The organism is Pedobacter zeaxanthinifaciens (genome assembly GCF_003313335.1).
GTDB lineage: Bacteria > Bacteroidota > Bacteroidia > Sphingobacteriales > Sphingobacteriaceae > Pedobacter > Pedobacter zeaxanthinifaciens.
Genome location: NZ_QMHP01000006.1, coordinates 1 through 350,775, shown reverse-complemented (window position 1 = coordinate 350,775; position 350,775 = coordinate 1). Strand labels below are relative to the sequence as shown.

The 350,775-nt window shown below is 38.6% G+C and carries 325 protein-coding genes, 1 tRNA gene and 1 riboswitch; of the genes, 164 read left to right on the top strand and 162 right to left on the bottom strand.

What is annotated here, in order from left to right; genetic code table 11:
* The 4 genes from DUT68_RS18355 to DUT68_RS11935 all read right to left on the bottom strand — a co-directional run.
* A partial coding sequence (locus tag DUT68_RS18355; protein WP_198659581.1) for a hypothetical protein occupies window positions 1-199 on the bottom strand: 199 nt, incomplete at its 3' end.
* 106 nt (window positions 200-305) lie between these two features.
* Window positions 306-2,462, bottom strand: coding sequence for a peptidase domain-containing ABC transporter (locus DUT68_RS11945; RefSeq protein WP_113638427.1), 2,157 nt, complete (start codon window positions 2,460-2,462; stop codon window positions 306-308).
* A 17-nt stretch (window positions 2,463-2,479) separates the two neighbouring features.
* Window positions 2,480-3,601 carry an HlyD family secretion protein gene (locus tag DUT68_RS11940; protein WP_237088326.1) on the bottom strand — a complete coding sequence of 374 codons (1,122 nt, stop codon included), beginning with the start codon at window positions 3,599-3,601 and terminating at the stop codon, window positions 2,480-2,482.
* Between the two features lie 229 nt (window positions 3,602-3,830).
* Window positions 3,831-4,421: a hypothetical protein gene (locus DUT68_RS11935; protein WP_113638425.1), complete on the bottom strand. Its 591-nt coding sequence runs from the start codon at window positions 4,419-4,421 to the stop codon at window positions 3,831-3,833.
* Window positions 4,422-4,663: 242 nt separating this feature from the next.
* Here DUT68_RS11935 and DUT68_RS11930 point away from each other — a divergent pair, with 242 nt between their 5' ends.
* Entirely contained in the window at window positions 4,664-4,963 is a 300-nt protein-coding gene (locus DUT68_RS11930; RefSeq protein WP_113638424.1) for a helix-turn-helix transcriptional regulator, read from the top strand.
* A 449-nt stretch (window positions 4,964-5,412) separates the two neighbouring features.
* Here the strand turns inward: DUT68_RS11930 and DUT68_RS11925 are convergent, their stop codons facing one another.
* Window positions 5,413-5,610, bottom strand: coding sequence for a DUF6358 family protein (locus DUT68_RS11925; RefSeq protein WP_113638423.1), 198 nt, complete (start codon window positions 5,608-5,610; stop codon window positions 5,413-5,415).
* Between the two features lie 71 nt (window positions 5,611-5,681).
* Window positions 5,682-5,999, bottom strand: a complete 318-nt coding sequence (locus tag DUT68_RS11920; RefSeq protein WP_113638422.1) for a rhodanese-like domain-containing protein — start codon at window positions 5,997-5,999, stop codon at window positions 5,682-5,684.
* 262 nt (window positions 6,000-6,261) lie between these two features.
* Here DUT68_RS11920 and DUT68_RS11915 point away from each other — a divergent pair, with 262 nt between their 5' ends.
* On the top strand, window positions 6,262-7,362 hold the full coding sequence (locus tag DUT68_RS11915; RefSeq protein WP_113638421.1) for a DUF4407 domain-containing protein: 1,101 nt from the start codon (window positions 6,262-6,264) through the stop codon (window positions 7,360-7,362).
* A 92-nt stretch (window positions 7,363-7,454) separates the two neighbouring features.
* Window positions 7,455-8,111, top strand: a complete 657-nt coding sequence (locus DUT68_RS11910; protein WP_113638420.1) for a DUF1579 domain-containing protein — start codon at window positions 7,455-7,457, stop codon at window positions 8,109-8,111.
* Between the two features lie 68 nt (window positions 8,112-8,179).
* Here the strand turns inward: DUT68_RS11910 and DUT68_RS11905 are convergent, their stop codons facing one another.
* Window positions 8,180-10,483 carry a TonB-dependent receptor gene (locus DUT68_RS11905; RefSeq protein ID WP_113638419.1) on the bottom strand — a complete coding sequence of 768 codons (2,304 nt, stop codon included), beginning with the start codon at window positions 10,481-10,483 and terminating at the stop codon, window positions 8,180-8,182.
* Between the two features lie 107 nt (window positions 10,484-10,590).
* Window positions 10,591-10,902 (bottom strand): hypothetical protein, encoded by a 312-nt coding sequence (locus DUT68_RS11900; protein ID WP_157960853.1) that lies wholly within the window; start codon window positions 10,900-10,902, stop codon window positions 10,591-10,593.
* A gap of 214 nt (window positions 10,903-11,116) precedes the next feature.
* Here DUT68_RS11900 and hutU point away from each other — a divergent pair, with 214 nt between their 5' ends.
* The 4 genes from hutU to DUT68_RS11880 all read left to right on the top strand — a co-directional run bounded on the left by hutU (window position 11,117) and on the right by DUT68_RS11880 (window position 16,773).
* Window positions 11,117-12,757 (top strand): urocanate hydratase, encoded by a 1,641-nt coding sequence (gene hutU / locus DUT68_RS11895; protein ID WP_113638444.1) that lies wholly within the window; start codon window positions 11,117-11,119, stop codon window positions 12,755-12,757.
* A gap of 158 nt (window positions 12,758-12,915) precedes the next feature.
* Window positions 12,916-12,981: riboswitch (Fluoride riboswitch) on the top strand.
* A 27-nt stretch (window positions 12,982-13,008) separates the two neighbouring features.
* Window positions 13,009-14,313 carry a voltage-gated chloride channel family protein gene (locus DUT68_RS11890; protein WP_198659580.1) on the top strand — a complete coding sequence of 435 codons (1,305 nt, stop codon included), beginning with the start codon at window positions 13,009-13,011 and terminating at the stop codon, window positions 14,311-14,313.
* Window positions 14,314-14,496: 183 nt separating this feature from the next.
* Complete coding sequence (locus DUT68_RS11885) at window positions 14,497-15,126, top strand: hypothetical protein (RefSeq protein WP_113638417.1); 630 nt, start codon at window positions 14,497-14,499, stop codon at window positions 15,124-15,126.
* A gap of 339 nt (window positions 15,127-15,465) precedes the next feature.
* Entirely contained in the window at window positions 15,466-16,773 is a 1,308-nt protein-coding gene (locus DUT68_RS11880) for a DUF3887 domain-containing protein (RefSeq protein WP_113638416.1), read from the top strand.
* A 20-nt stretch (window positions 16,774-16,793) separates the two neighbouring features.
* On the opposite strand, the gene DUT68_RS11875 is transcribed toward DUT68_RS11880, so the two are convergent.
* Window positions 16,794-17,615, bottom strand: coding sequence for an SDR family oxidoreductase (locus DUT68_RS11875; protein ID WP_113638415.1), 822 nt, complete (start codon window positions 17,613-17,615; stop codon window positions 16,794-16,796).
* A gap of 171 nt (window positions 17,616-17,786) precedes the next feature.
* On the opposite strand from DUT68_RS11875, the gene DUT68_RS11870 reads away from it, so the two are divergent.
* Window positions 17,787-18,632, top strand: coding sequence for a DUF2911 domain-containing protein (locus tag DUT68_RS11870; protein WP_113638414.1), 846 nt, complete (start codon window positions 17,787-17,789; stop codon window positions 18,630-18,632).
* A gap of 557 nt (window positions 18,633-19,189) precedes the next feature.
* Here DUT68_RS11870 and DUT68_RS11865 read toward each other — a convergent pair.
* The 3 genes from DUT68_RS11865 to DUT68_RS11855 all read right to left on the bottom strand — a co-directional run bounded on the left by DUT68_RS11865 (window position 19,190) and on the right by DUT68_RS11855 (window position 24,886).
* Complete coding sequence (locus DUT68_RS11865) at window positions 19,190-20,908, bottom strand: sodium:solute symporter family protein (protein WP_113638413.1); 1,719 nt, start codon at window positions 20,906-20,908, stop codon at window positions 19,190-19,192.
* A gap of 129 nt (window positions 20,909-21,037) precedes the next feature.
* Window positions 21,038-22,378 carry a MutS-related protein gene (locus DUT68_RS11860; RefSeq protein WP_113638412.1) on the bottom strand — a complete coding sequence of 447 codons (1,341 nt, stop codon included), beginning with the start codon at window positions 22,376-22,378 and terminating at the stop codon, window positions 21,038-21,040.
* 69 nt (window positions 22,379-22,447) lie between these two features.
* Window positions 22,448-24,886, bottom strand: a complete 2,439-nt coding sequence (locus tag DUT68_RS11855; RefSeq protein ID WP_113638411.1) for a PIG-L family deacetylase — start codon at window positions 24,884-24,886, stop codon at window positions 22,448-22,450.
* A gap of 190 nt (window positions 24,887-25,076) precedes the next feature.
* Between DUT68_RS11855 and DUT68_RS11850 the strand changes: the two genes are divergently transcribed.
* The 3 genes from DUT68_RS11850 (at window position 25,077) to DUT68_RS11840 (ending at window position 26,344) form a co-directional block, all read left to right on the top strand.
* Window positions 25,077-25,676 (top strand): hypothetical protein, encoded by a 600-nt coding sequence (locus DUT68_RS11850; protein ID WP_113638410.1) that lies wholly within the window; start codon window positions 25,077-25,079, stop codon window positions 25,674-25,676.
* A gap of 114 nt (window positions 25,677-25,790) precedes the next feature.
* A complete protein-coding gene (locus DUT68_RS11845; RefSeq protein ID WP_113638409.1) occupies window positions 25,791-25,991 on the top strand; it encodes a YwbE family protein in 201 nt (66 codons plus the stop codon).
* Between the two features lie 101 nt (window positions 25,992-26,092).
* On the top strand, window positions 26,093-26,344 hold the full coding sequence (locus DUT68_RS11840) for a DUF4834 family protein (protein ID WP_113638408.1): 252 nt from the start codon (window positions 26,093-26,095) through the stop codon (window positions 26,342-26,344).
* A 4-nt stretch (window positions 26,345-26,348) separates the two neighbouring features.
* Here DUT68_RS11840 and DUT68_RS11835 read toward each other — a convergent pair whose 3' ends face one another.
* From DUT68_RS11835 to DUT68_RS11820, 4 genes are all read right to left on the bottom strand, one after another.
* Window positions 26,349-27,278: a TIGR01777 family oxidoreductase gene (locus DUT68_RS11835; protein WP_113638442.1), complete on the bottom strand. Its 930-nt coding sequence runs from the start codon at window positions 27,276-27,278 to the stop codon at window positions 26,349-26,351.
* An 11-nt stretch (window positions 27,279-27,289) separates the two neighbouring features.
* Entirely contained in the window at window positions 27,290-28,102 is an 813-nt protein-coding gene (locus tag DUT68_RS11830; RefSeq protein ID WP_113638407.1) for a thiol-disulfide oxidoreductase DCC family protein, read from the bottom strand.
* An 80-nt stretch (window positions 28,103-28,182) separates the two neighbouring features.
* Window positions 28,183-28,689 (bottom strand): GbsR/MarR family transcriptional regulator, encoded by a 507-nt coding sequence (locus DUT68_RS11825; protein ID WP_113638406.1) that lies wholly within the window; start codon window positions 28,687-28,689, stop codon window positions 28,183-28,185.
* 46 nt (window positions 28,690-28,735) lie between these two features.
* Window positions 28,736-29,809, bottom strand: coding sequence for an acyltransferase family protein (locus tag DUT68_RS11820; RefSeq protein ID WP_113638405.1), 1,074 nt, complete (start codon window positions 29,807-29,809; stop codon window positions 28,736-28,738).
* A gap of 335 nt (window positions 29,810-30,144) precedes the next feature.
* Here DUT68_RS11820 and DUT68_RS11815 point away from each other — a divergent pair, with 335 nt between their 5' ends.
* The 13 genes from DUT68_RS11815 to rfbA all read left to right on the top strand — a co-directional run bounded on the left by DUT68_RS11815 (window position 30,145) and on the right by rfbA (window position 43,325).
* Window positions 30,145-30,996 carry a UDP-2,3-diacylglucosamine diphosphatase gene (locus DUT68_RS11815; RefSeq protein ID WP_113638404.1) on the top strand — a complete coding sequence of 284 codons (852 nt, stop codon included), beginning with the start codon at window positions 30,145-30,147 and terminating at the stop codon, window positions 30,994-30,996.
* Between the two features lie 112 nt (window positions 30,997-31,108).
* Window positions 31,109-32,095, top strand: a complete 987-nt coding sequence (locus tag DUT68_RS11810) for a glycosyltransferase family protein (protein WP_113638403.1) — start codon at window positions 31,109-31,111, stop codon at window positions 32,093-32,095.
* A gap of 90 nt (window positions 32,096-32,185) precedes the next feature.
* A complete protein-coding gene (locus DUT68_RS11805) occupies window positions 32,186-33,163 on the top strand; it encodes a DUF6427 family protein (RefSeq protein WP_113638402.1) in 978 nt (325 codons plus the stop codon).
* Between the two features lie 169 nt (window positions 33,164-33,332).
* Window positions 33,333-34,070 (top strand): type III pantothenate kinase, encoded by a 738-nt coding sequence (locus DUT68_RS11800; protein ID WP_113638401.1) that lies wholly within the window; start codon window positions 33,333-33,335, stop codon window positions 34,068-34,070.
* Window position 34,071: 1 nt separating this feature from the next.
* On the top strand, window positions 34,072-35,382 hold the full coding sequence (locus DUT68_RS11795; protein WP_237088324.1) for a hypothetical protein: 1,311 nt from the start codon (window positions 34,072-34,074) through the stop codon (window positions 35,380-35,382).
* Window positions 35,383-35,441: 59 nt separating this feature from the next.
* Window positions 35,442-36,008 (top strand): LptA/OstA family protein, encoded by a 567-nt coding sequence (locus DUT68_RS11790; RefSeq protein WP_237088323.1) that lies wholly within the window; start codon window positions 35,442-35,444, stop codon window positions 36,006-36,008.
* 149 nt (window positions 36,009-36,157) lie between these two features.
* Complete coding sequence (locus tag DUT68_RS11785; protein WP_237088322.1) at window positions 36,158-38,248, top strand: peptidylprolyl isomerase; 2,091 nt, start codon at window positions 36,158-36,160, stop codon at window positions 38,246-38,248.
* A gap of 115 nt (window positions 38,249-38,363) precedes the next feature.
* The gene (locus tag DUT68_RS11780; RefSeq protein ID WP_113638398.1) at window positions 38,364-38,879 is read left to right on the top strand and encodes a DUF2480 family protein; all 516 of its coding nucleotides are present in this window, start codon (window positions 38,364-38,366) and stop codon (window positions 38,877-38,879) included.
* 115 nt (window positions 38,880-38,994) lie between these two features.
* The gene (locus tag DUT68_RS11775; protein ID WP_113638397.1) at window positions 38,995-39,765 is read left to right on the top strand and encodes a DUF3108 domain-containing protein; all 771 of its coding nucleotides are present in this window, start codon (window positions 38,995-38,997) and stop codon (window positions 39,763-39,765) included.
* 53 nt (window positions 39,766-39,818) lie between these two features.
* Window positions 39,819-40,385, top strand: a complete 567-nt coding sequence (locus DUT68_RS11770; protein ID WP_113638396.1) for a DUF3109 family protein — start codon at window positions 39,819-39,821, stop codon at window positions 40,383-40,385.
* 113 nt (window positions 40,386-40,498) lie between these two features.
* Window positions 40,499-41,551, top strand: coding sequence for a dTDP-glucose 4,6-dehydratase (gene rfbB / locus DUT68_RS11765; RefSeq protein WP_113638395.1), 1,053 nt, complete (start codon window positions 40,499-40,501; stop codon window positions 41,549-41,551).
* A gap of 3 nt (window positions 41,552-41,554) precedes the next feature.
* Window positions 41,555-42,418 (top strand): dTDP-4-dehydrorhamnose reductase, encoded by an 864-nt coding sequence (gene rfbD, locus DUT68_RS11760; RefSeq protein WP_113638394.1) that lies wholly within the window; start codon window positions 41,555-41,557, stop codon window positions 42,416-42,418.
* Window positions 42,419-42,464: 46 nt separating this feature from the next.
* Window positions 42,465-43,325, top strand: coding sequence for a glucose-1-phosphate thymidylyltransferase RfbA (rfbA, locus tag DUT68_RS11755; protein WP_113638393.1), 861 nt, complete (start codon window positions 42,465-42,467; stop codon window positions 43,323-43,325).
* A gap of 58 nt (window positions 43,326-43,383) precedes the next feature.
* On the opposite strand, the gene DUT68_RS11750 is transcribed toward rfbA, so the two are convergent.
* From DUT68_RS11750 to DUT68_RS11695, 12 genes are all read right to left on the bottom strand, one after another.
* Window positions 43,384-45,123 carry an ABC transporter ATP-binding protein gene (locus DUT68_RS11750; RefSeq protein WP_113638392.1) on the bottom strand — a complete coding sequence of 580 codons (1,740 nt, stop codon included), beginning with the start codon at window positions 45,121-45,123 and terminating at the stop codon, window positions 43,384-43,386.
* A 94-nt stretch (window positions 45,124-45,217) separates the two neighbouring features.
* Window positions 45,218-45,781 carry a ribosome recycling factor gene (frr, locus tag DUT68_RS11745; protein ID WP_113638391.1) on the bottom strand — a complete coding sequence of 188 codons (564 nt, stop codon included), beginning with the start codon at window positions 45,779-45,781 and terminating at the stop codon, window positions 45,218-45,220.
* Window positions 45,782-45,825: 44 nt separating this feature from the next.
* Window positions 45,826-46,533: a UMP kinase gene (gene pyrH / locus DUT68_RS11740; protein ID WP_113638390.1), complete on the bottom strand. Its 708-nt coding sequence runs from the start codon at window positions 46,531-46,533 to the stop codon at window positions 45,826-45,828.
* A gap of 24 nt (window positions 46,534-46,557) precedes the next feature.
* Window positions 46,558-47,670 carry an N-acetylglucosamine-6-phosphate deacetylase gene (nagA, locus tag DUT68_RS11735; protein ID WP_113638389.1) on the bottom strand — a complete coding sequence of 371 codons (1,113 nt, stop codon included), beginning with the start codon at window positions 47,668-47,670 and terminating at the stop codon, window positions 46,558-46,560.
* A gap of 79 nt (window positions 47,671-47,749) precedes the next feature.
* A complete protein-coding gene (tsf, locus tag DUT68_RS11730) occupies window positions 47,750-48,595 on the bottom strand; it encodes a translation elongation factor Ts (RefSeq protein ID WP_113638388.1) in 846 nt (281 codons plus the stop codon).
* A 102-nt stretch (window positions 48,596-48,697) separates the two neighbouring features.
* On the bottom strand, window positions 48,698-49,525 hold the full coding sequence (rpsB, locus tag DUT68_RS11725) for a 30S ribosomal protein S2 (RefSeq protein WP_113638387.1): 828 nt from the start codon (window positions 49,523-49,525) through the stop codon (window positions 48,698-48,700).
* 18 nt (window positions 49,526-49,543) lie between these two features.
* Window positions 49,544-49,930, bottom strand: a complete 387-nt coding sequence (gene rpsI / locus DUT68_RS11720) for a 30S ribosomal protein S9 (RefSeq protein WP_113638386.1) — start codon at window positions 49,928-49,930, stop codon at window positions 49,544-49,546.
* A 22-nt stretch (window positions 49,931-49,952) separates the two neighbouring features.
* Entirely contained in the window at window positions 49,953-50,396 is a 444-nt protein-coding gene (rplM, locus tag DUT68_RS11715) for a 50S ribosomal protein L13 (RefSeq protein WP_113638385.1), read from the bottom strand.
* A gap of 543 nt (window positions 50,397-50,939) precedes the next feature.
* Window positions 50,940-51,776: a hypothetical protein gene (locus tag DUT68_RS11710; RefSeq protein ID WP_113638384.1), complete on the bottom strand. Its 837-nt coding sequence runs from the start codon at window positions 51,774-51,776 to the stop codon at window positions 50,940-50,942.
* Between the two features lie 48 nt (window positions 51,777-51,824).
* On the bottom strand, window positions 51,825-52,661 hold the full coding sequence (locus DUT68_RS11705; protein WP_157960852.1) for a hypothetical protein: 837 nt from the start codon (window positions 52,659-52,661) through the stop codon (window positions 51,825-51,827).
* Window positions 52,662-52,906: 245 nt separating this feature from the next.
* The gene (gene hutH / locus DUT68_RS11700; protein WP_113638382.1) at window positions 52,907-54,394 is read right to left on the bottom strand and encodes a histidine ammonia-lyase; all 1,488 of its coding nucleotides are present in this window, start codon (window positions 54,392-54,394) and stop codon (window positions 52,907-52,909) included.
* Between the two features lie 111 nt (window positions 54,395-54,505).
* The gene (locus tag DUT68_RS11695) at window positions 54,506-55,525 is read right to left on the bottom strand and encodes a Gfo/Idh/MocA family oxidoreductase (protein WP_113638381.1); all 1,020 of its coding nucleotides are present in this window, start codon (window positions 55,523-55,525) and stop codon (window positions 54,506-54,508) included.
* 105 nt (window positions 55,526-55,630) lie between these two features.
* Between DUT68_RS11695 and DUT68_RS11690 the strand changes: the two genes are divergently transcribed.
* Window positions 55,631-55,975: a hypothetical protein gene (locus DUT68_RS11690; RefSeq protein ID WP_113638380.1), complete on the top strand. Its 345-nt coding sequence runs from the start codon at window positions 55,631-55,633 to the stop codon at window positions 55,973-55,975.
* A 49-nt stretch (window positions 55,976-56,024) separates the two neighbouring features.
* Here DUT68_RS11690 and DUT68_RS11685 read toward each other — a convergent pair whose 3' ends face one another.
* From DUT68_RS11685 to DUT68_RS11660, 6 genes are all read right to left on the bottom strand, one after another.
* Entirely contained in the window at window positions 56,025-56,705 is a 681-nt protein-coding gene (locus DUT68_RS11685; protein ID WP_113638379.1) for an OmpA family protein, read from the bottom strand.
* 180 nt (window positions 56,706-56,885) lie between these two features.
* Complete coding sequence (locus DUT68_RS11680; protein WP_237088321.1) at window positions 56,886-57,581, bottom strand: ABC transporter ATP-binding protein; 696 nt, start codon at window positions 57,579-57,581, stop codon at window positions 56,886-56,888.
* 4 nt (window positions 57,582-57,585) lie between these two features.
* Window positions 57,586-59,058 carry a DUF5687 family protein gene (locus DUT68_RS11675; protein WP_113638377.1) on the bottom strand — a complete coding sequence of 491 codons (1,473 nt, stop codon included), beginning with the start codon at window positions 59,056-59,058 and terminating at the stop codon, window positions 57,586-57,588.
* Window positions 59,059-59,061: 3 nt separating this feature from the next.
* Window positions 59,062-60,342, bottom strand: a complete 1,281-nt coding sequence (locus DUT68_RS11670; RefSeq protein WP_113638376.1) for a replication-associated recombination protein A — start codon at window positions 60,340-60,342, stop codon at window positions 59,062-59,064.
* A 77-nt stretch (window positions 60,343-60,419) separates the two neighbouring features.
* Entirely contained in the window at window positions 60,420-60,791 is a 372-nt protein-coding gene (locus tag DUT68_RS11665) for a GxxExxY protein (RefSeq protein ID WP_113638375.1), read from the bottom strand.
* 60 nt (window positions 60,792-60,851) lie between these two features.
* Entirely contained in the window at window positions 60,852-62,063 is a 1,212-nt protein-coding gene (locus DUT68_RS11660) for a DEAD/DEAH box helicase (RefSeq protein WP_198659579.1), read from the bottom strand.
* Window positions 62,064-62,278: 215 nt separating this feature from the next.
* Between DUT68_RS11660 and DUT68_RS18595 the strand changes: the two genes are divergently transcribed.
* The 4 genes from DUT68_RS18595 to DUT68_RS11640 all read left to right on the top strand — a co-directional run bounded on the left by DUT68_RS18595 (window position 62,279) and on the right by DUT68_RS11640 (window position 66,699).
* Window positions 62,279-62,413 (top strand): hypothetical protein, encoded by a 135-nt coding sequence (locus tag DUT68_RS18595; RefSeq protein WP_262510296.1) that lies wholly within the window; start codon window positions 62,279-62,281, stop codon window positions 62,411-62,413.
* 701 nt (window positions 62,414-63,114) lie between these two features.
* Window positions 63,115-63,783 (top strand): succinate dehydrogenase cytochrome b subunit, encoded by a 669-nt coding sequence (locus DUT68_RS11650; RefSeq protein WP_113638373.1) that lies wholly within the window; start codon window positions 63,115-63,117, stop codon window positions 63,781-63,783.
* A 31-nt stretch (window positions 63,784-63,814) separates the two neighbouring features.
* Window positions 63,815-65,794, top strand: a complete 1,980-nt coding sequence (locus DUT68_RS11645; RefSeq protein ID WP_113638372.1) for a fumarate reductase/succinate dehydrogenase flavoprotein subunit — start codon at window positions 63,815-63,817, stop codon at window positions 65,792-65,794.
* A gap of 134 nt (window positions 65,795-65,928) precedes the next feature.
* Window positions 65,929-66,699, top strand: a complete 771-nt coding sequence (locus tag DUT68_RS11640; protein WP_113638371.1) for a succinate dehydrogenase/fumarate reductase iron-sulfur subunit — start codon at window positions 65,929-65,931, stop codon at window positions 66,697-66,699.
* 135 nt (window positions 66,700-66,834) lie between these two features.
* On the opposite strand, the gene DUT68_RS18350 is transcribed toward DUT68_RS11640, so the two are convergent.
* The 9 genes from DUT68_RS18350 to DUT68_RS11595 all read right to left on the bottom strand — a co-directional run bounded on the left by DUT68_RS18350 (window position 66,835) and on the right by DUT68_RS11595 (window position 72,944).
* Entirely contained in the window at window positions 66,835-66,978 is a 144-nt protein-coding gene (locus DUT68_RS18350) for a hypothetical protein (RefSeq protein ID WP_157960851.1), read from the bottom strand.
* A 27-nt stretch (window positions 66,979-67,005) separates the two neighbouring features.
* Window positions 67,006-67,464 carry a hypothetical protein gene (locus DUT68_RS11635; RefSeq protein WP_113638370.1) on the bottom strand — a complete coding sequence of 153 codons (459 nt, stop codon included), beginning with the start codon at window positions 67,462-67,464 and terminating at the stop codon, window positions 67,006-67,008.
* Window positions 67,465-67,870: 406 nt separating this feature from the next.
* Window positions 67,871-68,320, bottom strand: coding sequence for a hypothetical protein (locus DUT68_RS11630; protein ID WP_113638369.1), 450 nt, complete (start codon window positions 68,318-68,320; stop codon window positions 67,871-67,873).
* Between the two features lie 489 nt (window positions 68,321-68,809).
* Entirely contained in the window at window positions 68,810-69,316 is a 507-nt protein-coding gene (locus DUT68_RS11620) for an RHS repeat domain-containing protein (RefSeq protein WP_306419620.1), read from the bottom strand.
* A 223-nt stretch (window positions 69,317-69,539) separates the two neighbouring features.
* Window positions 69,540-69,869, bottom strand: a complete 330-nt coding sequence (locus tag DUT68_RS11615; protein WP_113638366.1) for a DUF6984 family protein — start codon at window positions 69,867-69,869, stop codon at window positions 69,540-69,542.
* Between the two features lie 259 nt (window positions 69,870-70,128).
* Window positions 70,129-70,482, bottom strand: a complete 354-nt coding sequence (locus DUT68_RS11610; RefSeq protein WP_113638365.1) for a hypothetical protein — start codon at window positions 70,480-70,482, stop codon at window positions 70,129-70,131.
* Between the two features lie 249 nt (window positions 70,483-70,731).
* On the bottom strand, window positions 70,732-71,271 hold the full coding sequence (locus DUT68_RS11605) for a hypothetical protein (RefSeq protein WP_113638364.1): 540 nt from the start codon (window positions 71,269-71,271) through the stop codon (window positions 70,732-70,734).
* 299 nt (window positions 71,272-71,570) lie between these two features.
* Entirely contained in the window at window positions 71,571-72,182 is a 612-nt protein-coding gene (locus tag DUT68_RS11600) for a hypothetical protein (protein ID WP_113638363.1), read from the bottom strand.
* 165 nt (window positions 72,183-72,347) lie between these two features.
* Window positions 72,348-72,944 (bottom strand): hypothetical protein, encoded by a 597-nt coding sequence (locus DUT68_RS11595; protein WP_157960849.1) that lies wholly within the window; start codon window positions 72,942-72,944, stop codon window positions 72,348-72,350.
* Window positions 72,945-73,664: 720 nt separating this feature from the next.
* Between DUT68_RS11595 and DUT68_RS11585 the strand changes: the two genes are divergently transcribed.
* Together DUT68_RS11585 and DUT68_RS11580 are read left to right on the top strand one after the other, a co-directional pair.
* On the top strand, window positions 73,665-73,871 hold the full coding sequence (locus tag DUT68_RS11585; RefSeq protein ID WP_113638360.1) for a YtxH domain-containing protein: 207 nt from the start codon (window positions 73,665-73,667) through the stop codon (window positions 73,869-73,871).
* A gap of 114 nt (window positions 73,872-73,985) precedes the next feature.
* The gene (locus tag DUT68_RS11580) at window positions 73,986-74,663 is read left to right on the top strand and encodes a methyltransferase domain-containing protein (protein WP_198659578.1); all 678 of its coding nucleotides are present in this window, start codon (window positions 73,986-73,988) and stop codon (window positions 74,661-74,663) included.
* A gap of 90 nt (window positions 74,664-74,753) precedes the next feature.
* On the opposite strand, the gene pepT is transcribed toward DUT68_RS11580, so the two are convergent.
* Window positions 74,754-76,007 carry a peptidase T gene (pepT, locus tag DUT68_RS11575; protein WP_113638358.1) on the bottom strand — a complete coding sequence of 418 codons (1,254 nt, stop codon included), beginning with the start codon at window positions 76,005-76,007 and terminating at the stop codon, window positions 74,754-74,756.
* A gap of 74 nt (window positions 76,008-76,081) precedes the next feature.
* On the opposite strand from pepT, the gene DUT68_RS11570 reads away from it, so the two are divergent.
* The 3 genes from DUT68_RS11570 (at window position 76,082) to DUT68_RS11560 (ending at window position 79,389) form a co-directional block, all read left to right on the top strand.
* Window positions 76,082-76,777, top strand: a complete 696-nt coding sequence (locus DUT68_RS11570; RefSeq protein WP_113638357.1) for a hypothetical protein — start codon at window positions 76,082-76,084, stop codon at window positions 76,775-76,777.
* A 67-nt stretch (window positions 76,778-76,844) separates the two neighbouring features.
* Window positions 76,845-78,590: a M14 family metallopeptidase gene (locus DUT68_RS11565; protein ID WP_237088319.1), complete on the top strand. Its 1,746-nt coding sequence runs from the start codon at window positions 76,845-76,847 to the stop codon at window positions 78,588-78,590.
* Window positions 78,591-78,639: 49 nt separating this feature from the next.
* Window positions 78,640-79,389, top strand: a complete 750-nt coding sequence (locus tag DUT68_RS11560; protein ID WP_113638355.1) for a glycosyltransferase family 2 protein — start codon at window positions 78,640-78,642, stop codon at window positions 79,387-79,389.
* 31 nt (window positions 79,390-79,420) lie between these two features.
* Here the strand turns inward: DUT68_RS11560 and DUT68_RS11555 are convergent, their stop codons facing one another.
* Together DUT68_RS11555 and DUT68_RS11550 are read right to left on the bottom strand one after the other, a co-directional pair.
* Window positions 79,421-80,167: a LytR/AlgR family response regulator transcription factor gene (locus tag DUT68_RS11555; RefSeq protein ID WP_113638354.1), complete on the bottom strand. Its 747-nt coding sequence runs from the start codon at window positions 80,165-80,167 to the stop codon at window positions 79,421-79,423.
* A gap of 1 nt (window position 80,168) precedes the next feature.
* Window positions 80,169-81,752, bottom strand: coding sequence for a sensor histidine kinase (locus DUT68_RS11550; protein WP_113638439.1), 1,584 nt, complete (start codon window positions 81,750-81,752; stop codon window positions 80,169-80,171).
* A 213-nt stretch (window positions 81,753-81,965) separates the two neighbouring features.
* Here DUT68_RS11550 and DUT68_RS11545 point away from each other — a divergent pair, with 213 nt between their 5' ends.
* Entirely contained in the window at window positions 81,966-82,526 is a 561-nt protein-coding gene (locus tag DUT68_RS11545) for a type 1 glutamine amidotransferase domain-containing protein (protein ID WP_113638353.1), read from the top strand.
* 95 nt (window positions 82,527-82,621) lie between these two features.
* Here the strand turns inward: DUT68_RS11545 and DUT68_RS11540 are convergent, their stop codons facing one another.
* Window positions 82,622-83,665 (bottom strand): hypothetical protein, encoded by a 1,044-nt coding sequence (locus tag DUT68_RS11540; protein ID WP_113638352.1) that lies wholly within the window; start codon window positions 83,663-83,665, stop codon window positions 82,622-82,624.
* Window positions 83,666-84,483: 818 nt separating this feature from the next.
* On the opposite strand from DUT68_RS11540, the gene fumC reads away from it, so the two are divergent.
* Genes fumC through DUT68_RS11515 form a run of 4 tightly spaced genes read left to right on the top strand, consistent with a single transcriptional unit; the run spans window position 84,484 to window position 87,821 of the window.
* Window positions 84,484-85,881 carry a class II fumarate hydratase gene (gene fumC, locus DUT68_RS11530; RefSeq protein WP_113638350.1) on the top strand — a complete coding sequence of 466 codons (1,398 nt, stop codon included), beginning with the start codon at window positions 84,484-84,486 and terminating at the stop codon, window positions 85,879-85,881.
* Window positions 85,882-85,939: 58 nt separating this feature from the next.
* A complete protein-coding gene (locus DUT68_RS11525) occupies window positions 85,940-86,479 on the top strand; it encodes a fumarate hydratase (protein WP_237088318.1) in 540 nt (179 codons plus the stop codon).
* A 49-nt stretch (window positions 86,480-86,528) separates the two neighbouring features.
* Window positions 86,529-87,320 carry a S1/P1 nuclease gene (locus DUT68_RS11520; protein ID WP_113638349.1) on the top strand — a complete coding sequence of 264 codons (792 nt, stop codon included), beginning with the start codon at window positions 86,529-86,531 and terminating at the stop codon, window positions 87,318-87,320.
* A gap of 42 nt (window positions 87,321-87,362) precedes the next feature.
* Entirely contained in the window at window positions 87,363-87,821 is a 459-nt protein-coding gene (locus DUT68_RS11515) for a low molecular weight protein-tyrosine-phosphatase (protein WP_113638348.1), read from the top strand.
* Window positions 87,822-87,906: 85 nt separating this feature from the next.
* On the opposite strand, the gene DUT68_RS11510 is transcribed toward DUT68_RS11515, so the two are convergent.
* Entirely contained in the window at window positions 87,907-89,613 is a 1,707-nt protein-coding gene (locus tag DUT68_RS11510; protein ID WP_113638347.1) for a glycoside hydrolase family 3 protein, read from the bottom strand.
* Between the two features lie 423 nt (window positions 89,614-90,036).
* Here DUT68_RS11510 and DUT68_RS11500 point away from each other — a divergent pair, with 423 nt between their 5' ends.
* Both DUT68_RS11500 and DUT68_RS18465 read left to right on the top strand, forming a co-directional pair.
* Window positions 90,037-90,660 carry a porin family protein gene (locus DUT68_RS11500; RefSeq protein WP_113638345.1) on the top strand — a complete coding sequence of 208 codons (624 nt, stop codon included), beginning with the start codon at window positions 90,037-90,039 and terminating at the stop codon, window positions 90,658-90,660.
* A 134-nt stretch (window positions 90,661-90,794) separates the two neighbouring features.
* Window positions 90,795-90,968 carry a hypothetical protein gene (locus DUT68_RS18465; protein ID WP_198659577.1) on the top strand — a complete coding sequence of 58 codons (174 nt, stop codon included), beginning with the start codon at window positions 90,795-90,797 and terminating at the stop codon, window positions 90,966-90,968.
* 92 nt (window positions 90,969-91,060) lie between these two features.
* Here DUT68_RS18465 and DUT68_RS11495 read toward each other — a convergent pair whose 3' ends face one another.
* The 5 genes from DUT68_RS11495 to DUT68_RS11475 all read right to left on the bottom strand — a co-directional run bounded on the left by DUT68_RS11495 (window position 91,061) and on the right by DUT68_RS11475 (window position 95,750).
* Window positions 91,061-91,822 carry an SDR family NAD(P)-dependent oxidoreductase gene (locus DUT68_RS11495; RefSeq protein WP_113638344.1) on the bottom strand — a complete coding sequence of 254 codons (762 nt, stop codon included), beginning with the start codon at window positions 91,820-91,822 and terminating at the stop codon, window positions 91,061-91,063.
* Window positions 91,823-91,881: 59 nt separating this feature from the next.
* Entirely contained in the window at window positions 91,882-92,265 is a 384-nt protein-coding gene (locus DUT68_RS11490; protein ID WP_113638343.1) for a helix-turn-helix domain-containing protein, read from the bottom strand.
* A 20-nt stretch (window positions 92,266-92,285) separates the two neighbouring features.
* Window positions 92,286-93,341 (bottom strand): nucleoid-associated protein, encoded by a 1,056-nt coding sequence (locus DUT68_RS11485; RefSeq protein WP_113638342.1) that lies wholly within the window; start codon window positions 93,339-93,341, stop codon window positions 92,286-92,288.
* A gap of 138 nt (window positions 93,342-93,479) precedes the next feature.
* Window positions 93,480-94,265 (bottom strand): TerC family protein, encoded by a 786-nt coding sequence (locus DUT68_RS11480; protein WP_113638341.1) that lies wholly within the window; start codon window positions 94,263-94,265, stop codon window positions 93,480-93,482.
* A gap of 153 nt (window positions 94,266-94,418) precedes the next feature.
* Window positions 94,419-95,750, bottom strand: coding sequence for a DUF6600 domain-containing protein (locus DUT68_RS11475; protein ID WP_113638340.1), 1,332 nt, complete (start codon window positions 95,748-95,750; stop codon window positions 94,419-94,421).
* Between the two features lie 269 nt (window positions 95,751-96,019).
* Between DUT68_RS11475 and DUT68_RS11470 the strand changes: the two genes are divergently transcribed.
* Window positions 96,020-96,733 (top strand): SAM-dependent methyltransferase, encoded by a 714-nt coding sequence (locus tag DUT68_RS11470; RefSeq protein ID WP_113638339.1) that lies wholly within the window; start codon window positions 96,020-96,022, stop codon window positions 96,731-96,733.
* Between the two features lie 6 nt (window positions 96,734-96,739).
* Here the strand turns inward: DUT68_RS11470 and DUT68_RS11465 are convergent, their stop codons facing one another.
* The 9 genes from DUT68_RS11465 to DUT68_RS11425 all read right to left on the bottom strand — a co-directional run bounded on the left by DUT68_RS11465 (window position 96,740) and on the right by DUT68_RS11425 (window position 105,115).
* Window positions 96,740-97,171, bottom strand: a complete 432-nt coding sequence (locus tag DUT68_RS11465) for a hypothetical protein (RefSeq protein WP_113638338.1) — start codon at window positions 97,169-97,171, stop codon at window positions 96,740-96,742.
* A complete protein-coding gene (locus tag DUT68_RS11460; RefSeq protein ID WP_198659576.1) occupies window positions 97,161-97,532 on the bottom strand; it encodes a phage holin family protein in 372 nt (123 codons plus the stop codon). Before DUT68_RS11460 ends, DUT68_RS11465 begins: the two co-directional genes overlap by 11 nt.
* Before the next feature lie 21 nt (window positions 97,533-97,553).
* On the bottom strand, window positions 97,554-97,820 hold the full coding sequence (locus tag DUT68_RS11455; protein ID WP_113638336.1) for a YtxH domain-containing protein: 267 nt from the start codon (window positions 97,818-97,820) through the stop codon (window positions 97,554-97,556).
* Window positions 97,821-97,993: 173 nt separating this feature from the next.
* On the bottom strand, window positions 97,994-99,436 hold the full coding sequence (locus tag DUT68_RS11450) for a hybrid sensor histidine kinase/response regulator (RefSeq protein ID WP_113638335.1): 1,443 nt from the start codon (window positions 99,434-99,436) through the stop codon (window positions 97,994-97,996).
* 12 nt (window positions 99,437-99,448) lie between these two features.
* Window positions 99,449-99,859: a response regulator gene (locus DUT68_RS11445; RefSeq protein ID WP_113638334.1), complete on the bottom strand. Its 411-nt coding sequence runs from the start codon at window positions 99,857-99,859 to the stop codon at window positions 99,449-99,451.
* Between the two features lie 2 nt (window positions 99,860-99,861).
* Window positions 99,862-102,222: a PAS domain-containing protein gene (locus DUT68_RS11440; protein ID WP_113638333.1), complete on the bottom strand. Its 2,361-nt coding sequence runs from the start codon at window positions 102,220-102,222 to the stop codon at window positions 99,862-99,864.
* Between the two features lie 83 nt (window positions 102,223-102,305).
* The gene (locus DUT68_RS11435) at window positions 102,306-103,736 is read right to left on the bottom strand and encodes a sigma-54-dependent transcriptional regulator (protein WP_113638332.1); all 1,431 of its coding nucleotides are present in this window, start codon (window positions 103,734-103,736) and stop codon (window positions 102,306-102,308) included.
* A 140-nt stretch (window positions 103,737-103,876) separates the two neighbouring features.
* A complete protein-coding gene (locus DUT68_RS11430) occupies window positions 103,877-104,659 on the bottom strand; it encodes an enoyl-CoA hydratase/isomerase family protein (RefSeq protein ID WP_113638331.1) in 783 nt (260 codons plus the stop codon).
* A gap of 36 nt (window positions 104,660-104,695) precedes the next feature.
* Complete coding sequence (locus tag DUT68_RS11425; RefSeq protein WP_113638330.1) at window positions 104,696-105,115, bottom strand: cobalamin B12-binding domain-containing protein; 420 nt, start codon at window positions 105,113-105,115, stop codon at window positions 104,696-104,698.
* A 267-nt stretch (window positions 105,116-105,382) separates the two neighbouring features.
* Between DUT68_RS11425 and DUT68_RS11420 the strand changes: the two genes are divergently transcribed.
* Window positions 105,383-107,032, top strand: coding sequence for a glutamine--tRNA ligase/YqeY domain fusion protein (locus DUT68_RS11420; RefSeq protein WP_113638329.1), 1,650 nt, complete (start codon window positions 105,383-105,385; stop codon window positions 107,030-107,032).
* Window positions 107,033-107,103: 71 nt separating this feature from the next.
* On the opposite strand, the gene nadD is transcribed toward DUT68_RS11420, so the two are convergent.
* The 4 genes from nadD to DUT68_RS11400 all read right to left on the bottom strand — a co-directional run bounded on the left by nadD (window position 107,104) and on the right by DUT68_RS11400 (window position 110,460).
* Window positions 107,104-107,673, bottom strand: coding sequence for a nicotinate (nicotinamide) nucleotide adenylyltransferase (nadD, locus tag DUT68_RS11415; RefSeq protein ID WP_113638328.1), 570 nt, complete (start codon window positions 107,671-107,673; stop codon window positions 107,104-107,106).
* A 173-nt stretch (window positions 107,674-107,846) separates the two neighbouring features.
* Window positions 107,847-108,416, bottom strand: a complete 570-nt coding sequence (gmk, locus tag DUT68_RS11410) for a guanylate kinase (protein WP_113638327.1) — start codon at window positions 108,414-108,416, stop codon at window positions 107,847-107,849.
* A gap of 60 nt (window positions 108,417-108,476) precedes the next feature.
* Window positions 108,477-109,340, bottom strand: a complete 864-nt coding sequence (locus tag DUT68_RS11405) for a YicC/YloC family endoribonuclease (protein WP_113638326.1) — start codon at window positions 109,338-109,340, stop codon at window positions 108,477-108,479.
* Window positions 109,341-109,764: 424 nt separating this feature from the next.
* Window positions 109,765-110,460 (bottom strand): lysophospholipid acyltransferase family protein, encoded by a 696-nt coding sequence (locus tag DUT68_RS11400; protein WP_157960848.1) that lies wholly within the window; start codon window positions 110,458-110,460, stop codon window positions 109,765-109,767.
* A gap of 112 nt (window positions 110,461-110,572) precedes the next feature.
* Here DUT68_RS11400 and DUT68_RS11395 point away from each other — a divergent pair, with 112 nt between their 5' ends.
* Window positions 110,573-111,292 (top strand): hypothetical protein, encoded by a 720-nt coding sequence (locus tag DUT68_RS11395; RefSeq protein WP_113638324.1) that lies wholly within the window; start codon window positions 110,573-110,575, stop codon window positions 111,290-111,292.
* A gap of 55 nt (window positions 111,293-111,347) precedes the next feature.
* Here the strand turns inward: DUT68_RS11395 and rnc are convergent, their stop codons facing one another.
* From rnc to DUT68_RS11380, 3 genes are all read right to left on the bottom strand, one after another.
* Window positions 111,348-112,076 carry a ribonuclease III gene (gene rnc, locus DUT68_RS11390; RefSeq protein WP_113638323.1) on the bottom strand — a complete coding sequence of 243 codons (729 nt, stop codon included), beginning with the start codon at window positions 112,074-112,076 and terminating at the stop codon, window positions 111,348-111,350.
* Between the two features lie 85 nt (window positions 112,077-112,161).
* Entirely contained in the window at window positions 112,162-113,415 is a 1,254-nt protein-coding gene (fabF, locus tag DUT68_RS11385) for a beta-ketoacyl-ACP synthase II (RefSeq protein WP_113638322.1), read from the bottom strand.
* A gap of 28 nt (window positions 113,416-113,443) precedes the next feature.
* Entirely contained in the window at window positions 113,444-113,680 is a 237-nt protein-coding gene (locus tag DUT68_RS11380) for an acyl carrier protein (protein ID WP_008508386.1), read from the bottom strand.
* Window positions 113,681-113,832: 152 nt separating this feature from the next.
* Between DUT68_RS11380 and DUT68_RS11375 the strand changes: the two genes are divergently transcribed.
* The 3 genes from DUT68_RS11375 (at window position 113,833) to DUT68_RS11365 (ending at window position 115,980) form a co-directional block, all read left to right on the top strand.
* A complete protein-coding gene (locus DUT68_RS11375; protein WP_113638321.1) occupies window positions 113,833-114,252 on the top strand; it encodes an IPExxxVDY family protein in 420 nt (139 codons plus the stop codon).
* A gap of 126 nt (window positions 114,253-114,378) precedes the next feature.
* Entirely contained in the window at window positions 114,379-115,809 is a 1,431-nt protein-coding gene (gene pyk, locus DUT68_RS11370; RefSeq protein ID WP_113638320.1) for a pyruvate kinase, read from the top strand.
* Window positions 115,810-115,893: 84 nt separating this feature from the next.
* Window positions 115,894-115,980 (top strand) — tRNA-Ser (locus DUT68_RS11365).
* 174 nt (window positions 115,981-116,154) lie between these two features.
* On the opposite strand, the gene DUT68_RS11360 is transcribed toward DUT68_RS11365, so the two are convergent.
* Window positions 116,155-116,673: a hypothetical protein gene (locus DUT68_RS11360; RefSeq protein ID WP_113638319.1), complete on the bottom strand. Its 519-nt coding sequence runs from the start codon at window positions 116,671-116,673 to the stop codon at window positions 116,155-116,157.
* A 292-nt stretch (window positions 116,674-116,965) separates the two neighbouring features.
* On the opposite strand from DUT68_RS11360, the gene DUT68_RS11355 reads away from it, so the two are divergent.
* The gene (locus DUT68_RS11355; protein ID WP_113638318.1) at window positions 116,966-119,290 is read left to right on the top strand and encodes a S9 family peptidase; all 2,325 of its coding nucleotides are present in this window, start codon (window positions 116,966-116,968) and stop codon (window positions 119,288-119,290) included.
* A 52-nt stretch (window positions 119,291-119,342) separates the two neighbouring features.
* On the opposite strand, the gene DUT68_RS18495 is transcribed toward DUT68_RS11355, so the two are convergent.
* From DUT68_RS18495 to DUT68_RS11330, 5 genes are all read right to left on the bottom strand, one after another.
* On the bottom strand, window positions 119,343-119,582 hold the full coding sequence (locus DUT68_RS18495; RefSeq protein WP_113638317.1) for a hypothetical protein: 240 nt from the start codon (window positions 119,580-119,582) through the stop codon (window positions 119,343-119,345).
* A gap of 4 nt (window positions 119,583-119,586) precedes the next feature.
* On the bottom strand, window positions 119,587-119,994 hold the full coding sequence (locus tag DUT68_RS11345) for a c-type cytochrome (protein ID WP_198659575.1): 408 nt from the start codon (window positions 119,992-119,994) through the stop codon (window positions 119,587-119,589).
* Window positions 119,995-120,037: 43 nt separating this feature from the next.
* The gene (locus DUT68_RS11340) at window positions 120,038-121,201 is read right to left on the bottom strand and encodes a PQQ-dependent sugar dehydrogenase (RefSeq protein ID WP_113638315.1); all 1,164 of its coding nucleotides are present in this window, start codon (window positions 121,199-121,201) and stop codon (window positions 120,038-120,040) included.
* Between the two features lie 73 nt (window positions 121,202-121,274).
* Complete coding sequence (locus DUT68_RS11335; RefSeq protein WP_113638314.1) at window positions 121,275-122,174, bottom strand: bestrophin family protein; 900 nt, start codon at window positions 122,172-122,174, stop codon at window positions 121,275-121,277.
* Between the two features lie 53 nt (window positions 122,175-122,227).
* Window positions 122,228-123,412 carry a class I SAM-dependent rRNA methyltransferase gene (locus DUT68_RS11330; RefSeq protein ID WP_113638313.1) on the bottom strand — a complete coding sequence of 395 codons (1,185 nt, stop codon included), beginning with the start codon at window positions 123,410-123,412 and terminating at the stop codon, window positions 122,228-122,230.
* A gap of 163 nt (window positions 123,413-123,575) precedes the next feature.
* Between DUT68_RS11330 and DUT68_RS11325 the strand changes: the two genes are divergently transcribed.
* The 5 genes from DUT68_RS11325 (at window position 123,576) to DUT68_RS11305 (ending at window position 128,384) form a co-directional block, all read left to right on the top strand.
* A complete protein-coding gene (locus DUT68_RS11325; RefSeq protein ID WP_113638312.1) occupies window positions 123,576-123,911 on the top strand; it encodes a tRNA-binding protein in 336 nt (111 codons plus the stop codon).
* A 224-nt stretch (window positions 123,912-124,135) separates the two neighbouring features.
* Entirely contained in the window at window positions 124,136-124,615 is a 480-nt protein-coding gene (locus DUT68_RS11320; RefSeq protein WP_113638311.1) for a nucleoside deaminase, read from the top strand.
* 80 nt (window positions 124,616-124,695) lie between these two features.
* Window positions 124,696-125,307, top strand: a complete 612-nt coding sequence (locus DUT68_RS11315; RefSeq protein ID WP_113638310.1) for a superoxide dismutase — start codon at window positions 124,696-124,698, stop codon at window positions 125,305-125,307.
* Window positions 125,308-125,626: 319 nt separating this feature from the next.
* The gene (locus tag DUT68_RS11310; protein ID WP_113638437.1) at window positions 125,627-126,862 is read left to right on the top strand and encodes a serine hydrolase domain-containing protein; all 1,236 of its coding nucleotides are present in this window, start codon (window positions 125,627-125,629) and stop codon (window positions 126,860-126,862) included.
* A gap of 319 nt (window positions 126,863-127,181) precedes the next feature.
* Entirely contained in the window at window positions 127,182-128,384 is a 1,203-nt protein-coding gene (locus DUT68_RS11305) for a DUF763 domain-containing protein (protein WP_113638309.1), read from the top strand.
* A gap of 95 nt (window positions 128,385-128,479) precedes the next feature.
* Here the strand turns inward: DUT68_RS11305 and recG are convergent, their stop codons facing one another.
* The 5 genes from recG to meaB form a co-directional block, all read right to left on the bottom strand.
* On the bottom strand, window positions 128,480-130,588 hold the full coding sequence (recG, locus tag DUT68_RS11300; protein ID WP_113638308.1) for an ATP-dependent DNA helicase RecG: 2,109 nt from the start codon (window positions 130,586-130,588) through the stop codon (window positions 128,480-128,482).
* Between the two features lie 5 nt (window positions 130,589-130,593).
* On the bottom strand, window positions 130,594-131,499 hold the full coding sequence (locus tag DUT68_RS11295) for an EamA family transporter (protein ID WP_113638307.1): 906 nt from the start codon (window positions 131,497-131,499) through the stop codon (window positions 130,594-130,596).
* Between the two features lie 6 nt (window positions 131,500-131,505).
* A complete protein-coding gene (locus tag DUT68_RS11290) occupies window positions 131,506-131,886 on the bottom strand; it encodes a RidA family protein (RefSeq protein ID WP_113638306.1) in 381 nt (126 codons plus the stop codon).
* Window positions 131,887-131,986: 100 nt separating this feature from the next.
* Window positions 131,987-133,324 (bottom strand): OmpA family protein, encoded by a 1,338-nt coding sequence (locus tag DUT68_RS11285; RefSeq protein ID WP_113638305.1) that lies wholly within the window; start codon window positions 133,322-133,324, stop codon window positions 131,987-131,989.
* A gap of 256 nt (window positions 133,325-133,580) precedes the next feature.
* Window positions 133,581-134,495, bottom strand: a complete 915-nt coding sequence (gene meaB / locus DUT68_RS11280; RefSeq protein WP_113638304.1) for a methylmalonyl Co-A mutase-associated GTPase MeaB — start codon at window positions 134,493-134,495, stop codon at window positions 133,581-133,583.
* Window positions 134,496-134,606: 111 nt separating this feature from the next.
* Between meaB and DUT68_RS11275 the strand changes: the two genes are divergently transcribed.
* The 4 genes from DUT68_RS11275 to DUT68_RS11260 are packed head-to-tail and all read left to right on the top strand — an operon-like array spanning window position 134,607 to window position 138,786.
* Window positions 134,607-136,439, top strand: a complete 1,833-nt coding sequence (locus DUT68_RS11275) for an ABC transporter ATP-binding protein (protein ID WP_113638303.1) — start codon at window positions 134,607-134,609, stop codon at window positions 136,437-136,439.
* A gap of 3 nt (window positions 136,440-136,442) precedes the next feature.
* Window positions 136,443-137,249, top strand: a complete 807-nt coding sequence (locus DUT68_RS11270; protein WP_113638302.1) for an acyl esterase — start codon at window positions 136,443-136,445, stop codon at window positions 137,247-137,249.
* Window positions 137,239-137,991: a glycosyltransferase family 2 protein gene (locus DUT68_RS11265; protein ID WP_113638301.1), complete on the top strand. Its 753-nt coding sequence runs from the start codon at window positions 137,239-137,241 to the stop codon at window positions 137,989-137,991. The genes DUT68_RS11270 and DUT68_RS11265 overlap by 11 nt, the downstream gene beginning before the upstream one ends.
* Before the next feature lie 3 nt (window positions 137,992-137,994).
* Window positions 137,995-138,786, top strand: a complete 792-nt coding sequence (locus DUT68_RS11260; protein ID WP_113638300.1) for a DUF5672 family protein — start codon at window positions 137,995-137,997, stop codon at window positions 138,784-138,786.
* Window positions 138,787-138,789: 3 nt separating this feature from the next.
* Here DUT68_RS11260 and DUT68_RS11255 read toward each other — a convergent pair whose 3' ends face one another.
* A complete protein-coding gene (locus DUT68_RS11255) occupies window positions 138,790-139,686 on the bottom strand; it encodes a glycosyltransferase (protein WP_113638299.1) in 897 nt (298 codons plus the stop codon).
* A gap of 68 nt (window positions 139,687-139,754) precedes the next feature.
* Here DUT68_RS11255 and DUT68_RS11250 point away from each other — a divergent pair, with 68 nt between their 5' ends.
* The 3 genes from DUT68_RS11250 to DUT68_RS11240 are packed head-to-tail and all read left to right on the top strand — an operon-like array spanning window position 139,755 to window position 142,574.
* Window positions 139,755-140,660: a glycosyl transferase family 90 gene (locus DUT68_RS11250; RefSeq protein WP_113638298.1), complete on the top strand. Its 906-nt coding sequence runs from the start codon at window positions 139,755-139,757 to the stop codon at window positions 140,658-140,660.
* The gene (glf, locus tag DUT68_RS11245; RefSeq protein ID WP_113638297.1) at window positions 140,657-141,772 is read left to right on the top strand and encodes a UDP-galactopyranose mutase; all 1,116 of its coding nucleotides are present in this window, start codon (window positions 140,657-140,659) and stop codon (window positions 141,770-141,772) included. Before DUT68_RS11250 ends, glf begins: the two co-directional genes overlap by 4 nt.
* Window positions 141,756-142,574: a DUF4422 domain-containing protein gene (locus tag DUT68_RS11240; protein WP_157960846.1), complete on the top strand. Its 819-nt coding sequence runs from the start codon at window positions 141,756-141,758 to the stop codon at window positions 142,572-142,574. Before glf ends, DUT68_RS11240 begins: the two co-directional genes overlap by 17 nt.
* Here the strand turns inward: DUT68_RS11240 and DUT68_RS11235 are convergent.
* The 7 genes from DUT68_RS11235 to DUT68_RS11205 form a co-directional block, all read right to left on the bottom strand.
* Complete coding sequence (locus DUT68_RS11235) at window positions 142,571-143,650, bottom strand: acyltransferase family protein (protein WP_113638295.1); 1,080 nt, start codon at window positions 143,648-143,650, stop codon at window positions 142,571-142,573. The genes DUT68_RS11240 and DUT68_RS11235 overlap by 4 nt on opposite strands.
* A gap of 81 nt (window positions 143,651-143,731) precedes the next feature.
* The gene (infB, locus tag DUT68_RS11230) at window positions 143,732-146,713 is read right to left on the bottom strand and encodes a translation initiation factor IF-2 (protein ID WP_113638294.1); all 2,982 of its coding nucleotides are present in this window, start codon (window positions 146,711-146,713) and stop codon (window positions 143,732-143,734) included.
* A 69-nt stretch (window positions 146,714-146,782) separates the two neighbouring features.
* The gene (gene nusA / locus DUT68_RS11225) at window positions 146,783-148,018 is read right to left on the bottom strand and encodes a transcription termination factor NusA (protein ID WP_113638293.1); all 1,236 of its coding nucleotides are present in this window, start codon (window positions 148,016-148,018) and stop codon (window positions 146,783-146,785) included.
* Between the two features lies 1 nt (window position 148,019).
* On the bottom strand, window positions 148,020-148,484 hold the full coding sequence (gene rimP, locus DUT68_RS11220; RefSeq protein ID WP_113638292.1) for a ribosome assembly cofactor RimP: 465 nt from the start codon (window positions 148,482-148,484) through the stop codon (window positions 148,020-148,022).
* A 114-nt stretch (window positions 148,485-148,598) separates the two neighbouring features.
* Window positions 148,599-149,273 carry a hypothetical protein gene (locus tag DUT68_RS11215; protein ID WP_113638291.1) on the bottom strand — a complete coding sequence of 225 codons (675 nt, stop codon included), beginning with the start codon at window positions 149,271-149,273 and terminating at the stop codon, window positions 148,599-148,601.
* A 49-nt stretch (window positions 149,274-149,322) separates the two neighbouring features.
* A complete protein-coding gene (locus DUT68_RS11210; RefSeq protein WP_113638290.1) occupies window positions 149,323-150,576 on the bottom strand; it encodes an MFS transporter in 1,254 nt (417 codons plus the stop codon).
* 28 nt (window positions 150,577-150,604) lie between these two features.
* On the bottom strand, window positions 150,605-150,964 hold the full coding sequence (locus tag DUT68_RS11205) for a hypothetical protein (RefSeq protein WP_157960845.1): 360 nt from the start codon (window positions 150,962-150,964) through the stop codon (window positions 150,605-150,607).
* 74 nt (window positions 150,965-151,038) lie between these two features.
* Here DUT68_RS11205 and DUT68_RS11200 point away from each other — a divergent pair, with 74 nt between their 5' ends.
* The gene (locus DUT68_RS11200) at window positions 151,039-151,386 is read left to right on the top strand and encodes a phage holin family protein (protein WP_113638436.1); all 348 of its coding nucleotides are present in this window, start codon (window positions 151,039-151,041) and stop codon (window positions 151,384-151,386) included.
* A gap of 293 nt (window positions 151,387-151,679) precedes the next feature.
* On the opposite strand, the gene DUT68_RS11195 is transcribed toward DUT68_RS11200, so the two are convergent.
* Complete coding sequence (locus tag DUT68_RS11195) at window positions 151,680-152,819, bottom strand: acyl-CoA dehydrogenase (protein ID WP_113638288.1); 1,140 nt, start codon at window positions 152,817-152,819, stop codon at window positions 151,680-151,682.
* Window positions 152,820-153,082: 263 nt separating this feature from the next.
* Here DUT68_RS11195 and DUT68_RS11190 point away from each other — a divergent pair, with 263 nt between their 5' ends.
* Both DUT68_RS11190 and DUT68_RS11185 read left to right on the top strand, forming a co-directional pair.
* Window positions 153,083-153,958: an energy transducer TonB gene (locus DUT68_RS11190; RefSeq protein WP_113638287.1), complete on the top strand. Its 876-nt coding sequence runs from the start codon at window positions 153,083-153,085 to the stop codon at window positions 153,956-153,958.
* A gap of 70 nt (window positions 153,959-154,028) precedes the next feature.
* On the top strand, window positions 154,029-154,340 hold the full coding sequence (locus DUT68_RS11185; RefSeq protein ID WP_113638286.1) for a hypothetical protein: 312 nt from the start codon (window positions 154,029-154,031) through the stop codon (window positions 154,338-154,340).
* Window positions 154,341-154,394: 54 nt separating this feature from the next.
* Here the strand turns inward: DUT68_RS11185 and DUT68_RS11180 are convergent, their stop codons facing one another.
* From DUT68_RS11180 to DUT68_RS11160, 5 genes are all read right to left on the bottom strand, one after another.
* A complete protein-coding gene (locus tag DUT68_RS11180) occupies window positions 154,395-155,075 on the bottom strand; it encodes a metal-dependent hydrolase (protein ID WP_113638285.1) in 681 nt (226 codons plus the stop codon).
* A gap of 38 nt (window positions 155,076-155,113) precedes the next feature.
* Entirely contained in the window at window positions 155,114-155,419 is a 306-nt protein-coding gene (locus DUT68_RS11175) for a YbaB/EbfC family nucleoid-associated protein (protein ID WP_113638284.1), read from the bottom strand.
* Between the two features lie 166 nt (window positions 155,420-155,585).
* Entirely contained in the window at window positions 155,586-156,401 is an 816-nt protein-coding gene (locus DUT68_RS11170) for an OmpA family protein (protein WP_113638283.1), read from the bottom strand.
* A gap of 88 nt (window positions 156,402-156,489) precedes the next feature.
* A complete protein-coding gene (gene namA, locus DUT68_RS11165; protein ID WP_113638282.1) occupies window positions 156,490-157,554 on the bottom strand; it encodes an NADPH dehydrogenase NamA in 1,065 nt (354 codons plus the stop codon).
* A 99-nt stretch (window positions 157,555-157,653) separates the two neighbouring features.
* Entirely contained in the window at window positions 157,654-158,202 is a 549-nt protein-coding gene (locus DUT68_RS11160; RefSeq protein WP_113638281.1) for a DUF1543 domain-containing protein, read from the bottom strand.
* A gap of 92 nt (window positions 158,203-158,294) precedes the next feature.
* Between DUT68_RS11160 and DUT68_RS11155 the strand changes: the two genes are divergently transcribed.
* Window positions 158,295-158,969, top strand: coding sequence for a hypothetical protein (locus DUT68_RS11155; protein WP_113638280.1), 675 nt, complete (start codon window positions 158,295-158,297; stop codon window positions 158,967-158,969).
* Window positions 158,970-159,013: 44 nt separating this feature from the next.
* Here the strand turns inward: DUT68_RS11155 and DUT68_RS11150 are convergent, their stop codons facing one another.
* Entirely contained in the window at window positions 159,014-159,526 is a 513-nt protein-coding gene (locus DUT68_RS11150) for a thioredoxin family protein (protein ID WP_113638279.1), read from the bottom strand.
* Window positions 159,527-159,634: 108 nt separating this feature from the next.
* Between DUT68_RS11150 and DUT68_RS11145 the strand changes: the two genes are divergently transcribed.
* From DUT68_RS11145 to DUT68_RS11085, 13 genes are all read left to right on the top strand, one after another.
* Entirely contained in the window at window positions 159,635-160,291 is a 657-nt protein-coding gene (locus DUT68_RS11145; RefSeq protein ID WP_113638278.1) for a TatD family hydrolase, read from the top strand.
* A gap of 60 nt (window positions 160,292-160,351) precedes the next feature.
* Window positions 160,352-161,158 (top strand): tRNA threonylcarbamoyladenosine dehydratase, encoded by an 807-nt coding sequence (locus tag DUT68_RS11140; RefSeq protein ID WP_113638277.1) that lies wholly within the window; start codon window positions 160,352-160,354, stop codon window positions 161,156-161,158.
* 71 nt (window positions 161,159-161,229) lie between these two features.
* On the top strand, window positions 161,230-161,697 hold the full coding sequence (locus DUT68_RS11135) for a 6-pyruvoyl trahydropterin synthase family protein (RefSeq protein WP_113638276.1): 468 nt from the start codon (window positions 161,230-161,232) through the stop codon (window positions 161,695-161,697).
* A 115-nt stretch (window positions 161,698-161,812) separates the two neighbouring features.
* On the top strand, window positions 161,813-162,229 hold the full coding sequence (locus DUT68_RS11130; RefSeq protein ID WP_113638275.1) for an endonuclease domain-containing protein: 417 nt from the start codon (window positions 161,813-161,815) through the stop codon (window positions 162,227-162,229).
* Window positions 162,230-162,331: 102 nt separating this feature from the next.
* Window positions 162,332-165,580 carry a UvrD-helicase domain-containing protein gene (locus DUT68_RS11125; RefSeq protein ID WP_113638274.1) on the top strand — a complete coding sequence of 1,083 codons (3,249 nt, stop codon included), beginning with the start codon at window positions 162,332-162,334 and terminating at the stop codon, window positions 165,578-165,580.
* A gap of 76 nt (window positions 165,581-165,656) precedes the next feature.
* The gene (locus tag DUT68_RS11120; RefSeq protein ID WP_113638273.1) at window positions 165,657-168,494 is read left to right on the top strand and encodes a PD-(D/E)XK nuclease family protein; all 2,838 of its coding nucleotides are present in this window, start codon (window positions 165,657-165,659) and stop codon (window positions 168,492-168,494) included.
* A 521-nt stretch (window positions 168,495-169,015) separates the two neighbouring features.
* Window positions 169,016-169,450, top strand: a complete 435-nt coding sequence (gene tnpA, locus DUT68_RS11115; RefSeq protein WP_113638272.1) for an IS200/IS605 family transposase — start codon at window positions 169,016-169,018, stop codon at window positions 169,448-169,450.
* Window positions 169,451-169,507: 57 nt separating this feature from the next.
* Window positions 169,508-170,062 carry a GNAT family N-acetyltransferase gene (locus tag DUT68_RS11110; RefSeq protein ID WP_113638271.1) on the top strand — a complete coding sequence of 185 codons (555 nt, stop codon included), beginning with the start codon at window positions 169,508-169,510 and terminating at the stop codon, window positions 170,060-170,062.
* A 15-nt stretch (window positions 170,063-170,077) separates the two neighbouring features.
* A complete protein-coding gene (locus DUT68_RS11105) occupies window positions 170,078-170,278 on the top strand; it encodes a hypothetical protein (protein ID WP_113638270.1) in 201 nt (66 codons plus the stop codon).
* 61 nt (window positions 170,279-170,339) lie between these two features.
* The gene (locus DUT68_RS11100; protein WP_113638269.1) at window positions 170,340-170,696 is read left to right on the top strand and encodes a bleomycin resistance protein; all 357 of its coding nucleotides are present in this window, start codon (window positions 170,340-170,342) and stop codon (window positions 170,694-170,696) included.
* Window positions 170,697-170,849: 153 nt separating this feature from the next.
* Window positions 170,850-171,836 (top strand): pyruvate dehydrogenase complex E1 component subunit beta, encoded by a 987-nt coding sequence (locus DUT68_RS11095; RefSeq protein WP_113638268.1) that lies wholly within the window; start codon window positions 170,850-170,852, stop codon window positions 171,834-171,836.
* Between the two features lie 177 nt (window positions 171,837-172,013).
* Window positions 172,014-172,463, top strand: coding sequence for a hypothetical protein (locus DUT68_RS11090; protein ID WP_113638267.1), 450 nt, complete (start codon window positions 172,014-172,016; stop codon window positions 172,461-172,463).
* Window positions 172,460-172,840, top strand: a complete 381-nt coding sequence (locus DUT68_RS11085; RefSeq protein WP_113638266.1) for a DUF2784 domain-containing protein — start codon at window positions 172,460-172,462, stop codon at window positions 172,838-172,840. The genes DUT68_RS11090 and DUT68_RS11085 overlap by 4 nt, the downstream gene beginning before the upstream one ends.
* Here DUT68_RS11085 and DUT68_RS11080 read toward each other — a convergent pair.
* The 10 genes from DUT68_RS11080 to DUT68_RS11035 all read right to left on the bottom strand — a co-directional run bounded on the left by DUT68_RS11080 (window position 172,830) and on the right by DUT68_RS11035 (window position 187,556).
* Window positions 172,830-173,297 (bottom strand): nuclear transport factor 2 family protein, encoded by a 468-nt coding sequence (locus DUT68_RS11080; RefSeq protein WP_113638265.1) that lies wholly within the window; start codon window positions 173,295-173,297, stop codon window positions 172,830-172,832. The genes DUT68_RS11085 and DUT68_RS11080 overlap by 11 nt on opposite strands.
* Before the next feature lie 207 nt (window positions 173,298-173,504).
* Window positions 173,505-174,956, bottom strand: coding sequence for a RagB/SusD family nutrient uptake outer membrane protein (locus DUT68_RS11075; RefSeq protein ID WP_113638264.1), 1,452 nt, complete (start codon window positions 174,954-174,956; stop codon window positions 173,505-173,507).
* Between the two features lie 10 nt (window positions 174,957-174,966).
* Complete coding sequence (locus DUT68_RS11070; protein ID WP_113638263.1) at window positions 174,967-178,056, bottom strand: SusC/RagA family TonB-linked outer membrane protein; 3,090 nt, start codon at window positions 178,054-178,056, stop codon at window positions 174,967-174,969.
* A gap of 288 nt (window positions 178,057-178,344) precedes the next feature.
* Window positions 178,345-179,211: a helix-turn-helix domain-containing protein gene (locus DUT68_RS11065; RefSeq protein WP_113638262.1), complete on the bottom strand. Its 867-nt coding sequence runs from the start codon at window positions 179,209-179,211 to the stop codon at window positions 178,345-178,347.
* Between the two features lie 4 nt (window positions 179,212-179,215).
* Complete coding sequence (locus DUT68_RS11060) at window positions 179,216-179,569, bottom strand: VOC family protein (RefSeq protein WP_113638261.1); 354 nt, start codon at window positions 179,567-179,569, stop codon at window positions 179,216-179,218.
* A 209-nt stretch (window positions 179,570-179,778) separates the two neighbouring features.
* Window positions 179,779-180,405 carry a response regulator gene (locus DUT68_RS11055; RefSeq protein ID WP_113638260.1) on the bottom strand — a complete coding sequence of 209 codons (627 nt, stop codon included), beginning with the start codon at window positions 180,403-180,405 and terminating at the stop codon, window positions 179,779-179,781.
* On the bottom strand, window positions 180,402-183,323 hold the full coding sequence (locus tag DUT68_RS11050) for a ligand-binding sensor domain-containing protein (protein ID WP_113638259.1): 2,922 nt from the start codon (window positions 183,321-183,323) through the stop codon (window positions 180,402-180,404). The genes DUT68_RS11055 and DUT68_RS11050 overlap by 4 nt, the downstream gene beginning before the upstream one ends.
* Before the next feature lie 96 nt (window positions 183,324-183,419).
* Window positions 183,420-184,352 carry a hydrogen peroxide-inducible genes activator gene (locus DUT68_RS11045; protein WP_113638258.1) on the bottom strand — a complete coding sequence of 311 codons (933 nt, stop codon included), beginning with the start codon at window positions 184,350-184,352 and terminating at the stop codon, window positions 183,420-183,422.
* A 66-nt stretch (window positions 184,353-184,418) separates the two neighbouring features.
* Window positions 184,419-185,225 carry a DUF4249 domain-containing protein gene (locus tag DUT68_RS11040; RefSeq protein ID WP_113638257.1) on the bottom strand — a complete coding sequence of 269 codons (807 nt, stop codon included), beginning with the start codon at window positions 185,223-185,225 and terminating at the stop codon, window positions 184,419-184,421.
* A gap of 9 nt (window positions 185,226-185,234) precedes the next feature.
* Window positions 185,235-187,556, bottom strand: coding sequence for a TonB-dependent receptor (locus DUT68_RS11035; protein WP_113638256.1), 2,322 nt, complete (start codon window positions 187,554-187,556; stop codon window positions 185,235-185,237).
* Between the two features lie 184 nt (window positions 187,557-187,740).
* Between DUT68_RS11035 and trmB the strand changes: the two genes are divergently transcribed.
* From trmB to DUT68_RS11015, 4 genes are all read left to right on the top strand, one after another.
* Window positions 187,741-188,391 carry a tRNA (guanosine(46)-N7)-methyltransferase TrmB gene (gene trmB / locus DUT68_RS11030; protein WP_113638255.1) on the top strand — a complete coding sequence of 217 codons (651 nt, stop codon included), beginning with the start codon at window positions 187,741-187,743 and terminating at the stop codon, window positions 188,389-188,391.
* A 36-nt stretch (window positions 188,392-188,427) separates the two neighbouring features.
* Window positions 188,428-188,754 (top strand): MGMT family protein, encoded by a 327-nt coding sequence (locus tag DUT68_RS11025; RefSeq protein ID WP_113638254.1) that lies wholly within the window; start codon window positions 188,428-188,430, stop codon window positions 188,752-188,754.
* Window positions 188,755-188,830: 76 nt separating this feature from the next.
* On the top strand, window positions 188,831-189,172 hold the full coding sequence (locus tag DUT68_RS11020) for a carboxymuconolactone decarboxylase family protein (RefSeq protein WP_113638253.1): 342 nt from the start codon (window positions 188,831-188,833) through the stop codon (window positions 189,170-189,172).
* Between the two features lie 168 nt (window positions 189,173-189,340).
* Window positions 189,341-189,655 (top strand): hypothetical protein, encoded by a 315-nt coding sequence (locus tag DUT68_RS11015; RefSeq protein ID WP_113638252.1) that lies wholly within the window; start codon window positions 189,341-189,343, stop codon window positions 189,653-189,655.
* Between the two features lie 79 nt (window positions 189,656-189,734).
* Here DUT68_RS11015 and DUT68_RS11010 read toward each other — a convergent pair whose 3' ends face one another.
* Window positions 189,735-190,412: a hypothetical protein gene (locus DUT68_RS11010; RefSeq protein WP_113638251.1), complete on the bottom strand. Its 678-nt coding sequence runs from the start codon at window positions 190,410-190,412 to the stop codon at window positions 189,735-189,737.
* Between the two features lie 71 nt (window positions 190,413-190,483).
* On the bottom strand, window positions 190,484-191,254 hold the full coding sequence (locus DUT68_RS11005) for a hypothetical protein (protein WP_113638250.1): 771 nt from the start codon (window positions 191,252-191,254) through the stop codon (window positions 190,484-190,486).
* Between the two features lie 138 nt (window positions 191,255-191,392).
* On the opposite strand from DUT68_RS11005, the gene polA reads away from it, so the two are divergent.
* The gene (gene polA, locus DUT68_RS11000) at window positions 191,393-194,194 is read left to right on the top strand and encodes a DNA polymerase I (RefSeq protein WP_113638249.1); all 2,802 of its coding nucleotides are present in this window, start codon (window positions 191,393-191,395) and stop codon (window positions 194,192-194,194) included.
* Between the two features lie 919 nt (window positions 194,195-195,113).
* Here the strand turns inward: polA and panD are convergent.
* A complete protein-coding gene (panD, locus tag DUT68_RS10995) occupies window positions 195,114-195,464 on the bottom strand; it encodes an aspartate 1-decarboxylase (protein ID WP_113638248.1) in 351 nt (116 codons plus the stop codon).
* 69 nt (window positions 195,465-195,533) lie between these two features.
* Complete coding sequence (panC, locus tag DUT68_RS10990) at window positions 195,534-196,382, bottom strand: pantoate--beta-alanine ligase (RefSeq protein ID WP_113638247.1); 849 nt, start codon at window positions 196,380-196,382, stop codon at window positions 195,534-195,536.
* Window positions 196,383-196,529: 147 nt separating this feature from the next.
* Here panC and DUT68_RS10985 point away from each other — a divergent pair, with 147 nt between their 5' ends.
* The 3 genes from DUT68_RS10985 (at window position 196,530) to glmS (ending at window position 201,141) form a co-directional block, all read left to right on the top strand.
* Entirely contained in the window at window positions 196,530-197,354 is an 825-nt protein-coding gene (locus DUT68_RS10985) for a glycogen/starch synthase (protein ID WP_113638435.1), read from the top strand.
* 25 nt (window positions 197,355-197,379) lie between these two features.
* A complete protein-coding gene (locus DUT68_RS10980) occupies window positions 197,380-198,837 on the top strand; it encodes a DUF4270 domain-containing protein (RefSeq protein WP_113638246.1) in 1,458 nt (485 codons plus the stop codon).
* Window positions 198,838-199,302: 465 nt separating this feature from the next.
* Window positions 199,303-201,141 (top strand): glutamine--fructose-6-phosphate transaminase (isomerizing), encoded by a 1,839-nt coding sequence (gene glmS, locus DUT68_RS10975; protein ID WP_113638245.1) that lies wholly within the window; start codon window positions 199,303-199,305, stop codon window positions 201,139-201,141.
* 169 nt (window positions 201,142-201,310) lie between these two features.
* Here the strand turns inward: glmS and DUT68_RS10970 are convergent, their stop codons facing one another.
* Both DUT68_RS10970 and mutY read right to left on the bottom strand, forming a co-directional pair.
* Window positions 201,311-201,739: a single-stranded DNA-binding protein gene (locus DUT68_RS10970; RefSeq protein WP_113638244.1), complete on the bottom strand. Its 429-nt coding sequence runs from the start codon at window positions 201,737-201,739 to the stop codon at window positions 201,311-201,313.
* Window positions 201,740-201,752: 13 nt separating this feature from the next.
* Window positions 201,753-202,799: an A/G-specific adenine glycosylase gene (gene mutY / locus DUT68_RS10965; protein ID WP_113638243.1), complete on the bottom strand. Its 1,047-nt coding sequence runs from the start codon at window positions 202,797-202,799 to the stop codon at window positions 201,753-201,755.
* Between the two features lie 161 nt (window positions 202,800-202,960).
* Between mutY and DUT68_RS10960 the strand changes: the two genes are divergently transcribed.
* The 7 genes from DUT68_RS10960 (at window position 202,961) to DUT68_RS10930 (ending at window position 211,710) form a co-directional block, all read left to right on the top strand.
* Window positions 202,961-203,278 (top strand): HU family DNA-binding protein, encoded by a 318-nt coding sequence (locus tag DUT68_RS10960; RefSeq protein ID WP_262510298.1) that lies wholly within the window; start codon window positions 202,961-202,963, stop codon window positions 203,276-203,278.
* A gap of 12 nt (window positions 203,279-203,290) precedes the next feature.
* The gene (locus DUT68_RS10955; RefSeq protein ID WP_113638241.1) at window positions 203,291-204,142 is read left to right on the top strand and encodes a tetratricopeptide repeat protein; all 852 of its coding nucleotides are present in this window, start codon (window positions 203,291-203,293) and stop codon (window positions 204,140-204,142) included.
* A gap of 248 nt (window positions 204,143-204,390) precedes the next feature.
* On the top strand, window positions 204,391-205,938 hold the full coding sequence (locus DUT68_RS10950) for an Rne/Rng family ribonuclease (RefSeq protein WP_113638240.1): 1,548 nt from the start codon (window positions 204,391-204,393) through the stop codon (window positions 205,936-205,938).
* A 581-nt stretch (window positions 205,939-206,519) separates the two neighbouring features.
* Complete coding sequence (radA, locus tag DUT68_RS10945; protein ID WP_113638239.1) at window positions 206,520-207,902, top strand: DNA repair protein RadA; 1,383 nt, start codon at window positions 206,520-206,522, stop codon at window positions 207,900-207,902.
* Window positions 207,903-207,989: 87 nt separating this feature from the next.
* The gene (locus tag DUT68_RS10940; RefSeq protein ID WP_113638238.1) at window positions 207,990-209,807 is read left to right on the top strand and encodes an LVIVD repeat-containing protein; all 1,818 of its coding nucleotides are present in this window, start codon (window positions 207,990-207,992) and stop codon (window positions 209,805-209,807) included.
* Between the two features lie 67 nt (window positions 209,808-209,874).
* Window positions 209,875-210,345, top strand: coding sequence for a DUF4920 domain-containing protein (locus DUT68_RS10935; protein ID WP_113638237.1), 471 nt, complete (start codon window positions 209,875-209,877; stop codon window positions 210,343-210,345).
* 180 nt (window positions 210,346-210,525) lie between these two features.
* The gene (locus tag DUT68_RS10930; RefSeq protein WP_113638236.1) at window positions 210,526-211,710 is read left to right on the top strand and encodes a copper amine oxidase; all 1,185 of its coding nucleotides are present in this window, start codon (window positions 210,526-210,528) and stop codon (window positions 211,708-211,710) included.
* 113 nt (window positions 211,711-211,823) lie between these two features.
* Here the strand turns inward: DUT68_RS10930 and DUT68_RS10925 are convergent, their stop codons facing one another.
* Entirely contained in the window at window positions 211,824-213,038 is a 1,215-nt protein-coding gene (locus DUT68_RS10925) for an ROK family transcriptional regulator (protein WP_113638235.1), read from the bottom strand.
* Window positions 213,039-213,208: 170 nt separating this feature from the next.
* On the opposite strand from DUT68_RS10925, the gene DUT68_RS10920 reads away from it, so the two are divergent.
* The 15 genes from DUT68_RS10920 (at window position 213,209) to DUT68_RS10850 (ending at window position 234,923) form a co-directional block, all read left to right on the top strand.
* Window positions 213,209-214,213, top strand: a complete 1,005-nt coding sequence (locus DUT68_RS10920; protein ID WP_113638234.1) for a phosphodiester glycosidase family protein — start codon at window positions 213,209-213,211, stop codon at window positions 214,211-214,213.
* Window positions 214,214-214,216: 3 nt separating this feature from the next.
* Window positions 214,217-216,085, top strand: a complete 1,869-nt coding sequence (locus tag DUT68_RS10915) for an FAD-dependent oxidoreductase (protein ID WP_113638233.1) — start codon at window positions 214,217-214,219, stop codon at window positions 216,083-216,085.
* Window positions 216,085-217,470 carry a DUF5009 domain-containing protein gene (locus DUT68_RS10910; RefSeq protein ID WP_237088317.1) on the top strand — a complete coding sequence of 462 codons (1,386 nt, stop codon included), beginning with the start codon at window positions 216,085-216,087 and terminating at the stop codon, window positions 217,468-217,470. The genes DUT68_RS10915 and DUT68_RS10910 overlap by 1 nt, the downstream gene beginning before the upstream one ends.
* Window positions 217,471-217,485: 15 nt before the next feature.
* Window positions 217,486-218,790, top strand: a complete 1,305-nt coding sequence (locus DUT68_RS10905) for an MFS transporter (protein ID WP_237088316.1) — start codon at window positions 217,486-217,488, stop codon at window positions 218,788-218,790.
* Window positions 218,777-219,460: a GDSL-type esterase/lipase family protein gene (locus tag DUT68_RS10900; RefSeq protein WP_113638230.1), complete on the top strand. Its 684-nt coding sequence runs from the start codon at window positions 218,777-218,779 to the stop codon at window positions 219,458-219,460. The genes DUT68_RS10905 and DUT68_RS10900 overlap by 14 nt, the downstream gene beginning before the upstream one ends.
* Window positions 219,461-219,462: 2 nt before the next feature.
* Window positions 219,463-220,188 (top strand): GDSL-type esterase/lipase family protein, encoded by a 726-nt coding sequence (locus tag DUT68_RS10895; protein WP_113638229.1) that lies wholly within the window; start codon window positions 219,463-219,465, stop codon window positions 220,186-220,188.
* 44 nt (window positions 220,189-220,232) lie between these two features.
* Window positions 220,233-221,165, top strand: a complete 933-nt coding sequence (locus tag DUT68_RS10890) for a DUF4434 domain-containing protein (RefSeq protein ID WP_113638228.1) — start codon at window positions 220,233-220,235, stop codon at window positions 221,163-221,165.
* Between the two features lies 1 nt (window position 221,166).
* Complete coding sequence (locus DUT68_RS10885; RefSeq protein ID WP_113638227.1) at window positions 221,167-222,339, top strand: n-acyl-d-glucosamine 2-epimerase; 1,173 nt, start codon at window positions 221,167-221,169, stop codon at window positions 222,337-222,339.
* A 171-nt stretch (window positions 222,340-222,510) separates the two neighbouring features.
* A complete protein-coding gene (locus DUT68_RS10880) occupies window positions 222,511-224,823 on the top strand; it encodes a GH92 family glycosyl hydrolase (RefSeq protein WP_113638226.1) in 2,313 nt (770 codons plus the stop codon).
* Between the two features lie 64 nt (window positions 224,824-224,887).
* Window positions 224,888-227,917: a SusC/RagA family TonB-linked outer membrane protein gene (locus tag DUT68_RS10875; protein ID WP_113638225.1), complete on the top strand. Its 3,030-nt coding sequence runs from the start codon at window positions 224,888-224,890 to the stop codon at window positions 227,915-227,917.
* Between the two features lie 18 nt (window positions 227,918-227,935).
* The gene (locus tag DUT68_RS10870; RefSeq protein ID WP_113638224.1) at window positions 227,936-229,810 is read left to right on the top strand and encodes a RagB/SusD family nutrient uptake outer membrane protein; all 1,875 of its coding nucleotides are present in this window, start codon (window positions 227,936-227,938) and stop codon (window positions 229,808-229,810) included.
* Window positions 229,811-229,842: 32 nt separating this feature from the next.
* On the top strand, window positions 229,843-231,645 hold the full coding sequence (locus DUT68_RS10865; protein ID WP_157960842.1) for a DUF5018 domain-containing protein: 1,803 nt from the start codon (window positions 229,843-229,845) through the stop codon (window positions 231,643-231,645).
* A 52-nt stretch (window positions 231,646-231,697) separates the two neighbouring features.
* Window positions 231,698-232,585, top strand: a complete 888-nt coding sequence (locus tag DUT68_RS10860) for a hypothetical protein (protein WP_198659574.1) — start codon at window positions 231,698-231,700, stop codon at window positions 232,583-232,585.
* Window positions 232,575-233,726: a glycoside hydrolase family 10 protein gene (locus tag DUT68_RS10855; protein WP_198659573.1), complete on the top strand. Its 1,152-nt coding sequence runs from the start codon at window positions 232,575-232,577 to the stop codon at window positions 233,724-233,726. The genes DUT68_RS10860 and DUT68_RS10855 overlap by 11 nt, the downstream gene beginning before the upstream one ends.
* Window positions 233,727-233,747: 21 nt before the next feature.
* Window positions 233,748-234,923 carry a glycoside hydrolase family 10 protein gene (locus tag DUT68_RS10850; protein ID WP_113638222.1) on the top strand — a complete coding sequence of 392 codons (1,176 nt, stop codon included), beginning with the start codon at window positions 233,748-233,750 and terminating at the stop codon, window positions 234,921-234,923.
* A gap of 166 nt (window positions 234,924-235,089) precedes the next feature.
* Here DUT68_RS10850 and DUT68_RS10845 read toward each other — a convergent pair whose 3' ends face one another.
* The 3 genes from DUT68_RS10845 to DUT68_RS10835 all read right to left on the bottom strand — a co-directional run bounded on the left by DUT68_RS10845 (window position 235,090) and on the right by DUT68_RS10835 (window position 237,607).
* The gene (locus DUT68_RS10845) at window positions 235,090-236,457 is read right to left on the bottom strand and encodes a hypothetical protein (protein WP_157960841.1); all 1,368 of its coding nucleotides are present in this window, start codon (window positions 236,455-236,457) and stop codon (window positions 235,090-235,092) included.
* A gap of 71 nt (window positions 236,458-236,528) precedes the next feature.
* Entirely contained in the window at window positions 236,529-237,059 is a 531-nt protein-coding gene (locus DUT68_RS10840) for a hypothetical protein (RefSeq protein ID WP_113638220.1), read from the bottom strand.
* Window positions 237,056-237,607 carry an RNA polymerase sigma factor gene (locus tag DUT68_RS10835; RefSeq protein WP_113638219.1) on the bottom strand — a complete coding sequence of 184 codons (552 nt, stop codon included), beginning with the start codon at window positions 237,605-237,607 and terminating at the stop codon, window positions 237,056-237,058. The genes DUT68_RS10840 and DUT68_RS10835 overlap by 4 nt, the downstream gene beginning before the upstream one ends.
* A gap of 377 nt (window positions 237,608-237,984) precedes the next feature.
* Here DUT68_RS10835 and ruvX point away from each other — a divergent pair, with 377 nt between their 5' ends.
* From ruvX to ffh, 8 genes are all read left to right on the top strand, one after another.
* Window positions 237,985-238,401 carry a Holliday junction resolvase RuvX gene (gene ruvX / locus DUT68_RS10830; RefSeq protein WP_113638218.1) on the top strand — a complete coding sequence of 139 codons (417 nt, stop codon included), beginning with the start codon at window positions 237,985-237,987 and terminating at the stop codon, window positions 238,399-238,401.
* Window positions 238,402-238,406: 5 nt separating this feature from the next.
* On the top strand, window positions 238,407-239,036 hold the full coding sequence (locus DUT68_RS10825; protein ID WP_113638217.1) for an O-methyltransferase: 630 nt from the start codon (window positions 238,407-238,409) through the stop codon (window positions 239,034-239,036).
* Window positions 239,037-239,139: 103 nt separating this feature from the next.
* A complete protein-coding gene (locus DUT68_RS10820) occupies window positions 239,140-239,808 on the top strand; it encodes a glucosaminidase domain and LysM peptidoglycan-binding domain-containing protein (RefSeq protein WP_113638216.1) in 669 nt (222 codons plus the stop codon).
* A gap of 7 nt (window positions 239,809-239,815) precedes the next feature.
* Window positions 239,816-240,661 carry a glucosaminidase domain-containing protein gene (locus DUT68_RS10815; protein ID WP_113638215.1) on the top strand — a complete coding sequence of 282 codons (846 nt, stop codon included), beginning with the start codon at window positions 239,816-239,818 and terminating at the stop codon, window positions 240,659-240,661.
* A 48-nt stretch (window positions 240,662-240,709) separates the two neighbouring features.
* Window positions 240,710-241,459, top strand: a complete 750-nt coding sequence (locus DUT68_RS10810; RefSeq protein WP_113638214.1) for a hypothetical protein — start codon at window positions 240,710-240,712, stop codon at window positions 241,457-241,459.
* On the top strand, window positions 241,459-241,782 hold the full coding sequence (locus DUT68_RS10805) for a hypothetical protein (RefSeq protein ID WP_113638213.1): 324 nt from the start codon (window positions 241,459-241,461) through the stop codon (window positions 241,780-241,782). Before DUT68_RS10810 ends, DUT68_RS10805 begins: the two co-directional genes overlap by 1 nt.
* Window positions 241,783-241,855: 73 nt before the next feature.
* Window positions 241,856-242,833 (top strand): DUF3078 domain-containing protein, encoded by a 978-nt coding sequence (locus DUT68_RS10800; RefSeq protein ID WP_113638432.1) that lies wholly within the window; start codon window positions 241,856-241,858, stop codon window positions 242,831-242,833.
* 821 nt (window positions 242,834-243,654) lie between these two features.
* Complete coding sequence (gene ffh, locus DUT68_RS10795; RefSeq protein WP_113638212.1) at window positions 243,655-244,989, top strand: signal recognition particle protein; 1,335 nt, start codon at window positions 243,655-243,657, stop codon at window positions 244,987-244,989.
* A gap of 168 nt (window positions 244,990-245,157) precedes the next feature.
* Here ffh and DUT68_RS10790 read toward each other — a convergent pair whose 3' ends face one another.
* Window positions 245,158-245,481 carry a heavy metal-binding domain-containing protein gene (locus tag DUT68_RS10790; RefSeq protein WP_113638211.1) on the bottom strand — a complete coding sequence of 108 codons (324 nt, stop codon included), beginning with the start codon at window positions 245,479-245,481 and terminating at the stop codon, window positions 245,158-245,160.
* 188 nt (window positions 245,482-245,669) lie between these two features.
* On the opposite strand from DUT68_RS10790, the gene DUT68_RS10785 reads away from it, so the two are divergent.
* The 3 genes from DUT68_RS10785 to DUT68_RS10775 all read left to right on the top strand — a co-directional run bounded on the left by DUT68_RS10785 (window position 245,670) and on the right by DUT68_RS10775 (window position 248,985).
* Window positions 245,670-246,356 carry a tetratricopeptide repeat protein gene (locus DUT68_RS10785; RefSeq protein WP_157960840.1) on the top strand — a complete coding sequence of 229 codons (687 nt, stop codon included), beginning with the start codon at window positions 245,670-245,672 and terminating at the stop codon, window positions 246,354-246,356.
* 73 nt (window positions 246,357-246,429) lie between these two features.
* Window positions 246,430-246,648 (top strand): response regulator transcription factor, encoded by a 219-nt coding sequence (locus DUT68_RS10780; RefSeq protein WP_113638209.1) that lies wholly within the window; start codon window positions 246,430-246,432, stop codon window positions 246,646-246,648.
* Between the two features lie 129 nt (window positions 246,649-246,777).
* Window positions 246,778-248,985: a carboxy terminal-processing peptidase gene (locus DUT68_RS10775; protein ID WP_237088315.1), complete on the top strand. Its 2,208-nt coding sequence runs from the start codon at window positions 246,778-246,780 to the stop codon at window positions 248,983-248,985.
* 103 nt (window positions 248,986-249,088) lie between these two features.
* Here DUT68_RS10775 and DUT68_RS10770 read toward each other — a convergent pair whose 3' ends face one another.
* Together DUT68_RS10770 and DUT68_RS10765 are read right to left on the bottom strand one after the other, a co-directional pair.
* Window positions 249,089-249,805: a DsbA family oxidoreductase gene (locus DUT68_RS10770; protein WP_113638207.1), complete on the bottom strand. Its 717-nt coding sequence runs from the start codon at window positions 249,803-249,805 to the stop codon at window positions 249,089-249,091.
* 162 nt (window positions 249,806-249,967) lie between these two features.
* A complete protein-coding gene (locus tag DUT68_RS10765; RefSeq protein ID WP_113638206.1) occupies window positions 249,968-252,652 on the bottom strand; it encodes a M14 family metallopeptidase in 2,685 nt (894 codons plus the stop codon).
* A 239-nt stretch (window positions 252,653-252,891) separates the two neighbouring features.
* On the opposite strand from DUT68_RS10765, the gene DUT68_RS10760 reads away from it, so the two are divergent.
* Window positions 252,892-253,323, top strand: coding sequence for a SlyB protein (locus DUT68_RS10760; protein WP_113638205.1), 432 nt, complete (start codon window positions 252,892-252,894; stop codon window positions 253,321-253,323).
* A 63-nt stretch (window positions 253,324-253,386) separates the two neighbouring features.
* Complete coding sequence (locus DUT68_RS10755) at window positions 253,387-253,632, top strand: redox-active disulfide protein 2 (protein ID WP_113638204.1); 246 nt, start codon at window positions 253,387-253,389, stop codon at window positions 253,630-253,632.
* Between the two features lie 11 nt (window positions 253,633-253,643).
* Here DUT68_RS10755 and DUT68_RS10750 read toward each other — a convergent pair whose 3' ends face one another.
* Window positions 253,644-254,453: a phosphatidate cytidylyltransferase gene (locus DUT68_RS10750; protein WP_113638203.1), complete on the bottom strand. Its 810-nt coding sequence runs from the start codon at window positions 254,451-254,453 to the stop codon at window positions 253,644-253,646.
* A gap of 45 nt (window positions 254,454-254,498) precedes the next feature.
* Window positions 254,499-255,428 carry a CPBP family intramembrane glutamic endopeptidase gene (locus DUT68_RS10745; protein ID WP_113638202.1) on the bottom strand — a complete coding sequence of 310 codons (930 nt, stop codon included), beginning with the start codon at window positions 255,426-255,428 and terminating at the stop codon, window positions 254,499-254,501.
* A 54-nt stretch (window positions 255,429-255,482) separates the two neighbouring features.
* Here DUT68_RS10745 and dusB point away from each other — a divergent pair, with 54 nt between their 5' ends.
* The 3 genes from dusB (at window position 255,483) to DUT68_RS10730 (ending at window position 257,907) form a co-directional block, all read left to right on the top strand.
* Window positions 255,483-256,490: a tRNA dihydrouridine synthase DusB gene (dusB, locus tag DUT68_RS10740; protein ID WP_113638201.1), complete on the top strand. Its 1,008-nt coding sequence runs from the start codon at window positions 255,483-255,485 to the stop codon at window positions 256,488-256,490.
* Window positions 256,491-256,523: 33 nt separating this feature from the next.
* A complete protein-coding gene (gene apaG / locus DUT68_RS10735) occupies window positions 256,524-256,910 on the top strand; it encodes a Co2+/Mg2+ efflux protein ApaG (protein WP_113638200.1) in 387 nt (128 codons plus the stop codon).
* Window positions 256,911-256,998: 88 nt separating this feature from the next.
* Window positions 256,999-257,907: a hypothetical protein gene (locus DUT68_RS10730; RefSeq protein ID WP_113638199.1), complete on the top strand. Its 909-nt coding sequence runs from the start codon at window positions 256,999-257,001 to the stop codon at window positions 257,905-257,907.
* Between the two features lie 7 nt (window positions 257,908-257,914).
* Here DUT68_RS10730 and DUT68_RS10725 read toward each other — a convergent pair whose 3' ends face one another.
* The 3 genes from DUT68_RS10725 to DUT68_RS10715 form a co-directional block, all read right to left on the bottom strand.
* Window positions 257,915-260,392, bottom strand: coding sequence for an Hsp70 family protein (locus DUT68_RS10725; protein ID WP_113638198.1), 2,478 nt, complete (start codon window positions 260,390-260,392; stop codon window positions 257,915-257,917).
* 2 nt (window positions 260,393-260,394) lie between these two features.
* Window positions 260,395-260,685 (bottom strand): hypothetical protein, encoded by a 291-nt coding sequence (locus DUT68_RS10720; RefSeq protein WP_113638197.1) that lies wholly within the window; start codon window positions 260,683-260,685, stop codon window positions 260,395-260,397.
* Between the two features lie 123 nt (window positions 260,686-260,808).
* Entirely contained in the window at window positions 260,809-261,504 is a 696-nt protein-coding gene (locus tag DUT68_RS10715) for a zinc metallopeptidase (RefSeq protein WP_113638196.1), read from the bottom strand.
* 86 nt (window positions 261,505-261,590) lie between these two features.
* On the opposite strand from DUT68_RS10715, the gene DUT68_RS10710 reads away from it, so the two are divergent.
* Window positions 261,591-262,733 (top strand): NAD(P)/FAD-dependent oxidoreductase, encoded by a 1,143-nt coding sequence (locus tag DUT68_RS10710; protein WP_113638195.1) that lies wholly within the window; start codon window positions 261,591-261,593, stop codon window positions 262,731-262,733.
* An 80-nt stretch (window positions 262,734-262,813) separates the two neighbouring features.
* Here the strand turns inward: DUT68_RS10710 and DUT68_RS10705 are convergent, their stop codons facing one another.
* Together DUT68_RS10705 and purU are read right to left on the bottom strand one after the other, a co-directional pair.
* On the bottom strand, window positions 262,814-263,401 hold the full coding sequence (locus DUT68_RS10705) for a hypothetical protein (protein WP_113638194.1): 588 nt from the start codon (window positions 263,399-263,401) through the stop codon (window positions 262,814-262,816).
* Window positions 263,402-263,407: 6 nt separating this feature from the next.
* Window positions 263,408-264,247, bottom strand: coding sequence for a formyltetrahydrofolate deformylase (gene purU, locus DUT68_RS10700; protein ID WP_113638193.1), 840 nt, complete (start codon window positions 264,245-264,247; stop codon window positions 263,408-263,410).
* 154 nt (window positions 264,248-264,401) lie between these two features.
* Between purU and DUT68_RS10695 the strand changes: the two genes are divergently transcribed.
* Window positions 264,402-265,685: a DNA recombination protein RmuC gene (locus DUT68_RS10695; protein WP_113638192.1), complete on the top strand. Its 1,284-nt coding sequence runs from the start codon at window positions 264,402-264,404 to the stop codon at window positions 265,683-265,685.
* Here DUT68_RS10695 and DUT68_RS10690 read toward each other — a convergent pair.
* The 4 genes from DUT68_RS10690 to nadA form a co-directional block, all read right to left on the bottom strand.
* The gene (locus tag DUT68_RS10690; protein ID WP_157960839.1) at window positions 265,680-266,927 is read right to left on the bottom strand and encodes a glycosyltransferase family protein; all 1,248 of its coding nucleotides are present in this window, start codon (window positions 266,925-266,927) and stop codon (window positions 265,680-265,682) included. The two genes, DUT68_RS10695 and DUT68_RS10690, sit on opposite strands and share 6 nt — an antisense overlap.
* An 88-nt stretch (window positions 266,928-267,015) precedes the next feature.
* Complete coding sequence (gene thiL / locus DUT68_RS10685) at window positions 267,016-268,059, bottom strand: thiamine-phosphate kinase (RefSeq protein ID WP_113638190.1); 1,044 nt, start codon at window positions 268,057-268,059, stop codon at window positions 267,016-267,018.
* On the bottom strand, window positions 268,059-269,612 hold the full coding sequence (locus DUT68_RS10680) for a S41 family peptidase (RefSeq protein WP_113638189.1): 1,554 nt from the start codon (window positions 269,610-269,612) through the stop codon (window positions 268,059-268,061). The genes thiL and DUT68_RS10680 overlap by 1 nt, the downstream gene beginning before the upstream one ends.
* Before the next feature lies 1 nt (window position 269,613).
* The gene (gene nadA / locus DUT68_RS10675) at window positions 269,614-270,606 is read right to left on the bottom strand and encodes a quinolinate synthase NadA (RefSeq protein ID WP_237088314.1); all 993 of its coding nucleotides are present in this window, start codon (window positions 270,604-270,606) and stop codon (window positions 269,614-269,616) included.
* A gap of 508 nt (window positions 270,607-271,114) precedes the next feature.
* On the opposite strand from nadA, the gene nadB reads away from it, so the two are divergent.
* A complete protein-coding gene (nadB, locus tag DUT68_RS10670) occupies window positions 271,115-272,701 on the top strand; it encodes an L-aspartate oxidase (protein WP_113638187.1) in 1,587 nt (528 codons plus the stop codon).
* A 39-nt stretch (window positions 272,702-272,740) separates the two neighbouring features.
* The gene (locus tag DUT68_RS10665; protein WP_113638186.1) at window positions 272,741-273,250 is read left to right on the top strand and encodes a gamma carbonic anhydrase family protein; all 510 of its coding nucleotides are present in this window, start codon (window positions 272,741-272,743) and stop codon (window positions 273,248-273,250) included.
* A 3-nt stretch (window positions 273,251-273,253) separates the two neighbouring features.
* On the opposite strand, the gene DUT68_RS10660 is transcribed toward DUT68_RS10665, so the two are convergent.
* From DUT68_RS10660 to DUT68_RS10625, 8 genes are all read right to left on the bottom strand, one after another.
* Window positions 273,254-274,984 (bottom strand): Ig-like domain-containing domain, encoded by a 1,731-nt coding sequence (locus tag DUT68_RS10660; RefSeq protein ID WP_113638185.1) that lies wholly within the window; start codon window positions 274,982-274,984, stop codon window positions 273,254-273,256.
* A gap of 121 nt (window positions 274,985-275,105) precedes the next feature.
* Window positions 275,106-276,968, bottom strand: a complete 1,863-nt coding sequence (gene mnmG / locus DUT68_RS10655; protein WP_113638184.1) for a tRNA uridine-5-carboxymethylaminomethyl(34) synthesis enzyme MnmG — start codon at window positions 276,966-276,968, stop codon at window positions 275,106-275,108.
* A gap of 84 nt (window positions 276,969-277,052) precedes the next feature.
* Complete coding sequence (locus tag DUT68_RS10650) at window positions 277,053-278,921, bottom strand: ABC-F family ATP-binding cassette domain-containing protein (RefSeq protein WP_113638183.1); 1,869 nt, start codon at window positions 278,919-278,921, stop codon at window positions 277,053-277,055.
* A 220-nt stretch (window positions 278,922-279,141) separates the two neighbouring features.
* A complete protein-coding gene (locus DUT68_RS10645; RefSeq protein ID WP_113638182.1) occupies window positions 279,142-279,828 on the bottom strand; it encodes an MCP four helix bundle domain-containing protein in 687 nt (228 codons plus the stop codon).
* Between the two features lie 159 nt (window positions 279,829-279,987).
* Window positions 279,988-280,620 (bottom strand): GIN domain-containing protein, encoded by a 633-nt coding sequence (locus DUT68_RS10640; protein WP_113638181.1) that lies wholly within the window; start codon window positions 280,618-280,620, stop codon window positions 279,988-279,990.
* Window positions 280,621-280,852: 232 nt separating this feature from the next.
* The gene (locus DUT68_RS10635) at window positions 280,853-282,295 is read right to left on the bottom strand and encodes a serine hydrolase domain-containing protein (RefSeq protein WP_113638180.1); all 1,443 of its coding nucleotides are present in this window, start codon (window positions 282,293-282,295) and stop codon (window positions 280,853-280,855) included.
* A 197-nt stretch (window positions 282,296-282,492) separates the two neighbouring features.
* Window positions 282,493-282,921, bottom strand: a complete 429-nt coding sequence (ybeY, locus tag DUT68_RS10630) for an rRNA maturation RNase YbeY (RefSeq protein ID WP_113638179.1) — start codon at window positions 282,919-282,921, stop codon at window positions 282,493-282,495.
* A gap of 77 nt (window positions 282,922-282,998) precedes the next feature.
* Window positions 282,999-286,316, bottom strand: coding sequence for a DUF4175 family protein (locus DUT68_RS10625; protein WP_113638178.1), 3,318 nt, complete (start codon window positions 286,314-286,316; stop codon window positions 282,999-283,001).
* A gap of 192 nt (window positions 286,317-286,508) precedes the next feature.
* Here DUT68_RS10625 and DUT68_RS10620 point away from each other — a divergent pair, with 192 nt between their 5' ends.
* On the top strand, window positions 286,509-287,294 hold the full coding sequence (locus DUT68_RS10620; protein ID WP_113638177.1) for a glycerophosphodiester phosphodiesterase: 786 nt from the start codon (window positions 286,509-286,511) through the stop codon (window positions 287,292-287,294).
* A 203-nt stretch (window positions 287,295-287,497) separates the two neighbouring features.
* The gene (locus DUT68_RS10615) at window positions 287,498-288,319 is read left to right on the top strand and encodes an alpha/beta fold hydrolase (RefSeq protein ID WP_113638176.1); all 822 of its coding nucleotides are present in this window, start codon (window positions 287,498-287,500) and stop codon (window positions 288,317-288,319) included.
* 87 nt (window positions 288,320-288,406) lie between these two features.
* On the opposite strand, the gene DUT68_RS10610 is transcribed toward DUT68_RS10615, so the two are convergent.
* The 4 genes from DUT68_RS10610 to DUT68_RS10595 all read right to left on the bottom strand — a co-directional run bounded on the left by DUT68_RS10610 (window position 288,407) and on the right by DUT68_RS10595 (window position 291,746).
* On the bottom strand, window positions 288,407-288,598 hold the full coding sequence (locus tag DUT68_RS10610; RefSeq protein ID WP_113638175.1) for a cold-shock protein: 192 nt from the start codon (window positions 288,596-288,598) through the stop codon (window positions 288,407-288,409).
* Window positions 288,599-288,685: 87 nt separating this feature from the next.
* Window positions 288,686-289,621, bottom strand: coding sequence for a hypothetical protein (locus DUT68_RS10605; RefSeq protein ID WP_113638174.1), 936 nt, complete (start codon window positions 289,619-289,621; stop codon window positions 288,686-288,688).
* Window positions 289,622-289,641: 20 nt separating this feature from the next.
* Entirely contained in the window at window positions 289,642-290,508 is an 867-nt protein-coding gene (locus tag DUT68_RS10600) for a phosphodiester glycosidase family protein (RefSeq protein ID WP_113638173.1), read from the bottom strand.
* Window positions 290,509-290,513: 5 nt separating this feature from the next.
* The gene (locus tag DUT68_RS10595; RefSeq protein ID WP_113638172.1) at window positions 290,514-291,746 is read right to left on the bottom strand and encodes an aspartyl protease family protein; all 1,233 of its coding nucleotides are present in this window, start codon (window positions 291,744-291,746) and stop codon (window positions 290,514-290,516) included.
* A gap of 95 nt (window positions 291,747-291,841) precedes the next feature.
* Here DUT68_RS10595 and DUT68_RS10590 point away from each other — a divergent pair, with 95 nt between their 5' ends.
* The 5 genes from DUT68_RS10590 (at window position 291,842) to DUT68_RS10570 (ending at window position 296,763) form a co-directional block, all read left to right on the top strand.
* Complete coding sequence (locus tag DUT68_RS10590) at window positions 291,842-293,167, top strand: D-alanyl-D-alanine carboxypeptidase (RefSeq protein ID WP_113638171.1); 1,326 nt, start codon at window positions 291,842-291,844, stop codon at window positions 293,165-293,167.
* Between the two features lie 129 nt (window positions 293,168-293,296).
* Window positions 293,297-294,094, top strand: coding sequence for an alpha/beta hydrolase (locus DUT68_RS10585; protein WP_113638170.1), 798 nt, complete (start codon window positions 293,297-293,299; stop codon window positions 294,092-294,094).
* A 20-nt stretch (window positions 294,095-294,114) separates the two neighbouring features.
* Window positions 294,115-295,158 (top strand): glycosyl hydrolase family 18 protein, encoded by a 1,044-nt coding sequence (locus DUT68_RS10580; RefSeq protein WP_113638169.1) that lies wholly within the window; start codon window positions 294,115-294,117, stop codon window positions 295,156-295,158.
* Window positions 295,158-296,207: an aminotransferase class I/II-fold pyridoxal phosphate-dependent enzyme gene (locus DUT68_RS10575; protein ID WP_113638168.1), complete on the top strand. Its 1,050-nt coding sequence runs from the start codon at window positions 295,158-295,160 to the stop codon at window positions 296,205-296,207. The genes DUT68_RS10580 and DUT68_RS10575 overlap by 1 nt, the downstream gene beginning before the upstream one ends.
* A gap of 28 nt (window positions 296,208-296,235) precedes the next feature.
* Window positions 296,236-296,763 (top strand): SixA phosphatase family protein, encoded by a 528-nt coding sequence (locus tag DUT68_RS10570; protein ID WP_113638167.1) that lies wholly within the window; start codon window positions 296,236-296,238, stop codon window positions 296,761-296,763.
* Here DUT68_RS10570 and DUT68_RS10565 read toward each other — a convergent pair.
* Both DUT68_RS10565 and DUT68_RS10560 read right to left on the bottom strand, forming a co-directional pair.
* A complete protein-coding gene (locus DUT68_RS10565) occupies window positions 296,758-297,444 on the bottom strand; it encodes a M15 family metallopeptidase (protein ID WP_113638166.1) in 687 nt (228 codons plus the stop codon). The genes DUT68_RS10570 and DUT68_RS10565 overlap by 6 nt on opposite strands.
* Before the next feature lies 1 nt (window position 297,445).
* Complete coding sequence (locus DUT68_RS10560) at window positions 297,446-298,672, bottom strand: alanine dehydrogenase (RefSeq protein WP_113638165.1); 1,227 nt, start codon at window positions 298,670-298,672, stop codon at window positions 297,446-297,448.
* Between the two features lie 54 nt (window positions 298,673-298,726).
* On the opposite strand from DUT68_RS10560, the gene DUT68_RS10555 reads away from it, so the two are divergent.
* Complete coding sequence (locus tag DUT68_RS10555) at window positions 298,727-299,146, top strand: hypothetical protein (protein ID WP_113638164.1); 420 nt, start codon at window positions 298,727-298,729, stop codon at window positions 299,144-299,146.
* A 3-nt stretch (window positions 299,147-299,149) separates the two neighbouring features.
* On the opposite strand, the gene tsaE is transcribed toward DUT68_RS10555, so the two are convergent.
* Window positions 299,150-299,569 carry a tRNA (adenosine(37)-N6)-threonylcarbamoyltransferase complex ATPase subunit type 1 TsaE gene (tsaE, locus tag DUT68_RS10550; protein ID WP_113638163.1) on the bottom strand — a complete coding sequence of 140 codons (420 nt, stop codon included), beginning with the start codon at window positions 299,567-299,569 and terminating at the stop codon, window positions 299,150-299,152.
* Between the two features lie 78 nt (window positions 299,570-299,647).
* Window positions 299,648-301,201 carry a T9SS response regulator signal transducer PorX gene (gene porX / locus DUT68_RS10545; protein WP_113638162.1) on the bottom strand — a complete coding sequence of 518 codons (1,554 nt, stop codon included), beginning with the start codon at window positions 301,199-301,201 and terminating at the stop codon, window positions 299,648-299,650.
* 164 nt (window positions 301,202-301,365) lie between these two features.
* Here porX and DUT68_RS10540 point away from each other — a divergent pair, with 164 nt between their 5' ends.
* The 8 genes from DUT68_RS10540 (at window position 301,366) to DUT68_RS18340 (ending at window position 308,297) form a co-directional block, all read left to right on the top strand.
* Complete coding sequence (locus tag DUT68_RS10540) at window positions 301,366-302,589, top strand: HD domain-containing protein (RefSeq protein WP_113638161.1); 1,224 nt, start codon at window positions 301,366-301,368, stop codon at window positions 302,587-302,589.
* A gap of 104 nt (window positions 302,590-302,693) precedes the next feature.
* Window positions 302,694-303,767 (top strand): UDP-3-O-(3-hydroxymyristoyl)glucosamine N-acyltransferase, encoded by a 1,074-nt coding sequence (lpxD, locus tag DUT68_RS10535; protein WP_113638160.1) that lies wholly within the window; start codon window positions 302,694-302,696, stop codon window positions 303,765-303,767.
* On the top strand, window positions 303,767-305,179 hold the full coding sequence (locus DUT68_RS10530) for a bifunctional UDP-3-O-[3-hydroxymyristoyl] N-acetylglucosamine deacetylase/3-hydroxyacyl-ACP dehydratase (RefSeq protein WP_113638159.1): 1,413 nt from the start codon (window positions 303,767-303,769) through the stop codon (window positions 305,177-305,179). The genes lpxD and DUT68_RS10530 overlap by 1 nt, the downstream gene beginning before the upstream one ends.
* Window positions 305,176-305,961: an acyl-ACP--UDP-N-acetylglucosamine O-acyltransferase gene (gene lpxA / locus DUT68_RS10525; protein ID WP_113638158.1), complete on the top strand. Its 786-nt coding sequence runs from the start codon at window positions 305,176-305,178 to the stop codon at window positions 305,959-305,961. The genes DUT68_RS10530 and lpxA overlap by 4 nt, the downstream gene beginning before the upstream one ends.
* A 6-nt stretch (window positions 305,962-305,967) precedes the next feature.
* Window positions 305,968-306,585 (top strand): ABC transporter ATP-binding protein, encoded by a 618-nt coding sequence (locus DUT68_RS10520; RefSeq protein WP_113638157.1) that lies wholly within the window; start codon window positions 305,968-305,970, stop codon window positions 306,583-306,585.
* Between the two features lie 153 nt (window positions 306,586-306,738).
* Window positions 306,739-307,299 carry an elongation factor P gene (gene efp, locus DUT68_RS10515; RefSeq protein ID WP_113638156.1) on the top strand — a complete coding sequence of 187 codons (561 nt, stop codon included), beginning with the start codon at window positions 306,739-306,741 and terminating at the stop codon, window positions 307,297-307,299.
* 233 nt (window positions 307,300-307,532) lie between these two features.
* Entirely contained in the window at window positions 307,533-308,099 is a 567-nt protein-coding gene (locus tag DUT68_RS10510) for a 5-formyltetrahydrofolate cyclo-ligase (RefSeq protein ID WP_113638155.1), read from the top strand.
* Between the two features lie 9 nt (window positions 308,100-308,108).
* Complete coding sequence (locus tag DUT68_RS18340) at window positions 308,109-308,297, top strand: hypothetical protein (protein ID WP_162796360.1); 189 nt, start codon at window positions 308,109-308,111, stop codon at window positions 308,295-308,297.
* Here DUT68_RS18340 and DUT68_RS10505 read toward each other — a convergent pair.
* The 4 genes from DUT68_RS10505 to DUT68_RS10490 all read right to left on the bottom strand — a co-directional run bounded on the left by DUT68_RS10505 (window position 308,294) and on the right by DUT68_RS10490 (window position 312,145).
* Window positions 308,294-309,325 (bottom strand): formimidoylglutamase, encoded by a 1,032-nt coding sequence (locus DUT68_RS10505; RefSeq protein WP_113638431.1) that lies wholly within the window; start codon window positions 309,323-309,325, stop codon window positions 308,294-308,296. The two genes, DUT68_RS18340 and DUT68_RS10505, sit on opposite strands and share 4 nt — an antisense overlap.
* On the bottom strand, window positions 309,318-310,556 hold the full coding sequence (hutI, locus tag DUT68_RS10500) for an imidazolonepropionase (protein WP_113638154.1): 1,239 nt from the start codon (window positions 310,554-310,556) through the stop codon (window positions 309,318-309,320). The genes DUT68_RS10505 and hutI overlap by 8 nt, the downstream gene beginning before the upstream one ends.
* 79 nt (window positions 310,557-310,635) lie before the next feature.
* Window positions 310,636-311,403 (bottom strand): exodeoxyribonuclease III, encoded by a 768-nt coding sequence (locus tag DUT68_RS10495; RefSeq protein ID WP_113638153.1) that lies wholly within the window; start codon window positions 311,401-311,403, stop codon window positions 310,636-310,638.
* 37 nt (window positions 311,404-311,440) lie between these two features.
* Window positions 311,441-312,145 (bottom strand): peptidylprolyl isomerase, encoded by a 705-nt coding sequence (locus DUT68_RS10490; protein ID WP_113638152.1) that lies wholly within the window; start codon window positions 312,143-312,145, stop codon window positions 311,441-311,443.
* 139 nt (window positions 312,146-312,284) lie between these two features.
* Here DUT68_RS10490 and DUT68_RS10485 point away from each other — a divergent pair, with 139 nt between their 5' ends.
* The 3 genes from DUT68_RS10485 (at window position 312,285) to ygiD (ending at window position 314,401) form a co-directional block, all read left to right on the top strand.
* Window positions 312,285-312,842 carry a helix-turn-helix domain-containing protein gene (locus DUT68_RS10485; protein ID WP_113638151.1) on the top strand — a complete coding sequence of 186 codons (558 nt, stop codon included), beginning with the start codon at window positions 312,285-312,287 and terminating at the stop codon, window positions 312,840-312,842.
* A gap of 76 nt (window positions 312,843-312,918) precedes the next feature.
* Window positions 312,919-313,491 carry a YceI family protein gene (locus tag DUT68_RS10480; protein ID WP_113638150.1) on the top strand — a complete coding sequence of 191 codons (573 nt, stop codon included), beginning with the start codon at window positions 312,919-312,921 and terminating at the stop codon, window positions 313,489-313,491.
* An 85-nt stretch (window positions 313,492-313,576) separates the two neighbouring features.
* Window positions 313,577-314,401: a 4,5-DOPA-extradiol-dioxygenase gene (ygiD, locus tag DUT68_RS10475; RefSeq protein ID WP_113638149.1), complete on the top strand. Its 825-nt coding sequence runs from the start codon at window positions 313,577-313,579 to the stop codon at window positions 314,399-314,401.
* A gap of 14 nt (window positions 314,402-314,415) precedes the next feature.
* Here the strand turns inward: ygiD and DUT68_RS10470 are convergent, their stop codons facing one another.
* The gene (locus DUT68_RS10470) at window positions 314,416-314,886 is read right to left on the bottom strand and encodes a DUF6265 family protein (protein WP_113638148.1); all 471 of its coding nucleotides are present in this window, start codon (window positions 314,884-314,886) and stop codon (window positions 314,416-314,418) included.
* A 310-nt stretch (window positions 314,887-315,196) separates the two neighbouring features.
* Entirely contained in the window at window positions 315,197-316,594 is a 1,398-nt protein-coding gene (locus DUT68_RS10465) for an aldehyde dehydrogenase family protein (RefSeq protein WP_113638147.1), read from the bottom strand.
* A gap of 113 nt (window positions 316,595-316,707) precedes the next feature.
* Between DUT68_RS10465 and DUT68_RS10460 the strand changes: the two genes are divergently transcribed.
* From DUT68_RS10460 to DUT68_RS10430, 7 genes are all read left to right on the top strand, one after another.
* Window positions 316,708-317,904, top strand: a complete 1,197-nt coding sequence (locus tag DUT68_RS10460; protein ID WP_157960837.1) for a hypothetical protein — start codon at window positions 316,708-316,710, stop codon at window positions 317,902-317,904.
* 143 nt (window positions 317,905-318,047) lie between these two features.
* A complete protein-coding gene (locus tag DUT68_RS10455) occupies window positions 318,048-320,447 on the top strand; it encodes a S9 family peptidase (protein WP_113638145.1) in 2,400 nt (799 codons plus the stop codon).
* Between the two features lie 108 nt (window positions 320,448-320,555).
* Window positions 320,556-321,455 carry a DUF4886 domain-containing protein gene (locus DUT68_RS10450; RefSeq protein WP_113638144.1) on the top strand — a complete coding sequence of 300 codons (900 nt, stop codon included), beginning with the start codon at window positions 320,556-320,558 and terminating at the stop codon, window positions 321,453-321,455.
* Between the two features lie 226 nt (window positions 321,456-321,681).
* On the top strand, window positions 321,682-323,292 hold the full coding sequence (locus DUT68_RS10445) for a T9SS type A sorting domain-containing protein (protein WP_113638143.1): 1,611 nt from the start codon (window positions 321,682-321,684) through the stop codon (window positions 323,290-323,292).
* A gap of 115 nt (window positions 323,293-323,407) precedes the next feature.
* Window positions 323,408-324,127 (top strand): peroxiredoxin, encoded by a 720-nt coding sequence (locus tag DUT68_RS10440; protein ID WP_237088313.1) that lies wholly within the window; start codon window positions 323,408-323,410, stop codon window positions 324,125-324,127.
* 128 nt (window positions 324,128-324,255) lie between these two features.
* The gene (locus DUT68_RS10435) at window positions 324,256-324,564 is read left to right on the top strand and encodes a thioredoxin family protein (RefSeq protein ID WP_113638142.1); all 309 of its coding nucleotides are present in this window, start codon (window positions 324,256-324,258) and stop codon (window positions 324,562-324,564) included.
* A 2-nt stretch (window positions 324,565-324,566) separates the two neighbouring features.
* Window positions 324,567-324,815, top strand: coding sequence for a DUF6952 family protein (locus tag DUT68_RS10430; RefSeq protein ID WP_113638141.1), 249 nt, complete (start codon window positions 324,567-324,569; stop codon window positions 324,813-324,815).
* Between the two features lie 50 nt (window positions 324,816-324,865).
* On the opposite strand, the gene DUT68_RS10425 is transcribed toward DUT68_RS10430, so the two are convergent.
* Complete coding sequence (locus DUT68_RS10425) at window positions 324,866-325,639, bottom strand: response regulator transcription factor (RefSeq protein WP_113638140.1); 774 nt, start codon at window positions 325,637-325,639, stop codon at window positions 324,866-324,868.
* Between the two features lie 234 nt (window positions 325,640-325,873).
* Between DUT68_RS10425 and DUT68_RS10420 the strand changes: the two genes are divergently transcribed.
* Both DUT68_RS10420 and DUT68_RS10415 read left to right on the top strand, forming a co-directional pair.
* On the top strand, window positions 325,874-329,353 hold the full coding sequence (locus tag DUT68_RS10420; RefSeq protein WP_113638139.1) for a T9SS type A sorting domain-containing protein: 3,480 nt from the start codon (window positions 325,874-325,876) through the stop codon (window positions 329,351-329,353).
* 185 nt (window positions 329,354-329,538) lie between these two features.
* On the top strand, window positions 329,539-329,976 hold the full coding sequence (locus tag DUT68_RS10415; RefSeq protein ID WP_113638138.1) for a hypothetical protein: 438 nt from the start codon (window positions 329,539-329,541) through the stop codon (window positions 329,974-329,976).
* A 65-nt stretch (window positions 329,977-330,041) separates the two neighbouring features.
* Here DUT68_RS10415 and DUT68_RS10410 read toward each other — a convergent pair whose 3' ends face one another.
* Window positions 330,042-330,869 (bottom strand): N-acetylmuramoyl-L-alanine amidase, encoded by an 828-nt coding sequence (locus tag DUT68_RS10410; RefSeq protein WP_113638137.1) that lies wholly within the window; start codon window positions 330,867-330,869, stop codon window positions 330,042-330,044.
* A gap of 202 nt (window positions 330,870-331,071) precedes the next feature.
* On the opposite strand from DUT68_RS10410, the gene DUT68_RS10405 reads away from it, so the two are divergent.
* Complete coding sequence (locus DUT68_RS10405) at window positions 331,072-332,751, top strand: dipeptidyl-peptidase 3 family protein (RefSeq protein ID WP_113638136.1); 1,680 nt, start codon at window positions 331,072-331,074, stop codon at window positions 332,749-332,751.
* Between the two features lie 241 nt (window positions 332,752-332,992).
* Window positions 332,993-335,425 carry a TonB dependent receptor gene (locus DUT68_RS10400; RefSeq protein WP_113638135.1) on the top strand — a complete coding sequence of 811 codons (2,433 nt, stop codon included), beginning with the start codon at window positions 332,993-332,995 and terminating at the stop codon, window positions 335,423-335,425.
* A 115-nt stretch (window positions 335,426-335,540) separates the two neighbouring features.
* Here the strand turns inward: DUT68_RS10400 and DUT68_RS10395 are convergent, their stop codons facing one another.
* From DUT68_RS10395 to gltX, 8 genes are all read right to left on the bottom strand, one after another.
* Complete coding sequence (locus tag DUT68_RS10395) at window positions 335,541-335,903, bottom strand: response regulator (RefSeq protein ID WP_113638134.1); 363 nt, start codon at window positions 335,901-335,903, stop codon at window positions 335,541-335,543.
* A gap of 2 nt (window positions 335,904-335,905) precedes the next feature.
* Entirely contained in the window at window positions 335,906-336,478 is a 573-nt protein-coding gene (locus DUT68_RS10390; protein ID WP_113638133.1) for a chemotaxis protein CheB, read from the bottom strand.
* Window positions 336,475-337,269: a CheR family methyltransferase gene (locus DUT68_RS10385; protein ID WP_237088312.1), complete on the bottom strand. Its 795-nt coding sequence runs from the start codon at window positions 337,267-337,269 to the stop codon at window positions 336,475-336,477. Before DUT68_RS10385 ends, DUT68_RS10390 begins: the two co-directional genes overlap by 4 nt.
* 32 nt (window positions 337,270-337,301) lie before the next feature.
* Complete coding sequence (locus DUT68_RS10380; RefSeq protein ID WP_113638132.1) at window positions 337,302-337,676, bottom strand: response regulator; 375 nt, start codon at window positions 337,674-337,676, stop codon at window positions 337,302-337,304.
* Between the two features lie 8 nt (window positions 337,677-337,684).
* Window positions 337,685-341,281, bottom strand: a complete 3,597-nt coding sequence (locus tag DUT68_RS10375) for a response regulator (RefSeq protein ID WP_113638131.1) — start codon at window positions 341,279-341,281, stop codon at window positions 337,685-337,687.
* 82 nt (window positions 341,282-341,363) lie between these two features.
* Window positions 341,364-342,497 (bottom strand): ATP-binding response regulator, encoded by a 1,134-nt coding sequence (locus tag DUT68_RS10370; protein WP_113638130.1) that lies wholly within the window; start codon window positions 342,495-342,497, stop codon window positions 341,364-341,366.
* Window positions 342,498-342,577: 80 nt separating this feature from the next.
* A complete protein-coding gene (gene ypfJ / locus DUT68_RS10365) occupies window positions 342,578-343,420 on the bottom strand; it encodes a KPN_02809 family neutral zinc metallopeptidase (RefSeq protein ID WP_113638129.1) in 843 nt (280 codons plus the stop codon).
* A gap of 30 nt (window positions 343,421-343,450) precedes the next feature.
* Window positions 343,451-344,962, bottom strand: coding sequence for a glutamate--tRNA ligase (gene gltX / locus DUT68_RS10360; RefSeq protein ID WP_113638428.1), 1,512 nt, complete (start codon window positions 344,960-344,962; stop codon window positions 343,451-343,453).
* A 182-nt stretch (window positions 344,963-345,144) separates the two neighbouring features.
* On the opposite strand from gltX, the gene DUT68_RS10355 reads away from it, so the two are divergent.
* The 4 genes from DUT68_RS10355 to DUT68_RS10340 all read left to right on the top strand — a co-directional run bounded on the left by DUT68_RS10355 (window position 345,145) and on the right by DUT68_RS10340 (window position 348,483).
* Complete coding sequence (locus tag DUT68_RS10355) at window positions 345,145-346,374, top strand: sensor histidine kinase (protein WP_113638128.1); 1,230 nt, start codon at window positions 345,145-345,147, stop codon at window positions 346,372-346,374.
* Window positions 346,334-346,837, top strand: a complete 504-nt coding sequence (locus DUT68_RS10350) for a DinB family protein (protein ID WP_113638127.1) — start codon at window positions 346,334-346,336, stop codon at window positions 346,835-346,837. Before DUT68_RS10355 ends, DUT68_RS10350 begins: the two co-directional genes overlap by 41 nt.
* 62 nt (window positions 346,838-346,899) lie before the next feature.
* Window positions 346,900-347,328 carry a hotdog fold thioesterase gene (locus tag DUT68_RS10345; RefSeq protein WP_113638126.1) on the top strand — a complete coding sequence of 143 codons (429 nt, stop codon included), beginning with the start codon at window positions 346,900-346,902 and terminating at the stop codon, window positions 347,326-347,328.
* A 105-nt stretch (window positions 347,329-347,433) separates the two neighbouring features.
* The gene (locus tag DUT68_RS10340; RefSeq protein ID WP_113638125.1) at window positions 347,434-348,483 is read left to right on the top strand and encodes a DNA topoisomerase IB; all 1,050 of its coding nucleotides are present in this window, start codon (window positions 347,434-347,436) and stop codon (window positions 348,481-348,483) included.
* A 161-nt stretch (window positions 348,484-348,644) separates the two neighbouring features.
* Here DUT68_RS10340 and DUT68_RS10335 read toward each other — a convergent pair whose 3' ends face one another.
* Window positions 348,645-349,007 carry a DUF6249 domain-containing protein gene (locus DUT68_RS10335; protein WP_113638124.1) on the bottom strand — a complete coding sequence of 121 codons (363 nt, stop codon included), beginning with the start codon at window positions 349,005-349,007 and terminating at the stop codon, window positions 348,645-348,647.
* A 139-nt stretch (window positions 349,008-349,146) separates the two neighbouring features.
* On the opposite strand from DUT68_RS10335, the gene DUT68_RS10330 reads away from it, so the two are divergent.
* From DUT68_RS10330 to DUT68_RS10320, 3 genes are all read left to right on the top strand, one after another.
* Window positions 349,147-349,473, top strand: a complete 327-nt coding sequence (locus DUT68_RS10330; RefSeq protein WP_113638123.1) for a DMT family transporter — start codon at window positions 349,147-349,149, stop codon at window positions 349,471-349,473.
* A 171-nt stretch (window positions 349,474-349,644) separates the two neighbouring features.
* Complete coding sequence (locus tag DUT68_RS10325; RefSeq protein WP_113638122.1) at window positions 349,645-350,226, top strand: RNA polymerase sigma factor; 582 nt, start codon at window positions 349,645-349,647, stop codon at window positions 350,224-350,226.
* A gap of 2 nt (window positions 350,227-350,228) precedes the next feature.
* Window positions 350,229-350,720: an anti-sigma factor family protein gene (locus DUT68_RS10320; protein WP_157960836.1), complete on the top strand. Its 492-nt coding sequence runs from the start codon at window positions 350,229-350,231 to the stop codon at window positions 350,718-350,720.
* Window positions 350,721-350,775 lie beyond the last annotated feature (55 nt).

Here is a 350,775-nt window from a genome sequence, read left to right as displayed (position 1 = left end):
TACTGAACAGTTTGGAACGTACAGGGATGGATAGTATTTCCGAAATACACACTTTAAGCTTCAACTCATCTAATATGACATATAAGCGTGAAGTAGAGATATTGAGACGCTTTGCTAAGCGAGCTGGAGTTCCTGTGCGCCTTTCATTAATTAGTTTATGCAAAAGGTTAATGCGTTCAATGTATTCGAATAGTTTCATGAGTAGTTATTTAGGTTTTTAGGTATTCTAGTGGTAAACTTTTATAGCTCCTTCGACTAGCTCAGGATGACAAAAATCATAAGCCGAGGATGACAAAATCATAAACTTATGATGACAAATTGCCAAACTGCTGTTTCCATAAATTGTTGTAATGTGCATTTTGCATGCTCAATGCGTCATGCGTTCCTTCCTCTACGACTTTTCCTTTGTCCAGCACAATAATTTTATCGGCATTTTTCACTGTACTTAAGCGGTGTGCAATTACAATAATGGTCTTTTGCTGCTGCACCAATAAATCTATGGTACGTTGTACGTATTGTTCTGAAGCACTATCTAACGAAGAGGTGGCCTCATCTAAAATCAATATTTCCGGATTACGATACAACGCTCTGGCAATGGCAATGCGTTGGCGCTGCCCACCTGAAAGAGAAGTTCCATTCTCGCCCAGATAAGTATTAAAACCTTGCGGAAGACTTTCCACAAAAGAAAGGATACCTAACTGTGTACAAAGCTCGATAATACGTTGCATATTTGGCTCATCATCGCCAACAGCGATGTTATCTATTACATTTCCTGCAAAAAGATCAATTTGCTGAGGCACTACCGCTAATAACTTCCTCAACGAGGCATTATTAAAATATTTAAGTGCATACTTGCCAATCATGATATTGCCCTGCTGGATGGGATAAATATTTTGTAACAACGACATTAGCGTACTTTTACCTGAACCGCTTTCTCCCACAATGGCGGTAAACGTACCAGCATTAATGGTGAGATTTAAATCCTCAAATACCGTGGCCCGGCTGCCATACCTAAACGCCACATTTTCAAACTTGATATCGCCAACAAGGTCAGCCGTAAGTTGCACATTTGCGGTGTCATCTTCCACCTCCAAATCCATAATTTCAAACAACCTGTCTGCTGCAATAATTGCATCTTGTATGATCTTGTTTGAACCGATTAGGCTAGCCGCAGGACCCGTGAAATAACCAATTAAAGTGTAAAAAGAAAAAAGTTCGCCGGGGGTAATTTCGTTATCAAGTACATAACCAGCGCCTATCCAAAGCAAAACAATGGTAAGCAGCTGTGATATCAGTTCAACCGATGTGCCTGAAAAAACGCTATTTTTCCCTGATTTATAGACGGTGCGCAACAAAGTGATGAAGCGTGTTTCGGTTTGGTTATTTGTAAAATCCTCTATACCAAAGCGCTTAATAGTTCCAACAGCGTTTAAACTTTCAACTAATTGGCTTTCCAAATCAGCTGCATTTTCCATGAGCCTCCTCTGTATCTTTTTATTGAGCTTATTGGTGATCAAATAAACCAGCAAATACATCGGTATTACCGCCAGCATAATTAGTGCTAGTTTCCAATAGTAGGTAAACATTAAAGCAAAAGAAAAAATGACGATGAATACATTTACTACTAGACTTGTAGCAACGTCATTAATAAACGCCCTTATTTTCACAGCATCGTTAACCCTGGAAATAATTTCCCCAACACGCATGGTATCGAAAAATTGCTGTGGTAATTTTAGCAGGTGTTTATAGTAGCCTAAAATCAATCGAACATCAATTTGTTGGCCGGTGCGCATGGTAAAAATGGTTTTTGTAGCACCAATGAACAACTGTAGCAATAGAATCCCCACCATAATGATACTCATGAGGTTAAGCAAATTTCTATTGCCATCTACCAAAACATGATCGGTTATTTTTTGTACAAAAATAGATGTTGATAAGCCCAGTATCGTATACACTATAGAACCAAAAAGCGCTTGAAAAACAATGCTTTGATGAGGCGCTATCAGTTGCCAAAATCGGGTGGAATTTGCCACCTTTTCGTTACCAGCTTTAAATGTTTCGGCAGGCAATAGCAACACTAAAACTCCGGTCCACTCTTTTGTAAATTCAGCTAAAATTTTACGTTCTAGTTTCCCGGTAGCTGGATCCATAATTTCTATATGCTTATCGGTTACCTTATAAATTACCACATAATGGTGCAAATGTTGTTTAACGATGACATGAGCAATTGCCGGAAGCGGAATTTTCTTCAAACTATCCAAGGTTCCCTTTACGCCTTTAGCTTCGAATCCTAGTTTAGTAGCGGCTTCAACCAAGCCGAGTACGTTGGTACCTTTAGTGTCTGTACTGGCATACTGCCTAACTTTTGCTACCGGCAGTTTTAACTTGTAATGTGCAGAAATAGATGCCAAGCAAGCGGCACCGCAATCAGTGATATCTCTCTGTTTGATTAATTTAGACATAGGATTTAGATGTATTTTTATTTTTTGGGATTTAGCCAATTATCTGCTTTATCATATAATAGTTGATATAGGCTGCGCTTAGCTACTAGAAAATTGGCGTTAAAAGTCATCCCCTTTTTAATGTAGCCTTTATAACCATTCTTTAGCTGCAAATAATCTTTATCAAGTACACATTTTACTTTGAAGAACGGAGTTTGATTTTGCACAATAACGTCATCAGAAATATCAATTACCTTACCCGTTACCACTCCCCACTGGTTATAGTTAAAAGCATCTATTTGGAAGCGAACTTCCTGAAATTTCTTAATCAAGCCAATATCGCTTGGTTTAACATAGCAAAAGGCAACCAAAGCACTGTCTGGGCTTATCTCTCCTATTTTTTGATTTGCATAAATAAAAGCACCAACTTGCAGCCCGGTGAGGTTTTGGATAGACCCATCAATAGTTGCCTTTAAAGTGTACTGCTTTTCCTGCTCCCTCAATTGAACTTGCTGATTCTTAAGATCACGAAGCTCATTATTCCACTGATTGGCTTCATTGTTCCATTGGCTTCTATACTTTTTTTGAAGAATTTCTTGACCACTCAAAGCATGTTCGTAGTTGAACTTATATTGCTCATATTCAGCAAGTGTAACAGCTTGTTTATTATAAAGTATTTGGTATCGCTGGTAAATTCTAAATGCTTGGTCTGTTTCAATTTTTGCTTTTACTAACTGAGTTTGAAACTCCTGCCAGCTAGCTTGATAAAAGGCGGTCTTTAATTGATGAATTTGTATATTTTTTAAAAGATTTTTAGCATCTGATAGCTTTGCATTTAAATCGTTTGTATGCTCGTCTAGTAATTGGTTTTGTTGTGCAGGTAGGCCAGCGTCAAGTATGAGCAACTTTTCTCCTTTTTTCACCTTTTGGTTGTCTTTCAAATTCACCGAAATCAATCGGCCATTAGCAGGAGATAACAATTCGACTTTTTCTATACCGCTCTGCAAAATTCCTTGTCCTTTAACACTTACAGAGGTGTATATAAATGGCAGAGAAACAAATGTTGCAGCAACAGCAAGTAAGACTACGATATAAATGAGTTGACTTCTCACACGTGTTTGATGCAGGTGAGCTATTGCATTTTCTGAAATATTAATCATAAGGTAGGTAGTGATGATGATTCGCTATATCATTTTTATACGTATAGCGAGATAGTTTAGTTCTTTGTAAAACAATATTTTGATTATCTGTTATTAGGCATAATATGCATTTTGTCATTCTTAAGAATTTCAAGAACCTATTCTAGTAATTGCCAAAGTACAGATTCCTCCTAACGTCGGAATGACAAAACGCTTAAAAAATGCGCCTACAGAAATAATCGAACTTCGTCTACATTATTTTAACACCAATGCTCACAGCACGTCTTTTTATTTCACCACTGCTCAATGCACTCTTTTCTATCGCATTATTCAAACCTATGCGGTACGATACTTCAGGAACGGCGGTAAAATATTTAAACTTAAATGCGTAACCAGCACCTACCGTTGCTAAAAAATTATCTCTAACTAATTTAATCTCTTCCTTTTGCTTGCTTTGCACCATCAAATACTCAATGCCATTAATTAAGGAGAAATTTTTAAAAAGTCTGATGTCAAGTTTTAGCGGAATGAACGTATTTTGATCTTTTAATTGCAAGGTGGCATTAGTAGCCTTATCAACTAAAGTGTGACTTTCAAAATTTAACGTTGGCGCTAAACTTAGCCTTAACGATTGATTTAAATTTAAGGCACAAATAGCGCCCAAACCCCAGCCGATATCTGTTTTAAAAGCCGTAGTTGGATCCGTAGTGCTAAAGAAATTGATGTTACTTGTTACTAAATAACCCAAACGGATTTGGTTTGACTTTGGTTGATTTTGGCTGAAACTACTGATGCCAATACATAGAAATAGCACACACAGTGCTGTCACTTTGTTTTTCATGGGAGATAATTTTAATAGGTTAGATAAATGTTAAAGTCGAAGCTCGACTTGCTATGGCTAATAACTTTCAAAAAGTAATTTTATTATGCCTTATTCAACAGCTATATTTTACCGTTGAACGTCAAAAATATCTGCTTTGATGTAGATATCAAAAAAAACCACCCTATAAAAAATTTAGGGTAAAGTTTGCAAATCATTTAAAGTTCATGCTATATTAGTGCTACATCTGAAAAACAAATACCATGAAAAAAGCAGTCGGGAAAGTCATAAAGGCTTTCAGAGAACATCTTAATTACAAGCAAGAATTTGTAGCAAAAAAACTGAATGTAACCGTAGCAACGCTAGCCAATATTGAAAACGGCCGTGTAAGTATTGATATTGTAAAGCTACATAAGTTGAGCCTCATTTTCAAAGTTCCCCTTAAAGACATTATTACGCTAGCTTCGGAAATTTTTGAGAAAGGCAGTGATGATGGATTGCGATTTGCGGTAGCGTATATGCGTTATGGAGCTCCCGATAACGATTTGGAGCTGGCGTGCTAGCGCCAATATTTTAAACAAAGAACGAATAAACGTCAAAGCAAATTTGAGTAACGCTTAAACGCAAGCTTCTAGGAAGTAGTTCTACAACATACTCAAAATCAAACTTTTACAGATGAGTTTTTTCACTTTTAGCTTAAGAGATTAAAGGAGTAACAGTCTTTTTGACGAAATTTACCCTATATTAAATTTAGGGTGAAAGTTCTTTACATAACGTTAAAGAGTGATTAAATTCGTTTCAATATCCTACATTATTGCCATGAAAAACAACCTTAATTAATTAGAAAATTGAATGAGGTTAGGCTGTAAAACGGCTTTTCTACCTAAAGCCATCAGCCAATTTAAAAGCCACCCTAGCCAAAAAATCATGGCAGGGTGGACTAAAAAAAATTTTCTTCTAAAATTGCCTATAATCCTAAGCTACCATGTGCGGAAGCAGATTATAGGCGCTCTCATTTTCGAGGGCCAGACTTAAGTTCTTCCTTAAGTGTTTTTATCAATTTTATTTTGAAATAAAGAAAAGCGGCAAAGGCTGCAATCAGAAAGATAGAAATTAAAGGGCTTTTATTTTCGTAAGCCCAAACGGCGCCTAAAATGCACATTATTAACGCAAGGTTATAAAATGCGTTAAGCAAAATTTTCTTCTTCATAATTTAATGATAGATTGGTTGAATTTTGAAGTATGGAAACTACTTGATATCATTCAAAATCCAATCACTTATTAGTAAACAGGCATATTTGGGTCAAAAGCTTCCTGCCAAGCTAAAATACCACCTTTTAAATTATACAAATTATCGAAACCATGCACTTGCTCTAATTGCATAATAGCAGCCGCACTACGCTTGCCACTGCGGCACTGTACAATTACCGGTTTATCTCTATCAATTTTATCGGCCTCAATTAAAATGCCACCCAAAGGTATGTTCAAGCCATCCAAATTAGAGGTTTCATATTCAAATGTTTCTCTAACATCGATCAATTGAAAAGGCTCTTTATTATCTATTTTTTGCTTTAAGTCTTGTACTGTAACTTCTTTCATTGTATTAAGTTTGATATTACCAAAGATACGAATTACGGCATTAATTAATTTAAGAACAATGTTGCAAAGGTATTTTTACTTTTTAATGTGCAACGGAAGTTTGCCGCAAAGCTTAACAAGCACCGATATCGTTTTTAAACTTCCATTTTCTACTTGTGGCTTCAATTTTCGAATGGCTGTTTCCATTACCTAGGATTATATTTTTGGCAAACTGTAACAATTGGCTTTGCCAGTCGTTTAATGTTTATTTAAATTGGTTATCATGAACCGCATTTCCCGCTTTCTTTGGTTTTGTGCCGGCGCTCACCTAGCTACGCTCGAAAAACATCCAACTGATCATAATAAATACATGGGCATTGGTGCCACTATTTTTTTCACTGGGCTATTTGCCGCCTTATCAGGTGGTTATGCAATGTATTTTGTTTTTAAGGGTGGAGATTTTGCTTGGCTATTTTCTTTATTTTTTGGACTAATTTGGGGTCTGGCCATCTTCAACATGGACCGCTACATTGTGGGCAGTTTAGATAAAAATGCCAGTACCAATAAACAGTTGCTACAAGCCACTCCTCGTATTTTACTTGCCATTATGATTGGCATGGTAATATCTAGGCCCTTAGAGCTAAAAATATTTGACAAAGAAATTAAGGAAAAACTGAAAGTAAGCTACCTCAATGGACAACGCTCCAAAATTGATACGCTAAACAAAGCATTCGATAAAAAATACACTATAGAAATTGGCAAGCTAAACGACCTTAAAGCACAACGCGATTCGCTAGCGTCTGGTATCAAAAGCGATAGGCAAAAATTGAATTACGAGATTTTCGGCAATAAAACTACCGAAACCTCCGGTGTAATGGGCTATGGACCTTATGCTAAACGTAAGGAAAGTGAGCTCAAGCAACGTCAGCAAAACTTAGATACACTAAATGCCGACATCAGAAAAATGGAAAAATTTGTGGATGGCAGAAAACAGTTTGATGGCTTGATGAGCGAAAAATTATACACCTCAAAACAGCTGGATAGTTTGGCAAACATTGCAGGTTTTGCAGACAGAAACTGGGCGCTTGGCCAATTAAGCTTCAATCCTGACGGGTCAAAGGACTTTAATACTTCACTTGCTATTACCTTTATTGGTTTACTGTTTATCTTTTTTGAATGCTTACCGGTTTTTGTGAAATTGATGAGCGCTAGAGGTTCTTATGACCATGCAATAGAAAACGCAGAGAAAGTACAGGTGCATTTATCAGATAAGGATAGAGATGCCGAAATTGCAGTTGCTGATCAAATACAGGATACGAGAATCAGCATTAAAACACAGCAAAAAATAGACGAACTCAGAAATAGTCAACCGCCATCTTTTTAATTTAGGTCCTGATTTCGTCTTTACTAAAACCAAAGTTTTAGCTATCTTGTTAATCATAATAATTAACCCAGATCTAAACTAATTTTTAAGCAATGAGAAATTCAGTGATGGCAGCAAGTGTTTTATTGCTGTTAGCTAGTGCTTGCAGCAACGATAAAAAAGATAAAGCTGCAGCTACAGATAGCATGAAAGTTGATACTATGGCCAACATGGTTGATACTTCGCAAACCAAACCTATTGACTCGGCAACTGCGGCTAAAGCTTGGGAAACGTACATGAAACCCGGTAATGAGCATCAAATGCTAGCGCAATCAGTAGGAAACTGGAATGCTGAAATTACGTTTTATTCGCCTAGCGGTGAAATCGTGTCTACCAACACGGGCATCAAAGCGGAAACTAAAATGATTTTGGGTGGGCGTTATCAACAATCAACGTATAAAGGGCAAATTGATGGCATGCCTTTCGAAGGTGTAGGCACCACGGGTTTTGACAATGCAAAAAAAGTTTATGTAAGTACTTGGATGGATAACATGGGCACTGGCGTGATGTACTTAGAAGGCACTTTTAAAGAATCAACTAAAATGCTAACCTCAATGGGTAGTGCTACAGATGTAGTGACAGGCAAGGCGATGAAGGTTAGGGAAACTTTAACGTTTGCTGATGACAATATCCAATTGATGGACATGTTTGATACCAAAGATGGTAAAGAAGTGAAAACAATGTCTATCAAACTCACTCGAGTAAAATAAATACCACATAAAAAAAGACTTACGAAGCTTGAAACCTTCGTAAGTCTTTTAATACCCAAATAAGTTTCCTACAACGGCAAGCTAATTCCAAAGCTTACATTACGGCCTGGGTTAAAAATACCCGCTAACTTATAGCGACTTAAGTGATTGTAATAAAGCTTATTTGTTAAGTTCTGCCCGGTAATCCAAACATTTAATTTTCCTCTTTTAGTTTTAAACGAGGTGCCAACTCCGGCATCCAACAAAGTGTAGCCATCGGTTTCTGTTTCAAACTGATCAATTCTATCTTGTTTAAATACGTTAGTTAGTCCAACTTTGATAAAGCTATCGTTTAAGCCTTTAATGCTAGGCTCAAACCTAATTTCATTATTTAAACTAGCTGCCGGAATAAAAGGCAAAGGTGAATTGGTGGCGTTGTTTGTTCCTTTTACATAAGCAAAAGTATTTTCGAAGTGCAAGGCTTTAATCAGGTGAAAATCTACCGAAGCCTCACCACCTACTAAATTCGCATCAGTTTGTAAATAGCGATAAACAGGCAATGTTTCCGTATTGCCATCGTGGTCTGTAGCCACAATGGTTTCCCCATTTAAATTGCTTAAATAAATGTAATTGTAAATTTTATTGCTGTAAGCATTTAAGCCCAAAGTGATGTTTTCAGCTTGATAAGTTAAGCCTAAATCAAACTGTAAGCTGGTTTCCTGTTTTAGGGCACTGTTACCAATTTCGTATCTAAACGTACCTTCGTGTTTGCCATTAGCGCCAAGCTCGGCAATATTTGGCGCCCTAAAACCCGATCCAATATTTCCTTTTAAGTTTAGGTTTTTTGCGATATCAAAGGCAAAACCAAAAGAGCCGGTAAAATTGGAAAAACTATTGTTAAATGCGCTAAAGATTTGATCCTGATGGTCGCCGTGATCTTCAAACAAATCCTTACCATCTATTTTTTTATAGTCGTAACGCACACCCGCATTAACTGCCCCATTTTCGAAATTACGTTTTAAGTAAGCAAAGGCACCAATGTTATTGCTGTTGTAATCAGGCACCAAAAATTCTTCGCCACTATTTACATTGGTTTGGTACATTCCCTGTAAGCCAATAGTTGGCTCCCATTTACCATCGTTAGCAAAAGAATATTTCACATCGTAAGTGTAGGAATTTAAGCCCAGATTTAACCCTGGTTCATCTTTACTTTCTTCAAATTCTTTCCTGATGTTACGCTGAAAGGCAAGCGTGGATTTCAATTGTCCACCGCCAATTAAAATGTTGCTATTTAAAGCTGCACGGTAGTGGTTGATATTTTGGAAAGGAAGATTCAAGCTTCTGCTTTTCGCTTCTTTGTTGCTAATTACGTTACCATCTTCATCCAAGTAGTTGCCATTATCATCAGGCCCTTCTTCAACCAAACCAATGTTTGTCGCAAAGCGAGATAAACTCAAATGTGTATAACCCCAAGTTTTGTTTAAACCCAGCATGGCGCTAGTATTGATTTCGTTAAAGCCAGCATTTGGCACCACATGTCCTTTATAACCAAAACCATAGGAGTTTTTATAAGATACACGGCCGCGATATACAAAACCATTGGTATTTCCTTGCATCATTAAGGAAGATGCGGTTAAGCCACCATTGGTATTGTAATTGGTAGTAAAACTCCCGTTGTAAGTTCCTTCAGCAGGAACCAGATCGTCAATGATATTAATTACACCGCCCAAAGCGTCTGAGCCGTACAGCAAACTTGCCGGACCTTTCAACACTTCAATTCGAGCTGCTGAAAACTGGTCTACCTGTACACCATGCTCATCACCCCACTGCTGTCCTTCTTCTCTAGCGCCATCCACCATCGTTAATACCCTGTTGTAGCCTAAACCGCGGATAGTTGGCTTTGAAATGGCACCACCGGTAGTTACCTGAGCTACACCCGGCACTTTAGCGATAGCATCTACCAAATTGGTAGCGGCAGATTGCGCCAGTTTATCTCTGCTCACAGCAACTACAGCCAAACTGTTAGTTTTATTATTAGCACTAAAAGGAGTTCCGGTAATCACCACTTCGGCGCTTTCAATTGCTGATGGTTCTAATGAAAAAACAACTTCCTGTTGCGACGACAAATCAATTAGTTTGGATGATGTTTTATATCCTAAATATCGAACCTCCAATAAAAATTTCCCTTTTGCAGGAAGATTGTTGAAGGTAAACTCACCATTAGCATTAGTAGAAACCGAAAGTTTTAAGTCAGAAATATGTAGGGTTGCGCCAGCTAAAGGCGTTTGTGTTGTTGCATCTAAAACCTTTCCCTTAATGGTTGCAAGTGTATTTGCGAAGGCTTGTACAGATAAAAATAAACTTAATAATATTAAAAAGTGTGATCGTTTCATAAACAAAATATAGCTCAGCTTTTTTGGGCTGAGAGGTAAATAAATAATTAATCCATAGCATAACCCCAGCTTAGGGCAGCCAAAAAATTAACAAGAAATAAAATGATTTATGAAAAGCTTGGTGGACCACGTAAACAACGTGATATGATACTGGTGAAGGGCTTGCCGGCTAATTTCAATATTAGCTTTATCGGATTAGTCTTCAGGTAAATCAGGAAAGTATCAAAATCGGAGGTATAATTTTTTTCGAAATGCGCCTTACAAACCAAACAGTTTTCTGTTGATGTTTTAACGTGTACAGTATGTGTACAGTGTTTTTCGTTAATAGCGGCTTCCTCTTCGTGATGATGCAATGCGCCCCAAGGCGTAATGGCTAGGGTAAAAACCGCCAATATGCCAAAAGCAAAAAGTTGTTTCAAGAAATTACGCTTTCTAGCTCGCATTGTTGTACAAAACTAATCAAATAATAATTATTCGCTACTTTTGAAATTGTAACAATGAAGGTATTTGAGATTTAAGGTTACGATTTTAAATTTCTATGACCAAAAAACGCAGTTTAGGAGGCTTTTTACATACCAACGCTCAACGCAAAAAGTCCTTTTAGATCGTAAAACAAATATAACCACCAAATATATGAACCTGAAAGAAAGCCAAACTCCCAGGGGTAGCACTTTAAATTGTAAAGGATGGGTGCAGGAAGCCGCCTTACGCATGTTATTGAATAACCTTGATCCGGCAGTTGCCGAAAGACCTGAAGACTTGATTGTTTACGGCGGCAGAGGAAAAGCAGCTAGAAACAAAGAAGCCCTGGAACTCATTATTAAAGCTCTAAAAAATTTAGAGGAAGATGAAACCCTTCTCATCCAATCTGGAAAACCTGTAGGTGTGTTGCCTACGCATAAAGATGCCCCAAGAGTTTTAATTTCCAACTCGCAGTTGGTGCCAAAATGGGCAACCCAGCAACATTTTGACGAACTGGAAGACAAAGGTTTGATGATGTATGGGCAAATGACTGCAGGTTCGTGGATTTACATTGGCTCGCAGGGCATAGTGCAAGGCACTTACGAAACTTACGCCGCTTTGGCAAAAATGCATTTTGATGGTAGTTTGAAAGGTAAATTGAATGTAACCGCTGGCTTAGGCGGCATGGGCGGTGCACAACCATTAGCTATTACCATGAACGAAGGGGTTTGCTTAGCTGCTGACGTAGAAGAATGGCGCATCAAAAAACGTTTAGAAACAAGATATATTGATGAAATTGCCTACGATATTGACGAAGCAATTGACAAGGCCTTAACTTATAAAGAAGAACAAAAAGCAATTTCCATTGGTGTGGTTTGCAATGCGGTGGATTTACTGCAAAGGCTCATCGACAGAAATATTACACCCGGTACACTGACCGATCAAACGTCCGCACATGATCCATTAATTGGATACTTCCCCGAAGGGCTATCCGTAAAAGAAGCTGCCGATTTACGCACCAAAACTCCAGAAGAATATACCAAAAGAAGCTATGCCACCATGGCCAAGCATGTGCAGCAAATGCTTGAGTTGCAAAAACGAGGCGCCATTACTTTTGACTATGGCAACAATTTACGTGGCAGGGCTTTGGAAGTAGGTGTTAAAAATGCCTTCGATTTCCCGGGCTTTGTTCCGGCCTATATTCGTCCGTTGTTTTGCGAAGGAAAAGGTCCATTCCGCTGGGCAGCATTAAGTGGCGACCCACAGGACATTTACGAAACGGACAAACTGATTTTGGAACTTTTTCCAGAAAATGAAAGCTTGAAAAGGTGGATCACCATGGCACAAGAGCGCATCGCTTTTCAAGGCCTGCCTGCCCGCATTTGCTGGTTGGGACAAGGCGAAAGAGAAAAGGCTGGCTTAGCTTTCAATAAATTAGTAGCTGATGGCAAAGTAAAGGCACCAATTGTAATCGGCCGCGACCACTTAGATACTGGTTCGGTAGCTTCACCAAATAGGGAAACCGAAGCCATGTTGGATGGCTCAGACGCAGTAGCCGATTGGCCAATTTTAAACGCACTAATTAACACTGCTGGTGGCGCAAGTTGGGTTTCTTTGCATCATGGTGGTGGTGTGGGCATAGGTTACTCCATACATGCAGGCATGGTAATAGTAGCAGATGGAACTGAAGATGCAGCCAAAAGATTAAAGCGAGTATTGCACAACGACCCGGCAATGGGCGTAATAAGACACGCTGATGCAGGCTATGACATTGCACAGGATACGTTAAGAAAACACAGGTTGGGTCTATAATCTTACCCACAGATACACAGATGCTAAAGTCGTCATCTTTATTTCAGCCTTAGTAAGCTGGCGGCGATTTGGAACAAAGCATTTCAATTTATTTTTTACTACAAATTGAGGAGAAGAAAATAAATTAGCTGTGTATCTGTGCTTAATTTTTATTTACTTTGCAATAAGGAAATGGTGTCTTCCTATTTGAACCGCCCTAAAAAGCTGATGGCGCCTGGTTATAAATGCTTTAACATTTAATCAGGATCAGTATGTCTTCATCAAAAACACAACCAGTGCAAGCAAGTAACAGTCGCTTAAGCAATTTTTTCAATCAATTTCCAGCTATTCCCTATTTGGCAAAGTGGATTTTAATTACCGCTTTACTGGGTGTTTTAATAGGTAGCGCTTCGGCCTTTTTCCTTTTCTCTTTGCAATGGGCAACTCAGCTACGTGAGCAAAATTTGTGGCTCATTGCCTTATTACCAATAGGTGGTTTGCTCATTGGCTTACTTTATCATTATTACGGTAAAGATATCGAAGGCGGCAACAACTTATTAATCGATACCATACATCAGCCTGCGCAAAAAATTCCTTTTAAAATGACGGTTTTCATTTACTTAGGAACAATTGCTACTCATCTTTTTGGAGGTTCTGCAGGCAGGGAAGGCACCGCACTACAAATGGCAGGAGGCATTGCCGACCAACTCACCAAACCGCTGCGCTTATCAGATGAAGACAGAAGAACCCTCATCATTGCAGCTGTTGCGGCTGGTTTCGGGGCTGTATTTGGAACTCCATTAGCCGGGGCAATATTTGCTATGGAATTCTTTTTCGTTGGTAAATTGAGGTACAATTCTATTTTTCCTGCTTTTGCAGCCGCAATTTTAGCCAATCAGGTTACCCATTTATGGCATGCAGAACATACCGTTTACCATATTCCTTGGGTGCCACCAACCACATTACTAAACTTAGGCTACGCCGTAATTGCTGGCATAATTTTCGGTATTTGCGCCGCAGCCTTTAGCAAAACACTAAGGTTTGTAGGCCAGTTTTTTAAGGCCCGAATTAAATATCCTCCGTTCAGACCATTGGTAGGTGGAATTGTTTTGGCACTGATCATTTACTCGATGGGCACCACGCAATACATTGGCTTAGGCATTCCAACCATCGTAGCATCGTTTGAACAACAAATGCCAGTTTATGCTTTTGCCATTAAAATAGCGTTAACTGTAATTACTTTGGCTGCGGGCTTTAAAGGCGGCGAAGTAACGCCCTTATTTTTCATTGGCGCAACCTTAGGCAGTGCTCTAGCTGCAATATTGCCGCTACCAATAGCTTTATTAGCAGGTATGGGCTTTGTAGCGGTGTTTGCAGGCGCTACCAATACACCTTTAGCTTGTACGTTAATGGCCTTGGAACTATTTGGCAGCCAATGCGCAGTTTACGTGGCCGTGGCTTGTATTGTAGCTTATTTTTTATCTGGACATACCGGAATTTACGGCCGACAAATTATTGGCGAGGCTAAAAATCCACGTTGGTCAAAAGATCAGAACAAGCTGATCAATGATTTGTAAACGCACCTTACTAAATCAATTACCAACACCAGTGCCTGCTATCCAATTAACCAAATAAAGTTAAACTTAACAACGCCATTGCTGTTTAAGCATTAGTTTTAAGCATTTTATGTTGACCAAAAGTGAAGCTAATTTTTAATAAATCCTCTTATTGATTTCTAAAATATCTGTATATTCGAACCCATGCAACATCATAACTTCGACGTAGATATCGTCATTCCTTCATCAAAACAAAAAGTAAAAATTACAGCCGATGCTATCGAGGTTAATCAAACTCGAATTGCTTGCAACGATGTTGCGGCGGTAAAATATGGTGTATCATTAATTGGCCCTGTTAAAAAACCAATTAAAAAGAAATATACCATTGATGTAAAAAGCAAGGACGGAAAAACCATAAGCGTTCAGTTTGAGAGCAGCAAAGTGGAAGAGTTACTTGAAGAAGACCACACGTATTACTACATCATGTCGGGTTTATGGCAGTATGTAAAAAAACATTTGGTGAGTGATTTTATCGAACAATTGAATGAGCAAAAGCAACTTGAAGTAGGTGCCGCAAAGTTCAATTATCAAGGCTTCGAAATGGCATATAAAACATGGTTTTTCGGCAAAACAAAAACCACTATTGTGCCTTGGAGCCAAATCAAATATTTCCTAGATAAAGGCGTGCTGCATGTTCAGGATATGTACGATAAGAAAAAGAACATCAACGTAAGTTTGCATAATGATTGGAATGCAGTTGTGCTAAATACTTTATTGCATTATTTATCGCAAGAGCACCGAAAAGAAAATCTGGAAAAAGGCGAAAAAATATAACTAGGAACCCCAACGTAACGCTGGGGTTTTTTTATTAGAAATCAACCTGCATTTGTTTGGTAATGTGTCCCCAAAACGTCTTTTAACGGCACTCAACTTCTTTTAAAGAATACAATTGAATGTCCGTAATTTCTAATAAGCCTATTTTTTAAGCGTTTTGCCATTCCGACGTTAGGAGGAATCTATACTTGGCAACTATGGGAATAGACTCTTGAAATTTTCAAGAATTACAAAATGCAGATTATGCCTAATAACCGACAATCAAAAAAACAGCGTTGATTTTTTTCAAAAAATAGTACATTTGGCTTTCTTGAATCCAATTAAAATCTATTTGTACTTATGAAGAAGTGCGCTTTTCTGTTGCTGTTAATGCTTTTCGCATTCCATAGTTTTTCCCAAAATATATTTAGCTTATTTGGCAAGGCCAACAATTTTTTCGATTTGTTTGTAGCTGGTAAATTTGAGGAAGCTCATAACTACTTTTCCGAAGAAGGTAAAACAAAAGTTACAGCGGAGAATTTAAAGCAGTTTTGGACCAACATGGAAGCGACATTGGGAAAAGCAAAAGCTTTAGACGCCACCGGAAGTAAAAATCAAGGTGAGTTTTATGCGGTAACAGTAAGCGGCGAATTTCAGTTTGGCAAGCAAGATTTTGTACTGTTATTCGATAAAACCGAGAAACTGGTTGGATTGCATTTGCCTCCAAAATTGGCAAGCTACCGATCTCCAGGTTATGCGGATACTACACTTTTCAAAGAAATCCCAACCTACGTTAAATCGGGCAACCATCAACTGGCGGCTGTAATTAGCGTTCCAAAGGATGGCAACAGCTTTCCAATTGTAGTACTGGTACACGGCTCGGGACCTAATGATATGGATGAAACCATTGGTCCAAATAAACCATTTAAAGATATTGCTGCCGGACTAGCAGCTAATGGTATTGCTTCGGTAAGATATGTAAAACGTACGCTGTTATATGCCAACGAGTTTAGTGGTGCTTTTACGGTTAAAGAAGAAGTTTTAGACGATGCGCTGCAAGCCATCGAATTGGCTAAAAATGTTGAAGGGGTTGATAAGAAACAGATTTATGTGTTAGGACACAGCTTGGGCGGCATGTTAGCTCCGCGTATTGCAACTTTGGTTCCAGACTTGAAAGGAATTATACTGGCGGCAGCACCTGCTAAAAGCCTAACCGATATCATTATTGAGCAAAATAAATACATGGTAGCGCAAAGCAAAGATACCACCGCAGCCATGCAACAAAACTTGAAAAATGCTATTGCAGAGATAGAAAAAACAAGAATCAATAAACTTGGAAACATGAAAGCAGATTCTTTACTGCTAGGCTTGCCGGCTAGCTACTGGGTTGATTTGAACAGCTATAACCAAGTTGAAACTGCGAAGAAATTAAAACAACGAATTTTCATCATACAGGGAGGATATGACTTCCAAGTACCAGAATCGGATTTCAATTTATGGAAAGAAGCTTTGGGCAGCAATACCAATGTGAGCTTCAAGTTCTATCCCGATTTTAACCATTTGTTTAGTCAGCAACAGGAAAAAGGAAATATGTTGCAATACCAAACACCTGCAAGCGTAGAGCAACGTACCATCGAGGATCTTTCCAATTGGATTAAGGAACTGTAGCTAGCCTTTCGCTAAATATGTTATAGCGTTGGCTGCTTCATCCATTCAAACCAATTTTGAACTTTAAAAACGTAGCCCAATTTTTCGGGCAGGGCAACGGCATTAATCTGTTTCCACTCCAGCAGCTCATCTTTAAAATGGGGCGGCTGCATCCCCGATACTTCGCATAAACCGCTGTAAAATTCCGATCTACTTGGATGATGTGGCACTACGGCATGGTAAATTTCACCAAATTTCTGCGTTTCTAGCAAGTGCGCACAAACCCCAATGCAATCATCCAGCGTAATGAGGTTTACTGGTGCTTTACCGTTGGCAACATCAGTTTTACCTGCAAAAAATTTTGCCAAGTTCCTTCCGGGACCAAGCAAACCAGCAAAACGAATAATCGTCACCGAAAACTGCGGATAGGCTTTCCATAAATTTTCTGCTTCCAAAAGTACCTTACCAGCTTCAGTATTGGGTTGCGGACAATCTCTTTCGTCTACAGCAAAATTGCCATCTTCAAAAACGCCTGTTGAGCTGATAAAAACCAAGTGCTTGATCTTTCCTTTAGCCGCCTCCGCAATTGGTTTTAGTTTGGTAACATAATGTACCGCATCGGCAGATTTAGCCCTCGGTGGCACATTCACTAACAAAACATCCGTATCGAAAAAATCAGTTGGCAAATCGTCACCTTGGTTGAGGTCAATTAAAAAAGGAGCAATACCATCACGCTTTAACTCACTCAGCTTTTGTTCGCTTGTAGTGGATCCTTTAACCTCATAACCTTTGGCTAACAGATGTTTAGCAAACGACAAACCAAACCATCCACAGCCTAAAATACTTACTTTTTCAATTTCCATCGCCGCAAAATAGGATTTACACACCAAAACACCATGCTTTAATTGCTAAACCAATCTCAACTGATCGCTAAATAACAAAAGCATGATAAACTCAAAATAATTATTACTTAATTTTAGGCCATTGCAAGCACCAACTGCTTCGAAAATTAATTTATCAAACCATTTAAAAAAATGAAATCAATCAAACTCATTTTAGTACTATTTGTATTGGTTGCCCTAGGGCAAAATGGCCAAGCGCAGGGCTTAAAACTTCCTCAACCAAGTACTACACAAACTTTAACACAAGATTTTGGTTTAGGCAAAATTAGCGTAGTTTATTCGCGTCCAAATGTAAAGGGGCGTAAAATTTTTGGCGCACTTGAACCTTACGATAAGGTTTGGCGTACAGGTGCAAACTCGGCTACCGTAGTTAAATTTACTGAGGCAGTTAAAATAGAAGGCAAAGATCTTGCTGCTGGCGAGTATGCTTTATTTACCATTCCCGGTAAAACAGAGTGGACTATCATTTTTAACAAAGGAACCAAAGAATGGGGTGCGTATACTTATAGCGAAGCAAATGATGTGCTACGTGTGAAAGTAAAACCATCAGTTTTAAAAGACAAAGTAGAAACTTTTACTATCCAGTTTGCAAGCGTTTACGATACCTCGGCACAACTACAATTGGCTTGGGAAAACACTTTGGTGAGCGTAAACCTAACTACCTCATTTGATGATAGGGTAATGGCAAACATTGCAGAAGCAATGAAAGGCGACAAAAAACCTTACTTCCAGTCGGCACTTTATTATTTTAACAATGGTAAAGATTTAAAAACAGCTTTAGCTTGGATGAACGAGGCAGAGAAAGAAATGGTTGATGCCCCTTGGGTAAAACTTTGGAAAGGCCGTGTGCAATTGAAAATGGGCGATAAAGCCGGTGCAGCTAAAAGTGCAAAAGAAGGTGTTGAAATCGCTACAAAAATTAAAAACGACGAGTACATCCGTTTGAATACACAATTGTTGGAAGAAACGAAAAAATAAGCCGTTGGTTGTCATTTCAACTGATTAAAAGAAGTGGAGAAATCTTTAACTGGGTTTCTCCATTTTTTTTGCATTCTATTTTGGTGTGATTTCTGTTTTTTGAAAAGCAATTTTAGTGCTGCTATTTACGCTAGTCCCGCTTTCGCTCATAGTCCGCTCCCTAGCTCGCCTCGGGATGCGGGCTAATCCGCTCAATCGGGTTTAGCTATCAAAACATCTACAACACACGCCTTTTTCTTTGCGAAAACGCTGCGAACTTTGCGTTAAAAATAACACGCCAAACTTTACTTAAACCATAAAAATTTTACCGCAAAGTTTTGAAGTAGCCGCAAAATACGCTAAGAGAAAACTTGTACTAAGAAAAAACTTACGCAGTTTTAAAAACTTCGTAAGTTTCTAATGTAAATCCTAATCCTCCGCTTTAAAACCTCTCTTTTCTTCGCGAAAACGCTGCGAACTTTGCGTTAAGAAATTAACACGCCAAACTTTACTTAAACCATAAAAATCTAACGCAAAGTTTTGAAGTAACCGCAAAGTACGCTGAGAGAAAACCTTCCTTAATTAGTCGCCGTACCAATATGTTCCTTAACTGTCTTCTCACCCATCAACATCTGAAAAATCAATGATAAAATAACAACAGCCAAGCAGCCCACAACGTTTAACCACAGATAAGCCACCAACTCTTTAAAGCCTAAAAAACAAACAATAGCTTCCGCTAAAATAGCCGCATAAAACACCGCTTTACTTTGCACTCGTTTCAAATAAAACGCTACTAAGAACACTCCCAAAATAGTCCCATAAATAAAAGACCCCAAAATATTTACAAACTCAATGAGGTTACCTATTTTACTGGTAAACAAAGCCATTACCACACAAACTAAACCCCAGCCAATGGTAGCCCATCTTGAGGCATTTACATAAGCATGGTCTTGCCCTTGCTTGTTGATCAAGCGTTTATAGATATCTACCACGGTAGTTGAGGCTAGCGAGTTTAAGGCACTTGCCGTTGAACCCATTGATGCCAAAAAGATAATCGCAATAAGCAACCCTATTAATCCTTTGGGTAAATACTCCGTAACGAAGCTTAAGAAAACATAATTGTTATCATTAACCGAGGCATTTTCGTCGTTTTTCTTTATCAAGGTTGTCAATTCCTCTCTAATTGCCTTGCCGTCCTCATCGTATCGTTTTACGAGCACACGTTGCTTGTCAACTAATTGTTCGTTTTCACTAGCTAGTGCCTCATCCAGTTTTTCAATTTCTATTTTCTTTTTCTCAAACAGCTGATCATACTTCAATTGGATTTGAGCCAGCTCGGCTTTGTACTCGCTTTTTTCGAGTTTTTGCAACTCGTAACTATTAAAAAACAACGGCGCTTTGTTGTACTGGTAAAACGTAAACACCAAAATACCAATCAACAATATCAAAAACTGCATTGGTATTTTCACCAAGCCGTTCATCAACAGTCCCAATCGGCTTTGCGCTACTGAGGAGCCCGTTAAATACCTTCCCACCTGACTTTGATCAGTACCGAAATAAGATAGCTGCAAGAAAAATCCGCCAATTACGCCGCTCCAAACATTGTATGGGTTAGTCCAGCTGAAATTGAAATCTATGGCATTGGTACGCCCCATTTTACCTGCAATGCTTACCGCTTTGCCAAAGCCTACACTTTCAGGCAGTAAATGTACCACCATCACCCCTGCAGCAAACAAGCCACAAAAAATAATGCTCATTTGCAGCAATTGCGTATAAGAAACAGCCTTTGTTCCTCCAAAAACGGTATAAAATATCACCAGACCACCCATAAATAAGGTAGTGTAGGTAACATTGATATTTAAGATGGTTGAAAGTATTATTGCCGGTGCATAAATGGTGATCCCTGTAGACAGGCCCCGCTGAACCAAAAACAGGAATGCAGTTAACGCCCTAGTCTTGAAATCAAATCGTTGTTCCAAATATTCATAAGCGGTATATACCTTTAAGCGATGGAAAATCGGCACAAATGTGATACACAATACAATCATTGCCAAGGGCAAACCAAAATAAAACTGTACAAAGCTCATACCCGACGAATAAGCTAAGCCCGGAGCAGAAAGAAAGGTAATTGCACTTGCCTGCGTAGCCATTACCGAAAGGCAAACGGTATACCAAGGCATGCTTTGATTGCCCAACAAATAGGCATCCATACTTTTAGTACCACGACTTTTGTACACACCGTAGCCAACAATGCCTAACAGTGTAATTGCCAACACCGCCCAATCTAAACTGCTCATTCGAAATATTTAGTAAAAGCGTAAAACAAAGCAATAAGGATTACCAACCAAAATAATAGGAGGTAGTAGAACTGTTTCCAGCTTTTAACGAATGGTGGGAGTTCATTTTGGCTTTCTTCCATGATCAGTTTATTTTAGCAGACTTGCTTTTGCCTGCAAGATATCAATAACATTTTCGTTTTTCAATATTTGAAAGCCAAATCTATCTTCTGAAATCCCGTTCTTTAGCTTCCTGTCAAAAAACAATTCGCCATCTTTAACTTCTGTTTTAAAGCATTTAAAATCAATCTCCTTTTTTTGCACTAGTTTTTCAGCTACCTCTACAATGTGCGTGGATACCACAAATAGACAATCATTGATTTGCGTGAATAATTCGATAATTGCAAGTGATGAATCGTAGGCATCTTTAACATTAGTACCTCTAAACAGCTCGTCGAAAATCACAAAGAAGTTACGGCCTTCTTTTATTTTTTCCGCTACAGTTTTTAACCTTAAAACTTCGTTGTAGTAGTGACTTCTGCCTAAACCCAAATCATCAGGCAAGTTAATAGTAGTGGCAATGCCGTCAAGTACAGAAATTTCCATTTCAGCTGCTGGAACTGGAAAGCCTAAATGTGCCAAATAAACGGCAATACCTATTGCCTTTAAAAATGTAGATTTACCGGCCATATTAGCACCAGTAATAAAGCAAACATTTTTTGAGCTCATCAACGCAGCATCATTACTAACAGGAGATGTCAAAAAAGGATGAAAGAGCGAAGAAATATGAACATAAGGAGACGAGCTTTCGCTAATTTTCGGAAATTGAAATTGATTTTTGATTGCTGCTCGTGCTACAGAACTCAAAGCGTCTATCTCATAAATAAGCTCAAGTATTTGCTTTACGATAGTTATTTTTTCGCTTCGAAATACATAATCACATTTTGTTGTTGCTAGCAATCCAATTTTCCGAGGGTGTTGATGAAAGCAACTTTCAACACTTTCAGATGAAATAAGTTCAGTTAAAAGTGCTTTTAAAGTATTTATCAAAGCTGGCGCTTCAACGTTAACTTTCAAATTATCTAAAGTTTCCTTTAAAGATTGAAGCAATAATAAAATTTCGACTACACCCTCCTTCAATTGAAAGCTTACATGCTTCTCTACGAAAAGTAAATTCCATATCACGCTGATGCGCATGAACTTTACCGGCCTAACTGGCTGAGCATACATTCTCAAATAAAATTCAATATAGTCTAACTGCTCTTTCTTAAAATGAAAGTTGGCTTTTGAACTTATAAAGAATTGTAGCTGTTTTTGGCGGTTAGTCAGTTCGTCAACATCGCTAATTGGACGCCGGAATATCTCGTTTAACCGATCCCAACCGCCAACTGTGATGGTAGAATTAAAAAGTTCGAATACACTTTGGTGAGATGAGCTAGAATAGATGTTCAGGTCGTCCAAAGTTTGCCGATCAATATCAAATTTTTTCATAGGAAATGTTAAAATATGATTTTTTGCAATTACATGCGAAATTATTAGGTGATAAATGCCTACCGCAAACTACTGTGGCTTAGCCAACAAATTTGCGAACAACCTAAACGCTCCAGGTACGCCAGCTGGTAGTTGCCTAAAAAACGATAGTGACGTGTAAACAAACCTCCCCTTCCCATAATTCGCAACTAATAATGAGCCGACATTTGGCGCTTCGCCTGTATCATTCATACTCAATATAGTTTCATATTTCGGATCTATTTCATCCGCAAAATACAATCCACGTTCCTGCACCCAACCGTCAAAGTCCCTTGGGTTTATCTTATTCGGATAGTTCAGTACAACATGATTTGGATTCGTAAAAGTAACCTTCGCATCTTCCTCAGTAACCCTTTTGTTCACCAATTTAAATGGATACGGGCCAAAGTTTGTAGATCTCAACCCATTATTTACGTTATACTGCTCTAATAAAACACCGCCGTTTTTAATATAATCCATCAATTTGCTATATACCTCCTTCGCCTCGTCGCTAACGTTAAAAAACCTCACTCCAGTAACAATGGCATCGTAAGAAGCTAAATCAGCTACCATAATTTGGCTTGGAGTTAACTGCATTACTTGGTAACCCACTTGCTGTAAAGCTTGCGCTACCAAATCTCCAGCGCCATCAATGTAGCCAATACGTTTCGCAGCCATTTTTAAATCGGCCAACGTTAACTTGGCGGCTGCCATTGGAAATAAATTGATGTTTGGAATATGATCATAACGGATGGCTTTATATCCTCTGTTGCTCACCTGTCCATTAATTTTAACCTGTAAATCCAAGGCAGTTGCATTAGTTGATTTTGCGGAAGGTATTACATTAAACGTCACTATCTTATTTTCACCTTTTTGAGCAAAATTGAAAGCTATTTTTTCAGGATTACTTTTCCATCCGGCAGGTAAAACCGGTATAAGTTCACCACTTACGTTTTGCGTAAAACTTTTTAAACTTACCTCAATGTTTTTTGGCTGATTGTTAAGGAAAAGATAGGCCTGATCGCTCAAAGTAGCCGTTACTTTAGGCGCAATTACCAAAGGCTGGTACTGCTCGCCTTTAATTGGATCTGTAAATTTGTACCTCAACGGAAGACGCAAACTGATCAGCTCTCCGCCAATATCTACATCCAGTTTCGCTTCCAAAGCATTCGGGTTTTCTGGATAGCCAACATCTTGCTGTTTATTAATGCTGTAATAACCTATTGGGTGCTCTTTTTGGAGATAGTAAGGCTGTGTAATTGCGTTAGAATCAGCAAACAAACGATAGTTGATGGTCGCCATTTTATTGCTTTGCATTGCTACCGTTTGTGCTGCCGCCAAATAGTTGATTTTCGGCGCAATTTCTCCATTTCTGTAGATAGCATTGATGGTAAAAGGCACCTCATCGCCAACGGCATAGCTTTGCTGTGTAGTAACTGCCTCAGCCCAAAAACCAGTGCAGGCCAAAATCAATTCATCAAGTAACCGATTTTTGAAACCAAGTTCGTTTGCGGCCAATTTCTTTAACCGAAGCAAATCTGGAACAACTGCAGCTGGCTTATTTACGTTAAATTCCGTTTGAATTTTAGCAATCAAATCGAGTATGGCTTGATCGGTAACTTTAATGTTCAAACCATCAAATAAAGAGTTTGTTGCTGGCTCACCTGCGGTATGGCTAAAGTATTCTATTGCTTCTCCACGCTGCAAGGTTGATCCAAAACCCTGGCTCTTGTGGTTGGTACGACTTACCGCAGCTATTTCACCGTAACTTTGTCCCAACAGTGGATTATAGAGGCCAACATCAACTTTTAATTGATTAGCAGCAGTGGTATTATTCCCTCCGAAATTATAGGTGTTCCACAAAATTCGTTTTGCCTGCCAAGCCTTAACGCCCATTTTTAGTTGTTCCGGAAACCGATTAGGGTCGGCGGCGGCAACAAAGGCCTCCCTAGCAATAATTGCCGATGCTGCATGATGGCCGTGACCAGCCCTGCTATCTTCTGGGAAGCGGGTAATGATCACATCTGGCCTAAACTTCCTAATAATCCAAACGGCATCCGCCAGTATTTGCTCCTTACCCCATATTTTAAACGTTTCATCTGAAGTTTTAGAAAAACCAAAATCATTTGCCCGACTGAAAAACTGTTCAGCGCCGTCTACTTTTCTGGCAGCTAAAAGTTCTTGTGTTCTAATTTGTCCCAAAAGCTCAGCCTGCTCATTACCAATTAAGTTCTGTCCGCCATCACCTCTGGTTAAAGATAAATATGCAGTGCGCATTTTGGCTTCCTTTGCCAAGTAAGCTAGCAGTCTGGTATTCTCGTCATCTGGATGTGCAGCAATATAAAGTACGCTACCTTTTACTGATAAGCCCGCAATACCTTGAGCTATATCAGCAGCGCTAAAAGGGCGTTCGAAACTGTTTTGCTGTGCTTTTGCAAGTGTTAATAAGCTGATGAACAATAGGGAAAGTAGATTTTTTTTGATGCTCATATATTTGGTTGTATGGCTAAATTAGGTAATTTTTGTAAAAGGATTTATAAATGGAACGCTGTTTGCATAAGTGATACTATATTTTTACAAGCCACAGATGTTAAACTACTTTAAGGCGATGTAGATTAACGGAAGAGGGGAAAGCAAGAAGCATTTGTGGCTTATTTAACAACACACAAAACTTATTTTAATGAAAAAATTACTTTTAGCCTGCTTCGTTATCCTTGGTTTGGGATCATGTGGCATTAATAAACAAGCGCAACAAATTAAGGCACTTGAAAACTGCGATTACCGCATTTCAGATGTAGACAGGGTAACTATTGCTGGGTCTGACGTTAAAAAAATTATCGAAGGCAAAACAACGGAGGCAATGAGCATACCGGGCATTGCTTTAGGTCTGCTGAGAAAAGATATTCCGCTTAGAGCCCAACTTAATTTAGAAATCACGAACCCAACCAATGCTTTAGCAGCAATCAACAACTTCGATTATATTGTTTTAATTAACAAAAAAGAAGTTTTTAATGGTGCGGTAAATCAAAGTGTAAACATTGGTGCCGGACAAGCAGTTAAAGTTCCGGTTCAAATTAATGCCAATATTTATCAATTCTTAACTGATAATAAAATGATTGATGATATTGGAGCTTTTATTGGCGGCGCTACTAATGGTAAAGAACAAAAAGGTTTGGTAACCTTAAAAATCCGTCCTTCAATAAAAGTTGGAAATGGCTTAGTTAAATATCCAGGTTACATTACCATTGATAAAGAAGTAAGCAGTAAGATTTTGCTATAAAAAGCGTTCTAGTTTTGTATGCGATGGGCTTTGCGGCATTAATTGCATACAAAATTAGCTCCCAAGCAATAATTATTTCTAAATTCGACTCAATTTTTGAAGATTGGAATAGACATGCAGGGACAAAACAGAAAAGATATTTATCCTGGTTTAGAAGTTGGGATTATCCTTAAGAAAGATCAGCGTACAGGTAACGTTACTTATGGTGTAGTTAAAAATTTGTTAACCTCATCAGCGTTCCATTCCAGAGGTATAAAAGTTCGGTTGGAAGATGGACAAATTGGACGAGTTTGTGAGATTGTAGAAGAAAACTAGTTTAAATTACCACTGCTGATTTGTAATGCAATTGCAATGAAAACTGCGAGATGAAACAAAAACAATAGCCTTAAGTCTATATTTGTAACAATAGTTAAGAAATGGGAATAATTAAGTTTTTAATCATAACACTTATCGTTTTATGGGTTATAAGATTACTGTTAAGGATGATATTTCCTATGGTGATCAAAAACGTGTTTAGCAATATGCAACAGCAGGCACAGCAGCAATACCAGCAGCGTCCTAACCGTCCAGAAGGTAGCATATCCATTGACTACATGCCCGAAAAGGAAAAGAAAAAAGGCAATACAGACAACCTTGGCGATTTTGTAGATTACGAGGAGGTTAAATAAGCAATCAAACCCTTAAACTTAACAGATCTCGTACGGCAGCTGGCAATTCAGGATATTGAAATTTGAAGCCACTATCTAGCAACGCTTGCGGTTTAACCCATCTACTTTTTAAAATCAACTCTGTTTCGGTACCAATTAGCCATGCGCCCAAACTTAACATCCAAGTGGGGCAAGGCAAGCCAAAGCTAATGCCGTAAGCATTTCTAATATTTTGCATCAAATTTTGGTTACTAACAACATTTGGCGCAGTACAATTGATGACACCTTCCATTGTATCATTTTCCAAAATCCATTGCGTACAAAGTGCCGCATCTTGTTCATGTACCCAACTCACCATTTGTTTTCCATCACCTTGCTTGCCACCAAGTCCAAATTTCACCAAGTTTAACAATCGAGGGAAAGCCCCATCGGCCCTGCCAAAAACGATGCCCATACGCAAAGCCACTTTACGGGTTTTAGGAGTTGCGACTTCGAAAAAACTTGCCTCCCACTGCTTACAAACCTCAATAGAAAAGCCATAGCCTATCTCACCGTTGGCTTCAGTTTGTGGGTAATCTTCCGCATGGCGATAAATAGTTGCAGAGGTAACATTGATCCAAACTTTAGGAGGCTGCTGCATTTCACTAACCACCGTGTTCAATAAGTTAGTGGGTATAACTCTAGATGCGATAATTTCAGCCTTATTTTGCTCATTGTACCTGCAATTAACGTTTTTACCGCACAAATTTATTAGCATATCAGCATCAACTAAACTATCAACCCAACTACCTGTGGTTTTGGCGTCCCAAATTTCACACCTAATATTTGCGCTGCAAGCAATTTGATGCCTGCTCAAAATGACTACCTCGGTGGCCAAATCGCTGTAATGCTTAGCTAATACTTTTCCTAAATATCCGCTTCCTCCAGCCAAAACTATTTTTCCAAACTTTTTCATATCAGATAATTTTAATACAAAATAAAACCTAAAACCGCCATACGATAAACCATCCAACTAGCACTTAAAAGCAAACCTAAACTTAATAAACTACAGCGCCTCAAATGTTCCAAAAACATTAAACCAGCGGTTGCTAAAAATAAAATGATGTAGGTATTGTTACTAAAGTTGAAGATAGCGCCAATCCAAATGATGGGTAGTAACAATAAGCTTCCGGCTAGCGAGATGGTCATCATATTTCCTAAATAGTCCCAAGCTTTGGTGGGTTTGTAGCACAGGCAAACCAATCCTTGGAAAAGAATTTGCCCACCACAAATAAAGTACTCTCTGTAGCTACCACCCAAAGGAACAGCTGGACTAATTAATTTGGCGTAGTCAGTTAAAACATAGGCTACAACCAACCAGCTGATTATCAAATACAGCAACCTGTAATGCAGTTTAAAACTAGGCATTAGTTCATTTGGAGCTGCTTTGGCCGGTACAATTACTTTTCTATTATAAGAAACCAATGCATAGGCTTTACTCATAATCCAAACAAATGGTTTAAAACTGAACAGCGGATTTAAAAATGGAACGGCATTGCCAATTACTTTTAGTAGGCTTTGCACACCGTAGGTAACTTTTCCAGTATTAACGTTTACCAAAGCAATCTCATTTATTGCCCGCTTCATATCCACATAAGGGCATAGTTGTTCTGGTAACTGTTGGTAAGGTACCCGACCATCTTTATCTAACATTTTTGTTTTAACGAAAGCACCTGTGTAAAGATGGCACATAGGGCAGTTAGCATCGTACAGGATTACATGATTGGCTAATGTTTTCATGATTTAATTTTTTGAATTTTCAATAAAAAATGAAACCTTTAATCAAAAATTAAAGCCTTCCGGCTCCAACTTATTATGGCTTATTTAAAGATTTTAAGTATCGATCCCCAAAACCAACTCTCGTCTGCCTTGAGCATTGTCTCCATCATCTTATCGGAATTACGAGCCAGCTTGTGAATATCAGTTATTGATTTGTTAAAAGCGGCAAACTCCTTGTCGTTTTGGTCTCCCTCTACCGCCGATAATTCATTCAAAACCTTTAACATCGGATCCAGTTCTCTTTTTTTGCGTTCCCTAGCTACCTGCCTGGCTACTGTCCAAATATCCTTTTCAGCAAAAAAATATTCCTTACGTTCGCCGGGTTTATGTTGCTTTTCAACAAGCCCCCAGTTAATTAAATCACGTAGGGTCATGTTAGCATTACCTCTGGAGATATTCAGTTGTTCCATCACTTCCTCGGTAGTTAACGGCTCAGGGGCAATGAGCAAAAGTGCATGTACCTGTGCCATTGTTCTGTTAACCCCCCATTCGGACCCTAACCTTCCCCAAGATTCAATAAATTTCTGTTTACCTTCGGCTAATTCCATAGTCAAATGTAGCAACATTTTCTAAACTTTCAAATATTTTTGAAAATTAATGAAGATTTTTATTTAGCCATCTTCTCAATGGTAAATCATAAAGTTTCAATGCCAAGTAAGCAACTGTAATTTGGCCTAAAATCAACATCGGTATTACCCATGCAAGTGTTTGATTGCTGGGCTGCACTTCCTGATAATAGTTAAGGAATGACCACAACACGAAATAGTGTGTGATATAAAGTGGATAGGAAATCTCCCCAGAAAACTTACAAATTAAACTACTCCGTGTACTGTTAGTTGTGCCAGCGCCCAAAGCAATAATCAATGGAAAATAAAACACCACAAGTATAGGTTCAGTTAGCCAGTTATATTGCTCATTAAAGGGAACAAAAAAAGCTAATGCCAGCAACAACGCTAATGGCAAAAAGCCAAGTCGATTTTTGATGAATAATTGATACCGAAACACACACATTCCTAATAGAAATGAGCAAGCCACCCTTGCCGCACCATGCCAAAAATTGTCTTTCGACCATCCGCCACTAACATTACCTGCCGACTTCGCAACATAAATTAACCCCAACACCGCCACAAAAGCCAACATTAAAATAACCTTTCTTTTAAGCCTGTGTAAAATTAGTGCATATAAAATATTGGCGATATACTCCCAAAATAGAGTCCACGCTGGCGCATTTAAACCAAAGTTATTAAATGCCCTTTCACCAATAATTGGATAGGGAATTAACAAAATGGAGGTTAAAAACAGTAATAACAATTGCCCAGTTCCATAGGTATGCCATTGGTTTCCAAATGGATCAAAAACAAAGGCTAACAGACCCAATATTGTGCCTAAAACTACTAATGGGTGCAATCTAATTAACCGAGCTTTAAAAAATTGGCCGATACCCAGTTGCTGCATCCGATCATCGTAAGCATATGCAATAACAAATCCGGAAAGGCAAAAGAAAAAATCCACAGCTAAGTAAGCATGTGCTATTGCATTTTCAGGATTGGGGATAAACATCTCTATAAAATGAAAAACTACAACCGCAAGTGCCGCAATACCCCTTAAGCCATCTAAAACTTCAAAATGTTTTTTGGTAGATAAAGGTAAAGCAGAAGAATAATGCATGTTAACGGATTAATAAATTTGCAATAAGGACACTTGGGCTAAATTAGGCATTAAGCCGATACTATTTCAGGCCATTTCGAAAATAGTATTGACAATGAATGCTTAGCACGTGGAACTCTCCATTATTTCGATTTCAAACCTGCTGTAAAACCCTCAAAAACATAATGATACCTTAACAATCAATTAATTAAAGCAACTTAATTTAGCCTCATCAAAAATCTTTTTAAGATGCTGGAATTCTTTATCGTAGTATGTGTACTTGCTTTTTTAGCTTTCTTCTTTAGTCCCTACGAGTTAACAGTTGGCGAGGACGAAGATTAATTTGCTAGAGATTTATGGAGAAAAGGGATGTAGAAATTGTGGTAATCTCTGATGTGCATTTGGGAACTTACGGTTGCCATGCCAAAGAGTTGCTGAAATACCTCAAGAGCATTAAGCCTAAAACGCTGATATTAAACGGAGATATTATTGATATTTGGCAATTTAGCAAGCGCTACTGGCCTGAAACGCACATGAAAATTCTGCGGAAGCTTATGAAGTTTGTGGTGGAAGGCGTTAATGTTTACTATCTAACAGGAAATCACGACGAACTGTTGCGCAAGTTTGCAGACATGAACTTGGGTAGTTTTCATTTACAAAACAAACTGGTACTAGAGCTTGATGGCAAAAAAGCTTGGTTTTTTCATGGTGATATTTTTGATGTAACCATGCAACATTCAAAGTGGCTCGCTAAATTGGGGGCGGTTGGATACGACAGTCTTATTTTACTTAACAGCGTAGTAAATTGGTGCCTAAAAATGTTTGGAAAGGAGAAAATGAGTTTCTCCAAAAAGATAAAGGCCAAATTTAAAGATGCAGTAAAATTTATCAATAGTTTTGAGGTAACCGCGGCAGAACTTGCGGTAGTTAACGGTTATCATTATGTAGTTTGCGGACATATCCACCAACCAGAAAAACGAGCAATTTTTACCGACAACGGACAAGTACTTTATTTAAATAGCGGAGATTGGGTTGAAAATCTTACGGCTTTGGAATACAACAATGCAGAGTGGGAAATTTTCAGGTATGAAGCTAAAAATTTCGTAAAAGATGAAGTGGAATTAGGCGAGCTTTCTGACGGAGAAGATCTTCATGGGAAACTGGATGTAAACGTGCTATTGCAGAAAATTAAGCTTGGTATTGGCTAGCTTGTAAACCCAGCGAACTTCCTGGATTAATAAATTACAGCAATTGAAGTTAACATGAGTGCAGGTTAATTAAACTATAAATACTGCCAAAAAATAGTGATATTAGGAGCGGATGAAAATACTTTATGCGATACAGGGAACTGGCAATGGACATGTAAGCAGGGCCAGGGAAATAGTTCCCATTTTACAACAACATGGAGAGGTGGATTTGCTGATATCTGGAACACAGGTAGATGTAAAATTGGCACAGGAAATAAAGTATCGTTTCCATGGTTTCAGCTTTATTTTTGGAAAAAAAGGAGGCGTCGATCATTACAAAACTTGGAAAAACATGAATCTTTTCCAGTTCAAGAAAGACATGCAGTCCATTCCGTTACGTGAATACAATTTAATCCTTAACGATTTTGAACCTATTTCTGCTTGGGCTTGCCGTATGCAGGGGGTTGAAAGTGTATCGCTTAGTCACCAAGCCTCCTTTAAATCAAAAAAAGTACCTCGGCCCAAAACAGTAGATTGGGGGAAGTTGATTTTAAGCAGATATGCGCCAACTACGCATCATGTAGGCTTTCATTTCGACAGGTATGATGATTTTATTTACACTCCTGTTATCCGCAGTGAAATTAGGCAACTTAGCAAAAGTAATTTAGGGCACTACACGGTTTATTTGCCTGCAATAGATGATAAAGATTTGGTAAATGTGCTGAAGGAAATTCCGCAGGTGCGCTGGGACGTTTTTTCTAAACATACCAAAACAGCCTACCAAGATGCGAATGTTTTTGTGGAACCAATTAACAACGAAAAGTTTAACCAAAGCATGGCAAGTTGTGAGGGCTTATTTACCGGAGGTGGCTTTGAGGGCCCTGCAGAAGCACTACACTTAGGCAAAAAGCTTTTGGTTGCACCTATGCGTTTTCAATACGAACAGCAATGCAATGCATTTGCCCTAAAGCAATTTGGACTGCCGGTAATTTGGGGCAGCGATAAAAATTGGATCCCTAAACTGAAAGAATTTGTAAACAATCCGCAGGAACATGTTTTCAACTTCCCTGATGAAACCGCTGCTATAATTGCACATACAGTGAACACATTTGCCAGATAAATTTCTTTACTTTGCTGCATTGTTGAACAGTAATTTGGTAAATACACAACACCGCATTTAGCAACTACTTTCAACACTTTAACAAATGGCATGATCAATCAGTTTAGGAGTTTACAACCCATTAATCTTTTACTGCTGGCCGCGTATACTATTTTTATGCGCATGGCCATTTTCATCAATTTGCCTCCGCAACTAGATTTAGATATCCTAGAATCTTACACGAAGATATTTATTTCCATCTCTCCCGATGCCTTATCGCCAATGGCAAATGTATTTTTTGCTGCCATTATGGTATTTGTACAATCGCTTATTTTTAATAGAATTATCAACAACCATGCTTTGCTGCCCAAGCCAAGCTATATGCCAGCTTTAATATACCTTACCGGCACAAGTTTGTTTATGCAGTTTTTGGTGTTAAGCCCTCCTTTAATTTGCAATTTCCTAATAGTCATTATCATTGATAAATTTTTGAAGCTTTCCAAAACTGCAAGTGCCATGAGCATTATGTTTGATGTGGGTATGCTTATTGCCCTTGGCACATTAATTTATTTTCCTTTTATCCTGCTGCTATTGATGCTTTGGCTTAGCCTGCTTATGTACAGGGCATTCAATTGGCGTGAATGGATTTCTGGTTTATTTGGATTTCTATCAATCTTTTTATTTGTAGCCGTTTATTACTATTGGAATGATCATTTAGAACGTTTTTTTGACATTTGGCATCCTTTAACCAACAAATTCCCAAGCAATCTACAAATCAATATTAATGATTACTTGGTGCTTATTCCAATATCAATAACGATGATTTTGGCTGCTATACAGCTAAGAGACAATTTTTTTAGGAGCTTTATTAGCACAAGGAAAGCCTTTCAAATGTTGCTATTTATGTTTTTGGTGAGCATATTTAGTTTCTATACCAAACGGGGCGTTACTGTTGCGCACTTTCTTTTATGTGTGCCTCCAGGTGCAGTACTTTTGGCCTACTATTTTCAGGTGGCTAAAAAAAGGTGGTTTTATGAAACGCTATTCGCCATCCTCATTATCTGCATTCAGTATTTTCTTTTTGTATAGTTTGTTTTGTTAGGCTATCCTTAAAAGCGAGCAAAAAATCAACTTATTGCTTTAACCTTTTTTAACAAATTGATTCCTCGAAACTTGACAAAGATGGTTAGCTTTGTGAAGTGGAAATAGATTTGATGCTTTTTTCTGTTCGAGATTATTATTTGGCAGCTTACTACTAATGCATAACCTAGTTATAGATATTGGCAATACGTATAGCAAGCTAGCTGTTTTCGCCCAAAAAGAATTGATTCATTTCGAGCGCATTGAGCAACTAGAGGAGCCTGTAATTTTGGATATCATTAACAAATTCAGCATTACCAACTCTACTATTTCAAGCGTAAACCAAGCTGTGGAGCAGCTTGAGCACATATTGAAGGCCAGCACTCGTTATATTCGCTTTGGTACGGATATCGTAGGAAACATAAAAAACCATTATCAAAGTCCGCAAACACTAGGGCTAGATAGATGGGCGAAGGTGATTGCAGCGTATTGCCTATACGGCGGACAAAACAGCTTAATGATTGACGCCGGCACTTGTATTACCTACGACGTATTGAATGCTGACAGTGAATATTTTGGAGGAAGCATAAGCTTAGGCTTAAATATGCGTTTTAAGGCTTTGAACCATTACACCGGCAGGTTACCACTAGTAAGTTGGGATAAAGCTCAACTAACCATTGAGGAGGGCAATACTACCCAAAACGCAATTAAACGAGGTGTATTACAAGGTGCGGTTAATGAAATTTTAGGTTTTATCGCCATTGAAAACGCAAGAAATAAGGATTTAAAAATAGTATTAACGGGCGGCGACTCGCTTTTTTTGAACAACCAATTAAAAAATAGCATATTTGCCGGTCAAATTACCCACGAACCCTATTTGGTTTTAAAAGGATTGAATGAAGTTTTTACATTATAAAATGAATAATAAATTGAAATACGTGTATGTTGCTTGCCTTTTGGCACTTTCTGCTGGAGCAAATGCGCAAACAACAGTACAGTCTCCATATTCTAAGTTTGGCTTAGGCAACTTACGAAATTCAGTTTTGCCACAACAACGTGCTATGGGAGGTATTTCTACGGGCGTTTTTAGATCTAGCTATATCAACAACATCAATATGCAAAACCCGGCTTCCTATGCTGGCATTGGCTTAACCACTTTGGATATTGGCGCATCTGGAAGTTTAACCACACTTAAAACCAACAGCTTAAGCGAAAAGAACTTTAATTCGTCCTTAAGTCACGTAGCGATGGCTTTCCCAGTTACCTTAAAATCAGCATTGAGCATTGGTATTTTGCCTTATTCTGATTTAGGTTACGACTTTAAGAATACGGTGAATATTGGTAATTCAACGGATAACACCAAAGCTGCCGATTATATTTACAACGGCGAAGGCGGCCTTTCGAAAGCATATTTAGGCTATGGAATGCAGTTTGGTGATCATTTTAGACTTGGTGCCAATGTGGAATATCTTTTTGGCAACTTGATTCAAAGCCGTGCAACAGAATTTGTTGATGATCCAGGGACTTTTAACTCGCGTCAGCAAACTAAAAACAGTGTTTATGGCTTTAACTTCAGCTACGGAGCACAGTACGATTTCCGTTTAGGCAATAAAACTTCTTTAGTAGTAGGTTATTCTGGCTCGTCTTCAAACAAACTGAATTCGGAGTTAAGCGAGTATACCATGATTTACAGCAAAGACTCACAGGGTAATGCAAACTCTGCATTTGATACGTTAGCGGTAGTGGAGGGCGAAAAAACTAAAATCAACCTTCCTTTGGTGCACAACTTTGGTTTCTCCATCCAAAAAGAAAATAAATGGTTAGTAGGTGCTGATTATCGCATGGGCAAGTGGTCCAAACTAGCTATCAATAACGTAAATCAAAACTTACAAGATACTTATGGTTTTTCAGTAGGTGGCCAATTTACACCTGATATTACTGCAATCAATGGTTATTTCAAACGCGTAGATTATAGGTTGGGTTTCACTTACGATAAAACGTATATCCAAATGAACAATCAAGATGTGAAGCAAACCGCTGTTACATTTGGACTTGGGCTTCCTTTACAATCAGCTTATGGTCGTTCATCATTTTACAAACTTAACCTAGCAGCAGAAGTAGGCAGAAGAGGCAGCTTAAATAACGGGTTAATCCAGGAGCGCTACGTAAATTTCCATTTAAGTTTTATGCTTAATGATAAATGGTTCCAAAGATTTAAGTTTGACTAATCTTATCTACAAAGATTACGCTAACAATTGTTATTGGCATTTTAAAAACAAATAGCATCTTGAAAACTCAGCGTCAAAAGCTTTATTTTTTGTTCATTGTCGGCACCATTTTCTTTTCTTGCGGTGGCGATGATTTGAAAAATGTTACTGCTATTGACGCTAATAAAGTCACTTTAAGTAAAGATAGGACTTACGACGTTGACGTAGTATATAGTGATTCGGCTAAAGTTAAAGCTAAAGGCTTCGCACCCATCCTTGACAAAGTAACTCCATCGGCAGGTGCGGTGTACAGCGAAATGCCCAAAGGCGTAAAAATTTATTTCTACGATGAATTTATGCGTTCAAAAGGGAGTATCACTTCCGATTACGCCATTAACAAGGAAACCGAACGAATAACCATTTTCAGAAAAAACGTTGTAGTAGTTTCAGATAACATGACCTTTACCACGGAGGAACTTACTTGGGACGAAAATAAACGCATGTATTTTTCGCCAGCAGGCACTGTAACTACAAAAGATGGCAATATCCTTAACGGAACAAGCTTTTCGGCGCCGCAAGATTTCAGCACTTACAGCATCACTATGCCATCAGGCGTAGGCAACATTGAGAACGGGAAACTTCCTTAAAAACAAGTTATTTTCTGACCTGTATCTATCTCGTTTTCAAGTCAAAAAACAATTAAAATTTAATGTTTTCTAATTTAATGCAAATTTGTATCTTGCGCCCTCTTAAAATTAAGTTAAAAATAAAGATTTAATAGAATAATATGGGTTTAATGACTTTCATGCGTACCAAAATGGGTTATTTTTTGGTTGGAGGTATCGCAGTAGTATTGGCGTTATTTGTTTTAGAACCGTTGCTACAACAAGGTACTGCTATATTTGGTGCAGCATCAAGAACTGTAGTAGGCAGTGTTGACGGCGAAGACATCAAATACGATGAATTTAATACTAAGGTTGAGCAAACTTCGGCTCAGTTTAAACAACAATACGGCGGTGTAATGAATGCCCAAATGCAGTCGATGGCTGTAGATCAAGTATGGCAGTCGGAAGTGGCAGGCGTTGTAATGGGAAAAGAATATGACCGCGTTGGCTTAAACATCTCTTCTGATGAGCTTTTTGATTTGGTACAAGGCAGCAAACCTAGTCCGCTAATTACTCAGTATTTTGGCAACCCACAAACTGGCCAGGTAGATAAAACTGCGATCATGACTTCTCTAAAATCAAGAGAGAAAAATCCAGAGTTAGCAAAACAGTGGTTGTTATTGGAAGCTGAAATTGAAAAACAGGCCTTGCAACAAAAATATAGCAGGTTGGTTGGTAACTCAATGTATGTAACTTCATTAGAAGCAAACGACGAGTACATGAACCGTAACAAACTGGTGAACTTTAAGTATGTAAACTTAGATTACAGCACTATACTTGATGCTAATGTTAAGTTAACTGATGCTGACTACCAGGAATACTATGATGCTAACAAAAAACGTTTTGATAATCCTCAAGAAACAAGAGATTTCCAATACGTATCATTCAGCATCCAGCCTACAGCAGCTGATAGTGCTATTGTAAAAAATCAAGTGGAGAAATTAGCGGTTGACTTTAAAACCACGCCAAACGATTCGTTATTTGCAGCTAATAACTCAGACGTAAAAGTGCCTTTCACTTATATTTCGAAAGGAAAATTAGATCCAGCGGTTGATTCAGTTATTTTCAATTATCCGGTAGGAAGTTTTTATGGCCCTAAATTTTCTGGCAACTCTTACAAATTGGTAAAAGTTGTAGATAGCCGTTTCTCTCCAGATTCTGTAAAAGCAGCACATATCTTAATCAACCCAGCGCAAGTTGGCGGTGAAGATAAAGCTTTTAAATTAGCTGATTCATTGAAAAAATTGGCTCAAGGCGGTGGTAACTTTGCTGATTTAGCAAAAAAATACAGTGTTGATGGTTCTAAAGATCAAGGTGGCGATTTAGGTACTTTCGGTCGTGGAGCTATGGTTCCCGAGTTTGAAACAGCTGCTTTCAATGGAAAAGCTGGCGATATCAAAGTGGTAAAATCTCAATTCGGTATTCACGTTATCAAAATTGAAAAGCAAGTTGGTTCATCTAAAGTGGTAAAACTAGCTTACATTGAGAAAAACTTAGCTCCTAGCCAAAAAACTAGAGATGCGGCATACAAAAAAGCAACAGCTTTCTTAAACGAAGTGAAAGGCGACAACTTCAGTTCGTTAGCTCAAAAACAAGGTTATAACGTAGGTATTGCTGAAAGAATAACGGCTACACAGGGTTATGCTCCAGGTTTAGACAACCCTCGTCAGTTAATAAGAGATGCTTATGACGCTGATAAAGGCGATATCCTACCTCAGGTTTATAACATGGATAATTCATATGTGGTAGCTCAAGTTACTAGCATTAAACCTAAAGGACAGCTTTCTTTAGCTGATGTTAAGAAACAAATTGAGCCTCAAGTAATGAACGCTAAAAAAGCGAAGATGTTAATTGAGAAGTTCGACAAAGCTTTAAGCGGTACTTCTAACATTGATGTAGTTGCTCAGAAATTAGGAAAAACAGCTACTCCAGTGGAAAATATGGTATTTGCTAATCCTATTATCCCAGGTTTATCACAAGAAAATAAAGTGGTAGGTACGGTTTTCGGATCGCAAGTTGGCAAGCTTTCTAAAGCAATTGATGGCGAAAGAGGTGTTTATGCTTTTGTAGTACAAGGTTTTACCAACCCTGCACCATTAGCAAATACATTTAAACAAAAAGAAACAATGATGTTGACTAACGGTCAACGTGCTATTGGCAGTGCTTTCCAAGTGCTACAAACCAAAGCAGATATAAAAGACAATAGGGTGAAATTCTATTAATCTTATTTACGTAATTTTGTAACCGTTCCGATTAACTTCGGAGCGGTTTTTTATTTTAAGGAAATTGCATTTAGGACGCTTACGTCTTAACTTTTTACTATAAACATTGGCAAAAATGGATATTCAAGAAAACATAGTTAACAAAGTTGCTTCTAGCGGTTTAATTACTTTTAATTTAGAAGACTATTTGGACAAAAGCGATCGCATTCTTTACGATATCAAAGACAATCTATTTCATGGACTAATTTTGAAGGAGCAGGATTTTAGAGCTTTTGTTAAAGAACACGATTGGACACAATATCAGGATAAAAATGTAGCTATTACCTGCACAGCCGATGCTATTGTACCCACTTGGGCCTACATGCTTTTAGCTAATAAAATGAAGCCTTACGCCAAGGAAATTGTTTTCGGTGATTTAAATACATTGGACACCATTCTTTTTGCAAAGTCTCTAGCAAAAATCAACGTTGAAGATTTTGCGGGGCAACGCGTAGTAGTAAAAGGTTGTGCAAATCCTTTAATTCCGGTTTCGGCCTATGTTGAAGTTACCGCACTCCTAACACCTGTAGTGAAAAGTATAATGTACGGCGAACCTTGTTCTACTGTACCAATTTTTAAGCGTAAAGATTAATTTGCCAGCTAGCAAAAACGCCTGCAGATAGATTTTGATTTCGTTTTAACAAACATTAACATTTACAAACTTCCGTTAACGCAAATTTTGGATTGCTTTTTGTTTTAAACAACTTATGAAAAGATTTGCATTGATATTTGCCTTGGCTTTAAGCTGCCATTTTGTAGGAGCTCAGGAACTCCCAACAAAAAAAGACGTAGCATTTAAGGAAGGCGAGGTATTGAGCTACAAACTCAAATACGGTTTCATTACTGCGGCCGAAGCAACAATTAAGGTGTTACCAACAGATTTAAAGTTTGATGGTAAACCCACTTTCAGATTAGAAGTGGATGCCAGAACATCCGGTACGTTCGATATTTTCTATAAAATTAGGGATCACTATGATTCTTATATCGATAAAACAGAGCTAACGCCTTATTTCTATCAAGAAAACATTAGGGAGGCGAGCTATAAAAGGCAAGATAAGGCCAGATTTTATCAAGACGGTAAAAAAGTAGTTGCTAACACGGGCACCTTTGCTACGCCAACAACACAAACATTCGATTTGGTTTCTGCCTATTATTTTGCTCGCAGTTTAGATGTATTAAAACTCAAGATAAACGATACCTTTAAGCTAAACTATTTTTTGGGAGATGAAATTTCGTCCCTTGAAATCCAATACATTGGTAAGGAAGTAATTAAATCTAAGCTTGGAGAAATTAGATGCCTAAAATTCAGCCCGTCCATTAAGCCTGGCCGTATTTTCAAAAAAGACAGTAAGCTTTACCTTTGGATTACTGATGATAACAATCGGGTACCCGTAAAAGCTCAAGTTGAAATTTTAGTTGGCTCGGTAACTTTAGAAATTAAATCTGCCGAAGGGTTAAAATATCCAATTGGAAAGTAATATCGTTAACTGTGAACACATATTGTTATTTTTGCAGTTGATAATTTAGTTAAATGATAGAAGTACAAAGCGCCCTTGTGCACGAAGATCTTATTACTGAAGACTTCGTTTGCAATTTGAATAAGTGCAAAGGAATTTGTTGTATAGAAGGAGATGCTGGCGCACCTCTTGAACAAAATGAAAAACAGGTTTTAGAGGAGATTTATCCAAAAATCAAACATTTACTAGCTCCAAAAGGTATAGCAGCCATTGAGCAATATGGAACATCTGTTTTAGATATTGATGGTGACCTAACTACGCCTTGCGTTGATGGGAATAAAGAGTGCGCTTATGTTACTTTTGAAAACGGCATTACCAAGTGTGCTATCGAAAAAGCCCATGAACAAGGCATTGTAGACTGGAAAAAACCCATTTCTTGCCATTTGTATCCAATTAGAATTACCAAATACCCTGAATTTGAAGTTTTGCATTACGACAGGTGGCACATTTGTAAAGATGCTTGCTCATTTGGGCGTGAGTTGAAAGTACCGGTTTATCAATTCTTAAAAGATCCGCTTATCAGAAAATATGGAAAAGACTGGTACGAGGAACTTGAGCAGTCCGTTAAATCAAACTATTAGCAAAGCATCCGCTATGATTTTGAATGAAATGATTTATTCGAAATTTAACTTATTCTTATACTTTTGTAGGAAGTGGTTAAGCGCTGAAAACTAGCCACAAAAGAAAAAATCAGATGAAAAAAATATTGATTACTGGAGGAGCAGGTTTTATTGGCTCTCACGTAGTACGCAGGTTTGTAAACAATTACCCTGAATATCAAATAATTAACCTTGATAAATTAACTTACGCAGGTAATTTAGCTAACTTAAAAGACATTGAGAATAGCGCAAATTACAAATTTGTAAAGGTAGACATTACCGATGCGACAGCGATTAATGAATTATTTAGCGCCGAAAACTTTGATGCCGTAATTCATTTGGCAGCCGAAAGCCACGTAGATAGGTCAATTGCTGACCCAACTGCCTTTGTGATGACCAATGTAATTGGTACCGTTAATTTACTTAATGCAGCAAGAGAATATTGGAAAGGTGAATACGACAAAAAACGTTTCTACCACATCAGTACTGATGAAGTGTATGGTGCACTTGGAGAAACCGGTATGTTTACCGAGACCACTGCTTATGATCCTCACAGTCCGTATTCGGCTTCAAAAGCAAGTTCTGATCACTTTGTAAGAGCATACCATGACACTTATGGGTTAGATTGTGTAATATCTAACTGTTCAAACAATTATGGCTCTCACCACTTTCCAGAGAAATTAATCCCTTTGGCTATCAATAACATCAAAAACAACAAGCCTGTTCCGGTTTACGGCAAAGGTGAAAATGTAAGAGATTGGTTATGGGTAGAAGATCATGCAAGAGCAATTGATGTGATTTTCCATCAGGCTAAAACCGGGGAAACCTACAATATTGGCGGCCATAATGAGTGGAAAAACATTGATCTTATTCATCTGCTTTGCAAAATTATGGACAAGAAGTTAGGTCGTGAGGAAGGCACTTCTGCTAAGCTTATTACTTTTGTAACAGATAGAGCTGGCCACGATTTGCGCTACGCCATAGATTCCACTAAACTACAAGAGAAATTGGGCTGGGTACCAAGTTTACAATTTGAAGAAGGCTTAGAAAAAACGGTAGATTGGTATTTAACTAATGAAGAGTGGTTAAGCAATGTAACATCTGGCAACTACCAATCTTATTACGAAAAACAATATCAGCACAGATAATTGATGGAGAAAGTATTAGTAATAGGTGCTGGCGGGCAACTTGGGCAATGCATTAAGAAAATTGTTGCACTAAGGAGCATTGAAAATGTCGTTTTCCCCGAAGAGAAAACGGCTAATATTTTGAATGTTGCTGATTTAGCAGCCCTTTTTGAGGAACAAAAACCTAATTACGTAATTAATTGCGCAGCATATACGGCAGTAGATAAAGCGGAAGATGAGGCTGACATTGCTAAAGCAGTAAATGAAACAGGCGCAAAAAATTTAGCACAATTATGCCAGCAATACCAAGCCACTTTAATTCATATCTCTACAGATTTTGTGTTCGAGGGAAATGAAATCAAGTTACTTAAAGAAGATGATATTGCTGAACCAATTAGCGTTTATGGCGTTACCAAGCTAGATGGCGAGTTGGCAATTACAGCAGCTTTACAGCAGCATATCATTATCCGCACTAGTTGGCTGTACTCTGAATTTGCCAACAACTTCGTAAAAACAATGCTAAAACTTGGTGCAGAAAGGGATGAACTGAGTATCATCGCTGATCAAGTTGGAACGCCAACGTATGCCGCTGATTTGGCTAATGCCATATTCGACATTATTGAAAACCCTACAAAAATTTATGGCGTTTATCATTTCAGCAATGAGGGTGTAACGTCTTGGTATGATTTTGCACAGGCCATTTTCAAATTGAGCGGCACAAATGTAAAAGTACATCCTATACCAACAAGCGCCTATCCTACCAAAGCCAAAAGGCCTCACTTTTCGGTAATGGATAAGACCAAAATTAAAGCAACTTACCATATCAACGTTCCCTATTGGACAGATAGCCTGGAGAAATGCATTGATGCCTTAAAGGCAAATCCATAACTAGCTAGTAAAGTGCAAAGGAAATACGCAACTTAAATACAATTAAATGAAAGGAATTATACTTGCAGGAGGCAGCGGCACCCGATTGCATCCATTAACACTAGCTTGTAGCAAGCAGATGATGCCGGTGTACGACAAGCCGATGATTTATTATCCTTTGTCGACCTTAATGTTGGCAGGCATCAATGAAATTTTAATCATTTCTACCCCGCATGATTTGCCAAATTTTCAAAAATTATTGGGCGATGGTAGCACATTAGGATGCAAATTTAGTTATGCTGTGCAACCAGAACCTAACGGATTAGCGCAAGCTTTTGTAATTGGTGAAGAATTTATTGGAAAAGATAAAGTAGCCTTAGTATTGGGCGATAATATTTTTTACGGTGATGGAATGGCGAAGTTGCTTCAACAAAGCGCTGATCCTGAAGGCGGTGTAGTATTCGCTTACCAAGTGTCAGATCCAGAAAGATATGGTGTAGTTGAATTTGATGACAGTAAAAATGTGATCTCTATTGAAGAGAAACCTACTCAGCCAAAATCAGATTATGCAGTGCCGGGACTTTATTTTTACGATAACGATGTAGTTGAGATTGCAAAAAACATCAAACCATCTCCTCGTGGTGAATATGAAATTACCGACGTAAATAAAGAGTACTTGACCCGCGGAAAACTTAAAGTAGGAGTATTAAGCAGAGGTACCGCTTGGTTAGATACTGGAACTTTTGCCTCACTAATGCAGGCAGGCCAATTTGTTCAAATTATTGAAGAAAGACAAGGACTTAAAATAGGCTGTATTGAAGAGATTGCTTACCGCATGGGATATATTACTGCCGAACAGCTTAAAGAAATTGCTAAACCATTGGTTAAAAGTGGTTACGGCGAGTATTTGCTGAGGATAGTGAAATAACCCTTAGCTAATGTCATTCCGAAGCGCTAAAAATTGAACTTCGGAATGACAATTTTAACTACCTCTCTCCAACCTGCTGTCTCCACATAGCGTAGTACAGGCCTTTTTCTTCTACCAAATCTTCATGCTTCCCTTGCTCTACAATTTGTCCTTTCTCAAGCACATAAATTTTGTCGGCATGGCGAATAGTTGACAAGCGATGAGCAATTAATATGGTAATCTGCTCGCTTAGCTTAGATACATCCTTAATTGTAGCTGTAATTTCTTCCTCAGTAATTGAGTCTAGTGATGAGGTTGCTTCATCAAATACCAAAATATCTGGATTGCGAAGTAAGGCCCTGGCAATAGAAAGACGCTGCTTTTCTCCACCAGATACTTTAACGCCACCTTCACCAATAACACTATCAAGCCCCTTATCGGCTCTAGCTAATAAGGTATGGCAAGCTGCCTGACGAAGCACTTTAAGGCACTCTTCATCCGTTGCATTAGGCTTCACAAACTGTAAGTTTTCTCTAATAGTACCCGAAAAAAGCTGAGTATCCTGCGTTACAAAACCAATTTTTTCCCTTAACTCATCTAAATTAATTTCCTTACCAGAAACCTGATTATAAAGCACTTTACCTTCAACTGGCTGATAAAGGCCAACCAAAAGCTTTACCAAGGTGGTTTTTCCGGAGCCAGATGGGCCAACAAATGCAATAGTTTCACCTTTGTTAACGCTAAAGCTGATATTACTTAGTGCATTGCTTTTGCCAGTAAGGTGTTTGAAACTAATTTCGTTAAATGTTAACTGCTCAATCTTTTTCAAGGCAACAGGATGGTCCGGCTTTTTATCAATAGGAGTGCTTAAAATCGATTTAAATCTTCCCAGCGATACTTCGGCTTCACGCCATGCTAATATTACGTTACCAAGCTCCTGAAGCGGCCCAAACAAAAAGAACGAGTAGAATAGGAATGAAAAATATTGGCCGGGCGAAATGGTATTTTCAAAAATTAGAATAAGCAACACCACTACCATTGTACTGCGAACCAAGTTAACCGTGGTACCTTGCACAAAACTCATGCTACGTACAAACTTCACCTTTTTTAATTCCAGTCCTAAAATCTTATAAGTAGTTTTATTTAGGCGCTCTATTTCCTGATTAGCCAAACCTAAACTTTTAACCAATTCAATATTTCTTAAAGATTCTGTTGTGGAACCCGCCAATGCCGTAGTTTCTGCTACAATAGAACGTTGAATTACCTTGATTTTTTTGCTTAAAAACCAACTGATAAAAGCAATTACCGGGATAGAAGCTAAATAGATTAAAGTAACCTTATAACTCACCGATAAGGAGTAGATGATTACAAAAACCATCCCTACCAAGCTTACAAAAATTACGCTGATAAAGGAAGTAACAAACTTTTCGCAGTCTACCCGTACTTTTTGCAAAATACCTAAAGTTTCACCGCTACGTTGATCTTCAAAAACCTGATAAGGCAACTCCAGCGAGTGCTTTAATCCGTCGGCATACATTTTAGCACCAACTTTTTGAACGATGATATTGGTAAAATAATCTTGAAAGTTTTTTGCAATACGAGACACCATTGCTGCGCCTACTGCCAAGCCTACCAAGCCTAAAACACCCCAAACGTAAGATGAGCGATCAAGCTCGTTTTTTCTTTCGATGAAACGATCCACAATACGACCGGTGAAGTAGGGGTCCATTAAGGAGAAACCGATATTAACGGCCGCTAAAAATAGTGCAAGCACTACAACCCATTTATGAGCTTTAAGATACTCCAGTAATAAATTCATTTTTGTTTGTAATTGGGGTACAAAAATAGGAAAAGGGAACGTAGCTGAGTTACGTTCCCTTTTATATTACATTTCAACGATATTGTAAATCGTATTATACCGTCATGATATCTTTTTCTTTAAGTTCGGCGTGCTTATCAACCTTAACAATGTAAGCATCAGTCACTTTCTGCACTTCGCCTTCGCCTACTTTAATGTCATCATCTGATACACTTTCAGCTTTTAGCTTCTTGATTTTTTCATTAGCATCCTTACGGATATTTCTAATGGCAATTTTACCTTTTTCAGCTTCCTCTTTCACTTTTTTAACCAACTCTTTCCTACGCTCTTCAGTTAGTGGAGGTACCACCAAACGAATAATTGCACCGTCGTTTTGTGGGTTAATTCCAATGTTAGCTTCCATAATGGCTCTCTCAATTGGAATTAGCATGTTTTTTTCCCACGGCTGTATCACGATGGTACGAGCGTCAGGTGTGTTGATTGCACCAACCTGAGCCAAAGGTGTTGGATTACCATAATACTCTACCATAATGCCGTCTAACATACCAGCAGAAGCTTTTCCTGCTCTAATTTTTGTCAGTTCAGATTCGCAATGCGACAATGCTTTTTCCATGTTCGCCTGCGCATCGTTCAACTGTTTCTTTATGAGGTCATTCATTGTTCTTTGTGATTTGATACAAAAATATAAAAAATGCTCAAAAACTACCCCTGTACCAAGGTACCTATTTCTTCGCCTTTGGCAATTTTCATGAAGTTACCATGTTTGTTCATATCAAACACAATAATAGGCAACTGGTTTTCTTCGCAAAGCGTAAATGCAGTCATGTCCATTACATTCAAGCCTTTATCATACACTTCCTTAAACGTAATGTGATTATATTTCGTTGCTGTAGCATCTTTCTCCGGATCTGCGGTGTAAATACCATCTACACGTGTTCCTTTAAGCACAACATCCGCATTAATTTCAATTGCCCTTAATGCAGCTGCTGAATCAGTAGTAAAATATGGATTACCCGTACCTGCACCAAAAATCACTACACGCCCTTTCTCTAAATGGCGCACCGCCCTGCGACGTACAAAAGGCTCACAAATTTGCTCCATTTTAATTGCCGAAAGCAAACGTGTTTTTAAACCTACTTTCTCTAATGCATCTTGCAAAGCCATGCTATTAATTACGGTAGCCAGCATGCCCATATAGTCGGCTTGTGCCCTATCCATTCCAGATTTTTCAGCACTTAAGCCTCTGAAAATGTTTCCTCCTCCTATAACAATTGCTATTTCTAAGCCTTGATCGTGTACCGCTTTAATATCTTCGGCATACTGCTTAACTCTTTCATTATCAATACCATACTGCTTCTCGCCCATTAGCGATTCGCCACTCAATTTGAGGAGGATACGTTTATACTTCATAAAAGGCAAAATTATCAAGTTTTTTTAATTTGATGCTTCTTTATTGAGTTTAATTTCCTCGCCTTTGTAAAATACTTGTTGAAGCGCCAATTTCTGGTCTAAAACCAACATGTTAGCTTGGTTGCCCACCTTTAGCTGTCCAATTTGATGCTGTTGCTGTATCAGCTTTGCTGGATAATAACTGGCCATACTTACGGCATCCGTTAAAGGTATATCACAATATTGAGTACAATTTTGAATGGATTGCAACATGGTCATCGCTGAACCAGACAGGGTGCCATCAGGCATAACAAATTTGCCAGCTACAGCGTGATGCTGATACGGCCCCTTGTTGCATTCGGTAACCGCATCTGTGATGATAAACAGCCGCTCTTTCATCACCTTGGCGGCCATCTTCACTACTTCAAAATCTACATGAAGTCCATCAGTAATGATACTTGCCATGGCTGTTGGGTGATTCATTACAGCAGTTGGAATGCCTGGCGCACGGTGCTGCAAAGGTGACATGGCATTGAACAAATGTGTTGTAGTTTGTATGCCCTTATGGTAAGCCTCAGTAGCTTGCTCAAAAGTAGCACTGCTGTGGCCCAATGACACTACAACATCGTGGTCCAGCAAATATTGGATCACTTCATCATCCTGCAACTCCGGTGCCAGCGTCATCATTTTAATGGTACCATCACCAAAGTTAAGGAGGGCTTTAATTTCATCTAAGCTGGCCTTGCGGATATATTCCTTTACATGTGCTCCCCTTTTCTCGGGGTTGATGAATGGCCCTTCCAAATGTAAGCCCAAACAATTTCTGGCACTGCTCCTGTAAGCTTTAATTACATCAATGCATTGATTGAAGACCTCCGGAGTATTGGTAGCTAAACAGATTAGGAAACTGGTGGTGCCTTCCTGCAAAAGCTGATCTTCTATAATTCTAATATTATCGAGAGATGGTTCGGCAGAGAAAAGCTTTCCAGCTGCACCATAAATTTGCAGATCAACAAATCCGGGAAGCAAATAATGATCTGATTTGAGCGCACTTTGACTTATTTCTACGGCTTTAATCAAGCCATTTTCAACGGTAATATCTTGTGAAGTTTGTAAACCTTGGGGCAGGAAAACATTTTGGTTTTGTAGCAATTGCATTTACAAGTTTACCAAAATGTTATAAAACAAAAAATCCCGATGTAAAATCGGGATTTCATATTTCATTTGGGCTTAAAAATTAAGCACCTAATTGTACACGTTTGAAAGAAGTAACGGTTAATCCTTTTACAGTATTGTCCAAGAATTTACGAACGTCCATAGAACCGTCTTTAACAAACTCTTGGTTTAATAAAGTACTGTCTTTGTAGAATTTGTTCAATTTACCAGCAGCGATTTTCTCAACCATTTCTTCTGGTTTACCTTCTTGACGGATTACATCTTTAGCGATTTCGATTTCACGTTCAACTGTAGCGGCATCAACGCCATCTTTATCAACAGCAATTGGGCTCATTGCAGCAATTTGCATTGCAACATCTTTACCAGCTTCAGTAATATCTGTACCGTTAGCACCTTCAAATACAACTAATACACCCATTTTACCGTTTGAGTGGATGTAAGAAACCACTTGCTCACCAGAGATGTTTGCATACTCTTGGATAACGATTTTCTCGCCAATTTTACCAGTTAATTCAGTGATAGTTTCAGCAACTGTACGTCCATCTTCCAAAGTAATTGCCAACAATTCTTCAGCAGTAGCAGGATTATTAGCAACAGCTGTAGCTAAAATAGTTTGAGCTAGGTTACGGAAATCTTCAACTTTAGAAACAGGTTCAGTTTCGCAAGCTAAAGCTACTAATTTACCATTGGTACCATCAGCAGAAACGTTGATTAATACTAAACCTTCAGAAGTAGCATTGCCCGAACGAGCAGCTGATACTTTTTGGCCTTTTTTACGCAATAAATCAACAGCAGCTTCGAAATCGCCATTGGCTTCTACTAATGCTTTTTTGCAATCCATCATACCGGCACCTGTTTGTTGACGTAATTTGTTTACATCTGCCGCAGAAATTTGTACTGTAGACATCTTTATTTAATGTTTTGATTTTCTATAAAATGTTATAAGTTGTAAGTTATAGGTTATACGCTGTTAAACATATAACTTAAAACCCACAACTTACAACTTCAATTAAGCTTCTGTATTATCTTCAGATGAAGCCTCTACTTCAGCAGCTTCTTTTTTAGACGCTTTTTTTGCCGGAGCTTCAGGAGCATCAGCAGCAGCTTTAGCAGCTACAGCTTCTTTTTCTGCTTCTTCATCTTTCTCACGTTTACGCTCATCTAAACCTTCTTCGATAGCTTTAACAATGATGTCAGTAATCAAAGAGATTGATTTAGTAGCATCATCATTTGCCGGAATAGGGAAATCGATGTTTGAAGGATCAGAGTTAGTATCCACCATTGCGAAAGTAGGAATGTTTAATTTCAATGCTTCAGCAACAGCAATGTGTTCTTTCTTCACGTCAATTAAGAAGATGGCCGCAGGTAAACGGTTCAAATCAGCAATACCACCTAAAAGGTTTTCTAATTTGATACGCTCACGTTGGATCATCAAACGCTCTTTTTTAGAAAGAATAGCATAAGTACCATCTTTAGTCATCTTGTCGATGTTAGACATCTTCTTGATTGACTTACGTACAGTAGCGAAGTTAGTTAACATACCACCTAACCAACGCTCAGTTACGAAAGGCATGTTTACTTTTTTAGCTTGCTCTGCTACAATTTCTTTAGCTTGTTTTTTTGTAGCTACAAATAAGATCTTACGACCAGATTTTACGATTTGTTTAATCGCCGAAGCAGCTTCTTCAGTTTTAGCTAAAGTTTTGTTTAAATCTATAATGTGGATACCATTACGCTCCATGAAAATGTAAGGAGCCATTTTTGGATTCCATTTGCGGGTAAGGTGACCAAAGTGTACACCTGCATCCAATAAGTCTTGATATGTTGTTCTTGCCATTGTATTGTCTCCTTAAGATTAACGTTTACTGAATTGGAATCTCTTACGAGCTTTCGCACGTCCTGGTTTCTTACGCTCAACCATACGCATGTCACGGGTCATTAAACCTTTAGCACGTAACGCAGATTTTTTCTCAGCATCTAATTCAACAATAGCTTTAGCAATTGCTAAACGAACAGCCTCAGCTTGTCCTTTAACACCACCACCAGCTACGTTTACTTGTACATCATATCTACCAGCAACTTCCGCAACTTCGAAAGCTTGGTTAACAATGTATTGTAAAGGTAGGGTTGGGAAATATACTTTATAATCTTTACCATTTACGGTAACAGCACCGTTGCCATCTTTTAAATAGATACGAGCAACTGCAGTTTTTCTTCTACCAGAAGTATTTGTTGTTGACATTTCTTTTCTCTTTTACTTTTAATTAAAGTTTAATGGTTTTTGGCGATTGTGCCGCATGAGGATGCTCAGTACCAGCATAAACAAATAAGTTAGTATATAACTTTTTGCCTAATTTGGTTTTAGGTAACATACCACGCACTGCTTTCTCTACCACACGCTCAGGGTGTTTTGCCAACAACTCTTTTGGAGAAATGAAACGCTGACCACCTGGATAACCAGTGTAGCGTACATAGGTTTTATCAACCATTTTGCTGCCTGTCAACTTAACTTTGTCTGCATTAATAACAATTACGTTATCACCGCAGTCTACGTGTGGGGTATACTCAGGCTTGTTTTTTCCTCTAATAATCATTGCAATTTTAGAAGACAAGCGCCCCAAAATCTCTCCTTCAGCATCAACTACAACCCATTGTTTGTTAACGGTTTTAGCATTCGCAGAGACAGTTTTGTAACTTAACGTATTCACTTGCTTTTATTTAATTTGTTAAAAAATATATAATTCCCCAGTTTTTTAGGGACTGCAAAGATAGGGAGATTTGTTTAATTACCAAATAGTTGGCGTAGAAAATTTTGGATTTCCGTTTTAGGTGATAAGTTATAACTGCTAACATTGATAATTTGAAAAGCAATTGCAATGGTGCTTCGGATCCGAAAGCCCTGCTTTTCGTTTCAATCTTTTTTGTATTCCGTTTACCGTGATGTCAAACATAGTGAGACATCTCTAGGCTAAATGCTACTATCATACAGATTTCTCTCTACGTTCGAAATGACGCAGCAAAAAGTATTTCCACTTCAATCAGGTTTAATTAATAAAAACCTGTGCTAATGGCAAGCTTTGACAAACCTCTACTCAACTTACTAGAGGTTTGTCAAAGCTAATGAAAGTAAAATTATAGCTTCTGCGGATTTGCAATCCAGAAGCATTTATATGAGGATTTTAAATCCGCAGGTAAAGTCGACAATTAAATATTAAAGGAAAGTAGTAGGCCGAGATGCAATCGTTTAGTCATTATCTTACTTTCTTGATGATCGCCTGCATTAAAGGAAGGGTGTATCTAACTTCAACATCAAACGCCCCAATTCTGTATAGTTTCGATGAGCTGCTCGCTAATGTAGGTTGACCATAAAGTCGAGTCATTTCAGCGAATATTTCCTCAACATTAATTTCGGAAATATTATAAGCATCGCCATAAAAAACTCTTATTTCCTTTACTTTCTCATCTTGATAGTAAACATGATAACTTCCATTCAACCCATCAACAAGTGTATTACTTGCCAATATACTTTTTGAACCTGCAAAAACAGACCTATATTCACCTACGCCAAACTGCGTTCCTTTAATGGTATTGGTGGCCAACATCACCTCCATAGGCGTTTCGAACCAAAAACTGCCTGATTTATAAAGAAGCAAAAAAAACTGATTTTCTTTTACATAAGCTATATCCAACTTATTCCAAAGTTCAAGTAAGGTATAGTCATCAACTACCCTAATTTTTTTCTCTACAGTAAGACTACTAGCACCTTTTTTAAAAGTAAAAATCGCATTGTAATCGCCTGCTTTTTCTATCGCTTGAACATCAAACATTATGAAGAATTCACCACCGTCTTTAAGTTTAAATGTTTTCGCTTCGATTCCATTTACAGTTAACGAGAAGTTTTCTTCGCCAGTATAAAAGCTATTTTCTATCCATATCCCTAATTTGAAGGGCTTGCCCACTTTCTGCACAATACGGTCTGTAGAAAAAACAACTCTTTTTACATCGATATTCTCAGGTGTAACACCTTCATTTTTCGAACATGAAGCAAACGCAAAGCACAGGAGTAAAAGGAGCGTGTAATTATTCATAATTTGAGTTACGGTTAATGATCATTGACAATGCTACAATAATCTAATTTATCTTGCCTTGGTTACTGTGGCAGTAATGTATCTATAATAATAGTCATCAAAGGCGATATCAAAGTTGCCAGACCTATAAATTGTTTTACCACCAGATTGCGTAGGCGATCCATACAATTTAATTAATTCATTTTTTAATTCCGTTATACTAAAAAACGGATCTCTAAAAGTGTCTGCAATCATTACATTTATTTCCTTTAATAGACCATTTTCGTAGTAAGTTTGGTAAACACCATTTAAACCTGGTATAAATTCTTTACCCACGTAGACTTTGGGCGAGCTATAGAAATTTGTCCGATACTCGCCAATATCTAAAGCATAGCCTGTTTTCATGCTATTTCCCAAGGAAATGCTGGCTGGTGGATTAAAGTCAAAATCGTAAGACTGATATACAGATATTAAAAAATTGTGGCTCCTAACATATACATCGTCCAATTTAGGCCAAATAGATGCAGGTAAAAAATCATTAACTACTCTAACTGTTCTCTCAACACTAGATTTGCTAGCCCCGATGCTGTAATTAAAAATCAATTTATGATCACCCGTTATGTTAATTCCAGGAACTTCGAATAACATCATTATTCGTTCATTATCAACATAACGCTTTAATAATTTGGCCGTGACTCCGGCTACGTTAAGAGAAATTTCTTCGCTTCCTTTGTATTTACCTTGACTTCGATAAAGAGCGATACCAATATGAAAAGCAGTTTGCCTTTTTTGCAGAATACAGTCTGGACCAAATGTGGACGTAGATATAGGGTCATCTACTAATTGTTCCTTTTTACAAGAACTCAAGATATTCAGAAACAGCAGGACGTATAAATATCTCTTCATGAGCGTTTTTCTTCAAATATGAAAATTTTTTTTGATTTAAATAATTTCATCTGACGTTCCAATCCTAGATCGCAAATCTCTGAGAACGGAAATAACCCAACCAAGCACGTCATCATAATTCATTCTAGAATCTCTTCAACCCAATAAGTGCTTTATGTGCCATAAATAAGTTCTGGACAACGATAACTAAGAGTTTTTCTTTTATGGCAAAGTAAAGCGAATCGCAAAGTTGATATTGATTAAACCTAAGGACGGTTTCCTTTAATAAAACTAACACTTTGAGAAATATCGTTCGCCAGTAACCTATCAGTCTCATTAAACTTAACCAACGCTCTAAAATCTGCTAAGAGTTGCTCAATTTTAGGTGATGATTTTAACGGCCTCCGCAGCTCCAAGGCTTGCATAGCAGTAATCAATTCTATTGCTAAAATACGCTCCACATTTCCAACTACTCGCAAGCATTTGGTTGCAGCGTTTGCGCCCATGCTCACATGATCTTCCTGTCCGTTACTACTCACAATACTATCTACAGATGCCGGCGTACACAATTGCTTATTTTCGCTAGCAATCGATGCCGCTGTGTACTGCGTAATCATCAAGCCCGAATTTAAACCCGCTTCTTTAACCAAAAAAGGCGGCAATCCTCTAGTGCCCGAAATCAACTGGAAAGTTCGGCGTTCCGAGATAGATCCAATTTCGGCCAATGCCATACATAAAAAATCAAGGGTTAAAGCCAGCGGCTGACCATGAAAATTCCCTGCGGAGATAATTAAATCTTCATCCGGAAATACATTGGGATTATCAGTAACTGAATTGATTTCCGTTTCAAAAACAGATTGGATGTACGCTACACTATCCTTACTTGCGCCATGTACCTGAGGTACGCAACGAAACGAATAGGGATCCTGAGTTTGCTTGCCTTGCTGTGCTATCAATTCACTTCCCTTTAACCAATGCTTAATGTTGTTAGCTGTGGTTAGCTGACCTTTGTGCGGACGAATCACGTGACTCAAATCCAAAAACGGATCAATACGGCAATCAAAAGCATCAATGGCAGTAGCGGCAACGGCATCGGCCCATGCCAACAAATTTTCAGCTTGCAACAAACAATACACCCCATAAGCACTCATAAATTGCGTACCGTTGATCAGCGCCAAGCCTTCCTTGCTCTGCAAAGTTAGTGGCTGCCAATTCATCTGCTGGTTTAGCTTTTCACTGGGAGCTTTTTCTTCCTTGTACCAAACCTCGCCTTCACCTATTAACGGCAAAGCCAAATGTGCCAGGGGAGCCAAATCACCTGATGCCCCTAAAGAACCCTGCGTATAAACCACAGGTAAAATATCGTGGTTAAAAAAATCAACTAACCGCTGTACCGTACTTAGTGCAACCGCCGAATGGCCATAACTTAACGACTGAATTTTTAACAGCAACATCAACTTCACGATAGGCCTAGGCACTTCCTCTCCAGTACCACAAGCATGCGATAAGAGCAAGTTGTGTTGTAATTGCGTAAGCTGGCTGGCGGCTACTTTAACGTTTTGTAAATAACCAAAACCAGTATTGATACCGTAAATCGGTTCTTCTGTTTTACTTAACTTTTCATCGAGGTAATGTCTACACTTAACAATTCGTTCCGTAGCCTCGGCAGAAAGCTGAATTTGCTGCTTAGTGTTAATTATCTCTTGTACAGAGGCAATAGTTAACCTATTTACACCTATTTGATAAACGGCCATTTGAATTTTATTTGGTCGCCCAAAAGTAAAATAATTTATGCCTACTGTATTGAACTAGCTATCGAATTTCGATTAATACAGCAAACCAAACTTTTTATTGAAAAAGTATTTTTATTTAGATGCTAAAATTGCCAATTGCGCAATAACATCATCTTCTGTAATTGGATAAGGCACATCATTAACTATGGTTTGATAAACGGCTTCGAACAATTCTCCATAATTACCTTTCGGAGATGTTAATACCTCCACCTTCCTTTCATTAGGGCCAGTTACTAGGGTCAACTTTCCGGCATCGTTTTGCGCCTCCACACCGTAGCCATCATCGGTTGGCTTCACTCCTTTTAAAAGCTGAGCTTCCTGCACATCGCCGTGATTTTTTGAAAACGAACCCATCGATCCGTTCACTACAAAAGCCGCTGGAATATCTGCTGCCAGCAAAGTTGCAGTTAAATACACATTCAACTGATTTGGATAAGCCAAATGAATAAAAAAGTAATCATCTACTTGGCTTTCTTGTCTGTTGCAGGCCAGTACCTTATAAAACCTATCGGGCTTACCAAATAAAGCCACTGCTTGATCAATCAAATGTGGTCCTAAATCATACTGTAAGCCGCTAGCTTCAAAAGTGCTATCTTCCTTAAACAACTTCGGACCTATTTCATTTCTGTATCTGTCAAATCTGAAGTAAACCTCCGTTAGCTTGCCTAATTGTCCGCTTTCTATAATTTGTTTGGTGATTTTGAATCCACTATCAAACCGTCTATTTTGATAAACTAAAGCCTTTTTTCCAACCTGTTTAGCTAATGCAAATAGTTCTGCAGCCTGTGCTGTTGTTGCCGTAAATGGTTTTTCAACCAAAATATGTTTACCCGCCAACAAACACTTTTTTGCAAATTCATAATGCGTATAATTTGGGGTGTTAATGATGATGAGATCAATACTTTCGTCGTCAATCAGTTCGTCAACACTATCATAACTAATCACGTTTGGATAATCTTCCGCAGCTTGTTTTTTATTCCTTTCGGTAACGGCTACAAAATTAAACCCCTCGTTAGCAGCTATAAAAGGTGCATGAAACACCTTACCAGACATACCGTAGGCCAGTAAGCCAACATTTATTTTAGACCTCATTTCACAAAGCTAGAAATACTAGAATAAATATGAAAGATAAAAAGGCAATGAGCAAGACCGAATATAATCAAGAAAACAAAGAGGTAGAGATTGTATATTTGCAACATGAAACCAGCAGAAATCAATATCAAATGGAAAGCGCTGCAAGAAAAGATAGCTAAAGATTTCGATTCGGAATTGCCCGACTTGAAGGTGATGTTGTTTTTAATTGGTGTTCAGGAATTGGGAAAAGGGCCCGGTAAATTTAGTAAGCGACAAAAAGAAGAGCTGATGCACATTGCTACTTGTCGTTTATTAAGTGAAATGGGGTTTTATGAATTAGAAGGTTTAGACCAAGATGGCTGGCCGCATTGGAAGCTGATTAAACCAATACCATCGTACGCCGCGATGGAGCAAGAAATGCTACTGAAAGGCTTAGCTATTGAGTATTTTGCAGACATTTACGAATAAAAAAAACCCCGAATTAACTTCGGGGTTTCTTGTATCGTTTATTTTAAAACTATCCTGCTTTTTCTTGTGCTTCTTTTTTCAATTGCTCATTAGCAATAATTACAATCTCTACCCTACGGTTTAAAGCACGACCTGCTTCAGTTGAGTTATCAGCAATTGGCTCATTAAAACCTTTACCTTCTGTTACTAAGCGAGATGCTGGAACACCTTGCGAAACAGCATAAGTTTTAACTGCAGCCGCTCTTTTTTCAGACATGCTTTGGTTAACAGCAGCAGTACCAATATTATCGGTATGACCAATAACTTTCACATCAGTACCTGGATATTGGTTTAATGAAGCAGCTAAAGACTGAATGTTCTTTTTAGCAGCGTCTTTTAAGTCAGTTTTGTTAAAATCGAAAAGGATACCGCTATCAAATCTTACAATGATACCTTCGCCTTCACGAATTACTTCAGCACCTGGAATTGCTTGTTGAATTTCAGCAGCTTGTTTGTCCATTCTTTTACCAATGAAACCACCTGCAGTACCACCAACTGCTGCTCCAATAACGGCACCAACTGCAGTATTACCTGCTTTTTTACCAATTAAAGCACCAATTACACCTCCTGCAGCAGCACCAATACCCGCACCTTTTTGAGTATTGGTTAGGCTATCGCAGCTCTGAAAAATCATTGCACCTACCGATAAAGCTATAGCGACAGTTGCTGTCTTAAATTTTGTAGTCATCATTTTTTTATTTCGTTTATTAATATTGTTTTTGGTGTAGTCAAAGGTAATGCCAATTTTACAATTCGCTTAAAAAACTAGTTGACAACACCAGTACTCCTTTATTTACTAAACGTTGTAGTGGCAAATTGGTTTATGTTTTTTGCAAAGTGAGCTTTAACATTGACCAAATTACCATACACTTTACTCTGAAAAATAAGCTTCCAGCTCCTTTAACGAATTTTCATCGGTGTAAAAATCTTTAATAATGCTTCCTTTTTCTAACAGTACAATTCTATTGCAAACGTCGGTAACGTGATTTAAATCGTGACTAGAAATAAAAGTGGTTAGCTTTTGAGTTTGACTTAAGTTTTTCAGTAAACTTTTCAGCCTAATTTGCGTAGTGGGATCTAAATTGGCAAAAGGTTCATCTAAAATTAAAAGCTCTGGCTTTTGCATTAACGCCGCTGCAATACCCACTTTATTTTGATTTCCTTTTGAAAAATCACGAATATATTTGCCACGATTTAAGATTTCGCCGTTAAAAAATTCCTCATATTGCTTCAAATAATCCGCAACATGGGCAGCACTTAATCCATGCAAGCTGCCTATAAATACGAAATACTCTTCAGGAGTGAGGTAATCAATCAAAAAGCCTTCATCCAAATAGGATGCTGTATAATCTTTCCACGAAGCGGACTTTGAAACGTCCATATCTTTGGAAAGGATAACACCTCCATCTGGGCGAATTAAATCCAATAACATGCGAAAGAAAGTTGTTTTTCCAGCGCCATTATTACCTACCAGTCCTATTGTTTCGCCAGTTTTGATGCTCAACTGTTGGATATTGACAACTGTACGACCAGCGTAACTCTTAACTAAGTTCTTTACTTCAATCATAATTTTATTCTCTAAAGCCCTCGGCTATTTTATATCGTTGTTTTTCAAATTTGTTTACAATTATCTTGATAAAATAATTGCGTAATAACAAGCCTAGCAACCCTAAAAGCGATAGTGCTGCCAACCCCCAGTAAGGTTGGTTTAGTACGCCAAAAGGTATGTAGATAATTAATGGGATTAGTAGGAGCGGCAAACTAAGTAACCATTGTGAGGCTCCAACGCCTTGCCAATTAAAACTTGCACTTTTGGTAATATCTAATCGTTTGTAGTTAAAATTAGCAAAGTACAATACCACAATGGTACTCACGCCAATATTATAGATGTAAGTAGCTAAATGCAGCAACAATAACTTATAGCTCATAAATCCGTAAAATGCTGAAAGGGCAGTAATTAATGTACTGCCAATAGTGAACAGTAGAAACTTTGCTTTAATAAAATCCCGATGATCAATTTTATTCACCAATAAACCATCAAAATGTGCACTTTGCCAAGCAAACATGAATTGACCGTAAACGGAGATGTTAATGCCAGTCATAAAAACTGCGGCAAACAACATTTTTCCAAATTCATTATTTTCAATTAATGGCAGGCGGTAAAAGAAAAAGCCGTAGCATAGAAACAGAAACCCCATAATTACCGAACTTCTGGAACGCTTATGTCGTAAAATTAGCTTTAGCTCAAGAGCGGCTAATTCTCCCACTCTACCAAAGCTGTTTAAGAAAGGATAATCTGTACTTACCTTTTTATCATCCTTTGAACTCAATTCCTCGGTATACAAATTTGCAGTCAAAAATTTGGCGTTTATATAAAATATCGCAAATGCTGCCAATGGAAATATCAATGCTAAAAACGGATATCTTACAACGTTTTGAAACACCAAGTTTGAAAAGGCTCTAATGGAAATCAATCCGTAATAATCTGATGCGGCTAAGCCCAATACCACCATAATACCAATTGCAAAAATTAATACATTGTTGATAGCCCTTCGTTTAATGTAAAGCACCAAAAAGTTATTAAAAACGATAAGTCCTAGTATGGATAGCAAGTATACCACCACATCAACCACACCTCCCGCAGCACTAATATTGATAAAAATAAATGGCAAAAAGATAAAGAGCGGCAATACATTAAAGAATGAAAATAGCGACCGTAAATTCAAAAAGTTCACGATCGTTCTTCTAGAAATATTTAAATGAAGATAGGGGACAATACTCAACGTTGGCAGATCCTGCATTTGTATCCTTATAGCCAAATCAAGCAAGAAGTAATATAAAATCAAGCCGTTAAAAACTATAGTGGGACTAATGCCCGGCATAATCTTATCAATGATGCTAGTCATCCAAAAACCTACGCCTATAGCTACCACCAAGAAATAAAGCATAAAAAATCCCAAAACAATTTGCGCCGCAATGCTTCCTGCTTTATTTCGGCTACGCCAAAAAGCCTTCCATTGATGTGATAAAAAAGTGCTCAGCATATATCAGTAGTTATATTTATTTTTCCAATTCTGTTTTAATTTTTCGCGAAGCTTATCCTCTGCCGGGTTTCTTCCCGGATCGTACAACTTAGTTCCGCTCAATTTTTCTGGCAAATACTCTTGTGCTTCAAAATTACCTTCATAAGCGTGTGCATATTTGTAATCAGCGCCATAGCCAATATTTTTCATGAGCTTAGTTGGCGCATTACGCAAATGCAGCGGCACAGGCAAATCGCCAGTTTGTTTCACTAATGCTTGCGCCTGATTAATGGCTTCGTAAGCGGCATTGCTTTTTACCGATGATGCCATGTAAGTTACGCATTGTGATAGAATAATCCTACTTTCTGGAAAACCGATAACGTTAACTGCTTGAAAACAACTATTCGCTAGTAACAGTGCATTAGGGTTGGCATTGCCAATATCTTCGGAAGCCAATATGACTAAACGGCGAGCGATAAACAAAGGATCTTCTCCTCCTTCAATCATCCTAGCTAACCAATATACCGCTCCATTTGGGTCGCTACCGCGGATGGATTTGATAAAAGCAGAAATGATATCATAGTGTTGCTCGCCAGCCTTATCGTAAAGGGCTAAATTTTGTTGTGCATGGGCCAGTACATTTTCGTTAGTGAGCACTATTTCATCTCCGCCAACACCGTTAATGGCAATTTCCAGCACATTAAGCAGCTTACGGGCATCGCCGCCACTTAACCTAATTAACGCTTCATGTTCTTTAATTTCGATTTTTTTTGTCGATAAGATTTCATCTTTTTGGATGGCGGTGTGAAGTAAACCAACCAATTCTTCTTCTGTTAAATTTTGAAGGATATAAACCTGACAACGGGAAAGCAAAGCCGATATCACTTCGAAGCTAGGATTTTCTGTAGTAGCACCGATTAAAGTGACTAAACCACGCTCCACGGCTCCCAACAAGCTGTCTTGCTGCGATTTGCTGAAGCGATGAATCTCATCAATGAACAAGATGGGCATCCCCATGAAGCTTCCTTTCATTGCCGCTGCTTTATCGATGACCTCCCTTACATCTTTAACTCCTGAATTGATGGCGCTAAGTGCAAAAAAAGGCCTATCTAAGTTTTGGGAAATGATGGTAGCCAACGTAGTTTTACCTACACCCGGCGGGCCCCAGAAAATCATGGATGGTATACGGCCACTTTCAATTGCCTTCCGTAATACAGCTCCTTCGCCAACTAAATGCTTTTGCCCAACATATTCATCTAAGTTTTGCGGGCGTAATCTTTCGGCTAATGGTGGAAGGTTTTGCATACTTTTTTGATTTGCCACAGATGCACAGATCTTAATTTTAAGATATCAAGAATCTCTATCTGTATGTCTGCGTCGATTTACAATATTAATCTTTTGTAATTCAAGCGAACTTCTCCAAAGTTAACAACAAGTGCAACTCTATTTTTAGAAACTTTCAAATAATTGATGGCTTGCGCCATATGTTCATTTGCAATACAACTAGTGCATTTAACTTCCAAAATAATAGTATTAAAAACTACAAAATCCGCAAAGAACTTATGCGGCAAAATAATTCCTTTATAATCGACATGGTACTCTTTTTCTCGCTGGTAGGAGATATTTCTAGACTGAAATTCATACTCAAGCGCATCTTTATACACTATCTCTAAAAATCCCGCTCCTAGGTTATTATGCACTTCCATACATAGACCTATGATTTCAAAAGTCTCTTGCTTAGAAATAAAATTCATTGGTAAATGATTATTCTGTTAAAATAGTCATTTTTAATGAAATTATCTGTGCATCTGTGGCTAAACCGCCTTAGGTTTCTTTTTAAAAAACTTTTTCTTCTTTTTATAAGGCTTCTTCTCTCCTGCGGGTTCGTCTTTAGGTGCTTCGCCTAAGTGTTCAGGCAAAGGAATGCGATCAATTTGTCGTTCAATCAGCTTTTCAATGTTAGCCAACCTACGTTTATCTTTAGGGTTTACCAGCGTAATTGCGGTACCTGTGGTAGCTGCCCTTGCTGTACGACCAATTCGGTGAATATAATCTTCAGGATCCTGCGGTGCATCGTAATTGATCACCAAATCGATACCCGTTACATCAATGCCTCTGCTCAATACATCTGTACCAATCAGTACGTTCAGCTTATCATTTTTAAAGTCGAGCATGATGGCTTCACGTTCCTTTTGGTCAAGATCACTATGGAAAGCCGCCGCCTTTAAACCCAACTTTTTGAATACTTTGCCCAATTCTTTCACCTTTTCCTTACGACCAGCAAACACAATAATGCGATTATAAGTTGCTGATTTTAGCAGCTCCGTTAGTAATTGGACTTTCTGCTCATCATGGATGAGATAAATTTGTTGGTTAATGCCCTCCGCTGGTTTAGAAATGGAGATATTGATTTGCTCTGGCTCATTTAATAAGCTGCTTGCTAGTTTGCGAATTTTTGGAGGCATTGTTGCAGAGAACATCACCGTTTGGCGCTCTTTGGGCAAATAGCCCACAATTTTCATGATATCCTCATAAAAACCCATATCCAACATCCTATCCGCCTCATCCAACACCAAATGCTCTAATTTATCCATTTTTAAAACTCCCGACGCCAAATGCGAAATGAGTCGGCCAGGAGTGGCAATAATAATATCAACCCCTTCACGCATAGAACGTTTTTGTTGTTCGTAAGCTACGCCATCGCCGCCGCCGTATACCGTTAGTGAGCTGATGTTGGTGAAATAAGAAAGCGCTTCCACCTGTAAATCAATTTGTTGAGCAAGCTCTCTGGTAGGTGTAAGTATCAGCACATTGTTGTGACGCTCGTGCTTTTGCGTAAGCATATTCATGATGGGCAGCAAAAAGGCTCCTGTTTTGCCCGTCCCGGTTTGTGCACAAGCTATCAAGTCTTTATTTGCAGTAATGATTGGAATAGCTTGTTGTTGTATAGGAGTAGCGTTCTTGAAACCCATTGCTAGCAGGCCTTCTAAAAGCTCCGCGTTAAATCCAAATTCTTTAAAATCCAATTGATATTTTTAATAATAGGATAAAAGTACTTCTAATTGAAGCGAAAAGCAAATCGTTAAACTGCTAGGCTCAAATTGTCAGTGCTTTTATGCGGAATACTTTTTAGGTTCACCAAGCTTTTGCGGTCAATTCATCTACATCTATTTGTAAGAAGAAATTGCAAAGGAGTTATTCTCCATCTCTTTCCTCTTTAGGCCTAATAAAAAATACATACATGAAAACGTATAACCATCCAAATAATCCAGCAAAAGCAGATACCAACACCGAGTTGGTTCGGCCCCAACAAATGACCACCGCCAATGTTGAACCAATTGATACCGGAACGATAACTACCGCCTGCGTACTTTGAATTAAAAAAGAAAGCATATTAATTTAAACGTTAATGAAATGAACAGATTAGAACGTAAAAGTAAAACTAATTACCGTAATCAAAAATTAACGTTTTGCAATGTGCAAACCACGGCGCCCTGCTAACATTGCGATAGCAAAAAGATAAAATCGCAAAATTCAACTTTGTCAACCTTTCCTATGCCAAATTGCTTATAAGATTGACAAAGTTTGCGCAGTAACTATTCTTTGCGAAACTGCATTCCGTAAGTACGGGATTGCGGTTAATTTTAACGCAAAGAAAAATAAGAGAACCGCAGAGAACGCTAAGTTTCGTTGCAGGTTTTTGTCAACTAAACCTGATGGCAGCGGATATCCTTTTTGTTGCACTCAATTTAAATTTACGAAGTTTTTAAACGGCGAAGCAATCAATTTTACCATTAAAGAACAATTACAAATGAAATTAAACTTCGTAAGTTTCCGTCACCATTAACTTTCACAATAAAGATAGCAGCGTACAGCAGGGCTACTATTGCCGATGAAAATACTGCGCTCATTTTTAAATTAACTACTTAAAGTACAAGCGCAAACGTTGCCAAAAGCTCATTTTTTTTAGAACGTTTCTAAATAAGTGCTTTATCGTGTTTTTGTTGTTGTGGTTACTATTTTAAATCATATTTTAAATACTTTTGCACACTAGAATTAATTAAATAACCAAATCTAATGAGTAGTTTAAGTAAAGCTTTTACATCATCTATAGGTAAAAAGTTTGTAATGGGGTTAACGGGTCTGTTTTTGATTTCATTCCTTATTATACACGTATCTATAAATGCGCTGATTTTTTTAAATGATGGGGGCGAAACATTTAATGTAGCTGCCGATTTCATGGGGCATAACATTATCGTTCGCATTTTGGAAATTGGCCTATTTTTGGGCATCATTCTGCACATTGTACAGTCGTTAATTTTAACGCAACAAAACAATGCTGCTAGGCCTCAAAAATATGCGTACAATAAGCCCGAGGCTAACAGCAAATGGTACTCACGTAGCATGGGCTTATTGGGTACATTAATTTTAATGTTCTTAGTAATGCACCTTTACCATTTTTGGTGGCCAACTAAGGTTGCTGTTTATACGCACCAGGAGCACAATACTTTCCAAAATATCGTAATGATATTCCAGAGTCCAATTGTGGTTGCAGTTTACATTTTAGGAGTAGTCTCTTTAGGTTACCATTTACTGCACGGTTTTCAATCTGCTTTCCAATCAATGGGTTGGAACCACAAAAAGTGGACACCAGTAGTAAGAACAATTGGTGTTTGGTTCTCTATTATTGTGCCACTTGTATTTGCATTGATGCCAATTGCAGTTCATTTTGGATGGATCAGCTAAACAGAAACGTTTAACTAAAAAGATTAAGTAAATGTCGAAACTAAATTCAAATATCCCTGAGGGAGAATTAACCCAAAAGTGGACAAAATATAAATCTTCTATACCGTTGGTTAACCCGGCGAACAAAAGAAGCTTAGAAGTAATTGTAGTAGGCTCAGGCTTAGCGGGTGCATCTGCAGCTGCTACGTTAGCCGAAATGGGCTACAAAGTAAAGTGTTTTTGCTTTCAAGACTCACCTCGTAGGGCGCACTCTATTGCGGCTCAAGGTGGTATCAACGCAGCAAAAAATTACCAAAATGATGGTGATAGCGTTTATCGTTTATTTTACGACACCATTAAAGGTGGCGATTATAGAGCCCGTGAAGCAAACGTACACCGCTTAGCTGAGGTAAGTGTAAACATCATTGACCAATGTGTGGCTCAAGGTGTGCCTTTGGCTCGTGAATATGGCGGTTTGTTAGATAACCGATCATTTGGTGGTACGCAAGTACAACGTACTTTTTACGCTGCCGGACAAACCGGGCAACAGCTTTTATTAGGTGCATACAGTGCTTTAGAGCGCCAAGTGGGCATGGGTAAAGTACAAATGTACACCCGCCACGAGATGCTTGATGTAGTTGTTATTGATGGCAAAGCTCGCGGTATCATTGCTCGTAATTTGATTACTGGCGAATTGGAACGCCACTTTGGCCACGCTGTAGTGTTAGGTACTGGTGGTTACGGAAACGTATTCTACTTATCTACCAATGCAATGGGTAGCAACGTTACGGCAGCTTGGAAAGTGCACAAAAAAGGTGCTTTCTTCGCCAACCCTTGCTATACACAAATTCACCCTACTTGTATCCCTGTTTCAGGCGATCATCAGTCGAAATTAACCCTAATGTCGGAGTCGTTACGTAATGATGGCCGTATTTGGGTTCCAAAACAGAAAGACGATCCTCGTAAGCCTCAGGATATTCCAGAGGAAGAAAGAGATTACTATTTAGAGCGTCGTTACCCTGCTTTCGGTAACTTAGTACCTCGTGACGTTGCTTCACGTGCTGCTAAGGAACGTTGTGATGCAGGTTACGGTGTAGGTGCTTCTAAACTGGCTGTATATTTAGATTTTGCGGCTAACACTGAGCGTTACGGACGTATCGAAGCTAGCAAACAAGGAAACCATAATCCTGATAAAGAAACCTGCATGCGCTTAGGCCGTGAGGTGGTGAAAGAAAAATATGGTAACTTGTTTGACATGTATGCGCAAATTACCGGTGAAAATCCTTACGAAACACCAATGCGTATTTATCCAGCGGTACACTATACCATGGGTGGGGTTTGGGTTGATTACAACTTAATGACTACCATTCCAGGTTTATATTGCACTGGCGAAGCTAACTTCTCTGACCATGGTGCTAACCGCTTAGGTGCATCGGCATTGATGCAAGGCTTGGCAGATGGTTATTTTGTATTGCCTTACACTATTGGCGCTTACTTGTCAAAAGAAATCGCTACAAAGCCAATTCCTACAGATCACCCTGCATTTGTGGAAGCTGAAAACAACGTTAAAGCAACTATAGACAAGTTCTTGAGCATTAACGGTACTAAATCTGTAGATCATTTCCACAAAAGATTAGGCCACATTATGTGGGAATATTGTGGTATGGCTCGTAATAGACAAGGTTTGGAAAAAGCAATTAGCGATATTCAGGCTTTACGCAGAGAATTTTGGTCAGACGTTAAAGTGCCAGGTTCTGCAGATGAATTTAACCCAGAATTAGAAAAAGCGCACCGTGTTGCCGACTTTATTGAATTGGGTGAGTTGATGTGTATTGATGCCCTTAACAGAGAAGAAAGCTGTGGTGGACACTTTAGAGAAGAGCACCAAACAGAAGAAGGTGAGGCAAAACGTGACGACGAAAACTTTGCTTATGTAGCCGCTTGGGAATACAAAGGCGAAAGCGAGTTCGAATTGCACAAAGAAGAGTTGAACTACGAAAATATTAAAGTAGCACAAAGGAATTATAAATAGTACAGCGTATTGAGATTTGCGTATTGAGAAATACGATAGCTCAAAGAACTGTTATAAAGTCGTTAATAGTATAGTGTAAAGTTTAGCGAGATTTAATCTCAATACGCAATACGCAATACTCAATACTTAAAAAAATGAGTACAGGAAATATGAATTTAACGCTAAAAGTTTGGCGTCAAAAAAACAAAAATTCAGCTGGTAAATTAGTTGATTACCAACTTTCTGGCATTTCTCCAGACATGTCTTTTTTAGAGATGTTTGATGTTTTAAATGAGCAATTAATTACCAAAGGCGAAGAACCAGTTGTATTTGACCACGACTGTAGAGAGGGTATTTGCGGTATGTGCTCAATGTTCATCAACGGACAGCCGCACGGCCCTAAGGACTTGGTAACTACCTGCCAATTGCACATGCGCTCGTTTAAGGATGGCGATACCATTGTGGTTGAACCTTGGAGAGCAAAAGCATTTCCAGTAATTAAGGACTTAGCGGTAGATCGTTCTGCTTTTGACCGCATCATTGCTGCAGGTGGTTTCGTATCGGTAAATACGGGTAATGCACAAGATGCTAACGCACTGCCTATACCAAAGGTGCAAGCTGATGCTGCTTTTGAAGCTGCTGCTTGTATTGGTTGTGGCGCATGTGTAGCTACTTGTAAAAATGCTTCTGCAATGCTTTTTGTATCTGCAAAAGTATCTCAATTGGCTTTATTACCACAAGGACAGCCTGAGCGTTACCGCAGGGTGCAAAGCATGGTTGCTCAAATGGATGAAGAAGGTTTTGGTAACTGTACCAATACTGGCGCATGCGAAGCTGAGTGTCCAAAAGGCATCTCTTTGGAAAACATTGCCCGTATGAACAGGGATTACTTCACCGCAAAATTTGCTAGCGAAGAGGAAGTTTAATTCTCAATATCTTATAAATTTTTTACCATCCCCAAGTCTGTTAAAGGCTTGGGGATTTTTTTTGGGAACGATAGCGAATCGCAACTATGCCAAACTGATGAAATGAGTTGAATGCCTTTTACTAAAGTGATTAAACTAGTCTGATAAATCGCTAACTGAAATTAAAAACCATTTACCCAATCTTCTTTCAAAAAAATAGTTCACTTCGTAACCTGTGCCCTCTGTTGTAAATTGTATTTCAAATTTATCCATAGCCACCTGTTTTTTCTTCAATGTCATATTGGGTTCTTTTAGCTAATAAAACAATTAATTTTTTTTGATTCTTTCGACTGAAAATAAGCTATCTATTAAATATTTAGAGACTACGGTCGCAGAATTCCCGACTTGATAAGTATAAGTTATAGAATCATTATCACGATTTTTCCCATATTTATACTCAATTTCAATTAAACGCGGGATACCATCTTTTAAAGGTAGATTGTAAACGTCAAGCTCGCCATAGATACTACAACCGGAAAACATTACGGACTTCCTTTTATGTCCTATCACGTTTTCATTACCTTCCCACCAAATAAAATCAGAACTTTGCTCTTTGATATGCCAATAACTAGGTATAAGTGGTATGCCCAATGCTTTTCTTTTACGATTATAGGCTAGCCCATATTCATTTTGGCAATTTTTAACTCTATAATTCCTTACTACGCTATATAAAGAAATGAAAACTCCCAAACAAATTAATCCAACTGTAAGATATTTCGTTAGCATATTTTTATTTATATTTTTGTGGCCTAATATCGGAAATTATTCTACCGTTTGAACCCACCCCACTAGTCTAAATGCTCCATAGGATTACTTAAATATCTTTATTAAATAAAGGTCTCTAGACAGCTAGGATCTGCCTTCAATTTCTCCATTACTAACATGACCAAGACAAAGTCTTCGCTTTTAATTTTGGATTTAATGATTTAAGTCGCCCTTCGGAAGACTTAAACCAAGGGGGAGATTCCGTCCACATAGTAATAATTCCTCAGGCAGGTATTGCCAGACGGAGTCTTCGGTTTTTATTTAAGATTTAAGTGACCGCTGAAAAAGCGAACACTTAAAGCAGTTGGGGGGGCTTGTGCTAGACATTAGCACAAGCCCCGCTACGCTGGACATATAGATTAACTAATCAAAATCCATGATTACTTGTCTTATTGTTTTCTGCATAACACAAAGAAATATCCTCGAATAAGTTTAATAGTTTTGTAGCTGAAAAATCTGGAGAAGATAAGTGAATAAAACTAATTATCTCAATTAAATCAGTGTTAAAATCCTTAGATTCCAAGAATCTAATAGATTTGCTTGTAGTTAAACATATATAATTTTTGGAGTGATTAGAAGTTGCTCCAAAAATAAAAATTCTATAATCTACACTCAAGTTCCTTTTTTCATACACAGTCCGTTCATATATATATTTTTTGTACGATATAAAATTATCTTTTGTATCTTCAAATTCTTTTTGAATAACCAAAAATTCAATTTGCTGTTTTCTTCGTTTCAACTCGAATGAAACTTTTTGCGCTTTGCTGGTTATTGACCAAGTAAACACTAGTAACAAAATGGTGATTTTTATTTTCATTATAGAAATGATTTTATGAAGGTCTGAACTTGACTTATTGCATCTCTTTTTATCTGAGAATTTTTTAATATTTGACTTTCAACGGCTTAAGGTCCAGATTCTGTATCGTTGTGCTCACCAAGCTGTTGATCTCTCATTGTCATTCTCAGATTGTTTTTATCTGTTGCATGAGTTATTTCATGTGCTGCATCTGCAGCTAGAATAGCATCATAATCATTTGCCTTTGCTGCTGCCGTATATAATGCTACTTGAGGTCAGACGAGGAAAAGCTCCCACCATTGGCTACATGATTTATTATCTCTTTTAAATTTCCTTCGAACAATGTAATCTTAGCAGCCTTAACCTCGCCTCTTTTTTGAGAGCTATACCAAGCATATTCAGTTCTTGTTTCGCCAAGTTTTGTTGGATGTTTTGATTCAGACAAGGTAAATTCAACAGGATGCGCCGAATCACGTGCCTTTGCCAAAACACTAGCCCCACCATTTGCTACTATCGCATTACCAACTTTTTTTGTATCGACAGATGCATTCGAGCTCCAATTAACTGTTCCATTTTTATTGTATAAGTTACCTTTTTACCGTCCGTACCCTTTATCCATGTTGGAGACATCCTATCAGGATCTATATATCTTATTGGATTGTTAAACACATAGTTATATGGCGAATGCCTCCTCATCTTCTCCGCCAACGGATCAACGACATTCCATCTCCCGATAACCGGGTCATAGAACCTTGCCCAGTAATCGTACCGTTCTAGTTCGTCCTGCAGTTCCTTGCCGTTGTATCCAGCATCTGCGGGATTGTTGTTACCGCCGACCGCCGCCTTCCTCAGCCCAAAGGCATAGTAGTCGTCACGCTGTAATATCCGCACAGCATTGTTGTAAATATCGAAAGTTGTGCGCACATTTCCAAGGTGGTCCGAAAGATTGTATCTGTAGCTGTAGCTGCCGCCACTGTTCAGGGCGGTGCCCTCCGCGGTCTGGATAAAATCTATCACGCCGTTGGTATACTGGATCCCGTCCACATAGTAATAATTCTTCAGGCAGGTATTGCCAAACGGAGTCTTCGGTTTTTATTTAAGATTTAAGTGACCGATGAAAAAGCGAACACTTAAACCAGAGCGGGTATGCACAATAAAGCCCAGCAATTCTCACATCGCTGGGCTTTTGATTTATCGATATTTACCACAAGAAAATACTATACACTAAATTAACCTTAAGCTATAAGGGAACTGATGGAAATTTTTTCAAAGGAGAAAAATCTCCTTTAAATATATCCAATTCATAAAAATCTCCATTTGTATCTAAATTTACAGAAATAAATAACGGAACTCCATCTATATCAAATAAATCAATATTTGCAAGTTCTCTCATAAAAAGTCTTTCATCTTTGTTTTCTACAGCGACTTGTAAACTGCCCATACCTCCGTCATCCATTTCCTCAACGATCAAATCTGGAAGCTTGTTTATTATTTTCTTACCTTCAGGGGTATCTTTTATCATATAAACAAGCAATTCAATCTCCTCGGGTTTCAATTTTCTTTTTATCATTGTCTCGGTGGTGTAATTTTACCAATGTTTATTTTTCCCCTTTTGGTTTAAGTGTTCCATCGGAACGTTAAAAGTCTTTAAAAACCACGATCTCCAAGGCTGAATATCTTACTTGCAAAAATATTATAGCCGCCAAAAGTCTTCTCCAAATTGGATTTAAGTTGCCGCTGAACTAGCGAATACTTAAACCAGTGGGGCACTAAAGCTACAGGATATGACGATTATAGAAAATAAAAATAAACAAACTTAACTACTATTTTCATTTACAGAACCAATTATAGGGAAACAGACCAGAAGGAGACTTTCTTTTATATTCTTGATAATCCCCTTTATCGTTCTTTTTGTAAACATAGAGAAGTTTGGAACACGATTGTTTAGAAATGGAGTCCCCAATCTCTATATTATCATTTTCAACAATTGAATAATTCACAGAGAAAAATTCAACTCCAATACTATCGTACAAAATTAACTTTTTGGTAGGAGTGACTTCTATCTTTTCAATTATAAAATCGTAACTGCTTTTATACTCTTTTCCAGCATCTAAAAATTGCCTAACCAGTAGAAAAGCAACAACAACAAGGAATATCAATCCTACTATCATATTTTTTTTCATCTAAACTGCGATTTAAATATTGGCAGGGAATAACTCACTCCCAAAGTCGCACCCGCCCCTTTGGATGCACCCGCACTCACGCTACGGGATATCTACGTCATGCCATTTTTTTAATAGCCCCACTGGTTTAGTGCCCCATAGGAGCTTAAAAGTCCAAATTGATTTAATTGGCCGCTAAAAAGCGAAAACTTAAACCAGTGGGGAGTTCCACTTGGGAGTTACTGGGTCGTAGCGCCTTAATATTTTATACTACTGATAAATGCTTTTCCAGTAACCTATTTCATTTGTTTTCCATTCCTTTATTTCGGCTGCTTGTTTTCTATCATCCGAAGAGATTGCATAACAATTAAACTTAAAAACTGCTTCCTTAACGAACAAAACACATTTATTACTATTCGGCAACTTTTCTATTTTATCACCAATTTGAGATGCTCTGTATAACAAAGAATCAGCGAATATGATATGCCTTATAAATCCGCCTATTTTTGGCTTATCGAATGCCTCGCTCTCAAATAAAGTATCGAGTTTCAACCTTTCAACCATCTGATAATCATCAACCAAATATAAATAGAATCCTTTTTGATTATTTTTATATGCGATATATCCATTAAATCCCTCATTTATTTGTCCCCTTATAAAGTTTATTGATCTAGGCCTGATTATCAGCATGTTTATCAACATAGCAGATCCTATCGCAAAAAGAATTAAAACTAAAATTATTTTTCTCATTTTATTCTTGATCTCCTTTAGTGTAAGAATTGGCTTGAATAATTGATTTATTGTAATCATAGCTTATGCTAAAACAACCTGGCACTTCAATGTCATAATCTATTAACGTAGGAATTCCAGCTCCCACTGGTTTAAGTGTTCCATCGGATCACTTAAATCTCTTTATTAAACAACGGTCTCTAGACAGCTAGGACCTGCCTTCAATTTCTCCGTTACCAACATGACCAAGACAAAGTCTTCGCCTTTCATTTTGGATTTAAGTCGCCCTACGGAAGATTTAAACCAAGTGGGGGCTGTGCTTAACATCTAGAACAGCGGGGGATGTTTCCCGGTTTTTCCAGTTAGCACCTAAATATATTTCAATTTAGCGATTCAATTTCAGACTTAAACGTTCTTCTGATATTTAAAGAGATATTACTGTTTGAACTTGACTTCAACTTCATGAGATAATTACCGAAATCACCTTTAATAGTGTCTGCTTCCGAAGCTATAGTTATTGTTTTTATTTTTTCTGCTATTTTTTTATCTACGACTTCTCTTTTGAAGAAAGATACCTCTTCACCCTTTAAAACCTTGATTAGGTTTCCTCGGATTAGAGATAATGTACTTGGATCTAGCTCATCCACAACGCCCAAGGTCTTCACTGGCTCAGAGAAAGCAAAGTAATATAGATCGCCTTTTGAATCAATGAAAAAATTAAACCTTGAATATTCTACAGTAGGAGGCATAAGTACAACTCCATCACTTCTAGTACTTATAGCACGTTTGATACTATCTTCCCTTGATATAACATAATTTATTTTAACAACGTCAGATTTACACGTGGTAAACAAGTGTAGGGCGAATATCAGAACTAGGCTCAAACTATCGGTGCGCTTTAAAATCTTCATTATAGGCTGTAATAAATTTCGTTGTATTTTGAACGGCATCCATTTGTAAGCTAAAATTCTTAAAAGTTCAAGACCGTTCATTAGAAAGATTTTTATGTTCCTCTTTTCCTCCCATTGCTAATTGCCTCTGACAAAAACTGTCCCTGTTTGGCGCAAGCCTTCGCTTCGCTTATGCCTTTTATTCAATTAAAGTATCACAAGCGGACGCTTGCGCCATAGGGAGTTTAAACAGGGTCTATTATCTATTTAGGACTTATTTCTGATTTTTTTAGCCATGTCAATAAAGATTTTTCTTTGTACAGGATAATTCGACAATACTTTTTTAATTCTTTCATAATTATCGTTATCAAACACAGGTCCGTCTAAAATAAAGCACCAAAATTTTGCGCTTTGGCTCTCTTGTAAATTAGAAATTAATCTCAATACAACAGTCGAATTTTTGCAAAAATAATCCTGTACACCAACTTGAAGATAATTTACTGCATCAGCATCCCAATATCCACCGATGCAAATATTGATCACCTTCTTAGAAAATCTTTCAGGTTTTATCCTTGAAGAAATTTTAAAAAAATAATCGATTTGGTCTTTACTTGCATCATAGTTTGGCCCAGGGCCAAACTTATCAGAATAACCGTAAATAGCTAAAAATTCAGAAAAATCACTTGGAAAAGCCTTAAAAAATTTATCTGCACATTCAGGTGATGCATACCTTTGACACTGAAAAAATACTATTGAAAGTGAATTTGCTTGTTGTTTTATCTGTCCTTTACAAGAGAGTAAAAAGCTCATAGATAAAATGAACATTATCACTGTGCCTCCTATTTTTAACCGAAGATTTTTCATGCTGTTGTATATCTGTATTTAAATTTCATGGGGCTTATTGGTGTTATGACCATTATCAACTCTTTAGACTTTTTCTCCTTTCTGGAGCAAGCTTCCGTTGTGCCTTAATCGAATTAGTCAATCTCTTTTATCACAAGTGGATGCAAACATTTGAAGGAGTAGTACGACCAGTGCTTATCTAAGCTTTTTTACTATTTTCCAAGGAATTAGCGATATCAACAAAATCGCAGCTATAAAAGACATCCTGGATTTATCCCTCTTTAATCCATCAGGTTTATAAAAATAATCCCATTTCTTATTATACTTTAAAGCTATTTTGGAACCAATTGGATATTTCTCACATTCATTTCTAGTTAATTTAATGGAATAAATCTCGCTTCCAAAGCTGATGCGTACAGCAGATGCTCGTTTGTAATAGCCGCAGCTCTGCGACAAAACAATATGATATGTTGATGGAACAATAGCTTCGAGCTTTCTATTTTGATAGTAGAAAAATGAACTATACAAGATTGCTACAGTAGAAAGAAAAATTGCAATAAATTGATTTTTGTAATACACTACATCATTTAAAAATATATACAAGCTAGCACTTATTCGCCAATTCTACAATACTAGGGCTAAACTTCACAGCTCATCAACCATAAGCTTACTCAATTTTATCAAAATCCTTAAAACAATACTGTTGCACCTCCGTTTTTTAATAAACAAAGAATTTTAATTATGACAAAGCAAACAAAGATATTAGGTGGTGTTTTAGCGGGGATAGCTTTAGGCGCCGTAGTAGCATTAGTAATTTCATCGGATAAAGACAGCGATATGAAAAGCAAAATTGGCGATTGGTTTTGCGATTTATTCGACAAATCTAAGGACAAGCTAGCCGATGTGGCAGGGATGGTTAAAGATAAAGCTGACAGATTGAACGCTTAGCTTTATAACATCTCTCGAAATACGAAGCAATACAAAAACTGATGATTTGATTGGTTGTAATGTGGCTTTCTAATTCGTGCAAAAATGTATTAGGGTGTTTCCGTATCTTTGAAAATGGATATTTACGGAAATGCCCTTTTAGATTTTCATCGCACAGGTAAAGCGGATATTTTATGGCTGCACAACTCCTATGATGAACCTGAAGAAATGCCAATAGAGGTATTTTTTAGGGACGAGGATGAAATGCCCGATATTGAACTAAAAGCAATGCAGCTTTGTAAAGGCAAAATTTTGGATGTTGGTGCCGGTGTAGGTAGCCATGCCTTAATTTTAGATAAAGAATTTGATGTAACCGCTATAGATATATCGGCCATTGCCACCCAAATTATGAAAGAGCGTGGCGTTAAAAACCCCCTCCTCAAAGATTTTTTCACAGTAGAAGAAAAATACGACACCTTGCTATTTATGATGAACGGGATTGGACTGACCGGAACGCTGCAAGGCTTCGAGAACTTCCTGCATAATGCGAAAAAAATACTCAATCCAAAGGGCCAACTGTTATTCGACAGCTCTGATATTTCCTATCTATATGAAGACATGCCCATGCCAGCCGACCATTATTTCGGGGAAATTAGCTACTGCTATGAGTATAAAAAGCATAAGGGTAGCTGGTTTAATTGGCTTTATATTGATCCAACCACGTTAAAGCGCTTGTGCAAACAACATGGCTGGAATTGCAACATCGTATATACAGACGAAAATGACCAATACTTGGCTCAACTTACGCTGTAATTTATGATTTTAGAGTTACGAATTACGATTGAAAAGCATTAACACATAGTTAAAGCTAGCAAATCCTAAATCTAAAACGTCATTTGTAAATTAACTTCTTTCTTCCCAAACTTGAGCTAAATGCACAATGGTTTCCACGGCTTTAACCATATCCTGCACAGCAACCCATTCCTGTTTCCCATGAAAAGCATGGCCTCCGGTAAAAATGTTTGGACAGGGCAGGCCCATAAATGATAATCTTGACCCGTCAGTACCGCCCCTAATACTTCGTGTCACCGGATTAAGTCCGGCTCTTTTTAACGCTTCTATACCATTAGCCATTATTTGTGGGTACTGATCAAGCACCTCTTTCATATTGCGGTACTGCTCTTTGATGGTTAATGTGTAGCTTGATTTTGGGTAGCGCTCCATCACATTTTTAACGGTTTGCTCCAATGTAGTGCCATGAGCTTTCAATAATGCATTATCAAAATCACGCAAAATAAAATTGGCTTCTGCCTGTTCAACGCTCCCATTAATTGATACCGGATGAATGAAACCCTCCTTTTTAGCTGTAGTTTCAGGCGTTAAATTTTTGGGCAAAGCATTTATAATTTCAGCCAATATTTTAATGGCACTTTCCATTTTTCCTTTAGCAAATCCGGGGTGAGCACTTACGCCATGAATAACTAATTTAGCACCATCTGCAGAGAAAGTTTCATCTTCGATAGAACCTAAAGTTTCCCCATCAATAGTGTAGGCAAAATCAGCACCTAATTTTTTAAGGTCGGCCTTATCTACTCCACGTCCAATTTCTTCATCGGGGGTAAATAATATCTTAATTACGCCATGTTTAAGCTGTGGGTTTTGCACCAAGTATGTAGCTGCTTCCATAATTTCAGCTACACCGGCCTTGTTATCTGCACCTAAAAGCGTTGTGCCACTTGCTGTAATAATATCATTTCCAATTTGGTTCTTCAGGTCTTTATGTTCATTCATTCTTAAAACCACGCTCGGGTCATCTGGCAAAACTAAATCCTGACCTTGGTAATTTTGATGGATAATAGGTTTCACATTTTCACCACTGCAATCTGGCGACGTATCCATATGAGAACAAAAACAAATTACAGGCACATTCTGCTTATCGGTGGTAGCAGGAATGGTAGCATACACATATCCGTACTCGTCCAAATGTGCATCAGCCAAGCCCAATTCCAATAGCTCGGCAACCAATAATTTACCTAAGTTTTTTTGTTTAGCTGTTGATGGAATAGTAGCAGATAAAACATCCGATTGAGTATCGATTTTTACATACTCCATAAACCTTTTAGTTGTAGAAACAGCGTTTATTTTCATATCTTGCATAAATTCAAAGATATTGTTTATTTTTTTGATTAAAGATTATACTTTTGTAGAGCAAGCACTTAATTTATAACAACTTGAAAAAACGATACTTAGCTTTATTATTGATCTTTGTAACGGCTACTGCATTTGGCCAATCAAATTTTTATAGATTGAGTGCAGGACTTGGTGGTGGTGCAAACTATTCATTCACAGATGTAGGTAAGGGCCAATATTCTTACTCATTTGCAGGATATTTAGATTATCACTTCACTCCTTTTATTACTGCTGGTTTAGAGGTGCAAAATGGTAAGCTAAAAGGTGCAGATTTACCAGATGTTGGGCACTTAAAAGCTTTCTCCAACTCCTACACTGCAATGTATGCTAACGTAAAGTTTAGAGCTGGCGAAATCACAGATTTTTATTACAGCGACTTTTTAAATTATACCAAAGGTTTTTACATTGGAACTGGTTTAGGTGTAATAGCAAATAACGTTGATGCAGTAAGGGTGCAACCCGGAACTGGCTACGTCTTCCCTGGCGTTTCTAAAAGTACCGATTTTGTTATGCCTCTTAATGTGGGTATAGATTTTTACTTCCCTGACGGTTGGGGAGATATACGCTACATCTTTAACATTAACTATCAAGCCGCTTATGATTTCGGGGATAATTTTGATGGCTACAACTCTCCACCACCGTTTAAAAATGTAAGCAAAGACATTTACTTTTTCCTATCTGCCGGCTTTAAATACACTTTCGGCCCTAAAGGTTTAAGCTCGAAGACGATCAGATAATTTACTTTCCAATAGGATATTCACTTTCTTATAAAACAAAAAGCTATTTTTATCCTCAAATCAACTGATGATGCGGATAAACTTAAGTTTGCTTTTTGTGTTTGGCGTATTGAGCGCTTTTGGACAGCTAACGCCATTTGAAAAAAGTGGAAAAACGGCCACCTCCACTTATCAGGAGGCCATTAGCTTTTACACTTCTCTTGCTAAGTCGTTTCCAAAACAGGCTAGGTTACTAAGTTATGGCAGCACTGATTTTGGTAAACCGCTACACTTGCTTGTACTCAATAAAAATGGATGGTTTGAGCCCAAACAGAGTAAGCTTAACAACAAAAGAGTTTTGCTAATCAACAATGGCATTCACCCGGGTGAACCCGAAGGCATTGACGCCAGCATGATGTTAGCCAGAGACTTGTTGAAAAACGGAAACCTACCTGAACAAGTCACCATCTGTATCATTCCAATTTATAATATTGATGGTAGCTTTAACCGCACTGGCACTTCACGAGCTAACCAAAACGGACCAGTTGCTTACGGCTTTAGGGGCAATAGTAAAAACTACGATTTGAACCGTGACTTCATTAAAACTGATTCCAAGAACTCCGCTACTTTCCAGCAAATATTCAACACTTGGGAACCTGAAATTTTTGTGGATACACATACGAGCAATGGTGCAGATTACCAGTACACAATGACTTTGATTCCTACGCAGAAGGATAAATTAAACGCTACACTGGCTGAATATCTTACTAAAAACATGCTACCGTATCTTTATCATTCCATGAAGTTGAAAGGTTTCGAACTAGTACCCTATGTAAATTCAATTAATGAAACGCCTGATGATGGCATTACCGGATTTATGGAAGGCCCGCGATATAGTACCGGATACGCTGCGTTACACAACACCATTGGCTTTATGCCCGAAACCCACATGCTCAAACCTTTTGATAAACGTGTGGCTGCAACCTACGATTTATTACAGACTTACGTGGAGCTGGTAAATAAAGACGCTAAAATAATAGGCGAAAGCGTAGCCAAGGCTAAAGACCAAGTGAGCAAGCAAAAAAGCTTTGTGCTAGATTGGAAGCTGAACAAGGATAGGTACGATGAAATTGAATTTAAAGGCTATACTGCCAAGTATAAACCTAGCGAAGTTAGCGGTTTAGACCGGTTATATTACGACAGAAACCAGCCGTACACCAAAACCATTAAACAGTGGAACAATTTCGAACCCGCCTTAACCGTAGAAAAACCTATTGCTTACGTTATACCAAAAGCGTGGACCAAAGTAATTGAGCTTTTGAAACTGAACAATGTAAAAATGCAGCAGCTAAAAAGCGATACTAAACTCTCGTTGCAGATGTATTACATTGCAGACATGAAAACGGCGCAAAAGCCTTTTGAGGGTCATTACCTGCATTCGGCGGTAAAGGTAGTGCCGCAAATGCAAACCATTAATTGTTATGCTGAAGATTTTGTGGTATTTGCCAACCAACCAAGCAACAGGTACCTGATAGAAACCTTGGAACCTCAAGCCCCCGATTCATTTTTCAATTGGAACTTTTTTGATTCGATTTTAGGGCAAAAGGAACATTTTTCGTCTTATGTTTTTGAAGATACCGCCGCCAAGCTACTCCAATCCAATCCATCCTTAAAAGAAAAGCTACAATTAGAAAAGGCTAAAAACCCTGATTTAAATAAAAGTGCTTATGCACAGTTGGAGTTTATCTATAAAAATTCTGATTATTATGAGCCTACTTTTATGCGTTATCCTATTGGCAGATTAGTTTCTGATGTGAAGTTAGACTTAAAGTAACCGCTCTTTCCAAATTAAATTCAGCCTTTGTCATTCTTAAAATTGTACTATGCTTCCTAAACTGTCCATTATCACCATCGTTTATAATAATGTAAAAGATATTGAGCGTACCATGTTATCGGTTTTAAACCAAACTTATGGTAACATCGAATACATTGTAATTGATGGCGCTTCTACGGATGGTACTTTAGCAATAATCAAAAAATATGAGGGTCGCTTAGCTAAATTAGTTTCTGAAAAAGATAAAGGCATATATGATGCGATGAATAAAGGCTTGGCTTTGGCAACTGGGGATTACGTTTTGTTCATGAATTCTGGCGATGAAATTTACGATCAAAGTACAGTGGAGAGGGTTTTTGCTACTGCTCCCAATGCAGATATTTATTATGGAGAAACGGAGATGTACGATGAAAATTGGCAGAGTTTGGGTAGGAGAAGGCATCAAGCTCCGGAAACTTTTACCTGGCGCAGCTTTAAATATGGCATGAGCATTAGTCACCAGGCCATTTACATTAAACGCAGCCTCACTACCCCTTATGATTTGAGTTATAAATACAGTGCAGATATTGACTGGATTATTAAAATTGCCAAAAAAGCCTCAAGCATTGTAAACACTCATCTATATGTTGCCAAATATTTAGTTGGCGGCATGAGCAAGAAAAAACATCGCGAAAGCTTAAAAGAAAGATTTCAAATTTTTAGTCGCTACTATGGCTTTGTTCCCAACCTAATTAACCATGTGGTGATAGCCTTTAACTTAGTTTTCTTTTATTTAAGATATAGAAGAACGAATGATTAACAATACTTTTCTATTCAATAGCGATTGACTATTAAACTGATTGCAGCGCCTGCCTAACAGCCTCTCTATTAGGTTTTGAAATTGGAATTTTCTCTCCCGAGGCCAGCAATAACAATCCTCCATCTTCTTTAAGCCAACTTTTTACAAATACCGGATTCACTAGATGGCTTTGATGTGTCCTAATAAAACCACTCGGTTTTAGCAAATCTGCATATTCTTTTAAAGGTTTCGAAACCATGATACGCTCACTATCAGATAGAAAGAAAAACGTATAAGTGTTATCGGCTTCGCAACGAACAATGTCGGCTAAACTTACGTATCTGGTTTCAGTTTGCATTGGCAGTGCAATTTTACTTGTGCTGGTTTCGGGCAACATTAACTGTTGTAATAGGAAATCTAGTCTAGAAGTTTGCTTTTGCGTATCCAATTTTTGCACTGCTTTTTCTACTGCTGCAACCAACTCTTCTATATCTATCGGTTTTAACAAATAATCCAACGCCGCAAATTTCACAGCTTGTATTCCATATTGATCATAAGCTGTAATAAAAATTACTTCAAAACTGCGTTTGGAGATTGCCCTCAACACATCAAATCCCGTTTGCTCTCCCATTTGGATATCAAGAAAAACCAATTCAGGAGAGCAATCTTCTATCATTTTGATTGCGTCGGGCACCTTATTTGCAGTGGCTAAAATGTTAACTTGCGGGCAGTGCTTTTGTAGTAACATTTGCAAATTTTCTACATTCGCCCGCTCATCGTCTATCAAAATCGCATTCATATTAAAGCCAGTCTTTTAATGTTAAAGTAATCATAGTTCCTGAATTATCCGATGCTACATCCAGCAAAAACGAAGTATCTTTATAAATACTGTTAAGTAAAGAAATACTATTCTTGCTTAAAGATAAACCCAAACCTTTGTGCTCATTAGCTACAAGAAAGCCGTTACCATTATCTTTTACCGTGAGTATTAAATGTTGATTTTGTTTATTAAACGACACCCGTATTTTTCCATTGCTTTGCTTTGAGGCAATCCCATGTTTCACTGCATTTTCTACAAAGGGTTGCAGCAGCATACTCGGGATTTCTATATTTTCTAAATCTAGGTTTTTATCTGCGGTAATTTCATAACTGAAACCAAACCGCAATTGTTCCATTTGCAAATAATCATCCAATAAGGTCTTTTCTTTCGCTAAACTAACCAACTCGCTACCATCAAGTACATTACGGGTTAATCTGGCAAATTTCGAAAGATATTTATTTGCATTATCGATTTCATTTTTATTCATCAGATTTTGAATACCAGCCAAGGCATTGAACATAAAATGAGGATTCAATTGCGAGCGGATAGCACCTAATTGTAGTTTAGCCACATTTTTTTGATACGATTCTTCGGATATAATTTTCTTATTTCTCTTTTTAATCAACAAAAAAATGAAAATAGAAACTATAGCTATCGAGAAAGCTGCGATGAATATATAAGTGACAACTTCCATTTTCGTATAGCTTTTGTTAGCCAATGTAATAGACAGCGTGTACTTGGCAGTAAATTGGCTGTTCAAATCTGTTTCAGTCCATTTCACTAAAGGTTCAATTATTACTTCGTAGTCACCAGAATTCTTAAAAACAGCTTTGTCAATTTCCAAGAAAGGTAAAAACTCATTGTTCTCCACAAGCCCACCATATTGCCATGCTGTTGATTTAAATACTAGCTTGTTTGTTCGCTTCTCGACAATTGAAAGGCTGTAAATATAATCAATAGCTGATTTGTCTTTGACGACTGTGAGTTGGTCGTCTTTTTCATCAAAAGTTAACTTGGTACTACGTTTTGGATTTTTTATCCAAGCATAATCAACGCCTTTAGCCACGGCATAACGTTTTGAAAAAGCTTTAACAACAGCCCTCGGTAGCGGTTTGCCGTAAAATACAGTTTGATCAACATTTTGAGGCTGATTAATACTATAGCCAAGTATGGTAACTACATGCCCCTTAATTGGAAAATTACCAAGCTTGGTTGATATTAGCATTTCTCCAGCCAGGTCCACCTTCTCCAATCCTGCTAAGGATTTATTGAGTAAAATAGGTTTATCATCTTGTAAAATAGTGTATCGGTAATTTTGGGCTTCACTTTGATCTCGAAAATAAATATGAATACTTGCTGCATTTACATCCAAAAGGCTGTTGAATGAGGTTCGCGGCTGATTTGGAAAAACATTTGCGTATGACACATTCTTGGCAGCACTATCTAGATACATCATCAATTTGCCCCCTGCAGCATATGCTTTAGAAAAATTGATGCCATTTTGTGCATATGCCGCACCGTAGCAAAGTATAAACCCTAAAAATGTAAGTAATATCTTTTTCATGATGTTAATTTTTAATTTCATCATCAAACTTGCACCAATAATAAGAAAACTAAAATCATAAACTAGGAAACGCCACCTCTCAATTAGTAAACATTTACTTTTATACAGGATTTGATTTTGTAGTAAACACTATCCTCCTAGCTCAATTTCTCAAAACAAACACTTTAAAGTTTTTGTATTTATAAAGATTGTTTTATTAAATACATAAAGAAAATGGGAAAGTTAAGCAATAAAAACATCGCTATTCTATCTGAGAATGGCTTCGAAGAATCAGAGTTATTTGAACCACTAAATAGGTTAAAAGAAGAGGGTGCTAATGTACGTATCATCTCTTCAAAAAAAGGTAGCATTAAAGCTATGAAAGATCATCAGTGGAGCAAAGAAATTGCAGTAGACAATACGGTTGAAGAGGTAAATGTGAACGATTTCGACGGCCTATTACTACCGGGCGGTGTAATTAATCCAGATGCCCTGCGTGCTAATGAAAATGCAGTAGCTTTTGTAAGAGATTTCTTCAAAAAAGGCAAACCTGTTGCTGCTATTTGCCACGGCCCACAAACCCTAATCAATGCTGAGGTAGTTGAAGGAAGAAAGATGACTTCTTATGCCTCCATTAAGAAAGATTTGATGAATGCTGGCGCACAGTGGGTAGATGAAGAGGTGGTGGTAGACCAAGGTTTAGTAACCAGTCGCAGCCCTGAAGATATTCCAGCTTTTAACGATAAAATGGTGGAAGAATTTGCGGAAGGCGTACATGAAGAGCAACACGCATAAGCAAATTTGCTAATCCAGATAGCGCTTAGTTAAGCATTTTTTAATGTTCAGCTAAGCGCTTAATTTTTGCCCTAAACCAGCGTTGGAGATGGCAACTATAACTTCACTTGCCTAATGATGTTCTTTAAATTCAGCTCAATGATATCTGTCATGTTTCTGCAGTGCCTGTAAGCATCGTCCCGATAATATTTAGCCATGCTTTCTTTCAATTTCTGGATATTTTCTTTTGTAGTTAGTTCTTCTTTACAGGAAACATCCCTCAAATCAGTTAAGCGATGACGCTCACTACGCACCCTGTGAACTAATGACGATAACTCCTCCTGTTTGTACTGCTGTACTGTTTTCTCGGTGAGATGTTCCATGCACATTTTCACCAGCGGATAGTTCTCTTTGAAAAACTGAGGCATGTATACTCTGATGTTGCCTTCGTAAAACTGCTGGTCAAAATCAATGGCTCTGATACGAAATTGAATATCGTCGAAATCCGGAGTAATTTGCACTACAAAATTGTACGATCGCATATCCCCAAGCAAAGTAACTAAGCAACGTTCATTAAACTTTACAAATTCTTTTGCGATACGTGTTGGATTAAAATCATCCTGATACAGCTTTCCGCCATTAAAAACATCGCCAGGCAAACCTACAATATGCTCTTCAATCATGGTATCGCCATCCACTAAATAATTGACTTGGTTTGGCGATAAAATTTCTTCCAGCTCCAAGCCATAAATCCTGGAAGCATCTGCTTTTTTAACATAAAAGTAGTCATAAACATCGTTAAGCCTATTTACAATGCGAATACGAAATGGATGCGTATTACCAAAAGTACAATAGTCGATCCTGTCGATATACTTATGCTCTACAATGCGCAGGTTTCCTGAGGCTTTCAATTTGGCGTAGATGATTTTTAGTCCGTTGTGCAACTCCTCAATTTGGCCTTGCGCATAAATTGGGCTTTCCCATAAGGTATCTTTTCCATCCTTATCCATGATGGGGTAGCTTTCGGTGAATGCCTTCAAATCCTCGTACTTGATGGGCAAACGGGCATCACGTTGGTAGGTGCGCAGGTACTTGTGTAAGTTTTCGCTTACAGGAAATATGGGTTTTTTACGGGAAATTTTTACGTCTTTAAGTTGCATACCCTTAATTTATCCTAGCAATTTACTATAAATTACTGTTTGTTGAAATTAAACGCAAGGCGATTGATGTAGTTTTTACAACCGCTCTTCGAGATTTGCAATTTTGAAGTGATATTAAAGGATTTTAACTTGGATATCTTTTCGGTTAGTTTTTTAACGCTAAGGAAAAAGAGGTTTCGCAGAGAACGCAAATAGATTATCTTTTGAGCCTTGTGGTTTTCCCACCGCTCTTCGAGATTTGCAATCTCGAAGCGTTATCAAAGGATTTATAATCCGTATTTACAGATTTCAGCTTGAATATTTTTTCGGTTAGTTTTTTAACGCTGAGGAAAAGAAGGTTTCGCAAAGAACGCAAAGGCTTTTCAATAAACAATCCCGTTTTAAGCCTCTGTACTAAACCGCTCTTCGAGATTTGCAATCTCGAAGCGATATCAAAGGATTTACAATCCGTATTTACGGATGTCAACTTGGATAGCTTTTAGGTTGGTTTTAACGCAGAGGAAAAAAAGGTTTCGCAAAGAACGCAAAGGCTTTTGCTATAGGTTTGCTAAAGTTTGTATTTAGCACGGATTGTTGTTAATTAAACCCGATTGCGGCGGAAATACTTTTTGTGGCACTGCCTGCATTCAATTTACGAAGTTTTCGAAACTTCGTAAGTTTGGCGATTCCTCAAACAAAAAGATTGTAGCCAAAAGCGGGACTGCATTTGCCAAGAACTACTTCAAATGCTTTTCTAATGTATATGTAACGTTTCTAAATAAATTTCCTTTAAGGGCTAAAAAGGTTAAATTTGAGGCAAATAATTTTTTTCAAATACCATGAGTTTTAGAATAGAACATGATACCATGGGCGAGGTGCAAGTACCTGCCGACAAATATTGGGGAGCGCAAACAGAACGCTCTAGAAACAATTTTAAAATTGGACCAGAGGCATCAATGCCTAAGGAAATTATCCACGCATTTGGCTACCTAAAAAAAGCTGCAGCATTGGCTAATAACGAATTAGGCGTACTTTCTAAAGAAAAAACAGATTTAATTGCTAAGGCTTGCGATGAGGTGATTGCCGGAAAATTAGACGATCAGTTTCCGTTGGTAATTTGGCAAACTGGATCGGGCACACAAAGCAACATGAACGGAAACGAGGTGATTGCTAATCGTGGCCACGTAATTGGCGGTGGTGATTTAATGGACGAGAAAAAATCGTTACACCCTAATGATGACGTCAACAAATCGCAATCAAGCAATGATACTTACCCAACTGCAATGCACATTGCGGCTTATAAACAAGCGGTTGAGGTAACCATTCCGGGCATTCAAAAATTGCGTAACACTTTAGCTAGCAAAGCTGAAGCTTGGGGCGATATCGTTAAAACTGGTCGTACGCACTTTATGGATGCTACGCCATTAACTTTAAAGCAGGAGTTTTCGGGCTATGTACAGCAATTGGATAATGGCTTAAGAGCTATTAACAATGCTTTAGAAATGATTAAGGAGCTAGCTTTAGGTGGTACAGCTGTTGGAACTGGCTTAAATACACCTAAGGGTTATGATGTATTGGTAGCTCAAAAAATTGCTGATTTAACCGGACTACCCTTCGTAACTGCACCTAACAAATTTGAAGCATTGGCAGCTCACGATGCCATGGTTGAACTTTCTGGTGCTTATAAAAGAGTGGCTGTTTCGTTAATGAAAATTGCTAATGATATCCGTATGTTGAGCTCAGGTCCTCGTTGCGGTATTGGCGAAATTATTATTCCTGATAACGAGCCAGGATCATCAATTATGCCGGGCAAGGTTAACCCTACACAACCAGAGGCTATGACCATGGTATGCGCTCAGGTAATGGGTAACGATGTGGCAGTAAGTGTTGGCGCTAGCAACGGACATTTTGAACTGAACGTATTTAAACCAGTTATTGCGGCAAACGTGTTGCAAAGTGGCCGTTTAATTGGCGACGCCTGCGTTTCATTTAACGATAAGTGTGCCGCTGGCATTGAGCCTAACCGCCCGGTAATTAAACAACACATGGAAAATTCGTTGATGTTGGTTACTGCATTAAACCCACATATTGGTTACGAAAATGCTGCTAAAATTGCTAAAAAAGCACATAAAGAAAATAAAACATTAAGAGAAGCGGCTATTGAACTTGGGCTGTTAACTGATGAGCAGTTTACTGCTTGGGTTAAGCCTGAGGATATGGTTGGTAGTTTGAAATAAAAGCCCCTCCTAACTTCGCCAAAGGGAAGAATATAAAGCGTAAATATCGAACTTAAACATGTTTCGGATTTTAGATAAAAACACTGTAAAAAAGTCCCTTTCCCTTTGGGGAAGGGATTTAGGCGTGTGGCTATTTTTTTTATTCACTTTCTCCTGCTCCCGTTTGCCAGATGTGCAGGGCAAAGGAGAAGCTTTTTTACAGGGTGTTTGGAATCAAGATAGTATTGCGCATAAACAGGAGTTACAAGCTTATACCCAACACCTATTTAAATTCACTTGTGATTCATTTTATGTTGATTTTGTAACACATTCCAAAGTAAACTACTACGAAGAGGAATGCTATAACGGTGGCCTTTGGAAGGAATACGCTAAAGGAACTTATCAGGTGCGCAATGACTCCTTAATTTTGGTGGGCGATTTTACCAAATCCAATTACAAACAAAAGGTTTCTGGATGTTATAGAAGCGGGCGCTACATTACTAACTTTAAAGTTAAAGCTTGGAATGCCACACAATTACAGCTTGAAAACTTGAGCGACCAAACAGAAGTGATACTTAATTTAAAGCAAAAAATTACTTGCGTACCTAAAGCGCTTTAAGATTGCTTCTCCGAATTACAGGAGCGATAACGAATTAGAATATAAACAGATGAAAAATTTAAAAAGATTAATTGTAGCAATAGCTTTGATTTATGCGCCTATTGCGGCTAATGCTTGGGGCGTTTTAGGACACCGTATTGTTGGTGAAATTGCCGACAGCTACCTTACACCTAATGCCCGCAAAGCCATTAAGCAAATATTAGGCAACGAAAGTTTGGCCATGAGCGCCAACTGGGCTGATTTTATCAAATCGGACACTACTTATAAATACCTCAACTCTTGGCACTATGTGAATTTACCAGAAGGTTTGGATAAAGCCGGAATGAGCAACTATTTAGATGGATTTAAGGAAGCAAATATCTATGGAAAAACCAATGAGATGATTGCTTTACTTAAAGATCCAAAAACACCTGCCGATAAAAAATTGTTCGCTATGCGCATATTAGTGCATTTAATTGGTGATATGCACCAGCCTATGCATACGGCAAGAAAAGAAGATTTGGGCGGCAATAGAATCACCGTTACTTGGTTTGGACAGCGCTCCAATCTACATCAAATTTGGGACGAAAAATTGATTGACTTTCAACAGTTGAGTTATACTGAATATGCTAAAGCAATTAACTATGCAACGCCACAGCAATTGGCCGAGTGGAACAAAGCTAATTTGAAAGACTGCATTTTCGAATCGTACCAAGTGTGCAATAAAATTTATGCTACCGGGATAAAAAGTGATGATAAACTGAGCTATAATTACAATTTCGATTGGATTGGCACACTAAACCAGCAACTGCTTAAAGGTGGCGTAAGGTTAGCTAAAATATTGAACGAGATTTATAAATAGTCTGAGGTTAGAAGATTCAATGCTTTATTTAATCATTACGTTGTGAAAATCCTGATGGTTTGTTTAGGAAATATTTGCCGATCGCCGCTGGCGCATGGCATGTTGCAGCATTTGGCTGATGAAAAAGCGCTGGGCTGGACTGTACACAGTGCAGGCACCGGAAATTGGCATGTAGGCAACCCGCCAGATCACCGAAGCGTTGCAGCAGCGAAAAGACTTGGTTATGATATTTCCACTCAACGAGCTAGGCATTTTAGCCCCAGCTTTTTTGATGAGTATGATCATATTTTAGTGATGGATAGTAATAACTTGAAAGACGTACTACGTTTAGCAACAACGCCACAACAAAAGCAGAAAGTTAGGCTCTTTTTACCTGAAGGAGAAGTGGCTGACCCTTATTATGACAATGCTTTATTTGATCCAGTAAGCAAACAGGTGGAGCAGCGTTGCAAGGAGTTGATAACCGAACTAAAATTACAATATAGATTTATTGGAATTTGAGCTTAAAGGAAAAGGTTTTATACCTATTTAAAAAACAAAGGCGCCCAATTAAATTTTGGACGCCTTTGTTTTTTATTGGCTCGGTTTACAAGCCGTCGCCGTATTTGAACACTTTATTTACCGTTACTGGTAACTTGCCAGTTGGCATTAACTTTTTGGTAAAAATTGCGGCTGCAGCTTTCTGCATAAAATCTTCTTTTTGATAGGCAACTACTATTGAGCGGGCCATTTCAATACCAGGCAAGTTGGCCAAGTTGTAAGGATTAGCAAAAAATGCCACCATCGCATTTCTTGCTGATAAAGTAGTAATCATGTCTTTTACATCTTTACCCAAAGGAATGTTGTTGCCTGGACGTGTCCTCGTATCTACAATAGCCATCACAATTTGGTCGCCATCTTGAATTTGCTTCATTACAGCTTCAATAGCAGCAGCGTTAGCATTTTTATCTACATTAAATGAAATTGAGTTTTTGTAAGTACCTACTATCTCATTTTGAAAGGCGGTAGCCTGTGTGGTACCAACATTAATAATCACCATGCGTTTGTTAGGTGTTAAGCTGGCTATTCCATCTCTACTTTTAAGCAAAGTCATGCTAGCTTCGGCAAGTTGCTGCACTAAAGCCCTGCTTTCCGGACGATTGATATCTTCTGAAATATTATTCTCATCAATTTGAGGTTTAACATTCAAGCCAGCCCAATATTTTGCAGTTAGCACTTTCTTAACGCTTTCATCTATACGTTCCATGCTAATGCGCTGGTCTTTAATTGCTTCTTTTATCTTTTTAATGGCTTGTTTGCTATCATGAGCTAGCTCTAAAATATCCATACCAGCAATAAGCCCCATTACCTCAGCTTCACCATCTTTAAAATACTTGGTTACGCCCTTCATGTCCATCGCGTCAGAAATAATCAATCCTTTAAAGCCCAATTCGTTTTTCAACAAACCGGTAACTATAGGATTTGATAAAGTAGACGGCATGTTAGGCGTAGGATCTAAGGCCGGAATGTTCATGTGTGCAATCATTACTCCCGCAGCGCCTTTTTTAATCAGCTCTTTAAACGGATACAACTCTAAAGTATCCAAACGCTCTTTGGTAAATTTCAACTGGGGCAAATCGTAATGCGAATCTACATCAGTATCACCATGACCTGGAAAGTGCTTTATGCTGGTTAGCAAACCGCCATCTTGCATTCCCAATAAATAGGCAGCGCTTTTTTCAGCTACATTGTACTTATTTTCACCGAACGAGCGGAAATTGATTACTGGATTTTTAGCGTTGTTGTTTACATCTACATCAGGAGCCAAGTTCATGTGCATACCAATTCGCTTGAAATCTTTAGCTACTTCCAAACCCATTTTGTACAATAACTCTTTATTTTGTACCGCTCCCAAGGCCATTTGATAAGGATAGGAAATAGTGCTGTCTAAACGCATACCTAATCCCCATTCGCCATCCGAAGTAACCAGCAAAGGCACTTTGGATTTGCTTTGGTAATCCTTTGTTAGCAGCGCCTGGCGTACAGGTCCGCCCTGAAAAAATACTACGCCCCCTAGTTTTTGGCGTTTAATTACCTTGCCAACCGAATCTTGATAAGCCTTACTTAAGTTAGTATGCGCCCTAACAAAGAGTAATTGAGCAATTTTATGCTTAGTACTTAACTTTTTAAATACCGAATCAACCCACTTTGGTTGTTGCTTTAATAACTCGATATAAGATGGTTGCTGTGCTTTGGCGGTAGCGCAAGTAAATAAAGAAATTACGGCTATAGCGTAAATAAATCTTTTGTTCATTGTGTGTTTAAAGTTTGAATCTTTTTCTTCCTTTTGCAGTTTCTTGCGGAAAAACCCTTAAAGATGCGGAAACAATTTGTGCTTACCAATATTTGTTGTGCATTTTTAGCACCTTACGCCCTTGGCACCACCTTCATCGCATTTTTTAAACATCATTGTATTAAATTTGATACACTTTTAAGTGATAGAAACCAGCTTTTATCTAGTCACAAAACAAAAATTAATCGCTTAAAAATCTGCTATTTAACCTACGAAAACTGGATTTAGCAAGTACACCTAATTGCTATGCCATACCCATTGGCACGTTTATTTATAAATGCATCAACGTAAAAGGCTTCTTTAACTAAAAAATAGTGACGGCCTTGTAATGTGAAAATTGAACGGCTACCCCAAAAGTTTAGCCATTAAAAACAAAAAATTGAAATGAAAAAAATAGCAATCCTTGTACTTGGTCTGTTTGTAACAGGTCTTACAGCAAACGCACAATCTACCGACAAGTTAATCAAATTTGGTGTTAAAGGTGGGGTTAACTTTTCTAACATCATTAAAGATGACGGTAATAACGATTTTAAAACAGATTACCTTGTAGGTTACAATGCCGGTGTAACTTTAGATATTAAATTACTAGAGAACCTAGCATTTACTCCAGAGCTTTTATACTCTACCAAAGGTTACAAATCTGAATCGGTATTTGGTACTTTTACCCAAACTACGCATTTTATTGATTTGCCAATTTTAGCTAGCATTAAATTAGCTGAGGGACTTAACGTAGTAGCTGGTCCTCAGGTTTCATTCCTTTTGTCAACTAATAACAAGTTCGAAAATGGCTTTGGAACAGCACAACAACAAATTGTAGAAGACGAATCTGATAGATTTAAAAAGAGCATTGTAGCGGGTGTAATTGGTGCACGTTTTGACTTGAGCAACAAAGTTGGAATTTTTGGAAGATATGCACTTGATTTCCAAAAAACAAACGAAAACGGCGACCGTGTTACTCCAGAATTTAAAAACCAAGTTTTCCAAGTTGGATTGGGATTAAAATTCTAATCGCAGAGCGATTTCAACATAGATCGAAAGCCTATGCGTTATTAGCGCATGGGCTTTTTGCTTTTTTAAAACAAAGGTTGCTTTGAACGGTTACTTAATAAGTACAATTAATTTATTCACTTAAAACTAAAGCAATGAAAAATAACCATTTTCCAAAAAACGATGGTAATGTACCTAGCAATACCATTGCAGACAGAGCGCATAATGACGTGAAACAAGACAAAAAGAAAATTGGCATTACCAATGCTGGTGGCCAGCGTTCTGATCAAACCTCAAATAAAGATAACGAGCGTAAGAGAGGGCAGTAGTAATTGGCTCATTCGATATTAATCATTAAATATTAAAAAAGGAGTACAAAACATGCTAAGGCAATATTGTACTCCTTTTTTGTACAGTGCAATTAGATAAACATCCCTCCCGAAACCTCAATTCTTTGTGCGTTAACCCAGCGGGCTTCTGCTGAACATAAAAAGGCAACCACACCTCCAATATCATCTGGCAATCCAACCCTACCTAAGGCTGTATTAGAAGCCACAAATGCATTTACTTGCTCGTTATCTCTCACTACACCGCCACCAAAATCGGTTTCAATAGCTCCTGGCGCAACAGCGTTTACTGTGATACCTCTAGCGCCTAGTTCTTTCGCTAAATACTTGGTAAGTACTTCAATTGCTCCTTTCAAAGCAGCATAGGCACTATAGCCGGGTAAGGCAAAGCGAGTTAAGCCCGTGGAAACGTTAACAATACCGCCTTGGTTAGCAATTGTTGGCAGCAATTTTTGAATGAGAAAGTATACCCCTTTGAAATGTATGTTGGTTAGCAAATCAAACTGATCTTCGGTGGTACTTTCAAAAGGTGTGTTAATACCAATGCCAGCGTTGTTCACCAAAAAATCGAAGTTTTCTCTACCCCACTTTTCTTTTAATATTTCGGCTAGGTTCGCTGCAAAGCCATCAAAAGTAGCTACTTGACCCACATTTAGTTGAAGTGCGGCTGCACTTTGTCCCATTTGCTCAATTTCTGCAACAACCTGCTCGGCTTCCTGTTTGCCACTATTATATGTAATAATTACGTCGTTGCCTTTTTTGGCTAAGGCTAAGGCCATATTTTTTCCTAACCCGCGACTACCGCCGGTTACTAGTACTATTTTTTGTTGATCCATCTGTATTAAATATTTGATACAAATTTCGGCAATAAAGTGGCTTCAAAAATGGTGACAGTTTAAGTATTTTCTGTATGGTGTTTTCTAAATTGCTTAGGGGTTAATCCCTCAAAAGATTTAAAAAACTTCGTGAAATTAGTAGGATCGTTAAAGGTAAGCTTATAGCTGATTTCATTAATAGGCATATCATTGAGCAGCAACATTTTCTTAGCTTCCTCTAAAGTGCGCTGCTCAACAAAGTGGCACGGCGAGAAACCTGTAGTTAACTTAATGGTGTTACTAAAGTGCCCTGCATGGATGAAAAGCGCTGCTGCGAAATCTTTGATGTGGTACATCTTATCGGTACGGCCAGCTAAAATATCATCCATGTGTTTTTCCAATAGCGCAAAAAATTCTTTTGTAATTTCTTCCTTTCTGCTAATGATTTTTTTAGGAATTGCCATGCACCAATATAGCTATAATCCTAAAGCTCTTCCTTAAAATAAAGTTTATAACAATTCATCCCACGTTCAGCGTCGTAATCCTTTTCAATCAATTCTTTATTACCATGGATATAAACGTGGAAGTTTTTATCGAGCTTTAAAATACTTTTGAAATCCTTGGCCTGTTTTTTTACTGCAGCGGTAGAGATATCAAAAGTATCCGCAATTGGCGTATCAAATTCCTCTTCGTAAGATTGCTTGTAGCTTTTAAAAAGCGCTGCGCCTTCTTCGTTTGCAATTACCTCATTAGTAAACTCATCCATATCAAAAGTTTCCTTTTCTTTGAAGTATTTCATCGATCTGTTGAGCAAATCAATCTTATCAGTTTTTTCTACTTCAAATTCCTGATCCAATTTCTCCGTAACAAAACTCTTGTAAACGTCCATCACGTTTTGTGTTTGGTTGAAATTATCGTTACGCACTTTCAACATTAAAAACTGATCTTTCCAATAAGCGGCGTCGGAACTTTTGCTGGTGTTATCCACCACCACAACCTTATAACCTTCTTCTTTATCCGTGTTGAAGATGATACAGCCCTTATCCAATTTATTGATATTGATACCTTGTTGTTCGTAACTGATGTTAAAACCATTTTGATCAGGAAAAACCCTGATGTAGCTTTCCTTACTTTCGGACCTGAAAATTCCGACAGCATCATGCAAATCACCTTCTATTTGCAAATTTTCAAAGTAACCTACATACAGTTCGCCTCCTTTGATTTTCGGATGGTCTGCCACTTCGAAAAGGTAAGTCGCAATGTTTTTACTGTTCTCATGAAAGGAACCTCCATCAGCAAAAATTTCAGTGACTATGCGGTAAATTTCATTTGAATTTAAATCATTGCCCGGGTGCGTAAAACGAAAAACTTCATTCACTTTTTGAAAAGGTGCAAGGAAATATTGCTTCAGCAACTGGTTCAGCATTTCATCCTGTACATGCATAGAATTATCGGAAAGCGAATAATACTCCTCATTGGCTTTATTACCTACATGATGCACAGAAAGTTCCGCTAAATTGGATTCGATGAAAGATACCATAACTTTAAATTGAGGAGCAAAGGTATTAAAAAGTAGGCACTGAAAAAGAGAGAAAACAAAAGCCTGCGCTAAGTGATTTTAGCGGCAATAAAAAAGGCCTTCGTTTCCGAAAGCCTCGTAATTATTTTTTAAAGCATGCTATTCGCCATCTTTTTTAGGCATGTTACGCAGCGCTACCGGTTTTGATGCATTCTTTTTCATCTTTAAATTCAACATCTCTACCAAAACCGAAAAAGCCATAGCAAAATATACGTATCCTTTTGGAATATGTTGGTCTAGGCCTTCGGCCAATAAGGACACTCCAATGAGCAGTAAAAACGATAGCGCTAACATTTTTACCGTTGGATGCTTATTAACAAAGTTGCTAATTGCGCCTGCAGAAACCATCATAATAAGCACTGCAATAACCACCGCTGCAATCATAATTTCGATATGATCTGCCATACCCACTGCCGTAATTACCGAATCAAGGGAAAACACAATATCCAAAATTAAAATTTGAACGATAGTGCCGGCAAAAGAATGCGGCTTGGCCTTTCCCTCTTCTTCATGTTCACCTTCTAATTTATTGTGAATTTCATGGGTACTTTTATAAATAAGAAACAAGCCTCCCACAAGCAAAATTAAATCCCTACCTGATATGGCCAACTTCTCCAACCACTCTGGATTAGTGATGCCAATCCAATCCCCGATATTAAATAATGGAGCCGTTAAACGCATGATCCAACTTAGCGACATTAGCAAAAGCACACGTGTAATCATTGCTAAAGCCAAACCGAGCTGCCTTGCTTTCTTTTGTTGATTTTGAGGTAATTTACCTGCTAAGATGGAGATAAAGACAATGTTGTCGATTCCTAATACTATTTCTAAAACTGTTAAAGTTAGCAGTGATATCCAGGCTTCCGGACTACTTAAAAATTCCATAAATAATTGTTAAAATCTAAATTCGAAGATATAACAAAAACGGCGTGCTTTTGCTTTGCAGGAACAGAAATTTTATTGAAACGATGTAACCCGCCGAGTTACCGCATACTTTAAAAAAGAAAAGGTGGTCAATTCACCACCCTTTCACTTTGTTTAACCCCTTCCGGGTCTGCCGCTGCTCTCGCCTCGGCTAGCTCTTCCACCGCCTTCGTTAGATCTGCTGTTTGATCCTGAAGATTGTGGGCGTTCTGCTCGCTCTACCCTTTGAGGTTGTTGCGGCTGTTGACGCTCCATTCTATCCATACGCTCTACACGTTGAGGTGGCGCACTTGGTTGAGTATTTTCTTGAGAACGTTGAGAACGAGAAGGGAATGTTGGCCTGCTACTTTCCACACGTTCCTGTGTTGCTGGAGGTGTAACTCTTTGCTCTGTCGGATTACCGCCTCTGTTCGCATTGTTGTCTCTGTTTATGCTGTTGTCCCTTGATCTACCAAAAACACTGCCTCTATCTGCGCTTCTGTTGTCATCGTTCACTCTGCTTTCCCTATTAGGCACATTATTGTTATCGCGGCCGCGAGAAATATTGCTATCATCTACATTTCCTCGGCTGTAACGTTCGCCTCTTTCGTTGTTAACGTTATAGTTGCCATTATCACGACCTCTGCTATCGCTACCTCTATCTACTCTACCTCTATTGATGTCGCCAGATACCACTTCTCTTGGTGCTGCTTTCGCATTATCTACGCCTCTGGTTGGACGAGGTGAATAAATGTTTACCGTGTTATTCTCAATTCGGTTTCCACTATTTCTGCTGTTCACTCTGGAAACATTATAAACAGTTACATTTCGGTTTGTGGCTCTTCTGATATCATCCGCTCTAGGCCCGGTGTAATAAGTTCTGTTGTTGCGTACGTAAGTGTTATTAATGATCACGGTATTTTGGATATATACCCTATTTCTACCGCTGTAATATCTAGGATAGCTGGTATAATAGATATGTCGCTCAGGGATAAAGTTCCAGCAAAAATCAGGTACTACATAACGTGGACCAAAATTGATGTTGATACTGATGCTTGGTGCTAAAGGCGCCCAACCATAGTAACCACCGCCACTTCTCCAGCTTACCCATGCTGGTCCCCAAGTGGTATCGGGAATCCAAACCCATCTGTTGTAACGATTGTAAATCCATCTGCCGTAGTGAAATGGAGCCCAACCCCAATCATAGTTGGAAACCCAAGTATTTCCGTACTCGGTCATTACCCAACGTCCATTGGTGTAGTAGGGTCTAAACTCACCTTGGTCTACATCCGGACGCCAAACGTAACCATATTCAGGGTCGTTAATCCATGTGCCGTACGGAGACAGCTCATCATAAAATGTTTGCAAAGAAACATCGTCGTATTGTGCTTTTGCGCTTTGGGTGGTTCCTGCCAGCAACAAAAAAAGCCCAAATACCATTGCCGGAAATCTCATTAGCCTTTTCATGTTTGTGTGTTTTAAAATTTTTATTATTTAACCTAACATTAAGCGTATATCAATTTGAGAACCAATTAATGTTAAATTGCGTTAAACCTTACCAAATAGGAGAGAAACTTGCTGGTTAACTATATTTGCCGTATGTTTCAGCAGAAAAAGAGGGGTTTATGTATTGAAAATATGTCAACCTCAGCGCTAAGTAGAACTAAATTTGATACATAAGCAACTTAGCAGAACAATCTTTGCGCACCTTTGTTTTTATAAATTTTAATTTTGTTATGCAAAAAGGCATTCTTTATTTAATTCCAGTACCCTTAGCTGATAACGCAGCAAATAAATCATTTACTCCTTTTTTAATAGATACCATTAACAGTATCAACACCTATATAGTAGAGAACGAAAAAACTGCAAGAAAATTTTTAAAAGAGGCGGGTTTAAAAATTCCGCAAAGCGAATTGTTAATTCACGACTATGGCAAACACAAGCGAGGAAACTCCCTGAAGCCCTTTTTCCAAGAATTAAACAAAGGAATTAACGTGGGCTTAATGAGCGAAGCTGGATGCCCTGGCGTAGCCGATCCAGGAGCGGATATTGTGGCCGAAGCTCACAAACAACAAATTAAAGTAGTACCATTGGTTGGGCCAAATGCTATGCTACAGGCACTAATGGCTTCTGGATTTAGCGGGCAAAGTTATGCCTTTACGGGATACCTACCCATAGATAAAGGCGATAGAAGCAAGAGAATTAAGGATTTAGAACAACTTTCGCAACGTTTTAAGCAAACCCAACTTTTTATGGAAACACCTTTTAGAAATAATCAGCTGTTGGAAGAAGTGCTTAAAAATTGCCAACCAAGCACCTTGCTATGCATTGCTTCAAATATCAATGCCGAGGATGAGTACATTAAAACCTTAAGCATTGCTGAGTGGAAAAAAGAAAAAGTTGACCTTCATAAAAAGCCAACTGTATTTTTGATTTATAGAAATAACTAGGATAGACTAATAAGTTTCACTATCAGGAGGAATTCCATAGTCTGCAAAATCTACATCTTTACGCTTTTTTGAGCCAAACAAAGATTTGATTTTTCCTACTATCCCCGTGATACTTTCTGCATCAAGTGATTTACCTAGTTTACCAGAAACAAGCGCTGCAATACTTTTTGTTAAAAAGCCAGAACCTCTAAAAACGGTTTTGTTTAGAAACATTGGTAATATCAGCGACATGATGCTACCGCTTAGGTTGGTTTTTTCATCCAATTTCAACAAACTTTTAGGGTTAAAAAAGTCTGTAATTAAATTCATTGGCGAAAATTGTTTGATATAAGCTCTCGCATCTTCTTTCAACAGCGTTTCTTTAAGTAAATACTCACTTTTAAGCTGTTTCATTTCCAACTGTAATTCTTCCAAAGATTTTATGTCCTTATGCCTCATCGTCCTTATCTGCTATTTTATTAAAGTATTTCCTAATAAATATGTTAACTAATATTTTCTCGATGAAGTTATCTTTGGTTAAGAAAACGATAATGGCGAAAAACAAATAAATACCAGCTACACAACCAAAACCTGCTACCATACTTCCAAAAACGTTACCTAAGTAAAGCGCCAGTGTGATAGTGCCAAGTAAAAATGCGAGCAAAAAACAAACTACAACTACCGTATTCGTAATTAAATCTGCAGCTAGTTTAGAGCCTTTCTCCACAGATTTTAAGTGAATAAAATCCACCCTTGCATCTATGTAACTCTTCGCATCAGCAATTAGCTCTTCAATATTCTTCTCTTTTTTTTCTTCCATTATCGTTAGGTATAGCTTGGATTATACGTGTTCTACTTCATCAGAATATTCTTGCTCAACATCACGCAGTTTTCCCTTAATAGAGTTAACTACTTTGTCCTTTAAACTGCTTAAGTTGTTGATTTCATCAGCAGCTCTTTCTTTAATTGAATCACCAAAATCTTTCAATGACTGACCCAATTTGTCTCTTGTATCACTACCTTTATCAGGCGCAAATAATATTCCCAACGCTGCACCCGCAGCTAAGCCTGCCAACAAGGCAACTACTACTTTTGAATTATCGCTCATTGCTTTATAGTTTTATGTTAAAAAATGAATTTTTTATACTGGCCTTTGATAATTAAACTACCTTAAAAAGCAAATTGTTTTTATTTTTTTGCTTTTTAAGGCATATTGTTCTAATATAAATTAAAAAAGACCTTCGCACAAAATGATTTCAAATATTGTTCCACTTTGGGTATTTAGTTAATGGGAAGACTAATTACGAAAAGACTTCCTACCTCTTGCGGTTTAAAGGTAATACTTCCTTTATGTGCTAATATGGTACGTTCAGCTTCGGTAAGCCCTAAACCTTCAGCATCTTTTTTGGTGGTAAAAAAAGGTTCAAAAATTTGATGTTCCGTAGCTGGCTTAACCCCAACACCATTATCTTCAATAAAAATAGAATAATAACCGCTATCGTTTATAGCGCTAACACTTAACACCTTTGGATAAGATTGCATGCCCTCAACCGCATTTTTCAGCAAATTAACTATGGCTTTTTTAACTTGCTTTTTATCTAAGGATAAATAAACCTCAGTTGGCAAAAGATGTTTTTCCAAGTTGATTCGGTGTCCTATTACGAGATCACTCACTTCAGCAAGGGCTTCCTCTATTAATTGATTGATATTAACCTTTTGTGCAGAAATTGGCTTGTTTTCGGTGCTGGCAATGAAGTTTTTAGTGAGCTGATTGATTTCATCTACGTTACCTTTGATAATTTCCAAGTTTTGCTGTAACGATTCATTGTAGGCCAAGGCTTCATCGGTACTCAAATCGTACAGTACAAGGTTAATGGTAGAAAGCGGATTTCTAATTTCCTCTGCAAAACCTTTTGCAATATGCTCCGAAATAGAAAACTTACTTTCGTGAATAAACTTAGTTTCCTGATGCTTGCGATGGGTAAGATTATGAATGATGGTGTGATAAATTTCAACCATATTGCTTGGATCTATCTGCAGAAAAGAAGATAGGCTGCAAAAGTATACTTCGCCTTTGCTTGACACCATTTGGCATTCAAAATCGCTGACCGCTCCTTTAGTTTCAAGCTCCTGTATGAAGTTTTCCCTGTCATCTTGAGTAAAAAACAGTGCCCTATCGTTTAGCAGCATCATTTCCTTAATATGATAACCAAAAAACTCCAAACCAGCCTTATTGATATCGTGTATTTTACCTGTATAATCTGAGATGAGGATAGGATCTTTAGCTTTATCAAAAATGATTTTAAACTTATTCTCGCTTTCTTTTAAAGCCTTTAGGGCATCACTTTGTTTTAGGGCATATCTTAAGCTACGATCAAGCGTATCAGGATCAATTTTATCCTTAACCAAATAATCGGCGGCGCCAACATTCATCGCTTCCTCGTCTATTTTGTAATCACCCTTACCTGTAAGTATAATGATTGGTTCCTTAACGCCAGATAAAACGGCTTCGTTCACCAAATCAACTCCGGTGTATTTGCCAAGCCTGTAATCAACCAAGTAAATATCATATTGGTGTTTTAAAACCGCGTTAATGCCTTTTTCAAATGTATCTGCCCAGGTCAGTTCATATTTATCTGCCATTGTAATGCGGCTAAAAACATCTCTAGTGATTACATAGTCGTCCTCGTCGTCATCTATTAATAAAACCCTTACCTTGTTCATATTTTTATAATGTTAAGTGGTAAGCCACTTAGTTGTTATGTTAGTTGTAATATTTACCAAATCCTTAAAAGAGGCTGGCTTTGTAAAAACCTCGTTTGCGCCTAAAGCAATTGCCGAGTCTATGTCGTCCTTATTTTTAGTAGTGGAGAGCACCACTAAAGGTATTTGTTTTGTTTTCTCGCTATTTTTAAGTTCGGCTATAACACCCCTGCCGTCAAGCACAGGCATGTTCAAATCCACCACTACCAAACTTGGCAATTGATTGTTAACCAAAAGCTTTTCGATATGCTCAATCAGCAATTTGCCATTAGTTAAAAATGTAATATCTGGCTGGTTGATCTCCAAAAATGCATCTTTTAGCATCAATGCGTCATCAGGGTCGTCTTCAGCTACTAAAATTATAGGATGTGGCTTTGCACTCATAACTATAGGCGTGGTTTAAGTGGTAAAACGATAAAAAATGATGCTCCTTCTCCTTCTTTGCTTTTTGCGAATATTTGTCCCGCATGGTTCTCAATTATTTTTTTACAGATGGCCAAACCAATGCCTGTTCCTTTATATTCGGTACGGGCATGAAGGCGTTGAAACAAATCGAATATTTTTCCTGCGTAGCTTTCATCGAAACCAATGCCGTTATCGGTGATTTTAATGACACAATAATTTAGGCTTGGTGTAAGTCCGGATGCTGGTATAGCCGAACCAAGCATGGTTTGTGAAGAAATATGGATGACGGGCTGCACGTTAGGTTTAACAAATTTTAAAGAATTGCTAATGATGTTTTGGAATACCTGAGCTAGTTGTGCAGCAATACCATCTACTGTTTCGCTGACGGTAATTACCAGTTGAGCATTGGCGCTTTCGATGGTATAGTCCAAATCGTGAACTACTTTTTGGAGCAGCTGCGCTAAGTTGACCGGGTGAAATTCCTTAGCCTCGCGACTAACTTTCGAGAAAGCCAGCAAATCATCTATCAACGTTTGCATACGCTCGGCAGCATTTTGCATCCGGTTAATGTAATCTTGTCCTTCAGCCGTAATTTGATGCTCAAAACCTGTTTTAAGGCGCTCGCCAAAAGCCCTAATTTTCCTTAGCGGTTCCTGCAAATCATGAGAGGCTACGTAGGCAAATTGCTCCAAATCTTTATTCGAAATATTTAATTCGTTGATTTTTTCTTCCAGTAACCTTTGCGCTTCCTTTAGTTGCGTTACATCCTGCGTATTGCCCAAATAAGCATAGCCATTACCAGCTTCATCATGCCTTAAGCGTGCTGTTGTAGCTACATATCTTACATCGCCATTTGGCCTAATAATACGGTAATTGGCTTTAAAAGATGATCGATTGTTTTTAGCGCCCAAGCAAATATCACGAAGCATTTTGCGATCCTCGGGATGTACGAAACTGAAATATGAGTTAGCGGTAACTATGGTAGAATGTGGCAAGTAGCCATGGATATTGAACATCTCATCAGACCATAGCATGTACTCATTATTGCTATGCCATTCCCAACTTCCATTATGTGATACCGCCTCGCCTTCCCGTAATAGCGTTTCGTTGTTCCTTAATTTTAATGTAGCTTCTTTTAACTCTGTGATATCTTGTACAGTACCTACCAGCTTATTATCCTTATTGGCAAAATACCCTTGATTAAGTACGTAGCGTTTTATGCCATTTGGCTGCACAATTTGGTGCTCTACTGCAAAAGTTGATTTGTTTCTTACTGCATTGGTAAGTTCCTTATTTAGCTTTTGCCTATATTCTGGCGCCACTACCTTATCAGCAATAGCATAGGTTGGCTGGAAATTATTTTCAGTAAAGCCATAAATGCGGTAAAGCTCATCAGACCACTTATAAGCGTTACTTTTGATATCAAACTCCCAACTCCCCAGCCTCGATATTTTCTCGGCATTAGCTAACAATGCTTCTCTTTCCAAAAGACTTGCCGTTAGCATTTGCTTCTCTTTCACTTCTAAATCAAGCTTGGTGATGATTTTTTGCTCGTTTCTAACCGTTGCAATGTAATTTAAAATGATACCTGCCAAAGGCACCAAGTAGCTAATAAAACGCAGGTAATGTGCGGCATTGAAATAAGTATCGAAAGCATTTGTACTTAACGCCATGAAAAGCTGCGCTAAAAACAGCGGCGCAATACTTAGGGACAGCAATTTTGAAAACACACTGTGGAAACGGAGCATGAATTTAGGCAGATAAACCGCCGCCCAAACAAACAAAAATATCAATGGCAAAAAAGAAAAAAGATCTATTTGTACCATTTGATCAAACACCAATTTTTGCTGCAAAATGGCGCTTGTATTGGAAATAAGAAATACACAACCCAAGCCGGCCAATAAACAAATAATTGCAGTACGCCAAATAATTTTACGCTTCTGCTCAGGTGTACGAAGGTTTTTGGATTTAATTTTTAGATAAACGAAGGTACCAATAAGCAGGGTAAGCGAATAGAACATCCTGTTGATCCACCAAATGAAGTATAAACTCCCGGATAGCTGCTCAATGCCAACATTTTCGTTGAGGATCAACAAATAATAGCTGTCCAAAATGGCAGAGATGAAAAGTGTCATTCCAAACAAAGTGATGGTTAACTCTTTTCGGATGGCGTAGTCAATAGCGGCAAGTAAACCAGTGAATAATGCTGCTGCAATACCAAAGGTGGTCCAAATGCCGGTGTAAAAGTTGGGCTTTACATTAAGGAACAGTATTTTTTCGGGACTATTTTCAAAGGCGATACTTAAAATTACAGATAGCAATGGTGCGATACATAGCAACATTACTATCCATAGTATCCTCTTAGATATGTTATAGCGGTTTTTAAACCGAGACGAGCCTGATTTTTTAAAGACATTGAACACTTTTATCTATTATCTAGATCTATTGCTTTCATTTTATTATAAAGTGTTTTTCTATCGATGTTTAAAATTTTAGCGGCTTTTGTTTTATTAAAGTTAACCTCTCTCAACACTTTCAATATGGCTTCGTACTCCGCTTCTAGTGCTGCGTTTTTCAAATCCCTTGGTTTTTGCCCGTTACTTTCGCTAGCATTTGACGTTGCCATTGGGCTGTTAAATACCGGCGCTTTTGCATAATTGGAAATCTCCAAAGGAAGTGCTTTAATTTGAATTTCTTCAGTTTCTGTTAACAAGGTGGCACGCCTAACTACGTTTTTTAACTCCCTTACGTTACCTGGCCAGTTATAGGTAAGGAAGCAATCTACCACTTCCGACGAAAAACCTTTGATATTTTTATTCAGTTCTTGGTTAGCTAAATGCAAAAAGGTTTCGGCAAAAGCTAAAATATCTCTACCCCTTTGGCTTACAGGCGGCAGGTTAATAGAAAATTCGTTGAAACGGTGGTACAAATCCTCTCTAAATTTACCTTTAGAAATTGCATCCTGAAGGTTTTCATTAGTAGCCACTATGATCCTTACATCTAAGTCTATTTCTTTGGTACTGCCAATACGTTTAATTTTTCGTTCTTGTACGGTCCTAAGTAGTGCAGCTTGAATATCATAAGAAAGGTTTCCTACCTCATCCAAAAATAAAGTGCCGCCGTTGGCCATTTCAAAATGTCCTATTTTGGTGTAAAGCGCACCCGTGAAGGAACCTTTTTCGTGCCCAAAAAACTCACTTCCAGCCAGCTCTTTGGTTAAAGACCCGCAGTCCATTGCTACAAAGGGCTTGTCTTTACGTGGACTATTTAAGTGTATTGCTTTAGCGACAGATTCTTTACCCGTTCCGCTATCGCCCAATAAAATAACGCTGTATGAAGTAGGTGCCACTAATAAAATTTGCTTCATCAATTCTTTCGATGCGCTGCTTTGGCCAATTACAAATTCATCGGTAAGCACATAAGCACTTTTATTGGCTTTAGCTTTATCTTGCACCATTGCATTTTCTGTCTCAGGAACTGCACTATTTAACGCAATTTGAGTTTCAATGGCCTTGTTAATCGTATTTAAAATTTCATCAGGATATAATGGCTTGGTGATATAATCGTATGCGCCAAGTTTAATCAACTCCACAGCTAACTTGATATCAGAATATCCGGTAATGATGATTACGCCTGTTTTAGGATAACTTTCCTTGATTTTAACAAGCATTTCCTTACCATCCGTGTCTTCCAAACGGTAGTCGCACAGTACCAAATCGTAATGCTCTTTGCTTAGGTATTCCATGGCCGAACTGCCACTTGTAGCGCTAGTAACGTCGAAGGAATTTCTAGTGAGGAATTTCGATAATAGTAACCCGATATTTATCTCATCATCAACAATTAGAATTTTTTTCATAGAGTGTTAGTTAATATAGTTGGCAGATTGTTTTCAAAGCTAAATTACAAAGAAAAAAAGGAATTGGGAAAATTTTTCCACGTTTTTAACATAAGTCATCAAAAATGGCCTACACTGCTATCTAATTGATTATTTGGCAACTACTCGCCTTTAAAGATCGCTTTGCGCTTTTCTAAAAATGCACTACTTCCTTCTTTAAAATCTGCGGTATCGAAACATTTACCAAATTCTTCAATCTCGGTTTGGTAACCGTTTAGCTGTGGGTTAAACCCTGCATTAACGGCCCTAACTGCACTTGCTAATGCCAAAGGTGCTCGTTGTTTTATTTTTGCAATAAGCTCCTCCGCCTTCTGCAATAACTGCTCCTGAGGCACAACGTAATTTACCAAGCCAACCTGCTCTGCTTTTTGTGCAGTAATCATATCCGCAGTAAAAATCATTTCGAAAGCAAGACCTTTGCCCACCAGCTGAGCTAAGCGTTGTGTACCGCCATACCCCGGAATTAGTCCTAAAGTAACTTCGGGAAGCCCTAGCTTAGCATTATCACTGGCAATTCTAATATGGCAGGCCATAGCCAACTCTAATCCACCTCCTAACGCAAAACCATTAATTGCTGCAATTACAGGTTTAGAGGATTGCTCAATGGCGTTAAAAACTTTCGAATGCCCATCATGAGCCAACTGCCTACCTTCTTCTAAGCTATAATTTTGAAATTCAGAAATATCGGCCCCTGCCACAAATGCCTTTTCACCAGCGCCAGTTAACAAAATAACGCTAACCTCCGTATTGGTTTGAGCGTTCGCAATGGCATCAGCCAGTTCACTAAGCACCTCCTTATTAAGTGCGTTAAGTTTCTGCGGACGGTTAATGGTAATATAAAGTACGTTTTCTTTTAATTCGGCTATGATTTGCTGATAGTTCATAACAATAAGTTGATTTGTGTTAAAAAGGTGGATTTACTAGAAACTTCTGTTTTCTACAACCCAGTTTTCTATGTAAGTAACGATATCTTTCATGGCAGTGCCGGGAGGAAAAAGTTCACCCACGCCAATTTCCTGCAGTTTTTTGATGTCTGCTTCTGGAATAATTCCGCCTCCGGTAACCAAAACATCCGTCAGCTCCTTTTGCTTCATTATTTCCATCACCTTGGGGAAAACTGTCATGTGCGCTCCAGATAAGATAGAAATTCCAATGGCATCCACATCTTCCTGCAGTGCAGTATTCACTACCATTTCTGGTGTTTGCCTTAGCCCGGTGTAAATCACTTCCATTCCGGCATCCCTAAGTGATGTGGCTATTACTTTGGCGCCTCTATCATGGCCATCTAAACCTACTTTAGCTACAAGCACCCTGATAGGCCTGTTTAGTGTTTTGTTCATATTTGGTAACCTTGATAGATGTAAAAGTAGTAAAATAGTTGTTTGGTTCGTTGGATGTTTCGTTTTTTGACTTCTTTTAAGTCTTATTCAAAGATTTTTGTTCCGCGTCCTTTATTGTATTCCATCGTCCATTGCACTTTAAATTACCCTAAATTTGGTTAACTTTGAAATTCGAACATTATCATCATAAACACTTTAAGAAAAGTAGTCTCTTTTTTGCGTTTTGGCAATGTTTTTATTTTTGAATTTTAACTTTTGAATTAACATATGAGCGAGGAAAAATCATTGAACTTTATAGAAGAAATTATAGAGAATGATTTAAAAAGTGGAAAATATGAAACACTGGTAACGCGTTTTCCGCCAGAACCTAATGGATATTTACATATCGGCCATGCAAAAGCAATTTGCTTAAATTTTGGATTAACCCAAAAATATGGCGGCTATACCAATTTGAGGTTCGATGATACCAACCCTGTAACGGAAAAAACAGAGTACGTTAACAGTCAGCAAGAAGATATTCAATGGTTAGGTTTTCAATGGAAAAATGAATTGTATGCCTCCGATTATTTTGATCAGTTGTACAATTATGCCGTTCAGTTGATAGAAAAAGGCTTGGCTTACGTTGATGATAGCACTGCAGAAGAAATTGCTAACCAAAAGGGCACACCAACTGAGCCTGGTATAGCAAGCAAAAATAGAGATAGAAGCGTTGAAGAAAACTTGGAGCTTTTCGCTAAAATGAAAAATGGCGAATTTGCTGATGGCGCATGTATTTTACGGGCCAAAATTGATATGGCCAGTCCAAATATGTTGATGCGTGATCCAATCATTTATCGCATTAAACATGCGCACCACCACCGTACTGGAGATGCTTGGTGCATTTATCCGATGTATGATTTTGCACACGGCCAAAGCGATAGCATTGAAAACATTACGCACTCTATCTGTACGTTAGAGTATGTTTCGCATAGGGAACTTTATGATTGGTTTATTGCTCAATTAGGCATATTTCCATCTAAACAATACGAATTTGCACGCTTAAACCTTACTTACACAGTAATGAGCAAGCGCAAGCTTTTACAATTGGTAAATGAAGGCTTTGTTTCTGGCTGGGATGACCCACGTATGCCAACCATCAGTGGTTTGCGCAGAAGAGGTTACACGCCTGAAAGTATCCGCGAATTTTGTGAGCGTATTGGTATTGCAAAAAGAGAGAATTTAATTGAGCTAAGCTTATTGGAGTTTTGTATTCGTGAGGATTTGAATAAAAAGGCGACCAGAGCAATGGCAGTTTTAGATCCTATTAAACTTGTCATCACTAATTACGAAGGTGATGGGGAGATTTTGATTGGAGAAAACAACCCTGAAGCAGATGATAAAGGCGGCACAAGGGAAATTCCGTTCAGCAATGAACTTTGGATTGAGCGTGAGGATTTCACGGAAGAGCCTGCAAAAAAATGGTTCCGGTTGGCACCAGGGGCAATGGTACGCTTAAAGTTTGCTTACATTGTTAAATGCGACACTTTTGTGAAGGACGAAAATGGTAACGTTACTGAGATTCACTGTACTTATATTCCTGAATCAAAAAGCGGCAATGATACCAGCGGAATTAACGTGAAAGGCACCATTCATTGGGTAAGTACTAAACACGCAAAAACCGCTGAGGTTCGTTTGTATGATCGTTTGTTTAGTGTGGTATCACCTGATGCAGAAGAGGGCGACTTCAAAGACTATCTTAACCCTAATAGCAAAGAGATACTGCAGAACGTTTATATTGAACCTGCGCTAGCCCAAGCTACAATAGGAACAGGTTATCAATTTATTAGAAAAGGTTATTTCTGTTTAGATAAAGATTCTACTGCTGATCACTTGGTATTTAACAGAGTAGTTTCCTTAAAAGATAGCTGGAAAGGATAAGGGGATTTACGAATTACGATTTTAGATTTAGCAACTAACACAATCGTAATTCGTCCATCTAAAATCGTAAATCAACGATAAAGGCTTTTCTTATCCATAAAATCTATAACAGCATCCGGCACTAAAAACTGGATGCTTTTTTGTTCCTTTATCGCATTGCGGATAAAAGTAGAGGAAATTTCCATTTGAGGTGTTTGTGTAATCACTACCGACGGATGATTTTCCCACTCGCTTAAATCAATGCCCGGTCGGGGATAAACAAACAATTGATGCTGCTCCAATAGGATTTCGTAATTTTTCCACTTTTTAAACGAAGCCAAGTTATCGGCACCCATTATCAGCGCAAATTTCTTATTAGGATGTTTCTCCTTCAAATAAGCTAAAGTATCAATAGTATATGAAGGCTGAGGCAATTTAAACTCAATATCGCTCACTTGCAATTGAGGTGCATTTTCGGTAGCTAAGCGGACCATTTCTAAGCGGTCATACATATCGGCCAAGCCACTTTTTTGCTTCAGCGGGTTATGCGGTGACACCACAAACCAAACTTCCTTTAAATCGGTATAGCTAGCCATATAATTAGCAATAATTAAATGACCAATGTGAATAGGGTTAAATGAACCGAAAAAGAGACCTGTCATTTCTATAAAACTATGTATTCGATCGCTCTGTCATTCCGACGATAGGAGGAATCTGTTAATTCATTCTCATTTGCTTACAGTTTCTTCGCTATGCTCAGAATGACAAACCGCCTTAAGATTACTTCTCCGAACTAACGGAGCATGCGTCACTTCGCAATGACTAACTATTAAAATTAACTTCTTAAAAAATCTCCCACCAACTGTTCGGCTTCGGCACAAGCAGTGTCCAAATCAAAATTTTTAAGAATAACATCAAATTTATCAGCGTAAGCCAATTCCTTTTCTGCCTTTGCATAACGCTCCTGAAGCTTCTCCTCGCTATCTGTTCCTCTACCCGCCAAACGTGATTTTAAAACCTCCAATGATGGCGGCTGCACAAAAATCGCCAATGCATCTTTTTCAAACTTACGTTTTAAGCGCAATCCTCCCTCTACATCAATGTCAAAAATTACATGCTTACCTTCATCCCAAATGCGCTGTATCTCTGAGCGTAAAGTACCGTAAAATGTGCCGCTATACACCTCTTCAAACTCCACAAATTCTTGGTGTGCAACTTTGTGCAAAAACTCTTCTTTGCTAATGAAATAATAATCTTTATGGTTTTGCTCGTCGCCGCGTAGCTCCCTAGTAGTAGCCGAAATTGAAAAGCTTAAGTTTTCAAATTTGCTTAAAAGGTGCTTTACAATGGTAGTTTTACCAGCTCCGGATGGCGCCGAAAATATAATGAGTTTGCCTTGTTTCATATTGTTGAAAGGTTATAACGCTGAAAAGTTGAAACGTTGCAACATTTCAACCCTCCAACTTTACAACACATTAAGTAACTGTTCTTTAATTTTTTCTAACTCTTCTTTCATTCCCACCACCAATTGCTGTATTTGCGCATCGTTAGCTTTGGAACCCATCGTGTTAATTTCTCTGCCAATTTCTTGCGAAATAAAGCCCAACTTTTTACCATTGGCATCTTTATCCTTCAACGTTTCTATAAAGTAATCGCAGTGACTTTTCAAGCGGGTTTGCTCTTCGGTGATGTCCAATTTATCGATATAATAAATCAATTCCTGTTCAAATCTATTTTGGTCGTAATTCACTTTCCCTACGGTGTCTTCCAAAAATTGCGTTAACCTATTTTTAATATTAGGAATCCTCAATGGAGCAAGCTTGGCCACTTCGGCAAAAAAGCCCATGATATTTTTAATGCGTAGCTCTAAATCAGCTTTTAAGATTGCGCCTTCATCCAGTCTGAACTGATTGAAATTTTTCAGTGCCTTTGCAAAAGTACTTTCCAAAACCTTCCACTCGCTTTCACTGGCTTCCTCTTCTGTATAAGTAATTACTTCTGGCAAATTCAATACCGTAGGCAACAGATTGTCAATATTAGCCCCTAAGCTTTTATTAAGCTCAATCAGCTGATTATAGTATTGCTTTAAAAGAATTTCATTGATAGAAGCCCCTTTTTGTGTCTCTTCACTGCGTTCAACAGTAATCGCGATACTCACCTTGCCACGTTCAATTTCCTTATTGCACAAGTTGCGCAGGTAAAGTTCTTTGTCTGAGAAAGCTTTAGGGATTTTCAAACCCAACTCTAAAAACTTCGAGTTTAGCGACTTGATCTCAACAGAAAACTTCACACTTTCGTGATCGGTGGATGCCAAGCCAAAGCCGGTCATTGATTTTATCATGTGCAAAGATAGTAAAAAGGATTTGAGCTAGAACGTGTAAGACGTAAGGTTTTGAATATAGACTAATTAATTGAAAACGTATGTCAGTAATTCTTCGGTTGTGATAGCCCTGCTGTCCATTATAGCCCTCGTTCCTCGGGGCTGCCATTGCCATCAGGTTTAACAAACTTAGTTTCGGGCCTTAATCCTGCTAACTAACCCTGCAATAAATTCAGGGTGACATCAGCTTTTAAATTACTTCTTAACCACATATTTAAACGCAAACATAACCCGCTTGATTATAAAAAAATCCAAACATTGCGTTGATTAGTGAAAAAGCTGTTCAGCAATTTTCACTGCTAATCTGACGTTTACCCCATTGCACAAACTTTGTCAATCTTTAATAAACATGATGCCCGTAAGATTGACAAAGCTATCGGCAGCTATTTATCGACTCCTCCATCAAATCATAAACCTTCTTTTTCAACGCAGGCACATCCTCCATACTTAAACCACTTACCGAAACTTCGGGCAATAAAATGGTAGTAATTAAACCCGGCCTAGCCAAAAGCGGATCTTTTCTTGGGAGCAGCTTTCTATTGTTAATCATCACGAAAGGTATGATAGGAGTTTGCGTTTCAATCGCAATTCTAAAAGCTCCATCGTAAAAATCAGCAAGGGGCTTTTCAGTTTGGTTCATGGTACCTTCCGCAAAAATAAGTATGGATTGCCCATTTGCAATATCCGTTTTCAAAGCAGCTACGGATTGTTCTCTGCTTTCCTTACTGCTTCTGTCAATTAATACCACAATACGTTTGTAAATTAACCCAAATACGGGCACTTTGGTAATTTCTACCTTGCCTAAAGCACTAAAGTATTGCGGCAAGCTAACGCAAACAGCCACCGCATCTAAATAAGAGCCATGGTTGCCCACGTAAATATGTGATTTTGAAATGTCAACCTTTGATTTGTTTTTGGTTGTTATCCAAAAGCCACTGAAAAAACTAAATAAGCTTGCCCAAATTCGCAGAACAACTAAAATTGTGCGCTTTCCAGTGGCTAAAGGCAATGTTGCCGAGAACAGCAATACGAAAGGTAAAGCCATTAACATCAACGCAATAAATATCATTGAGGCGTATAAAAGATACAAGCTGGACAACACCTTTCGCATGGTTTAACCTTTTTTAACTCTCCAAAAATCGAAACATTTATTAAGTTTACAAATAAATACTAACGCCGCCATGTTTGTTAAGTTAAAATATTTGTTTTGCGCTGTGTTTTTGCTGTTTAGTACCAGCAAATTAAATGCACAGCAAAATTTTACCTTAACGGGTGTGCTTTTTGAAAAAGGCACTACCCTGCGCATAGCCTTAGCCGAAGTAAAAAATAAACGAACAGGCTTTTCTGCGGGCAGTAATGATATAGGACTTTTCACTATTAAAGCATCAATTGGAGACACCTTACTTGTTACCAAAAGGAACTTTAGCGATTTGCAGGTTGTGGTAAAAGACACAAAAGACTTGGTGCTTTACCTTAACAAAGGCACTATGCTAAATGAGGTGGTAGTTACTGGACAGACAAAAAAACAAGCCCTTAACGAAATCAAGAAAGACTTTCGAAACAAAGGATCGTTTTACGGTGGCAAACCACCTTTACTTTCATTTATTTTTTCGCCACTTACGGCAGTTTATGAATTATTTGGCCGTACTCCAAAACAGGCTCGTAGGTTCAACACCATGTATCAAAACGAAATGCAGGACAGCCATGTTGACCAATACTACAACAAAACGTTAATTAACCAACAAACGGGCTTAAGCGGAAAAGAACTAGAAGATTTTTTAGTGAATTACAGGCCAACTTACGATCAAGCTAAAAACTGGAATGTATATGATGGCATCAAGTGGATCAACGATTCCTACAAAAAGTATAGTGATACCGCTGGAAAAGCTAAAAGTAATTAGTTGGTTTTTGGTTGTTTAGACAATTAGCTCATCATCCTACCAAATCATTATCGCATCAAATAGACAAGGCTTCGCAGGCTTTTTCAGCCGCTAATTTCTCAGCATTCTTTTTGTTATAATCTCTACCAACACCGTAGCTTTCACCGTCTATAACCACCTTAACAGTAAATAATTTAGCACTTTCACCTTCGCCATTTTCAACTACATCAAACGAAATATCTTTCCCTTGGCGTTGGCACCACTCAATTAAGCGGCTCTTGAAATTGGTCTCGGTAATCTCCAAATGGTGGATATCAACGTATGGTTTAATGATACGTTTAAGGATAAGATTTTTGGTGAAGTTATAGCCTTTATCCAAATAAATGGCACCAATTAATGCCTCAAAGGCATCTCCATACATCGAGTGATGTTTAGATTGGAAGTTAACTGTTTTTTGATCAAAGATAATGAGTTCGTCAAAACCCATTTTACGTGCCAGTTGATTTAAGTTTGCTCTATTAACAATTTTAGAGCGCATTTCGGTTAAAAAGCCTTCCTCTTTGTAGGGATAACTTTTAAAAAGCAATTCGGCTACTACAGCGCCTAATATGGCATCACCTAAAAACTCTAAACGCTCATTACTGCTACGGCTTCCGTTTTTTAAAACCTTGGCCACAGAGCGATGCCTAAACGCCATTTTGTACAACGCAAGATTGCCAGGCACAAAGCCAAGTACATTCTTAAGTTTTTTGACAAACTGCTTGTTAGGCGAAAAATAAAGTTTATAAATGCTGAACAAAGACATCAACTAGCAACACAAAATTTAATTACAACAAAAGCATTTGCATAAATATACCATACAATTGCCCTTATGCCATAATTTTTTTTGGTTAATCTTCGTATTTTTTGAAAACAACCGAAGCATTATGACCACCAAAGCCAAAAGTGTTACTAATAGCAGCCCTAACCTCACGTTTTTGCGCCTTATTGAAAGTGAAGTTCAATTTAGGATCAAAATCAGGATCATCTGTAAAGTGATTGATGGTTGGAGGCACCGTATCCGTTTTAATTGCCAAAATAGTTGCCAATGCCTCTACAGCTCCAGCAGCGCCCAATAAGTGGCCCGTCATGGATTTTGTAGAGCTAATGTTCAGCTTGTAAGCATCTTCACCAAATAAATCAACAATCGCCTTGGCTTCTTGCACATCGCCTAGTGGCGTAGAAGTACCGTGTACGTTAATGTAATCAATTTGGTTAGTTTCCAAACCAGCATCAGCCAATGCTTTGGTCATTACCATTTTTGCACCTAAACCTTCTGGATGCGGAGCAGTGATATGGTGCGCATCTGCGCTCATACCGCCACCTACAATTTCAGCATAAATTTTAGCACCACGAGCTTTCGCATGCTCCAATTCTTCTAAAATAATAGTACCAGCACCTTCACCGGCCACAAAACCATCACGATCTTTATCAAAAGGACGAGAGGCCGTTGCCGGATCATCATTACGAGTAGATAAAGCATGCATTGCGTTAAAACCACCCATACCCGCTTCGTTGATAATTGCTTCTGAACCACCGCTGATAATGATATCAGCCATGCCCAAACGAATGTAATTGAATGCATCAATCATCGCATTGGTTGAAGAAGCACAAGCAGAAACGGTTGCGAAGTTTGGCCCACGCAATCCATACTTCATTGAGATATGCCCAGGAGCAATATCAATAATCATTTTAGGAATAAAGAATGGGTTATACCTAGGCGTACCATCTCCTTTGGCGAAGTTAGTAACCTCGTCTAAGAAAGTTTTTAAACCTCCAATTCCAGCGCCCCAAATTACGCCAATTCGGTTGGTGTCAAGTGTAGAGAAATCATATCCTCCATCTTTAACCGCCTCTTCAGTGGCTACAAGTGCGTACTGCACAAACGGATCAAGCTTGCGGGCTTCCTTTTTATCCAGGTAATCTTCCGGATTAAAGTTTTTCACTTCGCAAGCAAACTTCGTTTTGAATTTTTCAGTATTGAAACTTTTGATAGGCGCAGCGCCGCTCACACCATTTGTTAAAGCCTCCCAAAATTCGGGAACACTATTTCCAATTGGAGTGAGCGCACCCAACCCAGTAACTACTACTCTTTTTAATCCCATTTATAAGTATTGTACAGAAAAAGTATTTCTACTTAACGTTTTTTTCTAAATAAGCAATTGCTTGACCTACAGTACCGATAGTTTCAGCTTGATCATCAGGAATAGCTACATTAAATTCTTTTTCGAATTCCATAATTAGCTCTACAGTGTCTAATGAATCAGCACCTAAGTCATTTGTGAATGAAGCCTCTGGCGTAACTTCGCTTTCGTCAACACCTAGTTTTTCTACGATAATAGCCTTTACTCTTGAAGCAATATCAGACATAATTTTATAATTTAATGGTTAAATAATTCTGTGCAAAGAAAAATAAATTCTCACACTTTTCAAATGTTTTTATTTCTCTATCAATTTTAAAGGTTTAAAACCCAAAGTAAAATTAGTTTTATAATTTCGTAATTCTAACAAAAAAATACATTTTGAACAAAACTTATTTAAAACTATCCCTCGATCTAGATTTCGTATTAATTGCCATTACAGCATCGTTAAAGGACTATGTTTTGTGTCATAAGATAAACACCAATCTCAATTTTGAGTTTTGTAAAATTGATGATCATGAAGTTTATTTCAATACGGATGAGCCGCCAATTTCTTTTTCTAAATATTATTTTTTTGTAGAAGAAGGCGAAAGAGAATATTACTTGGTGAGCAACCGTAACAGCGAAGGCTTCTTGGTTCCAGAAATGAACAAGGTTGATTTTTTCATGATTATCCATCAATTTATCGACAAAGAAGACCTCAATTTTACCATCAGCAGCCTGAACAAAATACCTGATATTCAGGTAGCTGCACAAATTGATGTAAAGAAATTAAAGTCAAAAGAAAATTTGGTAATGTAATTTTTATATTGTTAGTGTAGTAAATACACTATATTTGAATTATCAAATCAAACTGAAATAGTATAACAGCGCTGGGCCAAGCTTGCTAGATGGCACTTGTTTCGAGCGACAATAACAAAATAATTAATGAAACCTTTTCATTCAAGAACCAAAATTGTGGCCACCTTGGGCCCAGCATCAGCTAAACCAGATGTTTTGTACAGTATGTTTAATGCAGGTTTAGATGTTTGCCGTTTGAATTTTTCTCACGGTTCGCAAGCTGATCATCAAAAAGTAATCGATACCATTAGAGATATCAACAAAAAACACCAATACAATGTTGGTATTTTAGCCGATTTACAAGGTCCTAAAATTAGGATCGGTATGGTGAAAGATGGCGGTATCAACCTTATCAACGGAAATAAAACCGTAATTACCACGCAAGAGTGCATTGGCAACGAAGAGCGCATTTATATCACTTATGAGAATTTTCCTCAAGATGTGAAAGCTGGCGAAATTATCCTTTTGGATGACGGAAAGTTGCAAATGAGAGTTTTGGAAACCAATTACAAAGACGAAGTGGTGTGCGAAGTAGTACACGGCGGTATCTTAACTTCAAGAAAAGGTGTAAACCTTCCTAACACCAAAGTTTCTATTCCTTCTTTAACGATTGAGGACAAGAAAAATTTAGAATTTGTACTAGAAAGTGATGTAGAGTGGATTGGTCTTTCATTTGTTCGTAATGCTAATGATATCGTTGAACTGAAAGACATCATCAGAGAAAGAGGTAAAACTGCCCGTGTGGTAGCTAAAATTGAAAAACCTGAAGCTATTGCCAACATTGATGAAATTATTGCAGTAACCGACGCGGTAATGGTAGCTCGTGGAGATTTAGGTGTGGAAATGCCAATGGAAGAAGTGCCTTTGCTACAAAAAATGATCGTAAATAAATGCAGAGCAGCTAGTAAACCGGTAATTATTGCTACGCAGATGTTAGAAAGCATGATTACCACGCCACGTCCTACACGTGCAGAGGTGAACGACGTAGCTAACTCTGTACTTGATGGTGCTGATGCGGTAATGTTAAGTGGAGAAACATCGGTAGGTGAGTTCCCGCTGATTGTGATTGAAACCATGCAAAAAATCATCAACAACATTGAAGAGAACAACTACCCTTTCCACTCGGAGAAATTTTTAAAACCGAAATCAGATAGTTTCTTGGGTGATGCCGTTTGTGATTCGGCCTGTTTCCTATCTAAACAAACGGATGCCGTTGGTATTGTTACCATGACCTCAAGTGGTTACACTGCTTTTGAAGTTGCTAGCCACCGCCCTGAAGCACCAATTTTCACTTTTACGAGTAATGAGAGTTTGTTAAACACTTTAAGCTTGGTTTGGGGTGTTAGAGGTTTCTTTTACGATAAATTTGAGAGTACCGACAAAACCATTGAAGAAGTTAATGATTTGCTGAAAAAGAAAAAACTAGTTAAAAAAGGTGATGTGGTAATTAACACAGCATCAGTGCCACTAGTTAAAAGAAGCAGAACTAATACGGTAAAAGTTACTGTAATAGAATAATATTTGCATTATATTTTATGAATAGCTCCAGCCAAAAGTTGGGGCTTTTTTATTGCTTTAAAAATGCTATTTTTGCGGCTTAACGGAGAGGTGTCAGAGTGGTCGAATGAGCAAGCCTGGAAAGTTTGTATACTCGCAAGGGTATCGAGGGTTCGAATCCCTCCCTCTCCGCAACCTAAGTATTAAATTTGATCAAACCTACCAAATACTATCGTTTGGTGGGTTTTGTGTTTTAAATTAGTTTATTTTCCATCTTACTTTTCTAAAAATATCGTATCTAAATCGTTGTCTTTTCAAGCATAATTTAAAAAAGACAGCAATTTGTTACTGTTTCTTGTACTAGTGTCATATCATTGGAAAAGAAGAAATTTTGTTCTCAAATCTGTGTTCGCCTAGCATTTTCTTTAATTCCTTATCGAACTTGTAACCATAGAGGGAGGTAAAATAAAATATCTCCTCATGCTTAGTAGTCATCTTGATGTAGTAAAAATAATCATTGTATGGTAGTGTAGACACGCCTACTGGTGGATTAAAATGCTGATAAGTACCGATGATCTGAAGGTGTTGAATGTCGTCAAGAGAGATTGTTTTGTCACCAAATTCAAGTCTATCATCAAAAACCGTTAATGGATCATTGATTCCCGCATCTAAATAATTCCACAGAAGTATTAGGTTAGGCAGTAACATCATAAATACAAATCCGATTGCTGCAATTTGAATGACCAAATACAAATCAGAGTAATCCTCAGGAGTGATTCCAAAAGTTAAAATACCCAACAACATAACTCCAAAAACAAATGTCGTTAAGACATCCTTGAACGTGTAAGCAATGGTGGAAGTTGTTATTTTGAACGTTTTCATCATTTATACTGCATTATAATATAATTAATTTGATTAAAGAAATTTGTTCATCCTTTGCTCCATTTTTCGGGCAGCTAGAGTTATTGCATAGGTTAATCAAATGTCTATAATAGACTTTAACACCTCATTGCCCACTACAGATACTAACCCCGTGGCAAATCTATCTTGTTTCATTATTCACATCCACCACTAAGCATTAGCAAACAACTTTTTATCTACATTCTGTATCATTATTAATACCTTGTACAGTAAATCAATCGACGATTTTAATTTAGTTCATTATTTCTTTCTGAAAATGAAAAAACAACTATTAACCATCAGTACTATTTTAACAGTATTTACTTTGAAAGCTCAAAACAAAATACTTACCGCTAAGGATTACGAAAGGGCAGAGCAATTTTTAAGCTACAACGTTGAACCTTTAGTGGGCGGCACCGCGGTATACCCCAACTGGACTTCCGGTGAGCGCTTCAGATATTTAGCGAACACTAAAAACGGTAAAGAATTTTTACTGGTTGATCCGGCTAAAAAAAGCAAAGTAGCAGCGTTTGATCATCAAAAGCTAGCTGATGCGCTTAGCAAAGCAACGGGAAAAAAATACGAGCCTTATGCTTTGCCGTTCCAAAACATCAATTTTGCAGATGATGAGCAATCGTTCCAATTTATGGCCGATGGTCAACTTTGGAATTTCAATGTGAGTACCAACACATTAACGGAGAGCAAATCTGCAGCAGGCAGGGGATCTGCGGGCCGTGGTGGCGCAATGAACAGGATGGGCGGTTATGCAGAGTCGGTATCGCCCGATGGCAAAAAAGCCGTTTACATTAAAGATTGGAACTTATGGCTAAAGGATTTGGCTTCGAAAAAAGAAACGCAGCTTACCTTTGATGGCGTGAAAGATTACGGCTATGCTACCGACAATGCAGGTTGGAAAACCAGTGATAGAGCAATTGTTCGTTGGTCGCCAGATTCAAAAAAAGTAGCTACTTTTCAGCAAGATCAGCGCCACCTTAACGATATGTACCTTGTAACTACCAATGTTGGTGCGCCTACATTAAAAGCCTGGAAATACCCTTTGCCAGGCGATAAAGAAGTGGCCAAATTACGCAGAGTGGTAATTGACGTGGAAAATGCGAAGGTGGTAAGCTTGCAAATTCCTTTGGACGACCACCGCAGTTCGTTAAGTGATGATATTGTTGATGGTGGCCAACTAGCGGATATTGATTGGAATCCGGATGGAACGGAGTTTGCTTTTTTATCCACTTCTCGTGATCATAAAATTTCTAAATTACAACTGGCAAATGCAACCACAGGAGCCGTTAGAGAAATCTTTACTGAAACGGTGAAGACACATTTCGAATCGGGCGTAAACTCCATCAACTGGAGATATCTTCCTAAAACCAACGAAATTTTGTGGTATTCGGAACGAGACAACTGGGGCCATTTGTACCTATACGATGCCAAAACGGGCAAGCTTAAAAATCAGATCACCAAAGGAAATTGGTTAGTAGGCAGGTTAATTAAGGTTGATGAGAAAAATAGAAAGCTGTATTTCACCGGTTATGGCAGGGAAAAGGGAAACCCTTATTTTTCTTACCTGTACCAAATTAATTTTGACGGAAAAGGCCTCACCTTGCTTACACCTGACGAGGGCAACCATCAAGTAAGCTTCTCGCCCGATTTTAATTACATCGTTGATGCTTACTCGCAACCTAATGTGCCTACAGTTACGGTTTTACGCAACATTAAAGGAAAATTGATTGATGAGCTTGGCAGGGTTGATGTAAGTAAATTGACTGCCAAAGGTTGGAAAGCGCCTGATGTGGTGAAACTAGTTGCTGCTGATGGCAAAACTGATATTTACGGATTGATATTTACGCCAACTCAAATGGAAGCGGGGAAAAAATATCCTGTTGTAGACTATATTTATCCAGGGCCGCAGGGCGGAAGTGTGGGAAGTTGGTCGTTTGCTGCTACCAGAGGCGATCACCAAGCGCTTGCCGAACTGGGCTTTATTGTGGTGCTAATTGAAGGAACTAGCAACCCAATGCGTTCAAAAAGTTACCACGATATGAACTACGGAAATATGGGCGAAAACACCTTGCCTGATCAAATTACCGGAATTAAACAACTGGCAGAGAAATATCCTATCGATACTGATAAAGTGGGAATTTGGGGGCATTCGGGAGGCGGTTTTGCCACTGCTGCTGCTTTGTTCAAATATCCTGATTTTTTCAAAGTAGGTGTGTCGCAGGCAGGTAATCACGATAATAGAAACTACGAAGATGATTGGGGCGAGCGATACAACGGTTTGGCAGAAAACTCGGACTATGCCGCACAAGCCAACCAAACCCACGCTAAAAACCTAAAAGGAAAATTGATGTTAGCACATGGTATGATGGACAATAACGTACCACCGTACAATGTTTATTTAGTAATTGATGCGTTAAATAAAGCTAACAAAGATTATGATTTAGTGCTATTTCCTCATAGCAGCCACGGCTTTGGAGCTAACAATCCGTATATGATGCGCCGCAGATGGGATTACTTTGTAAAGCACTTACAAGGAGCAGAGCCGCCAAAAGAGTTTAACTTAAGAGGTACCAACCAAAATCAATAATATGCTGCTACAGACTTACGAAGTTTTGGAAACTTCGTAAGTCTTAAAAGATTCAAGAATTATCATCTAGCTTTCGTTTGGCTTTCACATGATCCGCCAATTCATACGTTGATTTTTGTTCATCGCCTTTGGCGCTTTTCTTATCTATCAACAAAAGAATGATCAAGGAAATAATTGGTATGAGGAAAGAGATAAAAAACCAGAACCAAAAGCTTTTTCCAATGCTTCGGGCATAAATTCCCGCTACCAACTGAGGGATCATCAAAAAACACAGTAGCAGTATTTCTGGCATTGGCTTACTTCTCTTTAATTTCAGCCACCTGCTTTTCGGTAACTAAGGTTAAATTTTTATTGCCGAAAGAATTTCTGATATAATTCATTACATCCGCAATTTCATCATCAGCAAAGCCAGATGGCGGCATTGCATTGTTATAATCAACACCGTTTACCTTTACTGCACCTCGCATCCCAAACTTTATAGCATGTATTGCTTTTTCAGGATACTTTATTAAAAAATCAGCTTTTGCTAAGGGAGGAAATGTTCCTTTCAGTCCTTCTCCATTGGCTAAGTGGCAGGTAATACAACTTTCCTCATAAAGCGCCTTCCCCCTTTGTACGCTCTTGCCTAGTTCATCCTGCGGAGCAGAAAAAAACACAAGTGCATATAATGAGGCACAACCTAAGCTTAATACTATTTTCATCATTCCTAATATTTAACAGCACGTTGAAATGCCTGCTTACTAAACTTTAAGATTTAGGGCTGATTTTAACAATCGAACCATTGCTTTCTATCACAACATAGATATTGCCATCCGGACCTTCTTTTAAATCTCTTACCCTTCCTATTTTTTCGAAAACAACTTCCTTCTTCACTACCTTGTTATCCTTAACTACCAAATGCTCAATATTTTGGAATTTAAGAGAACCCACCAACAAATCGCCATTCCAATCTTTAAACTTCGTACTGGTAACAAAAGTCATTCCGCAAGGTGCAATTGATGGTTTCCAATAAATTACAGGTTGTTCCATTCCTGGCGCTTCGGTTTTATCAGATATAATTGAATTATCGTAATCAATGCCATAAGTGATTAATGGCCATCCATAATTTTTACCTTTTTCAACAATATTTAGCTCGTCGCCTCCTTGCGGGCCATGCTCATGCTCCCAAATGGTGCCATTTTTTGGATGCATCACCAAGCCCTGCGGGTTACGATGACCATAGCTCCAAATCTCTGGCAAAGCATCTTTAGTTTTCACAAAAGGGTTATCCGTAGGAATTTTACCATCTTCATGCAATCGCACCATTTTACCTTGCGCTTTGCCCAAATTTTGGGCATTTTCTTTTTGACCTCTTTCACCCAAAGTCAAAAATACATAGCCTTTTTTATCGAATAATATTTTTCCACCGAAGTGCACACCGCCCTTTACATTAGGGCTAGCTTTGTATAAATGCTCAATATTTGTCAATTCATATCCGTTCAATTTAGCACGCATTAAAGCGGTATTTGCACCACCATCTTCTCCAGCTTCCCCTTCTTTTTTAGGTGATGAATAACTGATGTAGATCCATCCGTTTTCCTTATAATTAGGATGCAACACCACATCAAGCAAACCGCCTTGCCCACGGAAATAAACCTTAGGAATACCAGTAATTTCTTTTGGATCTAGCTGTCCTCCTTTAATGATGCGTAATTTTCCAGTTCTTTCAGTAACTAAAGCCTTACCATCAGGCAAAAAAGCCATAGACCAAGGCATGTTTAAGCCCGTAACAATGGTTTCTGTTTTAAACTTACTGTCATCTAAATTAGGCTTTTCCGACGAGCTGCTGCTAAATAGTACCGCAGCGCATGCCATTAGCGCAAAACCGAATAAAAACTTTATTGACTGCTGTATTGAAGTTCCAAATTTCATAAAGGGAATTTTTCCTAAAGATATTAATAAGGCTCAAAAATATAGTGTAAATAGCGCATTACAAACCTAATAACTACAATACGTACTCATCGTTAATTGGTGTAACGGGCGCCGGTATTTCTTCTTCTCCCATCATCTGCAACAAATTAATTTCGATGGTTCTGGTAATTTGATTTAGTGGAATTCCAGCTACGTTGTTTTCAAACGGATCAACCAAATTCATCCCGTTAATTTGGGTCGATACAAATACGAAGCCAATCATCCAGCCCATAAAAATTGACCATACACCCATTTCCTGACTGATTACTAAGGTAAAACTTACCACAAAAAGCCAAATGAAAACCTTAGTGAGGTAGCTGTAGGTAGTTGGGAATACCGTATTTTTAATTCGTTCGCTCATACCCATCTCATCGCTAAAACGCACCAACATTTCATTAATTTGGATGAACCTAAAACCATCAACCTGGTTGGTTTTTGAGAGCAGTTCTAAATCATCCGATTGTTTGTGCAAAATTGCATTGTGCTTATTGCTTTGTTTATCTACATATTTCCATTCAGCATCATCCAAGTACTTAGGATAATTGGTATCAGCTACACCCCTTAAAGCGCCTTTAAGTGCATACAAAAATGCGATATGCCTGCGGATCATCCGTTTCACAATTACATCATTTGCTTCGCTTTGCGGCACATAACTTAGTAAACTCCTGGCAAAAGACCGAGAATCGTTAACCAAGCCTCCCCAAACTTTTCTTGCTTCCCACCATCTATCGTAAGCTTGGTTATTGTTAAAACCTATAAAAAAAGCAATTGCAGTTCCTAAAACCGTTGGAATAATGGTTGGGATAGAAAAATGGTGTGCAATTAGGTACTCGCGAATGAAATAAGCTCCCATGCAGGAAGCAATCATAATTAAATCTACCTGCCAAGTATTACGTACTATTCTACTCAGCCGAATATTATTGATAAGAAGCATTGGTATTTCTGTTTGTTGGTTTGTTCAACACCAATTTACAGAAATTGTTTTGCTTATACTACACGCACCAACAAGCCTTTTAAATATTCACCTTCTGGAAAAGAGAGCCTTACGGGATGATCTTCCGGCTGGCAAAACTGTTTGATGATTTGCACTTCCTTACCAGCATCCAAAGCCGCCCAAGCGATAATTTGCTTAAAGGTTTCGATATCGACTGCACCTGAGCAAGAAAAAGTAGCTAATAAGCCTCCGCTTTCTAACAGCATCAAACCACGACGGTTCAAATCTTTATAGGCACGAGCAGCTCTATCCAACGCAGAGCGAGACGGTGCGTATTTCGGAGGATCTAACACCACCACATCAAATTTCTGCAACTCATCATTAAATTGACGTAACTGCTTGTTTACATCACTTTGTATGGCAGTATGTTTGCTGGCATCAAATTGGTTCAATGCAATGTTCTGTTTTAACGTTTCAATTGCTAAAGCAGAGCTATCTACCGATGTTACATGGGATGCGCCCTCCAGCAAGGCATTTAAGCTAAAACCGCCACTATAGCTAAAGCAGTCGAGCACTTTTTTATTTTTGGTGTAAGAAGCCAAGATTTTTCGGTTATCACGTTGGTCGCAATAGAATCCAGATTTCTGTCCTTCAGCAATGTTGATGTGGTACTTAATGCCGTTTTCTTTTACTTCGATAAACTCCTCTGGATTTTCTCCCCAAAGCAAGCCATTCTCGGCGGTGATGCCTTCATGTGTACGAGCAGTAGCATCACTCCTATCAAAAATACCTTTAGGCTGCAACAGCTTTACAAGAGCCGAAATAATTACCTCCTTCGCTTTTTCAATTCCGGAGCTTAAAATTTGTACCGAAAGGAAATCAGCATATTTATCTACAATTAAGCCAGGCAAAAAATCGGCTTCGCTAAAAATTAACCTACAAGCGGTGGTGTTTTCATTCAATAAATTAGCACGCCCAGCAATGGCAGTTTTAATTTTACTTCCATACCAATCTGCATCAATTGTGGCTTCCTCATTCCATTCTATCAGCCTAACTGCCACTCTCGATTGATCGTTGTAATATCCATAAGCCAAAAATTCTCCATTTGCATCTATCACACGTACTACCTCTCCATTTGCAGGTTTTCCTTTTACCTTATCCAGTGCACCTGAAAATATCCATGGGTGATGTTGATAAACCGCTTTTTCTTTACCTTTTTTTAGCTTGATTTCTACCATTTCGCAAAGATATGTAAAAGTGGTCAGTTGTTAGGAATCAGTAGTTAGTTACAGAAACTTGTTTTATAACCGCAAATAGCACGGGAAAAGATAATTTATAAATACTTCTTTAAATAAACCTTGTGCGCTTCGTGTCTTGGTGGTTTAATATTATTTTTACAGGATGGAAGAAATCACATGGAACGATTTTGAAAAGGTAGAACTTAGAGTAGGAACAATTATTGAAGCTTTTGACTATCCGGAAGCTAGGAAACCCGCTTACAAAGTAAAAGTAGATTTTGGCGATTTTGGAATAAAGACGAGCAGTGCGCAAATCACTAAACATTATACCATTGAAGATTTAATTGGAAGACAGATTGTTGGCGTGGTAAACTTTCCTAAAAAACAGATTGGCAAGTTCATGAGCGAATTTCTGGTAACAGGCTTTGCCGACGAGAACGGTGATATCGTATTAAGCACTGTAGAACGTAAAGTGCCAAACGGCAGTAAGTTGATATAATCAGAAGTTTAAAGCCAACAAGCCCGATGACCAACCCCAATCGTAATTCGTAAATCTAAAATCGTAAATCAAATGTCAGAAAGTTTAAAGCCCACAAGCCCGATGACCAACCCTAATCGTAATTCGTAAATCTAAAATCGTAAATCAAATGTCAGAAAGTTTAAAGCCCGCAAACCCGATGACTAACCCCAATCGTAAGTCGTAAATCTAAAATCGTAAATCAAATGTCTTTCTATAATTTCGAATCAGGTACCAACCCACAACAGGAAGATGAGCATTTTATGCGCTTGGCTTTAAACGAAGCTAAAAAAGCTTACGATGCGCAGGAAATTCCTATTGGCGCAATCGTGGTTTGCAAGGGAAAAATCATTGGTAGGGGCTACAACCTTACTGAGCAGTTGAACGATGTTACTGCACATGCCGAAATGCAGGCGTTTACCGCAGCAGCTCAAACCTTGGGTGGTAAGTATTTGAAAGATTGCACACTTTACGTTACTATTGAGCCTTGTGTAATGTGCGCAGGCGCAAGTTACTGGACGCAAATTAGCAGAGTGGTGTATGGTGCTAAAGAAGAAAAAAGAGGTTTTACCAAGATCAACCAAAACCTTTTGCACCCTAAAACGTTGTTAACTGGAGGTGTTTTGGCCGAAGAATGCGGCAGTTTAATGTCAGCATTTTTTATCAATAAGCGCAAACAAAGTTGACAAACAATTGAATAAAACTTAACGTATCTCTATTATATTTGTAGAGATAACATTTAAATAACCTTAAAATACATATTATTATGGCTTTTGAATTACCAGCGTTAGCATACGCAACAGACGCATTAGAACCACATATCGACAAAGCAACCATGGAAATCCACCATGGAAAACATCACCAAGCTTATGTTACCAACTTAAACAAAGCTTTGGAAGGCAAACCTGAAGCTAACAGCAACATCGAGGATATCATCAAAAACATTTCGAAGTTCCCTGCAGCTGTGCGCAACAATGGTGGTGGCCACTTTAATCACACTTTATTTTGGACTGTGTTAGGTCCTAACAAAGGTGGCGAGCCAACCGGAGATTTAGCAAAAGCAATTAACGAAGCTTTCGGTTCTTTCGCTGATTTTAAAACTAAAATTCAAGAAGCAGGTGCAACTCGTTTCGGTTCAGGTTGGGCTTGGCTTTCTGTAGGTGCTGATGGCAAACTGTTTGTTTCATCTACACCAAATCAGGATAATCCATTAATGGATATTGCTGAACAAAAAGGTACGCCTATTTTTGGTATTGATGTTTGGGAGCATGCTTACTACTTAAAATACCAAAACAAACGCCCTGATTATTTAGCTGCAATTTGGAATGTAGTTAACTGGGATGCAGTTGCAGAGCGTTACAAAAAAGCAAAAGTTTAAGCCTACACATTAGGTTAAATAATTCGATTCTTCGAAGAAGAAAAATAGCCTGCAAAGGCGCAAAGCCCCGACCAAAAGTTGGGGCTTTTTAGTTTACTTTGGTACTTATACCTGTGATCACATCAAAAATTTGCTCTTATATACTGAATGAATTTTTAAGTCGAATAAATTGACCTTACAAAATAGATGGCATGGTAAAATCCGCCAAGTGATGATCGAAATCCAATTAATAGTTTAGCACAACAATGTTTAAAACTCTTTTGTCGTTAAGTTTTAAAGAATGCTTAATTTTCCAGCTTTTAACACTTGCTACACATCAATGAAATTTAATATACTACTTACAGCTATAGCCCTCTCCGTATGTACCCTAACCGCCTGCACTAGCAAAGAAGAAAAAGAGAAGAAAAGTGCTGAAAATAAAAAACTCAGAAAACCCGAAGATGATAAAGCTGACAGCCTGCTATTGGTTTACGACAATAAGAAAGAAGACAAGTGGATTGCTGATTTCGTAAATAATCTTCATAAAAAATACAATTTTAATGGCAACGTTCTAGTAGCTAAAGAAGGGAAAATCATTTATCAAGGCGCTAAGGGCTGGGCAGATTACCTGCATCGCGATAGCTTAAAAATCAATTCTGAATTTGAGCTGGCTTCTATCACTAAAACTTTTACTGGTACTGCCATTATGCAATTAGTGGAAGCAGGCAAGCTTAGCCTAGATGATAACGTTAAAAAATTCTTTCCAAATTTCCCTTATGATGGTATAACGGTGAGGCTGTTGTTACCACACCGTAGTGGAATGATGAATTACGTGTACTTTATAGATGACATTTGGCGCAAAGAAAAACGCAACATGAAAAAAGGCATCACCAACCAAGAAGTAATGGATGTGATTGCCGAGAAAAAACCTAATCCATACACACAACCTGACAGAGTATTTCACTACAACAACTCGAACTACATGGTATTAGGTGCTATTGTTGAAAAAGTGAGCGGCATGCGTTATTCGCAATACATGATGGAACATATTTTTAAACCCGCCGGGATGAAACACACTCATGTATATTCGAAAGCGGAGTATGAAAAAATTCCGGTAGACGTAGTAGGGCATGATCGCAATAGTTTCCGCTACTCTGTGGTACAAAACTTTTTAGATGGGCCAGTTGGTGATAAAGGAATTTATAGCACAATACATGATTTGGTATTGTACGACAAATACCTTCGTAACGAAAGACTGCTCAAAAATTCATCTTTAGACTCAGCCTATAAAGGCAGGAATAAACCTGTTAATGGTCACTTTAATTATGGCTATGGCTGGCGCATGTTCGATGGCAAAGGAATGGATAAGGTGGTTTATCATACAGGCTGGTGGCATGGTTTCCGACACATTTATGTGAGAGATTTGGACAAAGATATTGTGGTAATTTTTTTAGGTAACCTAACCAATGGCAGCTTACTCCATTTAGACGATTTGTACAAGCATTTAAAGATGCCTATTATTCGTAAAGGAGCCTACACAGGCAGTGGTTCTGCTCCAGGCAGCGACGAGGATTAATCCTTAAACAGTGAATTGCATTAATTAGAGGCGCAAACAATGTGCTTCTATGTTGCTATGTTCCCGCCCGACCTGTCCCGATAACTTCGGGATGCGTTTAATCTTTTTGTGTACGCTATCCGAAGTTCAAAATGATTGCTACAAAAAGGATATCACCCCTTTGCAAATTACTCCGCTTTCTTTAAAATCACTAAAGAACACTTACGAAGTTTTGGAAATGTCGTAAGTGCAATGAAAACATCTTAAATCTCTACTCCCTGCTTAAACTTTCAAAATCTTAATGCATTAATTCGCTAAATTTTGCTAAATTTGTTAGCAAATGAAAAGAACAGGTCTTGCTGATTTACCTTTACATTATGGCGCCGTTCCGCCTTGGCTTGCCGAACGGATGGCAAAATTAGGCTTGGCCATTACGGAGCAAATTTTAGCCAACAAAGGCAAAAAAGATTTCTTAAGCAGAATGAGCAGCCCTTTTTGGTTTCAAAGCCTGGGCGCAGTAATGGGCATGGATTGGCATTCCTCTGGTATTACTACTTCTGTAATGGCTGCTTTGAAAAAAGCAATCAATCCTAACGCTGCAAGCTTTGGTTTATATGTTTGCGGTGGTAAAGGTAAGTTTTCAAGAGAAACACCAGCCGAACTGAATAAGTTTGCGTTACAGCACGGTTTAGATGCCGACAATTTAGTGCGAAGCAGCAAACTCTCCGCAAAGGTAGATAACACAGCAATACAGGATGGCTTCCAGCTTTATCAGCATAATTTTATTGTAAGTACTGAAGGTGAGTGGACGGTAGTGCAGCAAGGCATGAGTGATATCAGCTCAACTGCCAGGAGGTATCATTGGCACTCTGCAAATGTACAATCCTTTACCGATGCTCCACATACGTTTATTTACGGGCAAAATCAGGGTAAAATTTTAAACCTTACGGATAAAAAGGCGCAGCCGGTTAAAAATTCCATGTTGGAAATAATGGCTGAACCCCCGCAAAAAATGCTTGCAGAAATTAGCAAACTAGTGATGCCCAAGCATCATGATGTAAAAGCAAAAGACGTTGATTTAAAACGGCTAGGTTCTGTTTTATGGCTGGCACAGAATAACAACATCTCTAATTTCGATGAACTGTTATTACTAGAAGGTTTGGGTCCTCGTACTTTGCAGTCGTTAGCCCTGGTTAGCGAAGTAATTTACGGCGCTCCTTCACGGTTTAAGGATCCAGCAAGGTTTTCATTCGCAAATGGTGGTAAAGATGGGCATCCTTTTCCGGTTCCAGTAAATGTTTACGATGAAACCATTAACACGTTGAATGATGCCATTCAAAAATCAAAAATTGGCAATAGTGATAAAGCACAGGCAATTAAATCACTTTACCAAATTGCTGCACGGGCAGAAAAAGATTTCATCCCAAATGGAAACTTTGATGAATTGATTGAAAAAGAAAGAGCAGATTCATGGAAGTACGGAGGTAGGACGGTGTTTGGAAAGGCAAAGAAACCGGATAATCAGTTAGACTTATTTAGTTAGCCGCCATATAAACGCAATCATTTTAGTAGTCTGTTTTTTGAAATGCAAAAGACTTACGAAGTTTTTGAAAACGTTTTTAAGTCTACAAATGAGCGCTAGGAAATCTTGTCGAAACTAATGCCCGTATGCTTTTTAGCAAGGTAATTTCTTAGCAAAATATTTTCAGGAAGTTGAACATTTGGATCCTTATCGAGAAGTTCAATAACGGTATTTCGTGCCTCTTGCAAAATCACTTGATCTTTTGCCAAATCTGCAACTTTAAGTTCTACAGTACCACTTTGCATAGTGCCAGTGATATCTCCAGGGCCACGCAATTCCAAATCAATTTCCGAAATTTCAAATCCATTATTGGTGCGAACCATGGTCTCAATCCTCTTTTTAGACGTAGGATTAAGTTTGTCCTTCGACATTAAAATACAAAACGACTGCTCAGCGCCACGGCCAACTCGCCCACGTAATTGATGCAATTGCGATAGACCAAATCGCTCTGCATTTTCAATCACCATCACCGAAGCATTAGGCACATTAACACCAACTTCAATCACAGTAGTGGCTACCATAATTTGTGTTTTGCCGTCAATAAACTGCTGCATTTCAAACTGTTTATCTGCATTACTAAGTTTTCCATGCACTATACTGATTTGATATTGCGGCCTTGGGAATTGATAGCTCAACTGCTCAATACCAGCTTCCAAATGAAGCAAATCCAATTTCTCACTCTCTTTAATCAATGGATAAACGATATAGACCTGACGGCCTTTAGCAATCTCCTCTTTCATCATCCCAAACATGCGCATGCGCCTACTTTCCACAAAATGCAGCGTTTGTATCGGTTTTCTCCCTGCGGGCAGCTCATCAATAACAGAAACATCTAAATCACCGTATAAAGTCATCGCCAACGTTCGTGGAATGGGCGTAGCTGTCATCACCAAAATATGCGGAGGCACTACGTTTTTCCGCCAAAGCTTTGCTCGCTGCTCAACACCAAAGCGATGTTGCTCATCAATCACTACCAAACCTAGGTTTTTGAATCGCACTTTATCCTCAATTAGTGCGTGGGTACCAACCAAAATATCAATTTCTCCACTTTCCAACTGCTGGTGTAAAACGGTACGCTGTTTTTTGGTGGTACTTCCAGTAAGTATAGCAACATTCACCAATTCGCCTTTCAACATCCCAACTAAGGACTCGTAGTGTTGGCGGGCTAGAATTTCCGTAGGTGCCATCATACAGGCCTGACAACCGTTATCATTGGCAAGCAACATGCTCATTAGCGCAACTACGGTTTTTCCACTACCCACATCGCCCTGCACCAAGCGGTTCATTTGAGCACCTCGTTGAGTGTCAAGTCTAATTTCTTTAACCACCCGTTTCTGTGCATTAGTTAAATCAAAAGGGATAATTTCGCTATAAAACCTGTTAACACGAGTACCCACATTACTAAATAACGCTCCCTTGAACTTTAAACTTCTTAAATGCTTATTATGCAACAGTTGTAGCTGAATAAAAAATAGCTCTTCAAACTTAAGGCGGCGCTCTGCTTGTTGCAGCCACTTTGCATCTGCAGGAAAATGGATGTGAATTAGCGCATCTTTTTTGCTGATCAGCTTATACTTATCCAATATATGCTGTGGCAAGGTTTCTCTAACTTCCCTAGCAAATTGTTCTACAACCTGCTGTTGCAGTTTTTGGATTCCTTTGCTATCTAAAAAATTCTTCTTTAATTTCTCTGTTGAATGGTATATCGGTTGAAGCGTAATGTTTCCCGTTATTCCAGTGTTTTTTCGGGGGTAAGTTTCCAAATCGGGATGCGATATGCTAAAACTACCGTTAAAAAATGTAGGCTTGCCAAAGGCGATGTAATAATTTCCAGTAAAGATATTATCCTCCACCCATTTTAAGCCCTGAAACCACACTAGCTCCATGATTCCGGTATCATCCTGAAACCTAACTACAATTCGTCTTTTTTGCTTTTCACCAACAATTTCCCTGCTCATCACCTTACCTATTATTTGCACCAATGGCATATCAGGATTAAGCTCAGCAATTTTGTAAAACCGGGTTCTATCGATGTATCGAAATGGATAATAATGTAAAAGCTGTTCACAGGTAAAGCAACCTAGTTCCTTATGCAGCAACTCAGCACGTTTAGGGCCCACACCTTTCAAGTAGGCTAAAGGAGTCTCTAAGTTAGATGCGTACAAAGCTTTTAATTTCTTTTAAAAGTAATCATACCTTTAATTAGGTTCCAGTTAAACAGAAAAACAGCAAACAACAATAGTGCGTAGGCAGTAAGTTGGTGCGGGTCAATCTTTTCCTTAAAATAGATAATCGCTACGGCAAAAGCAATAATAGGGTTGATATAAATAATGATCCCCAAGGTTGACGATGGAATGCCGATTAAAGCAAAAAGGCTTAAAAACAATGGAAACACTGTGAACAGCACTGCGATAAGCACAATGTTCAACCAAAAACTACTTTCCAAGGGCAATCCCGTATGCTGATAAATGAAGAAAGGAAGCATCATTATAACAGAAATGGTAATTTGTACCGCTAGTACATTTAGCTTATCAAGTCCTTGCATTTTACGCTGTATAATTAGGTAAAACGCATATAGCGCAGCAATTACCACCGACCAAGTGACTTCCAGCAACGAGCCGGTTGCAAGCATAAGTATACTTACAGTAGCTAGTACAAGCGCCACAATTTGTATTTTGTACAGGTGCTCCTTTAAAATGATGAACCCGCCAAAGGCAGTAATTAATGGGCAAACCATGTAAGCAAAAGCACCCGACTTGATACTTACATTGTTGATGGCATAAATAAAAGTGTACCAGTTAAGTACCAATAAAATGGTTGCGCCAACAATCTGATATATCAGCTGCCTACGTTTTAATCCATCAATTTGCTTAAAATAACTGATATCTGCCAGCAATTCCTTTCTTCTAAATAAAAAGATAGCCAGCCAGATTACCAGTAACGATGTAAAAATCCGGTAATATAAAATCTGCTCAGATGGATAGCCTTGAAGATTGCGCAAAGGAATGGCAAAAAAACCCCAAATAACGGCAGCAAATACACCTGAGGCTAGATACTTTGTTTTATTACTTGACACCAACGACTAGCCTTTATATGCAGTTACAGAAATCTCTACGTTTACGCCTTTAGGAAGACCTTTAACCGCTACGGTTTCTCTTGCAGGAAAGTCGCTTTCGAAATAAGATCCATAGATTTCATTTACGGCAGCAAATAAAGACATGTCCGACAAAAATATGGTGGTTTTTACAATATGTTCGAAGCCATATTCCGACTCTACCAACAGAGCTTTAATGTTGCGCATTACTTGATGTGTCTCTTCTTCTAAAGAATCGATGTTGAGCTCATTACTTTCTGGGTTAATTGCAATTTGACCTGATGCAAATAAGAAACCATTAGCTATTACAGCTTGGCTATATGGGCCTATTGGAGCGGGAGCATTAGTTGAATGGATAATTTTCTTCATGATATGTTAGTATGTATTAAGATTTATAGCGCAAAATTAGGCATAAAAAAAGAGTCCCGATATAAAACCGGGACTCTTTTATATTTTTTACTAGAAAGAATTAGTTTCTAGAAGTTTCAACGCGACGGTTTTGAATACGACCTTCTTCTGTATCGTTAGAAGCAATTGGTTTAGTTTCACCGTAACCTTTAACAGCTACGCTGCTAGCGTTAACACCTGAATTTACTAAGTAAGTTTTTACTGAGTTAGCTCTATCTTTAGATAACTTCATGTTGTATGCAGCAGTACCTTCGCTTGAAGCGTGACCAGCTACAGTCACTTTACCACCGTTTTCACGCAAGATAGAAGATAATTTATCTAAAGTAGGGTATGATTCTGTTTTCAATACTGAACTGTTGAACTCAAACTGGATAGTTTCGAAACCAGTTACGCTTGAAGTAGCAGCAGCAGTAGTAGTTGGCTCAGGGAATTTGATTGTACGACCAGAACCATCAACTACAGCACCTGGAGCTGAATTAGGTTCTTTGTCAAACATATCAGCAACACCGTCACCATCGCTATCTTTTTTCAAATCTTCAACAGATTTTTCTACGTTAGCAACACGGTTTTTCAAAGCCTCAACTTCTTGACGTAATGAAGGATCTTTCAATTCATCATACATCATAGCTAATGGGTTAACCCAATCCAAGTTAGGTTTAGATTTAGAACCTAATGAGAACTCTAAACCAGCTGAAGTGTAAGAAAACTTATCGTTAGAAGGCGTTTTAGCATAAGTTCCATCGAAGTTATCACCGTCAACAAAGTTCATAGTATAAGCTAAGTTGAAAGATACACGATCAGAAACTTTGAACTTGATACCAGCACCTACAGGGATGTACGCTTGTTTCACATAAGAATCATTGATACCTCTAGCTTCTTTCAAAGTTTTCCAGTTAGTTACTGTACCATTTGAAGCAGTTACAATTGGATTGTAAGCAGCTAAACCGTAACCAGCAGTAACGAAGAAATTAACTGAGTTTTCGCGACGTAAGAAGTCAACAGTTGCAACGTTTACAACACCTCTGATATCAGCAGCATACTGAAGCTCAGTTTCGAACATGTTGTTAGGAGCACCAACTTTTTCGTTGTTACCCGAAACTTTTCCACGGAAAACATTAGCTTCTAAACCAAAAGCATGGCCTAATTGCTTACGTAAAGAGATACCATAACCTAAGTTAACATCCCAGTTAGAATAGTCGTTTGCACCGCCAGTTACTACAACTGGAGCCAAAACACCTGCATTAACACCTAAAGACCAGGTTCTGTACTGTGCTCTACCACCAAATACCTTGGCAGATGAGCTAGTTGCTGGAGCATCCTGAGCGCTAGCAAGAGATGTTACTCCCACTAAAGCTACTAAAGAAGCTGCAACGCCCTTTTTTAAAGTAGAATAATTCATAATTTTCTTTTTAAGGTTAAACAAAATATTTTATTGTATAATTTTTTGCATTACAAAATTAAACAAATTTTTATAATCTCAAAACGTTACACAAACTCCGTTCCAAACCTGCCCTTAAGCGCAAAAAACCTTAAAAAACAAGTTTTTTAATTGATACACAGCTATTTTAAAGTGGAATTTAAAGAAATACTGGAATGATACCAAGAACGGAGTGATTTATTACAAACAGCACAGGAGTACTAAATTTAATACACGCTTACAAAACACCTGCTTCAAAGTCATCAACAAATGCATAAAGATTAAAATTCTCTGAATTTTGCCTATTTTCTAGTAACGATATCAGTTTTGTCTTATCAACATCTTTCATCCTTTTTGCCTCAATTAATTGAAATGCTTTTTGAGCTAGCAGGTAAGCTTTTTTATTGTTTGGCATTGTTTGGGTGTTTAACATCCAGTCGCATAAAGCTTCAACTCCCAAAGCCTTTTCTGCAACGGTTTTAAAAACGGGAATACTTTGATACTGCTCCCTCAGCATTTTTTGAAGTTTATTAGCGAAACCATCCGCCCCTTCTCGATCTGCTTTATTGACTACGAAGGCTTGCGCAATCTCCATTAGTCCAGATTTGATGTGCTGAATTTCATCGCCAGCTTCCGGCACTAATACCAAAACTGTTTTATCAGCTAAACCGGCAATTTCTACTTCGGATTGGCCAACACCTACGGTTTCTACTAGGATTACATCGAAAGCAGCCGCTCTTAGTACATCAAGCATTTCCATGGTTTTACTTGAAAGACCACCAAGAGAACCTCTAGTGGCAATTGATCTGATATACACATCCGGATGGTTGAAATGCTTAGCCATCCGGATCCTATCTCCTAAAAGCGATCCGTAATTAAAAGGCGAAGTGGGATCAACAGCCAATATCGCCACCCGGAGGTGTCGTTGGCAAAACACATCCGTAATAGCATTAACCAAAGTACTTTTTCCTGCTCCCGGCGGACCCGTTATACCAATAATTGGTGTTTCATTTTTGGGCTTAAGCTTTTTTAGTAATTCGTTTGCAGGCGAAATATCGTTTTCAACAAAAGTTAAGGCCCTAGCCAAGGCCCGCACATCGCCTTGCGCAATTTTTTCAATTAACTGGTCGATATCTACTTTGGCCTTAATCATATCAACAAAGAAACACAATTTATCATTTATCGCAAATACAAGCAGTTAAGACAGCCTTATGATACAAGATTATTTAAATTACTGTAACTTTGTTGTCTTTGTACATTTTGAATGAAAATATATTTTAGGTTATTATCCTTTGCTAAACCCATAGAAAAATTTGCTATACCCTATGTAATAGCTACAATGTTGTCCATCATTTTTGGCACATTAAATCTTGCGCTTTTATCGCCTCTTTTTGAAACTCTTTTAAAAACTAAAAAATCAGAAGTTGAGGTTAAGCCGGCAGCCGAACATCTCTCTACATTTGATATCCTAGGGAAATTTAGAGCTTTTGTGAACAATTCAATCGACTCAGTTGGTGCTGAAAAAACGCTTGCTTATGTGTGTGTTGTAATTGTTATTTCTGTACTGCTTTCAAATCTTTTCAAATATTTCTCGCAGCGTATTATGGAAGATTTAAGGGTGCACACCTTACTAAATTTCAGGCGTTCGGTATTTAACAATGTAATGAATTTGCATGTTGGCTTTTTCAACAATGAACGAAAGGGAGATATCATTTCAAAGGTTGCTTCGGATGTGCAGGTGGTGCAGTTTACCGTTACCAATACCCTGCAAGTGGTATTTAAAGAACCGGTAACGCTAATTGTTTACATCATCATGTTGCTTACCATTTCTGCCAAACTAACCCTTTTTTCTCTTTTAGTTATTCCAGTTTCTGGATTTATCATCAGCAAAATTGTAAAAAGATTAAAGCAACAGGCTAAGGAAGCTCATGAATCTTTCGCTAAAATGATTGGCTTTTTGGACGAAGCATTAAGTGGTATCAAAATCATTAAGGCCTTCAATTCATCAGAGAGGATCAAAGAAAAATTTAACCAAGAAAACATCTTCTACTCTAACCTTAACAGAAAAATGGTGCGTCGCCAACAACTTGGCTCGCCAGTTTCGGAGTTTCTTGGCGTGCTGATGGTTGCCGTTATTGTTTGGTATGGCGGCACTTTAATTCTACATAATGAAGAAAATGCGTTAGCTCCTGCAGATTTCATTGCTTATATTGCTATTTTCTCTCAAGTAATGCGCCCAGCCAAAGCACTTACAGATTCATTTAGTGGTATCCACTCTGGTATTGCCGCTGGAGAAAGGGTATTGGAATTGATTGATACAAAAGCTGAACTGACCAATAAAGCTGATGCAAAAACACTTGATAACTTTAACGAAGCGCTAATTTTGAACAATGTAAGTTTTGCTTACGGTGATAAACAGATTCTGAAAAACATCAACGTAACGATAAATAAAGGCAAAACTGTAGCTTTGGTTGGCCCATCTGGGGGCGGTAAAAGTACCTTGATGGATTTGATGCCTCGCTTTCACGACCCTAAAGAAGGTAGTTTGGTGATAGACGGTCATGATTATAAAGATTTAACTGTAGAAAGTATTAGGGCACAAATGGGCATCGTTAATCAGGAATCGTTTTTATTTAATGATACCATTTTTAACAACATTGCCTTTGGCAAACCTGATGCAACTGAAGAGGAAGTTGTTAACGCAGCAAAAATTGCCAATGCCCATGAATTTATTGTTAACACGGAAAACGGCTATCAAACTAATGTAGGTGATCGTGGTAATAAATTATCTGGTGGTCAACGCCAAAGGGTGTGTATTGCAAGGGCAGTGCTGGCAAATCCGCCGATTATGTTATTGGATGAGGCCACTTCTGCGTTAGATACAGAATCGGAAAAATTGGTGCAAGAAGCTTTAAACAACTTGATGCAAAACCGTACTTCTATTGTTATTGCACACAGACTAAGCACCATACAACATGCCGACGAAATTGCAGTTATTGACAAGGGAGAAATTGTGGAGAAAGGTTCGCACACAGCGTTGTTGGCTAAGAAAGGCCTTTACTATCGCTTAATTGAGATGCAAACTTTTAATGATTAACGTATGATTGGCTACCTTGGAGCGAAATCAATTGAAGAACAAGTTAATGCGTATGAATTTTCTGTTTGCACATTAGTAAGCAGGGGCGAGGAGTATGCTCTTTTATTGGAATCTTTACAAGCAGCCGGATTTAACGAGCAGAATACGGAGTTCATCTATCTAGACAATTGCGATAAAAACAACTTTGACGGTTACCAGGGAATCAACTTATTTTTGCAGCAAGCGACGGGAAAATACATCATTATCTGCCATCAGGATATTTTATTCAATAAAGATAATATTGATGACTTAAGAGCTCGCCTAGAAGAGCTGTCCGAAAAGGATTCAACATGGGCGGTTTGTGGCAATGCAGGTGCAAAAGGCCCAAACCATATCGTTTACCACATTTCTTACCCCGATGACTTGTTTATGAGCAAAGGAAATTTTCCTCAGAAAGTTCATTCGCTGGACGAGAATTTTATCGTGGTTAAAAATCATACCTACCTTAATGTTTCGGCTGATTTAAAAGGCTTTCATTTATATGCGACTGACTTATGTTTGCGAGCTGAGCTTAGTGGATTTTCAAGCTACGTTATTGCTTTTAACCTCACCCATAAAAGCCGGGGCAACAAAGACCAATCGTTTTTTAAGCTGCGAGAAAAAATGATCAAAAAATACGATCATTTTTTCAGAAGCCGATGGATACAGACAAACTCAACAAACTTCTATCTGTCGGGCACTTTTTTAGGTAGACTTTGCGGAAATCCATTAAGTCTATTTTTTGTGCGTATGGTAAATGGCATTAAAAAGAGACTGAAAAATGGACATTAAAGGTGGTTACGGACTTGGTAAAAAGCGGGATGAGAGCGTTCCATTAATAAGTGTAATTACACCCGTATTTAACGCGGAGCAATTTATTGAGAGATGTATTGGCAGTGTTATTGAGCAAAACTACCCTAATATTGAGCACATTATTTTAGATGCTGGAAGTAATGACAACACTATTTCCATCGTAAAGGCACACGCCGAAAATGTAGCTTTTTGGCAGTCGCAGCCTGACCGCGGAATATATGATGCTATGAATAAGGGAGCTAACATTGCCGCAGGTGAATGGCTTTTCTTTTTAGGGGCAGATGACCGCCTAGAAGCCGGATTTAGCGAAATGTGCTATGCACTAAAAGACATCAACACTGTTTATTATGGAAATATAAAAATAGGTGGTAAAATTAAGGGGTTTCCTTACAGCGCCTTTCAAGTGGCGGCCCTTAATATTCCGCATCAATGTATTTTCTATCCTAAAAATATTTTTTCGCAGTACCAATATAATTTAGCTTATAAAATCCGGGCTGATCATGATCTTAATATCAGATGTTTTGGCGATAAACTATATAAATTCAAGTATTTGCCTTATTTGATAGCTGAATACGCTGAAGGTGGTTATTCTAGTTCGTTTGTAGACGATGCATTCTTTAAAGATAGAGATCGAATTATTCTAAGGCACTTAGGCTTACTAACTTATTTACGCTATAAAGTAAGAAGAATAAGGCATTACATTAAAGGCAGAAAAAGCTAGCTCATGAATAACAATGTTGTTGTAGTTCCAATTTATAAAAATGCACTAAGCTGCTATGAAGAAATCTCTTTAACGCAATGCTTCCACATATTTAAAAACAACGATATAGTGATGGTTAAGCCCAGGCATCTTAACGTGAATGCATTATTGGAGAAGTATCCATTTGATAACGTTATCGTTTTTGACGATCATTTTTTCAAAGACATTCATGGTTATAATGAGCTGATGTTGTCCTCGCAATTTTACCAAAGCTTTTTGTCATATCAGTTCATGCTAATTTATCAAACTGATGCATATGTGTTTAAAGACGACCTTAACTACTGGTGCGGTTTAGGTTTTGATTACATTGGCGCCCCTTGGTTAAAGCCAATAAAAAATAGCAATGCTATCAAAGTGGCTATATTCAAATTAAAAAGCTATTGGTATACCAAGTTTAATGTTAAACGAAATGGATTGCCCAAAAGCAAGCAGTTCTACAACAAGGTAGGCAATGGAGGTTTTTCACTTAGGAATATCAAGCTATTTTACGAACTAAGCATCAAAGAGAAAAAACTTGCCGACTACTATATTGGATTAAGGAATTTAGCTTTCAACGAAGATCTTTTCTGGTCAATAGAAATTAATCGAAAAAGAAAGAGGTTACACATACCTAATTACAAGATTGCTTGTAAATTTTCAATAGAAACTTATCCTGAAACCGCTTTCGAAATTAACCAAGAAAAATTGCCTTTTGGCTGCCATGCTTGGGAAAAACACTTAGATTTTTGGAAAGACAAAATAGCCGGTTGTTTATAGCGTCTATTTAACCCGTTTGCCAAAGTAAATAAACTTTATAAGATAAAATTTCAGCTTTAAAAAGAGCGCCCTGTCAATACCGAATTTCGTTTTTTGTTGATTTAGGAAGTTAATGATTTCTGAACGCTTAAAATTTAACTCAACTAGTTTAGAAATAATTCTTTTGTATGCCCGCTTTTCTATTAGTTGCTTTTCTCCGTATGTTAAGCTTATGGTACATCTAGGTAGCTGCCCTTTCCACTTTTCGTGTAGCTTTAGCGTTTCAAAGAACCATGTTTTGTCATACCCTCCCTCAGAAAAATGAGCCATTAGTACTTCAAAAGAGACGATAATATCATAATTACTGCCAACATTTAAGCAAAAATCTAAGTCGTAACAGTGAAATCCCTTAAAAAGATCATCATCAAAAGGATTTCTTGACACCACGGTTTTTGTAGAACACATCCACATTCCGTCAACAGCCACAACCTTTTCAAACTTTACGTTATTTGGGTTGTAATATGCATGTATTTCTTTGGTTTCACTCCTTTTAAAATACTGAATGTAGTTGAAAAAATTAGTTGGCTTTTCAAAACTCTCTGAACCCCAGCCTGATGGTGCCAATGACTTATACGCACTACCTGCTACACCAACAACTCCTAGTTTTTCATTTTCAGTAAACAAATCAACAACTATTTTGCCCCAGTCCTTAGTTTTAAGCTCAATATCTTCATGCATGAAGCATACTAATTCGTATTTCGCTTCACTAGCTCCCTGATTATAAATTGCACAAAGACCACGTTCGCCATTTGAATTTTCGAAGACAATTAATTCGTATGCTACGCCAATAGTTTGAGAAATATTCAGCTTAATGTCCTGAAGTTGCTTCTCATTCACTGAGGCAATTACTATTGATATCATGTATTACAAAAATACAAATTAATCTAGTGGCTTTATTAATTGTGGTATCTTTACATTAAATTTATAGCATGGGGCTAAAGACCTTTATTTACAAGCAAGCAGACAAAATTCAAAACATTAGCAGGTTTTGGGATAAAAAATATGGCAAAAAATTACCTCATGTAGAGCTAAAGAAGGTTGGTCAATACTTCGCTGTAAATATTATCCATAAAAGCCAGTCGCGTGGATATAGTACTGCTAAGATGATCATTGACTGCATTCCTCACCTCAATACTGAAAAAGACTTCAATTTTCGTTTCTTTATCAATGATCAACCTTTTAAAACATACGAAAATACCGATTTCTATTATTGCACTGACGATTGCAATAAAATAGCCTATTTGATTCCTGATTATTCTTTTGATCATTGGAAGGAAGCCGGCATAGCCAATTTTAATTCAACTATAGAGGATATCAAAGCGGCAAGCAAAAAACCTTGGGAAGTTAATAAGATCTTTTGGATTGGCAACACCGAAACCAATCCAATGAGAAAGGAACTGCTAAGCATTGCACAAAAAAACACTAACATACTAGAGGTAATTGACACATTTGTAGATAACTATTTTGTGCACAAACAACAGGTTGCCTATATTTCGCTACCAGAACACACCAAATACAAATATTTAATTGATATTGAAGGCATCGGATTTTCCTGCAGATTAAAATTTCTTTTGTTTACAAAGAGGCTTCTATTTTTACAAGATCGCCAGTGGAAAGAATTTTTTTGGTTTGATTTACATCCCTATGTACACTTCATTCCAGTAAAAAACGACCTTTCAAATTTAATTCTTCAATATGAAATGATTGAAAGTAATCCAAAACTGTATGAAGATATTGTAGAGAATGCTTATCAATACGCATGCGCAAACTTAACATATGATAGTGCAATTAGCACCATGATTAAAACAATACAAAATAGGATAGATACCTTATGATGCAAAATCACAAATACGATTATTTAATTGTAGGTTCGGGGCTTTTTGGAGCCACTTTTGCACACGAAATGACAAAGGCAGGTAAAACCTGTTTTGTAATTGATAAAAGGGACCATTTAGGCGGAAATATTTATTGTAAAGAAATAGAGGGCATCAATGTGCACTGGTATGGAGCACATATATTTCATACCAATGATAAATACTTGTGGGATTATGTAAATCAGTTTGCAGAATTTAATAGGTATACCAATTCGCCTATAGCAAACTACAAAGGCGAGTTGTATAACTTACCTTTTAATATGAACACCTTTTACAAACTTTGGGGCACTAAAACACCAAAAGAAGCGAAAGAAAAAATAGCTAAACAGGTAGAACATCTAAACATAGAAAATCCTAAAAATCTGGAAGAACAAGCATTAAAGCTAGTTGGCACAGATATTTATGAAAAGTTAATTAAGTATTATACGGAAAAACAATGGGGCAAAAAGGCAACTGACCTACCAGCTTTTATTATCAAAAGATTGCCTGTTAGATTCACTTACGATAATAATTATTTTAATGACAAATACCAGGGAATCCCAATTGGCGGATATAATAAAATCATCAATGGTTTACTGGACGGTATTGAGGTTAAGTTGAATACTGATTTCTTTGAAAATAGAAGTTATTATCAAAATATCGCTCGGAAGATCGTTTTTACTGGAAAAATAGATCGTTATTTTGATAACTGCTTTGGCGAACTCGATTATAGAAGCCTGACTTACGAAGTTGAGGTACATGATACAGAAAATTATCAAGGTAATGCGGTAATGAACTTTACTGATGCTGAAACTCCATACACAAGGATATATGAACACAAACATTTCGAGTTTGGAACACAGCAAAAAACCGTCATTACACGAGAGTACCCTGTGAAAAACACTAAAAATGCCGAGCCTTATTATCCAGTTAATGACGAACGAAACAATAGTATTTTAAAAAAATACCAAAATTTGGCAGCAGAGGAAGAGAATACGATTTTTGGAGGTCGACTCGCTGAATACAAATATTATGATATGCATCAAGTTATTGCATCCGCACTCACAAAAGCTAAATATGAACTACGAAAATAGCATTTCTATATTTTCAATTTTCCATAAGCCATACGAGGTTCCAAAAAGTAACCTGATAATTCCTTTACAAGTTGGAAAGCATTTATCGAAAATTGAAATGTCAATGGCCTCCGACAATACAGGCGACCATATTGCAGAAAAAAACGGAACACATAGCGAGTTAACCGCTTTGTATTGGATCTGGAAGCACCTAGATAATTTCGACTGTGGGTTTATTGGGTTATGCCATTATCGACGATACTTCACTCTTCCCAGAACATATGTACATAAAAAATTTCTACGCTCTGAACTTAAGATAGATCCTCGTCCTATCTATTCGGAACGCTTTAGTGAATCCGCATTAAACCAAGCCACCGGAGCCGAATTTAAGGCCCACTTGATAGCGTTATTAAAGAATTCAGACATTATACTCCCATGCAGCCTACCTACCATGTTAACTGATAAAATAGCTGGCTCAATTAAAGAACAGTACATTTACCATCATATTAAGGAAGATTGGTACTTAATGCGTGACGCCGTGTTAAAGTTGCATCCAAACTTAACCGAGCAATTCGATTCATATTTTGATCAGACCAATCAGATGTATTGTTTCAACATGTTCATCTCAAATAAACAAATTTTCTCAGACTATTGCTCATGGCTGTTCCCTATCATTTCTGAACTAGAGAAAACCGTTAAAGTTAGCGAATATCCATACCAGCGTAGAATATTTGGATTTTTCTCTGAGCGCTTACTAAATTTATACGTTAAAATTAAAAATCTAAAAATAGCTGAACTGCCTGTTGTATTTTTTGAGAGCTAATTACCAATCAACCACTTCCATTTTGTGTTCTGTAAGGCTTTAGTTACCAATAAACTTATCAAATAAACGATAAGGAACCGCAACAGCGAATAGCCTATATTTTGATAAACAGAAAGCTCCTGAGCTATCCAAGGCCTGCCTTTAAATATTTCTGGAAGCAAGCGAATTATTAAAATTTGGTGTATTAAATAAATACCAAAGGTTGACTTCCGCGGAGTTAAATATTTATCTATTATTTTGATATTCCCGAATTTCAACAACAGCATAAACATTGTTAAGGAATAGGCAATATTGGAGATTCTCAAAGTGTTATACTCATCATGCGAACCTCTTTCCATTAATATCCAGATTTCTACACAAGCCAAAACAAAGGTGAACATGTTCATAGCTAGCATTTTCCGCCAACTTATTTTATTAATCCAAGTTAAAACCGGCTCGTAATACCTATTAAAATAAACGCCCAACCATAAGTAAAACACAAATCCAAATAACGCAATGGAATGGCGGGTAACAAACCATTCGAAATATAAATTAGCACTGTATATAAGTGAAATAAACAACAATACTAATCCGAACCAAATTTTGTAAAGATATTTTTTGAATAGAAGCAGCAAGGTAATACAGATTAGAAAGTTGAGTATAAACCAAAAACTACTTTCAAATAAAATGTATCTAAACTGCTCTATAAAATATGCGAAAGGGTGATCTAAGAACGTTTCCGTCCCTCCTTTGTGATATACAATCCACTTTTGTACGACATTGGCAATAACCAATACCATTATCCAAAATAGCCAAGGTTTAACGGTACTAGAAAACCTGCGCTTAATATATTGGGATGCTGTGTACTCGGTAAATTTATGGTTAATTAAAAAGCCGCCTATCAAGAAAAAAACTATGGTTGCAAACTTGAAAAACTGCATCGAAGCAATCTGCAACGCAGTATCTCCTGAATTACTGTACTTAACTCCCCAAAGGCTAGCGCTATGCTCCCAAACAATACCCATCATCGAAATACACCTAATGGTGTTTACAAAATCAAAGTTCTTTTTCTCCCTATTTAAAATCGCTTCTTCCATGTATAATTAATATCGCCACAAAAAAAGCGTTCCGATTTGAATTCGAAACGCCTTTAACAATATTTAACTGTATAAATTATATTACAATTTACGTTTAACTTCCACTTGTTCGTAAGCTTCAACGATATCACCTACTTCAATGTTATTAAAGTTTTGGATATTTAAACCACATTCGTAACCTTTAGAAACCTCTTTTACATCATCTTTGAAACGTTTCAACGAAGCTAATTCACCAGTGTAAATTACAACACCATCACGTACGATACGGATTTTGCTATTTCTAGAGATTTTACCATCCAACACCATACATCCGGCAATAGTTCCCACTTTAGAGATTTTGAATGTTTCTCTGATTTCAACGTTAGCCACAATCTTCTCTTCAAATTCTGGAGCCAACATGCCTTCCATCGCAGTTTTAATTTCGTTGATCGCATCGTAGATGATAGAGTACAAACGAATATCAATCTGCTCTTGCTCTGCTAATTTACGAGCCCCTGTTGAAGGACGAACTTGGAACCCTACAATGATCGCATCGGAAGCGGAAGCTAACAATACATCACTTTCTGAAATTTGACCTACTGCCTTGCTAATTACGTTAATCTGAATTTCAGGAGTAGATAACTTCAGTAATGAATCCGCTAATGCCTCGATAGAACCATCCACGTCACCTTTGATGATCAAGTTCAGTTCCTTAAAGTTTCCAATCGCTAAACGACGACCAATTTCTGCCAAGGTAATGTGTTTCTGCGTACGCAAACCTTGCTCACGCATCAACTGTAAACGCTTGTTAGCAATATCTCTAGCCTCGGTTTCGCTTTCAAGTGCATTAAACCTATCGCCCGCTGTTGGTGCACCCGACATACCCAATACCTGAACAGGTACAGATGGTCCGGCTTCATTTACTTTTGCACCACGTTCGTTAAATAACGCTTTCACCCTACCACTATAACTACCCGCTAAAATTGGATCACCCACACGTAAGGTACCGCCTTGTACCAATACCGTAGTTACAATACCACGACCTTTATCTAAGGTTGCTTCAATTACTGTACCGGTAGCACGTTTTTTAGGATTAGCTTTAAGTTCTAATAATTCTGCCTCTAACAATACTTTATCTAAAAGCAAATCTACGTTTAAACCGCTTTTACCTGATATTTCTTGTGATTGGTATTTACCACCCCAGTCTTCAACCAAGATATTCATTACCGATAATTGCTCACGGATTTTATCTGAGTTTGCTCCAGGTTTATCAATTTTAGTGAATGCAAACACTAAAGGTACGCCAGCCGCTTGAGCGTGGTTAATTGCCTCTTTAGTTTGTGGCATCACCGCATCATCCGCAGCTACCACAATAATTGCAATATCTGCTACTTTCGCACCACGGGCACGCATCGCTGTAAAGGCTTCGTGACCTGGCGTATCTAAGAAAGTGATTTCTTTTCCTGTACTTGTAGTTACTTTATAAGCACCAATGTGCTGCGTAATACCACCTGCCTCACCAGCTACCACATTTGCCTTACGGATATAATCTAGTAATGATGTTTTACCGTGGTCAACGTGACCCATGATGGTAACAACAGGTACACGAGGAATTAAATCTTCTTCAGCATCTACTTCTTCAATATTTACGTCCTCTTCTTCGTCTGGTTTTACAAATTGTACTTCGTAACCAAACTCATCAGCCACGATGGTTAAAGTTTCCGCGTCTAAACGTTGGTTAATTGATACGAACATGCCTAAACTCATACACGTTCCAATAACTTTAGTTACTGGTACATCCATCATGTTAGCCAATTCGTTGGCGGTAACAAACTCTGTCACCTTCAACACTTTCGATGCCAATTCTTCCTCTAATGCTGCTTCTTCCGCTGAAAGGGCAACATCATCACGTTTTTGACGACGCAATTTAGCACGCTGAGCAAATTTACCCGACTTACCTGCTCCGCTTAAACGGGCAAGTGTTGCCTTAATTTGATCTTGTATTTCTTTTTCTGAGGGTTCTTCTTTTGAAGTGTTACCCGCAGCATTGTTTCTATTACCTTGGTATCCAGGGCGATTGTTATTTCTATTGCCTTGGTAACCACCACCTTGTCCACCTGGGCGATTTCCCTGACCGCCTTGGAATGGAGGCCTTTGACCGCCACCTTGTTGGTTATTGCCTTGTTGGCCACCCTGACCTTGATTAGGGCCTGAACCAGGTGCTCCCGGAGTTTTCTTGCGTTTACGTTTACGCTTAGCAGCTTCGCTATCGCTAGATGAAGCCACCGGTTGATTTCTCCTATCAGGTGTAGTTGGCAATTCAATTTTACCAATGATGTTTGGACCAGACAACCTTACAGAACGAGCTTTGATTACCTCATCTCGAGCAGGCTCCTGCGGCTTGGCAGGTTCTTGCTTTGGCTGTTGTACTGGAGCTGCAGCAGCTGGTTTTTCTTCCTTCACTACTTCAGGTGCTTTCACAGGTTCTGGCGCCTTAACAACTGGTTGTTCAACTGGCTTTGGTGCCTCTACAGGTTTTTCAGCAACTGGTTTTTCAACAGGAGGTGCCGGAGTTTCCTCTTTTTTAGGCGCTCTGTTTTTGGGGTTTAAATCATTAAGGTTGATTTTACCAACCACCTTAACACCAGGAAGTGAAGATTCATCTACATTTTGTGCAGGCTTAGTTTCTGCCTCTGGCTTAGCCTCAACTGGTTTTGGAGCCTCTACAGGCTTTTCAGCAGCTGGTTTTTCAGCAGGAGGAGTAAACTGGTGAAGGTTTTTAATTAAAACGCCTTCACTTTCAAAGTCCTGACTCTTTTTAGCAGGTTCAGGAGCTTTTTCTATTGTTACTTCAGGTTCATCACGACGAATTTTGCCAATAACTATTTGGTTAGCCTCCTCTTTAACAATTTTATCTCCCTGAAACTCTCTCAGCAAGACATTATACATCTCACCAGAAAGTTTTGTATTAGGCTTATTATCCACAGCATAGCCTTTCTTACCAAGAAACTCTACCGCGGTAGCAATTCCTATGTTAAGCTCCTTTGCTGCTTTTAATAACATTATGGTTTTGTCGTCTGACATTGATTATCCTGTTTTTTTCTAATTAATACAAAAGTAACGTTTATTCTTATTAATTCAAGTATCCGATGTTTATTCGAATTCTGATTGTAGAATAGCAACTACTTCTTTAATGGTTTCTTCTTCTAAATCGGTACGTTTAACCAGCTCATCTATTGATAAAGCCAATACACTTTTAGCGGTATCCAAACCAATAGCTTTCAATTCATCTATAATCCAGCTATCAATTTCGTCTGAGAATTCTTCCAAATCCACATCCTCATCTTCTTCATCAGCCTCACGGTAAACATCAATTTCGTAACCAGTTAGTTTACCAGCTAATTTAATGTTATGTCCACCACGACCAATAGCTAATGATACTTGATCAGGTTTTAAGTATACCGAAGCATGTTTAGTTTCATCATCTAATTTAATAGAAGTGATTTTTGCCGGACTTAAAGCACGTTGTATATATAACGAAATATTGTTCGTAAAGTTGATTACATCTATATTTTCATTTTTCAACTCTCTCACGATACCATGGATACGAGAACCTTTCATACCCACACATGCTCCTACCGGGTCAATTCTGTCATCATAAGATTCTACAGCCACTTTAGCACGCTCACCTGGTTCACGTACAATTTTCTTAATGGTGATTAAGCCATCAAAAATCTCAGGAACCTCTAGTTCAAATAAACGCTGTAAAAACTCCGGAGCTACCCTCGAAATGATGATTTTAGGTGTAGCATTTACCATATCTACTTTAGAAATTACCGCTTTAACAGCATCTCCTTTTTTGAAATAGTCGGCTGGAATTTGCTCCGTTTTAGGCATCAACAACTCATTACCTTCATCATCCAATACCAAAGTTTCTTTTTTCCAAACTTGATATACCTCTCCGGTAACAATTTCGCCTACCCTATCTTTATACTTTTTGAAGATTTCGTCTTTCTCCAATTCCAATACTTTAGAAACCAAAGTTTGGCGAGCTGCTAAAATTGCTCTACGACCAAAGCTTTCTAAGGTAATTTGCTCGATATAATCGTCGCCAACTTCCAAATCTGGATCATATTGGTGTACTTCAGCAAGCTCAATTTCCAGATCATCATCTTCCGAGAAACCATCTTCCATTACCTTTCTGGTTCTCCAAATCTCCAAATCTCCATTATCTGGGTTCACAATTACGTCGCAGTTTTCATCTGTTCCGTATTTTTTACGCAACATACTGCGAAACACCTCTTCCAATACACTAATTACCGTAGGGCGGTCGATGTTCTTGAAGTCTTTAAACTCCTGAAAAGAATCGATTAAATTAATATTGTTCATTTTATTTAAATGAAATTAAAACCTTTGTTTCTATAATATCGTTTAGCGCAATTTGGCTAGTTACCAATTGCAATTTTTTTCCTTTTTCTTTTACTTGCTCTTCAATGGTGATGGCATCGTCAGTAACCGCTATTAGCTTGCCTTCTTTTTTATCACCACTTTGCAACTTCACCGCCAATTCTCTACCCACATTTTTAACATATTGCCTATTTAGCTTTAGCGGCTCACCAACACCCGGCGAAGAAACCTCTAAATTATACGCTGTTTCAATTGCATTCTCTTCCTCCAAGTGAAATCCCACATGCCTACTGATGGCTACGCAATCTTGTATGCTAATCCCCTGATCACCATCTACATGAATGATCAATTTATTGTTAGGCAGCATTTTTACATCAACCAAAAACAGATCGGGCCTATCTGCAATTTTCTCAGCCACTAAATCGCTAACTCGCTTTTCTACTTGCATGGTATAAAATTTTGCTAAATAAAAAGAGGGGACACGCGTCCCCTCTCTTCTTGTTTTGCTCTGCAAAGATACAAAAATATTTTAATTTAAAAAATCAAGCTGAGCATTAGTGTTTTAGAAATTAAACCTCGCTCCGAACGAAAAATCTATCCTACTTAGGCTTTCCTTACTTTTTTCGTCAAGCTCAATTTTCTGAGTCGTGTTAGCATAGGTTACCGTGTAGCTTTTTAATACGCCTCCCACAACAGACGCCTGTACACCTAGTGCAAAACGCTTGTTTACATGGTAATCGTAACCAGCGTCCAAGGCAGAGCCAAATGTACCGCCCTTTATCTTAAAGGACGTTCCGTTTAAGGCGCCATCATTCAAATAACCCAAATAACCTAAGGCTAGCGTAAAAACAAGCCCGTGCTTATTATTGGGGCTTACATAGCGGGTAGCTGCACTTGGGCCAATGAAGGTATGTGTGATGTGATCGGCCATACTTACGGTGCTCCCTAAATTACTATCATAATAAGTGCCGCTATTGGACGACTTAAATTGATTGAATTTCATTCCGAAACCCCATTCCTTTGAAATGAAATAACTGGCATCAATTCCATAATTAGCCCCCGACTTTAAAGCAGACACATAATTTTTGCTTTGAGCCGGAACACTGTTTGATGTTTTTGCTAGCAACTGACTAAATCCTGCATTTACCGCAATTCTGAAGTTTTGATTTTTGGCACCTTGTTGCGCATTACAATAAATAGATGCCAACAGTAAGAGTAGAAAAGTTAATTTTCTCATTGTTAAAATTTAGATGGTTTTGTAATTAAATTGATCGCTTTTTATTAATCTACGTAGATGTTATTGCTGGTTGGCCGCTCTCTTTAGATAAAACTAGCTTACTTACCCTTAACATCAGGAAGATGCTGATGATGGTAATTCCTACAATTACGTATGCAACAACATCGTAATGCTGTAATGGCTGCCCTTTACCGGGCTGGGACACAATTAAGCCAGATACCGCTGCGGCAACGCCTCCAGCAATTTGTTGAAGTGAGGAATTGATACTCATGAACGCCCCACGATCTTGCGGCTCTGGAATTGCGCTGGTTAATGCTTGCGATGGTATCATTCTGCTCATGATGCCCATCATCATTAAAATATTAAGTATAACGACAATAAAAAATGGAGTTACCGATAGGTTGGTATAAATTACGCACATCAGCATCATCCAAACAGAGGCTGAAGCAAATATTTTAAACTTGCTCACCTTATCGCTCAGTTTCCCAATCATGGGCAATATCAATAGTGAACTCAGTCCCGAAATCATGAAAAGTAGTGGAAGTTGACTTTCGGTGATACCGAGGTTATTAATGGCGAATGCACTGCCAAAAGGCATCATCATAAATCCACCGATAGATAACAGAGCTGTAGAGGTAAAGCCAATACGGTGTTTTTTTAACTTTACGGTGTGCCACAAATGAGCTACCGCAGTTTTTTCTCTTTGTATGAGCAAATGCTGATTGATGGGCTTTAATTTGGCCATAATTAATACCGCTATAACCAAAGCAATAGCTACAACCAACCAAAATGGTGCTTCCCAACCCCAAATATTGGCTAAATACAACCCAATGGGCACGCCCAAAACCTGACTAGCGCCAAAGCCCATTTGTATAAAGCCCATTACCCGGCCGCGTTGTTGCAGACCAAATAAATCGGTGATGATGGCCATTGATATGGAGCTGATTACACCACCGAAGAGTCCGGTAACGATACGGGCAATCACCAGTTGGGTATAAGTGTGTGCCAAGCCGCAACAAGCGGTACCCAAAATAAACCCCAGGTAAAAAAATAGCAACAACTTCTTTCTGTCAAATTTATCTGCAAAACCAGCTGTAAGCAACCCAGAGGTACCGGCGCTAAAAGCGTATGCTGAAACGGTTATCCCAAAATCGGAAGGCGTTAAGCTCAGTGATTTCATCAGCATATCACCTAATGGCGACATCACCATAAAATCTAAAATTACGGTAAACTGCGTTATTGCGAGCAAGAAAATCACAAGCTTTTGATAGCCTGAAAAACTAGCTGTAGGTTCGGAATTCATTGTTTGGTTAAAATTATTAGGCTTCAAACTATCTCTTCAGTATTTTTTCTTGCGGCTTCACTGCATGCCCCACATCAGACTTTAAGATGTCTACCTTAGTAGCAAAGCTAGCATTTAAAACTGTACTGACGGCATAAGTGTGTCCTTTCCTGAAAGCCTGCTCGGGCAAAAAATAAACCGCCTTTTTATCAACCATTAGCTTTCCTTGCACAATGCGATCTGTACCTGTGTCATCGGCAAGCTCCGCCACGCTTACCAAGCTACGGCTCAAACTATCGTTATCTAATTTGTTTTTAAGTTGATAAAGATTAGCTTCCTCAACACCGCTAATCACTATTTTGGTGCTATCGGATGAAAAATTAATTTGCAGAGCTGAATCACTTTTCAAAAAACAAGCGCTGAAAAAGAAACAACAACAAAGTAAAAATGTTATTTTGTTAAACATTTAACTAAGTTACAATGATTAAGATAATTTTAGAAGTTTTGTTGATGGGCTTAGCAGTGATGCTAGGTGCTTTCTTAGTTCCGGGCGTTAGCGTTGACGGTTATGGTAGCGCACTGTTGGCAGCAATTTTAATTGCGGTAGTTAACTCTACCATTGGCTTGGTGTTGAGGATATTTACTTTTCCACTCAACTTTTTAACCTTGGGACTGGTTTCGTTCATCATTTCAGTATTGATGATTTTATTGGTAGATAGCTGGATGAGCGGGTTTAACACCTCAGGCTTTTTATCTGCAGCGGTATTAGCTATCGTGGTAACGGTTATTAAGGTAATACTTGATGCCGCTTTTGGTGTAGAGAAGTCGTAATGAAGCTTTTGGGATATAAGATAGGCTTTGGTGGCGGCAATTTTTTGAAACATCTTGGACACCTGAGTTCGATTAGACTAACTGTATATGGGTGTAAGTTGCTAAAATCAGACTAGTTGCATTTCGTAGTGGCAATTTTTTGAACCACCTTAGACACCTGAGTTCGATTAGACTAACTGTATATGGGTGTAAGATGCTAAAATCAGACTAGTTGTATTTCGTAGCGGCTTTTTTTGAAACACCTTAGACACCTGAGTTTTTTAATTATTCTAAGGTGTCTAAGGTGGTAATAGCTATCCCAAAATACTTCTGCTAATCACTAGTTTTTGTATTTCTGAGGTTCCCTCGTAAATCTGGGTAATTTTGGCATCACGCATTAATCGTTCTACGTGATATTCTTTAACGAAACCGTAGCCACCATGTATTTGCACCGCTTCAACGGTTACATCCATTGCTACTTTACTTGCGAAAAGTTTGGCCATTGATCCTTCTAACGTGTAAGGTAGTCCTTGATCTTTTAACCAAGCCGCTTTATGCACCAACAATCTGGCAGCCTCAATTTGAGTAGCCATATCAGCTAGTTTAAATGCAATAGCTTGATGATCTGCAATTGGTTTTCCGAAAGCTTTGCGTTCTTGTGCATAGGCTAATGCCAACTCGTAAGCTCCCGAAGCTATTCCCAGCGCCTGCGCTGCAATACCAATACGCCCGCCTTCTAAAGTTTTCATGGCGAATTTAAATCCAAAGCCGTCTTCGCCAATGCGATTTTCTTTAGGCACTTTCACATCGTTAAACATTAACGAGTGTGTATCAGACCCTCTAATACCTAACTTATTTTCTTTTGGACCTATAGTAAAACCAGGCGTTCCCTTCTCTACAATAAATACGTTAATTCCTTTGTGCTTAAGTTCCTTATGTGTTTGGGCAATTACCAAGTAAGTGCTTGCAGTGCCACCGTTTGTAATCCAGTTTTTAGTACCATTTAGCAGGTAGTAATCACCTTTATCTTCGGCGGTTGTATGTTGCGAGGTAGCATCTGAGCCTGCTTCAGGTTCTGATAAACAAAAGGCTCCGATTTTTTCGCCGGCGGCCAGCGGTTTCAAATATTTTTCTTTCTGTTCTTCGGTTCCATACTGCTCCAAACCGTAACATACCAAAGAGTTGTTTACAGAAACCACTACCGAAGCCGAGGCATCAATTTTGGAAAGTTCTTCCATTACCAACACGTAAGATACCGTGTCCATGCCGCCACCATTGTATTTTGGATCAACCATCATTCCCAGGAAGCCTAGCTCACCAAGTTTTTTTACTTGCTCAGCCGGGAATTTTTGGTGTTCGTCTCTTTCTATTACACCTGGTTTTAATTCGGTTTGGGCAAAATCTCGGGCGGCTTGCCTAATCATTTGCTGTTCTTCGCTTAATTCGAAATGCATAATTCAGGGTTATTTTTGGTTGCACCAAAGATAATACTTTAAAAACAATACTATGCAAACATAACAAATTTGTGTTAAATAGAATGGAGAGGTTATGGCCGAAAATCCTAATGAAATGAGCAACAACACAGCTATCCATCATTAGTTGATTTAAAAAGGCCTGATAATCTTCTTTGCTTTATGGAAAATCAAATACTTTTAACTCTAAATAATGTATAATTACATTTAAAAATTAACGCTATAAAATCAGCTCTATTAAAATCATGAAAAAACTCGCCTTTATATTTTTAATTGCCCTTACTAAAATTGCATTTTGCCAAAACTCAAAACAAGACACCACTTTGGTTTACAACAGCCCAATGTATACCAAAGACCCCGTACGGTCAAAATGGACGCCAGTTGTTAAAAAAGTTGGCGAGCTTTATCAGGTTACTTTTTACGATAAAAAAAATGTAGCACAGGAGCTGATCAACTTTGAAGACAAAGACCTGAAAGTAAGAAAAGGGGAATACGCCCGCTATATTGGCGGAAAAACTCAGAGCAAGGGAATGTACGATAAAGGCCATAAAAATGGAGAGTGGCTTACTTATGTTAAGGACGGGAGTCTTAAAAAGTCTGAAAACTTTTATTATGGAAAATTGGACGGCAGTTTTGCAGAGTACTGGGATGGGCAACAAATAAAAGAACAAGGCAGCTATGAAAATGGCCGTAAAATAGGCTTGTGGAAACTGTTTTATGAGGATGGCAAATTAGCAGGAGAGGAAAACTACGATGTTTATGGCAAAAAAGAAAAATCTAGCTATTTTCATAAAAATGGCGAGCCTGCTAAATACGAGGACTTGTTTACTTTACCGAGCTATGAAGGGGGATTAACTGAGTTCTACAACTTTTTGGGCACTAAAATACAATATCCACGCACCTCGGCAAGAGAGCGGATAGAAGGTACGGTTAAGTTAAGTTTCACCGTTAAAAAGGACGGCACCGTAGAAGATGTTAGTGTAATTTCGGCACCAAATGAAGAACTTGGCGAAGAAGCGATGAGGGTGCTTTCCATGTCGAGAAATTGGATTCCAGGAAAAATGTTTGGAGAGGTTGTTAACATTAAATACAATATCCCTATTAAGTTCAAATTACGTTAAAGCTTTTATCAAGGCGATATAATAATTGGGTTAAAACGTCGTTTTTAGTCCAAACAAATATCAAATACCAATGAAAAAACTTTTCAACCTATTTGCTATAGCCTTATTGGGCTTAAGCACAACCTTTGCTCAAACCACTCCTAGTGTAACCTCGGTAAAACAAGCGCCTAAAAAAGTTGCGGCTGCCGCTAAAACGGAGGCTAAAAAAGTTGAAGCGAAAGCACAAACTACCGCAGCCAAACTAAAAGCAGACGGTACGCCAGACATGCGTTACAAGGAAAACAAGGACGTTAAAACTGTTGTAGCAGGACCAACGAAAAAAGATGGCACCGCAGATATGCGATACAAAGCCAACAAGGCAGTGGCCAAAAAGAAAAACTAATTTTTCAGCAAATACATACGAAGGTTTTCATCTTCGTATGTATGCTACATCTCATTACGCTAATTCAATTGTTTCGCCAATTTCAGGTAAAAGCAATTGTTTTTGTGCTCTCTTAAAAATCTCGGTAGCCGTATATTTATCAATGGCAATTACCGGGAACGAATCGTAATGTACACCAATTACTTTATGGCAGTTTACATAATCGGCAGCAATGGTTGCGTCTTCAGCATCCATGGTATAATTGCCACCGATAGGCATAATGGCATATTCCAATTGATAAAGCTCCGCTAATAGTTTCATATCTAGCGTTAAGCCGGTATCTCCTGCGAAATAAATTTGTTTGCCATCTATATCCAACACATAGCCCGCAGGATTACCTCCATAAGAGCCATCTGGAAGGCTACTTGAGTGGGTTGCCGTTACCATTCTTACCGAGCCGAAATCAAATTTGAACTTACCAATGTTCATTTCGTGGATATTGGTTACCCCTTGATTTTGCAACCAAGCAGCAATTTCGGGCATGCAAATTACCTTAGCGCCTGTTCTTTTTGCAATCTCTACCAAATCAGCTACATGGTCGCCGTGGCCATGACTTACCAAAATATAATCGGCTTCAATTTTTTCTATGTCAACGTCTTTAGCTAAGGGGTTTCCTTTAATAAAAGGATCAAATAAAAGTTTCACCGTAGCTGTTTCTAGCAAGAAACATGATTGTCCAAAATATGTGTATTTCATCTTCAAGATTTAAATTAACTTATAACTTGATACTTTACTTATCCACCAAACAAACCACCGAAACCACCAAGCATATCCTTAGCTGCCGATTGCATCTCTGTTGCACTTACTTGGTCGGCTTGTGCCAAAGCTTTATTTACGGCTGCCTGTAATAGCTCTTCCAACTCCTCCTTGTCGGCCTGCTCATAAAACTCATCTGCTATTTCAATGTTTGTGATTGCCTTGTTAGCTGTTGCGGTTACCTTAATTGCACCACCTTCTACTTCGCCAAAAACGGAAACACTATCCAATCTTTTTTTGATTTCTTCGGCTTTGCCTTGCGCAGCCATTAATTTATCGAACATGTAATTATAATTTTAGGATCAAAAGTAAAAATTAAAAACGCCTTTTATACAACTCCAGCATTGCACAAAATAACTTGAAGTGCAGCAAAAGGTTTTAATAGGCAAAAAATTTAACAGAAAGATTACAAGGTTATGCCACGACGGAGAGCCGTTTATTTAAGATTGCTTACTTATTGATGCCGGTAATTTGAAGCTCCACACGCCTATCTGCTTTTTCACCTTTGCCTAATGGAAAATTGGCCATCATTCCTTTGTAGCTAAGCCGTTTAGGATCCACACCTTTGTAAATCAGGTAATCGTAAATGATTTTTGCCCTAGCTTGAGAGAGGTTGTATTCGCCCGTTTCGAAATCTTTTACATCCCTACCGGGAGGATTACAGCAGATATGCCCTAATATGGCAATGTTATATTGTTTTTTTTCCTTGATAATTTTAGTGATTCTTTCCAGCACGGGGATTGATTCTTGTAAAAGAACAGATCGGCTGTTTTCAAAAAGGATATTTTCCAATACAATTTTATCCCCAACCTTAAGCGTGTCAGACAGGATGTTGTCATTGGAATGAAGTGTTTTGGCCACATAGCCAATTACTAAATCCACCCTTCTATTGTAAGCTCGCTGCTCTATTACATTTTGCGGATTTGCCAAGTTGACCTTCCCATTGCCCGTTAAAAGTTTCACTTTATCAGTGTTAATGGCTAATTCTTCCAGCAACGCCTTAATGTAATTGGCTCGCTTTACCGAAAGCGTATCGTTATAGCCTTTTCTACCTCTATCATCACAATAACCCAATATAGAAATAGAAGTAATTTCTTTGGTATCAAGTTCGCTTACAAACTGCTTAAAGGCCTCTTTTTGTCGTTCGTCCAATACACTTAGGTCTGTTTCAAAAAAGAAACTAGTAATCTTTTGCGTTTGCGCAAAAACGGTTCTGGAAGAGAGAACGAAACAGAAGAGGATTAATATCAAACCCTTATTTAGCATAGATGTACATCATTTGGCCACATAAAGATAAAAAAACTTAGTTCTTTACAAAAAAAGCGGCCGAATTAACGTACAACTATGTTGGATATTAGGGCTTCGCTCTCAAATAAGGCGATGGCCAATGCGCTTCGTCGCCAAGCTCAGCAGCTGCCGATAATGGAAAGTATGGATTTCTCAGCAGCTCTCTGGCCATAAAAATCAAATCCGCTTCGCCGCGTTGCAATATATCCTCGGCTTGTTGAGCATCAGTTATTAAACCTACAGCGCCCGTTAAAATACCAGCCTGTTTTTTAATATCAGCGGCAAATTCAACTTGATAATTTGGGCCCACGGGAATTTCCTGCTCTCTGGCTAAACCGCCTGTGGAGGTGTCAATCAAATCTACGTTAAGGTTTTTCAAAACTTGCGCTAAACGAACGGATGATGCCGCATCCCAGCCACCTTGTACCCAATCGGTAGCGGAAATACGTACAAAAAGTGCTTTATCAGAAGGCCATACTTCTTGAACTGCGCTGATAATTTCCAGAAGCAGCCTGATTCTATTTTCAAACGAGCCACCATACTCATCAGTACGCTGGTTGCTTAGCGGCGACAAAAACTGATGAACAAGGTAACCATGTGCAGCGTGGATTTCTATCACATCAAACCCTGCAGCAAGTGACCTCTTTGCGGCTGCTTTAAAATCGGCTTTCACCTTCTCAATACCTGCTTTGTCTAAAGCGAAAGGCATTTTATCTTTCGGATTAAATTGAATTGCCGACGGCGCTACAGGTTGCCAGCCACCATTTTCATCGCTTAGTTGCGCAGGAGTTTCCCAAGGGATATCGAAGCTAGCTTTACGACCAGCATGTGCCAGTTGAATACCGATAAGGGCATCGTTTTGGTGTACAAAATCCACTATTTCTTGCAGTTTGGGCAAATGTTCATCTTTCCAAATCCCTAAATCAGCGATGGAAATTCTACCTTCTGGCGATACCGCTGCAGCTTCTGTAATGATTAGCCCGGCTCCTCCAACAGCTCTGCTACCTAGATGTACCAAATGCCATTGATTAGCAAAACCATCTACTGCCGAGTACTGGCACATTGGAGAAACTACTATTCTATTTTTTAACCTTAGATTTTTTATTTGGATGGGAGTATATAGTAACGACATTGTTTGAATATTTTTAATACAAATTAACAGCTATGAATAAATTTTGTGCTGATACAGGAGCAAACATGACCGTAAACCGACTAATGGCAAACGTAACGACTAGAGTTTAGCTATTGGCATGTAGCCCAGCACAATCTCGTCATTGGGTAAATTGGCTTGCGGTGTAAACTGTAAACGGTATTGTAATTTCATTTCGGCAGGCAAAACATCTTCAATGTCAAAAACATCATCTACATCTACACCGTATTTATCATCAATATGCGGACTAAAAAACTGCTGATAAAACTCGCTGTCTTTTGCCTTTTTTATGGCTTCGGCTTTGCTTTCTGCCACTATTAACATTTTGTGGTGCAATTCATCAAAAACCTCCTTTTGGTATCCGCCCAAGTTCATAAAAAACAAACGTTTGGAGGAAGCACCCATTTGATCATCAGTTGCAGCGATAACTTCTACTTTGTAACCCTCTACCGAAACAACTTCTCTGTATGCATCTAGGTGAATTTTACCTTCAGCCTCAGGCCAAAAATCGGTAATAGAGGGAACCAAATCCTTTACTTTATCGGCAATGCCAAAGAAAATATCATGTTGCTCAGTATGCCTTCCTTTGGGTTTACAGCCCAGTAAAATCATGTACAATTTATTACTCATCTTGATTTTTATTGTTTTAATTTATCATGTAAAACGCTCTACATAAGTGCAAACAAAAATAACCAATTCCATGTTCTACGAATAAAAATCTTATGCCTATCAATTCAATGCCTCCAGATGGTGGAATGCACTACACGGAGACCAATATGGAACACCTATTTCCTGAGCCTTTTAATGCGGTTACTGCTGTTTTATTTTTGTTTATCGCCATTTTTTGGACCGTAAAAATTAAGGGAAATTTCAAACAACATCCATTTTTAAGCTATTGTATTACTTTGCTTTATATTGGCGGCATAGGTGGTACCATTTACCACTCGTTTAGGCAGTGGCCCGTTTTTATTATGATGGACTGGTTGCCAATTATGCTGCTTTGTGTCTCAGCTGGAATGTACTTTTTGGCTAAACGCACCAAGTGGTATTATGCCTTGCTGATGATTTTAGGCTATTTTTTACTGCAGCTGAGCTTAAGAAGCTATTTTACTGGCAGTAACGAGCACCTATTTATCAACGTAAATTATGCGTTGCTAGCTTTAATTGTTTTACTTCCGGTGTTAAGTTATTTGATTTACACCAATTGGAAGGCTGCAAAATGGGTAGGCTTCGCTTTGCTGGCATTTATTTTTGCCCTTACTTTTAGGGTGGTAGATAAATGGGCTTGGTTAAGCATTGGCACACATTTTTTATGGCATAGTTTCGGCGCTATTGCTACCTACTGCATGTTCAATTACATTTACCTTACGCAAAGGCTAGGAAGCACAAACAATTAATTTTCTTTAGGTAAGCGACAATTAAAACTAACTATCCGATATAGCTAATTCGCATTAACTGCGTTATAGGTCCAATTTTTAAGAAAGTCTGTAATCAATTTCACGCTGTGGCCCTTTCCCTGTTCTAAGTAGGCTGAGTTTTGGATATGAATTACCTCACCATTACCATCTAAAATTAAAAACACTGGAAAGCCAAAACGACCTGGATTTTTCAACTTTTTCAATACTGCTTCATTTTTATTCTCAGGGCTATAGTTCACCAAAACCACTTCGAAATTGTTAGTTAGGTACTGCTTAAGTTCAGGGGTATCATTTACTAGTTGATGAAACCTTAAACACCAAACACACCAGTTGCCGCCAACCTGCACAAATACGTGTTTATTTTGCTTTTTTGCTTTTGCTACAGCGGCGTCGATATCAGCTTGTGCATTTGCCGACGGGTTATAAATTTTCACCGCCTGTGGCGCTTCGGTGCTGGTGGCTGTTTTATCTTGTGCTTTACTGTTTGATAAACCAAAGCTTACGAAGGTTAAAAAAATCAAGAGTTTCTTTATCATCTTTATAAGTTACTAAAAATTACTGCGGCAAATATAGCCACACAAAAATTGTCTACTGTTTTTATAGAGTAAATTTTTTGAGCTGCTGCTTTTGTTATATTTGCATGAATGAGTTTGTTTTTAAATCTACATACCCACCAAACCAAACAGGCGCCGGGAGTTGTTGCTATTCAAAGCATTTCTTTGAGCGAAAGCACTTTTTTAGCCATGCCTAAAACAAAGCCAATTTCTATCGGGATTCATCCGTGGTATGGCAAGCTTGCTGAACTTTCTACTTATATGAAATACCTTACTGTGCTTGCCAAGCAGGATAACGTGAAGCTAATTGGCGAATGCGGTTTAGATAAACTGCAGGGCGAGCCTATGGCCAGCCAAATACAATTGTTAGAAGCACAGATGAATTTGGCAGAACAATTAAAAAAGCCACTGATTTTGCATTGTGTTAAAGCTTTTGATGAACTGATTGCGTTAAAAAAGAAGATGAACCCTAGCGTTCCGCTGATTATCCATGGCTTCGCTAAAAAGAAAGAACTTGCGGTACAACTGATCAATCAAGGTTTTTACTTGTCATTTGGTGCGGCGGTTTTAACATCCGAAGCAGTAGCTGCTACATTGCAACAACTAGATGCTCCGTTTTTTCTGGAAACTGATGATGCGCAGGTTGATATTGAAGCCATTTACACCAAAGTGGCTGAATTAAAGAAAATAACAGTAGATGAATTGAAAGATGTTATTTTTGCCAACTGGAAAAACATTGGTTTATAGTGATTCTGTTGGTTGTTTAAGCCTCCAAATCCACTTTTGAATTTTAATTTTACTTTTAAGATGTCTGATTTAGCTTGGTTATCGCGTTCGGCGCTATTGGTGGGAAACGAGGGAATTGATTTATTGCAGCAAAAGCATGTTTTAGTTGTTGGCTTAGGTGGCGTGGGCTCTTTTGCGGCCGAGTTTATTTGTCGTAGCGGCGTGGGCGAAATGACTATTGTAGACGGTGATGTTGTTGACCCGAGTAATAGGAACCGACAATTGCCGGCACTGGCTACCAACCACGGCGTTAGCAAAGCACAAATTATGCAGGAACGTTTATTGGCCATCAATCCGGAATTAAAATTGCACGTGGTACAAGATTTTTTAACCCCTCAAAAATGCAGGGAAATTTTGGCAACCAAGTTTGATTATGTGATGGATTGTATCGACAGTATTACGCCAAAGGTAACCTTGCTTTCCACTGCTTTACAATTTAACCTTCCTATTGTAAGCTCAATGGGAGCTGGTGGAAAATTAGATCCAACTAAATTACGTACCACCTACCTCACTGATACCTACCAATGTGTTTTTGCACAATACGTGCGCAAGCGCTTGAAAAAATTAGGTAACGCAAGTACCATAAAGGCCGTGTTTTCTATCGAAGAAGTGATGAAAGAATCGTTAATTATGACTGACGGATCGAACTTTAAAAGATCAGCTTACGGAACAATTTCTTACTTGCCCGCTGCCTTTGGTGGTGTTTGTGCATCGGTAGCAATTAGGGATTTATTGGGCTACAAAATAGCTATCGAAAAACGCCCAGAGCGCATCAGCAAAAAAGCGATAATCAAATCAAAAAAGAAGGATCAACCGAAGGACAAATAGTTTGCGCTAAATAACTTTTCTAACTGACGGAAATCATTTTCAACCGCTTTGGCATAGGCTAACTTAGTCCAATGCAAAATCAGTTTATCAGGGTTACCAAAGAGTTTAAGTTTGATATGGCCCATGCGCTTTTTAATTACGATGGGCCCTGTAAAAATATCCACGGACATACTTACCGCCTACAGGTTACAGTGGGAGGATACGCTAATCAGGATCCTCAAAACACCAAATGTGGTATGTTGATAGATTTTGGCAGCCTCAACAAAATCATAACTGAAAACGTCATTAACAAATTTGACCATGCTTTAGTGCTTAACGAAGCTGTGCCGGCCTCCTTAAGAGCAGGCTGTTATGCCATTTCTGAAAAAGTGCATTTCGTTTCATTTCAGCCTACTTGCGAAAATTTATTGATGCAAATAAGATTCACACTGCAACGTGTTTTTGATGAGATTGGCTTTATTTTACAGGCAGTACGCTTATACGAAACACCAAATTCCTGGGCAGAGTGGCGCAAGGAAGATCAGCAGAAAGCATTCTAAGTATTTATGGGATTTGCTGTTCTGCTACTTGCAATTCCCCTCTCGTAGAGGGGTGCCCAACGGGCGGGGTGTTTAAAAGATTTAGAAAATAGTTAGCTTTAACTAAAGCTATCTTATGAAATCAATTACAATAAACGGTATCCCAATAAGTCAATCCTACAAATCTGCACTGCCCTACAATCCAAAATTAAAAGAAAGAGCCAAAAACCTTCGTTATTCGTCAAACCTTCCAGAAGTCCTATTTTGGACGCGAGTATCTAAAGGTAAATTTTATGGTTTGGATTTCGACAGACAACGAATAATTGGAAATTACATAGTTGATTTTTATGTACGACAACTCAGCCTGGTTATAGAAATAGATGGTGCCAGTCATGATTTCGATGGAGATTACGATGAGCGAAGAGAAACATATCTAATATCTTTAGGATTAAAAGTTTATCGAATTAGAGTTGTAGATGTGCTTAAAAATATGGATTTTGTGTCGATTGGATTAGAACATTTTATTGTCGAAAATTATGGCGTGAACTTATAGACACCCCGGTCTTCGACCACCCCTCTACGAGAGGGGAATTGACGGTCCAACACATTTTTTTCTGAACGGAGAAAAAGACGGCGTCTTTACATGAAACTTAAAATGGCGATAAAACCTCTTAAAATATTACAAGCATCGGCGGGATCAGGCAAAACCTTTAATTTGGCAGCGCATTATTTGAGCTTGCTTTTCAGCGGCGAAAACAAGTACCGAGAAATATTGGCGGTAACATTTACCAACAAGGCTACCGAGGAAATGAAAACCCGAATACTTGAGGTTTTAAAAGGCTTTGCCACTGGCGATTCATCCAAAAAAATTGACGACTACCGGAAAATTGTGCTGGCTGCACATCCTGATTTAAATACAGAAGACCTAAAGCTGAAAGCCGATAAGGTTTACCGGAAAATACTACACGACTACAGCAGGTTCGCGGTTAGCACCATCGACGGTTTTGTACAAAAGGTAATTCGTGGCTTTGCGTTTGAGCTTGGCCTAAACGCCGATTATACCTTGGAGATGAATTACGACAAGGTGAAAGATGAACTGGTGCAAAAACTGGACGATAGCTTAAACCATAACCAGCAACTGCTGCAATGGATTATAGATTTAGCCTTAGAACGCATTGGCGAAAACAAAAGTTGGAACTACAAAACCGAGCTTAGCAACTTAATTAATGAGGTTTTCAAAGACAGCTATGAGATTTTTGAGACCGCAATAAATGCATTGGGTTTAGCAAGTTTAGATGAGCTTTTCAAAAACTACATCGGTGTTACTAAAGCCCAAATCAACTATTTTCAGGATAGATTGAAGGAGCTAGGCGCCGCAGCTTGGCAAACTTTCGAGAACCACCAAATTACCGCAGATCAGCTAAAAGGAAAATCCAGAAACGGACTGTTAAAAATACAGCATCTTTCACAAGGTGATTTCTCCAAATTGGATGCCGTTTTTAAACTGATAGACGAGCCGGCAGAATGGTTCCAAAAAGGTGTTGAACTATCTTCGTTTTACGATGAACTAAACGCGAAGCTGAAAGAAATCAAAGCTTTTCATGCGCAAAATTTAGCCAACTACAGCCTATCTGTAGCTTTTAATAAAAACCTGTATTACTTGCGTTTAATGCAAGAAGTTGCCGTGCTGCTGAGCGATTACCGGAATGAAAACGACAACCTGCTCATCAGCGATGCACAGAAGTTAATCACCGGAATTACAGACGATGCTGGCGATAATCCGTCGTTTATTTGGGAGAAAGTAGGCAACAAGTACCGCAATTTTCTATTTGATGAGTTTCAGGACACTTCCGTTAATCAATGGAAAAGTTTCCGCTCCATTTTGTCCAATGCAATGGCATCGCCAAGTCAAAAACATATTGATAATTTAATTGTAGGCGACACCAAACAATCCATTTATCGTTGGCGCAATGGCGATTGGAATATTCTTCATAAGCAGGCAAAGCAGGAAATTGGCGCTCATTTCGTAATTGATGATAACCTAGAAGAAAATTACCGTAGTACCGAGAATATCATCAATTTTAACAACTACCTGTATCAATCCTTGCCGCTATTGGTGCAAAATCAGCTAAACACCAATGTTACTGAAAAATCAGATGAGCTGCTGGAGTGGTGGGATGAAAATGGTTACAGCGACATTGTAACTTCGGTTTACGGCAATGCCAAACAAAAGCTATCACCATTTACCAAGCCGGGCGGCACTATAAAAGTAAAGCGTTTTGGCAAAGCCGATGCTAATGAGGATATCGATAGATTTACGGAAACGGTATATAGAGAAATTGCCCTTCAAGATGTTATTGAGGAAATCAAACGCTTAAAAGCTGAAAGTTCCTATCAAGCAAAAGATATCGCCATTTTGGTTCGATCCAATTTCGAAGCAATGCTTTGCGTTACCAGGTTAATGGAGCAAAACATTCCCGTTTTATCAGGCGAAGCGCTGATGATAGCCAACAATACTGCGGTGCAATTGATCATCAACACCTTGAAGGTTTTAGTTGGGATAGATACGCAAACAGCGCTTTATAAAGCCAATTGCATTGCGCTTTTCCATCGCCTACATCAAAAAGAAATTCAGCCCAATGCCTATTTAAGTTTAACAGGAAAATCATTGGGCAGCCTTAACAGCTTATTGCCTAAATCGCTTTGCGAAAATTGGCAAAACTGGATGCAGCTCCCTTTAATTGAGCTTGTTGAAAATTTAATTGAAGCTTACGGCATTGCCGATAAAAAGCAACATATTCCCTACTTATTAGCGTTCAGAGATTTGATTGCTAATGCTACGCGTTTAGGCGAAAAAGGCATCGTTAATTTCCTTTCCTGGTGGGATGAGGACGGCGTAAAAAAATCACTCCCATCGCCAGATGAGGCCGATGCGGTGCAGGTAATTACCATTCACAAATCAAAAGGATTAGCGTTTAGGGCTGTTTTTGTGCCTTTCTGTAATTGGGAATTAAAAACAAAAGCCAATTCAATTTTTTGGGTATCAGCCGCTGATACGGTGTATAAAGAGCTAGGTGGTATCCCATTAAAATTTGCGGAAGAACTCAGCAATTCCACTGTTGCTAAGGCATACTACAAGGAAGTTTTGGATAGCAATTTGGATGCCTTAAACATGCTTTATGTGGCTACCACTAGGGCAAAGGATTACCTTTATCTATCGGTGATGGAAAAGAAAGATGCCGCTGTAATTACCTCTGTAGGGGATGCGTTAGCCCAAGTAGTTACTACATTAAATGCTTCCGAAGAGGATGGTTTTAGTACAAGTAATAGGTATGAGCTGGTTGATGATGTAGTAGAAGAAACCAAGCCATCGGAAAACAACCGATTTGAATTGGATGCCTACCCGACTACCAATCGTTTATCGGCGCTGTATGTGGCCCCACAAGAACGCCACCTGCAACATGCGCTTAACATTGAGCAATCGGGGCGCTTAGGCTCCATTAAACATGAGGTTTTAGCGAATGCCACCACTCAAGCTGAAGTGGAAGATTGTTTGTTTGAAATGCTGACCAACGGCAGTATTGCCGAAAGTGAACTTGATGAAATAAAGCAGAGTGTGATGGAGGTGCTCAATCATCCGGAATTGAAAGCTTTGCTAGCGGAATCTACCGATAATATCATTGAAAAAAACATTGTAGATGCCAGCGGCAAATTGCACCGACCGGATAGAATTGTGATGCATCGTAATGGTATGGCTATTATTGATTATAAGTTCACACTTGAACAAACCGACCAACACATCGAGCAAATTTTGAACTATAAAAGCTTGTTAACGCAAATGGGCTTTTCTAAAGTAGAATGTTATTTGTTTTATGCAGTAACGCAGGAGTTGAAAGAAATTTAATATACATTTTCGTTATTCCGATGATAAAAGAAAGATAGATTCTTCGCTATGCTCAGAATGACAGGAGAGAAAAGTTATGCACCCGTTTTTAAAAGAAGTTGCCCAAGATTTAATTGCCAGATTTGGAGACGATTTACAGCATTGCGCTGTCGTTTTTAACAATAACCGCCCTGCCACCTACTTACGAAAATACTTAGCGGACATTATTCAAAAGCCTTTTTTTAGTCCGGCAATATATACCATACAAGAGTTTTTTGCAGGTAGTTTGAAAGAAAGGGTTGCCGATTTTTATTTGCAGTTTTTTACGCTGCTAAAAATATACAATCAGCTGTTGGCTAAGGAAGGTTTACCGGCAATGAAAAGCAGTCAGTTTTTCCCGCTGGCAAAAATTATGCTCAGCGATTTTGCGCAGATTGACAATGATTTGGTTAATGCCGATCAGCTTTACAAAGAAATGGAAGACATTGCGCAAATCAACTTGGAGTTCGATTATCTTTCTAAAGAACAATATGATTTTTTAGCACAGTTTTGGCAGTCGTACAGCCAAGGCAAACATAAAAAACAACAAGAACTATTCATTAAAATGTGGCGGAGGATGCCACAACTGTATCATCAATTTCATGAAGAGTTGCGTTCTCAAAACTATATCACCAATGGACAGGTATATCGCCATTTGGCAAATACAGACTTAGCTAATTTAGATTTCATCAAGAATTTCAATAAAGGAAAGATTGTATTTGTGGGCTTCAATGCTTTAACACGTGCCGAGGCAAAGGTTTTTACGCAACTGCAAGAGGCAGGCAAGGCGCTTTTTTACTTTGATACTGACGATTATTACGTAGAAGACGAATTGCAAGAGGCTGGTTTGTTTTTACGTAAAAATCTAAATCAACTAGGGCTAAAAAACGTGTTTGAACATCACTATAATAGCTTTAAAGCCGAAAAGCATGTGGTAAACGTTTACAAAGTGCAGGGTCAAAGTGCACAAGCCAAAATCTTAAATCAAGTTATTACAAAAAACGATAATACCGAGGAGATAGGAAACACCGCCGTTATCCTAGCGGATGAAAGTTTGCTAATGCCAGCGTTGCAAACCATTAACGATGACATAGAAGTAAACGTAACAATGGGTTTTGCTTTGGCTAGTTCTACAGTGTTTGGTTTGGCCGATTTGTGGCTTAACACGCAACTTGAGCTTAGGGATAATGAGGCAATCAGCTACCAAAGTTTAGAGGCTTTTGTAACCCATCCGCTCACCGGACTAAGTTCCAAACTCAAAACAAATATTCAGGAGGCGCTGCTTAAGGATAATGTGATCAGCATTGATTTGCCACGCCTACATAAGCAGGGCGGAATTTTAGCACAGTTTTATCATAAAGTTAGCAACCCCGCCGAATTAGTAAATGAACTATTAAAGGTGATGCGCTACTTGCTTTCGCGTTTATCTACACAAAAATCACTCAAAAAAATTGATGCTGATTTATTCGTGAAAACCATTGAAGAGTTAACTAGGCTTAACGATACGTTGAAAGGATTTTTAGCGCAGGAAGAGTTTCGCTTTGTGGTACAACTGATACAGAAATCGTTACAAGGGGTTTCCGTTCCTTTAAGTGGAGATCCATTAAAAGGCGTACAACTAATGGGCTTATTGGAAAGCCGAAACTTGAACTTCGACACGGTAGTTTTCCTAGGCTTTAACGAAGGAATTATCCCGAAAACTTCTATTGGAAATAGTTTTATTCCTGATAATATCCGCAGAGCTTATGGGCTGCCAGTGTTAGAAAACCTTGATGCCATTTCTTCATACATGGTGTATCGTCTATTGCAAAGAGCTAAAAATATCAATTTTGTCTATAACAATCTTACCGATGAAAATAACTCGGGCGAAGTGAGCAGAATTTTAAGGCAATTGGAATATGAAAGTTCTTTTGAGTTCAACTACAAAACCCTAGATTTACCTGTTGCTACCGAGTTTAAGGAGCCGTTTGCAGTTGATAAAACACATCCCGACGTACAAAGGGCATTACAACGCTACTTAACTGGCGAGCGGGTTTTATCTCCTTCGGCATTAACGATGTACATCGCCAATCCCATCGATTTCTTTTTCCGATATATTGCTGAAATTAAGGAGCCAGAAGAGGTAACCGCGGTAATTGAAGCCAATCAAATTGGTTCCATTTTACACAAAGTGATGGAATACTTCTACGAAACTGAAATTAACAAAGAGGTAACGGCGGATCTCATCAAAATCAAAAGGAAACAGGTGCAAACACTAATTACAAAGGCCTTCAATTTTGTGATGACCAACAAAGAAGAAAGCACTTTGGAGTATTCGGGAATGCAGAAAGTAATACTTGCCATTGTAGAGGCTTATGTAGATATTATTTTGAACAGAGATGAAACTGATGCGCCTTTCAGAATTATAAGCTTGGAAGAAAAGATTAGTACTGAGCTAGAATTTGAGTTGAACGGGAAGATGGAACGGGTAAAATTATTTGGTTTTATTGATAGGGTGGATGAAAAAAATGGCGTTACTCGTATTATCGATTACAAAACCGGCAGCGATAAACTTACATTTTCGGATATCGACAAGCTGTTTAATACCGATGGGAAGCATATTAACAAAGCCCTGATACAGACCTTGATTTACACCTATGCCTACGAAAGGCAGTCGGGAAAAACAGGCGTTGAACCTAACTTGTTTGTTGTTAAAACAATGGCCGATGGCAATGTTTATTTTCGTTCTAGAAAATCTACCCTTTCGGAATCCTATTTGGCAGAAACTAAACCTTTGTTTTTAGCAGAACTGCAGATCAAGATAGCTGAGCTATTTGACCTCAATGTGCCTTTTAGAGCTAGCCAACAACCAGACAATTATACCTATTCTATTTACAAAACTCTATTTAATGCCTAGCATAATATTTTTATCTGTTGGCTGAAGCCAACAGCAATGAATAATATCTTTCGACGATATCTCTTTGCACCAAGCCAGCGGCAAATGAATTAGACGATTAGATTTTCATTGCAGTCAGCTTTAGCCAACAGCAATGAATAAATATATTCTTTGAGATATCTCTTTGCACCAAGTCAGCGGCAAATGAATTAGACGATTAGATTTTCATTGCCGTCGGCTTTAGCCAACAGCAATGAATAAATATATTTCGATGATATTTCTTTGCGCCAAGCCAGCGGCAAATGAATTGGAAGATTTAATGTAGATAATTAGCTAAAGCCAACAGCAATGAATAATATCTTTCGACGATATTTCTTTGCGCAAAGCCAGCGGCAAATGAATTGGATGATTAGATTTTCATTGCCGTCGGCTTTAGCTGACGGCAATGATGATTGCATTCAAATGGCTTTAGCCATTTTTTGGGGTTAAATTGTTGATGAATAATAACATTTTGCTATCTTGTTTACACCAAATGAAAAACTATGTCATACACCAGAATTTGGGTGCATCTAGTATTTGCAACCAAGCACAGGGCTCCTTTACTATCTACGGACATTAGGTATAAAATCCAGAGACACATTATCCAAAACTGTAAAGAAAAATCTATTTACCTACAATCAATTAATGGTTATACCGACCATATGCATTGCCTAATTGTGTTAGGTAGAGACCAAACCATTGCCAAAATCGCACAGCTTATCAAGGGAGAGTCCGCTTTTTGGATTAACAAAAACCAACTTACAAAGCAGCATTTCGTATGGCAAGATGATTATTTTGCCATTTCCGTAAGCGAATCAATTGTGCCTAAGGTGGTTGCCTATATTAAAAATCAGGAGCAACATCATGCCAAGAAATCTTTTGAAAATGAATGGAATGAATTTACAGCGAGATACGGATTTCAAATCGACCAAGATTAAAATTTCGCTAACATCTTTACTTCGAATTAAAACTAAACTAAAATCCTAAATTGCGTTATGTTGAATTTGAACTTTAATCCATTTCCAGAATTAAAAACAAAACGTTTGCTTCTAAGGCAAGTAATGCCAACCGACGCTAAATTGGTAATGCGAATTAGGGGTAATGAAGAAGCCATGCGTTACATTCCAAGACCAAGAGCTAACACCGTGGAAGATGCCCTCGCTGTAGTGAAAATGCTTACGGATGGCATCAACGACGGCAAATCTATTAATTGGGCAATTGCAGATATTAACGAGCCAGCAGAGATATTTGGCATTATGGGCTATGTAAATTTCTACCTTGAACAAAATAAGGCCGAAATAGGCTATATGTTACATCCTGATTATTGGGGGAAAGGATATGTACCGGAGGCCATTTTGGAAGTGGAGAGGTTCGGCTTTGAGCAAATTAACCTGCAAGCTATAGAAGCGAAAATAGATCCTAGGAATGATAACTCTAGAAAAATTCTACGGAGAAATAATTATCAGTTTGACCGACTTGTAAAAAAAGAGATGACTTTTCAAGGTGAAGACTTAGACTCTGAATATTACATTAAAAATCGTATCCAATAACCACTATATTCGTGTATGTATAGTTTAGGTAGAACAACGTTTGAAGCTCAAACAGTAGAACAGGCAGCAAAATCTTATGCTGAGTTTTATAAAAATGCTTACATGGCAAGAACGCTTAAAAATTACAAATTACCTAAATGGCATAACGTTAAATTACCCAGAACAGAATCTTCCACGAACGGAAAGAACTTCATTTTCCGCTTCTTCAAGAAATAATAATAGACAACAAAAGCTGCCGGACGGACCAAATACCGAGATGACTTAGAAAATTTATAATATGCTACAAACCGCAGTACCCATCCTCGCCTCGCTGAATGCCGAGGAAACCATACAGTTTTACACTCAACAAATGGGCTTCACCTTCCACAATAACTGGGATGGATACCTTATTTTCAGTAGAGATGAAATTCAAATTCACTTATGGCCAACCAGCGATGAAGATGTGCCAAAAAACACGGGCTGTTATGTAAACGTAACGGAAGTTGATTTACTTTATGCCGAGTATCAGGCCAAAGCACTGATTCATCCAAACGGAAAACTAGAAAGCAAACCTTGGGGCATGCGCCAATTTTCTATTTTGGATAACAATGGAAACATTATTCATTTTGGAGAAGACATCTCGAAACGCCACTAAGCATATTTCAGATTTTCATTTGGCAAAAGTGCTCATTCAAAACATTTTCTACTGCCAAAAAGCCAAATATAATATTACAATTACGAGCTTTTTGAACCTTTGCAAAGCAATAAACTAATAATTATATTTGCGACGTTAATTTTCAACAAAACAATGAGAGAAATCCAATTCAGAGAAGCATTACGCGAAGCATTGAGCGAAGAAATGCGCAAAGATGAGAACATTTTCATGATGGGCGAAGAGGTTGCGCAATATAACGGAGCCTATAAGGTTAGTCAGGGTATGTTAGACGAGTTTGGTGATAAACGCATTATTGACACGCCAATTGCCGAGCTTGGTTTTGCAGGTATTGGAATTGGAGCAGCTATGAACGGTTTAAAACCAATTATCGAGTTCATGACGTTCAACTTCTCGTTGGTGGCTATTGATCAAATCATTAACTCGGCAGCCAAAATGTTGTCAATGAGTGGTGGTCAATTCTCAGTTCCAATTGTTTTCCGTGGCCCAACTGGTAATGCTGGTCAATTAGCAGCACAACACTCACAAAACTTTGAAAACTGGTATGCTAACTGCCCAGGTTTAAAAGTGGTAGTTCCGGCTACGCCTTATGATGCAAAAGGTTTACTTAAACAAGCTATATTAGATCCAGATCCTGTAATTTTCATGGAATCGGAAGTAATGTACGGCGATAAAGGAGATGTACCAGCTGAAGAATATTACTTAGAGCTAGGTAAAGCCAATGTAGTTAAAGAAGGTACTGATGTAACCATCGTTACTTTTGGTAAAATGTTAACTCGTGTGGTTAACCCCGCTATTGAGGAGCTTACTAAAGAAGGTATCAACGCCGAGGTAATTGATTTACGTACCGTACGTCCAATTGATTATGCTACAATCATCAACTCTGTTAAGAAAACAAACCGCTTAGTAGTGGTTGAAGAGGCTTGGCCATTGGCTTCTATCTCTTCAGAAATTGCATTTAACGTACAGAAAAACGCATTTGATCATTTAGATGCTCCTGTAATTCGCGTTACTTGTGCTGATGTGCCGCTTCCGTATGCACCTACTTTAATTGCTGCCAGCTTACCAAACGCTGAAAAAGTTGTTAAAGCGGTTAAAGAAGTAATGTATATCAAGAAATAATTTATGCGCCAGTAAAATGGCACTTCGATACAAATCCCGTTCATTAAATGAGCGGGATTTTTTTTGTGATTAATTCCCATTCTCGCAAAATTCAATAGGCCGCACCCTTTGAAATAGACGCTACATTTTTCTCTTGCCTTAAATTTTATTAAATTGCAGTTTTAAAAGAGATTTATAATGAAAAAGTTTTTATCAGCGCTTTTCCTACTTACAATAATGACTACAATGGCTTTCGCACAAGCCAACAAAATGCCTACTCCGGAAGAACTGGCCAAAAAAAATGTAGATGAACTTGAAACTAGGTTGAAATTGAGTTCTACCCAAAAAAGCGTTATTTACAACTATGCCTATAACTTCGCTAAAGAGCAGGTAACGTTGATGAAAAAACAACAAGCTACAGGCTATAATGATGAAGAAGTAACTAAGCTTTATCGTTTAAATAACGAAACCAATAAAAGCATTAAAGCCGTATTAAAGCCGGAGCAAGTAATTGAATACGACAAAGTGGTAGAAGAGCGCTTGGCAGGTATCGATCCTAAAAAGAAGAAAAAAGCTAAAAAGGGAGAAGAGGAAGAAAAAATAGTAGGCATTGAGGGATTAAAATCAGTAAAAGCAGGCCAGCTGTGAGCCTATCGCTGCTAGATTATCTTTTCACTATCATACACCTGCTTATTATTGGTGCCAACCTTTTACTTTGGATTTGGCCTAAAACACGTAAACTTCATTTATACATTGTTGGCATTACGCTGTTTTGCTGGCTTTTTTTAGGAATTTGGTATGGAATAGGTTATTGCCCCGTTACAGATTGGCAGTGGCAAATCAAAAGCAAATTGGGCGAAACTAATTTGCCCAATTCGTTTGTGAAATATCATTTGGATAACATTACCGGCTTAAATATTCCTGATACAACAGTAGATTTTATTACACTGGGAACATTTTTAGTTGCCATTATATGTTCGGTTAAGCTGAACTTTTTTAGCAACTCCGCATCGGCTAAACAATAACTTTTTCTCCGTTACTATCTGTGCCGCTTACAAAAAATCTATAAATATTGGTGATTTTCCAGTCTCCATTTTTATCACGTTCCAATACCAAATAGTTTTTGTGCTTCCCATCAAATCCTTTGTAGTTTACATTTACTTCGGCCATTACCATACCATCAGTTGCGGTTAACACTTTGGAGCTAATTTCGCAGCTCTGTTGTACTGCACCGCCATTTTTTTTCATCTCGGCAATAATAGCTGCCGCATCATGCTTCACTGCTCTTACATCTCTATTAAATGAAAAGAGCGCATCTTCACTAAGCAGACTTTTGAACTTTTTATAATCGTTATTTAGATAGCTTTGCATGTAGGCTTTTACTACACTTTGGTAGGTAGTGTTGTCAGGTTTGTCATTTGCTTTAAGCGTACTTGCGATGGTGATACCTAGTATTAACATCGCTAAAATTCTTTGTTTCATCGTTTTGTATGTTTATTAACCTAAAGCTCGGTCAAATCTTTAATAAACGATATGCAAAAAACACCTATAGTGCTGAGTAACAGATTTGTGAAAAATCAAAAAAGGCTATCTCAAAAGTTGCTCCGCTAGCGCCCAAATCATAAGTAATGAATTTGAACAAGAACCAACCTTTAAGACAGCCTCTTAAAGCTTATAAAATTAGAAGAATTAGTATCCTGGGTTTTGCTGTGGTTTTAATACCGGATTGGCATCTAACTCCGTTTGAGGAATTGGCGACACCAATCTGTTAGCTCCCGAAGGGAAATTCACAATTCTCCAGTGCACTGTAGAACCTGTTCTATCAACGCCTTTCTTTGTACGCAACAAGTCGAAAAACTTATGACCTTCGCCAAATAGCTCTTTATTTCTTTCAGTAAGGATTTCTTCGATAAGTGCATTACCCGTGTTTGCCGATACCACAGTTGCTACGCCAGCACGTTGCTGTATCGCTAATAGCGCCGCTTTTGCTGCAGGTTCATTAGCTACACCTTGACGGGCTTCTGCCTCTGCTTCGATCAGGTACATTTCGGATGAACGCATTAACACTTGGTTATTGGCGTTGGTAGTTGTAAAATCGAATTTGTTGATTAGCCAGCCTTCGCCTCTTCTGCGATACGCACCTGTACTAGCTGCTGCAGTTGGACTGCTTTTAACTAAAAACTGTTTTTTACGCTCATCATTTGTAGCAAACGAATCAAAGAAATTATCAGTTACCCTAAAACTAGAATAACCCACGTCATAAGGATCATAAAAAGACGAAACCATCAAAAATCCCTGATTATCATCTGTACGAACGTTGATGCCGTAAATCCACTCTGAAGTTGGGTTGTTGAAGCCCGTTAACAAAGCCGCAGCCGAACTCAATGGTCTGGTTGCTCTGGCCAATTTTGCGTATCTGCTTGCTTCCGACCAGTTTTCCATGTTCAAATAAACACGTGCCAAATAGCCTTGTACCGCAGCTGGATTAACCCTGTAAATATTGGTACGGGCAGGTAAATTTGCTTCGGCAAACTTCAAATCTTCAATGATAAAATCGTAAACTTCTTTTACGGTACCTCTTGTTGGAGAAACTTCATCTGGCCCAAGCGGTTTTCTTAGAATTGGCACGCCTAATGCATTTGGATTTACGCTATAAGGCTGAGAAAACCAACGCACCAACCAAAAGTAAGTAATGGCTCTCAACGCCCTAGCCTCTGCCAAATATTCGGTTTTTTGCGCATCTGTAATTGGCGCCGTAGGGATATACTCCACAAACTGATTGGCATTAGAAATTACTTTGTAACTGTACTGCCACCAAGTAAATACATCACTATTATTTACCGTTTCTGTAAACTGATATTGCGCTACAAAACGGTTATAGTTAGCGCCACCACTAACAATCATTACGTCATTGCCTTTTACATCGGCACTCAAAATCATGTTGTTGGTGTAGCCTGAAAAGGTAGTCAAATCATAAATACCGGTCATTGCTGCCTGTATTTTTGCTGGCGAAGAAAAAGCTTCTTTGGCATTAATTTGCGCCGTAGGACTCACCTCCAAAAACTCTTTCTTACATGCTGTTGCTCCGGTTAATACCAGTAATGCAAAAGCTATATTTTTTATCTTATTTATCTGTTTCATCTTTTGTCAATTAAAATCCAACGTTAAGGCCAAAAGTGTAAGTTTTGATATTTGGCACATCAAAATTAGCTAGTCCGGTTAGGGCAACTTCTGGATCCATTCCTTTATGCTTAGCGAAGGTTAAAATGTTCTCTGCAGAAACGTATAACCTAACATTTTGTAGTTTAAGCGACTGTAACCAACTATTTTTCACGGTATAACCTAAGCTTACGTTTTTAACACGCATGTAAGATCCATCGTACAAGAATCTTGATGACTCATTGTTACCCAAATCGGTATTGTTGATTACAAACCTTGGTACATCGGTGATATCTCCTGGTTTTCTCCAGCTTCTATCCATATCGGTTGATAATTGTGTACCTACCTGGCTACCGCTGTGCATAATCATTTGATACAAGCCATCGTATATTTTACCTCCCAAAGAGAAGTAAGTTAAAATGCTCATGTCAAAATCTTTATACCTGAAGTTATTGTTAAGACCTCCAGTAAACTTAGGAAGCGACGAGCCTAAACCATCGTAACGCGTAGCTGTCGACCAATCTTTAGTGGTGATTCTGCCGCTAGCATCATCTTTGTACCACATTGGGCGTCCATCAGCAGGGTCAACACCAGCATACTCTCTCAAATACCACTGATAACGATCACCACCAACTTTCCAGCGTTTGGTGCCGTCAATCACTTCGTTTTGAGTCATTTGGTTAATTTTATTTTTGTTAGATGTGATGTTTAAAGATACATCCCAAGTGAAGTTTGAATTTTTCACCGGCGTACCATTTAACAACACCTCAACACCGTAGTTATCCATGGAAGCAAGGTTGGTAGTAAGGTCATCAAAACCGGTTAAACGAGTTAACTGGCGGCCAAATAAAATTCCTTTTGAACCTCTTTTGTAATAAGAAACCTCACCGCCAAATCTGCCTTTGAACAAGCTAAACTCTAAACTCACATCAGTTGCAGCACTTTGCTCCCAGCGTAAGTTTGGATTGGCCAACTGCGTATACACAATACCCGATTGTCCCTCGTAGTTTCTTCCTAAACTGTACAAACCTTGCGCAGCGTATCTATCAATATTATCGTTACCTGATGTACCATAACTAGCTCTTAATTTTAATTCGTTGATCCAGTTCACATCAGATAAGAACTTCTCTCTTCCAATACGCCAAGCACCACCAAAAGAATAGAATGTTCCGTACTTGTTATTAGTTCCAAATACCGAAGAACCATCTCTTCTTAAACTACCTGAAACATAGTATTTGCTATCGAAATTATACTCTAAACGAGAGAAATAAGAAGCGAAACGTTTTTCGGTAAAGCTTGAAGTTGATGTATTTGGTGTTGATGCAGAAATTAACTCTTTAGTTCCTGGGAAAGCGAAACCAGTAGCTTGAGTGTAAATATAATCTTGCTTGTTTCTAAAAGCTTCCTGTCCAACTAACACATTTACGCTATGCTGGCCAAAGCTTTTGTTGTAGTTTAAGGTATTGATAAAAGTTAAGGTTATATCCTCTCTTGTATGTCTGTAACCTCTACCTTTTACACTTACACCATCACCGTGTTCCATGTTATAAAACTGGCGTTCGCGGTTGTTGATATAATCGGCAGCTACCGAAGTTTTTGCAGTAAAATTGTTCAAGAATTTTACCTCAGCATAAGGGTTTGTAATTACCCTTGCGGTTTTGGTGTTGTACTCGTTTAATTTTGATAAACCAACGGGGTTAAAATCAGGTGTAACTGGGTTAACATAGTTATAATCTGGGTTACCTTGTGCATCGTAAATTAAATTACCGTTTGCATCCCTGCGGTATAACGGATAAATGTTAGCTGTTTTATCCGCAAAGTTAATTGGATTTGCAGAGCCGGTGCCACCAGCTGGTGTGTTTTGCTGCGTGTAGGCTAAAGTGTTGTTGATACCCACTTTTAAAAAGCTACTTACATCAGAACTCCAGTTGAATTTTCCTGAGTAACGGTTAAAATCAGATGCGATTACAATACCTTTTTGGTTAAAATATCCGCCAGATACGAAAAATTTACTTTTCTCATTACCACCGCTTGCAGCTAAATCAATGTTTTGAGTAACGCCTCTACGTAGCACTTCATCACGCCAGTTGGTATCGTACAGTAACGCTGCGCCATTGTTTAACACGCCGTTTGCACCGTAAGGATTTGCGGTGTTGTAAGGATTAAACACTAATTTAGAATTGGTAAGGGCATTTGCTTCGGTTGCAGCTTGTGCTGGCGCCGAGCTTGCCGCAATACGCTGTGCATAATAAACATCCCAAAAAGTTTTGTAGTACTGTGTTGCGTCCATTACTTCGTGTTTTTCCACAGCTTGGTGCGATAAACCTGTGTAAGTACTCAAGTTTAACCTTGTTTGGCCCGCTTTACCTTGTTTTGTTGTGATTAACACCACACCATTTGCTGCCCTTGAACCATAAATTGCAGCAGCAGCAGCATCTTTCAATACCGTTACCGACTCAATGTTGTTAGGGTTTAATGATGATAGCACATCAGAAGTGGTAGCAACAGAGCTTAAATCGCCGCTGGTTACCGCAATACCATCCACTACGTAAAGCGGACTGCTTGATGCTGAGAAAGACCCAACACCACGGATACGCACTGTTGAAGTTGCACCCGGCTGACCAGAAACGCTAGTTACCTGAACCCCTGAAGCAGCACCTTGCAATGCTTTTTCGAAAGAGGTAATTGGTCTGTTTTCCAATACATCCGATTTAACTACTGAAGCCGAACCTGTAAAATTTTCTTTCTTTACTGTTCCGTAGGCCACAACTACAACCTCACTTAAATCGTTACTAGCCGATGATAACCTAACGCTCATGTTATCAGCAACTTTAACTTCTTGTTCGGTGTAACCCACGAAGCTAAAAACCAAACTTTGTACGCCAGAAGGTACTGAGATGGTAAAGGTACCTTGGTTGGTGGTTTGTGCAAATTGGGAACTTCCCTTTGCTTTGATAGATACTCCCGGCAAGGGCAAGCCATCCGCAGCATCTACAACTTTACCCGTTATTGTTCTATTTTGCGAATACGCGGCAAAATAAGACAAAACGGCAATCACTACTAATAGTAATTTTTGTTTCATAATTTAATGGTTAGTTAATTAATAAGAATTTTGACCCAATAAACAGGAGCCACTGAGTCGTTTAACACAAAGTAATGTGAAGCGGCCGCCATAAAATGTGCGAAAACCACCTTTTTGATGCGGCAAGCCTAAAAAACAAAAAAGCAAATCCAATCCTGGCATTTGCTTTTTCAATTAATTATTAACTAACGGCTAAATCCTTCTACAAAATTTGTCCGTTTTACCTATTTCAAAGGTACAATTGCAACATCTTTAAAAGTATGCTCAAAACACCTTTTTGTTTACGTGTTATACGTAATGTTCTTTCCTAAATTTAGCTGGGGTCATTTTGGTAGTTTGCTTAAACAGCCTGATAAATGAGCTTGTATTTTCAAATCCGATTAGGCAAACTATTTCGCTCAGGGGATAATCTGTTGATTTTAAAAGATACTTGGCCCTACTAATGCGCAACTGCATCAAATACTGATATGGACTAATGCCGTATGCCTCTTTAAAGGTGCGCAATAAATGATTTACGGATAGACAGCAACAAGCAGAGATATCTTCTAGCAGTACATTTTTATCGTAATTACTGTTGATGTAATCCTTTGCTACGGCCAACCGTTTTAAAATTTCTTCCTTGGTTTTTGCTTTGGTAAAACTGAGTTTGCTCAACTTTTGCACCACCTCTTTTTGGTACACCCCATAGTAGTTAAGCAGGCAATGATAAAGATACTCATTCATCAACATCTCATTATCTACTCCTCTATCCAACTGATTTTTTAAATTCATTACGTTGTAGTGGATATCTCCAACAAACGGATACAAAGTTTCAATAAATAGCGGCGATTGATTTGATTTACCGTCTAATAACGCATTGTCAGTTAAACGATGTGCATCATTAAAATCGCTTACAAAATTCGTGTCAAATGATAAAGAAATGGTATTTACAGGGGTAATGGAATCAATTACGCTATTGTAGTCTGTACCAGTATTGAGCATCGCAAAACTATCAGGAAAAATACTGATTTCACGCTTATTGATGATACACTTTTCTACACCAGAAAGCACAAACTTAATGGTGTAATGGCTGCTATCCGACGGTTTATAAAATGATTTACAGGTATTTTCGCTTACAATTCTATTTCTATTGCTCAGCTCCTTAATGTATCTCATGCCGCTAATCGTTATAGTTTCTAGGTTCTATTAATAAAAACTGATTACCAGCAGCGTCGTAGAACTCGGCAACCATACCCTCGTTAATGTAGGTGGGTGCCTGTGCAAATACAATTCCTTTTGATTTAAGCAGGCAGTAAAGCGCTATACAATCAGGGGTTGTAAGCTGTACGGCAGTGCTTGGCTTTGCGTTCCGTTCTTCTGTTAAATAGATGAGCGCTTCCCCCCCTTGAATTACCACTGCCGATTTAGATCCTATTTCATCTACCTCCATGTGTAGCCTTTCCTTAAAAAGCGCCAAAGCTTTTTGCAGGTCATCAGCTTTAAGCTGCAAACTATTTGTAATCACCTCAGTCATTTCTGCGTTCAATTTGTGTGATGTAAAATTAGTTGCAGAAATAGCCCGATTTATCACCCCAAAAGGGTGATTTTAGCATATTTTATTATAAAAATTAGGCTTTTTATAGGCGCTAAATAAGATTTTGATACAGAGACAGCTAGTTTGACCTTGGAGTTTCAGGACAAATTAAGATATGCCAATTGTAGGCCGACTGTAAAGCGCCCTTGCTAAATAAACCTATTGTTTTTTGCTGCCTTGATAGCTTCTGATTTAGAGTTTACATCAAGCTTGATATAGATATTTTTAACGTGACTCCTCACAGTGTTTTCATCGATAAATAAATCTTCTGCAATTTGTATTTTGGTTTGCCCAGCAGCAATGCGCTTTAAAATCTCCGTTTCGCGTTTCGTAAGTGGCGAGTTAAGGTTTTTTTGAAATGAACTCATTACAATTCTTGCGATGTTGATGCTCATTACACCACCGCCGCCGCAAACATCTTTAACGGCTTCTACAATTTTTTCGGAACTCGAATTTTTGGTCAAGTAGCCATCAGCACCCATATTTAATGCTTCAAAAACTACTTCAGGCGAATCGAAAACCGTTAAAATAATAACATAGCAATTGGGCAGTGTTTTTTTGATTTCGGGGATGGCTTCAATACCGCTGGTCCCAGGCATATTGATATCCAGCAAAATCACTTGAGGCGCATCTGCTTTTAATTGCGATTTTGCCAAATCAAATGAAGCATAGGTATTCACTATCGAAAAGCCATCAATATCAAATAATAACTGCTGATAGCCCAATCTCAATACTTCATCATCTTCAATAATTACAATCCTTAAATTGTCGTTCATTTTCGTTTATATCTTAAAGGCTTAATTCCAGAAATTACTACTCGAGTACCCGCTTGCCGATGCGTGTGCACTGTGAGTTTGGCATTGATCCGGTTCACACGATTACTAATATTCTTGAGGCCGTTTCCACCTGTAGCTTCCAGCATATCAAATCCTTTCCCGTTATCTTGCACCTCTACCTGCACCGCTTGGTTCTCTTCCTCAAATATCCTGATACACACTTTGGTAGCTTGAGCATGTTTCAGCACATTGTTTAGCACTTCCTTAAATATTAAGGTTAAATTCCGATTTTGCTCCATGCTCATTTGCCAATTTTGGTAGGCCTGCGGCAGCTCGTCCATTTCAAAGCCTACCGTGGTGTTCTGAAACAGATCAAGCCCAAAATCCCTAATGCGCTGCATAATAGCGTAAAAATTATCGCTCTGCGGATCCAAAGCCCACAACACATCTTTTGTTCCAGTATACAATAATCCAGCGTTTTCTTTAATTAACCTTACTAACTCCTTTTGTTCAGAGTTTGGTGCAATTTTCTTGTCTAAAATTTCTGATAGCACATTAATCCGGGTCAGCTTATTGCCAATATCATCATGGAAATCTTCAGCCGTTTGCTTCCTGATTTTAGCTTGCTCTTCCATTTTTATTTTTTGTCTCTGCTTTCTTTGAAATTCCCTTCTTTTAAGCATCAAGAAAATCAATCCCCAACCCAACAGCAGGAAAATTACCGCTACTAAAACCCTAAACCACACGGTAACGTAAAAAGGTGGCTTAATGATGAAATTGAGTTCTTTAATGTCGGAACGGAGGCCATTTACTTCCGCATACACTTTGAAGGTATACTCGCCGGGCGATAAAGCTGAATACTCCGCTTCCTGTGCCTTCACAGGCTTGCCAAAGTCCCTATCAACGCCAATTAAGCAATAATGGTAAACCACCGACTGCGGATTAGACAATGATATACCGCGAAAGCTAATGGCAATGCGGCTTTGTGTATGCCTAAGCACAATTTGCTGCTTTTTAGGTGCAATTAAACTAATGGTGCTATCGCCTCTTTTGCTCGATTTATCATAAACATCAATTTTTTGGAAAGAGATATACGGCGGTTTTGTTTTTTGAATTGAAAACGAGGTTTTTCCTAAAATTACACCAGTAGTAGAACCCAATAAAATATCGCCGTTAAACGCTACTGCCGCATTTTGGTTGCACTCAATAATTGGTGTTTTACTTGGGATTACTTGGTAGCGGCCTGTTCTACTATTTAACTTTAACTTATTGATGCCCCGCCCAGTGCCCAACCATAGCACTTGGTTCTGATCCATAACCAAACTATAAATATCATTTGAATTTAGGCCTTGGGCTGTATGATAGCGTTCTGTTTTTTTATGTTTTAGGTCATAGATAATTAGTCCATCGCCCAAGGTGGCAAAAAGGATTTTATTTCGATGTTTTAAAATACCTAAAATATATGCACTGCTTAGCGCCTGAATTTTAAATTTGGTATCTAACTGTTGATTTTTAATGAGATAAACGCCTGATGAAGTTCCCAGTAGAACGCTATCTTTTCCTAAAGCAAATAAGCAAGAAACCCAGCCCTTAAAGCCACCAATTTTCTCAATCTTATCTGCACCTAAATAGGTTACGGTATTAATTTCGCCCAAGTACAAATTCCCTTGTTGGTCGTGCACTAGGGTGCTAATATTAGATCCAGAAGTAAAAGGAACTTGTACAAAGTTTGCGCCCTCACGCCTCCACAATCCTTGATTTTGTATAGAAACCAATAATCGGCTGTTGAGATCTTTTGTGATGAAATAGATGTTGTTGTCTGTAAATTTTTTCTCCGGACCAATTAAATTAAGTCCATCAAATTGGTAAAGTCCCTTATTGAAAGTAGAAATCCACAACTGATTTTTCTCATCAACCACCAAACCGCTTATTGGATATGATAAATCTCGACCGTTAAATCTGCTGTATTTAATAAAGGCATCACCATCGTATCTAAATATGCCGTCGCCAAAACTTGACACCCAAATATTGCCTTCATTATCATTAAAAACTGCGTTTGCCCTCGTTGCTTTTAATCCGTTTTCGTCATCAAACAGCATGGCATTTCCTTTCGGATTCACCAAGTAAGCACCTCTTTGTGTTGCTACCCAAATATTGCCATAGTTATCTTTGGTAATATCGTAATAAGCTTCGATGGCGTTATCTTTAAAAACCCTAGTTAACTTTTCTTGATGATATAGAAACACCCCTTTGCGCAATGCGGCAACGTGAAAAACATTTCGGTCTTTTGCGTCAAAAAGTACTTTTATGATGTAGGCATTGGCCAAATCTGCAGGGAAAACCTTAAATAACTTCCACTGTTTTTTGTCGAGCTCAAACAAGCCTGCGCCCCTTACGTAAGCATACAGCCGTCCTTGTTTATCTTTGTTAAGCGTGGTTACAATACCCGATTCTGGCAAGTTTGCAGGCAATAAGCGATTGCCTTTGAGCATGTATAGGCCACGTTCGGCCAAAACCCACATGGTTCCGTCGGTGGCTTGTTGTATGTTGTAAATGTCCCTGTCATGCAGTACCGATTTTACCTTGCCATCTTCGATAAGGTTAATTCCGTTTTCGCTTCCAACCCAAATGCGCCTTTGCTGATCTTCGGTAATTGAGCTGACATTGTTAGATAGTAAACCATCCGCTTTGCTGTAAGACTTAAAACTTCTTCCATCGAAATTACTCACACCTCCAAAACTTCCTAGCCATAAGGTGTGGTCTTTTGCCTGAAAAATAACGCTAACTTGAGATTGCGGTAAGCCTTCCTTTAAATTGAAATTTGTGAAATTATAATTTTGCCCCCACAATAAGTTTGGAAAAATCAAGGAGGCAATAAAAATAATCCTGACAAGAATAAATTCCAGTTTAGCTAACATCCCATACAAAATAAAGTTTTGGCACTATTCGGCACATCACCCGAAACGGGTGATATTATGGATAAGATTGCTTTTGTGGAGTTTTATTACAGCGATTTAAATACCAACGATATCTTTTTTCTTTTTGCTCTTCATCCCCTTAGGAATTAAGGCTAAAATTTCATCCTGCAAACCCTTTAACATTTTCTTTTTTACGAAACTTTTATGGGTTACCAAGCTAATTTCTCTAACCGGCTCCGGCGATTTAAAATAGCGCACTTTATTCAGCTGCTTGTTGTTCAAATCATGCAACGAAAGTTCGGGCAGTAAGGTTGTTCCATCGTTAACATCCACCATCCTAATTAGTGTTTCTACACTTCCGGTGTTGTAGGTAAGCGCTTGTAACTTGTTGTTTTTGGTTGAGCGGCAAATGTTAAGCACTTGCGAACGCATACAATGCCCCTCGTTTAGCAACCAGATATTTTCTTCCTCAAAATCTTCTGCATCAATGGTTTTCTTTTTGTACAACTTACTGTTTTTACTCACGTAGCCTACAAAATTTTCGTAATATAATGGATGTTCGCTAATATTGGCATCAACCAAGGGTGTGGCTAAAATACCGCAGTCAATAACACCAGTTTTTAAATGATGGATGATATCTTCTGTGGTATACTCCCATATCATCAGCTTTAAATCGGGATATTTACTTAACATTGCAGCAATAACCTGGGGCAGCAAATAAGGTGCTATGGTTGGGATAATTCCAATTTTTAACTCGCCTGTAATGTCCTGCTGCTGGTTATTGATGATCTCTCTAATTTTACTACTTTCCTGTAATACAATACGAGCTTGTTCAATAATTTGCGCACCAATTTCGGTAGGTGTTACTGGTTGCTTGCTACGATCAAAAATTTTGACATTTAAAAACTCTTCCAACTTTTGTATTTGCATGCTTAGGGTAGGCTGCGTAACAAAACACTTTTCAGCAGCACTTACAAAGCTTCTATAGGTATCTACCGCAACTATATACTCCAATTGAACTAACGTCATATCATTAAAACTTATAACAAACCAACAAGGCTATAAATATAATCAATATGTTTATCAAGTTGAAACTTATTGTACTGTATATTCTTTTGTTTGTAAAGTGTGTGCGCTAAAATAACCAATAGCACCGCCTTTAATATTACTCACCGGATTGGCTGGCGCAGCACTATCCGAGCCGCCCTGCGCTCCATTGTCAACACTAAACCAATATTTGTAAACAGGCTCATCAATTGTTAAAAATTCGAGCTTAATTTTATCTCCCTTTTTCAGCTTGCTTTCTTCAGTAAATTCAAACGGAAATATGGTTTGGTTAACCGTCCTACCATCGGTAAATTCATCGTTGGCTGCAATAATTGACTTGGTGTAAACGCCATTTTTATACTCTATAAACCTATAAAAATTTTTAACTCCTGCCGGATCTTTATATTTCACCTGAGTAAATAACCTAGGGCCATCAAACAAATTCAATTCATATGGGTACACGTCCTCCAAAGGCACTATGGCCGGCATTACGCATGATGATGTAAAAGTTTGCCCGCTAACCACAATTTTTAACCTATAGGTTTGGCCGGGCATACCATTAAGCGTTAAATGTGTATACACTCCTTTATTGCTACTCTCGTTTAACCGCGTTACAACGCCTTGTTGGTTTTCTATCTCCACCACTGCGCCCGAAATGCCAACAAAATCATTTGAGCTTGAATAGCTTTTGGTTTTGCTAATTAAAACCTTTGCACCACCAATTTGGTTGGTTAGCTGCGCCTCTACCACATATTTTTCAGAGGCTGTATCCAGTTTCAGGTCAATTACTTCTTCACAAGAAGAAAGAAAAATGGCACCGGCAATGAGCATTAGGATATATTTGAACTGATTCATGTTTGATACTTAGAATTTGAAGTTATAAGAAATAGATGGCAAAAATTGGAACAACGTTGTACGCACCACCTCCGTTTTTGTAGGATCATTTTCGGCTTCCCTAAACGTAATCGAATAGGCATTTTTTCGGCCATAGGCATTATACAAACTAAACGAAAGCTCAGAACTGTAGTTTTTACGTTTTTTCAGCTGCAAGTTGGCGCCTAAATCTAAGCGATGATACGATGGCATACGATAGGCATTTCTATCCGTGTAGTAAAAAAACACTTGCCCATCGATATTGTATTTTCCACTTGGAAAAGTAATGGCATCACCGGTATAGTAGATCCAAGAAGCAGATAAGCTCCATTTCTCACTCAACTGGTACGAACCAACTAACGCTAACTCGTGTGTACGATCTTGTCGGGCGTTATACCAATTTCCGCTGTTAATCCCATCAATTTGTCGTTCAGTTTTGGATAATGTATAACTTAGCCAACCCGTAAAATCACCTTTCTTCTTCTTAAACAACAATTCTAAACCATAAGCTCGTCCTTTACCGTATAAAATTTGTGTTTCGATATTATCTGAGTTAAATGTTTCTGCACCATCCCTATAATCAATTTGATTGTCCATGGTTTTATAATAACTCTCTACATTTAATTCAAAGGCATTATCAAGTAAATTCCTGTAATAACCCAAGGCCACCTGATCGGAAATTTCCGGTTTTACCATGAGCGAACTTGGCAGCCATTTATCACTTGGCCTGCTTGAGGTAGAGTTCGAAATCATGTGCATATTTTGCACATTTCTAACATAAGAAGCTTTCAATGAGCTATTGGTGTTCAACAGATAGCTCAACGCCAATCGGGGCTCAAGGTTAAGGTAAGTTTTCACTACCTCTCCTTTTTTATAAGTTGTAGCGTTAATGATGTTTCCATCTTTATCTACCGTTAGATAATCACCACCGCCCAACACGCTAAATCCTGTTAAGCGTACGCCTAATGCTATATTGAGCTTATCTGTAGCTTGCCAATCACTCGAAGCAAAAACCGAATTTTCTAGAGAGAAGCGCTCTTGATAATTTAGGTCGTTAAAACTCGACTGCCCTTGTGAGGTAACTTCACCCGGCGTAACCCTATGATAAATACTGTTGAAACCAAATTTTAGCAAATGCTTATCGGATGCCTGCCAGAAGAAATTTTGCTTAAGTGCCCAATCTCTCAACTGGGAAAAAATACGGACGTTATCGATGCCAGTATTCACCTCAATTTTGTTTTGGTACCTGGTAAAAGAGGCGATGGTAGCCGAGGTTAGCTTAGTGGAGTAGATGTGCTTCCATTGTGCGCTTGCAATGGCATTTCCCCAAGTGAGCCCAAATGTTTCGGCCAAGCCCAATTTATCTGCACCGAGGTAGCCCGTAACAGTAAGTTTATCGTTTTCGCCAAGCTGAAAATCGGCCCTGCCATTAACATCGTAAAAATATAGGATATTTCTATTAATGGTGCTATCGGGAGATAGTTTCAGTAATGCATCTACATAGGTTCTCCGTCCCGAAATTAAAAAAGAAGATTTGCCTTTGCTGATTGGCCCTTCCAAAGTTAGTTTAGAAGAAATGAGACCAATACCGCCCGAGGCAGAGAATTTTTGTTCGTCGCCCTCCCGCATTTTAATATCCAGTACAGAAGACAAACGACCGCCATATTGCGATGGCATACCAGTTTTGTACACCGTAATGTCTTCCACCGCATCGGGATTAAATGTAGAAAAGAAGCCCAACAAATGCGCTGCGTTGTAAACGGGTACATCATCCATCAGCACTAAATTCTGGTCTGCAGAACCACCTCGAACGTAAATTCCGGCACCACCTTCTCCCGCAGATTTGATACCGGGCAGCAACTGAATGGCTTTCAGAATATCTCGCTCTCCAAAAATTAACGGAATGTTTTTAACGGATTTCATGGTTAATCTTTCAGCGCCCATTTGCGGACTCGCTAAGCTCCTGTTATCCTTTGCTGTAGATATTACTACCTCATCTAGGTTATTGGCGCTATCATCCATGCTGAAATTTAACACCTGATTGCGGCCCACCTTTAATTGCTTTTTTTGGGTAGTCATACCAATGGCGCTTACAATAAAGGTGTAATTGCCTGCTTTGAGTGTGATTTCGTAATTACCCAAACTATCGGTTGCGATGGTTTGCTTTGCTTCAACAATTTGAATACTAGCTGCTTCAAGTGGCCCATCGGCTGATTTGATTTGCCCTGATATTTTAAATATTTGTTGAGCAAAAGCGGAAGAAAAGGAAAGGCTAAAAAAAATTAAAAAGAGCTTTAAAAAATTAGAGGTCATCGAATTGCGAAATTACATTGTTTATTAATCCTATTTTAGAGTATGACACGCAAGAAATGTTTCAGCCCCAAGCTGGTAATTTTTATTTATAGCGCAAGGTCTTAATTAAAAACCTAATCACCAACTCAGCTAATGAAGCGGTTTAACATTTTAATCTTACTTTTGTGCATTATTAAAAACAGCAGTGGGCAAAGATAAACTCAGAAAATTTGCGGAAATAAAAACTTTTCCGAACGTTTACGAACTTGATGAAGCTAAGGCGTTAAAAGGCAAATGGGCCGTATCGCATTTCAAAAACAATAATCCGGTAGTGTTGGAGCTAGCCTGCGGAAAAGGGGAATATTCAGTTGGCTTAGCCAGGCTTTTTCCGGAGAAAAATTTCATTGGGATTGACCTAAAAGGAAACCGAATTTGGCGTGGAGCCAGAACAGGCGTTGATGAAAATATTGGAAATTTGGCGTTCTTACGTATACAGATTGAAGATTTGTTGGATTATTTTGGAGAAGATGAAATTGACGAGATTTGGATTACGTTTGCTGATCCGCAGCCGCAAATTAGCAGAGAAAAGAAACGACTGACCTCCCCTAACTTTTTAGCCAAGTACAAACCTTTGTTGCGTGAGGGTGGAAAAATCAACCTTAAAACAGATAACGACGGATTGTACAGCTACACCAAGGAAAAAGTTGAAGAGCTAGGCTTAGTAACACACAAGGACACCAATCACTTGTACCAATCTGATTTAGCAGACGAAGTGTTATCCATTAAAACACATTACGAGCGCATCTATCTTAAAAAGGACAAAAACATTAATTATATTCAGTTTTCGTTTAGTTAGGTATACCGTTATTAAGTACAACGGAAAGGAGAGCAAATGGACACTAATTTTTACGAACAAGTTTACGAAGTGGCAAGATTAGTACCAAAAGGCAGGGTAACTTCTTACGGTGCCATCGCCAAGGCTTTGGGTGTTGCTAACTCCTCACGCATGGTGGGGCATGCCATGGCCTATGCTGGGCAAGCTAGTCCTAAAGTGCCGGCACATCGCATAGTGAATAGCAGCGGTCTGTTAACCGGTAGGTTCCACTTTTCGCCGCCAAACTTAATGCAAGAACTTTTGGAGCAAGAAGGTGTTGTGGTGGTGAACGATAAAGTGAAGAATTTCAAGCAGGTGTTTTGGGATCCGTTGCAGGAACTGTAACGTACGAAAGTCGATAGTACGATGGTATTATGGCATATTCAATCATTCAAAATTTAATCATTTATTCATTTTTAAAATGGGAAAACTAGTAGAGGATTTTAACAACTACAGATCAAAAATGAACGAGCGGGTTATGGAAACCGCTAATACCAATATCAAAAGGTTTTTCGCGTTAGACACCACCTCGTATGCGGAAGGTGCGCTTAACGTAAAAACAAAGGAAATGTTGGGTTTGGTAGCATCAATGGTGCTGCGCTGCGACGACTGTATCAAGTATCATTTAGAAAAATGTTTCAACGAAGGAGTAACAGATGAGGAAATGAACGAAGTGTTTATGATTGCTAATTTGGTTGGTGGTTCAATTGTAATTCCGCACTACCGCAGGGCAGTTGAATTTTGGGACGACTTGAAAAAGTAGCGGGCCAATTTTCACCCCGGGTTTATCACGATTGGTTGTGGAAATACATCCTCAAAATGACCAACTTAAGCCCTTGTAATTATAACGCTGTAGTATAAAAACTGCTAAATTTTGCTTTAATTAGCTTTGGCATATTATTTTATAAGGAAGATGTATCTATCATGCCTTATGAAAAACAATTTAATTATTTTTTGTTTTTTGCTGTGCCTATTTTCAAAAGTTAAGGCACAGCAAAAACATTTCTACACTTACCAGTACAGCCCAAACATTAACAAAAAGTCTATTTCAGGAACTATTACTAAAATTAGCAACTCCACACTTGATGGCGTAAAATTAACATGGATTCATATCGGAGATACAGTAATCCATGTGTGGGATAAAGACTTAAAAAAGGAAATGCAACAAGGAAAGATTTTCTCCTTTAATGGCATCCAAAAACTCACAGGCGTAAAAAAGCATCTTAAACCTTTAGCCAATAATTAAACCTCGTGGCACGTCTTTTCAACAAAACGCTACCCAAAGCTCACGGAGTTTTATGAATTTAAAGTTTTGGCCAACAAACTTACTTTACTGATTCGTTGTAGGATTTCACCAGGGCAATAAGTACTTTATCATCAAAGCTTTCTGTGGCTTTAATGCTTTCCGTTAGTCCTTCATCGCCAGTGAGTTTTTGCAACAACAATGCTTTGGTTGCTGCCGTACGCGAACCATCAACGGCAATTTCCTGCATAGGGCCAGTGCCGGGCTTTTCGATAAAGTAAAACTCCTTAGGTTTCGGCGCAGCTCCTGCTGGGCGCTCAACGCCACCACGTCCGCCGCCAAGGTTGATGCTAACACCACCGCCTACACCGCCCATTCCGCCGGTTCCCATGCCAACACCAAATGCAGGCCTAACTTTTTGCCTAGGTTGCGCCACAGGTTCATCTACACCAGAAGTGCCGCCAACGCTATATAAGTTCACTTTACCACTTTCTATCAACCTAAAAAACTTGATTACGCCCTTTTTGCCAACAATAAAAGGTTTGCTCACGTAAGTATCCCCGTTCCATAAAAACGATTGTATATCCTTGGCTTTATACTCCTTTAATCCTTGCTCTTCAATTTGTATAAAAACAGATTCGTAGTTAGTCCCTTTAATTTCGCCCCTAACAAAATTCCCCTCACTAATGAGTACCGCATCCTGAGCTTTAGCAGCAACTACAAGCAAGCAAAAAACAACCAATAGCTTTAAAGTTTTCATGCCCAAATTAACGGAAAATCTGTATCATTGTTATCTACCATAACATTAATTAACATATTAAAACTAACAAGTTAAGGTTTAAAATAGTCGTCTAATTTACCTTTCGCAAAATCAGGGTGTACTTTAACAAAATTTGCATAGCTGGCTTTCATCTTTTCGTATGCATAAGCTTTCTCATTTCCCAAATCTTTTGCCATTGCATAAAATTTGTTAAACATATAACTCCGCATTAAAAATCCAATTAGCGTCTTGTCCGCTTCTTTATCTTGCATTACGGGCATTAATTGATCCTGATCAACTAATAAATTTTGAAAGGAATAGGATGACAAGTAGCTTAAAATTTCGCCAGCATGTAGTTTTAGCGCCTCACCGTCTTGCGCTTGATTAATCTCCTGTATTTGTTGCAAAATTGGCTCAACTTCGTCTTTTAGCAAATTTGAATTCAATGCAATTAATCCTTTTGGTATATAATATTTCTCGGAGGTTTTGTATGGATCTACGTATAACCGCAACGTGTCTTTAGTCGTTGGATTCACCAAAGTATAACAGTCAACAATTCCTTTACTGCCTCCCTTGGTGCTAAATCTTTTTGAAAAATCTATTCTACCCCCATTTGGCCAGCGATAGGAGTTATAGAGCTTTCTCATTCCATTTGCACGGCTCCCTGCATCTAACAAATTGATAAAGGCGCCACTTTCAATTGGTTTTTCTATACTTCCGTACAGAGGCATTTCTTCGTTTGTCACATTTTCAAACTGCAATACTTGCATAATTTTAGCATACTGCGCACTCGCAATTTTAACAGCGCAAACAGCGATAAGCGTTAATAGCGTTTTTCTCATCATATCAAGGTTTAAAAATTAGATGCTCAATGATATAAAAATCCACAAGCATCAAAAAATAAATTATATGCCTAGCCTTTGCTCATATTCTATAACTTTACAAGATTAAGTTTTCTAAACATCGAAAGACATTAAGCAATGAGCAATAAAAAACTTTTCCTTTTAGATGGGATGGCGCTAATCTACCGGGCGCATTTCGCCTTGAGCAAAAACCCACGTTTTACATCAACTGGCATTAATACTTCGGCCGTAATGGGCTTCACCAACACGCTACTAGAGGTATTAAAAAAGGAAAAGCCTAGCCATATTGCAGTAGTTTTTGATACTGATGCCCCTACGGAACGACATACTGAATTTGAAGCTTACAAAGCACACCGCGAGGCAATGCCAGAAGACCTCTCAAAAGCCATTCCGTATATCTTTAGGTTAATCGAAGGATTTAACATCCCGGTGATTACCAAAGATGGTTACGAAGCTGACGACATTATTGGCACTTTGGCTAAAGAAGGAGAAAAGGCTGGTTTTCAGGTATATTGCATGACTCCCGATAAGGATTTTGCACAGCTAGTATCAGAAAATATTTTCATCTACAAACCTGCCCGTATGGGTAACGATATGGAAATTTTAGGCGTTCCTGAAATTTTAGCCAAATGGGAAATCGAAAGGGTTGATCAAGTGATAGATATTTTGGGCCTTTGGGGCGATGCCGTGGACAACATCCCGGGCATTCCGGGTATTGGCGAAAAAACTGCTAAAGCGTTAATTAAGCAGTACGGCAGCATGGAAAATATCTTTGCCCATACGCATGAACTTAAAGGAAAACAAAAAGAAAACATCGAAAACCATGTGGAACAAGGGCTCATCTCCAAAAAATTAGCTACAATTATTTTAAATGTACCTATTGAGTTTAACGAGCAGCAGTTATTGGTTGAAGAACCTAGCAAAGAATTGCTTGAACCCTTGTTTGCCGAACTGGAATTTAGAACCATTGGAAAGCGTGTTTTTGGCGATAACTTTAGTGTAAATGAAGGTAAAGGCGGACAGCAAGATTTATTCGGCAATTCGGTTTCTGTTACCATTAAGGAGCCTGAAAACCAACCTTCGCTTTTTGATACTCCAATTGATGCTAAAAACATCGACAATACACCACACGATTATCAATTGGTAGCAACTCCCGAGGCTAGGGCAGCATTGGTAACGCTCTTACTACAACAAGCCAAAATCTCTTTCGATACTGAAACTACAGGGGTAGATGCCAATTTGGTTGACCTGGTAGGATTATCATTCTCCATTGAGCCTGGTAAAGGATATTACATTCCCACGCCAGAAAACAGAGAAGAAACTTTAGCGATACTAGAAGAATTTAGACCCGTTTTTGAAAACGAAACCATCGTAAAAATCGGTCAAAATATAAAGTACGATTTATTGGTATTGAAATGGTACGGCATCGACCTAAAAGGCGAGCTATTTGATACCATGCTGGCACATTACCTAATTGATCCTGATACCAGACACGGCATGGACGTACTATCTGAAAACTATTTGGGCTATACACCAATTTCTATTACCAAGCTCATTGGACCAAAAGGCAAGGGACAACTCAACATGAAAGATGTTCCGGTAGAAAAAGTAGTAGATTACGCCGCTGAAGATGCTGATGTAACGCTGCAATTGGCCAATGTTTTTGAACCCATGTTAGCGGAACGAAATGCAAGTAAATTAGCTTCGGAGATTGAAAACCCATTAATTTACGTATTAGCCGATATGGAAAAAGAAGGGGTGCGAATTGATGCTGAAACACTAGCTAACTATTCGGCACAGCTTCAAGAAGAGATTTTAAAGGCCGAGCTTTCAGTATATGATAAAGCAGGGCTGAAGTTTAACTTAGCTTCACCTAAGCAATTGGGCGAGGTGCTTTTTGATCATTTAAAGTTAGATCCAAAAGCGAAGAAAACGAAAACCGGACAATACCAAACCGGTGAAGATGTGCTTACCGCTCTAGCTGCAAAAAGCGACATTGTACAGGATATTTTGGATTTCCGTCAAATGCAAAAGCTAAAATCCACTTACGTTGATGCACTCCCTTTATTAGTTAACCCACGTACTGGAAGGGTACATACCAGCTACAACCAGGCGGTAGCGGCTACCGGCAGGTTAAGTTCCAACAATCCTAACCTTCAAAATATCCCTATTAAAACTGATAGGGGCCGCGAAGTGCGTAAAGCATTTATCGCTCGTGATGATGACCACATCTTACTTTCTGCGGATTACTCGCAAATTGAGCTGAGGATTATCGCCGAAATCAGCAAAGAAGCCAACATGTTAGATGCCTTTTTGAACGGCATTGATATCCATACCGCTACCGCCGCCAAAGTGTACGGCGTGAGCATTAACGAGGTAACCTCTAACCAACGTAGAAATGCAAAAGCGGTTAATTTTGGAATTATTTACGGTCAATCCGCATTTGGCCTTTCGCAAAATTTAAACATCCCACGTAAAGAAGCTGCAGAAATTATTGACCAGTACTTTATCCAATATCCTGGCATCAAAAACTACATGAGCGACACCATGAATTTCGCCCGCGAAAATGGTTATGTGGAAACCATTATGGGACGCCGCAGGTATTTAAGAGATATCAATTCGGCCAACATGACGGTTAGAGGCTACGCAGAACGAAATGCCATCAACGCACCCATCCAAGGTTCAGCTGCAGACATGATCAAAATTGCTATGATCAACATCCATAAAGATATGGCAGCACAAAAATTGCAATCAAAAATGACCATGCAAGTGCATGATGAGTTGGTTTTTGACGTAATAAAAAACGAAAAAGAACAGGTAAAGGAAATTATTACCCATAGGATGAAAACCGCTATAAAAACAGAAGTGCCCATAGAAATTGAAATTGGTGAGGGCATAAATTGGCTAGAAGCGCATTAAGTAGATTTATTAGTCTCCAACAGCCAACTGAACCGGAGCGTTTTTAAATTTTGGAGCATAATTTTATGTTTTGAAAAGCAATTGCCGTGGTTATCTGTTACTTCAGTCCCGCTTTCCGTTACAATCTTTTGCTTTTTTTCGTCATTGCGAGGCACAGCCTGCTCCGATAATTCGGAGAAGTAATCTGCAGCAAAAGTATTTTCACTTCAATCGGGTTTAGTTAACAAAATTTCCTGCAATACACAAACTTCAACAAAGCTCTAAAAAACGGGGACACCTTCGCGTTCTCTGCAAAACTCTTTTTTACCTCTGCGTAAAAAAAATAAACCGCAAAGCACACAGGAACGCAAAGAAAACCTCAAGATTTAACCAAGAATACCTTCGCGTTCTTTGCAAAACTCTCTTTTTCCTCTGCGATAAAATTAAACCGCAAAGCACTCAAAGAAACGCAAAGAAAACTGAAGATTTAACCAAGAAATACCTTCAATCTCTGCAAAACTCTCTTTTTCCTCTGCGCTAAAAAAATAAACCGCAAAGCACACAGCGAACGCAAAGAAAACTGAAGATTTTAACCAAGAAATACCTTTGCGATCTCTGCAAAACTCTCTTTTTCCTCTGCGTTAAAAAAAATTAAACCGCAAAGCACACAAGGAACGCGAAGAAAACTGACGATTTAACCAAGAAATACCTTTGCGATCTCTGCAAAACTCTCTTTTTTCTCTGCGTTAAAAAAAAAACCGCAAAGCACACAGGGAACGCAAAGAAAACTGAAGATTTAACCAAGAATACCCCGCTCTTCGAGATTTGCAATCTCGAAGCACTATCGCAGGATTTTAAATCCGAATTTTACAATTGGGTTCATTAAATCAGAAACAGCTTACAAGAAAGCCGTTGTTTAAGCAGCTACCAATTAGACGTACTACTTTAACAACCTATTGTTGTCATCAGGAAACACCAAAATAGGTTGGTATTTTTTGGCTTCTTCAATAGGTAAAGAACCGTATGACATGATAATCAATATATCACCAACCTGTACTTTTCGAGCAGTTGCGCCATTTAAGCAAACTGTACCGGTTCCTCTCTCACCTCTAATTACGTAAGTTTCAAAGCGTTCACCGTTATTGTTATTCACAATTTGCACTTTCTCGTTAGCAATAATGTTCGCCGCATCCATCAAATCTTCGTCAATAGTAATACTACCAACATAATTCAATTCAGCTTGAGTTACCCTAACGCGGTGTATTTTCGATTTTAAGATCTCGATAATCATGCAGCAAAGTTAGCAATTAAGGTTGAAGGTAAAAAGGTAAAAGGCATAAGGCTACATTTAACCGACAAACTAGTTGATAATCACATTGTCAATCAACCTCGTTTCTCCAACTTTGGCTGCTATTAAAGCTACCGTATTATTACTTGCCTTTTCTTTAATTGGCAAAAGCGTATCTCCGTTTACGATAGTCAAATAATCTAATTCTACCCCTTCTACGCTACTAATCATTGCTTTTGCCTGTTCAACTAATCGGTCAATAGGTTGCGTCGTGTAATTTTCTTCGATATAAAAAAGCGCTTTACTCAATGCTAAGGAATGTTCCCTATCGGCTTTGTTAAGGTGAATATTTCTGGAACTCATGGCCAGTCCGTCCGTTTCCCTAATAATTGGACAAGTAACAATATCCACCGCTAAACCAAGCTCCAATACCATGTTTTTAATCATCAGCACCTGCTGAAAATCCTTTTGGCCAAAAAAAGCAACTTCAGGTTTTACCGCATCAAAAAGCTTATAAACAATTTGGGTAACGCCCTGATAATGCCCCTTCCTAAACTCGCCTTCTAGCACAAATTCTGCCGGCCCCAAATCAATCTTCCAGTTTTCTGGGGTTGGGTAGCTTGGGTACATCTCTTTAACCGACGGCATAAAAACAAAATTGCAACCGGCCTCAGTTAACATCTTGATATCATGCTCCAAAGGCCTCGGATATTTTTCCAAATCTTTAGGATCAGTAAACTGTGTTGGATTTACAAAAATACTGCAAACCACGATATCGGCCTGTTTTTGCGCCGCTGCAATGAGCGATAGGTGACCATTATGTAATGCGCCCATGGTAGGTACCAATGCTATTTTAGCTCCGCCCTGCCTTAAAGGCGTTAACGTTTGCTGTAGCTCGGTTATGGTGGCTATGACTTTCAATATCTGAATTTAATTTAAGGGTGCTAAATTGTGTAATTATTCGATACTTACAAAGCCCCAAACGCAATATCTTGATAAATATTAATATTTTCCGTACCTTTGCCCCTTGATAATCTTTAAATTAACTGTAATTTATAATATATGGAGATGGCAAAAACGAAGCTACTGATTATTACCCACGAGATGTCGCCTTTCCTCGAACTTACCAAAATTTCTGAAATTACACGCCAATTACCTCAGGCTATGCAGGAAAAAGGATTCGAAATCCGCATCTTGATGCCTAAGTTTGGCAACATTAACGAAAGAAGAAATAGGCTACACGAGGTGATCCGATTATCAGGGATGAACATCATTATTGATGACAACGACAACCCTTTGATCATTAAAGTGGCGTCTATACCAGCGGCTCGTATGCAAGTTTATTTCTTGGATAACGAAGATTACTTCCACAGGAAATACGTGTTTAGGGATAAAGAGAACAAGTTCTACGCAGACAACGATGAAAGAACCATCTTTTTCTGCAAAGGAGCCTTGGAAACGGTTAAAAAACTAGGCTGGTCGCCTGATGTGGTACACTGCCACGGCTGGATGACTGCTTTAGTACCTGCTTATATCAAAACCACTTACAAAAACGATCCTACTTTCAAAAATGCAAAAGTGGTTTATTCGGTTTACGAAAACTGTTTCGATGAAAAATTGAACCCAGAATTCCACAAAAAAGCAATCATGAACCACATGACTGGTGCCGATACCGAAGCTTTCGCCTCAGGTGATTGCAACAGCTTGCACATTGGTGCTATTACACATGCTGATGCGGTAGTTTTTGCTGATGAAAAAATAGACGAGGCCGTGTTAAAATTTGTTAAAGATTCTAATAAGCCAACTTTAGCCTTTAACTTAACCGAAAATTACGACAACTTCTATACGTTTTACGAAGAGGTTGCTAATGATGAGTTGGTTTCGATAGCATAGTAAAAGGCTTTATTTAAGTATAAATATGAGATTCTTCAAAATAGACTTATTAACCTTGTTGATAAGTCTTTTTCTTTTCGCTTCTTGTGAGCGTACTTCAACCATAGGTTTGGAAGTTGACCCTAGTAGTAGTGTACAGGGCGGCCTGTTAGATACAGCAACCGTAACTTCAAGAACCATCCAAGAAAATGCAGCGGCTACAAACGGTCTTTCTACCTATCCTTTTGGCTTTCTTAAGGATCCTGTTTTAGGAACAACCGAAGCCAGCTTAGCCTTAGGCGTAAATATCCCCAGTGAATCATTCAGCTTTGGCACCAATCCGGTATTGGACTCTGCTGTATTGGTATTAAATTTCGACAGCGAATTTTATGGTGATAGTACGGCAAATTATAGCATTGATGTACACCAGCTGAGCAACAACCTTTCTAAGGAAACTTCTTACCTCAGCAACCGCAGCTATGCTTTCGAAAGTACAACTTTGGGCAACTACTCAGGCAGGATTTTCCCTAAAACACCTTTCAGAGTAACCGATGTGCTTACCGGCGCTCCAGATACCGCAATGACAGTAAAACCGCAATTGCGATTGAAATTAGACAAAGCAGCCATCACCACTAAATTGTTAAATCTAGATGCTACATCTTTGAAATACAATTCTTATTTCCAAAGTGCATTCAAAGGTTTGCATGTACAAATTAGGCCAAGCTCACAAGCTAATTTAGGCAATGGGGGTGTAATGTTTTTCAATTTCGCTGCACAAACGGCTACTACTTCAACCTCGGGTTTGGTGTTATATTTCAGAAGACAAAACGCAAGCACCACTACTTTAACCGATACCGTATCTGTTAACTTTCCTATTTCAACGGCACTTGGTAGCGCCGCTGCAACTAGCATTACGCACAATTACAGCACTGCCGTTCAAAACCAATTAAACGCACCAACTACTCAATTTGCTACTACTTACCTACAACCGCTAGGTGGCTTAAGAAACAAATTGACTTTCCCTTATTTGAAAAAAATGAAGCAGGAAGTTGGTCCAATGGTAATTAACAAAGCAGAGTTAGTGATTGATTTAAGTTCGGCAACAGACGTAGCCCCATTTAGAGCAGCTCCACGTTTAGCTTTATACAAAAATGATATTGCTGGGCAAAGAAAAAACATTCCCGATAATGACCTCGGTGATGGCTATACCTATGCCGGCGATCCTAGAGCAAACAGCTCTGTTTTCGGCGGATATTTTGACTCCGTTAAAAAGAGATACGTTTTTGTGATTACAGCTTACGTGCAGGATTTATTGGATGGCAAAACCGAAGATTATGGCACTTATCTAGGTGTGATACCAACAACAGCAACTACCACAAACTACTATTTGGCAGCTACAAACTTCGCAACTGCGGGTCGTGCTGTAATTGGCAGCTTCAAGAAAAATCCAGCAGCTGGCGACAACTTAATTAAGCTCAATATCTATTATACCAAAATCAATTAATAGCATTTAGTTTTAAAGATATATTAGGCCTTAGGAAAATTTCTTAAGGCCTTTTTATTTACGCCCATCGCAGCAGCACAAATCACCTTTAGTACAAGCTAACGAGTTTCATTCAAATTGTTCCACTTCATCTAATTCATCACTAAAACAGCTACATTTTCTGAAAAAATTTTCTTTTTTTTTCAATAACCGCAAATAGACACATTATCTCGTAATCACGCCACAATAACCAGCGCAAAAACAAAGCTAATAATTTGTTTACCAAACACTTAAACACAATTCGATTTATTGCGCCATTGCGGCATTTCTGCACTTTCTTGAAGATTCCCGCAAGAGCTTACAACGGCTATAAATGATTTTCTTCCTACTCAAAAACAATCTGCCTCAAATTCAGCGCAAACGTTTGATTTAATCGGGGTAAAGAGATACTTTAGGGCGATTTTTTATTTAAAAACACCCTAATTTATGTGCGGAATTGTAGGCTATATCGGTTTTAGAGAAGCATGGCCAATTGTATTAAAAGGATTAAAAAGACTTGAATATCGGGGGTACGACAGTGCCGGCATCGCCCTTATCGATAACAACCAACTTAACATCTACAAAAAAGCTGGAAAAGTAAAAGAACTTGAAGATTTTTCGGTTGACAAAAACCTATCGGGAACCATTGGAATGGGGCACACCAGATGGGCAACACACGGCGCACCTTCAGACAGGAACTCCCACCCGCACACCTCACAAAAAGGCAACCTCAGTATTATACACAATGGCATTATAGAAAATTATGCCACCTTAAAAGAAGAGTTAGCGGCCAGAGGACATTCATTTAGCAGCGACACAGACACGGAAGTTTTAGTGCATTTGATCGAGGAAATTTATCAAAATGGCAACGTTGAGCTCACTGAAGCGGTTCGTTTAGCTTTAAATGAAGTGACGGGAGCTTACGCCATTGTAATTATGGATGAGGAAAATCCTGACCAGTTAATCGCTGCAAGGAAAGGTAGTCCAATGGTTATCGGCGTTGGGCAAGGGGAATATTTTATTGCATCTGATGCTACTCCTATTATAGAATACACTAAAAATGTAATTTACCTTAACGATAACGAAATTGCCTTTTTAAAACGTGATGCACTTGAAATTAAGCGTTTAGACAATGTGATTCAAACACCATACATTCAAGAATTGGAGCTAAAACTCGAAATGCTTGAAAAAGGTGGCTATGAACATTTTATGTTAAAGGAAATTTACGAGCAGCCCAGATCCATTCGCGATTGTATGAGGGGACGTATTTATCCGGAGGAAGGCAAAGTACAGTTAGGCGGCATCAAAGAGTTTGCCGATAAGCTTAAAAATATTGACAGAATTATTGTGGTAGCTTGCGGCACTTCGTGGCACGCAGGTTTAGTGGGCGAATATTTAATTGAAGAATATGCCCGTATTCCTGTAGAAGTAGAGTACGCTTCGGAATTTAGATACCGCAACCCTATCATCACTGAAAAAGATGTGGTAATTGCCATTTCCCAATCGGGAGAAACTGCAGACACCATGGCCGCTATTGAAATGGCCAAAGAGAAAGGCGCCACTATTTTCGGTATTTGTAATGTAGTTGGGGCTTCCATTCCGCGTATTACCCATGCAGGCGTTTACACCCATGCCGGACCAGAAATTGGCGTAGCATCTACAAAGGCATTTACCGCACAAGTTACAGTGCTAACCTTAATGGCGTTTTACATGGCGCAACAAAAAGGTACGTTGAACAACTCTAAACTTACCGAATTACTTACTGAGTTAGACTGCATTCCGGATAAAATACAAACGGCCTTACAATCGAACGAATTGATACAGGAAATTGCTGCCAAATTTAAAGATGCTAGAAACTGTTTATTTTTAGGAAGAGGAAGTGGTTTCCCTGTAGCTTTGGAAGGTGCCCTGAAATTAAAGGAAATTTCTTACATCCATGCTGAGGGTTATCCAGCCGCCGAGATGAAACATGGCCCTATCGCTTTAATTGACGAAGAAATGCCAGTGGTATTTATTGCTACTAAAAATTCATCGTACGAAAAAGTAATAAGCAACATACAAGAAGTAAAAGCTAGAAAAGGGCAGGTGATTGCCATTGTAACTGAAGGCGATACCGAAGTTAAAAAAATGGCTGATTACTGCATTGAAATTCCTGACGCAAGCGAAGCATTTTTGCCTTTGTTGGCTACCATTCCGCTGCAACTCTTATCGTACCATATTGCTGTAATGAGGGGCTGTAATGTTGACCAGCCTAGAAATTTGGCAAAATCCGTAACGGTGGAATAAGTTATTCTCGCTGCCAGCAGTTGAAAGGCTAGTTCCGTTAATTTATGTTTGCCAACAAACGGAACTTGCACAGTGCCCGACATAAGCACTTTCAATTTGCTACGGCGAGTTGGTTAAATAAAAAGGCCAGGGTAAAATGCCCTGGCCTTGCTTTTATATTTCCCTTAGTTTAAAACGGCAAATCACCACTTTCATCAATTGCGTTAGAAAAATCATCTTCTATTTTACTGGTTGATGTTGTTCCGTTAGGATGTGTAGGTTCAAAATCGCTTTTTCTGCCTAACATTGTAAAGTTTTCGGCAACCACCTCGGTAACATATTTCTTTACTTTTTCTTTGTCCTCAAATGAGCGGGTTCTTAATTTACCTTCAATGTAAACTAATTTTCCCTTCTGCAAATATTTAGAGGCTACCTCGGCCAATCCTCTCCACAAAACAATATTGTGCCACTCTGTTTGCTCTACACGTTTTCCATCTTTGTTGAATGTCTCCGAGGTGGCTAAAGGAAAACTTGCTACGGTAACTCCACCTTCTAAATGTCTAACTTCGGGGTCCTTTCCCAAGTGGCCCACTAAGATTACTTTGTTAATACCTGACATAAATAATATTTGATTAGTCTATATGTTTTTCAATAAAATCCCCTATAATTTTCGGGTGCGGCAACTGTTTAAAATCTTCAATATCAACCGATTTAATTTCGGCATAATCATTAAAGTTAACAATATAATTATCTATTGCAAAAAATTGAACATATATAATTTGGTGTGTCAGGATGTGCTTTCTAGCGTCTAAAAGGCTTATTTTCACCTCAGTGCCGAAAATTGATTTAATTTTATCAAAAAATTCAGCGCTTGGAGTTGTTAACTCTTCATCGGTTTCAATTAGCGGGAAATCGTAAAGGTGCTGCCAAACATCGCCGGCAGTACGTTGCTTTGTTAAAATCTGTTGATTAGCAATGCCTACAAAATAGTTGAAGTAACGCTTTTTAACCTTTACCTTTTTTAGTTTAACAGGAAGTTGATCAACAATTTGATGTTGATATGCTTGGCAATCCAAGCGTAGCGGACAGGTTTCGCACAATGGCGCTTTCGGCTTGCATTGCAATGCCCCAAACTCCATTATAGCTTGATTATAAATCGCAGGCTCTTGATCAGCAATAAGCTGCTTAGCCAAATCTGCAAACTCCTTTTGACCAATATTGGAATTAATGGGATGGCTAATTCCAAAATATCTTGCCAAAACCCGGTAAACGTTGCCATCAACAACGGCCTGTTTTTCATTACTGGAAAAAGAAGATATGGCCGCTGCCGTGTAAGCCCCAATACCCTTCAAAGCAATCAGTTCTTGGTAGCTTGTAGGAAATTCTCCTGCATATTTTGACATTACTAGCTTGGCAGTATGCAGCATATTCCGGCCTCTGGAATAGTACCCCAACCCTTGCCAAAGTTTCAAAACTTGCTCTTCGGAGGCGGCCGCGAACGAGCTCACATCTGGAAAATGGGCCAAAAACCTGTTGAAATAAGGCAGGCCTTGCTCCACTCTTGTTTGTTGCAAAATAATTTCCGAAAGCCAGATTACGTAAGGATCTGTGGTATTTCTCCAAGGGAGATCTCGCTTATTTTTCAAGTACCAGGCTACAATTTCCAGTTGAAACGACATTGAGGCAAAAGTACAATAAAAGCAGTTAAAACGATAAAAGTTGCAATGCTATGATGGTCAGTACTATAAATAAATCATCTTTTATTTTCCTATCTCATTAAAAAGCAATACTTTTGCATCCCCAAATTAGATGTAATTAAAAAACAACACACAATAATTTAATTAAATTTAGAAATATGACTAAGGCAGATATTATTGCTGAAATTTCAACAAAGACAGGGATTGAGAAAGTTGACGTTCAAGAAACAGTGGAGGCATTTTTCAAAGTAATCAAAAACAACATGATTGCTGGTGAAAATGTATACGTAAGAGGTTTTGGCAGTTTTGTAGTGAAAAAAAGAGCTCAAAAAACTGCTAGAAATATCTCTAAAAACACTGCAATTATTATCCCAGAGCACTTTGTTCCTAGCTTTAAACCAGCAAAAGTATTTGTTGACAAAGTAAAAAACAGCTCAAAAAAAGCTAAAGTACAAGCTTAATATTTTAATCAAATGAAAAACCCACGTACAATACAGATCGCTATTATTGCAGGCATTGTTTTGCTTGTGGGTTTTTTATTTAGCCAAGATATTAAAGGACTGGTAAAGCCCAAAGAGGATAAAACAGCAGCAATGCCGGCCGAACAGCAACAAGCAAGCAGTTTGAGCTTAACGCAAGTATCGGCAACTGCAAAAAACTTGATCAGCAACGCAGCAGCAAACGAATTCAACGTTCTGGAGAATGCTTACCAAAAAGCTAGCGGCGAAGAAAAAGTAAATCAAGCCAAAGTGTTAGCCAAAAAGTGGGATGATTTAGAACAGCCTGTTCCTAGTGCATTGTACTTGGAAGAAGCTGCAAACGGTCAGCCAACATTGGTAAACTGGTTAACCGCTGGAGATCGGTTTTTGAAAGCGTTTGATAGCACACAAGATAGCTTGATTAAGGTAGAAGTGCTACAGAAAGCTAATGGTGCTTTTGGTAAGGCCATAGCGCTTGACTCAACCAACCTAGATGCCAAAACAGGCATGGGAATTACCGTTGTGAACGGCCTTGGGGCGCCAATGCAAGGTATTGCTATGCTATTGGATGTAGTGAAACAAGATCCTAAGAATTTTAAAGCAAACATGAACTTAGGTTTATTTGCCATAAAATCAGGGCAGTTTGATAAGGCGGTTACTCGTTTTGAAGATATCATCAACAAAATTAAAGCAACGCCTGATGCCTACTTTTACCTAGCTACAGCTTACGAAAGTTTAGGCCAAAAAGAAAAAGCAGTAAATGCTTATTTACAAAGCAAAAAACTCGCAGCTAACCCAACTTTATCGAGCTTTATTGATAAAAAGGTTGCTGAGTTAAAAAAATAACAGAATTAGTAAAAACATTAAAACTTAAAATTATGCCAAGCGGTAAAAAAAGAAAAAGACATAAAATGGCTACCCACAAACGCAAAAAACGTTTAAGAAAAAATAGACACAAGAAAAAATAATTGATTTTCTTTAGTGTAAAACCAAAAGTGAATGTCCCGAAACAATCGGGATGTTTACTTTTGGATTTTTCTTTTGTTTTTTGGTCCATGTGTTAATAAGGTATAAAAACCTTAAAATCTGTAGCTTTGGTAAAGGAATTAATAATAGATTCTACTCCCACGGGGGTAACCATAGCTTTAATAGAAGACAAGCAACTTGTTGAGCTTCACAAAGAACACGTTAACAATAACTACGCTGTAGGCGACATTTATTTAGGCCGCATTAAAAAGATAATGCCCGGTCTGAATGCTGCTTTTGTAGATGTTGGATACGAAAAAGATGCATTTTTGCATTACTTTGATTTAGGTCCACAAGTTCAATCTCTGATAAAGCTAACGAAGATTAGACGTAACGGCACACAGGGCACTTTACTAGATAACTTTAAATTAGAAGCTGATATCAATAAAGCAGGGAAAATCTCTGAAGTGGTCAGCAAAAATTTATTGGTACCAGTACAAATTGCCAAAGAACCCATTTCTACTAAAGGTCCCAGGTTAAGCTCAGATCTTTCTATTGCCGGAAGATATACCGTACTGGTTCCTTTTTCTAATGTCATATCTATCTCCAAAAAAATTAAAAGCAATACTGAACGTAATCGCTTAAAAAAGATTATCGAAAGTATTAAGCCTAAAAATTTTGGTGTAATCATTAGAACAGTTTCTGAGGGAAAAGGCGTTGCCGAATTACAGAAAGACTTATTGGATTCCATATCGAAATGGGAAAGCTTTATGAAAAAGCTTCCAGAAACGGAACCCTCTAAGCGTGTTTGGGGCGAAATGGATAGGACATCAACGCTTATCCGCGATATTTTAAATACCGATTTCGCTAACGTATATGTAAACGACCAAGCATTATTTGAAGATATTCGTTCTTATGTGCACGAAATTTCTCCTGAAATGGAGCGTATTGTAAAACATTACAAGCACAAAGAACCGATTTTTGACCACTTTGGGGTCGAAAAACAAATTAAAAACGGTTTTGGAAAAACCGTAAACTTGGCCGGTGGTGCCTACTTAGTGGTAGAACACACCGAGGCTTTGCACGTAATAGACGTAAATAGTGGAAATAGAACCGCTAGCAAAGAAAACCAGGAAGAAAATGCGCTTCAAGTAAATAAAGAAGCTGCTAAAGAAATTGCCCGCCAATTGAGGCTTAGAGATATGGGCGGTATTGTGGTGATTGATTTTATCGATATGCACAAACCGGCTAATAGAAAAGTACTGTTTGACCACTTAAGGGAGCTGATGCTTTTGGACAGAGCCAAACATACCATTTTACCTCCTAGCAAATTTGGCTTGGTACAAATTACCCGTCAAAGGGTAAGGCCAGAAATGAACATTGTAACGGTAGAAAAATGCCCTACCTGCGATGGAACTGGTGAAATTAAGGCAAGTATTGTATTGATGGACGACATCGAAAGCAATATGACTTATATCCTGCGTGAGCAGAACGAAAAAAATATTACGCTGTGTGTGCACCCTTACATAGCGGCCTTTATCAAAAAAGGATTAGTTTCCCTGCAATGGAAATGGTTCTTTAAATTTGGGCAATGGGTAAAGGTTAAAGAAGTATCTTCATACCATTTAACCGAGTTTCATTTTCTATCGGCCAAAGACGAAGAAATTAAGCTTTAAACTAAAAGGATGTTAGAAAGTCTCGATGCAAATCGGGACTTTCTTGTTTAAAGCTAAGAAAGCCAAATCGCTTCGCCAACTTGCCCGAAATTTTACTTTACATTGTTCAAAATCAAAAATCATCGAAGGAATAGAAGGTCATAGCAGAAAACCCCACCGCCACTTAAAAACTTACATGCCTTATGTGATTTAGAAAGTATAGGTCAAAACCTAATGCTCCTATGTGGTTAAAAAATCAAAAATCATAGAAGGAATAGAAGGTCATAGAAGAAAAACCCACCACCACTTAAAAACTTACATGCCCTACGTGATTTACAAAGTATGAACAAAAACCTATGTCCCTATGTGGTTAAAAAATCAAAAACCATATAAGGAATAGAAGGTCGTAGAAGAAAACCCCACCGCCACTAAAAACGTCCATGCCTTACCTGATTTACAAAGTATGGGCAAAACCTAATGCTCCTACGTGGTTAAAAAATCAAAAACCGTTTTCAAGCCATCAAATAAATTTAGTTTTTTTAAACTCGTCTATTTTTTCCAAGCTATTAAAAGTAAATTCGTAAACCTAAAATCGAAATCAATTGGCTAAAATTAAATCAGCATATTTCTGTCAAAGCTGTGGCTACGAATCAGCAAAATGGTTGGGCAAGTGCCCTTCTTGCCAGCAGTGGAATACATTTGTAGAGGAAATTATTGAAAAACCTTCTGCCGGTAACGCAGCCGTTTGGAAAACCAGTACTGGAGGAGCCCAAAGGGTAAATAAGCCCAGCAAATTAGCGGAAATACAAAGCGTAAGCGAGGACAGATTACCAACCGGAGATGCAGAACTAGACAGAGTGCTTGGCGGCGGACTGGTACCTGGTTCGGTAACTTTGATTGGTGGTGAGCCCGGCATTGGTAAATCAACCTTAATGCTTCAGTTGGCGCTAAACATTCGTCAAAAGCGTGTACTTTATGTTTCTGGCGAGGAAAGCGAACAACAGATCAAGATGAGGGCTGAGCGAATTACTAAAAGTCCAAGTGCCGATTGCTTTATTTTAACAGAAACCTCAACCCAAAATATATTTAAGCAGCTAGAGCAGTTGGAACCTGAAATTCTGGTTGTAGATTCCATACAAACTTTACACTCGGCCCACATCGATTCCACTCCGGGCAGTGTTTCGCAGGTGCGTGAATGTACTGCCGAACTACTTCGCTTTGCGAAAGAGACTGACACGCCCGTGTTTTTAATTGGCCACATTACCAAGGATGGAGCTATTGCGGGTCCTAAAATTTTGGAACACATGGTAGATACTGTTTTGCAGTTTGAAGGCGACAGGCATCACATCTATCGGATTTTGCGTTCCATTAAAAATAGATTTGGGGCAGCCGCCGAACTAGGAATTTACGCCATGCATGGTAACGGCCTTAGGGAAGTTTCCAATCCATCGGAAGTGCTGCTTTCGCAACGTGATGAAGAACTTAGTGGCATCACCATTGGCGCAACCATTGAAGGCGCCAGGCCAATGCTTATTGAAACACAAGCGCTAGTGAGCATTTCTGCTTATGGTACGCCGCAGCGTTCGGCAACAGGCTTTGATACCAAACGAATGAACATGCTGCTGGCAGTTTTGGAGAAACGCTGTGGCTTTAGGTTGAGCGCAAAAGACGTGTTTCTTAACATCGCCGGTGGCATCAGAGTAGAAGATCCGGCCATTGACCTGTCCATTGTTGCAGCCATCATATCATCACACGAAGACATTCCAGTTTCTTCTAAAATTTGTTTTGCGGCAGAGGTTGGCTTGTCAGGAGAAATTAGGGCAGTTAACAGGATTGAACAAAGAATTTCGGAAGCGGAAAAACTAGGCTTTGAAAAGATCTTCATTTCTAGCTACAACTTAAAAGGCTTCAATAAGGATAAATTTAAAATCGAATTGGTAACTGTGTCAAAAATAGAGGAAGTTTTTTCGGCCCTGTTTGGGTAGCCCAATTTCAAATAAATCGCTGTGTGATAATTAAATAACTTACATCTTTTCACTACATTTGTGTGTATTCTTAAAAGATGTAATACAATGAACAGAAAACCAATTATCGCCCTTGCGCTGCTTTTCCTTTTAGCAGGCATGAACGCTTGTAAAAGGTCTAAGGATGTCGAAGATCCAACTGTAGCAGACAAAAAAGGGCCAGAAGTAGTTCTTAACAACAATACTTCCTCTTTAAGTGCTCGCGTTAGTTACGTTAACGATGCGGTATCTTTAATGAGTGCTGGCGATAAAGCTGTTGAATCAAGAGAAGATTTTAGTCAGTATAATTTACAGCTCATAGCCGAAGTAGCTGCGCCAACTTACCAAGGCAAAACCCTACAGGCTACACATATTGATTTTGCCGGAAATAAGGTGTACGTATCATACAATACTCGTGGAGAAACATATTTGGGTGGTGTTGATGTTTTTGACGTGAGTAACGAATCGAGACCTACCTTAGTTTCGCAAGCAATAATGCCAAATACGGATATTTCATCTGTAGTTTACAACAACAATTACGTTTACTTGGCTTCTGCCACGGATGCAGATAAAGATATTACGCTTACTGCTCCGGCCGTTTTAGACAGAATTGCACTAAACAATGGCCTGTTAAGCAGCTCAACAGGCAGAGTGCAGTTGAAAGGATTTGTAGGTAAAAATATCATCGCAAAAAACAACCGCATTTATGTAGTTTCGGCTGAGCAAGGCGGCTTAAGTGTAGTAAATCCAAATGATTTCAAAGAAGAAAAATATAGCCCTTTTACCGGCTCGGTTGCACTGAGCAGCAATGCAAGTGGCAGTACCATTTTTGTATTGAAAAATAAACCCGGGCAAATTATAGGTTTAAATGCAAATGATTTAACCACAGCTAAAACCATAGCGCTTGGTGCCGACTTACCAGAAACAGAATCGCATATAGAGTTGGTTAACGATAACTTTTTACACGCTGCCGGAAGAGCTGGGTTAAATTATTTGAGTAGTACAGGTGCTTTGTTGGATAACATCCCTGTTCCTGCCAGTGTGCCAGGGGCAGATCCAGCAGATGTAGTAAGCAACAATGTATCCATCAACAACAACTTAATTTACATTGCAAATGGCGCCGCAGGCCTGTATGTGGCCAAACTTGATGGCAACACCTTAGTGCTGCTAGGAAAAGCTAGCTTAGGCGCATCTACCAATTATGTAAAAGCCAGCGGAAACCTCATTTTTGTAGCTACCGGAACTGGGGGTTTAAAAATTTTAAAGATGACTGCCGTAACCACCAGCAGCTCTACCGTGCCTTGTGAAAATAGAAGCACTTTAGCCTCGGACGTTAACGGGAACAGAAACCTGAATTCTAACGTAAAAGAGTATTTCTCAGGCACCACAACGCTTGGCGGCTTAAACGTAAATTCTAACGCCATTTTTGATTTTTGCGGCAACTTAACGCTAAACACCACTTCCAATATCAATAGTAATGGTGCTTTTTTGGTGAATGGTTCACTTGTAGCTAATCAACAATTTAATATAAATGCCTTTGCAGAGATAGTGGGAAGCGCTAGTTTCAAAGGTGGTTTAACAGTAAACACTAACGGTAAGTTGAAACTATTGCCCAAAATTAGCGGCGAACTTTATCCGGTTACTGGTGATTTTCACGTTAACGGACTAGCGGAAGTTAACAACGGTACCTTGCAAATTAGTAACAGATTAACCATTAACAGCAATGGGCGCCTGCGCTTGGTAAACACTAATTTGATTGTAAATGGCGATTTTGATTTAAACGGAACCATAGAATTTGTGGGAACTTGCAATGTAATTGTTAATGGCCGATACACTAAAAATTCTAACGGCAGCGTTATAGGAAGCAATACCGGGAAACAACTGTAGCTTTTGCTATTAACTTAATTAGAAAATTTAAATATCTTTGCAGAAGATCATTATAAATACAATTTGTATGAAAAAATTATTCTTAAGCTTAGTACTTTGTGCCTTAACCAGCATTGGCTTTGCTCAAAGTACTGATGCCGTTGAAGGCCAATCATTTGGTGAGGGCGTTAAAAAAGGCAACATTGTTCCAGCTACAGAGGTGAAAGCAAAGTTGGGCAAACAAGAAAAAGCTGATATGAAATTGATGGGCGAAGTTGTTTCTGTTTGCAAAAAGAAAGGCTGCTTTATGAACGTAAAAATTTCTGATACAGAAACCATGTTCGTAAACTTTAAAGATTATGGCTTTTTTATGCCTAAAGATATGCCTGCTGGTACTAAAGTAGTGATTGATGGCTTTGCACAAAAGAAAGAAACTTCAGTTGAAGATTTACAACACTACGCAAGAGATGCGAAAAAATCTGAAGAAGAAATAGCAAAAATTACAAAACCTAAAAAGGAAATCGTTTTTGAAGCCAAAGGCGTTGTAATTGTAAAATAATTAGAAAGGTTCTCCTTTTTAATATTGATTGATTGAAAAGCCTCGATGAAAATCGGGGCTTATTTTTTAACTTATTATTTTTTAATTAAACATAAAATTAATAAACGAACATTTACTTATTAAAATTTTTTAATTAATAAATTTCTATTATCTTCACATTTTAACAAATGAAAACCTAAAATGAAACTGAAGAGAAATTTAATTGCCGTTACCCTTTTATCTTTCGGTTTAAGTAGCTCGGCCCAGCAACTTACCAAACAACAAAATCAAGATTTGTTGAAAGCAGAACAAGGCTCCATTGTCCGATTGGACAATTTCTTGACCGAGAAATATCCGCAAATCGTTTATCAGAAATATCCAACTCCGGGGCCACAATACATCATTTCCGATGATCCTGAATATATCCGTGTGCCAGAAGCCATCGCTTTGCGGGAAAACGTTGTGCCTGGTACCGTAAGGTTTTACCTGTACAATGTAAACGGAGTTAAAGAGCCGCAAAAAATGGACAGGAAAATCATTGCAATGATTAAAAATACTGGCAAGGCGCCTATGCGCATAAAAATGTTAAAATATGTGAGTCAGCCGCCTAGCACCAATTATTTTAAATTGGGTAAAGAAGGATTAGCAGCATTTTTAGCGGCTCAGCCATCAGAAGATATTGTGCTTGTTAAACCAGGGGAAGCCGTTCCTTTAGATAATAAGCTAGAGAATTATGTAGTAAAGTACGATGAGCTAGTACATGGCTTTTATGAGTTTTTAGTGGACCAACCTGCCGAAATAACTGTGCTACAAACTGACCTAAAAACCAGCGGCAAAGAGGCATTAAAACGAATTACGAATGTATTGCCGCCCAAAACAAAAAGCGGTGCCGGACGCGGCATTTATGGCGTTAGCAATTACCATGTAAATAATACTGAAGTGATAGACACTAAAAACGGTACTTCGGCATTAATTGTAGCGGATGGCGCCACGGACCCATGGATTATTGGAAGAGAAGGAACTACAGGCCAACAGGCAAAATTAGCGGGTAACTACGGTGTAATGTACAATATAGAGCTGAAATGGAAAAGCACCGACGGGAAAGGTTTGGCCTTGATTACCTGGAACTCCCGCTCTGCAGACAACCAATGGTGCAGCGGAATGGCCGCAGCCATGAAAGTAAGCGAGGGAAAATTTAAGGAGGGGATTATCCAATTACCGAAAGACCAGCTGGTGACCAAAGCGGCTCCGGAAGCAGTGCTGATCCAAATTTTTAAACCAAAGGCAAATGGCGAAGAACAAACCATTAAACTTACTTACTCGCCGCCAGGTGCATCATGCTTGCCAACACCGTTAATTCTTGTTCCGATAGACGTTAATCCTTAAAGAAAAAGCCTTTTCAAAAAGAGACGCTGTTGTTAACCAAATCGTTATCACGATGATTGCGAAATGGACCTACAGCTGCTTTTTGAAAAGGCTAATCAGTATAAATATTTAATTTACGCTAGGCCAAGCAAACGGTTACGAACCAGCAAACAAGCACCTACAACCCCGGCCTTTTCGCCTAATTTAGACATCTTTAACTGCGTATCATTGTTTACCAAACTTAAAGAATACTTATTAAGCGAGCTCTTGATTGGCAAACGGATATACTCTCCAGTTTCTGCCAAACTACCGCCCAAAATTACCATTTCAGGGTTAAAGATATTGATGAGCACCGCAATTCCCTTACCGAGTTTTTCACCAACTTCGGCTACCAGTTCTATCGCCAAAACATCATCCTTTATGGCTGCGTCAATAATATGACTTAGCTTAATGTCATCTATCGGCATGCCCGACAAGATAGAAGTGGAACCTTCAGACAGTTTTTCTTTAAACTTCCTGACCAAAGCCCAGCCAGAAACTTCCGTTTCCAAACAGCCTTTTTTACCGCAGCTGCAAATAATTTCATTATTGAAAAAAGGAATATGGCCAAATTCGCCGGCAAAGCCCGATTTTCCGTAGTAAAGCTGACTGTTAATCATAATACCTACGCCCATCCCGTAATCCATATTTAAGAAAAGTACATTTTTCTCCTCGTGAACTACTCCGGCAGAAAACTCGCCAAAAGCCATTGCCCTGGAATCGTTTTCTAGAAAGATGCGCAAACCGATGCTTCTTTCTATTACCCTACTTAAAGGCTCCTCGTTAAAATGGAAAAAACTGTAACTGTATCCGGTAGCATAATTGATCCTACCCGATAGGTTAAGCCCCGCACCTAAAATCTTTTCTTTCTTTACAGGAGCTTCTTTAATAAAATTATTAATTAACTCGCAAAGCGAATCTAATGACTCCTCGCTGTTGTTTAAGCTGTATGGAATATTTGATTTCAGATGCACCAGGTTTTTTTGCAAATCTGTAAGCCCAATATTGATATGAGAACGCTTTACATCAACCCCCAAAAAATATCCCGATTCCATTACTAACCCGTAGATATTAGGCTTTCTACCGCCTCTGGACTGCAATTTCCCGAAATCCTTAACCAAGCCTTCCGCAATTAAATCGGTAAGTACATTGTTTATTTTAGGTGCACTTAGTCCTAACTCGGCGCATAAATCTGCAATAGTAGCATTCCCATTTTTACTAAAGTAAGCAACAATAGCTTTCTTAATGGTAATGTTTTTATAAGCTACGCCTGAGATACTTTCATCACCGAGTTCGTTAAAAAACGTCATGTTTATAATAATTTTAAAAATCAAAAATAAAACATTATCTGGTTCAAACTAATAATTGCGATTCTTTTGTCGCATAAAAGGGTCTAGAAATTAAAAAAGTTAAAAAAATATCTTTACTTATTAATTTTTTTAAAAAAGTTCATATATTTATCGCTAAGCAAACCAAACTAATGAAACAGCCTTTAACCAAACTATTAATTATTGCAGCTGCACTTTTAGCTTCTTGCAGTAAAAATGTAGACAACTCGCCTTTGCCGCAACCAACTGCTACAGATTCGGTGGCTTTAATTCCGTTAACCCAAGATTGGAAAAAAGCTATCCATTTAATGAAAGATTTTCCAAATGGCGTACAAGTTTTCCTTAACAAAAAAACCATCAACAATAAGGCAACGGTAATGTACGCCGTTGTATTTGATCCCAAGCTTATTGAACTAAAACCGGTAACATCGGCCACTAATAAAAAAGTTAGTGATTTTTACAATGAGGAATCATCAAGGAAATTTGCCTGCATTAACGGTGGCTTTTTTGGAACCAATACTTCATACAGCTTGAGCATGTACAATGGTATTATTTCGGCAGTTAACATTAAGGCACTTACCAGAACTTACAACAGCACCAACACTTCCTATTACCCAACTAGGGCCGCTTTTGGTTTAAAAGCAGATGGAACGCCAGAAGTTGCTTGGATTTATCATGTGGGCACCGGTAACGGAACTATTTACAGCTATCCAACGGTATCGCCCAACTTTCTAAATTCGGCACCTCAAGCTGTGCCTAGCGCTACTTTTCCAACAGGCGCAACGGTATGGAGCGTCAATTCGGCCATCGGCGGTTCGCCAATGCTCATTAAAAACAACAACATCAACATTACCGATGAGGAAGAATTGATTGTAATTGACAACAATGCTTCGAGAGCCAGATCAGCTATTGGATATACCAACAATAATAAAGTGATTTTACTTGCTGTAGAAGGCAACAATCCCAACGGTGGCACGGGTTTAAGCTTAGCTGAGCTTGCCCAAGTGATGAAAGACATGGGTTGCGCCGGAGCAATCAATTTAGATGGAGGCGGATCTACGTCGCTTATCGTGAATGGTACAGCCACCGTAAAACCATCAGACAGTGGCGGCGAGCGACCAGTTATTACAGCATTAATATTAAAAAGCAAATCATAAAGCATGCGTATCAAATCTTCTATTGTTCTTTTCTTTAGCTCCTTACTTGCCTTTTTTCAAGGCTTTGCGCAAAACTATTACCAAACTGATGTATTGATTATTGGCGGAGGAGCCAGCGGTACAACTGCCGCTATACAAGCTGCTAAAATGGGAGTTAAGGTACTGGTGATTGAGGAAACGGAATGGCTTGGCGGCATGCTTACATCTGCGGGAGTATCAGCAATAGATGGTAACCACAACATGCCATCGGGTTTGTGGGGCGAATTTAGGCAGCACCTGTACGATTATTACGGTGGCCCTAAAGCTGTGGAAACCGGATGGGTAAGCAATACTTTATTTGAGCCTTCTTTTGGCAATAAAACACTAAAGAAAATGGCTCAGCTTCCCAACTTAACCGTTTGGTACAAAAGTAAGCTCAGCAATGTTAGCAGAGCTGGCAAATTATGGACCGCCACCATTAACGTTGAAGGAAAACCCCAAGCTGTTGGCGCTAAAATTTTAATTGACGCCACTGAATTGGGCGATGTAATGGCCAAGCTGAAAGTGCCTTACCGTTTAGGCATGGACAGCAGATATGACACCGGCGAAAGCTTTGCTCCAGAAAAGGCCAACAACATTATTCAAGATTTAACCTATGTGGTGATTTTGAAAGATTTTGGCACAAAAGCAAATAAAACCATCAAAAAACCAGAGGGATATGACCCTAATGAATTTGATTGTTGCTGCGACGTACAAGATCCCGCATCGCATGATAGCACACCAAAAATTGATTGCAGCCAAATGATTACTTACGGCAAATTGCCTAATGGTAAGTACATGATCAACTGGCCAAAATGTGGTAACGATATTTACCTCAACATTGTGGAGATGAATGAAGCGGAACGCAAAGAAGCCTTAAAGAAAGCAAAACTACATAGCTTGCGTTTCATTTACCATTTACAAACCAAGCTTGGCTTTAAAAATTTAGGCATAGCCGATGATGAATTTCCTACTGCAGATGGTTTGCCTATGATAGCTTATTATAGAGAATCGCGGCGGTTAGATGGTAAAGTAACGTTAACCGTTAATGATGTAGCCTCGCCTTACACTCAAAAAACCGCTCTGTACAGAACGGGTATTGCCGTTGGCGATTATACGATCGATCATCATCATTTGAAAAATCCCGATGCGCCGAAAATCGATTTTGTGAAAATTAAGGTGCCTTCATATAACATTCCGCTGGGAGCTTTAGTGCCAAAAAACACTGAAGGTTTAATTGTAGCAGAAAAAAGTATTAGCGTTACCAATATTGTGGCAGGCGCTAGTCGCTTACAGCCGGTGGTTTTAGGTGTTGGCCAGGCGGCCGGCGCATTGGCGGCAACAGCAGTAATTAGTAATACAGATCCATCTCAAATTAACATTAGGGAGGTGCAAAATGCCTTGTTGGAAAGCAACGCATATTTGATGCCTTTTATCGACGTAAAACCTAATGATGCCTCGTTTAAAGTAATACAGCGCATTGGTGCTACCGGAATTTTAAAAGGTACGGGCTTATCATACAAGTGGGCCAATCAAACTTGGTTTTACCCAGAACTTCCGGTGAGCGAGTGGGACTTGGTAAATGGCTTAAAGTCTTTTTATCCCGCCTTTGCGGAATTAAATCCTTCAGGGAACTTGGTAAATGCAACATTTTTAGCAAGCGCAGTTAAGGAGATTGGCAAAAAGGATGTTAAAGCAACGCAAATTACAGACTTTTTGAAGCAACAAGGCTTTGGCAACCTAACCGCAGAAAGCAAATTAAACAGAAAAATGGTTGCGCATGTGCTGGATCACTTTTTAAATCCTTTCCAACAACGTATTGATTTTAATGGCATTCCAACAGTAAGTGAATAATGAATAATCGCTTAAATAGTTTAGATGCCCTGAGGGGCTTGGCCATTTTAGGCATGGTGCTATCGGGGAGTATTGCTTTTGGTGAAGTAATGCCCGCTTGGATGTTCCATGCGCAAGTGCCGCCGCCAAACCATGTATTTAACCCTAGTTTGCCGGGCATTACTTGGGTAGATTTAGTGTTTCCATTCTTCTTATTTTCCATGGGAGCCGCAATTCCCTTGGCCTTAAGCAAAAAAGCAGAAACACTTCCTTTTCATCAAATATTTATCCAACTGTTCTTCAGGTTGGTGCTATTAGCGCTATTTGCCATTTTTACTTTTCATGCTAGGGCTTGGGTAATCGACAAAGAGCCTCATCTAGGCACCTACGTTATTTCTATCGCCGCTTTTGCTTGCTTATTTCTGATGTACGGAAATTGGAAGGCTTTTGTGAGCAATCAACTTGCTATTGCACTAAAAGTAATCGGCATTGCCTTAGCCATTTCATTTTTAGCATTTTATCCATTTGCCTACGGCGATTTTTCTCTTTCTAAAAGCGATATCATCATTATTGTATTGGCAAACATGGCCTTTTTCGGCGGCTTAATTTGGTATTTCACCAGAAACAGGCCTATTTGGCGCATTGCAATACTGCCTTTTGTAATGGCCGTCTTTTTGGCTTCAAAAGAAGAAGGCAGCATTAATCAATTCATCTTTAACTTATCTCCAGCTGATTGGATTTACAAATTTTATTACCTAAAATACCTCTTTATTATCATCCCCGGCACATTTGCTGGCGAATGGTTTCTTAATGAGCGTAAACAAAAAGAACCAGCCGAAGGGACGAAAAAAACGATGCTGCTCATTTGTTTTTTAGCCATTGGATTATTGGTAACTAACCTTTGGGGATTATTTAGCAGGCAGCTGGAAATCAATTTATTGATTAATTTGATTGGAGCGGTTGGTTTAGTGCTGCTCGCAAAAGACATCAAGCAAAGCAACCTTATTAACAACATGGTTAAGGCAGGTGCTTATCTGTTATTGCTCGGCTTATTTTTCGAAGCTTACGAAGGTGGCATTAAAAAGGATTTTTCTACCTACAGTTATTATTTTGTATGCTCCGGACTTGCTTTTCTTTTGCTATTGGCTTTTAGTCTTTTTGAAAAGATGGGCTATTTTAAGTATGCAACAAATTTTTTGGCCGATAATGGCAAAAACCCAATGATTGCCTATACCGCTGGCAACCTTTTTCTAATTCCTTTACTTAAAATTACAACCCTTTCCGCTTGGTTAGATGTATTAAATACCAATGCCTTTTTGGGCTTTTTAAGGGGTGTAATTTTTACCGGAATTGTAGCGCTAATTACAGTGCTGTTCACCCGAATGAAATTTTTCTGGAAAACCTAAATCAACTAACATACCGTGAGCCAAACTACAAATAAATCTCTTAACCCTATTTTCTGGATTCCAAGTACTTGGTTTGCAATGGGTTTGCCCAATTTGGTATTAGGAGGAACGCTATTATCGCTTCTTTATAAAAACATGGGCTTTTCCGATACCGAAATTACGGTTTATACAGGTATCATTATTTTACCATGGAGCTTTAAACCACTTTGGGGCCCGTTTATGGAGCTTTACAAAACCAAGAAGTTTTACATTTATGGTTCACAAATCCTTTGCGGTGTGCTATTTGCCATTGCGGCTGGTTTACTGTTTTTAAGTAATTTCTTTGCTGCTTCAGTGGTGGTTTTTCTGCTTATCGCGTTTTTAGGTGCTACGCAGGATATTGCCGCAGATGGCTTATACCTACAATCGTTAAGTAATAAGCAGCAGGCGCAATACGTAGGTTGGCAAGGCACTTTTTACAATTTTGCGAAGCTATTTTCCAATGGAGGCATGGTATTTTTGGTTGGCATGCTTATTCCGCTTTATGGAAATACCAAAGCTTGGGCCACTATTTTGTTGATTTATGCCGCAGTAATGTTCTTGCTGGGCTTGTACAACAGAAAGTTTTTGCCGCAAACCCAAACGCAAGTACAAGTACAAACTAGCGCACAGGTTTGGCAAACGTTAAGTGATGTAATTACTTCCTTTTTTAGGAAAAAGCACATTTGGTTTGGCATTTTATTCATTGTTTTATATCGCTTTGCGGAAGGACAGGCCATTAAAATTATGCCCTTGTTTTTTAAAGCAGAAAAAGCTGTTGGCGGTTTAGGATTAAGCGAGGCCACCTTAGGCATGCTTACCGGAATTTATGGTACCATTGCTTTTGTTTTAGGCTCCTTAGCCGCAGGCTACTTCGTTTCTAACAAAGGTTTAAACCGCCAAACGTTGCTGATGCTGTGCGCTTTTTTTAACCTGCCCTTTATTACCTACGCTTATTTGGCTTTTACACAAACCAGTAATCTGTTCATTATTGGTAGTGCCGTAGCGGTTGAACATTTCGGTTATGGCTTTGGGTTCATTGGTATTATTTTATTCATCATGCAACAGATTGCCCCCGGAAAATATCAAATGGCGCATTATGCTTTTGGCAGCGCTATCACCTATTTTGGCTACACTTTGGCGAGTATGATTAGTGGCCCCATCAGTGATCATTTAGGTTACAAAGACTTCTTCATTTGGGTGCTTATTGCTACCATTCCGGCTTTCATTGCAACTTGGATAGTGCCTTTGAAAAAAGTAGAAGACGACAATTTAACGGAAGGAATTAATGGAGAAGCTTAGGTTTTTATTTGCTTTTTTGCTCCTACTTGCAACACAGCAATTGAATGCGCAGGAAACCACTGCTATAGATAGTAGCTACTTAAATGGGCATTACACGCAGCGACTGGATTTTTTCAGAAAGATGCCTAACCGAAAGGGAGAAATCGTCTTTGTAGGCAATAGCTTAACTGAGGGCGGTAAATGGCAGGAGATTTTTCAAAACCCTCATGTAATTAACAGGGGAATTAGTGGTGATGTTACTTACGGCATTTTAGCTCGCTTGGATGAAGTTCTGGCCTCTAAACCTGCCAAGATTTTTATCCTAGCAGGAATTAACGATATGAAAAGGGGTACACCCAACGAGGTGATTTTAGCCAATTTGAAGCGTATGATCCTGATGGTAAAAACGCAATCGCCAAAAACGAAACTTTACATGCAAAGCCTGCTTCCTGTAAACGAAGCCATGTTGCCAGACATTTACGCCAAGGTTAAAAATGCCAAAATTAATGCGTTAAACCAGCAACTGGAAGCACTTTGTAAGACTATGAATGTAAGCTACCTAAACATTCACCCAGCTTTGGCAGATGAAAGTGGAAGCCTCAAAAAGGAATTAAGTATTGACGGACTGCATTTGCGCCAGGCCAGCTACGTGCTTTGGGCTGAGGAATTGAAACGAAAAAAGGTGATGTAAGCATGAAACAGAATTCACAGGAAAAAAAATCAACGCGTTATTGCGTGGCAAGGGGTTTAAGCTTCCTTCTCATTGCAACTGCTATTTTTAGCGTAGCCCAAGCGCAAAGCGTGAAAATAGATAGCAATTACGCCAACTGGTATTACCTACAGCGCATGGAGTATTTTGCTAAAACGCCCATTCCAGAAAACGCCATCGTTTTTTTAGGCAACAGCATTACCGAACGGGGCGAATGGCAAGAGATTTTAGCTGACAGTAAATATCCCATCATTAACAGAGGTATAGGTGGCGACAATTCCTTTGGGATTTTGGCCCGCATGGATGAAATAGTGAAAGCCAAGCCCAAAGCCATTTATTTAATGGATGGCATTAATGATCAGTTCAGGAATTTGCCACACGATGTGAGTATCTATAATTATCGCCGCATCATTAGAAAGATAAAGCAGGCATCGCCAAAAACCAAGATTTACTTAGAGAGCGCACTGCCCATTAACGAAACACTTACTACAGAACCATACACCAAAGGTAAAAACATACGTGTGCCAGCATTGAACCAAAAGCTGGAAAAACTGGCTCAGGAAGAGGGTATTCCCTACGTTGATATTTGTCCGCTTTTTCAGGATGAAAACGGAGTGCTGAAACCAGCATTTACGATGGATGGTATCCACCTTAAAGCTTCGGCGTACATTGATTGGGTTAATTTTTTAAAGGATAAAAAGTATTTGTAAAACGGGGTTCGATAACCTTCATCAACATAAATAAAAAGAAAAGAATGAGAATAACGGGAACTTTTATTGATGAGATTTCTCATGACATTCCGCACCAAAACTGGGGACGGGAAGAGTGGGCCAAAGACTTCGCACACATGAAGGCTATGGGAATTGACACGGTAATCCTGATCAGAAGTGGCTACCGCAGGTTCATCACTTACCCATCGGTTTACCTACAAAACAAATTTGGTTGTTACGAGCCGCCGATTGATTTGGTGGAGCTGTATTTGCAGCTAGCTGATGAACATGGCATGAAGTTCTATTTTGGCCTGTATGATAGCGGCCATTATTGGGACACGGGAAATTTACAGCATGAAATTGATGCTAACCGATATGTAATTGACGAAGTGTGGGCTAAATACGGCCACTATCAAAGCTTTGGCGGTTGGTACCTCAGTATGGAAATCAGCAGAAGAACCAAGGGCGCTACCGAAGCCTTTAACACGCTTGGCCTGCAATGCAAGGGCGTAAGTAGTGGCCTACCAACTTTTATTTCCCCTTGGATTGATGGTAAAAAAGCGGTAATGGCTGCCGAAGCGAGCTTAACCAAAGAAAATGCCGTATCCTTAAAAGAACATGAAGACGAGTGGTCGGAGATTTTCTCAGGCTTAAAAGGCTCTATTGATGCTGTGGCTTTTCAGGATGGCCATGTAGACTATCACGAATTGCAGGACTTCTTCGAAATCAACAAAAAAATGGCCGATAGATTTGGTTTGCAATGCTGGACTAACGCTGAAAGTTTCGATCGTGATATGCCGATCAAATTTTTGCCCATCAAGTTTGAAAAACTACGCCTTAAGTTAGAAGCAGCCAGAAAAGCGGGTTATGATAAAGCAATCACTTTTGAGTTTTCTCACTTTATGAGCCCTCAGTCTGCCTACATACAAGCCCACCATCTTTACAATAGATACCAAGAATACGCTAAGAATTTATAACATGAACAAGTACATAGATATATACAAAAATGAACTCCTAAATGAGATTATCCCGTTTTGGAGCAAAAACTCTTTAGACCATGATGCCGGCGGCTATTTTACCTGCTTGGATGCCCAAGGGAAAGTTTACGATACCGATAAATTTGCTTGGCTGCAAGGTCGTCAAATTTGGACCTATTCCATGCTTTTTGACAAAGTGGAGGCTAAACAAGAGTGGAAAGATATAGCTGAGTTAGGTGCTTCATTTATGAGAAAACACGGCAGAGATGCCAATGGAGATTGGTACTTCTCGTTCACCAAAAGAGGCAAGCCGCTAGTGCAGCCATACAACATATTCTCCGACTGTTTTGCCGCCATGGGATTCGGTGCGCTTTGCAAAATCAACAATAGTAATGAAGATGCGGATATTGCTTTAACCACTTTCAACCGAATTTTGGAGAGAAGAAACAATCCAAAAGGCAAGTATACTAAAGGCTTTCCAGGCACTAGGGAATTGAAAAACTTTTCGTTACCGATGATCTTGTGCAACCTTTCTATGGAGCTGGAGCATTTGCTAGATAAATCTACCATTAACGGTTTAATTGACGAAGTACTACACGAAGTGATGTCGGTATTTTACCAGCCGCAGTCGGGATTGATTTTAGAGAACGTACACCATGACGGTAGTTTTTCCGATTCCTTTGAAGGCCGTGTGGTTAACCCAGGGCATATTATCGAGGCCATGTGGTTTATCATGGATTTGGCAGTTCGAAAAAACGATACCGTACTAATCAACAAAGCGCTTGACATTGCATTTAATGCGCTTGAGTTTGGCTGGGATAATCAATATGATGGCATTCTTTACTTCAAAGATATCAAAGGGCACCCTGTGCAACAATTGGAATGGGACCAAAAACTGTGGTGGGTACATGTGGAGGCCTTGGTAACCATGGCTAAGGGCTACGCACTAACTCAAAATGAAAAGTGCGCCACTTGGTTTGAAAAATTACACCATTACACATGGAATAACTTTAGAGATGCTGAAAATGGCGGAGAGTGGTACGGTTATTTAAATCGAAGGGGCGAGGTTTCGTTAGCTGCCAAAGGCGGAAAATGGAAAGGATGCTTCCACATACCAAGGGCGCTTTACCAAGTGTATTGCACGTTGGAGAAATCATTAGTACCAGTTATTTAAGATTACAGAAATTAAAAAGAATTCGTGTGTCTTGTCCTATTTTTAAAAAAAATAAAAAAGTATAGATTTTTATTAAAAAAAAATAATATCTTGCTTAAAATTAAACCCTATCAATTTTCCTTTCTCCACGCTCCCAGGTCAATTGAATATTACATAACCAAAAGCGAAACTATGAAGTGTTCGTATTTAAATATTCGACGAAGCACAAAAAGCAGCCTGTATTTTTTGCTGTTGCTTGCGCCAATCATTAGTCTTTTGGGATGTAAAAACCAAGCGGGTTCCACTGCGGACGACAACGCACGCTTTGTAGACCCACTAATTGGCTCTGGAGGCCATGGACATGTTTTTGTGGGCGCTTCTGTTCCTCACGGCATGGTGCAAGTAGGCCCCAACAACCTTAGCAAAGGCTGGGATTGGTGCTCTGGCTACCATGATTCCGATACGACAATTATCGGCTTTGCCCAAACTCATTTAAGCGGTACCGGCATTGCCGATTTGGGCGACGTGTTATTTATGCCTACCGGAAATTTCAAACAGCCAAGCGCTACCGACACTACCCGCACTGCAAGATTTTACTACAGCACATTTAATAAAAAAAATCAAAAAGTTAGCCCGGGTTATTATTCAGTTAACTTAAATAGGTATAATATCAAAGTAGAATTAACTGCTACGGAAAGATGCAGTTTTCAAACATACAGCTACCCTAAAGACAGTGCAGCAAACGTAGTGATCAACCTGGCCGAGAGTGTACAATCGTTAATGGCTCGAAAAGGAACTACAGGCTCGTCATTAACTATTATTAACGACACCACCGTTGCTGGTTTTAGGAGTTCGGATGAATGGGCCCGCGACCATAAAGTGTATTTTGTTAGTGTTTTTTCTAAGCCAATTGTTAGCAAAAGCCTACTTAAAGGCCAAACTACCGATGGTGGCAAAACGGCTACTAGCACCGAAGGAGCGGTTAGTCTGCTATCCTTTAAAAATGACGGCAAGCCATTGTCGATTAAAACGGGTATTTCTTATACCTCTACAGATGGTGCTGCCTTAAATTTGAAATCGGAAATTAAAAGCTGGGATTTTGCTGCAATCAAAAACGAAGCTACCTCACGCTGGAATTCATCTTTAGCAAGCTTCAATTTCAAGTCGAAAGATTCACTTACCAAAGTGAAATTCTATACGGCACTTTATCACACTCAAATTTCACCTTCCTTATTTAGTGATGCTGACGGAAAATACCGAGGTGCCGACGGAAAAGTTTATTCATCCAACAGCAACACTTACAGCGTATTTTCTTTATGGGACACCTACAGGGCGGTACACCCATTGTACACCTTAACAGATACCGCTGTTTCCAGTTATGCTAATACCTTACTGCAAATTAACAGTCAGCAAAAACGCATGCCGGTATGGCACCTGGCAGGCAACGAAACCGATTGTATGGTTGGTGTGCACAGCATTCCAGTGGTGATAGATGCCTACCTGAAAGGCTTCAACATCGACAAAGAAAAATTATGGAATGCCGTTAAAGATTTCGACCAATACGATCAAAACGGTTTAAAAGCCCTACGGGAGCGAGGCTACATTCCTGCAGACCAAGAAGTTTGGTCGGTAGCAAAGGGATTAGAGTACGCCATAGACTATGATGCCATTGCAAAATTAGCTAAAGATTTAGGCTACAAAGCCGAAGCAGAAAAATACGCGAAGCTTGCTAAAGGCTACCAACAATATTTCGATAAGCAAAGTGGTTTCATGAGAGGGAAATTGGCTAACGGCCAGTGGCGTGCAAACTTTAACCCTTACCACAGCTTACACCTAGAGGATGATTATGTAGAGGGCAATGCTTGGCAATACACTTGGTTGGTGCCTCAGGACGTAGAAGGGTTAGTGGGCTTATTTGGCGGAAAAGCGCCTTTCACTAAAAAACTTGATAGCTTATTTACCGTGAGCTCTGCTTTAAACGAAGGAGCATCCATAGACATTACCGGCATGATTGGTCAATTTGCCCACGGCAACGAACCAAGTCACCACATTTCTTATTTGTATCCTTTTGTTGGCCAGCAGTGGAAAACCGCAGAAAAGGTGCGCCAGGTTTGTAATCAGTTTTACAAGGCTTCCCCTGATGGCCTAATTGGCAACGAAGATTGTGGGCAAATGTCTGCTTGGTACATCTTTTCGGCATTAGGTTTTTATCCAGTAAATCCGGTTAACGGGCTGTTTGTTTTTGGATCGCCTTTGGCGGATGAGGTAGAAATCAACCTTAACAATGGTAAAAAGTTTAAAATAACTGCTCAATATAACAGCGCTAAAAACAAATTTATCCAATCAGTAAAACTGAATGGAAAAGCTTACACCAAAACCTATATCAAATACCAACAAATTATGGAAGGCGGCGAGCTCATTTATGTAATGGGAAGCAAGCCAAATTACAATTACGGCAAAGAAAAAGCCGACTGGCCTGTCTCAAATCCTTCAAAAGAGAACTGAATCAATAACAAAAAATGAAGCACTTAAAATTATCTAACCAAACCAAACAAAAATGTAGTACTGTATGAAAAGAGCTTTGACCTTAATTTTATTTCTAATTGCGGTAAGTTCAACATGCTTATATGCACAAACCACCCTAAAAGGTAAGGTTTCTGACAATGCTAGTCCCTTACCGGGCGTTAGCGTAATCAACAACAACACTAAGCAAGTTGTAATTACCGATCAAAATGGACAGTTTCAAATTCCTGTATCACAGGGAAACACCATTACATTTTCTTACATCGGGTATGTAAGCAAAACCATTAGCTATAGCAATCAAACTAACCTTAACCTTGTATTGGATGCGGCCTCAACCTCATTGGATGAAATGGTGGTTGTAGGTTATGCAAAACAGAAAAAAGCGACCTTAACAGGTTCTGTTTCTGCGCTAAGCGGCGAGGAAATAGGCCAACGTGCCGTAGCTTCGTTATCAACCGCGTTACAAGGAAAAATGGCGGGTGTTACCATTCAACAAACTTCTGGGCAACCGGGTGCTGATGGGTCAAACATCCGTATCCGTGGTATTGGATCTATCAACTCAACTACTTTCCCATTGGTATTGGTAGATGGAATTGAGACCGATATCAACCAGGTGGATATGAATGTTGTAGAGTCTGTATCCGTATTGAAAGATGCGGCCTCTGCTTCAATTTATGGATCGAGGGCTTCCAATGGCGTGATTTTAATTACTACCAAAAGAGGAAAAAAAGGCGATGTGAAAACCACTTACGCGGGTTACACCACCTTACAAAGGCCAACCAATCTCCCTGATCCAGTTTCTGCATGGGAATACCTTCAAGCGGAGCTAAATTCATTGGACAATGCTGGCGTTTCGGTATCACCAACACAGCGTGAACAACAGCTTAAGTTAATTGAACAACAGCGCACCTTACAGCCAGATAACTGGAACCGTTACGACACCGACTGGAAAGCAGAAACCATCAAAGACAATGCGTTTATGCACAATCATAACGTAACCATAAGTGGCGGCGGAGATAAAATCTCTTTCTTTGGTTCGGGATCTTTCCTTGGTCAGGATGGTTTAATTGTAAACAACAATTACAAACGCACCAACCTTTTACTTAATGCAGACGCCAATTTGTTGAGCTGGGCTAAGTTTTCATTAAATACTAGCTTGAGAGAATCGAACACACTTGCGCCAGGGGTTAATACGCCAAAAAGCATTATCAACAAAGCACTTTACATGTTGCCAACTTTATCCGCAGCTCGTGAGCTTGATGGAAATTGGGGCTATGGAAAAAATGGCGATAACCCAACCGCACAAGCTTATGATAGCGGCGAGCAAAAGTCAAAAGGTACCGAAACCATTGTTAATGGAACTTTAACCTTAACACCAATTGCTGGTTTTGAAGTTTTGGGTCAGTACTCTTACAGGACAGTAACTGGTAGAGGCCGAAGCCTAATCAAACCATATACTGTTTCGTTAAAAGGTAATGTGTTAGGTAATTATCCGGCTCAGGATGATTTAACTGAAAGCTGGAACCAAACGATCAGAAATTTCTACCGTTTACAAACATCTTACGAGAAAACCGTTAACAAGCATTTCGCTAAATTATTAGTTGGTTATCAGGCAGAAGACAACACTTTCACCTCATTTTTTGGTGCGAAAAACGGTTTTGAACTCGGCCGTTATTACTTAAGCAATGGCGATGGCGCATCAGCAACTTCAGGTGGTGGTGCTACCGAGTGGGCGATGATGTCGGGCTATGCAAGGCTTAACTACAACTACGCTCAAAAATATTTGCTAGAGGTAAACGGAAGGTATGATGGCTCATCAAGATTTACCAGCGATAACCGTTGGGGCTTCTTCCCTTCAGTATCTGCTGGATGGGTGGTATCTCAAGAAAGCTTTATGGCTAAAACCCAAAAGTTCATCGACCAATTAAAATTGAGAGTTTCTTATGGTTTACTGGGTAACCAAGATATTGGTAACTACCCTTATGCCGCTACCGTTAACACCGGCTATGGCTATTACTTAGGAGATGGCAAAGAATTGGCTACAGGGGTAGCGCAGGTAGCTTTATCAAACAGCAACATCAGCTGGGAAACATCAAAACAATTTGATGTAGGTATTGACGTGGCGATGTTTAAAGATAAATTGACTTTAACTGCAGATTATTACGTAAAACGAATTGAGGACATGTTGTTGAGATTCCCGCTTCCGTACTATGCAGGGATGCAACCAGCATTTTCTAATGCAGGCAGTATGGAAAACAAAGGCTGGGAAATTGCCTTGGGCTACAAAAACAAAATCAACGATTTCAATTACGGCATAACCGTTTCGCTTAACGATAACCGCAATAAAATTACCGACCTAAGAGGACAAAACTCTCAAGACCGTACGCAGGTAGAGGGCTATCCAAATGGTGGTGTTTGGGGTTATTTATCAGATGGTTATTTCCAAAGCTGGGAAGACGTAGCCAACTCGCCAAAATTGAGTGGTTCAGCTCGTCCGGGCTTCGTTAAATACAAAAAAATCTACAGCGGACCAGGTGTTGATCCTTTATTGCTCGATTCTAGAGATATCGTTTATCTAGGCGATCCTTTCCCTCATTACGAATACGGCGTTACCTTAACCGCCGGATGGAAAAACTTCGATTTTACCGCTTTCATCCAAGGTATTGGACAACGTTCGGCATTTTTAAGCGGCGTAGGTTTAAAACCATTTGCTAACGGCGCTAACTTGTTTAGGCACCAATTGGATTACTGGACTCCAGAAAATCCTAATGCGGCTTATCCTATTTTAGTTCCCGAGGCTAACTCGAACGATAACTTTGTTAAATCAGATAAATGGGTGAGAAACGCCAACTACACCAGATTAAAGAATGTGGTGTTGGGCTATACGCTCCCTAAAGCTACTGCCCAAAAACTCAAATTATCGAGTTTAAGATTATATGTTAGTGCACAAAATCTATTCACAATAAGCAATTTCTACGATGGATATGATCCTGAGGTAAGCTATGGCGGATCAGTTGGTGGAGAGTTCTACCCTATCATGCAAACTTACACTTTCGGACTTAACCTTAGCTTTTAATCTTAGACCTAATTAAAAATGAAAAATAAGATCATGAAAACCAGTTTCGCCATTTTAGGAGTAGCCGCATTAGTATCGGTATCTGGTTGTAAAAAAGATTATTTGGATAGAGAACCGCTAAGCGACTACTTATCATCCAACTTTTATAATAACGAAGGCGCCATTAAACAAGGGGCTAACGGCTGTTATCAATTATTAAAAATGAACCATGGTGGCAGTAGCAACATTCCATTGTCAATACTATGGGATATGTACACCCCTTTTGGTATCGAAAGAGCCGATAATGCAAGTATTGGCGTAGGCAGTGTTGACCTAAGAACCAACTATGCACAAGAGCTTACTTGGGCCAACCTTTACACTTCGGTGGCTCGTTGTAACTCGGTAATTAGCGGTGCGCAGCCTTACTATAGCGAGCTTAACGATAAAGCAAAACAATACGTATCAGAAGTTAGGGTGCTTAGAGCGCACTACAACATCCAATTAATCAGTCTTTTTGGCGATATCCCTTACTTTACCGATCCGGTAACTGAGGCACAGCTACAAAACGTTGGGCGTACGCCTTGGCAAACTGCTGTTACTTCCATCATTGCTGATTTAGATGATGCAGCCACCAACCTGCCTTGGATTGCTACTGAATGGGGCCGCGTAGATAAATCGGTTGCCTTGGGCCTAAAAGCTCGTATTGCCTTATATGCTGCATCGTGGAACAAATTTGGTTTTGGTAAAGATGCCGTTAAAGATCCTCAAAAAGCTACGGAGTTTTTCAGAATTGCAGCTACCGCAGCCAAAAGGATTATGGACGAAAGCGGTAGAGGTTTAGCCACTAACTACAATGATTTATTTACCAGAGCAGGGCAGCTTAAAGCCGATACCAAAAGAGAAACCATGATGTTTATGATGTTCTCTGATTTTGGCGATAAAAACTCCCACTACATGTCGTTGGGTGAGCAAGTACGTATGATTGGTCAAAGCGGCAGGTTCCCTACACAACAACTAGTAGATACCTACGAAACCAGCAACGGAAAACGTATTGATGAGGCAGGATCTGGTTACAACCCTAAAACGCCGTTCATTAACCGCGACCCTCGTTTAAAATACACCATTTATACGCAAGGCGATACCATTATTGGCAACACAGGAAGCAACAAGCTGAAGTTTTTAATGGAAATCTACAATCCACAAACTAAATCGTTTGATGCGCAAGGAAATGCAAGGTTGGTAGACAACTTAGACTATGCCGGCTCAGTTGCACAATTTGGATATGTACAAAGCGGTGTTGGCTTTGCTTGGAGAAAATACAATCATTTTGATGATGAAAGTACTGCCTTGCCTACCTACAACATTTTGCTAATGCGTTATGCAGAAATTTTACTGACTTACGCCGAAGCTAAAATTGAATTGGGCGAATTGGATGCTACTGTCGTAAATGCAATTGATCAAGTTAGAGCAAGGGTGGGCATGCCTTCTATTTTAGTGGCTGATCCATCAAGAGCTGGAAACCAAGACAAAATGCGCCAAATTGTACGCAGAGAGCGTAAAGTAGAATTGGCAAAAGAACAGTTGTACTTTTTTGATATGCGTCGTTGGAGATTGGGAGCGATCCAAAATGCGGAACCAACTTACGGCTATCCTTTAGCAACAGGTGTAAATACCACCACAAAAGTTTATCCTAACGGATACGACCAAGTAACACCGGATATGGTTCCTTCCTTTGGTGGTGCAGGTTCAGAGCGTGATTTAAATGACGTTGCCAGCTATCAAGCTTACGCGGCAAAATTACGTACCAGAGATAGAAACCGTAAATGGGAAGATAGGTTCTATGTATGGCCTGTCCCTCAAACCGAACTCAATAAAGCGCCTTGGCTAGGACAAAATCCAGGCTATGGCCAATAACGATGGTATTATTCAAATCAAGAATTGAAAGTATGAAGAATATGAAATTTAAAACCATCCAGTTTATACTGTTACTGGTGGTAATTTTTGCCAGCTGTAAAAAGAAAGACGAACTTGACAGAAGTTACGAAGCGGCAAAAATTGTTGGCGTAAAAATCAACAACGAGCTTTTTACGCCAAGCTACAATGCTAACGTAGCTAGTGTGGTGGTGCCGGCGGGCAGGGACTTGTCAAAAGTTAAATTGCAGGTTTTAGTAGCCAATGGTGAAGTTATCGACTTTGAAAACAATCAAATTAGAGATGTACGCAAACCGCTTAACCTCAGCTTAAAAGGATCAAATGGAGAAGACATCAACACTGTGCTTAAAATCCAGTCTCCCCCTTTGTTATCAACATTTATCATCGAAGGGTTAAACATTCCAAAAGCTGATGTACACTTTAGCAGTACTTCCTTAATTGTGCAGGTACCAAAAAACACCAACCTTACTAATTTAAAAGTAACAATGGATTTTGTAAACGGTACTTTGGTTGATTTTACAAACGGCCAGGCTGCCGACTACAGCACCCAAAAAACCTTCAAAGTTAAAGGAGCTGATGGCGAAACCATTTACAGTTATGATTTTATCATCACTACTGAGCAAGTTGGTCCAGCTTCGGTACGCTCTATGACCATCAACGGTATCGCTACTGATTCGGTTGTTTTTGTAGCGCCAAGTACCATCATTCCTTACGTAAAAGGAATTACCGATTTTTCAAAAGCTACCGTAACCATTGCTGCAGGTTTTGGAAACAGGATAGATCCTAGCTTTACAGGCACCAACCTGAATTTGTTAACTTTAGCTGAGAAAGTAAAAATTACCGGCTCTGATGGTATCGAAAAACAATTTACCATTGGCGTGCCTCAACTTTCGTTAAAACCGGTATTTTCTAAAGATTATGCTGCCTTTGGATACCCTGCAAACGACTTAGTTGGTATCGCTTTTAGTGGAAGCAATATTGTGGTAGCCAATTATTCGGCAACAGCACCAACTGTAGTAGGTCCAAATTATTACGACTTAGCAGGTAACCAAGTTGGTGTGCTAAATAAAACCGGCGTAGTAATAGCTAATAGCTTGCGTAAAGTAGCTACGGACAGTAAAGGAGTAATATTAGCGGTTTCTTTAGGTTTAACTACCGTTGATCAAACCATCTACAAATGGGATAACGTAACAGCGGCCCCGGTGCCATACATTACTTACTCTTCAGCGAGTTTAGGTTTAGGTACTACGGCATTTAGGGCAGCAGGTATTAACGTATCAGGTAGCTTAGATGGAAATGCCATCATCACGGTAGCCAGGGCGCAAAGCACAGATGTTTTCGTTTGGACGGTAACTGCTGGCGTACTAAATCCAACACCTACCAAATATGCCTTCCCTTACGCAGCAACTGGTTTCTACTACAGCATTGAGCCAATGCCAATTGGAACTCCAGGCTTCATTGGTGCCGCTACCGGAACTAATTTCAACGGTATCATTGCTTTGGGCAGCACTATGGATGAGCTAGGAAAAACCTCTGGACTATCCGCTTCTGATTGTAAAATTTATAAACTCGATAACAGAATTTACTTAGGCTTTGTAGTGTATTCATCTGGAAAAGGCGCTTATTTCCGTTTGGCAGATATTACCGATAACAAAACTACTTCGGTGCAAAATCCAATTATGAATGTGTTAATGCCTTCTACCGCAGCAAATGCAAACGTTACAATGGACGTTGATATCGCTAAAGTGAATGGAAAGCTACATGCTGTTTTTGCATGCACCAACATTGGTATGCAGCTTTATAAGTTGGAACAATAAAACTAATGGGGACAAGGTTAGCGCTTTGTCCCCATTTATTAAATTTTTAAAAATGAAAAAGTTAACCATGTTTAAATTTGTTAATGCTTGTTTAGTTTTAGCGCTATTGGCTTGTGGAAAAGAGGATAAAACACCTGAAAAAAACGAAACAGAAACCGATCCAATTAATACTTTCTTCAAAAGCGAAATTAGACCTGACAAAACCAAACCTTGCTTTAACGGTGCCTATTACCGCAAAATGGTATCAAGTAAAGATGTTTGGTTGGGCATTGGCGGTAGGGTAACATTACCAAAAATTACTTTTGACCCAACACGCAATAATCCCGCTAAGCCCGGCCAATATTTGGATAATCCTTCGGTTTATATGGGAGGCAGCATGGGCGGACAAGAAACAGACATAGGCTTAACTTGGGAAGTAGTGATAGAGAACGGTGCGGTAAGCACTGAGCGCAAAGCTTTCAGACCTTTTTTAAGACGCACTTCGCATTCTGGCGGGCAAGCTGCTGCCTACGAAAATGCTCCGGCACAACCGGCATATTACTGGTATCCGGAGGAAGAAGTAACCATGTCCGTTGAAATTGTAGCTAACGGAAAATTAAAGTTTACCGTGGAAGGAGCAGGCAAAAAATTTGAAAAAGAGTTTGATGCAGACGGCTACAGACCAGGATCCATTGGCGAGTTTAAACGAGTAAATGCAATAGATCAGGTAAGCAACGAAGGTAAACCTGCACAAGTAACTAAAGCTAAAGTAGAAAATTCAAAGTGGTTGGAAACATATCTGCTGAGAAGTTACGAGGGTAAAACCATTAAAGTGCCAGCGCATAGTGGCCGCTTAACGGATATGAGATGCCCTGCAACTAATTATTTCAGCATTATAGCATCCGAAGCAGAATTATTGAAAGGCGGAGAGACAGTAAATATCAACGGGAATGGATATTAAGAAAAAGATGTTAAAGAAATCAACTATCGCCCTTGTGGCAATTATAACTTTGGTAAGTTGTGCTTGTAAAAAAAATGAAGCTTCCTTACCTCCTACTAAAACAAAATCAGATCCGCATTTTGCCGGAACTTGGATTACCAATGTGGCTAGTACAGCGCTTGATTCAAGAGCAAACATTCAGGAAGCGGTTGCTACCTGCAAAAAAAGCGGTATCAATAATATTTTTGTGGTGGTTTGGAACCAAGGCCGCACACTTTATCCAAGTACAGTAATGGCCAATCTATTTGGTGAAAATGCGAAGATAGCTTCAAAATTTCAGGGCAGAGACCCACTTCAGGAAATGGTTGAGGAAGGCCATAAGGCTGGCATAAAAGTACACGCTTGGTTCGAGTATGGCTTCGCAGCTTCTAATAATCAGAACGGTGGCCTCATCCTCCAAACTAAGCCACAATGGGCTGCAAAAGATAGCAATGGTAATTTACTGACCAAAAATGGCTTCGAATGGATGAACGCATTTATGCCCGAAGTACAGGATTTTATTTCATCGTTGGTATTAGAAGTGGTTGAAAAATATGACGTTGATGGTGTGCAAGGCGATGATCGTCTTCCTGCTTTACCCTCAACTGGTGGATATGATGATTACACTGTGAATTTGTATAAGGCGCAACACTCGGGAGCTAACCCACCGAGCGACTATAAAAACACAGAGTGGGTAAACTGGAGAGCCGATTTATTGACCACTTTTTTAGGCAAGCTTTATCAACAAGTTAAAGCCAAAAAACCTAAAGTAATGGTTACGGTAGCGCCAAGCGTACACCCTTGGGCAAAAGATGAATACCTGCAAGATTGGCCAAATTGGTTGGATAAAGGCTACGCCGACTTGGTAATCCCTCAGCATTATCGTTATGATATTGCAGCTTACAAATCAACTTTAAAGCAACAATTAACCTACGTTAAACCGCAGCATAAGTCTAAATTTTACCCAGGAGTGCTGATACAAAACGGCACTTACAATCCAACCGATGATTTCTTCAAACAAATGATAGATGCCAACCGGGCCGAGGGAATTGTGGGAGAAAGCTTTTGGTTTTTTGAAGGCGTTAAAAAGTTTCCTACCTTTTTTGAAACTTATAATCAATAGTAGTTTAGTTTAATTATTTGCATGAGATTTTTCGTATTTGCCGTTTTAATTTTTGCTCATTCCTGCTGCATTGCTTCAGAAACGCCACAAGCCATTAGGGGTGTTTGGGTGCCAGCACCTAAGTACACCAAAGTAATGCACAGTTATCAGCAAATTAAAAATTTTGTGGGCTTACTGGACGAACTCAACTTTAACGCCATTTACTTGGTGTCTTATGCCGAGTCGAAGACCATTTACAAAAGCAAGGTACTTCAAAAATATACCGGTAAACAACCCTTAGATTCTACTTCGCTCCTACAGCCTTACATTGGCAAGTACAATTCGCCAACAAACGATCCGGTAAAAGATTTGATTGTTTTGGCTCATCAAAAAGGCATTAAGGTATTTTTTTGGTACGAATATGGTTTTATGGGAGATATCAAGGAAATGACCTCAAACCATCCGCTGCTAGCTAACAATCCAAAATTTTTAGCCCTCGGCAACGATGGAAAGCCTGCCAATTATCACCAAAAAGATTATTATTTTAACGCTTACCATCCTGAGGTGCAACAGTATTTGTTGGAACTCATAAAAGAAGGTATCAGCCTGTACCCTGATGTGGATGGGATACAAGGAGATGATCGGTTACCTGCAATGCCTAAAAACTCAGGCTACGATGAGTTTACCGTTGCCAAATACAAAAAAGAACATGCTGGCTCAGCTCCGCCCAATGACTTTAACAATATCGCTTGGGTAAATTGGAGATTGGATATCCTGAATGACTTTGCCGGTAAATTATATAAAAGTGTAAAAGCACAAAACAAAAATGTGATGGTAAGTTTTGCGCCTAATCCATTTCCCTGGAGCAAGGAAAATTTGATGCAAGATTGGCCTAATTGGATTAAAAATAAGTACTGCGATTTGCTAGTGGTACAATGTTACAGGTACAATGCCGATGCCTATAAAGCAACGGTAACTGAAGCCAATACCATCGTAAAGCAGAACAATCCAAACCAATTATTTGCAACGGGTATCATTTTAATGGAGGGCGGAAATATCAAGATGACGCCGGAACTGCTAAAACAGCAAGTACAAATTAATCGCAGCCTGGGCATCAATAACGAAGTGTATTTCTACAATCAGGCCTTAGCAAACGACACCATTAAAACTGTTTTTAAAGAGATCTATCCTCAAAAAGCCGCTTTTCCAAAGAATTAATTGTGCTTTGATAAAAACAAAATTCATGAATGGTGCATAAGTTTGATTTTTTCTTGCACCATTCATGAATTAACGTGAGTTCATTATAAAAAGAATTATGCTACTTGCTAGGTTTATCATTCGTAAGTAATGCGCTTTCAAATTTCATCTTAAACGCAAGCCGCTTCTAAATCACCCTGAAAGTTACAGAGCCGTACCTGGCATTAACCCTTACATTTGATGCTCCGCCCCTGCCAACACTTCCCGTGTACTCTTTGGTCGAACTATAATTACGGTCATCATCATCTCCCACTTTCCTAGCCGTGATATTTTCACCAGCTTTAAAGCTAGAATAACTCACGTTTGTATTAAAATTCCCTCCGTAGTTAGCAGCAAAGCCCAAGGTTACGGTGATATATTCTGTGTCTAAATTCACAATTTTACTACTAGCAGCAACCTGATCGACGGTTAACCGTCCACCATACTGTGATTTGGCAGTAAAATTGCCCATCAATTTACCTACTCTAACAGCAACATATTGCGAAGTCAAGCTTAAATTCCCCACTTGTTCAATGGTTAAACCACTACCATATTGTACTTTAATTCCGGCATCGCCTTTAATAGTTCCAATTTTAACAGAAGCATATTGAGCGTCTAAGTCTAAGTTATCTACAGATGATATGCTTAATCCACTTCCGTACTGCTGCCTAATGTTGGCATTACCCCTAATGTTTCCAATGCGTACGGTGGCGTATTGAGCCGTTAGGTTTAAATCTCCTATGGAAGCAATACTTAAACCGCTGCCGTATTGTTGTTTGATGGTTGCTTTATTCACATCTTTCAAATCAACACTGGTGTACTGTGCAGAAATAAAGTTGTTTGCATTTTTTAAATCTCCAGTAATGAGCTTACCGTATTGCACCTTAAGCGCAGTTGGTCCCGAAAAATCGGGGATTTCTAGGTTGCCATACTGTTGAGTAGCCGTAAGCGCCACGTTTGCTGGAAGGTAAAGCGTCATAAAAATTTTCACTTCCCTGCGCCATCTTCTTCCATTTCTGCTCCCATTTCCCCAGTTGCCATTACGATCTTCCATTTGCGTTTTGAAAACCGCTTCATCATCATTTTTTGTTGTAGTGATCGTCACATTGTCGATGAGTTTTTGCGCTTCATCCTCCGTATTGGCAAATGCTCTGATATCCGCATCCAGTTTCACCTCGTTTTTATCCCAGGTTTTAACAATGATATTTCCATAGATGTTAGAAACGCTCACTTTATCTCCCTTTCCCAAAGCAAACGATTTAGAGAACGCCTTGGTCTTCTGCGGATCATCATATTGATCTTGCTGCGTTCCAGAAGTGCTATAACTACGGGTATCATACACCGTTTTGCCATCGGTGGTTTGTTTACTATGTGTAGTTACGGTAGTACTCGTATTGCTGTAAGCCTGTACTTGCGGCACAGCAGGTTGTGGTGGCGAAGGCAAATTGCCCACTTGTGCGTTTACTTGCATAACTAGCCCAAAAAAGGCCGATATGCTGCATATAATTGTTTTCATTTTGTTTAATTAATTGGCGGAGCCACTCGCTTCAATTTCCATTATTACCGACGTCGAAAGAAATAAGGCGATTAAATAGAGTTCTCCTCTTTTTTATATTGATTGACTTGATTGATAATGTTTAATTGTTGGCTAATCATTTGAAACTGGATTTCCAGATTTTTCATCATAGCCTTGCCCACCAATGCTTTATTTGGACTGGTTTGTAGCTGCTGTTTCAACTCCTGATAGTCCTGATCCAGCTTGGCCAAATCACTCATAAACTTTTGGTACAATTCAGGGTTTGTTTGCGAAAGTACCTGCAAGCTATCTCGTTTCTCTTCAATTAAGCTGGTAAACTTCACTTCTGTTTTGCCCAATTTTGGGTTAATATCAGCAACCATAATTTCAGCACTTGTTTTTTTGTACTGGTAACCAAAATAAATGCCCACAGTTAAAATCAACATGGCAGCAATACTCATCCATTGATACATGCTAATCGTTTTTTTTTGTTGTTTCTTATCTAATTCAGCTGCTATTTTGCCCCACAACAAATCTGATGGGCCTTTAGCTTCAAATTCTTTTTTGTGATCTTTTACAAACCCCTCTAATTTATTTTTCATCTTGCTACTCCTTTCGTTACCAATAAACTATTTAACTTTCTTTTCGCTCTCATATACTGCGTTCGCGATGTATTTTCTGTAATTTTCAATATATGTGCAATTTCTTCATGGTCGTAGCCCTCAAAAAGATATAAGCTCAGCACCACTCGGTAACCATCTGGCAATTCTGCCATTGCACTTCTTATGGCTTCCACTTTTAAATGCGCCTCTTCCAAATCTGGCTCCTGCTCATCGGCAACATCAACCTCATCAACGCTAACGGTTTCCATTTTACGCTTGCGCAAATAATTGATAGACCTATTAATTACGATTTGTTTTAACCACAGGCCAAAAGTTGTTTCCTGTCTAAAATCAGCCATCCTGTTAAAGGCATCTAAAAATGCCTCTTGCAAAACGTCCTCCGCCTCGGCATCATCATTAACAATGCGTAGCGCCACATTGTACATAGCAGTAGCATACAATTTGTAAATTTCAAATTGTGCTTTGCGGCTTCCCTTACGGCATTCGGCCACTAAATCAGCATGCTTGTCTATGTAAACAGTTTCCAAATTTGTAACGTGCTCTAAGCGTTCTAATCAAAAGACAACGAGATTTTTAAAACGTTGCATCGTGTTGCAAAAATATTTTTTCATTTTGGAAAAGCAGCTACACCGCTACTATTTATGTCAATCCCGCTTTCCGCTAAAATCTTTTTAAACTTCTTGTCATGCTGTATTTGCCCAAGGATAATTCACAGCACACAATGCTTAATTGTCGGCTTCAATAAAAAAAGTATTTCCGCTTCAATCGGGTTTAAATAACAAAAGGTAATGCTATAAAAAGCAAGGTTCAAGTTACGCTACTGCTTTTGCCTCCCTTTGGGACATATACCCCACGAGCAAAAAGGGCGCTAACCCACCAATTTTAAAAACCCTATCTTTGCTGCATGGCACGTATCATGGCTTTCGATTATGGCACCAAAAGAATTGGTATTGCCGTTACTGATCCTTTGCAAATCATTGCAACCGGCTTAGACACCATCCACCCAAAGGATATTATCGATTTCATCAAAAAATATGTATCAACTGAACCCGTTGACGCATTTGTGCTAGGCGAACCAAAACAAATGGACGGTACACCCTCCGACAGTTACCAGCACGTAAAGGGATTTTCTACGCTATTGAAAAAAAACTTCCCTGGCGTTCCGCAGCATTGGGTCGATGAAAGATTTACCTCTAAAATGGCACATGCAACCATCATGCAAAGTGGGCTCAAAAAAAGCGACAGACGAGACAAAGAAAGGGTCGACACCATATCGGCCACAATAATTCTGCAATATTTTATGGAACAAAACCGTTTATAAGCACAATGATTAGCGAAGAATTACAACAACTTCTCTTGCAATATTGCGAACCTGAAGACGAACTTTTGCAACATATCGATAGAGAGACCAACTTAAAAGTTTTAATGCCCCGTATGCTAAGCGGACACTATCAGGGGCGTGTGTTGAGTATGCTCAGCAAAATGATTTCGCCTCAAAATATTTTAGAAATTGGCACCTTTACCGGCTACGCAACCTTATGTTTAGCCGAAGGACTAAGTGCCAACGGTACCATTTACACCTTGGATATCAACGCCGAATTGGAAGATATGGTGAGGGAAAATTTTGCCAAATCGCCTTTAAATTCAAAAATCAACTACATTATTGGCGATGCTCAAGAGAGCATTAAAAATATTAAGGAAACTTTTGATTTGGTTTTTATTGATGCCGACAAAAAGAACAATGGCACCTATTATGATTTAATATTTGATCAGGTGCGTACGGGAGGCTTAATTATTGTCGACAATGTACTTTGGAGCGGTAAAATTGTAAAAAACGCTCAAGATAAAGACACGAAAAATATCAGTTCATTTAACGATAAAATAAATGCAGACCAAAGGGTAGAAAAATTGATTTTACCGGTAAGGGACGGTCTGTTTGTAATTAGAAAAAAATAAAGCCCACCCTGCCCAAGGTATTTTTCCAAGGCAAACATCCTCAGCAAGTTGAATTAACTTTACGTTTGTGGGATTTCAGTGGGCCCGAATTAAATTTCATAGCATGAAAAAACTTTTGCTCATCCTTGTTCTTGTAACCAACTATTTTTGTGTTGTAGCGCAAAGCACCGAGGAGTACATTGAAACTTATGCCGATGTTGCGCAACGCTTAGCGGACGAACACCATATTCCGGCAAGCATTATTTTAGGAGTTGCCATACACGAATCGGCCGCAGGCCAAAGTAAAATTGCCCGCTATCTCAATAATCATTTTGGCATTAAGGGTAAAAACAGTAATACCGAAATTCGCTCGGCCTATAAAGATTTTCCAAGTGTCGACTCTTCTTACACGCACTTCATTAGTTTTTTGAAAAGCCGCTCTTATTTCAATGTACTTTTTGAAAAATACGACCAATATGATTTTAAAAACTGGGCTAGGGGAATACAACGAGGAGGATATGCCCGCAGCAGAAGTTGGTCGTCGCAAATTATTGCGCTTATACGTAAATACGAACTGTTTCAGTATGATAACCGCCCAGAAGATTACATAGAACCTGCAGATCCTGCGCCAGTTTATCGAACTAAAAAGAAAACCAGTAAAACTTATACCGTTAAAAATGGCGATAATTTAGGTATCATTGCCAAAAGAAATCATACAACGGTTAAAGCTATAAAAAGTAAAAACGGCCTTAAAACCGATGCCGTTAAGCCGGGGCAAAAATTAAAACTTTAATGCCAATATGAGTAATTACAAATCACTTCTTTGTTTCATAATTTCAATTGCTTTTTTTAGCTCTTGTAAAACTCGGCAGTATGCCAAAAACAATAAACAAATTGAGAAAACGGCAAAGAAAGATAACCCTAATCCAATATCTTACACCACACTTTCGTACATAGATGCTTTCAAGGGAATCGCTATTGAGGAAATGAACAAATACGGGATACCAGCCAGCATTACCTTGGCGCAAGGCATTTTAGAATCAGGCAGCGGCAGCAGCGATTTGGCACAATACGCTAATAACCATTTTGGCATTAAATGTACATCAGATTGGAAAGGCAAGGCTTATTATAAGGATGATGATCAGAAAAACGACTGCTTTCGGGTGTACAAAGATCCCCGAGAATCTTACAAAGACCATTCGGAATTTTTAAAACGCAAGCGCTATGCCGCTCTTTTTGAGTTGGATAAAAACGATTACCGCAATTGGGCACTTGGATTAAAAAATGCAGGTTACGCTACCAATCCAAAATACCCAGATTTGCTCATCAACCTCATCGAAAAATACCAACTATACCAATACGATCAAACAGAAAGTGAACGAGAGAAATTGGCAAGGGAGGATAAAGTTTTCAAGGAAATTAACGCCAATATCCCTAACGAGAAAAAGCTATATACGCCAGTTCCAGTAGCGCCAAAAGACCCGCCAAAGGACTTAGAAAATGGAAAATTCTACACCGTTCAACAAGGTGATACGCTTTATAAGATCAGTCAGCTTTACAAAATAACAGTTGATGAACTTAAAGCACTAAACCAACTTAGCGACAACAACATTAAAATTGGGCAAAAACTATTAGTAGTTAAATAATGTTAAGGGCTTAAGCGCAAAATATTTTATATTGTAGCTTTGTTGGCAATGAGAATTTTACTGTTAAGTATATTGGTTTTAAACGCAATGATAAGCTTTGCACAGCAAAAGGCAGTGCAGGGTTTTGTTGTTGATAAAGATACCAAACTACGCTTAGCAAAAGTTTACATCTACAACTCTTCTATTGACGAAGGCTTTTACAACAATACCAAGGGTGAATTTGTAGCCAATGTAAAGCCTGGCGACACACTATTTGCTGCATTAAGTGGTCATGCAATGGATACGGTTGTTTACCGGGGGCAAAGCGCCATTGTTTTTCAGTTGCGTTCCTTGGGCATTCGTTTAAAGGAAGTAAGCATTTACGGCAAAGCCAAAACACCGCAAGAACTTTACAAGTCCAAATTGGACGAGTACAAATATAAACTGGACAAAGGCAGCAGTAAAGATTTGCTCAACTTAGGGCCAGGCGGTGTTGGCTTGGGAATTGATGCCATTTATAATTTGCTAAGTAGAGAAGGTAAAAATGCCCGTCAGTTGCAAAAAATACTCGAAAAGGATTACAAAGAGCAAGTGATTGATTACCGTTTCCGCCCGGATTATGTACGTGCCTTAGTGGATATTAAAAATGAAAACCTGCAAGATTTCATGACACAGTACAGGCCAACGTACCAATTTGTATTAACTGCTTCCGAATATCAATTTATTCAATTTGTTAAAAACAGTTATGCTTCCTACAAGCGTAACCCTGCTATGTTTAGGCTGCCAACGCTCCCTAAGTTAACTATTGATCAATTGTAATGCCCTATTTTATTGTAGTGCCCCAATTACCTGCGGCCGCAATGGCCATTTATCCTTTTATTTTAATTAAGAAAAAGGCTTATCAGGATGATGTTGTGCTAGTTAATCACGAAAAAATTCACCATCAGCAACAGCTAGAATTGTTGATTGTTCCTTTCTACTTATTTTATGTAGTTAACTACGTATTTAACCTCATCAAATACGCTTACCATCAAAAGGCCTACTACCACATCATATTTGAAAAAGAGGCCTACGTTAACGAAAAGAACTTAAATTACCTTAGTCATCGCAAACGCTTTGCTTGGTTAAAGCTGCTGAACTAACCTCCCTTGTTTTTGATAATTTTCTGAAACAGGCTTAACATTTTACATTTTTTTTACGTTATTTTGTATGAAAATGAAGCGATTATTACTCACTTTTTTTGCCGCTGCAGCTTTTTATACGCATTCTTTCGCCCAAGAGATAGATACCATTCCGTTTTCTTTAAAGGATATGGAAATAAAGTTGAAAAGAAATCCGCTTCCTTCTAGAATTGGCGTTGTAAATTTTGAGCCTGTTGAACTTAAACCAGCTTTGGTGCAAGCCAAAATTAACTACTGGAAAACCAAGGCTACCATTGGCATTAATGCTAACCAGGCATCATTTAGCGATAACTGGAAAGGTGGTGGTGTTAATTCTATTGCTTTGGGTGGCCTCCTTAACTACAAGGCAGAATATAGCAAAGAAAGCTATAGCTATACTACCGAGGTAATTATGCAATATGGCAAAGTGAAAAATAAGGGCCAGCTACAAAAGAAAACCAACGACCGTATTTACTGGGATAATAAAGCTGCAGTACAGTTATCCAAAAACTGGTATTTCTTCGCCTCGTTGAGTTTCGAATCGCAGTTTGATAAAGGTTTTTCTTATTCGAAAGATGCGCAGGGCAACGAGCAGGCTAAACTAATTTCGATGTTTATGGCCCCTGGTTACTTAACCGAATCATTGGGTTTTGAGTATAAGCCTAGTAAAGTTTTCTCTACCCGTATTGGTACCGGTACCGCCCGCCAAACTTTTGTGCTTAGCGAAAATACCAACAGGTTTGGTGTTGATCCGGGAAAAAAAGTGAGAAACGAACTGGCTTTTCAGATTGTGAGCAACTTCGAAAAGGAGATTGTTAAAAACACCATTCTTAAGGCAAAGTACAACATGTTCATTCCTTACGATAATTTTGGCCATATCGATCATCGTTTGGATATGGTAGCAACCGCAAAGGTCAACCGTTTCATGAACGTATCGTTAACTGGCGTAGTTTTATACGATAGAGATATGGACTTGAAAGTACAGAAAAGTCAGGCACTTGCTTTAGGTTTTAGCTTCACTTTCCCGAGGTAATTTATTTGAAGCGCAGTAGCCGTGCTCCTATTATCTTCAGTCCCGCCATTTGTTACAATCTTTTTGTGAAAGCAGCCCTAAACACGTAACCGAGTGCATCAAAAAGTATTTTCACGGCTGTCGGGGCTATTTAACTTAGGCCTGCTTAAAGCAGTTCCGTTTACAAATCGCATTCACGTTCCTCCACTGGTTATTGTTCAACATCTGTAATGTGTAGTAGGATTTCCGTCCCGTTTAAATAATTTGGATCACAGATCCAACGATAATGCGCATCTTCAAGCCCAGGTCGCATTTCATTCTTTGCGTACTCTGCGAGACTTCCAAAACTTTGCGGTTAATTTATCATTGAGATTTTTACCGCAAAGTATGCTGAGATTACGCAAAGAAAAAACAAGCGCATCGTCAAGTCCCCGCATTCCATTCATTGCGTACTCTGCGAGGCTTCCAAAACTTTGCGGTTAATCTAAGTTGAATTGTACCGCAAAGTACGCTGAGATTACGCAAAGAACAGCGAAGAGCATCACCGCATCTGCTCTTTTTGTTATCGCAGTAGCCAAGCATTTTAAGCCATTTGCACTCCCTTTTGTTAATCAAACCCGATTGAAATGGAAAGCCCGGATCCCGATGTCAAATCGGGAACGGACTTGGAATGGAAAGCGGGACTGCTGCAAGCGATGAAACGCAGGTTGTGCTTTTCTAAAAAATTAACTCAGCTTACTCACTGCCCAATTTGTAAAAATCGTTACACTTCAATCGTAATTCGTAAATCCAAAATCGTAAATTATTAATACCTTTGCCATTCATAAAAATTTAAATAAGCAATGTTTGAAAATTTACAGGATAAGTTAGACAGGGCGTTTAAGGTTCTAAAGGGACAGGGAAGCATTACTGAAATTAACGTGGCAGAGACCATGAAGGAAATCAGGAAGGCTTTGTTGGATGCGGACGTAAATTATAAAACCGCAAAAACTTTTACCGATCAGGTAAAGGAAAAAGCTTTAGGAGCAAACGTATTGACCAGCATTTCGCCAGGGCAATTGCTTACCAAAATTATGAATGATGAGCTTGCTGCCTTAATGGGTGGCGAGGCTACTGAGTTGGATTTAAAAAACAATCCTACGGTGATATTAATTGCTGGTTTAAATGGTGCAGGTAAAACTACTTTCACCGGTAAATTGGCACTTTACCTAAAAAGCAAGGGCAAAAAGCCGTTAATGGTTGCTGGCGACGTTTATCGTCCGGCGGCGGTTGACCAGTTACAGGTTTTAGGTGAGCAAGTGGGTGTACCTGTGTACGCCAATAAGGAAAGCAAAGATCCGGTAGCGATTGCCTTAGAAGGTATTGCCGAAGGTAAAAAGAATAACAACAATGTAATTATTGTCGATACCGCGGGCCGTTTATCAATAGATGAGGCCTTGATGAATGAGATTTCGGAAGTGAAGGCACAAACTAAACCTCACGAAATTTTATTTGTAGTGGATTCGATGACGGGCCAGGATGCGGTAAATACGGCGAAAGTATTTAACGACAGGCTTGATTTTACCGGCGTAGTGTTAACCAAGTTAGATGGCGATACCCGTGGTGGTGCGGCGCTTTCTATTAAATCGGTAGTGGATAAACCAATTAAGTTTATTGGTACTGGCGAGAAAATGGAAGCACTAGATGTTTTCTATCCAGATAGGATGGCATCGCGTATTTTGGGCATGGGCGACGTGGTTTCCCTTGTAGAGCGTGCCCAGCAGCAGTTTGACGAAAAGCAAGCAGCGGAGCTTCAAAAGAAAATCCGTAAAAATAAATTCGACTTCAACGATTTTTACAGCCAAATCCAACAAATCAAGAAAATGGGTAACATGAAAGATTTGATGGGAATGATTCCTGGCGTTGGTAAAATGATGAAAAACATCGACATTGACGATGATGCTTTCAAAGGTGTGGAGTCCATCATCCAATCGATGACGCCTTATGAGCGTGAAAACCCGGATGCTATTCAGCAAAGCCGCAAATTACGTATCGCCAAAGGATCTGGTAATAAGCTTGAGGATGTTACTAAATTATTGAAGCAATTTGAGGATATGAGAAAAGTGATGAAACAATTCTCAAACCCTGCGGCGGCGGCAAAAATGATGCGTAACATGCCTAAAATGCCACAGAGATAAATCTCCCTAACCTTCCCTAATGGAGGCTTTTATACAGCAATCCCCAATATGTTTTGATATTGGGGATTTTTTATGCCCTTTTTTTGTCATTCCGACTTAAGGAGGAATCTATCTAATTTTATTTATGAGATCCTCATTGTATTCAAATTTACAATAACACATTAAAGTTTAATCCTCCAAAACAACTGCGGTACCGCTTGCAGTTACCATTAACATACTACCGCCGCTACCTACAGTTTCGTAATCTAAATCAACACCAATAACCGCATTTGCACCCATGGCAGCCGCATATTGTTGCATTTCGCTTACCGCAGTATTTTTAGCTTCGCGTAGCACTTGCTCGTATGAACCCGAGCGACCGCCTACGATATCTCTAATTCCTGCAAAAATATCTTTAAAAAGGTTTGCCCCTATAATGGTTTCTCCTGTTACAAGGCCAATGTATTTCACTACCTTTTTGCCTTCTACTGTATTTGTTGTGGTTACTAACATAGTTTTTCGTTTTTCTGATTTGATGATAAAACGTCCGAAATGTTACAAGCCTTTTTATAAGCATCTAATAAGCATTTTTACTTTTTACTTTTTACTTTTTACTTTTTACTTTTTACTTTTTACTTAATAACAAGTTCAAGAAAAACAGCCAATTATCGTTTTGAATTAAAAAAATCTATATTTGTGTTATGAAATGGACGTGCCTCACTATGGTTTTTGTTACTGCTGGTTTGTTTGCATCGGCACAAAACTCAACTGTGCAGGGTGCTGAGGCAGGTAACGGCCAGCTCTCGGTGAACATTTCTGTAGTTGGAGGCCAGGCATTTACCATTGCCGATAGCTTTTTCGACGAAGCTGAAAAATTTGAACGTTCAGGTGATTATGATAATGCGGTAGCGGCTTATAACCGTGCTGCAAAAGAATATCAAGAGGATAAAAAGTATGCTCGTTATGGCGCTACGCTAATTAAACTAAGCAATGCTCATTTAGTACTTTCAAATTATGCCGAAGCCGAAAAAATAGTGCTGAAGCAAGTGCTTAAAAATTATACCAGAATAGGAAGCAAATCTGGCCAAATGGCAGCTTACCAACAACTTGGAAAAATTTATTTGGCTGCCAACAAATTGCCTCAATCTCTTTGGTTTTACACGCAACATGGCATTTTAGCACAGCAACTGAATGATAAAAGTGCCTATATAGAATCTGTTATTGGTATTGCTTCGGTAAAGATTAAAAAGAAAGATTACCTACTGGCAAGTAAGGATTTAAATAACGCGGAACTACTCTCCAAAAATGCAAACATTGTAAAGTACAACCAGCTCATTAAAAGCAACAGGGCAATTATTGCAGAAAAAACCACCAAACGAAAAGCATAGTTCCAATGATGCCTGTTTTAGGCCCTTTCAGCTCCTCTCGCCTCTAAAAAATTCATCTAAATAACCTCCACTCATGAAAGCTAAGCTCAACCCAGTTTATGTATTAAGTACTAGGGAACTAGAAATCATACAATTGATTACAGAAGAGTACAGCAATGAAGAAATTGCTAAAAAGTTAGAAATAAGCAAACGCACTGTAGAAACGCATCGAAAAAATATCTTTAAAAAGACTAAAGTTAAAAGCGTTGTTGGCTTGGTAATGCTTGCTGTTAAAAACAATTTAATTACCTGATTATCCGTTCTTTTTATAATCTTTACAAAAAAGATACAGACTAAACCTGTATCTTTTTTGTTTATTTAAGAAATTGGTATCATATTGGATAATGATTTGATAAGAATGGACTTTAAAACAGTTAAAGAAATGCTGAAGAAAATATTTGCCATTACCTTTACCGCAGCGGTGTTAGCTTGCACAGCGGAGCCAAAGGCACAAAAGCCTGTGGAAGGTATTCCCAACATAAAACCAGATGAACAGCAAAGTTTGGTAACTAAAGAAGTGGTTGGCTTGCTCGAAAATTATAATTATAAGAAGCCAAAACTAAACGACTCCTTATCATCAATCATTTTTGACAGGTACATTAAGGCCTTAGATCCTTCAAAATATTACTTTTTAGAAAGTGATATTAAAGATTTTGAAGCTAATAGATATTCTTTGGATGATGATTTCAGAATTGGAGATTTGAGTGCTCCTTTCTACATCTTCAACGTGTATTTGAAAAGATATAATGAACGTATCAATTATTCTATCTCACAAATTAAGAACAAGTTCGATTTTAACCAGAACGATACTTACGTATATGATAGAAGCAAATTACCTTGGGCAAAAACCAATGGAGAGCTTGACGATTTATGGAAAAAACGTGTAAAGTATGAATTGGTAAACCTTAAAATTGCGGGTACCGATGAGGCTAAAAACGTAGAGACCTTAACCAAACGTTATGCTAACTTAAAGTCGCAGGCGGCCAAGTTCAACAACCAGGATGTATTCCAAATTTTGATGGACTCATTTACTGAAGCTGTTGACCCACACACCAACTACTTCAATCCGCGTAATGCAGAAGCATTTAATCAAGAAATGTCTCGTTCGCTTGAAGGTATTGGTGCAGTATTACAATCAGAAAATGAAGTAACTAAAATTGCTTCTATTATGCCTGGAGGCCCTGCTTTTAAAAGTAAAAAGTTAAATGCTGGCGATAAAATTATTGCTGTTGCACAAGGCGTAGATGGCGAATTTGAAGATATTGTTGGCTGGAGAATTGACAATGCCGTTTCCAAAATTAAAGGCCCTAAAGGTACTACTGTACGTTTAAAAATTATTCCGGTTGGACAAGAGCTTTCTTCTAAACCGCAAATTATTACCTTGGTTAGAGAGAAAATCATTTTAGAGGAGCAATCTGCAAAAAAAGTAGTTAAAACTGTTGAAAGCGATGGCAAACCATACAAAATTGGTATCATTAAAATTCCTGCTTTTTATGCTGATTTTAAAGCTGCCAATGCTGGCGATCCTAATTACAAGAGCACAACCAGGGATGTACGTTTATTGATCGACACGTTAAAGAATAAAGATAAAGTAGATGCAATTGTAGTAGATTTAAGAGCAAATGGTGGTGGTTCGCTAAACGAAGCTATTGAACTTTCTGGCTTATTTATTGGTAAAGGCCCAGTAGTTCAAGTTAAAGATTACAGAAACAGCGTAAAAGTTTATAAAGATGAAGACAGCAACATTACTTGGGACGGCCCAATGGGTGTGATGATAGATCGTTTAAGTGCGTCAGCTTCTGAAATTTTCGCAGGTGCTATACAAGATTACGGTCGTGGAATTGTAATGGGAACCCAATCTTATGGTAAGGGCACTGTTCAATCATCCATTGATTTGAATTCGTTAATGAACTCGGGGGTATTAAACCAACTCGCAGCTTTGTTCAAAAAGAAAGAAGGAGAGAAAAAAGCAGTAAATGCTAAAACTGATATTAATTCGCCAACGGTAACTATTGTTGACAAAAATGGTGTTCCGCAATTAGGTCAAATTAACTTGACGATGGCAAAGTTTTATCGCGTTAGCGGCAGCAGTACCCAACATAAAGGTGTAATTCCTGATATCAACTTCCCTTCTATATATCCTTTAGATAAAATTGGCGAAGATACAGAACCATCAGCATTACCATTTGACATGGTAAATCCATCTACTTATAATGTAGTTTATGATTTAAATGCCGCAAAAGCCAACTTACTAAAGCTACATCAAAAACGCATGGAAAAATCGTTGGACTACAAAATGTTGAAGGAAGATATCGCTGAAGGAAAGAAAAGAGAAAATGAAACTTCCGTTACCTTAAACGAGGCGAAATTAAAGGCAGAACGTGATGCCTTGGAAGCAAAGTCTTTAGCTAGAATGAATCAGCTAAGAGCTGAAAAAGGATTAGCTCCAATTAAAAAAGGTGAAAAAACGCCTAAGCAAGAAGCTTCTGACTTTATTGAAGATGAAAGTATGAATATCATGATTGATTTCATGAAGCAAACTGAAAGCTTGAAATTAAGTAAAAACTTAAATAAAGCTGGAACTAAATAATAGCAGCGCCTGCATAATAAAAAAGCGATAGGGATTTCTCTATCGCTTTTTTAATGGTCATTGTTTATGTTATCGCCTGAAAAGCAAACTACAACTATAAATGCTAAACTTCACAGCCATTCTCATCACAACTATTAGTATCAATTGTATTTAAGTTTTTTAAGGATGAGTTTTTCTGCGCTGCCTTCCACTCATTATAGCTTTGCGTAATGGCCTTTTTAAATGCATCTACTGGCTGTGCACCAGATAAAGCATACTTTCTATCCATTACGAAAAAAGGAACGCCCCTAACACCTAATTGTTGGCTTTCGTAGATATCGTATCTCACTTCTTCTTCAAAGGCATTACTTTCCAACACATTTTTTGCTTCAGCGGCATCTAAGCCCAGCGCTTCGGCAATTGTCAATAAAGTGCTTAAATCGTCAATGTTTTTTGCCTCTTCAAAATGCGCCTTAAATAAAAGTTCCTCTGCTAAATCTTGCTTGCCATTTTTCGCCGCAAAATGGATCAACCGATGCGCATTAAAGGAGTTGGCCGGAATACTGGTTTCAAAATCCAACTTTAATCCTACGTTTCCTGCCATTTCCGCCACCTGTTGCGTCATCTGCCTAGCTTGTGCCAAACTCATTCCTTTATTTCTGGAAAGATATTCGTACAGATTTTCTCCCTCTTCATTTTTATAAGTTGGATTAAGCTGATAGCTTTTCCAGTCGATCTCTATTTCTTGTTTAAAATCAAGTGTATCTAATGCTTGTTCTAAATGTCGTTTACCGATGTAGCAAAACGGGCACATCACATCCGACCATATTTCTATTTTCATTTTCTCTATTTTATTTACAAAGGTACTTGCTAGCAAAAAGAGCTTGGTCTAAACAAGGTAAAAATGCAAAAGCACATCTTCTTCCAGCCACGACAGTAATGATGACATACAAAAAACGGGCAGCCCTAATAGAACTGCCCGCTAAAAATTCAGATGATGATCTTACCTATACAACTGGTTAAACAACCATTTAAACGTGCCGTGAGTTTGTGCTCTAAAAGTAATTTCGGGACCAAAGGCATATAGCTTACCTTTCCCATAATCTGCTTCAAAAGCGGCCACGCCATCTTTAAGGTATGCTTGTCCCCAAGCCCAACCACTACGTAATGGCTTATCAGTATCGAACCAAGCCAAAGGTTTCACTTTTCCATCTGTTGAGGTAATTTTAAAAACCGGACTGTTATCAAAATACACATCAGTATTTTCATCCAAACCCCAATTGGCTGCTAATTTAGCATCCGTTTTAACACTTAATACACTCCCCGGAACATAAAATTTCTCGTTTGATAAGCGCTTACCATCTGCTGTTAAAAGTGCATTTTTTACTGGCAAGCCTAAATGAGCAGCCAAGTTAGTGGCCGATCCAATGGTTACGATATTTCCTCCATCTTCCAAGAATGCTTTCAATTGTGGAATCGATTTCTCGGCCGTCATTCTACCCACACGAGCTTTGAATTCATCCGGAATATTTTCTATTGCTGGCGGATTGAATCCTCTTCCGCCCTCACTACCAAATGCAGGCACCGAACCTCCAACCATAATCAACACATCATATTTATCTTTCAGTTTACCGGCATCAATATCCGGCGGATATACCACCGTAACATCATAATGGTATTGCTCCATGATGAACCTAATCCATCCAGAAGGCATAGAACCGCCGTAGGTATCCCAAAGTGCAATACGAGATGGTTTTACCTTAACGGCAGACTTAGGTTTGCTGGCCGCGGCTACTTTCATCCCGAAGTTATGTTCTGCTTTATTTAATGCTGCTTTTGCACCAGCCGATGCTGGAACATAAAAAGATCCATCACTAGGATTTCGCCAAACTTCTACACCGGCTTTTAACAACTCATTAACGGCCAAATAACTTTCATTAGCTTGTGCGCTTAATGCATATCCACTTGCACTTGGTAGCGGTTGTGGCGTAGCTTTTAGCAACTCCCCTAATGACATTTTCTGAAAAGGACCGTCAAATGCGTTCAACACCCGATCAAATTTAACGTTCATTAAATAAGCCAAAGTCCAGCCTGCAGCATCATATGGAGCTACTGGTGGCCCACCTTCATATTTAAAATCGTTCGGATGATCTTGTGGTTCGAACATATCCAATACGTGCGGCCTAAAAGCTTGATCAGTTTTAACAATGTAGGAACCTGCCGGATACTTTTTACCATCAACAGTAAAAGCACTTGTAGCCTTTTGCACCACAACTCCGGTTCTAATCAATGCGTTTAAAAAACGGATGGCTGTTGTAAAATCTGGCTGATCAGCAGAAAGAATATAACCCCTTGCATCGCGATTTTTAGGATCTTTCATCACTTCATCAAAGTATTTCGGATCCATCGATCTCCTTTCCCTGCCATCTTCCGATTTATCCTTTTTCGCCGCAGCATTAATTGCCTCTATTTTTTGCGGAGAGAAAGACCAGTTATCCTTAGTTCCTCTGTCGATAGAGTTTTTGCCCATTTTAAACATGTTGAACAACAATTCATCGTGATAACGCTGAGCATAATTTAAAACGGCGTAATTTAAAGAAACGGAATAGTCTATCGCATTTTTGAAGTACCATTTTCTTGGCGTTACCGGATTTGGGGAATCACTATTTGGCAATAAACGCGATGGTACCAAAGGAATTTCCATTGGAGTTGGACTTCCAACGATTTCTGTTAGCAAACCCACCATGTTGTGGAAGTAGGTTGTAGTACGCAAACCTCCATTATACCAAGTAGAAAATACTGATCCACCACGTTGGGTATAACCTGGTTTATCTTCTATATTTAACCTATTGTGCATCGCCGCACCTACAGCATCTAAACTGGTAAGGATTATTGGATCAAAAACATAGTTATGCGGATCTCGGAACGGAGGGCCTGCAACTACCGTTCCTGCTGGTCCAGCTTGGTGGTGGTTGTACATAATTTGCGGGTTCCACTCAATAAACAATTGGCGCCCCATGTTTTGCGTTTCCTTCAGATTAAGCATAAAGAAATCGCGGTTGTTGTCGTGTCCTGCATATTTTTGATACAGTTTTGGCAATCCCGCTAAAGATCTCTTTTCCGGAGATTTTTCCCTCATGTACCAATCGCTTTGTAACTCTTGGCCATCCGGATTAGCATGCGTCATCAAAATAATTACATCATCCAAAATTTTGGTGGTTTCCGCATCGGTCCTGCTCACCAAGTTGTAAGCTGTTTGAATCAGCTGATGCGCACCAACTGTTTCGTTGGCATGCAAGCCTCCATCAATCCATACAATGGCTTTTCCCTGCTGTGCCAAAGTCCTCGCCTCTTGATCGGTTAAACCTTCGGCCCTAGCTAGCTTTTGCGATATCCCTTTGTACTTTTCCAGATTTTTATGGTTTTCTGGAGAGGTTACAATTAGCATGTACTGGCTTCTGCCCTCTTCGGTTTTGCCAATATCTACTAACTTAACTCGTTTAGAGCTTGCGGCAAGTTTTTTAAAATAAGCTTCGGTTTGAGAATAATTGGCTAATTGGTAATTATCGCCTATGTCAAACCCAAAATGTGACTTTGGTGATGGTACTTCTTGAGCAATTGAACTAATACCGCTTGCTAAAAAAAGGACAACTGCCAACGTACTGTGTTTCAAGTATCTTTTTATCATCTTGTTTTATGTTTGATGGTTAAATCAAATATAGGACAGATAAACGGCAATAATAGACCTCATTAAATTTGTTACAAGAAGCTTAAGTCGAAAAATAAAACGTATCTAACAACGTGTGTAGGTATTTATACGGTGTTTTGAGGCTGGATACTTGCCAATATGACATTAACATTATACAACAATCTTTAGGTGGTCTGGTTTTTGCAAAATTCCCATTATAAACAGAAAAACACGAAAACATGAACAGACAAATCATTTTAGCAGGCTTATTTTTTGCCAGCGTTTTAGGAGCCTGTTCTGCCACAAAGAGTACTGAGCTACAAAAGTATGAGGCAAGGCAACAGGTATTAGAGCTTAATACAGACAGAAATGAACTTAAAATTGAATTAGAAAAAGAACGAATAACTAACGAAAAACTGAAAAAAGACGTTGCTAATTTGAACGCTAAGGCAGACAGAAATACTTCGAATTTTTCTGCTTCCGACCCTTCATCTACAGCTAGTGATGCAAAATCAACTGCTCGTTTATTAAACGATGTTGAAAAAGCCAATAAGCGGCTGCAAAAAAGCGATAAAAAAATCGAAAGCCTTCAGAAGGATATCGAAAAATTGGATGATAAGATAGGCAAGCTCAACAAACAAATTGAGTTTGTAGATCAAAACAAACAATAACCGTTTGAATTTTTAAAGCACCGAATTAATTTCGGTGCTTTATTTTTTGCTATCTTCGTTACAATGAAAGAAGAAAACTTAACCCAGCTCTCTACAGAAGAACTTCATAAAAAAGCCAAAACACTCAAAGTAGCAACTATTGCATTATTTGTTTCAATGTTGCTTATGCTGATCTCGGGAATTATTCTTACTGCAAAGAAAGGCTTTAGTGCGTTAACTGTAACTCCCGTTAGTTTCTTACCTCTTGTGATTATATTTTCGGCACAGCTAAAAAAAGTAAACGAGGAGTTGAAAAAGCGAAACGCTTAGTAAATTCTACACTAGTATATCAACAAATACAAATAAACGTATACAATTGGTGCTGCAATGAGCAGTCCGTCGAAGCGGTCTAAAAATCCACCGTGCCCTGGTAAAAAACTACCTGAATCCTTAACATCCAAACTACGCTTCAGCATAGATTCTACCAAATCTCCCAAGGTTCCAAAACAAGAGATGATGGCCGCCATGCCAGCCCAAACAACGGGTTGAACATCTGTAAAAGCAAATGAAATTAATAGGGCCACCACTAAACTAGTGAATACCCCACCAAAAAAGCCTTCCCATGATTTTTTTGGCGAATGTCTTTCAAATAGCTTACGCTTTCCCAATTTCATTCCAAACAAATATGCGCCGGTATCATTGGCCCATAACATCAGTAAAAATGCCAAGGGAAAGTGGTAGCTATAATTCTCGAAGTTGATTAAAAAGCCTAGCGAATAGAAAAAGCAAAATGGTATTGTAATGTAGATAAAGCCTACAAATGTGTAGGAAATGTTGGCAAATGGTATTTTATTTTTCTTGTACAATTCTGCAATAAAAACTGAGAAAACCAAAGGGATTACCAATAACAGATATTTTAATTCGAACCTAAAAAAGTGGAAAGCGGCAGTAGTTAAAAAAATAAGTGCGGCTACACCAACGCCAATATTGCGGTGCGGGCGTATGCCTCCTATTTTCACCATCTTATAAAACTCCAGTAAGGCTACCAAGCTCAACAATAAGTAAAAAGTGGTAAAGGTATAAGCGCCCAATAAGATGGAACCCAGCATTACTATGGTGAAAAAGAAGGCGGTAATAGCTCTTGTCTTCATGTTTAGATTTGAATATCATAGCCACTAAAGCTATGTTTTGAGTGATTAATAATTGTTTTCTATTGTCGTCTGGCGCTTTGCCGAGCTTGTTTTCCTTACTACGCTAAATAAAGCAAAAGTTAATGCAGCACTAATAAGATAGCCATAAAAAGGCAAATTCATTTCATCGGCATTTGTGTATGATTGATTGTGCATTTGCAGATAATAAGCTACACAAACAGCATACGCATTATTTAAAAAGTGTGCAAAAACAGCGTACCAAATGCTTCCCGTCCAGTAGTAAACATAGCCAAATGCAGCACCCAATAATAACCTAGGTAAAAAGCCAAAAAATTGAAAGTGTATTGCCGAAAATATTGCAGCAGAAATCCAAATGGCGATATGCGGATTGGTTTTAATTCGAAAGATGGTGCGCTGTACTGCTCCTCTAAAAATGAATTCTTCACATATTGCTGGAGTTACGGCAATTACCAACAAGTTAATGAGTAAATCCCCAAGGTTATTCATTTTTAAGATTGCCTCCGTTGTTTTGGTCCCGGCGTCTTCCATTAATCTCATCCAATTTTCTATGCTTTTCAAAAAAGATGGAAATGCCATTTTTTGGTTCCATTCCATGGCCAATCCCATTATCGGCATCCAACAAACAGATAACACAGCCACCCATAAAAGTAAATCAACTTTGGGAGCCTGCAGCCCATAAAACCCATTCAATTTCTTCCTCTCTACAACCGATAGTAAAACTGCTGGCGTTAAAAACAAACCAATCTGTTGCGCTACCAATAATATCTTGAAGTCGTTGATGTACCTTAAGTCGCTAGCTGCAGCCGCTTTTATTCCCTCGAGTCCACTGTTGAAATAAACGATTACAATGCCAATTAATGCAAATACAATTACCCCTCCAAAGGCAAACAATAGAAGAAATAGCATTTGTAAAAACGGACTATTCTCGGGCTTAGTGGTGGTGTTTTGATACATTTTTATTTTTATGCGTAACTTTGCAAAGTTTTAATTGGCTTTGAAGATAGAAAAATGTCTGTAAAGATAGGAAATATTGATTTAGGAGAGTTCCCTTTATTGCTGGCTCCAATGGAAGATGTGAGTGATCCTCCTTTCCGTTATGTATGCAAACAAGGTGGAGCAGACATGATGTACACGGAGTTCATTTCGTCGGAGGGTTTAATTAGGTCTGCAGCAAAAAGTAGGCAAAAGCTGGATATTTTTGAATATGAGCGTCCAATAGGCATCCAAATTTTTGGAAGTGATATTGAAAGCATGCGTGAAGCTACTGAAATTGCTACCATGGCCGGCCCTGATTTAATGGACATCAACTACGGCTGCCCAGTTAAAAATGTTGCTTGTAGGGGTGCTGGATCTGCACTGTTGCAAGATATAGACAAGATGGTAAAAATGACCCAAGCTGTGGTAAAAGCTACACACTTACCCGTTACTGTGAAAACTCGACTAGGCTGGGATGATAGCACCAAAAATATTGAAGAAGTTGCCGAACGTTTGCAAGATATCGGCATTCAAGCACTAACTATACATGGCCGCACAAGGGCGCAATTGTATAAGGGAGAGGCGGATTGGACGCTTATCAGAGAGGTAAAACGGAACCCTCGAATCAAGATTCCAATCTTCGGTAATGGTGATATTGATAGCCCCGAAAAAGCAGCCAATTGGCGTTTGGAGTACGGCGTAGATGGTATGATGATTGGACGGGCAGCCATTGGTTATCCTTGGATATTTAGGGAAATAAAGCATTTTTTTGAAACTGGCGAACGTTTAGCAGGCCCAACTTTGCAGGAACGAGTGGATGCATGTAGAACACATTTCACAAAATCTATTGAATGGAAAGGCCCAAAAGTTGGCGTTTTTGAAATGCGCAGACATTACAGTAATTACTTTAAAGGTCTGCCTGATTTTAAACCTTATCGCACCCAACTTGTACAGGAAGAAAACATAGAAATAATTTACGCTTTGTTGGAAGAAATTGCCGATAAATACGTGAATGTACAGCCGCTTACAGAATTGGCTTAATTATTGTGTGTTTTTTTCAATAAACTTACAACGATGGTTACAACAATTACACAAGGTGTGAAAATCTCGGTTGATACTATTTATCAAGACGAGCACTCTAATCCCGCTAACGGACACTTCATGTTTGCCTATCGTATCCATATACAAAACTTAACGGAGTACGAAATTCAGCTAATGCGTAGGCAATGGTTTATTTTCGATTCAAACGGTACAATAAGAGAAGTAGAGGGAGAAGGAGTAGTAGGTGTACAGCCTATTATAACGCCCGGCGAAAGCTACACTTATGTATCTGGATGTAACTTAAAATCGGACATTGGTACCATGAGCGGAAGGTTTTTGATGCAGAGAAGTATTGATGATAGAGAATTTTTAGTTGATATTCCAAAATTTGAGCTAATCACTCCATATCGTTTAAATTAAGATTTTATTCCCTCAAGCATTTAAATTTCAAGCTTTACTAATATCTATTGAAAAGATTTTGGTATAATAGCTTTGCGATTTAATTTAAATGATACAGCTCCATTACCTCCAATTTGCTGAAAAACAGCTGCCTGGCCTTAACTTTGATAATCAACAAGATTTAATCAAGGTTGAGAAAATATTAAAAACTGAGGCAAAATTAAGTGTAGATTTCAATGTAAACGACATTGAGAAATTAATCGACTTCCTGAAAAGTTATGGGTCAAAATTCCTCCCTTTTTTTCGTCATAAAAACATTGAAAAAATAATTAAGGGCGATGGAGAGGCCATTAATTTAGCTCCTTTTAATGAAGATTTACCGGAGGAAACTTTCCAGGAATTTAGAGAACTATTTGAAGCAAATACTTTAAATTATCTTAAAAACTGTATTCAAAAAAATAGATGGGCTAGTATAAAAAGTGTATTTAAAGTTTATCCTTTTTTACTTACCGACTATATTGTTCAGGAAATACTTGATGTTTTCGTTTTAAAAAACCGTGCCATTATCGATGCACTTAGAAGAGGGGGCTATACCTTCTTTTTAAATCAAAACCCTTATGCAGAAGATAGCGCTTACTTTTCGTTGCTAAGCGACATGGACGGCTATTATTTTGAAGAAGATTTACTGAATATCAATAATATTATTGCCGAAGTTCAACGTAAGGAGCTGAGAGACAAGGCCGCCTTTGGTAGAACACTTTACGCAGCTACCTTTTATACTGCTTTTTCGGAAGATCTATCCAATACATTATCCAGCAATAGAGATATCGCCTACAGTTGGATTTATCCTGCCGTAGATCACTCCTCCAGCCCTTGGACCACTACCAATATTATCATTGGCATTGTTGCTTTTTTAGTAGCCGCAGGTTGCTTGGTTTTTTTACCTGGTGGCACTGGTGGAGGTGTGTGGGTTGCTGTGGTTGTAGGCCGGTTAATTTACGCTTTACGCAGTAAATAAATTTCTTTTATCTCAAGCCTAATGTGCCATTTTGATCTTCTAAATAGTCTTTAGGTTTTACCTTCAGTAAATTGTATAAAGAGGAAATAATAGACTTAAGCTCCTGAAAATTTCTTTTTTCTACGGCATCCTCTCCTTTACTAATTAGTTTTTTAGCTTGAGTTTCATTTTCATAATCGGTAACGGATAAGTGTGCATAATCGTAAAACAAATCAATGTAAGCTTCGTCATGCTGGTAATATAGTTCCCTAGCTAAACGCTTTAATTCTTTAATTTTAGATCTAACTACTGATATTTGATCAGAATTTAAAAACACCTGCTCATTTTTGATAATGATTTGAAACATCCTATCTATTTTCGGATTGGGATGTAGCAAAAGCTCTTCTTTAATTTGCTGCTTATACAACTGATACTCCTCTATTTCTTCCAACAAATTTTTACCTCTTACCTGCTGGTCAAATGCTTGGAAAACCTTCCTTTTTCTTTCGTCGATATTGAAAATTTTGTCCGTCACCAAGTCATCTTCTGCCTCAATCAATTCACGCATTAGCTCAATAATCTCCATCCTAATGACATTAAGCTGCTCCATAACATCGTCCAAACCTTTGTAACTAAAATCTTCTATTTCCCAGTCAATTTGGTTTAGCGCATTGTTCAATTCTGTTTTAATTTTCTCCAGCGATACATTTCTTGCCGAAGCGTTAAAAACCTCTTCCAATTCCAAACCTATTGCATCAATAAACAGGCTTATGGTTAAATCTCTTGATTCGCTAATTTCAAACTTAAGTTCAATATCAGTGCCTTTTAATAAATTGGCGCTTAGTTTAGAGGCCGCTATTTCCAAATAACCAATACACAAATTACTTGCTGGTGATGTTGCCGCATTACCTTCCACCACGTTGATAATCAACTGATCATCAGTGCCTTTTAAAATTGTTTTGGAGATTGTTTTATATACTGTTTTTGAAAGTGGAAGGATTTCATTCTTTTTAAAAATCTTTTCCAGAAAGGTAGAGCCTACGGTATCATCAACCTCAATACAAATATCGTTAGGCAATGGTTGGCCAGAAATATTATACACCCCGTGATTAATTGCAACCTGCCCTTTTTCAAAAACCAGGTGCTGTAGCTTATCAAAAATTTTAACATTAAAGTAATTGATAGACTTCGGTAGCAGCTTCAAAAACTCATTAAACCGGGTGTGGAAAGGCATCATACCCGTATCAAATCCACCATCTAAACGTGTGATACGATAATAGCCCGAAAACTCGCCAGCTACCAAACCAGTTAGCAGCTCCTCATTATCCTGTGAATTGATTTCGTAAACTAATTTTACTTCTTTTAGTTGTGTAATTTCTGGGACGCTAACTTCCTCATTTTGTGCTTTTTCTTCCACAGCCTTTGTGCCAGCAAAATAGGCAGCACCCACAATAATTGCCGTGGTTGGATCAATCGTATTATCAACATAACAATGAAAAGTATCGGCTAAACTTTTTTTGATGTAAGGAATATAAGTTGTACCACCAACTAGAATAATTCTATCTATTTCCTGATTACTAATTTGGTTTTTTTCCAGCAATGATTGTGTAAGCTTTATAGTTTCATCAACCTTTGGCTTAATTAAGTCGTTAAATTGCTGTCTTGTAACCTTCATTTCTATGAAATCTCCACTAATTTCCATCTCCACAAAAGACTCTTCGTTAATAGAAAGTTCTTTTTTAGCCTCTTCGGCTTTGTAGGCCAATTCCATAAACATCTTTTGATAAGCAAGATCTTCGCTGCCCACCATTCGTTTCCAAAGGCCGTCTTCGCCAAGTATTTTTTCCAGTTGTGGACAAAAAAGCTGCTCTACCATTAACTGATCAATGTCAACTCCACCTAGAAAGTTATTCCCCTCGTGATCGATGATTTTCAGCTCTCTATCATTTATTTTAACTAAAGCAACATCAAAAGTTCCTCCTCCAAAGTCGTAAACTAACCATTTCTTTTGTTCATTAATGTCTAAATTTTGTGTATTTGCGTAGGCTAAGCATGCTGCAATGGGTTCCTGTAGCAATACCACCTCTTTTAATCCAGCATTGTAACCAGCCGTTTTAGTCGCGTTTGATTGTATTGTATCGAAAGACGCCGGGATAGTAATTACAGCTGCTTTTGGCCGCTCATCAGCAGTAAAATTCATCAATTCTTTCAATATCAATGTAGAAAAATCAATTGGTGTTTTCTGCTCATCCATGTGGGGCAACTGATAGACGAAATCACTCCCCATTTTTCTTTTAAATGAAGAAAAAACATGATTTGGTTGTGTTTTGATAAACTCTCTAGCTTTGTCCCCAATCAAAATTCTATCATTTCTATAAGCAACCACTGATGGCAAAGTTTCCTTAAACCCAACCGGATTTTTAAAAACCTGCACCTTTCCATTCTGAAATTTTCCAATACCAGAGTTAGTTGTGCCCAAATCTATCCCAAAATCAATGTTATTCATGTTTACTCGGCAATTACGATGGCTTTTTGAACTAAAGTGTATGTTTCATCTATTTTTTGATAAATAGCAGGTTTCAGCACCTTAACTATTTTAGCATTGTTGCTATTGGTTAGCACATTAGCTTCAATGGATATGTCGCGTTCATCATATTTTTGGCCTAAAGGATTAACTACTTTATAACCCATTCGCTGCAATTCGTGATATAAGCGCTCAAAATTTCGTTGCACTGATTTAGCAATATCGCCGTTAAGTTTTGCTTCAATTTCAAATAGTTGATTAATGATATTTTTCATTTCGAGTTTAGGTTCGTATTTGCTAAGTTAATATCTTCCCTCTAAAATGTGTTTTTTAAAAACGATTTAAATAAAAAAGGGATGACTTTTTACGCCATCCCTTACAAGTATCTCCCGTCAAAATTACTCCCTACTTCTACCAAATAACATAGAAGCGTAGTATAATAAATTGGCCAAAGCACCTAATGCAGCAACAACATAGGTCATAGCTGCCCACCATAGCGCATCTTTTGCCTGTACGTTTTCCTCAGCGGTTTGCATTACGCCTCTATTATTTTTGAGCCATAGTAATGCCCTATTACTTGCATCAAACTCTACTGGTAAGGTAATGATACTAAACAAGGTGATTACTGCTAAACCAACTACGCCAACACCTAAAACAATAGGGTTTCCTGTAAATCCAATTAGCAATACTCCGATAAGTAATACCCATTGCAATAAGTTCGATGAAATACTTACTACAGGTACCATGCTTGAGCGAAATTGTAACCAATGGTAGCTTTTAGCATGTTGTATGGCGTGACCACACTCATGAGCGGCAACTGCAGCAGCAGCTACACTCCTACCATAGTAAACATCAGTACTTAAATTCACTGTCATATCTGATGGATTGTAGTGGTCTGTAAGCTGTCCTTCGGAGCTTAAAACCTTTACATTGTAAATTCCATTATCGTGTAGCATTTTTTCTGCTACTTCTTTTCCCGAAAACCCTGAATTGAGTTGCATTTCGGCATATTTTGAGAACTTGTTTCTGAAACGCCACTGTACAAACATGCTAAGCAGAAGTATCGGAACAATTAATATCAAATAAGTTTCCATTTTAAATTAATGTTTGTGTTATCCGGTTTTCATAAATCAAAAAGTGTTCCCATCTTTAACATCAATAAATTTTTTACAATATTTTAATGGAAATCACCAACTTATCTTTTTGGGAAACGACTAATTTCTACAACACTGAGGTACTTATTGTTGGGAGTGGCATAGTAGGCTTAAATGCTGCTATCACCATTAAAAAATTAGCCCCAAAACTACACGTAACCATACTTGAACGCGGTTTTTTACCCTCAGGTGCAAGTACTAAAAACGCTGGGTTTGCTTGCTTCGGTAGCATTTCGGAGTTAATTGAGCAAGAAAAAATAGCTGGCACTGAAGTATTATACCAACTGATTGAGAAAAGATGGAAAGGCCTGCAAAAGTTACGTTCAATTGTTGGCGATCAACAGTTAGCATTTGAAAATAACGGTGGTTTCGAACTATTTACGCCGCCTCAACAAACCTTACTTGACGAATGTGTATCAAAAATTGGGCATTACAATCAGCTTTTGAAGGATATCACGGGTGAAGAAGGCACTTTTAAAGTGGCGGATGATAGATTAACTCAATTTGGTTTCCATCAAACAACTGCACTTATAGAAAACCGGTTGGAAGCTCAGCTGGATCCTGGCAAAATGATCAAAGCACTGATTGCCTTGGCTGCTTCCCTTGGTGTGGTAATTTTAAATAATTGCGACGTAAAAAGTTTCAATGTTGATGAAAGAAAAGTACAGGTAGTTACATCATTGGGTAATTTTAACTGTAGTAAATTACTTTGTTGCAATAATGCATTCGCCAATCAGTTGTTTCCAGAATTAGATTTGAAACCTGGCCGAGGCCAAGTATTGATTACAAAGCCAATTGAAAACCTTGCTTTTAAGGGTGCTTTCCACTATGATAAAGGTTACTACTATTTTAGGAACGTTGGCAACAGGGTTTTACTGGGCGGAGGCCGAAATTTAGATTTCTTTACCGAACAAACGCACCAGTTTGGCGAAACTCCGTTGGTACAAAATACCTTGTTGCGTTTGTTAAAGGATGTAATTTTACCAAATACTTCTTTCGAGGTTGAACAAAAATGGAGTGGTATTATGGCCTTTGGTCCTCAGCTTTCACCAATAATTGAAGAGGTAGAGCCTAATATTTTTTGTGCAGTAAGATGTAATGGGATGGGTATTGCTATTGGCACTCAAACCGGTGAAGAAGCAGGCGAAATGGTTGTCGGAGGTTTGTAGTTCCTTACCGTCGGATTAATCCGACGGTAAGGAACTACTCAGCAACTAATTCTGGTGTTTGTATCATAGGTATGGCTACATTATTTTGTAACTCCGTATGTTATTCCAGTTTTTTTAAAAAACGCTTTAATCATATTAATTTTATGATCACATTCTTCATTTACTGCAACTTCCTTTGAAAAATTAACCATACGCAGGCAATTAAAACATATCTCTATAAAGTCAAATACCTCACCTTTTTCATCTAAAAATAAAATGGCATTTTTAGGGTCATAACAGGCTTTAAAATTAGTAGCGTGACTATTACCTATTGCTCCATAGTTAAACCATATATCTGTTAATTCATTTATTTGACTAAGATTTAAAACTTTTACTTCCTTAGGAGGATTAACGCAAACTGCCATAAGAACTTTTGGCATTTTTTCATTATAAACAACTTTCGTTGTATCTATTTGTCCGCCATTAGTCCAGTTTTCAAAAGAAACTAACTTAATATTAACTGACTTACTAAACGGAAAATTTGCAATCCGTTTAGAAAAACTTATGTTAGAAACCCTCCCAAATTTGCTAGAAATTTTAGACTCTACCAGCGGAGGCGCATATTTCTTAGTTTGGCTAAATGAACTTAAAGTTCCTAACATTAGCCACAAAATGATAATATACTTCATATCTATTTATTCAAAAACCACCGTTTTATTGCCTACTACAAAAACCCTATCATCAAAAACTAATTCTAGCGCCTTGCTTAACACCGATTTTTCAATTTCTCTTCCTGCAATAGCCATTTGCTTTGCATCATAGGTATGGTTTACATGAATAGTTTGTTGGTTGATAATTGGTCCTTCATCCAAATCATCGGTAACAAAGTGTGCAGTGGCGCCTATAATTTTAACACCTCGTTTAAATGCCTGCTGGTACGGACTAGCTCCAATAAACGCCGGTAAAAACGAGTGATGGATATTGATAATTTTATGCTTGTATTTGGCTACAAATTTAGGAGAAATAATACGCATAAACTTGGCTAAAACAATGTAATCCAGCTCATATTGATCCAATTTGCTGATGATTGCTTTTTCGAAATCACTTTTAGATAAATCTTGGTGCGAAACATAGTGAAAAGGAACATCTAATTTTTCAGATAATTCCCTCAATTTTTCATAATTGCCTATAACGCATTTTACTTCTGCCCCTAAAGTCTTAAAATAATTTCTAATCAAGATATCCGATAGGCAATGAAACTCTTTAGTGACCAATACCGCAATTCTTTTCTGCGCTTTTGGCACTACGGATACCAGCGCATTTGCTGGCAAAGTATCGCTTAGTTCCGAGCTCAACTGAGCTAAATCTGTATTACTGGCATTGCAGGATATCCTAGCAAAAAATCGTTGTTCTTCTTCGTCTACAAATTCTCGCATAGCGATAATATTAAGCTGATGCCTTGCTAAAATTCTAGTAATGTTAGCTACCAAGCCTACCTCATCCTTACACTGTATTAAAACTAAAAGCTTATCCATGTGCTAAATATAGTATTTACTTGTAAAGAATATAGCTAGCACTAATTATTTCGTTATTTTGCTATGGTTTGCCGCAGATGCACGGCTATCTAATTAAATCTATTTACCAAAACTTAAAAAATAGCGGTGCATCTGTAGCTAAAATATTATCATTATGGAAATTGCTATTGTTGCACTACTGGCTATCATTATTATTTTTTTAGTGGTTTTACTTACTAAAAAAAACAATAAGCCTAATGAACAGGAAATGTTTTCTATTGGCTTTTTAAAGGATGAAAACCAAAAACTACAACAGGAAATTACACAGCTAAGGGCTAGTTACATTAACGAAAATAACCGTGCTACCAGGGCCGAAGAAAATTTGAAGGCACAGCGAGAAACTGCACTAAAGCAACAGCAAAATTTGGAGGAGCTCCAGCAGAAATTCAATTTGGAGTTTGCCCATATCGCCAACAAAATATTAGATGAAAAATCTGCTAAGTTTACGGCTCAAAACCAAAGCAATTTAGATCAAATTATTAATCCACTAAAGGAAAATATCAAAGCATTTGAGGAAAAAGTAGAAAAGGTTTATCAAACTGAAGCCGCTGAAAGAAGCCAGTTAAAAGGCGTTATTTTTCAATTGATGGACCAAAGCAAACAAATACAAACGGATGCCAATAACCTTACAAAAGCTTTAAAGGGCGATAACAAAAAACAAGGGAGCTGGGGCGAAATTATCCTGGAACGTGTGTTGGAAACATCCGGATTAGTTAAAGGACGAGAATATAGCATTCAGAAAAGCCATAGCAAAGCCGAGGGCGAAAGATTACAGCCAGACGTAGTAATTAACCTACCCGATGATAAAAACTTGATTATAGACGCTAAAATTTCGTTGGTAGCTTATGAAAGATGGGTAACAGCTGAAACAGAAGACGAAAAAAATATCTTCCTCAAACAACATTTGCTATCTATTAAAAATCACATCGATGGTTTATCTTCAAAAAACTACCAGCATCTGTATGCCATCAACTCACCTGATTTTGTGTTGCTATTTGTACCTATAGAAGCCTCTTTTAGTGTAACCATACAGGCAGATACGGAGCTTTTTAATTACGCTTGGAACAAGAAAGTGGTACTGGTTAGTCCAACAACATTGCTGGCTACTTTACGCACCATTGCCAGCATTTGGAAAATAGATAGACAAAACAAAAATGTTTTTGAAATAGCTGAAGAAGCAGGCGCTTTGTACGATAAGTTTGTGGGTTTTTTGGATGATATGTTAAAAATAGGAAAGCACATTGAACAAACCCAAAAAGCTCATGACGATGCATTTAAAAAGCTACAATATGGGTCAGGAAATTTAATTGGAAAAGTAGAGAAAATTAAAAAACTTGGTGCAAAAACAAAGGCTAATAAGCAAATAGATAGCAGATTTTTAGAAGATGATGACTTATAGTTTATCAATGAGTTTCAGCAATTTTTCTTCTTGCCCTTGTCTGCTCAGCTCGTAAAGTTCCGCTTCAGTTCTTTCAACTCTAGCGGGTTTGTTTTGAAAATGGTTATCTATACTTTGCTTTAGAAATTGAATGATATCGTTTTCATTTTCGCAGATATAGCCAGCTTGGTATCGTTTAATGCTCTCTTCTAAATCGCCATCATCATTTACCGGTAAGAGAATTGGCTTTTGAAAGGCCAAATATTCGTATTGTTTGGTAGTGATGATTTCTTTCCTATTACCATATTTCAAGTGAAAAAACATTGCAGCACTATACAATTCGGTGTAAACCTGTTCAATAGGCATTTTCTGACTAACTTGAACGTAGGGTTCTAAATGGTAATGTCTAATAATTTCTTTCAACCTTAACGACTCGCCAGTACCTACAAACTTTACCTGAAAATATTGTGGTTGAATTACATGTAAATCTATCAATTTCCTAATAGCCTTAAAAAAAGTAGTATCTTCTAACTGATCATTGTAAACAGTACCCAAATAAATTAACTTAAAAGTATAAGGATGATGTTTGATTAGGTTGAAATTAATTTTTTTAAAATCGAAGCCGTTTCTAATTACTTCTATTTGGTCCCTATATTTTTCCGGAAATAAGTTGCGGATGGATGCAGAAATGGTCACAATTAAATCTGCAGCTTTTAAATTTCGAAGCTCATTTCGCTTCAGGAACCGTTTTCTCAAAAAAGACAGTATTTTATTATCTTCTATTTGTTGATAACCAAATACCCCAGGATCGCGATAATCCAGTATCAGTTTACAACCAAATTCCTGCTTTAAGGCATAACCCAAATTGTGAATTGCTAATGAGGGAAAGGAAACTAAAATGATATCCTCTTTGGTGAGATTGATGTTAGTTTTTTTCTTGTACTTGTCAAACTCTCTACCAAGATCAAATATTTCTTTTCCTGTAACCGAATAATAGCAGGCTAATAAAAACTTAGCTGCTACCCTTCTTCCACTTTCTATCAGGCCTTTGTAGAGGTTGTGAAAAAAACCTGGAGCATAGCTCATAGGTATCTCTATCAAATTACCTTTAATTTTAATAGGTCTTTCGGCTTTGTTCCTATTGCCGTATACAAAATGTACTTCGTAGGAATTGGAAAGATATTCGGCCATGCTCAACAGCCTATTAAAACCGGTTTGATAAGTTTCCCTACCATGATAAGAAAATACAAATATTCTCTTCAATAGCTTTTTTGTTTAGAGCAGCAATATATAGAATAAGCTCAATATAAGCTAACCAAAAGATATGAAAGTGAATTTTAACTTAATGAAACTAATTTTTTTTGAATGCGTTCCAACCTTGCGCTTTCAACTCATGCACTACATCAGATTTAGAAATCATTTTAATACCAGAATTTTTATCGGTAATGTGGCCAATGATACTGATATCTACATCATTTTTAATCTTATCATAATCAGCTTGTTTTATCGTAAAAAGCAACTCGTAATCTTCGCCGCCATTTAATGCACAAACTGTTGGATCTAAACCTATCTCTCTCGCTGTTTCGTAAGTTACTGGATCAATAGGCAATTTATCTTCGTAAATGGTACAACCTTTATCGCTTTGTGTAGTAAGATGTAAAATCTCTGAAGCTAGCCCGTCAGAAACATCTATCATCGCCGTAGGTTTTATCTTTAGCTGAGCCAATAAATCAACTACGTCTCTTCTACCCTCTGGCTTTAACTGGCGCTCAATAATGTAGTCTTTTCCTTCTAAATCGGGCTGTACTTGCGGGTTTTCCAAGAAGATTTGCTTTTCTCTTTCTAAGATCTGTAAACCTACATAAGCCCCACCCAAATCACCAGATACACATAGCAAATCGCCTTCTTGAGCACCATTTCTGTAAGTTACATCCGCTTTATCAGCGTAACCAATGCTGGTAATGCTAATTACTAACCCTTGCCTGCTAGCTGAGGTATCCCCACCAATTAAATCGATATTAAATTTATTGCAAGCCAGCTCAATACCTTTGTAAATTTCTTCTATCGCTTCCAAAGGAAATTTAGAAGATACGCCTAACGATACCGTAATTTGAGTGGCAATGCCATTCATTGCGTAAATATCACTCAAATTTACTTGAACTGCTTTGTAACCCAAATGCATTAAGGGAACGTAGGATAAATCAAAATGAATGCCTTCTAACAATAAATCGGTAGAAATTAAAGTTTGCTTATCCTTGAAATCCAATACAGCAGCATCATCTCCCACACCTTTTACAGAACTTTCATGCTTGATTTTGAAATTATCTGTTAAGTGTTTAATCAAACCAAATTCTCCTAATTCTTCTAATGAAGTACGCTCTTTATTTTCGAACATTATCCTTTTCCTTTAATATCTGTTAAAATCCATTGCAATTCTCTATCGTAATTGCTTATTCTATCTTTTAAGGTCGATTGTATTTCTACATCGGGGAAAACACCCCTCCCGTAAAGCTCTTGTTGATAAACTGGAGCCATTCTGTTTAATCCAAGCCTTAAACCTAATTTACTATTTTTTAGTGTAACTACCGGAATGCGTCCAGCAGTGCACTGATTGGCTCCACCGCCCGTTTCGGTACCTACAAATGTGGCCCGTTTAATGGCTTTTAAATTAGCGCTCAATAGTGATGAGGCCGAAAAACTAAACTCATTAATTAGTACATAAACTTTGCCTTTATAGTTATTTTTATTAGGCTTTTGTGCCGTATAACCTTTCATAAAAGAAAAGAAATGTCCTTCTTTATCTTCATATAAATTTCCATTATCGTTAAAAGAAGTGAGATAGTATCTCAATTTTTTCAAGCCTGTTGCATACTTATCCGCACTAAAATTACCTGTATTAATGGGTGTAGACAAGTACACAAATTCTTTATCAGTTAGGTAAGCAAATAAAGCTAAGCTAGCGCTTAGGGTTCCACCGGGATTATTTCTAATATCAATCACTAAATTTTTACTTTTCGCTAATGCTATGCTATCAAAGCACTGCTTATAAAAAGCCGGAAAATTTGCGGTAGGTACCGAAAAGCTTTTGATTTTGATATACGCTACATCTTTACTTTGATCTAAAAACTTAAAGTCGAGCTCATATTCATTATTAACTTTATTTCCCCGATATTTTAAGTTCTTAACAGGATTTTTCGTGTTAGCTTTAACAATTTTTTTTGCAGTATCTAGCTTCTTTTTGTCTGCGTCATCTTTCTTTTTGTCGTAAAAAGAAATAAAAGTTTCTACCGCATTTGTATCAGTTTTGTACTTGATCAATACGCTATCCTTCTCCTCGAAATAAATTTTATAAAGTTGTGGGAAAGATCGCTCGATACGCTTATTCCTGGGCTGAACATTATAACCATCGTAACTAAATCCTGTGGAAACAATGTTGAATATATCTCTAACAGGCCTACTGTCTATCTCTAAAATTTCAGTGCCTGTTTTAATGCTTTTGTTTTTACTCTTATTGTTAATCACAATTAATTTTTCCTCCGCTACTGCGTAGGAAAATTGCCTTAATGGATAAATTTTATTCTTTATCGCTTCTTTTTCTAATTTATCCACAGGGTTTGCCGATGGAATGCGCAAAGTGGTATGACCACACCTAATTGCAGCCACCACTGGAGCTAATTTTTGATAAAATTGTACAGTGGTAAGTGGTTGGTTAATTGATTTTTTTAAACTATCAAACTTTTGATCCAACTGTTTTTTACTGATATACCAGTAAAGCCCCGGATGCCCATCCTTCAAAATTTGATAAGTTAAATCAACATCCTGCTGCAACGCTGTAATGCTGTGCTTTTTTTCAGTAATGGCGAAGTTTTGCTGCTTAACGGATGAACAAGCCATTAAACAAACCATAGTTATCAACACCAAATTTCTATAAAAAAGCGTTTTTATCATCTTACAATCCCAATTTTGCCGAAATTTCTAACATTCTCTCAATTGGTTTTCTAGCATCGTCAATAATATGAGCTGGTACAGTAACCTCAGGCATTCCGTTCTTAATGCACAAATAAAGTTTTTCTAGCGTATTTCGTTTCATGTACGGACAATCGTTACAAGCGCAAGCATTGGTTGGTGGCGCTGGTATAAAAGTTTTATCCGGGCAAGCCTTCTCCATTTGGTGGATAATACCGCTTTCGGTAGCCACTATAAACTCTTTTGCATCGCTATTGATGGTATATTTCAATAAACCGGTGGTAGATCCAATGTAATCTGCCATTTGTAATACCGCTTCTTCACACTCTGGATGTGCAATAAACTTTGCATTTGGATGGCGTTCTTTTAACTTGGTAATTTTCTCTCTCGAAAAAATTTCGTGTACCATACACGCTCCATTCCACAACACTAAATCTCTTCCTGTTTTTTTCGCTACGTAAGCACCTAGGTTTTTATCCGGCCCGAAAATGATTTTTTGATCTTTAGGCAGGCTTTCCACAATTTGTACGGCATTTGTTGAGGTACAAACAATATCGCTTAGCGCCTTTAGCTCTGCAGTACAGTTTACGTAGGTAATCACCAGGTGATCTGGATATTTTTCCTTGAATTTTTTAAACAAATGTGGTGGACAACTATCTGCTAACGAACATCCGGCTTTTAAATCTGGCAATAAAACTTTCTTTTGCGGCGATAAAATTTTTGCTGTTTCGGCCATAAAATGTACACCAGCAAATACAATCACATCAGCTTCTGTTTTTGCAGCTTCTTGCGAGAGACCTAAACTATCGCCTATGTAATCTGCAATATCTTGAATATCAGGTTCTTGATAATAATGCGCTAAAATGATGGCATTTTTTTCCTTTTTTAAACGCTCTATTTCCGCAAATAAATCTAATGTTGGATCTATTTTTTCTTCTACGTAACCTTTTCTATTGAGTTCTTCTAAAATTTCCATTATCATCATTTTTAGCAACAAATGCTTTTAGAAAGGCATTGAAGCGTTTTTAAAATGGGCTTTAATTTTTTGTAAAGATACACAGCTTTAAACGCTCCTACAACGCTATCAACATCTCAAAAAAATATAATTTAATTATTTAAATAGAATCTTATTCTTTATTAGTGTGTTGAAAGTGTGAAAAAAGTATTGCTTAAAAATTTTGTGAAGTGAGTTTTCCTTTACTTACCAACATTTTTGATGTGTTTTTATTTTAATCTTCCATTGAAAATCAATGAGATATTTTTTTGACGATTAAATTATCAATAGCTAAATGTTTATTGTTAATTATGTTGTTAAAAGTTGATAACCTAGGTAAAGGTGCTTAAAAATTATGTAAAAGATTGTTACGAATTTGCCTTTTTAGCTTAGCTTTAAACATTCAAATATATTTGTTAGGATAATTTGTACATTCAATTCACAGGGTTGTTAAGGTTATCAACATACTTGTTATATATAGCTTAATTTAATGAAGAAAGTTGATTTTTTAGTAATAGGATCTGGGATAGCTGGACTTAGTTTTGCACTTAAGGCTGCCAAATATGGTAAAGTGTTGATAGTCACTAAATCTAACGAAGATGAATCCAATACCAAGTATGCACAAGGAGGTGTAGCGGTAGTTGTGGATAAAGAAGATTCCTTTGAAAAACACATCAAGGATACATTAATTGCAGGTGATGGTTTATGTGATGAGGAAATTGTGGAAATCGTTGTGAAAGAAGGGCCGGAGCGCATCCAGGAGATTATTGATTACGGTATTAATTTCGATAAAAATCCAGCTGGAGTGTTTGATTTAGCAAAGGAGGGAGGCCATTCGGAGCATAGGGTGCTACATTATAAGGACATTACTGGCTACGAAATAGAAAGTGTGCTATTGAAGCAAATTCATCAAAATGATAACATCGAGATATTAACACACTACTTCTGTTTGGAGCTAATCACCCAGCATCACTTGGGAAAACATGTGGATAAGAGTAGTAGAGATATCAACTGTTACGGTATATATGCCTTTAATACAGAGGATAACAATGTGGAAAAGATATTAGCGAGTGTAACCGTGATGGCAAGCGGCGGTGCTGGGCACATTTACGCCAATACTACCAATCCAGTAATTGCCACTGGTGATGGAATGGCAATGGTATATCGTGCTAAAGGAAAAATTAGAAATATGGAGTTTATTCAGTTTCATCCAACAGCGTTATACAACCCTGGCGAATACCCATCTTTTTTAATATCTGAAGCAGTGAGAGGTTTCGGTGGTGTGTTACGCCGGAGAACGGGAGAGGAGTTCATGTACGAATATGATGAACGTGGATCTTTAGCGCCGAGAGATATTGTTGCCCGTGCTATTGATAATGAAATGAAGAAATCGGGCGATGATTTTGTGTATTTGGATATCACCATGCGTAAGAAAGCTGATATTTTGAAGCATTTTCCTAACATTTATGCCAAATGCCTTTCCATAGGTATTGATATGACCAAAGATTATATTCCAGTTACCCCAGCATGTCATTATATGTGTGGTGGCATATTGGTTGATGAGTATGGAAAGTCGTCTATCAACAATTTGTATGCCTGTGGCGAAGTTTCATCAACAGGTTTACATGGTGCTAACCGATTGGCTTCTAACTCGTTACTTGAGGCTACTGTTTTTGCACATCGTATATTTTTATCAGCGATTGAGAGTTATCAACATAATGTTATCCCAGATGATATCCCGGAGTGGGACGATCAAGGCGTAATTCAATCTAATGAAGATATTTTGGTTACGCACAATTTAAGGGAAACCCAGAAAATAATGAGCGACTACGTGGGTATTGTTAGATCTGATTTTAGGTTAGATAGGGCAATGCGCAGGCTTTATTTATTGTATGAAGAAACTGAGGAGTTTTACAAGAAAAATAAGGTTTCAGTGAAACTTTGTGAATTAAGAAATGTAATTCAGGTGGCTTACTTAGTGATAAAATCTGCGGTGCAGCGTAAAGAAAGTAGGGGATTGCATTATACTACGGATTATCCGCAACACGCAAATGAATTAGTTGACACTATAATTTAATTCTAAATCATAAGTTTTACACTTCAATACTCATATCTCATGTCTATTATATTACCGGTAAAAGGGATTAATCCCGAATTTGGAAACGATTGTTTTATAGCACCAAACGCGACTATAGTTGGTGATGTTAAAATGGGAAATAAATGTTCGGTATGGTTTAACGCTGTAGTTAGGGGAGATGTAAATAGCATTACAGTAGGCGATGAGAGTAACATACAGGATGGTGCAGTAATTCATGCTACTTATTTAAAGGCGGCTACGGTAATCGGAAATAGGGTTAACATAGGGCATAATGCCATTGTACACGGCTGTATTGTGAAAGATAATGTACTTATTGGAATGGGCGCTATTGTAATGGATCATGCTGTAGTAAATGAATTTTGCATTATAGCAGCTGGATCAGTGGTGCTAGAAAATACCATTTGCGAAAGCGGATATATTTACGCTGGCACTCCGGCAAAAAAAATAAAGCCCATTACTGAAGAGCAAAGGGCTTTATTGAATAAGTTACCGGATAATTATATCATGTATTCGGATTGGTTTAAGTAGACTCTAATTTCTACCCATTCCTAAGCCACCGGTAGGTCTAGTATTTGGTGTAGCTGCTTTTCTAACTTCTACTTTTTCCTTTGGTTTTGGACTTGGTAAAGGTGCATTTGCAGGAATTTGAACTATTTCATTTCTATCCCAGTTGGCTCTAATTGAAAGCTCTTTTGGATAGTACCAAATAGCTTCTGGTTGTGTGCCTTGCTTAACATTACCGGTGTCCCAAATACCATTTTTATTTTCGTCATAAACAAGTCTACCATAGTAAATACCTTGTTTATAGTTTGCTAATTTCACCTTAGTTTTTTGCGAAATTGGGAACGAAATCAAGGCATTTTTATTTTTGTCTACTATCTCTAAAATATATGATTTTGTACTGTCTGATGGTTCAACAGCTAAGGTAAGTGATCCAAATTCATTTGCATCAGCTAAGGTAAAGTTGCGTTTCAGTTCTTTGTTTTTTGCATCAAAAATAGCAGTTATAGCACCCTCTCTAAGCAATAAAATATATTCTTCTTTTGCTCTCCATTTGTATTTAATGTAGTATTTGGTGATGTCTGTGCTATCTTTTACTAAGCTAAATTTTCTTGGAATGCTATCTTCTAGCAGGATAATTTTACTTTCATCTATATTTTTTATCGGAAAGTTGAAGGTTAAACTCAAATCCTTGTAGGGATTTAGGGTTCCGCCTTCTAAATTATCTGTAAAAGTCACCGCTCTGTTGTAAGTTTCTCTTTTTGATCTACTAAATTTGACTGTATCAAGTGCTTTTCCACTATTTTTAACCGCAACTTTTACAGAATCAAAACTTAAATCATTAAGCCAAAGCGTTACACTGTCTTTATGTTTCGAAAATTGAAATTGTTTTCCTTGGTCAACGTTAGGAGGGAAGATCACACTTAAATCTCCAGTTTTTAAGGGTTGGTTAAAGCTCATAAATATGCTACCATCCGGGTTAAGCCTTTTGTCTAACGTTCTGAAAATTGGCGCATTTTCTTTAAAAACTGATAGATGGATGCTATCTATGTTTTTATCTATCACTAAAGGATTTTTAAGAAAGGCAATTTCGTCTGTGGCTTGTTGGTAAATTTTATCTCCACCACCTTTTTGTTCTTTTAATGCATAAATTTTATAGGTGTCTTTGCGGAGATTATTTAATTTGAAGTTCCCGCTGCTATCAGTTAATGTAAAAATTGCTGGACGTTTTTTTCCAAATAGACTGTCTCTAGATAAAGGAATGATGAAAACAGTACTTTCAATTTCCGCTTCTCCGGTAAGTGCATTTGTTACGTTGCCACTAATACTTAACGAATCTAAGGTTGGTCCGGTAGAAAATACGTAGCTGAAATTTTTCAATTCGTTATTTTCATTTAGATCTACAATTGACTTTCCAAAATTTAAAGTGTATGTAGTATTTTTTTCCAAAGAATCTGGAAGGGTAATTTCCAATCTTTTAAGTTTTGCTTTTAACTCAGGAGCTTTTTCCAATTCTGGAGAAATTGAAAATTCTTTGTACTCATTGTTGAGTTTGATATACTCGTCAAATTCAATTACTATTTTTTTAGCTTTAAAATTAGTACTTAAATTTTCGGGTACCATTTTTAAAACTTTAGGAGGAGTGGTGTCTCGTGGACCTCCCTCTGGAGTTTTCATAGCAGCACAGCCGTATAATACTAAAACTCCCACTAAAACCGCGTAAATAATAGCGATAAAATTGAATTTGCTTTTTTTAATCATTTATAAGCGATTTAATCAATTTTTACTTTTTTTGGATTAACAACATTAAAATTTTGAGTTATTGCTTTATATCGCTTTATTTTAAGTCGTTATTTTTATTTTATAAGTTATTGATTTTTAATTATTTAGCGATATGAATCATTAAAACTGAAATATCTGATGGTGATACACCAGAAATTCTTGATGCTTGCCCCAAAGTACGTGGCTTAATCTTTAATAATTTTTCTCTCGCTTCTTTTGATAAAGATACTAAAGTATTGTAATCGAAATCCGGATTAATTGCTTTGTCTTCCATCTTCTGCATTTTAGCCACAATCTCTTGTTCTTTTTCAAAATAGCTTTCGTACTTAATTTTTATCTCAGCTTGCTCAACTGTCTCTTGGTTGAAAGTATTTAACAGACTATTTAATGGTTCACTAACTTTTCTTAAATCAGAAGTGTTAACCTGCGGCCTACTTAATACATTAAATAGTTTAACATTTTGCGTTAGGGGAGAGGTACCTAGTTCTTCCATCAAAGGATTGGCATCTGTCATATCAATACCTTGCTTTTTGGTGAACGCCACAATCTCATCTGAATTTCTAATTTTTTCATTCACTATAGCTAGGCGCTCATCGCTCACTAAGCCTAGGTCATGAGCAATTGGAGTCAATCGAATATCAGCATTATCCTGTCTCAGTAATAACCTATGCTCAGCTCTTGAAGTAAACATGCGGTAAGGTTCTTCAGTTCCTTTAGTAACTAAATCATCAATTAATACGCCTATATATGACTCAGAGCGCTTCATGATCAGCTCATGCTGGTCATTGATTTTTTGATGCGCATTAATTCCGGCTATAAAACCCTGACTAGCAGCTTCTTCATAGCCTGTGGTGCCGTTAATTTGGCCGGCGAAGAACAAATTACTAATCAATTTGGTTTCCAAGGTTAATGAGAGCTGGGTAGGAGGGAAGTAATCATATTCGATGGCATATCCTGGCCTAAACATCTTCGCATTTTCAAATCCCGGAATTTGAGTTAACGCTTTATATTGAACGTCTTCAGGCAATGAAGTTGAAAAACCATTAACATAAATTTCACAAGTATTCCAACCTTCTGGTTCAACGAAAATTTGATGACGTTCACGTTCTGCAAACCTATTAATTTTATCTTCTATTGATGGGCAGTAACGTGGACCTAAACCTTTGATTCTTCCAGTAAACATTGGAGATTTTTCAAAACCCTCTTTCAATGTTTCATGAACTTTTTCATTGGTATAAGTAATCCAGCAGCACCGCTGATCAGTTGGTAGTTCAACATTCGTATAGGAAAATCTGCCTCTTTCTTCATCCCCCCACTGCTCTTCCATTAGGCTGTAAGTTAATGATCGGCCATCAATCCTTGGTGGTGTTCCAGTTTTCATTCTTCCAGCTTCAAAACCTAGTTCAGTCAGTTGTTCCGTTAGTCCAGTAGCCGATTTTTCACCGGTGCGTCCGCCTCCCATTTTTTTCTCGCCAATATGGATTACACCATTAAGAAAAGTACCGTTGGTTAAAACCACAGATTTTGCTTTTATCTCGACACCTAAGTTAGTTTTCACACCAACGACAGTATTATTTTTCACGATAAGCGAACTTACCATCTCCTGCCAAAAGTCTATATTCGGCGTTCTTTCTAAAGCAAGCCTCCATTCTTCCGCAAACCTTTTTCTATCGTTTTGCGTTCTAGGACTCCACATGGCTGGCCCTTTAGATTTATTTAGCATGCGGAATTGAATGGTAGTTTTATCAGCAATAATACCGGAATATCCTCCCATGGCGTCAATTTCTCTTACAATTTGGCCTTTTGCTACACCACCCATTGCAGGGTTACAACTCATTTGCGCAATTGTTTCCATATTCATGGTAATCAGTAATACTGAAGAACCAAGGTTGGCTGCAGCGGCAGCGGCTTCGCAACCAGCATGACCAGCGCCTACAACAATAACGTCGTACTCTTTAAACATATTTACTATTATTTATCTCTTGTTTCACGTGAAACAAGAGATGTTTTTATTATTCTTTTTATATTGTTTCACGTGAAACAATTGTTATTTTTCTGAAAGTTCCATCCATCTTTCCATTTTAGATTCGATGGATTTATTTAAATTCTCAATTTCATCAGATAGTTGTTGTATTTTAACGTAATCTGATGGGTCAATGTTATTTAACTCTAATGTTAAAACCTTAAGCTTTTCTTCGCTTTCCGCTAATGATTCTTCAAGATTTTTAAACTCTTGTTGTTCTTTAAAACTTAATTTGCTAGCTGTACTTTTGTTATTCGAAGTATTAGTGCTTGCGTCTTGTTTTTGTTTTTTAGCGGCGTTTTCTTTTTCCAATTCTAAGCTATTTCTGTGTTCAGAATAGTTTCCGTTAAAGATCTTAACGTTTCCATTTCCTTCCATAATAAATAATTGATCACTCATTTTGTCCAACAAATATCTATCATGTGAAACAAGCATTAATATGCCAGGAAAGTTTTCTAAAAATTCTTCTAACACATTTAAAGTATCAATATCCAAATCATTAGTGGGCTCATCCAATATTAAAAAATTCGGATTTTGCATTAATACCTTCATTAAATGCAAACGTTTCTTTTCTCCACCACTCAATTTTTCAACTAAGCCATGCTGTTTTTTCGGAGGAAATAAAAATAAAGTCAGTAGGGCAGAAGCAGAAATTGTTTGACCATCGGCCATTTTAATATATTCAGCATCGGCCTTAACAATATCAATTACTCTCTCTTTTTCATTAAAAGCAAGACCTCCTTGTTTGTAATAGCCGAATTTCGTTGTCTCACCTAAATCAACTTTACCTTTTAATGGAGATAAGTTTCCAGTAATGATATTTAAAAGTGTTGATTTTCCAGTTCCATTTTTTCCAGCTAAACCAATTCTGTCACCTTTTTTAAACACATAACTAAAGTCATCAATAATAAGTTGCTCTTGAAATTGCTGATGGATATGATCTAGTTCAAGGATTTTATTTCCTTGTCTAGACATCTTTACATTTAATGTTACTTTTTGATGTTCGGATCTTTGCTTTGTTTTTTCATCCAAATCGTAAAATGCATCTATTCTCGCCTGTGACTTTGTAGTTCTTGCTTGTGGCATTCTACGCATCCACTCCAACTCTTTTTTTAATAAATTCTTGTTTTTTTGAAACGTTGCGTCATCTTGTGCTTCGCGTTCAGCTTTCTTTTCTAAAAAATAGGCATAGTTTCCGTTGTAAGTAAAAGTTTTTCCTCTATCTAATTCAACAATCGTATTGCAAACATTATCTAAAAAGTACCTATCATGGGTTACTAATAATAAAGTTTTAGCGCCTGTAGTTAGCAATTTTTCCAGCCACTCAATGGTATCAATATCCAAGTGGTTAGTAGGCTCATCTAAAACGTATATTGCCGGATCTTCAATTAATAATTTAGCTAATGCCAGTCGTTTTCGCTGACCACCTGATAAAGTATCTATTTTTTGCTGCAGTTGGTTAATGCCCATTCTGCTTAAAATAGTTTTAATCTGATGCTCATATTCCCAAGCATTATGCTCACTCAATTCTTCATATAAGCTATTGAGCTTCTTTTCATCAGGGTGTTCTTGTTCAATTAATTCTTCATATTCTTTTATCAGCTGTTGTTGTTTGTTTTCAGAAGAAAATATGAAGTCGCTAATGGTAGAATTATCGGGGAAACTTGGTTCTTGATCTAAAAATCCAATTTTAACAGACTTGTTCTTCACGATCTTACCCTCTAACGGAGCAAACCGTTCAGCCAATAGTTTCATCAAGGTGCTTTTTCCTGCTCCATTTACGCCAACTAAGGCTACACGCTGGCCGGCATTAATCCCTAATGTTAAATTTTTAAATAGCCATTCGTCATGATAGGCGTGGCCAAGCCCTTCTGCTGCAATTAATGTACTCAAGTTATGTTATACGATTATGTAAGTAAAAGCCATCCCCGAAAGGATGAATCATTAATAATTGGTTTATTCAACTATTATGAAAATTGTTGCAAAAGTACGGATTATTAGCTGTTTAAGCGTTTTATAGACGTACATTATTACTAAGCCTGATAAATAATTACCAAACTATGTTTTTAGCACAATAGGGCGGAGGTGATTTAATGAAGCAAATAAGTGTTCATTAATTGAGATTGTAATGATCGTTTCGAATATTCATTACGTTGGAAGCCGCCAAAATTGAGACAATTAAAACACCAATTACAATAGCAATTAATAGTTGTAAAGTGGAGTATAAGCTGGTGCCCCTAACTATTTTCTGTGATTCTTCTCTTAACTGGCTACCTACGGTTGTTTGCACTTTTGTAAGTTGCGAAAGTCGATCTGAAATATCTAAAAAAGAAGCTTCCATTTCACTGTTGTAAAGTATTTTTATTCCAGTTTTATCCGTTGGGGATGGATTTGATAAGATACTTTTTTCTAATGCTTTGTTTATCCTTATCTTATATTTTAATTCATTTAAGTAATTGCGTTCGTTAGTTACTAAAAAAGTTTTTTCATACTTAAACAATAAGGTGTCGATATCATTATTATAATTATTTAATTTAAGCTGAAGTTGGGCTGCGTTTAAATGATTTTGATCGTTATATACGTAAGCTTCTAGCAGGTATCTTTTTGCATAAAATTTCTCAGCAATATAGAAAAGGTCTGTAGCTGGCACCAACCTATCGTTGTATAAAGAAGTGAAGGCTTTTTCCATGTTTTTTATGCTTCTATCTTCCAGCAGCCTAATGAGGATGATACAAACCATAATTAAAAATAAAAGGACAGCAATTTTAGTTTTTTGCTTGAGCGAGTAAGCGAACTTCATATCTACAAATCTATAAATTTACAATATAGCCATTATTTTTAAATCTGCGGTTTTGGTACGTGAAGGATATAGGATTAGATCGAAGAATCCACAAAAAAAGCGGGCATCCACCCGCTTGATTAACTAAAACTAAACTAAATTTATATGTGAATATGAATTTTAAAAAATGGTTAATACGTCGTTTTCTGGAAGCTGATTATTGCTTACTTGTTGTTTAGCTACACCCATATTTTTAGATTGGATGTTGCTATTTTCCGACGTAAAGTTATTCATGTTGATAGCCGCAATTGTTCCGATAGTAGCGTTGTAATCGCTAGTATTTCCTGTTAAATTTAAAGCAGCACGGTCAACTACATTTGCTGATAAATCAACTGTGTTAGTGTTTAAGGTAGCTTTTGCTTCGTCCTTTAAGTTAACTGCTAGGCTAAGTGTATTAAATTTTCCTGAGGTTTTAACTGTTGCATTGTCGCTAACGTTAATTTCATTCAGTTGGCTAGCGTAAACTACTACAGTTAACGTTTCCTTGTTAAATGAGCTAATTCTAAGTTCGCCGTTTTTCTCTTGTACTAAAGCGTTGTTTGCATAGTAATTGTCGTACACTTGTACGCTTTGGTTAGCGCTTTGTACTAAAATTACTTCCACGTTGCCGGCAACGTTAAGTTTATTAAAATTTTTAACCTGACTAAGTATGGTTACTTTTTGATTTTCTTTAGCGCTTGCGAAAGAAGGAGCTGTAATTCCTAAACCTAAAGAGAGTACTGCTGCGAAAAGAGTTTTAATAGAAGTTTTCATATTGTGTGTTTTTTATGTCTGTAAATTATCTGTTTTTAAACTTGTTACATCTATAAGACTTTGAAACACGAAAAAGGTTGCATGCAATATGGTTGTATTATACCACCAACAGTTGCGCTTCGACCAACGCCATTTATTTTTCGACCAACGGACGCTTATTTTTTCGGGGATAGCCAAAAAAAATAGGCGAAATATTAAATCTCGCCTATTGGTTGCTTGTTATAATTTGTCATTACAAGCGAAGCTCTTTTGCTTTTGCCATTATATTGTTGGTAAGCACAATTAACTCCGTGTCGAAATTGCTGTTCTCGCTACGCGAATTCAATAGAATAGCAGCGCTATATTCTGTACCGTAAATCCAAAAGGTAGCAGTGCCTATTAAATTGCCACCGTGGTAAAATCCTTCGAAAAGTGAATGCCCAGTGCGCCATCCCAAGGTGTAGTTGGCAATGGTTGATTTAGTAAACATCATCGTTCTGGTGGCGTAATCTAGGATATCTGGCCTAGTAGTTCCGCCATCAACCGAATATAGTACTTTAAACAGATTATCTGTATTGATGGAAATGCCCCCTGCGGCTTTATATACTTCAATATCATTGCCGTAAGCTGTGGAGCTTCCCTGAGGATAACAAACAGCTTCCTTAACTCGCCTACTTGCAGGAGAGGACGATGCTAAATTGACGGTAATGCCGCCAGTGCCGTAAAGTTCTTTAATGTAACTGATATAATCTTTTCCAGAAACAACCTCAATGATGCGACCCAAAACGCCGTAGCCCATGTTGTAGTAGCTGTAGGTAGTGCCAGGTTCATTTTGAGCGGAGTTGAGCATGCTTTGGATTTTTTGATCTAAGGTGGTACCGGCACTGGCGCTAAACATTGGATCGCCGGTGTAGCCTGCGGTATGTTCAAGCAAATGCCTAACGGTTACCTTTGCCGATTTTGGGCCTACTGTTGGAAAGCTGGCTTTTAAAATCCCAGTGGTACCAAAAACTAAATCGTTAAGGCCAATTTTACCCGCCTGTATAAGCGACATAATTGCAATGGCAGTATGTTGTTTGCTCATTGAAGCCAACCTAAACTCATAGTCGGCTGTAGCACGCTCATTTCCTTCAATGCTGGCAAAACCGCTGGCATTTTTGTAAACTACGCTTTCGGCACTATTTTTACCAATAGCATAAGAGGCCGCCGGAATATTATATTTTTCGATGAAAGGATAAATCATGGCATCAATATCCTTGATTCCGGTTTGTGCTAAAATGGTGAAATTTGCGCTAGTGCCATCTTCAGCGGTAACTACGACTGGAAGCGTTTTGCTTAAGTCGAGTGTACCTGAATTATTAACGAGTGTATTTCCATCCACTTTGATACTGGCTTTTGCCGATAGGTTGAAGTTTACTTTAACGCCGGTTAGGGTAGATCCCAATGGAAGTGTGATGTAGATTTTAGAGGTAGATTTGTATATGTAACCATCACCGTTAATGTTTGCATTTTCAGATTTGAGAATGGTGATCCCTGTGATTTCCTTAGCGCTTGAGTTAGTTGCAGGATTGGTAGTGGGAGGGTTGTTGCCAGGAGTTGGATCGTCCTTTTTGGAACAGGAAGCCAGCAGGGAAATAAAGAGCGCAAAAGCCAAATAAGTTTTAACACCTTCACGTAGCGTAAAAATTTTCTTCATTCTTAAAATAGTGGTTTTAGTTTAGTAGTTTTCATAAAAGCGGCACTAAAGCGCAACTAATATTTTGAAAATCAAGCTATTTTAAGAATAAAACCGCAAAAAACATAATTTTAATGCAATAATCAGATAAGTTTCTGTAACGCTTACAGGCCTCTATTTAGTAGAGATTAGAGATTTTTCGTTTATAACTAAAATGTTTAGGCTTTATTGCGTTTTTCTAAGTACAAGTCTTCTTTGGCGGTCATCTCAATTTTATCCTTCTTAGATTTATCTTTATAGCCTAGTAGGTGCAGCGTTCCATGTATCATTATACGACAGAGCTCATCAAAGGTAGTGGCGCCATTTTGCTTGGCATTATCCCTAACCCTATCAATGCTGATAAAAATATCTCCCAAAATCGTTTTAAGCTCTTCTGAGTTATCAAAAGTGATTACATCGGTATAGTAGTCATGTTCCAAAAAATCTTGGTTTATACGCAGCAAATAATCGTCTGAACAAAAAATAAAGTTCAGTTCCGCTAATTGATAGCCTTCAGCCAGAATAGTTTCGCTGATCCATTTTTTAACAGCGTTTTTGCCTTTAAGCGTATAATTGGTGTCTTCGGTGAAGAAATTGATTTTTGGCATTGATATAAATTGAAATGCAAAAGTAATAAGATTGACCGCAAAGGCACTAAGAACACCAAAACTTAAGCTCTAAAATTTCACTTATTTTTATCAGCATTTAGCAACCTAAAGTATTCTGCCACTTTATTTTTGTAGTAATAATTGAGGTTAGGCGGAAGTTTTTTAATCAGCTCGGTTTCGCTTTGCATGCTCTTATTAAATTTATCAAGCATTTGTTGGTACGATGGTGGAAATTGCTTTGCGGCATTGCTTTCTCGCTTTTCATCTTGCTCTTGTTCGCGTTGCGCTTTTTCTGCGTCCAACAGTTTTACCATTAAGTTTTTTTGTCGATTGATCGTTTCCTGAGTAATGCGTTTATTCACCAAATCCAACTCAGATTGTTTCATTTCCTGAATGGCCTGATTAAGATTTCCCAAAGGACCTTTTCCATTTTTGTTTTCGTCTTTATTAACTTTCTCCAGCGCTTCTCTTAGCATTTGCTGTTGTTGAGCCATTTTAGCAAATTCCTGACTCATTTGTCCCTTGGGTACTGTACCCATGTTGCCCTCACGTTCCATCTTTTCTTTGGCCTGTTGCATGTTTTTGTTCAGCTGCTCTTGCATTTGCTGCAACTGCTGCATGCTTTGTTTTTGCTTGCCCTTACCACTTTTTGCATTTTTCATGGCATTTTGTAACTGTTCCAATGCCTCATTAAGCATCAGTGCCAAGTTATTGAGGGAGGTCATTGCTATTTGTTGCGAACGATTAGCCTCACCCGTACGCCTATCTCCCAAAAATTCAATGGTTTTACCAATATTTAAGTTAATTTTTTCAACTTCGGTGTTTACCACGCTTTCAATTTGCGGCACACGTTTGCTTAGCGAAAATAGGCTATCAGCAATGGTTTTCATGTTATCCTTGATGATATTTTGCCTTTGTGCCTGCGCTACATAACTCGGATCAGAAGGGCTCATTTTGCGTAATGCCAGCATTACCTTTTCCTGTTCAAAGGAGGTGCTAAGCAAATTTTCCAACAGTTTGCGCAGTTCTTGTGCGTTCACTTTGTTTTCTTCCTCGGCGCCTTCCTGCTGCTGCTGTTGCATTTGCTGTGCTAATTGCTGCATTTGCTGGCCTGCTTGTTGTTGTTTGTCGGAAGCTTTTTGCCTGGCGTTTTGGTTAAGCTGCTCTTTACTTTCCTGCTGATTTTTTTCAATTTCCTTGGTTTCCTGTTCCGGATTTTTGTAATCGTTAGGTCTTTCGAGGGATTGATTTTTCTTATCCAGATCTTGTAATTCCTTTTTCAGGTCCTGAAAATCTTTATTCAGCTGTTCCTGCTTTTCTTTTAAGTCTTGTTGAGAAGTATTTTTGTCCTTGCTCTGTTGCGATAAATCTTTCTGCTGCTTAGCTAAATCATTTAAACGATCAATTTTGTTTTGCAGATTTTGTTCAAACTCCAGCTGTTTGTACAGCTCTAAAATACGGTCTAATTCGTTTTTTAACGACTTATTGTCCATTTGCATTTTCTGCAGTTCGTTGCGGGCTTGATCCTTATTGTTTTGGTCCATTAGCTGCTGTAGTTTTTGTAGCAGCTCTTTGGTTTTATCATCTAAAACGTTATTAAAAAGCTCATCAATTTTTTGCTGCTTTTCTTTAAGTTCTTCATTTAAAACGGCGTTTTCTTCCTTGTTAAAGTTGTTTTTTTTGTTTTGGTCCTTGATGTCTTTTACCGCATCTTCCAATTGTTTTTGTTTATCTAACAGCTGTTCTATTTGCTTCTTGTCTTCAAAGTCAAGTTGCTTTTTGTTAAGGAGATTTTCGCTCAGTTTCTTACTTTCTTTTTCAATGGTATTGGCCAATTTCATGGTTTGTTCCATTTTCTGTTTCAACGATTGACTTCCTTCGGCCAATTTTTTTGCGATTTCCTGTTGTGTAGGCGCTTGATAGGTTTTTGTTTCTGAGCGAGTAACTTTTGCGCCGTTTACGCCGTCATTATCGGCCACTTCAAAAAAATACTCGATTATTTGACCCGGCTTGGCGGCAATTTCATCGATACTCCACAAATAAAAAAAGTTATTTTCTGTTTGCTGAGGTTTAATGGTGATGGATTTTGCACCTTGCCCAACTAGCTTGTTATTTTCTTTGATCTGGTATTTAAATCGGAGCGCAGAAAAACCGTAATCATCATTAATTACTCCAGTGAAATATAAACTTTTAGTACTGATGCTATCTGCAGTTTCGGTTACATTAATAGAAGGAAATTGGTCCTTAATAACAGTAATTTGATGGTTTAAGGAATCACGTAGACTAACAAACTGATTTTTGGGTACAATTTGATAGCTGCCATTTTGTTTAACAACAGCGCTAAATTGAGCAGTATTGTCGTCCACTTTAAGCTCGTAGCTTTTTTGCTGTAAAATAAAAGTGATGGCGTTGCTATTTTCAGTTTTTAATACCCAGTTGATTTTGGTTCCTTCGGGCAGCAGCAAATCTCCAACATTGGCAACTGATTCGGCCTTTCTGTTTAAGTAAGCAGGATAAACCAAAGTTGCCTCAATGTTTAACAATGATGGGCGTGGTTTCACGTGGATGGTATGGCTTAACGAATTAAAGCCTCCGCCACTAAACTTAATCACTTTATCCTTTTGAATGTTCTTGAAGGTGTAAGTGAAGTGACTGATATCCTGCTTTTCCAAACGATAGCTATTTACTCCGTCTTCCAAATAAATATCTTGCGGAAATTCATCGCCAGTGAGCTTTAGCTTGATGGTCAAATCATCGCCCTGCGTAACATTTAAATTGCTATTTTCCACTACAAATTGAAAAGGAGCCGTAGGCAAAACCTCTTCGTTATAGCGCACAAAACTGCTAGTACCTTCCCTTAAAATGGCCGGCGAAATAATAGCAATGACTAAGATAATGAGCAGCGGAAAGGCAATGTATTTGATATACTTTTTGTTGTCGCCCAGTTTAATGGCGGTGCTAAACGGAATGGGTTTCAGCTCGGCAATTTTCTGATCTATTCCTGCTAAAATTAATGCACTGTTTTGCGGCGAACTATCTGCAAGCTGTTTCAGCTGCAAAGTATTTAGTAACCTATCCTTAACGTTAAAGAAATGATTGCCGATTAAGTTTGAAGCGGTTTCTATACTGATTGTTTTGCTTAAGTTGAAGTAGGAAAGCGCCGGATTAACTATCCAAAAGGTAACGGCTAAAAAGGAAACTATAATAAACGAGTAAAATAAAAGTGTTTTGGTAGATACACTGGGATAGCTGTAAAAAACCAACAGAAAAAGGCACAAATACAAACTCAAAATTAAGGATGCGGCATAAATGCTGCCCCTTAAAAGCTTGTTCAGATAAAATTTGCGAGTAAACTCGTTGATCTTATCAATCAATAAATTGTAGTTGTTGCCCATTGTAACTTAAACGACAATAAAGGTAAAAAATGTGCGTGTAATTGTAAAGCGGTTTATTTTTAGATCAAAAAGTTTCGATTTGTTTTGAAACAATAGTATTATGCTTTAATTTAGAAACAAAATATAATCAATAAAAACCAAAGGAAATTGTAAATGCGGTGCAAGAGCATCCAAAAATTAATTGAACACACAATGACTAAGAGAATTTTTTTAAGCATATTAGCTTTAATGATTACAGGCACAGTAATGGCGCAAAAAGCAATTAAATCGTGGAATAAAAATTTGGTAATTGCACATCGTGGAGCTTGGAAAACACAAAATTTGCCCGAAAACTCCATTGCATCGTTGAAAGAGGCAATTAGACTAGGCTGCTATGGCAGTGAGTTTGATGTGCATTTAACATCAGATGGAGTGGCGGTAGTGAACCATAACCCTGATTTTTTAGGGAAAGATATTGCCACAAGCACTTACCAGGAATTGGTTGATTATAAGAAACTGAGCAATGGGGAAAGCATCCCGACTTTAGAGGAATATCTAAAAACCGGCATGAAGCAAAAAAAAACCAAATTGATTTTGGAAATTAAGCCGCAGAAAACCCAAGAGCAGGAAACCGCTTTAGTAAAAAAAGTACTTGAAATAGTGAACCAGTTAAAAGCTGCTCCTTGGATTGAATACATTAGCTTTAGCCACTACATCAGTAAATATGTAATTGATAATGTGCCGGGAGCAAGGGTTTCTTATTTGAATGGTGAAATTGAACCTGCAAAATTAAAGGCAGAAGGTTTTTACGGCTTAGATTACAACCAGAATGTTTATAAAAAGAACCCAGATTGGATTCAGCAATCAAAAGATTTAGGTTTGGTAATTAACGTTTGGACGGTAAATACCGATAAGGACATGGATAGGCTGCTGGAACAAAAAGTAGACTACATTACGACCAACGAACCAGAATTGCTTCTTACAAAAATCAAAAAGTAAAAAGCAAATGCTTAATAAAAGAACCCCTTACTTTAATTAGTGAGGGGTTTTTTGTGCAATAACTTTAATCTTGTGAGCGAATTTTCAGTTTACCACTTAGCAACAATTTTCTTATCCTACATCAACAATCCAAACAAAAACGTGCCATAAGTTTGTTGTATAAATCAATCATACATATTTATACACCTAAAACACTAAAAATTATGAGCACACTTAAATTAAAAGACGGAACTGAAATCTATTATAAAGATTGGGGAAAAGGCCAACCGGTATTTTTTCATCATGGCTGGCCATTGTCAAGCGATGATTGGGACGCCCAAATGTTATTCTTTTTAGAGAAAGGTTACCGCGTCATAGCTCACGATAGGAGAGGTCATGGACGCTCGGAGCAAACACCATACGGACATAACATGGATACTTACGCTGCGGATGTAGCTGAAATTGTAACCGCTTTGGATTTAAAAGATGTTATCCATGTAGGGCACTCCACTGGCGGTGGCGAGGTAATTAGGTATGTTGCTAAGCATGGAAAAGATCGGGTGGCTAAAGCTGTTTTAGTAAGTGCCGTAACCCCAATTATGGTGAAAACAGAAAGTAACCCTGACGGCGTTCCGATGTCGGTGTTTGATGATATTAGAAATAATACAGCCCATCATAGACAGCAATTTTATATTGACTTAACGCTACCGTTTTACGGTTACAACAGAGAAGGCGCAAAAGTATCAGAAGGAATACAAAGAAATTGGTGGAGACAAGGAATGAACGGCTCCATCAAAGCACATTACGATTGTATCAAAGCATTTTCAGAAACTGATTTTACAGAAGATTTAAAAAGCGTTACAGTTCCTGTACTGGTACTACACGGTGAGGATGATCAAATTGTGCCGTTTGAAACTACAGGAAAAGTAGCCGTAACCTTATTGCAAAACGGTAAATTGATTTCGTATCCTGGCTTTCCACATGGTATGCCAACTACGGAGGCAGATACCATCAACAAAGATTTATTAGCATTTTTTGAAAGCTAAACGGACATAAAAACTTTCTCAAAAATTGTCTTAAAATAAAAAAGTCCCGCACACAGTGCGGGACTTTTTTGGTAAATATGATAATAATTAAATTACTTTCACATTAACGGCATTCAAGCCTTTTCTACCGTTTTCAACATCGTACTGAACTTTATCGTTTTCACGAATTTCGTCGATAAGGCCTGTTGAATGTACAAAGATTTCAGCATCGCCATTAGCAGGGATGATAAATCCAAAACCTTTAGTAACATTAAAGAATTTTACTGTTCCTTCTTGCATTATATTATGTATTAAAGTTTGCAAGGTACAGATTAAAATCTAAATACAAGCAAAAGTTGTGTTTTTTGGACAATTAATCAACAAGTGTTACTTATTGCCTGCCAGGCTAATGGTAATTTCGCTGGAGTGGGGTATGCCCAAAGTGGTGCCGGGCTTAATGATAAGCAGGTTTTTCAAATAAACATCGGCTATGCCTTGTAAAAGCTTTTTTCGGTAGGGCATATCTTCTTTCAAAACACCTTGAATCCTGTTTACATACAAATTGCCCTTAACATCAACAATTACTGAAAAGCGATACCTAAAATCTCGATATGATTTATTGATTTCTACCTTATACTCGGGATACATGTAAGCGAAAGATTTACGATGTGCGCCACTATCTGCATAGCCAATTAATTTCACTAAAACATTTTTACTGTTAGGTTTTAACTGTGCAATTTCGGTGGCGGCAAAAGCCGTATCCGGGTTTGATGGATGGCGGTAGGTAGCTGCAGATAGTTTCTTAATGAAAGCAGTATCTGCCTGTGTAGGTCTTTGCAGCTCGCCAACAGTTGTTTTAAGCACCTTCTCGATGTAATCTTTCGTATAATAGGTACAGTTCACGTCAGATACTTCACCTTTGGTTATCACACGGGCATCTACCTGTAAGCGTTGCAGCACCAAGCTATCTTTTGCAATTGTTTTTATCCTAAAAAACTCACGGGCAAAGTTATACACCCTGCCGTGGTCAAACTGAAGATAGAATGCCTCCATTCCTTGTTTTTCGGGGCTATAAGCTAACATCGTATCGGGTGCTTTGTACTCAATAATCCACGTTGGCGCAAGCATAAAACCATCTTTGTTAAAAGACAGGCCATTGCTGAACCTCCTTTTCACTTCGTAAAATCTTACGCCGTTTACGTCCCTAAAAGTTAGTCCTTCCTGTTCGGAGTTGCTTGTTTTTTCTGTTTTGTTAGCATTGTTGGAGCACGCATAAATGGCAACGGAAATCAATAGCAAAAATACTAGCTGCTTAAAACTCATATGATGGATAAAATGCAAATTTAAGGTTTGCTTTTGATATAAATGATGTTGGCTACTTTTCTTTGCCCTTCGTGATCCCATTTTTTGTTATCAGAAGGATGATTAACCACTCCATTGTCGCCATAAGCATTTACCCATAAGGTAGTGGAACCTCCGCCATCCAAATTGATAGCGCTGGTGCAGCCAAGCCATTTCATGATTTTGGTAAGTTCAAACAAGCTCATCCCTGCCGATTTTTCTTGTCGGCCATCTACAGTAAGTAAAATAACGGTGCCATTTGGTTTGATACCTAAAGCTGTACGTGGGTGCCTTGTTTTGTTAAAGGAGATTGAATCCAGCTTTTCAGTAACATTGTTCAATAGCAACAGCGGACCGCTTACCATTACGTTTTCATCTTTTAGGTTATTTTCCCAGGTGGCTGTGCCATCCCACTTTTTAATGCCTACTTTTTGTTGATTAATCACTACGGCAGCTTCCTGATGAAAGGTTCTTTTCTCATTTTTATCTAACCTGCTTTGGTTAACTAAGGTGTCGTTTACTTTTAGGAAGTCAACAGAGCCTCCATTTTTAATATCGAAAAATGTGCCATTTACCGCTGCAATAGCATTGTGTTTTTTCGCAAAATCCGAGGTAACAATCAGTTCTTTTTTATCGTAGCCGATATAGAAAACAGGTGCCTTGCCGCCGCTTTTAACTTCTAAATAACTGATGTATTGATTGGCTTTGAACAAAGTGCTATCTGCAAATTGATAAGTATATAATTTTGTTTTTTTGGTCACATTCGCTTTGTTCCATTTAGTTTTGGTAAAAGTGAGGGAATCGGTTTGTTGCGCAAATGATGGGATGCTAATTAATGATAGAAAAAAGACGCGTAAGAAAGTTTTCATGAGTGCTATATTCGTTTTTTAAGTTTTAATAACTTGATTTGAAATGATTTGTCTCGCCAAACTTCAACAACTACACTGTAGCCATTTTTTGCTTTAAATATGGCTGCTATTTCATCCATGGTGTAGTCGTCTACTTTTTTAAAGTTGATGCGAGTTAATTCATCTCCTTCCTTCAGCCCAATTAAATCAGCGGGCGATTGTGGCTCAATCCTGGTAATTACCGTTCTGGAAGGAGGGCCATGTTCTGAATAAAACTCAATGCCCGCCATGTCATGCTCAAAAGGCCTGCTAAATTTTTCATTTTTTTTGAGATAAATAGCCCCATTTTGATAGTCGTATATGGCATTAAAACGGCCTAAAATTTCGGCACCAACGTTAGCATTTCTGCCTTTTTTCAACGAGTCTACGTTATAATTCGGATAACTTGCCAACACATCTTTAAAATCAAACGAACCCAGCTTAAGGGATTTGATGCGCCCAATTTGTCCGTTTACACTACCGGTCAGTCCATTTCCTAAATTGGCTTTCAAAGTAAAATCGGGCTTTGGGAAAATGTTTCCATTAAGTGTTTCTAGTGAAATGGAATGACCAGCGCCACAATCTAACAGGGCCTGTAAATTAGCTTTTCCAAGGCCTTCTTGCTCAATTTGTAGGGAAACGTAAGGTTTATTGTCAATTAGCGTGAAAGGAATTTTTTCCCCTTTCAATTTTACTTTCTTTTCTGGAGAAATAATTTTCATTGTTCTGCTGGTATAGTTAATCTTCACAATAAAACTATTGAAAAAATTGTAGCCGATTAAGCCATACACTTTGCGCCCCACGTAGCCAGAAAGAGGAAGAATATCATCCTTTAAAAAGATGGTCGGAATATTGTCTGCATCAGTATCGCCAACACTTACGTTAGTTGTTCCCAAAAAAGCATCCACGCCTTCAAAATCCCCATAGCCACTAATTTTAATTGCCCTGGCGTAAGGCACTCTTAAGCTTTCCTTTAACGTAGGGTCAATAATAATCATGGGGTTTACGCCTGTATCTAAAATAAAATCAAAAGGTCCCTTTTCGTTAATGTAGATAGGAACTATGATAAGGTTTTTAACCAGGTCAAAATATAGCGTTTGCTGCTTGCGACCGTTGTTGAACTTAAATTGCTGCGCATAGCCGGAAAAAGAAAAGCAGACAAAAAACAGCAAAAAGCGGCATATTAATTTTAAGAATGTATGGTTTTTGCCGCTGTTCATCAAACTAAATTAATAAATTAGAGCACACAAACATTTAAATCGATAAAATTTTCGAAAACACAGCTTGCGAAATACCGCAACATTGAACTCCAATTATGATCAAAAATAGTGTTAAACACATTTTATTTGCAGCATTAGCTATTTCTTTTGGCGCATTAACATCCTGTAAAACCAACCAAATTATTTCTCGAAAAGTAGCTAAGCAATTTAAGCATAACGAAATGTTAAAGAAATATCAGGTTGGCTTTGCCTTGTATGATATGGAGAAGGAACAAATGTTGTATCAAAAAGATGCGGATAAATATTTTGTGCCAGCTTCGAATACGAAATTGTTCACTTTTTATACCGGATTGAAAACCTGCCCTGACTCGATTCCTTCGTTACGTTATGTGGAAAGAGGAGATTCACTGATTTTTTGGGGTACCGGAGATCCATCTTTGCTCCACTCTGTCTTAAAAGGAACCAAAGCCATCCAGTTGTTGAAACAGAGCAACAAAAAGCTGTTTTTTGCGAATAACAGGTTTACGGGGAATTTTTTTGGGAGAGGCTGGAGCTGGGACGATTACAACGAGTATTATCAGCCAGAAATTTCGGAAATGCCTTTGTTTGACAACGTAGTAAGCATTAATTATAAGGCTGGTGAGCTTGATATTGTACCTAAGGCACTAAAATCCTGCGTGATGCCCGATTCGGGAAGTAAAGCGAAAAGATTCGAAGTGCAGCGAGAGTTCTTAGCCAATAAGTTTTTTTATCCGCCGGTTAAACCCGATGCAAATTACGAACAGCAGGTGCCGTATAAAACCTCTACTGCACTTACCCTTACCTTATTGGCCGATACCCTAAAAAAGGAAGTCCAATTGATTAATTACCCAATGCCCGCTTCGGCAAAAAGGGTTTATAGCAGCAAAAGCGAAGATGTATTTAGGCAGTTGATGCTTCCTTCTGATAATTTTATTGCAGAACAACTGCTGTTGACTTATGGAGATCAGCTAGGCTTAGAAATGAACAGTACTAAAATTATTGCCGCTTTACAGGAGAAGTACTTAAATGATTTGCCCGATAAACCTAGATGGGTGGATGGATCTGGACTTTCGCGGGTGAATTTGTTTACGCCAAGGTCAATTATCAAGCTTTTGGAGTTGATATACAAAGAGGTGAACAATCAGCCGCGACTATTTAGCATGATGCCAGCTGGCGGTAAAGCGGGAACCTTGCGCAACGCCTATCCTAAAACTGACAGTCCCTTTGTTTTTGCAAAAACCGGCACCCTATCTGGAGTGCACAACCAAAGCGGCTACATTGTTACTAGCAAGGGAAAGTTATTGCTTTACTCGTTTATGAACAATAACTATGTAGAAACCACAGCCGACGTCAGAAAAGAGATGGTGAAAGTAGTAACTTTTATACATGACAACTTCTAGTTGTGGTGCTGTTTTTTGCAACAAGAAGCTATTTTTGATGTAAAACTCTGTTTTTTAGCGAAGTATGATTGCGGTTTCTTGCGTTTTTGAAAAACATTTATTAATATTACCCTTAAATTTGCTACAACCATGAGATTTAAGCTTTGCGCATTGATGCTTTTCTTCTGCCTACGTGTAGGTGCACAAGAGCAATTGGTTTATAACAGCAAGTTTTTAGCAAAGCCAGATACCGTTTGGGTGTTTAAACCAAAAAATAAAGCAGCCACAGAGGGCTTGCCGATGATATTTTTATTACATGGTTACAGTGGGAGCTATAAACAGTGGCATAGCATTATGGATGCGCAAAAATATGCCGATGATTATGGCTTTGTGATTGTTTGTCCTGATGGTTTGTACCAAAGCTGGTATATCAATAGTCCTGCTAAAAAAGATTGGCAATATGAGTCTTTCTTTTTTGACGAACTTTTTCCTGATATGCTGAAGAGGTTCAATCCTGATCAAAAGAAAGTGATGATCTCTGGTTTGAGCATGGGCGGCCACGGTGCGTTGTATTTGTTTATTAAACGGCCTGATTTGTTTTTAAGTGCAGGAAGTACCAGCGGAGGCGTACAACTTACTGATGCTTTTGGAAAATACGGCCTCGGCGATTTGTTGGGCAATCCTTCAAAAGAAGATGATATTTGGAAAAAATACTCCGTAATTAACAATATTGATAAGCTGGTGGCGGTTGATAAACCTTTTATTTTTGATTGTGGAGCTGGGGATTTTTTCTACCAATCTAACAATGAACTTAAACAGAAATGTGATCAATTGAAGCTTAAAGCTACCTATATTTCACAGCCTGGCGCTCATAACCGAGCTTATTGGGCTAAATCTATTAAACAGCAATTTGACTATTTTAATAAGCTCCTCATAGAAACTAAGTAACTTAAACTAAACCAGTAAAAATGAAGAAACAATTACTTTATTTGCTAGCAGGCGTATTCTTTTTAGCTTCTTGTAGCAAAAAAGACGATCCGGCTCCAACACCTACCCCAGAACCTACTCCAACGCCCTATGTAGCAGACAATAGTTTTAAAATTGTGGCTTACATGCCTAGCTATCAAGATCCAGGAACTATTTTGGACAATAAGTACAAAATGATTACCCACTTGTTTTATGCTTTTTTAAGTCCTTCAGCTGCGGCCGATGGCTCTTTACAATCGCTTCCTCAGTCGGGTAGGTTTGCAGCAGTTAAAGCAAAATGTAAAACATACAATGTGAAGTTTGGCATTTCTATTGGTCCAGGTGCTGCGGACATTAGTGAAAACACATTTTTGGTCATAGCTCAAACACCATCAGCAAGGGCAAACTTTGTGAAAAACATTGTAGCGTTTGCTAAAAACAACGATTTAGATGGTGTTGATATGGATTGGGAGTACCCACGCGACAATAATGGCGGATCACAAGCTTTCCATTCGCTAATGCAAGAGCTATCTACCGAATTGCATAAAATTGGCAAGTACTTAAGCGCAGCTGTTACACCTGCGGTTTACACATCAAGTAATAGGATGGCCATTTTACAGCAAACCTACCAGTATGTTGATTTCTTCAACATTATGCAGTATGATGGTGCAGGTTACGATAGCGCTGAGCCTTTGAACCATGCTTCGTACAAAATGACTGTAGCAAGTTTAGATTATTGGCTTGGTACAAGAGCATTGCCAAAAGAGAAAGCAATTTTGGGTATGCCTTGCTACGGAAAAAGCGCAACTGGTGGTGCATTGTCTTACAAAAGCATTGAAGTTGCTGCCGCTGGAAATGCAAACGTAAATGTGGCTACGGTAAATGGTGTGCAATATGGCTATAATGGTATTCCAACCATCAAGCAAAAAACACAATTGGCTAAAGAAAGAGCAAATGGTATTATGTTTTGGGAATTTGCTCAAGATACCAACAACGACAACTCGCTAATTAAGGCGGCAAATGATCAGTTAGGACGTTCGTACTAATGCAAAATGGTTTTTCTAAACTAGATCAGCCGCTGTCATCAAGCCTGTTACTAAACGGGCAAAAATATCTTTATTTTGGGGGTACTGCTTACTTGGGAATCCCCCAAAATAAAACCTTCCTAAACTTTTACCTAAAAGGAATTGAGCGTTACGGATTAAACAACGGAACCAGCAGGGGAAATAATGTACAATTAGGCATTTACGATGAAGCAGAAGCTTTCGTAGCGGATAGATTTGGCGCCGCCGCGGCCTTGATTACCTCCAGCGGATATCTTGCGGCGCAACTTACGGTATCAGCCTTAGCTAAACAACGTAAGGTAAGCTACGCCCCAGATACCCACCCAGCGTTGTGGATGGATGAAAATCCGATGCAACATCAAACATTTGAGCAATGGAGCAAGGCCATCGTTAGCGAAATTAACCAAAGCGAAAATGAGCATTGGTTGCTCCTCAGCAATTCGGTCAATAACCTCTTTCCAGAAATCTACAACTTCGATTTCATTCAGCAAATCCATCCATCAAAAAATGTGATTTTAATTATTGATGATTCCCATGGTGTTGGTTTGCTTAACGGAGGTAACAGTGTATTGAGTAGCATTCCGGCTACCGCTAACGTGGAAGTTGTGGTAGTGGCATCAATGGCCAAGGCCTTAGGGATAGATGCAGGCGTAGTATTTGGAAGTGCAAAGGCCGTAAACAGTTTGAAGTTGAGTAACGAATTTTACGGCGCTTCGCCACCAGCTGCAGCCGGATTGTATGCTTTTATACACGCACAAGAAGTGTATCAGCAAGCTTTTCAGCAACTTCAGGAAAATATCCAATTGTTTACACAGCAACTCAACAATTTAAGCAGCTGGGGCTATGTAAACCAGTTTCCTGTATTTTTAAGTAAAGAACCTGCCATTGAAAAGCGCTTAATGCAGGAAAAAATTCTAATTTCGTCTTTTCCATATCCAGATCAATATGGAGCGCCGCTAAACCGCGTTGTAATTTCCAGTTGGCATAGCAAAGCTGATATTTTGGAATTAACCAAGGCTTTAGAGGCTTAAACAAAATTTAATCTGAAGGTAAAAAACGATGAAAAAAGTATTAGTGTTATTGCTTTTGTTTGTGGGCTTGCAACAAACCATATATGCGCAAAAAGTATTGAAAGTTTGGGTAGTAAGGCATGCCGAAAAAGACACCACAAATCCTAAAGATCAAGACCCTGATTTATCGGCGGCAGGCGCTAAACGTGCCGAAGCACTAAAAAAGGAATTGAAAAGCCAAAGGTTGGATTCCATTTTTTCTACCGATTACAAACGGACCAAGCTTACTGGTTTTCCATTGGCTGACATTACTGGAATTAGCGTCAAAACATACAATCCTGCAAAAGTAGATGTACTGGCCAAATCACTTAAAATGAATGCACAAGGGAAGAAGATTTTGATTATTGGGCATTCCAATACAGTATTGGAAATTATTGAAGCTTTTGGCGGGAAAAGGCCTATAGAAAAGCTGACAGATGACGATTATAGCTATTTGTTTTCTTTAACCATTAAAGGGGATAAAGTGGAGGTTAAAACCGAGAAATACGGCGATAAAGAACCTGTTAAGGAGCTATAATTTTCCGAAAGGAATATCCATCAAATCGTAATCCTGCCAACCAATAAAATCAAAGTGCCACCATTCGTTGTAAATCACTTTGAAGCCATTGCTTTCCATGGTGCGTATTAAAAAGTCTCGGTTTTTGATAACGTTCGGCGGAAGATCGGCAAAATGTGGTGCTGCTGCAGCTTCAAAACTATCATAGGGTGTAGGCATTGGCACATCTTTACCCGTTTTTAAATCAATGATACTCAAGTCAACGGCACAACCTCTGTTGTGTTTCGATCCTTTGGCAGGGTTAGCAACAAAATTTTTATCGCTTGCCTTTTCGTAAAACGATAGGGTTACTGCATAGGGGCGGTAAGCATCAAAAATTTTAAGTCCGTAGCCTTTTTTCTTTAATTCCGCTTGGATCAGCTTCAGCTTTTCCACTACCGGCTTACGGGCAAATGCGCTTGCTTGTTGATACATCACCTGTCCCATGAAATTGTTTTTGGTGGCATACCTAATATCAAGCACTACTGATGGGATTGCTTTTTTTATATCCACAAGGGCCAAATTAGGATTTTTGGCTACAGCGGCCTTATAAACTTTGTAATCGTTAACTACATTTAAACCATAAGGATTTTGTGCGTTTTTTTGTGCGCATGAACTAAAGCTTAGGCAGGCTAAAAAAAGCAGTAAGGCATGTGTTTTCATATTACTGATTGGAAAGTACGAGCAGTTCTAAATCCTTGTAAGGCAAATTATACATCGTAGCCAAATCTTTATTGGTGATGTGACCCTGATAGCAATATAGTCCATCTCTAATCCCAGGCCTGTTCCACACCATGTTCATTAAGCCGCCCATGTCGCCAATATCCACCAAAATTGGGGCAAAAATATTAGTTAGGGCATAAGAGGCCGTACGTGGCACCCGTGATGCAATATTTGGTACGCAATAATGAATCACATCGTGTTTCACAAAAACAGGCGCTTTGTGGTTGGTTACTTCAGAAGTTTCAAAACACCCACCTTGGTCAATGCTTACATCAACCACCACCGAGTGAGGTTTCATTTTGGCCACCGTATCTTCCATTACCACACAAGGGCTGCGGCCATGGTCAGAGCGGATGGCGCCTATCACCACATCGCAGGTAGTAATGGCTTTTTTTAGCACTACCGGCTGCATTACCGAGGTAAAAACGCGGTTGCCTAAATTGTTTTGTAAACGGCGTAGCTTGAAAATTGAACTATCGAAAACTTTTACTTCAGCACCTAAAGATAATGCGGTTCTTGCGGCATATTCGCCCACCGTACCAGCGCCTAAAATCACAATTTCGGTAGGTGGCACGCCGGTAAAACCTCCAAGCATTAGGCCTTTTCCACCAAAGGCACTGCTCAAATATTCTGCAGCAATAAAGATAGAGGTAGCCCCTACAATTTCGCCCATGGCCCTTACTACGGTGAGTATATTGCCTTCATCGCGGATGTTTTCAAAGCAAAGCGCATTGATTTTTTTGCCCAGCAAGGCCTTTAAAACCTCTGCTTTTAGCGTACCTACCTGTAAGGCCGAAATCAAGGTTTGGCCTTTGTGCATCAACTCAATCTCTTCGAGCGTAGGCGGAGCTATTTTTACGATGATATCAGCAGCCCAAACATCCTTTTTGTTAAAGGTAATTTGTGCGCCTTGTTCGCTATAGTCTTTATCGCTAAAATTTGCGCCGTTTCCAGCGCCGCTTTCCAGTAAAACTTTATGGCCATTATTTACCAAAAGCGCAACAGATAGCGGTGTTAAAGCTATTCTACATTCTTGGTATGAAGTTTCTTTTGGGATGCCAATAAATAAGCTATTGCTTTTCTTTCCGGTTTCTAGCATTGCTTCTTGGGTTTGCATTAACCCTCGTTTGGCAATGGCAGCCATTTCGTCGCGTAATCCTGTAGCCATTATTTATGGTATAGTTTGAAAAATTGAAGATACGAAAAATAACTTCTAATTGATATGCTGAAAATCACAGCAATTAAAAATTCTAATCGTTATTATTGCAGTTATCAAATACCGCTACTTTATGAAACAAATCTATTTAATAGGCTGTTTGGGCTTTTTTTTATTTCCATTCAGCTCCTTTTGGTAAAAGCCGAGAAACATGCGGAATGGGTAGTTGTGAACTTAGAGCAATATCATTTGCCGGTACCAGAGTATGGTTTTGTGGTTGGATTTAAAATTTTTCCAGCTTCATTTTATGGCCAAAAAAATGGATTCGTTAAGTCTGAAGATATGGTTACACCTAAGCTAGCGATTAAAACCTACTTAAGAAAAAGCAATGATGCTTGGCGACGAAACCTAATCAGAAACAGCAGATGGCAAAAAGAAGACAGGTCGCATTTTGGTATCAGGGCAATGATTGCCGAACCAAAATAATGGTTAATATTTGATGAAGTCAAACAACCGTTGCTCATTGCCAGTGACGGTTATTTTTACTTTGATATATTCATCGGGCATTAACTCTTTCACCTTTGAAGGCCACTCAATTAAGCAGTAATTTCCGCTGTAAAAATATTCTTCATAACCAATGTCATATGCTTCGCGAAGACTTTTTAGCCTGTAAAAATCAAAGTGATAGATAGGGCCGTGGCCACTTTCATATTCGTTAACGATAGAAAATGTTGGGCTGCTTACCACATCTTCCACACCCAAGGTTTCGCAAAGCGATTTGATGAAAGTTGTTTTACCAGCGCCCATATCGCCATCGAAAATGAAGAATTTTTGCTCGCCAGCAAAAGCCAACAATTCTTCGGCAACTTGAACTAATTCACTAGTACTGTTAATGGAAATCGATTTCATTTAGCACAAAGATATAGCTTAACCACATAGATACATAGTTCTTCTATTTAAATTCTATGTGCCTATGTGGTTATTAAACTACTTGGATCCGTAAGTTACAATCGGAATAATCATTTCCTCCATTGATATACCTCCATGCTGGAAAGTTTCGTTGTAATAGTTCACAAACTGGTTATAATTGTTCTGATAAACGAAATATTGATCTTCCTTAGCAAAAATATAATTGGAACTAATATTCACCTTCGGCAATTTAGCTTGGTGCGGATCTTTAATCAAGAAAACTTCCTTAGGGTTGTAATTTAAATTTTTGCCCTGTTTGTAACGTAAATTGGTGTTGGTGTTTCTATCGCCAATAACTTTACTAGGTGTTTTTACCCTAATGGTACCATGGTCTGTAGTGATAATTAATTTTACCCTTTTTTGCGCCAATTTTTTAATCAACTCTAGCAAAGGCGAGTGTTCAAACCAAGATAAAGTCAATGACCTGTAAGCCGCGTCGTCATTAGCCAGCTCTCTAATCATCTGCATATCGGTACGGGCATGCGAAAGCATATCCACGAAGTTAAAAACAATGGCATTAAACTCGTTATGCATCAGGTTGTTCACTTGGTCAAGCAAATCTTTACCCTGATCAAAAGTCAATATCTTGTGGTAGCTAAACTTACAATCTTTTCTTAGGCTGCGTTTAATCTGATCATCTAAAAAAGTTTCCTCGTGTAGGTTTTTTCCTCCCTCATCATCATCATTTTGCCATAACGAAGGAAAGCGTTTTTCCATATCCAAAGGGGTAAGTCCCGAGAAAATTGCATTACGGGCGTACTGCGTGGCTGTTGGCAAAATACTCGAATAGGTATCTTCTTCCTCCAATCGGAAATGTTCGCTAATTAACGGGTTGATGATTTTCCATTGGTCATATCTCAGGTTGTCAATCAAAATGAAAAATACTGGCGTGTTGCTGTTAATCAAGGGGAAAACCTTTTTCTTTAGCAATTCGTGGGAAAATAGCGGAGCACCTGTACTTCCGTTAATCCAATCAATGTAGTGGTTTTCCACAAATTTCGAAAATTGCTTATTGGCCTCTGCTTTTTGCATGGTCAAAATTTCATGCATCTGCGGATCATCCAATTTTTCAAGCTCTAGCTCCCAAAAAACCAGCTTTTTGTACACGTCAACCCATTCCTCATAGCTCAACTTGTCATTTAGCGTCATGCCAATATTCCTGAAATCTTGTTGATAGGCCGAAGAAGTTTTCTCGCTCACCAAACGTTTATTGTCGATCAATTTTTTGATGGTAAGCAATACCTGCTTTGGATTTACCGGTTTAATCAGGTAATCATCAATTTTAGAGCCAATGGCATCTTCCATCAAATTTTCCTCTTCGCTCTTGGTAATCAGCACTACGGGTACATCTGATCGTATATTTTTGATTGCAGAAAGTGTTTCCAAACCTGTTAGGCCTGGCATATTCTCATCAAGGAAAACTAAGTCAAAATGTTCCTTACCGAAAGCCTCCAGTGCGTCATTTCCGTTGGTAAAAGTGCTAACAGCGTAGCCTTTTTCGTTCAATAGTAAAATATGAGGTTTTAGTAAGTTAATTTCGTCATCGGCCCATAATATCTTTGTTTCCTGCATTTTCTGTTCTTTTTATGTAAATTGAAAGATTAAAAAGCGCTCAGCTTTTCTACTGTCGATAAAATTAGCAATTTTTGTACCGCAATAATCATAGTTGGAAGTTTTTAGTTTACAGTTGGCAACGTTCCAACATTTTAACCTTTCAACATTCCAGCAAATAGAGAATGAACAAAAAGAAAATCATTAACGACCCAGTTTATGGGTTCATTACTATACCATCTGAGCTCGTTTTCGACCTAATCTCGCACCGTTATTTCCAACGTTTGAGGTATATCAAGCAGTTGGCTATGACCCATATTGTTTATCCGGGAGCGCTAAACACCAGGTTTCACCATGCCTTGGGGGCCATGCATTTGATGAGCCTAGCCTTAGAAGTACTTAAAAGCAAAGGTCACGAAATAACCCCAGACGAAGAGGAAGCGGCAACCATCGCCATCTTACTTCACGACATTGGCCACGGGCCGTTTTCACATGCTTTGGAGCATACTTTGGCACACGGTATTAGGCACGAAGACATTTCCTTGTTAATGATGGACAAGCTTAACGAAGAGTTTGGCGGGCGGTTAAGCACTGCCATACAAATCTTCAGGGGCAAATACCACCGCAAATTTTTCTGCCAGTTAATTTCGGGGCAGGTTGATTTGGATAGGATGGACTACCTTAACCGAGATAGTTTTTACACTGGCGTAAGTGAGGGAGTAATTAGTTTTGACCGTATCATCAAAATGTTCAATATTGTTGATGATCAATTGGTGGTGGAAGAAAAAGGCATCTACTCTGTAGAAAAATTTTTAATAGCACGCCGTTTAATGTACTGGCAGGTGTATTTACATAAAACCGTGGTAGCTGGAGAGCAGCTTTTAGTGAAGATTTTAGAACGTGCCAAAGAATTATCGGCTGCGGGAACTAGCTTGTTTGCTACGCCAGCGCTACAACATTTCCTACAAAACGATGTAAATGCCACTAACTTTTTTGATGAAGAAATTCACCTGCAGCAGTTTTCAAAGCTTGATGATCAGGACATTTATGCATCAGTTAAGGTATGGGCCGATAACGATGATGTGATTTTGTCGAAGCTTTGCAGGATGTTAAATGCTAGAAAATTATACAAAGTAGAAATTAGCAACGAACCACCAGATCCGCAACGCCTGCATCGTTTGGCGTTTCAAACCTCCGTGGCGCTGGATATTCCTGAAGAAGAGGTTTCTTATTTCGTTTTTACAGATACCATTACTAACCGAGCCTACAACGCTGAGAGCAGCAATATCAATATTTTAATGAAAAATGGTACTTTGTTGGATATCGCAAAAGCGTCTGATTTATCCAATTTAGAGTCGCTTGACAAAACCGTTAAAAAGCATATACTCTGTTACGTAAGAGGGATTTAGCAATTTTTAACAAAATAATGAGCCAAAAAACCCGTTAATTCGTCTCACAACATTAGTGATTATTGATAATTTGTTCATATCAATTTAACATTTAACTTTGTAACATGCAATTTACTGCCAAGCAGATAGGCGAATTTTTAAATGGAACTGTAGAAGGCGATGAGAACGCTAAAGTAAGTACGCTTTCTAAAATAGAGGATGGTGCTGCTGGCTCGCTCTGTTTTTTATCAAATCCTAAATATGAAAACTATTTATATACTACAGCTGCCTCTGTAGTGATAGTTTCCCAAGATTTTGTTGCAACGCAACCTGTTAAAAGCACTTTAGTAAAGGTGAAAGACCCTTACAGCGCTTTTTCTGTTTTGTTGGATAAATATAATGAATTTGCCAACGCCTCAGCAAACGAGGCCGGCATCCACAGCACTGCTTTTGTACATCCATCGGCTAAGTTAGGTAGCAACGTATATGTAGGCCCTTTTTGCTGTATTGAGGAAAATGTACAAATTGGCGATAACTGTAAGCTTAACGCCCAAACTTTTATTGGGGCAAATAGTATTTTGGGGAACGACTGCGTGTTGTACCCTGGAGTAAAGGTTTACAAGCGCTCAGTATTAGGCAATAGGGTAATGATTCATTCGAACACCGTAATTGGAAGTGATGGATTTGGGTTTGCTCCACAACCTGATGGCTCCTACAATAAAATTGCCCAAATTGGCAATGTAGTAGTTGAGGACGATGTAGAGATTGGTGCAAATACAGCGATAGATAGGGCCACAATGGGTTCTACTTTTGTACGTAAGGGCGTAAAACTGGATAACCTCATCCAAATTGCACATAATGTGGATGTTGGCGCACATACCGTGGTAGCTGCTCAAACAGGTATTTCTGGAAGTACCAAGCTGGGTTCAAATTCGGTAATTGGCGGCCAAGTAGGCATTGCGGGTCACTTAAACTTAGGAAATAAAACCCAGGTTGGTGCGCAGGCAGGAATTAATTTTGATACCGAAGAAAACAAACAATGGCACGGGAGCCCGGCACAACCGCTAAAGGAGTGGATGCGCTCAACGGTAATCTTCAAAAAGTTGCCTGAAGTTGATAAAAGAGTAAGAGAATTAGAAGCTAAAGTTGCCGAGCTTAAGGCGCTTATAGAGAAAATGACAACAACACAAACACCATAATGAACGTTAAGCAAAGAACCATAAAAGGCGAAATATCAGTTAAAGGAGTAGGACTACACACGGGAGCTAACGTCACTTTAACGTTTTGTCCGGCACCGGAAAATCATGGATTTAAATTTCAAAGAATTGATTTGCCTGGGGAGCCAATTGTTGATGCAGATTGCGACAATGTAACAGATACCGCTAGAGGAACTACCATTACCCAAAATGGCGCAAGCGTAAGTACGGTTGAACATGTAATGGCTGCATTGGTAGGCATGGATTTGGATAACGTGCTGGTGAAACTTAACGGTCCTGAAACGCCAATTATGGATGGCAGTTCTATTAAGTTTATTGAAGCTTTGGAACAAGTTGGTGTATCTGTACAACATGCAGATAGAGAATACTATACCATTCCTCATAACATTACGTATACTGAGCCTGAAAGAAGCGTGGAAATTGTGGCAATGCCGTTGGACGATTACCGCTTTACTTGCATGATCGACTATAATTCTCCTGTATTGGGAAGTCAACATGCCGGTATTTCAACCATTAGCGAGTTTAAAAAGGAAATTGCTTCGTGTAGGACGTTTTGCTTTTTGCATGAGCTGGAATATCAATTACAAAACAACCTCATTAAAGGTGGCGATTTAAATAATGCCATTGTAATAGTGGATAAGGAAGTAACTAAGGACGAATTAAGTCACTTAGCGAAAATTTTTAATAGAGAAGAAATTGACGTAGCTCCGCAAGGTATTTTGAATAACATGGAGTTGCGTTACCAAAACGAGCCCGCCCGTCATAAATTGTTGGATATGATTGGTGATTTAGCTTTGGTTGGCATGCACCTAAAAGGTCATATTATGGCGGCAAGGCCGGGTCACGCAGCTAACGTGGCTTTCGCGAAGAAAATAAAAGCGGCAATCAAAAAAGATAAGGGCAAAAAGAAAATCAATGCTTACGATTTAAATGCCAAACCTCTTTTTGATGTGGTAGATATCATGAAGATTTTACCACACAGACAACCTTTTTTGTTTGTGGATAAAGTGCTTGAGCTTACTAAAACACACGTTGTGGGGCTAAAAAACGTGTCCATGAACGAAGAGTTTTTCAAAGGTCACTTCCCTGGTGCTCCAGTTTTCCCTGGGGTGATACAGATAGAAGCCATGGCACAAACCGGCGGCATTTTGGTGCTTAGTACCGTTCCAGATCCGGAAAATTACCTTACCTACTTCCTTAAAATTGACAATGTGCGCTTTAGATCGCAGGTGATGCCTGGTGATACCATTGTGTTCAGGTGCGATTTAATGGAGCCAATTAGAAGAGGCATTGCACAAATGAAAGGCGTGGGAATGGTTGGCGAAAAAGTAGTTGTAGAGGCCGAAATGATGGCGCAAATTGTAAAAGTTAAAGATAACGAAACCACTAAATGATACAACCATTAGCATATATACATCCGCAAGCTAAAATTGCCGATAACGTAGTAGTTGAGCCTTTTGCTGTAATACATAAAGATGTAGAAATTGGCGAAGGTACTTGGATTGGATCTAACGTAGTGATTATGGATGGCGCCCGTATCGGTAAAAATTGTAGGATTTTTCCGGGCTCGGTAATTTCAGGGGTTCCGCAGGATTTAAAATTTGCTGGAGAAATCACCACTGCGGAAATTGGCGACAATACCACCATTAGGGAATGTGTAACCGTTAACCGCGGCACAAAAGATAAGTGGAAAACGGTGATTGGAAGCAACTGCTTAATCCAGGCTTACTCGCATATTGCACATGATTGCCAAGTGGGAAACAACTGCATTTTTTCAAACAGCACTACCTTGGCAGGCCACATTACCATTGGTGATTATGTGGTTTTGGCGGGTTTGGTAGCAATTCACCAATTTGTAAAAGTAGGTTCACATGCTTTTGTAACTGGCGGTTCACTGGTGCGTAAAGATGTTCCTCCTTATGTTAAAGCAGCTCGCGAACCACTTTCTTATGTGGGAATCAATTCGGTAGGTTTGCGTAGGAGGGGATTTTCTTCCAACCAAATTAACGAAATACAGGAAATTTACCGTGTGCTTTTTGTGAAGAACAACAACGTAACCAAGGCACTGGATATGATTGAAGCTGAATTCCAACCAACGGAAATCAGAGATGAAATCGTTGACTTTATACGCAACTCTAACAGGGGCGTAATGAGAGGTTTTGGTACCGGCGGCTAGTTCAACATGCAAATAACGCTAGAGAATTTAGGTAGGCGATTCAATAAAGAGTGGATCTTTAAAGGGATTAACTATACTTTTTCTTCAGAAAATAAATATGCGATATTGGGGCCTAACGGCTCGGGAAAGTCTACGCTACTTAATGTGTTGTTGGGCAATTTAACTTCTTCCGAAGGAAAAATCAGCTACCTGAGCCCTAAAGAAATTCCAGCAGATCAAATTTTCAACTACGTTAGTTTAGCGGCGCCATATTTGGATTTGGTTGAAGAATTTACGCTACAGGAAACCATTGAATTTCATTTTCAGTTTAAAAAATACCAGCAGGGTTTAAACGCTTCTGGCGTGCTAGATTTGTTGGCCTTAAGTAAAGCGGAGGATAAACCGCTAAAATATTTCTCATCAGGGATGAAACAGCGCACCAAATTGGTGTTGGCATTTTGTTCAGATACGCCCATTTTGGTTTTGGATGAGCCTACCTCTAATTTAGATGCCCAGGGTACAGACTGGTATTTGCAATTAGTTGAAAAGTTTGCTAAAAATAGATTAGTTTTGGTGGGTTCTAATCAGCCTTATGAGTATGAGTTTTGTAACGATAGGCTTAACATATTGGATTACAAAACGTAAAAAAATAATGATAAATGTGCCGAAATGTGGGTTTAAACCGTTTAAAAGCACAAACAAAAAATATTTTAAAATCACTATTGTTTAATTAAAAAATAGTCTATACCTTTGCGGCACGAAATGAGGCCGAAATAATAGGCGTAAATTTCAAAGAAAATGGCAAAAGCATCTGATATTAAAAATGGAAATATTCTTCGCTTTAACGGAGAATTGGTACAGGTAGAAGAGTTTATTCACCGTACGCCAGGAAATTTAAGAGCTTTCTATCAGGCAAGAATGCGTAACGTAAAAACTGGTAAACTGGTTGAATATCGTTTCCGTGTTGATGAAGAGGTAGAAATTTGCCGTGTAGAGACCAACGATTATCAATATTTGTACGAAGATGGTACTTTCTTGGTAATTATGGACAACACTAGTTACGAACAATACAACGTGCCAAAATTTTTATTTGGCGAAGGCGTAAAGTTCTTGAAAGAAGGAATGAACGTAATTGTAGCTTTCGAAAGCGAAGAACCAATTATGGCTCAATTGCCTCAAAACGTAGAGTTGGAAATTACCTATACTGAGCCTGCAGTAAAAGGCAATACTTCAACAAATGCACAAAAATATGCAACTGTTGAAACTGGAGTTGAAATACGTGTGCCAATGTTTATTAACCAAGGCGATAAAGTTAAGGTTGATACCAAAACAGGGGATTACATAGAAAGAGTAAAATAAATTTTCATAGTTTAGTTTTAGGTTTAGGTTGATTGTGGCTTCGGAGTGGTTCCCGAAGCCATCTTTTTTTATACCTTTAGCCAAAATTTGATTAACGCTTCATTGCGGAAAGCACCACATAACAATCAACAAGCAATAGTTTTGTATCTTGTAATATTATCCTACCAAAAGGATATTTTATTGTTATACAGATTGGGTTATAGCCTCACAATGACGAAAAAATCACACGGATTATGCTAAAATCAACACTGAGAAAACAAAGCTTACAGCAGCGAAAAGCACTTAGCGAGGATGATTTTTTAGCCCTAAACCAGCTTTTACTAGCTCAGTTTAAAACGCTTGATTTTAGTGACATCAACACCGTACATATTTTTTTGCCTATTATTGAAAAAAGAGAGCCCGACACCTTTCTTATAATCAACTGGCTGCAGGAAAATCATCCTCAAATACATGTTGTTGTGCCAAAAGCCAATTTCGATGACCACTCCATGAGCCACCACTCCTACCAAAGCGACGATTTAAAAACGAATGCGTATCAAATACCTGAACCGCAGACCAGCATACCATTTGACGGCAAAATAGACTTAGTTTTGGTGCCGCTATTGGCTTTTGATCTTCGCGGCTATCGTGTAGGTTATGGCAAAGGGTTTTACGACCGCTTTCTATCTCAAATTAATCCATTGAAGGTGGGCATTTCTTTGTTTGATGCTCAGGACGAAGACATTGCTGACATCCACCCCGATGATATTAGGTTAGATTTGTGCATTACTCCCAAAGGAATTATTAAATTCAAAATTTAATTTCGATACTTGACAAAGATTCTCGATACTATTAAAATGGAAAAGGACTTTAAAATTACTACCGCAAAGCAATACGAGGAAACAATGATTGCTATTTTTGAGATGCAGGAGCAGGAAGAGCCCTTGACCGCCAAACAACTCGCCGAAATGGAAGTGATGGCTAAAGCGGCACAACGTTACGAAGACGAAGAGCTTTAAATTAGCTGATGGCTTTTAATAAAATCGCTGACTAAAAGTGAGATTTTTTTGCCGATGTTGGTGTCTGTTTGGCCATCATTTAACTGGTAGGCGCCTTCGCAAATATGTAGGTAGGTAAATTTACGCTGTAGGTGCATGATCAACTGCCGTACTTCATTTAAGGTAAAGCCGCTCGGTGTACTGGCGCTTGATAATGCCCCGGAGATACTGTCCATATCAATTTCCAGCCCTAAAGGAAATTTAGTGCGATTTAAGAGAATTTCTGCGGCAACCCTTAAGTCTTGTTGGAAAGCCAACAAATCTTCCAAATAAAAGGCTTTAACGTTGTTGTTTTGAGCAATGAAATCAAGCTGTGCTTGGGAAATATAATTTTGGCTTAAACCTAAAATCCGATACTGATCTAAAAGGCCATGCTCAATGGCGGTACTGAAGCCATTTCCACTATGTCTACCTTCTTCCGGATTTCTCAAGTCGGCGTGGGCATCAATGTTTAGGACATCTATTTTGACATTTAATGCCAATGAGGTTCCCTTAATTATGGGATAGCAGTTGTTATGCCCGCCTCCAATAACAATCGGGATTTTTCCAGCGGCTACAATAGCGTGGATCATTGGATACACCAAATCATCTATTTGACTAACGTTTCCGCGGAGACTTTCCGTATCGGTGGCATGATTTTCAGGAATACGAAATTCGCCCAACACAAGAATGTTTTCACCACTAAAAAAGGCATTTTGTTGCATGTTAAGCAAAGCCTTTAGTGTGGGTTGCCATGCTGTATTTGCTCCACCTTGCCCATGGTTGGCCCTTACGCCAATATCTTCTGGGATACCTAACAGCACAAACCTTGCGCTGCTCCGCTTAAGTGTATTAATGGAAATGGCCTTGCCAAATGGCAAGTCATGATTTCCTTGGGTTTCATCAATCGGATCGTATACGGCTACTTTTTCGCCGATTTTAGTTTCTCCGAAGCGCTTATTGACTAAACTTAAAATATCGCTTTGCGAAAATAGATGAAAACTAGGCATGATAAAAATCCCCATTTAAAATTACATTTTCTATTTGACTTTGTCCAAAACTATATGGTAAATACGCTAAGGAAGTCATAGGGCGGGTAATGAATAGGTTTGCCTTTTTGCCAACGGCGATACTGCCTATCTCATGGCTTATTTGCATGGCTGCCGCTCCGTTTAAGGTGGCAGCATTGATGGCTTGTTGTGGGGTCATCTTCAATTTGATACAACCTAAAGATACCACAAAGTTCATGTTACCTGATGGCGTTGAACCTGGATTGTAGTCGCTTGCTAGGGCAACGATGGCGTTGTTTTCAATCAGTCCTTTGGCATTCGCAAACGGGATATTGATATAAAAGGAGCAGGAAGGAAGTAGCGTAGCAATGGTGTTGCTTGTGCTCAACGTTGTAAGTACTTTATCGTCTGTTTCTTCCAGGTGGTCAACAGACACCGCCTGATACGCTACACCAAGTTCGGCAGCTCCTGAAACAGATAACTGGTTGGCATGTATTTTCGGCAATAGCCCATATTGTTTTGCAGCGCTTAAAATTTGAGCTGTTTCTTCTAGAGAGAAAAACCCCTTTTCGCAAAAAACATCAATATAATCGGCCAAGTTTTCGGCTGCTACTTGTGGTAATAACTTATGAATGATAAGGTCGATATAGCCTTGGTGATTATCTTTAAATGCTGTTGGATAGGCGTGTGCCGCAAGCAGCGTTGCTTTAATAGGAATAGGAAAAGCCGCTTTAAGCCTTTTGATAACCCTTAGCATTTTCAGTTCGCTTTCTATCGTTAAGCCATAACCACTTTTGATTTCCACCGCCCCGGTGCCTTGCTTAATCATATCTCTTAACCGGATGCTGGCACTATCAAAAAGTTCGCCTTCGGTGGCTTTTTGCAGTTTGGCTGCGGAGTTTAAAATTCCACCACCGGCAGCCGCAATTTCTTCGTAGGTTTTACCAGCAATTTTAAGGGCAAACTCTTCTTCTCGGGGCGCTGCAAAAACAATATGGGTATGGCTATCACACCATGAGGGGAATACGAAACGCCCTTCGGCATTTACCACTTCCAAGTTGACCTCAGGTGTACGGAGGTCGCTCATCAATCCAAAATCCTTAATTAAACCGTTTTCGAGCAGCAACCAAGCATTTTCTAGAACAGGCAGCTGATCTAATTCGCTGCCGCGAAGAAAAAGTTGGTTTTTCGGATGAACGCCAACGAGGCCTTTAATGTTAGTGATAAGCATATTTGGTTAACAGGTTAAATCGGTTATCGGTTAATTGCCTAGCTGCGCTTAAACAGTTTCGCCAATACTGATTAACCTTTTATTGTAGTTCAAGTAAAATAGGGCAATGGTCGCTATGTAGGGCGTCAGGTAAAATGCGCACATTCTTCAGTCGATGCTCCATTTCTCGTGTAGTGAGGTGGTAATCGATACGCCAGCCCAAGTTTTTGCCTCGAGCACCTGCACGGTAGCTCCACCACGTGTAATGATGCGGATCCTGGTTGAAATGCCTGAAGGAGTCAATAAAACCACTGTTGATGAAAAGCTCCATCCATTCTCGCTCTTCAGGTAAAAACCCCGAAGAATTAGCATTGGATTTTGGATTATGAATGTCGATGGCTTTATGGCAAATGTTGTAATCTCCAGAAATGATCAAGTTAGGATAATGCTGCCTTAGGTCTGAAATGTAGCCTTCGAAGAACTTCATGAATTCGTATTTTTTCGCTTGCCTTTCATCGCCACTGGAGCCAGAAGGCAGGTATACGCTCATTAAAGAAAATCCATCAAAATCTGCCCTTAAAATCCTTCCTTCAGCATCTATCCAAGGCTCGCCACAGCCAAACTCAACATGATTAGGGAGTACTTTGGTAAGTATGGCTACGCCGCTGTATCCTTTTTTTTCGGCAGGAAACCAATAATGATGATAGCCCAAATGTTCTATCAGCGAAATGATATCTGGAATTTGTTCTTTTAGCGCTTTTACCTCCTGTAGGCAAACCATATCGGCATCGGTAGCTTGTAGCCAGGTAAATAAACCTTTGGTTGCTGCGGCACGGATGCCGTTTACGTTGTATGATATAATTTTCATTTTTTTTATACTTTACTCATTACTGGCAATGAGCATGCTATTTAACGGCTTTGGCCATTTTATTTAATTCTTTTTCAAGGCGTCTTGCTTCTCTTTTTTTCAGCACCGTTATTGTCATTTTCACATCTTCCTTTGGTCGGTTTGCATTTCCAGTTTCCACGGCCGCAATGTTATCAATCATAGCTATTCCTTTTACCACTTCGCCGTAAACCGTGTAATTTCTATCTAAATGAGGTGTTCCGCCCAAAGTTTTGTAAACAGCTCTTTGGTCATCTGGTATTTTATGCTTTAGCCTGTTTTTTTCAACGTTATCCAGTTGTTCATCAGTAAAAACTTTGCCCTGCACCAAATAAAACTGGCTGCCGCTAGATGCCTTTTCCGGATTGTTATCTCGTGCAGCCGCTAAAACTCCCTTTTTGTGAAATAGGCTGTCTCTAAACTCCGCCGGTACAGTGTATTTTGGTCCGCCATTGCCCAACATTGCCTCTGGCGTAGCATTTTTGGAATCAGGGTCTCCGCCTTGGATCATAAAATCCTTAATCACTCTGTGAAAAATAGTACCATCGTAATAGCCTTCTTTGGCTAACTTTAAAAAATTATCGCGGTGTAAAGGCGTTTCATTATAAAGCCTAATGATACACTCGCCTTTAGAAGTACTGATTTTGACATATTGATATTTTGGCTTAGCCGCTTGGGCAAAACCGCAAAACAGCATGGCAAAAAGGAGCAAAAGTTTATTCATGATAATTTGTTTTGCGCTAAGTTATTCAGAAAAGCGAAGAAATGAAACATGCACCTTTGGAAACCCTAATTTGTCTTGTTAAAGTTGAAATATTGGCTGCTTTTTAAAGAGGAGAAAATAAATCCCTATTTTAGTGTTTATGAAGCTGTACATCAAAAATATGGTTTGTGATCGCTGCAAAATGGCCGTAGAAAAACTATTGCTAGATCAACACTTGCAAGCGGTTAAGGTGCAATTGGGCGAAGTAGAGCTTCAGCAGCCAAGCTTGAGTGAAAAAGCGTATCAGCAATTAAAACAAGGACTAGCACATTTGGGCTTCGAACTTTTGGAAGACAAAAAGAAGGCGCTTGTTAATCAGATTAAAGCTTGCATTGTACAATTGGCGCACTACAATCAAGAGCCATTGAAAACAAATCTGTCCGCTTATTTGAGCAAGCAACTCCATACAGATTATACTTCGTTAAGTAATTTGTTTTCGGCCGAAGAAGGCAATACCATTGAGCATTATTATATCCAGCAAAAAATAGAACGAGCCAAAGAATTGTTGAGTTATGGGGAGCTTACGCTAAGTGAAATTGCGTTTCAGCTGAATTACAGTAGTGTTGCCCATTTATCGGCCCAGTTTAAAAAAGAAACAGGCTTAACGCCATCGCAGTTTAAAAACGATTTGAAACGTAAAACGCTGGACAGCCTCTAAATGGTTTCTTAACATACATCAACCTTTAAGGCAAATTGCTGTTGTAATTTTGTATTCAAATTTAAAGACAATAGCGATGAAAAGATTATTTTTATTTTTAGTAGCCACTAGTTTGAGCTTGGCAACATTTGCACAAACTAAGTGGACAACCGACCCAGCGCATTCCTTCGTTAACTTTTCTGTTAAACACTCGGGTATTTCATTTGTAGATGGATCATTTAAAAAATTTAGTGGCGAAATTGTTGCTTCGAAACCAGATTTAACTGATGCGAAAATCAATTTTACCGTGGAGGCATCTAGCATTTATACCGGTGTTGATATGAGAGATAACCACTTAAAATCAGATGATTTTTTTAACGCCGAGAAATTTCCGACATTAAAATTTGTAAGTACTTCTTTCAAAAAGTTAAGTGGCGATAAATATAGATTAACAGGTAAGCTCACCATTCGTGATGTAACCAAAGAGGTAACTTTTGCGGTAGTTTATGGTGGTACGGCAAAAGATCAGCAAGGAAATACCAAAGTAGGCTTTTTAGCCACTACTACCATTAACCGTTTGGATTATAATGTAAAATACGATCCAACCGGTGCAGGCATAGGTAAAGACGTTAACATCACTTTGAACTTACAATTTGCACAAGCTAAGTAAGCTCTTATGCTACAGCTGCATCAATTCCTTCATGAGATAACTTTCAGAAGCAATTTTTGCAACTGTGGCTTGTAATTCAACTAAAATGAATACACTACAGCAATTCAATCAATTTACAGCTAATTTGCCGCAAAGCGATGTAATGCCTGCCTTGTTTATGGGTCATGGTTCGCCAATGAATGGTATTGAATTGAATGAATTTAGTACGGGTTGGGCAAATGTGGCTAAAGCTATTCCGTTGCCTAAAGCAATTTTGGTGGTTTCGGCGCATTGGTTTACTAACGGAACCAAAATAACCGCAATGGATTTTCCTCCAACCATACATGATTTTGGCGGTTTTCCGCAGGCACTTTTTGATGTGCAATATCCCGCACCCGGAAACCCGGCCTTAGCGCAGGAAACAGCTCAACTAATTAAATCGGCACATGTAGAGTTGAACCACGATTGGGGCTTAGACCATGGCGCATGGACAGTAATTCGTCACATGTATCCACAGGCTGATATCCCAGTGCTACAGCTAAGCATTGATTATACCAAAGGCCCTGCTTATCATTATGAACTGGCTAAAGAAATAGCAGCTTTGCGCAAAAAAGGCGTGTTGATTTTAGGTAGTGGAAATATGGTGCATAACCTGCGGATGCTAAGTTGGGAAATGATCAATGGCGGTGGTTACGATTGGGCAAACGAAGCCAATGAAAAATTCAAATCAGCTATTCTGAATAAAGATCACCGAAGCCTAATGCAATATGAGCAAATGGGTTCGGAGGTAAAGTTAGCTATCCCAACGCCAGAACATTATTTGCCTTTGATGTATGTTTTAGGTTTGCAAACCGCTACCGAAGACGTCAATTTGTTTAACGATAAAGCGGTAGGCGGCTCCTTAACTATGACTTCCGTAAAGATTGGTTAATGTTAAACATTCTATTACTGCTTCACATAAGGAAAACTTATTTTTCTGGTTTTTCCATTGATATTTCCTTCAATCCAAGCTAAAAGCTCTTCTTTACCTTTGTTTTGATAACTGATTTTTTGAGGAAAGTCGTGCTGTTTATTTTCGAAGGTAAAGGTGTTGTTTGCCCAAGCAACTAATTTAAAATTCGTTTTGCCTTCGTTCCCCTTTTCAAATCCGGTAACGCAATAATGCCAAACGCCATCAATTTTCTTTAACACCACCGCCTCTGTTAAAATGCTGTCGCCTTTTGCATCAAATTGGTATGAGGTTCCTGTTAAGCTATCGCGATGTTTTGTCCAGCTTTCAACAACTTTCCCGGTTTTATTTTTCATTTCCCATTTTCCCACCAAAAAGCCAAAGATGTTTACGGTTTTGTTTTGGGCCTGCACATAAAAGGAGCAAACAACTAGTAATGAGATGGATAGGAATAAATTTTTCATCATTTTATGATCAATTAAAGATGGTTATTTTAAGGATTACAAATTTAACTTAAGTTCGGGATAGGAGAATTATTTAATTTGCTAGCGATAGCGCTTCAAATCTTCGTTCAGCTAATTTTCGGTCTCTTATTTTTCGGGTTGCACTAATAAGCCAAAGCACTTTCTTTGAAAGAAAAATAAGCAACCGAGAGTTTTTGTTACTTTTTGCGGTCAAAAAGTAAGAGCCCAGCGGCGGCGAGCTAAAAAACATCGTTAACCCAAATTTTTCAAGAATTGTAAAATACTTAATCCGAACTTATTTTAAATTGACTAACTACATTATCCTTTTTAAAAGATTGAGTACCCAATTTTTGGCATCATACGGAGGGTACACCAATTTGTTAAAATCTGGACTACGTTGGGTAACTACACTGCGCTCATGCGAAAAATTCTTAAAGCCAAAAAAACCATGACTGCTACCTATTCCGCTGTGGTTTACTCCGCCAAAAGGTAGTTTTGGGTTAGCAATGTGTACCAAAACATCGTTTACGCAAGTGCCGCCTGCACTGGTGAGCTTAATGATGGACTTGATATTTTTATCGCTTTTGCTGAAAATATATAAGGCTAGAGGCTTGGTTTTGGCATTAACAAACGCAATTGCTTCCTCTAAATCCCGATAAGTTACTATTGGTAAAATGGGGCCAAAAATCTCTTCTTCCATTATTTTAGCCTCTTTTGGAACCTGTGTTAAAATAGCAGGATAAATGGTTTGTGATTGATCGTCTGTTTTTCCTCCCCAATTAATTCTGGCACCTTTGTCTACCGCATCAGTTATGAGGTCGCTTAGCCTTTCAAAATGCTTTCTGCTAACAATTTTTCCATACGCCGCTTGGTTAATCGCTTCTTTGTCTTTAAAGTACATTTCAGATACAAACTGCTTATAAAGGCCAATAAATTCGTCTGCTCTTGATTCATGAATCAGCACATAATCAGGAGCAATACAGGTTTGCCCGGCATTTACCAATTTACCCCAGGCTACTTTTTGTGCCGCTTTGGCCAAGTCAACCTGCTGGTCAATAATAGTTGGTGATTTGCCACCAAGTTCTAGCGTAACCGAAGTTAAATTTTTTGCAGCTGCGGCCATCACACTTTTGCCAATTTCCGTGCTTCCGGTGAAAAAAATATGGTCAAACGGCAGTTCCAAAAGCTTTTGCGAAACTTCGGCGTTGCCCTCAAAACAGGCAACATGCTGTTCTTCAAAAGCATCAAGTATGATAGATGAAATAATTTTGCTAGTATTTGAACTGATTTCCGATGGCTTCACAATTACACAGTTTCCTGCAGCTATTGCCGAAACTAAAGGTGACATTACCAGTTGAAAGGGATAGTTCCAGGGTGCAATAATTAAACAAACCCCTTTAGGCTCATAGTAAATGCGGTTTTTAGCAAATAAATTGCTAAAAGTTTTTCCAGCCCGCTTGGGCGCCATCCAATGACGTAGATTTTTGATTGCAAAATCAATTTCTGCGTAGGTAAAATAAAGCTCAGTAACAGCGGCTTCAAATCTGCTTTTGCGCAAATCCTTATAAAGCGCACGAAATATGGCATCTTCTTTTTCGAGGATGCTACTTTTTAATTTCCGCAATAGCTCAATGCGTTGTGCCGCATTACCTTGCTTTAGCGTTTGCTGGTACTGCCGTTGATCGTTGAAAATGCCACTAATTCTATTCATAGGATGTCACAAACTGATGGTTTAATTGTTAAAGATAGTTAAACAGCAATAATAATGTTGATAATTATCAGCAAATTAGCATTGAATTTATACATGCCGTTTTTTATAACTCTATGAAAAGATTTCTGTTTTATTTCTTCTGTTTATCGTCTCTTAGTAGTGTGGCACAAACGCTAAAACCCGATGTTTTTATCGTTGGTAATGGAAATGCAGCAGCAGCCGCGGCCATACAATCGGCACAATCTAATGCTAAAACAGTTATTTTATTGCAGGCTGGCGGTTTTGATATTGAACCTATTGGTGCCGATTTACATTCAGGAGTACAGGCAAAGTTTTTAGAAAAATTAAAGGAACAGCTAAACTTGGCAGATACCATTGCTGAACCCAGCTTTGATAAGCAAGCGGCAAATTTAGCATTGGAATATTGGGCAAATACTTTAAAAACTCTTACGGTAATTAAAAATGTTCAACTGTTAAAGGCCGATAGAGCAGGAAAAGGATGGGCGTTTAAACTGAGCGATGGCAGAACAATTAGACCAGAAGTGCTGGTGAACATTGCAGATAAAAAACTTAATGAAGCGTTAAAGATTGATGCTGCTACAGTAGGCACATGGACTAAGTTTGATTATGGCAATACGTTGTACAAAACCAACGTAGCGGTAGGAAAACGAGTGGATGGCAATACCAACAGTAATTACTCATTTTATCAATACTTTATCCCTAATCAAGAAAATTTGGTTTACGTAAGCGATCCTACCAGCATGCTGATGGGACAAGCGGCGGGCGCAATAGCGGCCTACGCCGGTTTTTTCGACTTGAAGGCCTCTCAAGCAGATTTAAAGCGTGTGCAAGGCGAATTAATTGCGTTCAACACTAATTTAATGCCTTTTTCGGATGTTGGAATTAAAGATGCCAACTGGAAAGCTATCCAAATGGTTGGGGTAACTGGAATGCTAAAAGCAACAGTGGTTAATGGAAAGCTTCTTTTTAATCCCGAACAGTTGGTAAGCACAGCAGAAATTAGGCAGAATATGAAAGATCATTACTACAAAGCACAAATTTGGTTTGATGATTATAAAAGCGATGTTTTAACCATTGGCGCTGCTTTAGATTTGATATGCTACGTAGGTAATAAAGCTCCTGAAACTACGCCTAAGGAAGTGGAAAAAAAGTGGACTTCCGCTTATAATTTCAGCTCTACATTTAAAAAAGATAGACAGATTACACGCCGAGAATTGGCGGTGTTACTACAAGATTATATGCCTCCTTTTAATATCACTATCGATAAAACAGGAAAAATTTTGAGATAATTCCTTTAAATCATTTTACGCTGCACAAAAATAGCTTTGTGCGTTTGTTGCCTTTGTGTTTCATTGTATCTGTAACATTTGTTTTGCCTTGTTTAAAGTGCATTGCTTTTTTGCATAAATTGCAGGCATAACCATACAGTAAAATGAAGAAATTATCTTTTCTTTTGCTCCTTTTTGGCGCAACCGCAAGTGCTCAGCAACTCGCTCCGTTAACAGTGCAAAAAATAATGAGAGATCCCAAATGGATGGGAACCTCTCCTGAAGGCTACCGTTGGTCGGCCGATAGTAAAACCATTTATTTTAACTGGAATCCTGAAGGTAAAGATAAAGCAGGGCTTTACAAGGTTTCAGTAACAGATCAAAAAGTAAACAAAGCTGAAACCGATGAGCCTGAGAACAGTGCGCCTATTAACTACGCGTACAATATCAATAAAACCATGGGCTTATTGGAGAAATCGGGAGATATCTACCTTACCAATTTCAAGTCTAAAAAGGAAATCAGGCTAACCAATACTTTGGAGAGAGAAAGCAATGCCAAATTTTTGTACAACAATGATGTGGTTTACCAAAGGGCAGATAATGTGTATCAGCTTAACCTTTCTACAGGGGAGTTAAAGCAATTAACCAACTTTGTAAAGGGCAAGCCCGATGCCGGCAATGCGGCAAGACCAACCGGTGGCAGGATGCAAAGTAACACTTCCGTTCAGGACACTTGGTTAAGGAATGATCAAACAGCGCTGTTCGATATCATTAAAAAAAGAAATGCCGAAGGCGGAAACCGCATGGGCGGAACCAGAAGATTTGGAATGCAGGCGGGTGGTAGCGGCCCTGCAAGAACAATTAAGCCCATTTATCTAGATGAGGATTTTATGGCGGGGTTAACGGTTAGTCCGGATGGGAAGTATATAAGCTACAGGTTAATTAAGCAGGCCACAGGAAACAAAAATACCATTGTACCTAACTACGTTACCTCTTCGGGTTACACAGAGGACATTAATGGAAGAACGAAAGTTGGGGAAAGCCTGTCTACGAGCATCACTTATGTGTTTGATATCAATAAAGATTCGTTATACGCGGTTAATGTAAGCCAAATTCCAGGAATTAAGGATTTGCCTGATTATGTTAAAGATTACCCTAAACAACTAGAAGAGCGTATCAAAAAAAATGAAGATCGTAAGGTTAACCTCAACGTAGTGAACTGGAATGAGAGCGGCTCTTTTGCCGTGGTTACCGGAAGATCACAGGATAATAAAGATTTTTGGATTTTGAAATTAGACCCCGCTACCGGGACATTGTCTTTAATTGATAGGCAAAGGGACGAGGCGTGGATTGGCGGCCCAGGTATTGGCCGTGATGTGAAGTGGATTGACAATGACAAGTTTTACTTTCAAAGCGAAGCAACGGGTTATGCGCATCTGTATACCTACAATGTGCAAACAGGCGAAAAGAAACAGCTAACATCTGGTAAGTGGGAAGTGCAACAGGTACAATTGGCCAAGGATAAAAAAACGTTCTACATCAGTGCCAATAAAGAACATCCTGGCATTACGCATTTTTATAAGCTTGCCGTTAATGGCGGCGATTTAGTTCAAATTACCACCATGAAAGGAGGAAATGAGGTCACTTTATCTCCAGATGAAAAATGGTTGGCAATAAACTATTCTTACATGGATAAACCTTGGGAACTGTATATCCAAGCTAACCAACCTAATGCAAAAGCAGTTAAAATCACCAAATCTACAACCGCTGAGTTTGATAGCTATCAGTGGCGCCAACCAGATTTAGTATCATTTAAAAATCGTTACGGTGATGACGTGTACGCAAGGGTTTATCCGGCTAAAAATCCTCATCCTAATAAGCCTGCGGTTGTTTTTGTACATGGTGCGGGATATTTGCAAAACGTACATTACTGGTGGAGTCAGTATTTCCGCGAATATATGTTCAACAATTTACTGGCCGATAATGGTTATACCGTAATTGATATTGACTATACGGCAAGCTCTGGGTACGGACGCAATCACCGCACAGGGATTTATAGACATATGGGGGGTAAAGATTTAACTGATCAGGTGGATGGAGTGAAGATGTTGGTGGAAAAATATGGGGTCAATCCAAAAAACGTGGGTTTGTACGGCGGTTCTTACGGCGGTTTTATCACATTGATGGGCCTGTTCAAGGAGCCAGATGTATTTAAAGCTGGTGCGGCACTTAGATCGGTGACGGATTGGGCGCACTATAACCACGGTTACACCTCAAATATTTTGAACGAGCCTTTTAATGATCCAAATGCCTATAAAATTAGTTCGCCTATTTATTTTGCCGACCAGCTTAAAGGTGATTTGGTAATGTTGCATGGCATGGTTGATGTGAATGTACACTTTCAGGATATTGTGCGTTTAACGCAACGTTTCATTGAGTTGGGAAAAGATAATTGGGAATTGGCCGTTTATCCTGTAGAGGATCATGGATTTGTTGAACCTAGTAGCTGGACCGATGAGTACAAGCGAATTTTTAAACTCTTCGAAACTACGTTGAAGAAATAATACTTTTTTATCCAATTGAGGTGATTTTTTGTGGAAATATGCTTCTATAGAGATAAAATGTTTGCGTTGCCTAATTTTATTAATAAGTTAGAGATAAATTGAATAGATATGAATAATAGCGTTTGTAGAAGGTTTTTGTTAAAGATTAGCCTAGTTTTAAGCATTGTTTCCATCGGAACCTTTTCCCTTAAGGCCGATGAAATTAAGTTTGCTCATTTTGACAGGCCAAGCAAGGACAGTGTAATTAAAATCTTGGCAATAGGCAATAGTTTTTCTGAAGATGCAGTGGAACAATACCTGTATGGCCTGGCCAAAGCAGGAGGATATAAAGTGATCATCGGGAACCTTTACATCGGCGGCGCTCCATTAGAGCTTCACCTGAAAAATGCTCAGGAAGATAAGGACGTTTACGAGTACAGAAAAGTGGGCGTAGACGGGAAAAAAGATCGTTATCCAAAAACAAGTATTTCAAAGGCCTTAGCTGACGAAAACTGGGATTACATCAGTTTTCAGCAGGCAAGTCCAAAATCGGGTTTGTTTGATACTTACGTAGAACCTTTGCCTCCGCTTTTCGAGTACGTGAAATCAAGGGCTACTAATCCTAAAGTGAAATACATATGGCACCAAACTTGGGCCTATGCACAAAACTCAACCCATAATGGATTTATAAGCTATAACAAAGATCAAATGCGCATGTACGATGGTATTGTGGATGCCTCCAAACGCGTAATGAAACTAGTTCCAATTGATATTTTAGTGCCATCAGGAACGGCAATCCAAAATGCCCGTACTAAATTAGGCGATGTGCTGTGTAGGGATGGCTATCATTTGGATTTAAATGTGGGCAGGTATACTGCTTCATGTACTTGGTACGAAGCAATTTTTAAGAAGAGTGTGATTGGCAATTTATATAAACCAGAAAAGCTTAGCGGCGCAGATGCCTTAACTGCTCAAGAAGCCGCACATAAAGCCGTCAAAAAACCGTATTCGGTTTCTAAGTTAAAATAATTAGGAATATCGTTAGTCAATTAAAGCCGCGTTTTGTGCGGCTTTAATTTTTTTAATGCGTTTTCTTGCGTTTTTGTTTTTTAATTAGTAATATTATCTCTTGAAAACTAGCCGTTTAACTCAACTTGAAGATAGTATTTGCGCTTTGCTGCAATTTTCCTAGCTTTTTGCCGTTGTTTTGCGGTTTTTGAACCATACTAATTTTTAAACCTTAAACAAAAAACGCATGAAGAAACTTTTACTATTTTTTTCGTTATCAATTTCAGTTGTAATTGCCAAAGGGCAATCGCTTAGCCAACTTTGGTATTATGAAGCTACCACTACGCCAACAGAATTGTTAACCACAACTAGCGCAACCTATTCCTTGGCTTATAATAAGGTTACTAACAAATTATATGTAGCTAACAGAGGTGATCAGATTTATATCGTGGATCCAGAAAGTTATACAGGCAATATCAGCTCAATTCCTAAAAGCTCGTTATTGGCTTTAAACAAAGGCACAATTGCAGAAACATATTGCTTTTCTAAAGTACGGGTTGACGACAATGGCGTAATATATGCAACTGCTATGCAAACCAATGGTATTATTTACATTTACAGGTGGGCTAGCGAAACTGCAGCACCTACACGATACACGTTTACTGACGCAACCATTACAAGTAGAGTTGGAGACTCGTTTGGTTTATTTGGCACTGGTGATAATACACGGTTATATGTAGCTGGTAATAGCGTTTCGGGGTCTTCTACAGGGTCTAAACTATACGTGTTCGATGTAATAGGTGGCGTGCCAACGTATCATGGTGCAGTTGATTTAGATGCGGCCCAATACAATGCGACTTTTAGAGACGTTGCAAAAGGAAGCATTAGCGCCGAAGCCGCCGATGTATTATGGTTAGGCTCAACAGACGCTGGCGTAACGTTCAGAAGGGTTAAAATCAACCTAACAACCAATACTTATGTTTCTCATGAAGTAATTAGCAGCACCTATGCTAACTTTAATGCTACCGTGGGCGAGTATGTTAATGAAAATGGAAAAGGTTACTTTGCTGTAACTAGTGGAAAGACAATTGCAAATCAAAACTTAGTTCAGCTTTCAAAAACCGGGAATGTTGGCGATGCAAGCGTTACCATGCAAAATGTTTCTTCTTTCAACTTTGGAAAAACCGCCTACACTACTAACAGTGGTTATGCAGATATGGCAGTTAAAAGAAATGCCGATAATACGACTACATTTTTTGTAGTGACTTCACAAAATTATATAGGAGCTGTTAAAACGTTCGCTCCTCTTCCCGTTACTCTTACCTCTTTTGATGCGTCTCTGGTAAAAGGTCAAAGTACCCTAACTTGGGGTACTGCGGCCGAAACCAACAACAAAGGTTTTGAACTTTACCGTGCTACTGAAGGCACAGATTTTAAAAAGATAGATTTTATCGCTGCGAAATCCTCAAATGGTAATTCTGCAACGGCCCTTACCTACACCTATGTAGATAGAACCGCCAAAGCAGGAGTAAACTATTACAAGCTTAAGCAGCTGGATTTAGACGGAAAATCTGAAACTTTCGAAAAAGTAGTAAGTGTGGATGTGAAGCTTTCAACAGCTAACGTAGTGGTTTATCCAAATCCAGCAACCTCTTATGTAAATGTTAATCTTGCTGATGATGACTACAAAAACGTTAAGTATGACCTTTTTGATTTAACCGGCAAGAAAGTGCTTAGCGAAGTTGCAAAGGCGTCGCAGCAAGATGTATCCGTAGCGGCTTTGCCTGCTGGCGTTTACTATTTAAAAATAACTAAAAACGGAGCGGAAATTAAAACCGCCAAAATAATAAAACAATAGGTGTAAGTTAATATTTGGTTAATTGAAGGCCCCGGAGAAATTCGGGGTTTTTCTTTTTTCTCGCAAAGCGAAAACAATGGTAAAGTTGATGTGAAGGCCTATCAATTTTGTCTATGTGCCTATCAGAATTTATGATGGCTTTTGGGTTGCCTTAGCGTTCAAATTACACTACCTTTGCGGCAACAAAAAAATTAAGAAAATTATGAGCTACGTAGGTAAAAAATTTCCAAGTATTACGGTAGATGCAATGTCTGAAATGGGCGATGATTTAAAGATCAACGTTTTTGAAGAAGCGGTGAAAAATAACTCTAAAGTATTGTTATTCTGGTATCCAAAAGATTTCACTTTTGTTTGCCCAACTGAATTACATGCATTTCAAGCTGCTTTAGAGGATTTCAAGCAAAGAAATACAGTGGTTATTGGCGCTTCTTGCGATACAAACGAAGTTCACTTTGCATGGTTAAATACTGCAAAAGATAACGGTGGTATCGAAGGTGTAACTTACCCTTTAATTGCTGATACCCACAGACAGTTGGCAGGTACCTTAGGTATTTTAGATCAAGAAGTTGAGTATACTGAAGAGGGCGAAGAGATCTTCTCAGGTTCAAACGTATCTTATCGTGCAACTTACTTAATTGATGAAACAGGTAAAGTTTTCCACGAAAGTGTAAACGATATGCCTTTAGGTAGAAATGTAAAAGAGTATCTGCGTTTAATTGATGCTTATGCTCACGTACAAAAACATGGCGAGGTTTGTCCTGCAAACTGGGAAGAAGGTAAATCGGCAATGAACGCTACTAGAACTGGCGTTGCTGAGTACTTAAGCGCTAACTAGTAACAGTTTTCAATTCACAGCTTGCAGTTCTCTAGTGTTGGCAGGAGTGACGATTGGCATGAGCGCTATCTTTGGTAGTTTAACATTCCAACTTTTCAACCTTCCAACACTTTAATAATCTTAAAATCATGTTTTTAGAATTAACAGAAGATAGTTTAAGCCAATACCTTTCGGAAAACCCGAAAGTGATGGTACAATATGCGGCTTCATGGTGTGGCAATTGCCGAATCATGAAACCGAAGTTCAAAAAATTGGCAGCAGAAAATGAGGATGTGGCATTCTTGATTGTTGATGCGGAGAAGTTCCCTGAGTCGAGAAAATTTGCAAAAGTGGATAACTTGCCAACGTTTGCCGCTTTTAAAAATGGCGAGTTGGTTGATCAAGTGCAAACCAACAAGGCGGAAGTTTTAACTGATTTGTTTACTAAAATCAAATAGTAATGAAGGTTCCAGTAATTAGACAGTTTTTTGAAAATTCAACTCCTGAGCAGCTAAATGCAACACTTGAGGTATTAGAGGCCTTTTGTGAATTTAGAGGCGTTAGCGAGACTGAAATTGATGTAGCGGGAGAAATGATTACCAACATTTGTGGAGCCCTTGAGGTGCATGAAAGCGTGAAGAGTGGTGCCGAACCTAGAGAAGCTTTAAATGCTTTTTCCCAAAAGGTAATGGGTTCTATTGACAGGTAGTTAACAAAAAATATCTTTAAAGCCAACCTCAACAGTTGGCTTTTTTTATTTTAAATCAATCCCCACTCTATACATCTTTTCACCAAATCCGAACCATTTTTTGCTTCGGTTTTCCTTAATATATTTTTTCTGTGGGTACGCACTGTAAGGCTAGATAGGAATAGTAAATCAGCAATTTCATTGCTTGAATGACCCTGTGCTATAAGCTTTAAAATTTCAAGCTCTCGTTTTGTTAGGCTTTGCGGTAAGCTAGGCTTCAACATAAGCTCAGGCTTAAGGCCAATCTGATAAAAATCAGTGCGTGGGCTAATGCCAGAGATTAAAACTGTATAACTGTTTATGGCAGTAATGTGTTGGATATTAGTATGGATGTTAATCGCTTCAACCATTTTTCCACTCTCATCTTCTTTAATGGTAAGCGCTTGATGGTGAAACAATTGATAAGTGCCATCACCGGTCCTCATTCTGAAGCAATAGCTGGATTTCAAGTTCATTTTATGCGCCCATCCAATTTCTCGTAGTTTATTTATGGCTAAACGCTCCGCTTCAATTACAAAAGGGATATCTTCAGGGTGAATTAAGGAAATGATTTCGCTCAAATGCCAGGGATACTTTTTTATCCCATGCAGTCGTAAGATGTTCTCATGGAAATTATTGATGCTGCTATCACCGATATTCAACGTGTAGTAATAAAATTCTCCTACAGATAGTAAGTCGGCAATAATACGCTCATATGGAACTTTATTTACTTCCTTAAGTGCTGGGCCCATCTCCCTCTTATAGTCATCCCACACCACATTCAATACATGTTTTTCAGCGTTCATAGCTACATTTTTCTCAGGTTCAAATTAGTAATACAGGTTGTAAAATACAACAAATGTGGTATTTTTTTCATCTCAAAATCAAATCATCTTTGAAAAATTAATTTGATGATTAATAGGGCTTAACAAGGCAGTTATACCGTAAAAATACCTTTTGCTTTAGGGTGTAAAAACACAACTGCTCTGTTTATAAATACTTGAAATTTATCCTGTCAATTGTAACCAAAAATGTAGCATATGAAAAAAACTTTACTTTCCTTTTTATTTACCTTGATTACGGCTGTTGGCTTTGCACAATGGAGCATTAATCCTAAAGTAAATACAGCAGTTGTGGGTTCGGGAAATTCCCAACGAGGCAATACCAGTATAGATGATGGCGCTGGAGGAGCTATCGTTGTTTTTGAAGAAAATGTTTGGGATGCCATTAACTCGGTAGGGTATACGCAGATTTTCGCCCAGCGATTGTCGGCGTCAGGTGTTGCGCTTTGGAGTAGCCCAACATTGATCGCAACTGCACCTGATTATACAGAGAAGCAGATCATTGCCGATGGCAGTGGAGGAGTAGTTGTTTTTTGGAGCCAGAAGACCACTAACGGTGCCAATCAACCAAATAAGCTCTATGCCCAACGCTTAAATTCAAGTGGAACAAAATTGTGGGCTACCAACGGTTTGGCCCTAACCACTACTGCCAGCGGTTATTGGATTTCGGCGGTAATTATGGATAGCAATAACTTGGTTTATGCCTACAGTAACTATGATGGCATAAAAACAGATAGCTATATCCAAAAAATAGATTTGAGTGGCGCAAAACAGTGGGGTGCCGATTTAAAGTTAAATGATGCCGCAGGTGAATACGAAAGCGGACTTATTTTTAAAGATGGAGCCGGTTATACGGTAGTATTTGGCGAGGAATACGAAATAAATACAAATGACGAAGGAAATCGCTTTTATTGGCAAAAACTAAATGCAAACGGCACAAAAAATGGCAGCAATGTACTACTTGAAGACTTATTGCCCCTTGGAGGGATTGAATATTATGGGGCACAGGTAATAGCTGATGGTAACGGCGGATTGTATTACACCATAGTAGCAACTAACCAAAACGACGATAGCAAAGTTAAGCTATACTTACAGCGTATTTCCAATAGCGGAACTAAGCAGTTTAACGCCACCAATTGGGGTTTAGAAATAGATGCAACTGCCGGAGCCTTAGTTGGCGAAGGGGCATCAAGTTATTGGAATGCACCTATTTCAATGGTTTTGGACGGTAGCGGCGGTGTTGTATTGGGTTGGGGCGATACAAGGAATGGTAACGCAGGATTATACGCACAGAGATACAACAGCAGCGGTACAAAGCTTTGGAATACTGGTGATATAGAGGTAATCCGCGGGCCTATTAACGGGTTTTACGGCAGTAACATTAAGGTTGATGCCAGTAATAACTTTAGTTTCCTTTTGCAGAAGAATTTTGGTAATTCAAATGCGCCAATTTATCTGCAAAAAATATCCGGTTCGGGAGTATTGGTTTATCCTGCTCAGGGCATTTTAGTATCATCTAGAGCCGCCGATAAATACGAGATAGAACAACTGATGTTTTCAGATAAGGTGGTGGCTGTTTGGAACAGTTACGACGAGCTATCAGGGAAATATAACGTGTTTGCCCAAAGCATATTCAACAATGGAGAGCTGGCCCAAGTTAACTTTAACGGGTTTTTGGTAATCAATACTCGAACTTTGGAAGGCTTTAATACCATACAGGCTGCTATTGATGATGCCGACACTAAAAACGGTGATGAACTTCGAATTGCGGAAGGGGTTTTCGTTGAGAAACTTAACGTAAACAAGCAGTTAGGGATTTATGGCAATAATGCAGGTATCGAGCCGTGGCTATGGACAAAACCGGCTACAATCATTAAAACGCCGTCTACAGATTTTGTGACTAATGTAAGTTTAGTTTCGCTTGGCGCAAGTAATGTAGCCATAGACGGGATACAGTTTGAAGGTACAAACGATGCGCTGAGCGATGCCGCACCCCGTAATATTAACGGTAAAGCAAACCGTGTTCCTAGGGCAATTAGCACTGTAATCAATACTGCGTTTGGTAATTTGCTGGTGAGTAATAATAAGTTCAGTGATTTTACAGATAGGGCAATTTCATTGTTTTCAACGGGATTGGTTCAAACGGGTTTGGTAATTACCAATAACGTGCTGGATAATATCAGTGCCATCAATGTAACTTCATCAGCAGGAAATGCTTTAGGGATTTTAACTTCAAATTATATTGGAGAAATTTCGAATAATAAAATTACAAGAGCAAATACCGGTATACAAAGCCAATTTCAAAGCTTTGGTATGGTTGGAAGTTTAAATATCCTCAAAAACAATATAACCCTTTACAAAACCGGCATTGTAGTAACCGGAAATGTAAGTTCAGACACGCCGCCGATTAATGTAAATGATAACGTCATTACAGCAGCTAATGCCGCTACTTGGACCGCCGATGGCTTAAATACTGCTAATATTTTCCCTCGTGGAATATGGTTGCTAACGCTGCCCGGCGACTCGAAAATCATGGCAGCTAGAGATACCGTGTCTAACATGCGCTGGGCTTTTGAAGCTTACAGAATTGAAAAATCAACGGTTGATTTAAATCGGTTTGTAGTACAGGGAGGGCTTTACCAGTCCAACTACATTGGCTTTGATTCATATAACGACGGAAATTTAACCTACGATACGAGGGTGGTTTTAGATGGTGTAAAAATGGTTAATAACGAGTTGTTGGGGCTGTTGAATGAAAGTTCAGGCGCTTTCAAATCTGAAATGGTGTTGCGTAATGGAGTACAGGTGCTACATAATGCGCCAACGGCAACTTACGAAAACGCAATTTCAATTTTTGGCACTAACGCACAACTAAACGAGTTGAATGATACCAAAATTAGCGGGGCCAACAAAAACTTTATTTCTTTCAGGTCTACATCTGGCAACGCCCCGATGAGTGGCTTAACGGTTGATGGTAAAGATGTAACTTACGATGGTACTGTTGATGGTCAAACTTTTAATAATTATAAGCCATCAGCTACGCTGGATTTAACTTTAAGAAATGCTGTTAAAGCCCGTATTTTTGATGGTGATATTGCCACCAATGCAACCGCGGGTAAAGTGCTTATTCCGGGTGGAACACTGCCAGTGTCATTAATTGATTTCAATGCAACGCTCAAGAGTAGCGGTGTGCTTTTAACGTGGTCAACAGCAGCAGAATTAAACAACAAACAATTTTTGGTAGAAAAAAGCACTGATGGAATTTCCTTTAGCACAATTGCCACAGTTAACGGTAAAGGTAACACTCAGGAGAAATCTAGCTATCAATTTACTGATGTGAATTTCTTCCAATCAGCTTATTATCGCTTAACTCAAGAGGATTTAAATGGAACGAAAATCGTTTATCAGGACTTGATTAAATATGTTAAAGCTTTAGGGGAAGCAGAGAAAGTCGCTGTTTATCCAAATCCAACAGTAGCAAGCGTGTTTGTAACATCAAATGAAGCTAAAAACGGCTTAACGGCAAAGCTGATGGACTTAACAGGAAGAGTATTAGAATCGAAAACTACTAAAGGTGCACAGCTAGAGTTTAACTTGACACAATTGCCTAAGGGTACCTACCTTGTACAAAGCAAGGATGACAAGGGTACTTTCACAGAGAAAGTCATTAAGCAATAAACATAAATACCTTTGTTTTTTCGTGCCCAAAAAGCTTCAACTTTTTGGGCACGGTTTTTTATACGGCTCTTATAAGTACCGTAAAAATACGGTTAAGTTTAGGGTAAAAGCGCCTTTATACGGCTTTAAACTGTGTCTTAAATTTGTGATAATAACTCATTAAAAGAGATTAAACAAACAAAGACATGAAAAAATTGATAGCTATTTTAGCTTTGGCGCTACTTTTCGCTTCTTGCAAGAAGGAAGAGAAAACACAAGAATCTTCCATTATACCTAATTCGTTTATGGGGCGAAGTGTGCAAGTACAAGGAACCGTAGAAGTTGGCAATAAAAAGGTAGACATTTTAATTTGGGACTCAGGACAGATTGATGGCGATATCGTATCGTTGTATGTGAATGGCAAGGAAATCATCGCTAATTACACCCTAACCGCATCCAAAAAAAGGTTGCCAGTTACCTTGGATAACAAAGGCTACAACTACATTTTGCTTTATGCACATAATGAAGGAACATTACCTCCCAATACCTGTGCTGTTTCGTTGGATGATGGCGCTGGAGAGAAAAACTTAGTGTTATCTGCCGATTTAAAAACAAATGGAGCTTATAATATTGTGGTAAAATAAATAGCAGCCTTCATAAAAAAGGTCGATTCATAATTATAAATCGACCTTTTTTTATGTTACGCTTCTTATAAGCTCTTTTTATATAGATTGTAAATTACCTGCTTATCAAAATCAGTTAATACCTGAGTAATATCTGTTTGGATAAAATGTATTTTGAATGCTTCAATAGCGTAATTAGGGCGGGCAATGTTATAGCCAATCACTTTTAAGCCAACCATTGGATCAAAGTTTTCTGGCACACTATCCAGCACATCGTCGTACCACAAGCCATAGCCCTGTTGCGCTAAAGTTTTCCAAGGGAAATTTTTTGGATCGTTTTTACGGCCTGGCGCAAAATCAGCATGACCAATAAAGTTGGCCGTTGGGATACTATATCTTTTCTTCAACGTTTTTAGCAAGGCACACAAACTGCTAATTTGAGCGTCAGTCCAAGGATCGGTTGTACCGTTATTATCCATTTCAATACCAATTGAGCAAGAGTTCATATCAGTAACACTGCCCCATTTTCCAGCTCCAGCATGTTGTGCCCTTAGGTAGTCATTTACCATTTGTACCACTTTGCCATCCCTGCTAACTACGTAATGTGAGCTGGTTCCGGTACGAGGAATAGTAAAAGTTCTTAAAGTTTGTCCCAATGAGTCTTGAGCCGTATGATGAATAATCACAAAATTCGGCTTCCTAATGCCCATGTTGGTAGTGCCCACAAAATACTGCTCATTAAATAACGAATCAATTTGTTGGTTTTCTGGCGGGGTAGCCTTAATAATTTTAGAAAATGCCTTTGCATTATTTTTATACACTTTATCTGTAGCCTTGTATTTGTAGGTACTGCAAGCGGTTGCCAATAAAATTAGGGAGAACAATAAAGTAACAGAAAGTTTGTGTGTCTTCATTTGCTAGTTTGTTTTCGGTTAAAGTTCAAAATGTTAGTAATAAAAAATTGGGAAGGCAGATGGCTGGTATAAAAATTCTTTCGCTACATTATTAAAAACCGCCAACTCTTTTGTTTACTTTGTGTCTTTGTAATTAAATTTGGCGAATTAATTTTCAACTAAATTAAGAAATTAACGCAAAAACCCGAAAAAACAATCGAATATGCGCAAAGGTAAATCAAGCTTAATAAAAGGCATCCTTTTAGGAACAACTATAACCACCTTTTTAGCGGCCTGTGGTGGTGGCGAAAAAACTCCTCAAGAAACCTCCAGTAATAAAAATTTGGATTCGCTACAGGAGTATGTTTCGCAGCGCTTGCCCATTTATGAAAAGGTTCGCCTAAGCACCGATCTTAACCTTTTAACTCCTAACGAGCGCCAAGTGCTGCCTTTGTTAATTGAAGCAGCTCAAATTATGGATGAGCTTTTCTGGAAGCAAGCCTATCCGCAACGTGATAGTTTGTTAGCAACAATAAAAGATGAAAAAACTAAGGATTTCGTTAGAATTAATTATGGGCCGTGGGATAGGTTAAACGGCGATAAGCCATTTGTTGCAGGTATTGGACCTAAGCCATTAGGCGTTAATTTTTACCCTGCAGATATGACCAAAGAGGAATTGGAAAAATCTGACGTTAAAGATAAAAATGGATTGTATTCGGTAATTCGCAGAGAAAATGGAAAATTGGTAGCCATTCCTTATCATATTTATTTTGCAACCGAACTTCAGAAGGCAAGTAGCTTACTTAAACAAGCAGCTTTAATAACCGATAATGAAGGCTTAAAAAAATACCTGAATTTAAGAGCTGATGCCTTAATTACAGATAATTATACTGCTAGTGATTATGCCTGGTTGGATATGAAAACCAATGGTTTGGATATCATTATTGGCCCAATTGAAAACTATGAGGATAAACTTTTTAACGCTCGTGCTTCTTTTGAAAGCTATGTGTTGGTAAAAGATAAAGAATGGAGCAAGCGCTTAGCCAAATACGTAACCTTATTGCCTGAATTACAAAGAGGATTGCCTGTAGCAGATAAATATAAAAAGGAGGTTCCCGGTACCGATTCGGAGCTTAACGCTTACGATGTGGTTTACTACGCGGGCGATTGCAACGCTGGATCAAAAACCATTGCAGTAAACCTACCTAACGATGAAAAAATACAGCAGGAAAAAGGCACACGCCGCTCGCAACTAAAAAATGCGATGAAGGCTAAGTTCGACAAAATTTTAGTGCCAATTGCCAATGTGTTAATTGATGCTTCGCAGCAGAAATACGTTAAGTTTGATGCTTTTTTTGCTAACGTGATGTTTCATGAGGTTGCACACGGTTTGGGCATCAAAAATACCGTTACTGGAAAAGGAATGGTTCGCAGTGCTTTACAAGAGCAGTACTCGTGGTTAGAAGAGGGCAAAGCCGATGTTTTAGGCTTGTATATGGTGACAGGCTTGCTTAAAAAAGGCGAATTACAAGGAGATATCAAAGATTACTATACCACTTACATGGCTGGCATCTTACGTTCGGTGCGTTTTGGAGCAGCAAGTGCACATGGTAAAGCCAATATGCAATGTTTCAATTACTTTCAAGAAAAAGGAGCTTTTGAGCGCACTGCACAAGGCACCTACAAAGTAAACTACGAAAAATTTGCTACCGCAATGAATGAGCTGAGCGCTTTGATTTTAACCTTACAGGGAAATGGCGATAAAGCTGCGGTTGAAAAAGCTCAGAAGGAAAGAGGAATTATTAAACCAGAATTGCAGGCAGATTTAGATATGTTGGCACAAAAGGGTATTCCTGTAGATATCATTTTTGAACAAGGTGTTGATGTATTAGGGATGAAGTAAGTTCCATAATCATCTTAAAAAAGCGGCCTGAATTAGTTTTCAGGCCGCTTTTTGCGTAGTTGGATAAAAAAATTGAAATTTCTTGTAACCTTTCGCAACCCTTTATCGTCTACTTTATACAAACTATTAACAAAGGCTCGACCTTAATTAACTAAGCTAAAATTTTAACGGTTTAAACAAAATCGGCTCTTGGGCCGCAGGGATTTTTTTGCCCAAAATTTTAAATTAAAACACACACAAAATGAAGAAATTATACGTACTCTTAATCGCAGTTTTTACCCTTACGGCGGCTATGGCAGCTCCCAAAACAGGGAAGCAGGTTGAAATAAACGGCATAGTGCTGGATGAGCAACGTAAACCTGTTGATTACGCAACAGTGGGCTTATTTAAAGTGTCGGATTCATCCTTGGTGAAAACCGCAATGACAACCCCAGAAGGAAAGTTCAGTTTTCCAAATATTACCGCAGGCAACTACTTCATCAAAATTAACATGATGGGTTACCAAATACATAAAGGCAAAGCGTTTTTGGTAGCAGACCTTAGCTTAACTTTACCGGAAGTACTTTTGGTAGCCAACAGCAAAACTTTAAATGCGGTAAGTATTACTGCGGTTAAGCCGTTGTTGGAGCGCAAGGCGGATAAAATGGTGATGAACGTAGAGAACAGCAGTGTTGCAGTAGGCTCATCTGCTTTGGAAGTGCTACAAAGGGCGCCTGGCGTTACGGTAGATCAAAATGATAGAATTTCCATGCAAGGAAAGCAAGGGGTTTTAATTATGTTAGATGGGAAACAGACTTATATGAGCCAGGCCGATGTTGCTAACTTATTGCGTAACATGCAGAGCTCCGAAATTGAAACCATTGAATTGATTACCAATCCTTCGTCAAAATATGATGCTTCAGGAAACTCTGGAATTATCAATATTAAAACGAAACGTTCAAAAAACGGCGGCACAAACGGCAGTTTTAACGCAGGTTTAGCCTATGGTAAAAACTTACGAGGTAACGCCGGCCTAAACTTAAACTATCGCAATAAGGGTGTTAACGTATTTGGAAGCTACAATTTCAATAAAGGTGCCCGAAGCAATGTAATAGATATCGACCGTATTGCTAACGGAAATCCAAGTACCTATTTCTCACAAAAAGGAGGGGACAACCGTGAGTTTGAAAACAATAATTTTAAGGCAGGAGTTGATTTTTTCCTTAACAAAAACAATACTTTGGGTGTGTTAGCTACTGGTTATCTTAACAGTGGCGACGAAGATGCTTTCAATAAAACCAACATCGGAAAATCATTTACACAAATTGATTCTACTTTAAATACGACCAACCTGAACCAATCTACCTATAGAAATTTTGCTTACAACTTAAACTATAAATCGGTTTTGGATACCACAGGGCAAGAAATTTCTGCCGATGTAGATTACTCAAGATACAACGGTAGGGACAGATCTAACTTAGAAAATACGTTGACTTTCCCTAATGGTACGCTAGTGAAACCAATTGGTCGCTTGCGCAATAACAGTCCAAGCATTATTGATATTAAAGCGGTTAAGGTAGATTACGTTTTGCCTATTAATAAAACAACCAAGTTTGAAGCTGGTGCAAAAAGCAGTTGGGTAGAAACCGATAATGATTTACAGGCCGAGGAGTGGAAAAATAACATCTGGCAAAATGATGTGAGAAGAAGCAACCACTTTGTTTACGATGAAAATGTGAACGCACTTTATTCTAATTTGAGCAAACAGTTTAAAAAAACAAGCGTACAGTTGGGTTTAAGGATGGAACAAACCAATTCTAAAGGACACTTGATCAATACGAACAATGTGGTTGAGCGCAGTTATTGGGATTTTTTTCCAACGGTTTACGTACAACATACCTTAGCTAAAAACCATCAAGTCGGCGCTTCTTACGGGCGTAGGATTGATAGGCCTAGTTACGATGCCCTAAATCCATTTATTTTTTATTTGGATGAATATACCTATAACAAAGGAAATCCTTTCTTAAAACCACAGTATACCAACAATTACGAGATAAATTATACGCTGATGCAGAAATACTTTTTGAATTTAGGCTACAGCGTTACCAATGATGCCATCACGGAAGTGATTTTGCCTAACGAAGAGCGTAAAGCTTTATTCCAAACCAATGAAAACTTGGCAACTCAAAAAGTACTTTCGGCTAATTTGACTGTGCCAGTTAAAATTAAAAAGTGGTGGACAATGAGCAATAACTTTAACGTGTTCCACATGGCATTTGAGACGCCAAATTTGCAAGGGCAGGCACTAAAAACTGGTCAAACTTCATTTCAGGTTCGTATGCAGCAAAACTTTATCATTATCGATGGCCTAACCGCCGAACTTAATGCCAATTACGAGTCGCCATTAACTTATGGTACCTTAGCTTTGCAGGAAAGAGCCTTTGTGGATTTTGGTATTAGCAAAGCGATGTTGAAAAAGAAAGCGAGTTTGAAATTAGCTGTTTCGGATGTTTTTGATACTAACAGAACAAGATTGAGCAGTGCTTATCCGGGCTTAAGTTATAGCTTATACCAAAAAAATGAAACGCAGTTATTTCGTGTGAATTTCAGCTATCGCTTTGGTAAAAATGAAATTAAACCTGCCAGAAGACGCTCTACAGGAACAGAAGCTGAACAAGGGCGTATGAAAAATTGATTTAAACCGTTATGATGTAGCATTTAATTGTTGTGTCGAGTTTACGAGACATGTGTCAATTATGTGGATCAACAGCCTTACGAAGTTTCGAAAACTTCGTAAGGCTTCATAAAAACTATCTCCCTATCAGTTCAATTACTTTGTTTTCCAGCTCATCAATATCAAAAGGTTTTGGCAGATAGCTTTCCGCTCCGGCAGCTTGTGCTAAAGCCTTAATATCGTTATTAGCCGAAAAGTACACCACCGGGATAGATTGATATACCGGATGCTTTTTAAGTTCCTGTGTAGCGGCAATACCGCCAACATCGGGCAGCCAATTGTCCATCAATATCAAATCCGGAACAAAGGCCGCAACCTGGTCAATGATGTTGTTAGATGTAGATGACGTTCTTGTTTCGTAACCTGCTCCCTCTAAAATTAAAGTGCACAGCTCCAAAATATCCTTATTGTCATCAAAAATATAAACCCTTTTGCTCATTTTTAGCCCTTTGCAGATAATGAATTGATATAACTTACCATTTCTTCTATTTTTAAAACTTTTGAAACATTTGCCTTTAAAATTGCCTGTTCGGGCATGTAGCTTACTTGCGCTGTGTCCGGATCCTGAACCAAGGCTAAGCCGCCATTCCTTTTAACGGTAATTAGTCCATTAACACCATCGGCATTGGATCCAGATAGTAAAAGACATACTAAACGGTCGCCGTAGGCATCAGAGGCCGTTTGAAAAGTTACATCAATGGAAGGACGAGAGTAATTTACTTTTTCCGAATAATCCAAGGAAAAAGTAAAATCCTTCTCCACTAAAAGGTGATAATCAGAGGGAGCGATGTAGATATGTCCACTAAGGATTTTTTCCTTTTCATCAGCTTCCTTAACCTTCAAATCTGTGCGGTACGAAAGCAAATCAGTAAGCAACGAATCGGTGCCCTGTTTGCGGTGTACCACAATAATTATGGTAAAATCAATGTTAGCGTTAACTTCTGGGAGCACTTTCAACAGCACATCGAGGCTCCCGGCAGATCCGCCAATAACCAATGCTCCACACTTTTTCATGTATTTACTTTCCTCCAAATTTTCTCTGATTCCATCCTTTTGTACATTGGCGATATGGGTGAAAAATCAATCGTTTCTTTTGTTCCTAAAGCTAAATATCCTAAGTTTTCTAAGCTCTGATCAAACAATTGCAATACACGAAATTGCAGCTGCCTATCAAAATAGATTAACACGTTACGGCATAAAATTAACTGAAATTCATTAAAAGATCTGTCAGAAACTAAATTATGGGTAGAAAAAATCATTTTGCGCTTCAACTCTTCATCAAACTTAGCCAAACTGTAGTTAGCAGTATAGTATGATGAAAACTCTTTAGTACCACCGGCAGCGATATAATTTTCCGAGTAGCTTTTCATCTGGCTCAAGGGAAACATGCCTGCATTTGCTTTTTCTAGCACAGTGGGGTTAATATCGGTAGCGTAAATGAGTGATTTATGCAACAAATTGAGTTCGCTCAAAAGGATGGCCATGGAATAGGCTTCTTCCCCGGTAGAGCAGCCCGCCAACCAAATCCTGATGAAGGGATAAGTATTTAAATTGGGCAGTATTTTACGGCGTAGCGTTTGGTAAAAGGAAGGGTCCCTAAACATTTCAGTAACGTTAACCGTAACGCCTTCCACAAAATGTTTAAAGTACACCTCGTCGTTGAGTGTTTTGTACCTAAATTCGGCAAAGCTCACATGCTTATCGAGGGTATATAATCTGGAGAGTCGTCTTTTTAGGGAAGCTCTTGAGTAGCCAGTAAAATCATAACCATGATGCTCCAACACATCATTAATTAAGATTTCCACTTGCTCATCAGTTATTATTCCAGAATAAGGCACTATAAATAATTATTTAAAAGTTTAATCAATTCTTCAACGTTAACGGGTTTAGAAATATAACCAGTTGCTCCAGCATCAAGGCATCTTTCTTTGTCGCCTACCATGGCTTGCGCAGTTACGGCAATTACGGGTATATCTCTTAAATCCGCATCCTGTTTCATCTTTGCCAGCGCCTGATAACCGTCCATTTCTGGCATCATCATGTCCAAAAGAATCACCGCTACATCGCCTTCATTTTTAATGATATCAAAACCTTCGGCAGCGCTATTGGCAGCTAAACAGGCATACTTTTTAGCAGTTAAAACAGCTTTGAGCGCAAAAATGTTTCTGCTGTCGTCATCAATAATTAATATTTTTTTTAATTGGGTTTGCATAAAAAGTGCTAGTTAATTTTGTCGTAAAGCCAAACTCTAAGTAATGAAATCAGCTGATCGATATCGACAGGTTTTGAGATATAATCAGATGCGCCAGCGGCGATACATTTTTCACGATCGCCAAGCATGGCTTTTGCAGTAACCGCTAAAATTGGCAGATTTTTGTAAGCCGCCATTGCCCTAATTTGCTTTGTGGTTTCGTAGCCGTCCAGTTCAGGCATCATCATATCCATCAATACCACATCTATTTTAGGGTTAGCTTTAATGGCTTCTAAGGCTTCGCGGCCATCAGTTGCCGGAATCACTTTCATTTTGTGCGGCTCTAATGCTTTGGTTAGCGAGAAAATGTTACGCACATCATCATCTGCAATAAGCACCACTTTGTCCTTCAACACATCGTTAAGGTTTTGCAGTGTAGCAGCCTTAGGCTCGATTTTTTTGTTTCCACGCTTTTCTTCTACCAAGTGTAAAAATACCGCCGCCTCATCTAAAATACGTTGGTACGAATGCGCTGTTTTTACCACAATGGAATCCGCATACTGCTTAATTCGGTTTTCTTCTCCTTTGGATAAATTTTTACCAGTAAAGATGATGATTGGCAAGTTTTCCAAACCTTCGCTCTTTTTAATCACCTCTAAGGTTTCGTAGGCATTTTTATCTGGAATACCCATGTCTAAAATCACACAATCAACCTCTTTAGTTTGCAGGGCATCAATACTATCCGAAATGTTAGAAGCTACCGTAGTTTGCAAGTTGGCGTTGCTTAAAAAGTGGCTTAGCGCCTGTGCATGTTGCTTGTTTTCTTCAACAATAAGCACTTTTTTAGGGTTTTTGCTCAAGGCATGCTCTAGCTTTTCGAACACTTGTTTCATGTGTTCTAGCGCAAAAGGTTTATCAATGAAATCCACAGCTCCTTTTTGCAAGCTCTGCTTTTTAGCAGATAACGAAGACATGATATGCACCGGAATATGTCTGGTAGCGGGATTGCCTTTCAGCTCGTCCATTACCTGCCATCCATCTTTAATTGGTAGCTGAATATCTAGTAAAATTGCCCTCGGGCTATATTTTTGGGCCATTTCAATCCCAATATCACCACGCACAGCTACTAGGCCTTTGTAGTTTCTTTTACGGGTAAAGTCCAGTAAAGTTTTGGCGAAATAAGTATCATCTTCGATAATGAGAATTACCCTATCATCAGCCTGAATTTGATCCCTGTCATCAGCTACATCCTCAGGAATTTTGGTTACCACAAAACTTTCCTCTTGCTGCTCGTTTAAGACAACGTGGTTAGCGCTAGCTTCCTCTTCCTCCTGAAGTTCGGCGAAAATATCGTCGCTGCGTTCGTTAAAGTTGTGGGGGATATACAAGGTAAATGTACTTCCCTCATTTTCTTTACTTTCCAGCGTAATGGTACCGCCCAGCAATTTAGCAAGCTGTTTGCTAATAGAAAGCCCAAGCCCAGTACCCCCAAACTTACGGCGTGTTGAACCATCTGCTTGTTGGAAAGCCTCAAAAACCAACGACTGCTTATTTTTCGGAATACCAATACCCGTATCGGCTACTGAAAAGCTTAACATGCCATTTTTTTCTTGATAACCGATGGATAAACTTACTTTGCCTTGTGAGGTAAACTTGAAGGCGTTAGATAGTAAGTTTTTCAAAATTTGAGATAAGCGCATCTTATCCGTGTGGAAAGCATTAGGCGTATCTCCAGAAACGCCAATCACCAAATCAAGGTGTTTATCTTTTGCTATCGGCATAAATAGGGAGCGGATATCGGCGGTAATTTCTTCCACACGAACCTCGCTAATTTCCAATTCCATTTTACCAGCTTCAATTTTCGAAAGATCTAAAATCTCATCAATTAAGCTTAATAAACCTTGTCCGGAACTTTGAATTACTGATGCGTATTCCGTGTATTCTTTTGCTAATTCTTCACTCTCCGACATTAATTTAGAGAGTAACAAAATGGAGTTTAAAGGCGTACGCAACTCATGCGACATGTTAGCTAAAAACTCTGATTTATATCTGGTGCTTTGCTCTAACTGCTCTGCTTTTTGTTTAATTTCAAGGTTACGCTCTAAAATCAGCTGATTACGCTCTTCTAAAAGGGCACTTCTTTCTTCCAGTTCTTGATTGCTTTGTAGCAATTCTTCCTGCTGCACCCTCAGCTCCTCTTCCGAAGCCTGTATTTTTTGTGTTTGCGCTTCTAGCTCCGCATTTAATGCTTCTAGCTCGCTGTGCTGTGCCTGTAATTCTTCCGCTTGAGATTGTGTTTCTTCTAAGAAATCTTGTAGTTTCTTTCTGTTTTGCGCCGCATTGATGGCAATGCCAATGTTCGGAGAGATGTTTTGAAGAAAATCTATTTTACGCTGCGGATAAGCGTGTACCGTAGCTAGCTCAATAACACCCATGGCAAGGCCATTTCTAATAATTGGGAAAGCAATTACGCAGGTAGGTTTGGTTTGCCCCGTAGCATAGCTGATGGTAGCTTCGTGGTTGGGCACTTTTTCGAGTAAAATCAACTTTTCCGACTGGAATGCTTGGCCTACTAAACCCTCGCCAATGGTAATTTTCCGCTGCTGTTCTTTAATATTTAAGGCAAAACCACTGGTAAGGTGCAGTTGCTCGTCATCTTCCAACAAATAAAATGCACCTACAAAACTTTTGGTATGCTCAACTACCGCAGCTAAAATATCTGAAGCTAAAGCAGCAGTATCCTTATCGCCAACCATTTTCTCATTAAGCACCGCAATACCAGTTTGCATCCAATCTTTATCTTCCAAAGCGGTGAAAGAAGTTTGTAGCGCTTCGGCCATGGCGTTTAAAGATGACGATAAAATACCAAGCCCGTCTTTAGAGGTTTCGTGAATCCTTACTTTGTAATTGCCGGTAGAAATTTGGTGCGCAATGCTTTTTATGGTTTCAATCCTTTTTGCAGTATCTTCGTTAATTTGCTGCAATTGGTTAAATAAGGAAACTCTTTCGTTAAACTCGCCACTTACTTTCCTGTAAAAGAAAACTGTACTTAAGATGGATAATAGGGCAGCCAGTATAATTAGAAACGGAGAAAAACCCGCTAAAGAGGTCATTTCCTTTGTTTTTTCTGCTAAGGAGCGACGTTCCTCGATCCTGATTTCGCGGATCAATTTACGGGCACTATCCATGTAAACTTTGCCCTGCAGTAAGGTTTGTTCTAGTACTTGGCCTTTTTGTCGCTTAAGCTCAATAGTGCTTATCAAAATTTGCATCCGCTTATCTATTACCGTTTTTAGCTCGTTAAGTTTTTGCTGTTCAAAAGCATTATCTTTTGTGGCTAAAAAAACACGGTTAAATAGAGAATCAGTGCGGCTAATGCTTTTCTCGTAGGGATCTAAAAATACTTCGTTACCTGTTAAAAGGTAACCCCTTTGGCCAGTTTCCGCATCTTTTAGCATTGATACGATGTTGTCTACATCATTGATAATGCCATTGCTTTCCACTACCAAATCGGCGCTTTTAATTAAGTTTTTAATACTGATGAAAGAAGCCGTTGAGCTAATGATGAGTAGGAGTAGAGAGATACCTAAGCCTATGCGAAGGTTACTTTTTAAAGTTAATTTCATCCGTTAATATTTAGAGTTCCACCGTTTTGGGTGCACTTTTTAATCCGTTAAATCAGTTATAGCTTGCCGCATTACGGCTCAATCAATTAGTATCTGCTTCGGCTACCAATGGTTCAATAGGTATGGTGAAATAAAATTCAGAACCTTCACCATAGTTAGATTTAACATTGATTTGTCCGCCGTGTCTTTTGATGATTTCGGAGGAAATGTAAAGCCCAATTCCTAAACCCTGAAAACGCTGAGATGTTTCCTCAACACGATAAAATTTTTCGAAAACTCGTTGCACTTGCTCCGGGCGCATTCCAATGCCGTAATCCCGTACGCCCAAATACAGTTCCTTATTTTGCAATCGCACATTTAGTTTAGCTTCGCATGTTCCAGGCGAGTATTTAATGGCGTTGGTTAGGAAATTAACAATCACTTGCTCAATGCGCATTTCATCGGCAAATATTGGAGTGCTTACTTTTCCTTCCTTAATAATTTTAAATTCGGGATTTGATTGGTGTAACACTTCAATAATGCCCTCCAGTAGCTGGTCAAAATCAAAGTATTGTTTATTGAACTTTAACTTGCCACTTTCTATTTTGGAGATATCAAGCAAATCGGCAATAAGTCCATTCAGTTTTTCGAGTTGTATTTGCGCTTTTGAAAGATGGCTTTTCACCAAATCAATATCGCCTTTGGCCAAACCACGCTCCAACAATTGGATATAGCCCTTTACGCTTGTAAGTGGCGTTTTCAGTTCGTGGCTAGCAATGCTGATGAATTCATCCTTTTTACTTTCGGCGGCTTTTCTGAATTCGATTTCTTCCAATAGCGCCTTTTGTATGTCGTTAAGTTTACGGCTTTGTTCGTAAATACGATAAAAGGTTTTGATCTTTAAAAGAAGAATGTTGATGTCGACAGGTTTAGTAATATAATCCAAACCGCCGGAAGAATAGCCTTTAGCAATAAACCTAAACTCGGTATTTGCTGCGGATAAGAAAATAATTGCTGTTTCTTTGGCTTTGCTGTAACCGGAAATCACTTCGGCTACTTCAAAGCCGTCCATTTCTGGCATTTGCACATCTAAAATGATGAGTACGTACGAGTTTTTGAGCACTTTTTTGAGCGCCTCTTCGCCTGAACCAGCTGTATCTACTTCAAAACCATGTTTTTCGAGAACGTTTTTCAAAGAAATGAGGTTCTCTGGAGTATCGTCAACAAGTAAGATCATTTCCAAATGTAAATAAAATTGATTGGAATAAAATTTTATTTAAAACTTATAGCTTTATTCCAATTAGTTTTCAGATGCTTTCAAAATCTTTCAGAGTTAAAAGTATCTCCCTGATTGATGGCTCCTGTTTCAAAACCTTTTTTAAACCAATACATGCGTTGGGCAGAGCTGCCATGTGTAAAGGAGTCTGGAACTACCTGTCCAGTAGCTTGTTTTTGAAGTTTGTCATCACCAATGGCATTGGCTGCGGTTAAGGCTTCTTCCAAATCTCCAGGGTCAAGCCTAAAATCTTTTAAGTTTTGCGCATGATGGGCCCATAAACCGGCGTAAAAATCGGCCTGTAGCTCCAACATTACCGAAAGTTTATTGTACTCTTTTTCGCTTAGCCTACCACGGGCTTGCTGTACTTTTTCGGAAGTGCCCAAAAGATTTTGTACATGGTGGCCAACTTCATGAGCAATTACGTAGGCTTGGGCAAAATCGCCGGCGGCACCAAATCTGGTTTTTAGCTCCTCAAAAAATGAAAGGTCAATGTAAACTTTGCTATCCGCAGGGCAGTAAAAAGGCCCTACTGCCGATGAAGCACCGCCACATGCTGTTTGTACACCATCGGTAAACATGCGTAGTGTAGGATGCTGGTACTGTAAGCCCATCTGTTCAAATTGGGCGTCCCAAACTTGTTCGGTTGATTCTAGTACGCCGCTTACAAATTTTTTCTGCGGATCATCGTTTGGAGAACTTCCAGTTGTCACATTAGCTTGGTCGGATGCAACAGGTAACTGGCTTACCAAGCCCGTTAAATCTTGCCCAAAAAACAACCCAATTAAAACTACAATGATGCCCAAACCGCCGCCAAGAGCTAGCTTGCCACCACCGCCGCGACCATCCTCTATGTTGTCGCTACCTTTTCCAAACCATTGCATAGCATGATATATTTGAAATCAAACAACAAACTAAGCATTAAGTTTTGACAAACAGTAGGCAATTCTTTTTTGTGTTTCTTCTTTTCCTAGAAACTTAACGATATCGAAAACACCAGGACCAAATTTGCCGCCAACCAACATCATACGCAAAGGCAACATCACTTCGCCGGCTTTTAAGGATTTGCTTTCCGCTAGGGCTTTAAATTCAGTTTCTAATTCTGCAGCGCTAGCATCTATATTTAAAGTTTGTGCAAAAGTTTCAAAGAAATTGGTTTTTTCGGCAGTCCATTTGGGCGCAATGGCAGATATGTCGTAATCCTGCGGTGCCACAAAGAAATAGCCCAACTGGCTCACAAAATCAGACAGTAAAGTGCACCTATCTTTTACCAATGCTATGGCTGTTGCCAATTTTTCACCATCTGTAACTGTTATCCCAGCGCTACTAAGTTCCGTTTGCACGTTTGCAATTAACTGCTCAACAGGCGAATTTTTAATCCACTCGTGGTTGAACCATTTTGCTTTTTCAAAATCGAATTTGGCTCCCGCTTTACTGATTCGCTCAACGCTGAAGCTATCAATTAATTCGTTTAGCGTGAAAATTTCTTTATCCGTTCCATCATTCCAACCCAACAATGCCAAAAGGTTCACGAAAGCTTCAGGCATAAAGCCTAGTTCCTTAAATCCTTTGGTCAAATCTCCAGTTTTGGGATCAGTCCAGTTCATGGCATAAACCGGGAAACCCAGTCTATCGCCATCGCGTTTGCTGAGCTTACCATTGCCATCAGGCTTTAAAATTAGCGGCAAGTGTGCCCAATTAGGCATTTCATCGCCCCAGCCCAAATATTCCCAAAGCAATAAATGTATTGGTGCAGATGGCAGCCATTCTTCCCCTCTAAAAATATGTGAAATTTGCATGGCACGGTCGTCCACCACCACTGCTAGGTGATAAGTAGGCATGCCGTCTGCTTTAAGTAACACTTTATCATCAACCAAATTGGTGTCAAAAGTTACTTCGCCCCTAATCATGTCCGTAAATGTTACTTGCTCGTTAGCAGGCATTTTAATACGAATTACATGTGGTGCATTTTGTGCCAAAAGCTCACTAACTTCACTTTGTGTAAGTGTTAATGAGTTGCGCATTTGCATGCGGCTTTTTTGACCGTATAAGAAATTTGGCTCTTGTGCTCGTTTTGCGGTAAGCTCTTCGGCTGTATCAAAGGCGTAGTAAGCATAGCCGCTGTTAACCAATTGCTCGGCATATTGACGGTAACTTGGCTTGCGTTCGCTTTGTCTGTACGGGCCAAAAGCACCGGGTTTTTGTGGGCTTTCATCGGGAGCAATACCGCACCACGCTAAGCAATCTACAATGTATTCTTCGGCTCCCTCCACAAAACGGGTTTGATCGGTATCTTCAACCCGTAAAATAAAAGTTCCGTTATGTTTTTTAGCAAATAAGTAGTTGAAAAGGGCGGTCCTAACACCTCCTAAATGTAAGCCTCCGGTTGGGCTTGGCGCAAATCTTACTCTAACTTCTTTGTTCATGGTTATGTTAAGCATGTAGTGTTGGCTTAGATGGGATACTAAAACTTCCATCTTTTGCCAGCGCAAAGATATGTTTTTCTTCGGTTTTATGTCTTTTTGATGGGCAAGGAAGCGATTACACTTTTGAAAAAGCACAATGGTTTTGTAGTTTTTCCGTTCTGATATTGTATTTTGCAACTCAAATGAATCCCTACCAAAAAAAGCGACGTTGGAAACTTTTCCTGTTGATATTTGCCATCGTTATTGGGGCAGCATCGGTGGTATACACCAATTTTTTCGTTAAAAAGATGGAAAGGGAAGAAGCCACCCAATTTTTACTTTGGGTTAAAGTGGCCGAGCAGCGAATGTTGATGTACGATAACGAACAGCTGACAGACGTTTTCGAAACCATTAAAAAGAACAATAAAATGGATGTAATCATCACTAAAACCGATGGTTCTATTTATTTGTGGGATGGTTTAGATACGACCAAAACATTTTACCCAGACAACAAAGCCAAGCAATACGATTCGCTTTATTTTGAAAAGCAGTTGCGTAAAATGAAAGACCAGCACAGGCCGGCAAAAATGAAAGGAATTGACGACGAGCCGCTCATTGCTTACTATAAGGATTCGAGTATGCTGACGCAGCTACGGTTTTTCCCTTACATACAATTAGGTGTGATTGCTTTATTTTTACTCACTGCTTACGTTGGATTTAGTGCCGCTAGGAGGGCTGAGCAAGATCAAGTTTGGGTAGGTATGGCCAAGGAAACTGCGCACCAGCTAGGTACGCCCATTTCATCGCTAATGGCATGGACAGAGCTCATCAAAACCCGTTTCGATGCCGAGGATGATCCCTTGGTAGCGGAAATGGAAAACGACATTCAACGCCTGGAAATCATTGCCGATCGTTTCTCTAAAATAGGTTCTAAGCCACTTTTGGAAGATCACGTTGTCTTTGTGGTTATCAATAACTTTGTGAATTATTTTAAAGTAAGAGCTTCGGAAAAAATCAACTTCCAAATTACCGGTGATACCCAAGTAAGAGCCATGTTATCGATTCCTTTATTTGATTGGGTGATAGAAAACTTGTTGAAAAACGCAGTTAACGCCATTGATAACGATGGTACCATTACTGTAAATATCATTGAAAACCTCACCAAAGAGGAGGTGTTTATTGATGTTACCGATACTGGAAGGGGAATTCATCGATCGAAGTTTGACACTGTTTTTCAACCGGGCTACACTACCAGAAAAAGGGGATGGGGCTTGGGCTTATCGCTAACCAAGCGTATCGTAGAGAATTACCACCGAGGACAAATTTTCGTAAAAGAATCAGAAATAGGAAAGGGAACAACCTTCCGCATCATTTTAAAAAGCAGTATCACTTATGAACCAACCACAAACACCAGAATATCCCCGTTGGGCTGAAAAATACATTAGCCTAGTAGGTGATAGTGTAATAACAACACTAGCAGCACAGGCAACTGATTTCCCAAACTTTATGCGTGGTTTACAAGCTAAGGCAGATTATGCCTATGCACCCGGAAAGTGGACCATCAAAGAGTTGCTTGGACACATGATTGACACGGAACGCGTATTGGTGTACCGTTTAATGTGTATTACAAGAGGAGAAAAAGCTTCGTTGCCAGGCTTTGATGAGGATAGCTATGTAGCTCATGCTCATTTTTCGCAAAGCGAATTAGCAGACTTGGCAGAAGAATTTGGATTACTTAGAAAGGCCAATTTATTTTTGATTAAATCTTTAAATGAAGAAGAATTGAATAGAAAAGGCGTGGCAAATGATTTAGAAATTAGCGTTAGGGCCATAGTTTTCGTGTTAGCGGGGCATGTAATTCACCATCAAAAAATTATAGAAGAAAGATATTTATAGTCGAATTTGTAAAGTTTGTACGGTTACATTTTGACTTTTATTTTTGGCTTTAAACTTAACATATGATTTGGTTCAAAGAATTTACACCTGAACAATTAAATAGTAGGCCTAAAAACCATATTGGAGCATTACTTGGTATTGAGTTTACTGAAGTTGGTGCCGATTATTTAGTGGCTACTATGCCGGTTGATGAGCGTACGCACCAGCCAGCAGGAATTTTGCATGGCGGAGCTTCGGTGGTTTTGGCCGAAACATTGGGGAGCATTGCATCTTATATGTGCATTAATCCTGATAAGCACATTGCCGTTGGCTTAGAGGTGAATGCCAATCACATTAGGCCGGTAAGCAGTGGCTTGGTGAAAGGCATATGTAAGCCGCTTCACATAGGTGCAAAAACGCATCTTTGGGAAATCAAACTATATACTGATAAAGGCAAAATGAATTGCGTAAGCCGACTAACAGTAGCGATTTTGCCCAAACCACAAGGATAAGGGTGTATTACTAGCTTACATCAATATTTTAGCTCCTTTAAATTTCGCGTAGCGAGCAACAAAACTATTTGCTCTTGATTGTTGTTTTTGCCATAAATAACAATCATGGTAAGCACAGCTGATATCATTAATAATAGTCAATTGGTTTTTGTTAGTCCAGAAAAGGGAGGGATTTACCGTAAAGGCGCCCCTGGCAAGTTCAAATACGAAGATCATAAGGGAAACAAGGTTACAGATGCTGTTGCCCTGGAACGCATACAGAAACTGGTTTTACCTCCAGCTTGGACTAACGTTTGGATATCACCAAAGAAAAACGGCTACCTACAGGCTGTTGGCGTTGATGCCGCCGGACGCAAGCAATATCGCTATCATCAAGAGTGGGTAAACCGCAGATCAAACCATAAATATTTCCGGCTTTTGGAGTTTGGAAAGGCACTACCCAAAGCAAGGCTGCAAGTGGAAAAAGACTTACGTCGACGCAATTTCGATGAACGCAAAGTACTAGCGCTTTGTGTTAAAGTTTTGCAGGAAACTTTAATTCGAATTGGTACGGCCGCTTACGAAAAAAGTTATAATAGCTACGGCTTAAGTACTTTGAAGGACAAGCATTTGAAGCAAAAATCTAACGGTACATTTTTATGTTTTGTTGGGAAAAAAGGGGTGAGCCAAGAAGTTAAACTTACTGATAAACGCCTGGTGAAACTGGTTAAAAAAAGCCGCGATATTCCGGGGCAGGATCTTTTCCAATACTACGATGCATACAACGAACGGAGAGCGGTAGATTCGGGAATGATTAACCAATATATTAAAGAAATTACCGGTGATGATTTTACAGCAAAAGATTTTAGAACTTGGGGCGGGACTTTGGAAGCCTTGAGGCAGCTGGCTATTTGCAGTAACCAAAACCCAGAGATTTCTGCAAAAAAACATGTAGTTGCCGCATTAGATTGCGTAGCGGCTAAGCTGGGAAATACCCGTGCTGTTTGTAAAAGTTCCTATGTTTATCCCTTAGTGTTAGAAGCATTTGAGAAAGGCGAATTGAAACGTTACCTTAATAAAATTGCAGTAACGGAAGCTGATGAGAAAAAAGCCTTGAAAAATGACGAAGCTGTACTGATCAAGTTCCTCAAGGCGATGAACAGCAGTAAAGCTTAATGATAGCTTGGAGATTTGCGAAGTTTCTAAAACTTCGCAAATCTTACAGAATATAAAGGATCAAACTTATCCTTCGCAACGATGAAATCCATGCATTCGTCGCTAAAACGAAAAAACCACGGTGCTACAGCATCGTGGTTTCCTAAAATAGAAGTTCATTACTATGGTTGTTGGTCAAGCCACTTTTTCTCTATCACATAAGATGTGATCAAACCTAAACCGCCGAAGATGAAAATACTTCCGAAATAGATAGCTACTGCCTGTCCTTGTTCTGCATCCTTCATTTCGCTTCCAAAAACTCCTCTAACTGTAAATAATGCCACTAATAAACCTAAGCCTAGTCCAACCAATAACAGCCCAAATTTTAAACTGATAAATGGTTTTGGTGTCGCTTTTCTAAGTCCAGGATCAATTCCTCTTTCAATCATGGCCATCTTCTCTTTATTAATCAAATATCTGATGCCGAAAACCAAGGAGAATGAGCCTATAAATAGCACAATTGGTATTAATTCTTTGCCTCCCATAACTTTATAATTTTTTGTTAAATATTCTTTTTAATTTCTCTGAACCGTGTTCTGATAGCTATGACAACCTCAAAAAAAAATAGGTTACACCCTGCCATTAAAAAAGTTAATTTTGCCAGTACACTAAATAAATAATGAAATGAATTGGGTGATATTAATTATTGCAGGCTTATTTGAAGTGGCCTTCGCCTCTTGTTTAGGAAAAGTAAAAGAAACTTCTGGCACAGAGGCAGCTTGGTGGTTTGCTGGCTTTTTAATATCGCTAACTATTAGCATGCTTTTGCTTATTAAAGCAACACAAACTTTGCCCATAGGTACTGCTTACGCAGTTTGGACTGGCGTTGGAGCTGTAGGTACCGTACTAATGGGCATTTTCTTTTTTAAAGATCCGGTAAGTTTTTGGCGGGTGTTTTTCATTATCACATTAATAGGTTCCATTGTGGGCTTAAAGGCAGTTTCGCATTAATGTAATGGTTTTATAATTTATGGTTGCGGGTTTAGATGATTAGGCATTGCGGAGAGCATACGTGTAGTCAGTTAACCGGTTAATCAATTACACGATTAACCAATTACCCTACTCCAAACAAATTTGTAAATTGCTGTAACCCGAATTAAATACTTTGCGTCATAGTAAGTAATGCAGCAAATAGCCACAGATTTAGAACTCATCAACTCCATTTTAGCTGGAAATACGGCTAATTATGCCCTGTTGGTGGGCCGTCATCAACGGTTTGTTTTTACTTTGGCCTTGCGCTTTGCAAAAAATAGGGAAGATGCAGAAGAAATTGCTCAAGATTGCTTCATTAAAGCGTACAAAGCATTGGGAACTTTCAAACAAACTTCTAAATTTTCAACGTGGTTGTACACCATCACGTATACTACGGCAATGACCTATTTGCGAAAGAAAAAATTAAATTCGACTTCTATTGATGATGAAGAACAAGTGTTGCAGTTGCCCAATACCAACAACGCTTTTGATGCTGATTTAGTAGAAAGAAAATCTAACTATAAGTATTTAAACGAAGCCATAGCTATGCTTTTGCCTGATGATGCTGCCATTATTACACTTTTTTATAAAGCGGAGCAAAGTTTAGAAGAAATTGGCATTGCGCTTGCCATGGATCCTAACACGGTGAAGGTGAAGCTGCATAGAGCGAGACATCGTTTGAAAGATAAATTACAATTTTTGTTAAAAGATGAAACAAAGGAGTTAATATGACAATGCAAGAAGAACAACTTTGGAACTATATTGATGGCAATTGCTCTGAAACCGAGAAACTAGCTATCGAAGCTAAGCTAGCAACTGATGCTGCGTACAGCAATCTTTATCAGCAATTGCTTGAATTAAATCAAATGATTGCCGCAGAAACGGAAATTGATGAACCTTCCATGTCATTTATGCGGAACGTAATGGACAAAGTGCAGCATGAAATTGCTCCTGTCCAGCTAAAAACTCGAGTTGATTCCCGTATTATTTATGCCATCGGCGGATTTTTCTCTATTACATTGCTTGGGATTTTGGTTTATGCCTTCGCTACCGCAAAGTTTACGGTTGGCAAACTGATTCAATTTGATTTAGATGCTGACATAGACAAACTAATTAATCCAACGGTAATGATGGTTTTCGTGTTTGTGAATGCAGGTTTACTATTGGTTTATTTAGATTTTTATCTCCGAAAAGGATTGAAAAAGGTACAAAAAAAGGGAGAATAATTTCCAGTCATGGTCGGAAGATTTTTCTTCCGACTTTTTTGTTTTAAAGAGATTG

Excerpts from the sequence above, each read along its gene's own strand:
- DUT68_RS11945 (WP_113638427.1), bottom strand. The coding sequence starts at position 2,462 with ATGTCTAAATTAATCAAACAGAGAGATATCACTGATTGCGGTGCCGCT.
- DUT68_RS11940 (WP_237088326.1), bottom strand. The coding sequence starts at position 3,601 with ATGATTAATATTTCAGAAAATGCAATAGCTCACCTGCATCAAACACGT.
- DUT68_RS11935 (WP_113638425.1), bottom strand. The coding sequence starts at position 4,421 with ATGAAAAACAAAGTGACAGCACTGTGTGTGCTATTTCTATGTATTGGC.
- DUT68_RS11930 (WP_113638424.1), top strand. The coding sequence starts at position 4,664 with ATGAAAAAAGCAGTCGGGAAAGTCATAAAGGCTTTCAGAGAACATCTT.
- DUT68_RS11925 (WP_113638423.1), bottom strand. The coding sequence starts at position 5,610 with ATGAAGAAGAAAATTTTGCTTAACGCATTTTATAACCTTGCGTTAATA.
- DUT68_RS11920 (WP_113638422.1), bottom strand. The coding sequence starts at position 5,999 with ATGAAAGAAGTTACAGTACAAGACTTAAAGCAAAAAATAGATAATAAA.
- DUT68_RS11915 (WP_113638421.1), top strand. The coding sequence starts at position 6,262 with ATGAACCGCATTTCCCGCTTTCTTTGGTTTTGTGCCGGCGCTCACCTA.
- DUT68_RS11910 (WP_113638420.1), top strand. The coding sequence starts at position 7,455 with ATGAGAAATTCAGTGATGGCAGCAAGTGTTTTATTGCTGTTAGCTAGT.
- DUT68_RS11905 (WP_113638419.1), bottom strand. The coding sequence starts at position 10,483 with ATGAAACGATCACACTTTTTAATATTATTAAGTTTATTTTTATCTGTA.
- hutU (WP_113638444.1), top strand. The coding sequence starts at position 11,117 with ATGAACCTGAAAGAAAGCCAAACTCCCAGGGGTAGCACTTTAAATTGT.
- DUT68_RS11890 (WP_198659580.1), top strand. The coding sequence starts at position 13,009 with ATGTCTTCATCAAAAACACAACCAGTGCAAGCAAGTAACAGTCGCTTA.
- DUT68_RS11885 (WP_113638417.1), top strand. The coding sequence starts at position 14,497 with ATGCAACATCATAACTTCGACGTAGATATCGTCATTCCTTCATCAAAA.
- DUT68_RS11880 (WP_113638416.1), top strand. The coding sequence starts at position 15,466 with ATGAAGAAGTGCGCTTTTCTGTTGCTGTTAATGCTTTTCGCATTCCAT.
- DUT68_RS11875 (WP_113638415.1), bottom strand. The coding sequence starts at position 17,615 with ATGGAAATTGAAAAAGTAAGTATTTTAGGCTGTGGATGGTTTGGTTTG.
- DUT68_RS11870 (WP_113638414.1), top strand. The coding sequence starts at position 17,787 with ATGAAATCAATCAAACTCATTTTAGTACTATTTGTATTGGTTGCCCTA.
- DUT68_RS11865 (WP_113638413.1), bottom strand. The coding sequence starts at position 20,908 with ATGAGCAGTTTAGATTGGGCGGTGTTGGCAATTACACTGTTAGGCATT.
- DUT68_RS11860 (WP_113638412.1), bottom strand. The coding sequence starts at position 22,378 with ATGAAAAAATTTGATATTGATCGGCAAACTTTGGACGACCTGAACATC.
- DUT68_RS11855 (WP_113638411.1), bottom strand. The coding sequence starts at position 24,886 with ATGAGCATCAAAAAAAATCTACTTTCCCTATTGTTCATCAGCTTATTA.
- DUT68_RS11850 (WP_113638410.1), top strand. The coding sequence starts at position 25,077 with ATGAAAAAATTACTTTTAGCCTGCTTCGTTATCCTTGGTTTGGGATCA.
- DUT68_RS11845 (WP_113638409.1), top strand. The coding sequence starts at position 25,791 with ATGCAGGGACAAAACAGAAAAGATATTTATCCTGGTTTAGAAGTTGGG.
- DUT68_RS11840 (WP_113638408.1), top strand. The coding sequence starts at position 26,093 with ATGGGAATAATTAAGTTTTTAATCATAACACTTATCGTTTTATGGGTT.
- DUT68_RS11835 (WP_113638442.1), bottom strand. The coding sequence starts at position 27,278 with ATGAAAAAGTTTGGAAAAATAGTTTTGGCTGGAGGAAGCGGATATTTA.
- DUT68_RS11830 (WP_113638407.1), bottom strand. The coding sequence starts at position 28,102 with ATGAAAACATTAGCCAATCATGTAATCCTGTACGATGCTAACTGCCCT.
- DUT68_RS11825 (WP_113638406.1), bottom strand. The coding sequence starts at position 28,689 with ATGGAATTAGCCGAAGGTAAACAGAAATTTATTGAATCTTGGGGAAGG.
- DUT68_RS11820 (WP_113638405.1), bottom strand. The coding sequence starts at position 29,809 with ATGCATTATTCTTCTGCTTTACCTTTATCTACCAAAAAACATTTTGAA.
- DUT68_RS11815 (WP_113638404.1), top strand. The coding sequence starts at position 30,145 with ATGGAGAAAAGGGATGTAGAAATTGTGGTAATCTCTGATGTGCATTTG.
- DUT68_RS11810 (WP_113638403.1), top strand. The coding sequence starts at position 31,109 with ATGAAAATACTTTATGCGATACAGGGAACTGGCAATGGACATGTAAGC.
- DUT68_RS11805 (WP_113638402.1), top strand. The coding sequence starts at position 32,186 with ATGATCAATCAGTTTAGGAGTTTACAACCCATTAATCTTTTACTGCTG.
- DUT68_RS11800 (WP_113638401.1), top strand. The coding sequence starts at position 33,333 with ATGCATAACCTAGTTATAGATATTGGCAATACGTATAGCAAGCTAGCT.
- DUT68_RS11795 (WP_237088324.1), top strand. The coding sequence starts at position 34,072 with ATGAATAATAAATTGAAATACGTGTATGTTGCTTGCCTTTTGGCACTT.
- DUT68_RS11785 (WP_237088322.1), top strand. The coding sequence starts at position 36,158 with ATGACTTTCATGCGTACCAAAATGGGTTATTTTTTGGTTGGAGGTATC.
- DUT68_RS11780 (WP_113638398.1), top strand. The coding sequence starts at position 38,364 with ATGGATATTCAAGAAAACATAGTTAACAAAGTTGCTTCTAGCGGTTTA.
- DUT68_RS11775 (WP_113638397.1), top strand. The coding sequence starts at position 38,995 with ATGAAAAGATTTGCATTGATATTTGCCTTGGCTTTAAGCTGCCATTTT.
- DUT68_RS11770 (WP_113638396.1), top strand. The coding sequence starts at position 39,819 with ATGATAGAAGTACAAAGCGCCCTTGTGCACGAAGATCTTATTACTGAA.
- rfbB (WP_113638395.1), top strand. The coding sequence starts at position 40,499 with ATGAAAAAAATATTGATTACTGGAGGAGCAGGTTTTATTGGCTCTCAC.
- rfbD (WP_113638394.1), top strand. The coding sequence starts at position 41,555 with ATGGAGAAAGTATTAGTAATAGGTGCTGGCGGGCAACTTGGGCAATGC.
- rfbA (WP_113638393.1), top strand. The coding sequence starts at position 42,465 with ATGAAAGGAATTATACTTGCAGGAGGCAGCGGCACCCGATTGCATCCA.
- DUT68_RS11750 (WP_113638392.1), bottom strand. The coding sequence starts at position 45,123 with ATGAATTTATTACTGGAGTATCTTAAAGCTCATAAATGGGTTGTAGTG.
- frr (WP_113638391.1), bottom strand. The coding sequence starts at position 45,781 with ATGAATGACCTCATAAAGAAACAGTTGAACGATGCGCAGGCGAACATG.
- pyrH (WP_113638390.1), bottom strand. The coding sequence starts at position 46,533 with ATGAAGTATAAACGTATCCTCCTCAAATTGAGTGGCGAATCGCTAATG.
- nagA (WP_113638389.1), bottom strand. The coding sequence starts at position 47,670 with ATGCAATTGCTACAAAACCAAAATGTTTTCCTGCCCCAAGGTTTACAA.
- tsf (WP_113638388.1), bottom strand. The coding sequence starts at position 48,595 with ATGTCTACAGTACAAATTTCTGCGGCAGATGTAAACAAATTACGTCAA.
- rpsB (WP_113638387.1), bottom strand. The coding sequence starts at position 49,525 with ATGGCAAGAACAACATATCAAGACTTATTGGATGCAGGTGTACACTTT.
- rpsI (WP_113638386.1), bottom strand. The coding sequence starts at position 49,930 with ATGTCAACAACAAATACTTCTGGTAGAAGAAAAACTGCAGTTGCTCGT.
- DUT68_RS11710 (WP_113638384.1), bottom strand. The coding sequence starts at position 51,776 with ATGAATAATTACACGCTCCTTTTACTCCTGTGCTTTGCGTTTGCTTCA.
- DUT68_RS11705 (WP_157960852.1), bottom strand. The coding sequence starts at position 52,661 with ATGAAGAGATATTTATACGTCCTGCTGTTTCTGAATATCTTGAGTTCT.
- hutH (WP_113638382.1), bottom strand. The coding sequence starts at position 54,394 with ATGGCCGTTTATCAAATAGGTGTAAATAGGTTAACTATTGCCTCTGTA.
- DUT68_RS11695 (WP_113638381.1), bottom strand. The coding sequence starts at position 55,525 with ATGAGGTCTAAAATAAATGTTGGCTTACTGGCCTACGGTATGTCTGGT.
- DUT68_RS11690 (WP_113638380.1), top strand. The coding sequence starts at position 55,631 with ATGAAACCAGCAGAAATCAATATCAAATGGAAAGCGCTGCAAGAAAAG.
- DUT68_RS11685 (WP_113638379.1), bottom strand. The coding sequence starts at position 56,705 with ATGATGACTACAAAATTTAAGACAGCAACTGTCGCTATAGCTTTATCG.
- DUT68_RS11680 (WP_237088321.1), bottom strand. The coding sequence starts at position 57,581 with ATGATTGAAGTAAAGAACTTAGTTAAGAGTTACGCTGGTCGTACAGTT.
- DUT68_RS11675 (WP_113638377.1), bottom strand. The coding sequence starts at position 59,058 with ATGCTGAGCACTTTTTTATCACATCAATGGAAGGCTTTTTGGCGTAGC.
- DUT68_RS11670 (WP_113638376.1), bottom strand. The coding sequence starts at position 60,342 with ATGCAAAACCTTCCACCATTAGCCGAAAGATTACGCCCGCAAAACTTA.
- DUT68_RS11665 (WP_113638375.1), bottom strand. The coding sequence starts at position 60,791 with ATGAATTTTATTTCTAAGCAAGAGACTTTTGAAATCATAGGTCTATGT.
- DUT68_RS18595 (WP_262510296.1), top strand. The coding sequence starts at position 62,279 with ATGAAAACGTATAACCATCCAAATAATCCAGCAAAAGCAGATACCAAC.
- DUT68_RS11650 (WP_113638373.1), top strand. The coding sequence starts at position 63,115 with ATGAGTAGTTTAAGTAAAGCTTTTACATCATCTATAGGTAAAAAGTTT.
- DUT68_RS11645 (WP_113638372.1), top strand. The coding sequence starts at position 63,815 with ATGTCGAAACTAAATTCAAATATCCCTGAGGGAGAATTAACCCAAAAG.
- DUT68_RS11640 (WP_113638371.1), top strand. The coding sequence starts at position 65,929 with ATGAGTACAGGAAATATGAATTTAACGCTAAAAGTTTGGCGTCAAAAA.
- DUT68_RS18350 (WP_157960851.1), bottom strand. The coding sequence starts at position 66,978 with ATGACATTGAAGAAAAAACAGGTGGCTATGGATAAATTTGAAATACAA.
- DUT68_RS11635 (WP_113638370.1), bottom strand. The coding sequence starts at position 67,464 with ATGCTAACGAAATATCTTACAGTTGGATTAATTTGTTTGGGAGTTTTC.
- DUT68_RS11630 (WP_113638369.1), bottom strand. The coding sequence starts at position 68,320 with ATGAAAATAAAAATCACCATTTTGTTACTAGTGTTTACTTGGTCAATA.
- DUT68_RS11615 (WP_113638366.1), bottom strand. The coding sequence starts at position 69,869 with ATGATAAAAAGAAAATTGAAACCCGAGGAGATTGAATTGCTTGTTTAT.
- DUT68_RS11610 (WP_113638365.1), bottom strand. The coding sequence starts at position 70,482 with ATGAAAAAAAATATGATAGTAGGATTGATATTCCTTGTTGTTGTTGCT.
- DUT68_RS11605 (WP_113638364.1), bottom strand. The coding sequence starts at position 71,271 with ATGATTACAATAAATCAATTATTCAAGCCAATTCTTACACTAAAGGAG.
- DUT68_RS11600 (WP_113638363.1), bottom strand. The coding sequence starts at position 72,182 with ATGAACGGTCTTGAACTTTTAAGAATTTTAGCTTACAAATGGATGCCG.
- DUT68_RS11595 (WP_157960849.1), bottom strand. The coding sequence starts at position 72,944 with ATGAAAAATCTTCGGTTAAAAATAGGAGGCACAGTGATAATGTTCATT.
- DUT68_RS11585 (WP_113638360.1), top strand. The coding sequence starts at position 73,665 with ATGACAAAGCAAACAAAGATATTAGGTGGTGTTTTAGCGGGGATAGCT.
- DUT68_RS11580 (WP_198659578.1), top strand. The coding sequence starts at position 73,986 with ATGGATATTTACGGAAATGCCCTTTTAGATTTTCATCGCACAGGTAAA.
- pepT (WP_113638358.1), bottom strand. The coding sequence starts at position 76,007 with ATGCAAGATATGAAAATAAACGCTGTTTCTACAACTAAAAGGTTTATG.
- DUT68_RS11565 (WP_237088319.1), top strand. The coding sequence starts at position 76,845 with ATGATGCGGATAAACTTAAGTTTGCTTTTTGTGTTTGGCGTATTGAGC.
- DUT68_RS11560 (WP_113638355.1), top strand. The coding sequence starts at position 78,640 with ATGCTTCCTAAACTGTCCATTATCACCATCGTTTATAATAATGTAAAA.
- DUT68_RS11555 (WP_113638354.1), bottom strand. The coding sequence starts at position 80,167 with ATGAATGCGATTTTGATAGACGATGAGCGGGCGAATGTAGAAAATTTG.
- DUT68_RS11550 (WP_113638439.1), bottom strand. The coding sequence starts at position 81,752 with ATGAAAAAGATATTACTTACATTTTTAGGGTTTATACTTTGCTACGGT.
- DUT68_RS11545 (WP_113638353.1), top strand. The coding sequence starts at position 81,966 with ATGGGAAAGTTAAGCAATAAAAACATCGCTATTCTATCTGAGAATGGC.
- DUT68_RS11540 (WP_113638352.1), bottom strand. The coding sequence starts at position 83,665 with ATGCAACTTAAAGACGTAAAAATTTCCCGTAAAAAACCCATATTTCCT.
- fumC (WP_113638350.1), top strand. The coding sequence starts at position 84,484 with ATGAGTTTTAGAATAGAACATGATACCATGGGCGAGGTGCAAGTACCT.
- DUT68_RS11525 (WP_237088318.1), top strand. The coding sequence starts at position 85,940 with ATGTTTCGGATTTTAGATAAAAACACTGTAAAAAAGTCCCTTTCCCTT.
- DUT68_RS11520 (WP_113638349.1), top strand. The coding sequence starts at position 86,529 with ATGAAAAATTTAAAAAGATTAATTGTAGCAATAGCTTTGATTTATGCG.
- DUT68_RS11510 (WP_113638347.1), bottom strand. The coding sequence starts at position 89,613 with ATGAACAAAAGATTTATTTACGCTATAGCCGTAATTTCTTTATTTACT.
- DUT68_RS11500 (WP_113638345.1), top strand. The coding sequence starts at position 90,037 with ATGAAAAAAATAGCAATCCTTGTACTTGGTCTGTTTGTAACAGGTCTT.
- DUT68_RS18465 (WP_198659577.1), top strand. The coding sequence starts at position 90,795 with ATGAAAAATAACCATTTTCCAAAAAACGATGGTAATGTACCTAGCAAT.
- DUT68_RS11495 (WP_113638344.1), bottom strand. The coding sequence starts at position 91,822 with ATGGATCAACAAAAAATAGTACTAGTAACCGGCGGTAGTCGCGGGTTA.
- DUT68_RS11490 (WP_113638343.1), bottom strand. The coding sequence starts at position 92,265 with ATGGCAATTCCTAAAAAAATCATTAGCAGAAAGGAAGAAATTACAAAA.
- DUT68_RS11485 (WP_113638342.1), bottom strand. The coding sequence starts at position 93,341 with ATGGTATCTTTCATCGAATCCAATTTAGCGGAACTTTCTGTGCATCAT.
- DUT68_RS11480 (WP_113638341.1), bottom strand. The coding sequence starts at position 94,265 with ATGGAATTTTTAAGTAGTCCGGAAGCCTGGATATCACTGCTAACTTTA.
- DUT68_RS11475 (WP_113638340.1), bottom strand. The coding sequence starts at position 95,750 with ATGAAAAGGCTAATGAGATTTCCGGCAATGGTATTTGGGCTTTTTTTG.
- DUT68_RS11470 (WP_113638339.1), top strand. The coding sequence starts at position 96,020 with ATGCAAAAAGGCATTCTTTATTTAATTCCAGTACCCTTAGCTGATAAC.
- DUT68_RS11465 (WP_113638338.1), bottom strand. The coding sequence starts at position 97,171 with ATGAGGCATAAGGACATAAAATCTTTGGAAGAATTACAGTTGGAAATG.
- DUT68_RS11460 (WP_198659576.1), bottom strand. The coding sequence starts at position 97,532 with ATGGAAGAAAAAAAAGAGAAGAATATTGAAGAGCTAATTGCTGATGCG.
- DUT68_RS11455 (WP_113638336.1), bottom strand. The coding sequence starts at position 97,820 with ATGAGCGATAATTCAAAAGTAGTAGTTGCCTTGTTGGCAGGCTTAGCT.
- DUT68_RS11450 (WP_113638335.1), bottom strand. The coding sequence starts at position 99,436 with ATGAACAAGGTAAGGGTTTTATTAATAGATGACGACGAGGACGACTAT.
- DUT68_RS11445 (WP_113638334.1), bottom strand. The coding sequence starts at position 99,859 with ATGAGTGCAAAGCCACATCCTATAATTTTAGTAGCTGAAGACGACCCT.
- DUT68_RS11440 (WP_113638333.1), bottom strand. The coding sequence starts at position 102,222 with ATGTTGCTATGTATCGCACCATTGCTATCTGTAATTTTAAGTATCGCC.
- DUT68_RS11435 (WP_113638332.1), bottom strand. The coding sequence starts at position 103,736 with ATGAAAAAAATTCTAATTGTTGATGATGAGATAAATATCGGGTTACTA.
- DUT68_RS11430 (WP_113638331.1), bottom strand. The coding sequence starts at position 104,659 with ATGAACTATCAGCAAATCATAGCCGAATTAAAAGAAAACGTACTTTAT.
- DUT68_RS11425 (WP_113638330.1), bottom strand. The coding sequence starts at position 105,115 with ATGAACAAAACACTAAACAGGCCTATCAGGGTGCTTGTAGCTAAAGTA.
- DUT68_RS11420 (WP_113638329.1), top strand. The coding sequence starts at position 105,383 with ATGAGCGAGGAAAAATCATTGAACTTTATAGAAGAAATTATAGAGAAT.
- nadD (WP_113638328.1), bottom strand. The coding sequence starts at position 107,673 with ATGACAGGTCTCTTTTTCGGTTCATTTAACCCTATTCACATTGGTCAT.
- gmk (WP_113638327.1), bottom strand. The coding sequence starts at position 108,416 with ATGAAACAAGGCAAACTCATTATATTTTCGGCGCCATCCGGAGCTGGT.
- DUT68_RS11405 (WP_113638326.1), bottom strand. The coding sequence starts at position 109,340 with ATGACCGGCTTTGGCTTGGCATCCACCGATCACGAAAGTGTGAAGTTT.
- DUT68_RS11400 (WP_157960848.1), bottom strand. The coding sequence starts at position 110,460 with ATGATATTTATTGCGTTGATGTTAATGGCTTTACCTTTCGTATTGCTG.
- DUT68_RS11395 (WP_113638324.1), top strand. The coding sequence starts at position 110,573 with ATGTTTGTTAAGTTAAAATATTTGTTTTGCGCTGTGTTTTTGCTGTTT.
- rnc (WP_113638323.1), bottom strand. The coding sequence starts at position 112,076 with ATGTCTTTGTTCAGCATTTATAAACTTTATTTTTCGCCTAACAAGCAG.
- fabF (WP_113638322.1), bottom strand. The coding sequence starts at position 113,415 with ATGGGATTAAAAAGAGTAGTAGTTACTGGGTTGGGTGCGCTCACTCCA.
- DUT68_RS11380 (WP_008508386.1), bottom strand. The coding sequence starts at position 113,680 with ATGTCTGATATTGCTTCAAGAGTAAAGGCTATTATCGTAGAAAAACTA.
- pyk (WP_113638320.1), top strand. The coding sequence starts at position 114,379 with ATGAAACCTTTTCATTCAAGAACCAAAATTGTGGCCACCTTGGGCCCA.
- DUT68_RS11360 (WP_113638319.1), bottom strand. The coding sequence starts at position 116,673 with ATGATGAAAACGTTCAAAATAACAACTTCCACCATTGCTTACACGTTC.
- DUT68_RS11355 (WP_113638318.1), top strand. The coding sequence starts at position 116,966 with ATGAAAAAACAACTATTAACCATCAGTACTATTTTAACAGTATTTACT.
- DUT68_RS18495 (WP_113638317.1), bottom strand. The coding sequence starts at position 119,582 with ATGCCAGAAATACTGCTACTGTGTTTTTTGATGATCCCTCAGTTGGTA.
- DUT68_RS11345 (WP_198659575.1), bottom strand. The coding sequence starts at position 119,994 with ATGATGAAAATAGTATTAAGCTTAGGTTGTGCCTCATTATATGCACTT.
- DUT68_RS11340 (WP_113638315.1), bottom strand. The coding sequence starts at position 121,201 with ATGAAATTTGGAACTTCAATACAGCAGTCAATAAAGTTTTTATTCGGT.
- DUT68_RS11335 (WP_113638314.1), bottom strand. The coding sequence starts at position 122,174 with ATGCTTCTTATCAATAATATTCGGCTGAGTAGAATAGTACGTAATACT.
- DUT68_RS11330 (WP_113638313.1), bottom strand. The coding sequence starts at position 123,412 with ATGGTAGAAATCAAGCTAAAAAAAGGTAAAGAAAAAGCGGTTTATCAA.
- DUT68_RS11325 (WP_113638312.1), top strand. The coding sequence starts at position 123,576 with ATGGAAGAAATCACATGGAACGATTTTGAAAAGGTAGAACTTAGAGTA.
- DUT68_RS11320 (WP_113638311.1), top strand. The coding sequence starts at position 124,136 with ATGTCTTTCTATAATTTCGAATCAGGTACCAACCCACAACAGGAAGAT.
- DUT68_RS11315 (WP_113638310.1), top strand. The coding sequence starts at position 124,696 with ATGGCTTTTGAATTACCAGCGTTAGCATACGCAACAGACGCATTAGAA.
- DUT68_RS11310 (WP_113638437.1), top strand. The coding sequence starts at position 125,627 with ATGAAATTTAATATACTACTTACAGCTATAGCCCTCTCCGTATGTACC.
- DUT68_RS11305 (WP_113638309.1), top strand. The coding sequence starts at position 127,182 with ATGAAAAGAACAGGTCTTGCTGATTTACCTTTACATTATGGCGCCGTT.
- DUT68_RS11290 (WP_113638306.1), bottom strand. The coding sequence starts at position 131,886 with ATGAAGAAAATTATCCATTCAACTAATGCTCCCGCTCCAATAGGCCCA.
- DUT68_RS11285 (WP_113638305.1), bottom strand. The coding sequence starts at position 133,324 with ATGAATTATTCTACTTTAAAAAAGGGCGTTGCAGCTTCTTTAGTAGCT.
- meaB (WP_113638304.1), bottom strand. The coding sequence starts at position 134,495 with ATGATTAAGGCCAAAGTAGATATCGACCAGTTAATTGAAAAAATTGCG.
- DUT68_RS11275 (WP_113638303.1), top strand. The coding sequence starts at position 134,607 with ATGAAAATATATTTTAGGTTATTATCCTTTGCTAAACCCATAGAAAAA.
- DUT68_RS11270 (WP_113638302.1), top strand. The coding sequence starts at position 136,443 with ATGATTGGCTACCTTGGAGCGAAATCAATTGAAGAACAAGTTAATGCG.
- DUT68_RS11265 (WP_113638301.1), top strand. The coding sequence starts at position 137,239 with ATGGACATTAAAGGTGGTTACGGACTTGGTAAAAAGCGGGATGAGAGC.
- DUT68_RS11260 (WP_113638300.1), top strand. The coding sequence starts at position 137,995 with ATGAATAACAATGTTGTTGTAGTTCCAATTTATAAAAATGCACTAAGC.
- DUT68_RS11255 (WP_113638299.1), bottom strand. The coding sequence starts at position 139,686 with ATGATATCAATAGTAATTGCCTCAGTGAATGAGAAGCAACTTCAGGAC.
- DUT68_RS11250 (WP_113638298.1), top strand. The coding sequence starts at position 139,755 with ATGGGGCTAAAGACCTTTATTTACAAGCAAGCAGACAAAATTCAAAAC.
- glf (WP_113638297.1), top strand. The coding sequence starts at position 140,657 with ATGATGCAAAATCACAAATACGATTATTTAATTGTAGGTTCGGGGCTT.
- DUT68_RS11240 (WP_157960846.1), top strand. The coding sequence starts at position 141,756 with ATGAACTACGAAAATAGCATTTCTATATTTTCAATTTTCCATAAGCCA.
- DUT68_RS11235 (WP_113638295.1), bottom strand. The coding sequence starts at position 143,650 with ATGGAAGAAGCGATTTTAAATAGGGAGAAAAAGAACTTTGATTTTGTA.
- infB (WP_113638294.1), bottom strand. The coding sequence starts at position 146,713 with ATGTCAGACGACAAAACCATAATGTTATTAAAAGCAGCAAAGGAGCTT.
- nusA (WP_113638293.1), bottom strand. The coding sequence starts at position 148,018 with ATGAACAATATTAATTTAATCGATTCTTTTCAGGAGTTTAAAGACTTC.
- rimP (WP_113638292.1), bottom strand. The coding sequence starts at position 148,484 with ATGCAAGTAGAAAAGCGAGTTAGCGATTTAGTGGCTGAGAAAATTGCA.
- DUT68_RS11215 (WP_113638291.1), bottom strand. The coding sequence starts at position 149,273 with ATGAGAAAATTAACTTTTCTACTCTTACTGTTGGCATCTATTTATTGT.
- DUT68_RS11210 (WP_113638290.1), bottom strand. The coding sequence starts at position 150,576 with ATGAATTCCGAACCTACAGCTAGTTTTTCAGGCTATCAAAAGCTTGTG.
- DUT68_RS11195 (WP_113638288.1), bottom strand. The coding sequence starts at position 152,819 with ATGCATTTCGAATTAAGCGAAGAACAGCAAATGATTAGGCAAGCCGCC.
- DUT68_RS11190 (WP_113638287.1), top strand. The coding sequence starts at position 153,083 with ATGAAAAAACTCGCCTTTATATTTTTAATTGCCCTTACTAAAATTGCA.
- DUT68_RS11185 (WP_113638286.1), top strand. The coding sequence starts at position 154,029 with ATGAAAAAACTTTTCAACCTATTTGCTATAGCCTTATTGGGCTTAAGC.
- DUT68_RS11180 (WP_113638285.1), bottom strand. The coding sequence starts at position 155,075 with ATGAAATACACATATTTTGGACAATCATGTTTCTTGCTAGAAACAGCT.
- DUT68_RS11175 (WP_113638284.1), bottom strand. The coding sequence starts at position 155,419 with ATGTTCGATAAATTAATGGCTGCGCAAGGCAAAGCCGAAGAAATCAAA.
- DUT68_RS11170 (WP_113638283.1), bottom strand. The coding sequence starts at position 156,401 with ATGCTAAATAAGGGTTTGATATTAATCCTCTTCTGTTTCGTTCTCTCT.
- namA (WP_113638282.1), bottom strand. The coding sequence starts at position 157,554 with ATGTCGTTACTATATACTCCCATCCAAATAAAAAATCTAAGGTTAAAA.
- DUT68_RS11160 (WP_113638281.1), bottom strand. The coding sequence starts at position 158,202 with ATGAGTAATAAATTGTACATGATTTTACTGGGCTGTAAACCCAAAGGA.
- DUT68_RS11155 (WP_113638280.1), top strand. The coding sequence starts at position 158,295 with ATGCCTATCAATTCAATGCCTCCAGATGGTGGAATGCACTACACGGAG.
- DUT68_RS11150 (WP_113638279.1), bottom strand. The coding sequence starts at position 159,526 with ATGATAAAGAAACTCTTGATTTTTTTAACCTTCGTAAGCTTTGGTTTA.
- DUT68_RS11145 (WP_113638278.1), top strand. The coding sequence starts at position 159,635 with ATGAGTTTGTTTTTAAATCTACATACCCACCAAACCAAACAGGCGCCG.
- DUT68_RS11140 (WP_113638277.1), top strand. The coding sequence starts at position 160,352 with ATGTCTGATTTAGCTTGGTTATCGCGTTCGGCGCTATTGGTGGGAAAC.
- DUT68_RS11135 (WP_113638276.1), top strand. The coding sequence starts at position 161,230 with ATGCAAAATCAGTTTATCAGGGTTACCAAAGAGTTTAAGTTTGATATG.
- DUT68_RS11130 (WP_113638275.1), top strand. The coding sequence starts at position 161,813 with ATGAAATCAATTACAATAAACGGTATCCCAATAAGTCAATCCTACAAA.
- DUT68_RS11125 (WP_113638274.1), top strand. The coding sequence starts at position 162,332 with ATGGCGATAAAACCTCTTAAAATATTACAAGCATCGGCGGGATCAGGC.
- DUT68_RS11120 (WP_113638273.1), top strand. The coding sequence starts at position 165,657 with ATGCACCCGTTTTTAAAAGAAGTTGCCCAAGATTTAATTGCCAGATTT.
- tnpA (WP_113638272.1), top strand. The coding sequence starts at position 169,016 with ATGTCATACACCAGAATTTGGGTGCATCTAGTATTTGCAACCAAGCAC.
- DUT68_RS11110 (WP_113638271.1), top strand. The coding sequence starts at position 169,508 with ATGTTGAATTTGAACTTTAATCCATTTCCAGAATTAAAAACAAAACGT.
- DUT68_RS11105 (WP_113638270.1), top strand. The coding sequence starts at position 170,078 with ATGTATAGTTTAGGTAGAACAACGTTTGAAGCTCAAACAGTAGAACAG.
- DUT68_RS11100 (WP_113638269.1), top strand. The coding sequence starts at position 170,340 with ATGCTACAAACCGCAGTACCCATCCTCGCCTCGCTGAATGCCGAGGAA.
- DUT68_RS11095 (WP_113638268.1), top strand. The coding sequence starts at position 170,850 with ATGAGAGAAATCCAATTCAGAGAAGCATTACGCGAAGCATTGAGCGAA.
- DUT68_RS11090 (WP_113638267.1), top strand. The coding sequence starts at position 172,014 with ATGAAAAAGTTTTTATCAGCGCTTTTCCTACTTACAATAATGACTACA.
- DUT68_RS11080 (WP_113638265.1), bottom strand. The coding sequence starts at position 173,297 with ATGAAACAAAGAATTTTAGCGATGTTAATACTAGGTATCACCATCGCA.
- DUT68_RS11075 (WP_113638264.1), bottom strand. The coding sequence starts at position 174,956 with ATGAAACAGATAAATAAGATAAAAAATATAGCTTTTGCATTACTGGTA.
- DUT68_RS11070 (WP_113638263.1), bottom strand. The coding sequence starts at position 178,056 with ATGAAACAAAAATTACTATTAGTAGTGATTGCCGTTTTGTCTTATTTT.
- DUT68_RS11065 (WP_113638262.1), bottom strand. The coding sequence starts at position 179,211 with ATGAGATACATTAAGGAGCTGAGCAATAGAAATAGAATTGTAAGCGAA.
- DUT68_RS11060 (WP_113638261.1), bottom strand. The coding sequence starts at position 179,569 with ATGACTGAGGTGATTACAAATAGTTTGCAGCTTAAAGCTGATGACCTG.
- DUT68_RS11055 (WP_113638260.1), bottom strand. The coding sequence starts at position 180,405 with ATGAACGACAATTTAAGGATTGTAATTATTGAAGATGATGAAGTATTG.
- DUT68_RS11050 (WP_113638259.1), bottom strand. The coding sequence starts at position 183,323 with ATGTTAGCTAAACTGGAATTTATTCTTGTCAGGATTATTTTTATTGCC.
- DUT68_RS11045 (WP_113638258.1), bottom strand. The coding sequence starts at position 184,352 with ATGACGTTAGTTCAATTGGAGTATATAGTTGCGGTAGATACCTATAGA.
- DUT68_RS11040 (WP_113638257.1), bottom strand. The coding sequence starts at position 185,225 with ATGAATCAGTTCAAATATATCCTAATGCTCATTGCCGGTGCCATTTTT.
- DUT68_RS11035 (WP_113638256.1), bottom strand. The coding sequence starts at position 187,556 with ATGACCTCTAATTTTTTAAAGCTCTTTTTAATTTTTTTTAGCCTTTCC.
- DUT68_RS11025 (WP_113638254.1), top strand. The coding sequence starts at position 188,428 with ATGGACACTAATTTTTACGAACAAGTTTACGAAGTGGCAAGATTAGTA.
- DUT68_RS11020 (WP_113638253.1), top strand. The coding sequence starts at position 188,831 with ATGGGAAAACTAGTAGAGGATTTTAACAACTACAGATCAAAAATGAAC.
- DUT68_RS11015 (WP_113638252.1), top strand. The coding sequence starts at position 189,341 with ATGAAAAACAATTTAATTATTTTTTGTTTTTTGCTGTGCCTATTTTCA.
- DUT68_RS11010 (WP_113638251.1), bottom strand. The coding sequence starts at position 190,412 with ATGAAAACTTTAAAGCTATTGGTTGTTTTTTGCTTGCTTGTAGTTGCT.
- DUT68_RS11005 (WP_113638250.1), bottom strand. The coding sequence starts at position 191,254 with ATGAGAAAAACGCTATTAACGCTTATCGCTGTTTGCGCTGTTAAAATT.
- polA (WP_113638249.1), top strand. The coding sequence starts at position 191,393 with ATGAGCAATAAAAAACTTTTCCTTTTAGATGGGATGGCGCTAATCTAC.
- panD (WP_113638248.1), bottom strand. The coding sequence starts at position 195,464 with ATGATTATCGAGATCTTAAAATCGAAAATACACCGCGTTAGGGTAACT.
- DUT68_RS10985 (WP_113638435.1), top strand. The coding sequence starts at position 196,530 with ATGGCAAAAACGAAGCTACTGATTATTACCCACGAGATGTCGCCTTTC.
- DUT68_RS10980 (WP_113638246.1), top strand. The coding sequence starts at position 197,380 with ATGAGATTCTTCAAAATAGACTTATTAACCTTGTTGATAAGTCTTTTT.
- glmS (WP_113638245.1), top strand. The coding sequence starts at position 199,303 with ATGTGCGGAATTGTAGGCTATATCGGTTTTAGAGAAGCATGGCCAATT.
- DUT68_RS10970 (WP_113638244.1), bottom strand. The coding sequence starts at position 201,739 with ATGTCAGGTATTAACAAAGTAATCTTAGTGGGCCACTTGGGAAAGGAC.
- mutY (WP_113638243.1), bottom strand. The coding sequence starts at position 202,799 with ATGTCGTTTCAACTGGAAATTGTAGCCTGGTACTTGAAAAATAAGCGA.
- DUT68_RS10955 (WP_113638241.1), top strand. The coding sequence starts at position 203,291 with ATGAAAAACCCACGTACAATACAGATCGCTATTATTGCAGGCATTGTT.
- DUT68_RS10940 (WP_113638238.1), top strand. The coding sequence starts at position 207,990 with ATGAACAGAAAACCAATTATCGCCCTTGCGCTGCTTTTCCTTTTAGCA.
- DUT68_RS10935 (WP_113638237.1), top strand. The coding sequence starts at position 209,875 with ATGAAAAAATTATTCTTAAGCTTAGTACTTTGTGCCTTAACCAGCATT.
- DUT68_RS10930 (WP_113638236.1), top strand. The coding sequence starts at position 210,526 with ATGAAACTGAAGAGAAATTTAATTGCCGTTACCCTTTTATCTTTCGGT.
- DUT68_RS10925 (WP_113638235.1), bottom strand. The coding sequence starts at position 213,038 with ATGACGTTTTTTAACGAACTCGGTGATGAAAGTATCTCAGGCGTAGCT.
- DUT68_RS10920 (WP_113638234.1), top strand. The coding sequence starts at position 213,209 with ATGAAACAGCCTTTAACCAAACTATTAATTATTGCAGCTGCACTTTTA.
- DUT68_RS10915 (WP_113638233.1), top strand. The coding sequence starts at position 214,217 with ATGCGTATCAAATCTTCTATTGTTCTTTTCTTTAGCTCCTTACTTGCC.
- DUT68_RS10910 (WP_237088317.1), top strand. The coding sequence starts at position 216,085 with ATGAATAATCGCTTAAATAGTTTAGATGCCCTGAGGGGCTTGGCCATT.
- DUT68_RS10900 (WP_113638230.1), top strand. The coding sequence starts at position 218,777 with ATGGAGAAGCTTAGGTTTTTATTTGCTTTTTTGCTCCTACTTGCAACA.
- DUT68_RS10895 (WP_113638229.1), top strand. The coding sequence starts at position 219,463 with ATGAAACAGAATTCACAGGAAAAAAAATCAACGCGTTATTGCGTGGCA.
- DUT68_RS10890 (WP_113638228.1), top strand. The coding sequence starts at position 220,233 with ATGAGAATAACGGGAACTTTTATTGATGAGATTTCTCATGACATTCCG.
- DUT68_RS10885 (WP_113638227.1), top strand. The coding sequence starts at position 221,167 with ATGAACAAGTACATAGATATATACAAAAATGAACTCCTAAATGAGATT.
- DUT68_RS10880 (WP_113638226.1), top strand. The coding sequence starts at position 222,511 with ATGAAGTGTTCGTATTTAAATATTCGACGAAGCACAAAAAGCAGCCTG.
- DUT68_RS10875 (WP_113638225.1), top strand. The coding sequence starts at position 224,888 with ATGAAAAGAGCTTTGACCTTAATTTTATTTCTAATTGCGGTAAGTTCA.
- DUT68_RS10870 (WP_113638224.1), top strand. The coding sequence starts at position 227,936 with ATGAAAAATAAGATCATGAAAACCAGTTTCGCCATTTTAGGAGTAGCC.
- DUT68_RS10865 (WP_157960842.1), top strand. The coding sequence starts at position 229,843 with ATGAAGAATATGAAATTTAAAACCATCCAGTTTATACTGTTACTGGTG.
- DUT68_RS10860 (WP_198659574.1), top strand. The coding sequence starts at position 231,698 with ATGAAAAAGTTAACCATGTTTAAATTTGTTAATGCTTGTTTAGTTTTA.
- DUT68_RS10855 (WP_198659573.1), top strand. The coding sequence starts at position 232,575 with ATGGATATTAAGAAAAAGATGTTAAAGAAATCAACTATCGCCCTTGTG.
- DUT68_RS10850 (WP_113638222.1), top strand. The coding sequence starts at position 233,748 with ATGAGATTTTTCGTATTTGCCGTTTTAATTTTTGCTCATTCCTGCTGC.
- DUT68_RS10845 (WP_157960841.1), bottom strand. The coding sequence starts at position 236,457 with ATGAAAACAATTATATGCAGCATATCGGCCTTTTTTGGGCTAGTTATG.
- DUT68_RS10840 (WP_113638220.1), bottom strand. The coding sequence starts at position 237,059 with ATGAAAAATAAATTAGAGGGGTTTGTAAAAGATCACAAAAAAGAATTT.
- ruvX (WP_113638218.1), top strand. The coding sequence starts at position 237,985 with ATGGCACGTATCATGGCTTTCGATTATGGCACCAAAAGAATTGGTATT.
- DUT68_RS10825 (WP_113638217.1), top strand. The coding sequence starts at position 238,407 with ATGATTAGCGAAGAATTACAACAACTTCTCTTGCAATATTGCGAACCT.
- DUT68_RS10820 (WP_113638216.1), top strand. The coding sequence starts at position 239,140 with ATGAAAAAACTTTTGCTCATCCTTGTTCTTGTAACCAACTATTTTTGT.
- DUT68_RS10815 (WP_113638215.1), top strand. The coding sequence starts at position 239,816 with ATGAGTAATTACAAATCACTTCTTTGTTTCATAATTTCAATTGCTTTT.
- DUT68_RS10810 (WP_113638214.1), top strand. The coding sequence starts at position 240,710 with ATGAGAATTTTACTGTTAAGTATATTGGTTTTAAACGCAATGATAAGC.
- DUT68_RS10805 (WP_113638213.1), top strand. The coding sequence starts at position 241,459 with ATGCCCTATTTTATTGTAGTGCCCCAATTACCTGCGGCCGCAATGGCC.
- DUT68_RS10800 (WP_113638432.1), top strand. The coding sequence starts at position 241,856 with ATGAAGCGATTATTACTCACTTTTTTTGCCGCTGCAGCTTTTTATACG.
- ffh (WP_113638212.1), top strand. The coding sequence starts at position 243,655 with ATGTTTGAAAATTTACAGGATAAGTTAGACAGGGCGTTTAAGGTTCTA.
- DUT68_RS10790 (WP_113638211.1), bottom strand. The coding sequence starts at position 245,481 with ATGTTAGTAACCACAACAAATACAGTAGAAGGCAAAAAGGTAGTGAAA.
- DUT68_RS10785 (WP_157960840.1), top strand. The coding sequence starts at position 245,670 with ATGAAATGGACGTGCCTCACTATGGTTTTTGTTACTGCTGGTTTGTTT.
- DUT68_RS10780 (WP_113638209.1), top strand. The coding sequence starts at position 246,430 with ATGAAAGCTAAGCTCAACCCAGTTTATGTATTAAGTACTAGGGAACTA.
- DUT68_RS10775 (WP_237088315.1), top strand. The coding sequence starts at position 246,778 with ATGCTGAAGAAAATATTTGCCATTACCTTTACCGCAGCGGTGTTAGCT.
- DUT68_RS10770 (WP_113638207.1), bottom strand. The coding sequence starts at position 249,805 with ATGAAAATAGAAATATGGTCGGATGTGATGTGCCCGTTTTGCTACATC.
- DUT68_RS10765 (WP_113638206.1), bottom strand. The coding sequence starts at position 252,652 with ATGATAAAAAGATACTTGAAACACAGTACGTTGGCAGTTGTCCTTTTT.
- DUT68_RS10760 (WP_113638205.1), top strand. The coding sequence starts at position 252,892 with ATGAACAGACAAATCATTTTAGCAGGCTTATTTTTTGCCAGCGTTTTA.
- DUT68_RS10755 (WP_113638204.1), top strand. The coding sequence starts at position 253,387 with ATGAAAGAAGAAAACTTAACCCAGCTCTCTACAGAAGAACTTCATAAA.
- DUT68_RS10750 (WP_113638203.1), bottom strand. The coding sequence starts at position 254,453 with ATGAAGACAAGAGCTATTACCGCCTTCTTTTTCACCATAGTAATGCTG.
- DUT68_RS10745 (WP_113638202.1), bottom strand. The coding sequence starts at position 255,428 with ATGTATCAAAACACCACCACTAAGCCCGAGAATAGTCCGTTTTTACAA.
- dusB (WP_113638201.1), top strand. The coding sequence starts at position 255,483 with ATGTCTGTAAAGATAGGAAATATTGATTTAGGAGAGTTCCCTTTATTG.
- apaG (WP_113638200.1), top strand. The coding sequence starts at position 256,524 with ATGGTTACAACAATTACACAAGGTGTGAAAATCTCGGTTGATACTATT.
- DUT68_RS10730 (WP_113638199.1), top strand. The coding sequence starts at position 256,999 with ATGATACAGCTCCATTACCTCCAATTTGCTGAAAAACAGCTGCCTGGC.
- DUT68_RS10725 (WP_113638198.1), bottom strand. The coding sequence starts at position 260,392 with ATGAATAACATTGATTTTGGGATAGATTTGGGCACAACTAACTCTGGT.
- DUT68_RS10720 (WP_113638197.1), bottom strand. The coding sequence starts at position 260,685 with ATGAAAAATATCATTAATCAACTATTTGAAATTGAAGCAAAACTTAAC.
- DUT68_RS10715 (WP_113638196.1), bottom strand. The coding sequence starts at position 261,504 with ATGGAAACTTATTTGATATTAATTGTTCCGATACTTCTGCTTAGCATG.
- DUT68_RS10710 (WP_113638195.1), top strand. The coding sequence starts at position 261,591 with ATGGAAATCACCAACTTATCTTTTTGGGAAACGACTAATTTCTACAAC.
- DUT68_RS10705 (WP_113638194.1), bottom strand. The coding sequence starts at position 263,401 with ATGAAGTATATTATCATTTTGTGGCTAATGTTAGGAACTTTAAGTTCA.
- purU (WP_113638193.1), bottom strand. The coding sequence starts at position 264,247 with ATGGATAAGCTTTTAGTTTTAATACAGTGTAAGGATGAGGTAGGCTTG.
- DUT68_RS10695 (WP_113638192.1), top strand. The coding sequence starts at position 264,402 with ATGGAAATTGCTATTGTTGCACTACTGGCTATCATTATTATTTTTTTA.
- thiL (WP_113638190.1), bottom strand. The coding sequence starts at position 268,059 with ATGTTCGAAAATAAAGAGCGTACTTCATTAGAAGAATTAGGAGAATTT.
- DUT68_RS10680 (WP_113638189.1), bottom strand. The coding sequence starts at position 269,612 with ATGATAAAAACGCTTTTTTATAGAAATTTGGTGTTGATAACTATGGTT.
- nadA (WP_237088314.1), bottom strand. The coding sequence starts at position 270,606 with ATGGAAATTTTAGAAGAACTCAATAGAAAAGGTTACGTAGAAGAAAAA.
- nadB (WP_113638187.1), top strand. The coding sequence starts at position 271,115 with ATGAAGAAAGTTGATTTTTTAGTAATAGGATCTGGGATAGCTGGACTT.
- DUT68_RS10665 (WP_113638186.1), top strand. The coding sequence starts at position 272,741 with ATGTCTATTATATTACCGGTAAAAGGGATTAATCCCGAATTTGGAAAC.
- DUT68_RS10660 (WP_113638185.1), bottom strand. The coding sequence starts at position 274,984 with ATGATTAAAAAAAGCAAATTCAATTTTATCGCTATTATTTACGCGGTT.
- mnmG (WP_113638184.1), bottom strand. The coding sequence starts at position 276,968 with ATGTTTAAAGAGTACGACGTTATTGTTGTAGGCGCTGGTCATGCTGGT.
- DUT68_RS10645 (WP_113638182.1), bottom strand. The coding sequence starts at position 279,828 with ATGAAGTTCGCTTACTCGCTCAAGCAAAAAACTAAAATTGCTGTCCTT.
- DUT68_RS10640 (WP_113638181.1), bottom strand. The coding sequence starts at position 280,620 with ATGAAAACTTCTATTAAAACTCTTTTCGCAGCAGTACTCTCTTTAGGT.
- DUT68_RS10635 (WP_113638180.1), bottom strand. The coding sequence starts at position 282,295 with ATGAAGAAAATTTTTACGCTACGTGAAGGTGTTAAAACTTATTTGGCT.
- ybeY (WP_113638179.1), bottom strand. The coding sequence starts at position 282,921 with ATGCCAAAAATCAATTTCTTCACCGAAGACACCAATTATACGCTTAAA.
- DUT68_RS10625 (WP_113638178.1), bottom strand. The coding sequence starts at position 286,316 with ATGGGCAACAACTACAATTTATTGATTGATAAGATCAACGAGTTTACT.
- DUT68_RS10620 (WP_113638177.1), top strand. The coding sequence starts at position 286,509 with ATGACTAAGAGAATTTTTTTAAGCATATTAGCTTTAATGATTACAGGC.
- DUT68_RS10615 (WP_113638176.1), top strand. The coding sequence starts at position 287,498 with ATGAGCACACTTAAATTAAAAGACGGAACTGAAATCTATTATAAAGAT.
- DUT68_RS10610 (WP_113638175.1), bottom strand. The coding sequence starts at position 288,598 with ATGCAAGAAGGAACAGTAAAATTCTTTAATGTTACTAAAGGTTTTGGA.
- DUT68_RS10605 (WP_113638174.1), bottom strand. The coding sequence starts at position 289,621 with ATGAGTTTTAAGCAGCTAGTATTTTTGCTATTGATTTCCGTTGCCATT.
- DUT68_RS10600 (WP_113638173.1), bottom strand. The coding sequence starts at position 290,508 with ATGAAAACTTTCTTACGCGTCTTTTTTCTATCATTAATTAGCATCCCA.
- DUT68_RS10595 (WP_113638172.1), bottom strand. The coding sequence starts at position 291,746 with ATGAACAGCGGCAAAAACCATACATTCTTAAAATTAATATGCCGCTTT.
- DUT68_RS10590 (WP_113638171.1), top strand. The coding sequence starts at position 291,842 with ATGATCAAAAATAGTGTTAAACACATTTTATTTGCAGCATTAGCTATT.
- DUT68_RS10585 (WP_113638170.1), top strand. The coding sequence starts at position 293,297 with ATGAGATTTAAGCTTTGCGCATTGATGCTTTTCTTCTGCCTACGTGTA.
- DUT68_RS10580 (WP_113638169.1), top strand. The coding sequence starts at position 294,115 with ATGAAGAAACAATTACTTTATTTGCTAGCAGGCGTATTCTTTTTAGCT.
- DUT68_RS10575 (WP_113638168.1), top strand. The coding sequence starts at position 295,158 with ATGCAAAATGGTTTTTCTAAACTAGATCAGCCGCTGTCATCAAGCCTG.
- DUT68_RS10570 (WP_113638167.1), top strand. The coding sequence starts at position 296,236 with ATGAAAAAAGTATTAGTGTTATTGCTTTTGTTTGTGGGCTTGCAACAA.
- DUT68_RS10565 (WP_113638166.1), bottom strand. The coding sequence starts at position 297,444 with ATGAAAACACATGCCTTACTGCTTTTTTTAGCCTGCCTAAGCTTTAGT.
- DUT68_RS10560 (WP_113638165.1), bottom strand. The coding sequence starts at position 298,672 with ATGGCTACAGGATTACGCGACGAAATGGCTGCCATTGCCAAACGAGGG.
- DUT68_RS10555 (WP_113638164.1), top strand. The coding sequence starts at position 298,727 with ATGCTGAAAATCACAGCAATTAAAAATTCTAATCGTTATTATTGCAGT.
- tsaE (WP_113638163.1), bottom strand. The coding sequence starts at position 299,569 with ATGAAATCGATTTCCATTAACAGTACTAGTGAATTAGTTCAAGTTGCC.
- porX (WP_113638162.1), bottom strand. The coding sequence starts at position 301,201 with ATGCAGGAAACAAAGATATTATGGGCCGATGACGAAATTAACTTACTA.
- DUT68_RS10540 (WP_113638161.1), top strand. The coding sequence starts at position 301,366 with ATGAACAAAAAGAAAATCATTAACGACCCAGTTTATGGGTTCATTACT.
- lpxD (WP_113638160.1), top strand. The coding sequence starts at position 302,694 with ATGCAATTTACTGCCAAGCAGATAGGCGAATTTTTAAATGGAACTGTA.
- DUT68_RS10530 (WP_113638159.1), top strand. The coding sequence starts at position 303,767 with ATGAACGTTAAGCAAAGAACCATAAAAGGCGAAATATCAGTTAAAGGA.
- lpxA (WP_113638158.1), top strand. The coding sequence starts at position 305,176 with ATGATACAACCATTAGCATATATACATCCGCAAGCTAAAATTGCCGAT.
- DUT68_RS10520 (WP_113638157.1), top strand. The coding sequence starts at position 305,968 with ATGCAAATAACGCTAGAGAATTTAGGTAGGCGATTCAATAAAGAGTGG.
- efp (WP_113638156.1), top strand. The coding sequence starts at position 306,739 with ATGGCAAAAGCATCTGATATTAAAAATGGAAATATTCTTCGCTTTAAC.
- DUT68_RS10510 (WP_113638155.1), top strand. The coding sequence starts at position 307,533 with ATGCTAAAATCAACACTGAGAAAACAAAGCTTACAGCAGCGAAAAGCA.
- DUT68_RS10505 (WP_113638431.1), bottom strand. The coding sequence starts at position 309,325 with ATGCCTAGTTTTCATCTATTTTCGCAAAGCGATATTTTAAGTTTAGTC.
- hutI (WP_113638154.1), bottom strand. The coding sequence starts at position 310,556 with ATGCTTATCACTAACATTAAAGGCCTCGTTGGCGTTCATCCGAAAAAC.
- DUT68_RS10495 (WP_113638153.1), bottom strand. The coding sequence starts at position 311,403 with ATGAAAATTATATCATACAACGTAAACGGCATCCGTGCCGCAGCAACC.
- DUT68_RS10490 (WP_113638152.1), bottom strand. The coding sequence starts at position 312,145 with ATGAATAAACTTTTGCTCCTTTTTGCCATGCTGTTTTGCGGTTTTGCC.
- DUT68_RS10485 (WP_113638151.1), top strand. The coding sequence starts at position 312,285 with ATGAAGCTGTACATCAAAAATATGGTTTGTGATCGCTGCAAAATGGCC.
- DUT68_RS10480 (WP_113638150.1), top strand. The coding sequence starts at position 312,919 with ATGAAAAGATTATTTTTATTTTTAGTAGCCACTAGTTTGAGCTTGGCA.
- ygiD (WP_113638149.1), top strand. The coding sequence starts at position 313,577 with ATGAATACACTACAGCAATTCAATCAATTTACAGCTAATTTGCCGCAA.
- DUT68_RS10470 (WP_113638148.1), bottom strand. The coding sequence starts at position 314,886 with ATGATGAAAAATTTATTCCTATCCATCTCATTACTAGTTGTTTGCTCC.
- DUT68_RS10465 (WP_113638147.1), bottom strand. The coding sequence starts at position 316,594 with ATGAATAGAATTAGTGGCATTTTCAACGATCAACGGCAGTACCAGCAA.
- DUT68_RS10460 (WP_157960837.1), top strand. The coding sequence starts at position 316,708 with ATGAAAAGATTTCTGTTTTATTTCTTCTGTTTATCGTCTCTTAGTAGT.
- DUT68_RS10455 (WP_113638145.1), top strand. The coding sequence starts at position 318,048 with ATGAAGAAATTATCTTTTCTTTTGCTCCTTTTTGGCGCAACCGCAAGT.
- DUT68_RS10450 (WP_113638144.1), top strand. The coding sequence starts at position 320,556 with ATGAATAATAGCGTTTGTAGAAGGTTTTTGTTAAAGATTAGCCTAGTT.
- DUT68_RS10445 (WP_113638143.1), top strand. The coding sequence starts at position 321,682 with ATGAAGAAACTTTTACTATTTTTTTCGTTATCAATTTCAGTTGTAATT.
- DUT68_RS10435 (WP_113638142.1), top strand. The coding sequence starts at position 324,256 with ATGTTTTTAGAATTAACAGAAGATAGTTTAAGCCAATACCTTTCGGAA.
- DUT68_RS10430 (WP_113638141.1), top strand. The coding sequence starts at position 324,567 with ATGAAGGTTCCAGTAATTAGACAGTTTTTTGAAAATTCAACTCCTGAG.
- DUT68_RS10425 (WP_113638140.1), bottom strand. The coding sequence starts at position 325,639 with ATGAACGCTGAAAAACATGTATTGAATGTGGTGTGGGATGACTATAAG.
- DUT68_RS10420 (WP_113638139.1), top strand. The coding sequence starts at position 325,874 with ATGAAAAAAACTTTACTTTCCTTTTTATTTACCTTGATTACGGCTGTT.
- DUT68_RS10415 (WP_113638138.1), top strand. The coding sequence starts at position 329,539 with ATGAAAAAATTGATAGCTATTTTAGCTTTGGCGCTACTTTTCGCTTCT.
- DUT68_RS10410 (WP_113638137.1), bottom strand. The coding sequence starts at position 330,869 with ATGAAGACACACAAACTTTCTGTTACTTTATTGTTCTCCCTAATTTTA.
- DUT68_RS10405 (WP_113638136.1), top strand. The coding sequence starts at position 331,072 with ATGCGCAAAGGTAAATCAAGCTTAATAAAAGGCATCCTTTTAGGAACA.
- DUT68_RS10400 (WP_113638135.1), top strand. The coding sequence starts at position 332,993 with ATGAAGAAATTATACGTACTCTTAATCGCAGTTTTTACCCTTACGGCG.
- DUT68_RS10395 (WP_113638134.1), bottom strand. The coding sequence starts at position 335,903 with ATGAGCAAAAGGGTTTATATTTTTGATGACAATAAGGATATTTTGGAG.
- DUT68_RS10390 (WP_113638133.1), bottom strand. The coding sequence starts at position 336,478 with ATGAAAAAGTGTGGAGCATTGGTTATTGGCGGATCTGCCGGGAGCCTC.
- DUT68_RS10380 (WP_113638132.1), bottom strand. The coding sequence starts at position 337,676 with ATGCAAACCCAATTAAAAAAAATATTAATTATTGATGACGACAGCAGA.
- DUT68_RS10375 (WP_113638131.1), bottom strand. The coding sequence starts at position 341,281 with ATGAAATTAACTTTAAAAAGTAACCTTCGCATAGGCTTAGGTATCTCT.
- DUT68_RS10370 (WP_113638130.1), bottom strand. The coding sequence starts at position 342,497 with ATGATCTTACTTGTTGACGATACTCCAGAGAACCTCATTTCTTTGAAA.
- ypfJ (WP_113638129.1), bottom strand. The coding sequence starts at position 343,420 with ATGCAATGGTTTGGAAAAGGTAGCGACAACATAGAGGATGGTCGCGGC.
- gltX (WP_113638428.1), bottom strand. The coding sequence starts at position 344,962 with ATGAACAAAGAAGTTAGAGTAAGATTTGCGCCAAGCCCAACCGGAGGC.
- DUT68_RS10355 (WP_113638128.1), top strand. The coding sequence starts at position 345,145 with ATGAATCCCTACCAAAAAAAGCGACGTTGGAAACTTTTCCTGTTGATA.
- DUT68_RS10350 (WP_113638127.1), top strand. The coding sequence starts at position 346,334 with ATGAACCAACCACAAACACCAGAATATCCCCGTTGGGCTGAAAAATAC.
- DUT68_RS10345 (WP_113638126.1), top strand. The coding sequence starts at position 346,900 with ATGATTTGGTTCAAAGAATTTACACCTGAACAATTAAATAGTAGGCCT.
- DUT68_RS10340 (WP_113638125.1), top strand. The coding sequence starts at position 347,434 with ATGGTAAGCACAGCTGATATCATTAATAATAGTCAATTGGTTTTTGTT.
- DUT68_RS10335 (WP_113638124.1), bottom strand. The coding sequence starts at position 349,007 with ATGGGAGGCAAAGAATTAATACCAATTGTGCTATTTATAGGCTCATTC.
- DUT68_RS10330 (WP_113638123.1), top strand. The coding sequence starts at position 349,147 with ATGAATTGGGTGATATTAATTATTGCAGGCTTATTTGAAGTGGCCTTC.
- DUT68_RS10325 (WP_113638122.1), top strand. The coding sequence starts at position 349,645 with ATGCAGCAAATAGCCACAGATTTAGAACTCATCAACTCCATTTTAGCT.
- DUT68_RS10320 (WP_157960836.1), top strand. The coding sequence starts at position 350,229 with ATGCAAGAAGAACAACTTTGGAACTATATTGATGGCAATTGCTCTGAA.